Here is a 461373-nt window from a genome sequence, read left to right as displayed (position 1 = left end):
CATGAAGCGCTACCCTGATGTGAAAATCCTCTTATCACTTGATGACAAAAAATCAGACATCATCGCGGATCATTTTGATCTAGCTTTTCGAATTGGGAAGCTCACAGAGTCCAATTTAATCGCAAAAAAAATAGCGAATACCAACTTCGCTCTCGTTGCGTCTGAACAGTTTATTGAACAATACGGGATGCCTACGACACCTGAAGAGTTGATTAAATTGCCTGCTGTTATCTATAGCAATGGTGATGTGAACTTAGATCATCTTCGAATGAGTGAAGAGCCACATGGTGAGGTGATGAAAAGCTACAAAATGCAGGGTAATTATAAAGTCAGCGATGTGAGAACCATGATAAGTGCAGTAAAAGATGGACTTGGTTACAGCCAAATTGATCTGTTTAACCTCGAGTGCCCAATCAAACATTCGCAACTAAAACCCTTGCTAACCAACTATACGATTTCCAACATGGATACAGGGATCTACGCCATCTACCCTCATCGAAAACAGACCTTATTGGTTAAAGCTTTTATCGATGCCGTTCTTGATTACATTGGAACACCACCCTTTTGGGAAGAGCATATCCCAAACTATAAAAACCTCTATAAATAGCCTAAACCGTTCGCTAGCAGATACAAAAAAGGCTAGGAATTAAACCTAGCCTCTCAATCTCGATTCTATATCACTTACAATACAGTGATCACATCTTCTGTTGCCAGACGCGCTTTTGGTAAGCCGTGGTTATAATCTTCACCATCTTTATGGTAACCAATCGCTAATGCAAAATCACAAGCATAACCTTTAAGTTCTTCTTTAAAGATATCACCAATCATTTCAGGATCAACGCCTTCCATCGGAGTAGAATCAATACCCAAACGAGCTAAAACATGCAGCGTATTTCCTAGCGCGATATAAGTCTGTTTTTGAGTCCAGTAGCCATTGAAGCCAGTGTCGTCAGTGTTTGACTCTGCAAATGCAAACGCGCCATTCAGCATGGTATCGAACATGTCAGCAGGTAAGTGTCCTGATGTCACTTCAGCATCCACCACTTTCTTGTAATCATCTTTCGTAAAGTACGGGTTGTGAGCAAATAGAATGACATGCGAAGCTTCTTTTGCGTGTGGCTGATTAAATTGATGCTTGTTTGCAAAAGTATCGTGAAAGCGCTGTTTGGCTTCATCACTCTCAAGCACAATAAACTTCCAAGGCTGTGAGTTAATTGAAGATGCAGATAAGCGAATCGCTTCTTTCAGTACGTCCATGTCTTCCGCTGAAATACGCTTAGTCGAGTCATATTTCTTTGCAGTGTAACGATTATTTAGATCTTTGATGATTTGATGCGACATGTGACTCTCCGACTCTATTTGTTCACAAAATGGTACCCATACGGTATCCAGAAAAGTGCATCACACAATAAAACTCAATGAATTAATCTACCTAATTTCATAACGTTACTTACGGTGTAATGCCAACGAGGGAGATAGTAATGGGAACTCACACTAAATAAAAGGTTATTAGCACCCAATCATTATGGACAAATTAATCCACAATAAAAGCAGCCGACAATCAACCACCTTCATCTTAAGATCAAAAGCTCTAATTTCCGTCAAACTCACGAAGCTCTATGCGAATGCGGCTGCTATCACTAGCCATAATGACAGTTTTGGATTGAGAAAGAGACTCAGATTTATGTCGCCACACCAATATTCGTGGTACTGAAAGAGGCTGGCTATTTAAAAAAGTAATTAGCTTTTTATCAACAGCATCAGGGGATGATTGCAACAGTTTTTTTTCTACATCAAAAAATGAATTTCCAATTTTGATACTGATTAACCCATAGCCATCTTTACGTAAATTAAGCTGAAGATCTGAATATACTAAAGGGCTAAACGCGCTGTTTAACACCAGTTTATCGAAGCGGTTTTCAACGAAAAAAATCTCAGCAGTCACTTCCGTCTTGTAATACCTGACCACATCACTGCAAAATTTTTCATTCTCCTTCTCTAAACCACAATCAAACAGCGTGTTGTCATATTTGATAGACTCTAACGCCAATGAACCATCAGCAGAACTAAGAGCTTCACGTAACCACGATGGATCCGCCGCGTAAGATGGCAGAACAAAAAAGCAAGAAACACCGAATATTAGAGTGGATAAACGCATAGGAAATAACGCCGATTGAGAAGTCATTTTAGGGTATCTACTCTGATGCGGAAAAACAATCTCGTTTGTACCGCCCGTATACTCTCAATTGTATTTTCTCGATGTGTTTATTGATAAATATTCAGCAAACTATAATTCATAAACCTATAATCCATCAACTTATCGCATAGCAGCCGAATTCATTCTCTATCCTCTACGCCTTTTACGATAAAACTGTGATCACCTTCAGATCTCAAGGCGTAGTTTATGGGAATGATGTCGATTGATTTTTCTTCTTTTATCATAAGGATAGATCACTAACTTCAATGGATTGCCGATGAAACAGCCACTGTTTAACCTCAATACCTTCACCGCGACGATGTTTTCGACCAAAGCCATCGCCACTGCTTATACTCTAGGGCTCACTTTAGTGGCTGCAAACGCATTTGCGGCACCAACAATTACCATTTCCACCACAACGAATAGCCGTGACTTCCCACTTGATCCACAGAATGCGTTGGTTGTCCCTCTTACCAAAGATTCATATACGCTTAATATCAGCGGTGTGGAGGGTAACTGTTCTGCACCTGAAACCCAAAAAGTGAAATTTAACCGACCACTTCAATTGCAGTGCGGTGCGCCAACCGAGTTACCATTAAAAATTCGTTTCACTGGCGATTACTCGTTCGCATATGATGAGCAGCAACATTCACTGACATTTAAGCGCGAACCTAAAAAGTCGACTAAGAAAGAGTTCAAGCGCCCTATCCCAAATGTCACTTGTGATGCTTTCAGTGACAGCTTAGATAGCGATGGGTTGGTTACCGTTAACCTTGGTGATAGCTATCCAGAAGGCACCGTTCTTACTGAAGCTTTTAGCCAGCAAAAAGTGGTCGTAAAAGATCAAGCCGTACAATTTAAGCCTGCAGCAAACAGTGGCAATCTGGCTTTATTCGAACCAGCAGAGAAGCAGAAAAAACCGCAAAATTTGGACTACCGAAATGCCAATATCTATTTTGTAATGGTGGATCGTTTCAACAATGCCGATAGCAGTAACGATCAAAGTTACGGACGAAGAAAAGATGGCAAAGACGAAGTCGGCACATTCCATGGAGGCGATTTAAAAGGCGTTATCGAAAAGCTTGATTACATTCAAAGCCTTGGTACAGACGCGATTTGGTTATCTCCAATTGTAGAGCAAGTGCATGGGTTTGTTGGTGGTGGCGACAGTGGATCTTTCCCATTCTATGCGTACCACGGATATTGGACTCGTGATTTCACCAAGATTGATGAGAATTTCGGTAACGACAACGATTTACAAACTCTAGTTCAAGAGGCGCATAAACGTGGCATTAAGGTGCTGCTAGATGCCGTTATCAATCACTCAGGCTACTCCACTTTAGCTGACTTACAGTTTGATGGCGTTAATGTTCAAACTCAACCAAACTCACTACCGACCAAATGGGCAGATTGGACACCTAAAAGCGGTGAAAACTGGCACGATTACCATAAGAACATCGATTATAAGAGCCCTAATTGGAGCCAATGGTGGGGTGGCGACTGGGTTCGTTCAGGGCTGCCTGGTTATACCGCTCCAGGTTCAAGTGACATCACTATGTCTCTCGCAGGGCTTCCTGACTTTATCACTGAATCCGATAAAGCAGTAACACCTCCACAATGGTTGCTGAATAACCCAGGCACGCGTGTAGAGAAACGAGATAACTACTCTGTTGCTGATTACTTAATTGAGTGGCAAACCGATTGGGTTAAGCGCTTTGGTATCGATGGCTATCGTGTTGACACCGTAAAACACGTAGAAGGCGACGTGTGGAAACGCTTGAAAAAAGAGGCAAGCTCAAGCTTAGAAACGTGGCGCAAAGCGAACGACAAATCAGGACAACCTTTCTGGATGATGGGCGAAGTTTGGGGGCATACTGCTTACCGTAGCCCATATTTTGATGATGGGTTCGACGCACTGATCAACTTCGATATGCAGAAAAAATTAGACAAAGGCGCGGCCTGCTTTAGTCAAATGCAATCAACCTATCAAGATTACGCAAACACGATCCAAGAAGAGGCAGACTTTAACCCTGTAAGCTACATGTCTTCACACGATACCGAGCTATTTTTCAGCCGTTTCAAATCTTATGACATGCAACGCAACGCAGCGAATGCCCTACTTCTGAGCCCAGGAGCAATACAGGTTTATTACGGCGATGAAGTGGGTCGAAATACTGGTCCTTATGCAGATGACTTCCACCAAGGTACACGTTCTGACATGGTTTGGAAAAGAGACAATAACCAAGATACGCTATTGAAACACTGGCAAACCCTTGGCCAATTCCGTCAAGCTCACCCTGCAATTGGCGCTGGCGTCCATCAAGAGATCAAACAGAACAATGGTTATGCCTTCTCGCGCACCTTAGGTGAAGACAAAGTCATTGTTGCGTATTTTGGGCGAGATAAATCTTAACCGAAAGCCTAGTGAAAACGATGATTTTCAATAATATATGTTTCAATCGGATGCTCTTTATCTTCTTACAAATAGAGCTTAACCGTCCGTAAGAACCCTTTGAAATGCAGCGTATAATACGCTGCATTTTTTTATTTCAATTTCCTTGAATTCTAATTTTTCAACTTTAATTACTGGCATATGCCAATAACTAGGCGTATTGTTACCTCAACAAATACTTTAAATCCATCTCTTCTCGAGAACGGATCATTCAGGAGGTTTCTATGATCTACGCCGTACCTTGCAACAACGCGACTATCGCTGGGCACTATTCGAAAGCAAACCAATTCTTAATTGTTGATGACAATAAGACACAGTCATTTTTCATTGATAACCCCGCTGTTTCTGTTGGCGGTTGCCAAGGAAAAAAACAGCTTGTTGAACAGTTGATCAAGCACCACGTCGATACGGTTGTCATCCGAAATATAGGCGAGCGTTTGCTAACAAAGTTATTCAACCACAATATTTCAGTATATAAAGCGAGCCGAAATTCTGAGCTTATGTCTGTCCATCCATCACAACTTGAAATCGTGACAGATTTGAGTGCAGCACGTCCGTCGATAAATCATAAAAAAAAGGGATGTCATTCAGAAAAAACAAGAGATGTGAACAGTCACTCTAAGAAGCTATCTCCTCAAACCATTAAGTCTTTGCGTCAAGTTCTGGGGCTTCATTCGCAGGAAAGTGAACAATGATGGTCTATGTCGCGACATTTCTGGTTTTTCTGATCACCATTATTCTCATGGCTATTGGTGTGCTCTTCCATCGGAGGAGTATTCAAGGAAGTTGTGGCGGATTAAATCAGGTCGATATTGAACGGGTATGTAATTGTGAAACGACTTGTGAGGAGCACTCTCGCGTTCTATACAAAATACAAGAACCTAGCACAACAAAAATGCCGAGTGAATCGTAACCAGTATTGCGCTTAATACTGCTACAGCTCTTGTTCTTGTTCTTGTTCTTGCAACATTAGCGCCTTACCTTCAACGATACTCAGGGCTATTTTTCCACGGGCTCTCTTAATGATGTTACCGAAAGTTTGACGAGAGACGCCCATTTGATCGGCTGATTCTTGCTGGTTCGCCCCAACAACATCCGCTAAACGAATAGCTTCAAACTCTTCAGCCAACAACACGATCTGTTGAAGATCTTTCATTGGCACCCCGTTGGGCTTGAAACAACTGTGAGCAGGCGTGCTGCATATGCGTCGAGATATTTTAGGTCTAGCCATGGGAACTCCTACAATTCAGGCTAGCTAACATAAATGACTCAAGCTCATCTGCCAAGCCTAATCATTAAAAAGGAAAATATTATGTTAATACAACGACCTGAAAACCACCAATCGTGCGTGATTTGTGGTGAGAAAAAATCGGACCGTGAACTGGGACTCACCTTTATTGTGGAAGACGAAGGTGTTGTCAGCACAACATTTACCCCCACTCGTGTCGTTCAAGGTTACCAAGGAGTCATGCATGGCGGCATGATCTGTTCACTTTTAGACTCAGCAATGACCAACTGTCTATTTTCGTTAGGCGTTCATGCCATGACAGCCGATCTTAATGTGCGCTTCATTCACCCTGTTCCACTCGATCAACCGATTACCATTCTGGGTGAGTTCATCCAACAGAGGAGAGGGATATATCAACTATCAAGCAGTTTGACACATCTAGGCGTAAAACTTGCCACGGCTACGGCTAAATTTGTGGTTCCAAAATCTTAATCACAGAATCTAAAAAGTCAGCTTTGCGCAACAACCTCTGGTTACATTATTAGATAGTTCAAAAGTCCAGCCATAGCTATCACATAAGCGTTTTACAATAAGAAGACCTAAGCCATGTTCCGTTTCTAGCTTATCTGTTAAACCGCTACCCGAATCAATAACTTGGATACAGTGAGAATCAATCAAAAGAGAGATTTCACCTTGCTGAGTAAAACGGATGGCATTGTTGAGCAGGTTTTTTAATATCATATTGAGAACAACGGGAGGCATATTCAATTGGCAATTTGGTTCAATTTCGCTGCTGAATACAACACCAGCCTCCATCTTATTACTGTACTTTCCAAGCTGAAGGTCAGACTCTTGTACAAGGTGGAGATCAGTCGCATTACGCACATTTTCCTGTTTCACTATGCTCAAGAGCACTTCAACCGTCGCCTGCATATTATTCGCCGCGACAAGAATTCTCTCGCGTTGCTTAGCTTGAAAATCGGGATCATCTTTCATTGCTTGAAGGTTTGCCGCCCCTAGCACCACGGCAATAGGTGTTTTCAACTCATGGCTCGCATATTTGGCAAACATCATCTCTTGCTTAGCAAGTCGTTCCTTCATCTGCTTATAATCATTCAGGTGTGAGGTTAACTGTTGAATTTCATCGATTGAATGCCTTGTAACCTTAAAGTCATCCTGACTGTTGTTTGATAATTGTTCACTTAATTCCGAAACAGGAGACATTAAACCATCGAAAACTCGACGTAATGCAAAACGTAAGAACAGGATCAGAAAACACATTAAGCCGAAAGAGCTCAGCATCAACACTTCCCACCCGTCATCACCAAAATCAATTGCACGATTACCTACAACCAAATAGAGCGGAACCGTATTGCCTTGGTTATCTAAAAATGATGAATAAAAAACTAAAAAACCGTCATCATCATACATTCGGAGTTGCGTTACACTATTGTTTGCAAGTGGGAGCAATTCTGTGATTTCAGAATCCAAATCAACGTCACTATAATAAGCTTGTATATAGGGTCCTAAACTAGCGGTATCACCTTTTACTAGCGAGTAATGATCTTTTGCTATTTGCTCAAAAGAACGAAGATATAGTTCTAACTGTGTATTTTCATTGAAAATCAGATAGAGAGAAAAAGAAAAAAAGACAAAAAATGATGTTGATAGCGCTAAGACTGAGAAAATAAAAATCAGTCGTTTTTTTACATCTTCAATCGAATTGCCTAATGATTGGTTAAACAATATTTCTCGTAATTTTCTCATCTACGCTTCTAACCTAAAGCCAAATTTTGGCACAGTGATTAGCATAGGTTTTTCAAATGGCTTATCCAACACATTTCTTAATAGATAAATATGGCTTCGTAGTACATCCTTGTCTGGTACATCATCTCCCCATATTTCATGTATAAGCACATCGCGAGAAACCACATCCGGAGCTGCTTTCACAAATTTCACCAATAGCTGATACATCACAGGAGTAACAACAAGCACCTGGCCTTCACGAGTAACTGTATGTGAATTTTGATCAATTTTTAAACCCCCATACTGAATCAAAGAGCTAGCAACCTCACCTCTGTACCGCTTGATTAATGCAGTTAGGCGTACTTCTAATTCAGGGAAGTTAAATGGTTTAGTGACAAAATCATCCACCCCATGTTCAAAACCTTTTAATAAATCATCTCGTCCATTCAGTGCCGTTAACATCAGTACTGGCGTGGTACAGCCTAATTGACGCAACTCTTTTGCGACCTGCATACCATCTTTCTTGGGCATCATAACATCGAGAATAATTGCGTCGAATTCATGCTCTAATGCGAGAGTTAAACCGAGTTCACCATTATCGGCAAAATCTACTTGTGCACCTTTTACTTCTAAAAAATCGGCCAAAATACCTTGAAGCTCTTCATTATCTTCAACCACAAGTATCTGTTTATTCTCTAACATCTTGCATTTCCAACTATGACTATTGTTACTACAGTCTATCAATTTATTGTCGAAATAATGTCGAAATCAATCATTTATTAACCACAAAATCATTTCGACAAATTCTCGACATATACTTTCACACAATGGTGCCATCAGATTATAGGATCACCATTATGAAAATTTCTTTATTTACTCCACGATACCTCGCATTGTGCCTATCGAGCGCACTTTTCTCTCAACATGTATTAGCTATCGACCTAATTGGACATACCAAAAGTAAGCAACCACTTAATGTCGTGTCTGAAATCAGTGGCAAAATTGAAACCGCCAATATTGAAATTGGTGAAGAAGTCATTCGCGGTAAGACTATCGCCAATATCAAAGCTCAAGACTTTGCTTTAGAAGTCAGAAAACAGACCGCCAACCTTGAGCTAGCGAAAGCTGATTTAACGATCAAAACGTCGGTCTATGAACGCTATAAAGAACTGCGTCAGAAAAAAAGCTTATCTCAAAATGAACTTGATATTGCACAAGCCGATTACCAAAGTGCAAAAGCAAAGGTATCACTGGCAGAAATTGAGCTAATAAAAGCAGAACTCGATCTTAAAAACACCCAAATCAATACTTCTATTAACGGCTACGTGGTTAATCGCGCGGTTGAGAATGGCACTTGGGTAAGCCAAGGCGATCTGCTTTATCAAATAGTCAACATTGACACTTTAAATGTTCGTTTGCTTGCCAGTGAGTTCGATATTGCAGAACTGAGTATCGGGCAACCTATCGAGCTTTGGTCAGAGTCTAATCCACAATCAAAAATTCAGTCCGTAATCAAACGTATTGGTGTGGAGATCGATCCTCAGCAATTTGCTTATCCGGTAGAAGTCGAAATTGATAATTTTCAACATCAGTTTAAACCAGGAATGTCCATTCATGCTACGACAACGGTCACTCCTATTTCCCAAACTCAATCTGAATAGGCCCAACGATGAACGGTTTTATTGCATATTTTGCCCAGCGCAGTTTCCTTGCTCGCATCATTACTGTGATGGTACTGATGATCGGAGCCGCCTCTCTGACGACCCTAAAACTTCAGGAGTTCCCAGACATTGCTTTTGCTGAAGTGGAGATCACCACCCAATATCCGGGAGCCACCGCACAAGATGTTGAAGTTAATATCACTAACTTAATCGAAAAAGAGCTCAAATCCGTTGAAGGTATTCGTAAATTTACGTCTGAATCTTCCGATGGTTCTTCATATATCTCTATTGAAATAGACGAAGCCGCAGATACACCCAAAGTTCTACGAGACATACAACAAGCCGTAGACCGAGTCACGGGCTTGCCGAAAGATGTGAAAAACCCACCAGCGGTCGCCCAGAAAAGTACCTCATCCTTCGAAGTATTAACCTTTGGTATCAGCCTCAAAGGTTTGAACCAAGAGCAATACGATGAAGAGCAATACTCACAACTTCAAGCTTACACTCGACAACTGGAAAACCAGCTAAAAGGCGTTTCTGGTGTTGGTACGGTGGCCATGACGGGCTTTAACGAGCGTGAATTTTGGATTGAGGTCGATCCTGAAAAAGTAAGTCGTTATCAGCTCACGTTCAATGAAGTCATTAATGCCGTCAATAATCGTAACCTTTCTTTGTCTGGTGGCGTTGTTGAGTCTTGGAACAGTGAACAAAAAATTGTCACCATGACTCAAGTTCAATCGGTAAAAGAGCTGTCAAAAACAATCATCAAGGTTCTACCTACTGGCGGACTTGTGCGCTTATCTGACGTTGCTGATGTGATTGATACCTTTGAAAAAGCGTCTCAACAAGGTGTTCTGAATGGCGAATCTGCCATTTTATTTAGCGTAACCAACTCAGCAAGTGCGGATATTATTGCGACCATCGCCAATATTAAAAGCTTCCTTGAGAGTGAACAGCGCCAAATTGGTGAGGTGTTTTCATTCGATTACGGCTTAAATCTTGGCGATGACATGAGCGACAAGTTCTCTATCGTCTCGATGAATGGCAGTATTGGTTTGATCTTAGTACTCGCGATATTAAGTATGATACTGAAACGTCAAATAGCCTTTTGGGTATCGGTATCTATTCCATTTTGTATTTTGGGGGTAATAGCAATACTACCCATTCTAGGCATGAATTTAGACAGTATCACTCTCGCGGCTTTACTACTGGTTATCGGTATTATTGTTGATGATTCAGTCATTGTGGCAGAAAGCATTTACCAACAAAAAGAGTCTGGCAAAAGTGCCCTTGAAGCTGCCGTAGTTGGTACAAAAAATGTCATCAAGCCTATTATTGCGAGCTTAACGACTACCGCTTTGGTTTTTATTCCGATGTTTTTTATACCGGGGACAATGGGTAAGGCTATTATTGTGATCCCAATTACGGTGATTGCGGCATTACTCTTCTCTTTAGCTGAATGTACTTTCACTCTACCAGCGCATTTAGCCGACTCTCTAGCGACCAAAAAAGCGCAATCCAGTTCAAAGGATCACTTCCAAACCATCACCAAATTCTATTCTCGCCTTCTTGATTGGTCTCTGCAATTTAAGAAAAGCGTCTTGCTCATCGCCCTTTCAGCACTTGTTGTCGGAATTGGTCTTGCAACGCAATTAAAGCTCGATATTTTTCCATCAGAATCGGCAAAATACATTGAGGTGTATACTGAAGTTCAGCCAGGAACGCCATTAGAGCAAGTTCGTAAAGCCCACGCTCAATTAGAATCTGCAATAAGTGCTTTACCAAGCAATGAGCTTAAGAGTTATGAATTCACTTACAGCAGCCCTGTCACGACTGGTCTGATTGCGCTTACTAGTTTCGAACAACGAGATCGAACCGCTGACAATATTATTTCTGATCTTAACCGCCAGTTAGAAGGCATCGATGGCTTACCTTTCATAAAACTGTCTGTGGATGCGGGTGGCCCTCCTCCTGGTGAGCCAGTTGAAGTTCGCGTATTAGGCGGCACAATAGAGGAGCGAAGTTTAGCCGTCGATTCTGTAACTGAATGGCTGCATAACCAAGAAGGCCTCGATAAGGTCACGAATAATGAAGCGTTGAAAGATCCGCAACTGCAGATCATTCCTCAATATGAATGGTTAGCTCGCTATAACTTAACCGTTGCCGACTTAGCTTCCACTCTACGCATTGCATTTGAAGGTGACAGCGTAACCTCAACTTGGATTGAAGATCAAGAAGTGGATCTACGTGTAATCCTAAACGATAAGTATCGCAGTATCGAAAAGCTAGCGACCACAAAAATCTATACGCCATCGGGAACACAAGTTCCGTTGTCGAGACTAGCAAAAGTCACTCAAGTTGAAGCACCGCGTCTCATTAAGCACTACAACGGAACCCGTGAGATCACCGTTACGGCTCAAATCACAGATGACAACCTTAGCTCGGTAGATTTAAGCTTAGCCATGCTAGCGGATTTAAAGGGCACATACCCATCAAGTGTGAAAATAGAAGCTGGCGGAGAAGCTGAAAGCACCAATGAAACCATGAGCGGGTTTGTTGTCGCTTTCCCTGCAGCCATGATTGGGATTTATTTCGTTCTCGCCATCATGTTCAACTCTCTGCTACAGCCACTATTAATTATGCTAGTGATCCCATTTGCGGTCATTGCATCGTTAATGGCGCTATTTGTTCACATGCAACCTATATCTCTTTTTGCCTTAATTGGTGTGCTTGGTATGACAGGGGTTGTGGTGAATAACTCTCTGGTGCTAATTAATAGAATCAACGAACTATTAGCCGATGGCAACCTCTTAATCGACGCAGTAAGGGAAGCCGCCATCAGTCGATTGAGACCGATTGTTCTTACCTCTCTTACCACTGTCGTTGGGCTGCTTCCTTTAGCCTATGGTGTCGGTGGTACTGATGTATTTATGGGGCCGATGTCTTTGACTCTCGGATATGGACTGCTGTTTTCACTGCCGATAGTGCTGCTGGTAATCCCATGCCTATACTTACTTTTCTTCAGCCGAACTCATAAGAAATCACCGAGTAATCAGTAACCAATTCGCGAGTTAAAACATAATCTAAAGCCCACGCCATTATTGGTGTGGGCTTTTTTCATTACTTTCTTCACAACGAACTTATCTGCCCTTTTCCTTATGACTCTGATGTTGATTTCTTGCCTCCCCCACTCGAAATTGTAAAGGTGGGTAAAGTTAAGTAAGCCTATGCAAATAAGCTTTATAGGGCAGGATATATTCATATTATGTTCTTCAATCATTCACTTGTTATTAAAGACTGCCCCTTATGTTTAGATTTACCGCTATCCTCACTTTACTTTGGTTACCAAGTATGTTGGTTAACTGGGAAAGCTTAGACAACTTTTTTACCTGGCGTCATCAATTGACGATGTACACTGGCTTGCTTGGTCTAGGTTATATGGGACTAGCGGTTTTGCTTGCAGTTCGCTTTCGTTGGGTAGAGAAGATCGTCAAAGGTCTAGACAAAGGGTACAAGCTACACAAAAACGTAGGAATAGGGGCAACAGTTGCTCTTATCTTTCACTGGTTAGTAATCAAAAGTGGACCATGGTTAGTTGATGCTGGGGTTTTCGAGAGACCAAATCATGGGGCACGACCAGAGCTTGAAAGTATCAATTGGCACGCAATAGCAGAGCAAGTTGGTGATATATCTTTCAAAGTATTCCTAATATTCAGCATCATTAGCCTGTATCAAGCCATCAGCTATAAGACATTCAAGCACACCCATAAAATCGGTGGTCTATTGATGATTGCTGGTGTTTTCCATACGCTACTCCTACTTGATTGGAATATCGGTACAGCCCCAATGAACATTGCTATTGCCATCATATCTATCGTTGGTATCGGATGCTCATGGCTTTCACTGACAGGTAAAATTGGTAAGAAGAATCAATCTGAAGGACAAGTGGCTAACGTTGAAGCCTTCTCTGTCAAATCTGGTCAGAATATGGCAATCCGGTTTTCGATTAAATTGACATCAGACATGAGTTACGAAGAAGGACAGTTCGCGTATCTGAATTTCTATGATGGTGAAGCCCCTCACCCATTCTCCATCTTGAATTTCGACGCTGAAAAGCAAAAAATTGAGTTCGGAGTAAAAGATCTCGGCGACTACACTCATAAGCTGGTTAATAACCTTGAAATTGGACAAAAGGTGACGGTTGAAGGTGGTTACGGTGCATTCCAGATCCCTAAAGTTGAGAGACAAGTTTGGATTGGAGCGGGGATTGGTATCGTACCCTTTATATCTCGTCTTTATTGGCTAAAGAGAAAAAGTAATAAACAGCAGCTAAAACTCGAAGAAGTCCATCTGTTCTACTGCGTGAATTCAGAGAAAGAAGCGTTCTTCCAGAATGAGATCTTATCTCTTCTTCAGCGCCTAGATTTTGTCAAGTTACACATGGTCATTGCCGAAGCTGGTGAGCTTCTGGATAGTAACCAAATTGTAGAAAAGATGAATGGCAACCAGTTTGAGACCTGTTTCTGTGGTCCAACACTATTTGGAAACCTACTCAAGAACGATCTTATTATTGCGGGAGTTCCACCCGAACATTTCCATACGGAGCTTTTCAACATGCGTTAAGCTTTTGTCCTAGAACACCCTTTAGTATGTATTAAGCACAATAAGCTACATGTACTTTATTGTGTTGTTTAACTCAATAAAAAAGCCAGCGGAATCATTCAACTGGCTTTTATTTCAATGGAGTAGTGAGTTACGCAACAACTGCCATTAGGGCGTTAGAATTCGTAGCTAACACCAACAGAAACTAGGTACTCTTTCTCATCATAGAATGCGATGTTTGATGATTGAACATCATATCCTAGCAAAGAAACGGCATTCCAATTTTCCCAACCCATTACGTCTTTGTACTCATAAGCGGCAAAAATACCGTAAGAGTTATCTTTACGCTTAACATTACCCAGTTTAGAGTTAGCAGCATCGTAGCTTGTGTTCATGTATTCCGCAGAAACAGATAAAGCATGGTTACCCATAACGCGCTGATATGACAACTCTAGACCGTAGCCTGTATTTGACATCGCTTTACCATCTGCTGAAAAAGATTTGTAGATAATGGCAGGAGATAGCATTGATGTTTCTGACAAGAAATGGTCGTAAGAGAATGATGTATAGATACCGTTACCGTCACGTGCTAAATCTTTGTCTTGAGCCGCAAGCAAGTCATTATCAACTTCACTGGTGTAGTAACCTAAGTCAGCAGAGAAGTCGCTTCCCATAATGCCATCAAGTTGAAGACGGTAAGCATTACCTGTAATGTCCGTTGCTTTACGTTCTGTACCTGTTAGATACGGATCTTCCCACGTTTCGCCACCAATGATTGACGGAAGGTAAGAAGCACTCACAACCATGCCACTTTCAAATTCTTTCGCATAACCAAGCTCTAATGCAAAATCACCTACGGCAACATCGCTTTCAGATGTACCAAAAAAGATCTGTTGATCATTATTCGAACCAAAAGTATACGTTAACTCACCCAGCGGTGCCGTTAGAAACTCAGATTCAGAACTACCTGCTGAGTCTAGGGTGCCGTTCTTCGTTTTCGTATCCATGTTAAAGTTACTTTCACTCGACATGACCCCTGTTAATAGAGCAATTTTACCGCCGAAGCCGCTTTCTTCAGATAGTTCAGCAAGCGTAGGAAATGACATAAGGCCAGCAAGAACTGACAGGCAGACTAGATTTTTTTTCATAATGATCTCTATAGTGATATGAAGTGGGCGGGGACAAATTAAATGTTTAACAGTGAAAAAAAAGTCGAACCTATCATTCACAGAGATAAATAAAGTAGTAATGTGTCAATAAGGTGAATGCATGCACAAACAAAACAAATGTATGGAACTTAATACCCATTTTAGACCACACTACTTCATCAAATACTGTCCTATCCCATAACTAGTTACCGAACATACACTTATGAATGATGAGCATCCCTGCCACGACACTCTCATTGAATAGCCTATATAAATGTCACACCATGCGCGTTCAAAAAATAAACAAATTATTGATATTTAAGAATAATTACCAAAACCTTCAAAGAGAGTATAAATTTGAAATATTTGGTTTAGTTCAATATTTAAATGACAAGATTTTCAAAACACGGGGTCGAGTCACACATCTTAACAGCATCGCTTTGCGATTCGATGACAAGTTTGCTACGTTTAAAAGACGAAATGCTCGTATGAAAAGGTATTATCTATGAAAGTAAACATCCAAACTCATCACGTATCAATCAACGATGATTCACGGAAAGAAATTGAACACAAATTCGAAAAGATATCTTCTCACTTCCCAGATTTAATCAGTTGCGACATCATCATTACAAAGGAACACGGCGAACATAATGTTGAGACTTTTACTAACTACGAAGGCGTTCGAGTTTCTGCAAAAGCAACTGATAAAGTAATGTATCCAGCGATTGCAGCTGTGCTTAAAAAACTAGAAACAGGGCTTAAAAACAGAAAAGGTCAGCTTAAGTCTGATCTTCATGAAAAACCAACAAGTACTAAGCCTGAAATTGCATCAGACATCATTCAAGAGATGAAACTAGTTTAATTAAATATTGATTCAAATGAAGCCAGCACGAGTCGTGCTGGCTTTTTTAGTTTTGGTTCGTTTGAATGATAACCATCAATACAGTCGCGTTTCCCGTGAACCATTTCACTGCATAGAAAAAGAGAGGCAACTAAAATCATTAGTTGCCTCTCTACTTACTGGTTCTATCTTTCAGTTACCGACCATCGGTTATGCGATGGCTTCCTCTTTCTGCTTTTCCTCTTGTAATTTGTTTTTATGATGATTTCTCTCACCAACAAATGCATAAATCAAACAGATGATTGAGGCTATACAAGAACCGATTAAAATCATGAAGCCGCCATCCCAGCCAAAGTGATCAACCGTATAGCCAAGTACCGCATTAGCAGCAACGGCTCCACCTAGATAACCAAACAGCCCAGTCAAACCAGCAGCGGTTCCTGCCGCTTTCTTCGGTGCAAGCTCCAAAGCATACAGACCAATCAGCATTACAGGACCGTAAATAAGGAACCCGATAGCAATTAAGGCAGCCATATCGACACCAGGGTTACCTGCTGGGTTAAACCAGTAAACAAGTACCGCTACCGTAACAAGAACCATAAATAAGATCCCTGCCGGTGCTCTTCTGCCTTTGAATAATTTATCTGAAATCCAACCACATAACAGTGTTCCAGGAATGCCCGCCCACTCATACAAGAAATAAGCCCATGACGATTTATCAACCGTAAACTCTTTCGCTTCTTTTAAATAAACGGGAGCCCAATCCAATACACCATAACGAATCAGATACACGAACGCATTGGCGATCGCGATTGACCACAATAACTTGTTAGAGAATACGTACTTAAAGAAAATCTCTTTCGCCGTCATCTCTTTCTCATGAGACTCATTGTAATCATCTGGGTAGTCATCTTTATACTCTTCAATCGGAGGAAGACCACACGATTGAGGCGTATCTCTCACGGTAAACCAGACAAAAATAGCCACTAATGTTGCGAAGAAAGCAGGGACATAAAATGCGGTTCGCCAATCATCATTAAAAGCCCATAGACCCAAAAGGAACATTGGCCCAATTAAGCCACCACCAACGTTATGGGCGACATTCCACACCGACACCACTTCACCGCGCTCTTTTCGAGACCACCAGTGAACCATGGTTCGTCCACAGGCGGGCCACCCCATCCCTTGGAACCAACCATTAAGAAACAGAAGAATAAACATTGCGGTAATGCTGCCTGTTGCCCACGGCATAAAGCCGAAACAGAACATCACGATGGCTGACATTAATAGGCCAGCACTGAGGAAATACCTCGGATTCGAGCGATCCGAAACACTGCCCATTAAGAATTTTGATAAACCATAAGCAATCGAAACAGCCGCTAAAGCTACCCCTAAATCACCTCGGCTGTAGCCCTCTTCGATCAGATATGGCATCGCCAAACTGAAATTTTTACGGACAAGATAATAGCCCGCATAGCCAACAAAAATACCAAGAAACAATTGCCATCTTAAGCGCGTGTAAGCGCCGTCGATCTGATTTCCGGCTAACCGCTCCATGTGTGCTTTGGGTTTAAATATGCCAAACATAGTAGACCTCATTATTATATTGAGTTTACTTTCGAACGAATTAACAATCACGCGTTCGAAGCTTGCGGCATTGTGGACACGATATGCAATCAGAACTGTGACAAATGTTTACAATTTTAATTTCACACATAAAAACAAATGATTAGTTGTAATTGTTGTTAACTTCGTTCGAATTATTCGTTCTCACAAAAATGTCCGATTACGAATCAAGTGAACAATAATAAAGGAAATGCTCATACGAAATTACCGTCTTATATACTCATTGATTGTTGGATAATCTATCCAACACAAAAATCCGGGCATAAAAAAGCCGCAAACAAACTTACGTTCATTTGCGGCATTTTGTTCGATGTCAGATCTAAAACTGAGTACGTTATGTCAGCGATCTCTTGGCTGAATTAAGCTTGAGCTGCAAGTTCACTCTCAGCGGAAAGACGAGCATCTTGTGCTTTAGACATCTTAATTGCGGCTATTGGCCCTGTAATAAGGGTAATCGCTATAATGAGTGACACAGGCACCGCAGTGATCACGATAAACGATTGAAGTGCATTTAATCCCCCTTCACCAGCCATCAATAATACAGCCGCAACACAGCCCATGATGACAGCCCAGAACAAACGCTGTTTGCGATCTGGTTCATTATCACCAGAAACCACCATGGCAATGGAGTAAGCCATAGAGTCACCTGTCGTCACGACAAACGTTGTGGTCAAAACCAAGAACGCAGGAAGTAGAATTTCACTAAATGGCAGCTGCTGTAGAGATGCCAGCAGTACCGCAGGCAGACCGGCGTCAGCCAATGGTCCAGATATTACCCCAGGAGTTTGCAATTCAAGGAAAATACCCGTACCACCAAGAACTGAGAACCAAAAATTGGTCACAATCGGAGCCCCAACAGCGACCGCAAGTACTAATTCACGGATGCTACGACCTTCAGAAATACGCGCGATAAAAATTGCCATCATTGGAGCAAAACCGATAAACCATCCCCAGAAGAACCAAGTCCACCAAAGGTTCCAGCCAGGATTGCTATCCGTCACGCTCATGGTCGGCATATCTTTCAAGTAGGTCGCAAACGCGAGACCAAACTGTTCGAAAATAAATTGGGTTGGGCCTAAAATCAAAATAGCCAACAGTAGTGCGAACGCCCCAATAACATTAAGACGGCTCAACCACTGTAAACCTTTATCCATTCCTGATGCCGCAGAGGCCGCGCAAACAGCCACGACAACAGCGAGGATCATTAGCTGTGAACTCATGTCATTTTTTAGCCCAGTTAACACTTCTAAGCTATAGCCCATCTGGGAAGCTAAGAAGCCAATCGGACCAATCGTTCCGGCTGCAACCGCAATGATTGAGCACGCATCAATAACCGCACCAAACCAGTGGTTCTCTAAGCGATCACCCACAATAGGAAATAACAGAGCGCGTGGACGCAACTTGATTCCATGATTATGATGAGCATACATAAGTACGATCGTAGCTAGTGTTCCAAGTACAGACCAAGCTAAGAATCCCCAATGCAAAAAGCTTTGACTCAGAGCAGGCACAATCGCGCTCGCACTAGAGCCCGCAATATCTGGGTAACTTGCTGAAGGCGTAATGAAATGATAAATCGGTTCAGCTGCAGACCAAAAAACACCGCCACCCGCCAATAGCGTACACATGATCATCGCTAGCCAGCGAAATGTGCCTATTGTCGGTCTGTTTTTGGTTCCCATACGAGTTTTACCGTAGCGAGTCGCAGCAATAAACAGTGCCACTGCAAAGTTTGCCACCATAAGCCATTGCCAAAAGTAGCCAAATTGCCCGGCAGCTTTTGAGAATAAACTCTGGATTAATACGGTAAAGCGAGGGAGATCAATGATCGCAGCCAATAAAAATAGGCTGATGAATCCAATAGTGAGAATTGGAACAAGTTGGACGCCAATACGGCGCTTTGAGGTTGTTTCTGTTACGGGTAAATCTTTGCCAATCTGGCATGCATCGGTTAGCATAAAACGCTCACGTAGTGTGTGAGGGGCGTCATATTACCAGTCTGATGCATTTTTACCAGACCAAAATGATAGATTGCTCACATAATAATCACAATCAATCGATAGAATACATATTAAAACAGCTAAATTTGATGTTTATCATAATGTTAGCAACATGCTTAGCATTGCTGATTTATTTGATTGAGAACCTTATTGAAGCCACTGTTTATGCTTTACGAGCACAGATGAAATATATTTATAAATCAAAGGGTTTTGTATAAACCTGTCATACCTTCCTTTGCGTTATACGATCTAGAACCCTACCGAAAATGCCATTAACGCACGTACTTAGCATCTAGGCTGACGTACCAATGATATAAAATTCCATCATCTTGCTTCACCCAAACATCATTGGTGTAAGCATCGATTTTCCCATTTACCACCAGTGCCAATGTATTTTCCGCACTACCCTTCAGTTTTACAAAGGGATCAGTCGTAATAAGGAAAGGAGTATGATCTTTTACATCCTCACCCTCTAGAGTAATAAAGTAGTGATACGTCAATGGGAGGCTAGGATCCCCAGAGTTATATCGAAAACCAACCAGTTTAAAAGACGCATTAAGATCTAGATCTAATGTCTGTTTCTCTAAACTGGCTTGAGGCGGAAGAAATAACCACCCTACATAACTCACGGCAGCAAAAAGAATTACAATCAAAACCGCTTTTAACACCTTCATAAAAATCACTCATTCTCTCAATAAAAAACCAACTAATGATACCACCGATATCGCGTCTCTAGCTTTACTGTTTATTTGATCAAAATCCATCACTTTTTCGTATAGAATCACGCTATTACATTATGGTTTGTGTAATACTCACGACCAAACAGGCTTTCACATTTCTAGGGATTAAAATGACTGCAACCGCCTATCTAAACTCATTAAATGACCGCTACTTATCTGTTCACAGAACCAAAGAAGATTTCTTTTGGGAAACCTATATGGGCGTGAGCGACGACCACGATGGTTCGACTCAAGCTCAAACTAAGTGGACAGAATTCTTAAGCGCCGCTGAACAAATTTCTGCAATAAAAGCGCAGATCGATAGCCTCAGTGCACTGCCTGATTCTGAAGAAAAACAGCAGACTCTCATCGGACTCAACGGTTGGTTGGCAACATTTCAGGCTCATGCGATTGAATCTGAAGATACTCAAAAACTGAAATCAGAACTTATTCAGTTTGAAGCGGACCTGTTTGAAAAGAAACAAAACCACATCATGACTTACACGGATGAAAACGGACAGCAAGCGGAAGGCTCTTTACCGGTTCTAGGATCTAACATTCGTACCAGCGCTATTGAAAACGTTCGTCAATCTTCGCATCAAGCCTTTCTCGATCTTGAACAATGGCTTTTAAAAAATGGCTTCTTAGAGCTTATCAAGCTTCGTAATAAATTCGCTCAATCTCTAGGGTACAAGACTTTCTTTGATTACTCGATTGTCAAAACGGAGCAGATGACAACAGATGAGTTGTTCAGCATTTTAGATGACTTTGAAGCACGCACTAAAGATTGCCATCAAAAGAGCCTCGACAATTTGGCGAAGGACAAAGGCCAAGATGCATTAAAAGGCCATAACTTTGTATTCTCTTTTGCTGGTGACGTGATGCGCGATTTAGATCCATACGTCCCTTTTTCTCAATCACTACGTCGCTGGGTAGAGTCGTTTGGTCGTCTGAATATTGATTACTCAGGCGCTGAGTTGACGCTCGACCTTCTTGATCGTAAGGGTAAATACCCAAATGGATTCTGTCACGGTCCGGTTCCATCATTCTACAACCAAGGTGAATGGGTGGCCGCTAAAGTCAACTTCACCAGTAACGCTAAACCGGATCAAGTTGGCAGTGGCTATGATGGTATTAATACTTTATTCCATGAAGGCGGCCATGCGGCTCACTTCGCCAACGTAAAAATGAACGCTCCTTGTTTCTCACAAGAATTCGCTCCAACATCAATGGCTTACGCTGAAACACAATCGATGTTCTGCGACAGCCTTCTCAATGACGCCGATTGGTTAAAACAGTACGCAGTTAATGCAGAAGGTCAGGCGGTTCCAGATACGTTGATCCGAGCAATGATCGACAGCAAGCAGCCATTCCAAGCGTTCTCAGAGCGTAGCATCCTTGTTGTACCTTACTTTGAACGTGCGTTGTATCAACTAAGCGATGATGAGCTAAACGCTGAAACCATTACTAAACTTGCTCGCGATACTGAAAAGAAAATCTTAGGTTTAGAGTGTAGCCCTCGCCCTCTAATGGCCATTCCACACTTATTGTCAGATGAATCGGCTTGTGCTTACCAAGGTTACTTGCTTGCTCATATGGCGGTATACCAAACGCGCGCTTACTTCACAGAAAAATTTGGTTACTTGACTGATAACCCTGAAATTGGACCTCTGCTTGCCGAGCATTACTGGCATAAAGGCAACAGTGTGAATCACAACGGTACGATTTTGGCGCTGACAGGTGAAGGATTTAATGCTAAATACCTTGCCGATGAATGTAACCTAACTTCAGAGCAAGCGTGGGAAGTTGAGAAGGCCAAAATTGCGGCACTGTCGACCCGAACCCGAGCAGAAGTGTCCTCACTTAACGCAGCGATCAATATCGTGGATGGTGAAACACAATTAGCAAACAACTCAACGTCAGATTGCAGTATGTGTGACGATTTTGAGCAGTACATCATCTCTACCTACGGTCGATAATTCCACCTCTACGGCTACCCTATTTACTTAGGGTAGCCTTCTTCTTTTCCCGCAACATCCACAAAACAGAACAACTTGTTCTAAATTCTAGGTTTGCTCCCTGTAACCGCCTCGCTTATATTAGGCGCATAAGCCCTATTCGGAGTGACAAATGTATCACGCACACGTTTATTTTGGTTTGCTACAAAAATCCAAAGCAACAGAATTAAAGAAGAAAATAGAACAACAGAGAAGTGACATCATCACTCAATTTCCTCTCGTTGAGCGCTTAGTGGGCCCGCACCTGATGCCAATGTTTGAAATTCACTTCAAAGACAACAGCCAAAACTTCATTGAATGGCTAGATGAAAATCGTAATGGCATGGATGTTCTGATTCACCCAGTTGGAGGTGATGATCTGATTGATCATACTGAACATGCAGTCTGGTTAGGCCGAGAACTCGGAATTGATGAAGCAGGCCTTTAAGGTGCGCGTGAATCTAACCTTCTAAATCCTTAGAATCGAGAACTCTAAATAAATGCCGAATCAAAAAATTCGGCTTTTATTATTTTAAGACCGCCATGATGGCGCATTAATACCAATCACAGTAAGTAGATTGTCATAAAAAGCTACGATTGGTATAAGCAACGTTGTCATCCGCGACCACTTGTCCATCCTTAATGGTGACAATTCGATGAGTTCTTTGAGCCAGCGCATTATCGTGTGTCACTATAATCAGCGTCCTGCCCTCTTGATTCAACTCATTGAATAACGCTTCAATTTCCGCCCCAGACTTAGAATCTAACGCGCCTGTCGGTTCATCTGCGAGAATTATTTGCGGATCGTTCACTAATGCACGAGCAATGGCGACACGTTGTTTTTGCCCCCCAGAAAGCTGATTAGGCTTATGATGCATTCTGTCGCCCAAACCCACTTTATTTAGTAATGAGGCGGCTTTCGCTCTTCTTTCTGACGCTTTCACTCCTCTATACACTAAAGGTAATGCGACATTTTCTAATGCACTTGCGTATTCCAGCAAGTTAAAGCTTTGGAAAACAAACCCAATGTTCTGATTTCGAATTTTCGCGAGTTGGTTCCCAGTTAACGCGGATACATCTTCCTCATTCAACAAGTACTCCCCAGCGGTTGGTTTGTCTAAACAACCAAGCATATTCATTAGTGTTGATTTTCCCGAGCCTGATGGCCCTAATATCGACAGAAATTCCCCTTTATTTATCGACAGAGAGACACCGTCTAATGCGCGAACTTCTTCATCACCACTCTTATAATGCTTACTGATCCCTGTAAGCATCACTAACGGTTTATCTACCGCTATCGTGTCACTACGATTCCAATCTTTATTCACTTTGTAATGCCTCTAAAGGTGTAATACTTGCCGCTCGATTGGCAGGAAACCATGCCGCGGCAACGCCTACAATGCCCAATCCAAGAATAACCAAACCAATAATGGGTAAAGAGAGTTCGGGGGTTGGCTGACCAAGTTCGTCATATAACCCATTGCCAGACAAAGGTAGAATTTGAATGATTCGGACCAAACCAAAAGTGGCCATTAAACCCAACACGCCCCCCAATAACATGGTAAGAAGTGCTTGAACTAGGTAGTGAGCTCTAATAATTGACGGGCTTGCTCCTACCGCCATTCTGAGTCCAATGTCTCTCGTCGCACGCTTAACCGTTGCATACATAACATTCGCGATGCCAATTCCAGCCACCCCTAGCGTCACCAGTCCAATAATGCCTAAAAAGCTTTGTAAGCCGATTAAAAAGCGACGCATGGTTTTTTGTCTCAGTAACATATCGTTAATTTGAATCAACTGTTCGTCCTCAATGCTGCCCCCATACTTTCTCGCAATCACCTGTTTGAGCGTGGTGGCCACTTGCTTACGGCTCACCCGTTCGGAAGGCTCGATATTAAATGCTGAGATGCCACTATTTGGATGAAAGCGCTGCCAAGTTGAGAATGGAACAAATATGGATTCATTGAGTGGTACGCCTTGTTCAACACTCGCGCTACTGTTTTTAATCAACCCAATAACCGTAAACTCATCACTACCCACTTTGACCTTTTTTCCGACGGGATTCACTTCTAACTTAGGTGTATTAATCCAGTCAAAATCATCTGACTGATTAAACAGGGAGATCGCAGCACTTTCTCCCATGACAATCACCTTCCGCTGCTCTTTCATATCCATTGGATTGAACCAACGTCCACCAGCGGTAATCTTCAAGCCGGTTAAACGTTGATACTCAGGCATTACTCCCAAAGGGTTTTGCCATGATCGGTGATCTTCAAATGTCACACGGGCATTCCATTCAGCGGACGGTTGAACACTTTTAACACTGGGTAAAGATTGAATGACGTCCAGATCATCAAAGTGCAGTTTGAGCTGTTTTCCGACATGGAAGTTTCCGTAATCCTTAGTCGCATAACCACCGGTTAAGTATATTAACTTGCCACTGCCGCTCTCTGAACTTCGAATCAATCCTTGGCGTAACCCCTCACCGGCCGACAACATAGTCGCAATACAGAGCGTTGCCCATGCGACGGCTAAAATGGTCAGACTTAAGCGTAACTTTTCTGCTGCCATCTCTTGGAATATTTGTCTTATCGGAAGCATCATCAAGCCCTCGCATTCAAAGCATTAACAGGAACAAGATTTGAAGCACGACGAGCGGGAAAATAGGCGGCAACCAAAGCAAGAACGGTGATCACTCCTAAAGACATCCAAACCGCATCGAGAGTTATCATGGGAGAGCCAAGCCATTCAGGCATGCCGATATAATTTAATAGCGCAATAAACGCATATGAGAAGGCGATACCAATGATCGTCCCGCAAGCCACAAGAATTCCACCTTCAATAACGAACTGCACAAGGATATTATTAGGTGTTGCCCCTATCGCTAAACGCACTCCAATTTCACGTGTTCTCTCTGTCACCGATAAGAACATTATGTTCGCAACCCCTAATGCTCCAACCGCTAACGTCATTGCACCACTCGCACCTAAAAACAGTTGAATACCGCGGAGTAGCGTTTTGAAGAATTTGGCCTCTCTCCCCAAATCAGGCATATACATCGCATTTTTATCACTAGGATCAAAGTGCTGCTGTTTAGCAAAAAACGACTGCAAACTCTTACGCAAAATCACACTCGAAACGGTTTCAGAGGGCGAAACGAGCAGCATGATGGGTTTACTATTCCACAAGTCATTAAATGTCGTACTTGGGATCATAACTTGGCTCTCTTCATCATTGAGCGAAATTCCATTTTCATTCTTTTCGGTTATTCCGACGACGACAAAAGGAATACCGTTAACTTTCAACATTCCCCCAATTCTCAAATTGCCTATTTCAGCGAGTTGCCAACCTATCACGGCAGCCCGGTTGTGATTAGATAAATCGCTGCGACTGATGGCGCGTGATTTTTTGATTAATTTGAGGTTTCGCAATTTTAAAAATTGGTCATCAATCCCACTGACGTTGCCAGGTAATGTCCGCCCTTGTATATCCGTGACGCTTGCGTCCCATTTACCATAAACCACTGAAATATTTCGTATTGGTGACTGCTTCGATGTCGCATTATTCATCGAAGGGTTGAGTAATTGTCGCATCTCTGTTTCTGTGGGAGATATATCTCGCCTTGCAGCTAACCCCTGCCAAGGCTTTGTCGTCTGCTCGGGGAAAATCAATTGCGTATCGCTCATCAATAGTGCAAAAGATTTCGTATTCGTTTGATAGAATCCCTCACCTAAACCCACCAAAACGAGTACAGAAATAACGCCCCACATGATGGCGAGGATTGCGAGAAAACTGCGTAATCGATGCGCGAATAAGGTTTGAAAGGTCTGAGACAAAAGCGCAATCATGACTCTAGCGCCTGCGAAATCAAAATGATGGTTTTATCATCCAATTTGCCCACAGATTGAAGCAATGAAATACGATGACGCCAGTATTGATACAGTAATGATTGCAGTGCATTCTTGCTTGAGAACAAGCGATTGTGTGCATCAATAACATCCGATGCTTCCGCCATTCCCGCAGCATAAACGAACTGTTTACTCTTTAGCACTCGCTCACGAGATTCAACTTGCTGCTGCGCAATTTCAACACGTTGCCAATCAATCGATAGCTGTGAATAACGATTTGAAATTGTACTTTTGATACCGATTTCTACCGATCTCGCTTCCTCTTTTGCGCGTAAAACTCGCAATTTTGCACGATCAACATTTGAACTCGTCGCGCCATTCAAGTCCAACGGTACGCTCAAATTTAAGCTGGCACTGAATTCACCGTCGCGCTTACTGCCATCACCGTAGTCGACACTTCCGGTTACCGTTGGGTAATACCCTGCTTTTGCTTTTTCACTCTCCAGCTCTACCACTCGAACATTTTGCTTCGCAGCCAATAATTCCGGACTGCTGTTACTCGCTAATTTTAGCCAGTTGTTCTCACCTTTCACGATAAGTTGAGGCTGTTTCAAATCTGTTGTATTAATTTCGTCCACCACATCCGATGGGAGATTAATCAAAGAGATCAGTACCGCTTTTTTATCAACCACATTTGATTGATTTGTGAGTATTTCCGCCTGTTCATCAACATGATTAGCACGCATATCTTCAAGTTCAGTGGATTGAATCTTACCCGCGTTATAACGCTGTTGTGTAATATTCAACATTTTCTCTCCCTCTGAGAACTTCTGTTGCGACAACCGAAGATCACCTTGAGCCTGAGCTAACCCTAAATACGCATTTATCAGTCGAGCGGCGAGATCATTGTGGCTCTGCTTACGTTTCAGTTGAGCCGAAATATACGACGCTTGCGATTGATCCAGTTCCGACCATTTACTGCTATCCCATAGGGTTTGATTTAAGCTGATACCATAACGATTAGAGTTAGCACGGCCTCCATTGTTTCCGGTTAAATCCGTCCAATGACTACTCGCAGTGATCTCAGCACTCGGCAATAGCGCACTTTTGCTTGATCGTATTTCAACTTCGCTTATTTGCTCATCTAATTGTGATTGCTGGTAAGTAGGGTCGTAATATTTTGCGGCTTGCCATGCCTGTTCAATGGAAACCGCATGAGCCGATAAACTAAAAGCGGTGACCATCAGACCAGTGAATACAGTGCAACGACCTTGAGCCTTGATGTTAAATTTACGCATTTGGATCTCCCATCATCATACTGATATCAATGATCGACTCTCCACTCCCTAGTCCTGAAAGCACTTCTACACTGATTCCATCAGAGAGACCGAGCGTCACTTTTCGAGGGGCATACCCGATTTCTGACTCATCAGGGATCCATACTTCAGGTTGCTCTCCATCAAAATTCAAGGCGCGTTCTGGGATTGTAACCACTTCTGTCGCGTGTTTTAGTGTGATCTGAGCCGTAGCCGAAAAACCTGATCGAATGGTTATCTCTGGTGGAAATTGAATATTGCCAACTTCAACTTGGAAGCCATTATCAAAACTTTGAGATCCGTTTGATACTGTGCCGTTTAACGTTTCAGACTGCACCGCTACTTTGCTTAAAATACCTTGCATAACAATTTCAGGGTAAGGTGCAAGCGTAACGCTGACTGATGTCCCGACTTTTAGTTGCGCCGCATCATGCTCACTCACACTTCCCTTAAAAATCATATCCTGCATATCTGCGATAGACATCATTTCGGTTGCCTCTTGGCTCGATTCCGTCGAAATAATTGGCTCTCCAATTTCGACTTTTAAGTTCAAAATCGTGCCGTTTATTGGCGCTGTAATGGTCGAAGTTAACTTTGAGTTACCAACCGATGATTCTCCGCTTCTAATCAAATCAAAGTTCTGCTTTTTCTGCTGAACATCAGCCAAACTGGATTTCACGTTCGACTTTGCTTGGATGTATTCGCCATAGTTTTTCGGGATGATATTTTGCGCAACCAACTGATTTAAATTTTCAAGCTTCTGTTGTGACGATTCTAGTTCAGCTTCACTTCGCATGAGCTCGGTATTAGCTTGTGTTAGCGCAGTAGGCGTTGGGTTCGGTCGCACCTTGATAAGAGGGGTGCCTACGGTAACTTCATCCCCCACTTGGTGATAAACCTCTCCAACAATGCCATCAATTTGAGACTTAATAGAAATAGAATGAGCAGGGACAATTTTTCCAACCGCAACCGCTTGTTTTTTGATGGTGCCTAATGTGGCTGAGATAGTAGGAAGAACATCACTCGATGTCGTAGATGGTGCGGTAAAGTAATAGCCAACTCCGGCAAGCGATACTGTAAATAATGCGATGAAGGCCCAACGTTTTTTCATGGTGTATTCCATATTCTATGTAAGTAAATGATGTTGGCAATAATGCTGAACAAACATCAGAATTCGGGTCGATATTGATGAAATTCAAGCAATATTACTCCCTTCATATCTCGCTGTATGTATGGATTTGTACTGTTTTGTACTCCTAGAGAGAAACGTCATTTACTTATCCCGATAGCCTGTTTAGACTCTGCGCACTTTCCTTTTGAATGGCATAAGTCTATGACTTTTTCTGAACTCGCATTGAACCCGGCACTTATCGCTTCCTTGCCTTCATCGATCAATACTCCCACACGCATCCAAGAGTTAGCCATTACGGCCACTTTGACGAAAAAAGACGTGCTTGCATTAGCGCAAACGGGCAGTGGAAAAACCCTGGCATTCGGGTTGTCGTTACTGCAACAACTGATTTGCCATTCAAAAGATGAATCTGAGCTTGGGGTTAAGGGATTAGTGATTGTCCCGACAAGAGAGCTTGCTGTACAAGTGAGTGATTCGCTGCAAAAGAGCGCTCAAGCGGTTAGTGTTCGCTTAGTCACGCTATGCGGAGGGATGCCTCAAGAGGAGCAGATCGCACAAATGGATCGAAATCCTCACCTCATCGTCGCAACGCCAGGTCGCTTATTGGATCTTGTTAAACAGAAGCATGTTGATCTCAATTCACTGACTCAACTGGTATTAGATGAAGCGGATCGGCTGCTCGATATGGGGTTCTGGCCTGATATCCAAACACTGCTTGGCTTAATGCCAGTCTCTCGTCAAACATCTCTATTTTCAGCCACATTGCCTGACAATTTACGATCTCTTGCAATGGAGATATTAGATGAGCCACTACAACTTGAAGCTCACACAGCAAACAGCGTTGTAGAAGAGATTAATGAACAACTCTACTTGGTTAATAAAGGAAGCAAGACTCAAGCTTTACTTTCGTTAATCAAGCAAAGCGCTTGGAAGCAAGTGTTAGTCTTCATCAGTGCGCGTGACAATGCCGATAATCTCACAAAAAAACTGGCCAAAGCAGGCATATCTGTCGCGGCTCTGCATGGCAATAAAGATCAAGCAGTGAGAGAACAAACATTAGACGATTTCAAATCTACTAAAATCCAAGTGCTAATTGCAACCGATGTCCTAGCTCGTGGCATTCACGTAGAAGCACTGCCTGTAGTGATCAATTTCGACCTACCGCTTAGTGCGCCTATATACGTGCATCGAGTAGGAAGAACAGCCAGAGCAGGCCAAAGCGGTTTAGCCATCTCATTAGTGTGTCATGGGGAAAGCGAGGCATTAAATGCAATCCGATCTCTGACGAAGCGTGAGTTATCGTTATCGGAACTTAACGGGTTCCCGGTCACAGATAAACCGACCACCAGCAATTCAGGGGAAAGGAAGCGCGCACCAAGAGATAAGCAAGCTAATCGAAGAAGTGCAAAGAAGCGCAGCATCAAACAATTTAAAAGTAAAACGGATCGCTAACCAGTCGCTAAAAATATGCAATGGCCTGATTCACTACGATGAAGGCCGCTAACTCAGCGTCGACTTTAATTCGGTATTTTGTGATGAGGTATTTACTTTAATTAACCCCCTACGCTAATCAAATGACGCTAAGTTAGTCGTTGAATCCATTACATAGCAAGTGGAGTCTTATGAGGTCGAGATAGGAAGAAACCTTGAAACAGGTCGACATTACATTGCAAGCAATTATCTAGTATGTCTTGAGTTTCAATACCTTCAGCGATCACCAGTGATTGCACATCACGCCCCAAATCCACCGCATTTTTCATCACTTGTTCCCCATCAGGAAAAGGAACGTCCACAATACTTTTATCCAGTTTTAAAAAATCAGGTTGGATGATTTTAACCCGAGAAATGGTCGAGTGATCCGTTCCGTAATCATCCACCGCGACTCTGATATTGCTCTTTGCCAGAGCTCGAATGCCGCTTATCGCAAGATTCTTATCGCGCCCTTCAAATTCCATAATCTCATAAATGATTTGATCAGATCTTAACTGCAATAGCGCTAATTTCTTTAATAAACTATCAATCGCGGTTTGATCGTTTGCGACAAGTTCAAAAATTGGAGGGGCTACATTAATAAATATACATTTATTTCTATAGATAGAGCGTGAAAAGTTGATGACATGAATCGCAGAGCACATCAATGTGGAAAAAATTGACTCTTCATCATCTCCTTCTATGGATTTAAAATAGTCGTAAGGGCTAACTGGGTTCCCTTGAGAGTCAGAAATTCGAACTAAAGCCTCAACACCATAGACTTCCATATCTCTGTCATAAATAGGTTGATAAAAACTATTGAAAGACATGCCATGATGCACAGTGTATGCAAAGCCAGCTTCGTCGAGCCTAATGAGCTTCTCAACTTTATCGCGTATCTTTATATAGTCGTACTCAAACCCCATGGACACTCATCCTCAATAAAAGCAGATACAAAAAGCCTAACACAATTGTCAATGTCATAGGTCTAGATTCGTAAGAAGTTGTAAGCAGCTCACTCATTCAATATCCCATACTTTATTTTGATTAAAATTCAGCCCGACAACGCTCAAACTATAGACAAACCAACATTGAGCGATCGCAAAGCTAGATGCTTCCCCCTGCATACTCATCACATAAAAAACTAAAAAAATGGCAGGCTTGTTAGGGCCTGCCTAGATGTCTTTTTCGTTTCAATTTGAATCTATGTTTCACTCTCTGTCACGGTAAGAGGAGATACAGGCACTTCTAAGAAACACGCAATCACTCGATATAACTCAGCCTCATCGACATTAATCACCCCATCAGACTCGATAGCAAGACGACAAGCCTCTAAGAATGCCTGCTTGTGCAATGGTTTAAGCTGAACTAAAAGTTGCAGTGCCACTTTGGTCAGATCCCAATTCGCGCTCTTGGCTTTTAATTCAGGTTTGGACATCTGAATATGCTCACAAGCCAGAGTAAAAGCATGATTCGCTTCGGCTTCACTGCTGTGACAAACCCAAACCAATTCATTCAATACCCACCGAGTACTTTCTTCTATCTGAGTCAGCGTTTTATTTTGTTTAACATGGCCTTGAACAGGTAAAAGTAACTTCTCCACCAAGTTAACCACGCACCACTCATCAATCGAATACTCATTGTCGGTATCCGCAAGAGCCTTTAATACATCAAGCAGCTTTTCAATTTGAGGAGGACTCATCGATTTAAGCGCTGGAATTGATAATTCTAAAAGCGATAACCGCAAATGCGAGGGGACTTGATAATCTAACCATGGTGATATTTTACCCCATAACCCCATAGGAATATGACGAGCAATAATATCCCGTTGTTCATCACTACGATCATAGATCAGAAGCAATGGTATGAAACGCGCGCTAAATGGCTCCCTTGCAAATCCCAATAATTCATCAGGGAATTGTGCAATCACTTTCTGGCCAATGTCACCGATATCTTCGGCAACCAAACCATTGGCCAAAACAGAACCACCTAACGCAACAGAACCGCCAACCACAACAGAATCTAACATCTCACTATTTAGCACTCTGCCACGGTTGGATTGAGAAGAAGACTTTGCTTGTCCGCGGCTCTCACTTTTCCTATTGGTTCTTTTTTGTGGTGAGGTAAAATTGCCATCCCACTGTGGTTCAATTCGCTGAATACGATTCTCTAATGGTGGGTGAGTCGCAAATAAGTTATTAAACCCTTTAAGCTGACTCTGACCAAACATCATATGACTCGCTTCTTGTGCATCACTTGACGCTAATAAGGATTGCTCAGAATGACCACCAATTTTCTTAAGCGCCCCCGCAATACCTTGATCGTTGCGAGTAAATTGAATTGCACTTGCATCAGCCAAAAACTCACGTTGACGAGATATCGCCGCCTTTATCATTGAGCCAAATAATGTCCCCGCCCAACCGACAAGCATAAAAGCAATACCAATCAAAATAAGCGCACCGCCACTGTCTTTTGAATTCGATGAACTGGATCGACTGTAACTGCGGTATCGTGAAGTATCTAACACAAAACTGCCAACATGCCCAAGACACGTGATGCCATATAATAGCCCCATTAAACGCATGTTCAATCGCATATCGCCGTTAAGAATATGACTAAACTCATGAGCAATAACGCCTTGTGTCTCTTCTCTATTAAAGCTGTCTAGTGCGCCTTGCGTAATACCGATAACAGCATCATCGACACTTAACCCCGCAGCAAAGGCATTGATCCCTTTTTCATGTTCAAGTAAATATACCGGAGGCACTGGCATTCCGGATGCGATAGCCATCTCTTCGACGACATTCAATAGTTGCCGATGTTGAGGGTTTTCCGTGTTTGATGAGAGTAAACGTCCGCCCATTTTTTCGGCCAGTCCTTGACCTCCGCTATTAGAAAGCTCGATCAAGCGAAAGCTCATCGCACCTAGCACTGCAAACGTCACGCCTCCAAGAGACATTAATCCATAACGAATCATTTCAGGTTTGGTGACACTGTCACCAGAAACCTGAACATGTGCCGTAACAATAACTACACTGAGAATGGCACTTATCACCAATACGGCACAAACGAGTAAAAAAAGAAGTAGCCCCGTTTTTTTTCTTGCTTCTTCCTGATGTTGGAAGAAATCCATTAGAAACTAACCTTAGGAGCTGCTTGCATGGCTTCACTTTCTGCAAATTCCAACAATTTACCATCTTGAAAGTTAAACATATTGGCAAAAAATAGAGGTGGGAATGTCTGTTTGTAAGTGTTGTAAGTGGTCACTGAATCATTAAATGCTTGGCGAGCAAAAGCGACTTTGTTTTCGGTACTCGTCAACTCTTCTTGCAGGTTTGCCATTGTGTCATTTGCTTTGAGCTCAGGATAAGCTTCAACGACAATATTCAGTTTTCCTAGCGCACCTTGAAGTTGACCTTCTGCTTGATTTAACTGTTTGATCGCACTTTCACTGTCTGGATTTTCACTTGCTGCTTTAAGACCTGACATGGCTTGATTTCGCGCTTGAATCACTCGTTCAAACGTCTCTTTCTCATGCTCCATATAACCTTTTGCGGTTTCAACAAGGTTTGGAATTAAGTCATATCGTCTCTTTAACTGAACTTCTATTTGAGAAAAGCCATTCTTAAAACGATTTCTCAGCGTTACCAGTTTGTTGTAAACCGAAACCGCGTAAATCGCCAAAAACACTAAAATAACAACGAATACAATCAATGCAGTCATACTACTATCCATATTTTATTTAAATGAATCAGTTTTATAACAGCTATTTAGGTGATATGCATCCGCAATCTATAAAATCAGGATCAAGTCTCAATGTTAGCCAAATAATGATAAACGGAAAAAGTCATGCTCCGGTTCGTCTCGCGACCTCAATCAAAATCAATCTATGATACAGGGTTGTAATTGCGTATACTCCGCGACTAAATTTCATTCTGATGCAGCAATAACCATGATTATTTTCACCACCAATGTCGGCGATATAGAAATTAGCCTTGATTTAGAAAAAGCCCCTATAAGCTCAAAAAACTTCTTAAAATACTGCCAAGATGGCTTCTATACTGGCACTATTTTTCACCGAGTGATTAAAGGATTCATGATTCAAGCTGGTGGTTTTACTCACGAAATGGATGAGAAAGAGACTCGTGCCTGCATTGTAAACGAAGCGAATCGTGGCCGTAAAAATATGATAGGTACTCTAGCAATGGCTCGTACCGATGCCCCGCATTCCGCTACGGGACAGTTTTTTATCAACTTAGACAATAATGATTTTCTTGATCATACTGCCACAACGAATGCAGGCTGGGGCTACGCCGTGTTTGGTGACGTCATGGCGGGAATGGATGTGGTCAATAAAATCGCACAAGTAAAAACAACGTCTAAACACGGGCATGATGATGTGCCTTGCGAGCCTATCATCATAGAAAAAGTGACCATTTCATAGTGTTACTCTTGCTCACTTTTTAACAGAACATCATTAATGAAGTGGCTTAAACCTAATGGTACGGTACAAACATACCGCTAATTAAGTTATCACTCATTAAAAATATATCGTTAACAGTCTAAGTAAGGTATAACGGCGCGATGAAAATTCCAAAACGTATACAACCACTAATTGACGACGGTCTTGTTGACGATGTTATCGGTCAATTAATGAGTGGTAAAGAAGCCTCCGTATTCACAGTACTTTGTGGTGAAGAAATTCGCTGCGCCAAAGTGTATAAGGAAGCAAGTCAGCGCAGTTTCAAAAAAGCCGCACAATATCAAGAAGGTCGAAAAAGCCGTAATAGCCGTCGTGGTAGAGCGATGGAAAAAGGCTCGAAATATGGCCGCGCTCAGCAAGAGAAAGCTTGGCAAACCGCTGAAGTTGATGCGTTATATAAATGCGCAGAAGCTGGAGTTAGAGTCCCTCGTCCTTTCGGCTGTTTTGATGGTGTTCTATTGATGGATCTCATTACAGACGAAGATGGTGACGTTGCTCCACGCCTTAATGATGTCATGATGTCTGAAGAACAAGCTCTTGAAGATCACGCTCAAATGATGGTCTACGTGACTCGTATGCTGTGTGCCGGAATTGTACATGGTGATTTATCCGAGTTTAACGTCCTCGTTGATGAGTACGGCCCTGTGATTATTGACTTACCTCAAGCAGTAGATGCATCGGCTAATAATAATGCAGAAGTAATGCTAGCACGAGATGTGAATAACATGACGAGCTATTATGCTCAATTTGCTCCTCAACTCGCGGCGACGCAATATGCAAAAGAGATGTGGGCGTTATACGAAAAAGGGCTTCTTACTCCTGATACCGAACTTACAGGTCTTTTCGAAGAAGATACCACTAGCGCTGATGTTGATGGTATTTTAGATGAAATAGAAGCCGCCTATTATGAAGAGCAAGAACGCCGTGAACGAATCAGTGACGCGGAATCTACTACTTAAATAATGACTTATTTGCTGTTATAACCCGTTATGACAGCAAACTCTCTCAATTTTTCTACTCGCATTTCATTTGAAAAACATCATACCTTTCTTTAATACCTTCATCTTCACACCAACTGTAATCTAAGTTCCAATTTACATTATGAAGTGCTTATAATTCACACTCGAACCTTTATAAAGCGCGAAAGAGCGCTACAATGATAAAATAATAATTAAAGGGTTAGTCGTCGTTATTTTCCCTATCTACGCAATAAATGAAGAGAGTCAATATGACATCCAGTCTCCCATTATTAGAACAAATTAATCAGCTTCAAAGTAAACTTGAGTCCATTCAGAAAACAAATGAACAATTGAAAACTGAGCTAATTGTCAGCCAAGATAGATTTACTCGTTCACTGATTAATGCCAGTGAAGGCTTATGGGACTGGAACCTAGAAACAAATGAAATTTATTACTCCCCCCGTTGGAAAAAAATGCTGGGATACGATGATCATGAGCTGAGTAATACTCTTGATACATGGATTCAATTAATTCACCCCGATGACAAAGAACCCACTTTAGAAAAATTATTTGCCTATATTTCAGGTCAATCACTCTCTTATGAAACTGAAATTCGGATGATTCACAAAGATAATTACTATGTCCTACTGCATTCTTGCGCCATTAAATTAATTCGAAACTCTGACCGTTCACCTACCAATATTATTGGTTACCATTTAGATATTTCCAAACAGCGACATGCTGAAACCTTCACTCAAAGTCATAACCAAATTCTGGAGATGATTGCCAAAGGTGAGCCAGCTAAAAAAATCTATAACGCGATTGGGCTGCTGTATGAAAGCAGGCATGCAGGGCTACGATGTTCAATGCTAGAACTTGAAGGCGATACACTACTTCACGGCGGAGCACCTAGCTTGCCGAAAGAGTATTGTGATGCGGTTCATGGCTTAAAAATTGGGCCTAATATTGGCTCTTGCGGGACCTCTACATACACAGGGAAAAGAGTCATAGTTGCTAATATTGAAACGGATCCCAAGTGGGCTGCAATTAAGCATGTCGCCCTACCTCATGGAATGCGGTGCTGTTGGTCTGAACCAGTAAAAAGCTCCTCTGGTGAAGTCCTAGGTGCATTTGGCATGTACTATGATCACCCTGCAGTACCTAACGATGAAGAGTCTAAAGATCTTATTTCTGCTGCCATGCTGACGGGGATTGTCATGGAGCGAGATCAGAATCAAAAACGCATCCAATCATTAGCTTTTGTCGATGAACTTACCGGGTTATCTAGCCGTGCCCATTTTTATCAAGCACTCGAAAAACTTATCATTGAATCAAAAGAACATGATCTACGTTTCAGCCTTTTGTATATCGATCTTGATAGCTTCAAAAATATTAACGACAGCTTAGGGCATGATGTGGGCGATCAGCACCTCAAACAAATAGCAACTCGACTCACTGCGTTAAAAGAGAATGTATGCTGTCATGCTCGTCTAGGTGGGGATGAATTCTGCCTTATCATCAAGGAGCAAGGTGATAATTCAAATGCAGAATCTATTGCAAAAGAGTGTTTAAAGCTTATATCTATGCCCTCATCTCTTGCGGGCCGCAAATGTATTCAAACTTGCAGTATCGGAATTTCGACTTATCCCGATGACGGTTCCGATCTGAAAACACTATTAAAAGCCTCTGATATTGCACTATATTCAGCTAAAGATTACGGCAAAAACCACTATATTTTCTACAATGAAGATCTATTGCTCAAAGCGGAGTATCGCTTTCAAGTAGAACAGCTTTTGAGAGACGCTATCAATAACAATGAGCTATCTTTGGTGTATCAGCCTCAATTTGATTTCCTAACTGGTAAACTCATTGGTGTTGAAGCTCTGTCACGCTGGCATCACCCTCACCTTGGGCAAGTTTCACCTTTTGAATTTATTTCAATTGCGGAACGAATCGGCATGATTAAACCATTGACTGAAAGCGTATTAAAAAAAGCATGCACTCAAACCGTCTCTTGGATAAAAGCGGGAAACCCTCACTTAATCGTAGCCGTCAATGTTTCGCCAAGTCATTTCCTTGATGATGACTTCATTCCATTGATTAAACGAGTGCTTGAAGAGACAGGGATAGCACCGCAAAACTTAAAATTAGAAGTCACTGAAACGATCGACCAAACTCAACAACAAAATATTTCAGCCTTTAAGAAATTAAAAGAGATCGGTGTACTTATTGCTATTGATGATTTTGGGACTGGATACTCTTCTTTCGCATCGCTAAAACATCTCAATGTCGACTACTTAAAAATTGATAAGTACTTTATCGATGATCTTTTATCTGATGACAAAACGCATCTATTAATTGGTTCAATTATCGATATGGCGCATAAACTAGGCTATAAAGTAATTGCCGAAGGTATTGAAGAGGAAGAACAACTCAATATTCTTAATGAGCTGAAATGCAACATCGCTCAAGGCTACCTATTTAGCGAACCCGTTTCCGCTAATGACATATCAGAACAACTTGCGATATTGTCTCCGAGCTCACAGCCCCAGCCAGTTCTCAAAAATAAGTAAGCACTACCTTTTGGTATTTTTCTCAGGGACTCATTGAGACATATATTTCGTGTTTGCCATCATGTGGTGTTTTAGTATCGCTCCTGTGAAGTTGAGTGAGCGATGCTGTTCACTTAAACAAAATATAAACATTTCTTTAGATGTATACTCTAAGATCGATACCGCTCAAACCTCAATTTTCTTCACTATATTATCAATCGTTAATTTAACCTTTGCTAACTGAATATTTGATCTTGTGTGAAAATATAATTATTCGTGATATTTATAAATGAAAGCATCCTCATACAGTGATAATGTTGAGCTATAGAGTTATTGCTCTAACTCAAATATTAAAAGGGGATTATTATGAAATACATAACACCCATTTCATTACTTTTCGCAGTCACTTTAGTTGGTTGTCAAACAGATGAAACCGCCACCAACTCGTCTGCACAATCTAATGCAAATGCCATTACTCAGCAAAAACGTGAACTCGCGAGACAGCTTAGTCAAAGCTACAATAATCTTGAAACAACATTAAAAACGCAGATTAATGCTCAACATTTAAATATTTCTGTCTCTCAATTATTCGAATCTCAACCAAATGCTGACTTCAGTCAAAAGATGGTAATGGCCGACGCTCAAATTCGTTCAATGAAAGGTATTGAAGAATTCACTCCTGAAATATTAGAGTTGCGTATTGCTGATATATCGATGGTCAAAGAGTGGAAAGAAGGCCAGAGCCCATTATTTGCATTCGAACCCAAAGGGGATGACGAAACATGGCAGTATATTGAAGCATTTGATGTTTATGGCCAAGTCCACCAGCTGGATGTTGACCAATTACCAGATGTTCCAGTTTTTGTAGTTGATAGTAATAGTAGTAGAGAGCTCACCGCTGGTGTACAAGCAATGCGGAATGAGATGAACAAACTTGATAACGGCATATCACTCAGCACCAGGAAAACAGACAACGGTTCTTTTGCGACCGCAACAATGCAAAAAAATATAACGTCTGATGATCCACAACCGATTTCAACAACCATACTGAAAAAAATTCGCTTAGCCGATGATCAAGAACCTTGGATCTCGGGCAAAGCAGAAATCTATGCCATTGTGACTGGTATCAACCCGAGCCGCGATAAGCCAATTGTTGATTTAGTAGAAATGCCGTACTTAGACTACGACAATCAAGATTACCACCCTAATCAGATCATGATTCAGTGGTCTCGCTACCGTTGGGGTGCAGCAGATCTTATCCTAATGGAGCAAGATGATGGCACCGACTACAAGGAACTTGGCAAGTTGTTAGTCAAAGTAGCAGAGGAAGTCTTGAAGTTGATACCAGATCCAGAAGTTCAAGCTTATGCCATCATTCCTCAAATTACAGGTAAAATCATAGACGCAATCCCCGATGGTCTATTAGTAAATGATGATGACTTTGTTGACGTATTTTACACCTTAATGCAAGACACTGATTATGTGGATCACCCAGCCGCTAGTGGTAATGCAACGGCAACATTCGAGCCATTAACAATCAACCCAACTCGTCAATAAAAATAGGAATAAGTAGATATACGTTAGTTCATATATCTACTTATTAATCATAACTAAAATGCGCTAAGCAACATCAAGCTCCCCCTTTGGGGAGCCTTTTGTGCCGCTAAATAATTCCATCTAATTTCAAACTTTTCGACATATTATATCCAGTAACCATAAAGCCCGTCTCTTGATATAGCGCCAATGCACGTTTGTTGTGATAAGCCACTCTAAGCTTGATTTGAACAATCCCACCCTTGACTAACTGCCCTTCCAACAGCTTCAACGCTTCGGTTCCATACCCTTTACCACGACATGATTCATTCACATAAAAATCATAGATAAACGTAGAGTGTTCCGCTTCATTTGGACAGTGCCACAAATACCCGACAACGCGAGACTCAGCCTCAATACACAGTAGTTTATGTACATTCGTTTTATATCCATCAGGGAAACTACGTAAAAGGTCTTTACGAGCCAATGTCTGTGCAAGCTCAAGTGAATGCCCATAGTTTTCCGCAATTTCTTGGCTGTAATCCGCTATAAAATAATCACAAAATGCAGGATACTCTTCTTCTCGCATTGGTCTTAAGGCTATTACCATAACTTTCATCCTTAAATCGTATTTCATAAATGACTTTTGAAGCTCAATGTTCAAGTTACTGACCAACACCAAGCTCATTTGAGCTATTATTGTGTCAATTTAAACAATAAATTGGCTAACTGGGCATTATATTTAGTGATTATAAAAAATAAGTCCCCCACTCTGGATTTATTGCACTATAATCTGCGGCCGTATTTTTGGTTATGCTTATGTTTGGTATTAGCCGTTAGTTTTAGGAACAAGATATGTCATTTGCATCACAAAATTTTTCTCCCGAAATCGTCAAAGCTCTTACTGAATGTGGTTATGAGAAGTTAACTCCTGTTCAGCAGAAAGCGATTCCGATGGCTCGTCGTGGCCACGACATTCTTGCTAATGCTCAAACAGGTACGGGTAAAACCGCTGCATTTGCATTGCCAATTGTGCAAAATATTTTAGATAAAGCAAAGCCACGTAACCGCCACCAAGCTCGTGCGGTGATCCTTGCACCAACACGTGAACTTGCTGCTCAAATTGCGCAAAACGTCCAAGACTACACCAAATATACAGAGCTTAAGACTGTCGCGATTTACGGTGGCGCAAAAATGTCATCTCAAGAGCGAGCGTTAGAGCAAGGTGTTGACATCCTTGTTGCAACTCCAGGCCGTTTAATTGAGCACTTAGAGCTAAAAAACGTCTCTTTAGTTAACCTAGAGTTCCTTGTTTTTGATGAAGCTGACCGTATGCTTGATATGGGCTTCATTTCAGCGATTGAAAAAATCATGTCCGGTATCGCATCTAAGCCACAAACGATGCTGTTCTCTGCGACCTTCTCTGCGCAAATGAATAAACTGGCAGGTGAGATCCTCCGCCAACCGAAACGTATTGCCGTTGCTCGTGAAAATGTCACTGCCGATACTATCGCACACGTTGTTTATCCTGTAGAGCAAGCACGAAAGCGTGAGATGCTTTCTGAACTGATCGGTCGTAAAAACTGGAAACAAGTTCTCGTATTTGTAAACTATAAAGAAACCGCCAATGAGCTTGTGAAAGAGCTTAAATTGGACGGAATTAAAGCGGTTCTTTGTCATGGTGATAAAGCACAAAGTGCACGCCGCCGCGCATTAGATGAGTTTAAAGAAGGCAAAGCACGTGTGATGATTGCAACGGATGTTGCTGCTCGTGGTCTAGATATTCAGAACCTGCCGCATGTGGTTAACTTTGATATGCCATTCTTAGCTGAAGATTACGTTCACCGTATCGGTCGTACTGGTCGCGCAGGTCAAAAAGGTCATGCTGTCTCTTTTGTAAACCGCGAAGAAGAGCTAACGCTACAGCAAGTTGAGACTCTTATTGGTCAGCGTATCTACCGTAAAGAGCTTGAAGGTTATGAGCCAAAAAACCGAGACGCACTAATTGAAAAAATGCACTCAAAGCCGGCTTTTAAAAACCGTAAAACGCGCACAAACAATCCTAGTGATGCGAGCCAAGGTGATGCAGAGCGTCGTGCTCGTCTACGTAAAATGATTCGCAATAAGCAATAAGCAATACGCAATCAACAATCACTACCAACATTTAAGGGCGATACTTTTCAGTATCGCCCTTTTCTATTATTCGTCATTAAGATGCGTTTTTTAAATTACGTTTTGACGGTTTTCGCTGATACAAATTAGAGATGTTACCAATCAACATAAGCAAACCACCCCAGATCAGGGCACTATCAAACGGTTCGTTATAAAAGATAATCCCAACGACAGCAATTAAGGGCAAACGCAGAAAATCTAAGATGGTCACTGTTGTCACTTCCGTCATTTGCAGAGCTTTACTCATGCAAAAATGAGCGGATAGAGCGGTAAAGCTAATAACCCCTACCCAGAACCACTGATTGCTATTTGGGGTGACCCAATCCCCCATTGAAAGGACAAACCCCATAGGAAGTTGAATCAAACACATATAAAAAACGATAGTCAGTGGCTCATCGGTTTTGGACAATGATTTCGTTGATGTATGGGCTACCGCAAAACAGACAGCAGCGCCTAAGACGATAAATGAGTTACTATCAAAGATCTCACTTCCAGGCTGAACGATCACTAAAACACCAAGCATACCGATACAAATGGCGGCACCCTTCTTTAGGGTTAATCGTTCATTTAAAAAGATGGCGGCAATGATAGCGGCCCAAAAGGGTACGGTGAACTCCAACGCAAACACTTCTGCCAGTGGCAATAAAGCGATACCTAGAAACCAACCATACTGAGCAATAAAGTGAAATACGTTACGAAAGGCATGAGTTGTTAAACGGCGGGTAGAAAAAAGAGAACGCTTACCGAGCGCTGCAATAATGCCACTAATAATCAGCAGCCCGAAAACACTACGTAGAAAAAGCGCTTGGAAAGTACCTATTTCACCACTCAGTTCCCTTGCCCCAATGGCTAACAAGCAAAATGAGACCAGAGCCCCAACCATCCATATCAATGACTTCATCGGTGTGAGAACTCCTTTCTACACAAATTTGATGTCTCACTGTTTTACTCTTTAATCAACAACAATCCAAGTCGACCTTTGTCTCGAATCCCATCAGGTTTGTTGACTAACTTCTGTTTCAATATGGAAAAACCGATCTTCTTACACAGGTTGACTAGGTCATCTACGGGGTAGGCATCATAATAAAACTCCACATCAAACATGGTTCCGGTAAATGCTGGAATATTTTCTTTACTACCACCGCTTGAAATGATGGCCACGCCATCCTTATCTAGTGCGTTATACACTTTCCTCAAAATCTCTTCGTGGTGTTCTCGGGGTATATGGAATAAGCAGTCCCAAATAATGATCCCTTGATAAATACTCCCGATATCATAGGTTTCTAATTTTGCATGGATAAACTGAGCTTGAGGAAGTAGAGATCGTGCGGATTGCAGCAGCTTTTCGGAGCCATCAACACCAAGAACTTGAAAACCATGTTTAATCATTAGTTGATCAATTGGAATACCAGTACCGCAGCCAAGATCAAGAACATGAGCATTTAATGGTAGACAGTGAATAAATTCGTTAAATAAGACTTTATCTGGGGTAGGTAGATTCTGTCGTATTTCAGTCCACTGCTGTGAAATCAGATCGTAATTAGCTTTCATTATCAAATTCCTTTTGATACATAGCTTTTGATACATAGCCCCTAAGTATCAATAATAATGGGAATCTCACTATCAATTTATATGGTTTAAGAGCATCACTGGTTTGAGTTATTGAGCTCTTCACGGTCTGATTTTTTTAATTTACTGACGACCAACCTATACGACCGATCGGCCAAATCTTGCAGCATCGCTTCATCAACATCACCATTCATTGCAACCGAAATCCAGTGTCTCTTGTTCATATGATAACCCGGACGAATGGCATCAAATTCACTGACGAGCACTTCCCCATCGGCAGGCGTACATTTCAACGTCACATAGGGATCATCTGAGGTCTGAGACGTTAACGCAAACATTTTACCTTTGACTTTAAATACTAAAGCCTCAGGTCCAAATGGATAACTCGATTCTGCCGCGACACATTGTTCTAGGTAGTCTTCAATAGATTTTAAGGTCATCATAAGTTAGTGCTTATTGGTAAATGAACATACTATTATTGATAACAAATCTCTTTCAATTCATCTGAGAGCCATTACTCAAAATCGGCCAACAAGTTTTTTAATAATCCATTGGCCTGTTGAATCTGATCTGGCGTTAATGCCGTCACTAAACGGGTTTGAATATCGACATGTTGCTCTATCATTTCTTCAATTAAATTCAATCCTGTGGTTGTTAATATCACCGTCACACTGCGCCGGTCCTTCTTACTATGCTCTCTCTCGATAAGACCTTTCCCTTCAAGCTTGTCGAGTCGGTTCGTCATAGCACCAGAGGTAAGCATCATTGATTCAATCAATTCTGAAGGGGTTAATTTATACGGTTGTCCCGCTCGGCGTAGCGTAGCCAGTACATCAAATTCCCCCATTTTTAGATCATATTGCTTATGTAACGTAGCCACCTCTGCTTCCATGTGTTTAGTCACACGCATCAAACGTCCCATTAATGCCATCGGATCAGTATTTAATTCAGGCTTCTCTTTTACCCACTGAGCGACAACTCTATCAATCGCATCCATATACCCTACTCCGCAGATTCAAACATCAAGATTAAGTATCTTAGCACGAAGTGTCTTAACATAAAGATACTTTACAGTGCGTAATTTAAAGCGTAGATTACACACAAATATCTTCACATAAAGATAATTAATATGAATATACTTCTAGCGATGATCCCTGCCTTCTTTTGGGGTACCACCTATGCGGTGACTCAATACACTTTACCCGACTGGCCTCCGCTTTTATTAGGAGCAATCCGAGCGCTTCCCGCTGGTTTACTCTTACTCATGCTAAAGCCAAGTTTGCCAGAAAAAGGTGAATGGCGAATTCTGTTCAGTTTAGGTTTAATCAACATTGCCATATTCTTTAGCTTGATCTTTGTGATGGCTTTAACCCTTCCTTCTGCCATTTCTGGTGTGGGAATGGTTTCTGTCCCTGTTTTTGCCATGCTGTTCCACTGGGTAAGATATAAGCGCCGTCCGACAACAGTTCAGGCAATATCTGGGACATTGCTGATTTTTCTGGCGTGGAAATTATTCGATCCTAACTCTATTACACTGAACCCCGTTGGTTTATTGGCCATGGTAACGGCCATCCTCTGCATTGTGATCGGCAGCGGCATAACAAAATCACTTGGAAACCGTATGCATTGGTGGAAGGTTTTAAGTTGGCAGTTAATTATTGGCGGGGCGATTTTAAGCTTAGCGGCTGCACTGCATTCTGTTATAAACCCCAACGTTTACACTCATGCATTAGCCCACGTTGACTTCAAAAATGTAGCTGGCTTAAGTTGGTTAGTGATTCTAAATACTGCGTTTGGGTATGGTATGTACGTTTGGTTACTGCAGCGAATGTCTGTCGTCGATTTCACATTTGGGGGGATCGCAAATCCAATTGCGGGAATTATTACGGGATTACTTCTGTTAAGTGAATCTTTTACATTGCTTCAATACGCACTGATGGCTGGTATGATCATCACCTCTTTACTTCCACAGATACTCATTGCATTGAAAAAAAGCAATTCACCAAATTTGTCTCAATCGAGCTAAGCATCGGATCTCTATTAATCGGCAGAGTTATCATTCCGTAGTCCATTCATTCACTTCTATAGATAAGTAACTCTGCCCATGCATTTAATAAAGTCTGCAATTTAGATCGCAAAATAGGCAAGGATTAACTAGAATAACAGGGGTTTCTCACTAAAAGCGCTTGAATTTGTTAGTACTTTGTACGAAACATTGCACCAATGAGGGTTTTTCGTTAAAGCACCATTAATTACAGGTTCAATGAACTCAAGTTTTTTGTAATTATGCCTTTTCTCGTCAAACTAAGTGATCGTATAGTCAAGCTAGCCATTAGTAATTCAATTAATAGAATGAATAATGAAAAAAGACGAATTTCAAAAATCTACGGCTAATCTTAAAAAAGCAGTTCCACTGATGATGAAGAACCGTGTCTCAACGACACCGGCGAATTATGCATTGTGGTATACCTACGTTGATAATGCCATTCCTCAACTTAATCGTGAGATGGACGGCATTATTGAACATTATGGTATTTGCCCACCAGCAACTGCCGAGCAACTTTACAATAATTATGTCGCGAGTCGCTCTGAAACAAACATGAACGAATTACGCGCCAGTATTGAAGTTTTGATCAATGAAGTCGCTCACTCTATGAATGATACTCTTGCTGACACTTCGGCATTTTCAGATATGATCAACCAAAGCTTCAGTAATCTTTCTCGTGTGGAAGATGAAGGCTTGTCAATGGATGAAGTCATGAAGGTGATTAGAAAGCTGGTGTCTGAATCTAGAGATATTCGTCACTCGACTCAATTTTTGAATACTCAGTTGACCACGGCTAGCGAAGAAATTTCTCGTTTGAAGTCACAGCTTGTGGATGTACAGAAAGACGCGCTTTTTGATAGCCTTTCTAGTCTTTATAACCGAGGCTCATTTGATCGCGATTTAGAGACATTGTGCAAAGCAAATCAACCTATGTGCCTGATTTTAGCAGATATTGATTATTTCAAATCATTCAACGATGAGTACGGTCATCTATTTGGTGATACCGTTATCAAAGGCATTGCTCGTCGGCTCCAGCTCAGTTGTAGAGATGGCATTACCGCTTATCGCTTTGGTGGTGAAGAGTTCGCAATCATCGTACCGAATAAATCTCTCAGAATTGCACGCCAATTTGCAGAAACTAACCGCCGTAGCATTGAAAAACTATCGGTAAAAGATCGACGCAGTGGCAAACAAGTTGGGAATATCACGGCATCCTTTGGGGTGGCCGAATTTATTGAAGGTGAGTCACCTATTCAGTTGATCGATCGTGCAGACAAACTATTATATGAAGCAAAAAAACTAGGTCGAAATCGAGTAATGCCGATTTAGTTTTGCACATACATTTTTGCCGATCCCGTTTCAGCTAATTCAGTAATAGCCCAATTCAGTAACAACCCAACTCAGTAACTACCCATTTAGTTATCTCAGATTGAAACAAAGAAGGCTTCCCATTAAGGAAGCCTTCTTTCGGTTTGGTATCACTAGATATTAAAACAGTAATCTAGACAATAATCTTCACCACTTTTCGCTGTAAATTCTTTATCTTCGCTGCATGCTCTTGGTTTTCCACGCTCATCACCTTTTACTAAGCTAACCCAATGACGCATGGCTGCCATGCTCGACTCTGTTGGGATTTGGCTAAATGTGGTGCAAGTTTCGAGTTGAATATCATCGATACTAATCAGCTCAACACAACCTGTCCCCTTACGACAGCCAAACTGAACCTCAAGGTGGCTACCACTACCATCTTTCAGGAGAATTGAAGCAGGGTCCGACTTTTCTCCCATGTATGCTACAAAGTGTTTTGGGTGTTTCAAACCACTGTGCTGACCGTTTTTGAAGTAAGCCAGAACGTGGCGATAGTCAATTACGTAGCTTGTTACATCTTGATGAGTACCATTTTCTAGTGGAAAAAGTCTATCAAGTAGCTGTTTAGCTTTGATCTGCTTTTCGCTCTGCTGGTTTGCGCTGATAGTCTCTACGGCAAAGACAGCTTCAGCGATAAATGGTTTGTTTTGTTTTTGTATTTCTGTTTTATCGAATGTAAGCATATTCATAGTCTTTCCCTCTTGGCTAACTATATTGTTGGTTAACTATCCCTGTCTTCAGCTCTATTTTTACTCTGCAAACGTGGTGATTAACTCATCAAAACTGTGTTCTAGAGCAATTATTCCAAACAGATGTTTATTTTTGTTATCGGTTTGTGAATTGCTTAGTTTGTAGACTACAACTTTTTTGACTACAATTTCACAACAAAAATTTTACAGTGTGAATTTTACAAAATGGCCTTATCAAAAAGCTTAGTCAGACAGTCACATTTCTTAGGGACTAAAATTAGGAACCTTAGAAAACGTAACCATTTAACAATGGAAGATCTCTCTGCACGATGTATACGCGTCAACCCAGAGTACGCGCCATCTGTTTCTTATCTCTCGATGATTGAGCGAGGAAAGCGTGTCCCAAGCATCGATATGCTAGAAGTCATCGCGAACGTTTTTCAAAAAGAACCCACTTGGTTTTTAGATGATGAACCGGAGCAACAAGCAATCACTCCAGATAAGGGAAATAGGGGGGGGATCAGTGGAATGGCATTAGAGCCAAGCTTCCTGTTCTCTAATGACATTCTACAAATAGCGATACCTGAAATGTTGTCGCAGACGGGAATCACAGGGCGCCAATTTGCTCATCTTTTAATTCGAGCACACCAAGAGAGCTTACAAAATCACTTCCCTGACCTTGAACGAGCAGCAGAAGAGGTTGGACTTAAGAGATTAAATTTAGCCGTTGAAGATTTGATCGACATTGCGAAGAGTTTGGGGATACAAATTCGCTGGGTCAACCGAACCCCAAAAGATGTAGTCGACGAATTGGGCATCAATGCAAAGCAGCTAGTCACCTCTTTCTTTGAGCCGCCAAGTACCATTTACCTCAATGAAATACTCAAGCAGTACCCTACTCGTCTTAAATACGATCTGGCGGTTTACATCGGCCACTGTATTTTACACAGTAAAGAAGGCTTGAAGAGTGTACTTTCAGTTGGGCATAACAGCAGTTGGGAAGACAGCGGATCTAGCGAACCAACCTCGGTACTCAATTCACAAGATATCTTACAAGCTTGGCGCGATTTTGAATCAAGCTTCTTTGCTGGTGCATTACTCTGCCCTAAAGTCCCTTTCCGCCAGTTACTGGATCGCAGCGGTTATGAAATTGACGTACACAAACTCGCAGGTGTTTCCCCATCTGTTGCAATGAGGAGAATGACCGTTGTTTCACCTTACCCACACTGGCACTATTTCGATGCCTATGGCCCTGGAAAACTAAAAGCCGTCTATCGCGGTAATGGCATACCTCTGCCTTGGGGTAACATGAGAACCGTTGCAGACCCTTGTCAGCATTGGGCGGTATTTAGACGCCTTTCTGAGCCGAAAGCTGGCAGCTCAGCACAAATCTCCATACTGAATGTTGGTGATGAACCAAGAATCTACTGCTGCGAATCGGTCAACATGACAGATCCTGCAGGCAACAACCGAGTGTTATGCGCTGGTATTGATTTAAACCCAGCAATTGATGCACAAGGTGGGGATTCCCGATCCATTGCTGAAGAGCTAAAAGCGTCCTGTGTGAGTAATGGTGGATCCGTGATCATCCCAAGGCATATTAAGAAAGATCTCACGACGATTGCAAAAATCCTGAACATTAACTGGATCGAACGCGGCATTGAAACTGAGGCTCGTTTAATTTGCTCTAGAGGCGGCTCATGCCCTAGAAAGCCAAGTTGCTACGCGAAATGTGGTGCAGAGTAATATCAAAGAAAATAGATGAGTAACCGACAGTGAACAGCACAAAAAATAAAGGCTAAGCCACTTTTGCTTAGCCTTCCTTTTTTATATTCAAAACTCACACCATTAAGGCGTTATATGAATAAAGCTAATACGTTGTTTTGTTAAGCCTTCAATCTGTTCAATTTTACCCAGACTTTGCTTGGTTTGAATATCTCCTTGATAATAATAAGGCTCGATCACACCTTTGTAGCCTTCCGGTAATGCAAAATAGAGCCGAGCAGGCTTCTTGTAATGCTGTTTGGCGCTTAAATACCCAACTAATGCATGCTCAAATTGATGGTAACCATTACCCCAATGGAACGCTTTAGTACTTCTGGAGTTTAACCCTACCCCACCATATTGATGATCAACCCAAGCATTCATGAAAGCATGCTGTGTATCCGATTGCTGGGTGATCCGACTGCCATCCAACATGTTCAATGTCATTGAAGATTGATCCAGTTCCGCCCACTCCCAAGAAGAGGTCCATGGATTATATGGTCGACTCTTCCATCCAGAGACCTTTTTTCGTCCATGCCACAGAGTTTTCAGCGGTTCAATGAAATAAGCTTCCGCGACTGAAAAATCATAAGTATTACTGGCTCTGTCGACGGTGACTCGCATCCCTTGTTCACCCAACGTTTCCCAGTCTGTATTATCAAAATACCTTCCGACCAGATAAGTCATCCAGAACGCTTTTGTTGTGTGAGCAAAATCATTGTGCTTTGCCTCTTGCATCATCATTGCTTTGTGATGAATTGCCCCATAGTATCGTTTCTCTTCCACAGAATAATACTGTTTCGTCATTTGATCTGTTAGCCAATAAAGATCCTGACGCCATTTTTTCTGCACTTTCTCGGGTAATAACGGAGTGACAAGCAGCAGATAGCCGTTGATCTGATCGAGTTGAGCCACCAACTCTCGCTGTTTAGCACTCTGCTCATCGTCATCTCTTAACACCCAATTCAAATCATTATTTTTGAGGTTCTTATACTGCTCAAAAATGAATGCTTGCTGTTTAATTAATGCCTTTTCCACTACAGGATCACGAGTCAAGTAGTAATAAAAAGCCAAACCAACTAACGCATATGCTTGATCTTGTGATGTTCTCTGTTGCCACTCCAAACCTGGTTGTCCATCTTTAACGAAGCTAATGAACCCACCATGTTCGTTATCTATTCGATTTCTCAATAGAAAATCGACACCAGACTTTGCCAAAGCGAGCGCTTCTTCATTACCAGTCAGATGATAAATCACCCCATACGCGTATATTTGTCGAGACTTCATCCGAGTGTAGTCACGATCAAAATGCGGTGATATCCAGCTAAGGTTTAATTCGGGACAGACGTTATTAACATCTAACACCTCACCATTATCACAACGGAATGTAGGGAAATTGCCTTCCGGAACTCCTTTCGCAGATTCCATTAACCAGTATGGCTGTAAGCCTTCTTTCGCATGTTCTATCCATTGATCGCCAGTGGGCAAAGGAAGCGTTTTTTCAGGTGTGAGATCGGTTACGGCTGCCAATGGGGTTGCAGAAAACATTACTGACAGTAACAAACTGAATTTATAGTTTTTTCTATGTGTACTATTGAAATAAGACCGTGCCATGCTTAACCCACTCCTGATTCAGAAATGGTGAATATAAGTACTAATACTTACGCATACTGTCTAAACGATCACAGGAAAAATCAATATCAGGACATTAAATTTATAATTTAAGGAAGGGCGCACATACTGCGCAAATTTATGCAAAAAAAAACCAACCACAAAAACTGTGATTGGCTATATATTTGTGTGAACAAGGTATCATTCACTAACAACGTCAGTTGGCTAGGTGACCCTCGGCTTAAGAAGGGTCACTATTAATAATGCAGAATGTGTGCCAACTTTAAATGTCCATTTTATATGCCATTACGCACACTTTTAAAGCGATAATCTTTGATTTTTTGCATAACGCATTTTCATTTTGCAAATTAGCATGATTTTGCTAGTGAGCGCTTTATAAGTTATTCATCTAACAAAGTATTGTCTTTAATACTAAACGCAGATCGATAGAGGTACTCCGCTTGTTTAGTTCAAAATTATAAATGCATACAAATTACATAAATAGCAACAATCAACAACACTTCGATCACATTAATTACAAAAAATCTCACTTTTGATAATTGATTCATTTGTTGATAATGAAATCCACAAAAACAGCACCTACACTCTAACTAGGATTTCTATAATTATAAAAATACAGCTAGGGATTTATCAATGCGCTCACTACTACGCCAGTTCCCCCTCTACATTATTGTCACCATTATCGCAGGAATACCTTTAACCCTATCCATAATTTTAGCCAGCTTATCTGTCATTGAATTTAAACAAGAATCATCGCTTTCTTCGCAAGATCAAGAAGTGGTAGAGCTTGTGATCCTCTATGACAACATTGCTCATAACTTGGCGGTAGAGCGTGGACTTACTGCTGGAGTGCTAGGCAGTAAAGGTAAAGCCGCTCAAGTAGAGAAATTAAAAAAGCAGCGTAAGGTTGCAGATTCTCATATACAAGCACTTAAAGGCTTTTCACCTGTTCACATAAAGCCAAAGTTAGCGTCGAATTTAATGGGTGATGTTCAAAAACAATTAAGCCGTTTAAGTGAAGTTCGCCGTCAAGTAGATACCTTGCGTCCCAACCTATCTCCTTTTGCTTACTATTCGGATCTCAATCAGCTCGCCATTGATAACGCAATCATGCTGCTAGCCAACATTAATAATTCTGAAATTGCCTCTCTTGGTAAAGCATTAACTTCTGTCGTTGTCATGAAAGAGCGTGCTGGGCAAGTTCGTGGGGCGCTAAATGGCGTGTTCTCACGAGGTGATGCAACGGCTGCGATTTACGCCAATGTGCAAAATTACATCAGCTCTGGCAATTATGCTCTGCGCAGAGCAAAAATTGAAATGCCGACTCAATTCCAACAGCAGTTAGAGCTCGCGAGAAACTCGTCGACATGGAAAAATGTGAATCAAATTAAGGACTCATTCTTATCTCAAAAGTCCAATCTCAATAATATCGATGGGCCTGATGCAAGCTCATGGTTTGGATTAGCAACAGATCAAATCAAGCTGATTAACCAAGTACGCAACCAACTTCAAACTGAAATCAGCACCATTTCTACTGAACAAGCCATTCGAGCAAACAACTTACAAAACTCACTGCTAGTGGCGACAATTCTCATTGGAGCGTGTCTCTTATGGGCTCTTGTATTTTGTGTTACAGGCCTGCGTCATCGTGTTGGGTCTCTCACGACGCACTTGGGTAACATGTCTGCACAACGAGATCTAAGTGTTGAGCTTAACTCAGTAGGTAAAGATGAAATTTCATATATTTCTCGTAGCATAAATCAACTCACCCAGAATATCCGCTCGTTATTATCGGATGTCACTAGTACCAATAACAACAGCACACAACGATTGAACACGATTGTAAGCAATGCTCAAGAGCTAGGTCAGAGTAGTCAATCAACCACCGCTAAATGTGCAAACATAGCCACCGCAATGACGGAGTTATCTCAGTCTAGCCTTGAGATTGCCGCCTCTGCTGAAAGGGCGCTAACTGAAACCGATGAGATGAAGAGCCAAGTTCTAGAGTGCCAATCCCAAAGTGAAGCTTCATTTAATTCTGTAGAAGGGCTGATTACTCAGATTAACGAAACAGAAGCTTGCATGCTCGAACTGGAGCAAGATACGCAAAGTATCAGCCAAATTGTAGAGACCATCAGCGCCGTTTCAGAACAGACTAATTTATTGGCATTGAATGCCGCGATAGAAGCCGCACGAGCAGGTGAACACGGGCGCGGTTTCGCCGTTGTCTCTTCCGAAGTACGTGATTTAGCTCATCGTAGCCAAGAAGCGACTGAAAGTATCAGTAAGCTACTGGAAAAAATCACCACCAATACGAATAAGTCGGTTAATAATATGAGCAAAAGTAAGCAAGCAAGTGATGATACTTTTGCATCGGTTGATGTAGTACGAGAGAGCGTGGCTAAACTGGAGTCAGTGATTGAGCAAGTCAGTGAGCACATTACGAGTATTGCCAATTCAACAACTGAACAATCGAAAGCCAGCGAAGATGTCGATAAAGATGTCGATACATTATCAGAAATTGCAGACCAAACTGGCGTTCTTGCCAATGAGTTAAACACTATTGTGACCAGCTATAAAGAGGAAGTGTTTAACGTTCAAGAGCAACTCAATAAGTTTAAACTCGTTTAATCTCTTTTCTCTCAATCATAAACAATGGCGCTGATGTTTTTCAGCGCCTTAATTTTGAGTAATAACGAAATTAAACGTGCCAGTTCACGGTCTACATTGGGACGGCTCTCACCCCTCACTTCTGAGATTACGATTTGATTATAATACCCCTTACTACCCTAGCTCTAATTGCCTTTGCTGCTAATTCTGTCTTATCTCGACTTGCTTTGGGATCTGAATTAATCGATGCGAGTAGCTTTACGAGTATCCGATTATTTTCAGGTGCCATCACACTCTACGCTCTTATCAAGTTATATTTACCACCACGCGTTGACTCTCAAAGCTGTGATTTTCAAAGCAATGATTCTCAAAGTTGTCACTCTCAAAATAGACAAAAAGGAAGCTGGAAAGCAGGGATCTTACTATTTGTTTATGCGGTAACATTCTCTTTCGGTTATTTATCTTTAGACACTGCAACAGGTGCACTAATCCTATTTGGATCAGTACAAGCAACCATGCTAATCAATAGTTTACTGTCTGGAAACAAAGTAACTCGAAATGAAATATGGGGAATGATCATTGCCTTTTCAGGTTTCCTTTACCTTGTACTGCCTAACGTAGACACGCCATCACTATTTGGATTCGGATTGATGATGGTGTCGGGCGTTGCGTGGGGAATGTATACCATTAATGGTCGTTCGTCTAAACAGCCTCTCATCGATACTGGATTCAATTTCATCCGAACCTTACCGTTCGCTGTAATTCTTTTTCTACTCAGTCTGCATCAAGCACATTACACCCTTCAAGGCATATTACTCGCTTGTGCCTCTGGCTCTTTAGCATCTGGCGTCGGATATGCGATTTGGTACTACGTGCTACCTCAGCTCAGTGTCATTCGAGCCGCATCATTACAATTGCTGGTGCCTGTCTTATCGGCGGTTGGAGGGGTTCTATTTATGAGTGAAAATATCACCATGCATTTTGTCATGTCCTCAGCATTAATACTCGGAGGGATCATGATCGTGCTAAAGGCTAAAGAATAGGTTTTTCATCAACTCCATGCCATTGGATGCAAAAAGACCTCGCTAATTAACGAGGTCTTTCATTTAAATATTTATTACGTCATCAATTCACAGCATCTCTATGCTTTTGGTGAACTTCTACGTTGCGGTTTACCCGAAGATGGACCTTGGCGACGACTGCGACTAGCGCCTTCACCTGCTGGTTTATTTGCACCACGGTTTTGACCGTTACCCTGCTTACCTTTATTTGCGTTACCGCCGGTATTTCTTGCTGGACGGTTTTCACCTTCCGATTTTCCGCCCGCGTTTCCACCTTTGTTTGCAGGTTTGCGGTTAGAATTATTCGAATTGCCATTACTTGCAACATGACGCTTATTCTTGCCAGCAGGTTTATTACCACGAGCATTGCCACCAGAACGTTGTCCATCAGCATGATCGACTTTTGGCTTTTTAGGTTTCTTAGGCTTAATTGGGCGCGTATCTAGTCTAGATTCCGGCAATGTCGTTTCTGGAATAAAGCCTTCTAGTTGATGACGAGGCAGAACTTGTTGGATCAGACGCTCAATCGAAAATAGTTCATACGTTTCTTCAGCCGTAACCAACGAAATAGCCTTGCCCACTTCGCCAGCACGACCAGTACGGCCAATACGGTGTACATAATCTTCTGACACGTTTGGCAGATCAAAGTTAACCACCTGAGGCAATTGTGGGATATCAATACCACGAGCAGCAATATCAGTTGCAACCAATACTCGTACTTGACCCGTTTTAAAGTTCTCAAGTGCTTTCGTTCTTGCGCCTTGGCTTTTGTTACCATGAATAGGTGCAGACGTAATACCTTGCCCTTCAAGGTAGCGTGACAAGCGGTTAGCACCATGCTTTGTCTTGCTGAATACCAACACTTGTCGCCAATCATTATCTTTAATTAACTTAGCAAGCATCGCACTTTTTTTGCTCTTATCCGCAGGGTAAATACTTTGCTCTACCGTTACCGCTGTTGAGTTAGCCGTGTTTACTGAAATTTCAACAGGGTTATTGACTAAACCCTTTGCTAGGCTGCGGATATCATCTGAAAAAGTGGCTGAAAATAGTAAGTTTTGACGCTTCTTTGGTAGGAAAGCTAGAACTTTACGAATATCGCGAATGAAGCCCATATCAAGCATGCGGTCAGCTTCATCAAGAACCAGCATTTCTAATTGATCAAATCGAACTGCATTTTGATTATAAAGATCCAACAAGCGACCAGGTGTTGCCACTAGAACATCACTGCCTTGGCGAAGCTTCTGCATTTGCGGGTTGATTTTAACACCACCAAATACAACCGTTGCAGATAGAGGCAAATGCTTGCTGTACTTTACAACGTTGTCATAAATCTGAGCGGCCAATTCACGAGTTGGCGTCAATACAAGCGTTCGAACTTGATTATGGCGAACCTTAGGGCCTTTAGACAAAATTTCCAAAATAGGAAGTGTAAATGCCGCCGTTTTGCCAGTACCCGTTTGAGCCGCAGCCATTACATCCTGACCTTCCAAGACCGCTGGAATTGCTTGCGCTTGGATAGGTGATGGCTTGTCATAACCTTGCTCTTCAATAGCTTTAAGAATTGGAGCAGATAGACCCAAAGAGGTAAAACTCATAAATTGATTCTCGAATTAGATAATTAGGATCACTGATCTATTTCAATTCAATAGAAACAGTTTCTCTAGAAGACGGCAGAGGTAGGCATTTGCCTTTTACAGGCTTACAAAAATAGCTGCCGATTGAAGCGCGCTATTCTGAGGCTTTTACCATGGAAATGAAAGTAATATCGTGATTTAACCGCCGAGCAAACCCTGTTTTTGGTCATACATTCTATCATCAGCGAATTTCAGCATCTCATCCATTGTGGAAAATTCATCAGAATATAAAACGGAACCAATGCTAACTTTTATGTAAATCAACGCACCTTCATAAATGATCGGGGTTGAACTCAGTGATTTTTGGACCGTAACTTCAATTCGTCTCACATCCGAAGCGTTCATCACTCTAGGAAGCAATACCAAGAACTCATCGCCACCAATTCTCGCCATGAGATCAGAGCTTCTTAATACATTACGAACACGTTCAGCACAAGCAACCAGCACTTTGTCACCAGCGACATGACCATAGGTATCATTAATTTCTTTGAACTTATCAAGATCAAGATTGAGCAGTGCAAACCGCTCGTGGTTTTCCGTTTTCTTAGCAGAATTAAACTGATCCTCGAGGATATACATAAAGTACCGTCGATTAGGCAGTTTCGTCAGTTCGTCATGCAAAGAACGGTTCTGTGCTGAAACATAGAGTCGATAAATGGTAACAAAGGCGAAGGCTAGAATGATGATGATCGGGTACCCAATCAATCGGACGCTATGTATTCTGAACCAATTTTCACGCTCAGCTGACCAAGGCGCTCTTGCTACCGCAACTTCCCAACTACCATAAGGGAAATTTACTTTTTCAGTCGCGAACGCATCATCGAAAACTGTTTGATCGCCATGAAATATCTCACCTTGCGAACCAGAGCTATCGAGCCCCCTAATCCCAAGTCTATATTTTAGCTCAAACGCTTCGATGCCAACTTCTTGAAATAGAGAGTCGAGATCAATGACTGCACTGCATACCCCCCAATACTCTTTATTATTAGGAGGGTCGGTAAAAATGGGGACACGAGCGATCAATCCTCGTCCACCTTGAACCAAGTTAACAGGACCAGCAATAAATATCTGTTCTATCTCTCGAGCTTTCACGATCGACGCATACTGAGCGGGAATCCGTCGATAATTCAGATCTATAACTTTTTCATTACCTTGAAGCGGATAAACAAAATTAATGATGTCGTTTCTAGCTAACGCAATAATAGTGACATGCTTTGACTCTTTAATGATTTTTGCAGCAACCTTTTCCCAGTTATCAAAAGCGGTATCAGAATGGATACTCACAAGCGTAGAAAGGCTATTAGATACATAAATATCCGCGACAATAGCAGCTTCTAAGTTTGATCGGACTTTTGATAGCTCTTCTTTAGCACTGCTTTGGTATTGCTTATCGAGAAACATCATTTGATTCTGGTTTAGCAACTCAAGCAGCATAATGGCTACTATAACAAAAACGGCAAGCAGCAAATTTACAGACCATTGCTTACCAAAAAGGTAACGCATCAATGACACTCTCCATCAGTAATTTATTATAATTCTTATTAATAGAATAGACACTAAAGATAGAGTAACCTAATTGTCTAGTACTTACACAGTACATTTCTCAAATAACATGCTTTTTCTCACTTACCTTTCATTTGATAAAACATCACTTAATATAAGAGAGTACCCGTTTTCTCAACCATTTATCAGCTGGCTATATGACTAAACAGCAGCGACCATTTTTTGCAGTAAACGAATCATATCGACTTGCTCATCGGCGTCTAATGATCTCAGTAGCTCTCTATTGACTTGTGCAGGCAATACGAGCAAGTCTTTTTCCATTGCCCGTCCTTTTTCCGTTAAATAGATTCGGAATGAACGCCGACTATTTGGATCGGCTTGTCTTTCCACCAGCCCAAGTTTTTCAAGCTTATCTAACGTTCTGGTTGTGGTTGAGTTCTCTACTTTGGATTTCAACGCAATATCTCTTTGCGTGATCCCTTCTTCTTCCCACAAACACATCATGGTTGGCCACAATGCGACCGTTAGCCCATGCTTTTTAAGCTCTACTTCAAACTTTTTCGCGGCTTGGTTCGCGATGACATTAATCATCCAGCCAAAACTACTCTGGCGATCAAATTTCGTTTCCATATTTTCATACCAATGACGACACAACTATTGTCATGGTAACTAATCCGGCTGCAAGTAGCATTAATAATGCGCGCTTATTTGATGAAAAAGCTAATACGGCATTAGGGTTATCTAGCGTATTTTTTTGCTTACCGCTCACCATCGCCCACACTAAAGGTTTTGAACGCAACTTATAAACGAGAATGGCTAGCAGGTGAACAGCAACGAGAGCTTGAAGTACTTTCGCAAAAAGACTATGAATTGCCATACTGGCATCATAAGCGGAGTCTGTGAGTAAGGTTTCTGCGAATGGCATGTTATCTAACAAGCCTGATATAACAATACCCGTTGAACACTGCATCAACAAACTCACTATTAGTACCACCACCATCCATGATCCTGCGGGGTTATGACCAGGTTGCGCTTTTTCTCGCCCCATCAAATAGCTGACAACACGCTTTGGAGAAGCCACAAAAGCTTTAAATTGGCTCGTTTCGCTTCCCACAACACCCCACAAAACTCGCCAGATAACAAGCGTAAAAAGAGCTAACCCTAAAACAAGGTGTGGCCCTTCTCCACTGTTCCCACTCGCCACTAGTCCAATAAAAAGTAACGCTTGAAGCCAATGATAAAAACGTGTCGGTAGATCCCAGATTTTCATTTCATCTCCTCTCTGCTTGTGCAGAACATTGCAAAGTACATCAATTTTCTAGAGCACGTATTTTTATTGCTCTGATTCAATACAAACAATTTACACAACAATAGTTGCGCATGCAACTATTGTTGTGTAAATTACCTTCATCGACAGAGGTCATCAACGAAAAACCATAATAGGAATACATATGAAAATGCTAACAATTGCATTACTTGTCGCTCTACCTGCTTTTGCAAGCACTCAAAGTAGCCAAGATATTATTGATACGAGACAGCACTCTTTTTCTTCCATTGAAAACAAAGCAGAGCAACTTGAAGAAGAATTAGACAAAGACAAGCCTGATTGGACTGAAGTGGTAACCATAAGTGAAGAGTTAACCCGCCATAGCACTCAACTACGGGCTCTCTTTCCTGAAGGCAGCAGTGAAAACAGCAAAGCAAAAAAAGCTATTTGGGAAAAACCTGAAAAGTTTAATCAGCGCATGATGGAAATGGATCAAGGATTCAAAGACTTATATCAAGCCAGCAAGAGGCAAGATATCAGCGCTGCAAAAAACGGATTAGAACAAGCACAAGACACATGCAATAGCTGTCATCGTAGCTACCGATCACGCTGGTAAGGAGTGGATCATGCAGGTAAACAAGCACAAAGTCGTTGAACTCATATTTCTTGTTGGGATCATTATGTATGTTGGTGGCATCTTATCCCATATCGTCATCGCAAATGTTTTAGATCACAACAATTTACATGCCATCCATTATACGGCGCTTTATAAAGAGAAAAGTGCCTATATTTTGATTCTTCCCGGATTATTGATGAAGATTACAGCAACCCTTGTGGAATCAAAAAACTATGTAATCAAGCCACTGTGGCTAAAAGTTCAATACGGCTGTATGGCATTTTTAACCATCAACGCTATTTTTTTTCTCTTTCCGATGATGCCGACAATGACCACTTTAGCAGCTCAGAATTTGGATGTAGGTAGAATAACTGCGGCCTATCAAAATGAAGCCACTAAAGAGATGATCATTGGTATTTCGAACGCCTTGCCTCTACTAATCATGGTGGTGCTCAGCGCACTCGGCAGTAAACCCGTGCGAAAATAGTGGAAAATTAGAGAGCTTCTTCATTTTGGAGAAGCACCCTCCTGGTGCTGCTGCGAATATATAAACCTCACCTATCCTTGACCTAGTTTTTACATATATTCATCAATGAACTGATATAGTTAGCCTCCCGTAATGGCAGGACTCATCAAATGACACTTTCCAAAATCACACTCTGTATTTTACTCAGTACTTCTACTTTTTTTAGTGCCTATAGCAGCGCAGCTGAATCATCACGTATTACCGATATTGAGTTTGAACAGTCTGCCCAAATCATTCGCAACACTTACGAACCTGAGCTTTTTACACTTCCAGCATTCAAAGAAGGGCACTACGGTTTACGTATGTTCCGTCAAACCTTAGATGATAAATATTCTGCGGCAATATGGAGCGACCTCGCGCGTGTTGCAAGCCGACTCAACCATTTTTCAACGGAAGTACATACGCCTGAACAGATCATCCTATATTCAGAAAAACGTCTTTCTGGTTACGTAGGGGATGATGATGAGCGCAGCATGCGCCGTTATACCGCAACCAAGCATATGCCTGAATATCTGTATTTAGGGGTCGACCTATTAGGTTCAATGGCTCGGGCAAATGAATATGGTTTACAGCACCGCGACGATAAAAAACTGCGCCAAGTGATTCGTCGATATGATTTCAGCCACTATGCGACCAATGAAGAGATGATTAAAGCGTGGGCTGCTCAACTGGCTAACCAAGTCTATTGGTTACGTCAACTTGGCGAACAAGATGTCGTTGAAGCATTCGCGGATTCCTTTAGGAAAACCTACCCTGATGCCAATGATAAAAAGCTATCAAAACAGCAATATGACAATAAGCTGTACGGCATGACTCATATTATTTTCGGTGACTCGGAGTATTACCAGCACCAAGTAAATGAACAAGATCACCAATGGATCTACGACTATTTCCGAACACACATCGACACTATTTTGTTGCGAGCAAAAGAAGATGTCATAGCCGAAGTGGGGATCACATTCTTACTTGCGGGATTAGAAGATGATCCAGTGGTATACAAAACCCGCAAAGCCATTCAAGCTTCAATCGATAAAGAGAAAGGTATGATTCCATCGGTCACGGGTGACTTTGATCTGAGCTATGGTGAACACCGTAATGTTCTCGCCATTATGCTGCTCGACTGGCAGAAAACCAATGAAGCGCCGACCTTCCTCAAGCAACCTCAAGTCTTTAAACGCTTGCCTTTTGGTTTAGAGCAAGACATAACTCACTAATAAGCTAGAATAAATGGACGCCCTGAGCCATTAAGTAGCTCAGGGCACAACCAATTATCATTCAGAGTTAGAACCATTATGAGCCAAAATCACTCACAAATTGCCCTCCGCCTTCTGGACAAACACGATGTTAAAAGTTTATTAGAATTTGAGTTAGACAACAGAGACTGGTTTGAGCAATTTATTGATTCGAGAGGGGACGAGTTTTATACACGAAGGGGACTCGAAGAGCATATAAGGCACTGCTTATCCCAATATGAGCAGAACTTGATGTATCCAACATTGATCATTGACCAACATGGAAAGATTTGTGGACGAGCCAACATTCACTTTATCGAACACGTCACTAAGCGTGGCGCAATAGGCTATCGCATCGGGCAGAATTTTTGTCATCAAGGTATTGCCAGTCAAGCGACTCGTTTACTCATTGAACATGCAACAAATCACCTTCAACTTAAACAGTTGGCTGCTTTTGCATCCGTTGAAAACCTTGCCTCACAACGCGTGCTGGAAAAAAACGGCTTTGTGAAAGCGGGAATCAAAGAAGAATTTACTTTAGTTCAAGACCAAGTATTAGATTGCTTTGACTACCGCCTATCTCTGACAAGTCCTTAATCACCTGTCACCAAAGTCGAACCTTATTATCGCAAAAACAGAGTCTTAATTAATTTAGACAATAACTTTTTCTGAGTCAGCATCCAGTGGCTTCTCGGTAACCAAGCTGGCGTTTTCAGTACTGTTTTTGCATTTGAAAATGCATGGAAGCCTTCAATTCCGTGGTAACTCCCAATACCGGACTCACCGATACCACCAAATGGTGCATCGTCTGCCGCAACTTGCAAAATGGCATCGTTTATCGCTACCCCACCACTGTGCGTACTATTCAGCACTCGGCTTTGAAGCTCCTTATCGCTGCTCATTAGATACAGAGCAAGGGGCCGCTGATGACGATTAATGTATGTAATGCACTCATCCACATTTTTATAGGTCATAATTGGCAATATTGGTCCAAAAATTTCGTCTTGCATCAGTAGCATTGAATCATCGACATCAGTAACAAAGTGCGGCCACATCTGACGAGCTTCACTCAATTCACCTTCAATCGTCGTGATCGTCGCGCCCCTGTTTTTTGCATCTTCAAGGTAGGAGTTCAATCGTGCAAATTGTGCTTGGTTGATAATGTTCGTTATCTCTCTGCGCCCTTTTTTCTCTTTAAACGCCTTTAAGAAACGTTGTTTGTAGATCTCAATAAACTCATTCTGCTTTCCATCAGGCACAAAGATATAATCAGGGGCGACACAAATCTGACCTGCATTACTCGATTTACCAAACATAATCGCATCAACGGCACTTTTTAAATCGGCATCTTCACCGATAATGGTTGGCGATTTCCCACCTAACTCTAAAGTAATCGGCGTTAAGTGCTCTGCCGCGGCTTTTGCCACTAATCGTCCAACCGCTGTCGAACCCGTAAACAGCAAATGGTTGAACGGCAAACGACTGAATTCAGCGGCAATAGCGCCATCCCCTTCAATCAAAACCACTTGATCAGGAAAAGATTTAAAGATTGAACGCAACACTTGATTGGTTGAAGGTGTGAATTCACTTAATTTCACCATCACTCGGTTGCCCGCCGCTAACGCTGTAACTATAGGCGCAATACTTAACACAATCGGGAAGTTCCACGGAACAATAACGCCAACAACACCCAATGGCTGATAGTGAACACTTACTGTAGATGGAGTAAGTAGTAATCCAGCATGACGACGAGAAGGTTTCATCCACTTTGGTAATTTCTTAATGGTGTAATTGATATGTTGAATGGCAGGCATAAGATCGCACACCATAGAATCAAAGGAGCTACGGAAACCATAATCCTCAGATAAAGCCTCTATCAACGCGGGACGGCTTTTTAGCACATTAGCCTTTAGTTGCTGTAGTGTTTCGATTCTCACCTGCTTATCTGGGTAGCAATTGTCTTGATAAGCTTGAGTAAGATCAGAAAAGTGACGCTCAAGCGAAGACACCTCTAGCGAACCATCACTCACCTGTACATTATCAATCTGTGCTTGCGCGTTCATTCCAAATTCACCTTATTATGTTTTCCTGTATTCAAGTAATAATGCCTGATCCGATGAGTTGCAAGTTATGAGCTCACAATTGCAGTAATATTGACCTGAAAAACACAATCTTGCTCACTTAGGCTAGATTCCAATTTGTGCTAATAACTCTTGAGCAGATTGTTTGGGAGAGCCAGCATGACAAATAGCAGAAACTAGCGCGATACCGGCAACCTTGGTCGCCACGACCGCATCAAGGTTGTCTGAATTAAGCCCACCAATCGCAACAATCGGTAATGCACTTTTGCTCACGGCCTGAGCTAATCCACTAATTCCCCACTCTTTATTGATATTGGTTTTGGTCGGTGTGGAAAAAATAGCACTTAAACCAATGTAATCAATGGGCAATGATTGTGACTCTTGTAACTGCTGCTCATTTTCAACCGACAGCCCGAGTATCTTATCCTTTCCTATTAGTTGCCTTGCGATCTTAACGGGCATATCAGATTGCCCGAGGTGAACCCCATCAGCATCCACAGCAAGTGCCACATCAACCCGGTCATTAATAATAAGAGGGACATTGGTTCCTTCGAGCACAGTTTTTACTGCTTGAGCCCGTTGAATAAATGACTGTATATCTCCATGCTTTTCACGCACTTGAATCATGGTTACGCCACCAGCAACCGCCTGTTCAACGACATGCTTCAATGTGTCGATATCTTGTTGATCATCGGTGACTAAATATAAACGGTAGGGATTCATTGTTATTTCGCCTTGTTTTTAAGATCAGCTTCCACTTATTTTAAACTCAATCAAAAAGCCAGAATCATTTGAGACTGACTTTTATCATCGCTGAACATTCTGATTAAGACATTTTCAAGCGCTCAATCAGTGTTGCGCCATCCATCTGATACAAATTATCGAGCAAATTAACCTGTAAACTTCCCGGGCCTTTCGATTGCTCAGCCGCAATTTCACCTGCTACACCTAATATCGCAGCAGCGGCAACGCCAGACTCATCACCAACAGCAGCAAAAGCGCCAGTCAGCGCGGTTAGCGTGCATCCCATTCCCGTCACATACGGCATCATTGCGTCGCCATTATTTAGTTGCGTTTGACCTTTTGGAGTGATGATATAATCTGTCGCACCAGAAACCACAACACTGCACTGGTAGGTTTCAACGAGATAATGCGCCGCCCCTAATGCCGCATCACTGCTGTCTAGCGCATCGACACCTTTACTTTGTCCCTCTTCACCCGCCAACGCGATGATTTCAGAAGCATTACCACGAATGATTAACTTCTTAGCCTTTTGTGCTATTTGACGAGAAATATCAGTGCGCAATCCACTTGCTCCACAGCCAACAGGATCAAGAACCACGACTTTTTGGTGTGTATTAGCTTGCTCAACAGCAAATAACATTCGTTCAATCCAAACGCTGTCTAACGTACCGATATTAATAACTAACGCCCCAGAGAACGACATCATCTCTGCCATTTCTTGGCGTGAATGAGCCATAATGGGCGAAGCTCCAATAGCCAAAAGCGCATTTGCAGTATTATTCATCACCACGTAATTGGTAATGTTCAGCACTAATGGTTTATGTTCGCGTAAGGCATCAAGCGCCTTTACTATTTGTTCTGCATTCATAGATTCATCTCAACTGTTTTTTCTTGTATCTGCTCACATGTTTTTGCGTCTAAGCCTTGCTGCCAAAAAGCAATTTCCATCCGTGTGGCGGTTTTGAAAACATCAATTAAACGACGTCCACGTTCACTGTTAATATCGATATCAGCCAGTAATTCATCAACATGCTGCGCACCTTTAGCGACACCTTGTTGGAATTCATCTCCGCTATAAAGCTCTATCCAACTGGCATAAGGGTTACCTTCTAATACCGTTTTCTCACTAGCCATCAATTGTCGACCAATGAGTGCATAGCCGAGTGAGCACGGTGCCAAAGCCGCATAAAGATCGACAATATCACCCGACATTCCTGCATCGAGTACGTAGCGGGTATAAGCCACAGTTGCAACATCTTCCGGTTCCGCTTCTAAATCCGTTTCCGTCAATCCCCAATTAGCGCAATAACTGACATGGTGAGCAATTTCTGAATCAAGCAGCGCATGAACACTAGGCAGAGCTTTGCGCATATCCGCTAAAGTTCGAGCCTTATAAATCGCCAATGCGTATGCACGAGCGTACTGCTTCAAAAATAGAAAATCTTGCTTTAGATAATGCAGGTAACAGTCTGCATGTAAGGAACCACGTCCTAACTGTTGAACAAACGAATGCTTGGTATAAGCGTCCCAATCCTCTTGGCATGCCTTGATTAGATCTTGATGATTCATCGAGATTTCTCACTATTTTTAATGATGATTGATTGCGAACAGAAAATGGGATTACTCAAAAGTGGGTACGTAATCTTTCGCTTTAGGCAGAGATTGGATGATATTTTGCGAATACATAAACTGCGCATAATCGTCGTAACGCTTCAAATCAACAGCGGATGGTCGCAGCGCAAAACGGTTTAACGTATCGTTCCACGCGCGCTTATTCAGTTCATTATTGAGCGTGTCTGGCGCATAAGCGACGAACTGCTTCCAAGACTCTTGAGGATGATTGACGATATAAACCGTGGCTTGCTCTAAGGCTTTATTGAATGCTTTTATTACTTCTTTATCGTAAGTGTTTGCATTCGCGACAAATACCAATTCATCATAAGTCGGCACACCATGTTCTTCGGGGAAAAACGCTTTCGATTGATAACCCTCTAATGCCAACTGATTGGTTTCAAAGTTGCGTAAACCGCCCCAAATCGCATCCACTTTTCCTGCGGCTAATGACGAAGATAATGCCCACCCAACGTTGATGATCTCTACATCTTTATAGCTCACACCACGAGTTTGCAGCATGGTGCCAATCGTCGCTTCTTCATTACCCGCAATCGCGATTCCTATCTTCTTCCCTTTAAGATCAGACATGTCATCAATCTTGTTATTGTCGAGCACCATCAGCGTATTCAATGGCGTGGCAATCAAGGTTGAAGCGCGAATAAGTGGCAAGCCCGCCGCGACATCAATGGTTAAATTAGGCTGATATGAAATAGCTAAATCCACTTTATTAGCTGCAACGAGCTTAGGTGGTGTACTTGGATCAGCAGGCTCCTGTATCTCGACTTTTAAGCCTTGCTGTGCAAAATATCCTCGCTCTTTCGCAATCACAATCGGGCCGTGGTTTGGATTCACAAACCAATCAAGCATCAATGTCAGCGGCTTAACTTCAACGTTCTCGTCAGCTTGAACGTTCACAGAAAGCAATGTAGTCGCAAGTGCAATAGCACTCATAATCGTTTTCTTTTTCACTGTTTTTCCTTCTTGTATTTCCATATTGGTAATCTATTCATGAGCGGCTTAGCTCATTCATTTTTTTGTTGTAATAAGTTTTCAAACCGCTGCTCTATCGGCTCATATTCCGATGATGCACGCTCCTTGAATCGCACATAATGGGGATCACACTTCCCACGGGATCAGTTTCTTCAAAATGAAATCGGCACAGAAATAGAGTGAGACAGACAACGCTGAAAGCACAAACAGTGCAGCAAACATGTCATCTATCATCATCCGAGCATTGGTTTGTAACATCAGATAACCCAAACCTTCACTTGATCCCACCCACTCTCCCGCAACCGCGCCAATCGGGGCAATTACCACAGCTACTCGAATGCCGGAACCTAAAGTAGGCAGCGAAGCAGGCAATTGAATATGGCGTAACATTTGCCATTTGGTTGCGCCCATGGTTTTAGCCAAATCAAGATAGCCAACAGGAGTGTTACGTAATCCGTCATAGCAGCATGTCGTCACAGGGAAAAAAATGATCAACGCCGCCATGACGATTTTTGATGCAATGCCATAGCCAAGCCACAGCATAAGAACGGGAGCAATCGCGAATACTGGAATGGCTTGGCTAGCAATGAGAATTGGGAGTAACCAACGTTTTACTGGTTTAAATAACAACATCTGTAACGCAAATAACAACCCCATAGAAAGCCCTAAAAGTAGGCCTAAAATGATCTCTTGCGCTGTAACGAAGGTATGTTTAGCCAATACGTCAGAGCGTTGAATTAAGCTATTAAAAACATCTAACGGGGCTGGCAGAATAAAAGGAGGGGTCTCAAAAATCACCACTATCGCTTGCCAAAGCCCAACGATAACCAGCCCAGAAAACAGCATTCGCAACAGCTGATGAGGAAGGTGACGGTTATCAAGAAGACGTCTGGATACCAATCTTAGTTGAGCCGAACTATTCATAATCACTCTCCAACTGATCGATAATGCACTGCTGTAACTGAGCACAATTGGAATCAAACTTTCTTGGCATTTCAGAGTCAGGAACAGACAAAATATCGGCAATGTTCAATGATTGCGCAAAAGCAGGAGTACCTTGAATAATGTATAACTGATGCGCTAATCGAATCGCTTCTTGTGGATCATGAGTGATCAATACCACTGTTTTATCGGAGAGCAGCTCATATGCAAGATTTTGCAATCGATAACGAGTGACGGCATCCAACGCCGAGAAAGGTTCATCCATTAACACAATCGGTTTGTCTTGCATTAAAGTTCGAGCTAAAGCAACTCTCTGGCGCATACCACCCGATAGCTGCTGAGGCAGAAGTTGAGCCTTGCCTGCTAATCCCACTCGGTTCAGTAGATCTAGAGCTTTAGCTTGCTGATGTTCAAAGGCTGAAGATCCAAATTTATCACTCAGCAGCACATTATCTAATACCGACAGCCAAGGCATCAGCAGATCTTGCTGAGCCATATACGCAATATGACCATCAATTGCGATAGCTTGAGAGGCTTTATCGTTACCGCAGAGGTTAAGTTCACCGCGCCACTCAGCTTTACCTTCTAACAGCCCCGCAAGGTAGCGAAGTAAAGAACTTTTCCCACAACCGCTGCGCCCTAAAATACACGTCCATAACGTTGCAGGAATGCGCATGTTTAGCCCTGAAATAATGGGCTGTTCAGTATCTTGGTAACGTAAATAGCCCGATATAATGTCTAACCACTCCCCAGGTTCAACACTGAGAACCGAGCGATTAAGCGATGCTTGAGCTGGCGCGTCCTGCATATTAACGGACATCATTATGACCATCAAAGAAGTGGTGAACTGGACCATGTCCTTGGCCAATATCCAACTCATCGGCATGAGCGATGGCTAAAGATATATATTGCTTAGCCAACTTAACCGCACTGAATAGATCATTACCTTGTGCTAAATATGAAGCGATTGCCGATGATAAAGTACATCCCGTGCCATGAGTATTATGGGTATCTACTCTTTTTGCACTCAAACGCTCAACGCGATCGGAAAAGATCAGCAAATCATTACTATTCTCATCGCACTCTAGATGACCACCTTTGAGCAGTACTGAGTTCGCACCCAACTGTCGCAGATCAGCAATCATCAAGTTCATTGCATTTTCATTGGTTGGAATAGAACTACCAATCAGAGCTGCACCTTCTGGGAGGTTTGGAGTGATCACATCAGCCAGTGGAAGCAGTTCTGCTTTTAGCGTACTGATCGCTGAGTTCTCTAACAGCAAGTCTCCACTGGTCGCGACCATTACAGGGTCAACCACGACAAATTGTGGTCGATACTGCTTAATCTTTGCGGCAACGGTTTTAATGATTTCAGAATCAGCCAGCATCCCGACTTTAACAGCGACAACATTTAAATCGGTGAAAACCGCATCTAACTGAGTTTCAATATGATCAATTGGAATGGGGAAAATGGCCGAAACGCCGAGTGTATTTTGAGAAGTAATGGCCGTTATTACCGAACAGGAATAGCTGCCTGTGGCCGACATCGCTTTAATATCAGCTTGAATTCCCGCGCCACCGCCGCTATCAGAGCCTGCAATAGTCAACACAATCGGAGTGGTAGAATCAGGTAATATTTGGGAAGAGGAATGTGATGATATATGAGAATGTGACATAAAAGCTCCAAGACTAATGCAAGGAACTCTCTGGCTAAAAAACAGACGAATGTTGGGATCGATTCATCATTAGCAAGACTATAGTTCCCTACGCCAGTGTTAACTGAATCAGGTTCAACGGGTCTCGCAATTGCGATCTCAGCCTAATGGCCCCCCGACTATGTAAGCCGCGATAATAACAATTTTTCTAAAAAGGGCAATGTTTATAGCGACGAGTATCGATATAAAAGTAAAACTGACAACAACTTAACTTGTGAATAATTGCAACTCGTCGCACAATCCAGCTTCATCTCAACCACTATTTGCTCTCTGTTATAGAGGCTATTTTAGAGCTCACTTATGGATCTTATTCTCAGTCCCACTTTTTTTGCTTTAATCCTTGTTTTTATCTTTGCGGCGATTGTCCGCGGCTTCTCTGGCTTCGGTTTCACGCTTATCGCTCTGCCCTTGAGTGCTCTGTTTGTGCCTGTCATAAAACTGGTTCCGGTATTTATGCTTATCGACTGCCTAGGTAATATTCAACTGCTCCCGAAAGTCAGAAGGTCGGTGGATTGGTCTTGGGTCGCACACGTTTTTATTCCTTGCCTTGTGTTTACTCCGGTAGGGCTATTGCTGCTCACTTCGGTTGATCAGCAAACCATCATCCTAATCATCAGCGGTTTCATTTTTGCTTCTGCTTTCATGATCCAGCGCGGTTTTCAGTATTCGAAAAAGAGTCGAGTTGCTCCTCTCATTTTAGGCAGTTTAGCCGGAATCATGAATGGTGCGGCTTCCATGTCTGGCCCACCCATTGGCACTCACGCATTAGCCAGTCCATTCTCACCTATCGTGGCAAGAGCCTGTTTAATCGCTTTCTTTGTGCTAGCTGATTCGACTGCTTTTATCTCTGCGAGTGTCGCTGGCTTAGTCGATTGGAATACCGTAATTCTTACCCTTGCTCTATTACCAAGCAGCATGTTTGGCGGAGCCGTTGGAACGAAACTATTTGATAAATATGGCGCAGCAAAGTTCAAACCCGTCACTATTGGTTTATTGGTGGTCATTGCGAGTTTCAGCGTGTTACGGGTGGTGTTTAATTCTTAGTCAGGCTCTCTTGGTCAGCCTTGTGTAAATTTTTCACTTATTCGCGGCAATTTCCAAGCCTGATCATTGCATTCACTCATTTTACGAGGCAGGCTGAGAGCGATCATAAGTTATTGAAACGGAATAATATTGGATATGAACATTCTTAAGCCTATCTCAGCTGCACTTCTTATCGCCACTAGCCATTTTGCACTAGCCGACGTAACCTTAAATCTTCCTTCTGACGTCACTCTCTTAGCCGTCAATATGGAAAAGCCACAAACCTCAGGAAGTTTCTTCTCTTCGGTGACCAGTGCAACTTTAGAAGATGGACAAAACCAGATCGTTTTCCGCTTTGAGCCCTATTTTGACAAAGGGAATGAACGCAATAGTGTGAGCAGCGATGTTTATATCGTCACTTTTGATGAAGCGAATACAAAATTAGACTTTGTCCTTCCAAAATACCGAACTGAACGTGAAGCAGAACGTGAAATCGGAAACATGGAGTGGTCGTTGATCGACGAGAAAGGCGAAACCATTTCAATTAAAACCGACAAGCTGAAAAAAGACGGCATGCAACTTGGTCGTAACTATGTTCGTGAATCAGAGGATTATAACCGTGCCGGAGGCATTGCTTCTATCGGTGTTGTCACCACTGTCGTGACGCTTCCAAAAGCAAAGACAGAAACCGCGACAAAACCAGTCGTTGTAACACAAGCGGAGCAACCACAAATTGACAGTACTGCTGAAGAAATGCTGCATTTTTGGTACAGCAAAGCTGATGCTGACACCCAAGCCCGCTTTAAAGATTTCATCAATAAGAAGTAAAGTTAGCACTCAGTAAAATGCCATCAACTGTCTGTTTAATTTAAATTTTATCAAGATAGTAGAAAAATAACTGGCTTCCTGTTAGCTTGAATTATTCAATAATGAATAGTTAAGGGAAGCCATGTTTAGCCTAAAAATTGATGATGAATTAGAATTAGCACTCGTACAAGAATCCTTCGCTTCACACTATTCTGATATTGCTTGCAGCCAGAAAGAGTATTTATCTCAGTGGCTCGCTTGGCCTCCTCACTGCCAGAGTGAACAAGACTTTCGTATTTTCATTCAACGCTCTCTCCACGATTACGCTGAAGGAAAGTCCATGACTTGCGCGGTTTGGTATCAGGATCGGTTAGTCGGAAACACCAGCTTTAATAGTATTGACCATGACTTACAAAAAGTGACCATTGGTTACTGGTTGTCTCAAGATGAGCAAGGCAAGGGAATCATGAGTCGAGTGGTCAAAAAGCTAATTAGTATCGCTTTCGATGAGCTTGATATGCAAAAAATCGAGATTTCTGCTGCCGAAGGAAACAAACCGAGCCGAGCTCTGTGCGAACGTCTTGGCTTTAAGTTAGAAGGAATCATCAGCCGCAATGAAAACCTCAATGGTCGCATTGTTGATCACGCCATCTATGGGCTCAGCCGCGACCAACAACCTTCGGCTAACTACTAACCACTGAATCGCAATATTCCAGACAATAAAAGCAGAAGCCTCAAGCTTTAGGGTTCTGCTTCTTACTACTCTAAAAACTGATCAAGTTATCATCTCCCCTACACCACAGCGTTGACTCACTAACTATCTTTCTTCAAAAAATAGCTTGCAATTAAGCGTTACAGGTATAGTGTTATACTTACATATAACACCAACCAAGTTAATCACGCGATTACGCAGAGGTAAGAAATGACGGACTGGCATGATAATCAGCCAATCTTTCGTCAGTTAAGTGAAAGGATTACTGAGCAAATTCTGCAAGGTATTTGGTTAGAGGAACAACCGCTTCCATCAGTAAGAACCGTGGCGGCCGATTTAAAGATCAATCACTTAACCGTAATGAAAGGCTATCAACTCCTTGTCGATGAAGGGTTGGTCGAAAAAAGACGTGGGCAAGGGATGTTTGTCGCTTTGGGGGCATTAAAGACTTTAAAAGAGAGACAAAAATCAGATTTTTTTGAACAACAGATCCCGACGATTGCGGCAACGTTAAAACAAATTGATATGCCCTTAGATGAATTCGTACAACAGCTAAAACAGCACATGACAGGTGAAAAATGAATCCTTTAGTAAGTGTACTGCACGTTTCTAAAAGCTATGTTTCTAATAGCTATATTTCCAAGAACCCTGTATCTAAAAGCAATGCTTCTAAGAGCAGCAACAATGCACTGCACGATGTAAGCTTTGAACTGCATGCAGGACAAGTATTAGGCCTACTCGGTCACAATGGCGCAGGAAAATCGACATTAATTAATGCACTGCTTGGCGCTCACCGTTACCAAGGTGAGATCTCTGTTAATGGTTGCCATCCCATTGATCAACACGCAAAGCTTATGGAGCATCTTGCCTATATTTCTGATGTGAATGTACTGCCAGACTGGATGAGTGTGGCACAGCTACTCAAATATACATCAGGCGTACATCCAAGCTTTGATATTAAAAAAGCCAAAGCAACATTAACCAAAACAGAGATCAAACCCTCTAGCAAAATCAAAAGCCTATCAAAAGGGATGAAAGTTCAACTGCATCTCGCTGTTGTGATTGCAACCGACACCAAAGTGCTCATTCTCGACGAACCGACTCTTGGCCTTGACCTTCTCTACCGCGATACTTTTTACCGTCATTTGCTTGAATGGTTTCACGATGGTGAACGCACACTGATCATCGCGAGTCATGAAGTTTCTGAAATAGAACATCTGCTTACCGATGTTTTGATCCTAAAAAATGGGAAAGCCGTGCTGCAAGATAGTATGGAAAATGTCGGTGAGAACTACTTCATTCTCGACGCAAGCAACATCCACAATGATGATATTCGCAAACTGAAACCACTTTCGAGCCAAGCCGGATTAGGTTCAATGAAATGGTTACTGAAAGCAGAATACAAAACCCAAGTGGCTAATTTAGGCGATATTCATACTGCCAATTTAGCGGATTTATTTATTGCTCTGCAAAGAGAGGAAGCGTAATGCATTCAAGTTTTTATATGATCGAAAAAGAGCTGATTGAGCATAAGATGATCACGCGCGTTCCTCTGTTTATTTTGGCATGTGGTTTTCTGATTTTTATCAGCTTATTAATGAACACTAACATCCAAGGCAACTTATTCTACGAAATGCAAGTTAGTGGCGACATCAGTGACATTCACCAAGGTTTTGCTTCAAATATAAACCTCTTCATCGCTTCTGCTGCTGGGCTAGTCTCTCTCGTATTGTCGTCTTTGTACCTACCTAAAACGCTGAGAAAAGAGCGCCAAGAAGGTAGCTCCATGTTCTGGCGTAGCATGCCCGTTTCGCACTTAACCACCCATATCGTTAAGCTCGTATTTGGACTATTGGTCATCCCCGTTATCTGTTCAACACTCGTGCTTGCGGCAGATCTATCACTGTGGGTTATCAACCAAGTCAGTGATCAACAACTCTCGCTTCTTATAAACCAAGAATCCGTATTTTATGTGTTGTTTAATTGGTTAGGTTTCTTAGCCAGAATGGTCGTTGTTGCATTAGCGCTTCTACCTTTAGCTTGCATAACCCTAATGATTTCACAAGTTGTCGGCTCCCCTGTCCTAGTCATGGTCGTAGGTGGTTATGCCCTCACATGGCTATCGGTTTATCTGTTTGGTTTTCATGGAATCAGTGAGTTTTTCAATGCTGTTCTGTCTATTCCTTTGAAAGCGCTCTCGCCAAATCCTTTTAGCGGTTTCACGGAGGCAGGAATCGTTAACTTAGTGGTTTACTACGCACTCGGTGCTGGAGGATTAGCGGTCAGTTTAATGCTGAGTAAAACTAATGAGCCATCTCTTAAAGGCTTATTCTCAGGTCACTAATCGCCTGTTCTCATCTAGATATAAATAAAGATCAGCCAATGTTCATCGCATTGGCTGATTTTTCATTTCAGGAAGCTGATTAACCAAACTGTCTCCGATTCAAAGCTAATTGAGTTCAGCATCATCCGTATAATTTAAATATTGCAGACATAGATCATGAAAAGCTTGAGCCTGGGGGGAGATGGTTCGATCCGCCAATCGAAATATTCCAATTTGACGTTTAAGTGGGGGATCAATTAATGGGATCCACACTAACCTTGTTTCATTGGTAGGGAATGCCAATTTAGGTAAGGTCGTTACTCCAATTCCAAGCTCTAATACAGAGAACAGAGAGGTAATATTTTCTACGGAATAGAGTGCTTGCTCACTTAACGCCCGAGCTGGTGTAGGGTCAAGAAGCGTGCACGTACCATTGCGGATGAACGGCTGTTTCAACAATGTATGCCATTCAATTCCATCACTTTGAGCAGCGATAGGGTTATCTCTCAAACACACCACCCCAATGGGATCGGATATCAAAGGTGTGAAATCAATCGCACCATCATCTAAATGAGAGCTATTGCCGAGTGCGACATCAACCTCTCCTGACAATAACCTTGCTTCTACTCCAGCCGCATTATCGTCGACAAGGCTCACCTCCACATTGGGATACTTTTCACAAAAAGCCCCAAGCACACTCGGAATCAGTTTCGCTGCAACCGAAGGCACGCTGGCGATCCTAACCCGCCCTTGTTGCCCTGCTGCGGCGGCACGTAAATCATTATCTAACGCGCTATACACATTCAAAAATTGGGTGATTTTGGGTACGCATATTTCTCCAAAAGGCGTCAACGTTGATTTATTGCCCGATTCAAAAAGTGATTGCCCCAAAATTTTCTCAAGCTCTTTGATTGAGGTCGAAAGTGCTGCTTGAGATCGATTTGCACGTTTAGAAGCGGCGCGGAACCCTCCTTCTTCGACAACTAAAGCAAAATGTTTTAATTGTTGTAGCTTAATACTCATCTGCCCATCTCCCTACAGCCCTTTATATTCCTCACTCCAAGCAAGGTGATAAGTTTTATTTATCAAATGCACAAAATTTACCGTTAGATTTATCAAGTGTCAACGGGCAATATTTAACCACATTGAAACATAGTTGTTACAAAGTTGGATAAGACCGTGAGCACTCAAAATAAAAAGCACCCAGTTAAGACCTCTCTTTTTGCATCAAAAGCACCACTAGAATGGGCTGTAGTTAATAACGGCACACTTTATACCGCACAAATTCCTATCGACGATACAGGAGCGGTAGTGGAAGGAGGTATTGAAGCTCAAACCCGTCAAACCTTTAACAACCTTATTCACACATTGGAATGCGCAGGCGAATCATTAGATTCTGTTCTGCAAGTGCTGATTTACGTCACTGACCGTGAATACCTTCAAACCGTTAATCGTATTTATGCTGAGCATTTTAATGCCCCCTATCCAAACCGCGCTGCGATTGTCGTTGCAGGGTTAGCTCGTGAAGAAATGCTGGTTGAATTTGTCGTTTATGCCGCCGCTTCCCAACCAGAATAACCACCAAATTTATTGTTCGGCTGCCAGACTCAAACACAGCCTCACCGTTACAAGGACAGAATGATGACTCAAATACAAAATCTACCAACAGAAAATGCTCTCTATATTGCTGGAGAATGGCAATCAGGGGTTAGCACCGTTGCGAATATCAACCCGTCTGATATTTCAGAAAACTTAGGCAATTTTGCTCAAGCAAGTGAAGAGCAAGTTCAACACGCGATTTCAGCCGCAAAACAAGCACAGCCTGAATGGGAAAAAACACCAATTGAACGTAAGCAAGCGGTACTACAAGCGATTGGCGATGAACTGATTGCCCGTTGTGATGAACTTGGCACCCTACTTTCTCGTGAAGAAGGAAAACCGTTTGCTGAGGGTCGTGGAGAGATTTACCGTGCAGGCCAATTCTTCCAATACTTTGCTGCGGAAGTGCTTCGTCAAATCGGGGACAGTGCCGATTCAGTAAGACCTGGCGTTTCAGTTGAAGTCACTCGCGAAGCCGTTGGCGTCATTGCCATCATCTCTCCTTGGAACTTCCCGACTGCGACTGCCGCTTGGAAGATCGCCCCTGCTCTCGCCTTTGGTAACAGCGTTATTTGGAAACCCGCTAATTTAACCCCTGCCAGTGCGGTCGCATTGACTGAGATTATCCATCGTCAAGGGATCCCAGCAGGTACGTTCAACCTTGTGCTAGGTAGCGGCTCTAAGGTTGGAGATGCACTCATCAACTCAACCGAGATTAATGGAGTCAGCTTCACAGGCTCTGTCGACACAGGCCGTAAAGTCGCCGCTGCAACTGCACCCAACTTTGTCCGTTGTCAGCTAGAGATGGGCAGTAAGAATGCGCTGGTTATTGCCGATGATGCCGACATTCAAACCGCTGTCGACGCAACAATTGCAGGCTCATTTTCAGGTGCAGGACAAAAATGTACGGCTTCTTCTCGCCTAGTGGTAATGGATGCTATTCACGATCAATACGTTGAAGCTCTCATCAAACGCATGAGCGAATTAAAAGTGGGTCACGCATTAGAAGATGGCGTCTTCATGGGGCCAGTTGTTGACGGTAATCAGTTAGAAGCAAACTTCGGTTGGATCGAAAAAGCACGTCAAAGCGGCGGAGAACTCGCATTTGGTGGCGAACGTTTACATCTAGAGCATGAGGGCCACTACATGTCTCCAACGCTGTTCCTGAATACCAAAAATAGCTGGGAAGTGAACCAAGAAGAGGTCTTCGCTCCAATGGCAAGTGTCATCCGCGTATCAGATCTCGACGAAGCTATTGCCACCACCAACGATACTCGATTCGGCTTAACTGGCGGCATTATCACTCAAAGCTTACGCAGTAGCGCTATGTTCAAACAACAAGCTCAAACCGGCTGTGTCATGGTTAACCTACCGACAGCAGGAACGGATTATCACGTCCCATTTGGCGGACGTAAAGAATCAAGCTTTGGACCTCGCGAACAAGGCCAATACGCAAAAGAGTTCTACACCGTGGTGAAAACCGCCTATCAACGCCCTTACTAATTACGGCTCGGTGAAATTCTAGCTCGGCGGAACTATAGCTCGGTGGTATCTCGGTATACCACCATCACCCAACGCAATTAAGACTGTTTATTGAGGAGTGGTTATGTACCAGCAACGGATTGTTATAGACGGATTACAGTACTGCAATTGGAATCGCGAGTATTTCCAAACCCTAAAAGCCAGTGGCATTACTGCGGTTCATGCCACCATGGTGTATCACGAAAATACCCGTGAAACACTCACCCGCTTCGCTGAGTGGAACTTAAGGTTCGAGCAAAATTCCGATCTCATCCTGCCTATCCATTCAATGGCTGATGTAGAAACAGCAAAACAGCAAGGTAAAGTTGGCGTTTTTCTTGGGGCGCAAAACTGCTCTCCTATTGAAGACGAAATTGGCCTCATCGAAGTGATGCGTAAGCAAGGGTTGTTAATCATGCAGCTCACTTACAACAACCAAAGTTTATTAGCGACGGGTTGCTACGAACAGAATGACACTGGCATTACTCGCTTTGGGAAACAGGCTATACAAGAGATGAACCGAGTTGGGATGATTGTTGACATGTCTCACAGTGCTCAACGTTCAACTCTTGAGGCGATTGATCTCTCATCTCGCCCAATTTGTATCAGCCACGCCAACCCTACTTTTGCTCATGAAGCACTGCGTAACAAATCAAACGACGTAATTAAAGCACTGACAGCACGTGGCGGCCTTATTGGCTTCAGTTTATACCCATTCCATTTACCAAATGGCAGCCAGTGTACTTTAGAAGATTTTTGCCAAATGGTCGCGACAACCGCCGACATGGTTGGTGTTGAACATTTGGGTATCGGTAGCGACTTATGCCTGAACCAACCACAAGCCGTCCTTGAGTGGATGCGCAATGGGCGTTGGTCGAAAACAATGGATTATGGAGAAGGTTCAGCAAGTAATTCAGGCTGGCCAGACTCACTACCTTGGTTCTGCGGTAGCGCAGGAATGGAGAATATTTATAACGGATTAATACGTCACGGATTCAGTGAAACCGAGGCGGGACAAGTACTGGGTGAGAATTGGTTTAACTTCCTCAAACATGGGCTAGAGCCTATGTCACAAGGGAAATAGCCTATTTCGTCATAGCCGTAACCCAAACATGGAACAGCCTGTCTCACACAAAAATAATAGGACAGGTGTTAAGTAAACACACATCTTGTCGCCCTCAACTATAGGGTGGCGACAAAGAAACCTCTGGAGTCAGAGTATGTCTGATTTAACCAATAGCGTGAAAACTTCGAACTTAGAAGCGGCGACTCTTAATGCTTCGCTATCTGCGGGGAAAAAGAGCCAGTCAAATGCATCAGCCACATCAAGTATGGGAAATGAATCCACATCAGATAAGTTAGGCCTGAATAACCCAGCCTTTTGGTACAGCGGCGGTTTCATTGCCCTATTCGTTGCCATCGCTTTATTTGATGGGGAGTTACTATCAAGTCTGGTGAATTCTGGCTTTGCGTGGTCAGTGAAAGTCTTTGGCCCATATTGGCAAATATTGCTGCTTCTAACCTTTTTAATTGGCATTGGCTTGGCAGCAGGACGAACGGGCAAGGTTGTACTGGGCGGTATCGCGAAACCAGAGATGGACGCATTCCGCTGGATGGCAATCATCTTCTGTACCCTGCTTGCTGGCGGTGGCGTATTTTGGGCAGCCGCAGAGCCTATTGCGCATTACGTCAGTCCTCCTCCACTTTATGGCGCGCAAGAAGATGCACAACAAGGTGCCGTTAACGCGCTGTCGCAATCCTTCATGCACTGGGGATTTCTCGCTTGGGCAATTGTAGGCAGCTTAACGTCGATTGTGGTCATGCACCTACATTATGACAAAGGCTTACCGCTGAAACCTCGCATTTTACTTTATCCCGTTCTCGGTGAGCGAGCTCTAAAAGGTCAAACAGGCGCATTGATCGATGCATGTTGTATCGTCGCGGTAGCGGCTGGAACCATTGGTCCAATTGGGTTCTTAGGTTTGCAAGTGAGCTACGCATTAAACGCACTGTTTGATATTCCTGACGGATTCACAACCCAGCTGATCATCATTCTTTTCGCCATCGTTTTATACACTTTATCAGCACTGAGTGGTTTGAACCGAGGCATGCAAATGCTAAGTCGCTACAACGTGATCCTCGCGATGGCTCTGATGATCTACATTCTGATTTTTGGCCCGACGAACTTTATCTTTAACGGCTATATCCAGGGCGTTGGCAGTATGGTGGATAATTTCATTCCGATGGCGACTTACCGTGGAAACGAAGGTTGGTTGAGCTGGTGGACAGTCTTCTTCTGGGGTTGGTTCCTAGGTTATGGCCCGATGATGGCGATCTTCATTGCCCGTATTTCCCGTGGTCGCAGTATTCGCCAGTTGGTGACGACCATTAGCATCATTGCTCCACTTGTGACCTGCTTCTGGTTCACGATTGTGGGTGGCTCTGGCTTAGCATTTGAAATTGCAGAACCGGGGAGTGTAAGTAAAGCATTTGAAGGGTTTAACTTGCCGGGCGCACTACTGGCGGTGACTCAGCAGCTCCCATTCCCAATGCTTATTTCCATTCTGTTTTTGATTTTGACCACCATTTTCATTGTGACAACAGGTGACTCAATGACCTACACCATCAGTGTTGTGATCAGTGGTGAAACAGAGCCCAACGCAATCATCCGAACCTTTTGGGGCGTAATGATGGGGGTAACTGCACTGATATTGATCTCCTTAGGATCTGGCGGAATATCGGCACTGCAATCCTTCATTGTTATCACCGCAGTACCAGTCTCATTGATCTTATTGCCCTCACTTTGGAATGCGCCGCAAATCGCTATCAAAATGGCAAAAGAGCAAGGCTTATAACAAAGAAAAATAAGAAGAAGCGAAGGTTGGGATGAAATACCGAAGGCGGGATCACTCGCCTTCGCACTCAACATCACAGCAATAGAAAACACGCTGAATAGTGAACAAATTAGTACCCCTAATCTTGTGACTAACACTCGTATAAATTGACATCTAATAACTAAAAAGTGGTGAGCAACATGGATGCACATCGTTCTACCTACACTGAAGCACAACTGCGAAATGCAGACATCGTTATGGCACCTGAAAGGCTAGGCGCTATGCACCAAACTCGAATCAGTTTTGTCAGAACTATGATTCGTAAAATGGCGAAACAGCAATGGCAAGTCACCAAACACCAATGGCAACTCTGCCCGCGAGGTTTTGGTCATGTAGTTTACAAACTGGAGACCCCAAACCATGTCTATCACTTGGTCGTTTTCTGCGATGAAATTGCCGATGAAGAACGTAATGACCGAGTCATAGCAGAGAAATGGGATGTGACTTTTGCACTAGTCTATGGCGAAGTGGATGTCACTTTATTAGAGCAACTAAGAGCCAATGTTCCACTGCAAGAGGCGGGACGAAATCCTAATAATGTCCTTGTGTTAGCACGAGCAAACAAAAGTGTTCGAGTATTTGAACACATTGTCAGCCACCTAGCGAAAGGTGAACAGCCCACCTCACAAGAGTTGGCTGAAGTCGGTTACATTTTACGCACCACTGCAGTTTACGGTAATGGTAAGTTTGGTATTGCTGATTTTAAGATCTTAGAAAATAACCCTGATTTTAATCAATCGTTCAGCGCCCAAATGTGTGCGGTCTATATTCTGCGTGAATTCAGTCTAGACTGGGTTCATTACCTTGCGAAACAGCAAGGCGGCGAGCAAGCCGTTAGCTTACATCGAGGCTTGCAGCGCTATCTTGGGGTCGGAAATGCCACTGGCTTAGGCATGGCTCCCTACTTGATTAACCACCCAAGCATTGTCGATCAGTGGATGACTACGCGAGAAACAGCACTCGCGTCGGTACTTGAGTGCCAAACCGATCCTAACAAATCGAGCGAGCTTCAAACACTGATCAAAAAAGGGATCCTTCACCTTAAACAGGTCATCACCATCAACGAAACGCAGCAGAAATTAAATGCAACCGCCGTTGATGATTTAACGCATTTCAATGCTTCAGTCGACGCTTTAATTGCTCAATACCAAACGTGGAGCGAACTCGTTAACCACTCGCAACAAATGAGTTTAGAAGCTCAAGAAGTACTCATTTCATGCTTGATGGAGATCTACCCTGATCTCGTCGATGACTATCAAGATCAAATGAACTGCAATGAAACCTTATCTTTGCCGAATGGAAAGAAAATACAGGATCTGTTGGCGGTATTAGAAAAGAACTATCGCTGGGCAATTACCACTGACTTTACCCAGCCAGAGAATAACTATTGGTTTTGGTATCGCTCTCAAGATAAAGAAGAGCCGAGGCTTGGAATTCGTGGGCAAGAACCGGGTGAGGAGCGAGAACTACCATTAGATATTGGTCGTCAGGCGTACCGTCTTTATCATGCATTACTGCAACACGCACCTGAATTGTCTTTAGCAGAGTTTCTTGTTCGACAACCTCAATTTCGAGCGATCTCACGCAGGGTGTGGACTTTAGGACATAAAGCGATGGGTGATATTCAGATGAACGTCCTGCATCAGTCGTCCCTACCAATGCATTTGCTACGCTGTAAATTAGCGGTCTTCGGAGCGACGAAGTTTGATCCAAGATCAGACCGATGGGTACGAGTCACCTTTTTCCAAGGTGCGCCATTACTGGATGAAATTCACGATCAAACTCAACAAGACAACTGGATATTTCCGCTACTCCCAAGTGAGCCTCTCGTGAATGAGTCTCTAATAGAGGAAAAGATAGCGACTGACGATTTATCCAGCCCCAGCGCACAGTCTGCTGATCAACAGCATGGAGGAAAAAGCTTATGATCGTCTCTCACAATGAACTCGTCGCGGCGGTCAATAAAGCATTCCTAGGTATGCGTCGCACATGCGGCGAAGCGGACGTTATCGCCAACATGGTTGCTGATTTACAAATGGTCGGGTTACACGGCGTTCGCCATTTCAACAACGCTAGCGATTACATGACGGTGGAGAAAGACTGTCCGGTGGATATTCAAACCATCCCGGAAAGTACCATTAAGGTTGATCTGCATAACTGTAGCCTAGCTTGCCACCTACCCGTGATTATTGATTACGCGATTGAGCAAATGGTTGGCTCTAAAAAGATGACCATAGAGCTAACAAACTGCCATAACCGCTGGTTAGCTTATAGTGAATTAGTAAAACTGGCCGCAAAAGGCATTGCTTGTACTGCAAAATGGAACAATGGCACTAGCCCGAAACACACTCTGTATATTCTTAATCGAGGTTGTGTAACGCCCGAGTTATTTTTGTCCGACGTGATTGAAGGATCGGAAGAGCAGTTCCACGATATGACGATCGAGCTTTCCATTCAGGATTTCGATGTGGCTTACCTTTCAAAGGATTACAGTATCCACATTGACTCCAACGAACTGGCTCAAACTCAAGAGAATGCATGGCAAACGGGTATTTTCGTTGATGACAACGAGTGGAGCATCTTAAAACAGACGGCCACAGCCATTCTTGTCGAAAATAGTGACCAATCAGTAAAAGGAGCCGGGGAAGTTATCTAAAGCAGAGCAATCTAAAACGGATCTATCGGGTCGATAAGCCAGTTCGCACTATGCAGGCTGGCTTTTTTAATCAATGTTAACTCAATCATAAACTATAAAATCACACCTAAATGGGAAAAAGCTTAAAAAACGAGTCTATTTTCCCTACAGCTTATTTCTCTGTATTCTAATTAACTGGCTCATATTGACTTACTCATTTCACGTTTTAGATCTAGTGAGCAGTAATCAGTAGGTAGACGGCAGGTTTTGGCTAGTTCTTCCATCATGACTCCATCAATATAATCATCAATTGCTACATACCACATTACATCAATCCATATGTTGCGATTTTCCCTTTATAAAAGGAATGAACATGCTAACAGGTTACTGGTCAATCGATGCTTTTATCGTTGCAAACATCGTTCTTTGTTTGGTGGTTGTCGTTGTATTTTTTTATTATCAAGCGACTGGACGTGGAACCCTTTGTGACCAACCTAACAGTAAACACAAAAGGAGTCAGTCATGAACACCAAAACGCTAGGCTATTCCACGATGATAATATCTGCAGCTTTAATGGGCTGTGTGGGATTGTTTGCTCGAAACATTAACACCAGCGGTGATGTCATCGCGTTTACTCGTATGACAGTCGGTGCAATTTGTATTTTCGGCTTAATGATGTATCAGGGTAAAACTGCCCTCATGAAAGCCACAAAAATCACGCCAACTGTCATTGCCAGCGGTGCTTGCTTAGGCTTATGTCTTGCCGCTTACGTCTCGTCAACTCAGTATACGACCTTGGCAAATGCAGTATTTCTTATTTATACCGGCCCCGTATTTTCAACCATCTTAGCCGCGATTTTTTTAAAAGAAAAAATATCTAAACTCACCGCAGCCTTATTAACCGCAGTATTCATAGGCTGCTTATTCATCATAGGCATTATTAATTACACGCCTGCTGATGGGCTTACTATGTCGTTGTCATTCTCTAAAGAGAACTTTATCGGAGACATGCTTGGTTTAGCTTCAGGTGTTGGTTATGGTCTTTACCTGTTCTTCAGCCGCTACCGTACCGATGTTGGCTCAGATTCACGCTCGTTCTTTAACTTCCTGTTCGGTGCCGTAGCCATTGGGGCCTGTTTTGTCGTCAAACCACCATCGCTTGCAGATATGGATACCAGCTCATGGATTTGGTTAATCTCTATGGGATTCTTCATCGGATTCGGCGCTCTAAGCTTGCTTACTATTGCAGCTAAACATTTAAAAGCAGCTGAGTTAGCGTGTGTGTCATACCTTGAAACGGTTGTAGGCGCAGGGATTGGGATTGCCATGTTTGGTGAATCACTCACTATGTTACAAACCCTTGGTGGCATCTTGGTCATTGGTGGTGGTATGGGTGAGATTGTCATCAGTATGACCAAAAAGCACGCTGCAATTAAAAAAGAACAACCCGCGCAATAACCGGAGGCTATTATGAACACTTCATGGAACTGGATTCTCCTCTTGGTGACAGTGTTCATCATGATAGGGCTCGCGCTGTACAGCAACAAAATCATGAAAGCTCATGACGGTGAAGGCGGTTTTTTATTAGCCGCCAATTGCCTTGGCCCTTTTATTGGAGCCGCCACAATTGTCGCAACAGGATTTTCCGGTTGGGGATTTATGGGCTCCCCTGGTGTTGCCTACAAATACGGTTCAATCGAACTTCTTGGAAACTTCTTCTTTGCTCCGGGGATAATATTTGCGGTTTTGTTTTGTGCTCGATTTCTACATCAAAAAGCACAAGCAATTGGAAGCTTTACCATCCCAGAATATATAGCTCGTAGCCATGAAGGCCCTGAGATAATCAAACGTTGGACTCAAGCTTTTGCTGCAATCATCACTATCATTTTATTACTCGTATTTTTGGTCGGACAAATAAAGGCTCTCGGATTATTGGCAGGTCAGTGGCTAGGCATTGATAATAATACTGCGGCACTATTAATGATCGGCATTATCATTATTTATACCTCTATAGGAGGGTTAGCCGCGGTTGCTTTTACCGATGCGTTTATGGTGATGGGGATGTGTGTTTCCGCTCTGATTATTGTCGTCACTATTTTTTCAGATATGTCACCTAGTGAACTCATTTCTAATTTGAATGCTATTGATCCACAACTGCTATCTCCTGAGGATTCTGGCCCGTACGGTTCAACGATGTTGCATGTATTCCTTGTGCTTCCGTATGCGTTTATCTACACCACAACATTACCTTATATGTCGGTAAGATTTATGGCATTAGCGAAAACCACTAAGCTACATCATGTCGCAATTTATATGCTGCCCATTTCTTGTTTACTGAGTTTAGTTCCTTTGGCAGGCTTATATACCCGCATCAAAATACCAAATCTTGCCACCCCCGATGAAGCGATGCCCACTTTCCTTACCCATTTCATGACACCATCTATTTCAGCTGTGGTAACGCTGTTTATTTTGTTCGCGATGAAATCGACAGCCAATTCTGTTTTGCACGCCATCGCAGGTGCGGTATCACACGATTTACGTCAATCGATATGGCCTAGTTGTAAACTATCTGAATCTTCTCTGTTGGTATTAAATCGTGGGGCGGTATGGTTGTTAGGAATAACCGGATTCATTGTGATGCTATTTGCTCCCCCTTTCATGTTATCAATGCTAGCGATTCTTGGCTCAGGAACCTTAATGGCGGCACTAGTGGCTCCAACATTACTTGCTCACTTTATCCCCGCAAATATCTACGCTGCACTCTCTTCTATGATCATTGGTTTTGGCTCAGGTTGCCTTCTGTTTCTAAAATTTGACTTAGGTTGGGTCGAAGCCCCTATCTACTCATCGCTACTTGCCTGTGGTACGTATTGGGTTGTGGCCAAATTTTTCGATATGAAATCAACATCTATGGAAATATCACATCACTAAATATTATTTCCATAAATTATGTTCGCCATCAATTATTCTCTCCATACGTTGTTTTTTCTCTATACATTAATTTCTCCATACATTAGAAAAAAGGACTGCTCGTAGCAGTCCTTTTCTCAATATATTAAAACAGTTCATTATCTCGTTAATTGACTTTGAATTTGCCCCTCAAGCGCACGGCTGTTAGATATATCCTTTCTCATATCTATATGGTTAATACGATATTCTCGTGGCGTTGTTCTTAATAATTGTTTGAATTTAGCATTAAAATTAGATAAGGAAGAAAATCCAACTTCAGACCCAATATGAGCAATCGTCCAATCGGTTAATACCAAGTATCTAGCTGCCTGTTTTACACGCTGTTCAATCACATACTGACGGAATGTAACGCCAAGGTTCGCATGGAAAAATCGAGAAAACGTACTATCAGCCATATATAGCTGCTCAGCAACTTTGGTCACCGATAACGATTCAGAAAGGTGTTCAGAAATGTACTCTAACACGACGTGCACACGATCTTCAGTGCGTTTAATATTATTGACTTCAAACCGATAATCAGCAAGGTAACGAGTCGGCTTTAACTTAGATAGTTCTTCAAGTAACCCAAGTAAATTTAAAACCTGACCAAACTCCAGTGTGTTCTCCATTTTATCCAAAATTTGAGTTATCTCATGGATTTCCTCGCCTTCAAACAAGGTTCCATAACTCGATTTTTCAAGCATCTGCTTGATCATATCAAATTGAATACTATCAACAAATGTCTGGCCTAGGGCAGTTAATCGAAAATGTAAAACGTCACAATCAGTCGGGTCTTTGTGCTTTTCTAACGAGAGTCGAAACGGATTAAAAGGTGCGAGTAACACTAACTGACCGACATGCAATTGGTAGTGAGTATTCGCCAAATGTAAGGTGCACCCGGATGTTTTCGGGCGTATCAATATATAATCGACACCAAAAATAAGATGCTCAGTTTCTTTCAACTTCTGTAGATCAAACATCAAAAATTTAGGCGTATTAGCAATAACACGTTGACACATAATCTACCTCCAATGTCTGGCTTAACTATATACATCAGCTACAAAACACCAACATCATGACTCTATAAATGTGATGTCACACACTTGCACCAAAGCCAATCGTGATGTTCATCATGCATGGGGCTAACATTTAAAGTTCTCCAGCATAAAACCGCCACTCCTCAGCATTAAATGACTATTATCAGCCATCATTTAGCGCGATATTAATGTCATTGAAAAGCAGTAATTAACTTTGCTAATCATAATAAACCACACATATTAATTTGAATATTTACACTACCAGAAATTATTAATGGCTTTATTTTAAACATAAGGTAAACACTAATAATAAAGGGACTTACTACTAAGTACTTTATATTCTATTGGAGATTTATAATGAGTGTTTCTAATGACCTATATCCAAATGCATCTTTACCACTAGAAAGAAAAGATTCTGGTGCTCCGATTGTTAGACCCGGACTGCACGTTGAATCCTATAATGATTTTGACCCACTTCGCCACGTTATTGTCGGCATTGCCGATAACCAACATATTCCAGAAGCTTGCCCTGCTAGTAATGAAAAAATACCCGCTGACTCACCTATGCGTGGCAGTAAAGCAGGTCGACGGACTCAAGAATCTATCGATCGTGCCAATGAGTGCTTAAATGGGTTTGCTAAGATCTTAGAAGACCGCAATATCATTGTCGATCGCCCAGGAGCAGTAGATTGGAATGAGCGCATCACTACTCCTGATTTTAGTATCAGTTCTGGTTTCGGTGTAATGCCACCGCGTGATTGCTTACTGACCATGGGTAAAAGCATGCTGATGGCACCAATGAGCTTCCGTAGCCGCTACTTCGAATATTTGGCTTATGTCGATTTAATGCGTGAATATTTCGAATCAGACACAAGTTGCATGATTGAGCAAGCACCACGCCCACGCTTGTCTGATGATAGCTTCCGCATGGATTATGTTGCCGCTTACGAATACATGTCTGATGCTGAAACAATGGAGCGTTCGCTGCGTAAAGAGTACAGCACAAAAGAGACCGACATTCTATTCGATGCTGCAGATGTCATGCGTTTAGGGAAAGATATTTTTGTCCAACATGGTTTAACCACAAACCTTGCTGGCATCCGCTGGATCAAGCGTAAATATGAGCCTCAAGGATATCGAGTTCACACTCTAAGCTTTGAAGATAATCACCCGATTCATATTGATGCAACTTTCTGTCCATTGCGTCCGGGGTTAATGTTACTCAACCCGAATCGTCCGTTGTTTGCTGGGCAACGTGAGATCTTTGAGAAGAATGATTGGGAAATCGTTGAAGCGGTTAAACCTGCTTGGGATAACCCACCACCACTTTGCTACTCAAGTACTTGGTTATCAATGAACACCTTGATTCTAGATCATAAAACGGTGTGTGTTGAAGCGTCTGAAACAGGCCAAATGGAGCAATTCGACCAACTTGGGTTTGAGGTGGTTCCTGTTGATTTACGCGATGCCTATGCATTTGGAGGGGGCTTACACTGTGCGACTGCCGATGTATGGCGCGAAGGTACATGTGAAGATTATTTCCCTAACCAATTCGCAGGTGCTCACAACATCGAGCATTGGGAATATTAAACTGCATGGCTGATTTCAGTTAAATCGAAATCCGCCGCCGCTTTTTATGATAAAAAAACCGCATCAATTTCGATGCGGTTTTTTTTGTAACGATGAATTCAATATTCAGATTTAAATCTTAAATTTATTGAGCTCATCATGAAGATCCGTTGCCTTCTCGGTTAACTCACCACTAATTGATACTGATGAGGACATGCTATCCATCACATCGACCGCAGTATCGTTAATAACGACAACATTACGGTTAATCTCTTCTGCTACTAAGCTTTGCTCTTCCGCTGCTGAAGCAATTTGATTATTCATATCATTAATCACATCAATCGCTTGGTTAATTTCAGCCAAAGCTTGTTGTGCCGCTTGTGTCTCTTCTTTTGTATCGACCGCTTGTTGTTGGCTTTGCTGCATCAGCACTACGATTGACTGTGTTTCTTGCTCTAACCTCGCCAACATCGAACGAATTTCTTCTGTCGAAGACTGCGTGCGAGTCGCAAGATTACGCACTTCATCTGCCACAACCGCAAATCCACGTCCCGCTTCACCTGCTCGTGCCGCTTCAATTGCTGCATTCAAGGCTAATAAGTTAGTCTGCTCTGCAATGCCACCAATTTCAGTTAAAATACCTTGAATAGCCGCGCTTGATTCCGCCAAGCTTTGCGTTTGGTGCTGTGCATTATTAACCTGAAGCGCTAAGTCCTCTACCGCTGATGCTGCGTTGTCCATTCGACCCATGCCATTCAAGCTGTTACTTTGAACCTGACTTGCTGCTGCCGCTGCTTGAACAGCAGAACTTGCGACTTCTTGTGCTGTTGCACTCATTTCATTAATAGCCGTCGCTAAAGAGTTCACTTCATTAACTTGGATATTCAGTTGATCTTTTGAAGTAGCTGCGCGTTCTTGACCTGCAGTTGCACTTCTGTCCACTTGCTCCGCGGTATCCATCACGGTTCTTAACATACCTTGCATTCGTTCTAGGAAAGTATTGAACCAGAAAGCCAGTTGCGCGGTTTCATCTTTACCTTTCACTTCAATACGGTAAGTTAAATCGCCATCACCTTGAGCCACATCTTTAAAACGCTCGACAAGATTGATCAAGATTTTACCTAGTGAGTTAGCAATCACACCCATCACGGTGATACCAACAATAGCTGCAATTAAACCCGCAATAACTCCTTGCTCAATCGCACCTGAATTCTGTTCACTGCTCCAATTCTCAAAAGTCGCAACACTTTGCGTCAGTTTATTGGTCGGCACTGACACCATAACAATCCATGCAGCCCCAGAAGTATCTACTGAAGTAATCGCGTATTCTTGATCGCCAATGGTCAACATGCCAATGTCATTTTGAGTCGCAAGAGACTGGATTTTTGACCAGCGAGAATAGAGTTCGCTTGGCACTTTTTTACCGACGTTCACACTATCCCGGCTATTGGCAAGCATTGCCCCTTTCCAAGATGAGATGATAATGCTGCCTTCGCCATCAAATAGGTTTTCAGCCAGTGCTTCACTTTGACCTTGCAGCTCGATCAGCGAGAGATCAAATCCGAGTGAACCAATGATTTTATTGTCCAATTTTAAAGGTTGGCTAATGGTCGTGATCAACTCTTTTTTGCCACGAACCGGGTACATATAAGGTTCCATCACAAAAGTATTGCCCGTTTCATAAGGCATTAAGTGCCAATCATCGGTACGTTCGCCATTACTATTCAGCGCGGTGTTGGAGAAGCTTTCCATTGCAACAGCATCAAAACTATTGTTTGAATTGGGAGAAAAGAATGGCGCTAAGTAACCTTTACTATTCATTGCATCGCTTGCGCCTACTTCGGTTTCTAGCGGCCACGTTTTCTCTTCCCACACCATGTAGCCTGCAAAAACTGCTTTATCTTGCGCTTCTAGTGCTGCTGAAAATTGTTTAACGATGGTATCTGCGCCCAATTGAGACTCAGCACTCAATTCAATAATTGAACGAACTTGAGATAGGTTAGCAAGTACAGGGAAAAGTTGGTTGGAAATGATTTTGCCTTGCTCTGATGCCGTTGCCTGCAAATTTGCGATAGTCGCTTCTGTTAGTTGAGTCTTAACCTTTTCAGTTATCTCTTGGTTTACTTTGGTGAATGCATTGGTTGTCATTCCCATCGCAATCAGCAATGTAAATGCCATCGCTAATCCCGCGCTTAGCGCAATACGTGTACGAATACTTTTAAACATGCCGATTGCTTACCCTCTTTTATTGAAACATAACATTGTATTAATGATGTAAAGCCTAAAAATCAGCAGTATATAGAAGATAGATGAACACAATATCTAGAAATATGAATAGAAGATTAACAAGATAGCATTCGTTATGAACAACGGATTCAACTAAGCGAATTCCATCAAAACCCGACACAAAACAGAACCAAATCAAACAATCAAAACAAGACAGTTAACCCTCTGAAACAAAACACTAAAAATTCAATTTACATTTACCCATTGATAGTAATCTTACCTACTAAATGTCATTCATAGCGGTACCATCTCTTCTGTTTTGTCTATCGACCTAACTAAAAAGTATTATGCTATCTGTCAATTACTTGAGTTCTATCAATTTTAAAAACCTGCAAACCACTTCAAAAATAACTGCCGTGTACCTCTTCAGCATTTGAACTAGTTCCTTTATAAATCGCACTTAATTACAGAAACTTAATTCGCATCTATTTAAATGTCGAATATAAGATCTTCATCATTATTTATTTTGAGCTGTGAAATTATAATAATTCAGATTCATGAGCCATAGCATGCTGCTAACTAATACAATTAAAAATAAGAATTATTATGTTTAAAAAACTATCTCTAAAAAACAAGCTAGCCATATCCGCAAGCGCCGCCATCATTTTAGGGGGCGTGTTGGTAGAAGCGTTATCATTTAATGCATCATTAGATCGACTAGATATTGAAGTAGAACAGCGACTAGAAAGTACAACCGCTTCGTACAATCAGTATGTTGCTGACTGGCTGGTGTCAAAAGAGCGAGCACTCAAGTCGCTCACTTCAGAAGCAGACAAAGCCGCGATTGTGGTGCATTTAAAGCAAGTTCGAGATTCTGCTAAGTTTGATAATGTTTTCTTAGCTTACCCTGATGGCTCACAAGCAAACGCCAATGCGGTCGTATTACCACCTGGTAATGATGACCCACGTAAATGGGGCTGGTACACCAATGCCGTCGCAAACCCTTCAAAAGTGTTCATGGATAACCCAACGGTTGCCGCTGCGACAGGGGCTAATGTTGTTTCTCTTGGTAAAGCGCTTGATTTACATGGTCAGCAAGTAGTACTTGGTGCAGATGTAGAGATCACCGATATCCTAAATAGCATGGAAAAGGTCATTCTCCCGGGTGAAGGCTACATGTTCATTGCCAATGATAAAGGCAATATTTTCACTCACCCCAATACTAAATTGCTAAACAAGCCCGTTTCTGAGCTAGGACTTAATTTCCCAACACTTCAACAAGCCGCAAACAGCAATTCAGATATGCAGGTTGAATTGAATGGCGAGCAGTATGTTATCTACGCAAAAAGTATCGAAGGCACGAGCTTGATGACCGTGAGTGTCATTAATTACAACTCTCTCGTTGCTCCACTATTTGATGCGGTATACGGTCAAATTTTAGTGACGGGTATTGTCGTGATCATCTGTACACTACTATTCAACTTGTTATGTAACATTCTATTCCGCCCACTGAACTATGTATCGGAAGCGCTCGCACAGATCGCAAATGGTAGTGGTGATTTGACTCAGCGCATCCATGTTGAAAACGAAGATGAAGTTGGCGAACTGGCACACAATTTCAATACTTTCGTCGCGAGTTTACAAAACCTGATTGGTCACATTCGTCAGCAATCTCACCAATTAACCGATCAGTCAGACCAAAGTGCTAAGCGTGCGAATAGCTCAGTGAATGAGCTTAACCTCCAGCAACAAGAGATCACTATGGTTGCAACCGCCGTTACCGAAATGGCATCTGCTACTCGTGAAATTGCCTCTCATGCTGAACAAACCGCTCAAGCTGCACAAAACTCATCAACGAGTACTAACGAAGGCCACACATTAGTGCTTCACACTAAAGGCTCAATCAATAACCTCGCTAATGAAGTCAGCGAAGCTAGTTCTGTGATCAGCGAGTTACAGCAACATGCACAAGAGATCAATACGGTTCTTTCAACGATTCAAGGCATTGCAGAGCAAACCAACTTACTTGCACTTAATGCTGCGATTGAAGCCGCTCGCGCTGGCGAACAAGGCCGTGGTTTTGCCGTTGTTGCTGATGAAGTTAGAGTGCTTTCTCAACGAACTCACACTTCAACGGAAGAGATCAAATCAACCATCGACACTCTTCAACACACCACAAATCGCGCAGTTTCGTTAATGGAAAGCAGCTCGACTTTAGCAACAAGCTCGGTTGAAGATGCCGATCGTGCGACCCTTGCTCTAGAGGAGATCAGCTCTGCGGTAACATTAATCAGTGACATGGCAACTCAGATCGCTACGGCGGCAGAAGAGCAGACTCATGTAACGGGAGAAATCACGCAGAATGTGACGTCGATTAAAGATGTGACCGATCAGCTTGTTATTGGCTCTGAGGACAGTTTATCGCAGTCAAATGAACTCAAACAACAAGCCATTGAATTGAGTGAAAAAGTAGCAACCTTTAAGCTCTCTTAACGGACGCTTTCATATACATTTATAATGGCGCTCAATGCGCCATTTTTTATGCCGTCATAGCACTTTAATGCCCTCGTTCATGCCATATCATGCGTGAGCTCTAGTTGTTGCCGATAAACGTAAGTAAAAAGTGAATTTTTCCTCAAAATTCCCAGCTATTGTCTAGACTTAACTTTATAGCACCCGTTTAGATTGAAAAGCTAAGAGAGCATTATGGCGAGATTTTATCTATTTTTAGCGTTACTCATGTCTGGGCATTCCAACGCTACCTCTATCGCTTCATTTCCCGATGACATTGATAGTATGATCTTAGTAAAACAGAGTGTGCTCCCTGGCAACGATGTCGTTCTACCTCCAAACACTGCCCTTTTCGTTCAAGAAACCGTAAAAATGTATAACTGGATTAATAACGGTCAGGGCACCAAGCTCAATATTTTTGTTCCCAAGGAGAGAGTTAAAGCTTACAAGAATCATGGTCCATACCCTGATGGGATCACTGCGGTTGCCATATATGAAGATCAGGACATTGTCTTTGTCACTGAACATCTCGCAGGAGAGGCGATGTATGGGACCTATGATAGAAATGGCAATGACATCAGTTCGCAACATCCATCTTTTGCGACGGAGGTTTGCTACGCTTGCCATCTTGGTCATCAAGACATCTGTATCAATGGCACCTGTGCGGTTCCAATTATCGAAATATTCGATAAATAGCTCTGAGATACACTATGAAAATTGCCATATTTCACTCTATCCGCACCAAAATATTTGCTTCTCATCTGTTGTTGATACTAGTGATCATCGCGAGTTTGACCTATCAGCACCACAAAAATGAGATCAACAATACCGTTAGTATGACAACTGCATTTCATCAAGAGGCAGCCATTCCTCTGATTTCTGACATCAGTACCGCTATTTCCGGCGGCAACTATTCCAATCTACTATTGCCTAAGTTCAAAACACAATTAATGAATACGCCAGATCTGTTGTACCTCAAAATTGTTGGCCGTTCAGATAATAGGAGCATCCCTATCGAGGTACAATTCGATCGCGAAGTGTGCCAAGTATGGCGTTCTCATTTTCCGCTGAACTTCCAACAAAACACTAAAGACAGAATTGAGAGGATTCAAGCACGCTTAGCCACTAATGAAGGGGATATCGTTAAACTCAACTATCTGCTCAATAGAGCTAAAGAAGCGCTCAATACGTTCGAGCTCTCCAACCAACTCGAAGCAAAATACAACTTCGATTTTGATAACAATAACGAGTTCAACACGTCCTATTTTGATAGAGAAAAGAACATTCTATTTCTCTCTCTACCCACAACAAATAGCGCTGGTGGACGAGTTGACATGGTCTACGATATAAGTTCGATTAAGAAAGTGGAGCATGTCATATTATTCGATGCTCTGTCCGAGTTATTCGTCGCTTTAGCCATTGCTTTACCTGCTCTTGGTTTGCTCTCCTTTCACATCTCCGCACCATTGAAATCACTCTCAAAATGTATGAAGCGTGATATTAAAGATATCGATACAACAAAAATCCCAGAACAGAACCGACATGATGAGATCGGTGAACTCTCTACCGAATTCACGCACCTGATTAAGAAAATGGCCATTCACACCAAAGAGCTTGAATACCTGACTCGTAATGACCCATTAACAGGATTACTGAATCGACGTTCATTCAATTCACTACTGGCTGAGATTCAAGTTAAAAATCGATCAAAGTATGTCGCCATTATGTATGTCGATATCGATCACTTTAAAAAGTACAACGACACTTATGGGCACAACCTAGGCGATATTGCACTACAAAAAGTGGCCCAAGTATTAAGTGACAATACGGTCGATGAGAACGAAAAGGCATTTAGAGTCGGAGGCGAAGAGTTTGTGGTGACGCTCAATATTAGCAATCTTGAGCAAGCGATTACTCGAAGCGAAAAGATCCGAAAAATGGTGCACGAATTAGAGATTGAACATAAAACGAGCCCAACAGAAAAGGTCATTACCATTTCTGCTGGGGTTTGCATCTATACAAAACAAGATTTGCTCAACACAACAATAGAAGATGTGGTTGATTACGTTGACCATGTTCAATATCAAGCAAAACACAACGGTCGAAACCAGATCATCATTTGTGATAAATACATATCACACCAAACTAACCGTTCTAACTTCGCTCAATTAGAAAACAATTATCACGACGATGGATTGCCTCCAACACACCCATAATTTTCTGATTTAATTCTCTTTCCTGACAAGTAACATCACCGCGGCGAGGGACAAGAATGCCGTCATCACCACAAAAATATCGTTGTACGCCATGATCCGACCATTTTGATACATGGTCGACATCAGCATTGAGTTTGCTTGCAAGTTCGCCGTCACAGGGTCACTTCCTGAACCAATGAAAAATTGAGCTTGTTGTTGTAAGTAATACCATGCATCAGAGCTAACACTCGGCAGGCTGCTCTGAACGTGTGCTAAATGTTCTCTAGCCTTGTTATCAAGTAACGTTGCGATGATCGCAATACCAAACGCACCACCCAAATTACGCATGATATTGGTTAGCGTTGAAGCGTCTGGTACGCTAGGTTTCGGAACGCCTTGCATCGCCACCATTGACAAAGACACCATCATAAATGGGCTACCAACCGCTCTAATGAGCATTGATACGACCAATTGGTCATGCCCAAAATCAGCCGTCATGTGGGTATTCATCCAACAGCTTAACGCAAACATGCCAAAACCGAACGCCGCTAAATATTTGGGTTTTATGAACTTCAACACTTTAGGCACAAAGGGGAAAATCAATAACTGAGGAAACCCCATCCACATCAGTACTTCACCAATCTCAAGCGCGTTGTAATGCTGGATTTCCGTCAAATACAGTGGGATCACATAAATCGATCCCATCAATCCCATCCCCAAAATCAAATAGGTAAAGCATGCCATTGCAAAACGTTGATTCCCCAACAAACGCAGGTTCACTAATGGATCTTTTCGATACAATTCATTAATGATGAAATAGGTAATACAGACGACCGCAATAACTGAAAGCGCAGTGATGAAGGTTGAACTGAACCACTCTTCTCGGCTTCCCTCTTCAAGAACGACTTCGAGACAGCCAAGTCCTACTCCCATCAACAAAATACCAGCCCAATCAGCATTGCGAAGGGATTCGATATTAATTTTTTCATCATCTAGGCCGAACCTCACCATCGCAATAACTGCTATAGCAGGGACTAAGTTAATATAGAAGATGAAATGCCATGAGAAGTTTTCAGTTAGCCACCCACCAAGCGTCGGCCCAATGGAAGGCGCAAACGTCGCGGTAATACCGAACAAGGTCATACCAAGCGCACGTTTATGCAGTGGTAGTAATTGCACCACCAGCGAAAACGCGAGCGGTATTAATGCTCCACCACTGAACCCTTGTATAGCTCGAAATGCGATCATTGAGGGCATATTCCAAGCAAAAGAACAGAGCAGTGAAGACAAACCAAAGATCACGGTTGTACCCGTAAGATAGCGGCGTTTGCCTAAGGTTTTAGATAACCAACCACTAAGCGGAATCGCCACCATTTCGGCAACTAAATAGGAGGTCGCAATCCACGAGCTTTCATCGAGTGTCGCGGACAGTGCGCCTTGAATATCTTTGAGCGATGAGTTGGTGATCTGGATATCCAAAATCGCCATGAATGAACCTAGCATACCGCCCATCAGTGCAATCCAGCTACGTAAAGAAACTTCAGAAGTTGTTTCCTTCGGCTTTACTGATTCGGCTTGTGTATTTGAAGCAACCATTTCAGCCATGATTTAGCCTCTTGGCTCTAATGCAATATCACTACTTTCTGCCGCCAACTCACTCTCATTTTCGTTGCGGATATCATGCGTATCGACTGTAACGACTGCTGATAAACCTGGAATAATTTGCTGCGCTGCCAGTATTTGATCATCAAAGTGTATTTTAACCGGAACACGTTGAACGATTTTTGTAAAATTACCCGTCGCATTCTCAGGAGGTAGCAATGCAAATTGAGCCCCAGTAGCAGGAGAAAAGCTCTCTAATGTTCCGGTAATTTCTCGATTTGGAAACGCATCTAGTTCAATATTCACTTTTTGGCCCGGCTGCATTTTAGCCAGCTGAGTCTCTTTGAAGTTCGCTTCAACCCAAACATCTGACGTTGGCACTAAACTTATTAGCGGCATACCGGGTTGAATGAATAACCCTTCTCTCACGCTACGTCTACCCACAATGCCATCGACTGGCGCTACGATTTTGGTATAGCTTAAATTCAGCTCCGCTTGATCCAATTCCGTTTGAGCTTCTGCCACTGATGCTTGTGCTTGCACAATTTGGCTATCAATGACATTCAGCTTTTCTTGTTCAGCAATATAGTGTGACTGCGCTTCTTCTAATTGTGCTTTGGAGACTTTCAAATGAGCAAAAGCATTATCCACTTCATCTTGTGACGAATACTGTTTCTTGAGCAAACTTTGACTACGTTGAAGCAGTTGCTGTGAGCGTTCTAAATCTGCTTGAGCTGAATCAACTTCACTTTTAGTTTGAATAATGACTCGCTGCTGCAATCGATGCTGCGCTTGAGAATATTCAACCGATGCAAGTTGGACTTGTAAGTTGGCTATAGACTGAGATTTTTTAACCTGAAACTCACGATCATCAATCTTTGCCAGTAGCGTTCCCGATGTCACGAACTGATTGTCATCGACCAAAGTTTCGACGACGTAGCCTGAAACCTTGGCACTGATATTAGTGATATTGGCTTTTACGTAAGCATTATCTGTCGATTGGAAATATTGCCCATATCCGAACCAATAACCTGATGCAAGTAAACCTAAAGATACGAATATCATCGTCGCAATGATAGCCGCTTTAGGCTTCTTTCTAGGGGTAAGTTCAAGTGATGGTGCGGTTTGTAACGGTTGAGATGTTGCCTGATTAGTGGGATGTTCTGTGGCCAATGTTGTGTACCTTGTATTATAGAGCGATGAAATGTTGACTTAATAATGAAGCGGCTGAGAGTGATGAGCAGCCATTTCTATGAGAAGCCCTATTTTATACAAAAAACATTATTTGATTAGATAGGATAAAAAGGAAATACTGTCCTAATAATCTTACTAATAGAGTGTGTTATGGACTTAAATGCCGTCGCTATTTTTGCGAAAGTCGTTGAATCTGGAAGTTTTACCCTTGCGTCAGAGAGCCTAAAACTCACCAAATCTACCGTAAGCCGCAAGGTTTTAGAGCTAGAGAATCAACTGGGGGTGAAATTATTAGTCCGTACCACTCGCCATTTAGCGACAACCGCAGAGGGACAAACCTTTTACCAGTCTTGCTCTGAGATGTTGTCGATCATGGAAAGTGCAGAGCAAGAGATCTGCGAAAGCCAATCCACGATTCGCGGGCATATCAACATTGCCATGCCCATTGAACTCGGCCACCAAATGCTGATGCCTTATATAGACGCTTTCTTGTTACGCTACCCAGAAGTGACCATTAATCTTGATCTGACCAATCGCCATATTGATTTAATCGCAGATGGTGTAGACCTGCATTGTCAGATAGGTGAACCCAAGCTCTCCAATAATGTGGCTCGGCTTTTTTACTCTTCAAATCAACAACTGGTGGCTAGCCCGAATTACTTAAAACAACACCCTAAGATCCATCACCCACACGATTTACGCACCAACCACAAGCGGGTGAAACTATCACGCCCTCAGTTAGAATCATTGTGGATGTTTAGCAATGGTGAGCAGCAAATTACAGTAGAACTCCCTCATCAACTCAGTGTGAACACCATTACGTCATCGCTCACCGCAACCATTGATGGGCTCGGTGTGTCGGTTCTACCTGAATACCTCTGCCGACCGCATATTCAAAGTGGAAAATTGACGCGACTGCTTCCAGAGTGGTCTATCCCGACGGTTGGGATCAGCTTTGTCTATCCAGAAAGAAAACTCATGCCTAAGCGATTAAGAGTGCTGCTCGATTTCTTACTCAGTGAGTTATCACAGCGAGATATTCATCCTAAAGATTGATCCCGCAGTGGGCGTGTTTAGGTAAAAAGTACATCAAGCAAGCTAGATCAAATCAAAACGTTTGATGTGTTTTTTACAACGAACTGATATTGTGTGCGTTCAATACGGAGCGCACCATGAAACTTTCTACTGAAAACGTCTTACTTCAAATCGCTTTAGACCTAAGCTCAAATCTGGCGAGCGATAAACATTACCAACGCTTAATTGACTCACTTCATCAAGTATTTCCTTGCGATGCCAGTGCTCTTTTCGTTTTAGACCAAGAAGATTTTCTTAAGCCCGTGGCCGTAAAGGGACTCTCTCAAACCGTGCTTGGTCGACGCTTTTTTCCCAAGGCGCACCCACGTTTGGCGGCGATTATTGACAGCCAACATCCAGTCCGGTTTGCCGCCAATAGCGACCTACCGGATCCTTTTGACGGCTTGCTCCTCAATGAGTCAACTCACATTGATGTACATGACTGTTTAGGGTGCAGTTTATATGTTGAAAACAAACTTGTCGGTGTGCTCACTCTCGACGCTTTAGAAGTGGGAGCGTTCGATAAAATTGACAATATTACCATTGAAACTTTCGCGGCTTTGGCTGCTGCAACGCTCAGAAATCGAGCTCAATTTGATGCGCTAAAAGCCAAGAATAAACAGCAGAAATCAATCACGACCGCGTTGATTCAGCAAGCTCGTAGCATACAAGGTGAAATGGTTGGGATCAGCCCACAAATCCAGAAATTACGAAGTAATATTTCGATGGTCGCCCACTCCGATTACGCGGTGTTAATCAGTGGCGAAACAGGGGTGGGTAAAGAGCTCGTGGCCCATGCAGTCCATGAGCAGTCGCAGCGAAATGACAAACCAATGATCTACGTAAACTGTGCGGCTCTGCCCGAAACATTAGCGGAAAGCGAGCTGTTCGGTCATGTCAAAGGCGCGTATACCGGGGCCAATTCACAGCGAGCAGGTAAGTTTGAACTTGCTGATGGCGGCACGATTTTTCTTGATGAAATTGGCGAGTTACCTCTGCTTATTCAAGCCAAATTACTGCGAGTGATCCAACAAGGTGAAGTACAGCGCGTAGGTAGCGATAAAAATGTTCTCGTCGACGTTCGTTTGATTGCTGCAACGAACAGGAATCTTGAATATGAAGTCGATCAAGGTAACTTCAGAGCCGACCTTTTCCATCGTCTGAATGTATTCCCTATTCATATCCCACCACTGCGTGAACGCGATGGTGATATTCCTGTATTAGCAGGGCATCTATTGGACAAGGTTCGCAGTCAATTTAATGTTCCAAACCTACACATTCATCCTAAAACACTCATGCATTTAGAACAGGTTGCTTGGCCCGGAAATGTACGAGAATTAGAGCATACTTTAATGCGAGCGGCGCTAAGAACCATTCAGCACAACGAACACATCATTACTTTGCAGCACTTTGTTGATGAACTAGAAATCAAGCCGAGTGTAGAAATGACATCAAACATATTCCCTGCTGAGAGCCAGCCAATGCGGGAATTAGTCGAATCGTACCAAAAACAATTGATTGAGCACGCTTTAGCCGAATCGAACGGGGTCTGGGCAAAAGCAGCAGAGTTCCTGCAAATGGATCGTGGAAATTTATATCGAATGGGTAAAAAGCTCGATATAACAAAAACATAGGAACAATTTAAATTGATGTGTTTTTTACAACAGATGCGATGTAAAAAACACATCAACCCTCTTAAGATAAAAATACAAAACCCTTCAAAAACAACAAGTTAACTTCTGGCACAGTCTGTGCAATAACGCTCGGTAATTATATTCGATTTCAGCAACGAACTGAGATCGCAACACTACTCAATGGAGCGACAATACATGTTCTGTATTCAATGTGAACAAACAATCCAAACGCCTGCTGTAAAAGGCTGTTCTTTCACACAAGGTATGTGTGGCAAAACTTCTGAAGTTTCTGACTTACAAGACGTACTCGTTTACTCTTTACAAGGTGTTTCATTTTGGGCTGAACAAGGTCGCAAATTTGACATCATCGTAGATGAAATTGATCAGTGGGCACCAAAAGCTTTCTTCGCAACATTGACTAACGTTAACTTCGACCCTGCTCGTATCGTTGAATTCGTACAACAAGCTAACCAATACAAGCAGCAACTAGAGCAAGCAGTTCGCGCAGCAGCAACACTTTCAAACGTAGAGCTTCCAGAGCTTTCGGCGGCAGCGAAATTCGAACTACCTACAGACGCAGAGCAGTTCCTTGCAATTGCACCTCAAGCAGCGGTTAACCGTGGCCATGATTCACAACACGAAGACGTTATCGGCCTTCGCTTACTTTGTCTTTACGGTCTAAAAGGTGCTGCTGCTTACCTAGAGCATGCACGCGTTCTTGGTCAAACTGACGAGAAAGTATTCGCTGAATACCACGAAATCATGGCTTGGCTAGGTACTGATCCAACAGACCTAGGTGAGCTACTAGATTGCTCAATGAAAATTGGCCTAGTGAACTACCGCATCATGGAAATGCTTGATACTGGCGAAACGGCGACATTCGGTCACCCAGAACCTACTCAAGTGAACGTAAAAACTATTGCGGGTAAATGTATCCTTGTTTCTGGTCACGATCTTCACGATCTTGAGAAGATTCTTCAGCAAACTGAAGGCAAAGGCATCAACGTTTACACTAACGGTGAAATGCTTCCAGCACACTCTTACCCTGAGCTGAAAAAATACCCTCACCTAGTAGGTAACTACGGTAGTGCATGGCAGAACCAACAAAAAGAATTCGCAAATTTCCCTGGCGCTGTAGTGATGACTTCTAACTGTCTGTTGAACCCAAATGTAGGTCAATACTCAGATCGTCTATTCACTCGTAGCATCGTAGGCTGGCCTGGCGTTGCTCACATTGAAGGTGATGATTTCAGCCAAGTAATCGACTGTGCACTTGCACAAGAAGGTTTCAAACAGAACGAAATCGAACAGATGATCACTATCGGTTTTGGTCGCAATGCTCTTATGGCAGCGGCTCCAGCAGTTGTTGAACAAGTTAAAGAAGGCAACATCAGCCACTTCTTCCTTGTTGGTGGTTGTGACGGTGACAAATCTGAGCGTAGCTACTACACAGACTTCACAGCTCAAGCTCCTGAAGACAGCGTGATCCTAACGCTTGCATGTGGTAAATACCGCTTCAACAAGAACCAATTCGGTGACATCAACGGCATCCCACGTCTATTAGATGTAGGTCAATGTAACGATGCTTACTCTGCAATTCAGCTAGCGCTTGCTCTAGGTAAAGAGTTCGATTGCGACATCAACGATCTACCACTAACACTGGTTCTATCTTGGTTCGAGCAAAAAGCGATTGTTATCCTACTGACTCTATTTGCTCTTGGCGTTAAAGGCATCTACACAGGCCCAACCGCTCCAGCATTCTTGACTGATAACCTACTTGCTATCATCCAAGACAAGTTCGATATGCGTAGCATTGGTAACGTTGAAGACGACCTTAAGACTATTTTAAAAGCGTCATAAGTCTCCGCTATCGCTAAGCAGTTAAGCAATTGAGCAGTTAAGCTTGATTAAAGCGACTCAACAGCGAATGACGTAGACCAAGTTCGATGCCTGATTACTTTTATATATGACTTTCATATTAAAGTGGCAGGCATCGAATTTTTCATAATGAAAGACACAAGATACACCTTCCATAATTTCTCATTTCTCGATTAAAAAAGTGACAATAATGATGACATTCGAATGGCCAAATACCACACCTGTAACTATGGTGTGTCTCAAAAAATGGTTTGAAACCGACGATACTGTTAGCCTACAAATCGCTCCAAAAAACAACGATGCTAGCTTTGATTTCAAACCCGGACAATTCATTTCCCTTGGGCTTCCAATCGAGAAAAGTAACCCTAGTAAAATTGATTACCGCGCGTATTCAATCAGCTCAATCCCAGGGCAAGTGCACCTTCAACTGACCATTAAACGCGTTGAAAATGGTGCCATGTCTAACTACATCGTAGATTCTCTCAAAGAAGGCGATGAAGTTCAGGTTCTTAAACCAGCGGGCATATTTAACACTGTCGATCACGCGCCAAAGCGCAATACTGAACGCCAAAAAGTGGTATTGATCAGTGCAGGTTGTGGTATTACACCAGTGATGTCGATGGCTAAAACATGGTTATCAGATGAGCAGGCTTCAACTGTCGATATCGACTTTGTGCATATGGCAAAAAGCCCACTGCAAACCATCTACTTCAGTGAACTTGAACAGATGGATGAAGAACACGCTAACTTCAACCTCAAGCTATTACTGAAAGACAATCAATCAACTCGCCACCCACAAGGCCGATTGGATGCTCAATGGTTACAACAACTATGTAGCGATATTTTAGAGCGCACGGTTTACCTATGTGGTCCCGTAAGCTTTATGGAGGATATGGAAAACAACTTGAAAGAGATGGGCTTTGATATGGCACATTTCCATCAAGAGAGTTTTACGCCAACAGCAGAAGAATCAAACCAAGAGGAAGCGCTTGTTGAGCAGCAAGCCTCTGGTGCGGTTAGTATTCATGTTCCAGATTTCGGTGCAAGCCTTGAAGCAGAGCACGGCGCTCCACTGATCGATGCATTAGAAGGTGCAGGTTTGCCAATCATAGCAGCATGTCGCAGCGGTATTTGTGGCTCTTGCAAATGTAAAGTAAACAAAGGCGAAGTACGCTCTACCAGCCAAGAAACTTTGACTCCGGAAGAGATTGAGCAAGGGTACGTATTAGCTTGTTCAAGCCAAGTGCATTCCGATGTGGAAGTTAGCCTTAACTAAACACATTTAGTATTTCAGTCATCTAGGTTGTCGGTATGCATGCCGACAACCTGAATATGTTCCAAGTCCCTCAATAAATCCCCCACCACCGTATCAAGCTGTCAATTGAATGCATACTGATTGGTGAGCACACCGCCGATGGCTTGTCTATTAATTCATTTTTGGACCATTCCGTTTTACCGGAATGGCTAATTTAGAAAAATATTAATTATTAATGTGCCTGTAGAATTATGCTCAATCAAGCTGCGGTTAAATAAATGGTACTCATTACGCATCTTTTGTTTAAGTTGAAATGTTATGCAATCTAAAAAATTGAGACATTTCTTTTTTGATCAAACTGTCTTTCAGTATTTTTTTATAGTCAATAAGATGCGCCATGAATGCTTGGCTGAGTGGACTTTGTTGCTTGGTACTCGGAAAGACAAGATTCCAGTGCGTTTCAATAGGGAACGTGTCGACTGACAATATAGCGATGTTATCTGGATTCTCTTGGGTTAAGGCATATTCAGAGAGGATAGAAAGCCCCATACCAGCCATAACACAATGTTTAATTGCTTCATTGCTCTCCATTACAAATTTGGGCTTTATATTTAAATCGTGCCGCTCAAGGTGTTTTTCTATTGCTTGGCGAGTGCCTGAGCCTTGCTCTCGTAAGATCCAAGAAAAACCTGCCAGTGACCGTAAAGTAACGCGTTCTTTAAGAGCAAGAGGATGACTTTTGTTCGCAATGGCATATAAATTATTGGGAAAAAGAGGGACAACATCGCCTTTCATATCACTATCAATATGACTGAATAAGTACAAGTCATCTCGACCATTTATATACCTTTCTTTTATGCTGTCTCGATTGTCTACTTTCAAAACGATGTCCACCATAGGATGTTTATCTAAGAAGCTTCCTATTAAATGTGGAACAAAATACTCACAAGATGTCACGGCTGCTACTTTTAACGTTCCCGATTTTAATTGTGTCAAATTGGCAATTTCAATCTCTAAATCGTCGACGTTTTGCACGATTTGCATGCAATACCGAGCGGTAATATGGCCCGCTTCGGTGAACACCAGTTTTTTTCCTTGCAAGTAGTAAAGCTCGACAGAAAGAAGCTCCGAAAACTGCTTAAGCTGTATTGAAACCGTTGGTTGAGTCAGGTTTAAAACTTTAGCAGCCTTCGAAACTGAACCTTCTTCATAGACGGTAAGAAATACTCGAAAACTCCGAAAATTGGACAACCGATTTCTCAATAATTGCATATATCGTCCTCTGTGTTCTATGCCTAATTTCTAAGAGCTTAGCCAGTTAAGCTGAATTTAAGTATAGATAAATATCTATGATCATCATTGTTATTATTAATTATTATTAATACATACGGTGACGTATTGTTTTTGTAAAGCACAACGAATCACAGTTAATTTGGAGGCAACATGTTATTTAAACAATTACTAGTCCCAGTAGCACCTGAACAAAAGATAACGTCATCTCTCAACAATATACTTAATATCGCAGATGAATGTGAATCAAAAATTACGTTATTAATGGTTATCGAGGATATGGATGAGCTAAAAGAAATTAGTCAATATTCTGTAAAAACGTTAGATATTCTCGATAAAGTCACCAAAATATACTATTCACAATTAAGAACACTTGTAAGTGAATTAAAAGGTAAATATAAAAATATCGATTTTAATGTTCAAGTAAGAATCGGTATCCCGTTCATAGAGATAATTCAGTGTGCCAGATCTGAAGGTTCTGATTTTATAGTGATTGATAGCCATCGAAAAAGTAAGTCTCATGCCTGTCAAAGAGGGAGCACAACACTTCATCTAATGCGTAAATCTGAGATTCCTATTTGGTCTACCACTCGCGAATTGCATTCGTCCAAAAAAATCTTAGCGGCAATAGACCTTGATGAACAAGTAAGTGCTGATCTGTGTAAGAGAATACTCAATTCTGCATACGATTTATGCAAAGCAACAAATTCTGAGTTAGTTCTGTGCCACATATGGGAGCTAGAGTCTGAAGGCTTCTTGCGAAAATGGAGTGGCTATAACGATACTGATATCGCGATTCTTAAAGAGAAAATGAAGATTGAACGTGCGAGAAAAATGAGAGCTCTCATAGATAACCTTGTAGATAATAACAATACCGTTAATGTTCATATCGAGCTAATACAAGGCCATGCCAAAGAGCTACTCCCAACATTTATTGAACAAAACTCAATTGATGTCACTTTCCTAGGATCCATGTCGCGAACCGGTATTGCCGGATATTTAATGGGGAACAAGGCTGAATATTGGCTAAATAAATTAAATGCAACCGTTGTTACCTTAAAACCAAGTGAGTTTATTTCTCCCATTGTGTCCACGACGCGGTAAATGGAGTTAACGATATGAAAATTGACAATAATGATAGATTCTCAAGTAGCCTACAAGTCGTTATTCACTGGTCGGTAAGAGTACTATCTATTCTTATGGTATTTGTAATTATTATGGGTGTCGTTGATGTGTCATGGATTCTATATAAGAAGCTGACATCGCCGCCATTCTTTATTTTGACAATATCAGACATGCTAGCCACTTTTGGTGCATTTATGGCAGTACTAATCGCGATAGAAATTTTCATCAATATCACCGTTTACCTTAGAGATAATGTCATTCATGTCAAAATAGTAATGGCTACAGCTTTAATGGCTATCGCTCGAAAGGTGATTATTATTGACATTGAATCAACGAGTGCAAATTATCTTTTTGCAATCGCATCCGTCGTGTTAGCTATGAGCGTAGGCTATTGGATGATACATAAACTACCTCGAAAAAGTCATATAGAGGATTAATTTTAAATTCAATAAGCCACTTTTTTCGGTGGCTTTGTAATACGCCGGTATTGCGCGTTCTGCTGCGCAAACTCGGAATCGCTCAGTGATCACACACTCTTTTTTGTGTTCTGACTCGTTTCTGGACATAAACAACTTAGAGTTGGTGCTCTAAGCCAAGTGTTTCGGATAAGTTTAAGTAGGGTATTAGCAAAGCGATACATCTAAGACAAATACATCGATCAATCCTTTTAGTTCTGATGGCAACTTTGCTTCAATACTTAATTTTAGATCCTGCGCACAAGCAATCCCAATTTTCTTGCGCCCAGCAATAACGCCATCAGAACCAAACCATATGACGAGATATATACCCTGCTGCTCTGCATCTGGGTGAATTGAGTAGCGTTGATACAACTGAGCAGAGGCTGCTGTATACAAATCCTTGTGCCATTGCCCTTTAGCTTCTATTACGAGCAGTCGCCTTTTACCTGCTATTGTTTTCGCTGCTGTTATGTCAATTCTATTTTGGTTCCTCGTCTGATACTCAGAAGTAATAGAAATATTTTGAGGCTGAAGTACCAAATTCAAACGTTCAGCAATTATCTCAACACAGCTGACTTCATTTCGATGTACATTCTTTCCGCTACCATTTTTCGTGTAAAATCGCGTAGCAGCGTTGAATTCTCCTCCATCTATATCCTTCTGATAGTCTGCAAGTTTTTGAAGAACAATTTGTCTTAGACCTTCCACCGTAACAACTGCATTATTGTCCAGCATATCCACAACTCTTTCTGGAGTAGGCGGATCGAAGTCTCTCAGCGAATTTTTCCGCAATTGTTCTGCTTTTAAGCTTTTCAACTCACGATGAATATCACCAAACCTGTGATCTTCAATGAGGCGATTAAGAACTGGAATCGCCTCATCAGGCGAATCGCTGCCTATTGACCATATAATTCCAGTAATAAAACGATATGCAGTTTCGCCCTTTGGGCTTTCCGTTCCATAACTACTAGGGAGGTGAACCTTTGGCCATTGATTAAAGAAAGCAAATAAAATGGATTCGATCTTAGTGGATGTTAGATTTGGCCAGTATGAGTAACTGCCTCTACTCATTCTACTCGAGCGACCCTCGAACAGTAGCAGAGAGTCTCTATCAGTCTTAAGCCAATCAAAGTATGGCTTCGCAACTTCTAGATCCAGAAAATAGAAGGCTCGAAGGAACCAAAATTTTCGCCTCTGTTCGATCTTTTCATCACCCGTAGGTTCAGGAAATTGAGACGAAAAGTTGGAACAGCGAGTTAGAATGATTTCATTGAGCTTATTTTTATCTCCGAACTGCGCTGCGAGATTGAACAGCGTACCAAGTACGGAAGTATCGAGTTCATCGAAACGCTCGAGCCATTCGATTGATAAATTAGCCTTCAAAGGGCTGAATATCTGGTCAGACTCCAACAACTCAACCCGCGGATAAGGACACTGAGAATCTGCCAACTGAGGTTCAACATAAGAACGAAGGAATTGTTCAATGGATTCAATACTAGAAAAAAGTATGCGGTTGACTTCTGCTTTTAGAGCGTTGTACTCGATTTCATCAACCGCATCGTAGTGAATATTAAAGTTGGTCTTCAGAGCAAGTAATAACTCTGGCTTAACACTATCTAGGTTTTTATACTCTCGCATTATTTCAATGCAAGATGCGAAAAGGATAGTTTCAACATGTAACCCCTTGGAAGCGCATCGCAACTCCGCCAGTTTGTTTAAGCTAGGTACTTCTGGTTCTATGAATTCATGGCAATTCTTGAGAGCGTTTTTCACAATCTCCTCGTCGCCAAATTTCAGAACAATATCTTTTGGTTCTGTAAGCACTACCTGCGCGAAATAGACCAAAAAGCTCCAATGACGACCACTTTCGACAAGCTCTCTGTTATCTCGGAGATATTGAATATTTTCAGCATGGATATCATTTTGTCGCTTTTTATAGCGGCGAGACATTCGATTGCTTTTTGCATTCCAACGTCGATAGTTTTCTTTCTCAAATCGTGAGGCAGCCCTATTGCATTTAGCCCACTCACGCATGAACAAAGGCTTCTCCAGTGCCTGAGTTCGCATGTGGTAACGTAAAGCATCTACGCCTCTTTCCTCTGGCTTACGGTGTCTAGAATGCCCTGTAATAAAGCTTCCCCATAGTTCAGGGTTATCTGTATCAAATGCTAGATCAGCTATAAATTTACAGTCTTCTATAGATAAACGGAGGCCGGAATGCGATTGAAAGTCGAACTTGTGTATCTTGGTATCAAATATTTGTTCACGGTCTTTTAACCCCGTGAAAACATGGGTGAGAATCCCTTGTCTCAATTCACTATTTTCATATAAAACTTGGACGGAACAACTGTCTTTTGGCCCCATGCTTCCATGGAAGTTTAAATTTGCAACCCAGTTCCAAACGCGTAATGGCTCAAACGGTGGTAGTGCCATATTGAAATAATGGTCGAGCATATATCCGACGATTTTACTTATACCGTTTCGACAATAACATTCATATGACTTCAAACCACAGCTACAGTTAAGATTTATAGTAAGTCTATCTAACAGTTTCTCGAGGGTTCCTTTGTCTAATCTAATGATTAGGGATTTTATAAAGTAATGTTCTCCAATCACTCGCTCCAATCGATCCCTACTTTTGGGATATAGATTGGCACAAGCCAAAAAATACTTCTCAAGAAATGCTAAGTCGAACATCTTTAACTCAAGATGCTCCATTGCTTTCTCGGCCACCGTAAGTGACTCTGGGCTTGCCTCAGATAAGAGCTTCATCAAGTCTGGTTCAGGCTCATAGGTGGTACAACCCAAAAGACATTTAATTGCATAGATCCGATTGTACTTTTCTTCTCGAGGCTCAAAGAGGATCTGACGCAACTCATCTATCAAAAGGTGAGCGATAGGAGACTCAATCAATAGTTCAAGAATTAGATCACGTAGTTGTCCATCGCTTTTACTACTCAGTAGTATTTGGATATCTCCAACAATATCTTCTGTAAAAAAGCCTGTAACACTGAATCTACGCCAAAAGTCGCTTCTTCTAAAATATGGATCTGCTTCTTCGATATCCCTCAGTTTCGATAAAAGTAATTGCTTAGATGAAGGTTCGAGCTGGGAAGGATCTCCGTTTGCGAGAACAGCGTAAGGGTCAAGTTCAATTGCTGCATGTTGAATAGCTTTATTTCCTAAAGCAGCCATCCAGCCCAGTAGTCCTCGAAGTTCATCTCTTACGGTAGAGTTGGGCGCAATAATTGGTAGGCATTGGTTCAGTGTTAAATCATCTTTTGGATCCACTATTCGCTTTGTAAGATAGGCGGCTGCGCAATATTCAGCTACGATCTTGTGGACTGGACGGTGTTGGTCACTATTATCCCCAGGCTTGAAAAGTCGTGTCGCAAGCACATTGAAAATTGCTTGCTTGTTACCAGCAAGTGATGTGAGCAAAGGATATACACGGTTTTCTTCGAATTCGCTGATACTTACACCTTCTGCGCCTGACAATAGCAGTTTGGCAAATATCTCTGACGAAAAATCGACTTTTTGATTCGCTGAAAGTGACGGATTGGTTCTTGATAAACTCAGACTTTCCACCCTAGCTAAACGTTCCACTGCGAGTCTGAAGATAGATTGCTTATTTTTAAATTTTCTTTCGCTTTCAAGATAAGCGTCAGCAAACATTTTTAGGAACTGTGGATTTGGCAGCAGTGATTGCAGATCAAACCTACACACTTCTGAATAGAATCTAGCGTAATCTTCTCTTGGTGCATGATGCTCAAAGATAGCGCGTTGCTCAGTGTCACCGAACTCGCAAAGTCTAACCACCAACGGTGTAATTCCTAAAAAACTCTCAATTGCATTTGTGGCGGTTATATCCCACTCACTAGACCTGCTAGAAATAACGACGTGAGTTGGCTTTGCAGTCGTTATACATGCGAGAAGTTTATAAATACTACTTTGGTCAAGTTTAGCCAGTTCATCAAAAGCATCAATAACAAGTGGTACATTCTCGTGTTGAGTACCTAAATGTACGAATTTGGTTGCTGTAACTGAAGATGTACCTAATAGTTGAGCCAAACTTCCGAGAAGTTCGGTTTTACCGCCCCCAGGCTCGGCTAACACGACAACGCAATTTGAATTAGATAACAGCTCTACTTCAGAGAGTGTTTTGTTTTCACTTAAGAGAGTACGCTGTAAATATAGTTTCGAGCACATAGGTGGCAGTTATTCTCCTAGGGTAAGAAATACAAGGTTTCCAGGGAAATCTAACAGAGTTTTCAGACCATGTCCTCAATAAACAACTTTAAAATCAGACCTCTAAAGGTTAATCAAATTAAGCAATGTTTACATAATGCAGCGTAACAATCTCTCAACATCCTGCGGACATTCTCACTATTCATAAGGTGCAATGTTTTATGTCCTATCCAGTTAACAACGCATTAGTTTTTATATGGAAACCTCAAATAGATTAAGCTTGTGAGAACATTCTCATTAACTCACTTATTGGGGCAACAACTTCTTTGAATATCAACTCGTGAGAACCCTATTGAATAGGGTTCATTTCAACTAACAGTCAGTGCTTTCTGAAAGTAACAATGCATCTTCTAGTTCAACACCAAGGTAGCGGATCGTGTTATCTACATTTGTATGTCCCAGTAAAAGCTTTCGTGCCAAAGGTATTCACTTGAACTAAAAAAACTCGGTGAATTGGAGCACGACAAATTCCTAACTGTTTACAAATTTCAGACCGTTCGGTCTAGCACAAGTTTGGACAAAAGCGAGTTAACGTAAATGCTCAACAGTCCTGCTTCCAGATAAGTTCTAGTATCCCAAAATGCAATCAGGCACCGCTTACCGCACTGCCTGAGGTGGAAGATTTTGGACAAATCTAATATAGAGTGCCCAATCAATTCAAAACACCGAATTAGTTGGTGTATGGTAATTTCACCAAGGTGATAATCCTGTACTGGTAATTCGGTTCAAAATTGCTTGTGTCGTAATTTAAGGTTATGAGGTGACCTGTTCTTCAAGTGCGTCGGCTATCAACCCTTTCATGCGCTGATAGTTCTCTTCTACTGCCAGCCCTAACTTGTCAGAGGTATCAATTTCTATAATAGGGATATCAAACCATTCAAAAATCGTTTGGTACGCGACTTCCACCGAGTGTTTTTGTGTGACTTCATCTCCATACCATTGCAGTTTTCCGCCACGGCGATCAATTCTGCCATCAATGGTCTCGGTGTCAGCCTTTACAAAGACGACCAAATCCGGGAGCACAATTTTCTTTGCCACATTGAGTGCGTCAAACACACCTTTGACGGTCTCTTTACCAAGCAGAATACTCTGGTATGCCAACGTAGAAAACAGATATCTATCTAGTACCACGTTTTCCGTATCGAGCGCACTAGCAACTTCATTGCTCTTCAAAAAATTATTTAACAGAAAGAAAAGAAATGCGCTCTCTTTTGACTCAAAATCGTCAATGGTTTCTCTAAGACTAGCGGCCTGATCAACCACAGCTGTATGCACTACGGTGCTTGTATCTTCTGCGAACATTTGGCTCAACGTAGTTTTCCCACAGGCGTCTGAGCCTTCAAATACGATAAATTTGTTCATGTACTATTTTCCTTTTTGTAGTATGTCTAGTCTTTATTTGGGCTGGTGATGATTTACCCAGCGATCGAACTCTGCATGATTGAAACAATAGTAAGGACCAACGCGGCACGATTTTCTCAAAACCACAATCCGATATTTCCTATTAACCCTGTAACTCAACCAACGCCTATCTCGTTTAATTACTTTGGGACGCATTCCATTCACGATATCGTTGTTTACTAGCCTAACGAGCAAACCCTTAATTTTTGAAATGATGTTTATTGGTGCCTTTGTAATTACTAATTCAACGCTTACTTTGTCTTGAACAATAACTTTGTGACGTTTCATTTCGACGGCCTCACTAGTAACGCAAAGCAAATTTTTCGGCATCGAAACCCGTTTCTGCAAGAGCAATCTCGACCGGTGTTGTAAGCAAAGATCGGCTCTTAAAATAGCCTTGGTCTTCATTCCCATTTTGGAAAAAAAATCCATCCGGACCGAGCATTAGGTAAGAATTTGTCATTGAGTCGTTGTTCTCAACAGACATATACTGCGCAACCGACTGATGACGCTCTACAAAGCGAGAAAACTGTTGGTCGCTAATAGTCTCGATTTTCTCGAATACGGGCAGTACGCGAAGAACCTTCCATTTATTTGGCTTAAGTTCAGCGATTAACTTTGAGAGGTTCTCTTCAGTATTGTATTGATTGACTACAGTATTAATCTTGAGCTCAGTGCTTGGGGAGAGCAGCTTGATTTGTTGAAAAATTGACTTTAGACGTTTGGAGGTCAGGGTTTTACCTGAACGTGTACTTCGGCCAATGTTGCGTTGTCTGTTGTAATCTTCAGAATCGTAACTAATGCCTAACAACTGAAGTTTGTGAACATGCTCGGTGATGAACTCATCCGAGATCAAGTGACCGTTAGTAATTAGGGAAACGTCGAAGCCAAGCTCGATAGCATAATCTAAAGCATCAAAAAATCGTTGTTTAAGTAATAACGGTTCTCCACCTGCAAAGTTGAGCCGTACGCTTTGATACTTAAGCTTTGTTTGAGTCGGATTTGGTGAAAAGAAGTAAGCAGCGAGCTTGTCTAAGACCCGCTTCATATTATTGAGGTCATAATGCAACTCGTTAATTTTCTCCCACTTGGCATAACAATAGTGGCAGTCGTAGTTACATTTCTCGGTGATGTGGTAATTAATTACTAATTGATTAACTGGTTTCATAACACTACTCCTTTTGGGTTCAGGAGTAGTGTCAGTTTGTGCAGTGCACAAAAAAGCTTTTTTTATTCCGGAAGACTATTTAATAGTGATTGGAAAATTTTTGCTTCTTTGTACTCCGCTCGAACCTTGTGAACGATCGCTTTTAGCATTGAATCGTCTTCAAATAGAGAAGGATCTACTTGTTCCACCAGTTCAGCGGTCGTTGATAGGTCTTGCTCTAACCAACTCAATAAAATGTTATCCTTCCAAGACAGCGAAAGCCGGTGTGACCTAAGCATGTGGTAGAGCAACCCTGTATTTTGAAGCGTCATGTCCATTTGTGGTAGGCGCTGAGAGCCAAATGGACACACCAAGCGCCGTTCTTGTAAATCGAATGAAGTATCTCGAAGCTGACCCAAAAACTGCTGCGCTTCGATTGTCAATTGAGATTTGGTTACTACAGACTGCGCCGTGAGCAAAACCTCCTCGCACAATATTCCATTCGTCGTGCGGGTATCTCGATTCCCAAACATATCTTTGACAATTTTGGGGTCGTTAAAGAACGCATCTAATACCAACGCGTTAAATAGGCTATTTACCCCGTTGGAGTTGAGGCGTTTCTTACCACGTTTCCCCATACTCGCATCGCTAAAGCCTTCTTCGACCACCGATTTAGGCGGTATGACCTTATTGCGCAGGTAGCTGTTTGCCTTGGAACGAAGTGGTTCACTTCCTTCAACTCCAAACAGCTCTTTTACAGCTTCATTGGTGGTCTTTAGTAGCATGTGGCTTTTTCTATTACATCCGATTCAGAGTAGCCTCGAAAGCTCCCCACGGTCGCAATGGCTTGCGCTGTTTTAAAAATCGAATGAGTATAAAAACACCTGTTATTTGTATTCATGATCGCACCTAGGCAATAGCCCGCGCGAAAACTCTCCTCTTTTGAAGTGGATACAAATGCACCAAATCGAGGGTCATTTTTTTTATTATATAGCTCGGTATATTCTTGACAGGCTGAGATCAAAAACTCTGCGCTTCCTGGCTCTGAGTCTGAATTGATAAGAGCATGACTATAGGGAGTAAACAAAATTATAAAGCAAGCTAAGTATTGGATCGGTCTCATTCTGTTACTCCATCCATGGTTGGTTCCTCAATTAAGCTCTCCGATTGACCGCCAATTGCGTTTATTCTGTAATAACTATACAAAAGTGTTCCCGAGAATAAAAACCAACCCATAATTTCAATTATCGGTATAGTAATACTGAGTTCTATATCCAAGTTAAAGGCAAATATTGAAGCCAAGAATATTGAGGACGAAAGCAGAAGCATATGGCCTTGGTGAACAAAGGGAGTCATGATTTTTCGACCCAGAGTGGCTGAATTTCTCTTGCACAGTTTGATGTAGTAATAGCAGAATACCCCGATGAAAATGATCATCACGGTTTCTATCAGATCCAGTTCGAAGAGCGAAAATGAGTACTCGAATACAGCGAATGGAATACCTAGAAAAACAATGCCCCCAAATATGAACATTGTAATGAGCCAAAGCCATTTAAAAAACAGCTTAGTTCCTTGCCAAATTTTTGAGGCAATAGTAGTTTTGTTATGCATTTAATTAGCCTAATTGATGTGTAGCACCCCTGACGATTGGACAGAAAAGATATCACACTTTAACCTTAATAATCAATACTTTAGACCACGACTTGTCAGGTTATTTGATTTAGGACAACTCTGTTAAAGTGTTTCTGCAAGGCAACTGATCATTCTAGGGCCAGATCACTCCATGCAATCACACCTGACATCAAAAAATTATCAACATATAAGTTTGTTAGCCCTAAGATTGGGGAAGTAAGTTAGTTTACAACCGAAAATAAAGACTGAGCAGCCTCACACAGGACCGAGCGCCTTACTGATTGTTTACTATTCCACATACACTTTCAGTCCAGAACGCCACGTCCTCTTCTGGTGTCAGTTTATACGCCCACAACCTGAATATTTTACTAAACCTGCACTATCTATTTGGACAAGCATTTGATCTCATCAAAACAGATCAGAAGGCTGACTTCAGATAGACACCAACCTCTCTTAGTTGAGCTTTTAGATCCAAAATCTGAATATGAGCCAGTACAATATTAACTAAATTAAATATAGCTACCGAAAACATCATTCCAGCAACATAACCTGACCATGTTTGTTGCTCTGGGTGGTACATGGTATTAAATGACATCACAAAAAATATAAGGCTAGATAAACCCAACATATATTCATTGCAGTTGTAATGGTATGAATTAGTTGCGTAGTCATACTTGATCGTCACCTTCCCACCAGCTCGACCCAGCTTTAGGTTGATAGCACTTCCAACTATTTCATAATCAATATCATTCTTAGCAATGACGTCTTCCACTCTCTCAAGCATAATTTATTCCTTTCATATCCCGTAAAGGGTCTGCTTTTGTTTACCCAAATGATCTGATCGTAAATTTCTAATACACCATTAGCCTTTCACACCAATACCATCGCTTTAAGCTTTGCCGCAGTCACTAAATTTGCTCACAACCAATAGCTGTTTACGATTGATACAGAAAGACTTACTACACTTTTACGATCACAGATCTCGCTATAAAATCATGAATAGCGCGTTGTTTTGCGTTGGAAAGCATCGATAGTATTTCTATAGCCCCCCACGTAAGTGTTACAAGACCAATGAAGTGTGGTAATGGTTGAGTTCCTAGGCTCTCTGGGCTTTGCCCGTTAAAGGCTATTTGAGTATAAAAATAAAAAGAGAATGGCAACATTATTAGAGGTGCAATATCTCTCATCAGTGATTGTCGAAAAGTTAATATTCTCTCCTCTGAGAGATCGAGAACTTTTATTTTCAAAATCCACTTCCCAACCGTTTGTCCAAATAGTGCGTGCAGTATGACGTAATAAGCGACCCCAAGAGTCGAATAAAATATCCCCCAAAATAGAACCCCAAATGGATTAGCGCCTGACGAGAGAATGTAATCACCAATCCATTCAAACGGTAGAAGTACAAGCCCATCGATAAAAAATGCAAATGTTCTTCGCCAAAAATTCGAATATCTGTCCATGATCTCAGCTTAACTTTTACTTTCGATTATTGAAGCTACTCTCAAGAGTTTCTGCTTTGGTTTTCTGCGAGTCTTGATACGCCTCAAATGCATCGCCGTTATTGCGGCCACTAAAATGAAGAAAGCCGTGGACTAACATCGTAAAAAAGGCAATCACAATGACAAAAATAGGGGCTAAACCTAATTGGTTAACATTGAGTGAAAGTAGCCCAAGAACAAAAATGACAGCGGAAACAATCGCAATGGATTTGCTACGTGATGAGGACTTCATAAGTAACCTGATGTATAAAAATTAAGCTACCAAGGGTACTTACCATCACTTACGCATTCTATGAAATGGACCACAAAAAAGAAAAGCAAGTGCAACATATAGATCTCACTTATATCTTGCCGCACTTACATTGACGTGGCTCGACATTTTTTCGACATCGATGGAAATACTCTATTTGTACTGAATTTATCTGTTTTCATGAGAAGAGTATTGTATGAATAAAAAAATGATATCCCTAAGTGTATTACTTGGCCTAACCTCATTTGGTGCAACAGCAAACAACATCGACGCACATGAAAAATTCCGTGGTGAACAATCACTAGAGGCAGATCAGTCTAAGTGGTTCCGCGAGCTAAGAATGGATAATTGGAACACAATCGTACCTGAGCAAGAAATTCGGAGCATTCTCGATAAAATCGACTCTGGTGAAACACTGCGCGATTTTAAAAACACCAACGAAGCTGGTCACTGGACTTATGAGTTCACTCAAGCAGCAGACGTTTTTGCAAAATCAGCAAGCGACTATGACTCATACCGCAAAGCATCAATGATGTATTTGATTGCATCATACCCAAACCATCTAACTGACCACGAGCATAACGCAATTGAACGCTCTCTAGAAATGTACCTTAAAGCAGAGTCATTGAGTAAAACTATTGATATCGAGCGTGTAGAAATGCCACTTGCTGACGGTGGTACTATCACAGGTCTTTTACATGTTCCAAAGGGTGCGAAAAAACCTGGCGTCATTCTTTACACTGGTGGCGTGGATAAAATCCTAACAGAACATCGCGAATCAATTGACGGCTTGCTAAAACAAGGCTTTGCTGTTCTAACTTTTGATATTCCTGGTGGCGGTTTAAATAACAACATCATTATTGAACTTGGTAAAGAAGATCAAGCTCACCAAGCCGCTCTAGCCTATGTGAAATCAAACTCAAAGCTAGACAGCAGTAATGTTGGTGCTCTAAGTTCATCTGGTGGCGGTGTTCCACTACTGACATTCATTCTTAATACACCTGAGCTAAAAGCAGGCGTGGCACGTTGTGCAGTGGTAACGGACGTTCTTACTGATACACAAGTATTCCACCATGCTCCATTAATGTCATCGATGTCTTACGGTTACCGAGTTGGAGTTAAAGATGTCAGCAATCTTGACTCTTATGGCGAATGGACGATTCCGCTAGCTCTTAAGACGAAAGGCTTCAAAACCAATGAAACAGATGTTCCTGTATTGGCAATCAACACCAAAGATGACATGGTCAACCCGCCAGAAGAAATGAAATATACTGCGGGGCTTTCAACAAAAGGCGAAGTGGCATACTACGGTAACTCTGGACACTGCCCTGATGGCCCAGAAGCAGAGCAAGCTATCATTAGCTTCTTTGACAAATACATGTAATTAATTCACACGTATAACGCTAGCTAGCAAAAGCCCAAAGACTTAACTCTTTGGGCTTCTTTCTATGTCACATAAATAACAGGAAAACATCGATATATAAGCCAAGTTAATGTCGAACGGGTTTATGAGAGGTGATTTGTGAGGGTAAACCTTTACCTTCAAGGCTAAAAGGGTATATACCTAACATTATATTATTAAAAAATGGACATTTCATGACGGTCAAAGAAGTCCTTCAAATCGGCAATGTCCGCTACTTCCTCATGTTTCGATGCAGCTACTTTGCGCGTTTTTACTATCCTGTATTCACCTTACTCTATTTAGATTACGGGCTAACCCTATCTCAATTTGCGATGCTTAATGTAGTTTGGGCTGCCACCATCGTACTTGCTGAGGTGCCATCAGGGGCATTTGCCGATACTTTAGGGCGCAAAAAGCTCGTGGTTCTATCTTCGATTGTCATGTTTATCGAAATCGCGATGATTGCCTTTGTGCCGACTGGAAACCCCAACTTGGTATTCATTGTATTTTTAGTCAACCGAGTATTAAGTGGCTTAGCAATGGCGCTGGCAAGCGGTGCCGATGAAGCGCTAGCTTACGACACATTAAAAGAGCAAGGTAAAGAGGAGGCGTGGCCGCAAGTCTTACAGATCCAAATTCGCATCGCTTCGACTGTCGGTATTTTTGTTACCTTATTAGGGGCAGCAATGTATGACGTGAACTTTATGGCGACCGTCTACTCGTTTCTTGGATTAAACGAGCCAGAAAAGACTCAAGACATCATGCGTATACCTGTTTACGCCACCCTCTTTGTTGCAATGCTCGCCTTTTATGCTGCGATCAATATGAAAGAAGACAACAAAACACTGCCAATACATCACAGCAAATTAGCGACCACCATCGCCAGCCTTAAATTAACGCTAAATACGGGGAAATGGGTACTTTCCACACCGTATGTGCTGTTCATATTGCTCTACTACAGTTTATTCGAACACACATCGCGGATGTTTTTAACCATGAACAGCCAATACTATCGCGCCATTGATATACCCATTATCTATTTCGGTCTTATTGGAGCGGGGATCAGTGTGCTACAAATAGTACTAGCAGGACAAAGCCGTAAGTTAGCTGAGCGGATGGACCCAAAAACGTTTATCTTTGTCATGGGTTTAGCAACGATGGTAACCTATTATTGCATAAGTTTAGGGTGGTCGATTTACGGGGTAATACCTGCATTAGTGCTAATTTTTATCATCATGACAATGAACATTTTTATTAGTTACCATCTTAATAAAAAGACCGAGTCAAACAACAGAGCAACCGTTCTAAGCTTCAAAGGGTTAATGTTTAATCTTGGATACGGTTCTATAGGTATTTTGTACGCCTACTACTACAAATTGCTGTCTCAGAACTACACCGAACAAGAGATGGAACAAAACCTTGATTTCTTAGCTTCACTGTCTTCGTTCTTCTACTACTTCACCTTTTTGTTTGTTTCGATCAGCACTCTGTTCTATTTCAAAAACAAGAAAGAACCGATATTTCAAGAATCTAGCGATAACTAATCCGAATTTAAGGCGAGCATCTTTGACACTGAAAGATATAAACCGGAAAACGCATAGAACTAATAAACACATATTCTTATTACTCCACTACATCTATTAATTATCCCATTAGTGACTTGGTTGAACGACGGCAGTCTGGCATTATGCGCCCAAGAAATCTGTGGTTATTACACGGTACAAAATGAACGAAGGTAGTCAGTGGTAGAAAACAGCCAACAATTAAGTCACCGTTACGATGAACACGGTTACTTTGTTATCAGAAATTATTTCGATGAAGCTCAAATTGCATCACTTAGAGATGTTGTACTGAAATTTCATGAAGCATGGAAAGCAGACAACGAAGAGTTCTATCAAGAAGAAGCATTTAACTCCTCTTTAATTACGGGTAGCGAATACTTACCCACCGACGATAGAACCGTATTGTTTGACTTCATCAGCTCAAAAAAAGTGATGGACATAGTCGATGCGGTGCTACCAAACAACCCTGCTTTTATGAACACTCAACTGTTCTTCAACCCTATGAACCCACAACAAAAAGACTTCTGGCATCGTGACTGTCAGTACGACTACGACATTGATGACCAAATGAACGTCATCATGGAAACCCAAGTATTGCACCTTCGTGTGCCCTTATTTGATGAACTCGGTATGGAGCTTATCCCTGGTACGCACAAACGCTGGGACAACGAAGAAGAGTTCAATGTTCGCCAAGAAGTGAATGGTAAAGTGAGCAGCGACAGCATCTCTAGCGGTAAGCCGATACCGTTAGCCGCAGGAGACTTGCTGGTATTTTCAGCGGATATGATCCACCGAGGTCGATACGGGTTAGATCGATTGGCATTGGATATTTTAATCTTTGATTCGGCGGCAGACTATGTCGACTACGTTGATGATGATTGCTTGCCAACTCCAGCAATCCTGAGCAATATTGCCGACCCAAGACTGTTTATGAACACCTTACACCTGAAATCGACAAGCACGACCTGATGCTGACGGCAAACATGGGTAGCTCCATCATATTTCTCTGAATTTTTGATCGAATAAACTCAACCAAATATGAATGATCTCAAAAATGGAATACCCTTACGTTTTTCGATTTACTTGGTGCTGTTCTATCTTTTTTCATTTCGAAAGAAGTAATCGGATAGAAAATCTATAAAGGAACGAATACTTTGTGGTTGGTGATCTACATCTTTATAAATTAGATACATAGGCAATTTAAAAGGCTGATACTGATCCAATATTATTTTTAGCTCATTTGATTTTAGTTCTTTTTCTACCATCCACTTAGGCATTCCAGTCACACCCTGGCCAAGTTTTGCCATCTTCACTAACATTTCGGGATTGTCACTTCTAATTCGCTCATGCACTTTTATTCTTAGCTCTTCTTTTCCATCATAAAATCGCCACAAGTTTGATGGGTTAGATAGGGCATAGGTAAGGCACTTATGCTGCTCCAAATCCCTTGCTTTCATAATTGGCGGATGGCTCGCTAAATAATCGACTGACGCAAAATAGACAAGCTCATTGTCCATCAGCCACTTAGCTTTTAACCCCGAATCTTTGAGATAACTTGCTCGAATTGCAATATCAATCTCATCTTCAACCAAATTAACTAACTTATCTGATACCGACACATCAACGGTTAAATTAGGGTTCAAATTCATAAACTCGTTGAGTGGTGAAGAAAGCAAACGCACGCTAAATGCACTAGGTACTGATAGTTTCAATTTACCCGATACAATAGTTTGTTCTTGCCTTAACTGAGATTCAAATGTACTCAACTCTTCAGTCAGCTTTATCGCTAACTTCAAATATTGTTTCCCACCGTTTGTAAGGCTGATTGCACGAGAATGACGGTGGAATAATGTGATACCAATCTCTTTCTCTAACCAAGCTATCTTCTTGCTCACAGCGCTTTGAGTGATATTTAGTTCATTTGCAGCAGCCGTAAATGTTCCATGAAAAGCAACGCGGGTAAAAACAGTTAAGCATTGAATTTTATCCATATGCATTCCTATTTAGAATCATAATAAGTCAAATAGTAGTCTACTTATGATGATTTAGGAATGCTTAAATAGCCATATCAAATTAATAAGGAGATAAACTTATATGTCGATTATTCAAGGGTTGCTGATTACATTTTTTTTGTTTGCAAGTTCCATTAAAATATTTGGATGGATCAAGCCCGTATTTGAACCTCAATTAGCCTTCTTTCATAAGTATGGCCTTAACCGAGCTTTAATGGTTGCCGTTGGGGTAATTGAAGCTATCGGTGCAATAGGAATGCTCGTAGGAATGATTACGGAAGAGTCGTTGCTAAATTCTCTAGGTGCAGGGTTAATTGCGTTAACTTCTGTGGGAGCAATGTACTTCCATTTCAAATTTGATACTTGGAAAGAAGCCATTCCTTCAATGTTAACACTACTACTTTCTCTGCTGCTGCTTTCGTCGTTACTAGAAATGCTGATTAGCCGTTAGTGAAAAAAATTAAATATCAGGCAACAAGACGCCTAACTTTATCCTACTAATAAACCCTGAGATTGATGAATGGATCCTTCTTACATCCTCAACCAGGGTAAGATCTCTCGCCGCCATAGGCTCAATGGTCAATCTACGTTCTTTCTCAAGGTTACTAGGGAAAATATAAATAGCTTACAACCCTATCGACCCCAAAAATTAATTAATTCTTGCTCTCTCAATTTAAGATTTTTAATTCACCAATCGCTCCATTCTCGACTCAATACATTAGCACTTCCTTAAAAATCAACAAATTGATTATTTTTCATACCAGAATCACACATTCATTCATTTTATAAAGTCAACAATATAAAACAGAGTAATATCCTCGTGACAATCAATCCAATAGGTTGATTTATATCTACTTTTAAACAAAAGGATATAACATGAGCAACATTTCTAGTTCCTTCCTCGGCTTAAGTTTATTGATGGCTTCCAGTTCAATATGCTATGCATCGAACCTTGATCAAACCGATCCAATTGCAGATTTAATTCAGTCATCGACACCATACTTTCAACCACAATGTCATTTATACGGCGTTGAAAAAAGTGTTCCCACTGGCTGTAATTACTACCTCTTAAACTTGAGTGACATAGCCAAGGAAGAGAGAAAAACATTCACGTCTGAGTTATTAGGGCTTGGTGTTGATAGCCAGTACGTATTGGTGACTAAACCAAGTGAGATTGAAAAAAGGGGTATATATCTTCTTGATGATCTTGATCCTGAATATCTCGCATCTAACTTAATGACTGAACTCAATAAGCGAAGCCGTAGTAAGAGGTCTGCATCCCAAGATAGTGGCAATGTGATGGAATTTATTGTCCACCGTCGCTTCAATGTTGAAAGAAAAGGCAAAGGGAATGTCACGTTAAAATACAAAGTTCGCTACTACAGCAAGTCCCCATTTTATGCTCGTTCTGGCGACAAAGATAAGTATGTAGAAATCGTATTGGCGGAAGGCTCTGGTGTTGATATGGGGATGGCAGATAGCTGGTCTGATATTTACCGTCGCTGGAATCATAATAGTAATACAAACTATGTCTACAACGAATATCTTGATGCTATTGATGTCAATATTAAGATTAATGACCCTACCAAGCTGTTATCAGGTCAGATTTATCTCAACGATCTCTACCCACGAATGCAAGATCAAGTGGAGTCAAAAATCGAGAAAGAAACAAGTACTAGCATTAAAGTTGGTTTAGGGTTCTCTCCTAAAATACCAATCAAAGATATTGAATATAAGTTTACGGATAAATACAGCATCACCAATAAAAAACAGTTTGGCCTAGTGACTAAAACCAATAAAGACGGCTACAACATTAAATATGTAAATAATAAATATGGGTCGTCATTGGATCCTGAACATGGTTTCTGCAATTTAGGCACCGCAGATGGCTGGTGCTGGGACTACGATGAACGTCGAGGTAACCCTTGGAATTTTGATAATCTAAGAGAAAATAACTCTTTGGCTATTAGCGGATTACGTCCTGATTTTGTAGCAAAAGTGGCAGCGAAAGAAGACACAAATGGCTCATCTGATATTGTTGTCAAAACCACTGTAGATAGCCTCGCTCTATTTGGTCATAACCGTTGGATTATTGGTCGTCGTTACGCATCGGGTAGCCAATTATGGAATAGTAATACAGGAAGTGACTCTGACTGGGATACTGGTCGTGACTTTGAAAAGCTGACTTATTCAGATCAATTTTCTGTAACCGTTGATTGGAATAGTCCGTGGTTCTTAGGGGCTGACGCCGTAACCATTAAATCCACTTACTTAAGCCAAGAGAACGCGCAATGTTTGACGGTGGTAACCAATAAGTCGTTACAGTTTAAAGATTGTATCGATGGCTCTAAATCTCAATCCTTTATTTATGATCAAGAGAAAAGATACCGTAGCGTCGCCAATATCGACCAATGCTTAGAAACGGCAGATGGCCAATTAACGCTGAGTTCCGATTGTCAAGATGACTTTGCTCGAAATACTCAGATCTGGTACTGGCAAGAGCCTAACGGGTTTGCTAATGATGTTCTGTACACAGTGAATAATAACAGGACGATCAATTCAATCGATGCTTCAACAGAAGTACCTAGCGTTATTACGCTCGACGACACAGAGAATATGCCTGAAAGCGTACTTTACACCAGTCGTTTCACGGATTTTAGTTCTATTAAGCCATAATATTTTTTAGATTATTAAACCAAATAAAACCGCTCACTTATTATATGCGTGAGCGGTTTATAGTAGTTATCTAGGTCGCGTCTCAGGTTTAACAGTATTGCTTTCTAACATCAAATCGCCACACACATCGGTGTATTTGAAATAGGGTCACGGAACACTCAAGCTTTGAGATCGAAAACATGGCTAAGTAGTGTTTCTGTCAGCACCTCTTCTGGTGGACCTTCGGTGACGAGACGCCCAACAGTGCCGAATGTCGGGCTTCACCTTTTAGTGATGAACAGATCGCAGATTCGACTGCAATAGTGACTTAAAGACTACGAAGATTTGGCCAAATAGCAGCGGTTCACTTCCAAGAAAGTTTCAATAAATTCGCCCACCGTTTTCCATTCCGAATCAAGGCCATCAATGACTAAATCATAACCTTCAATTTCTGAATTTTTCCCGTTGATTCCCATCGTATCTGGTAATTCATGACACAAAGTCAAGTAGGCCACTAAGCCACGATCCGACATCCCACCATTACCATTTTTATCACAGAATAATCGCCCATTCGTCGCTTCAGAATCATCATCGAGTGAATAATAAAGCCTATCAAGATCCTCATAGATATTGGTCGTGCCTGAGATCGAGAGCGTCGGTATATCAAAAGTGTATCTAAAGAATTCTTGAATATGATCAAGTAACGTTGAATACGTTTGAGGCATAGATAGATCTAAAGTTGGGCACCGCTGTTTATTCTTTCCTTGCTGTTCTTCTGATAAATTTTCATCGTCAAGCGACACAACTTGTTCAGGCTTTTTAAACTTAAAATACATTCTATTACTGTCAGGTGAGTTGTCATAAAGCGCGAGCATTATTGCCGTTTCTGAAATTGTCTCTCGCCATGCCAGTTTTTCTAACCACTCTACAGGTAGGGCATCCAAACCGTAATGTGCACCCGCTATCTGTCCGTATATAGCCGCTGTAGTATCGGCATCATCACCAAGGTTAGCAGCTAGCAACGCACCTTCAGCAAAAGAATTGGTCTGTAAAAAACACCAAACCGCTGCTTGTAAAGAGTCAACCACATAACCTCGCCCAAAAATTTCATCGCGTGTTGTTTCAGCATCGGCTGCTTTTTCGATCGCTCTACGTAATTTATTACTCCCCTTCCCTCGTTGTTCATCAATAGGAAAAGTAGCGAGTACATTATCAATCAATGCACTCTTATCTAGCTCATTGAAAATAATCAAATTCAATAAATAAGCGAGTATTTTACAAGCTTCAACACACTGCTCTTCACCATGAGTCGTTAATGAGCTTTGTACTGCCAGCGATTGAATTTGATCAGGAGTATGTCCTTTATGCTGAGAATAGAAAATAACGATAGGAGCAAGGCGCATGATACTGCCATTTCCTGCTGAGTATTCATTGGTTAACCCAGATTCAGGGTTATGGGTTTTCTCATAAGCTCTTAGCGATTCAGACACGGTATTACCAATATCAAAACATCGGCCAGTCGGCGAATTGTACCCAGTGTCACGCCAACGAATATAGCGCTCAACTTGATCTTTTGCATTGTGTCCTTGGCAAGAAAGCAATGAATCAGCTAAGCAGAGCGCCATTGATGTATCATCCGTCCATTGACCAGCTTGAAGGTTAAACGGCCCTCCACCGCAAAGATCGGTAATGGGTTCAAAAGTATCTTTAGGCTGAAATTCAAGCGTTGTTCCTAAAGCGTCTCCCAATGCTAACCCTAGTAATGCCCCTTGCGCCCTTGAAAAAAAATCAATATGAGATGACAAATCTACGCTCTCCGTAATCAAATTTACTGCATGAACTGATACTAAACGATCTCCTTACAGAGTAATATGTTGTAATAGTATACATATCAAAATAACGAACAAAATCACGATATCATGGATTCAAAACCAACAATTCAGACTCATTGAGCTTATTGCTTATTGGGAAGGTCGACTCACCACAAACCATCCATGACACATCTCGCTAAAACATTCTGTGGTACGATCCAGTGACTGACTCAAGATAGATATTGAAATGAAAAGAAAACGAATCACACAAAATAAAGCCAAACTATCGCAGAGGCAAAGACAGGCTAAAAAAAATAGCCACCCGGCCAATTTGTACATGAGTACTCGAATGTCGCTGGTATTAGATGTTTTTACCTACATGGAAGAGTGCTTCAATAAATCGAGAGCAGAAGAAACACACAATATGAATGACGATACGCTCCAAGATAGCTTTGAAATCGCGTTCTCAGAACCATTAACTCAACCTGACATGATCATTGCGATCCACCAAGATCTACAATATTGGCAGGAGAGCGAAGAAGACTCTTCAAGCTACACACTCCTGCTAGAAACTCAATCGAGAATAGAGCGACTTTTTCCGTTTGTCAGAAGCGCAGAACCACTTAAAACCATCGACCTTGAGTGGTGTGTTTGGGAACAGATCTGCGCGGTGACACAAGACTATTCACTTAGAAGTTGTGGCACTTCGATCTATAAAAGGCCGGAAGCCGTAGCACCAGTAATGAGTGCAAATGAGCAAGTCATCCATGACCGCCAAGTCGCAGATTTTTTTAACAAGGCCGGTATCAAGCTAGATGAATAACGGTTGAAACAGAGTCATCGAGATTGAACCTACTCTAGGTAAATGGATGACATATGCTCATGCTATGAAGCAAACCGACCACAATAAACAAGACACCGAATTTAGAACAGGTAATAAAATGAACAAAATAGATTTCGTTAGTAAATTAAAAGAAGTGCTAACCAAAGGTGGGTCTCTCAATGGTAACGGCGATCTATGGACCCAAGAAAATTTCAATAATTTGAAAGCGGCGACGCTAGGTTCTCCCGATGAGGATAAAAACAAATCCTTTTCAGACAAAATTAAAACTCAGCTTGACGGGAAAGCTCCATCACTTCATCTACTCATGGTTGAAATACTGACTATCTATTACTTTATCCCAACCAGTATTAGCTGCTCTACAAAATCTAGCAATATAAATTATTTGATCTCTCTCATCCCAGATAGCCAGAATTTTGATTTTTCGTTTAGCATTGAATGTTTGGATTTCTACGGGATTGCGAGTGGTGGAATGGGATATAACACTAATAAATTTAGAGAGGTTTTCTATCCTATTACCGTATTTTCTAAGTGGTTCGACTTTAGTGAAACAGAACGAGAGCGCTTACTACAAGAAACTAATCATGCAGAATTTCAATATTTGATCGACAACCTTGATGAGTTAGAAGGAAGAACACCTCAATCTCGCCACGCACTACTGCACCTCTTATTCTCAAATCAATACGAGCCAATCATTAGCCAAGGCGAGAAAACTAAATTAGTGAACGCTTTTGAAGGGCTAATAGAGAATTCGGACATGATTAAAAATGCCGATGTAGACCAAAAAATACGCATGATTAAAACAAATCTTGCCGAAATCAGAGGCAAAGAGGTCAATTTCTATGATGAAGATCTTAAAAAGTTTTGGCTGCAAGGTTCATCTTCAAATAAAGACAATCCAGATTCATCATTGTTGGAATATAAAAAACAGATCGTTTTGTATGGGCCTCCAGGAACAAGTAAAACCTACAGAGCAAAAGAGTTAGCGAAAGAGATGATCAACCATCAGCTAGCGAAATCACTTGGTAGTCATCTATTCAAAGAAGAAGGACAAGCTAAATTAAAGATTGCCCATGAAAATAATATACATCGCTTACAACTGCATCCAGCCTATAGCTATGAAGACTTTGTTCGTGGTATGCACTTTCAAGGCGGCAACACTGTATATAAAAAGGGCTATCTATTAAACCTGATAGACAAGATGAAGTCTGAACCTGAACTTCCTCACGTTCTGATTTTAGACGAAATAAACCGAGTCGACCTCAGCCGATTATTTGGTGAATGCTTTAGCGCTCTTGAAAATAGAGGTGAGGCGATCGACTTAATCGGTAACACTGACACTGAACCAATGACATTAACAATCCCAGCCAACCTCTATGTCATTGGCACCATGAACCTTATAGATCACTCAGTCGAGCAACTAGATTTTGCACTCAGAAGACGTTTTCTATGGATTGAAGCCACATACTGCCCAGAAGCGCTATTTGATATTTGCCAAAATAATTGGACTAAATTCGTTCAAGGTAAAATATCTAAAGAGTTCAGTGCGGTAGAAGATGACTTTATTAAATTAGTCGAAGCTGCCAACAATTTGAATGACGAAATATCTAATGAAAGTGAATTAGGTGAAGATTTTAAACTCGGCCACGTTTTCTTTATCGATAGCGTGATCTTCTTACAAGAAGCATTAATGTCGCAACCAAAGAAAACAACCTATCTATTTAGAGAAAGCGGCTGGTATGAACCCATCACAAAACTTTGGAACTACTCATTAGAACCATTATTAAAAGAGTATCTTTCAGGCATAGATAAGGAAAGCAAAAAGCAAGTATTAGCTCGTCTTAAAAAATCATTTAACCCTAATAAGGGTAACTAATGCTGAAGGATTGTAGTCAAATTGATATTAATCAGTTCGCTAAAACTTACTTTGGTGGAACTGCAAAAAATAAAATTGACCAAGCGATAAATTGGTTGCAGAGACTTGGTGATTATAATCTAAACAACAACGACGTATTACGTTATACCAATGCATCTCGTGAAATGGAGCCGATTGTTTACTGTGATGGCAAAGGCACATGGTGGACGGGAAGATATGTGGGAGCCATATTTTTCGATGGGATAAATCTTGATATTGCTCCGCGCTTTCCCTTTTCTTTTTTTATCGATAATTTTCCTATCAATAACTTTATCCCCATTGATACGAAAAAATCGATAAAACAGGAAAAAAGCATGGAGGGAACAGTACTAGAACTGATGCTCGCCATTCAATGGGTTAACCTTTTAGTCAACGCATCTAAACATGCCTTGCCCGTGGTTCAAAAAAAGAAAACCCATATAAAATCAGCCATTGTTGGAAGATTAGATGTTCGAGCCACTCTCAAGCAAAGAGTGGTCGATGGATCCAAGGTTGTGTCGACTTCTTTTTCTAAAGATATCAATAACCCGATTACGCAGGTCATTGTTCTAGCCTACTATGAGATTCAAAAATGGTTTCCATCACACGATGTTATGCACTGGATGCCCGAGGTCACTGCGGCGCGTTTGCAAAAGATGATTGATGCCACACCTCGCCGCACCAAAGCCCCCAATCATCAAGAGATAAAATCCGCGAAGTTAATGCCAATTGCAAGAGAGTATCGCTCGGTTGCCCGTCTCAGCAAAGATGTGTTAAATCGTAAGAATCTATCAGAGCATCAAAGTCACTCGACAAATAAAACGATGCTAATAGACGTTGCAGAGCTATGGGAAGCTTATGTATTTAACGTACTTAAGCAAGTTACCCCAGAGAACCTGAACGTAAAAAATGGCACCTCTGCTAGTCAGAATTATTTGCTTAAGTCTGAAGAAAAAACCCTTGGAAAGTTGATACCTGACTATCTAATTTTAGACCGTAATAAATCACAGAATGATGACGATGCACTAATCGTCGCTGATGCAAAATATAAACGAATTGGCGACGCACCTTGGATGAGTCCGAAGCGGGATGATCTTTATCAAATGTCGGCATACCTTAATAATTTCACACACGCAAACAGTGGCTTCCTTTTCTACCCTAAATGGGATGATGACCTTAGCGAAATCGTTAAACAAAACCCTTGGCAATTTAACAATGGCAAAGAGTTAAGCTTTATCCAACTCCCCATACATCTGGATGATGCCATTACGTTCCTTAACAAAAACGCCATTACCCCTTCAACTCATACACAGAATTAAAGACCTGATAACAAAGGTATTTCTAAAAACTGGAGCGTTTTATCACTCCAGTTTGCCATTCACTGGCATCGACAACCCAGTAATGTCAGAAATAGGAAAAGTTGTCCAAATATCCTCACTGGCGCACATCATTTCTACTCAATTTATGAATACTACCCCTATCAGCAAACTAGATAAAAAGTGCAAATTTCGCTCATTGTTTGTAAAAAAAACCAATGACCGATTTGCTTATAGTTTGATACCGAGATTCTGGCAAAATTGCCGATAATTAACAGAAATGAACAGGAGCTTAACCAATGAACATGATGCTATTTAGCAACGGTAAAATTCCGGGCGACCAACAGATTTTACAATACGGCCTTGAATGGATTCGCGCTGCCGTCGAGCGCACGCAAGCTAAAAAGTTACTTTTCATTCCATACGCAATGATTCGCGGAAACTACGATGATCGTGTAACGGCACTACAAGACATTTTAGGCCCAATGGGATGCGAAGTGACTGGGATCCATCAAGCGGATGATCCTGTGAAAGCGATAGAAGAAGCCGATGGTATCGTCGTCAGTGGCGGCAATACTTGGGTACTAAACAAAATGCTTCATGACTTGGGTTTAGTTCGTCCAATTCGTCAAGCCGTTCTTAACCACAACAAGCTCTACATTGGCTGGAGTGCTGGTACTAACATTGCAACCCCTACCATTCGCACAACGAACGACATGCCAATCGTCAGCGCTGCCATTCTGCCTTCGTTAAACCTTGTTCCTTTCCAGATCAACCCGCATTACATTGAAGCGAATATTTCTGGTCACATGGGCGAAACTCGTGATGAGCGTATTGAAGAGTTTTTAGCGATTAACCAGCATGAAATTGTGGTGGGTATTCCTGAAGGCACAATGCTACAAGTGATTGGCGATAAGCTGACATACCACAGCGCAACCGATGCGCCACTAAAACTGTTCAAGCATCAGCAAGAAGCAGAGTACTACCATGAACATGATGAATTTGAATTCTTAATGTCCCATGGTTGCTAACCTGCCTCTCTAGCATAAACATATACGTATTGGCATAGCGAAACACGCTATGCCTTTTTATATGGTGGTGTCTATTTACTCGCGTCTTCTTTCTCGCTTTCACGCTGTAAACTTTGCTTAAAAACCTCTTTAATCATCACGTATCGTTCAGGCAGTTGACGATTACGTTTTTGTACCAAATACAGAGTCTCCAATACGGTTTCAGACGGGGTATGCACATGCAGGAAGTGTCTTTCTGCAAACATTTCAACCGCACTCTGTGGCAGTACAGTAAATCCAATCCCTTGAGAAATGGGCAGTAATATTTGGCCAATTTGGTTGATATAACTCACTACAGGAAAGCTATCACTATTAAGCGCAGCCAATTTCTTATCGCCACAAAGATCAAAATAGAGAGATAAATAGTGCTCTGCATCAGGATGTTTCACTAGACCTAATTGAACCAAAAGCTCTGGGGTAATGGGTAAATCTTGATATTGACGAGGTAGGATTAAGCATAATGGCTCACTCGCGAATTTTTTAGATTGAAATAGGCTCGGAGTGGGAATATGCGTGACAACACCTAAATCAATACTGCCACTTTGAATGTCATCCAAGATCTTATGGTTGGGTGCCGCTTCGATATGTGCCGTCAACTCAGGGTACTGTTTTTGTAACGATATCAGCTGTGGGTACATCAATAGCGCCAAAGCACCAGAACAGGCCAAACGACACTCTCCTGATTGAGGGTCATCAAAGCTCAGACTTTCAAGAAGTTCCAGCTCGCGCAGAGACTGAGTCAGTGCGTAGTCATACACCTGTTGCCCTTGCTCGGTCAGCTCAAAACTCTTCCCTTCTCGCTTTAAAAGTTCATGTCCACATGCCAGCTCTAACTTTTTGATATGTTGGCTTACTCCGGGCTGAGTCATATACAATTTTTCAGCTGTCTGAGTAAAATGCCCCACTTCAACCAGAACCTTAAACGTTTCCAACCATTGTGGATTTAATGCTGCCATGCTTTTCTCTCCCAACCGTGATCTTTCGAGCATTCAATATCAGGAGAGATAATAACAAAAAATTATCATTAGGCGAAAGGTTGATATTTTTAAATTATAAATAAGGATTTATGAATAGACATTATTCATATTAAAAAAGAGAAGAGATCAACTTTACATTAAAAATCCAAACGTGAAGATGACCCCTTTCTAATAACAACACCGATGGGTTTAGCGTAAATAACTCTTTTCAAATGAATCAGCAGTAACAGGCTTGCCGTAAAGGTAGCCTTGTCCATAATCGCACTCTTCAAATTTAATGAAATCATCTTGGGCTTGTGTTTCTACCCCTTCGGCGATGACGTGCATATCCAACTTTTTACCAATGGCGATGATCGCTTTAGAAAGCTCTCTATCTTGCTCATTTTTTTCTATATTAGTGATAAAGCAGCGGTCAATTTTAAGGGTATTAAAAGAATATTTTTGTAAGTAACTTAAAGATGAATACCCCGTCCCAAAATCATCCAAAGACACTCTAACACCCAGTTGCTGCAGCTTCTTGATCGTACGCTGCGCAATATGCTCATCTTGCAATAAAATGCCTTCAGTAATCTCAAGCTCCAACGCCGATGCGGGTAATTGGTACAAAGTTAAAAGATCGGCAACATGTTCAGCAAAGCTCGAGCACCTAAATTGAACCGGAGAGATATTAATCGCGATTCGAAAATCGCCCGGTTGTAGGACATACCATTTTGCAGCTTGGGAAATCGCAGTATGTAAGACAAAGTTACCGATCTCATTGATCTGTCCATTGTGCTCGGCAAGGCTGATAAATTGATCCGGCGGTACATTTCCTAAAATTGGGCTATTCCAACGCAATAGGGCTTCCGCACCGATCACTTTGTTATCCTTGAGGCAGAAGAGAGGCTGGTAGTTAAGGCTCAACTCTCGATTTTTAAGTGCATCGACTAAATTAGATTCCAGGTGATATCGCTGCTCAATATTTAACTGAGTTTGCTTCGTAAAGAATGTGTATTGAGAACCATCAACCTTACTGATATCCATCGCCGCTCCCGCTTTCTGTATCAATTCAGCTGCGTTATCAGAATCTGACGGTGACTGCGCTATCCCCATGCAGCAAGGAATCGTGATGGTAAATTCGTCGATCGTAAACGGGTGATTACTGCTAGTTATGATTTGATTAATCAACTGCATTTCATCTGTTGTATCACTCTTAGGTTGCGCGATAACAAATTCCGCTCCCGCGACTCTGGCAAATAGAGTATCGCTGCTTAGAAAGCGCTGTACACGTTGGCTAAAAAGCTGCAGTAATTTATCGCCAATCACATAACCGTAACTATTATTAATCGACTTAAAATTTCGTAATCCAAAATAGATAATGGTTGTATGTGGTGATATTGAAGCATTTAACTGTTGGGTCAATGAACTCATAAAGCTTAAGCGATTAGGTAAGCCAGTGAGAGCATCGTAGCTTTTATAGTAGTCTACGGAATCTTCAATGACTCTACGGCTCTCAATTTCTTGAATCAACTTTTCACTCAATTTTGCCAGTTCTGAGGTTCTCTGTTGAACATTATTTTCAAGGATTTGATTCAGATATTGCAACTCGGAATGTTGATATAAGCTCGCCAAGTTAGCGTTAATTCCATTTTGAAACCGTTCCAATAACTGTCGGTAAAGTGGGCTGTATTCTCGTTCTTGACTATCTAACATACAAATAGTGCCAAATGGTGTCTTATCTGGCCAAGTTAACGGCAACCCACAGTAAGCGATCATTCCTAGCTTGATGTCAGGGTTATGATCCCAATCCTTATCCTTAAGTGCGTTAGGTATATTCAATTCACTCTGATTCTGAATCACCGTTTCACAGTAAAGGCCATTACCTAGCACCTCACTATCATGCCGGTGGTAAGGGTTACCTTGAGTTCGGCTCGCTGTAAATACTGAAATATCAGTCGCTGTGACTCTCATAATCAGCACCGCAGGACTATCGACAATCTCCGCTAAGAGATCGAGTGTTTGCTGCCAACCATTAAACATCTCATCAGGTACATCTATCTGAGAGGTATTAATATTCAGGTGACCAAATAGGTGCTCATATTGCAGTTTTTTAAGCTCGCTTTTATAGGGCATCGCATAGTGTCCTTGCTATGAGTTCGACTCATATTCAAATAATAATAGCTCTTGTTTGCAAACATCGTTATGTCTTCGAGATGAAATTAAAGAGAATAATCTCCTCAACAATCCCGGTTCATTTACCCTTTACACTTGGTAATTAGACTTATCACCAATATCGAAATGAAGCGGCATTCGCCATTTTTCATAGGATAAATAAGCTAACACGAAACCTGAAACGAATAACATCACAGCGGCCAACATCCAACTTTCAAACATCATCAAAAATGTGCTTAAAGCCAGTAACAGTGGTACCAATTTTAAACCTAGCACTTTAAAACAGAAGGACTCTTTTAACGCAATTCCGGAGAAGGTAATAAAAATAAAACCAAGAGATAGCCATGAATAAAACAGATTGGGATCACTCAACATCAAAAGAATACCAATCCAACTCGACCATGAGATCACCGCTCTCACAAGCTTATCGTAAACGTGTATATTAGCCGCGCTCATAGCCGCTGAGATACTCATGATCAGCAAGCACCCTCTCTCCATATCGGCAGGTATCACCATCCACTCTGCTTTTCCTGCCAGTATTGCGGAATACATAATCGCCACTACCGAAAACAAGCTAATACCACTCCGATACAAACACACGCTTAATTTATCAAAGCGATCTAACGTCTCTTTATGCTCTGGATTTGCCACGATTTAACTCCCCAACTCTGACTTGTCATGCAGTATATACTGAAACTCAAACCACGTTCATAACCGCATTCACAGCTTCAAATTGATTGAAGTTTCAAGGTGCAATAACATCGCTCATCCTACAGCACAATAATCTTATGAAATCCCCTTTAATAGCAGTGAATGTTTTCAAATAACGTCGCTCTAGGTGTTTAAATTATAAGTTTTTTAAATCTAGGTTTTTAAATTCTGAGCTTTTAAATTCCATATTTTCATCTGTTTTACTCACTGTACATCTCAATTTACTCCGTCTCGCTTTTAGATTTCAAGCACAATTTAACATTTTGGTTACACTTAATGTATTCGCAATACCAATGTTAATGACAATTAAAAGTGATGTTCCTAGAGTAAAGCATCAACTTATTGGTATTGGTTACAAGCAGTTAGGCATAACTCGTCATCATCGACAGTGGATTTGTCGAACTGAGCTACCAAAGGAGCTTGAGATGAATGTTCAGGCGTTACCTATGCATCGGTTTATCGACCATCAAGGCAATCTTGTTTGCCCACTCCCATCATGGGCCGACAAAGCAACACTAAAAGGGTTTTACTGTGACATGGTATTAACCCGCACCTACGATAAAAAAGCCGTCGCGCTTCAGAGGACCGGGAAATTAGGCACTTACCCTTCACACCTTGGTGCAGAAGCCATTGGGGTTGCCATCGGACGTGCGCTCAATTCTGATGACGTTTTCATTCCATATTATCGAGATTTTCCTGCGATGTGGGCTCGTGGAATACCAATGGAGAAAAACCTCCAATACTGGGGAGGTGATGAGCGAGGCAGTGACTTCAGTTCAAGCAGCACCTCGCCAAACCACCCACCTCAACAAAGTTATGATTTGCCCTTTTGCGTTCCTATCGCGACCCAATGTACCCATGCCGTTGGGGTTGCTTCTGCATTGAAAATCGAAGGAAAACATAAAGCCGCATTGGTCACATGTGGTGATGGCGCGACTTCTAAGGGGGATTTTCTAGAGTCTTTGAATTGTGCGGGCACATGGAACATCCCATTAATTTTTGTCGTCAATAACAACCAGTGGGCCATCTCTGTTCCCCGCAGCCTGCAATGCGCAGCAGAGTTTCTTTCCGAAAAATCGGCAGGCGCTGGCATCTCTGGCATCACTGTTGATGGAAACGACATTGTCGCCATGTTTGATGCCATATTATCCGCGCTTGATCATGCACGAAAAGGGAAAGGAGCAACGCTCATAGAAGCAATAAGCTATCGCTTAAGCGACCACACCACGGCTGATGATGCCACTCGCTATCGAAGCGATGAAGAGCTTCATGAGGCATGGGAATTTGAACCGATCAGCCGACTAAAAACCTTTCTTATTCAACAAGGCTACTGGTCAGAAAAAGAAGATCAGCAGTGGTTAGAACATTGCCAAAAAGTGATAGAACAAGCCGTAGACAACTACCTAAATACTCCTGGTCAAGCCCCTGAAAGCGCCTTTGATTTTCTCTACGAATCTCTCAGCCCAGATTTGCACCACCAGCGAGATGAAATCATCAACAAAGCAATGCGGTTGCAAGGAGGCAAGCATGGCTGAAATAACATTGGTAGAAGCGGTCAACCTTGCTCTGCATTATGAGATGGCATCCGACTCTAACGTGGTACTTTTAGGGGAGGACGTGGGTGACAACGGAGGAGTATTTCGTGCCACTGTCGGTCTCAAAGAGAAATTCGGTTTAAAGCGCGTCATTGATTCCCCCCTCGCTGAGGCGTTAATTGCAGGCGTGGCAATTGGCATGGCCTCGCAAGGGTTACGCCCCATTGCAGAGTTCCAATTTCAAGGTTTCATCTTTCCAGCCATGGAACATTTAATGTGCCATGCCGCCAGAATCCGTAATCGAACTCGTGGGCGTCTCACCTGCCCTGCGGTTTTTCGAGCGCCATTTGGTGGAGGCATCCATGCGCCCGAACATCACTCCGAGAGCATTGAAACCTTATTCGCCCATATTCCAGGTTTAAAAGTGGTCATCCCATCCTCGCCACAGCGTGCCTACGGTTTACTGCTGGCCTCCATTCGCAGTAACGACCCTGTGATGTTCTTCGAACCAAAACGGATTTATCGCACTGTCAAGTCCGATGTTGTCGATAACGGAAAAGCGTTACCTCTCGACAGTTGCTTCACGCTTCGCAAAGGGCGAGATTTAACTTTAGTCACTTGGGGAGCGTGTGTTGTCGAATCCCTACAAGCGGCGAATACGCTTTCTGCTCAAGGCATTGAAGTGGAAGTGATTGATCTCGCGAGTATCAAACCTATCGATATGGCAACGATTCTACACTCGCTAGAGAAAACAGGTCGTCTGTTAGTGGTTCACGAAGCGAGTAAAACCTGTGGCGTAGGCGCTGAAATTCTGGCTCGAACAGCAGAACAGGCGATGTGCTTATTAAAAGCCCCACCTAAGCGAGTAACAGGGATGGATACCATTATGCCTTATTACCGAAACGAAGATTTTTTCTTGATAAAAGAGCAGGATATTGTCCTAGCCGCACAAGAGTTAGTGGAGGGATGGAAATGAAATCTTTTATGCTACCAGACTTAGGCGAAGGCCTTGCCGAATCAGAAATCGTGCAATGGCACATCAACATTGGAGATCATGTCAAGGTTGATCAGATTGTGGTGACGATTGAAACAGCAAAAGCGATCGTAGAAGTGCCCGCCCCCTACAGTGGTAAAATCGTCCGTCGGTATGGTGAAGAGGGAGATGTCATTAATATCGGCTCCCTTTTACTTGAGATTGAAGAAGAGGGAGAACTGACGAAAGTAAACTCTGAACCGTCTCTATCCGAATCCACGCTATCTGGCTCTGAACAATCCGGCTCTAAGCGATCTAGTTCTAAACAATCGAACTCCGCTCAAAATGATTCAACCATCAGCAAGAAGCAAGATGCCGCAACCGTAGTTGGCAATGTATCGCAGCAAAACCATCACGTTAATATCGATGATTTCTGGATCGGTGGTGATCCTAATACGAGCACCGAAAGTCTCATTACCGCCATGCCTTCTGCTCGGCTATTAGCGCAGCAGTTAGGCGTAGACTTACACGAAATCGTAGGCAGTGGCGCTGATGGCTTGATCACCGATGATGATATTTACCAACAGTGTGACAAACAACTCCCTGGCACTGAAGTACTCAAAGGGTCTCGACGTGCGATGGCAAATGCGATGACGCACTCGCATCACAATGTCGCAGCAGTAACCATCACAGAAGAAGCCTTACTGATGAATTGGGCCGAAAATGAAGATATCTCCATTCGACTGATTCAAGCGGTACTCAATGCTTGCCAACAGGAGCCAGCACTCAATGCATGGTTTGATGCTGAAACCATGACTCGATGCATTCATACCACGGTCAATGTAGGCGTGGCAGTAGACAGTTCGCACGGTCTGTATGTGCCAGTATTGCGTCACGCTGATGAGTACAGTGCCAAAGGGATTCGTCTGTGGCTTGATAAAACGGTGGATGGTATCCGAGAGCGCAAGATCGGCAGAGAACAGTTACAACATGCCACCATCACACTATCCAACTTTGGTGCCATCGCTGGGATTTATGCCACACCTGTCGTGTCTCCCCCACAGGTCGCTATCGTGGGAGCAGGACGAATCATCCGCAAAGTAATCGTAGAAAACGATAAAGCGGTAGAGGTCAAAGCGATGCCATTATCGATGACCTTTGATCATCGAGCGTGTACAGGAGGGGAAGCGGCGCGATTTATTAAAGCCTTAGTGACACATTTACAGCATGCTAAAGTGCAATAACGCTCATCTGCCATAGCACTTGTATACAATAGTACTTATCTGCAATAGCACTTACCTACAATAGCGCTCATCGATGCGAATACTCGTGATAGAGCATCAGTTTAAAAGAGAATGATTCGCTCACAACCCATTTACACTGAGCGAATCAATTCAGGCATGATTTCAAAGAGATCGCCGACGATTCCATAATCGGCGACCTGAAAAATCGGCGCATCTGGGTCACTATTGATCGCGACGATCACCTTAGACTCTTTCATGCCTGCTAGATGCTGGATCGCCCCTGAAATGCCCACTGCGATATACAACTCTGGAGCCACTATCTTACCCGTCTGCCCAACTTGAAGATCGTTAGATACAAATCCTGCATCTACCGCCGCCCGAGATGCACCAATCGCACCACCGAGCTTATCGGCAAGCTGCTCAATTAAACCGAAATGCTCTTGGCTACCCAAGCCTCGTCCACCTGAAATAACGACCCGAGCTTCGGGTAACTCAGGACGCTCACTTTCAACTTTCAGCTGCGACACAAATTCTGTCGATTGTGCTTTGATGCTCTTGTCCCATCTCTCTATCTTTGCCTTTTTGTCTTCACTAGAAACAAGTTCCTCACTCTCTATGGCATCAAACGCTGAGCTTCGAATTGTGATCACTTTAATTGAGTCGAGAGATTTCACTTTTGCGAGCGCGTTGCCTGCATAAATCGGGCGAATCACGATATCTGGAGTCTGGATCTCAACCACATCTGAAAGCTGCCCCACTTCCAATAGAGCCGCAACACGAGGCATCAGATCTTTCCCAAACGTTGTCGCAGGGGCGAGTAGATGCGAATAATCTTGTCCGATTTCAGCAATCAACTCCGCCATATTTTCTGCCAGCCTATATTGATGATCACTTGAATCGGCGACAATCACTTTATCAACGCCACTAATTGCCGTTATTGAGTCGACCACCATTTCACAACTATGCCCTGCGACAAACACAGAAACGGCGCCTTTATCGTGCTGTTCACTACTCATTATTAGCAAGCTTGCGGCTTTGATGGTTCGCAATGTTTCCATCGAGACTTGTGAGTTATCGTGCTGTGCAACAACTAAAACTCTTAACGGTTGATCGTCCATGTGTTTACTCCTCATCCCTACCCGAACAATGCGTACCTCTTACCACTACGCTAAATGACTTTGGCTTCACTCTTCAGTTTATCCACCAGCTCTGTCACGTTTTGCACTATGACTCCGGCTTTTCGCTCTGCTGGCGGCATCACTTCAAGTATCTCTTGGTGTTTCACCTCTTCAACCCCTAGCGCACTTGCCGTTAACACTTCTAATGGCTTTCGTTTGGCTTTCATTATATTTGGTAAGGAGGCATAACGAGGTTCATTAAGGCGCAAATCGGTACTGATAATCGCAGGAAGCGCCAACTTCAACGTTTCCAGACCACCATCAATTTCACGAGTGACTTCTACGCTGCTCTTATTACCATCCTCATCAGCAACGATTTTCAACTGCGAAGCAAATGTTCCTTGCGGACGCTGAGTCAGAGCCGCCAACATTTGTGCCACTTGATTGTTGTCAGTATCAATCGATTGCTTACCAAGTAGCACCAACCCTGCCTCGTCGAGCATTGATTCCTGCTGCATCACCGCTTTCAAAAGTTTGGCAACGGTAAGAGGCTCAGGAGGTGTGATGAAATCAATATGAATAGCGCGATCGGCCCCTAAAGCCAGCGCCGTACGCAACTGCTCCTGACAACCATGATCACCCGCAGACACCACAATAACTTCATCCACATATCCCGTTTCTTTCAACCTCACAGCCTCTTCAACCGCGATTTCACAAAACGGATTCATCGTCATTTTTACGTTACTGTTTTCAACGGCTGAACCATCACTTTTAACCCTAATTTTGACATAGGGATCGATCACTCGTTTGATTGCGACTAATACTTTCACAATGCCATCCTTATCAATGAGCGCTACTCATGTCTGCCTTACTTTTGAGCTTAGTAAAGTTTACGTTTACGTCAACTGGACTATATTTAATGGTAAGTCAGCGTAATACAGCAGGGCTATCGTATGGGCAGTGAGCGTATGGACAGAGAGTGCATGGAATTTGACGTAGTAATTGTCGGTGCAGGCCCATCAGGCTTAGCGGCCGCTTGCAAACTCGCGCAATTAACCCAATTGGAAAACCGATCTCCAATATCCATCTGCGTAGTGGAAAAAGGGGCGGAAGTTGGTGCTCACATTCTCTCTGGAGCTCTGTTTGAAACGAGCGCGCTAGATGAGCTATTCCCTGAATGGCAGAGCATGGATACTCCTATCTCAACCCCCGTAAATAACGATAAGTTTGTCTACCTCACCACTCAACATAACCACCTAACAGTACCTCGGGTGCTGACCCCAAACCCCATGCACAACAATGACGAAAACTACGTGATCAGTTTATCGAACTTATGCCGTTGGTTAGCACAACAAGCTGAAACACTCGGTGTCGAAATCTTCCCCGGCTTCGCGGCCACTTCCATCAATTACGATGACAATGGCACAGTGACAGGCATCAAAACCTCCGACATGGGACGAGACAGACATGGTGAACCTAAAGCTAATTTTGAAGCGGGAATTGAGCTAAAAGCCAAATACACTATTTTTGCTGAAGGGGCGCGTGGTCACTTGGGCAAACAGCTCATGAGTAAGTATCGACTTGATGCAGATAAACAACCGCAGCATTATGCGCTTGGGCTCAAAGAGATATGGGAAGTGCCTAGTTCCGAAACTAAAGCAGGAGATGTCATCCATAGTATTGGTTGGCCATTAAGCGAATCAGACAGCTCTGGTGGCGGATTTCTTTACCATTTAGAAAACAACAAAGTCGCGGTGGGATTGATTGTCGACCTCAATTACAGCAATCCATATTTAGACCCTTTCGAGGAGTTTCAAAGACTTAAACACCATCCTGTTTTTAGTCAGCATCTCAGAGGCGGTAGTCGTATTTCTTATGGCGCGAGAGCGATTGCAAAAGGTGGGTTTTCTTCCCTCCCGAAACAGCAATTTCCTGGTGGTTTATTGATTGGATGCGATGCTGGCACACTCAATGTGGCCAAAATTAAAGGGTGCCATACCGCCATGAAATCTGGGATGTTGGCGGCAGAAGCGATTTTTAACGCTTTAGAAAATGTGAATGATCAACCACTTGAGCCTGATTACGATACTCAGTTTAAAGCTTCTTGGCTCTATCAAGAACTCGAAGATACTCGCAGCTTCAGCGCCGCTATTCACAAGTACGGCAACCTACTCGGTGGAGCGCTGATTACTCTTGAGCACAATGTATGGATCCCTCTATTTAACCAACCTGAACCTTGGGTGATTCATGACAGAAAGGCGGATCACCTTCACCTAAAAGAACTTAGCCAGTGCCCGCCAATCACTTACCCGAAACCTGATGGAGTATTAAGCTTTGATCGAGCGTCGTCTGTCTACCTATCATCGACTCAACATGAAGAAAATCAACCTTGCCACCTCTTGTTGAACGACTCGACCATTCCTATTCAAAACCATTTATCTCGATTTGATGAACCTAGCCAGCGTTACTGCCCTGCCGGGGTATATGAAGTGGTCATTACGGACAATGAAAAGCGATTTCAAATCAACCCTGCCAACTGTTTACACTGTAAAACTTGCGATATAAAAGACCCATCGAAAAACATTAGCTGGCAACCTCCAGAAGGCGGAGGCGGGCCTAATTATCGGGATATGTAGATAATAGGATAGCCCACGATCACGTGTATCTATCACTTATCAAGCCCTTACTCTCCTGATATGGTCGATGGCTTGAGTTCCTCTTCATTAGCTCCCAATCACGATGCTATCTATCGCGGCCGCTTTGTTTCATGTACTCCCCCGCATCTTAGACCGTTTGTTCAAGTCTTAGCTAACTTCTTGCACAGTAACTCCATGCTAAAGTGGTTGCGTAGCCCCGCTAACCTGTTAACTTATTATTTTCCAAGAAATTAGCATTCAAACTAGGTACATTCTTAGTATACGGAACTCTTGGCAATACACTTCAAACTGCATGGGAGATAACAGTGCAAGAGGAATATATGGATTACTATGCGAATTTTGATGAAGAGCAGCGTCTCGTTTGTCAAAACATTACTCGCATTGAATTTGATACCACCATCAACCAACTAGAATTATTTACTCACTCAGCCGAAACGCTTACCGAGTTTGGTGCTGCAACGGGTCGCTATTCCATTTTTTATGCCCAAAAAGGCTTAGATGTAACCGCAGTCGAGCTCGTTCCGGAATTGGTTGCACAACTAAAACAAAATGCCGTTGTTCAAAATGTTGAGCTGAACGTATATGAAGCAAATGCAACGGATGTTTCTTTTGTTCCAGACAGCTCTCAAGATATGGTGTTAATTCTTGGGCCCCTGTACCACATACAAGAAGAAAGCGAACGACAAGCTGTAATAAGAGAAGCTCATAGAATTCTTAAGCCAAATGGTGTTGTCGCAGTCGCTTATATCAGCCGTTTCTTTGTAGCCGGACTGCTTGCTAAAATGTCGAGTACTTTGATTTCACCACAAATACTTAGTGAATTGAACGAAACGGGATTAGTTACATCGAAAGATGTCGATGCATTCTTTAGAACAGGATATTTTGCAAAACCTTCTGAAATCGAAAACTTAACTAAATCCGAAGGGTTCTGTATAGAAAAGCATGTGGCGACAGATGGCTTTGGACGTTACATCGGTTCTGAAATCAATTCATTATCAGAACAACAATACCAAGCTTGGTTGCAGCATCATCTATTGGTGTGTTCTGAACCATCACTTCTAGGTTCGAGTAACCACGGTTTGGTTATCGCACGTAAGTACAGTTAACAAATAACCATAAGTGTCGTTTAGTATTAAAAATAATGGAAACTTGTCGTATGAATAATCTTTTTACGTATATTGCCGCGATAAAAGGTGAAATGACGGGATTAAAACTGGTAAGTCATGAATCAATCGACAAATCTTATAAAGATCAGGACATAGCCGTTGATTGTGTAGAGTCGCTATTTCATTTTTCAAACGGAGTCATAATAAAGCATTGCACTGAGTCAGAGCTCTTTGAAACGACGGAACAAACATGTCCGGAGTGTTGGATTTCATATGAGGTAATTTCAGACTCAAAAAGCACTAAGGTACGCCCCATAAGAAAGACCTTCACAAACCATTGCCAAGAGATTTTTTGGCTAAAAATCAATAAGCAACAGGTAAATCCATAACAAGAGGCCGTTGCTAGCCTCTTGTTCTAACAGTGAGTAAAATACACTGAGTTGTATTTATTTAGAGTGGCTTAACGACACTCGACTGGTTAGCAGTGTCGTTAACTTGATATCCCAAGCCTATAATTTTCTTGCGAATTGTATCAGCTTCATCATATCGACCTTGCTGTTTCATACGTTGGCGTTGTTCAACGAGGTCTTGAACTTGCGTGGGGATTGTTATTTGCTCTACCTTATCAAGTTCTAAACCAAATATTTGATCAAAATAGAGTAACGTCGCTTTTTTATTGGCTGGTTCCATTGCGCTATCAAGAACTTTCCATACTAAGGCTAATGCCTGTGGCATGTTTAAATCACGGTTGATACGTGCAAAGAATTCAGCTTTGAACTGGTTGTCGACGCGACCACCGTCAGGCATATCTATAATTTTCTCTCTTAATCGACGGAGGGCCTTTTGTGCGCCAGCCAATCCTTCCCAGGAAAAGCTGAGCTGGCTACGATAGTGACTGGTTAAGGTTAAATAACGATAAGCCAGAGGATCATAACCTTTGTCGATTAAGCTTTTTAAACGCAATGTAAAGCCAGACTTAGATATTTTCTCATTGTTAATATTTAAAAAGTAACCATGCAACCAATAGTTTGCTTGTACATGTCCATTTTTAGCTTGGCATTGAGCTATTTCATTAGTGTGGTGAACAGGAATATGATCTTCACCACCGACATGTATATCGAAGGTTTCTCCTAAATACTTCTCTGCCATCGCTGAACATTCAATATGCCACCCAGGAAAGCCTTTTCCCCATGGGCTTAGCCACTCCATTTGTCGTTTCTGTTGGTTACTAAATTTCCATAACGCAAAATCTGTTGGGTGCTTTTTCTCTGCCATATCAACGCGAATACCCGCTTCCAAACCGTGCTTATCTAGTCGTGCAAGCTTTCCATAATCGGGCAATTTATCTGTGTCAAAGTAAATACCATCGCTGGTTTGGTAGGTATAGCCTTTCGCTTCGAGTGACTGAATAAACGAGATTTGCTCTTGGATATGATCGGTAGCTCGGCAAGTGGTCGAAGGCTGAAGAATATTAAGCAGTTTAAGATCTATAAAAAATGCATCTTCAAAAAATGTGGCGATATCCCAAGCTGATTTTTTCTGTGTGCGTGCGCCTTTTTCCATCTTATCTTCACCACTGTCACCATCTGAAACCAAGTGGCCGACATCGGTTATATTCATTACATGATTAACCTGATACCCGTTGATTTGTAGCACACGCTTTAAGACATCAACGAATAAATAGGTCCGTAGATTACCGACATGTGCGTAGTCATAGACTGTCGGACCACATGCATAAAGCCCAACCTTATTTGATTGAATTGTATCGAACGGACTCAATGTTCTATTCAGAGTATTGAAGAGTTGGAGTGTTGGTTGGGTCATAAATCATATCCTTATAAATACAAAAAGGCCGTGGATGTAAACATCAACGGCCTAGGTAATAGTGCGATAGGTTTGCTATGTAATAGCTACACGAAAACGGCCGTAAATAAGGTATTTACAGCAACAACATAGAAGGTGAGTGAAAGCAGTTATCAGCGTCATAATTTCTAAACTAAAATAGATAATTATCAAAAGCAATAATTTTATTCGGCGCGGTATGTTGAGAGTCACTCTTAGCGGCAACGTTCCAAATACAGTCTATAACGGAGGAGATGTTTCCAATTGAATGCATTATCGATCATTGAGCTAGTCGATTAAATATGGGAACCGTAACGTTGAATCCAGAGGTGATTTTTGCATCAATCACCTAGATTACTCTCGAATTTGGCCTTTTCAGTATCAATCCGATAGCCTTTGCGCCAAAGTAGTGGGTAACCAAGCAACAGAACAAACATCATCAACGAGGTTAAAACATTGAACGACCAATCGCCAGTCATCATTATTGAAGATGAATCTGCCATTGCAGACAACTTGATTCATGTTTTAGAGATGGATGGCTACCACGTGGAGTGGTTTACAACGGCAGGAGAAGGCTTGGCTTTTTTGCAAAAACACTCAGCACTTCTACTCGTGCTAGATGTCGGATTGCCTGATGGTAACGGCTTTGAACTGTGCAAAACTATCCGAGAATTTTCTGACATTCCGATTATCTTTCTAACCGCTAGGAGTGATGAAATTGACCGTGTCGTTGGCTTGGAAATTGGAGCTGACGACTACGTGACTAAGCCATTTAGCCCTCGCGAAATGCTAGCTCGCATCAAACTTCGAATCAAAGCTAAAGCGCCTATGGCTGAATTAAGCCCAGAGCCAAAACCAGAACGAAGTCCAGCCTTTGTGAAACTTCAACCAACCCATGATTTAGTCGCACACAACTTTGATTACGGTGTTGGAGGCAAAATGCTTGGTCTTACTGCCGTTGAGTTTAAGATCCTTGATAAGCTTATTTCCATATCTTCTAATGTATTGAGCCGAGAGCAGTTAATGATTGCCGCAGATATGACGCCAGAGGCAGCTTACGAACGAAATATCGATACTCACATCAAAGCCATTCGCCATAAGCTGAAGCCGTTTGAGATGTCTGAACGAATTTGTACCAAACGAGGCTTTGGTTACTTCTACAGTATTAAGGGAGAATGATGAATCGCTGGCCAAGGATCCCGCTTGGGTTAAGGCTGTTTTTGCTCTACTTTATCTTAGTAGGAATGACGGCTTATATGGTGAGTAAAACCGTTGTTCAAGAGCTTAAACCGACAGTACGTCAAACCACCGAAGAAACACTAGTTGATATGGCGAACTTGCTTGCAGTATTGGCAGAAGAGGACGTTGCCAATAGCAAATTATCAGAGAGTCGTTTTTCCCAACTTTTAGCGGCTTATGGCCAACGAAAACCACATGCACGCATTTGGGAAATTGGGAAAAAAGCGATTAACCATCGAATTTATATTACGGATAAACAAGGCACTGTAATTGCGGATTCTTGGGAGCAAGACATCGGCAAAGACTACTCACAATGGAACGATGTGTATCTCACGCTTCGCGGTCAATATGGTGCGCGTAGTACCATTGAAGATCCGAATGATCCGCTCTCTACCGTGATGCATGTCGCTGCGCCGATTTACCACAACGGCGAAATCATTGGTAGTGTGACAGTGGCAAAGTCCAATCGCTCAGTGCAACCATTTATCGACCTTTCTAAACGTAACGTGCTGTTTTGGATGGTGTGGATGAGCGGCTTAGTGCTACTTGCAGGAGCCTTGTTTGCTTGGCGAATTCACTCCGCATTGAATAAATTGGAAGTTTACGCGACCAAAATGGGCGAAGGCGAAAAAGTATCTAAGCCAAAATTTCGCATTTTTTACGAATATGGAACGCTCAGTGATGCGCTAGAGAAAATGCGCAATCAACTTGACGGAAAACAGTATGTCGAAGAGTACGTTCAGACCCTGACTCATGAGTTAAAAAGCCCGCTATCTGCAATCAAAGGTGCAAGCGAAATATTGCAGATGCCGTTACCTGAAGAGAAGATCGCTCGGTTCGCTGGCAACATCGAACGAGAAAGTGATCGCATGCAATCACTGATTGATAAGTTACTTGAACTGGCGCGCCTTGAGAAACGTCCAGAGCTTGAACAAGTCGAACAGATTTTAATACACCAAATGGTGAGCGAAGTGGTTGACTCTGCGGATGCGCGTTTGAGTGGTAAGGCGGTCACTGCGGACATCAAGATTGATGAAAGCCTCGTGGTGCTTGGCGACACCTTTTTACTTAAGCAAGCTACTTTTAACTTGATGGATAATGCGCTGGATTTCGCTTACTCCGGAGGACATATTGAGTGGAAAGCAGAGATGGCTAAGGGCAATATACGACTCTCTATTTTCAACTCAGGCCCTCACATTCCAGACTATGCAATGCCCCGATTAACTGAGCGTTTTTATTCTCTCGCTCGTGAAAATGGCGTTAAGAGCACTGGATTGGGACTCAACTTTGTAGAGCAAGTAGCTAAGCTGCATAAAGGTGAACTACGAGTAGAAAACATTGAATCCGGCGTGAAAGTGACTCTGATTTTACCAACTCCATAGAAACTCCACATTAGCTCCATTCGTTCTCCAAACTGCTGATTTAGATTATCTACATCAGCAAATGGAGAATAAAACATGAAAAAAATCCTCAATAATCAGCTCGGCATGAAGTTCGCCTTCGTGCTGTTTTTGTTTGTCTTACTGCAAATCCCCCTTTCAATGGTCACTGGGCTGATCTCAGAACGTTCGTATCGCCAAGATGAAGTAAGGAATGACATAGCACGCAGCAGCAGTGGCGAACAACGCATCATTGGTCCTTTCATCATGGTGAACTACACCGAGACCAGCTATCTAGATGAAAAAATCCAGATTAAAGAACGCCGTAAATTCCTCTTACCGAATACCTTCGATATGAGCGCTGATCTGGACAGTTTTGAAAAATATCGCGGTATTTACCGTGCGCGTTTATACAAAGCGCAAGTGGCGCTTAACGGTGTTTTTGATGCAGGCGACTTAGCGGCACTGCATGATCTTGATATTAAAAACATCAGCCTTGTGGTTGGCATTGAAGACAGTCGCGGACTGATTCGCCTTGATGACATGACGCTCGCAAGCTCAGATATTGAAGTGATACCAGGAACCGGATTAGATCAGCTACCACAAGGTTTCCATAGTGAGCTAAAACTGGATGACCTGAAAACAGAACAACCTTTGGCATTCGGCCTTAACTTCTTACTCCAAGGGATGGGACAGCTGCAAATAACGCCTATTGGCAGCGAAACTACGGTGGAATTGTCTTCTCCTTGGGCACACCCTAGCTTTATCGGTGACTACTTACCAGTAGCGTCAGATATATCTGAAGATGGATTTAAAGCGCAGTGGGTAAGTAATAACTTCTCTACCAATATCGCGCAATTATTCCAAAGCTGCCTGTCATCAAACAGCGCTTGCTATGAGCTTGAGCAACGACAAATGGGCGTGGATTTGATTGATCCCGTTGATCACTATTTGAAATCTCATCGCGCTGTGAATTACTCACTATTAGTGATAATGCTAGTATTCGCGAGCTTCTTTCTGTTGGAACTGTTTCAAGCGCGTCCAGTCCACCCTGTGCAATATGGGTTTATTGGCTTGGCTCTGGCGCTTTTCTATTTGCTGCTGATTTCGATGAGTGAGCACCTAGGTTTCAACTGGGCATATGTCGTGTCAGCGGTGGCATCGACGGGTCTATTGAGCGTGTACGTCAGTGGTATGTTGAATAACCTAAAGCATGGCACGGTATTTGGTGTGTTATTGCTCACGATCTACGGCTTATTGTTTGGGTTGCTTCAAGCAGAAAGTTACGCGTTAGTCATGGGCGCATTGCTGTGCTTCGCGATTTTGAGCTTCACTATGGTGATCACACGCAACGTTGACTGGTATGCCCGCAATATAAAAGTGGAAGACGAAGTAAAGGCTGAAAATGAAGATGCTTAAGCAGAATATTTTTGCCCGTCAGCAAAGCGAAATGAATGACAATAATACCGGTATTTACTTTCGTTTTTCTACGATACATGGGCTTAAAAGCTTCATCTGTTTCATCGCTCTGGTGGTCATCGCGCTTTACGTTCGAGACAGCTTTATTCGCCCGACATTCGGTGATGTGTTGGTTGTTGTTTGGCTTTACTACTTGTTGGCGAGCATCCTCTCAATGCCCGTCAAATGGCTCGCTGCGTTGGTGGTATTAATAGCGTTTGTTGTCGAATTTGGACAGCTATTACAGGTGGCGACTTGGCTTGGTATCGAATCACCCTCGCTTCTTGCCATGATTTTAGGCGCGACATTTGATTGGAAAGATCTGTTTGCTTACGGCGTAGGAGGTGCATTGTGCTGGTGGATGGAGGCGAAATGAAATCGACATTAAAATTGAAAGTGAGTTCAACAAACATTCATTGTGCTCAGCCAAAGCGACGTTTTCGTAAAAGAATCAGTTTGCTCAAGCAAGTATATCTTTGGTCATTAACCAACAAAGAGCAGCCTTAGAGTAAATTGGATGAGTTTTCTTTTAGGCTCTTGAACTCTTCAATAACCCAATTGAATCTTAAGCTCACTGCTACTCATGGTGAGCTTAGATTTATTTTATAGATCTTCGTGAATGATCATTTAAGCCAGATTTTGGGTCTCAATAAAAGCTGACAATTTTTCAATATTCTTAACTTTTAATTGGTTACCAATCTTTTCGACAAACCCCAAGTCAAGCAATTGATGAACCACACGGCTATAGGTTCGCTCTGAACAACCAAAACGTTCAGCTTCTTTATATGCCTGAGCAAAATTAATTTTAGGTTTAGCTTCGAGGTAGCGTTGCTCAATATCCCAGGCGATGTTGTAAATTAAGGGATATAAAATTCGGTTCATTGCCACCGACATAGTATCCTGGTATTTCTCTGACAATGACTGGCTTAGCCAAATAGCCAGCATGGGCTCTTGCTGCATAAATTCAGAAATAAGGCTTACAGGTACAACTTTAGCCTCAAGTATATCACTGGCACGGATATCAAACTGGCACTTGGTATTTGTAAGAAATTCGACTTCTCCAAACAAGCGATTGTCGGCAAAAAAGAGACCTAAACTCAAGCCACGTCCATTCTTAGCGGTATGATCAATACTGTACTCGCCCATTCCAACCCAATACAGCTCGCAGATCTCTTGTCCTTGTTTTAGTAAATAGTCACCAGGCTGAAAATGTTTGGTTTTTAGTTCTTGTTTTTCCAAAAGCTGACAGAATAACGCATGACCATGCTTCGATAATTCTTTGATTTTATTCACTTCGATGACCTGCGATTATTTTTGTGAACAGAACAACTCCGATCCAGACAAGTGTCCTGATGCTTTTAAGTAAGTAGGAATAACATAGCAATAAATCTGTTAACTGTTAAGGGTATCAATATGACTCCACATATTAACGCACCTCAAGGTGCATTTGCTGAAACTGTATTATTTCCAGGTGATCCACTGCGAGCAAAGTACATTGCCGAACATTATCTAGAGAGTGCTAAGCAAGTTTGTGATGTACGAAATATGTTTGGTTATACCGGCTATTACAAAGGTAAAAAAATATCAGTAATGGGGCATGGTATGGGTATTCCATCTGTCTCTATTTATGCCCATGAGCTAATCAACGAATACAATGTAAAAAAGTTGATCCGTGTAGGTAGTTGTGGCGGTGTTTCCGACGATATTTTTGTTCGGGATATTATTGTCGCAACAGGTGCAAGTACGGCTTCTACAACAAATAGAACACGCCTTGCCGGTTACGATTATGCAGCGGTACCAGATTTTGAATTACTGAAAGCTTGTTGGGAAACTGCTGATAGCCATAAAATTCCTGCTCGTTTCGGTAGTATTTTCACGAACGATCTATTCTATGGAAAAGACCCAAATCTAATGCCAGCTCTGCTGAAAATGAACATTCTTGCTTGTGAAATGGAAACTTCGGCATTGTTTGCTATTGCTGCAGAAAGCCATGTTCAAGCTCTGAGTATTCTGACTGTTTCTGACCATATCATTAGTGGAGAAGAGACAACTGCAGAAGAGCGTGAAACCACCTTTAACCAAATGATGGAGCTGGCTTTAGAGACAGCTCTTAAGGATTAATGATGTTAACTCCGGATATGCTGGGTTACCTGGCTTCATTATTCGTCGGCATATCGCTTTTAATGAGCGATATAAAAAAGCTTCGTTATATTAACTTTGTTGGCTGTATCGGGTTTGTGGTGTATGGCTTAGCTATCGGAGCCTGGCCGGTAGTCTTTATGAATGGCTTTTGTGCTTTAATTAATGTTTATCACATCGTAAGGATATATAAATCCAGCCAAAAAATAGCCGTTTAATTCCCGCGATTTATTATCAAAGGGGGATAACATACATCCAATAGTGCTTTTTAATATTCTTGAATGAATATAGAAAGAGAGTGTGTGTTTTTCTATTAACAATAAAATATAGAGCGCCTCAAAGCCCAATTCACTTGAGGCACTCTATTGTTAATTCTCTAATACGTGAAACAGTCCATCGGATAACTTGACTCGAAAAATGGCATCCTTTGAACAAAGGTATGATGGCAGTTACTCTTCGTCTGTCACCAGTAGCAGAGAAAAAGTGTTCGTCGGCTCTAGTGGGTTCCAGTTGTAAACTTCGCCATTCACTGAGTCAAACACCATTACGTTTGAACCATCACCGTTCGGAGTGTTACTCCAGATATAGCCGGCATAGTCACCGACTTCTAGCGTGTAACCACTTGCGAATGCAGTGCCATTCATCGCAGGGCTATGGCAAGCACGTTCAGTCAACGCGACCAACTCTTTAATATTGGGTAAGCGCCAGTTCTTTTTGCCAGCGAAGTCATACAAAGCATGGTTGCCTGATTCATTTCGAATTTGCTCTGCGGTTGATAGAGCTAACTGCCATGACATCTTAGTCGCGGCGCCAGAACATGCCTTATTCGCTGTATCCCATGATTGTCCTACAGGACAACGCATCCACGTCAGGCTCGTTTTTAAGTCAGTTATCGTCCCAGCATCAGAGTAAGTGTAACGAGAATTTGGTGCTGTCTTGCCAAAATCTGTGGAACATTCTTGTGCAGCCATGGCAACTTGAGAAGCCAGAACAAGAGATAGCGCGGTCATTATTTTCTTCATTTTATTGGCCCTTAACTGCTACTAGACGGATTGGGAATTGGTATGATGTACCAGTATCACGCTCCACTTTGTCAGAATAAATCTCAACAAAGCTAACGTAACCTCGGTCTGCACCTTTCGCAGCCACTACTGCAAATTGAAGTGCACCTTCATAGTTATAAGTAGAGTAGTTGTTAAATGTGAAATCACTTAACCAAATTGCACCCGATTCAATATCTGGACTGCCCTTACCCTGCTGGGGGAAATAATCCATCGTCATACCATAAACATTACCGTCGGTATCTTTCTCTGTTTCACCTAAGTCCAGAGCATCATAGAACTCTTGGTATGTTGGTAGACGCCAGTCCGCAATGCCACATAGCGACTGCTTGTTTATGTGTTCAACATATTGACTTGTTGAACAGATGCCATCAGCGGCATCCACACAACCAACCACTTCGAGATCTTCGTAATACGGTTTGAATGTTGCTGATTCAAAAACGAATGTACGATCTTTAAATTGAACAGAACTCGCGTCCGCACTCTTGTTTTCCCACACTAGACCAGTGCGCTCATCCATTGTACAAGCCCACTCGGTTGCGTCCGCAGCCAATGTTGCGCCTTGTGAATCTAGCTTAACGAACTTAAAGCCAGCACCTGTTGATGCCTGCTTGTCATCTTTATCAAAACCGTACTCCGCATCTTGACCAGGGTAAGAAGTTTGAACTTCTGCTACGTCTGCAGCGCCATCAGCAAAGTGAAGAACTACGCCAGTATCGTTACTGCCAACGGTCTGCTCTGCCACCGCTGAAATTTCCTCTGCAAACGCTTTTGCCTCTGCTTGAGTCAGTAACTCTGATACTAACGGTTTACTTTGATAACTCAGGCTTTGAGCAAGCAGGGCAACGCCTTTCGTCATTTGATCAGGCTGCATTTCTGCCAACAGTGCTACCGCGTTTTGCTCTAGGTTATCGAACTCACTAGCACTTGCATTAGACATGACCGAACCAGACAGTGAAACGCCTGCATCGGTGAGTTGAGCTTTTACAATTTCTTCAGCTTGAGCGACGGTTTTACCATCCACAACCAAACCTGCCATCAGCGTCGTAACACCGTTAATTGTATTTCCAGTCGCTAGGTTTTGGCCCGGAGTAGCGAGGCTAAGTGTCTGACTTGAACCTTGGTCAACTTGAGCCAGAATCGTGCTAGTCAAAATGTTTTTGTTGCCCGAGTTCAGCGCAAATTTACCTGAATTATCACTCTTTGTATTTGGCTCAGTCGAGTCACAAGCAAAGTTTTGGTTTAAGTCGACACATACTGGTGTATCAAGAAGTGTGCCTTGTGAAACAATGGTGCCCGCTACATCATAAGTCGGCGCTGTCGTGTCACCACCAGAACCGCCGCCACAGCCAACTAGGGCTAATGATGCAGCAATGAAAGAATATTGAAACTTCATAGATTTATCTTCTTTTGATTAATAGTATGTGGTTTATCGAGAGCGGATAACTCTCACCATTGAAAGCAATAACAGTCCAAATAAGGCAAAAGGTGAACCACTACCACCCGAGCCACCGCTATCACTTTCATTAGTGGTATCAGCACTGCACTGATACTGAGCAAAGTGACTCACACCCCACTCTTTCAACACCCCAGAGTTTCCTGACACACGGTCAGATACTTCGAGACGCCAAGTACCCCAACTCGGTTGACCGACAAGCGCTTGTAGCTCCTCGTCGTACTGAGCTGTGAAGTAACCTTTAAATCCATTGGTATTGCTTGATTGATGGCTGAGTAACACAACCGATTTACCTTGAGGTGACACTAGCGTCACTTGTAGATCTTGTAGTGAGTCATGCTCGATATTCAGGTAAACAGCGAAGGAATCGTCAATCGTGCGAGATTTGTCTGATAGCGTTTGAGAGAATAGTCTGTCGCCCTGTTCAGGCAACGAAGAGTTCACTGCTTGAGGTTGTATTTCTAATTTTGGTGTCCCATTCACTAATGCAACGCTCTCTGCCCATTGATGTGTCTTCAAGCTGTCGCCAAATTGGTAGTCCAATGACACTGTAGAATCAAACTGCATACCACAGGTTAGATTGCTTGGAAGCGCCACTTTCATTGCGCTTGCATCTGACAACGTTTCATCAATATCAAACACCGATGCATTGTTCAGCTGCCATTGACCTTTGATGTTGGCTTCTCGGCCCATTTGACTGAGGTTTAGCCCAACATTCTGACTTTGCGCGATGTATCGAGCATCATAACGAACGCGAAATGGTGCTTTAAGTAAGTTATGTTTATTAAAGCTGTCCGTTAGTAACTGGGCATACTCTTTGTCCGGGAACAAACCGCTTGCGGCAAATACCGTCGATTCCGCAAGATCATGCATTTTTACTCCACGCCCAATTCCGAACATGCCCTCTAGAATGATGGTATCAAACTCGCGAAAAACGCCGTCAGATCCATCACCATAACGCTCAACCGAAGCTTTTAACGCTTGGAACAACGGCGTAGACCATAACTCGTCACCTAATTCGCCACCGACACTGACGTGCGCGGGGTATTCTGAGTTTTCAAAGTAACGAGCGTGCTGGTTCCATAAACTGCGAGTCGTTTTACGTGTACCGAACACGCCATCCCAGTTGAAGACCGTATCCAGATCGAACTCTTGACCACGACGTGACGTATCAAGGTATTGAATCTTGTAGCTTGCGCTGCCTGCCCAGTAATCGGCAAAACCTTCTGCAATAGCGCCGGTATGACCATAAGCCCAGTCCGGTACGATTTGATAATGAATACCATGACCAAACTCATGCAGAACCACATCCCCATCGACCGCATCAGGAGAAACGCCACCCACACCAAGCATCAATGCTTTCGGTCCGTAATAGTAAGTAGAGTTGTCTTTTGATAACCCTCGTGCGTCAAAACGCAGCGGCTCATCAAACAAATCGTAGGCTAAGCTCGTCAGATATTGCATCGAGCTATCAAGGTGGTAAAACGCCATTAATTGTGGAAATGCATTATCTCCAAACTCTGCGTTTTGCATCTCTGCCGGGCTATCAAACGTTTGAACGCCTTCTGTGGTGAGGAAATTAGACGTATCGAGTACTGGCGCTTCACCAGGTGCTGGCACCGCAAACAATCCGGTTGCATCTACTTGCTTCAATCGCGGATTAGACAGATAGAACTTACCGCCCGACTGTAAAACCTCAATAGATTTGGTCACGTACTCAATCGGCTGAGGGTAATCCGCTAAGGATGCCCAAGTAGAATCAGGTGCGGCTTGCTGCTGCATCGTACGTAAGTCAGGGTTGAATAAAGAAACCTCAATATCAATCAGATTACCCGAGCTAAGTGCTGGAGGCTCTTGAGCCTGTAGCTCACGCGGCGATTCTAACTCTGCTGCGATCATCGGTTCACCATTACGGATGATCGTATCTTCAAAGCTTTTAAACACACGAACGACATGATGTTCTTTGTCCGTTGTTACAACCACAGTGCGCTGCGCTTGATACTCCCCCTTCACCCAAACGTCAAAATTGTAATGTGCACCAAGTTGAGATTGTGTTTTATAGCGATACTTAAACTCTCCTGCATTGGCATAACTCGTGTCGAGGTACGTTTTCGCTTCTGCTTCGTTATTCACACTGGCACTGGCTGCTGGATAATCCCACTCAGCGGCCTGTACCGTCGTGGCACAGGCAATAAGGAGTGAAAACGCTAATGGTTTTAACTTCATGATTTCATCCTAGAATTCGTATTTAGCATTCACTGTGATGTAACGGCCTGGCTCAGTTGAGTAGCGTTTGCTCTCTTCTGCGATCCCTGCAACGTCTTGGTAGCGGATGTACTCTTTATCGAACAAGTTCACGACGGTAGCACTCACACGAAGGTCTTTGGACACGTGGTAAGTCGCACCAATGTCAACCGTGTTCCAAGCACTGGTTTGTGCACATTCGGTTGCTAAGCCGAGGGAAGTTTGACACGTTGGAACGCGATCCATCGCAGCGGCCCAATTCCATAATGCGTAAGCACTAAAGTCTTGATTGGTGTAGTTCACTTCTACATTACCTTCGAAAGGAGTGATGCTTCGAATATAGTCACCGTCGGCTTCTTTTCCGTCTACATAGCCAAACTTGGTACCTACATTCCACTCTTTGGTTAATGCATAAGCGGCAGAAAGCTCAGCACCGTATGTCTCTACGCCATCGAGGTTTTGGTACTGCTTGATGTAATTACCGGTGCTTGAATCAAAGCCTGTCGTCACAACATCGATGAAGTTTTCAAACTTGTTGTAAAAGGCAGAGACGTAAAGATGTGCGCGACCGTTATCGAACTTATGACCAATTTCGAATGAGTCTGACGTTTCGGCTTCTAGCTCTAAGTTAGGTGCGATAACAAAAGGCGTTAACGGAACAAAATCATGGTTTACGAAACCATACGCTTTGTCGTATTCCGGAGCGCGATAACCATGGTTGTAAGAAACATAAACAATGTTATTGGTGAACACTTCTCGAGAAACCGACAAACTTGGAGAGACTTCCGAGCTATCAATGTCTTTCAGTGGGAAGCCACCAACGTCACCTTTTCCATCAGGCGTAAGACGGTGTGCATCAAAACGTAAGCCGCCAGTAACAGTCCACTTATCCAGTTCCACCATGTCTCTTACATACAAGCCGATGTTGTAGGCGCGAGCGGGAGCAAAAGGTTGCTTGGTAGAAGGCGTAACGCCATTCCAGTCAATTTTAGAGTCGCTATCCGTACGTTCGTAGTAATCGGTAGCCAGCTCAACACCGTAAGCTAATTGATGATCAGTGTTTGCGGCATAGAGGGTATGAGTAAAGTCGCCTCGAAAGCCAATCGTTTCATCAATGAACGTCTTATGCTCTAGCTCGCGACGCTTGGTCAGCAAGCCATTATGATCGACTTGTCGCATTAGACGGTTCGTGTCTTCAGCCACTTCGGTATGACGCCAGTAAATCTTAGTGTCTAACTCTTCGAACCAAGTCGGTTCCAGCGGCGTGATTTCGGCGCCGATATACGCACTGTACTCTTCTGATTTTTCATCTTCGGCAAAGTTTTCAATATGCCAAATGCCGTCTGGCTGAACGGAAGGCGACCCTTCTAAGCGCTCTTGATTCTGAGTGTAAAGCTCAGCGTGTGCTGTCAGCATCAATTCATCACTGTAAAAATGGTTGATGGTGTAAGCACCACTGTAACCATCGAGATCACGGTTGTATAAATCTTCATCAAAGTTACGCGTCTCTTGTCCTTGCCAATAAGAAACATTCAACAGACTCTCTGTATCACCAGAGCGGAACGCTAGATTACTCGTCGCTTTGTATTTGTTGCTGATGTCGGTGTAGGTACCAGAAACGTCTGTATAGAAATCCTTATCTTTAAGAAAATCGCCCGGTTGTTTAGATTTCAAAATCACGACACCACCAATGGCACCAGAACCATGTACAGAAGAACTCGCGCCTTTGATGATTTGAAGAGATTGAAAATTGGATAAATCGAAAGTATCTCGACCAACCGCATCGTTAATATCATTCGCACCAAAGCCGTCTGCTGAACGGATACCGTCACGGACAATCATGATTCGGTTGCCCGTCATACCACGGATGGTGATATTTTGAGGACGCCCAGCACCACCTGTAACGCTTACACCCGGCTCATTACGTAGTGCATCGTAAAGCTCCGTCTCACCTCTCGCTTCAATTTCTTCTTCCGTAATCACCGCAACACTGCCAGCCACTTTTGATAGGGGCTGATCAATTTTGTTAGCGGTAACGACCACCTCTTCCATAAAGTAAACGTCAGATTCTGCGTGCACTTGACTGGCAGCAAGTACCGAAAGTACTGCTACTGACACTGGGGTAAGCTTCATTTACTGCTCCGCTTTAGATGTTTTAATTAGTGATAATAGAAATGCATATTCCTTTGCTTGTTGCTCTCTTGCCTGTCTTGGATCCATGCGATGGCCAGAGTTAAAATCCGTTTGCAACAAATAAGGTCCTGTCGATTCACTGACCGACGAAATGGTGGCGAGATACTTCGCGCCTTCCCAGTAAGGCACACGTTGGTCGTTCAATCCGACTTGAACCAGTATGGGTGGGTAAGCGTCTTTGCGGATATTAAGAATAGGATCATAGGCTTGCATAATACTACGTTGCTCTGTGAGGGCCGGGTTCCCCCACTCACCATATTGCTGCGCCGTCAAAGGCAAAGAAGTGTCAGACATGCTTGCAACAACATCAACGAACGGCACTTTTAATACCGCTCCAGCAAACAAGTCAGGAGCTTGGTTAATGGCACCCGCAACTAAGGTGCCGCCAGCACTAGAGCCCAATGCGTAAACATCACGTTCACTATGCTTAAAGTGCTTCAGTGCTTGTGCTACCGCTGTAAAGTCATTGATGGAATTGGCTTTTAGAATCCCACGCCCTTGTTCATGCCAATCGTTACCAAAGTAACCACCGCCACGAACGTGTGCAATCGCATAGATCGCGCCTTGGTCAAGTAAACTCACCGTCTGAGGCATGAAGTAAGGTTTCATGGTAAAGCCGTATGCGCCATAGCCATAGAGTATTACTGGGGCGTTTTCATTCAGCTTGTCTTTACGATAAGCGAGAGATACGGGTACCTCAACACCGTTCGCTTTCACCGTAATACGTTGGGAAACATAATCTTGGCTTGAGAAGTCACGATAATCATCTTGGGAGAAGTCCGATTTTCCCAGAGCCTTAACATCAAACTCTTCCCACAATGGCGGTGTCGTCATAGACATACTACGAATGTGGAGCTTGTTGGAATCATAGTCACCGAGCCTACTCAACCACGCGACACGACCTTCTGTTTCCAGTGATAACGATTTCTTAACGTTGCCAGCGTATGAATACACGGTGAGTATGGTTGCGCCTTTTTGCTTGGTTAATGCCACAAGTCCAGCATCATACAGATAAAACTGTTCAACATTGTTCTTAGAAGATGCAAAAGGTGTCCATTTGATGTTCTTACCATGCCCAATAACATCGGAAAGCTTCACCTCAAACAATCCAAAATTTTCACTCAGATTGCTGTTAATGAATACCCTTCCTTGAGCAACATCTGCGTAGTATTCAATACTTGCTTCTGGTTTGCGCAGTGACGAAGTCAACGATCCAGAATCTAATTCAAGTAGCTTTTGCTCGGTAGTTGACTCATTGTTACTTTGGACTAGAGCGTAATGTGAATCTGCCGCGGGATAGAAGGACATCAACCAATCGGTTTTGTCCTCTTGCCAAATCACTCGTTTCTCAAGCGTTTGAATATCGATTCGTAAAATTTGATGTGGACGCTGCGTATGTGATTCTTTCGCAACGACATAAGCAAATTTACCGCTAGCGGATAACAAAACACCATTATCAACATTGTCCGTTAGCTCTACTGACTTTCCTTTTTCAAGATCGACGTAAATGGCACGGTATTGTTCGCTACCATTGATGTCTTCAGTAAACAACAAAGCATTATCCTGAATGCGCCACTGACCGATTTGAAAGTATTGATACTCTGCTTGGCGAGACGAGAAATCGTAAACAATGTTCTCTTCAGCATTGCTATCCGAGCGAGACAGCAAAACGTAACGCCCCTTTCGGCGAGTGAGATTCCATTCCTCACCATTTTGAATGACCCACGGTGCCTTACCTTTCTCCGCGGCCATCGAATCCCATTGAGCTAGCAAACTCTGTGTGATGTTGTCGTATCCATTCTGAAACTGTTCTGTTTTTTGGTTCTGTTTCTCGAGGTAAGAAAGCACACGCTGGTCTTGTCGAGAATCATCTCTCAACCAATCAAAATCTTCCGCAGCAAAACTGGGCAAAGAGGTGACTAAAAGCCCCAAAAAAACATAAGTAAATTTCATATAAATGGCACAACTATTTATAGGTTTGATATTATTTTGCGCATCATACACCTCAAATGATAATGAGATCAATTATCATTTGTATTTTATATGGCGTTTTTACCTATTTTTCTTATGCCAAACGTTTAAATGACCAATGAATGTAAATTGGGAACCTGTTGATAATTGATCTACTTTGTCATGCGACAACAAATGAAGTGATTACCCATATCAACAGTTATGCATAAGGTGATAGATGCCCTTTTAGCGACAGTATTCATCAAAAAGTAAGGTTTGGAATTCTAATTTCTACTGGTAGGCCAGAGAACTGTTTACTTTAATTGCTGAGCAAAACAGCGCAGTGGTCGGTTCCATTAAAGGTGCATTTGTGAGTACCGCCGAACCTCACTATTTATCGCTTTGCTTAGATAACTCATCTTCATTTAAAGTAAATGCGCTAATGTATCAGCGAGTTGCGCCATTGGTTTCTGAAGGATCAACAGGTTTAGAGTTAACTCTTGCAAGTCAGGATCAACTATCTGAGTTCGTTGAATTTGCCGTTAGTAATATTGGAGCTCCTGCGCAATGGTTATCTGAGTACTTCAGTAATCTAATCACACGAGAAGAGCTTTGGGGGTATTGGAAGGATGGTCGGTTATTAGCAACGGGTGAATGTCGCCTATTTGATGAACACCAGACTCAATATGCTGACTTGGGGATGATTGTAGCTGAGTTAGAACGAGGTCAGGGGATTGCCACTCGCGTGCTTTTCCAACGCGATTCTGATGACATCGATTGGGTCGAAATTGCATTTCGGTCTGGTTTCAGCGACCAACCTCACCTCATCCGCTACTTAAAGAAACAAATTGGCTTAACGCCTAAAACCTACGAAAAAGAGCGTAGTTTAACTATTGATGTTTATGGCGGTGTTAGCTCTACGTAATCTGTCGGAAATGATTAATCAAGTAATCTATTGCCAAGCGAGCACGCACTGGAAGAAAACGTTGATTTTGATACACGATCCAACTGCTGCTTCCTTTGCCCCAAAAGTCTTGAAGTATTGGAACAAGCGAACCGGACTCCAACCCTTTCGCAAGGCTGCTTTTCGGCATATACGCAATTCCTAGCCCTCGCTCACAAGCAGAGACCACTGCGTTAGAGTTATTACTTTTCCAGCGACCATGGACACGCATGTTAATAGTGTTGCCATCGTTTTCAAAAAGCCAGTGATCGTTATTGGCAATAATGCAGCTATGTTGTTTCAGTTGGCTAGGGTGAGTGGGTTCACCATAATGAGTGAGATATTCTTGACTCGCGACCGCGGCCATCGGGCGATCCACCAGCTTTCTAGCAACTAAACCTGAATCTTTTAGGGCACCATAACGAATAGCGAAATCAATACCATCTTCAATGAAGTTAACCATGCGAGAATTAAAATCCATTTCGATGGTAAGCTCTGGATACGACTTAGCAAACTCCATTAAAGCAGGGGCGACATGATCTTCTGCAAATGCACCCGCAGCGCTGACACGCAAAGTACCACTTAACGTCACTTGCTGTGAGTTTAAGCCTTCATTCGCTTGTTGTAGCCCGGTGACCAGTTCTCTGCATTGTTGGTAATACAATTGACCTGCTTCGGTTAAATTCACTAACCGAGTTGAACGAGCAAGTAAAACGGTTCCGAGCCTTTCTTCTAACCGAGACACTTGTCGGCTAACGTGACTGGTACTGCAACCTAACTGTTTCGCAGCCGCTGAGAAGCCATGACTTTCAGCCACCGCGACGAATTCAATAATCCCATCAAAATTGTTCATTCCACTCATCTTTGCTATATAGCAATAATATTTTGCCAATTATCGGTATTATCAGCCAGATGGTTTTGAATTAATATCTTTTTCGAACTCAAAGCATTCAAGGAAGCCATAATGAAAAAGATTCTAATTCCAGTAACGAACCATGCCACTCTAGGCGAAACAGACCAAGCTAACGGTACTTATTCACCTGAGATCACTCACGTCATTCACGAGCTGACAGCTGCTGGCTTTGAATACGATATCGCGTCAATTGAAGGTGGAAAAGCGCCACTCTACGGTACTGATATCGAAGGCGATCAGATAAACAGCAATGTATTATCGGATGATGATTTCCAGAATCGTATCAATAACAGCATTCCAGTATCGCAAATCAATATTGATGACTACGACGCTGTTTTCTACCCTGGTGGTTTTGGGTTGTTGTCTGACCTTGCAACGAATGTGAGTTTTGCTCAACTGGCAGCGAAACATTACGAGAGTGATGGCATCATCGCTGCTGTATGTCATGGCCCAGCAGCATTACTTCCAATTACATTGAGTAATGGTGACAGCCTACTGGCTTCTAAATCGGTAACGGGATTCACGCGTGAAGAAGAGATTGATTTTGGTACGATTGATGACATCCCATTCCTGCTTGAAGAGTCACTTTCTCGTAAAGCGGTTCTCTTCAGTAAAGTACAACCTTGGCATGAGCTAGTGATCGTTGATGAGCGAGTAATTACGGGCCAAAATCCAACTAGTGCTCATGGTGTTGGTAAAGCGTTAGTCACTGCACTATCGTAAACATATTGTCGATGAGATTTTAAAAGCATTTTAAAGTGAAGATGTGCTTCCAATTCGGTAGCACATCTTTTCATTACTCTTTTACCAGCCGTCAGTTTAAGAGCGCAGGGCTAGTACTTTATCTATATCTTCAGCACTATGACGCTCTGGCACTTGCTCCCACTCTTCACCCCAAGAGCGATTAATGGTGCGTCCACGCTGTACGCCTTCTCTCTTCTCAAGCATTTTCGCCCAACGAACAACGTTAGTATAAGAGTCTACTTGTAAGAACTCAGCCGCATCATAAATATTGCCCAATACCAAGTTGCCATACCACGGCCAAATGCCCATATCAGCAATACTGTACTCTTCACCCGCAACATAAGTAGTTTTAGCCAGTTGCTTGTCTAGCACATCTAATTGACGCTTCACTTCCATTGAAAAGCGATTGATTGGGTACTCTAACTTTTCATCGGCGTAAGAATAAAAATGACCAAAACCACCACCTAATAGCGGGGCTGAACCTTGAACCCAAAACAACCAATTAAACACTTGGGTTCTCGCACTGCCCTCTTTTGGCAAGAAATGGCCAAACTTCTCAGCCAGATGAACAAGGATAGATGCAGATTCGAATACATTAACGTCTTCATCGCCTGATTTATCCAGTAGTGCTGGAATTTTTGAGTTTGGATTCACATCCACAAAGCCAGATGAGAACTGATCACCTTCGCCAATATTGATCAGATAGGCATCGTATTCCGCCTCAGTAATTCCGAGTGCTAACAACTCTTCTAATAGAATCGTAACTTTTTGACCATTAGGTGTACCAAGAGAGTAAAGCTGCAAAGCATGCTTCCCTACAGGTAAATCTTGATCATGCCTTGCACCTGATACTGGGCTGTTTATGTTCGCCCATTTATTACCGCCACTTGAATCATTTACCCAGATTTTAGGTGGTGTGTATTCATTAGCCATTCTATTTTCCTTTTCTATTTTGAAGCTGACATACCAAGATATTGGGTCAGGTTTTTAAGTTAAAAGGTTAGCTCTTATTTTTAGTTAGAATCTTTGGTTATTAAATGGACTCACGAGATATAAGTGAGCTATTTATGGTGAAAATTATAGCGACAAACGCTAAGATACGCGCACTTTAGCAATATGCTCGCCTATATCATTAGTTCAACTATAGACGAGAGATCGAATGTTTTTAAATTCCTCCATCGACATCAATTGCCAACCAAATTTAGCTTTATGAGAATCTCAATGCCACAGACTACGATTAAATTCATTGCTGCCGATATGGACGGCACTTTACTTGATGAAAATAGCCAATTAAATCCGGACTTTTTCCCGCTTTATCAGCAATTAGAGCAAAATAATATTATCTTTGCGGCGGCATCTGGTCGTCAGTATTACAGCCTAATGGAAACGTTCGCACCACTGAAAGATCGCATGATGTTTATTGCTGAAAATGGCACATTAGTGATGCATCAGGGTAAGGAACTTTATAGCTGCACCATCGAGAAAGAGACCATTCACGAGATCCTCAAACAAGCTCGACTCGTTGAAGGTGCCCACATTGTACTTTGTGGTAAGAAGTCCGCTTATATTGAAACACAAGACTCAAAAGCGCGCGCTGAAATCTGTAAGTATTATCATCGCTGTGAAATCGTTGATGACCTTCTAACTATCGAAGATGAATTTGTTAAAGTGGCAATTTGTCATTTTGATGGTTCTGCCGAACACGTTCACCCTCTGATCAACGAGAAGTTTGGTGACAGCCAACAAGTCGTGATCAGTGCAAAAATTTGGCTGGATGTGATGAATTCAGCAGCATCAAAAGGCGCTGCAATTAAACACCTACAAAACGAGTTAGGTTTTAGTTATGAAGAGACGATGAGCTTTGGCGACTACTTCAACGATGTTGAAATGCTGCAAGCAAGTTACCACTCTTATGCGATGGAAAATGCACATGAAGGCGTAAAAAAACACGCCCGATTCAGCGCGCCAAGTAACCGTGAAGCAGGTGTGTTTCAAGTTCTCAGCGCATTGTTGAAATAACAGAAAATCTGAATTTAAAAGTCGCTAGATCGGCAATCTAGCGGCTCTTACTATTCACTATATGGTGATCGTCTAATCTCATCTACCGCTCTTAACTAGGGTTCCAACAGATATTAGCGAGAACAATAGAGAGTGCCCCTTCAGAGAAAAGAACAAATGGCGTATCTAAATGCGCTATCGGAACACCATTCTTATGGAAAAATTCACAAGGAATTGAAACGGTTACAAACTCATCTCGAATCTCAGAGCAGAAATGGCTGATATCAAACTTGGTATGATCATGTAATTGGCTGGCAAACGCTGGTTTTTGGACGCCAATGTAAACGGGCTTTGTCGCTTTACCGCTCACTTTTAATTCAAACTGAAGTGTCCCCGCTTGGTATTGGCTGTAATCCATCACCTGTCCATCGCTTGTTTGAACATAAACAACGCTTAACCCTTCCCCACAACACTGCAATTCTACCGCGTCCTGTTGCTGCTGGTAATTGTAAGGTTTTGTTCTGATCTCGAAGAGTGACAAGCTGTTATTTCTCGACACATCAACCCCTGTCCAGTGAGCCGAATCCGCGACCTTCAACTGATAATCACCAATGGTCGCATTCACACCGTAGAGATGAATAGGCAGTGTCGCATACTGCTGGCACTGATCAGACCCCTCTTCTATATCAAGGTTATCAAGATCTCGCACTTGCGGTGTATCACGATAGTTTAGTCCGTAGCCATATTCGAAAAGGGGGGCATGCTCTCCTTGTGGATCTTGTTCAAACTCTGGTAATTGGTAATTAGGGATATGAGTAGGAAGACGATGCACCGACGTGCTTCGCTTCTTGTTCGGCCAACTAAATGATAGTCGTCCAGTAAAATCAAATTGCGGTTCACCTTGCTTGTTTTCAACCAAAACATCGGTGATACCTTTACCTTCACTTCCTGGTAAGAAGGCGGCAATGAAAGCCTCAGAGAGGGCAATTTCTTGATTCACATAAAGCGGGCGACCACTAAAGAATAACGAGATAACCTTTACGCCTTGCTGATGAAGTTGTTTTATTTTTTCACAATCTGCCGCGTAACTGCGCTTTAAGGTTCGAAACTCTAAGGTTTGCCACGCTTTAATGTCACCCATCATTTCAGCATAAGGATCTTCACCGAAGGCCACGATAGCGATATCACCCTCCTGCCACTGTGTGTTGAGATCTGGGTCATAACAAATCTGTTCTGCACCTAACTCCGCCTCCAATGCCATTTTTACTGTCGTAGCACCAGGAAAATCATCTAAGCTGTTTTCATCTCCTTGCCAGGTTAAGTTCCAACCACCAGACTGCTTTTGTAAATCATTCGCGGCACTGCCTGTTAGAATAATCTGTTGATCACGCTTTAATGGCAAAATGCGATTATTATTTTTAAGTAATACTAATGATTTTCGGACAGCTTCTCGTGCCACTTCACGGTGTTGCGGAGCACCTAAAATATGCTGTTCCCCAGCCAACTTTCTTGCTGAAGGACACGGTTTATCCCATAATCCAGCACGCATTTTCACTCTTAAAATACGCGTCACCGCATCGTTGATTCGACTAATATCGATGGTTCCGTTAAGCACATCTTTTCGGGTTCTGTGATACACGGCTTGCCAGTGTTTACGCGTTGGGATCATCAAAATATCGTTGCCCGCATTAATCGCGTAACTCGCATTACCATCTGAGCATTTGCTCACTTCTGCGTGGCCATGCCAATCTGTAACGATTAACCCATCAAATCCCATTGCCTGCTTAAGCACACCCGTTAGTAAATACTTACTACCGTGAATTTTATTATTGTAATTGCCCTCAGTGTCTGGAGAGTGATCATAATTACTCGGATCAGCCCAACTATTAAACGATGACATCACCACCTGAGCCCCTGCGTCTAATCCGCTAAAGTAGCCCATAGCATGGATATTACGCATCAAATCTTCACTGTAATTATTCACTCCACGATCTACGCCAGTTGCCGTTCCACCATCACCAAGCCAATGCTTCACATTCGATATAACGTGATATTCATCTTTCAACTCGTCGGCATTTCCTTGCAACCCTTTTACCATTTCACCAGCATAGGCAAAAACAACTTCCGGATCTTCCGAATACCCCTCGTATACCCTCCCCCAACGTAAATCTCTTGGCGTCGCCACAGTAGGAGCAAAGGTCCAGTCCAATCCTGTTGCGGCAATTTCTAACGCCGTAACTCGTCCAATCCTATAAATTAGCTCTGTATCTCTCGCGCAGCCTAAGCCAATGTTATGCGGGAAGACTGTTGAGCAAAAAGCGTTATTGTGGCCATGGACAGCATCCGTTGCCCACATAAATGGAATGCGAAATGGTCTATTCTCAAATGCAGTTTCCGCTGCATGCCAATAGCCATCAGATGAACTGATCCACTCTTTCGCCATGGCTCGCTTATTACCATTTGGCCAAGCGCCACCACCATTCAGAATGGATCCAATTTTGTATAGCTCTACCTCTTGAGGGGTAATATCACGCAGCTCCGGTTGGATCATTTGACCTATTTTTTCTTCCAGAGTCATCTGTTCAACAATATTGCGTACAGCTTGCTCGATTGTGTTGTCGACTTTAATCGCTGATTGTATTTTAGGCCACTGAGCATAATAGGGAGTGCAAAACGTTGTCGTCATAAAAAACCTCAGATTCAATGCTCTTCAAATACCGAAACAGGTTATACAAAGAGTATTAATAAAACAGAAATTCATAATGTAGCAATACCAAATGTAACGGTACAAAATGCGAACAAAAAAGCCGCTTCAACTGAAGCGGCTTATGAGTATTTCAAGAGACTTTGTCGGCTTTAACCTGAAGCTAGACAGGCTAAATAAATTGTATCTCTTTAAATCTCACTGCAATATAAATAAGCCTTATGCCACGGCACTGTTAAGTGCTTACCTATTGCGAATTAGAATACCAAACTTATAAGTCGTCCGATTTACATGTTTGGCTAAGCATGCCATCGCCCCCGACAGGCATGCTTAAAGGCAATCTCTCCCATTACCTAACTAAAATGGTGATTACCACCACATATCTGTTTGAATACCAACCAGTAGGTCAGCCTTATCACGATCCGAACCGTCTAGGTAAGTAGCTAAGAAACGAATCTCTGGAGCAGGTCCCATCCCTGTAGGAACGATAACCGTTGGTGCAATCGTTAACTTGTAGTTAGTTTGATCATCACCAACACCGTTTGAATCTTCCCACTTGTTGTATTGGTAACCCGCTTCAGTCGCAATAAAGAAGTTCTTAGCGACAGGGAATGAAGGACGGATCATCGCTGATGCCCAACTATCTTTGCCGCCATTATCCATGTCGTTATATTGACCTTGAATCGAGTGGAAGATACTCACACCATTTTCGAAGAAGTAGCCACCCCATACAAGTGCACGGGCTGATACATCACCACTTTCAACTTTCTTCATGTTGCTCGGGCTTTCTAATGCGCCATTGCCTGGTTTGTAGGCGTTGTACGTTGTTAACGTACCACCAAGCAGTTGACCTGAACCTAAACCTTGACCAGCTTGCGCAATATATTTAGTGAAACCCTTATCTGATAAGCCAAAGAATGATTCTTGATGCACGATAGCCGTCATTTCAAAACCGTTACTCGCGTATTTTGTTGCGGTGCCACCATTATCAACGTAGTTATCTGGTAAATATTTACCCATGGCATGTAATTCTACGCCGTCAAAATCTACGCCGACATGAACAGAGTGCATGATATTGTTTGAATCACCCCAGAATGACGTATCATCGGCGTTATCACTTGCGATATAAGCGAAATCCCACTTATTGCCGCCAAGTTCGATACCTTCAATACCTACACCTGTACCAGACATATCAGTATAGAAAAAGTCAGTCATAAAGATGTAGTTGTCTTTACCGTAAAAACGTTTACCACCCCATAAAGTGCCAGTGTCTGTCACACCATCGAATTCTGCAAAAGTCTCTACCATACCAATGCTGCTGTTTGCCGCATCAGCATTTGCACCCAATTGGTTGTTGCCACCCGATTGCGTATTATCAGCACCTACACGAGTTTTAATGCGAATTTTTTGTCCATCATCATTTTCAAAGTTTTTTTGTAACGCAAGCTCAAAGTGACTATCTGATTCAAGACCTAAGCGACCTAGACGCTCTTTTGATGCAGGGAATTTTGCACGTTTGTAATCATCATTTTTGCTGTAAAGAACACCTGCACGGAAATAACCGTGAAATTCGAATCCATCTGATTTTTCAGCATAAACAGCAGGGGCAGCAGATAAACCGGCTGTTGCGACCAAACAAGCAAGGGTAAGCTTAGAAAGTTTCATATTAACTCCATGTCCAAATTTTGCCTTCAAAAGAAAGCGCTTTCTTTTATATTTATAAAAAAACCAATCTCTCTGATTAGCTAAAAGTGAGGAAAGAAGTTTTCACTGCCCTGCACTTACTAACATTGTTGGTATTGGCTGTTTAATTAGTACAAACGAAGTATAAATCGATCAAAGGATAGAAAACTGTGATCCTTCACACCAAAGAAAGCGCTTTCATGGTTATGGGTCACATTTTAAACTTTAACTATAAAATCAAGTCGGTATTTACCTTGTTATTCACTTGGGTTGTGAAACTTAAAAGGACATATTCTCTATAAAAATACTTTAAACTCGCTTACCTCGAATTTAAAGACTCACTGAATAAGTGGAAGGCTGACCATAAGAACCACTGACTATCTTTTACTATCTAACTCCTTAACTATCGACTTTTATACACAGGAAAATTTAATCCTATCAACGATAAATAAATTAAATTACTGTTATAAAAGGTAATTATTTAATATTCTTTTTTACCCACCTAATATGCAACGCCATACCAACATTAACGTTACAATACAAAAAGCCGAGTAAACAACTCTAAAACACAGGAGAACCACTCATAATCCGTAAAAATGATGGACACTACTAGGCTACGTTTAGATTTTACATCAGATCATAATCACTGGAGTAGAGCAAACCAGAGGCACTATAGATAAGTTAATCATAATTAGCCTTTCGTCACTTAAATTGAAAGCGCTTTCTTGTATTATCTATTAATAACGACATACAGTTGCGACAATAAACGTGAGGACTCATGAAAAATGTAATCATAGTACCAGCAATACTTGCGCTTTCAGCTTGTACAACAACCACAAATTCACCTGCGCGCTTTTACGTCACCGCTCCCGGTGTAGAAGAACTAAAAAGTGATGATCATTGCTGCTCTCAATTAAATACCATTCATTACCAACCCGTCACGCGAAATGGTGAACATCGACTCAGCATCGCACTCACGAGTCCTAAAGTGGTGTTCAAATCTGGTCGTTCATTTGTCGAGGGCATTCAACTGCCTGCATCGCTTACCCCTATCTCTTTTTCTGTTCATTCCAATATAACGACCTCAGCTTTTGTGCCTTCAATACTCGTTCTTGACGATCAATACCAACCTTTAGATGTCATTGACGAACAATCAATTCACTATCAAGCGCAAGGTCTATTAAACAGTGCTCGATACACAGGTGACATTGAATTAAATCAGCGTTACAACAATGGAAAATCACCCGCTTACTTAGTGGTGTTTACAACAAAAGAAGCAATAGAGACTGAGTCTCCAGTTGGTGAACCAAGTGATATGGCAATGCGTTCAGGAGATATACAAGCCAATATCGCGCACAACACCGATTACTCAATTCCGCACTCAGCCATTGGCAATGTTTATTTTACTTTCAACTTCGAAGCGCTTGCTACCCCTGCGTCTGAAGAGTTAAGAGAAGAACGAATAAATGACACCATCACGAAGAAAGACGCCTTAGCGACACCCCAACAAACCGCAGAAAGTGAGGAGAATGTTTATACTGAACTCGTGGAAAACGCGGTGAAATCAGGAAACTTCTCAACGGCCCTTGCTTATGTTGAAGAGTCTGAACGACTAGCCATTTCGGGTGTGAGAGCAACTTTCATTCAAGCAATGAAGCAGTATGAAGAGGCCGATAACTAAGAAACCAGAAAAAATTCAGTCCATTAATAATCATAAAAAATGCCGCTTTTCGCGGCATTTTTTTATTCGTTAATCTAAACGTTTCAACCTATGCTTTACGGTTTTTCAAAACGAATATTATCCAGCTTAAACGTCATCGCACCTTGTGGCTCTAGCACCAATAAGTTGCTAATAGCAGCAGGATCGGCTTGATTACCACCAGCAAAACGATTGTCACTATCTAGAATATCGGCTATAGCAATACGCACTTCACCCCATTGGCCAACAGCGGGTAATGGCACGGTGACATCACTCGTTTTCGGCCAGCCACTGTCCATTTTAACCAGTAGCTCAGTACCTTCACCCATGTTTTCGACTTTCAAATCAAAAACTAAAACGCCTGTTGCTTTCCAGTGTGTAACATCCGTGACTGGCGAGCGGAAATAGACATTACCACCACCATTTTTCTTAGTGATCTCAAGTACAGTCCCTCTATCGGCCTCTTCTACTTCTTGGTGCTCGACAATATCAAGAGGATCATAACTTGCGTAAGCTAAGCTGCTATTTAAGCTATCTGAAAAAATATTTAGCACAGGACCATCAGCGTAACTATCATCCATTGCTAAAATTTCAGGCGCTTGATGGCCTTTCACGAGTGCAGCTTGATCAGAACGTCCTGCACAGCCTTTCCCTTTCCAACGGTCATTTTTACAACGATATACTTTTACGGAATCAACAAGCATGGTTTTTGGAAATGAATCCGGATCAATACCTTTGCTGTTTGCATTAGCTGACCACGAGCCACCTACTGCTAGGTTAAGTAATAAATGGAATTTCTCATCGAACGGAGCGGCACCTTTTGCATTGGAGAGTACGCCCTCTTCTGCCTCATATTGACTGTACCAACCTTCTTGGGTTTGAGTGGCGTAATGAATATTATCGACATACCACCGAATCTCTCCCTCTTCCCACTCTATAGCATAAGTATGGAAATCATCGGCAGGGTTAATCCCATTAGGTAACGATGCTCCTTGACCGCTATACACATTGTCTGGCCATTTTTTTCCATAGTGCAAACTGCCATAAACGCGGTTTTCTAAATCACCCGATTTTGCTCCTGGTGCATCAGACTGCGTTTTTAAGTTCACCGCTTCCATGATATCGATTTCACCAGATGCGGCCCAAGTGCCATATTTATTTTCTGTGGGTAGCATCCAAATCGCAGGCCATGTTCCTTGACCAGATGGCAGCTTCGCTCTTATTTCAAAACGACCATATTTACTGTCTCGTTTATTCAGTGTGCGTAACCTTGCCGAGGTATAAGGGAGGGTTTTGGTCGCCCCACCCGCTTTACCTTCCGGGTTATCAGGCCCAGTAAAACTCTGTTTCTTAGCGACAATATGAAGGAATCCATCTTGTACGAATGCGTTATCAGCTCTTTTGGTGTAACACTGCTGCTCGTTGTTGCCCCCACCCCAACAATTTTCTTCTAATGACCAGTTTCGTTTATTGATCGTGTCACCTTCAAACTCATCCTGCCAAACTAATTGCCAATCACTGCTTGGTACAACAGGCATTTCAACTAAACTGACGGGCTTTTGAGTTTGGACAAGATCGGTATTTCCATCCACAGCATCGTCGGTACTAGCACAACCTGAAAGCAACACTAATGTGGCAATGGAACTTAGAAAAGCGGTGGATTGATTGGGTAAATATCGCATTACAACTCCTTGTTATTATTCTCTTTAGCGCTCTTTTATCTATAAACCACAAAAGAAAGCGCTATCTTATATTTCAGAAAATCTAATTGTGAAAATCCATGTAAGGGCAAGATATGAACCTACAGCCCTTGAGCAAAGGTAGTTAAGCTTATATAAACATGTACAATGAAAAAGCGATGACGATCATAAAAAGAAAGCGCTTTCTTTTTGAGGTTCACATATTCAAATAAATAATACGCACTCACATGAGTTGGAAAATGCGCTACAGAAAGTAACACTCATCGATTCATGTCTAACCTTTACGTCCAGAAAAGCCGTCTCGTCTGCGCCAAGTACTCATCAATAACAAGCTGATCATCATCCATATCGAACTGCTCCCAGCCGAACTTCCTGCATTACTCGGTGTTGACGTATCGCCTCCTGTGTCATCACTGCTATCATCGCCAGCACTCGTAGATTCATTGCAGTATTGTTCGTCATTTATGGACGTCACTTTGCAGTGCGCAATATAATCCACTTCCATAGTCACCTGTTGCAAATTGGGATCAATCACTCCTCCTAACATCCCGCCCATTGCGACATTAAGCAGTGCAAACATCGGCTCTTGATACTGAGTACAACTCCTTAAATCTTGGCTAACAACCAAATGATCATCGATAAAGAAATCGATCTTGTTTACACTCCACTCCATGGCGTAGCTATGCCAATCAAGCACATCCTGAGCACCATTTGGGTATGTGTAGCGATATTCACTGCCACAGCCGGATGTATTAAAAAAGTTGGTGATGTAAGAACTAGGCTGATTCGAAAACCACTCCCATACATCAATCTCTCCCGCTCCTGCGCTTGGCCAATGTGAAAAATCGTTATCACCTTTGTTTGGCTGCTGCGCAATTCGATTTTCCAGCAACCAAAATGCAGGCCAAGATCCCGCTTCTAAATTATGAAAACGGATCCTTGATTCAATTCGACCATATTGAAATTCTTGCTTATCTTTTGAATTTAAACGACCAGACGTCCACGTTTTTTGTTGCCCACCAAGCGTGGCGCAATTCTGAGTTTTCTTACGAGCAATAATTTTTAGTGTGCCATCCGATACATCGTAATTCCGAGCATCTGAAAAATCATCATCGGTATAACATTGTACTTCATTGTTATAATTGGCTTTTGTTTGTGCGGTCCAGTTGTCCCAGTTCACCCCGTCGCCATCAAATTTATCGATCCATTGCACTTCCCAGCCAGCAAAAGCTGGAGCGGTAAATAAAAAGGAAGCACTGACTATAAGCCAAATTTTTTTTGAACATAAAATAGAGAGCATTGACATCATCCACTGATTCAGTTTTTTATGCAGATATAGATAATGGCAGTGAGAGCCACTGCCATTGATTTAGTGACATTGATTACTTTTGATAAACCACATTACGAACGTCTACGATACCGCCATCAATATCTGTAGTTCCGCTGAAATACAGTAAAGAGGTCACATCGGTAAAGTCCGGGCTTCCATTCATCAGCTCTGACACCGGAATAGAATGACTTACCCACTCGTTAGTGATTAAGCGGTCATCTTGATTAAACGTTACGCCATTATTGGTTTGTGGACGCGCATCGTTTCCATATAAACCGGTTTGGAATCCAATCACAACCTTTGAAGATGTGGTTCCTTTAATATCAAAATTGAGAGTTCCATTTTCAAACCCAACGAGGTTATCACCCGCTTGGCCTGATAAGACTAAACCAGCCCCCCAGCCCCAACCTTTAGCCACACCTGCCGTAGGTGGTGTTGTTAATGTCAATACACCATCCACTTCTCCAAGGAAGGCGGTATCTTCCCAAGCAACAGCTTCTAAGCCCGCTCGTAAGTTCCCATCGACGAATACAGTAAAGTCATTTCCAACAGGTGGCTCACCAGCAACGGGTTTAGGATTTGGAGCGTGAACACGGTCTAGCACCGTTTGCTCTATACCGCCTTGGCTTTTCACTATCTCTAGCCCAGCACGAGTTAAACCATTAAATGCTCCCGCATCCACTTGATCCCAAATCGCAAATTTTGCATTGCCGTTAATATCAATTAAACCGAAGTGTTTTTCAGAATCACCCGTGTTGTTTGCATCACCTTTCCACGGCTCATCAAACGCTTGGAAGAAGAATAGCGATGCGCCAAATTCATCAGACCATGCTCGCATTAAATCATTAAACGCTTTTTGCTTATATTCATCTGCGGCCTTAGAACCTTCATCACCATACATAACGTTAGTTTCTGACGCCCAACCCGTCTCACCAATGTGAATTTGCTTTACTACACCTTGGCTAGCTAAATAATCTTGAGCGGGTTTTATTTGTGACAACAGGTTCTCTTTGGCACGTAGCATCGCGGCGTCAACTTGCTCAAGAATACTTAGGTCTTGTTCACTTTCAGGCACTAACCAAAAAGCGTTGGCGTAATGAGTATCGTGGAAAGGGTAAGAGTGGAGAGACACGTAATCAACAGCTTGAACTAAAGCAGCAAGATCGGGATGATCATAATCCCCTAGTCCTGACCATGACGCGAAATTATCTGAACTTGTTACCCATACATCTGCTGGAATTTCACCCTGAGCTTTTTTCTCTTGCAGTGTGTTCACATGTTCGAGAATGATTGTTGGTGTAACGTGATAACCCGCCCAATGCACCATCGCTTCATTACCGACGGCAAGCACTTTAATAATCTCTGGGTAATCATTTACCATCTCCACGGCTTTAGCCACTTCAAGGTAGTTCGCCGGATTATTCTGGGTTGGATCTGGTGTTTGATCAGTCCATGAATTCAATGCATCAATCCAAATACCAAGCATCACGTACATTTCAAACGTTTCGTCTTCATCCATTAACTCATCAATCGCAATAAGTAAATTGGCGGTATCACTAAAACCTTGAGTGTTATACGTGCGTAGTAATTTGAAGCCCATCGCTTCCATAAGACGTAGATCTTCTTTTATTTCAGCGACAGTTGGAACATTCGCTTCAGTACGCTCTGTTGTTCTGAACGCTCCGTATGAAATGGCTGGGTAGTCAGGATTTCCTAGTAATACCTGACCATTTTTCGTTGTAGGGAAATCCCCTACTGGTGCAGGCTGTGCGGAAAGTACTGTGTTTCCATCAGAATCATTTTGTCCATCACTATCATTGCTATTGCTATCACTTCCGCACGCAACGAGTAACATCGAAAGTCCAGCTAGAAAGAAAACTTTTAAAGATAATTTATTCATCATAATTTCATCATCGTTTTTTTTAATGAATTGCTACATCAACCGAGTTTGGTCGACGTTCAGTGAGATAAGTGAGCACTAACATTTACGCCAGCGCTCATTTTCTATGTACTCGTGATTACTTACCGCTAAAAACGACATTATCGAAATACATCACAGTATCAGCGTCTCTTTCATTAAAATCAGGGAAAATCACTACCTCGGAGATCGCTTCCGGTACATAGTCAAACTCTGGATGTTTGCTAAAGTCAAAAGTAAGCTCTTCCCACTCCCCAACTTTAGTGTTGGTCACATGAATCTCAGCTCCCCATTGTGAAACTGTCGCTAACTTTAATGCGACAGGGCTAATTTTATCTTTGTAAACCATCACCTTAATCAAGTGATTAGTCGTATCTAATGAGAATGAATCCACTGACTTCGTCACACTACCTGCCCATGGAGCACCATCAGCACGCGCTGTAATTTTAGCCACCGTATTCGATACATTTAGTCCATTAGTGTCTGGGTTATCGACAAATACCAACGCCGGATTATCGGCATTTTCAAATACTTCCCATGTCAGCGTCTTATCTTCGAAGTTAATCCCTTCAGCAATCGTCGTCGTCGCGCCATCACCACTGATTGGTGAGCCAGGCTCTACTGGAGGGTCAACGGGATCGACAGGTGGGTCAACAGGATCTACCGGAGGGGTGATTCCTGAAAGTTCAACAAAGGTAACATCATCCCAATAGAACTCTTGGTCTTCGCTAGGTGATGTACCAAAATCAAAAAAGACCGACTTTTTATCGTAGGTATAATTTGGATTTAAATCTGGAGTCCCATTAGTATGTTTGGTGAAATCAAACGTTATTTTCTCCCATTGTTGAACAGCTTTAGTTTGAGTCAACGCCTCAACAAAGTGAGCATCATTGGTTGAATCTTCGACTTTAAAGAGCACGGGAACGCCTGCTTTTGGCGAGTAAACCCACAGTGACACTTTGCTCCTCGCTTCAGTTATGGAGAGCACAGTGCTATCCCCTAATGTCGTCCCTGCCCACGTTTCGGCACCTGCGATTTTCGTTGTTTTTACTACGGTATCTTTAGTGCTTAATAGTGATTGAGAGAGAGATTGCTGACTGACCGCTAGCGCACTGGGGTTAGCCGCATTCAGCTCAGTCGTAGTTCCACCAAAATCTGTCATTGCAAGATCTAAAGACAATTTATCGCCAAGGTCTGGCGTAGGAACGGTTGGAACTACAGGTGTATCACTTTCCATAAATTTAATATTATCAACACGATAAACAGCACCTTCGCCAGATCCCCACTCCGGATAAATCAGAACATTATCAATACTTGATAGGTCTAAGCCTTGGTTAGCTAAATCGACCAAATCAAACGAAACATGCTGCCAAGTATTTAATACAGGTTGTGCAATTGCTAATTCAACCTCTTCTCCTGTTGATCCATTTTGTGCCCCTCCATTACTTTCTAGTTTTACATGCCAGTTCACTTGTCCAGGGCTATTCATCATCTTGAAATCAAAAGCTAATGTGCCATTTGTCGACATTGCACTCACATCTAGCGGGCCAGCCTCGACACTGCGAGTGAAACCAAGAACAGCGGGTTGAGCGTTGACTGAAAATTCCGTCACTAATCCATAGCTATCGGTTTCTACTGGGTTGGTAGGTGTTGTTCCACCGCAACAATCCCAGGCAGGCCAATTAACATTCACACTATCGTTAAAAACCACTAAATCTGTACCAACAGGAAGATCTGGAACTACTGGAACACTTGGCGATGAGCCATCTTCAAGGCTGTCATCACTACAACCTGAAAGTGCAATAGTTAACGCCGTCATGACTAAAGTTTTGTTAAACTTCCATTTTTTTTCTCTCATGTAGATATGTCCTTCATCATATTTTTATATATTTTGTTGAACCCAACAAAAGAAAGCGCTTTCTTTAATTTGTTAGATATACATTTATAAACAATGAAAAAACTGATAAAAAATAAGCACCACATATTAAACTAGTGTTTAAATACCAGTAAGTTATCATTAGCAATTATTCTATAGCTACGATTTAGAGCAAAATGTGACCAAACACACCAAGCAAGCGCTTTCTTTATGTGTGGATCACATTTCGCTCAGTCAAATAGGTTTACTTTATGTTACTGAAGCGCACAATCATCGTTAAGCGTTACCCAGTTCAGAATTTTTGTAGAATGATCATCAGATCACTATGCTCTTTCTAGTCTCGAAGGTAACATAGGCTTAGTTTCACTCCTTGCAGGATATAAGGGCATTCCCATTGATCACCATTAAAGAAGTCTCTGAACTGGCTCAAGTTTCTCAATCCACTGTCTCCAGAGCGTTAAATGAGCATCCAACAGTAAAAGAAGCCAATCGAAAAAAAGTATTCGATGCGATCGAACAGCTTGGCTATAAACCTAATGCGTTTGCACAAGCGTTGGCTTCGAGTCGCTCAAATAGCGTTGGTATGCTTGTGGGCTCTTTGGATGGCCCTTTCTATGGCCCTTTAATGCACATGGCTGAAGATACGGTTCGAAAAAGCAATATTCATTTGATAGTGACAAGTGGACAAGAATCAAAAACGAAAGAGTTAGATTCAATTCGTTTCCTACAGTCAAAACAAGTGGATGGATTGATCATTCACTCCGACCAACTCACCGATGATGAACTGATCCAAATTGCTCAAAAAAGTGAAAGTACGATTATCCTCAACCGTTATATACCTGAAATTTCAGATCGCTGTATTTACATTGATAATGAACTGGGTGGATATTTGGCAACGAAACATCTACTTGAACATGGCCACACCAAAGTTGCCTGTATTACTGGTCAAATGAGCAAAGTAGATAGCCGAGATCGCCTACAGGGTTATAGAAATGCCTTGTCTGAATTTTCTATCCGTTATGATGCAAGCTTAATTGTTGAAGGTCGTTTTGATCATCAAGGGAACCATGAAGCTGCTCGTCGCTTATTAGATAGAGATCCGGAGATCAGCGCCATCTTTTGCCAGAACGATAATATTGCATTAGCTGTGTATGACGTTGCGTCCGAGCGCCACTTGAAAATTGGAGAGGACATTGCGGTGGTTGGGTTTGATAACGACACTCATAGTCAACATATTCGACCACGCCTAACAACGGTTAACTTCCCTGTTCATGAAATGGGAGTAGAAGCGGCTAAAGGTGTTCTTTCTCTTATCAATAAGCAGACTTATCCACTGAAGCACAAACTAACACCTGAACTGGTCATTCGAGATTCTGTTAATCAAAAATAACCACTCGCTCATTACCATCAGAATAGTATTCGTGGATTGAAAAAATAAGACGAAAGCAAAAATAAAAATGAACAAATAAAAAGGGTCCTAAGTATTATCTTAGGACCCTTTTTTAACTCAAAGTGTTAAGTAAGGATAAGTTTACCTCACTCTATTTTTGACGGAGCATCGTATTTGGAATAGACACAACTACTTTACTGATTTTATCTGAACGCTCAAATAACTCAGAACTCAGTTCAGCAGGAATCAATAAAGAGTCCAGTTTTTGCTGAGATCCATCTGCAAAATGCACCTCTATCTCTTCGGCATTTTGTTCATTCACTTGGTAGATAAATGGCACTTGGCAATAAGTGAAGGCTAATTCATTCGCTTTCACAACAAAACTTTGTGCATCACCAGCCAGTGTCTGACAATTAAATGTAAACGGTTTGTCCAAAAACTCACGACGAGCGAGAAGCGATGGTTTAATCGCGATTGAGCCATTTATCACTTCAATACCCAACTCACCAAAACGAGTCATCACTTCTTCTTTCACTTGTCCTGTCATACCTGGCTGCTGAGCGCCAGAATGTTTTGGAGTATGTGAATACGGGTCTGTTGGGAATGCGCCATAATTTTGTGGTGTTTTGTTAAAACCAATACCAGCTCGTACTTTATAGTAATAATCAGCAAGCTTAGCAGTAACCATGCTATTCGGATCTAGCTCCCACGCTTGTTGGTAGTTCTCTTGTACTGCAAGCAGAAGTTTTGACACCATATGCCAGTAAATACATCCTAATCCTTCATAGCCAAACATGGTTCCAGAGCGACCTGTAAATGCCTTGTGGTTGAAGACTTGTTCATACAACTCTTCAATGTTCGTCCACTCATCAGCATTTATGGTAGGGAAATCGAATTTGACTTCATTTAGCGCGGCTTTCAAATAACTGCTATTTTCGAAACTCGCATTGAAGTGATAATTACCTTGGCTATCTTGAGCTAAGATGCGTTTATCACTTGTGCGAGTCATCATGCGAAGAAGTTTACTTTGCTCAATCGCCTCTTTCGGCACTCTATTTTTCTGCATGAATGAAGATAGGTCACGATCTGGATAGAGCATGAAACTATTCTGATCCGAGCGGTACATATCGCTAGCAAACAGTTTGTCTAACAGATCAACCGCTTGATTTGGAGATAATACGCCCGAACTTAGAACAGCAACCTGTCCTTCAAGCATCGGGTACAACTCTTCAACGGTCAGACTTTCAGCCGAGCAGCTTAAAATGTTATAAGCATTGTACAGACCATCTTGGCGTAAGTTATTTTGAGTACTTGAATCAAGCACCTGTAAACTCACTGTCATTAGTTTCTCAATCGCAGATCGTTCTACTTTTGTTTTTCCTGAGAACCCGTTCATTCGGTAGACTTTTTGACGATATTCATCCGCCGATTTTTCTAGCAGAGTAAGCATCGCTTTACGCGTTTGGCGAGTGACCGTGTCTTGGCGGATCTCTTTCGCGGCATCAGACAAAGTATTCGTTACTGCTAGCATCCACTCAAACACTTCTTTTGAGATAGAGAATGATTTAGGTGCCTGCTCAAGTAATTTTTGCATAAATGCCACGTAACGACGCATGTAATATAGTGTCACCATCGATAAACCGTTACCGACAATTGCGTTGTTCGCATCATTCCATTCTGGGCGCTGAGTATTGAGCCAAATACCGCCGTCAAGCACCAAATTGCTCAATTTTGCCAGCAGTGGAACCAGCACTTTTTCCATCAAGTTAACCATGTAGACTTCGTTATCGCCACTCATGATCAAGCGACCATCGCTACCAATCTCTTCTACTCGTTTCTCGGTCAGTTCTTGTCTTTCTTGATTGAAATCAACGGTATCTTTTGGATTTTCAAACAACGCCTGTACACCACACAATTCATACGGCACGTTAGCGTAGCTGAAAATATCACTATCAAGTAATTCCAGGAGATCCTTTTGCTCGAACTTGTCTGCCAATTCTAAGAACTTGAGTAAGTAGATGATCTGGTGATCGCCCCAATACCCGATATTGCTCCATGGGTCATCGGCTTCTAGTAATTCCCAATCCACGCCATCTTTAGTAATACGATATGGGTTATAACCATCCAGTGTCGAAGCATTTACGAACTTAGAAATAAACGATTTAATAAACCCAGGATAACTTAGGGCCATCGCTTCCCAGTTTTGGAATATGTCGCGCCAGTTACCTTGGTAAGAGAGTAAACGCTCACCAAATTCATCTTTAAGTTTAATTTCGTAATGGTTCCAAGGGCGGCTTGGATCACCATGACGACGACCAAAAGTAAGAGGTAAATATTCGTAGCTCAAACGGACTAGCTGTTCATCTCCAATTGCTTTTGCATGGGACACTAATTCGGCATGAGTAAACGTTTCAGATAACTGTGCGAAGAAGTCTTGATGACGACTGAACACTTGCTGATTTGCACGACGCATTGTTTTGATTACATCGGCTTTTTCAAGCATGTAACCATTTTCAAACACGCCACCACGCATATTATTAAAGAGTACATTTGCGTAATGATGAACACTGGTATTTTCATCTGCGGTTAACTGCCACGCATCAGCACCAGACATCAGGTTAACTAACTCTTGTTGGTTCCCTGCGATACTCTGTTCTAGCTCGATTGCTAACGTTGCCGGTGCTAATAGCGCTTTTTGTAAATCACAAACATCTGCGTGACTTTTATCAATATCCGCGACAATCGACCACGTGTTGTTTTGATTGGCTTTTAGGTTGATTGATTTATGGATAAGGTAGCTGCCACGAATTCCTTTCGTTAGCGGTTCGTTACGGATCTCCCCGCCTCTACGGAATGTATTTAACTGCGTACTGGTCAAAAGAATTTGGCTACAATCATGATCTAAGCTAAAAACCGTTGTTGCTAGTAGCGACTCAGCAGGGTCGGCACGATCACTTAATTTCGCGTACATACTAAACAGCGCTAATGAGCTACCTTCTACCTGCTCATTCCATTTGTAAGCATCGACCAGTGCACTGCGAGTTTGCAATGCGCTCAACGGTGCACCTGACGGTAGAAGGTTTTGCAAGCCATCAAGAACATCAATTTTTCGTGACGCCCCAGATAAATCTGTCAGCTCAGAGCGACGAACAAAGCCGAACTTCTCGCTGGTATTCCAGCTGTATTGAAACTTCAACTGTAAACTATGATTGAGTTCTTCAAATACAAGCTTATCGCCAATCGCATTTTTATACAGGTGGCGCTCTACCTCATATAAACCATCATGGTGAACATTAAACGGTTCCCACAGCGCAACTTTGTTTCCATCTTGAATACGGAAGATAGTTTTTGAGCCCGTGTTTTCAGCACTCTCATGAATGTGATCGACTGACTTGTATGGAAAGAGTGCATTCTCTGGACGAATACGTCCCGCAGATAAGCTGCCTGTTGAAGAGATGAATAACCAGTGATCGCTCGAAGAAACAACGCTAATAAAAAACGGTGCCATTTGATCAACATTAGATATTTTGTAGTAACGTTCGCCTAGCAGATCAACAAACTGACCTTTCACTTCAGGCTGTAAAGGGTAATCGTGTTTCATTATTCAGATTCCGATATCTGAATATTCAAATTACCACGGCTTAACGTGTTTTTATAAACCGTCTGATAATTCAAATATTCTAAAAGTTTAAATTTATTATGAAAGCGCTTTCTTTTGTGCTTTTTTAAATAAGACCACCAGCGTTATAGGTGATGACAACGCGCGTAGTGATCATCTGCAATTTTTGTTGGCTCTGGAATAGTTTGGGTACACTGCTCCGTCGCTTTAGGACAACGCGTTGCAAAAGGACAACCAATACTGCTTGGCTTCCACATCGGTATATCACCTTTTTTCACATTCAATTCGCGCTTACCTGCATTCCCAACTTCAGGAACAGCGGCTAACAATAGTTGCGAATAAGGGTGTTGCGGATTTTGCGTCACATTGTCGCTGCTTCCCCACTCCACCATATGTCCGACATACATAACGGCCGTTTTTTCAGCAAAATATCGTGCCGTTGCAATATCGTGAGTGATATACATAAAAGAGATGCCATGCTTATCTTTCAAATCTGACATCAGATTCAAAATACCTAAACGCACTGACACATCAAGCATCGAAATAGGCTCATCCGCTAGAATGACTTCAGGGCTCACCGCGATCGCACGGGCAATTGCGACGCGTTGACGTTGACCCCCACTGAGCTCAAACGGATATTTTTCGGCCGTCTCTTTTACTGGTGAAAGCCCAACCATATCGAGTAACTCATACACTAATTGCGGAATCGCCTCTTTCTTTGCTCGCTTATGAATCAGCAGTGGGCGAGCAATATGATGATAAATCGTGTGTACAGGATTAAGAGAACCGAACGGGTCTTGGAAGATCATCTGTACCTGACGTGCGTACTCAAGCTCACCATTCTCGTCAATGTAATCAGCAAGAGGTTGGCCTTTAAAGTGGATATCGCCAGCGGTCTTATCGTAGATTCGCGTTAAAATCCGTGCGCCAGTACTTTTTCCTGAACCTGACTCCCCTACGATAGCCAGTGCTTCACCTTTACGTAGATCAAATGACACATCATTGACCGCTCGCATCAGGTTACTTTTCACTGATTGACCAAGAGGAAAATCTTTAACCAAGTTTTTTACCGACAAAATCACATCTTTATTGCTGGTATTGTCTACTGTTTTGGTGGTGTCCATTTTCATTCCCTCACACTAAATGACAAGATACGTGGTGACCGCTTGCAATCTCACCCAAGCTTGGTTCGCTCTTGCTACACAGTTGAACACATTCCGTGCAGCGCTCTTGGAAGTTACACCCTTCCGGTATATTAAGTAGATTCACAGGGTTTCCAGGAATACCAAATAACCGCTCTTTTGGACCATGAATTGTTGGGAATGAAGAGATCAACCCTTTGGTGTAAGGATGTTTGGGTTCGCTGAACACTGTTTTTGCATCACCTAACTCAATTAAGTTACCTGCATACATCACTCCAATTCGATCGGCAATTTCACCCATCAAACTTAAGTCATGGCTAATGAACAGAATAGAGAAGCCAAATTTTTCTTTAAGCTCATATAGCTCATTCAAAATTTCACGCTCAACAACCACATCTAAAGCCGTTGTTGGTTCATCCATAATGATCAGCTTTGGCTCTAATGCGAGTGCAATAGCAATCACCACACGTTGGCGCATACCACCACTCAATTGGTGCGGAAAGCTCGACATACGGTCGCCATGAATACCGACAACATTGAGTAACTCAACACCACGATCATGCGCTTCTTTGTATGGGATCTTACGGTGAGCTAAAATCACATCCGTTAGCTGTTCACCAATCGAAATCACTGGGTTAAGTGAGTTCATGGCACTTTGAAATACCACTGAGACATCATTCCAACGGAAGTCGCGTAACTGTTTGTCACTCATCTTTAAGATGTCTATCCCTTTATAAAGGATTTCACCCTCAGAGATTAAAGCTGGTGCTTTGTGTAAACGTGCAATCGCAAATGCTAGGGTACTTTTTCCACAGCCTGACTCCCCTGCAATACCCAGAGTTTCACCGGGAGCAATAGAAATACTGACGTTGTTTACCGCTCGCGCAACACCATTGGGCGATACATAATCAACGCAAAGGTTGTTAATTTCTAATACGTTACTCATCTTAAACCTCGACGAATGTCAGCTTCTTTTTTCAGTTTGTGCCACAGTTTGATGTGTGGGCCTGTACGTAGTTTAGGGTTACTGACTTGGTCGATTGACATATTAATCAATGCCAAAGCACCGCCTGTAATCGCAAGTGCGAGTGCAGGAACCAGCATTTCCCACCATGCGCCAGTGTAAAGAGATGACGACGTTTGCGCCCAATACAGCATCGAGCCCCAACTTACTTCTGTTGCGTCGCCTAAGCCTAAAATACCTAAACCTGCTTCTGAGCCCATGGCATAAATCACGGTACCTAAGAAGCCACCAAATACGATTGACACAAGGTTTGGTAAAATTTCGACCAAGATAATACGAATCTTTGATTCACCCATTACTTCCGCAGAGATGATGAACTCTTTACTACGAATCGCCATGGTTTGTGAACGTATTACCCTTGCCCCCCAAGGCCAGGAGGTTATCCCGAGCAACACGGTTATCACCAGCGACCCGACTTGCCCTAAGAAAGCAGCAAGGACTATCAATAATGGCAATTGAGGAAACACTAAGAATACGTTTGTAATGAAGTTCAAACGATCATCAATTTTCCCACCTAAATAGCCTGATGTAACGCCAACCAGCACGGCGATAGTCATTGCGATCACACCCGCCGATATTGCGACAGTAAGTGACTTTCTTGCTCCATATAACACTTGGCTATAAACATCACGTCCGCTACGGGTACTTCCTAGAAAGTGCTCCGAACTTGGCGCGATATGAGGTCTTGCCACACGCTTTTCCGGGTTATGTGTCGCTAAAACAGGTGCAAATACGGCTCCCATTAGGACAATGGTGAGTAACAATCCACCAATAATCGCGGGTGGGTTACCGTAGAAAAATGCGTACGCTTTACCAAATATTTGCTTAATATTTTTCCATGAGAACTTAGGTTCACGAACAGGCATATGAGGCTGATTCGAACATTTTTGAGCGTCAATTAAATTATCCATGATGCACCTTAGTTAGAAATTCGTGGATCGAGCCAAACGTACAATAGGTCGGCGATGAAGTTAGCAGTCAAAACCGCAGAAACTAAAATGAGAAGAATAGCTTGAATCAGTGGATAATCTCGGGCCACGATGCCTTTCAGCAAGATGTTCCCCAACCCCTGATAGTTAAATACGACTTCGGTCATAATGGAGCCAGCGAATGAGAAACCAATCGCCATCGCAATAGCGGTTGCAACAGGCAATATGGCATTGCGACCTGCATAACGGTACATGACTCGGAAACTACTCAGGCCCTTTGCTTCAGCCATGGTGACGTAATCTTCTCCCAATACGTTAATCATGGCATTTCGCATATTGAAAACCCAAGTCGAAATACCCACCACCACCATTGAACCCACAGGAAGGATGGCATGCTTGGCGACACTGGCAATAAATTCGAAAGTAAACCCTGGCTCTAGCGCTGGGTCATACGTATATGCCAACGGTAGTAGTTCAAGTTTTAAACCAAAGAAATAGAACAGTAAAAGAGCCGTTACTATGTAAGGGAAGTTACTGATAAAGGCCAACACTGGCGGTACCACTTGGCCAAAAAAACCTTCACGTCTATACGATGCGTAAGTACCAATACTTACCCCAATAATCAATGCCACAATTAATGAGCCTAACGCGAGAAACATTGTCCAAGGCAGTGCCATGGCTAATACATCGGTAACGCTTACAGGAAACATTAAAATTGAAGGGCCAAGATCAAGAGTAAACACACTTTTGATATAAGCGATGTACTGTTCAAAAACATTCCCATCGACGAATCCGTACATTTCTCGCACTGCATCCATTTGAGCTGGATCCATACGACCTTGTGCAGCCGCGAAAAGAGCATCCACAGGATCGCCAGGCATTAAACGTGGCAACATAAAGTTGAAAGAGATAGCGATAAGGAAAGCTGTAAAATAAAAACCAAAACGGCGAACTAAAAACGACATAATAAATCTTTTAACCTAGGAGCTATAATTCATGATTATAGCTCCACTACATATTATTTACTTAAGGTGCAAGTTATTAAGAATAATGACTCGCTTACCACCGTCATACCATACTGGTTGAACATATGGATTTTTTTCACTTGGCCAGCCAACGATCTTCTGCGTGCTGTATTGGAACCACGTTGGGTTAGAGAACAATGGAATAAACGGTAAATTTTCTGCCGTAAATTCTTGTAGTTCACTTAGGATCTCTTCTTGTTTCTGAACATCACCTGTTTTACCAAAGCTTTCAATCAGCGCATCGATTTTTGGTGAGTTTACACCGTGACCAGCGTGCCAAGTTTTACCAATACGAGATGTTGTGAAGTACTCTTGATATGCAAGAATCGGGTTAGTCGCAACCATTGACCAGTTGATCGACATTTTGTATTTACTGTCTTTCAAGTTGCTGTCATACACAGACCAATCTACGGTTTTAATGTTCGCTTTCACGCCCACTTCTTCATAGTACTCTGTCACCATTTGAACCACTTGGATCCAATCAGTCCAGCCACTTACTACTTCGATATCAAACTCTAGCGCTGAACCATCTTTTTGATCTCGGAAACCATCTCCATCTTTATCAACAAGACCTGCGGCATCTAATAGTGATTTCGCTTTCTTTGCATCATATTGTGTTAAGTACGCGTACTTATTGCTTATTTTTTTATCAATATGAGTCTCATATAACTCACCAATACCACCCGCATTGAAGTTTGGTGTTGGGTAACCATAAGCGGCAATATCAACGATCGCTTCACGATCTAGTGCCATTGAAAGGGCTTGGCGAACACGTAGGTCATCAAATGGTGCTTCTTTAGTATTCACATAAAGGTGAATTGCATCATTCGCTGGGTACCAGAAGTGGTTATTGGCTTTATCTTTTTCAACAAATGTTGATTCAACATCGGCGATAAAGTTTGAACCCCAATCGATCTCACCTTTGATCAAGGCTGGTTGGATTTGTGAGTTATCGTTATAAGAACGGAAGTTAACACAATCCAAGTATGGACGACCTTCAAGGTAGTAATTAGGGTTTCGACACAGTTCCATCTGTTGCGGCTTGATGTATTTAACCGCCGTCATAGGGCCGCTGCCAACAGGGTTAAGGTTCATGAACGTTGTTACGTCAGACACTTTCGACCAAACATGCTTAGGTACGATATGGTAGCGCTCAAGGTTCCATACAAAGGTAGAATCCGCTTCATTCAGGTTAAAGACGACAGTGCGATCATCTGCGGCTTCAATTGTCTGAAGGTTCTTCGCTGACCAAATACCTTTTTGGTCAAATGCAGGAGCATCCTTTGTTAGCATGAAACTAAATGCCACATCTTCAGCCGTTAACTTAGTTCCGTCAGACCATTTAAGATCAGGACGTAAAGTAAGTGTCAGCGTTTTTAGATCATCAGAATACACGGCAGACTCAGCCAAACGGTAATCTGTTTTACCTGTCATGTTGTTAAACACAAGTAACGGCTCAAACATTACACCGTGTAACAAATCCTTAGTCGTATACGGGTTAAAGTTTTCTACAAAGCCTGTATTAATGATTGGAACTGTTAACGTTCCTCCCTGCTTAATATCGGCAGCTTGTACTGAAGTTGCGAATAGAGCCCCAGCAGCGAGTGAAGCGAGTAAAGTTTTCTTGTGCATCACGTAGTCCTTAGAATGATAATTGGTTTCAAGAAAGCGCTTTCTTTTGAGTTCATAATATAAGGTTTTTACTATTCAGCAATGTTCAAAAGTAGGAAATGAATTATGGATCACAGATTATATATCGCTACGAAACTTTCATTCAGTTATATCCGATACCGATGATACTGATTAATTCACCATTTAACTCAATAAAAACAATAATATAAATATTAATTATCGTGCTATTTATACTCAAAAAAAGATACTGCTTAAGCTCATATCTTTAATATCAATTTCCCTGCTATTACTCTCAATAAAGCCTCACAGTCACAGCAAAGACAATTAACCAGGATCAATCACCGAACTCAAAAAGAAAGCGCTTTCTTTTCTTGTTTTGTGAAGTAACATATCAGTGAGTGGTTAGTTAATGATAAAAAGAGGTTTTCCATGATCAAATTCTGGAACGGTAACAAGTCGAAATCTCGACAGCTATACGAGTTAGATATAATAGAAATGTTATTCAATAACAATAAGATAGATTGTGACAATACCAATTATCCTAGCGCAGAAGATGAAGGTAATATATTCAATACAGGGACAGATGTATTAGTCACCGTAGCAGGAAACCAAAAGTTTATGCCAAACACGTTTCTAGAGTTAGCTGAGCCTCTGTGCAAAGGACTGCTTGGCTGCCGAATCCTTATCATTCGCGATCAAGATAGAGCAAAATTCCATGATATTGACGAGGAAACTCTCAAGGGTTTAATCGCGGGAATACCTAATACTTGGGCTGATGCTGATCTCTTCCGAGCCAATCACTATCAAGTTTTAGAAAAGGGAGAACTAGAAGATGTCTTTCGCTATTTAAAACAGGGGTTGTGTGACTATGTCTCATTAGGGGCAAATGAAGTAGAGCATGTTTTCGATCAGCACGCTCAACACTTAGGAGGGTTAACTATCGATAAAAAGGTGGCACTCTACTACCCAATGCCACTGGTTTTTTATATACACCCTCAACGTACTGACTTACTTGAAGCATTAACCGACAGGATAAAAATTACACAAAACAATGGCCAGTTTGATGCTATTTTTGATAAACACTACGGGAAGGTAATCGAGAATATGAATCTATCTAAACGAAGGTTCTTTCAGCTATCAAATCCATCCTTACCAGCGCACTTTCTTCCGCACATTACACCCATACTCGATACTTTTAGATAATCAGTTTTCACTTAATCAAAGCGGCTAAGGAACACCGTATTGAAAGTATCGAATATGAGTAACGTATTTATATAAAAGGCTCTACTTGGCTCTTAAAGAGAACTTCTCAGTCTCAGACCCATCTGGAATCGCCATCTGCTGAAGTATTAAATTATCAATTACTCCTGGGTAGCTAGAAAGTTCAACAGTGGAATAACCCCAATTTTTTTGGGAGTATATCCCACCAAACTTATACGTCATTGCGTATGGAACCTTTGTATCATGCGCATAACCAGTGACATGCGTGTATTCATGTGTAAGAGTTCCTACGGCTGTCTTCACATTCTCGTAATTGCTTTCAGCACCATCAATCAAAATTTGGTAACGGCCTAAAGATAGGGAGATATACGTATTGTTTGCAGCACCTGTCGAACCATTTCGCACTACCCCTCTGATATACATAGGCTTACTCTGCCCCTGAATATCGCGCCATACCTCTATTGGTTTCACGAGCCCCTTATCGATGATCTGTTGATTAGAAAGCAAAAGTGTCTTAAATTCTGGCGTTCTCATGATTCGTTGAATGCGCGGTAATACCACTTCTAACGCATCTAATCGGTCTTGGTTCATTCCGCTATATGCTTGTAATGCAAAGTTGAAAGCATTGAACGCATAAATATCAGTTTGCCAATAAGGAACGGCCTCTGACACACCATCCAGATCGGTATCAATATCAAAAGTGAACTCGATAGGCAGCGTTGAAAAGTCTATTTTGGAGAGCAATTTCTCATCTTTTTGACTTAGCCACACTTGGTCTTCACTACCATCACATCGCCATAGTTCAGCTCTTTCTGTCGGATGATTTTGTCGCCCTGAAGATAAGCAAAAATCTGGTTTACCATTGATTTGAACTTGGTGCTGAGTCGTATAGACAAAACTTTGCATAGGTTGGTTGCTCTCGCACAGTTGCAGCATTAAATCTGCCCCCTGAGCAGTCGCATTAACACCTAAGCAAATATTGGCATCTTGTTGCAGTCTGATATTGCCAGTATCCGTATCAAACATGAAAACTTGGTTAGCCCCAGAGGTTTGATCTTCAGTATCACAGCTATTCAGTGATAATCTGGAAGCAACATTAAGTGATGAACGTGGCTGTAAACACAGACCATTTTGGTTTTCCTGCTGTAAGTAAAAGTGACTAGGAAGTGCAACTTCGCTAAATTCACTCGCATAAGCTATTGAACTTATAGAAGAAAACACCATAATCGATAATAGAGAATAATTTGAACGCATCATTACACCTTTGCTTATTACTTGTTAAGGTTCATCGTACGCTATATAAACTAAAAAACTATCACTGGCTATAAATTGTTTGAGACTGTACCCAATAAAATGATGTTTGATCAATGCGTTACAACCACTGAATCGCTTGTCCATAGCTCCGAGAGTACACTCGCGACGTTAGAGGCGTGTCGGAATCAATCATGCTCACTCAAGCATTGAATGCTTACCGAGGAGGTTTCATTCTCATCACACATGATCAGGATTTTTCTGCCGATTCGGGGTGTATCGTCTGGTTAAACTAAGACAATAATGTTCACATGAGAAACAAAGCGGAACATCACCGTTGTTCCGCTTCACTGGAGTGCAAATTGCGTAATAACATGGAGCTTTTGTCTTGCCTGAAGAAACTCTATTTCAAAAACGATAGCTCTCTTTCAATTACTTTGATTTCACGTTGCTCTTCTTCGATTTTTCTTTGGTACTTTAGGATCTTATCTTCTTCTTCATAAGAATGGGCTTCTTCAAGTTCAGAGCGATACTCTCTGAGATCGCTTTCAGAATCCTGAAGCTTTTCAAGTAATTCATCCTTCAAATCATCATTAGTACAGTAATCATTGACGTGATCTAAAGCATTCTTCAATCCGGCAAGTTTATTGTCATGTCCATTTAATTTGGCAATGTCCATTTTAGCTTGAATGATACATGCCTTTTTATCGCAGCCTATTTTTTCTGAACAATCAGAAGCAAATGCAGATATAGGAAGAAAAAAGAAGATAGATAACAATAATTTGATGTTATTGCGTAACATAGTAATAGCCTATTTCAGATTGAGTAAGATTCAGAGCCGGAATTTACAGGTACTGAGTTTAGGTGGCTATATTGTTTTGTAGTTAAAAATATACAGATGATATATGGTCGAGTTCGTGAATTATTTATAGTATGAATTCGATACTTTTCTTTTTTATCTTTTGACTAAAATATCGGAAATACCTGAATGATTGATCGCCCACTTCCGATACGTTTTGATAAAAGGGGTTGCTGACAAGAGAGGCAAAATCTACTGTAAAAAGGAACAAACCAAACATTGATCGTTTAGGTCCCAAGTATAAATCATAAAGGAATTGTGCCATTGCAGGATCATGAACGGGAATAATGAGCGACTTCTTAGCCATACATTCAGCCATATACTGAAGCACCTGCTGCCTGATCGATAAGCTAATAGAGCCAACACTCAAAAGCATACTGGTCTTTTTATCATAAACAATATGACCTACCATCAACCCTTTACAGTAAAAGATGTGAATCACAAGGTTGTCAACTGATAGGTGCTCTGCCTTGTAAAATTTCAAAAAATCTACTGCATACAACTTTGAGTGAATCGATAATATGTCATTCCAAGAGTCACTAGGAATGGTTTTTATCGTATGGGAGTCAACACTATCTATTACGTAACTGTATGATATATCTTGATTAACAGGAATTTCGCTAAGTTTCACGGAAGGTGAAATTACTTCTGTTTCTTTTGGATCATATTCATAGTGTTGAGAGAGAAAATTAGAGATACCTAAACGCCTGAGTAAGCTCGTTTTGGTTTCACCTCTTTCCCATTTGCTAATCATAACTTGGTTTACACCATCAAAAACCCTATGTGAACACGCAAGCAAGCTTGCCAAATCTTCTTGGGATAAGTCCCGTTCTTCACGCAACCTTTTTAGTTCATTTGGAAAGTCATTTCGATTCATTTAGTGCCTATTATCAACTAATTATTAGTGCAGTGTCTTAAATATAAGTTAGCTTATTTTGAGACTAAGGCAAATCAGAAGATCATCGCATTGTGCTTATGCCCGACAAGCTGGGCAACCGCATACTCTTCAATGTTAGCCTCTTGTATTTCATTGACTTTGGTATGGCGGAATGAGTAAGCACTGGGTTTCTTTCCCACTTAAAGTGACAGACGTCTAGAACATCACCAAAACGTCACAATAACAATCTTCTGACCAAGCCGTATCATAACGCAGGAGATCTGTATAAAAACAGATTTGAACTCGACAAAGCTTAATGTCGCACCTTGGCTCTGCGAAAAGAGTATGGAGTAATTGAACCTGTTCGATATTTCTCAGGCAAGCGATTTCGTTCACGGGTTGGAGAGAATTGAAACGCTTTGGGATTATCACAGTGCGATCTTGCGAAACAGGACAAGTTTCGAAGCTCTAGATACGAAAAAACCGCTGTAAAAACAGCGGTTTTTTCTTTAAAAGTGGTGGAGGGATAGGGATTTGAACCCTAGAACCGCTATTAACGGTTGCCGGTTTTCAAGACCGGTGCTTTCGACCACTCAGCCATCCCTCCACAAATTTTTACTAAATATAAGCCTTATCTAAGATGTTTATTATCTAGTTTTTGTTTTTAGGCTTCCTTAAATGTAAAGGTAAATCTAAAAACTTTTTTGCTTTTATCTTTTTTATAAAGAGATAAAAACGAATAGGAGCCTGGCGATGTCCTACTCTCACATGGGGAAGCCCCACACTACCATCGGCGCTACTGCGTTTCACTTCTGAGTTCGGCATGGAATCAGGTGGGTCCGCAACGCTATGGTCGCCAAGCAAATTCTTTTTCTACTTTCAGCTTTTAAAAAGCTAAAGGTAAATAATTCGGAAAGCTGTTTCTCTATTTAATAGAGCAATTAAAAGTCTCTAAACTCATTCAAGTGTTTCTTGTTTTGCTTCTGCTTTTTAAAAGCGGAAACAAATTGGTATTGAGTCCATCAAAACCCCTTGGGTGTTGTATGGTTAAGCCTCACGGGCAATTAGTACAGGTTAGCTCAATGCCTCGCAGCACTTACACACCCTGCCTATCAACGTTCTAGTCTTGAACAACCCTTTAGGGCACTTAAAGTGCCAGGGAAGACTCATCTCAGGGCTCGCTTCGCGCTTAGATGCTTTCAGCGCTTATCGATTCCGAACTTAGCTACCGGGCAATGCCACTGGCGTGACAACCCGAACACCAGAGGTTCGTCCACTCCGGTCCTCTCGTACTAGGAGCAGCCCCCTTCAATCTTCCAACGCCCACGGCAGATAGGGACCGAACTGTCTCACGACGTTCTAAACCCAGCTCGCGTACCACTTTAAATGGCGAACAGCCATACCCTTGGGACCGACTTCAGCCCCAGGATGTGATGAGCCGACATCGAGGTGCCAAACACCGCCGTCGATATGAACTCTTGGGCGGTATCAGCCTGTTATCCCCGGAGTACCTTTTATCCGTTGAGCGATGGCCCTTCCATTCAGAACCACCGGATCACTATGACCTACTTTCGTACCTGCTCGAATTGTCATTCTCGCAGTCAAGCGGGCTTATGCCATTGCACTAACCACACGATGTCCAACCGTGTTTAGCCCACCTTCGTGCTCCTCCGTTACTCTTTGGGAGGAGACCGCCCCAGTCAAACTACCCACCAGGCACTGTCCGCAATCCCGATAAGGGACCTACGTTAGAACATCAAGCATACAAGGGTGGTATTTCAAGGTTGACTCCACCGCATCTGGCGACGCGGTTTCAAAGTCTCCCACCTATCCTACACATGTAGGGTCAATGTTCAGTGCCAAGCTGTAGTAAAGGTTCACGGGGTCTTTCCGTCTAGCCGCGGGTACACTGCATCTTCACAGCGATTTCAATTTCACTGAGTCTCGGGTGGAGACAGCGTGGCCATCATTACGCCATTCGTGCAGGTCGGAACTTACCCGACAAGGAATTTCGCTACCTTAGGACCGTTATAGTTACGGCCGCCGTTTACCGGGGCTTCGATCAAGAGCTTCGACCGAAGTCTAACCCCATCAATTAACCTTCCGGCACCGGGCAGGCGTCACACCGTATACGTCATCTTACGATTTTGCACAGTGCTGTGTTTTTAATAAACAGTTGCAGCCACCTGGTATCTGCGACTCCTAGTAGCTCCATCCGCAAGGGACTTCACCGCCAAGAGCGTACCTTCTCCCGAAGTTACGGTACCATTTTGCCTAGTTCCTTCACCCGAGTTCTCTCAAGCGCCTTGGTATTCTCTACCCGACCACCTGTGTCGGTTTGGGGTACGATTTCTTATAATCTGAAGCTTAGAGGCTTTTCCTGGAAGTATGGCATCAATGACTTCACACCCGTAGGTGCTCGACATCGTGTCTCAGCCTAACAAGAGTCCGGATTTACCTAAACTCTTAGCCTACGCACTTGAACCTGGACAACCGTCGCCAGGCCCACCTAGCCTTCTCCGTCCCCCCATCGCAATTATAAGAAGTACGGGAATATTAACCCGTTTCCCATCGACTACGCTTTTCAGCCTCGCCTTAGGGGTCGACTTACCCTGCCCCGATTAACGTTGGACAGGAACCCTTGGTCTTCCGGCGTGGGAGTTTTTCACTCCCATTATCGTTACTCATGTCAGCATTCGCACTTCTGATACGTCCAGCAGCCCTTACGAACCACCTTCAACCGCTTACAGAACGCTCCCCTACCCCACACACCTAAGTGTGCAGCCGCAGCTTCGGTTTATTACTTAGCCCCGTTACATCTTCCGCGCAGGCCGACTCGACCAGTGAGCTATTACGCTTTCTTTAAATGATGGCTGCTTCTAAGCCAACATCCTGGCTGTCTGAGCCTTCCCACATCGTTTCCCACTTAGTAATAATTTGGGACCTTAGCTGGCGGTCTGGGTTGTTTCCCTCTTCACGACGGACGTTAGCACCCGCCGTGTGTCTCCCGGATAGTACTTACTGGTATTCGGAGTTTGCAAAGGGTTGGTAAGTCGGGATGACCCCCTAGCCTTAACAGTGCTCTACCCCCAGTAGTATTCGTCCGAGGCTCTACCTAAATAGATTTCGGGGAGAACCAGCTATCTCCGAGTTTGATTGGCCTTTCACCCCTAGCCACAAGTCATCCGCTAATTTTTCAACATTAGTCGGTTCGGTCCTCCAGTTGATGTTACTCAACCTTCAACCTGCCCATGGCTAGATCACTCGGTTTCGGGTCTATATCCAGAGACTGTGTCGCCCAGTTAAGACTCGGTTTCCCTACGGCTCCCCTAAACGGTTAACCTTGCCACTGAATATAAGTCGCTGACCCATTATACAAAAGGTACGCAGTCACACCACGAAGGTGCTCCTACTGCTTGTACGTACACGGTTTCAGGTTCTATTTCACTCCCCTCACAGGGGTTCTTTTCGCCTTTCCCTCACGGTACTGGTTCACTATCGGTCAGTCAGTAGTATTTAGCCTTGGAGGATGGTCCCCCCATATTCAGACAGGATATCACGTGTCCCGCCCTACTCGATTTCACTGATTATGATGCGTCGGTTACGGGGCTATCACCCTTTGCTGCGACACTTTCCAGAGTCTTCACCTGCATCATTAAAAGCTTAAGGGCTAATCCAATTTCGCTCGCCGCTACTTTCGGAATCTCGGTTGATTTCTCTTCCTTCGGGTACTTAGATGTTTCAGTTCCCCGAGTTCGCCTCGTTACGCTATGTATTCACGTAACGATACTAGCTTATGCTAGTGGGTTTCCCCATTCGGAAATCCCAGACTCAAAAGACTTTTACTGTCTAATCTGGGCTTATCGCAAGTTAATACGTCCTTCATCGCCTCTGACTGCCAAGGCATCCACCGTGTACGCTTAGTCACTTAACCATACAACCCGAAAGGGTCTTAGTGTATGGCACAATTTTGCTTTCACTTTTGAAAAGTGAAGACAAAAAGCAACCAAGGTTTTTGGTTGTCATTAAGAAGGGTTAATTCTCAATGACTGTTTGCCGGACTCAATGCTTTTCTGTCTCCGCTTTTTAGAAAAAAGCAGAAGCAAAAAAGTCGATACTTTTTATTTTCCTTTTTTGGAAAGGAAAAACAAAAAGCCAAGACACTTGAATGTGTTTGTGTGTTTATCTCGTTCTTATTAACTAAGAAAAGATAAACATTGAGAACTTTTAAATTTGATTAACTTAATTACAGCCTGAGCCGTTTTGTTTTACTTTTTAAAAGTAAAAATAATTAAGCTAATCAGTCAGCTTTCCAAATTGTTAAAGAGCATAAAGCACAAAAGCTTTAATCAATAACCGAAGTCATTCATTAAAGCTCTGCTTTAACTTATCTAAACCTGATCAATCTGTGTGGGTACTCATCGTGAAAATCTTCGTATATAAGGAGGTGATCCAGCCCCAGGTTCCCCTAGGGCTACCTTGTTACGACTTCACCCCAGTCATGAACCACACCGTGGTAATCGTCCTCCACTCTCTCCGAAGAAAGGGCGGTTAAACTAACTACTTCTGGTGCAGCCCACTCCCATGGTGTGACGGGCGGTGTGTACAAGGCCCGGGAACGTATTCACCGTAGCATTCTGATCTACGATTACTAGCGATTCCGACTTCATGGAGTCGAGTTGCAGACTCCAATCCGGACTACGACGCACTTTTTGGGATTCGCTCACTATCGCTAGCTTGCTGCCCTCTGTATGCGCCATTGTAGCACGTGTGTAGCCCTACTCGTAAGGGCCATGATGACTTGACGTCGTCCCCACCTTCCTCCGGTTTATCACCGGCAGTCTCCCTGGAGTTCCCGACATTACTCGCTGGCAAACAAGGATAAGGGTTGCGCTCGTTGCGGGACTTAACCCAACATTTCACAACACGAGCTGACGACAGCCATGCAGCACCTGTCTCAGAGTTCCCGAAGGCACACCTGCGTCTCCGCTGGCTTCTCTGGATGTCAAGAGTAGGTAAGGTTCTTCGCGTTGCATCGAATTAAACCACATGCTCCACCGCTTGTGCGGGCCCCCGTCAATTCATTTGAGTTTTAATCTTGCGACCGTACTCCCCAGGCGGTCTACTTAACGCGTTAGCTCCGAAAGCCACGGCTCAAGGCCACAACCTCCAAGTAGACATCGTTTACGGCGTGGACTACCAGGGTATCTAATCCTGTTTGCTCCCCACGCTTTCGCATCTGAGTGTCAGTATCTGTCCAGGGGGCCGCCTTCGCCACTGGTATTCCTTCAGATCTCTACGCATTTCACCGCTACACCTGAAATTCTACCCCCCTCTACAGTACTCTAGTCCGCCAGTTTCAAATGCAGTTCCGAGGTTGAGCCCCGGGCTTTCACATCTGACTTAACGAACCACCTGCATGCGCTTTACGCCCAGTAATTCCGATTAACGCTCGCACCCTCCGTATTACCGCGGCTGCTGGCACGGAGTTAGCCGGTGCTTCTTCTGTCGCTAACGTCAAATGATGCTGCTATTAACAACACCACCTTCCTCACGACTGAAAGTACTTTACAACCCGAAGGCCTTCTTCATACACGCGGCATGGCTGCATCAGGCTTGCGCCCATTGTGCAATATTCCCCACTGCTGCCTCCCGTAGGAGTCTGGACCGTGTCTCAGTTCCAGTGTGGCTGATCATCCTCTCAGACCAGCTAGGGATCGTCGCCTTGGTGAGCCATTACCTCACCAACTAGCTAATCCCACCTAGGCATATCCTGACGCGAGAGGCCCGAAGGTCCCCCTCTTTGGCCCGAAGGCATTATGCGGTATTAGCCATCGTTTCCAATGGTTATCCCCCACATCAGGGCAATTTCCTAGGCATTACTCACCCGTCCGCCGCTCGACGCCGAAGTAGCAAGCTACTTCTCGTTTCCGCTCGACTTGCATGTGTTAGGCCTGCCGCCAGCGTTCAATCTGAGCCATGATCAAACTCTTCAATTAAAGTTTTTTGCATCCTAAGATGCGGCTCAATGAATACTGACTTCAAAACTACTATGTAATTTTAAAGCTATTACCATTCCAACAGAATGATAATGAATTGACTGTGCCAAGTTCTAAGAACTTGTATTGGTCACTCAGTTCATTGATATCTTTTGTTTCGACTTAATTTACTTTCGCTTTAAAAAGCGAAAACAAACAGTACGAAACTAGTGATTATCATCAACGAGTGCCCACACAGATTGATAGGTCTAAATTGTTAAAGAGCTTTAGTATCAAAGGTTTGAACCTAATCAACTCCGACTTCAGTGAACGTTTGAACGTTGCTCTGTGTCGGTGGATGCGCAGTATAGAGAATGAAGAGTTTCGTGCAAGCATTTTTTCAAATAAATTGTTCGTTCGACTACATAACAATCAAAAAGCACTAAAAACGACCAATTCAGCCGCTTTTATTACTTTTCCTGGTAAAAATAGAAAGAAGTACTGAAACAATTACTGCATAAAGAAGGGAGCAGCCACGTGAAAAACAAACTCCCCTTCCATAAAAGCCACATATGAGTGCCAAAATTAATCAAATTAAAGCTTTCATCACTAATTTCAATGTTAATGACTTATTTATAGCACCAACAGAACATCTGTAACCAATTGTAATTAAGAGCTTTCGGTTGTATTTCCAACATGTAACCAATGCTAGTTCTGAGCAACGGCTTTAACTCTCATTATCTTTTCTCTCCACTTACTACACTGGAGTTATATTCAATTAACTCTTAACAAGGAAACTATTATGGAAAAAGCAATCAATGCTCTTGGTATCGCTATCATTGCAAGCAAATACGCGGGCGTCATACTGTTTGCAGGCTTAACCCTTTCTACTGGCGCTCTTGCCGCTGACGCTTTATACCTGACGGGAGCTGAGAATAACGATTAACAGCCTTACCTAACCTTCTTTTACTTGAGAGTTTTGAGCGACACTTATTTTTTTCTCTTTTACTATCGGTTTTCTAACCACTAGATAAACCGCTATAGCAGCAAGTGTGAAACCAAGCGCACCAAGCCAATCAAAGCTCTCGTTAAACACTAGCCATGCCTGAATGGCAGTGACTGGTGGAACAAGATAAAATGTAGAAGCCACTTTCGATGATTCACCACTTTTCACCATAAATAGCAGTAACAATATGGCGAACACAGACAGCACAATCACTAACCACGCCATTACCGCAAAAAATTCCGGAACCCACATCACTTCCATCGTTTCGCTATTCCAAGCAACAATACTAAATAAGATCGCCGAAGCGAAATACTGCACCAACGCCCCTCCAATCATATCTACGTTATGGCAGAATTTTTTCTGATAAAGCGTCCCTAAAGTGATACCAACCAATGCTGTAAAGGTAAAGCAGATAGCAGCCAGTTGATGTTCATCATTTTGCCACTCAACATTTCCCATCAACACCAATGATATCCCCACGAAGCCAACCATCAGCCCGAGCCATTGCGATGCAATCAGACGCTGATTAGAAAACCCGACTAACAGCACTGCCGTTAAAATAGGCTGAATACCGACAAGCAACGCACATAGCCCAGCAGGCATTCCCATCGATATGGCTTGATACGTCCCCCCTAAATAGCAACCATGGATCAACAAGCCAACAATAGATGCGTGTAATAAATCCTTTCCGATTGGAACTCTTCTACGCATAAATGCAATGAGCACGATAAATACGGTTACGTTTGCCATCATTCTTAGCGCAAGTAGCGTTGCTGGCTCTGCGTATTGCAAACCGAATCGAGCACCAACGAAGCCTGAACTCCATAAAACCACAAAGATAACGGGTATCAATTTCACCCACATAAAAACCTCTAGCAAGTCATCACATTATATTGCTAATGTAGTTAGGTACAGTTGGGATAAAAAGACACAGTTTTGGCTAAATGATTGGGTACAGAATGAAAGAGAACACCAAATACCAAGATGTTGAAGCGCATATTCGTCAATTGATTCATGCGGGTACTTTGGTCGAGCATGACAAATTGCCCTCTATACGCCATTTATCTCAACAGCAGCAGGTGAGCAGGAATACGGTTATCCGGGCTTATCAAGAGTTAGAAGCCGCTGGAATTGTCTATCCAGTTCCTCGTTCTGGCTACTGTATTCAGCAAAAGCCGCTTCCTGAATTCACTTTAGTCAGCGATCCTAACCATGTTGATCTCCTCTCTGTCACTAAGTCGATTTTGGCTCAGCCTCTTATCGAGCATACGATGCCTGCCGGTTCTGCTCATCCCAATATCGATGGTCCTGCAATTCGCAGTTTGTATGCCGAGATAGGCCGTCATAGTCGTTATCAAACTCAGATCCCCAGCCACTATCAGTTACCACCGGGGAATAGCACCTTAATTAAGCAACTCATTAAGATCACCCAAGATTGCGGCATCACCGCGCATTCAAATGAAATATCGATCACGCACGGAGCCCAGCAAGCGATCAGTCTCGCATTGCGCGCGCTGACAAAGCCGGGTGATATCGTGATTGTGGAATCCCCGTGCTATTTCGGCAATTTGCTACTTATGGAATCTTTAGATCTACAGGTTATCGAGATCCCTAGCAGTATTGATTCTGGTATTGATATTAAGGCATTAAAAGAAGCGATAAGCCTGTGGGATATCGCGGCGATACTCGTCACTCCCAATTTTAATAATCCAACAGGATCTCGTATGCCATTGGCAGCAAGGCAAGCTTTATTGGATGAATCGCAGAATATCCCCATTATCGAAGACGATGTTTTTGGCGCTTTATCCTTTGACGCGCCGCTTCCGAGTTTAAAATCCTTAGATAAAGGCAATCGTGTCATCTATTGCAACTCATTATCTAAAACGTTGGATTCAAGGTTACGTGTTGGCTGGATCTTGGCGGGGCAGTATCAGCGTAAAATAGAGAAGTATCTGATCAGCGACAATATGGGTAGCTTGAATCTCATGCAATCGGCGCTTGGTGAGTTTCTTACTACAGGAAAATACCGTCAGCATTTAAGCAAGATGAAGAAGCATTACCACAGCAATCAAAAGAGATTTTCGACGCAATTGATCAAAGCCTTAAACCAGCACGACAATTTACGAGGTCAATTTCAGCTCAGTCGGCCACAAGGCGCATTCTTATCTTGGTTGATATTGCCACCAGCAGTCGATAGCTACGCGATATATCAAGAGTGCTTAAAAGCAAAAGTAAGTGTATTACCAGGCACAATCTTCGGCACTCACGACCAGTACAAACACTGCATCCGATTCAGCTGTGCCTCATATCAAGATAACGATAAATGGGCAGAAGGTGTTGAACGCTTTGCCAATATTGTTGCCACTCATCTTACAGAGCAGGGATAAACATCAGTTCTATTTGACTTCAACAGCCGATCGCGGTTACATACGCGTCTTGAATCTGTATGGTATTACCATCAGCAATACACCCACTTTATAGCAAGGCGATTTATCCATGCGTGCATTTGTTTTAAGAGCTCGTTCCGCTCCAACAGAGAGCCATCTTCTATTGGAATCTGTCGGTCAAGAAGCCCATACCGAAATTTTGGCTCATACATTGATGAACACCATTTTTGTGGCTCAATCGCATCGCAAAGACGTTATCGTTCACCTTGTATTGGAAAGCACGAAAGACTTCTCTCGCACGATTACCTTCAACTCAAATGACATCACTAATATTGGCGGCTTCCATGAGTCCATACTATTAGCGGCAGTCGCAAGAGCACTCGATGCATCTAAAGGCATGACCAAAGAGCAAGAGCGACAAGTTGAGCCTGGTGTGACTGTTCGTACGATTAGTTTTGAGAAACTGATTAAAGAGTTAGCAGAAGATTATCAGCTGTATATGCTAGATAAGAAGGGAGACTCTGTACGTGATATTGAGTTGGCTCATAACCCTTGTTTCTTATTAACCGATCATATTCCAATGCCTAAAAAAACCTACAACAGCATGAAACGTTTGGGGACTGAAATGATAAGCCTTGGGCCAAATATGTTGTTTGCTTCTCAGTGCGTAACATTAATTCAAAACGAATGGGATATTGCAGGGATCGAGTAATCATCAAAGATGAAAATTACTCTGATTTAAAATATAGAATGAATGCAATGTCTATCTCGCCCAAGGATAAATAGCATCAAAATCAAAAAATCCCCAAACGTTCATTTGGGGATTTTTTGACTGTAATGATTTAGTGACAATCAGCTCTACAGAAGTACATTCATCACTAGCATTGCGCCGAAAGCATTCAGTACTGAAATGGCAATCATCACTGGAATGTAACGACCTTCCGTGCCGATCGCGCCCATGATTCGTCCCATGTATTGAACTTGAGAGCCCATAAGGTAAATAGCCGGCGCTAAAATAGCGATGTGCGTACCATTCAAGATACCTTGGTCAAATAGAGTAATAACCACACCAACCGCGCCGCCCATCGACATCCAAGCACCAATCAATACCGCCGCAGCTTCACCCGGAAGACCAAAAATCGCCATTATTGGAGAGAACACGGTTCCCATCAAATCGAGCGCACCAGTAATTTGCAGAACTTTGATGAAAACAAAAGCCATCAATACGTTAGGAACAGTAGAAGTCGTTGCGATTACCCAACCTTTTTTAGCGCCTTCAACAAATATATCAGTCACCATCGGTTTTTTTGCTTTAACGTCGCTCATTATGCTGTCTCCTCTTTTAGTTCTGCTGACTGGTCATTGTTTTGGTTATCTTTGTCTTCTTTTCCTTCTGTTAGGTTTAAATAAACACGGAACAGGTTGGCACCGACAAATTTGAAAACGAACATGACAATAACAGCAAGGCCAATTGAAGAAGTGACCGCTAACGATCCATCAGCCATCGTGAGGGTAAAGAGCACAGCACCAGATGAGAAGAAGTTAACAATGGTCGCGCCAGCAGTGAATTGGAACATAGTGAATATATCGGTTTCACGTTTCGTCAGGTGACCTTCATCTTTCAGTTGTCGAGTCATTGCGGCCCCTGCATCCGTACTTTGCAAAGAGGCTATCATAGCTAGACCCGAGCTTCCCGGAATGCCCATCAATGGACGAAGAAGTGGTGTCAGAATTTTACGAGCAGCATCAAGTGCACCGTAGTGCTCCAGCACATTGATCATACCAAGTGCAAACATAACGGTAGGGATCAGAGTAAAAGCGAAAATGAAACCATCACGCGCACCATTACCGCCTTTACCACGCAGTGATGTGGTTGCCGCTTCAATGCCATCGGCGGTTTCCGTTACATTGTAAGCAACTTTACCAAACGCTCCATTAAGAGTGGTGAAATCTAACGCTCCATACCAGTCCGTTGATTTCATTAGGCCGGAGAAAAACACTACGGCAAAGGCGAGAGCAATATAGCTCCCAATCGTGACCTTTCGGTCGGTTTGAGTTTGATTCGTCATCGTAATACCTATGAGTTATATAGAACAGGAACTACGCGCATAGTGCATACAATACGTGCCACACTATATGACCAAAATCAAAGATAGGCTGTGAAAACGTTAAAAATGAAATGTATGATTTCAAAATGTGATAATCAGCATAATTAACCATATCAAGAACAACAACTAATCAACAAAGGATATATAACTACTTAATCTTTCTTCTATGGAATAAATCAAAATGTACAACAGAGATGCCAGAAAAATACTGACCGCATAAACATCATACTTGCGTTTACTTTAACTTCGACTCGCTTCACTATGTTTGCTTCAATCATCTTTAGATCCAACTCCAGTGCTTAGCGAATTAAAAAACATAGGCAATTTATGATATTTGACTGGTTAGATCCCACCGTTTTAACGGCAATTTTCCTCATTTTTTTGGGATCATTCGTACAAACTGCGATTGGTTTTGGGCTAGCGATCGTTGCCGCCCCTCTGCTATTTCAACTATCGCCAGATTATGTTCCAGCGCCCATTTGCTTGGTCGCGCTATTCATTTCAATTTTAAATGCACTCAAGCATAGAGCGAATGTCTCGATTGGTGGACTAAAAATGGCCCTCATTGGTCGAGTGCCCGGTTCGATTGCAGGCGGAATGTTACTATTAGTGGTATCAACGGATGTGTTGTCTTTATGGCTTGGGTTCCTCGTTCTATTTGCGGTAATGGTCAGCATGCTTCCTTTTCGAATTGAACCCACACCGATCAGAATGGGGATTGCAGGTTTTTTCTCTGGATTTTTTGGCACCAGCTCTTCCATAGGTGGACCACCGATGGCGCTTCTTTTACAACACCAAGACGCAAACCAACTCAGAGGGAACCTTTCTGCTTTCTTTGTGTTTAGCTCTCTAATTTCATTAATTGTGCAGATCCCCATTGGTTTCTTTACTCTGCATCACGTGTTTATCACAATTCCTCTCATCCCCGCCTCATGGCTCGGATACAAATTAGCAATAATGACCACACAGAGCCTACCTAAAGAAAAGATTCGCGTTGGAGCTTTAATTTTGTGCTTAGTCAGCGGGCTAACCGCCATTTGGCAAGGGTTTTTAGCTTAATCGTAGGGTTTATTTCAATGTATCAACGACCGTACCAGCATAAAACTTATAACAATATTCAAACTTAACAAATCAAATTATTCCCTCTAGCACCAATAACCATATTTATAAAGAGGTTATTTTTTAAAGGCTTAGGCAATTTATTGCAAAACATCCAACTATTTATTAATAATTACATCAATATGTGAGCCCGCCAAAATTTCACACAATCAAAACATCTGCATTACAATTACTTTGATTCAAGTCAATCTTGCTAAGGGTATTTTGTTTACCCTTAGCTCTCATCGCTACATTCATCATGCGCGCGTTCTATAAAGCAAGAAGCTGGGAAATAAGAATGGAATATTCATGTCATAGGCTCACTGCCCTAGTAAGATTTATCTCTCTGATATTCTGCGTTCTATTCTCGTTCTCTGCACAAGCTCTATTTGTTAGCCCACCCAAAGATCCAATCCCTCTGATCCAAGAGACTTTTCCAACAAACAGCTCTATTTCAGAAAAACAGGGGGAACCACCACTACGCATCATCAAAAAAAATGATGAAATACTTGGCTACGCTTTTGAAACCAATGATATAGCCAGGATTCCCGCTTATTCTGGTGAGCCCGTCAACATGTTGGTTATCATCGATCCACAAGGTGACTACATGGCGTCCAAAGTGCTAGAACACCACGAACCCATCATCCTCGCAGGCATTCCAGAAACCAAATTATGGGCATTTAGTGATCAATATGTTGGTCTATCAGTAAAAGACCGCATCAAGGTTGGAGGAAAACCCAATCAGGATTACATCCCAATCGACGGCTTATCTGGTGCGACGGTCACCGTCATGGTGATGAATGTTGCGATAACCAAAGCCGCAACCAAAGCCGCGGAATCATTAGGCATCATTAAGCCCTCTACCAATATCATTCAACCGATTTCAACCATCAAAAAAGATATTTTCAATGAAAGAACTTGGCTAGATCTCACTGGCGATGGTTCAATTAGAAAGCTATTTCTCGACAATAAAGCCGTACAAATGGCGTTCAATGGTACTGAAGGCGAGAATGTAGATACCGTTCCGGATAGCGAAAAAGATGAAATGTTTGCCGAAATCTATTATGCGCTTGCGGATATTCCGTCAATAGGTAAGAACCTATTTGGAGAGGCAGAATATAACTGGCTGATGAAAGATTTGAAAGATGGCGAACATTTAGTGGCTATCTTCGGCAATGGATATTCATACAAAGGATCAGGGTATGTGCGGGGTGGGATATTCGATCGAATACAAGTCCAGCAAGCGGATAATGACATCTCTTTCCGAGATTTAGAACACACTCGGATCACCGACCTATTTGCGGTAGGACACCCTCATTTTAAAGAGATGTCTGTTTTTAAAATTCAGGCTCATCATGAGTTTGACCCAGGAGCGAGTTGGGAACTAGAACTACTCGTCCGCAGACAAACAGGCCCAATCGACAGTGTGTTTAGTAGTTTTAAAGCCACATACGATGTTTTAGAACAGTATGTCGATACTCCAGACGCCATCATCCCAGAACCTGAACTGACACTAACGCAACAAGTATGGCAAGAGAAGCAACTAGAAGTCATCGTGCTACTCGCACTGATCACAGTACTGGTACTGATCTTATTCTTTCAAGATATTTTAGTTCGCCACCCAACCTTCATGCATCAACTACGTCATGGCTTTTTAGTCATCACCGTCGTATTCATTGGTTGGGTGTGGGGAGGACAACTCTCCGTCGTGAATGTGTTCACCTTCTTACAAGCACTAGTCAAAGACTTCTCATGGGATCTGTTCTTACTCGACCCTGTGATCTTTATTCTTTGGTGTGCCGCAGCCGTCACAATATTATTGTGGGGACGCGCGGTTTACTGTGGTTGGTTATGTCCGTTTGGCGCACTTCAAGAGCTTATCAATCAGTTCGCACGGTACGTAAAAATTCCTCAATATGAACTTCCTTGGGCCGTCCATGAACGACTATGGGCGATCAAGTACCTCATTTTACTTGGTCTGTTTGGTCTCTCACTAGACTCACTCGCTCTTGCTGAACAGTTTGCCGAAATTGAGCCATTTAAAACCACATTCTTACTTAAGTTCGATCGCGAATGGCCTTTTATTCTATGGGCAGTACTGCTCTTAACCGTCAACTTATTTAATCGTAAAACGTTCTGTCGCTATTTATGTCCTCTCGGAGCTGCGCTGTCGGTCTCAAATAGTATTCGCCTATTTGATTGGCTCAAGCGCCGTCCAGAGTGTGGCTCACCGTGCAAAACTTGTGCAAAAGAATGTGAAATTCAAGCCATACAACCGGATGGAGTGATCAACATGCGTGAATGCCACTACTGTTTAGATTGCCAAATCACCTATTCAAATGAGGAAAAATGTCCTCCATTGAAAAAACTGGCCTACAAGAAGAGAAAAGCCAGCAAAAATGATATTCCAGTAACTCAACTATAACAGTCAATCATCTAATGACATGCAGCTAATTCATGTGACTGCCTAAACAATTAGCGACCTACAACCATAATATGGAGATCCACCATGAGTGATGACAAGACCAATATCGATCAAGACAATCACCCCGAAAACAGCGAACGTCGTAAGTTTTTCGGTAAAAGTGCCGCAATAGGTTTAGGCGTTGCCGCTGCGCCAATGACGGCAGCCATGTTTGCATCAATGGCAAAAGCTCAAGCATCTGAAATCAGCAACAGCGCAGTCGTTCACCCTGGAGACCTTGATGAGTATTACGGCTTCTGGAGTGGTGGTCACTCAGGTGAAGTTCGTATTCTGGGCTTGCCATCAATGCGCGAACTTATGCGAATTCCAGTATTCAACGTTGATAGTGCAACAGGTTGGGGCTTAACAGATGAAAGTAAGCGTATTAAAGGCGACAGCGCACACATTCTAGCGGGCGACTCCCATCACCCCCATATGAGTATGACGGATGGTCGTTATAACGGTAAATATGTCTTCATTAACGATAAAGCCAATTCACGTGTTGCTCGTATTCGCTGTGACGTGATGAAATGTGACAAAATGCTCACCATTCCGAATGTTCAAGCGATTCACGGATTACGTGTTCAAAAAGTACCACAGACTAAATACGTTATTTGTAATGGTGAATTTGAAATACCAATGAATAACGATGGCAAAACAACGCTTGATGACATCAGCACCTATCGTTCACTCTTTAATGTCATTGATGCTGAGAAAATGGAAGTCGCTTTCCAAGTCATGGTTGACGGTAACTTAGATAACACCGATGCCGATTATGACGGTAAATACTTCGCTTCTACCTGTTACAACTCTGAAATGGGCATGAACCTTGGGGAGATGATCACGGCTGAACGTGACCATGTTGTGGTATTCAGCCTTGAACGTTGTGAAGCAGCACTGAAAGCAGGCAACTTTAAAACATACAACGGTAACGACGTTCCTGTTTTAGATGGCCGTAAAGGCTCTGATCTGACGCGCTATATCCCTGTTCCAAAATCACCGCATGGCCTTAATACTTCTCCAAGCGGCGAATACTTTGTTGCTAACGGGAAACTATCTCCAACGGTATCGGTCATTTCTATCGCTAAACTCGATAGCCTATTCTCAAACTCTATCAAGCCGCGTGACACCATTGTGGCAGAGCCGGAACTTGGTTTAGGTCCACTTCATACTGCGTTTGATAACAAAGGTTTTGCCTACACCACTCTTTTCCTAGATAGCCAAATTGCAAAATGGAGTGTTGAAGACGCAATCAAAGCTTACAACGGTGACAAGGTTAACTATATTCGCCAGAAACTGGATGTCCACTACCAACCCGGTCACAACCATACTTCACAAGGTGAAACTCGTGATGCGGATGGCAAATGGTTAATCTCGCTATGTAAGTTCTCTAAAGATAGATTCTTACCAGTAGGCCCATTGCGTCCAGAAAACGATCAGTTAATTGATATTTCAGGCGATGAAATGAAGCTCATTCACGATGGTCCTACTTTTGCGGAACCACACGACTGTATGATCGTTCACCGCAGTAAAGTGAAACCAAATAAACTGTGGACGCGTGATGATTCTATCTTTGCCGAGACACTTGCTATCGCGAAGAAAGATGGGGTTGATGTGATGACCCAAAATAAAGTCATCCGTGATGGTAATAAAGTGCGCGTTTACATGACCTCAATCGCACCGACTTTCGGTATGAATGAATTCAGAGTGAAGCTTGGTGATGAGGTAACCGTTATCGTAACCAACCTCGATATGGTGGAAGATGTTACCCACGGTTTCTGTATGACGAACCATGGCGTACAGATGGAAATTGGTCCACAAGCGACCGCTTCGATCACCTTTACAGCCAATAAACCCGGCGTTCAGTGGTACTACTGTAACTGGTTCTGTCACGCTCTACATATGGAGATGCGTGGTCGTATGCTCGTTGAAGCATAGACACAATTATAGGCGGTTTACGTGCGACACGACGACAGGGTTTAACACCCAAAACTGAGTGACATATCCCATCGTCTAGATAGGTTCCTTCAGATAATGTGAAGGAACCTTATCAGCCATGTTCACGAACAGGCGATGCTAATGAGTGAAGTCATGACGCAAGAATGTATCAATCTTAATAAAAGAAAACCCTATCAATCAAAGAAGAAGGTGGCGATTGAATATTAAAAGCGGGCTTATTGCTGTCATTTTTAGTCTTTTCCACTCCGCACTTTTTGCTGCGGTATTCACCGTCAATCAAGGTGAAAGCCTTCAATTCGCATTGGATAATACCCAAGATGGCGATACCGTTTTAATCCAGCCTGGCACCTATTCTGGTAATTTCAATGTCCGCAATGGCATTAATATTCGTGGCGAGCAAGGTGCGATAATTGACGCTAATGGAGTGGGAAATGCCTTAACACTCAATACTTCAAATACAACGGTTGAGAACCTGACCATCATTAATTGGGGAGATGATTTAACCGAACAAAACGCAGGGATCTATTTAGATCAAGCGAACAACATCGTCATCCGAAATAATCAATTAACAGGCGATGGATTTGGGCTTTGGCTGCAACGCGCCAATGATCTGCTTATCGAAAAAAATACCGTAGTAGGCAACCCTGCTTTGCGCTCTGCGGATCGCGGAAATGGTATTCAACTCTCAGCCGTAAAAACAGCGCTCGTGATCGGTAATGACATCAGCAATACCCGAGATGGGCTCTACATCATTTCAAGCCAAGAGAGCGAGTTACGTGGAAACACCATGCACGATCTTCGTTATGGCGTTCACTATATGTATTCACATAATAATCGAGTATTGAACAACACCGCTTACAACACACGAGCAGGCTATGCGCTAATGAGTTCTCGCTTGTTGACCGTGGAAAATAACACCAGCCGAGACAGTGAAGACTACGGCATGTTAATGAACTTCATCACCTCATCCACAATTAGCCACAACCAAATAAAGAATGTTTGGACTCGACCTGAAAATAAAGTCATTGGGCGCGAAGGCAAAGGGTTGTTTGTTTATAACTCTGCCTATAACACCATTAGCTATAACACCATCGATACCGCAGAGATAGGCATCCACCTCACTGCGGGGTCGGAAAATGGCAAAATTTTTGGCAACCAATTTATCAACAATCCCGTTCAAGTGAAGTACGTATCCAACCAAGAGCAAGAATGGAGTCAAAATGGTATTGGCAACTACTGGAGTAACTATCTTGGTTGGGATCTTGATAATAACAACATCGGTGATACGCCTTTTGAGCCAAATGATGGTATCGACAAAATGGTTTGGAAATACCCTGAATCAAAAGTACTGCTAGACAGCCCCGCCGTACTCATGCTGCGTTGGATCCAAAAGCAATTCCCAGTATTAAAGCCCGCAGGTGTTAAAGATTCGCACCCGCTTATGTCTCCAGATTCAGAGCAAGAACCTCAATCAGAAAACTCGACACAACGACTCAACAATCCCGTCAACGTAACTTCTCCTCTCATCGACGGAATAGGAAATCATTCATGAACGGACCGGTTGTACAACTCGAACAAGTAACCAAGCAGTACAAACAACTGCATGCTCTCAATGGCATTAATTTGACCTTAGAACGCGGTGAAGTATTGGGGCTATTTGGGCACAATGGTGCGGGAAAAACCACCATGATGAAGCTCATTCTCGGTGTTATTACGTTAACCCAAGGTAAGCTTTCAGTCTTTGGGGTTGATCCTAAAAGTAACCAAGCTTGGCATAGTCGTAAACATATCGGCTATTTGCCTGAAAATGTCAGCTTTTATGACCAATTGACCGGGCTGGAAGTGCTCACCTATTTTTCTCGCTTGAAATCTGCGTCTTCCGACCAGATCCAACCCTTGCTAAAAAAGGTCGGTTTAAGTGATGCTATGCACCGCCAAGTGAAAACCTACTCAAAAGGGATGCGGCAGCGCCTCGGACTCGCGCAAGCTTTTTTAGGTGAACCTAAACTGCTGTTGCTTGATGAACCAACCGTAGGACTTGATCCAATTGCAACCCAAGAGTTTTATACCAGCGTCGATCAACTCAAAAAAAGTGGTGCCAGTATTATCTTGTGTTCGCATGTGCTGCCCGGCGTTGAACAACACATTGATAGAGCGATGATCTTAGCTCGTGGGCAGTGTATCGCAGAAGGCACACTGGCCGAATTACGGCTTCAAGCCAATCTCCCAGTGGTCATCAAAACGCATGGCATTAACGGGGCACTTGCTAGCAATGAGCAATTAACCGGATTTATGGTGACGGATAATCAACTCCATATTCCAGAGAAACATAAAATATCGGCAATCAAAGAGTTGATGCGTTACGACACTCTCAGTGATATTCATGTGGAACCGGCCAACTTAGAACAGATCTACCAGCACTTTTTAAGCACAACCTCTGACGCTGTAGAACACGATCACTCACGCAGCAAGGAGGATCAATAATATGAATCCCATCATTGCGGTCGCATTAAAAGAGTTCCAAGATGGTTTACGTAATCGCTGGTTTGTCTCGATTACCTTTATTTTCGCGCTGTTGTCGGTTGGACTAAGCTATTATGGCAGTGTTGCGTCTGGACATATTGGTCCGCCGTCACTCTCATCGACTATCGCAAGTTTATCGAGCTTGTCGGTATTCATCATCCCGTTGATTGCCCTACTACTTTGCTACGACAGCTTCGTCGGAGAACAAGAGTCTGGCACGCTATTGCTGCTGATGACCTACCCGATCAGTCATGGACAATTGCTATTTGGCAAGTTTCTCGGCCAAGGTTTCATCATCACGCTTGCCACTGTTTTAGGCTTTGGTAGTGCAGGAGTCCTACTCGCCTTTACCCTTGATACCGCTGAAGTTGCGTCATCATTTGGGCTCTTTATTCTCACTTCCACTCTGCTTGGTTTGTGCTTCATTACCTTGGCTTACTTAACCAGTCTGTTGGTTTCAGAAAAATCAAAAGCGGCAGGTATTTCCCTCATCCTATGGCTGTTTTTCGTGCTTATTTTTGACTTAGTACTGCTTGGCGTGCTCGTAGGAGGAAGTGAGCTACTGACTCAGCACGCGTTAGTTCAGGTGATGATGTTCAACCCAGCCGATTTATTCCGATTAATAAACTTATCGTCATTGAACAGCACCGATGTTAATGGCGTATTAGCTGTGGCGATCAACAGCAGTTACTCCACCAGCACGCTTTTGCTTGTGATGCTGGCTTGGATCCTTCTACCGCTATCAGTGGCTTTACTCATTTTCAGAAAAAAAACGTTATAAGCGAGATTATACATGTCACAAAAAATATCCACGCAATGGAAAATAGTCACCAGCCTAGCCCTCTCTTTGTTGCTTATGGGTTGTGGCGAGGATCCTCAAGAAAAAATGCTCAAACAAGCAGTGGCAATTGAAAATAGTGATGAATGCCATTTGTGCGGAATGATCATTGCTAATTTCCCGGGGCCGAAAGGCGAAGCATTTCAAAAGGGCCATGATGATGTCATGAAATTTTGCTCAACCCGTGATCTTTTTAGCTACTTGCTTCAACCAGAAAACCAACGCCAAGTTCGACAAGTATTTGTTCATGACATGAGTAAAACGCCATGGCAAAAACCTGAAGATCAATATTTCATAGATGCAAAAGAAGCGTGGTTTGTGATCGGTTCAAGTCAAACGGGGGCGATGGGACAAACACTGGCAAGCTTTAGTACCAAAGAAGATGCTCTAGCCTTTAGCAAAAAGTTTGGTGGAAAGCTGTATCAATTTGATGAGATCACTATCGATATATTATAAAACACCGTTCCTAATCACATGGGAGCGTCGTTCTATGACGTAGAAGAGAATAAAGGCAGCCTTGACTGCCTTTATATCTTTATATAGGGCGACTTCGGCTTAGAACTTGTAACCACCACCAATCATAAATACCCAAGGGTCTATTTTGACTTTTGTCGTTTGTTTTGCCCCATTAAATTTATAATGTGCATCGGTTTCAATATCTGCATACCAGATTGACGCATTCAAAAACCAATCTTCATTTAACATGTAATCGGCACCCGCATTGACCGCAAGCCCCCAAGAGTCATCTAAAGATAGATCACTCAACCCTGCTGATTTCGCTTTACTATTAAACCCTTCACTGAAAAAAGTCGTGTAATTGATACCAGCACCAACATAGGGACGGAAAGTACTTTCACGGGTTCCAAAATAGTATTGCAGCATAAAAGTAGGCGGCAGGTGATCAACATCCGCAATATCACCCAATCCAGCTAAATCAGTAGAAATAGTATGGCTAAAAGGAGTCGCAGCAAGAACTTCAAAACTAATATTATCCGTAATCATATAACCAAGCGTTAAACCTAGCTGCATATTTGAATCAACTTCAAGCTCTTCATTCGAACCCAGAATACCTGAACTACTATCGTTTGGAACGACTCCAGCAAGCCCTGCACGAATAATAAAATCCCCCTCTTTATGGGCAGCGACATTCGTGGAAGCTAACGCAGCGAGGACGGCAAGACTAAACATTGTTTTTTTCATTATAATTTCCTTTGTAGGGCTAAATAGTTGTTTTTATTAATTTGCGCGCAAAGTAGCATATAAAAACCACAATTTTTTGATGGAAATCAATTTGTAACAAAAACTTAAACATAGAGTGCATATATGCAACATCGATCACGAATGTTATGCAAAATACCTACATGTATGTAGTGCAAGCTTTACGTGTATCACACCCCATTCTACTGGCTCGTTCTCTCAAGCATTAGCTCGATCTCTCAAACATTAAAGTGAATTGATGCCCGATAATTCACTGAATTTGTGCGACAAACTCAATGAGAAAATTAAATGATGAAGTGGTTTGCAACGAATAAAGAGAAGAGTTTTGTTCAGGCAACAAAAAAGCGAGCACTTGTTGAATGCTCGCTTTTGCGGTATGTATGCTAATTAAGCCTACAAGATTAATCTAGATAGTCTTCAGAATCAGGACGAAGTTGGAATTGCACACCCATTAAAAAGTTACGTAAAATCTGGTCTTTACATTCACGATAATTTTTATGATTTGGCTTACGGAAGAATGCGCCTAGCTCATGCTTGCTCATGTCGAAATCTACCAGTTCCATTACATTTAGAATGTCTTCTGTTTTCATATTAAGCGCGATACGCAGTTTCATGAAAACCATGTTATTGGTTAGACGATTTTCTGGTTCAGGCTGTGCACCTTCTCGCTTACCACGTTTTAAATTAATGAGACCATTCAAGAAGATCGCCAATTCACGATCGCGGCATTTTACGTAATCAGAATCATCTTCTTTTTTTAACCAGTTGCTTACCTGCTCACGTGTTACTTCAAGATCTGCTTGAGCAAAAATCTTAATCATCTGAGCATCTTTAAAATCAAAAGTGTAGCGAATACGGCGTAAAATGTCGTTATTAGTCACGGATAGTCCTAATGTAAAAGGCAGCACCCTCATTATTAATGGCTAGCGAACAATAATACGGCTAACAAAAGGCTGCACTGCAAGTAAGTAGCCGCGCACTCTAACAGATATTGATTCTAAATAGGGTTATATTTGCTCAGTTGAGAATTTTTTATGCTGCTACCTAGATTGGCGTAATGTTATTACTGATACTTTTTTGATTAAACTAACCGCATTAATTGGATTCACTTCACACTTAGGCTCTTGATTTACTACTAATATTTATTTGTTGCCTTTATCCGGAGTCAGTAGACATGCATGTTCAGAAATCACCTTTTAGTCTTCCTTTTATCATTACTATTTTCGCCACAAGTTTACTCATGTTGATGTCTCCGTCGGTGCTTGCTTCCTCTACAAGTTCAGGACTCAATTCTCCTCTTGATTTAACGCAGTCCACAATCGGTTATGCCGCGATTGGGATTTTTGTGGTGGCTTATACCTTAGTAATGCTTGAAGAGGTGCTAAAGCTGAGAAAGTCCAAGCCCGTTCTGCTTGCTGCGGGGTTAATCTGGATCATGATCGGCTATGTCTACCAGCAGCATGGTAATATCAACGTCGCACAACAAGCGATTGAACATAATTTACTGGAATACGCGGAATTACTGCTCTTCTTACTCGTGGCCATGACCTACATTAGTGCGATGGAAGAGCGTCGTCTTTTCGATGCGCTTCAAGCTTGGATGGTTGGCAAAGGGTTTGATTTTAGATCCTTATTTTGGCTTACCGGCTTTCTATCATTTTTTATTTCCCCTATTGCCGATAACTTAACCACCGCTCTTTTAATGTGTGCTGTTGTTTTAAAAGTGGCGGGGAGTAACGTACGCTTCGTTAATATCGCCTGTATCAATATTGTGATTGCCGCCAATGCGGGGGGCGCATTCAGTCCTTTTGGTGATATTACCACTCTAATGGTGTGGCAAGCGGGCCATGTGAATTTCGCTCAATTTCTTCCGCTCTTTTTACCTTCAGTGATCAACTATCTTGTACCAGCACTGATCATGTCCTTCTTCATTCCGAGAACGAAGCCAGATACCATCCATCAAGAAGTTGAGCTAAAACGTGGGGCAAGACGAATTGTTGGATTATTCATTCTCACCATTGCTACCGCGGTGGCTTTCCATGCAGTGCTACATTTCCCTCCTGTGATTGGAATGATGATGGGCCTCGCTTATTTACAATTTTTCGGCTACTTCTTAAGACAGACCCTACCCATGTCGTTAGCGAAGAAGAAAGCGATAGCCATCGCCAATAATGATGAAGCGGCTTTAAAAAGAATAGGCTCTGTCGTTCCTTTCGATGTATTTAGGCGTGTTTCACATGCCGAATGGGACACTTTGTTGTTTTTCTACGGCGTGGTGATGTGTGTCGGTGGACTAAGTTTATTGGGGTATTTAGGGTTAGTTTCAGAGGTGATGTACACCCAGTGGGATCCCGTTTGGGCCAATGTAATGGTTGGCATACTGTCTGCCATTGTCGATAACATTCCGGTGATGTTTGCCGTTCTAACTATGGAGCCTGTAATGTCGATGGGGAACTGGTTATTAGTCACGCTCACCGCAGGGGTTGGAGGGAGTTTGCTCTCTATCGGTTCTGCGGCTGGAGTGGCTTTAATGGGAGCTGCGCATGGAAAATACACCTTCTTCGGCCACTTAAAGTGGGCTCCAGTGATCATGCTTGGTTACGCGTCCAGTATTGCTGTGCATTTAATGCTGAACAGCCATCTGTTTCACCAATAGATGATACGTAGGGTTCAGTTAAGATAAGAGCCTTTATTAAGGCTCTATCAATGCTATTTGTTCGGTTGTCCCGCGATGACTTAGTATATGTCGGGGCTTATGGCTTATGGCTATAGCCTATCGAGTGATTCAACTAGTGAGAATAGAGAACAGCTAAAATTACGATTAATCAGCCCTTAACCATAAACTGCTCATGTTATACATGGCACAAGAGTTACAAGTCAGCCTTGCACCACTCAAATGAATCGACATCACAAGATCATTCCGCTTCTCTTTCGAGCTGTTTCTCAATTTTATATAGACGCTTTTATCTTCTACCGTGTATGGCTTCTCCATGACCTCTCCAGCCATGGTATATCGCATCACGCCATCTTTAAAATGGATGGTATTTGAGTTCTCTTGGTTGCTATACATTCCTTTAAATGCATAGGTTTGAGCGTTTTCCAATCGCTCAATCTTCTCTTCTGAACACCCTGAAAGCAATAAAGCCGCTAAACTAAGAAGAGATAAGGACAAACTCGGTTTTATATTCATAACACTCCATATCAATCACTATAAAACACCTTCTAATTGTAACAATTTTTCTTTGATTTCGATACCACCCGCGTAGCCCGTTAACTTACCATTTTTACCAATCACTCGATGGCATGGAACAATAATCGAAATTGGATTTTTTCCATTCGCTAACCCCACCGCCCTCACCGCTTTAGGGTTATCAATCTCATTGGCAATATCTTGGTAACTCCATGTTTCTCCATATGGAATTTTCATCAACGCATCCCAAACCCGTTGCTGAAATAAGGTTCCCTTAGCCGCAATTGGCAATTCGAAATGGGTCCTTTCTCCTGAAAAATATTCGCCTAATTGTTTCATTGCACTGACCAAAACCGGATGATGATCGTCCTTCAATCCTATGTCATCAGGTTGCGTAGTTTGCGTTTCAAACCAAGCGCCAAGTACCCCATCATCACACGCTTGTATTGTCATTGTGCCCATCGGGCTTTGATAGTGCGTAAATACGTTCATCTCTATAAATTCCAGCAGTGAAAAGTCGCGTAACTACCCCACGGGGCGACGGATTTTTGGTTTAAATTGGTATATTCGGCCATGGCTTTTTTAACCACTAAGTCTGTATCTAAAAAACAATCTGATTGAGATAGCCCACGCAACAAAGCGTAATTAATCGTCCACGGGCCAATCCCTTTTAATGATAACCACTCAGATGGGTGTTCATCAAAACTCTCGCACATATAGCGTGCGAATCTACTTAAAGTTTCCTTGCGACTATTTGGCATACGCAAAAAACTGACATCGCTCGACGCCACTTTTTCCGGCGTGGGAAAGTACATGGCAGACTCTGTCTGTTCACCTAAAGTATCCACTAACAAATTCAGTTGCCCAATCGCGGCTTTCACTGATACTTGCTGCCCTAGAATAGCTCTAACGCCGGCCTCCCATGCATTCCATACACCGGGAATTCGCAAGCCATGCTCTTTTATCAAGCCCGGCGCACTCTGCTCTAACTGTTCTTCGATGCTGTGAATATCAATATCCAAATCAAACATTCTGCGCAGTTGGCTCACAAGATTTTGTAACTGAGTCATATCATCTAGCTCAAAGCTAATATCCAAAACGTCGCTTTTTCCTAACGAGGCTTTGAACCAACCTTTTACCCCATTAATGATAAAGTGACGTTGATAGCTATTTTCATCCACTATTTCAATGCTGGATATTGCTCTGAGTCGGTAAAAGTTCAGCATATGCTGCCAGTTAAATGGGGCACGGAAAGCCAAGCTCAATTGGTGAGTTGATTGTTTCATGTTGGTATTTTTTCTCATTTGACTCGGTGTCAATTTAAGGTATTTTTTGAAGGCATCATTGAAACGGCGAATGCTGTTAAACCCACAGGCAAAGCTCACGTCTCCAATGCTCATCGAACTGGTATGAAGCAACTGCTTAGCAAACATAAGTTGATGATACTGAGCATACTGCTTTGGCGACATGCCTAAGTGTTTATCAAACAGTTGCCTCAAATAACGATCTGAGATCCCTAGTCGCTTCGCCAATTCAGCCAAAGATTGTGTTTGTAATTCACCACGCTCAATCATCGTAATTGCACGCTGAAATGTCGTCTCTGTCCCTTTCCACGCCCATGAATGTGGGGCACTATCAGGTCGGCAACGTAGACATGGTCGATACCCTGACTGCAACGCCTTTATAGCATGGTGATAATATTCAACATTCTCTTCTTTGGGCATCACCGCAGGACAGATTGGGCGACAAAAAATGCCCGTCGTTTTGACAGCAATATAAAACTGTCCATCGAAACGAGGATCTCGCGCTTTTCTCGCTTTTTGACACTCTTCAATACTCAGCCTACTTTCTACTTCCATCTTGCGCTATCCAAGTTCCTTTAGAGACATATTAAGTGTATCGCGAACCATCGCCTTAAATAGCCATTTTCGGAACTAAACCTAAAAATAGTAGAACACTGCTCACTATTCACCTTTCTCTAATCTCTAATCTCTAATCTCTAATAACCAATCACTAATGAATATTAGCGCCAGAGACCTCAGAGACAAAAAAAGCCACATAATGATGTGGCTTTGTTTAGGCAGATCTTCGCCTTATGTTCAGGCGTTTTAGCGCGACGTTACACTTTGAAATAGCGCAATTGATCTTTTAGTACTTCAGATGCTTCGGCCATAGATTGACTCTCTTGAGCCAGTAATTGAGAAGCTTGTTTGACTTCATTCGCTGATAGATGAATGCTACTTACATTTTGATTCATCTCTTGAGCAACCAAACCTTGTTGCTCTGATGCCGCTGCAATTTGAGCGACCATATCATTAGAAACCACCAGCTCTTCAACCATTAACGCGAGCTGAGCTTGTGTCTCTTTCGCTTTAGCCACACTCGCTTCCACTTTACTGTGGCTGCTTTGCATAGTATTGGCAGTATTGGTGGTTCTCTCGATTAATGCATCAATGGTTTCTTGCACTTCTGAGGTTGAGTTATGGGTACGACTGGCTAGGTTTCGAACTTCATCGGCAACCACTGCGAAACCTCGACCTTGCTCCCCAGCCCTTGCAGCCTCAATCGCGGCATTTAATGCTAGCAAGTTGGTTTGATCTGAAACGTCAGAAATCACGTTTACTACCGAGCTAATTTCATCCACACCACTTTTTAACTGAGTCACAAGATTATCTGCGACCGCGATATTATCTGACACTTCGGCAATCGTATCCGTCGTCGCACGCATATTGCCGCCACTCACCTCTGCATGAGAGGTCGCAGTCGCCGTTGATAGCGCGGTTGTCTCTGCATTATGAGCAACGTCTGAGATGGTCGTGCTCATCTCTGTCATTGCAGCTGAAAGCTGTTCAAGCTGCGTATACTGAGAATAGACACTGGTTGCGGCTTCTTCACTAGCGGAAGCGATACTTTGCGCCATACTGGAAGAGAGAACAGCAGATTCATTCGCCGATTGAAGCGTTTGTTGCAGTTTAGCCAGCATGCGATCGATCTCGCCTCCAACCTCTCCAAGCTCATCTTTTCTTTTAAAGTTAAGCCTTACGGTTAAGTCACCATCAGCAATACGGTGGGTTTTACCAATCAGGTTATGCAGTGGGTTAACTATATTTGTCGAGATCACAAACCCCATTGCGAGTAATACTACGGCAAGGATCACCGCAACAATCAACCCTTGTATCGCATTCGCAAAAAAGGTTTCTTGTATATCGGCAACTAAAATCCCAGAGCCAACAATCCAATCCCATTGAGAAAAATAGATCACATAAGAAATTTTATCCTTCAACTCACCGGTTGAACTTCTCCATTGATAGTCTAAAAAGCCATGTTGAGTCGTTTTGGCTATTGTAGCCATCTCTTGCCAATGATACTTCCCAGCACCATCTTTGAACCCCTGAGCATTTTGTCCAATCAACTCTGGTTTAATCGGATGCATTAAGACGTTTAACGCTGGATTGGTAACCCAAAAGTAGTTTGTCTCATCGAAACGAATTTGCTTAATGGCGTCTAGTGCCATCGATTTCGCAACCTCTTCTCCAAGTTCACTGCGCTGCTGGTAAAAATAGTCCACCAACTTCACGACCGTTTCCACTTGAGATGACAATTTGCCTTCTCTTTCTAGGTAAGAGGAACTCCGTTGCTCATTTAAGTTATACAAACAGGTCGCAATGATCATCGTCACTGCTGCCATTACTATTGCTAATAGTTTATTTTTCACCGATAAATTACTTAATTTCATACCAAGCCTACCCAACGTCAATTGTTGTTTTATTTTTGTTTTTATATTGTGGCAGAACTTGTAATTCATCATGATGACTTTGGTCTTATTTTGTGATGAATAATGAATGCTGTTTCACATTTTTTTGACATGTCGCTACATTCGCATTCCTCCATCGATTTCGAGCACTCTTCCGGTAAAGTACTCATTTTCAAATATATATTTGGCCGCATGGGCAATCTCAGCAGAATCACCTATTCGCCCCACGGGTATCATTGCTTTCAAGCGATTTACTGCTTCAGGTTTCAGCTGTCTTGCCATCGCAGTATCCACAACTCCTGGAGCAATAGCGGCAGCGCGAATGCTATAACGAGCAAGCTCTTTCGCCCAACATGTCGCCATACTTGCAACGGCTGCTTTAGATGCAGAATAATTCGATTGACCAATATTCCCTGAACGAGCAATACTCGAAATATTGATAATGACACCCTTACGTTTCGTTTCGATCATTTTGGCGGCGGCCTCTCTCCCACACAAAAATGTCCCGACCAGATTCACGTTAATCACCGCATTAAACTGCTCCAAAGACATCTTATGTATCTCGCCCTCTTTCACCTTGACTAACAAACCATCTCTTAGCACGCCAGCATTATTGATTAAGCCATCAAGTTGCCCGAAGTCCTCGACAATTTGATTGAACACAGCTTCGACTTGAGGCTCACTTGTCACATCAACAGGATAGATACGAGAAGTGACGCCAAGTGCCAAACACTGCTGTTGTGTATCTTGTAACGCTTGCTCATTGATATCGAGTAAGGCGAGTTCAGCTCCAGATTGCGCTAAGGTTATCGCCATCGTCTGCCCCAAACCTTGTCCTGCCCCCGTAATCGCAACGACACTCTGTTTCAAGTTCATAGATAAATCTCCTTACCGATACCGCTTTAGTGGTGGTAATAATGGTTGCTACTGCGAGGTAAACTCAATGGCCTAATTGTGCGAGTGGATGCTGTTCTTTGCTCCACAACGAAGTGAATAGTGCCTCGATCAGATCAGCATCCACATCACCAACGCTGCTAAATAACCATTGAGGTTCACCACTTTTATCAATTAACCGCGCTCGAACGCCCTCTTGAAATTCTCCCAAAATTCCACAATGAGCCGACAAGCCGAGTTCCAGTCGAAAGCAATCGGCTAAGGATAAATGATGGTGTTGAGTCATTTGTCGAAAACAGATGTGCGCGGTGATAGGGCTGCCTCCTTTCAAGGCGTGTTTGGCAGAATCGAGCCACTTATGTGTCGATTCCGAATAGGGGGAGATCGCTAATATGTTGCGTCGAATCATCTCTAAATCTGTTGAATTGCAGGCTTGCTGGATCTCAGAAAAATAGTACATCAATTGATTTTCTGGCTTGTGGTCTATGGCCTGCTTGGCTAACGAGTTAAGCAACGTCGTGAGAATGGAATGATGATCGTTATGTTCTTGCCAAGAAGTGGCTTGTAACTGTGCAAGGAGGTGATCTTTAGCCTCAGGAAGAAGCAAATGATCCGCAAGATGAATATCGACCGCATCCGTTGCATTCACTAACGCGCCGGTAAGACCTAGAAACAAACCAATACCCGGTTCTAATCGATTTAGAAACCAAGTTCCACCCACATCAGGATACAAACCGATGTTTATTTCTGGCATGGCTAAACGGGATTTAGGCGTCACTACTTTGTGGCTCCCTCCCATAAATAGCCCCATTCCACCACCCATCACTATGCCTTCCCCCCACACGACAATAGGTTTGGGATAGGTATGGATCAGATAATCACATTGATACTCAACCGTAAAATATTGAATACAAAATGCTTGTGCATCTGCTTTAGATTCATCACGCATCACGTTATGCATTGTGCGGACATCCCCTCCAGCACAAAAAGCTTTCTCACCCGCCCCCTGTAATAAAATGCAGACAATTTTGGGATCGTATTTCCACAGATCTAACTGATCTTTTAACTGCACTAACATATCGAAAGTTAATGCATTCAGAGAAGTTTCATTTTCCAGAGTCGCAATCCCAACGCTGTGCTTTTCATCGTCACATTGCCATTCAGTAAAGCTGACCTTACCTGTCATATCGCCTCCTTTATTTACAGAATTTCAGCCCCATCAGCTAACAGTCGTCTTGCGATAATTAAACGCATGATTTCGTTCGTACCTTCTAATATCTGATGTACTCGAACATCTCTGAAGTAACGTTCAAGTGGATACTCTTTGATGTAACCATAGCCGCCATACAGTTGTAGCGCTTGATCACACACTCTAAATCCGACGTCGGTGGCAAATCGCTTAGCCATCGCACAGTAAGCCGTTGCTTCAGGATCTTGACGATCCAATTTACTGGCCGCATATCGAACTAACTGCCTTGCAGCCACTAACTCTGTCGCCATATCCGCGAGCTTAAATTGCAGCCCTTGGAATTGATCCAAACTTTTACCGAACTGCTTACGCTCTTTCATGTACTGAGTCGCTTGATTCAACGCTTGCTGCGCCGTACCTATAGAACAGGTCGCGATGTTAATTCGCCCACCATCGAGACCTTTCATCGCGAATGTAAAACCCAGCCCTTCTTCTCCCAATAAATGACATGCAGGAATAGACACATTTTCAAAAGTAATCGAGCGTGTTGGTTGGCTATTCCACCCCATTTTGGGTTCTTTTCGCCCGTAACTGATCCCTGCGGCATTCGCCGGAACCACAAAAGCAGAAATACCCTTTGCCCCCTTGCAAGCCTGATTTTCCGTTTTACTGTCATCAGCTTCTGTACGAGCCATCACCACTAAAACGTCAGTTTCACCAGCCCCCGAAATAAAGCTCTTGCCGCCGTTGATGATGTACTGCCCATCCACTTTTTGGGCTCTGGTGACCAATGACGCAGCATCCGACCCTGCATTTGGTTCAGTTAAGCAGTACGATCCTAGCCAATCTCCCGAGATCAATTGAGGGCAGAACTCATCTTTCACGTCTGAAGTTGCGAAGCTCGCGATCATCCATGTCACCATATTGTGAATCGTCATGAACGCGGTGGTTGAGGTGCACCCCATCGCCAACTGCTCAAAAATAATCGACGAATCGAGTCTACTCAAACCTAGTCCACCACTCTCTTCCGGCGTGTAAAGGCTCAAAAATCCTAGCTCCCCCGCCTCTTTCAAGACATCTTTAGGAAAGTGGTGTTTTTCATCCCATTCAGCCGCCATTGGACTCAATTTATCCATCGCAAATTGATGAGCGGTATCAGAAAACAGTTGTTGATCTTGATTGAGTTCAAAATCCATACATCGCTCCTTCTCGGTTTATTCGCAACCTCGCTTCCTATGTCTCGTCCTAGACTTCAATCCCCACTGCAATCGCTTCTCCACCGCCAATACACAAGGAAGCAATACCCCGCATCACTCTATCGTGAGGTTGATTTGAAACCGAAGATTGAAGCTTTTTTAACTGCCTTAAGCTATGGACTAAAGTCACCAAAATACGAGCCCCACTTGCACCAATAGGGTGTCCAAGCGCACATGCTCCACCTTTGATATTGACCTTGTTGGTATCTAGACCAAAGTGTTGAACGGCAATTTGAGTGACTACGGCAAAAGCTTCGTTAATTTCCCATAAATCCACTTCATCCACAGACCAATCTAGCTGAGAGAGCAGTTGCTCCATGGCATACACAGGTGCAAGGGTAAATTCAGAAGGTTTTCGAGCATGAGTCGCATGGCCTTTAATCACCGCCAATGGTGTTAAACCTTGTTGCCTTGCCAAATTAGAATCCATAACAATTAGCGCTGCGGCTCCATCCGAAATGGTACTGGAATTAGCGGCAGTCACCGAACCTGTCGTGGAAAAGGCGGGACGTAAATGGGGGATTTTATCAAGACTAATTTCCGTTGGATGTTCATCAAAATCGATAATTTTCTGTGACGATTTTTGTGCTGTGTGGGTAGATATCTTTGCCGTTGATGTCTCCTTAATTGGTGCGATTTCATCAGCAAATAACTGCTGTTGCTGCGCCTCTAACGCTCGGGTCACCGACATGGTCGCCCACCGATCCATCTGCTCGCGCGTAAAATGCAATTTATCAGCAGTATACTGTGCATAGACGCCCATCAGCTCTCCGTCGTAGGCATCTTGCAAGCCATCTAAAAATAGATGGTCATCCGTACTTTTGTGCCCTAAACGCATACCACTTCGGGCCTCTTTAAGCAGATAAGGGGCGTTGGTCATGCTTTCCATACCACCAGCAATCGCACATTGAATGGAGCCTGATAAAATCAAATCATAGGCCAGCACAACCGACTTCATGCCAGAGCCACAAACTTTGTTGATGGTGGTACAACCAACAGAATAAGGCAATTGTGCTCCGAGAGCGGCTTGTCGTGCAGGGGCTTGCCCACATCCAGCAGGTAGAACACAGCCCATGAATACTTCATCAATTGAATCAACAGAGATAGGAATCGACTCAAGCGTCGAACGGATGGCAAACGAGCCTAATTTTGGCGCAGAATATGCATTCAACATACCTTGAAAGCTGCCTTGGGGTGTGCGCTTTGCGGCGACAATCCATATCGACTTTTCCATTTATCTGTCCCCATCGATTGAGTTCTGATCAATGTTTTCTGCATAACGCCTTCAGAGCTAGCCTCAAAAAAAGCGGTTACTTTTTGCACTGCCCTTGCTTGACGTTTACGTAAGCATAGCACTAACATTTACGTAAACGTCAAGAAACAAAATTTCAACACACTTAGGGGAGCACCCACCTTTTAGGGGGCAATCGAAGGTCAGTTAACGGTTTTTCTCGGCATGACGTAGTTGGAGGCGACCATTAAATGGAAAGTTTCAAAATTAGCGAACTGGCGAATGAGTTTAATATCACGACTCGAAGCATCCGATTTTATGAAGACATGGGCCTAATTCACCCCATTCGCCAAAGTGGTATTCGAATCTACCGGCATCGCGATAGAGTCCGCATGAAGTTGATACTTCGTGGGAAACGTTTGGGATTATCGTTAGCAGAAATCAGAGAACTCTTTGAGCTCTACGATACCAATCAGAGTGACACTCAGTTAAACAAAATGTTGCTCCTTATTGACGAGAAACAACAGGCGTTACAACGTCAACTGGACGATATCAATGTCGTGATGCATGAACTCGATACCGCACGAGCACGCTGTCAACAAGCACTCAATGCCCCAAGCCGACAAGACCATGCAGACCATGATTCAGCAACATAATCAGCGTGCTTTCATTGGTCAATAACATTCTGGAGAGGCTCTGAAGTTTGGAGATAATCGAGAGTTTAGGAGATAGTATGAATAGCGACTACCGCTCACTTAACTTTGGCCTTGGCGACACTCTCGATATGCTTCGAGAACAAGTAAATGGTTTCGCGACTCAGCACATCGCGCCGATTGCCGCTGAAATAGATAGAGACAACCAATTTCCAAACCATCTCTGGGCACTGTTTGGTGACATGGGGTTACTTGGTGTGACGATCGGTGAAGAGTATGGCGGGGCAAATATGGGATACCTTGCTCATGTCATCACTATGGAAGAGATCAGCCGAGCCTCCGCTTCTGTTGCGCTAAGTTATGGCGCTCACTCCAACCTTTGCGTCAATCAGATCTTTCGCAATGGGACGCAACAGCAACGTGAAAAGTATTTGCCAAAACTGATTGATGGTAGCCACATTGGCGCACTCGCGATGAGTGAAGCAAACGCAGGATCTGACGTGGTTAGCATGCAACTAAAAGCGGAGTTAATAGGTAATCACTATCTTCTCAATGGTTCTAAAATGTGGATCACCAATGGCCCCGATGCCGATATCATAGTGGTTTATGCCAAAACCGATCCCAATGAAACCTCTCATGGCATCAGTGCATTTATCATTGAGCGCGACTTTGTCGGGTTCAGCCACGCACAAAAACTCGATAAGCTTGGAATGCGAGGCTCAAACACCTGTGAATTAGTCTTCGAAAACTGCCAAGTCCCAAAAGAGAATATCTTAGGCCAACTCAATCACGGTGTGGAAGTGTTAATGAGTGGCTTAGATTACGAGCGTGTGGTGCTGGCCGCAGGTCCACTGGGGATAATGCAGGCATGCCTTGATTTAGTGATCCCCTATGTCCACGACCGAAAACAGTTCGGACGCTCAATTGGAGAGTTCCAGTTGGTGCAAGCAAAAGTGGCAGATATGTATACCCAAATGAATGCAGCTCGCGCTTATATTTATGCGGTCGCTTCTGCGTGTGATCGCGGTGAAACCACACGTAAAGATTCCGCAGGCGTGATTTTATACGCTGCTGAACTTGCCACAAAGCTCTCGCTAGATGCCATTCAACTGCTTGGCGGCAATGGGTATATCAACGAATTTCCTGCCGGGCGGCTACTGCGAGATGCCAAGCTATACGAGATTGGCGCTGGTACCTCTGAAATAAGACGCATGTTGATTGGACGCGAGCTGTTTGAAGAATCCCGTTGATAAGCCCTCAACAAACCGTCACTTAACTCCAAATAAATGACTCATTGAAAGGAAAGATCCATGGCCATCATTGAAACTAAAGCCAAACCAAAGGATCCGCTTTTTCTCACTAACAAGCGAGTGATGCTTCGGCTGCTTGATAACCTTAACTCTAACCTTGAAATCATCAAACAAGGTGGAGGTGAGGCAGCGTTAGAACGTCAGCGTCACAAAGGAAAACTTCCTGTACGAGAGCGCATTGCCACCTTATTAGACCCCGAGACGCCTTTTCTAGAGATCGGTCAATTTGCGGCATGGCGAGTTTATGAACAGCCGATTCCGTGCGCAGGTCTGGTGGCTGGAATAGGCGAAATTGACGGAATCAAATGCATGGTGATCGCCAATGATCCATCCGTTAAAGGTGGAACCTATTACCCATTAACCGTCAAAAAACACCTTCGAGCTCAAGAGATTGCTCAGCGTTGCCATCTCCCCTGTGTTTATCTCGTGGACTCTGGTGGGGCAAATTTACCGCAACAAGCGGATGTCTTTCCCGATAAAGAGCATTTTGGCCGTATTTTCTTCAATCAAGCACGCATGTCAGCCAAAGGAGTTCCACAAATTGCAGTGGTACTTGGGTTATGTACCGCTGGGGGCGCTTATGTTCCTGCCATGGCTGATGTCTCGATTATTGTCAAAAAACAGGGAACTATTTTCCTAGCTGGCCCACCTCTTGTTCAAGCTGCGACAGGCGAAATAGTGACCGCTGAAGAGCTGGGAGGCGCGGATGTTCACTGCAAAAAATCGGGAGTGGCGGATTATTACGCTCAAGATGAGCAGCACGCACTTAACCTTGCCCGACAAGCAATATCTAGCACCAATCAAGCTTCCAACACTTGGCCAATTGCGACCTCCAACCCTATCCAACCTCCTCGTTACGACGCTACGGATCTGTATGGCATCGTCAATGCAGATTTGCGTCACCTATTTGATGTAAGAGAAGTGATCGCTCGTATTGTCGACGATTCTGACTTTGATGAATTTAAAGCGTTATATGGACAAACCTTGGTCTGCGGATTCGCCCATTTACACGGTCATCCTATCGGCATCGTCGCCAATAACGGCGTTCTATTTTCCCAATCTGCTCAAAAAGGGGCGCACTTTATTGAGCTATGTGCCAAACGAAAAATCCCACTGCTGTTTCTGCAAAACATTACTGGATTTATGGTAGGGAAAAAATACGAAGCCGAGGGGATAGCCAAAGATGGCGCTAAGCTTGTTATGGCCGTAGCGTGCGCTGATGTGCCCAAATTTACCGTTATTATTGGCGGTTCTTATGGCGCAGGAAACTATGGAATGTGTGGCCGAGCCTATGATCCAACCATGATGTGGATGTGGCCTAATGCCCGAATTTCCGTTATGGGAGGCGAACAAGCTGCAGGGGTAATGGCACAAGTACAGCGTGATATTAAGCAGCGAACCAATCAAGAATGGTCAGCCGAACAAGAGGAGGAATTCAAACAACCGATCATCGATCAGTATGAGACTCAAGGTCACCCATACTTTGCCAGCGCAAGGTTGTGGGACGATGGCATTATTGACCCGAAAGATACCCGTGACATCGTCGGGCAAGCTTTAGCGGCATCACTAGGTGCACCGATTGTTGAGAGTCAGTTTGGCATATTCCGGATGTAGCCCTGCCCATCTGAAAATTGAAAGTAGCCAGATGACATAAGAATAATGGCATAAGAATCACGACAAGAAACATTCAAAGATGAAGAAGAGGTGTTATGGATGACAAGCAACCAACCGCCCCCATTTAGCGATTTACTGTGTGATATTGATGCGCGTGGAGTCGCCACGTTAACGCTAAACCGTGTCGATAAGCACAATGCGTTTGACGATCGGCTGATCGACCATTTACTCGCCAAATTGCATGAGCTTGCCACTCACCCTTCAGTGCGAGTTTTACTGCTTAGAGCCAATGGGAAACATTTCTCTGCGGGTGCGGATCTCAACTGGATGCGATCAATGGCAGAAAAAACCTCAGATGAAAATAAGCAAGATACCACCCAACTGGCGCATCTTATGGCCACGCTCGACAATTTTCCTCACCCAACGATTGCGGTGATACAAGGTTCTGCCTTTGGTGGGGCGCTTGGCCTGATTTGTTGCTGTGACATTACCATCGCTCAAGATGATTCTCAATTCTGTTTAAGCGAAGTCAAACTCGGCCTCATTCCAGCAACCATTGCTCCCTATCTCTGCCGTGCAATTGGAACCCGCTTGGCGAGACGTTATATGCTGACCGCTGAAAGCATCAATGCCAAAACAGCACAGCACATTGGATTAGTACATAAACTTGCCTGTAACCGCCGAAATACTGAGCAAAAGATCAAACAATTTACCCAATATTTCTTAGCTAATAGCCCTGCCGCATTGCAGCAAGCTAAAGCACTTTGCCAGCGCTGCGCCACACAGCCTATTGATTCAGGTTTGATTGAGCATACCAGTCAGTTAATCGCCGACATTCGTGTTTCAGAACAGGGGCAAGAAGGTTTAAATGCATTTTTCGAAAAACGAGCTCCTTCATGGAGTGCTCAACCGAAAAAGTCATAGGAGATAAGCGTGACTCTTCCTACAGCAGTGTTAATCGCCGAAATGGGCCCTCGTGATGGCTTGCAGAATGAAGTCTCTGTCAGTACCGAAGCAAAAATCGATCTGATTAACCAACTCTCTCTAACCGGACTGAGGCACATTGAATCTGGTTCTTTCGTCTCTCCGAAATGGGTGCCTCAAATGGCAGATTCAGCCTTAGTGATGGACAAAATTTCTCGCCAGCCCAATGTTACCTATTCTGCACTCACCCCGAACCTACAAGGTTTTGAGCAAGCGATTCAATCTGGCGCGAACCAAGTCGCCATTTTCACATCAGCATCCGAGCTTTTTTGCCAACACAATATTAACTGCTCTATTTCTGAAAGCATCCAGCGTTTTCTTCCTCTGGTGGATGAAGCTCGAAAACTCAATATTCCTGTAAGAGGCTATTTATCTTGTGTCGCAGATTGCCCATACGATGGAACAACACCTCCACAACAAGTCGCGACTGTCGCCCGAGAACTACTTGAATTAGGCTGTTATGAAATATCTCTTGGTGACACCATAGGAACAGGAACGCCACTGCGTATTGCAACTATGTTAGAAGCCGTACACAAGCAGGTGCCACTCAACCAAATAGCAGTGCACTTTCACGATACTTGGGGGCAAGCTCTCACCAATATATATCAAGCTCTAACCATGGGCGTTTCCGTCATTGATAGCAGTGTCGCGGGTTTAGGGGGCTGCCCATATGCAGTTGGAGCCAGCGGCAATGTCGCGACTGAAGATGTACTCTATTTATGCCAAGGGTTAGGTATTGAAACCAATATTAACTTGCTCGATGTCGCCAAATCAGGGTGGATGATCTGCGATCATTTAAATAAACCACCCACGTCAAAAGTCTCACAAGCGCTTCGCCATCGTTATGTGAAAGACATGAGATTTACAATGTAAATATGGATATATTGTCATTTAATAGAAGCTGATAGGTAAATAGAAATCTAATTCAAACTCTTCATTTTCATTCAAAAAATGGTTTTTATGATAGTGAACAAATGCAGGTGTTGACCTCAATTTAAACCCAGAAGCGGGTAACCATTGCTCTAAAACGGTACTTATCTGCGGAAGCAATTCACCGTATATACCATGTAATCGGAATACCGCGTGCAATCCTCCCGGGATCACCATTTGATTAACCACTCCTCTGTATTTCAATGGCTTATCAATCGAGATACAAGCGACATAGCGACACTTATCTAAATCGACCCAAGCAGGGTTTGAGTGATGCAGCCCAAATTGCTCCGAAAAGTCTCGATTCTCCGAACTCGCCCACGCCTTAAGCACTAACCAAGCATTACGAATCGAGCGGTTGTAACCTTCATGTCTCACATACGCGGCGAGGCGATCCTCTGCTTCTATGATTTTCGGTTGAGGCAACGCTCTATTTGCCACTCGTCGGTAGCCCTCTGCTACTTCAACATCTTTCAGATAGGGTTTATCTGACACTTGTAAATCATGCTTTCGCCACTCGCCTGGTGACATATGAAATGTCGATTTAAATGCTCGACTAAAAGAAGAAAGAGAGTTGAACCCACAATTATTCGCAATATCTAAAACCGTTGATTTAGTGTCGAACATCAACTGATTGGCGGCATATTCCATTCGAGTGCGTCGAATGTATTGATGGATCGACTCTCCCACCACCTGTTTAAAAATACGGTGAAAATGCTGCTCAGAGTACGCCGCCACATCCGCAAGCTCTTTTGCTGCCAGTTCTTGGCTTATATCTTGATGAATATAGAACAGAACATCATTAATTCGGGATGTATGTTGTTGGCTCATGATCTCAAATAGCATAAATGGACATATTTATAAGCATAAACGGACAAACCGAAACTCGCAATGCTCTGTAGTATCAATGAGAGAAGAATAAAACAATAAATAAAAGCAAAAAGACAGGAACGCACATGGAAATCGCACAATCACTGCAACAGATACAGTCATCTTATATTCGAGAAATACTCGCCGCCGCTTCTGACAAAAATGTCATCTCTCTTGCAGGTGGTCTTCCTGATGAGAAAACGTTCCCCATTGACTTAATGCGAGAAACGCTTGAGCAACTGTCCGATATGCCTGAAGTGTTCCAGTATGGATCAACTGCAGGTTATGCCCCCTTATTAGAACACCTGACCGATGTATATCAACTTCCTGACAGCCATATGCCAATGATTTGTACAGGCTCTCAGCAGGGGCTAGATTTGATTGCTCGTGCGTATGTTGATCCCAATGATACCGTGGTAATGGAAGCGCCGAGCTACTTGGGGGCGATGCAAGTTTTTGGGTTAGTTCAAGCCAATATCGTGACCGTATCTCAAACGGAATTTGGGCCGAATATCGAAGAACTTAAGCAGTGCTTTATCCAACAAGCACCTAAGATGTTCTACGCAGTGCCTGATTTTCATAACCCGACAGGCGTTTGTTGGTCACTCGAAGTCCGTAAACAGGTTGCTGAATTATGCATTCAATATAACGTAGCCTTTATTGAAGATGCCCCTTACAGAGAGTTGAGATTTATCAACGATGCTCTGCCTATGGTGTCGGAGTTCTGCCCACAACACTCCATTGTGTTGCGTTCATTTTCTAAGATTGCCTCTCCAGGGTTAAGAATTGGCGCGGTAACGGGCAAAAAAAGCTATTTAGAACCGCTGATCAAGGTAAAACAGGGGGCCGATTTACACTCTAGTGTTCCGATGCAAGCCCTATTATTAGGACTGCTCAAACACCCTGACTTTGAACAGCATATGGCAAAGATCCAGGCATTGTACAAGCAACGCTACGAAGTTCTGTTCTCTGAATTACAACAACAGTTACCGACAAATTGTGTACTGAAACCAGTCGATGGCGGCATGTTCGTATGGTTATCCCTGCCAGATTGCGACACGTTTGAATTGGCTAAAACCTTACTTGCCAATGGTGTCGCGGTCGTTCCTAGCCCTGTGTTCTATCCACAACCAGAAAACACACCGGCTGCCGTTAGACTTAATTTTACCAATGCCAACCCGCAAGAGTTAGTGGAAGCGGTCAAGCGACTGGCGAAGGTGCTTAGACAAACCATCGTATAAATCTCACTTTTAAATGGCACACAAAAAAAGCTGATATGAAAATATCAGCTTTTTTTATTCTATTTATCTTATGAGATTAAGCGCTAGGCTTGTCTGTATCCGCCAGTGCCATTGAGTTTTGTTGCTCATGAATCGTATTCACACGCACTCGTTTCTCTGGTTCTAGCCCTTCATAAGCCATGAGGTAGATATCACTGTGAATGTGCTCAGCGATCATTTTTACCATCAAACGATTATTGGCGTATAAACCCAATGTCTCTTCACGATGAGAGAACATTATCGCTAGCTTCATATCCACGACACACATGAAACGATGTGAAGGGTACTCTAATTCATCATTCTGAGAACGAGAATATAGCTCGATTTTTTCATGAGGAGCCTGAATGCGATTGAACGAAAAAACAATGATTCGCACGCCACGCTCAACAGCATCGCACAACTCTTTCTCAAACAATGAGAGATGAAAATCAGTATTCAGATAGATCTCAAGGTGCGCTTGATTGATCATCTCTTTCGCCTTCTGGATTAGATTTTCAAATCCAGACACGTTATAGACAAACTCTTTCTCTTCTTGGAGCATCATTTTCGACAGTTCAGTTTTAAGCACATTGATATTCTCAACGGTCTTCTTTTCGATCTGACTGAAAATCAACTCTGGAGACTTCGCTTCATACTCTTTGGTCTCCCCTTCCGACATAAAAATGTAGCCATTCTTGTACAGATTATCGATTGAAGAGTACACAGATGAACGAGACAAAGAGATCTCTTTTGCAATTTTATAACCACTTGCTCGGCCGTTTTTCAGCAAATTAATATAAACAAGGGCATCTGTTTTGGTAAAACCAAAATCCATTAATTTGGTTACTAGCTCTGACACGGGTTGTCCTCTAAAACTATTCAAAACATCTTCTCTCTAAGACTACCACTCCTAAAACTATGAGCGTAAATGATTAATGTGATTTTTTTTAAATATATTAAGAACCGGTAAGGTGACGTTCTAACTCAATGCTCCAGATCGTATTAGGCAAGGCAATAACGTGGCGCCTAGCGCAAAAACAAACTCATCAGACAAAGATGTATTATCTATATCGTGTTTGATTTCTGGGATGATACTAGGCTCGCAATAACGAGAGAGCGCCACTTTCAGATCTTCCCCTAAAAAGCGATAGCGGCTGGCCGCCCCAAATAACTGCAAAGTTGCAGGCATGAGCGATTGGATAGGAGCAATCAGTGCTCGTGCCAATTGGTCAACAAAAGCACGATATATACGAGTTGCATGGTGATCACTTGCTTCAACCAGCTGGTATATTTCTGCAAGCGTACAATCTTTCAACACAACTTGATGATACTGCCTTTCAATACCTTGCACCGTAAGAAACTGATCTAAGCAAGCTTCTTTTCCACAATGACAAACGGGAGATAGCCCATCAATAAGCCAGTGATATTCCGGTAAACGGCTATGCGCCCATTCGAAAAGTCGATTTTTCCGTGCCGCATGTTCATCATCAACGAATACGATACTGCAATGAGCATCAATCACCGTACTGAGCACGCTTTCATTTGACGTTGTCGGCATCATTTGCCGCTTAACTAGCAGAGCCGCGTAAGCAGATTGAATCACATTACATTCAATACCTGTCTTTTGATTTACATCATTCGCAATAGTGTCCGATATAAGAACGTTGTTGCCATCTCTCTGGTAGAACTCTTCGGACACACTTAACCCGATGGCGTTAGGCCGCCCATAGCCCCACTCAATATTCCTGACTAAGACTTCAACCGCTTGAAGCAACTCAGGTAACGTTTGAGGCGTCTTCTGCGAGGTTCGATATACTTCATCTTGCCAAGACGTTGTGACCACCACAGTACGGATCCATTGATTATCTATGGATATTCCTAACACCAACGAGTTCGACATCCGTTACTTCTGACCCATCTTTACTTCATTGAGAATACGATACCCATAAGCATCTAACTCAATGTCGTCGCCATTAACTTGAACGCTCTTTTGAGCAGCCGAATTATTGAGTACAAACGTCACTTTTCCACGTTGATACGCAATACATTCGTCATCATTTACCGTTAACCACTCGATTTGTGGCTGATTAAACTCAGGATGCGACTGCCTTAGTGCAACCAGTTCTTTGATAAAGTTTTTAAAGTCATGGTCTTGCTCAGATTCATCCCAAATCATGCATTTTCGGTTATCTTCACTTCCCATGCCTCGCCCGCCGTCCATGCCTATTTCGCCACCATAATAGATACAAGGAGCACCCACTTGCGTGAACATAAATAGATACGCGAGTTTCGCTTTACGTTTATCATTACCACATAGAGTCAGAATACGAGTAGTATCGTGGCTATCGAGCAAATTAAACATCGCTTCATTGACGTTATGAGGGTAAGCCAAATATGAAGTGCTTACCGCGTGCATGAAGCTCTCTTTATCAAATGCTGCCAATGCAAAATAGTCTGTGATTGCTTGAGTTAATGGGTAGTTCATCAGCGAGTCATACTGATCGCCTCGTAACCATGGCATTCCCTCATGCCAAATCTCACCTAAGATGTAGCAATCTGGCTTAATGCCTTTTACTACGGTGCGAAAATCGCGCCAGAAAGAGTGATCCACTTCGTTGGCCACATCTAAACGCCAACCATCGATATCAAACTCTTCCACCCAGTAACGCGCAACATCAAGAAGGTATGCTCGGCACTCTTCATTTTCTGTGTTGAGTTTTGGCATCTCAAGTACGTTACCAAAAGTCTCGTAGTTAAAGTTCCAAAAATCCCATTCATCTTTTGGTGTATCGGGATAAACCGGGAACTTATTGATCCAAAACCAATCGGCGTATTTAGAATCTGCACCTTTTTCTACCACATCGAGCCACAACGGTGACTTATCACCAATATGGTTGAATACCGCATCGAGCATGATTTTCATTCCACGCGCATGCGCCTCTTTAACTAACGCTTTAAAGGCTTCATTACCGCCAAAATGCGGGTCAACGTTATAGTAATCGACCGTGTCGTATTTATGGTTAGCGTTGGCTGTAAAGATAGGACAAAGGTACAAACCATTGATCCCAAGATCTTGTAAATAGTCTAACTTCTCAATGACTCCCCAAAGATCGCCTCCCATGAAGTTAGTAGACACAGGCCGAGTTCCCCATGGCTGCACTTCTGCTGGTGAAATTTCAGGTCGACCATTAGCAAAGCGTTCAGGAAATATCTGATACCAAATAGTGTCAGGAACCCAACTCGGTGTTTTCAAAACATCACGTGGATTGATATAAGGGAAGCAATAAAAATTACTTAAGTTACTTAACTCGGCTTCGGCTTCATTCGGATCCGACAGATCTGCACAACGTTTTTCACCAAATAGAATTTTTTCTCCGTCTTTGCCATACAGAATAAATCCATAGCGACTACGACGTTTCGGCGGCTTAAATTCGGCGAACCAATGGTCATGGTGTTCCGTCTCTCCTTCATGGATCATAGGAACTTCATTTCCACCTACCCAGCCATGAGCATCACTTCCGCCGAGATTACCACCATCGAGTCCACCTTCAGCCCAGTGATAAGGGTCACCTATCCATAGCGCCACACGTTCAATTTCGCCTTTTGCACTGCGTAATCTTAAGTGAAGCGTTTCATTATCATAGGCGTAACTGTCCGCACTCTTTGCCGAGTGTGTTAGCGAGCTTTTTGTAATCATGTGTGTATTCCTGATTTTTATTCTTTTACTGCACCGCTGACGAGACCGGTGGTGATGTGTTTCTGCGTTGCAACAAACAGCAACGTAATTGGAACGGCAACTAACAGTGAACCTGCTGCAAAGAGCGTAAAGTTCTCAGCCGAGTTAGAAGAGATCCAACTGAAGATACCAATAGCGAGAGTCATTTTTTCTTCGCTACGTAATATGAGAGTCGGCAGAATGAAGTCCATCCAAGGACCTGTGAACGACACTAACCCCACAAAAACTAAGATAGGTTTTGCCAAAGGTAATATTATCTCTATGAAGATGGTCATGTGCCCTGCACCATCGATTTTCGCCGCTTCATCCAATGAGGTTGGAATCGCATCGAAGTACCCTTTCACCAGCCACACCATAAATGGCAGTGAGCCCGTGACATAGACAAACAATAAACCTGCGTAGGTATCGATAAGGTTCAATTTCGACAACAAAATATAGATTGCGGTCATTGATAAGAACGCAGGAAACATTTGCAGTACTAAAATGCTCATCATGACGTTGCGTTTACCTTTGAAGCGGTAACGAGAAAATACAAAGGCTGAAATCGTCACGACGACAAGTGAAATCAACATGTTTGCCGTTGCCAGCATAAAGGTATTCAGATACCAATCTAAATATGGAGTATCGGTAAAAAGCGCACGATAGTGATCAAGCGTGAAACCTATATCCGTAAAACTTGAGCTAAATAAGTTATTACCGGGCTTAAATGACGCTAAAACCGTCCAAATAACAGGGGCAAGCACAAGCAATGCATTTAACGTCAAGAATAGGTAAACAATCGCGGTTCCTAGCTTTCCAATTAACTTTTCCATTTTACATTCCTACATCATCTTTAAACGATTTCATTCGACTAAATTGCCAGATCGCAATACCAGATAAGAACAAGAAAATGACAATCGAGATTACCGAAGCGATTTGATATTGCTGGAAGTCCAACGTCAGTTTGTAGATCCAAGTGATAAGAATGTCCGTATGGCCTGCAAAACGGTATTCAGGATTAATCGGTCCACCTTCTGTCAGCAAGAATATCGCACCAAAGTTATTGAAATTATGTGCAAAGGTCATCACGAGAGATGGGGCAACTTGGTGAAGAACCATAGGTAGCGTAATTTCCCAAAACTGCTGAAGCTTACTCGCACCATCGACTTCGCTTGCTTCATAAAGATCGGCTGGGATATTAGTTAGCGCACCCGCAATCAACAGCATGAAGTAAGGCGCTCCAACCCATACACTGATCGCAATGACTGTGAACTTAGCCATGATAGGGTCAGATAAAAAGGCGACCGAATCAAAGCCCCATGTATTCAAAGTCGCGTTAACTGGCCCGATACCATTCAGCAATAAGCGAAACATTAATAGAGTGACAAACGCAGGGATCGCATAAGGAAGAATGAAAATAAATCGCCACGCTTTCTTCGCTTTAATCTTTTTATTCTCTAGCGCAAGGGCAAGAAGAAAACCAAAACCACAGGTACATATCGTGGCACAGAATGCCCAGATCACCGTCCATGACGCCACACCGAAAAAGGTGCTTGACCAAATTTTTAACTCAAATAGAGAGAAGAAATTTTTAAAACCAACCCAATCCACTAAGTTGCGGGGAGGGATATGATTCGGTGCTGAATAGTTAGTAAATGACACCAGTACCGTGATCAGAATTGGTAAAATAATAAAGGTGATACAAGCGATAAAAGCAGGCGATAACATGATAAAGGCAAACTTTTTATCGTAAATATCTTTCAACTGCCCCATTACCGACAAACGACATTGCCCACATTGTTGCGCGTCTTTCACGTTTGAAATATACAAACAAGTAATAAGAAAACTAAACAATAGAGCGATAACCCCTTCCACTAACAGGTAGATGGAGTTGTCACCTTGAAATACTTTAAACCCTTTACGAACTTGTGCCACATCACCAAGAGATATCAATCCTTTCAGAGCAAGAATAAGGTCAGGTAGCATCAGCAATGTCATGACCTGCATTGCTAAAAACACCCCTCCTTTAACCCAGTGCCCTTTCCGTAATTGAGAACTCCCCATGATAAGGATAGAAGCAGGCACCTTCGATGCCGGCTTAGTCTCTGTTAACAACATAAATGACCTTCTATTCCTGCAATTCGATCTGTTCTTTAATGATATTCATTGCTTTATCTAGCACCTGTTTTGGCGTTTTATCGTTCATCCAAAAATCAGTAATTGCACTTGCCATTGGAGACCAAATAAAGCCCATTTCAGGTACAGACGGCATTGCATCTGAATAGAACCCTTGAGTAATAATGGCATACGTAGCTTCATCTGCATCGACAATAATATCTTCCATTACCGACTGGATAGGCGGGATAGATTCCGTCATTTCGTAACGCTTTTTAAGCATTTTTTCAGATGATAGATAATCGGCAAACAACTGAGCCGCTCTTGGGTATTCGGTGTATGAGGAGACAACCGCTAGACGCACTGTCGAGAATGTTCTCGGTTGCAAGCCATTTAACTTCGGCATTGGCACCACCCCAAAATTAACACCGGAGTTTTGGTAACCCTGAATTGCCCAAGGTCCATCAATAATTGCCGCCACTTTACCTTCGCTAAACAGCCCACGTCGAACTTGAGGGTTGCGCATATCAATTGGGTTCGAATTATTTGCCGTTTGAAGTTGCTTCATTGCAGCCAAACCTTGCTGCGCTTTCTCTGAATTGATGCCGATATCTTTCGCATCCGTACCATTGTTACCGAATTCATAAGCACCATATAGCGTCACGAACATTCGCGTTTCATAATAGTTTTGAATATCCCACAGCAAAGCGTACTTATGTTCTTTCTTGTTATTGAATTGTTTTGAAAACTCAATCAACTCTTCAAACGATTCAGGAGCCTTTGGAAGCAGATCTTTGTTATAGAACAGCGCGGTTGTCGCAAAACTGACCGGAAAGCCATAATCGACCCCTTCGGCTTTAGAAGCACTGACTGCATTTTGCATAAAAGTAGAATTAATACGCTCAGCCGACACCAAGTTCTCCATTGCGCCACCCGCAACCACCAAGCGCCCTAGAAGGTCATGTTCAATTTCTGCCACATCCGCAACGCGCGCCGAACCTCCATCTTGAATAAGGCGAGAGGCCGAATCAATTGGAGCTAATCCACGGAATGAGAAATCAATATCATAACCAAAGCTCTCATTAAATGACTCCGCTGCAAACTCCATGTATTCAACTGTTGTACGATCCGTCCAAATTAATAGTTCAGCATCGCTTTCTGGCTTAATTTCTTCGGCGGTGACAGATCCTGCGATCAAAGCGGAAGTCATCAAAGCGGTTGTTAGGATATTTTTTTTCATATCTACTCCGTGAAACATTGTAGTAGTCCATAAGATACGACTAGGTTAGATTTGAACAGAAATAAGTCAACACAAATTGAATAAACAACAAGCATATTTGTGATAACGATCAACTAAAAGCCATGACAATCTGTCTTCCTATATTCAATGAGACAGCAGAGAGCATATGGGTTTATCGTGTCTCTGCCACTAAAACTCTATTGAATATTGGCTAACAAGCGAGCATTTGTGATGAAGATCAACAATTACCACTACTAAAAGTGACCAATCTCTCATTTGTTATAAATCCAGGGAGAAAAAAGAAATTAAATGCAGAACAATAATTAGGCGTTCAACGTGAACTACTAAATATTCATTGCATTGAACTATTCAATAAAAATATACCGCTGGATTGATAAGGAAATACTGTGAAAAAAACACTACTGTCCGTACTAATCGCGAATACGCTTGTCCTTAGTACCACCGCATTCGCTTCAGATGACCGAGGATTTGCCCCTCAAGACACTTTTTTTGATGACGCTATGCAATTTGGTGGGCACGTTGGATCATCAATTGAGTATGAATACAAAAACACAACTGACTGGGCCAAATGGGGCGGAATCAAATCAACAGAACAAACAAGAACCCACGAAGTGGTAAGTCTGTTCTACCGAAATGCGAAATGGAATTTATCGGCTCTATACGCGTTCAAATTAGAAGACCGTAAGAAAGAGCTCATAAAACAGGACGGAAGTCATTATTCTGAGACTGAAGATGGATATAAGCATCTCCTATCACTTGATAAAGGCTTCAATATTGGCGGGGGTTGGGCGACAGGTGCCGTCTACGATATTGAGTACACAAGAAGTCAGCTATACAGCACGGCTGGTACATCAGGATTACGAAAAACGAAAACAGAGCATAGCTTTCGACCTTACCTAACTTATTGGAGCAATGAATATAACGCTGGCTTCTACTCCAACCTTGAGTATCTGTATAACGATGAAGATAAAAGTGCGTGGGGAACCGTAAAAGAAGAAGGCTATAGCTTGTTGTTCAAGCCATATAAACGGTTCGATAATTGGGAGCTAGGCGTTGAGTTCTTCTACCAAATCAAAGAGAACGATGCCAATGGCTCTAAAGTCAGTGATTTTACAGAGAAATACTTCGAACCAATCGTTCAATACAGCTTTGATGACGCAGGCACCATGTATGTACGCGCTCGCATCGGTGAAAATGAAACCAATGGTATCAATAGCAATGATGACTATTTCAAAGACATCCGTAAAGCGACCATTGGTTATGAGCAAGCTGTAGGTGACGACTGGTTAGTTAAAGCAGAATATGAGTGGGCGAAAGATACTGAGACATCAAATATGGATCAATACGCTGGCGATGAAAAAATAGTTGAACAGAACACTCTATTCTTACAAGCTCTATACCGTTTCTAACTATCAGACAATGGCAGACAAAATATTATGATAAACGTTTCAGAGATAGCTCAAATCGTTGGCGGTAACATTGAAGGCGACGAATCGATGGAAATTAATCGCATACGCCCCGTTCGCAGTGATGAACAAGGTGGTCTTGCGATTGTTTTCTCGAAAAAAGATCTCAAAGCAATATCTGAAACCTCGGCTGATGTAATTATTGGGCCATCAAGTATTTTGTCTTGCCCTGCTAAAACAAAAATTGTCATCGACTCGGTGGATGCTGAAAAGCTAAACCACTTAATGCGATATTACAAAGCCAGTAAATATAAGCTATTTGATCAAGGTAACACATCTGAAAACCCTGATGTTTACATTGGTAAATATTGCCAAATAGGTCAGGGCTGTCACTTCATGCCGGGCGTAAAAATAATGAATGGTGTCACCATTGGTCACAACGTCGCTATTCATGCCAATACCGTCATCAAGGAAGGGACCGTTATAGGAGATAATGTCACCATCGATTCCAATAACTCAATCGGCAATTACAGCTTCGAATATATGACAGGCAAAAAAAGCCGTTACGAACGTGTAGAAAGTGTTGGCAGAGTCATTATTGAAAGTGATGTCGAGATTGGTTGCAATAACACCATCGATAGAGGAACCCTTGGGGATACTATTATCGGACAAGGCACCAAAATTGATAACTTGGTTCAGATCGGCCACGACTGCCACATAGGAAAACACTGCTTACTGGTGTCTCAAACAGGATTTGCTGGACATACAATTCTAGAAGATAACGTCATCGTTCATGGCCAAGCAGGAACCGCTGGGCATTTAACCATCGGCAAGAATTCTGTGATCAAAGCAAAATCAGGCGTCAGCCACTCGTTCCCAGCAAATAGTGACTTATTTGGTTATCCCGCGAAAGACGCAAGAGCCTATTACAAGAACTTAGCCGCTCTCAATAAATTAACCAAAAGTTCAAAATTGAATCAACAACCAAAAGAGATCGGAAAAGAGAGAAGCTTTTTCGCCAAGATCTTTAATTTTTAGCCATTTTATAAGTAGTGAAGAATCACATGGACGAACCCATCAATATCATTGAAGCTACCATCCGAGCTTGTAATAGCAAGATATATGTAGAACTTGGAAATCAATCTTGGTTGCATATTCCTGAGCATCAACAAGACAAGCTTAAAATGTATATTGATCAACCCGTTGAATTTGGTATTCGCCCCGACTTCATTACGCTTGCAAAACACAACGAGCAACTTAATACCATCCAAGGAAAAATAACAGAGCTTCACTGCAAAGATAATGTTCAGCATATTAGCTTTGAATTAGCCAACAGCCTCATCACTTCGAAAGTTCGAGGACGGATGGTCACCAATAAAAATATTGGTGAATATTTCAGATTCAATTTTGATACTTATTTCAGTCATATTTTCGATCTAGAAACACACTCCAATATCACTATATAAATATTAGTCAAAGAACAATAAGGAAATTAACGATGAAACACAAAATTCTGCTTGCCGCTATCTTGTCTACTGCATTAATGGGTTGTGCGAGTACATCAGAACCAGCCGCACCAAAGCAAGCTTTAGCCACAGGGCCTTTTGCCGACTGTAACCTCCCAACAGTAGAAGAACGTGGCCCAATTCGCCCTTCTCTATTTGTTGTTGGTACTTTCCCTGATGGGCAGTGGATGCATATGGATAATCGCCAAATGCAATACAAAGGCAACGGAATCTATCAAGTCGTCAGCGAAGAAACTGCGGGTAACGTTAGCCTTCAGTTTGCCACCATGAGCTGGAATCCTCAATTTACGGCAAATGGCAAAGCAATGACGGCTGGCTACGTAAAAGAACTCAAACGCGGTGGCTTTGCCAAAAACACAGTGGTCAATATTCCAGAAGATGGCAAATACCTGTGGAGTATCGAAGTGACCGAAGAGAAAAAACCAGTAAGAGCACTGATCAAAAAATGTAACTAATCTCAACCTGCGCTTCATTGCTTTTTCGAAGCGCAGTTGTTCATCCAAATAATGACTGTCCCACACGAGTCATTATCTGAATGGACAACAATTTAAATCTTCAGTTTTAACCCGTATACGGAGTATCAAATGGCAACAGTTAGCCTGCGTAAAGTAGAAAAAGAGTATGACAATGGTTTTAAAGCCGTACACGGTATCGATCTCGACATACAAGAGGGTGAATTCATGGTTTTTGTTGGGCCATCAGGCTGTGCAAAATCCACCACTTTACGAATGATCGCTGGGTTAGAAAGCATTTCAGGTGGTGAAATCCAAATTGGAGACAAGGTGGTTAACGATCTTCCTCCAAAGGATCGCGGCATTGCCATGGTGTTTCAAAACTACGCGTTGTATCCCCATAAAACCGTTTTTGACAATATGGCTTTTGGGTTAAAAATGCAGAAAAAATCCAAAGAAGAGATCAAGCAACGTGTTGAAGAAGCGGCAGAAAAACTTGAAATAACGGATTTACTCGACCGTAAACCAAAGGAAATGTCTGGCGGACAAAGACAGCGCGTTGCTGTAGGCCGAGCTATCGTTCGCAAACCTGACGTATTTCTATTTGATGAACCGTTATCAAATTTAGATGCCAAACTACGTGTATCCATGCGTGTAAAAATCGCTCAGCTTCATCAATCACTAAAAGAAGAAGGTAACCCTGCCACCATGGTGTATGTCACACACGATCAAACCGAAGCGCTAACGCTGGGCGATCGGATCTGTGTACTGAACCAAGGTAAAATCATGCAAGTTGATACTCCAGCGAACCTATACAACTACCCAGCAAATAAATTTGTGGCAGGCTTTATAGGGTCGCCATCGATGAATTTAGTCAATACTGTACTGAGAAAGGAAAGGGATAATATCTATGTTGAGCTAGTTGATGGCGCTCGAATTATGATCCCGACCGACAAGCAAGAAAAGCTGACCCACTATATTGATAAACCAGTTTGTCTTGGGATCCGACCTGAGCATATTAGCCTAGCGCAAGACGACGAATTCATTAATGTCCATCCTGGAAAGCTCACTGTAGTAGAGAATCTAGGGAATGAGAAATATCTTCACTTCCGCATTGGCGATAATGAAATTGTCGCAAGGGTTAACGATCAACATATCACCACCTCTTATATTGGCAACGAGATAAGATTCAATTTTGATTCCGCCTTCTGCCATGTGTTTGATGCCGAAACAGAGCAAAACCTAACTTTATAGTCAGTGGACGATGAGTCTTGAACAATCAAGACTCATCTTACCCTTCAACTAAAAACTGACACTGCGTTGATGCTTTTTCCACATTCAGTCACGTATGCTTATGCAAATTTTTTAAACAATGAATTACTGTGACTCATTTCATTCAAACCAAACGCTCCGGCTGTATCGCACTCGCCATATACATGTTACTGGTCATTGCTATGGTATCCAGTATTCCAAGCATCGACCTCGCCTCAACAGTTAGCGATTCCACTGGATCTCTACTTCAGTGGTTGACTGATTCCGCAGGGAGCCACGGTTTCCTATTTTCTACCATCGCACTATGTCTCATACCAATCTATCTAAAGCTTCCTAAGTCCACGATGCTTAAGCTTGGTGCCCAACTTGGCATTTTATTGGTGCTGAGTTTTGGGGCAAAAACCTTACTCAAACAGGTCACTGCAATCCCAAGACCTTATGCCAATTTTCTGCAACATATTGATGCGGTAAAAAGTGCGGGAACGTTTTATCAATTAGACGTTGAGAATAAAAATGCAGTCATTGAATCGGTCTCAAACACGGTGAGCCCTTGGAGAACCAGTCATTGGCTCGGGGAAATGGATTTCTCATTTCCTTCTGGGCACACGATTTTTGTATCGGTCTGTATTCTGTTTTTTGGAGGGATTCTTATTCAACATAAACGTTATATGTTATTTAGCATCATTCTTACTTGGGGGGTTGGTGTTGCGTACAGCCGGCTTTGGTTAGGAATGCATAGGCCAATCGATCTTGTTGGCTCTATGGCATGTGCGCTCATTTTATACTGTCTAATTCCGGAGCAGTGGATACAAAACAAGGTCCATCAAGTCCTGAAAGTGACGAAGCAGAAATGACAAATATAAAAGATTAATTAGTCGATAAATAAAAAAGAGCCAGCACCTTGCTAGCTCTTGTTACCTTCAAATCTAAAACTGTTCTAACAGCTTCAAATCAAAATCTTCCAGTGATATATCAAGATTCCACATCTTTATTTTATCTTGGATTTCATCCAGCTGTTTTTGCACTGTCGACATCGTCAGAGTGTTGTTATCCAACCAAAACACCTGTTTTTGAGTGGTGTAATAGAAGTTAAGAATGATCAAAGCGGTCACGTTCTGTTCTTCCGACGCGGGCTTAATCTTACGCACTTTGCGATAAATTTTGTTGTGTATCTGCTTCAATTGCCAGACATAAAATATTTCGGTCAAAAAAGAGTGTGTTTTGAAGTGGTTCATTATTGAAGCCGAGACCACCGCAGATAAAATCACACCCATTAAATTCAGGTGAAAATTCCCTGTCGACTCCGATGAACTGACTGGTTCTGTTCCAAATAGTTGAATTAAAATCGCGCCAAATACCAAGGCTAAAATCGCAAGACACGCGACAAATGAGATGATGACTATATTAGAACGCTTACGATACGTAACTTTATCGATTTCTATTATTTTCATTATGTTACCGAATCCCCTTTAATGAATAGATGCCTACACAGAAATTATTATTTTACGCAGGTTTCATGGACTGAGGGTAAGAACTTACCATTTGGTTCACTATTTCTCGACCGCATAATAGAAATATTCACGTACAAACATCGTTAAAAATCACCGAAATAGGAGATTGTAATAAGCTTCCCCCCTCTCCGATAAATAGAACGATACACCATATATAAGTGTCATTGATCAAAAAATTATCATTACATTAATTATGATTACTGCTCATTCCTCCTATCCGATAATTAAAACGACTAAACTAACCTATCAATATCACACTTCTTGCAATCATCCTTTTGCATTAAAACTGTTTCATTGCATATAGTCTAACATTTCGCTTAACATCAGTTCAGCACGTATCAAACAAGTGTCTATTCAATATAATAATTCAAAGTTAAGTAAGTGGTATTTATGAAAAAAACAATTATAGCTTCACTACTATCAACGTTAATGTTATCTGGCTGTATCAGTACTGGCGGCGAAAGCGCTGATGAACCTCTATCATATGACGCATTAAGAGAAACAGGCAGCGAACTAGCAATCAGTTCTGACGATAGCCATTACGAGCCATCAACTGTGGTTGAAGTTGAAACCGTCCGTTTAGCCGTTAACACTGCATTTCTAGCCGCTAAACCAGCATATGAAAGATATACCGAAGAATTAATTGCAACCCCAGCTTTAGGTAATTTTTTCGCGGCAACGGAAGCTGCATCAACAGACGAAGAGAAGAAAGCTATTTACGATGCGTTATCGCCAAAAAATAAAGCGACTGTCGATAAATTCTTAGCATCTTCTATGTTTAGCGAAATCATGAGCGGCCTAGGTGATGCTGCTAAGCCTGCACTTAAAAGTGTCGCAATGATGACAACGATTAATGCAAGCGATGCATTACAAAACGTTGGTTTCCTTAACCTTATCAATGAAAAAGATAAATTTTCTCATACAACAGATCAGGTACTTTATTTAAATGACAGCGTAATATCTGCATACAACAATTACAAAGTTGTATCTTCATTTAATACTGCAAAATAAATAAAGAATAAACTAGCCGATATAGATAAAAATCTATATCGGCTTCTTTGGATGAGCCAATAATGAAAAAACCTCTAATCTGCCTATCTGTATTAACACTACTTGTTGGTTGTCAAACCACGGGCATAGCAATCAATTCAGAAGCTGACAATAGCGCGAATACCCTAATACATAGAGTGAACAAAGAAGCACTTTACGAAAGTGAAAACATCGAATTACCAAACAATTATGATGTAAAAGCTTTCAATAAAATGCGAATCGCAGCCTATGTTGATCAAATTGAATTTGAAGAAGGCTCACAAAAAACCACCTTAAAAACAGACATCGTTTCAAAGCTGTTAGAAAACGAGTTAGCTCGAACAAAACGTTATGAGGTTCTCACAAGAAACTGTACATCATGTGATTATGAATTGGCGTATCAAATCGAAAATACTGTTAATGACGGCGCTATTCAAATTGGTGAGCAAAAGAACCCTAATTATATATTTGAAACCTCAATCGCTTTAGGGAGCGTTATAAAGAAAAAATCAGACCATAGCGAAATTATCTTCAGAAGTTTAATCACAACGAAGGTCGTAAACCCGACCACTGGCCAAATTGTTCATTCTTTCGAACCTATTCGCCACAATATGCCGGCTAAGAACTTCTGGGCAATTGAAGATGAGTTTATCGGCGGTTTTGATTATCGCGATTCCAATGAATTGCAAGAAGCCTATAAAGAAGCCGCTCAGAAAGGCATTCAAGTTCTCGTTAACCGCACAATGAATTATTACCCAGTAGGTGGGCGAGTAACGAATTTTCGAAATGGCCGTTTTGCTATCAATTCAGGTATTGAACAGGGATTCGCAATCAAGCAACCCGTTGTACTTTTCTTAAGTGATGATGGACTTGATATTCCTATCGCCTCTGGAGAAGTCACGCCAAAAGGCACGTCAGGATCTGGAATCATGTTTACCTGGAAAGAAGATGACATTGATGCCCAGCAGGTGAAGAAAAAAATACAAGCATTAGGTAAGGAATACCTTAAGCGAACCAAAATCTATGCTGTATCGGTCGGTACGCCTGAGAATTGGGCTTTTTAAAGGATAAATCAAATGCTTAGCAAGAAGTGGTTTACATTTTTTTCGGCTCTGATCATTAGCTATAGTTCTCAACTCTACGCAGACCCAATGGATGACGTATTTGAACTCATCGAATATAAAAGTGGTACTCGTGTAGGGTATGACTCTGCACATGGCTACTACATTGTTTCTTTAGCTAAGTCGACAAACAGAAACCAAGAAAAAGCTCATAAAGCAGCTCTAAAGCTCTCTTTAGATGATATTAATCATTTACTCAATCAAATCACTATCGCAAACAAGGAATCATCGCGGTTTAACGGTTTGTCACTTTCTAAAACCCCAGGTAACGATAAATTTAACAGAAAAGAATTCACTCAAGCAGCCGTCTCTACATTGCGATCTAATCCATCGTCATACGAAGAGATTAAATCAGGTAAGTATGATGACTCGTATTTTGTGTCATTAATTATTAGTGAGAAAACCGTTGCTGGTACTAATTGGGATAACCCAAAGGAATTAATGGACGCTTCCGACTTTGATTTCGAAGTTGAAAGTGTTGAATCGAAAGGAACAGCGCCATTAATCAACAGTGAAAACTCTGCAAGACAAATAGCACTTTTAGACGCTTTCACTAATGCGGTTCAACAAAGCAAAGGGTTTGAAATTGCCAGCCAGAAAGACTCGAATGGTAATATCGTATCTACCGCAATGGCGCCTAAAATAGCTGGTTATATCAGCAGTTATGAGCTCCTAGATGAAGACATCGAGAAAGGTGTTTATTACGTAATCATTGATGCCTACGTCGACAGTGAAAAAGTTGCCAATGATGTTAGCTTTTATTCCGGATTAATGAAGAACCCTATCTTTAATATTCGTACCAGTGATTCAAATGATTCCTCGTGGATAACCGATCAGCTAGAGACATTAGGTTTTTCATTAAATAATGGTAAGACAGCCCCGACCCATACATTCAATTTGAAGAAAAGACAGAATGAAGTTGAGAATCATAAGGGCAAAATAGGTTACGAAACTGAATTAACACTGCAATTTACTGATCAAAAAACGGGGAATATTTTATTCACCATAAGAAATACACCAAAGAAAACCCGAGTATTCACCGATTCAAAGTCTCGATCTAAGCACCTTTCTCAAGTTCAAGCTCAAAAAGCACTTGAGGGAAAATTAGCTAAAGAAATAATCCAAGCTTTATCCAAACAAATTAAAGCTTAAATACATCATTTAACCCATCAAAGTAAAGAATCTCTAAACGTCTTTATGATCATATTTATAGGTAAGAAAAATGAAAAAAGTACTAGCACTATCCGCCTTAACTGTTGCTCTTGTTGGGTGCCAATCAACTCAAACAGCTCAGCAACCAGCGCCAGAACCCGTTGCTGATTGTTACTACTACGGCAATCCAGATATTGCAGCTCCAAGCTGGATTTGTTCACCAAACGCTAATCAAGAAGAGTACATCAGAGAAGCGGTTGGTTTCAGTGGCGATACAGCCGGCGGTATTGCTCACCAAAAAAACTTAGCCATATTACAAGCTCAAAAAGAACTTGCTGATCAAGTTAAATTAGAAATTTTGACTCAAGTAAAAAGCAAAGTTGGAACGCTAGGTGTTGGTGGTTCTGCTGGTGCCACATCTGCCACCTCAGCTGAAAAAAATGCCATTTCTAACGTGGTACTTGAAGGCGTAGAAACGATTAAATCATTTAGAGGCAAAGATGGATATTTTTATGTTCATGTAGGGCTACCTCGCAATGTATTCCAACAGAATGTTGAACGAGTGATTGCAGCCGTTGAAGAGAGTTCTCCGGAAACGATTCCAGAATCAGCTCAAAAGAAGAATGCTGATTTAGCAGAACAAATTACTCAAGCACTCGGTGATATTTAAGGAGTAACAACTATGGCTATTCTTGTTCGTTCAGTAATTTGTGCTCTTGGCTTGGCATCAAGCATAGCCATGGTTCATGCTTCAGAGTCATCCTCTGAAAGTTTTGGGGCGCTAAAAAACAAATTAAACGCCTCCTTTAATCAAGATAAAACGGTAGTTCTTGATGAATTTGCGGCATCAAAAAAAGCTTATAAACAAAGCTTTGATAAAGCGAAAGAAAAACTAGGTTTGATTTGGGACAAACCAGAGCTGTCCAATAAAACAACATGGGTGCAGTACTCAAAAAATGATGCGGTAAAAAGAACGGTAAATTTTGAATCTGGAGAAGTTGTAGTTGAAGTAATAAGTTCAGATCAGTCGTCTGACGACGTAAAAAAAGTGGTTGACGAACAAATCCAAGAACTAAAAAATGAAACGACGCTACAGGCTTACTCAAAAGACAAAGTTCTTTCTGAAATGAAAGCCAAACCAAGCAAACTTGAATCCAATCAAAAAGTCATCCCTGAAGTCGACAGTGACAAACTGCAGAAGACAGCCAAAACATCTGAATACACTCAAAGTAATGGCACAAAAGTTACTCGAGTAACCATGTCACTTCCAAGTAACAAAATCGCTCAACGTGCACTGATTTACCTTGAAGATGTTAATAAAATGGCGGCCAAATGGGATGTACAACCGGAGTTAATTTTAGCGATTATCCATACAGAAAGTCACTTTAATCCAATGGCACAATCTCACATCCCAGCATATGGATTGATGCAAGTCGTTCCAACTTCTGCAGGTAAAGATGTAACTAAACTATTGCTTGGTAAAGAGCGTTTACTCACTGCCGATATTTTGTTTGACCCTAAGTATAATATCAATATCGGGACCGCCTATCTTAATGTTCTTTTTACTCGCTATCTAACTAATGTGAAAGACCAAGATATAAAAACATACCTCGCGATCTCTTCATATAATGGTGGCGTGGGAGCTGTAGCAAAACATATCTCAGGAAAGGGCTCTCTTTCAGCTTTAGCAAAAAAAGCCAATACCTTAGACCCAGATACCGTATATAAATCTTTATCGACAACATTCCCGTATAAAGAAACTCGTAACTATCTGAAAAAAGTGAACAACAAAAAAATCTATTACTCTAAATTACTTAAAACGAGCAAGATTTAATGAAAAAATTATTGCTGACTCTAAGTCTAATCCCTCAGATTGCTTTTGCTGTTCCGAGTTGGGTAAATAATCCGCCGACAGAACCTGAAGCAATCACAGGGACAGGTATGGGTGAAAGTATTGAAGCGGCCAAAAAAGATGCCATGCGCCAGATTGCAAGCACCTTATCTTCGACCGTTACGTCAAGTGTGAGCCATTCGATATCCACAAAGAACTCTCAGAGCCAAATATCGAGTAGTTCATATGCGAATTACATCTCAAAATCTATTTTGATTCCTGAGATTAGCTGGATCAAACAAGGCAGTGACAATGACATATTCTATGTGCTAGGTGTCGTCAAGAAGTCCGATATCATCGAGAAGTATGACAATCATCTAACAACTAAGATGAAAAATTATAGAAATTTACTCATAAAAAATGAGCTGGATCTTAACGAGTTTCTAGAAATTTCCCAAGGACAAGAATTTAAAACGACACTTTTACAGGCAGAAACTATCTCTCAATATTCAGATAAACTCAATACGTATTACAATGAGCTACTGACATTGATTGACAAAAAAAATGACTTCAAGAATTCACACTGCTTCAATATAAAAAATAGCCCTAACTCTGGCTATGAAAAGAAAATATTAACCCCTGCGATTGCCGAGGAAATGTCTAAAAGTGGCTTATCTGTTCGGAGCGATAGTCAGTGTGAAACGATTTCATTTGAATCATCAACGGTTTCAGGCAAGAAAAATGGCAAACGACAAGCAATCATCACTTTTAATCTTCATATTGGTTCGCCATCACTCGCAAATAGAAAATTTAAGTTAATCGGACAAAGTAATAAAACGAAGAAACAAGCAATGTATAACGCGATTAATAAGTTCAATCTTTATTTCGATAATAAGAATGACTTACTAGACACTTTGATTAGTGAAGATGACCGTGAAGTGCTTATTAAGTAACATATCAACATTGATACGAATAAGGATATTAAAATAATCATGAGTGATGCAGTTGAGAACGAAGAGCAAACAGTTGAAATCAGTGGCTTTGAATTTTCATGGAAAGTGTTTATTCCATGGATCTCTTTAGTAGCTATTGCTCTAGGGCAGATCAATGACACTTGGGATGGTGTACTAAAGATATGGGAGTTTGGCCAATCGACCATGTCAGATGAACCTTCAAGAAATCGACTGAATAAAATATACATTAATGCTGATAGTGGCATCTTAGAAGAAACGCTAGGCTCTCCGGTATATACTAAACAATTACAAAATGGCGATATTGTTACTTACTATAAAGATCGTAACTTTATCCTTTCAGCTATTAGTAAGGATAATATAATTGCCGCATTCCTTGTATTTCCTCAAGAAGGGTTCACGCCAAATACTTCTGAGCACGCAGGTGGGACTAGCTATATTGGTATGCCGTTTGATAAATCAACCGAGTTCGTTGATTCCTATTTAAATGTTGCTCGAATTGGTAGTTATTATATTGAAGAAATATCCGGTGGAAAATTTGATTTGCTCTATTCTTCTGTTGGTGGTGTCAGTGAGTATTTAGGACAATTTTCTCCAAAACAATCTGAAACGTTAACTGAACTAAACAGCCAAATGTTACTTGGTGAAGATTACCAAGAAACACTAAAAACGTTAAGACATCAGTTTACTCCCAACTTTTTTGGATACAGTTCAATTGGTACTGAAGAGTTAGAGCAAGCGATTCTGACTTATTTAGAGTATGAGCTTCTTACAAACAAAATCGGTTAAAAGTGAAGGGGGGAGTATTGAAGAATACTCCCCCTTTATTCTTTCAATTAGAACAAATAGCTATACAAGAATCCTGCACCTATCGCCATACTTAAAATCACCGTTAAGAAAGCTATGATCATCGGGTTTTTAAAGATTGATTTCAGCAAAATCACTTCCGTCAAACTGGCTCCTGCGCTACCAATAATTAATGCCATTACAGCTCCTAATCCCATGCCTTTGGCCGCTAATGCCGCACTCAGTGGAATCACCGCTTCTGCACGGATATACAGAGGAATACCAATCACAGCGGCAACTGGAATCGCAAATGGGTTACCATCGTTAGCGATGCGAGCCACAAACTCCGTAGGCATGAATCCGTAGATCATCGAACCTAATGCAATACCACCAATTAGATAAGGCAAAACCTTTTTAAAATCAGACCATGTCGTATTCCATATTCTTACCCATTTACTTACTGGTGCTTTCTTTCCACCACAGCTTGAGCCACAACCTTTTGATTCCGGCGTAATATAAGCTTCTTCTTTTACGTATTTTTCAAAACCTAATTTTTCTAAACCATAGCCAGCAACAACAGATACACCCATGGCAATAGTGAAATAGAATACCGTCACTTTAATTCCGAAGGTTACGGCAAATAAGCCAATAATGATCGGGTTAAGGAGTGGGCTGGCAAACAAAAAGACCATCATCGTACCAAACCCGGCTTTCGCTCTTAATAATCCTTTAAGGAAAGGAATGGTAGAGCAAGAGCAAAATGGGGTAATCGCACCTAAAAACCCTGCAACAATATAGCCTTTACCTTTTTTACCACTCAAAATACTTTGGATTTTTTCTGGTGGAATGTACTCCTGCAGTACACCAACGATATAACTGATCGCTAAAAACAGTACCGTGAGTTCTACCGCAAGAAACGCAAACATATTAAGCGTTTCCATGAGCATTTCGGTCGTGAAGTAAGTTGAATCAAACATAATTTAAATCTCTACATTTCTGGAATAATCGAAATATAATCCAATAAAGTAGCGTGATCAAGTTATTTCTAGTAATATCGAAATATAAATTCAATACCAACTATAAGAAGCACTCATATGAGCATTGAGATAATCGCTAAAGCATTGAAAGAACTTGGCCACCCAACACGGTTAAGCATCTACAAAAGTATGGTTCGCGCTGGGCATCAAGGAATTGCGGTTGGAAGTTTGCAGGAATCTTTAGATATCCCGGGATCGACTTTGTCTCACCATATCTCAAGCCTAGCTTCTGCCGGATTGATCTCTCAACGACGTGAAGGAAGAACCCTATACTGCGTCGCTGAATTTGAGCAACTACAATCAGTCATTGCCTTCCTACAGGATGAATGTTGCATTGATGAAGAGTGTTAATACTCTTCATCATTAGCACTCGCAAGCTAGTCTACCGACCAAACATCACGGATAGCTGGCCAGCCCCAGTTCGTCAGGGCCACATTCTTCAGTACGCCTTTAAACCTTAAGGTCTGTCGGTGATGGAACATCGGTAATAGGACATACTCAGAAATAATAGAAGTGGAGATTGACTCTAACTGTTCAAGGTACTCTTCTAAAGGTGTATCCGCTCGAAGACGTGAAAGCTCTTCCACCAGCCATTGGCTATGGTGGTGACCAAGACAATGATGCAACACCGCATTACTTAACAGGCCAATATAAGCTGAAGAGTGACGATTATCATCGAGATTAATATTGGTCAAAACCATCTCTTCAACTAACTTTTTATCTATCGCCTTTTGGGAAAGTTCTCGATAGGAGTATATATTGACGACTACGTTAACCCCGATTTTATTTAAGATGGCAACAATGGCATCGGCACTGTATTCAAGAGCCGTATGTTGATAAACCGCTATCGATAATGAATGCGGCAATGCTGTCGGCATCGAATCAGGCCGGCGAATATGGCTCCATTCAGGTAACAGGTTTTGTGCGATTTCAGCACCAAATTGATGCGATGCTTGGTTCAATTCTTCCCATAGTTTTTCAGGATGAAGTAACGTGGACAGATATCGTTGCTGCTCTAATGAGAGCGATCCAGAGGTCGCTTGATTGAATAGCAGATACAAGCAACCATCTTCTACTCGACTCTGCTGGTTATCTGCTTCCCCCTCTTTTTGCTCATTAGACATAGTGGCGATCCCTTGAGCATTATCTAATGTGGGACTCGCCTGTTGTATATCTTCTGTTTGAGAAACATAATGTTCACAAGAGCCCGATGACTGAGCGACACTGTCCCCCAAAGCTTCTGTATTTAGAGCGTTTTTGTCTAAGTTTGAGTCCGTTAAGTTTAATCCCGCTAATTTTTCATCCAAATGCCAAATCGTCACCTGATCAGTCAATGCTCGGCAACCGTAAAATCGCTCAAAAGCTTTAAGCGTGATCTTCTCTTCACTATGCTCGACAACCTCAAAAGGACCACTCCCTACCACTTTTTCTATCGACGACTCAAATAACTGGCTTGGTGGCTGAATTGAATATTTCACGTCCGCTAAAAGCCCAGCAAAACCAAAATCAGGTTGAGAGAGCTGAAAAACAACACAATGCGGCTGAGGGGCGGTAATGTCGATAACATGCTGCAATTCTGCTTGATATTCATGCTGTTGTGTCAATCTGGCGAACAAGGTAACAACCGTATTGGCATCAATCGGTTGATCATTATGAAACGTTAAACTTGGTCTTAAATAAAAGGTCCATGTCAGTTGCTTAGGATCATATTCCCAATGATGAGCCAACTCAGGGTTCACCTTTCCAAGAAAGTCGCAACTCACCAACCCGCTATAGAGCTGGCGAAGCAGAAAACGTTCACTATTTCGGTGTAAAAGGTGGGGCACCAACCGTTCAAATTGGCGTTTATATGTCAACTGTATGTGTAAGCGCCCCTCACGGATGGATGCTCCAGAAGTACTATGCAGTAGCTGCCTAAACTTCGATTGGTCATGATCCAGTATCGACAACGCTTTTTCGTATTGCCCAGAATGAATTCGCTCTGTTGCCAATGTGGCTTTCAAACGATCAACGCTTAAATTAAGTAATAGTGTCGATCTTTGGTTTCGTCCCGCTTTCGGTAACCAAGTTAACCATCCACAATCTTGCATTTGACCAAGTAACGTCCGCGCATGTCTTGGGCTGGTAATAAAGCTTTCCGCCACTTCGCTAAGTGGGATCTTAAGTTCCTGCTCTACCCCCAAATCCGCTAAGCGTGAATAGTATCTTAGTAAATTTAAATCAGACATTTCATGAACCCCTAAGGAAAATAACTTCCCTATTTAACTGAGATATAGATAAAACATACCTTACCCAACGGTTTTATAACTTAAACCAGATATAAAACCCAATATAAGGAACAAATAAATTAAACACCATCTCTTTTTTACTTCCTATTTGAACAGCATACTAACACCAACAAATACAGCCTAAGGGCTAGTAATAACAGCGATTTAACTCGATATGCTCCTCACCCCCGAATCATCCTGTTAGATCGCTGTTATTACTGCCCCTTATGGTGATACATAACCCTAAGTACGGAGCAACATTATGAACATTGAACACATAGCGATTTGGACACAAGATCTTGAGCGAATGAGAGATTTCTACCTAACTTACTTCAATGCAAATTCAAATGATAAATACACCAATACGAAAAAGGGCTTCAGTTCGTATTTTATTCATTTCGATAGTGGAGCAAGAATCGAATTAATGAAGATGGATTCCATCCCTACTTTAGAGATAGATGTGTACCAACAATTTATCGGCCTCACCCATATTGCTTTTAGTGTCGGCAGTGAAGCGAAAGTTGATGCTATGACACAAGCGTTTATTGATGATGGATATGAAGTGCTTGATGGGCCACGAAGAACAGGAGACGGTTACTATGAAAGTGTGGTGCTTGACCCAGAAGGCAACCGACTAGAGTTAACCGCTTAGCCTTTTTGTTTGCATCAATGAGGGGGAGGATAATCAATTACCTTCGCCTCAATCCATCATGATTCTATGCTTTGAGGGAGTACCAGTTTGGCCCCCGGTTTTTTAATACCGCGAGAATCTTCAGGGTTATAAAGCGCACACTTTTCTAATGACAAGCAACCACATTGAATGCAACTTCCAAGCTGGGTCTGAAGGTTTTTTAAATGTGCGATCTTCTCTTCCAATGCTTGATGCCACGTTTTAGCAAGTTGCTCCCACTCTTCCCGCTTTGGCGCTTTATGTTTAGGTAGATGCCCTAACGCTTCTGATATTTCTTGAAGCGTCAGCCCCACATTTTGAGCGGCTTTTATTACGGCGATCCTTCTCAATATCTGGCGATCATAACGGCGTTGGTTGGATTGATTCCGAGAACTATAGATTAACCCCTTCTCTTCATAAAAATGCAATGTAGGCACACTGACCCCAGCCCGCTTAGCAACTTCTCCAATTCTCATATCCATATAAACCTCAAAAAGTCGTTGACCTAAAGTTAACTTGAGGTTTTAGAGTAGCAGCCAATGGACTCAATCACATGGAATATTTGATGGAAAATAAAACAATTACCTATTTATCTGGCCGATTCTTCGATGGTATTAGTTCGGGCTTATTTATGATGGCTCTACCTTGGATCATGCTACAACAGCCAGATATGGGCACGTTTGTCGCGCTAATCGCCCTTTTTTGTACTGGCTTATCCTTTTGCTTAACCCCCCTTTTTTCAGTCCTTATCGACAAACACTCTCGGAAAAGCATTCTAATACTCGTTCAAATCATTCAAGCGCTTACTGCCGCTATCGTTTGTATCATCTATTGGTTAGGTATCGAGTCCAATGGGTTGCTCGCCTTATCACAGATAATTTTTTGGCTATCCAGCAACGTCGCTTGGGCATCCAATAATGCATTCACTCAAGAAAACTATACCAAGGATCAATATGCAAAAATCTCGGGGTATCAAGAAATTGTTATGCAAGGGACCACTCTTGGCGCTGGCGCTTTAGGTATTCTTCTTTTAGAGCTATGGGGAATGGTTGAATTTGCTCTATTTGCGGCTGTCGCCTCTTCCCTCGCCGCGTTAAGCTATCTCATCACGCCATACCACCGCCAAGTTAGCCCTTCCACCAAACGTTCCTTTTTAGGCCAAATCAAAGAGAGCAAAGTCCTTCTTACTGAGCAACCCATATTTTATGGCTTCATTCTCATATCTTGCCTCTCATACCCAGTACTGACTTTTCTCAGCAAGTTAGTTCCCATCTGGTTCGCACGATTGGGGGTCTCTGGAGATTGGTTTGCGATGTACAATGTCGCGTTTGGTTTAGGCTCATTAATGACAGGGCTGGTTATTTCCAAAATTCTCACCCTATACTCGCAACAATCTATTATGCAGTATTCAGTGTTCGTGCTTTCCCTCATCCTATTAGCGATGAGCTTAGTGACACAGCCCTTATATATAGTAGCCTTCACCGCTTTCTTTGGTCTGTTTAATGCGCTGAATCGGATCGCCCGTACCAATTGGATGCACCATGTGGTTCCAATGGCACAAAGAGGCCGCATAGATGGTGGGCTTGCGATGTTTTCCACTCTTGCACAGAGTCTGAGTTACGTCTTGATTGCATTTCTAGCCCATACAGACAACATTGGCTTGGGCTTTACTATTGTGGGTTTCATTATGTTTTTCGCTAGCTTAGGCATGCTCAAGTTAGGAGGCAAACTGGATAAAAATCGAAAACTCGCGCTCTCTCACTAGCCCATCAAATCGAGAAAAGTGTCATCAAACGCAGCAATATATCAGGCCGTTTTCTGTTGCTGCGTTTAAATTTCAACGAAAAAATTTCAACGAATAGCATTACTAACCTTCGACCAATATGATTGAAGCCAGCTTTTTCAATGATTTTCACTATCAATAAAATATTCTTGTCGATACCACAAAAACTATTCGTTTCTCTTTCCATTTGATCTGCCCTAAGTTGCGCCTAAATCATCTCCTACGATGATGTTTCACAATATTCAGCCACTGTCATAGTGGCTAATTTTCGCAATAACTCGGTGAGCCTTTCTGGCATTGCCGTTAATTTCGCAACTACCTAGGAAAAACAAATGCGTATTGCAATTCTTTCTCGTAACGAAAATTTATACTCAACTCGCCGTCTTAAAGAAGCGGGTGAGGCTCGTGGTCACCAAGTAGATATCATCGACACACTACATTGCTATATGGATATCACGAGTAGTAACCCGAACATCCGTTACATGGGGGAAGTGTTGCCGAAATACGATGCTGTTATTCCACGTATTGGGTCATCGATTACGTTCTACGGCACGGCAGTTGTGCGTCAGTTTGAAATGATGGGCACATTCTGTGTGAACGAATCGGTTGCGATCAGCCGTTCTCGTGACAAATTACGTTCATTGCAGCTGCTTTCTCGTAAAGGTATTGGTCTACCACGCACTGGCTTTGCAAGTCGCCCTGACAAGATCCAAGATTTGATCAAAAACGTAGGTGGCGCACCACTGGTGATCAAGCTTCTTGAAGGTACACAAGGGATTGGTGTGGTGTTGGCGGAAACCAACAAAGCAGCAGAAAGCGTCATTGAAGCTTTTATGGGCATGAAGGCGAACATCTTGGTTCAAGAATTTATTGCAGAAGCTGGCGGTGCAGATATTCGCTGCTTTGTGGTTGGCAATAAAGTGATTGCAGCAATGAAGCGCCAAGCGGGCGAAGGCGAGTTCCGTTCTAATTTGCATCGTGGTGGTACCGCTCATTTGGTTAAATTGAGCAAAGAAGAGCGTGCAACCGCGATTAATGCAGCAAAAGCGATGGGACTAAACCTATGTGGCGTTGATATTTTACAATCTAAAAATGGGCCTGTGGTTATGGAAGTTAACTCTTCTCCAGGCTTAGAAGGCATTGAAAAATCAACCAACAAAGATGTCGCAAATATGATTTTTGAGTTCATTGAAAAAAACGCGAAACCAAATGCAACTCGTACTCGTGGAAAAGGCTAATGCCGATTTCTAGCAACGATTTTGAAAAGAACAGCAACGGAAAAAAGATGAAAAAACTTATTATTGGCAATGTGGAAGTATGTAGCTTACCGGATTTTGGGGTCAATCACCTTCAAGTGAGAACCGATACAGGCGCAAAAACATCGTCACTGCATGTTGATAATTTGGTGTGCTTCAAAAAAGACGGTCAGAAGTTTGTAGAGTTTGAGTTACACCCAGACATTTACCATTTAGAAGAGATTGTAAAATGCCAAGCGCCACTCAAAGCTTGCCGAAAAATAAAGTCATCAAATGGGGATGTCGAACATCGTTGTGTGATCACGACCAGACTACAGTTAGGCAGCGAAATTTGGCCCATTGAGTTAACGTTGAGTAATAGACAAGAGATGACTTATATGATGTTGCTTGGTAGGCAAGGCATGGCAGACAAGATTTTGGTTGATCCAAGCCAAGAGTTTATGCTCGGTAGTTAAGTAACTTCAACAAACGAAATCTTATCTCAAGCTTCGCTTATCTCGACTTTTATAGGCTTAGATTTCTGTCTAAGCCTAATTATCGTAATCTTATGACCCAGACACTAACAACGTATCATCAGGCTCATAATCATCGTCATTGACAGTATCCATGCTAACTGCATTTGCAAATTTCTTTGTACTGTTCAATGTGAAGAATCGTTTACGGCCACGAGCCAATTGAATGTACTTTAACCATACTCTCTCAAGCTTGGTTTTTGCTTTCCCAGGATGAGAGAGTACCTTGATAAAATGTTTTTCTTCAGCATTTTCAGGGGTTATTTCACCAAGTTCTAACCCTAGCATTGTGTCGCCGTAAGTAATGAGGATATCTTCTTCAACCAAGGTGAATTCTCCGGACTTTGCAAAGCCACGGGGAAATTTTACATTATCATAAAAACGTTTTTTGCCATTACGAAAAATAATTTCTGACATGTCAGCCTCAAGCACTCTTTAAGTAAGAACATTAGTGGAATAAATCTTGAGTAAAATTACCGCTAAACAATTAAAAATAAAAACAAAACGTTTTAATCGTAACCACAATAATTCCTTGCTACTCTTTAGCAAACGCACATGAGGATTTTCCATGGATGTTAAAGTTTTTAGAACTTTTTTAGAGCTTGCTAAAATTAAACACTTTGGACGCACAGCCGAAAATTTATACATAACACAAGCTGCTGTTAGTGCTCGAATAAAACAATTGGAAAGCTATTTCGATACTAAACTGTTCACCCGCGATAGGAATAACATCAAACTAACGAGTTCAGGCGAACGTTTGATTGGGTATGCGGAAGTGATGGTGTCAACCTTACAACAAGCTAAATTTGAACTCTCACTTGAAAGCAGCAAGGTTCTACAACTCACACTGGGTGGCACCCCAAATATTTGGGACGCTTACCTGCAGAACTGCCTTAGCATTGTGACCGACTCATTCGAAGGTTACGGGTTCATGGCGGAAGTGTTAAGCAGAGAGCAACTAAATCGGAACCTTCTTGAGCGAACTCTGGATATGGCTTTCGGATTTGACCCACTCAAAGCGGATGAATTTCATTGCCATAAAGTCGCGGATTTAGATCTTGTTTTAGTTTCAACCGATCACTCTAGTTTAGAAAAAGTGATGCAAGGTAAGTATGTTTATGTTGACTGGGGATCTCGTTTCTCATCTGAGCACGCTGAGCGCCATCCAACTTTTCCGCCCGCCTACTTAAGAACATCCACCGGACGTATCGCACTAGATTTTATCTTAGAAAAAAGAGGAAGTGCTTACCTGCCAGCCTCTATGGTTGAGCCTTTTATTGAATCTGAGCAGCTATACCGTGTCTCTGGTGTTGAGCAATGGAAGCGACCACTCTATTTAAGCTATCGTAAAAACAGTGGCTCCATAGACGCGATTTGCGAAGTTGAAAAACTCGTCACTCAAATCGACCCATCCAATGCCTATGTTTTACAGCAAGCAGGTGAACTGACCATCAATTAATCTGTCATTGCACCTTTTAAGCCTCTTCACTGTTAAGTGATAAATACCGAGACAGTGAAGAGAGAAAAGACACTCGTCGCATCTACCCTATCAACGTTTCCAGCCTACTCTTTCCTGCCCCTCGTTCTAAATAACTTAAAGCAGTCATAATGACTCAACCAAAGAGTGTCATTATGACAAAGTCCATCCGGTAATTATCAAAAAACCTCAATTGATAAGCATTCTCACATATGGCATGAAAAGTGCTATCTTTATATAGACACTAAAAATAGTGGTTGGTATTGGTTAACTTTCATAAGGAACACAATATGACAGACATTCCACACGGTTTAGTATTAGGAAAGGTGATGAATAGAGTTGAGTGGAACAATCAACTGTTTAGTTTACATGTTCAAGCTCCAGTTTCACCCTACCTTGCTGGTCAATTTACTAAACTGGCTGTGTTAAATGGTGACGAATTGATACGTCGCGCTTATTCAATGGTCAATCACCCTGAGCATAAAGCAGGTCATCAAAATTTGGAGTTCCTTATCATAAAAGACGCCGATGGCCAGCTCTCGCCGAAGTTACACAAATTAAGTATTGGTGATGAGGTATATGTAGGAAAGGATCCCAGTGGCTTTATGACACTAGATGAAATACCAGCGACAGCAAAAGATTTATGGCTTCTTTCAACAGGCACAGCAATTGGTCCTTTCTTAGCTATGTTGGAGACCCAAGGACTAGAAGATCGATTTGACCATTTAATTTTGGTTCATGCCGTTAGAACAGAAAATGACCTTACTTATTCACAGCGCATTTCTCAACTCACCTCTCGACTAAAGGGAAAACTACAATATGTGCCAATTATTTCTAGAGAACATGTCTCCGGAAGTTTACGGGGAAGAATCCCAGCGTTGCTACTTAGAGGCGAGCTCGAACGCGCTACGCAACTGCCCATCAGTAAAAGACACAGTTTCTTCTATCTTTGTGGAAATCCAGCAATGGTTCGAGACACAAGCGACGCCCTAAAAGAACTTGGATTAACCAAACATTTACGTAAAAAATCGGGACAATTCAGTAGTGAAAATTATTGGTAGCGACAGTAAATAGGTAAGCGAGCTTTAGATAAGTTAAATAGTGCCAATAATAAAAAAAGGAGTGCACATTGGCACTCCCATTTCATCTAACGGTAGCGTGAACCGTTGTTTTTATTGTCGGGCATGGTCTTATAGCGCCGATGCATCCACATCCACTGATCCACACCTTTCATGATCACTTTTTCTACCGCCTTGTTCATAACAACAGCGGCTCCTGTAGTATCTCGCCTTGGGAATAGCTGACTAATATCTTCATCAATATCTAGGGTATACAACTCATCCGTTCTGAAGCTAGAAGCTGTCACAACAGCGCATTTCGTTGCATCGACTAAAACACCTGTGCCCATCGTCGTACTCGCCTGTTCTACTGCAAAAAACGGAACGAAAACAGAATTTTTAAATCCATAATCATGGTCAGGAAGATACCAAAGTCGCCCACCTTTGCGGAGAATTTTCATCATCCCTTTTACATCTTTACGATCCACCATTTGGTGCCCGAAGCGTGTACGCCCCCAAAACTGAATGAAATCATAAGCTGGATTATTATGAGGTCGATACACTCCGTAGCCAGGAGCAAACAAGCTAAATGCGCGGGCTGTCATCTCTAAATTCAAGGCATGGACACAAACAACCAAAACACCTCGCTTTTCAGATTCAAGCTGTTTCATCTGCTCTGTGTTCACTAACTTAACGTGATTTCTTACTCGCCAGTCCGGCCAAAACCAAGCCATACCCGTTTCAATGATCGCTAAACCAGAATTGTTAATATTACTTTCTAATATCTTTTTCTGCTGATCTTTCTGCATATCAGGAAAAGCTAAAGAGAGGTTCTTCTCTGCAATCGACACTCTTTTCTGTGCAAATTTTTGAGTCAGTGAGCCAATGTAAAATCCCAACCGTTTTAATAAGCGATAAGGTAAAACGGTAACGATAAGTGCCAATAAACCAAACCCAAGCCAAACTCCCCAATATTTTGGAGATAACAGTTTGATGGTGAATTTAGGGGCTGAATAAGATTTCATAATAGACAAGTGTTTCCTTATTATTCGTATAACGCACACAATAACAGTAGAGCCATATTACTCCATAACAGAATTGAACCAAATGCCTGATATAAAAAAAGCCACTTCCAACACATAGATATCTATGGTTAAAAATGACTTCAATATCTTCATTATTGACTAATTAGAGGGGTAATTAACTAAAGCATAGCCCAGAGCATAATAAACAGCATCTCTCACTTCAGCACGGTTACCTTCAATCATCGTAAGAAGATTAGCAGCAGCCCGCTCTCCACCCATTACTTGATCAGAATTAGTCAACATAACTCTATAGGCAGGATTTTCATCCAACACCTTTATCCATGACTTTAAAAACATATCAGGTGAAGAAAAATCCAACGGAGCCATAACCATCTCTTTTAATAATGGCCTTAACTCTTCAAATAAATTTTCTTTACGTTTAAAGTGAGCATTAATTCCTGAACGACTAATTTTAGCTTTCTTTGCAATGTTAGCAAATGATAGCTCTGCAACACCGTCTTCAACTACGATTTTTAAAGAGGCGTTGATAATTCGTTGTCTAGTTAACTTGGCTTCGGCTTGACTGACTCGTGGCATTTTGAACTCCTTAATTAGCTCAATATTACCCGAATTTTATCCCATGATGCAATCATATGAATTAAAAGATATTTACTTCTATTTTGTGATGAATAACCTTATCCGATTCGAAAGTAAACGTACATCTAGCTTACAGAATCAAATAATACCGACTCGAATAGACGCAATAATAGAACGGTCCATTAAGCGACAACTAAACTCATATTGGAAGATATGAGTTATAAAGTATCCAATCGAACAAGCATGAAGCGGCTTCCATTTGCAAGCAGCACACACTGTCATCAAGCCAATGAAAAAATGTACAAAAATAGTCTCAATTACGACTCTGCTTTCTACTGCAAGTATAGCGTTACGTCAGTCAGTGTTGCTTACTATACAACCATACTCTTTGTGATCCTCTCAACGATATTATAGTGACCTTTTTCGGCTAGCTCCCAAGACGCATAATTCTCTTGAGATCGATCGAATCGACCACCATGCACGTTCGTTTCAAATAATGCCGGGGCCGCACCACTATCTGAGCAATCACGCCCAAGAAAAATAGTGCTGACAAGTATTGGTTGAGCTCTAAAGTGGTTAATTTTACGTATCATCTTAGCGCTGCCTTTTTTAAAGGGCTTACGTGCTGGAATTTCTTTAACTTCAACATGCCTAGTGCCTTTGCGAACACTCTCTTCAAACCATATAGCCCAGCGAACATAGTCTTCAGTTAAAACTGGCTGTTTTTCAACCAAAATGTAATTTTTAGTATTCATATTCATCATTGCGCCTTGATTAAAAAGTATCACTACATACTTATGCTTCAGTTAAATGTAAAAACTATCCTGTAACCCTATACATAGGTAAATTACATCGCATCCTAGCGCCACTTGCTTTTCAACAGTAGCAATATGGTACCAACAAAAACCAAAACATTAAAGTACAACACCCTTTATCATGACTTTACAGTACATCGTTTAACTTAGATTTATAAATGTTACAACTAAGAGTAAATAGTTAATTTATTTAATTTACACTTGATATTCGCATTTTATAAAGAGGGATTTTTATTCAATAAAACTTACAGCAACCTAGTAAAAGCCCGCTCCTGAGGTAAATTAAATAGAAGCATGCTGAATATAAATTCAAAAACACAAAAATAAACCATTAACATACTGTTAAGAAAAAAGCGTTTGGTGTAAATTTTGGATCTGTTTTTATCGTTTTTTTTATTCCAAATAATTTTTTACAAAAACAAAAAAGTATAAAAATCATCGCTTCCGACAAGAATAACAATAAAGGAAAGCTTCCTTTTCTGGTTGGATTTTACCGTACGGCTTCTATTTTTATCAGATTAACAGTTTGTGATAAACGGGGAGAAAACAGATGATGATATGTAGGACCAAACCATATGCGAGTTACATTACTTGCTCTACACTCGTTGGTTAAGAAAATTACCTTTGAAAGTGTTTTGATTCATTGTTGAAAGCACATCACTGGCCTTTATTCGCTTTAATACAACGCCTGATTCAGTATCTTTAACTGAAATAACTTTACCGCTGTACTGATTTTCTACCTTAGTTTCAATATTTTTTGCGTTAGCACTGATGGCTTGATCAATATAGTTTGCAGCAGAGTTTATTTTGACTTGATTTCCAATTGCATATTGATTTGAGTTATTACTTTTGAAAGCACCCCCAACAGAGGCAAAGTTGTAATAATTTCCACTAACTTGCATAGAGCTCTCCTCGGTTGAATCGAACTTTGATTGTATTAAAAACCATGTGAATTTAATGTCGAATTAGAGGGGCTTATCTTCTATAAATATGAGAAATAAGACGGAAAAACTTTCTGATGAGCATCACGTATTTACAAATCATCCATCACGCAGAGTGAGCGATCAAAATCTTCCGCAACAAAGACCACATATCTAAGTTATTGAATAATAATAACTTCACAACTTGAATATACCGATATTTCATAATCGACATCTAACACTAATTTGATATCAATAATTCCAATATCAACAACGGTTTTAGCTATTTCTTATTCCATCAAGGTTTCGATACTCTTCACCAATAACTTGAGGATTATTAATATGATAACAACATTGCCTACCCTGTATATTAAGGGCACTTTTAATGGCTGGGGACTCGATTCACCGCTATCTGAAACCGCTACTGGGCAGTTCAGTACCACAATTTGCCTCTCATCGGATACACACGCATTTAAGATCACAGATCAAGATGGCACAGCATTATGGACTTTTTCCGGCCATCCTATCGATACAACATTACTGGTTGTGAATAAAGAAACACCGCTCGTAAACACTCAAGGAATTGGTAACGACCTTCATTTCAAACCACAACAAACAGGGCGTTTTGATGTCGTTGTCACTTTCACAGGGCAGCACGCTACCGTTGCAGTAAGCGCAAGCAAAGAGAATATTGAACCAACAGCATTGCGTGATCACCTTACTTATCAGGTAGACGCCGTTCACTATTTACCTCGACAACCACCAGCGCCAGTTCACAACTGTTTAGCTAGTGATCAACTTTTTGCTCAAATAGAAATTAGCAAATCGTCACCCTTTCCGTTTGTATTTGGGGACAACCAAGATGGTTATTACGAAGGTAAAACGCATACTTTCGCCAATGCAGGAAAATATCGCCACTCCCAAGGCTGGTATTTAGGCACATTTGCGAGCTTTATTGACGGTAAGATTAACGATAAAACAAAAGCACTTGACGCTAGGTTACAGGCATACGGGCTTGAGCACCGTTACGAGTCCTCGGCAGATAGGTTCACGCTTATCTCAGGACAACGTACAGCCTGCCTTTCGGTACAAACTCATCAACCAAAAGCACTGTCCATCGTTCCAGAACTCAATATTGCATTCAACCAATCCGAGATCTCCACGTTTAAGCATGGCATCGTTTACTCTTTGCCAGCAAGCCTTTGTCCAGACGGCGCTCCTCAACACATTGCAATAACAGCCAATAAACCATGTACATTCAATGAAGTAAGTTTCAGCGATCACCCAGAGCTCGACTCGACTCTTCATTTGTCCGGTGACAACGTTAAACTCTTCATCCACAGTTTGAACAACGAAACACAGTTTGACGTATACCTATGTTTTGCTGAATCAAAATCTGCTGCCATTCATTTGGCAGAACAAGCGATCGATTCAGACTTGGTCAATTTAAACCGATACTCGATTTATCACTTCTTATGTAAAAATTATCTTTGGACCAATGATATTGAGTATAACCGTGCAGTAATGTGGGCACGACTAGCCAGTCGTACCTTTGTTAACCATGAATTTGGGGCTGGCATTTGGGCAGGGTTACCTTGGTTTAAAGATTGCTGGGGAAGAGATACATTCATTGCGCTTTCTGGAACGAGCCTAATTAACGGCCAATTCTCGGAAGCTAAGGAGATCATCACCAATTTTGCTTCAATGCAGATGACAGATGAAAATTCGATAAATTATGGCCGAGTCCCCAATCGAGTGACCAGCCTTACCAATATGATTTATAACACCACAGATGGTACTCCATGGATGATCCGTGAGGTTATGGAATATCTAAACTACAGCGGTGATTTAACCTTTGCTCAAGAGATCTACCCTGTTGTAAAACGTTTTGTTGAAGGCATCGAAAAACGTTACTTAGATGAAAATGGATTAATGACGCATCGAGATCCAGACACATGGATGGATGCAAAAATCGACGGTCAAATTCCTTGGTCGGCGCGTGGAAATCGCGCTAATGATATCCAAGCCTTATGGTATGCGAGTCTACAGTCGGCCATTGTCCTTGCCGAACTCAATCAGGATGTAGCCGCTAAAACGCATTGGGCTTCCCTACTCCAACAAGTTCGAAGCAATTTTGAGTCCCTATTCTGGAATAAAGAAACCCAAACATTGGCGGATCGAATTGAAGCCGACGGCCAAGCTGATTATAGCATTCGCCCAAACCAGCTCATGACGCTAACCGTTCCGCTACAAGAGCCACTGCTAAGCCCTGAAATTGGATCGAATGTTGTATCGAATGCAGTTTCTGAACTTCTCTTTCCTTGGGGCATTTGCTCTCTGAGCCAAAGTGATGAGCTGTTTCACCCTTATCACGATAAACAGAACCAATACCATAAGGACAGCGCCTACCATAATGGGACAATTTGGGGCTGGAATGCTGGCTTTACTGTATCTAGCCTAGCCATGTTTGGTGGTGAAAACTTAGCATACCAACTGAGTAAAAATCTCGGCCAACAAATAATCGACCAAGGCCATATTGGAACAATGAGTGAAAACTTAGACGCTTGGCAAAAAGACGACGCAGATCTAGTCGAAAGTGGTACTTTTGCTCAAGCTTGGTCTGTCTCTGAATATGCTCGAAATGCACAACAAGATTATCTTGGTTTTAAACCGAACCTGTTAAACAACCAACTTGTGTTGCACCCAAAACTGCCTACAACATGGCATGAATTCACTGCCACACTACCATTTGGTTGTGGTGATAACTTAAACCTTAGCTTTAATCGTTGTGGTGATATTCAACATTTCACATTCCAATCAACACAGAAAGAGTCAATGGCTCTGAAGCTGATTTTAGAGTGTCAAACAGGCAGTAGAATAGAGGTGAGTGGTGAATTAGTTGGAACGATCAAGGTTGAGTTTAATGCTCAAACGGGCGAGCTCAAATCCGATATCAATAACCTAGAAACAAAGATAGAGACATCAATTCATTCTGACTCAGTGTCTAAACTTAAGTTCACTCAACCGAATTGGGAAATAGAACTAACATCAATGTCTCAACCTAACTTCCTAAAAGACAAAATCGAGAATCAAGCCCACCAAGTGGCAATCGACTAGAGTAGATTATCGATGTCATACTGTTCGATATAATACTTCTCGATACAGTACTTCTCGATAAAAAAACGCAGCGGTAATTCGCTGCGTTAACTAAACCTCATGATTAATATTAACTTAACTATCAGTAAGCTACTCAAATAGTCATAAAGTAAAAATATAATGAGAGTTCTATCAAGCTAATGGACATAACTCTCTTACTGTCACTATAAATAATCAGATATTGATATATATTTTCTAAATCAATTGGATATGTATTAGTACCTAACGCTGCTCCCTAAATGGGCATTATCCAATATAAACTCAACCAGCTCAAAAAAGAGAAATCAGGCTCACAAAGGCTGACCAGAGTTTGGAAACCAACGGATATGAGGCACTAATGGATTTAGTCAATTTCGATAATTTTTTAAAACGTTTACAGGTCGATGAACGAATTATAGTACAAGCACACGATTTTCCTGATCATGATGCAATTTCATCAGCATTTGCTCTTGCTTACCTGTTAAAAAAGCTCGGGTTTTCTCCTTTTATTACCTACCAAGGTTATATAGATCGGATATCGTTACGTAATCTTATTGATTGGCTAAACATCCCAACCGTCAGCCCAAAACAATTATCACTTACACCCAATGATAAAATAATCATTGTTGATGGCTGTATAGGAGAAAAAAACGTAACCGATCTTCCCGGATTAGAAGTAGCCGTTATTGATCATCACCAAGTTAAAGCTCCCCACTTTGTTTGGTACTCAGATATACGACCAAACTACGGCTCAACTGCAACAATTCTGGTCGATTACTTTAATTACTACTCACTCGATATACCAAAGAAAATAGCGACGGCTTTACTTGTTGGCCTTACATTCGATACGGCAAATTTTACACGCTCTGTCAGCGATGCAGATATGAAGGCATTAATCCAACTCCAATCTAAATCTGACATGCAGATGGTTAATCGTATCTGTAGAAATCAACTTGAATTCCAAGAATTAGAATTGTTTGACGCTTTACTGTCCTCCATGAAAAGAGAGAAGAATTGTGCTTTCGCTGTATTGCCTGATGGATGCCCTAAAAATATGTTAGGAGTATTAGGTGACTTCTTATTAGGGGTTGATGAAATAGATGTGGTTATTTTGAGTGCACGAAATAGAGGAAAAACTTTTTTGTCGTTACGCTCAGAATGTCCAAACAATAATGTAGAAAAAATAATTCGAAGTGTTCTGAATAACTCAGGTATAGGTTTCGGTGGAGGCCATGCCCATATGGCAGGTGGGATCATCAATGAAATGTACCAACTCTCACAAGAGCTAGATTATGTTTACAATCTTATTCGGCCAAAGCTTATTTTATGCTAATAATTTTTATGCCTCCACATTTACAAATCCATCAAATCGCTATTAAGTAACGCTTCACCCTCGATAATATTACTTAACGAACTCAAAACGCAGCGGTAATTCGCTGCGTTTCAATTTATACAAAGACAGAGATCGCTTATCTTGTCCTAGTATCCTCAAAAAAAGCCATCATATCAGGGAAACGTTTTGCCCAAGCTTGCTCATTGTGCACCGCTCCCTCTTCTTCTTGATAACTTAGACTAACGTTTGAATGCTTGGTCTCTAACTCTATTTTCATTTTCCGCGCGCCATCCAAGTAAACCTCAGAGAAGTCCAATCGGCTATCATCACTCGTCTCGTTTGTTCCCATATCCATATAGACACTTAATGGCAGTTTTGACTTTGTCGATTGAGTCTCTTTCTTGCGGATGAATTCAAAAACCTTCGCTTCGTTAAACCAAAAAGCAGGAGAAAACACACCACATAACCCGAAACAATCTAAATGCTCCATAGCTCCATATAAACTGATCAACCCTCCCATAGAGCTTCCCACAAGGGCGGTATGTTGACGCTGAGGTAAACTTCGAAAGTGCGTATCAATATAAGGCTTTAATGTATTCACAATGAACTCACAATAAGCTTTACCCTCACCACCTAACTTGTAAATCGAGGAGTCACGGCTGGGTAAGTCGAACTCTTGGTCCATAACCCATGGTGAATACTCATTAAAGCGTCCCATCCCTTCGCATTCAGCGCCATTATCTATGGCAACAACAATACAACCTGTGATCTCACCATTCTTCTGCATACGGTCAAGGGTTGCTGGGACTTGCCAACTGTCGCCATAAGATGAACGTTGAGGATCGATAACATTCTGACCATCGTGCATGTAAATCACAGGATAACTCAAGCTAGAATCGTCATAACCATTGGGCAGGTAGATATGAATGCCACGATGTCGATTCAGTTGCGGCATAAAAAAATCATCAATACAGTGCAGACGCTTAGGATCAAAATGAGACATGATTTTCCTCATAAATACATTTTCTTTAGATAAAAAAATGCCCCAGTAAAACTGAGGCACATTATTGAGTGAAATTATTTTGAATTGACGGCTTTTACAAACGCTTCTTGCGCACCTTCAATATTCAACGCTTTCGCTTCATCTAATAAGCTAAGCGCTTTTGGAATATCATTAGACTTCACAGCATTTTGAATGGCAGAAATGTAGAACTTCGTTGATTCAGGTTGAGCTGCAATTGCTGTTTTCGTTTTCACGACGCTAGCAGCGGGTTCTTGTTTAACGACTTTAGCAGGTTGTTCAACCGTTTTAGAAATCGCTCTAAATGGGCGCAACTTAAGCGTTTCAACTTCAAGTTCTAACTTACCCCCTAGTTGATGCGTATAAACAGGATCCGTTACCATCGGCATCACTTCGCCAAACTCTTTCGCTCGGACTTTTGCTGGGTGATCAACCTTAATACTTTCTCCCAGTAAATCTGCTGGCGTGTAAACCACTAGATATGGCGTTTTTGCCGCATCCGCACGAAAACTCGCGATGTAACGAGTACTGGTAAATGCATTTGATGGCAGTGTTTGAAAGTCTTCTAATTTATATTGAGTGACCACTTGAAAATTTTCATCAAGTAATAGAGCGGTCGGAGCAAATACGCTGTCATCAATGAATCGACTTGCTAATTCGATTTTGACTTCTTGTGAGCGATCACTGAAGCGAAATGCGGCAAAGTGGCTGTTACCAGAAACAAATGAACCGACTGGAGATGCTAAATCGATATCAAATTTAATATCTTCATTATCTTGTAGCTGAACAAAAGGGAATTCAGAATAGGTGGTACAACAAACTTCAGAATTCGTTGGGGGAGTCAATTCAAGCTTAACTTGAGCATCTGAAGCACAACCGCTAAGTAAGGCACCTAACACTACGGCTAATATAGAGCTTTTTTTATTAATCATTGTTTTCTCACTATAGGTTGCTTGTGGGTTATAACCATCAACTATAACTTGTAGGGCATAACGTCAAAAAGGCAGCCCAAAGGCTGCCCTTAATACTAAACGATTTAGAACCAGATTTCAGTGTGTACACCGAATACAAATTGGTCATCGCCGTTTTCAATACCAATAATGCCCGCACTTGCTTCATCATCGGCTTTAATGTAGCTGATGTATGGCTTAACTTGTGGGCGACCAAAGTAGTCTGAGTTAGCTGTAAATGCAGTTGCAATTTCAAGGTTAATGATGTTGCTTTCTACAGCATCGCCAGTACGACCCCAGTAACCTTCATCACCTTCTTCATGGCCGTATGAAGCTGTTGCTTCTAAACGAACATTATCATTAAGCTTATAAGAAGGACGAGCAGCTACGATGTAACGAGTCAGACCTTCCGCACCAAACAGTTGGTCAAGAGCCGTAAAGTAGGCTACTTCTGTACCTAGTTGCACTTTATCTGAAATGTTCAGTACACCGTAAGATGTTAGGAATAGTGACTCAGCGTCATCATTGCCGCCAGACCAGTTACCAAAGTTCACACCACGGTTTTGCATTACACCAGAACCGTAAGCAATTGCGTTTTGAGTCCAACCATCAAGGCCATAGTAGCTAGTATTTAATGTTACAGAAGCACCTACGCCGTCATCATTTTCGCCATCTAACACTTGCTTACCAAGTTTTAGGTCAAAATCAAGACTACCAATACCAGCATCTACACCGTAGTAATACATATCGATTGAAGATAATGTAGTACGTGGTTCAGTTTTATGTTTATCACCAAAAGCATCAATCGAATCAGCCATTACATAAGCGATACCAGCAGTGTTGCCACCAAGTTTAGTTTGGATACCCGCACCAATACCTGAAGATTGTTTCCAGAACTCACCAGAAAGAATACCCGCAGCACGGTTTAAGAAGCGTTGACCACCCCAAATAGAAGTGTCTTCACCTAGAATACCACCTAGCTCAACAAATGCTTCTTTAACAGCAAAGCCATCTTCATCACGTACAGCTTCGTCACCATCAGATGAATAAGCGTAAGAGTTACCGTTACCAAATTCGGTACGAACTACATAATCAGCCCAAACACCATTTTCGTATTCACTGTGCTTTTTAATTGTGAATTCGACTTGGTTTGTACTCTTACCGTGAGTACCCGCTGTTTTGTAGTCTGGGCGACCAAATTCAGTATCTGTCGTTGTACCATCAACAACACGAACGTTCGAAGACATGTAACCATGTACTTCCCAACCATCAGTTACAGTATCAGTAGCAGCAGCGAATGCAGAACCCGCAGCTAATGTAGATGCCACTGCAGCAGCAATTAAACTTACTTTATTCATTCTTAACTCCATCAAGGATGATTTATAATTTATGGACGACTTATAATTTTTTGGTTCTTTTTGCGATGCATCCTGTAAAGGCAGTAAACAGGTCGCATCGAAAAAAGAGGTAAGATGGGAACAAGTCCCCGGTTGTTTCAACGAGGTCCATAATAGGCAAGGATGAGAAGGCTGACTTCCTCCACCTTAATTAAATTTAAGGGGGATGATTAGGGATGAGATAAATTACAGAATGACGTTTATTTAGCTTTGATCACACAAACAGGGGGGAGGAGGCGATCGATTTATATCGGATACCCTGACAAAACGATAACTAAGTCATAGTTTTGTTAAACCCATTCATAAAAATGTAATTTAATTACATAAACATTTATCTAAATAAGGTGCTTGACCTTGTTGAGACAAAGCTTTTTACTAATAGTTCTATCCGTGTAGTAAATGAAAAAGAATTCCTAACATGACAAAAACGCTCTCTCGCCCTTATCCACTTGGCGCTACGCTCAAAAATAATGGCTGTAATTTTTCCATCTATGCTCCGGAATGCAAATCGATAAAACTTGCTCTATTTGATGAGCAAGATAAGTTTGAAACCTTCCCTTTAGAAGGTGAATATGCAGGGATTCGTTATACCCATATTCCAAACATCAAAGCACAGCAAAAATATGGTTACATTATTGAAACAGAAAAGGGATTACACCTTTTATCTGACCCTTATGCTAAAGCCATTGATAAAGCACTCCACTACGAGACACCTTATAGCTCAGAAAAAAGCTTCTCTATGCCAAAATGTGTTGTCATTGACGATAAGTTTGATTGGCAAGGTATTGAGCAACCAAGAATTCCCAAAGAAGACACCGTTCTTTTTGAAACTCATGTAAAAGGCTTAACTAAGCTGAATCCAAATTTAAATGAAAGCGAAAAAGGCACTTATTTAGGCTTATACAGCCCCGAAATGCTCGCCTTTTACAAACAACAAAATATTAACTCTATCCAACTATTACCCGTTGCGGCATGCATGCATGAGCCCCATCTATTAGAGATGGATAAGGTTAATTATTGGGGATATAACCCATATTTATTCATGGTTCCTGACCCTAGATATGCTAAAAATGATGCGGTAACTGAGCTAAAAACAGCCATTCGGGAACTGCACAAAAATGGCATCGAAGTCATTTTAGATGTGGTGTATAACCATACGGCGGAGAGCGGTGAAGGTGGGCCAGTATTCAACTGGAAAGCTCTAGATTCACGTGTATATATTAAACACGGTTGCCATTATGCCAACTTTACAGGCTGCGGTAATACCGTTGATTTAACATACCAACCAGCACTCAACCTTGTGATGGATACTCTTCGCTATTGGGTCAAAGAGTTCAAAGTTGATGGTTTTCGCTTCGATTTAGCCGCAACTCTAGGTAGACAAGGGGACAATTTTAACCCTGAAGCAGCCTTTTTCAAAGCTGTTGCCCAAGATCCAACCCTACGCGAAACCAAACTTATTGCAGAACCTTGGGATATAGGCCCAAATGGTTATCAAGTAGGCAATTTCCCTCTTGGCTGGAATGAATGTAACGATAAACTGCGTGACATTACCCGTAGCTTCTGGCGTGGTGATCAAGGCTATTTAAAAGAGTTTGCCACTCGACTAATGGGTTCGCGCGATCTCTACAGTGCCGCCAATTGGCCTCATAAACTGACCGTCAATTACATTACCTACCATGACGGCTTCACTATGCAAGATCTTGTTTCCTACAAGCATAAGCACAATGAAGATAATGGCGAACACAACCGAGATGGGCATGGAGATAACCGCTCAGAAAACTACGGAGTAGAAGGTCCTTCTGAGAACATGCTTATTATCGCCACCCGTGAAAAACAAAAACGTAACTTCATGGCGAGCTTAATTTTTGCGTTTGGTATTCCTCATATATTAACGGCTGATGTGCTATCACATACCCAAAATGGCAACAACAACGCTTATTGCCAAGACAGTGAAACCAGCTGGTTAAATTGGGAGAGCAATGAAAGAAAAGATTATTTCAAAGGCTGGCTATCGGAAATGATCAGGGCACGCCAAGAGTTTATGGTGCCTTTCATTAAAGCGTTTAGTGGAGAAGGTAGAAACAATAACCGCATTTTTTGGCGTCGTATTGATGGAACCTTAATGGAACATGATGATTGGAACCGTTTGAGCTCTGTTGCGCTGCATTTGGGTATTGATAGCGATGGTGCTGAAATGGTTTACTTAATCAACCAAACCAGCGCTCCTGCGAGATTTAAGTTACCAAATGATAAAAATCAAATTTGGGAAACCATATGTGATACCAACTTGAGAAATGTACAGCATGGACACGCAGAAGGAGAAGTTCTGTTGTCGCCAACCTCAATGGCTATATTACACTTTCGACCTAAAAATTAGCAGGGTCAGTACTATCAGTCTGTTCGAATAGTATCAGTCTAAACATAAAGGCGAGATGATTTATATCTCGCCTTTTTTTACACTTCTAAAAACTGAAGAATGGAAACATTTAACGATAATTAAAAACAAGCAACAGCACAATTGACACATTGCGGTAATTTATAAATTAGGCAGTTACAAGAAGCGCATAAACAGCTATTCAAACAAAACCGAAAAAGGCTCTCAGTATCTATTGCGAGTCATTTCGACTGAGCCCGAAGTAAGGTCGACAAAAACCATTTTTATGGACGATATGCTACAGCGTATTATCACAATGCGTCTTACGGCCTACGTTCGCGAAGAGTTGAGCTTAGACTACGCCCCGTTTGTTATGACTTTAATGGAAGATAGTGAGCCAAACAGCGACTGGCTAATCGGAGCACAAGTTGCTCCACATAATGAAGCCATGATAGAAAAGGCCATTGATAAGATCGTTTCGGACATTCAACTTGGTGTGTCTAATCAAGAAGTGGAGATCGCTGCGAAACAGTTAATGAAGGATATGACTTCAGAATTAAACAACCAGAAACTCTACACTTGGTCGATGACCCGCTATCTGGTTCACAATTATGGTTTTGATGAATTCTTAGATTTGGAAGGAACAGCAAAAGGGATTAGTAAAGAAGATCTATCCAACAGAGCAAAGGTGGCCTTTGGTAGCAGCACTTGGCAAAGCAAAAATATTCTGCGACCAAAAAGTTAACTGACTAAGCTCAATTACTCGCAAATATGTATGTGGCATTGAACACCAGAGTCAATGCCACTTATCCAACAGAAAGAACAAAGTCAATTTGATTTTAAACCAGCTTCAGCCTTCTGTTTAGCAACTAAATACGCATCAATATGCTTTTGTATCGCCGTTTTTGTTCCTTTAATTAACCGACCGTTGAACATGCAGTACCATGCCTTTTCATCATCACTGTCGTTTTTAATCAAAAAACCGTTGTAGTGTTCATTTCTCGACTGAGCTTTGTTTTTTTTGAACCGTTCATTTTGGATCGCAAACTCTTGAGGGTCGACAACAGATGCCGTATCGCACCACCAATCAATACTCTTCTTTAATTCAGAAATATTACCAGTCAGTATCTGCCCTTTGATCTTAACCTTCCATACACTTGCTGACTGATTAGCAAGCTTAAAATTAAAGCCCCGATAGTTTGCAATGGCCATGATATATAATCTTTTAATTCTAATAACGGATATTGGTTGGATTATATACCGTACAGCAGAACAGAAAAAGATCTGTACCACGGTTTTTTATCATATTGCATTTGTTATATTGACCTGGTCATTTATTACCCACCCTCACGTCAACACCAGTCGTTCAATACAAAAGCAGAAGTTCGATTACGACGTAAATCAATACCAAGAATAATGCAATCAAATGGTTACATTCCGAACATATTGCATATAGGATAAGCCTATCTAATTTACGAAAATCCGCGTGATTCCTTTGCCTCCTCCATCTTGAAGCCAATTTGAACGTTTTCGTAATAGTAAAAATAACGTTAGGAATTAAATATGTATAAGTTATTTGAAAGCTTTACTCAGGCTTTCCCACAAGATGATCCTAAACAGCCCCCCAATGGGATTCTGGCATTTTGTCTTCATTACACCAAAGGATTCGAAAAACCGTTAGCTATTCTCGCAGTAATGAGTATGAGTATTGCGATAATTGAAGTATCACTTTTTGGCTTTATGGGACAATTAGTTGATTGGTTATCGACGAGTAACCCCGACACCTTTTTAGAACAAAATAGCTCCACGTTGATTGGTCTTGGCATTTTGCTGCTCGTGATCATGCCAATCATGATCACCGCTTACTCATTGCTTATCCACCAGACGTTGCTTGGCAATTACCCAATGTCGATTCGATGGTTGGCTCACCGTTATTTACTAAAACAGAGTCTCTCTTTCTATCAAGACGACTTTGCCGGGCGCGTTGCAACCAAAGTAATGCAGACATCGCTCGCCGTTAGAGAAACGGTAATGAAAGCCGTCGATGTTTTTATCTACGTGACCGTCTATTTCACTGCCATCATTTTTATGCTTGCGCAATCGGACTGGCGACTTATGGCACCAATGCTGATATGGCTAGGGATTTATCTTGGGATTCAATTCTATTTTGTTCCTAAGCTTAAAGCCGTTTCGTCAGAACAAGCGGATGCCCGATCACTAATGACTGGGCGAATTGTCGATAGTTACACCAACATTGCGACCGTGAAATTGTTTTCTCACAGTAAACGTGAAACAGAATACGCAGAAGAGGGAATGGAAGGATTCTTAGATACGGTTCATAGACAAATGCGCTTAGTCACCGGTTTTAACGTCTGTGTTGAACTAGCGAACTATCTACTTGTGTTCTCCATCTCCGCGATTTCCATTGCTCTGTGGATGGACAGTGCGATCACTATAGGTGCCATCGCGATCGCGATCAGTTTGGCCTTGCGTATTAACGGCATGTCGAAATGGATCATGTGGGAAGTTGGCGGACTGTTTGAGAATATGGGTACGGTAATTGATGGTATGAAAACACTATCAAAGCCTATCGACATACAAGACAAGCCCGATGCTCAACCTATAGAAGTACCTCAGGGTGGCATTGTATTCGATAACGTCAGCTTCAATTATGGCGAGAATAAAGGGGTGATCAATAACCTTAACCTCAATATTAAGCCCGGAGAAAAAGTCGGTTTAGTGGGACGTTCAGGCGCAGGTAAATCCACCTTAGTTAACCTATTACTCCGATTCCATGATGTTGAAGGCGGTCAGATCCGTATTGATGATCAAGTGATCTCTGATGTCACTCAAGATTCACTGCGTAGCAATATCGGAATGGTCACTCAAGATACCTCTTTACTGCACCGTTCGATCCGAGAAAACATTCTATATGGCAAACCCGATGCCGGAGAAGATGCTTTACTTGCTGCGACGAAACAAGCTCACGCTCATGAATTTATTGAAACGCTGACCGACCCATTCGGAAATATTGGCTATGATGCTCAAGTGGGTGAACGAGGTGTCAAACTGTCTGGCGGACAACGTCAGCGAATTGCGATCTCACGAGTTCTTCTCAAAAATGCACCACTGCTCGTCCTAGATGAAGCAACCTCAGCGTTAGATTCGGAAGTCGAAGCCGCCATTCAAGAGAGCTTAATTGAACTTATGGAAGGCAAAACGGTTATCGCCATTGCTCACCGCCTATCGACAATTGCCGCAATGGATCGCTTAATCGTGCTTGATAAAGGAAATATCGTAGAACAAGGTTCACACCAAGAGTTAATCAACCAAGGTGGCATCTACGCCCAACTTTGGGCTCATCAAACTGGTGGTTTTATTGGCGAGAACTTAGATGTCAGTGGAAGCAACTAGTAATGCAAACCATTAGTTAGTGCTAATTGAAATGGCGACCCGTTTATGGTCGCCATTTTTTTACCTTTTAGTCAGCCACTACTTTTCGAGTTCAGCCTCGCCATGACGCTTTTTAAGTGTTTGGAACAGCCACCCTAGACCAATAAGAGCTAAGCCTAGCCCTAAGAAACTTGCCGCTCGCCAAATACCATCCAGGTAACTAACATCAGAAATGAAGACTTTCACCACCGCAAGCCCCACAACAATTAAGCCATAAGTTTGTTGAGCAGATTTTTGACGAACCACACCAATGTAGGTCCATAACGCTCCCAAAATGACTAATGCAGCAGAGTAAGTTAACCATTCCGCCATGCTGGTTGTTTCCAATATCGACATGCTTTCTGTTTGCCAAAATTGACGAATTGATAATGCAAGCCATAACGCGAGCAACCCACCACCTACAACATATAACCAACGAGGTTGTACCGGCTCAGGGCACCAATTTCGGTGAGCTAAAATAATAAGCGCGGCGCCTGGAAGTAACCAACCCAGAGATAAACCATTAAACAGTGGTATCGCTGTAGCCGACACGGTATCTGCCGATAACGGCATAAACTGAGTGTTGAGTAAAAACATACATATCAGAGCGACCAATAATAGAGCGTAACGGTAGCATAGATAGAAATAATGCATTGTATGACTAAACTGCTGGCGGTAACTGTAGACACCAACCAATACAAGCGCCTCTATTAACCAGAAACTCACACTCGTTAAATCAAGTTTATCGAATATTACAAAGCTACCAGTCAGCCAGTAATGACTTTGCATCAAGACAAAGATAGCAATGACATGAACGAGTGCGCCTTCAAACCAATCCGCTAATACAATGCTTTTCTCACGCATCATTTTTAATGCGAAACCTAAAATGACAATCGCAGGTAAGCAATTTGCTACCGCGACCCAACCTTGTGGCGAAAGCCCTTGTTGCCACGACTCAATCACAGGTAATAAGCTTAAACGAGTGAGCAATAGTGAGACGGCAATCTTAACGACAACATCACGCAACACAGCGTAAGAAAGAACCATTTGAAGAGTCATTGCCAAAACTTGTAACGCTAATAAAGCAGTGAACACCTCGCCATAGAACCAAATATAATTAAGTACCAACAGTACAGCATGAATTGACGCTGAAAGGTCCGAACGCAATCTTGGTTCCATTTTTGCCAATCCACCGAGTCCTAAGCATCCGCCAAGAGCAAAAAGGCTTGTTAGCCACAATCTGTCTGGATAATTTCCTTCCACATAAACCAATACACCAATTAGCATTAATGCACCGCAAGATACCGCCCACCAATAACTGAATGTGGAACGATAACTGGCTGAAAACTGTCTATAAGAACGCAATACAAGAAGCACAGTCCAGAGAGCTAACACCCCAAGCACTGATAAAAGGGACTCTGGCGTATTCAATAAATGTAGATGCAACACAGCAGTGAGAATGACCGTTGAAACCAATGATAATAATTGGGACTCACGGCTTGAATAGCCTCGACGAACAGCAGGCAATAGCAACATGACAAAGGGAGTGATAGCTAACGAAAAGAGCGTAAAATTACTCAGTGGAAGATGTGATTCTGCAATAAGTATCAGCGCGCCAATCATCCCCGCAATGATTGCAGGGTGATACCAAGTCCGCGGTACTCTTTGGCGAAACGGTACTTTTAGCGCCCAACCCTGATGAGGCACAAGCACTAATAAATAGGTGGATAAGGGATAAAATAGCGAAACCCAAAGTGTTAAATTATCGGTTTCAATGGCGGAACTCATCAGCCCAAGCCATCCAATATGAGCCAAGCTAATAAACAAAGACAGCCAAGGAACATTCATTCGCGGGCGCACATATAATCCAGCAGCCGTTACCATGCTGATATAGCTCATGAACACATAGAAATTAGGCGTCCCTTCACCAACCCAGAAAGGAGCCGTATAACCACCAATTAGCCCTAAGATCGCCATTAAGCTTCCAAACCGATAACTTAAAGTCAAACAGACCAAAGCGGTTAATGCGATAAGCCCCAAAGCCCATGACTCTGGAACAAGTTGATACATCACCGTTGCGAACACAATCGTGAGATAAATACCGGTCATCCCTGCGGCTGCAAACGTTGCTGGAATATAATCTTGGTTAGGAATATCAACAAGACGCCACCTCTTCGCCTGTATTTGTCGATGTAACCACTCCGCAAAACCAACAATAGCCACTGACAATATCAAGCTTCCGGTAATGCGCCCTTGAGGTGAGATTTCAATTCGACTTCCAACAAACTGCACTAAATACCCGATACCAAATACAAGAGCTAACCCACCGATCCATACTAACCAGTTCCGTTTTAAGTGGACGACAATCTGTTGTCCAAATCCAACTTCCGTTTGATTGCAATTTTCTAGTGGATTGGGAGGACGACGTGAATTGTTAGTGGTGTTTGAAACGATAACTTCCGATTCTAGATTAACTTCAGGAGTGTCATTGGCGGCGGATTGCAATGATTCAACGATAGGCGAGCTTTCATTCACTCCTAAGCTATCAGCAGTATCTATCGATGACTCCGCTTCTCGCTGATACACATCGTCCCCTTTAGAGGTTGAAGGTTGCCTTTCTGTATACACACCACGTTTCAGCTCCGTTAGTCGATCCACTTTTTCATTCAATTGAGACAAAGCCGATCTTAAGCGTTTTGTTTCTATCAAAGCTCTAATGGCAACGATAGGGCTCACAAGCAACGCTATCACCACCAATCCGATAATCAGCACAACTTCATCCATGTTAGCTTCCTATGACGTATCACGATTAATCATTTAATCCACGAACTTATTAGGCTGTACATCAAACGACTGATATTAATATTTCATTGTACCAATATAGTTTAGCTTTAATATGTCTCGGCATAGAGAATTGAGTAAATACCGAACTACAACCGTTATATCTCTTCATATCAACCTCGATATCAATAAATTAATTATTCTAATAAAAAGAATAACGATAGCGTGATCCTCTAGACAATATTTATATCAATAGAGATATACACTCCAAACCGAATATTAATCGAAACAATCAACATTAAATGCATATTTATCAACAGTAATGAATTTTTATTCGTTTGGGCTTTTCCACATCTGGAGATTTACAATGAACAAAATATCTTTATCCATTTTATCTGCTGCAATTCTTTCTACATTTACCATTAGCGCTGATGCGTGTACGGGTTTAATTGTCGGAAAAGGTGCATCTATTGATGGCAGCATTATGATCGCACGTAATGAAGACTTCGGAATCAATAACTGGAACAAACACTTAGCATACCGTCCTGCTCAAAAAAATGAATCAGAGACCTGGAAGTTAGGTAATGGTCTAGAAGTTCCTATGCCAAAAGAGTTCTTCGCATACTCAGCGATTCCAGATTGGGATGCAAATACTGTTGATAGCCAAAGTAAATTTTATGAAGAGCGTGGTATTAATGAATATAACGTTGCAATATCAGCAACCACCAGCGCTGAAATAAATGAAAAGGCATTAAAAGTAGATCCACTAATTGATGACGGTGTCATTGAAGCCATAATTCCAACATTAATATTACCTCAAGCTAAAACAGCAAAAGAGGGGGTGACATTATTAGGTGAATATATTGAAAAATACGGCGCAGGCGAAGGTAATAGCTTATATATTGCCGACATCAATGAAGTTTGGTTAGTCGAAATTGGCTCTGGACATCACTGGATCGCGGTTAAAGTTCCAGATGACAGCTATGCGATGATCGCCAATGGCTTACGAATTCACGGAGTTAACCTTAATAGTAAAAGCGTCATGCACTCGAAAGGGCTAGTCGAATTTGTGAACCAGCATAAACTGCTCGACAATCCTGATGCCAAATCATTTAACTTTGCCAAAGCATTCGGAGTCACGGGGGATGTTTATAACATCGATCGCGAATGGCTAGGTCAGAAGATGTTAACAGAGTCAAAAAGCCAGCCGACTCGACAAGATCAGTACCCGTTATTCATGAAGCCCGATGAGAAGATTTCCGTTCAAGATGTAGCAGAAGTACTTAGTGCGACATACAAAGGCACATCATTGGAAGAGAAAGGCCAACGACCAATCAGAGTAGAACGCCAACTTGAATCTCATATCATACAGTTACGTCCAGAGATGCCATATGAACTTCAAGGGCTAATTTGGCAGAGCTTTGGTGTGTTACCTGAATCCGTTCTCGTGCCTCTTTATTCGAGCCTTCAAGAGTACCCAACGCCTTACTTGACTGGTGGTGACACTTACACAGACAACTCCGCTTACTGGCAATTTAGAAGCTTAACCGCCCTTGCTTCAGCTAATCAAAGCAAGTATCTGCCAATGCTTAAAGAAATTTGGGATAAAGAAGAGACTAAACTCTACAAACAAGTCAGCCAATTAGACACCACATTGAAATCGCTCTACAAAACAGATAAACAAGCCGCATTGGATATGGCATCTGATTACTCTTTTGGGCAACTACAGCGCACGCTCACAATGGCGACTGACATTCGTTATAAAATGATGACAGATCTAACAAAAAGTACAGAGAAAAAATATTCAGATGAGGAATTCAAAAAGATAATGAATCTATAGATAAAATGTAACAGAGGCGGTCAAATAACGACCAACTTCAAAATGTTGGCCTATTATTTATAGTATCTTACGCTTGTTCGTTTACATGCTCATCTTCAGCGACTAAATTGATAGACGCAAAAGAGACCAAACGCCCTTTGCTTGCGCGTTCTGGATGGTCAGATTCCGAAAGGGATCTGACCTTTTTCATCGATTCTATTCGCAGTTATCCATCTTTTCTTTCCTACGATTCTTTTTTTCCTTAAAATCTCGCTTAATAACATCTATCGAGATTTAAAATGAACAAAAGTTTACTGACCAACCTGATCTCCATATCGCTTCTCGCGGCTGGATACCAACTAAACAACACGACTCTACTTTATGCTGGGTTATTCGCTTTTTCTGGAGCAATAACAAACTGGCTTGCCATTCATATGTTATTTGAGAAAGTACCGGGTCTATACGGGTCAGGGGTCATACCCGCTCGTTTCGAAGAGTTCAAAGCGGCGATCAAACAATTAATGATGGAGCAATTTTTCACAGAGTCGAATATTGATAGATTTTTAAACAAAGAGATGGCGAGCGGTAAAAGTTTAAATTTGCAGCCCGTGATATCAAAAATAGATTTCAACCCAACCTTCGACTCACTTATTGATGTGATCGCGAACTCTTCTTTTGGTGGCATGTTAGCAATGGTTGGTGGTACGGAAGCACTACAGCCACTAAAGCAACCATTTGTAGAAAAGATGCAAGAATCAGTCATTGAAATCAGCCAAAGCGAGTCAGTAAAAGAAGCATTGAAAGAGCAGCTAGAATCTCCAGCCATGATGGACGAGATCAAAATCAATATTGAAAACATCATCGATCAGAGATTAAATGAACTCACACCGAAATTAGTCAAAGAGATGGTCCAAAAAATGATTAAACAGCATTTAGGTTGGTTAGTAGTTTGGGGAGGGGTGTTCGGTGGTCTAATCGGGGTTATTTCTTCACTCGCCGCTTAATCAAAGTACACTCGGCTTTCGGTTTATAATTAGAGGGGCAGCAATGTTGCTCCCTTTAAGATCCATTACCGCTTCTCTTGTTCCGACCTTATCGCAAAAGAGTTTGTATATTAAAAAAACTGCCTATATTAGAAAGGTTAGGTATAACAGCACACCTCTAAAGATTCAGCATACCACTGTGAGCTCATCTGAAAATGAAACTCATACCCACTTTAATACTGTTCAATTCCCTCATGCTCTCTAACAAACCTAGTACACACTCAAATATTTTACAAAACAACACGTTATGACACGGTCAATTTATCAAATGATAATCAACCTATTCATTATCTTTATTTACATTGAACCTTTAAAGAACGATTTTGAGCTAAATTGAAAAGAGCAAAATAGGAAAAGCATGAATAATGAAGTAAATAGCAGTTAAGGAAGAATCAATGATTACCTATATAATATCTTACAAACCTTTTGGAATTGGGAATTGGACTAAGGCAACGGTATCAAAGGACATCGCTGAAACTCTTTATAAAGAGTACACCGAATATGGCTGGCCTGTATCAATTGAACAAGTAGAGGTTGCTACTGACTCAAAAGATGAGAGTACAACCACAGCTTAAACTAATTGAGTACGACTTTATCGCTTCATAAGTGGATTTCATGATTAGCAAGTCGTGCATACGTCGAACGATCCGCAGGTGACATGGACTGACAATTGCAAGAACGGCAAAACAACTGCTGCTCTAATTTGTAGTAATGCTCACCATTAATAAATTGATTCATTAACTGTTGAAATGACTGTAAGACACCGCCATTAGCACTATCATGGTCCGTATTGCGTCGCATCAACGCCTTGTGTGCTGTCACTTTTTGGCATGTCGAACAATATGTATCAGGCATTTCCTTCCCCTAAATATGTCAATCAGTTAATGATAATTGACACATTCTGTTCAATTTTGTTCCTAGTTCAAAAGTTAAAATACAAAAAACGTGCGTTATGTTCAAAAAACAACCTTGTTTTTTCAAAGAATGAGACTTACGTGCAACCTATCTTTCCCTTGATCATACTTCTGAAATAAAAAAGCCCTCGCGATCACTCGCAAGGGCAGATATGCAACAACCTCAAATATTAAAATTAATCTAATTCAATAAGGTTTTTCTTAAACTTCTTATGTTGTTCGATGACTGCCTTCTCTGGCTCCGCAGTCATTAAGCTCACAACAACAATCGCTAATGTTGAGAAAATAATACCCGGTACGATTTCGTAAACATCAAACCAACCACCTGAAATCTGCTTCCAAACCACGATAGTAACGCCGCCAATAATAATACCTGCTAGCGCACCGTTTCGGTTCATACGATCCCAGTATAGGCTCAATATAATGGCTGGACCAAATGCCGCACCAAAGCCTGCCCATGCATAAGAAACAAGGCCAAGAACCGAGCTATCAGGAGTCATTGCAAGTACCAATGCGACAAGTGAAATACCGATGACAGCGATACGACCAACACGCACAATCTCTTCAGATGATGCATCTTTCTTAAATACCTGTTTATAGAAATCTTCCGCAAGAGCTGAAGAAGAAACAAGCAGTTGAGAATCCGCTGTACTCATGATGGCAGCCAAAATAGCTGCAAGTAAAATACCCGCAATCACAGGGTGGAAGATAGCATTCACCAATAGCATGAAAATTTTCTCGCCATCAGCCAATTCGCCCGCGCCTGAATTTGTCACATACACCAATCCAACAAGACCAACGAGCATAGCACCAGCCATAGATAACGCCGTCCAAATCACCGCAATACGACGCGCTGAAGTAAGGTCTTTGTTAGTACGGGTTGCTTTGAAACGCGCTAGGATATGCGGCTGACCAAAATAACCCAAGCCCCAAGCAACAAGCGAAATAATCGCGACAGCCGTTAGAGGCTCACCTTTCGAATCATTCCAGAAAGTCAGTAACTCAGGGTTAATTGCATACAGATCATCACCAAGTTGACCAAGGCCCCCTTGCATCGCAGCAATTGGGACAATCAGCAGAGCAGCAGACATCAGCAAACCTTGCACCAAGTCCGTCCATGATACGGCTAAGAAACCACCGAACAAAGTATAAGAAACCACGCATACTGTGCCAATAATAACGGCTGTCGAATAGTCTAGGCCGAATACTGTTTCAAATAATTTTCCGCCTGCAACCAAGCCTGAGCTTGTATAAAAAAGGAAGAACAAAAGGATGAAGAAAGCAGAAATCACTTGAATCTGTTTTGTACTGTCATTAAAACGGCGAGAAAGGAACTCAGGCAGTGTTAATGAATCCGTTGTAATACTGTAAGTACGAAGGCGTTTTGCACTGATTAGCCAATTTGCCCATGTACCAATTAATAAACCACCCGCAAGCCAAAATGCCTCGATACCTGCTGCATAAGCGTAACCTGGTAAGCCAAGCAATAACCAACCACTCATGTCTGATGCGCCAGCAGAAAGTGCAGCTGGCCACGGCCCTAGTGAACGGCCACCCAAGAAATAATCACTTGAGTTTGACGTACGCTTGTAAGCGATAACGCCTATCGCAAGCATCATAATTAGATACGCGATAAATGTGGTAGTGATAGCAAAGCTATTTTCTATCATTTGATGGTCCTCTTCTTAAAGATCGCTTTCCATGCCCCCTCCTCTTCTTTAGATAGTTTGAAGAGGAGAGGTAATAAAGAAAGTTAGTGAGCGTCACTTCCAAGTTCTAACAAGGTCGCGTTACCGCCCACAGCTGTTATGTTTATAGTTCTCGTACGTTCCGTTATGAAGCGCAGCGATAAGTGTGGATCATGAGCAACAGTCAATGTCGCCAGATCCTTTTCCGACGCTAAGTGATTAGAAACCAATACTTGTGACACTAAGTTCACGATGGCCCCCTCTCTCTTAGCTAATTGAAGATTGATGCTATGTTCAATCTCCGAGTTTCCGACATAACCCACCGATCGCACATCACATGCGAGCAGTTGATGATAGGCATCGTAAGAGACGACTTGAATCAGGTTATTAGGGAAACGAGACTGCTCTATGGCAGTTTGAATTCCTTGGTTTAGCGCCATATCATCACTGCATAACATCACGCTGTTTCCAGCAATCAGTGCCGCAGTAAATTGAGCAATTATGGCTTGTTGAGCTGTCGTATCCCCATTGGAATCTTGTTCAAAAACAAGAGCCGCGACACCACGCCCAGCGGTGTAAAGTTCGTTTGTTTCACCCGTAGGCCCAATTAATTGGTGACTCTCTGCGAGCAAGGTTGAAGCTTGTTGAATGTGAAATGACATCACTGGCGCTAAGCTAGGTAAAACCTCACTTAATTGAGCCTTCAGTGAAAGTAACTGCTCACACTTATAATCAAAGTTGGTTAAATTCCACTGTTCCCATGCTAAAAAAGCATCTGAAAAACCTGTCACTTGATGAACCATGATATTTCTCCTGTGCTTTCTTAGTGAGACGCTGATTGATCAGCAAATTTAACCTGAGTGAAACGGTACAAATAGTGCGGGCCGCCAGCTTTTGGCCCTGTACCTGATAGTCCTTGGCCTCCAAATGGTTGAACACCAACGACTGCTCCTACTTGATCTCGGTTGATATAACAGTTTCCAACACGCGCATGTTTTTCAATCCAGCGGTAAGTCGTTTCATTTCGGCTATGGATGCCCATGGTTAGGCCAAAGCCCGTCTGGTTAATTTGTTCGACCACATTCGTTAATTCGCTCGCTTTAAAACGAACAATATGCAGGATAGGACCAAACTGCTCTTCTTTTAAACACGAAATATCATCAATTTCAAAAGCACTTGGCGGGACAAAGTCTCCATGCTCACAGACGGCTCCCAGTTCTAACTGAGCCACTTTCTTCTGCGAGTTATTCATGCTCTCTAAGTGGGCCAATAACTTAGTCTTAGCGGTTGCATCAATCACAGGACCAACATCCGTTTTGTGTAGGTGTGGAATACCAACACTTAACTCATTCATCGCACCTTGAATAAGCGCCACAATGCGATCTGCAATATCTTCTTGTACAAACAAAACGCGAAGCGCAGAACAACGTTGGCCAGCAGAAGCAAATGAAGAGCGAATAACATCACGAACGACTTGTTCAGGTAATGCCGTACTGTCGACGATCATCGCATTTTGACCACCAGTCTCAGCAATGAATGGAACTGGCGCAGCATCACGCTCTGCCAATGTCACATTAATTCGTTGCGCCGTCGCCGTAGACCCAGTAAAGGCAACGCCAGCAATTGAAGGGTGAGATGTTAAAGCAGAGCCAATCTCAGCACCGCGTCCAGGAAGTAACTGAATAGTCCCTTCAGGAAATCCTGCTTGCTGCATCAATTCAACCGCGCGAGCAGCAATTAAGCTCGTCTGCTCGGCAGGTTTTGCAACAACCGTATTTCCTGCAACCAAAGCAGCGGTGATCTGGCCTAAGAAAATAGCCAGAGGGAAGTTCCACGGGCTAATGCACACAAACACACCACGACCCTGACGTGAAGCGATGCGTGTTACACCATCAAATCCTTCAATGCTGAATTGCGCGAGATTATCGACTTGCTTCGCGTAGTAACGACAGAAATCCACCGCCTCACGAACTTCATCAATACTGTCATGAATGGTTTTGCCCGCTTCTTGATGACAGATCGCCACCAACTCCGCCAAATTCTCTTCGAGAAGATCGGCTAAACGTTCTAATAGTGCGCTCTTATCTTGAATACTCGCCAACTGCCAAGCCGCGAAAGCCGTTTCCGCACCTTCTATTGCAGCGGAAACATGATCAAGGTTTGCAAAAGCAACCTGCCCAACCGTAATTCGACGATCGTAAGGTGCAGTGATCGTTTCAATATGATCTTCTGCCTTGATCATGCTTTCGAAATGACTTGAACCATTGAGCACAGGGCCTGCCGACCACTGTTTATCTAAGAAGCTTGTCACTTGCGCTTCAAACACCGAGGCTTCACTTTCAATATCAACGTTCACCCCATAGGCATTTTTCCGCTCGGGGAAAACATCTGTAGGCAATGGGATTTTTGTATTGTTCAATGTATCGAAACTTAACAGCATATCGACAGGATGCTGAGTCAGCTCACTAATTGGGCAGCGAGCATCAACCAAACGATGAACAAATGAACTGTTCGCGCCATTTTCTAATAAACGACGAACTAAATAAGGAAGCAAATCTTTATGGCTACCGACTGGTGCATAGATTCGTACTGACTGTTGGTACGCTTCCATCGCATGGTTATAAAGCGAGTCGCCCATGCCATGTAAACGTTGAAATTCAAACTCTTTATGCTGTGCCATCACTGCGATAGCCGTTACCGTGTGTGCATTGTGACTTGCAAACTGAGGGAAAATATTGCCGCGAACACCTTCGCTAAGTAGGAAGCGAGCACAAGCTAAATATGCAACATCCGTTGATTCTTTACGAGTATATACTGGGTAGTTGTCGTAACCTGCTTGCTGCGACCATTTGATTTCGCTATCCCAATAAGCCCCTTTTACCAGGCGCAATGGGATCTGATCACCCTGCTCTTTTGCTAACGCATTAATCCAAACCAACACCGGAAGGGCACGTTTAGAGTAAGTTTGAATAACCAGACCAAACTTGCCCCATCCTTTGACCAAATCGCTGCGATACACTTTCTCAAACAGTTTCAGCGACAGTTCTAAACGGTCCGCTTCTTCGGCATCAATCGTAATCGCAACATCTAACTCGACGGCGCGGCGTAATAGTTGCTCTAAAGTGTCGGCTAATTCCGTTAGAACTCGGTCTTCGTTCGCCACTTCATAGCGTGGGTGTAAAGCGGATAGCTTAATAGAAACCGACGGGGCAGGACTTTCCATCTTTGCCGATGCCTTTGACTGATAGCCATCGCGGCCCACAGCCTCAATCGCCATCAAATAATCTTTGAAGTACTTATTTGCATCGGCAGTGGTCAATGCCGCTTCACCCAACATGTCATATGAGTAAGTGAAGCCTTTATCGCGCATGGCACGGCCATTTTTTTGCGCTTCAGCAATGCTGCGTCCCAATACAAATTGGTGCCCCATAATTTTCATTGCTTGATGCATGGCATTTCGAATTACAGGCTCTGATAGCTTGTTAACTAAACGGTTCATCGCTTGTGCTGGGCTTGGAGAATCTTGGTCTGATAACCCAACGACTTTGCCTGTTAACATTAAGCCCCAAGTGGATGCATTAACGAAAACAGAATCTGAATTTTTGAGGTGAGATTTCCAATCTGCAACGGTCAATTTATCTCGAATGAGAGCATCAGCGGTTGCCGAATCAGGAATACGCATTAACGCTTCCGCTAGACACATCAATAGAATGCCCTCTTGCGTATCTAAACTGTACTCAAGAAGTAGTGCATCAATCATTTGGATCGACTTTTTATCCGCTCGAATAGATTCAATCAGTTGAGTCGTTTTAAGTGAAATCTCTGATTTTTCTTGTTCTGAAGGGATAGCTAGCGGTAAAAGTTGCTTTAGCCATTGGGACTCATCCACCATATATAATGGCGAGATCAGTGACCACAGCTTATCAAGCGGTTGCTCAATAAACTCTGGTTTTAACACATCAGTAGCAGTAAACATGCGTTTTCCTCAATCTCACATCCGAAAAAGTATCGGAGTTTCTACAATGGCTGGCAGTGTATTTTGAGCAGAAGAGGATTACTTGTCAAAAACTCCGAGTTTTTTGCTAAAAACTCGCTTTTTTAACAAAGTATAAACAATATCACATAAGAACTGGCAATATATTAATCCGTAACTAATGACTTATTTAACAGAAGATTGCTTTTTGTATCGAGATGGAGAGATCCCTTGAAGGCGTGTAAAAGTATGAGTAAAAGTGCTTTGTCCAGAGAAGCCTGTCAATTCCGCGATCTGCCCTAAACTTAACGACCCCTGATCAATCAACGTTCTTGCCATATCAATTCGCTTACCTAAAACATATTGATGAGGGGTAATCCCCATCTGATCTTTGAACAGCATATGAAATTGGCTCTCTCCAAGGAATACGCTACCAGCAAGCTGGGCGACAGAAATTTTGTGACTGAGATGGAGTTCGATATAGCGATCGATCGCTTCAAGATCAAAACGGGACTCTTTAGCTGAGGTTTCAAACACTGAAATATGCCTTTGTAGCAACGCAACAACCGTATCGTTACAAGCTCGGCTAAGCAAAAGATCATCCGGGCTAGATTGCATTTCAAGCACTAACATTCTGATCAACTTCTGAATTTGGCTATCCAATTGAAAGTAGGTATCAGCTCGAGATAGCTGGTTGATCTTATCAAGCATTAAAGGATCATCACTGGTGGCAACAGGCATGTTTAACACCAAAATATCCGACTGCCCGATCACGCCGCCAAAGGCATGATCAGAACTTGCGGTAACCACACAACCCTGTCCTGGCCCAACTAGGTTACCCCGCCCGCTGACTTCAAACTCCGCTTGCCCTTTCAAGCCGATAACCACTTGACTGTAAGAATGCTCATGACAATCCATGTGTGAAGGTAGCGTAACTATCTCTGCTGGCCTAGGTGCCAAATCTTTGGCGATATCGTCAATTAAAGAAGGTGATTGAGTCGCAGGGGTTTTCATCTGTTTCGATTCCAATGTGGCGTGCTTAATAGATGATATAACAAGAAGCTTTGTAGCACTAAAAAATCGATCCTTTTCCACAAAAATACGCATCAACACACTTATAGGTTCACTGATTTCTGATCACCAAAGCTCTCGGAACAATGATCAAGTGCACATTAATTACGGTTAATGTGCAATCAACTAATTATAAATCCATTAATTTAATCGCTGACACTTGCATAATTTTGCGTACAGCTCAAAATAGCACTAGAAAAATTTATGCAGATTCAAGCACCTTACACTTTTTGTGCGTTCTGCTGCATTTTTTAGCGTTCATATTTGCCTAAACTATGGGCTTAAATACATAGTCGTCAAAATAATATCTTTTCGCCGATGTAACTATCTGCGTATTTTTCAATACAACTTACTGCAGGGACCTATGAGCACATTTCGCATTTCTACGCTTTTATTAGCGTTAACTCCTTTCTGGGTATCTACATCGGTATCAGCTGAAGAGCTAATTCAAGTCGATCCTGTTACGGCTATCGATGAAAAGCTAGACATAAAGCAGAACGAACTTAATACCCTTTCATCAGAGTATTCTGCTGAGAATGAGAATCTTAAACAACTTCTAAATCAACAAGCTAAATTAAAACGTGATGGTGAAGATTTTAACGCGAAACGTAATCGTGCTAAATCAGCGTTAGACAAACAGTACAGCCGTTTACTTGAAGATCCAGACACCGATCTTGTCTCTTTTCAGAAGAAATACCAAGAATCTTGGACCAATGTAAAAGAGAACCAAGCTCAGTTACTAGAGAGTAAACAGTCAATTGTTGAAAATGAGATGCGCTTATCTCAACTGAAGCAGAAGCAAGCACGAAGCAACAATGAGCTAGCGAACTTACAAGAGTCGAAAGTAGAAGCTCGTGTTAAGCGTTTAGCAACAGAACTGCGTGAAAGTGCCGTTCTTGAAACAAGCTATACAACAACGTGTTCAACGACCATGACACTAGGTGAATGTGCTAACCAAGGTAAGCACCTAACCAAACAGAAAGCGGTGAAAACGTTCCGTTCAAACATGCTTTCAAAGCTCACCGAATCCAATATAGCGAAACAAAACCTTCAAGGTGTGCAACTTAATATTCATGTTCAAGAGAGCCAAATCATCAAAAGTGGCTTCTCAGGAAACAGCGCTTACTTCACTCAAATGCAAGCACAACTGCAAGCGAAACCTGAAGCAATCGCAGCCTGTAAACTTCTGAATGTCTCTCCGCGTTACTGCTTAAAAGGCGACCAAGCAGCAAAAACTGAAAAAAATGATAAGCAATGGGCCAATGTAAAGGTTCGTTCTGATCAATATAACGATTCAGTAACCATTAATGGCGTCGACTACGGCAGTACTCCTGTCGAGATCGTACTACCAAATGGCCGTCATCAGATTACGGTATCAAAACAAGGCTACGAAACATACAATCGGGTGATTACACTCAACGGTAACGACACTGTTTGGGTAAAACTACTCCCTAATAAAGAGAGTTAAACCCAACTAGCCCAATATTTATGTATTACAAGTGAGTGTTTAATTAGCAATTTTTGTTCAATTATTTGCCAAAACTCACAAAGCTGACGTTAAAACGCCATTTTGTCACGAAGATATCTCAGATGACTTCAGACAAAATGGCGTTTTCGTTTAGAATAACCATATATTCAGAAATATGACTTAAGTAGAATGATAATGCGCCAAGGTTTACCTGCTCTCTTATTTGCTCTTGCACCTTGCCTAGTAATGACCTCCACTTATGCTCAAGCACCAACATCGAATGTGCTTAGTATAGAAAGCGAGTTATTTACTAAGCACTCTGAACTTGAAGCAGCTCAAAAGCTCGTTGCTGATAAAAGTAATCAAGTTTCGAATCAGCAAGAGCTGGTTAATCGACTTATCGAACAAAACAATCAATACAGTTCAATATTGGCAAAAGCCAAACAAAACCTTGAACGTGATTATGCCAAAATGATTGATGAGCCCGAGCTTGACTTAGAACCAACACAATCGGCTTACCAAGAAGCTTGGTCAAAAGTAAAACGAAACCAAAGCGAACAGTTAACAGCCGCACAAGATAAACAGGCACTTGAACTAGAGCTTGCACAATTAAAGGCCGAGCAAGCCGTGATTGAGCAGTCTATCGCCCAGCTAGATAATGAACAGCTACGATCTCGAGCTGATCGACTTAAAAGCGAGTTGCACCAAAGTGGCAAGCAAAAAGTAAGCTTTACTAACACCTGCCAATCAAATATGACACTGGCGCAGTGTTCAGGGCAAACGACAGATTTAGCCCTGCAAAAAGCAGTAAAACAATTCCAAAACGAGTTAGTTGAAAGCACTTCAGAACCCGCGCTTGTAAAACAAAATATCGCCTCGGCTTCTCTAAGCATTCACGTATTACGCCATAACGTTGTGAATGCTAGCTTCTATGGTGATAACAAACATAAGACAGTTGTCGATGTTGAATTAGAAGCTCGTCCTGCAACCAACGCTCCCTGTAAATTGTTAAACATCGATTCTCAATACTGTTTTGCACCAGGAGAAGAATCCGCTAAAGCACCTGAAAAAGAGGTTGCTTGGGTTAGCTTATCGATCCGCTCTAATCAATATAATGATTCCGTGTCGGTGAATGGCGTGAAATATGGCAGCACACCATTGGAAGTGATGCTACCTGTAGGGCCACACATGATCACCATAGAGAAAGAGGGCTACCGCTCTTTTAATCAAGAACTGAGAATTAAATCAGATCATACGCTGCGTGCCGTCTTACGTGAGAAAGAGAATGTGTTAAAAACAGGCCATAAATTCGCAGACGCCATTGGTAGCAACGCCAAAGCACCTGAAATGGTCGTCATTGAGCCTGGACAATTCCTATTAGGGGAGCATGGAGAGAAGCAATATAACCTTGATCATGCTTTCGCTATTGCCTCTACCCCAATCACAGTGATGCAGTTTGAAACTTTCATAAAACGAACGAATTATCAAACAGATGCAGAGTTGCAGAACATTTGTACTGCTGTAGCCCAATCAGAAGTCACTCCTATTTCTGATAGCTATTGGCGTAACCCTGGCTTTAAGCAATCAGCAAGCTCTCCTGCTGTATGCATCAGCCGCAATGATGCAACAGCATACACTCACTGGCTTTCACAAGAGACGGGCTTTACTTACCGTCTACCAAGCAGTGACGAGTGGGAAGTAGCCGCTCGCGCCGGTTCTAAATCCAATTTCTGGTGGGGAGATAACTTTGATGAAGGCCAAGCCAATACAGGTTGGAGCGGAACACCATGGTCGAATGTAAGCACCTCGCCTGTGAAATCATTCCCAGCCAACCGATATGGCTTATACGATGTCGTGGGCAACGTTTGGGAGTGGACACAAGATAGCAAAGGTGTCGCAAAAGGTGGCGCTTGGAGCTTCTCTCCAAATGAAGCTCAAGCACAAAGCGAACTCTACTTAGCACCTACGATGGCAGCCAATTATGTCGGATTCCGAGTGTTACGCCAACTCTAGGCAACCGTAACGCTCACCCTTCCCAAAAAGATAGCCAAAGGGGGGATTTCCCCCCTTACCTCAATATCAAACTTGTTTTACATTACCCACATGGGCAGGTAATGAATGTTATATCGCTCATGGTGTCTAATAGATACCTCTACATTTTTTGCAATACATGTGCTAGGAATGTGGAACCTCTTCTACACGTCGACAAGATTAATTCTTGTATTTGCCAGCCCCTCTTCAGGCTGGCTTTTTTTTGTCCAAAATGGGCCATAATGTTCAAATAATCACCATCAAGACATTACACTGTAAAAATTGCATTTGACTGCATACAATAACTCACTGATTTTGATACAATAAGTTAAATTTTCCAACGGTATTTTATTGTGTCTACAGATTTCGATTCCACTCTCATCTCTCTCTTTTACCAGCTTCCAGGATGCTGGGGGTGTAAGGATCTTAATTCTGTTTTTGTTTATGCTAATGAAGCTTATGCAAAGCTTATTGGTGTAGAGGAGCCAAACCAATGTATTGGCCGCAGTGATTTTGAAATGCCAAGCCCAACCATAGAGTGTGCAGCAGAGTTCCAACGTCAGGATGCTTTTGTTATCGCGACAAGAAAGACAATAAAGATTTTAGATATTCACCCTTACCCTGATGGCCGCTGGCACGCTCATATTTTTACCAAGAAACCTTGGTACAATGAAAACAATGAGGTGATAGGAACTATTTTCTTTGGCAAGGAGCTAACGGATACTGCCATCTTAGAAGTAGGCCATTGGATTTGTCGTGCCACTGGAATTCAACGCACAAACCGCCAAGCTGTGGGGTTTAATGTCATAGATGAGGGGCAGATAGAGCCTCTAACACAGCGAGAGTCCGAATCCCTATTTCTATTGTTGTATGGCAAAAAGCCGCAATATATCGCTCGTGCGATGGCGATTTCAGTTAAAACGGTTGAAGGCTATATTGCGAAGCTTAAAACCAAATTTAATGCCAAAAGCAAAGAGCAACTCATCGATAAAGCCCTCGATGCTGGCTTTGGCTCTGTCATTCCAAAAAGCTTATTAAAAACCCAATTATCTGTCGTTCTAAACAATGAATGCCTCAGTGAGCAGTATTAGCCTGAAAACCGATCTAAATAGCGTCCAATAAAAAAGCCTCACGAGTTCGTTTTTCAACGTTACTTTGAGGCTTAATAATCGACGATTTACAATGTAAAACGATGACACAGCATAACTTCGCAGCTATAGAACTATGGCGCTTAAAGCTATGGCGCTAAGCGGTCAATATCCCACTGTTGATCATGCTTAGAGAAAAGGAATCGGTCATGCAAGCGATGTTCTCCACCCTGCCAAAATTCAATACTTTCAGGTTTAACTCTGAAACCGCCCCAAAAGCTTGGTACCGGAATTTCACCTTTGGCAAATTTTTGCTTCAGCTCTAAATATTTCCCTTCTAAAATACCGCGCGCAGAAATACGACTACTTTGCTTGCTTGCGATTGCCGCGAGTTGGCTCTCTTTAGGACGAGAAGAGAAATACTTCATATTCTCTAATGCCGATAACTTTTCAGCCGTGCCAGTAATATGAACTTGTCTTTCTAAAGGGTGCCATGGAAAGTGAAGGCTAATTTTGCAATTATCTTCCAGATGCTGAGCTTTACGGCTACCTAAATTAGTGTAAAAAATGAATCCCTCTTTATCGACATTTTTCAGTAGCACTATTCGCTGAAATGGCTGACCATCCTTATCCACAGTCGCAACCGTCATTGCCGTCGGATCGGTAAGTTTGGCGTTAATCGCCTGTTCTAACCAAAAATTAAATTGCTCAATAGGATCGGCTTTTAGGTCTTTTCGTCTTAAACCGCCTTGTGCGTATTCACGACGAATATCTGTCAGTTCCATTTCTACTCCTTAGAATTTTTTTTAGATTTTGCGCTGTTATATCACGAAACACAAGTAACAATCGAAATTCCCCAAACCAACTCTTAGACAAACAAACACTTACAAACTGGAAGCCCTTGATAACTGGATCGCGTTAATATGTGGCTCAAACTGATAAGCTAAATAAACACCCACATGATCGGCATATCTTCGAGGTTTATTTGTCTAAGTTATCGACGTTTTCATCATCGCTATCGACCAATTCACAATTCATCATCAAATCAGTCATCATTGGTCTCGTCAGTTTAATATTGATCTTTTTCAGCGTAACTCAATACAAGCAAACACAACTACAAAAACAGTTCAACGCAAGCGCTCAGAAAGCCTACCAACAGATAGATTCTGAGCTCGCCAAATTTCAGCAAATACCCAACTTACTGGATCACGACCCACGAATAGCGGCTTACTTTGAGGGGAAATTAAGCTCTGAAACACTCAATGAGTTACTCAAAGAGTGGTCCGTTCAAAGCCTTGCTGACACCATCTACATTAACGACTTGAGCGGTGTCAGTATTGCGGCAAGTAATCATGATCAGCCCAATAGCTTTGTTGGCAATAACTACGCATTTCGTCCCTACTTTCAACAGGCAATAAAGGGGCAGTCATCCCAATACGTTGGCTTAGGGATCAGTTCGAATAAACGTGGCTACTACTTTTCATCCCCACTCTTCTTTAAGCAAACCATTGTTGGCGTTTTGACAGTGAAAGTCAGCTTGGAAAATATAGAGCAGTTGATCCGTACTGATAACATGCAAATAATGGTGATTGATAGCAACAACATCGTTTTTCTAAGCAGTTTCGCTCCGTGGCTATATCAATCAGTATCCCCTTTAAACGCAAAACAACACCAAGTACTGCAGTCAACACGTCAATATGGCGTGCAAGAAATCAGCTTGCTCACAGAGCCAAATATTAGTCCGCTTTTCGCTGCAGATCTGACTCTACCAACCGAGCAACTACTCTCAACCGATGATCACTACCTATACGCTCAACCATCGAACACAAACGGCTATCAAATTTTAGCACTACAACCAAAGAGTCAACTACTGATAGCAACCAGTGAGGTCGCTATTATCTATCTGCTGGTCTATAGCCTGCTCATCGTGGTCACTTGGTACTGGAGACAAACATATCACGCAAAAAACGCACTGCTAAACTTAAACCAAGCACTAGAAAGTAAAGTAGAAAAGCGCACTCAATTTTTACAACACGCCAATGAACAGTTGGAAAATACAATTTTCCAATATCAGCAATCTCAACACGAGCTAAAACAGACTCAGCATGAATTGACTCAAGCGGCAAAATTAGCGCTATTGAGAGAACTATCAGCCAGTATCAACCACGAAATTAATCAACCGCTTACCGCAATGAGGACTTACAGTGAAAACAGCCTGCGTCTATTAGAGATGGGACACCTAGATTTAGTGACGAGTAACCTCAACAAAATGGTAGAACTCAATCAAACCGTCGGGGATATTATTAGCCGCTTAAAAGTGTTTACTCGTAAAAGCACCCAAAGCGATACCTGTTTCGCTTGCGTGCATTTAGCAATAAATAACGCTATCGGTATTCTAAGCACTCAAGCAATACGCCAAGGCGTTACACTGCGTATTCCCACAATTGCGAATGACCAATACGTGGCAATTCACTCCGTTCAGTTAGAGCAGGTATTAGTCAACCTAATCCACAATGCTTTGCAAGCCTTAACAGAGTCGCACAACCCACAAATCGGCATTGAGTGGGAGGTGAACAACAGAGAAGGCAACCTTCATTTTTGGGATAATGGGCCGGGGATAAATGACACAGAAATTACCACGCTATTTGACCCATTTTTCACAACAAAACCAGAAGGATTAGGGCTCGGGCTTACTATTACGAAGCGAATTATTGAAGCGCATCATGGATATATCACAGCCCATAACCGAGAAGAAGGCGGATTAGCATTTACTATTCGGCTACCACTTGCTCGGTCAAATCACGGATCGGATATAAAGGAGGAAGAATAATGCTAAATCAAACCATCTACTTAATCGATGACGAGCCAGCAATCCGAGATGCGATTTCTCAAGCGTTACTGATTGAACAGATCCATGTTGTGACTTTTCCTAATGCCCTTGAAGCTTTCAGCACAATTGATATGACAACGCCAGCGATTGTGATAACAGATATTCACATGCCAGTGATGACAGGGCTCGATTTCATGACCCAGTTGCTAGGTAACAACCCTCACTTCCAAGTTATTGTGCTCACGGGATATGGCGATGTATCGACGGCTGTAACCGCGATGAAATCAGGAGCATGCGATTTTTTAGAAAAACCTTTTTCAACCGAAAAGCTTCTCGCCTCAATCTATAAAGCACAAGAAAAGCTCACTTTAGTGAGAGAAAATATCTGGTTAAAAAAAGAGTTGGAGATGCAGAGTCAGGTTGGCCCAAAACTCATCGGTCATTCCAAAGCCATTATCGATTTACGGCGCAAGCTGATAGAGCTCGAACCCAGACTACCGATCATTTTTGTTGGTAAAGTTGGAACAGGTAAACGTATCGCCGCGCAGTACACCCATGACATCCATTCATCGCCACAAGCTGAGCTTTATCCCCTTTCGGCTTATACGTTATGCGAATTACAAGAGTGCGAGCTGATTGATTCTATTTCTAAGCTTGCGGACCACTACCAGGGAGGAACGATTTACATTCACTCCGCGGAAATCCTAACCCTTGCGCATTGGCAACAACTACTGACAATTAACATGCACAACTGCCGCCTCATTCTTGCAACCAATACACTGCCTCAAGAAATTGAATCATCACAGAATCAACCGACCTCCCTTTTGTATCATTTTTCATTACCAGAACTGAAAGATAGACGTGAGGATATTGGTCTACTGTTTAAGCACTTTGTCCGTGGGGCGGCAAGTCGATATCAGTTACAGCCTCCCACCATTAAAAACTACGAAATTCAACAACTCGAAAGCTACGAATGGCCAGAAAACATCAAACAGCTACGTCACTATGCTGAGATGAGAGCTCTAAAACCTGCGGAAGAATCCCCTGAAGTATTGTTGTCTGAGTTAACCACGGAGAGCGATTCATTTTCTAAGAAAACAGAGCGTTTTGAACACTCTCTACTAATGGATGCTCTGCAACGACATAACGGCCGTTTGAAAGAAATCCAACAAGAGTTGCAAATCTCACGAAAAACGCTCTATGACAAACTGAAAAAACACCAATTAGATAAATCTCACTTTAAAACTTAGAGGTTTAATAAAATCCCAATGGCTGTTGTATAATAAGGTAATTACCTAAAAACTTTAACATTTTGTTAAAATCAGCCTAAAATATCGTTGAGACTTAAACGATGCATGCTGACAAGGAACGCACATGAGTAATAAAAACTACGACAAGCTCTCAAAGAATGAGCTTGATTACGTAGATGACAAAACCGCGGCATTGCTTCTCAATACTCCGACTAGCGCACGATTGATGCTATGGATCATGGTTCTATTCTTTATTATTGCTGGGCTTTGGGCCTCTTGGGCAGAAATAGATAAAGTCACCGTAGGCCAAGGAAAAGTGGTGCCTTCATCTCAAATCCAAATTATTCAAAACCTTGAAGGTGGTTTAGTTAAAGAGATACTGGTTCATGAAGGGCAACAAGTCCAAAAAGGACAACCTCTATTACTGATCGATGACACTCGTTTTCGGTCGGATTACCGTGAGCGAGAACAGCAAGTATCAAATCTAACGGCGAATGTTTTACAACTTTCAGCTTCAATAAGCAGTGTGGTTATCAATGAAGAAGTTTCTCAAAAGAATTGGGAAGACAGCGTAAAAATTGATTATGGAAAACTCGCTTTCCCTCCTCTATTTAGCGAACTTCAGCCGAAATTAATTAGTCGCCAAAAAGCAGAATATCGACAAGATCTTAATAGTCTACGTAACCAACTGTCAGTTTTTGATCAACAAGTCATCCAGCGACAACAAGATCTGATCGAAATTCAAGCCCGAGCCAGAAACCTCAAGAGAAGCTACCAATTCGCACAGAAAGAACTCGAAATTACGGAACCATTAGCTGAAGAAGGCGTGGTACCGCGTATTGAGTTACTAAAACTTCAACGCCAAGTGAACGATACTAGACGTGAACTGACCTCTAGCGAATTGAAAATCCCACTTCTGCAATCTGCAATCAAAGAGGCGATGCTTAGCCGAATTGATGCTGCACTAAAATTTCGTTCAGAGCAGCAAGAGAAGCTCAATGACGCGCAAGACAGGTTATCTGCCATCACAGAATCAGCAGTGGGCTTGGAAGACAGAGTTAACCGTACCAATGTTATATCACCCGTTACCGGCACCGTAAAAACACTGAACTTCAATACGGTGGGCGGGGTAATTCAGCCTGGGATGGATATCGTCGAAATCGTTCCCACTGAAGATACCTTGCTGGTTGAAGCTAAAATAGCCCCACAAGATATCGCTTTTTTAAGACCTAACTTGGCAGCAATAGTGAAGTTTAGCGCCTATGACTTCACTAAATATGGCGGTTTGGAAGGCGTGTTGGAACATATCAGTGCAGATACAACACAAGACGAAGAAGGGAACAGCTTTTACATTGTGCGAGTTCGTACCGAAAAAACCAACTTTGGTCATGATAAAGAATTACCCATTATTCCCGGAATGACCGCATCCATCGACATTATCACTGGAAAAAGAACCGTGTTGGAGTATCTACTCAAGCCAATCTTAAGCGCTCGAACTAATGCTCTAAAAGAATAATGCTTTAAAAGAATGATGCTTTAAAAGAGTAAGACACTAAATAAAAAATAGATTGGACATCGAGCTCTATCTTTTGATGAATTCGACGGAAGCCTTAAAGGAGAACAATGTGATAACTAACCTTAACTTCGTGGATACAGTGACTTTTAAATGAAACTTAAGCTAGTAGCTCTTTCATTTTCAATACTATTAGCCTCTTTTACATCGCTAGCATTAAACACGAAAGAACAACAGTGGATTGACGCTGTCACTATCACTTATGGTGAACGAGCAGGGAAAAGAGTAAACACTTGGCGAAATCAGATTGCGAAGTTTCATCAGTTGCCTGAAAAACAGCAACTCACTTCAGTCAATCGATTCTTTAATCAGCTCTATTTTGTTAATGATATCGATTTATGGGGAAAAAAGGATTATTGGGCAACACCGCTAGAGTTTCTAGGTAGTAATGCTGGAGATTGTGAGGATTTTACTATCGCCAAATACTTTTCATTACTCGAACTTGGTGTATCAGATAAGAAACTTCGTTTGGTGTATGTTAAAGCAATAGAACTGAATCAGTTTCATATGGTATTAGCCTATTATTCAAAACCCAGCGCCGAGCCTCTGATTTTAGACAACATTAATCCTGAAATAAAACGAGCGTCTTCACGCCCAGATTTACTACCGATTTATAGCTTTAACGGTAAAAACTTGTGGCTAATGAAGTCAAAGAACTCAAGCGGAAAATTAGCTGGTAAGTCATCAAGGCTCAGCTTGTGGAACGATTTACGCTCTAGAGAGCGAAACTTAAACTTAAATAAACCAATTATAAATTATGATGAGTAAGCACTATGACTTTATATAGACAACTTGTCGTGGGGATGACAGCGGTATTTTTGATGCTCATAGCGTCAGTGTTCATTATCGAATTCAATACCACTCGCGATAACCTAGAGCAGCAGCAACGCTCTGAAGTAAATAATACAATCAATACCGTTGGCTTGGCACTCGCCCCTTACTTAAAAGACAATGACACTGTCGCCGTTGAATCAGTAATCAATGCCCTGTTTGATGGAAGTTCGTATTCAGTGGTCAGGCTTATTTTTCTAGATTCAGGTGAAGAAATTCTCCGTTCATACCCTGTCGGTTCGAAAGAGGTTCCAACTTGGTTCACTGACCTTCCTTTATTTGAAAAAATACATGATCGCCGAGTCGTCACCAGCGGATGGATGCAACTTGCGGAAGTTGAAATCGTCAGTCATCCCGGCCCTGCCTACTTACAACTGTGGAAAGCATTTATCGATTTGATCACCGTTTTTAGTGGCATCTTTCTCATAGGGTTAATCTCGATATCTTTGATTTTAAGACACGCTTTAATTCCACTAAAACAGATCGTCAACAAAATGGACCAAATTGCCAACAATCAATTTGGTGAACCGTTAGAAAGACCAAACACCAAAGATCTCATTTCTGTTGTTGACGGTATCAACCACATGTCGACGCAAGTTGAGATTGCTTTTCAAGCCCAAGCCAAAGAAGCTCAAAAATTACGAGACCGAGCTTACATTGATCCTATTTCTCAACTTGGAAACCGTGCATTTTATCTCGCCCAACTTAACCAATGGTTATCTGAATCAGCCGTTGGTGGCCTAGCCGTTTTACATGCTCAATTCATTAAAGATGAATATGATGAAAAAGGATATGAACAAGGCGATCTTCTTATCCATGATCTCTCAGCACAGCTTAAACATACGATTACCTCAACAGGTGCAACCATCGCAAGGATCTCTTCTGATGAATTTGGTTTTATTCTGCCGAATATGGATGAGAGTGAGTTAAAAATTGTTTCTGACAGCATCATCAATTGCGTGCGCAGTATGGACTCCGATCCTACTGGAATGGCAAATCCTAAGATCTCGCTGGGTGTGACATTTAACCGTACCCCAAAAACAACCACAGAAATTTTATCTTTAGTCGATAATGCGTTATCGACAGCAAAAGCAGATCCCTCTCTACCATACGCGTTAATTTGCAGTGATAAAGGACAAAACATCCTCGGTAAGCAGCAGTGGAAAACTCTTGTTGAAGAAGCGATTCACAATGGTTGGGTTAATTTCAGATTCCAAGAAGCCAACAATAGCTGGGGAAAAACATTCCATCGTGAAGTCTTTTCATCAATAGAAAAAGGTGGTGAGCGATACAGCGCCAATCAGTATTTATTCGCACTTGAGCAACTTCAAGCCAGTCACATCTTTGATGAATTTGTTATCCAGTCAATTATTGATAAATTACATAATGGTGAGTTTGACTGTCCTATCGCAATTAACCTTGCCCAAAGCAGTGTCTCTCAGCCAAGCTTCATTCGTTGGGTGAGTAAGATGTTGGTCAAACACGCCTCCATTGCAAACAAGTTACACTTTGAGATCCCTGAAAATTGCTTTGTTAATGCCCCCCACTACACCGCGTTATTGTGTAATGCCATTCGTACTGCTGGCGCTGATTTTGGGGTAGACAATTATGGTCGTAACTTCCAGTCTCTCGATTACATCAATGAATTCAGACCCAATTACGTGAAATTGGATTACTTGTTCACTCACCACTTAAACGATGAAAAACAGAAATTCACACTGACATCCATCTCTCGAACAGCACATAACTTAGGGATAACAACCATAGCATCACGCGTGGAAACTCAAACCCAATTAGATTTCTTGTCAGAAAATTTTGTTGAAGTGTTCCAAGGCTTCATCGTTGATAAATAAGAATTAAGGTTCAATTGAATGCAAGATCCGCTACTCAATTCGCTTATCTATGTTAGCCGTTATTACGGACTAGCGAATTCACCTGAAGCGCTAATCAATGGCCTACCGCTAACAGACGGAAGGTTAACGCCTTTCCTATTTCCGCGTTCAGCAGAACGCGCAGGCCTAGTAGCAAAAGAAAACCGGTCCAAACTATTGGACATTCCTCTTCTCATTCTTCCTGCTGTTCTACTTCTCAAGAACGGTGGAGCGTGTGTGCTCATCAATATAAACAAAGAGACGCAGGAAGCGGAGGTGATCACCCATGAATCTGGCATGATCCCCGTGAACTTGCCTTTGGCTGAACTTGAAGAGCAATACACTGAACGGTACTTTCTAGTAAAAAAACAGTTTCGTTATGATGAACGTTCGCCGGAAGTACTCAAAACTAGAGAAGGTCACTGGTTTTGGAGTACGTTATGGGAATCACGCAACATTTACCGTGATGTATTGATCGCTTCAATCTTAATCAATATGTTTGCGATAGCCGCTCCTATGTTCACACGAATAGTGTATGACAAAGTCGTCCCTAATCTTGCATTTGAAACCTTGTGGGTACTCGCGAGTGGTATTTTTGTCATATTCACTTTTGATTTGTGCTTAAAGTTACTCAGAAGTTACTTCATTGATGTTGCAGGTAAAAAGTCGGACATTCTGATTTCATCCAAACTATTCAGTAAAGTGATGGGGATCCGCATGGAGTCAAAACCTCCATCCGTTGGGGCTTTCGCTCGCCATCTACAAGAATTTGAATCCATTCGTGAATTTTTCACATCAGCGACGATGTCATCGTTGATCGACTTGCCCTTTGCTCTGCTATTTTTAGGCTTAATCTGGCTGATGGCTGGCAATTTAGTATTAGTACCCATCGTTGGTGTGGTCATCTTAATTATCCACTCTTTACTGATCCAAGGCCCGCTGAAGAAAACCATTGAAGAGGGATCCCGACTTGCCTCACAGAAGTACGCCAATTTAATAGAAAGCTTGGCAGGGTTAGAAACGGTTAAAATTCTTAGTGCGCAGAGCCAGTTTCAGTACCGCTGGGAAGAAGCCGTCGCTCATATGGCGAACTGGAATATTAAAAGCCGTCGCTTAACCGACAGCATCCAAAATGCCGCTGGGTTTGTTCAACAAAGCACAAATGTGGGAATGATTATCTTAGGTGTCTACCTCATTGCTGAAGGCGAACTGACAATGGGTGGGCTGATTGCAGCAACCATGTTAAGCGGCCGTGCCATTGGCCCACTGGTTCAACTATCCCTACTATCAACGCGATACAACCAAGCTAAATCGTCAATGACCATCATTGAACAAGTGATGTCCATGCCTGATGAACAAGAAGAAGGAAAACGCTACATTCATCGTCCAGTCATTCAAGGGAAAATCGAACTCGATAATGTTACTTTCCATTACCCTGACTCGCCAGTCGCATCCATTCGCGGGCTCTCCTTAACCATTACCCCAGGAGAAAAGGTCGCCATCATTGGCAGAATAGGCTCAGGAAAAACAACGCTAGAACGCTTGATTATGGGCCTGTATAAGCCAACAGAGGGTCATGTAAGGATTGATGAGACCGATATTGAGCAACTTCATCACGTAGATGTCAGACGCAATATAGGCTGTGTTCCACAAGACAGTAATCTATTCTTCGGCTCGATTCGAGATAACATTACTTTAGGCCGAACATTAGTGGACGATCGCGATGTAATGGATGCCGCTAACCGAGCTGGGGTCACGGTATTTACTCAACAAGACCCTGCGGGTTTAGAGCGACAAGTTGGCGAAGGCGGTTTGCAATTATCAGGAGGCCAGCGACAAGCCGTTGCCATTGCGAGAGCATTTTTAGGACGACCACCAATTTTGCTATTGGATGAGCCCACAAGTGCCATGGATAACCGCTCTGAAATGCATATCAAGCACCAGTTGAGCCAATTAATGCCAAGTGAGACATTAATCCTAATTACGCATAAAACTTCAATGTTAGATATTGTCGACCGCGTTATTGTTATGGAAAAAGGCAACATCATTGCCGATGGACCAAAAACGCAAGTATTAGCTGATTTGAAGAGAGGGAAAGTAAAAGCAGCGAGTTAACCTCACCTCCAATAAAATACCCTATACAACAGGGTATTTTAGGTGAAAAATCAGACATAGAACACATTAACCACTTTAGGACCCTCCTGAAATAAATATCGTAATTTCACATTTCTATGCTCTATTGCAAAATGGGCTCCTCTGTTAGGGGAGCCACTGACTTTGATATTTTTTCCAAATTTTGCCTGATTAGCATACCTGTCAACACTCTTAATCCTGGTAAGCCGATTAAGAGTGTTTTTTTATCTTAAAAATAAAAAATACCACCCTTGCAACCCTTAAGAATAATTTCAATTTTGACGATTTCACCTATCACTAAACCAAGTGCATAGTCATAATTCCCTTACTGAGACGGGTATACCTCGTGATCAACGTCAAGTATTTATAAAATATATTGAACTAAATAGTGATTTAATTCGATATTGGTCAGACATCTCAGAAATGGATAGATTAGATCAATAAAATAAAGGATAGCCTCCCTAAAATTAAGCTAACAACCATGAAAACCTACAAAATAGCACTTTTATTCAATGCAAATAAAGTTTACGACCGTGACGTTATCAGTGGTATTGGTGAGTACATTCACTCATCCAATGTCAAGTGGGATGTCTATATGGAAGATGAATTTGTTGTATCAAAAGATGTTGTTATGAACTGGAATGGTGACGGCATTATTGCTGATTTTGATGATATACAGTTATCTGAAATTGTATCGATAAAAAAGATCCCTGTAGTTGGGATTGGAAGTTCGTACCAAGATGAAACACAATACCCAGACATTCCGTATGTCGCTACAGATAACAACACAGTTGTAAGAAGTGCATTCGAGCATCTCAGAGATAAGGGAATCACTGAATTTGCGTTCTATGGCCTACCCAATGTAGAAGAAAAGCGTTGGGCTATGGAAAGAGAGTCAATTTTTAAAAAAATAATGAATGAAGGTAGTCATAAACATTGGGTATACAGAGGTGAGAAAACCTCCTGCAATACTTGGGAGTATGGTATGCACCGTTTGTCTCATTGGTTAAAATCATTACCTCAAGGTACTGGGATTATTGCAGTAACCGATTCTAGAGCTCGTCATTTATTACAAGCATGTGACAATGCCGACATCGTCGTTCCTGATCATTTATCAATTATTGGTGTGGATAATGAACGTGTCGCTCAATACCTTACTCGAGTATCACTCAGTTCTGTTGGCCATGATTGCAAAGAGATGGGAATAGAAGCAGCAAGAATGCTACATACTATTCTTGAAGGAAAGCCTCTCAAACAAAAACGAGTCATAGTTCCATCCAAGCGGCTCCATGCGCGTGAAAGTACGGATTACCGAGCGGTAAAAGATCCAAACGTTATCAAAGCTATGCACTTCATTCGGACCAATATTAAAAACGGTATCAAGGTATATCATGTCTTAGATGCACTTCGTGTCTCTCGAACTAGTTTAGAGTCAAAATTTAAAGAAGAGTTAGGCTATACCATCCATCATGAAATACATCAAACAAGACTAAAATTAGCTTGTTCGATTCTTGAAAATACCGAACTACCAATTAATGAAATATATAGTATGTGTGGTTACCCATCGCTGCAGTATATGTATTCTGTTTTTTCAAAAACGCTACAAACAACCCCAAAAGAATATAGAGAGACCAAAACAAATGAAACTTTATAGATTGGAAAATAATAGTATTCAAGTCGACATTTCACCAATTGGTGCCTCTATTATAAATTTCCAAGTTCCAGATAAAAATGGACACGGAGTTAACATTGCACTTGGATACGATAACGAAACACAATATCTATCAAATGGAACTTATTTTGGAGCAGTCGTCGGCCCTATAGCTAACCGAATAGATATGGGGAGCTTTACTCTTGATGGTACAACACATCAGCTTACTCAAAATGATGGCACGAATCACCTACATGGTGGCAAAGCTGAAATAAATAACCGATATTGGGAAGTTATCGAGCATACCAATAACCGCATCCAGCTTAGCGTGACAGTGAACAAAGGCGAGGGTGGCTATCCGTGCGAAATTAACATCCAGGTTACTTATATTCTTAACGACCAAAATGAATTAGAAATTCGTTATTCCGCAGTTCCAAAATCAAGATGTCCACTGAATATTACTCAACATGTGTACTTCAATCTTAATGGTAAAGGCGACATACTCGATCACATATTACATCTCGATGCTGATACTTTCTTACCCGTTAACGAAAATCTGATCCCCGAGGATATTGCCCCTGTTGAAAATACACCTTTTGATTTCAGTAAAGCTACTAGCATTGGGGCAAACCTCAACAAACCACATTCGCAAATTCAAATCGCAGGCGGGTTTGACCATTGCTGGATCTTAAACCATAAAGATTACAGTATGGATGTATATAGCCCTGCATCTGGGATTCGCCTCCAGGCAAAAACAGATTTACCTGGAGTTCAATTTTATACTGGTAACTTCTTAAATAATGAGCAAGGTCGTGATGGAGATGTGTATAGACGCCACGCTGGTTTATGCCTAGAAACACAGTATTTCCCAAACCAAGCTAATAGGGATAATGCAGAGGAATGTGTTTTCAACAAAAATAAGCCATTTACTTCAATTACTATTTATAAAGTCTCTAATCATTAACCACTAAAAAGCCAGCATTCTATGCTGGCTTTTTATTTTTAACTAATGCCAAATGTGTGTTCATTATTCTCACCCATGATACGGCTCATTTCATAGATACATAATCCACAAAAAACATATTGCCTATAGCAATAGTGAAAAATCATAATTGAGCAAAAATTAAATTAGGATGATTATTATATCATCTTAATTTTTATGGATATAATCATGGATAAAGTCAAACAAAAAATAAGAATGTTAATAGCTGCAGCTTACATAATTTCTATTCTTCTCATCATTTTAGGCAATAACTTAGAAGGTTATTTGTCTCTAGCTGTATTTGTTTTTTCAGCTATACCAACTTTTGTCGCTATATTGTTAACCACCATTGGTTTGTTAGCGAAGTATCACCCCGTATTATTATCAAAAATGTTCAATAAATTTGTGCAGCGTGGTGAATTACCTGAAGTTAAACATCCAGAAAAACAATCAGACGACTGGAATAAATGGCTTTCTGAGCAATCAATTAATGGCTGGAAAGTCACGATTCCTGAGAATCATAAGACACCTTGGACAGACGAAGTCACGCCCGATAATGTGTTACCCGAATACCCTCGCCCACAGCTCGCTCGTGAGCGATGGATGAATCTAAATGGGTTATGGCAATTCAATGTTCTCCCGAAAGAAAAAAGCATCAATGATCTATTTCCAGGACAAATTCTTGTTCCATATCCTGTGGAATCATACCTTTCAGGTGTAGGACGCCCAATCTATGGTGGTGAGAGAATCTGGTACCGACGTACGTTTACCATACCTAAAGACTGGAACGGTGAGCGTATCATCCTTAATTTTGGTGCGGTCGACTGGCAAGCAAAAGTATTGGTCAATGGTCAATTCCAAGTAGAGCACACTGGTGGTTACACCCCATTCTCTGCTGATATTACTGATGCAATAAGTTACACCAGTGAAAATGAGATTGTGGTCATTGTCTACGACCCAACAGATTCAAATGAAAGAGAAGATGAAGCTCGTCAAAAAGGTAAACAAACTCTTTGTCCAAATGACATATCGTATACTGCAAGCTCTGGTATTTGGCAAACAGTGTGGCTAGAACCGGCCTCAGCTTGTCGAATAAATAGCGTCATTGCTAACGCTAATGTTGAAGGAGGCTATGCTGTCATTCAAGCAAAAACGAACGTTAAGTTACCTGGTATCAAAACGCGTATCACATCTATAAACGATGGTCGTATATTTACAGGTGACGTGAACACTCCGATAACAGTTACGGTAGAAAATAAACAACTTTGGACCCCAGAGAACCCTTTCTTATATTCGATTAAAGTAGAACTGCTCGAAGATGATAAAGTTATTGACAGCGTAAACAGCTATTTCGCTCTTCGTGAAGTTGGCAAACAGCGCATTAATGGTGATGTCGTACTGACTCTCAATGGCGAACCTGTTTTCCATCATGGTCCATTAGACCAAGGCTTCTGGCCTGATGGCTTATACACACACTCATCAGATAAAGCTCTATCCTTCGACATTGAGCAAATAAAATCTATGGGCTTTAATATTTCTCGTAAACACATAAAAGTTGAATGTGCACGATGGTACTACCATGCAGACCGTTTGGGGTTAATGGTTTGGCAAGACATGCCAAGTGCAGGTAGTTTTACATCTGGTTCATATTCAATGTGGTTAGATTACATTCAGCACCTAGCACCGTTTGGCGTTAAACACGTTGCAGTTCGTGACAACGACTACAAGGGCTGGAAGCGTACAGAGAACTCTAAAGCTCAATACTATAAAGAGCTTGAAGAAATGATGGATAATCTTTCAGCATTCCCATCTGTCGTCTGTTGGATTCCATTTAACGAAAATTGGGGGCAATTTGATGCTATCGCAGCTACCGATTTCGTAAAAAATAAAGATGCAACTCGCCTGATTAACAACGTTTCAGGTGAACAAGACCAAGGTGTAGGTGATATTTTCGATTGCCATATTTACATGCAAGATCTGTGGCTACCAAAAGATCCATCAAACTACCGCGCTAATGTTATTGGTGAATACGGCGGTAAAACGTGGAAAGTACAGGAAGAAGCCTGGATCGATGGGAAAATCTTCAGCTATGGAGAGACATCTTCAATTGAAGACTTCCGAGAACAATATAAAACCCTAATGATGAACGAGGTAAAGCCACTAATAAATAAAGGCTTAGCCGCAACGGTCTACACACAAATCACAGATGTTGAAAGTGAAATTAATGGCCTTATTACTTACAACCGTAAAGTTGTAAAAGTAATACCTCATGTAATGAAAGAAACACATGATGAACTAAATCGAGCCTTTGAGAAACGTTTAGGTCAATAAATAGCTCATATTAGTAGTTAACAATTGGCCTTATTCCATTAAGGCCATTTCTATATTAATAAAAACAAATTAAAATTTTCATTATTTATCATTCTGAGACCACTGGCAGTAAATATACGAATGATTTTTACGATATTTAACATGACATATCATTTATTTATCAAAGATGATTTATGTCTAGTTTTTCATCCTTAAAATGATTCATATTAGTAAGGCGAATTAATCATATAATATGGAACATAACGTGAATAAAAAATTTTTAGTAATAGCTGCAATGGCAGCAATGACATCTGGTTTAAGCAATGCACACATCCTTGAAGAAGGTCAAGCGCTACCTTCAGTAACCGTTGATTCCAGTGGTATTGCAACACTTATGAATGGTGCGGTTGAATACAAGGAATGGTCTACAGATGAGTTTAAAAACGGCGTTATTATCGCCCAAGCAGCCCGTCCTGTTGCAGCTGAAATGCTGCCAGAAGGCTTTGCAGACAAAGTAAAAGCTTCTGGAGAACAAGGCGTGGTTATTCTAAACTCTGATGACGCCCCATTTGGTGCAGGTATGTTCATCAGCAATGTTGTAGAAGAAGGTAAGATTGCCGCTCCTAAATCTCAAACAGTTGTTGATGAAGACGGCGTTGTAGCAGAAGAGTGGGAGCTTGAAGAAGCAAGTAGTATTGTTATTGCTATTCAAGATGGTAAAGTCGCTTTTATCAATGAGGGAGAGCTATCTCCAGAACAAGCGAGTAAAGCTCTCAGCTTCATCAAGTAATAAAATACACACAAAAACATACGGCTTACTCGCCTAAAATTATGAGTAAGCATATATTTCATACTAGAAATCCGAGTATATTTGATATGCTCGGATTTTTTATTGACAATACATAACTGCAACCCTCTCACTATAAATCCAAAGGTATAATGCCAATTTTCAGCCCGGCTATAGATTCAATAATTCAGCTGATGGATGGGTTTAATTCACCAAATTAGTCATTAGTGACATATTATGAATGTTTTTGTTAATCAACATGTCATAAATCCAAGAATTGAAATATAACCAATAACAATAAACAAGCCATTGGAAAATTATAGTTATCGATTTTTATAAATATATAATTATATTTTATCTACGTATTCATATTCAAAGAAAGCAAGGATGGATGGTTGATGGGGAGTAATGCAATAACTTATGACGACAGACGATGTCGCTGTGGTATTTTCTTTTCATTAAAAATAAAAAAACGGTCTTAATAACAAATTAAAACCGTTTCAAATAGTGACTAAATAAAAAACTCTAACATAAGTCATCTTAAGGAGTTGTTTCAACAGGGTTCCCCCCTTGATTTGAATATTGAGTTCCTAGTGCCTTACTCAAAGCCTCGCGCCCTATTTCTTGAGTATGTCGATCCATTCTTATTTCAATATACTCTGCTGCAATTTGAGCAGTTTGAGACAAGTCATCACTCATGACATAGCCACCAACTCCAGAACCAAACGCTGTAGCTGCGGCAAGTGTACCTGCGATAACTTTCCCTGCGATTATTGGCATGATAATTCCTCTTTAGTAGTGATAGGATCTATTAAGATAATATACCCGCTATTGTTAAATAAGTCTGAGCTGTAGATTCAAAATCATAAAAATTCATGATAAATAAATTCATTTAATGGGAAATAAAAATCATTTAAATATCAATAAATTAAATAAACCTATCATGTGTATATCTACATAACCTCTGATAAGACAAGTACATTATCAACCTTAAATGGCAGTATTTCATTTACGATATTTAACATTCACATACCACTATTTCTCAAAAGTGCTCGATGTCTGATTTTTGATGCCACTATGTCGAAGGTAGTGTAAAGAGTGTCTATGTGATCACATTATGAGTTATTAGTCCCTTTTGCTTCAACACTCATGGCGCCTAAATGCTTCTAGATCTGAGGCGGTAAAGAGCTTGATATGGAAAAATCAAGCGCTGCTGTAGCAGGTGTGAAAGGGGGCATCCCGCACTATCATGAATGTTTATAAGGCGCATATGAAGACGCTAAAAGCATGGAAGCGAACGCTTCAGCTAGCTAATTAATCCTCTAAATATATTGTCTCTTTAGCTCTGGTTAGATGCTCTTTTTTGTTAAAAGCTCTACAAACCTGGAGCTGCTCACAGTAACGATTTCATAGCCTTTACTTGATAAATATCGTAATTTAAATAGCATTTAAAATCGTTATTATAAGTATGCAAATCGAGTTTTAGATACTTGAAATTTTTGTCTGTCCTATTAACTTATAAATAGTATCAACCACTCTTCCTTTAGGGGGCAATGGTAACAGCTTTGTTTTTTTGAAGAGTGGGTCTTTTTCTTTCTCGTCACATTCTTAGATTAGTCTATTTTTATTGCCAAGATAGTTTATGAGCGCGCAGCCTGCTAAGCAGTAGACAACATCACGAACCCATAACATCTGCCTTCTATTATCGTTTCTTGCAGCAACAACGACACCCACCGTCTCGGCTAGCTTAAGTGCTTCTGCCTTTAACTCAGAAGTATGTTTGATTCGTGCTTTCTTAGTTATTATTGTTCACCTCGTTATTGATTGTACTCACTTGGCCCAGAACCCAAAATTACGGCACGGATCAATTTAAAATTAACAAATAACTCATACAAAAAAGCCAGTCAGCTTAGCTGACTGGCTTTTCCTCAATAGAGGGAAGATAAATTCAAACAGTTTCTACTATTTAAATTTGTAGAACATATTGTTGTGGCGAAGCTCATTCTTGAAAGCAGGTACGTTTGTATCGTTATCGATCTGAACGTATTCAACATCAACCATCTCAGCGAAATCGTAAAGCATCTCTTCTGTAACCGCTTGAGAGTAAACCGTATGATGAGCACCACCGGCATAAATCCAAGAAGCCGCGGCTACTTTTAAGTTTGGAAGAGGCTCCCAAAGCGTGCTTGCAACAGGCAAGTTCGGCATTTTATGCTCAGGCTGAACCGATTCAACAGAGTTAACTATCATGCGGAAACGTGGACCTAAATCAACAAGAGATAGGTTAAGTCCATGGCCTTCTTTACCCGTAAAGATCATACGAGGAACTAAAGCTGTGCAACCGATAGTATGAAGGTGAATCTCAATTTTCGGTTTATGCTGAGAAATTGAAGGACATACTTCTAGCATGTGAGCACCTAGAACTTGATCTACATTTTCTCCGAAGTTATACGTGTAATCTTCCATGAAAGACGTGCCGCCAGCTAAACCTTTAGACATCACTTTAAGTACGCGTGTCATTGCTGCCGTTTTCCAGTCACCTTCACCACCGTAACCGTAACCTTGTTCCATTAAGCGTTGGGTCGCTAGGCCTGGTAAGTTTGTCAAACCAGTTAAGTCTTCAAAACAGTTTGCAAACGCCATGCACTCTTTGCTTTCTAGGAATGTTTTCATTCCTAATTCTAGACGAGCTTCTGTACGTAATAGATTGTTTGTCTCTTCTTTATTCGCATTCTCTCCGTAAACTACATCGTAGTCTCGGTGATAAATTTCAACTAGTGCATCAACCGCTTCATCTGAAACACTATCAACCGTTGCCGCTAATTCACCCAAACCATAAGCATGGACTTCAAAACCGAACTTGATTTGTGCAGAAACTTTATTACCGTCAGTCACGGCAACATTACGCATGTTGTCGCCAAAACGTGCCACTTTCAAAGAGCGAGATTCCGCTAAACCTTGAGCCGCACGACACCAAGTATCCAGCTCTTGATGAACTTCAGCATCTTTCCAGTGGCCAACAATCACTTTGCGTTCAAGTTCCATTGCCGCACCGATGAAACCAAACTCACGACAACCATGAGCACTTTGGTTCGTGTTCATGAAGTTCATGTTAATTTCATCCCACGGAAGCCCAGCGTTAAACTGAGTATGTAGGTGAGCAAAAGGTTTATTTAATTGACTAAGGCCTGCAATCCACATTTTTGCAGGGCTAAATGTATGCATCCAAAGCACTAAACCTGCACATTCAGGATCGTTGTTTGCTGCTTGACATACCGCAAGTATTTCTTCTGCTGTCTTAGCTGTGCCTTTATTAATAAATTCTGTTGAGATAGATTCTATTGCGTTAAAACCGCTAACCATTAGCTCTGAATGTGTTGCAACTTCTTCAAGTACTTTAGGGCCGTAAAGATGCTGAGAACCGGTTACAAACCATACTTTTTTTTCAAAAATCTTCATGCTTATTCCTATTTGTTCTGGCCGTAATAGGCATCTTTGCCATGTTTACGTAGATAATGTTTGTCTAATAAATTTTGAGGGATTTGTTCAATTGAAGGGTTTAACATGGCAGTATCTAATGCCATTTTTGCCACTTCTTCCAAAACAACCGCATTATGGACTGCATTTTTAGGAGAAGTCCCCCAAGTGAAAGGCGCATGTTCACGAACGATAATGCCAGGGACTTCCATCGGATCATTTTTACCGATAGTCTCGATAATGACTTTGCCTGTATTCAGTTCGTAATCCTGTGCGATTTCGTCACGGTTTAAACCGCGTGTACACATGATGTCACCGTAAAAATAATCGGCGTGCGTTGTCCCCAAAGCTGGAATATTTCGCCCAGATTGAGCCCATGCCGTTGCTTTAGGTGAGTGCGTATGTACCACACCTGCAATCTCTTTGAATTCACGGTATAGAGCAATATGAGTCGCTGTATCGGAAGATGGGTTTAACCCACCTCCAATGACTTCGCCATCAAAATTAACGACAACCATATTTTCAGGGCTAAGCTCTTCATATGGAACGCCACTTGGCTTAATTACAACAAGCTCATTCTCTCTATCGACACCAGAGACATTGCCCCAAGTAAACGTGATTAAGTTATGCTCTTGAAGCATCATGTTCGCTTCATAAACTTCTTTTCGAAGTAAATCTAACGCAATACTCATTACTTAATGCCTTGCTCAGTCATTACGATAGTTTCAATGGCTTTACCAAGGTTTTGATAAGCTTCAAATCGCTTCTGATAGATAGCCGACTCTTTCTCTCGTGGGCTATAAACTTGACATACAGGGCTAGACATTACGGCTTGCGCTTCTTCCGCTGTTCTGAATTGACCAGCAGCAACTGCAGCTAAAATAGCAGCACCAATTGCACAAGATTGCTCAGATTCAACAACCGAGATTTTTAAGTTAAGCGCATCAGAACAGGTTTGCATAACAAGTGGTGATTTCTTAGAGATTCCACCAATCGCAATAACACGCTTAATATCGATACCTTGTGCAATGAAGCAGTCACAGATTGATTTAGCACCAAACGCGGTAGATTCAACTAATGCATGGAAGACTTCTGGAGCATCAGAACCAAGGTTTAAGTTAGCAATAGCACCGGTTAAACGCTGGTTAGCATTCGGAGTACGACGGCCGTTATGCCAATCAATGGCAATAGAACCTTTCTCGTTATCACGGTAACTTACTGCAGAAGAGAGCATTGGGAAGATATTTTCTTCAATATCACGAGTAATCTGTTTGTCTTCAGGATTTTGTTCTGCCCACTGCTGTAGAGGCCAAGAAAGCAGACGCTTATACCATGCGTAGATATCACCAAACGCAGACTGCCCCGCTTCTAACGCAACAAGACCAGGCATAGAACTGCCATTTACCTGACCACAAATACCATTAATCGTTTGGTTACCTAACTCTTCACCGTCAACCATCAAAATGTCACACGTTGAAGTACCGATAACTTTAACTAGATCATTTGCACCCGCTCCAGCCCCTACCGCTCCTGCATGGCAATCAAATTCACCAACAGCAACTGCGATATCTGGGTTCAGACCCAGTTTTTCAGCCCACTCTGTTGTTAAACCGCCAACACTTGTATCAGAGGCGTAAACTGTTTTTGAGTATTTCTCACGCATACCGTCGAGAGTAGGAGAAATAGCGCTTAAGAACTCTTGAGATGGTAAACCACCCCATGAATCATGCCACAATGCTTTATGGCCTGCGGCACAAATGCCACGTTTAAGGTCTGCTGGATTCGTCGTGTTAGTCAGCAAAGCTGGAATCCAATCACATAACTCGACCCATGAATGCACAGCTTCATTAACTGCCGCATCTTGCTCAGCGATGTAAGCCGCTTTTGACCAGTACCATTCAGAAGAGTAAATACCTCCGACATAGCGAGTATAATCTTCAAAGTCGTTAGAACGCGCGATCATATTGATGCGATCTGCCATCTCTACAGATGTGTGGTCTTTCCACAAGATGAACATCGCATTGGGGTTTTCCCAAAACTCTGGTTTTAAAGCAAGAATTTCACCATTTTTATCAACTGGCGCAGGAGTAGATCCCGTTGTATCTACACCAATGCCTATGATTTTACTTGCAATACCGTCTTCAGAATCAGCAATTGCACTTTTAACAGCATTTGTCATCGCATTGATGTAATCGGATGGATGCTGACGAAACATTGATTTCGAGGGATCAGAAAATGCGCCATCCATCCATTGCTTGTAATAAGCAACACCGCTGCCTTTTTCTTTACCATTCTGAGCACTTACGATCACCGCTCGTACTGAATCAGAGCCAAAATCTAACCCAATTAGGTATTTTTTTTCCGAAAGTTTCATCGACACTATCTCTATGTTTATTGACGTTGAGAGTAAGTTAACCCATCAAAGCCATATAAAATGAGACAGAAGGCGCACTAGATAAATAGGAGACAACCATTGTTAAATATCATAATGATTAAGTTCATTTCATCAAAAATAATCCAACTAAGCGGTATCAATTAACCAAAAATCATAATAGTAAAAACATAAATTTAGTTGATGTTGTTGGCTCTATAATCAACGACAGAGCTCTACATTTTAATGTATTAATATTTAATTTCTTACTTAGCTTTCACACCTAACAACTGGTATACCAATTAACAGTAAGTTTCTTTTAAATTACCCTTCGACAGCTTGAGTTTTGATTTTTTATACAAGTAAATACGGACCCTCGCTCCCAAACAGATCACATGATAAGTACCAACAACAATTCCGTGTCGATTGGCATGATCGTGGAACTAACAAGCAAAATGAGATTAGGCGCACAGAGAACAGCGGCGGAGTAAGTATTGTTAGGTACCATAATTAAATGGGATCGATATGCGGATGTAGTTGAACTAAAAATAAGGCAGTAATATGTTTATCGGAATTGACTTAGGGATTTCAGCAACCCACAGCAAGATTTCTGGATTGACTGAGTAAGTTAGGAAGTTTTTCTCGTTTTTGTTTTAAATGAAATCTCAGCTTGCTTGGTTCTGCGGCGGATACAGATGTAGTGCAGACAGTTCAATTGGATACTAACTAGTCTAAATATTGAATCGATAAACCCTTGCGCACGCTCAGTGGCATAGAGAAAATTCGTTTCAACATGACAACATCACTCATCGCTAATGATTAATATGTAAAGTAACTTACGAAATCACTCTCACTATCGCATGTAAAGGCATGCTCTGCATCACAATAACAATGTTATAGTACCATTTGGTAAAATATCATAATTTCACTTTCTATCTGGATAGATATCATATCTCTGCAAAAAGAAGCTCTTGGGAATGTAAACTAATCACCCCCAATTAATTAGTTTTAAATACTATTCATTCCAACCACTCTTCAAAACAGCTAATAAAGTAATCGCTTTATTTTTGGAGAGTGGTTACTTTAATCATCGACATGCTACTTGCTTGGGTAGTTAACAAGTGCATATCCTATTCCGTAATAGACAACCTCTCGAACATCCTCAGCGTCGCCTTCAATAATGTCAAGAAGGTCAGCGATAGCTTTACCACCTCCCAAAATACGATCAGATTTTGTTAACATCATTCTGTAATCAGGATCACTATCTAACACTTTGATCCATGATTCTAAAAATTGTTGAGGTGACGACACATCTAGGGGTTTCAAAATCATCTCTCTAATGATAGGTCGAAGCGAATCATAGATATGCTCTTTGCGCTTAAAGTGAGCATTTATTCCAGAACGACTCACTTTTGCTTTATTTGCGATGTTAGCAAAAGAAAGTTCACTTACACCTTCTTCAACCACAATCTTTAATGACGCTTTGATGATACGCTGTTTAGTACGCTTTGCTTCTGTCTGGCTTACTTTCGGCATTATTAACTCCTTATTTGAGATGATAATACAACATCATGTTCCTTATCTAAAATTAATTGATGCTTTCCTTTATTTTTATGATTGTCACATCTCAAAATTAAATCTCATATGACCAATTAGAAGCAAATATGAATGAGCTGAACATTTAAAGTAACCGCAACCTGAGTCTTTACAGCTATATAGCAGTATTACGAGAAACGCCTATTAGTTCTTCACAGAATTAAATGCGAGACAGCTCGAAACGAGACAACTAGCACATAAAACACCCAAACCAAATCTATTGTTAAATTTCATAATTGCTGATCTAACTCTATCGTTAGATACTAAACGAAAATGAGGTGGTGTAATGGTTATTGATTTACAATTTAAAAACTCTAGGGTAAGCGCCATAGTTAAAGATGGGGAACGGGTTTTATGTGGCAAAGAGTCCGTGATTTCACTCACCAACAAAAACAGTTTGAGTTGGTGGAATGCAGCTTTTAAAGCAATGGCCGATATGGGAGAAAACATCAACCTTAACAATGTAAAATTCATCAATTTAACTATAAATTCAGTAGATTATAGAAACGAGGATAAACACTCTTTAGAAATTCTAGATCAACATATCGCGAGATCACTTGATATGCCTTGTATTCCTATCATCTGTCATTCAATTTAAGTATAAAGCCTCTCCCAGCTAATCTCACCAACACACTGGCGCTATCTCTCTGCGTTATAGTACATTTTGCCTAAATAAACCCATTATTTACCAATCAAAAATTTCAACCTGAAATAAAAAACCAAGCTCTTACGCAACCAAACAATAACGGACGTCGCACTTAATAATTTATTGCGCAAAATAATAATTTCATCTACCTCGCGTCTTTATAGATCAATAAAAATAGAACCATAAGATATCTCAAACATGTTTCGTAACTAAATTCATGGCAAAATAAGTGATTTTGATCACAATAATATCTATCAATACCAAATAATCGACAACTACCTTTCATCTATTGAAAAACAACCATTTGGCTAAGAGCCGTAGGGTATCGATTCTTTTTTTATATTATTATCAAAACGAGATAATCAACACACTAAACAAATAACGGATATAAGATGTTAAATATCGTAATTTAATTAGTCACAGAAATGGAGCACGATTAACTCGACCAAAATAATCACTAAATGGATATAACGATGAAAAAATTATTACTTGCTGGCTTAATTGCTGGTTTATGCTCTGGTACTGTTAGTGCAGCTGATGAATCAGACGTTGCAGTACAAGAAGATAAGGGTGTTCGTTTTAACACAGCTATTGGCCCATTTTATGACCCAATCTTTGACCTTGCTGGCTCTGTTATTCCAACTCTAGCTTATGAAATCGGTGATGCAGAAAAGACATCTTTCACTAAGCTATACGGCATCTACGGTACTAACGGAAACTACGTTGTTCGCGCAGACACTAACAACTTCATGGGCTCTAACAGTGAGTGGTACCTTACTGGTACGTTCAACTACAGCTACGCTAAGCTAGATGTAATGGACTTCATGGGTATGGACCCTGGTCCAACTGTTGAAGTTGAAAATGTAGCTATCATCGCGGAAGGTTCAGCTCAATACCAAATCTTCGATAACGCATACTTCGGCCCAATGGTTTCGTATCGAACTACTGAATTCGAACGTGATAGCAGTGCTAACCCATTTGGTACAGTGAACATGATCACTGACAAATCTATTATGGAGTACGGCCTGGCATTTACGTTTGATAACCGTGACAACACTCAAACACCAACTAACGGTTGGTTTGTTGAAATGAACCTTAGCAACCAAGAAGTTGAGAACACAGAAGGCGCTACAATCCCTGACGCCGTACCAGGTTTAGGCGGATTTACTCTAAATGGCGACGAAGAATACTACACAGTAACCACAGATATTCGTACTTACCTTGAAATCAATGACGATACTATATTCGCAGTTCGTAACAAGGTTATCTGGAATGGTGATGAAGCTCAGGACACACTGACTGCACTAGATAAAGTGGCTTACGGCTTCACCATGGAAATAGCAGGGCGCTCTGCAATCGGTGCAGATTTCCAATTACGTCACTGGTTGACTGACACTTGGGGTGTTGTTGGTACAGTTGGTCTAGCTAAAGCTATCGATGCTAATGACGAAGACCTGCACTACGCAGTTGGTGGTGGTGTACGTTACATGCTGAACCCTGCTGATAAGCTATCTATGCGTCTTGACGTAACATACAGTGATCAAGAAGAAGATGAGATGCTTGTATTCTTCAACGTATCAGAAGCATTCTAATCGAATTACATATTTCAAAGGGACAGCATTGTCCCTTTATCTATTGAGAGATAATTGAAATGAAAGAACTTCTATTTTCAACAGAAATTAAACGCTTCGTTTGGCTTCAAGTAGCACTAAACATCGTTTTCAATAACATCGGTATCGTTGCTGGTGGTCCACTAATTCCACTATCTAAAGGCATTGCTGGCACTGTAATGCTCGATTTTATTTTAACTAACTGTTTCCTTATCTTTTTCCTATTCATTTGTGGCCGTATGGAATTACAAAAGTGGTTGGTTAAGCATGATTTTGAAGGCAAAAAATACAATGCCAAAGAACACGGGAAACTGCTTAAATTTATGACATGCCACCCTATGATGGCATTCGGTAAATTATGGTTAGGCTTATCTCTATGTGTATCGATCCCGTTATTCATCGCACTAACTGTTATCTACGGTGATGCAATTCCACAAGCACATATGCTCTTAGTGAAAACAACTTATGCTATATCTTTCGCGATGTTTGTATCTAGAATAGGTGCAACCGTTGGCTCAATTGACCCAACAACAGTTCCAGGCGGCTACATTCCAACGCCAAAATCTAAAAAACCTGCAAGAGCTTAATAGCGACTAATTATTTGCAGATAATATAAACGCCCTTACGGGCGTTTTTTATTTCGTATATATGGAAATAACATGAAATCACTACTAAAAAATATGTCTATCAAATGGCAAATAATTACCCCCGTATTATTTACTGCTTTTGTTCTTTTTTCATGCTTAATCTACTCCATTGTGGATTTATCAGGGGAGGTTTTAAAAGCCGAACATGCCAGTGAAGTAACCACCTCAAAAAATGTAGCACTTGGCAAAATAAATTTAGGCGTTTCTAAAATTCAAACCATTATGCAAAAGTACGTCGTTTCCACGGCAAAATCGAGCGAAATTGTTTCGAAAATAAAAACAGAAGCGTTATCTCTGACAGAACAACTCAACAATGTAAAAGATCCCGAAGAGATCAAGCTTAAAGATTCTGTATATTCCCTGCTTAATGTCATAAGCACGGAAACGATTGATACTATGAGAAAAGGAAAAAAAACAGCATTCACCCAATATTACGACTCATTAGAGGAGGTGAATCAGTCAATTATTTCATTATTTGATTTCTATCAAGACCAAATGCAGGCAGAGGCCAAGCAACGCAAAAATGAAAGAGAATCAGGTAAACTTTCTGGAGGCATTATCATGGCAACCTTGCTTGCTTTGAGTATTTCCTGTCCATATTTCATAGCCAGTTTCATTTCTAAACCTATCAACGAGCTAAAAGATATGGCTAAAAAAATTGCAGATGGGGACCTAAATGTCCGTGTCGATTTAGAGGGAAGCAATGAACTAACTGAACTTGCCAAGAACATGAATACATCGGCATCAACGCTAAAAATAACCGTAGATTCTCTGATCTCTGTTGGCGCTAACGTAGCTGCAGCCTCAACTGAATTATCTACAGTAATGCACCAGTCTGAAGTTAATGTATCCGATGAAAAAACTCAAATTGATTTAATTGCATCGTCCATAAATGAACTATCAAGCACCGCTGCAGATGTAGCAAGAAATGCAGTTGTTGCTGACGAAACAACAAAAAAGGCAATGGTCCTATCAAAAACCGGAATTGACGCTTTCAATAAAACTCATACTGCAAGTCAAGATATGAGCGAATCACTCTCCATCACCGCTAAAACAATTAACACTCTAGCAGAAGAGTCTGTCAAAATTGGTCAAGTAATTAAAGTCATAGAAGATATATCAAGCCAAACAAATTTACTGGCTCTAAATGCGGCAATTGAAGCCGCTCGAGCAGGTGAGCAAGGGCGTGGATTTGCTGTCGTTGCCGACGAAGTAAGGACATTAGCAGGTAGAACCCAGCGATCTACCGAAGAAATTCAAAAGATCATTGAATCAGTCCAAAGCAAAGCAAGTGTTGCCAATCGAGACATGGACGTGAGTTTAGAAAAGCTCTCAAGTAACCGAGACTTAATGACTCAAGCAAATAATGCGATGGATGGTATTACTCAATCTATCTCCGATATCAGTGATGTTAACACGCAAGTAGCAACAGCAGCAGAGCAACAAAGTTCAGTCACTGAACATGTAAACTCAAGTGTTATATCAGTATTAGATTTAGTCAACAAAAATGTAATTGGTATCAACCAAAGTGCATCGACTGCAAATGAACTATCTTCTCTAGCAGAACAGCAAAAAGAACGTCTCTCATTTTTCAAAAGATAACACTCCAATATTTAGCTAATGAATGAATCTAGTAAGAACTAACTTATTAGATTCATTCACAGCTCTGCGACTAATTATTAAGTCAACTTCAAAGCCATTTGTCTTCACACCTCCTTTCATGTTTACCTCGATATCAAGCGGAACATCTATATTTAATTTATGAAGAAGATCACACTTCAAATATGCCACATCGAAAATAATCAACTCAAACAATTTCGCCTTAAATGAATATAAGAATGAGACAATAGACACACTAGGTAAATAAGGGATAACACTTGTTAAATATCGTAATTGTTCACATAAAAAAATAAGCGCAGAGTGTGTATGTACCCAATAATTAGAATTTAGTAGGAATACAAGATGAAAAAACTTGTTATCAACGAAAAAAAGAAAATAAGCACAATCAGCGAAGACATCTACGGTCATTTCGCAGAGCATTTAGGTCGTTGTATTTATGAAGGCATTTTTGTAGGTAAAGACTCTAATATCCCTCACGTAAATGGTATGCGCTCAGATGTTGTTGGCGCACTAAAAGAACTAGAAATTCCTGTTCTTCGTTGGCCTGGTGGTTGCTTCGCTGAAGATTATCACTGGAAGTCAGGCGTTGGTCCATTAGAAACTCGAAAATCAGTAATTAATTCTCTATGGGGCGGCGTTCTTGAGTCTAATCACTTCGGTACTCACGAGTTCTTCGAACTCTGTGAACAGTTAGAGTGTAAAAACTACATAAACGTAAACATGGGTAGTGGTTCTGTTAAAGAAATGCAGGATTGGATCGAGTATATGACAGCTAGCGTTGATTCTGAGCTGGTACTTGAGCGTAAAGCGAACGGCCGCGAAGAACCGTGGGAACTTGACTACATAGGTGTTGGTAACGAAATGTGGGGCTGTGGCGGCATGATGAACCCAGAACATTACGCTTCTGAATTCCGTCGTTACAACAACTTTGCTCGCACATATGATTGGAATGCACCTTTCCGTCGTATCGCTTCTGGTCCTAACCGTGCAGATTACGACTGGACAGACAAAGTAATGAAAGGTCTTATGACTAATCATGAAGGTCGTGACGAAATGGCTGACTTCCATGAAGAGATGACTCAATCTAACGTAACTGGTCTTGCACTTCACTACTACTGCTTCCCAACAATGGAACGTCCTCGTGGCGATGCTCGCGAATTCTCTTCTGACGAGTGGTACAAAACACTTGAAAGCGCAGCACACATTGAAGAGTTAATCGTTAAACACACTGAAATCATGCGTAAGCACGATCCAGAAGGTAAAGTTGAGCTTATCGTTGACGAATGGGGCGCTTGGTACGATGCCGATGAAGGTACTAACCCATTCTGGCTTTACCAACAAAACACAATGCGCTGTGCTCAAGTAGCGGCACTTTCTCTAAATATCTTTAACAAGCACTCTGATTCTGTTGGCATGGCTAACATTGCTCAAACAGTTAACGTTCTTCAAGCGATGATCTTGACTGAAGGCGATAAGATGATCACAACTCCGACGTACCATGTATTTAATATGTACAAAGGACACAAGAACGCTAAGCTTGTTGAATCTCACTTAGAGGGTGTAACTGAAATTGGTGTTGAAGGCGGTAAGGTGCCTGAGTTATTTGAGTCTGTATCTATTAACCGTAAAGGTGTTGTTAACATGACTCTAAACAACACGTCTATGGCTGATGCTCAAGAAATTGAAATCGAATTTGCAGAACTAACACCAAGCAAAGTTAAAGTTCAAGTACTTGCTGGCGAATACAATGCACATAATACATTCGATGCACCTGAAAACGTTGTCGCTGTAGAATCTACAGACTACACAATCACAGACAAAGGCATCAAACTTTCAATTCCTGCATGTGCAATTGTAGCTATTGAGGCTAAGTAGCAATGACCAGCAGCCTACGTGAATGCAAAGCCTGCATATTGGCAAGGATTGACGCTGAGTATGCTGCTAATTTGGAACAGAAGATTAAGCATATTCCTACTGAACTTAAAGTAGAGCCTGAAATCTACGAAGAACGATTAGAAATATGCAAAGGCTGTGACAAATTACATGAGGCTTTATGTAGAGCATGTGGCTGTTATGTTGAACTTCGTGGAGTCATGAGAAAAAACTCATGCCCCTACGATAAATGGCTAAAAATAGAGTAACTAAAAGACGGGCAGAGCCCGTCTTTGTTGATCTTAATATAAGGAAATATCATGAATAAGCTCGTTGAAGTTATCAAACGACACAAAATTAAGACTGCAATTGCTGTCGCTGTCGCCGCAGCATGCGCCTACCCTGTAATCAAGGTGGTATCTTATGAAGCCCCTATTAATCAAAAGCATCTAGAAGCCAAGAAAACATATATATCTGGCATTCAAGAACAATCTGCCGCACTTGGTAAAGCTGATCGTCCTAATATCATTTTTATGGTTCTGGATGATATGGCTTACAACGATTTAAGCTCTTACGGTAGCAAGGCGATTAAAACGCCTAATATCGATGCACTTGCAGAGAATGGTTTGAGAATGACCAACTATTACACTGCGGCGCCTACAAGCACCCCATCTCGCGCATCGATGATGACTGGTCGATTCCCTATTCGTAACAGCCTACTTGGTGTTGTTTGGCCTGAAGGTCACGTAATCAATGATGCTCTAAAGGTTCTAGATGTGAACGTGAGCATGGCAGAAGACGAAATTCTAATGCCTGAAGTAATGAGTGCTGCTGGTTACTCGACGGCAATGATTGGTAAGTGGCATATCGGTGAACGTTCTAAACCCCACGAACACGGCTTTGATAACTACTTTGGCGGTTATTTCAGTAATGATATGCCTGGTTATACAATTTGGGAAAACGATGAGGTCGCTATTCCTGCCCCAGTTGACCAGACTAAGCTAAACGATGCGTTCTTTGACAAGGCTCATGATTACATTGATGGCTTTGCAGAAGATAAACCTTTCTTCATGTACTTCGCTCATGCATTCCCACACGTTCCTCTATTCGTACCTGAAGATGAGCTAGGCAAATCAGATGCTGGTCTTTACGGTGACGTAATGGAAGATATCGACCGTGAAGTTGGCGAACTAGTTCAAAAACTGAAAGACAGTAACAAGTTCGACAATACAGTATTTGTTATTACCTCAGATAACGGGGCATGGTTCGATGGCGATAATGGTGGTAATGCTCGTGGTCGTAAGTTTGAAACATGGGATGGCGGTCATAAAGTGCCATTCATTGTGTCTTGGCCTGCCAAGATTAAAGAGCCTGCTGTAGTTGATACGCTATTATCTGGCGTTGATATGTTCCCGACGTTCGCAGAGCTAGCTGGCGTTACTGAGATGCCTCAAGATCGTGATATCGACGGTCATAACTTGTCGCCTCTATTCAACGGTAACGTGGCTGAGTTCGAAGAAGCAAATGATGACCGTATCGTTTGGTATTACAACAATACTCAAATCGATGCACTTCGTACCAAAGATTGGAAATATCGCGGTCCAGTCGGCATCTACTCTAACGACATGGGCCCAACTATCTCTATCAAGCAGATTCGCCACCCTCACCTGACGGACTACAGCATTGATACCCGTGAGTCTTACGATGTCTCTGCTAAGCACCCAGAAGTTGCAGCTCAAATGAAAGCTCTACTGGATGCAGAAAACCAAAGACTGATTGATAACCCTCGCGGATGGAAATCCTAAAATAACCTAAGACTTGTTTTTGCTTAAAACGTCTGATGCACAGCATCGGGCGTTTTTATTTTAAAAACTATTAGCTAAAAAACTCTCCTCCTTGTCAAACCATCCAATCTTCTATTTACTTTCTCATATCAGAAAACATAACCGTATATTCATAATTTCATAAAGCAATACAATATCAACAAAAGGTTTCAGTGTTTTATTTCAACAAAAATGAGACTCAGGGTAGATTAAGTAAATACACAGTCACTAATGCTAAATATCATAATAGCCTTTATTTGTCACCAAGCGCAAAATCCCAATATGTATCAAATTGTCCATGTACAAAATAATGATAGTAGTTATTTATCACTTTAAGGAAATGTATGTTTAGTTCTAGACAAGCACTTGATGTAATTAAGCGCAATAAAGTAAAAACGGTTTTAGCCGCGGCTGTTGCAACAGCAATCGCTTATCCTGTAGTGAAGATTGCAGCGTATGAACAATCTACGAGTGCAGAGCATCTACAGGCTAAAAATATATACCTTAATGATCTGTCTTTACAATCCGCAACTCTAAGCGAAACTGAGCGCCCTAATATCGTATTTATGGTGCTTGATGATATGGGTTATGGTGATCTGAGCTCATACGGCAGCAAAGCGATCCAAACACCAAACATCGATGCGCTGGCAGCCGGCGGCCTTAAGCTTAATAACTATTATACAGCAGCACCATCATCGACACCGTCTCGCGCATCGATGATGACAGGGCGCTATCCGCAGAAATCAGGTCTAATCGGTGTTGTATGGCCAGAAGGACACCCTCTTAACAACGCACTTAAGCTCATCGACCTCACTACTTATATGCCGGAAGATGAAATTCTTTTGCCTGAAATTATGAAAGCATCAGGTTACCAGACCTCCATGATTGGAAAATGGCATATTGGTGAAGCTGAACCAGCTAAGCCACATAATCGCGGATACGAAGAGTTCTATGGTGCTTACTTTAGTAACGATATGCCCGGTTACACGATCTGGCATAATGAAGATGTAGCAATCCCAACACCAGTTGACCAAACAAAACTGAATGCAGCTTACTTCGATAAAGCAGAAAGTATGATCGAAAACTATAGCGACGATAAACCATTCTTCATGTACTTTGCCCATGCATTCCCGCATGTACCGCTATTTGCACCCGAAGAAGAATTAGGTAAATCAGACGCAGGCCTTTACGGTGATGTGATGCGCACCATTGATGATCGCGTTGGTCAAATGGTCGAAAAACTAAAAGCCGAAGGTAAGTACGAAAATACTGTGTTTGTAATTACCTCAGATAATGGTGCGTGGTTTGATGGCGATGCCGGTGATACTCGTGGCCGTAAATTCACGACCTTTGATGGCGGTCAGCGTGTACCATTTATCGTGTCATGGCCAGCGAAGATCAAACAAGGTCAAGAGGTAGATTCACTGGTTTCTGGCGTTGATATGCTACCTACTTTTGCTGCGCTCGCTGGTGTTAAAGAAATGCCTCAAGATCGCATCATTGACGGTTTTGATTTAACGAAAATGTTTAAAGGTGACATAAAAGGTTACGAAGCAAACAACTCGAACCGTAAAATTTGGTTCCCTAATGCAATGCGCTTTGATGCATTCCGTGACGATAACTTCAAATACCGTGGTCCATACACTATGTACTCAAATGGTCTAGGTGACGCGATTGATATGCGTAAACTGCAAGAACCAAATCTATATGATTATGCTTTTGACATGCGTGAATCTTACGATGTCACTCTAAAATACCCTGAAATAACAGCTAAAATGGCGAAAGAGCTAGAAGCGAAGAACCAAGAAATTATTGATAACCCTCGCGGCTGGAAGTAGTTTCAACATAAGAAGAATTAAATAAACAAAGCTCCTTAATTAACTAAGGAGCTTTTTTAATGCCGATGTTAATGACGATGCCAATTTTAGAAATTAGTTTATCCGAGTTATTATCAAAACATAATTTCAAACAACTTAAATATAAACACTTCAGCTATCAAAATCAGCGGCCATTACATTTGTGGCCATAGATGTAGTAATAGCCCGTCCTAATAACGCTTTCTTCATTAACGCTTCCCTATTGCAGATAGTATGTTAGTGAATTCGATACTGGTGTGAGCAAAGTAACGTTTATACCCTGAACACAAGTAATTTTTATTTGGCTTGCCATCACTCGAAATTTCAAACCGGTGTTTAGGGCAGCCTCCATTGCACAAACGCAAATATTTGCAACTTTTACAGTCGATTGAGATATTATCTCGCTTAGCATTACCAAAGTTGATTTGGCTATCTAACTTTGCAATCTCATCAACGTCATGAGTGAGTATATTTCCGACAAGATGTTCAGGGTAAACATAGTGGTCGCATGAGTAAATATCCCCGTTAGCTTCAAGCGCAATAGCATCACCGCAAGTCTCGCGTGTAATACACGAAGCCCCCCCTGTTCCAGCCATTTGCGCCAGAGTGCTTTCAAAGGTATAGATAAAGGTTTTGCCGACATCTTTCTTCTTCCATTGGTCGAAGATTCCACACATAAAGCTGCCATACTCTTCGGCCGTGATAGACCACTCAGTGACTTTAGACTGACCACTAAAATCTGGATTGATGAGCATTAAACCATCTTCTGTTTTCTCCTGCGCTTTACGTTCGATAAGTGGAGTTAATTGAATATGGCGACAACCATAAGATTTTAGAGCTTTATATACACCTTTAGGGTCATTTACGTTGCCCTTGTGTATAACGGTCATTGCATTGAACTCAACGCCGTGCTTTCTAAACAAAGATAGTGTTTGCGTTACTCTATAGTGAGTGCCTTTCCCTGAACGCGTTTTACGGTAAATGTCATGATGCTTAGCTTCGCCATCAATTGATAATCCGATTAAAAAGTTATGATTCTTAAATAGTGTGCACCACTTTTCATCAATTAAAATGCCGTTTGTTTGGAATGAATTTTGGCAATGTTTAGATCCAGCGTACTTCTTCTGTAGCGCGATTGCTTTCTCAAAAAAATCGATTCCCATCAGGGTTGGTTCCCCCCCCTGCCAAGAGAACTCACAATGAGGCATAGCCTTTTGGCTATCAACTGTTTTCCTTATATAAGTATCAAGCACATCATCAGACATTCTCCAATCTGAACGATCTGGGTACAGCTTCTCTTTCTCTAAATAAAAACAATATTCACAGTCGATATTACATTTAGAACCGGTTGGCTTTGCCATGATGTGAGGAGTATTCATTGCGACGTCTCTTATGGATTTTTCGTGACTTTAGCACCCAAATAACTTCCTTTCCTGATGCGGTGCACAAAAACAATATAACGGATAACAGTTGTTAAATATCGTAATATTATCTACTAGTAATAGGCGTAATTATTATCGATAATTATTACGTACCATAGAGAAAATCTAATGAAAAAAAACACCTTAGTTTGCCTTATTGGCGCCGCTCTATCCTCTACTGCATTTGCCGGTACAAGTGCCTCAGCTTTACCGGAAGCAATGGGTGCAAATCGAGCTCCTTCAAACCAACCTAACGTTATCGTCGTTCTTCTTGATGACGCAGGCTACGCAGATATCAGCGCTAATGGCGGCACATTCCCTACTCCGAACATCGATAAACTAGCAGCGGATGGTCAAAACTTTTCTAGTTTTTACATGTCAGCACCAGTTAGCTCACCAGCTCGCGCGTCTCTTTTAACGGGTCGTGTAGGTGTAAGAACCGGTATGTATGGAAAACAAATGGCCGTATTTGAAGAGACTGACAAAGATGGTCTACCTAAAACAGAAGTAACAATGGCTGAAATGCTACGTGATGAGGGGTACAAAACTTTCATGTTAGGTAAGTGGCATTTAGGCTGGGGCAAGGATGGAATTGAGCATGTCCCTACACGTCACGGCTTCCAAGAGTGGTATGGTATCCCATTCTCAACAGATATGAACAACACGAACCCTGAATTCCGTCTTAAACCGATTAAGAAAAGTATAACGAGTCCCGCAGTATTCAAAGACCCTGCATTTATGGCTAAATGGATAGAGAGAGATAACCAACTAGCTAGCTTCAAAGACGGTCGCTCTAAGAACGAGTACTTCCAAGTTCCTCTATATCACTCATTTTCATCAGAGAACGGTACTAAGTTCGAAGACAACCTGATTGGGACAGTTAACCAAACTACCTTCTTGCGTGATATTACCTCTCGTACAGTTGAATATATCAATAATAATAAAGACGAACCTTTCTTCATCTACTTCAATCCACCAGAAAGCCACGTTCCCTTATTCAATTCTCCTGAGTTCATAGGTAAAACAGAAACACCTTACGGTGATGTAATGGTTGAACAAGATTACTCCATTGGTCGCATCATGCGAGCTCTAAAGCTTAACAGCATAGATGACAATACCATCGTAGTATTCACATCAGATAATGGACCTTGGCTTGGATATGCTGATCGCGGCGCGGCTGGCTCAGCCAAACCGTTCAAAGATGGCAAATCCTCTCCATATGAAGGTGGCGCTCGCGTACCGGGTATCATCACATGGTCTGGTCAAATCCCTGCCGGAGCAAATGATTCTATGTTCTCGGCTCTAGACTTAATGCCGACCATTGCTTCAATGACCGGAGCTAAGCTTCCTAACGTAGAAATTGACGGTATCGATCAGTCAGGCCTGCTGCTTCGCGGTGAAGATGCACCTCGCGACTTCGTCCCTGTATTTATGCGTGGTCAACTAGTGGGCTTTCGCAAGGGTGACTACAAGTTGACTTACACAGGTGTATCTCTTATCAGCGATGGCGTGAAGAAAAAACCTAAGATGTACAACCTTGCTAAAGATATTGGCGAAAAAAGAAATATTGCAAAAAAAGAGAAAGCTAAATATGCCGACATGATTAAGATGGCTGACGAATATGTAACTTCTCTTGGTAAGCCTGCTGAGCCTCTGTTTGATTTCGACGACTAACCAATAATTCAAAATAGAGTACTGATATGCTTTTAGGGAGTTTTCCACATTGTGGCAAGCTCCCTTTTTTCGTGGATTTAAAGTCGCAAATTACTTATGAAGTAATAGTCTTATCGTATTTAACCCGCAGATATAACGTTAAAGCATGTCGAAATAACAAGTCGAGCAATTATAATTTAAGAAAAATATGTAGTGATTTTTATAATTACGATATTTAACAACCCCCGTCCACTATTTTGCAAAAGTGCTCTATGTCTAGTTTTTTATCAAATAATTAAAGCAGAATATCTCTAACGAAAACACTAATTATATAGGGAAACAAATATGTCGAATATCGTAGTCGGTCAGCAATTTCCAGAGTTTGAAATCACGAAAGGTGGTCTAACAACAGCAAGTGGCGCTTTTGAAGTCTGGGGAACGGATGAGCTTATAGGCAAAGCAACACTAGTGATTGCAAATGCGGGTCACGCTTCAGCAAACGACATGCACCACCACATTACGTCTAAAATTTTCGATGCGCGCTCAATCCGTTTATGTCGAATTATTAATGCTAAAGATGCACCTATGGGTGCCGGTTTATTCATTAAAAATGAATTTAAGAAAGGCGCTAAAAACGATTCTGAAAACTTATACGTAATGGATTCAAAAGGTCTTATTGCAACTGAACTGGATATGGAAAAGAAAAGTGCAGTTGTCTCAATTATAGATGCCGAAGGTAAAGTTTTGTTTGCTCATGAAGGTATGCTTAACCCTGAACATGAAACGGAAATGCTAAATATTATTGAAACATTAAATTAATACGATTTATTTGCTTCTCAGTTAATATAAAAACTATTGATATTAAAAAATCCCACCCTAAATGGATGGGATTTTTTTAACCAATAACATAGACATTACATCGAAATATCACCATCTGACTCAGCGTCACTTCCCTCTGCCAACTTGGACTCACAAGATATCTCGTAATGATTAAATGAAAAAACACTCGGCCCATGTACTCGTTTCGTCGTAATAAACTCATCGCCATAATGAACACTCACTCGGGTGTACACCTTATCAATCACATCTACCGTCGCTGTTTCCAGTAAGCCATCAAATTCTAACTCAAGTCCTTCAAGGTGTTTTTTCACTTTTTCCAAAGTCACACTATTTTGAGCTTTCATCTGTTCAATAATGTGCGCCTCTTCATCACTCCGCTCTGCTTTTGGTTTTTTCTTAAACTCCATCTCTTTACGAATAACATCCATTGTTGCAGCTTGCGCGATTTTATACTGCTCTTTGTACTTAGCTATTTTCTCTTTATACATGTCGTATCGAGCAAAAGGGATAACTTTTGTTGCATTGTCACCTTCAACACCTAAATGCACACATTGAATTTTGCGTCCTACTTTAGCGCAACCGCCGTTTAAGGTGCCTTGCTTTTGATTGCCGTCTTCAACAATTAAATCATGACCACAGCGAATTTCATTATTCATGCTGTGCACACTGAGTCTTATATCTTGTCCCGCTTGCAAATCTGAAAATTGAGCGTAGTTAGCCGTTATTGAGCCGCTAGATCTCACGTGACAGGTTTTTTCCTCACCATCACTTACGGTGTGACCAATGATCCCTTTTCCTACTTGTATGTCGCCTTGAGCACGAACATCGGCCGACTCAATAAAACCACCAATAGTGATTGAACCCGTCGCTTTGACAATCATCCCCGGTTCGACATCTCCCGCAATAACGACGCTACCTTTAAATTTTATATGCCCCGTAGCCACGCTTACATTTTTCACACACATGGCGTTATCTACATCAATGGTTTTAGGCTTGATTAGCGGCATACCAGCAAAACTTGCGAGTAATAAATTGGGGTTATCTGGGGAGATATGAGTCCCCTTGCCAGGCTGGAGTGCGACATCATTTCCTGGCTGAGGCGGGATAATTTTGCCTTGAACAGTAAATCCAGCCTCACCTTTTGTTGACGGGATTCTTTTCATTACTTGTTCGTTTTCAGCGACCGTAATCGTCTCACCTAGATTACGCATATCCAACTTACCAGTGCTAGTTTTATCGCCCTGAGGCTTAAGAACTTGTTTAGTAACATCATCCACCAAAGGGATAAACTGGCTGTCAGTCCCTTGAATCGGCATTTTCCCCTGAGCAACGGGTTGATTGAAAACCTCACCTCCAGCTAAACTTGCGCTTACGGCCATGACTTTTTTTAGGGCTAACTTATTTATGCCTTTCGTTACATGAGCAGTTGCGAGCGCATGAACAATTTCGTTACCACGTAAGCCTCGCCCACGATAAGCACCTGTAATCACCATGGTGGCAAGCATGTCGTTATCAGTGACTTCAACAACCGATGTCGCATTACGAGACTCAGCAATGACGAAACCTTCATAAGCATCACCTTTACCATCTTTTGCGCAATTAATGAAACGAGTTACCTCTGATTCTAATAAGCATAAGTCTTGGGCATCTAAAGCATCAAGCGCTTCATCTAACCCTGTCTGATCGAAATTGCTTTCAACGACAACCGTCGATGGCAGTTTCGCAATGACCTGCTTATCGTCTTCAGACATAGAGACAACTTTATTCCACATATTTACGCTCTCATACAGACAACTTAGACATTATGGAATCAGTCTATCCAAATTATAAAATAGTTAGAATGCTGTCATATCAATAATCAGCGTTACATCACTTACTTTCATTGTGGAAAAAACGAAATAATTATGCGCATTGATTGGATACGATTTATACCATGATTAATCGTATCTATTGTCTCTTCACTTTCCTCAACTTATTGAGTATTCGTATTTTTTACAAATTATTGACGTCATAAATATGCCAATAGATCATTAGGCATTTTTATGTACATCCGCTCGTTGTCGGTGAACATTCGATTTTTATTCAACCTTATAAACGTCACCTAGGTATCCAGTGTGGCATTCGGCATCGGTGAATCTTTGAGTAGGTTAGTACTGAAGTGGCATCAAGATGAGATAGGAATAAGGTTAAACTTTTGATGTTAATTATTGGCAGCAGTGACGTTCTAGAATAACGAGGCGTTTTACAGTGTAAATCGCCCCTTCGGCTATTTATTTACAGTGTAAATTGAGCAATAACTGGAGATGATCTCGAACATAACGCTCAGCCTGTTTCCTGCCTGACAGATCCAACATATCACAACACTGAACCCAGCTACGTTTTTGGATCACTTTCAGTATGAGCAAATCACTGATTTCATCTTTGTGACTCAGCGACATCTCTATAATGAACTTAGACGCGATAACTGCTATCCCATCAAAACTACCACCGCCTGAAATATAGCAATCAAGAAGATGAATCTCATCAAATGAAATTGAATCAATAGAAAGGGATGGTAGGAGAGTGAGAACCAAATCCACTTCCATTGCAGATAATGAATCGGAAACAAGATAACTCAGATTCTGAATAAACCGTTGATGTGATTTTTCGTACCAAACCTCAGTGGCTGCACCAAACGACTTAACCATGAGTAAAGAGTGGCAACCACTTGCTTGATCGCGTTGATGACCAATATGTAAAGCTTCGTATCCAGCCTGATTCCAGAATGAGACAAGTTGCTGAGTCGCCCCGAAACTCGTCGCAAGATAATCAAAATCAAGAGTTGAAGCTTCGAGTTTATTAAGCATGAAAGAACCCAATCCGTATCCTTGCAACTCAGGATGAACCGCAATACGCATGACACGCAAACACTTCTGCTTCGCCGCAACAGTGGCTCCAAGATGGTTAGCAAGAGTCGTTGGGACTAAGTGTCCTCTAGGTCGTCGTTTGCCGCGTTGAATATCATCGATTAAATCATCAGAGAGATTTCCCTCTTCAACAACAAGAAGGCAGCCAATACAATCTGTGCCAGAAAAAAGTCCAAATAGATGAATTGAGTCATCGGCTAGAAGTTGGATCAAATCATTTGGTGTTGTTTGATAGTGGGCATTAACCAACAATGCAAAACACGCCCGTAGAGGATTATTGATTCCATGACACTGTTCATTCAGTATATCAACTTCAGGAACAGCATGACGGCTAAGCGCAGCTTCAACTAACTTAGCCCCAACTAACTTAGCTTTATCCAAATGTAGCCAACTCATCTTCTCTAAGCTCTGTTCTTCAATCCAACGCTTAGAGCGCTCAACATCTATCGGCTCAAGTTCGACATTGAGAAGAAAACTATCAAAGAGCCACTTTTCTAAAGGGTCACCAACATTCCAACGAATAGGCTGCTCTAAATAAAATGGCTTCCAACCCGGTCTTACCTCATTAAGCCACGCTTGAAACTTTAGTCCAAAGCCTCGCCCACTCCCTTCGTATCCATGAACTGTGGTAGAAAAAACGATTCGGTGATGACGCTGAACATATCTTTTGAGCATGGGTAATGGAATGGCCGCGGCTTCGTCAACAAACAATACATCACATTCGTTAATTCGGTTTAGAAGCTCATCGGGCGCAATAAATTCAAGTGATGACGATGAGGTCTGCAAATGATGCTTTGTGATAAAAGTGGAGCTTGGTAAGCCCTTAAAAGCATGCTCAAAAATAGGAACAACAGCTTGAGAATTAGGAGCCGTGACCATAATCTTAAGAGGGCGTTCACTCATCAACTGAGATGCAGCGATACCAAGTGCACTACTCTTACCACGGCCTCTATCTGCTGTTAATACGAGTGGCCGCTTACGATGTCCGAACACGACATTTTTTATCATGTCGATCGCTTCCGTTTGCTGGCGAAAGGGCGTAGGAATAGAAAAAGGAGTATCACCTAGGGCATCATCAACAATGACAGAAGGAAGAGCTGGCAAGCCCCCTTCTGAATCAATCAAATAGAGTTGAGACAAACAACCCTTCAACCAATGCTGCGCGATAGACTGTTCTTCATTTTCTGCGATTAAGATGAATAACAGCCCTCCCCCAACTAACGAACCAAGCGCAGAGCTAAAACTATTGGCATCAAACCCACCGCGAAAGTCGCAGATCAACCGCTGACACTCTCTCCCTAAAAAGCGTTTACCTTGTTTAAAACTAACAGATTCGCAATTTGTTCTCTTTGTTCCACCGAGCTGAAAAAATGTAGGTTCGTTTAACTGAGTGGATTGTAAAGTATCCCCCAAGTGGGATGAAAGAAGCATATCTTGCCATCGGGCGTCGCCATCTAACAAAACACCATAGCGGTGATTGTTTTTCTTCGCGATATCGACAAGATCAATTAGAAAGGATTGTTGTGAATTCATAAGGGTTCTCAAGTTAGTCTACGATAATATTATCACAAGACATAAAAAAAGCCGCACTTGGCGGCTTTTGAGAACATAGTAAAATATTGAAACTAGTTTAATTTTGTTTGAACAAAATCTAGAATTTCCTGCATGGTCGCATCGTCAACTTTTTTCAAATTCAACGCTAAATTAGCACCTTTGCGGCTATAGCTCGCTCTGCCTTTTACAAACTCAACTTTTGCTGTCGTCGCATTTTTCTTAGGTGGCGATAACTGATAGATCCATGCTTCAATCGTTTCAGTCACATCTTTTGTTAAGCGAGCGACACCTTGAGCTTGGCTACGTTGCCAAACAAAACCGTCTTCAGATAAACACTTATCAAGTAGAGTTGACTGTTCTTGTGTGCTTAACTCGCCAAATTGCTTGTGTAACTTAACGATTGTAGGACGCCCCAAGTCACCCACATTTGGGTATGCTTGCAACAGTTCGAGTGGCAATGACGCTGCTTTCAGTGCCCCACTCACTAATGCTTCACTACATTGAAACATTGCTGCTAATGCTTTTTGATCTTCCACTTCACCACTATCGAGCTTAGCTTGCATCTCTTTACCCTTCTCATACAGAGAAAGTGGCTTATGAGCATTTGCAACATCAGACAAAAACTTAGCGCGTTCGGCATTGATATCATCAGCGACGTAGATTAAAAACTCTTTTTCCGCAAGAATACATGACATGCGACGACGACTACCGTCTAGTACTTCGATTCTTCCATCTTCAGTTCTACGACCAACAGCAGGATATTGCTGTCCACGTTCACGCAATGTCGTTAAAACATCAGACAAAGCATGTTCATTTAAAAATGATTGTTCACGGGCATTTTCCGCAAAAACAACCGTTTTTTCTGTGATGCTATTCGCTGGGATTCGGATCAATTCGAATGAAACAAGTTCCTCTCCGGCCACCGCCAACTCAATAATCTGAGTCTTATCTTTTGCTGCGGTTTGTGCTTCTTGAGGAGTGACAACTCGGCGCTTATTTGCTTTACCAAATAATTTAGCATTCAAGTCAGAAGTTTTAATAGCCATATTCTAATTACCCTTGATTCAATGACGACCAGTTACTATGCAATAAGCGTTCAATTTCTAATGCACTCTTTTGGACTGCGTCTTGAGCGGTCGCTAAGGTTTTCTTACCACCTTCAAAATCACTTGTCGTCAAATCAAAAACGGTGCTGTAAGTATCCGCGCAAGTTTCAAATGCTCGACTACGTGGAATCGTTGCCATCGTAACTTGATCACCCAACAAATAGTTCATTTCAGTCAGTACTGAAAGTTGCTTTTTATTATCATCTTCAAACATGGTAGGCATTAAGCGAACGAACTCTAAGCCTTTCCAGTCATCAGGGAACATCTCGTAAACCGTAGGTAGATGCTGGAAGAAATTCACAGTTGATGCCCAATCCAATCGTTTTGCCGCACATGGAATAAGCAGTGCATTAGAGGCATACATCGCATTCCAAACCAGCGGGTCAACGTGAGGACCGGTATCGATCATGATGACATCAAAATCGTCCGCAATCTTATCGATAAGTTTCTCTTTTAACAGACGAACAATATCTAGTGATTGATCTTGAGAAAGGTTCTGCCAAGCTTCAGCGTTAAACATCGCATCTTCAGGGAAAGCAGAAATCGTCTTCAAGTTCGGATATTGAGTTGGCAACAACACATTTTTGCGTAGGAATTCAGCATCAACATCGACACCTTCGGGAACATTATCCAGCATAATATCGACAGCAGAGTAGATATTCTCATGCTCAGAAGCACTAATTTGTGGATTCAAAAATAGACGTAAAGAGCCTTGTGGATCTAAATCGATAAGACAAATACGGTAACGTTTGTCTAAATTCAGAGACAAACACGCAGCAAGGTGAACGACGGTCATTGACTTGCCTGTCCCACCTTTCTGATTCTGAACATTAATAACCCAAGGCTTATTATTGCCATGTTTTTTACGCTGGTGGAATTTATCAACGCCAGCAGCATCCATTATCATGTGGGCTTCTTGCAGTGATATAGAGTAGTGATTGGCATTATTTTTCGTAAATTGATGCCCTTGAGCTTCTAATTTACTGATTGCATCATCCAATTTTCGACGAGTTAACCCAGAACGAGTCTCCATTAATGCCTTAGACATCGGAGGAAAACGATCATCACTACGCTCTTCTAGCACAATTTCAATGCGATCAGCTTGAACCTGTTGTGTTTGCTCGGCTAGCCTATAGAGATTTTCTATTGTTTGTTCTCTTTTCATTGCCAAATTCCGTTAAAAATACCTTGAACAAATTGTACAGCAAATTAAAAGTAAAACAACAAAAAGGTGAACATACATTCTTGAGCTTAATCACAATAAATATTAAACATTAACGTCAAATACTGTGAAATCTCACTATTTATGCACAAATTTACTAGGAGAACAAGCTCCAAAAACTCATAAAACGAAAGTGTTACAGCGTCACTCATTTACAGTGTAAAACATACAATCATCGGAACGATTACTTTTCCTTCACAACTTACGGCTAATGTATTTCTAACTTTTTTCACTTTAAGCATGAAAGAACCGCCAGCTAACAATATGTCGCACATTCAGTCATCGGCATAAGAAACTATCCTGGTGAATTTTCACACAAAAACACACAAGCTATAAAATATAGCATGTCACAAGCCTAATAAATTAATCATAAACCGCTTCGTTACTCGTAAAAATATCATCATTTTCATAATAAACAGACCAAAAAACCTAAAGATTACGACAAGAAATCTAAAAAAACAGCAACGTCATAGTCAGACAACGACAACTAAGATCAGCTTTAAACCGTGTAAATCCTGTCAAAAATTAGGAAGCATGATCATGAAAACTTCCTTGATCATGCTTACGGGGGTTTAACGGCATTATCGAACGATGATCAAGGGAAATATTACCTAACACACACAGAACGTTGATCATATAACTTAATGATCAACATTCGGAACAATGATCACCATATAAATATACGGAAGCATGAGTTTTTTACCACAAACTACGGTCAAATGCAGATAGAATAAGGCTTCATGGTAAATCGCCTCGATAATACGCACATCAACGTAGAGTTACCTCACCAGAAATCAATAGAATAAGTCCTTGATCATGCTTTCTATATAAAGACAAATATCGAGTTAACCAAAAATCAGAAATCCAAAGTCAAATTTGATGTAAACTTAACCAATTAGAATGGAAATCCCCTCCAATCCACTTATCATGATCATGTTTCCCAGGCATTTGAATCGGTTTTAATGAACATTGGGGTCAATCGCGTTGGATAAGTAAAAAATATCTGCCGTGGATAAAAAAGATCTGTGGATAACATGTGTAGGGCAGATGATCATTGTTTCGAAATTACCTTGATCATTCTTTACTTGCTTTAATGATCATGCTTCTAGATTTAGGTGATCATCTTTTCACGGTTTAAATGATCATCGTTTCAATCATCTTATGATCATGCTTCTGAGAGCCATTTATTTTACGTCTTTATTTACAACGACTTACAAGCAAATCCACGTCCAGATCATTAGATCATATTATCAATATAATCATATTAATCAGAAAGATCAGTTATTTAAAAACAATAAATTTTTTCTTTATTTATGATCTATTTTTCTTTATTCTTTGGGAACTATAATGACATTACGGCTAGTGTGATACGGATCTAATCATGACCTCTGTGCAAAAAATTCTAATTAAAGCCCCGCGTAGCCATAAAGATGGTCACATGTTTGAAGTTTCTGAAGCTGCTGTTGATTGGATAGAACAATATCAACACTTCAAAGGAGTAACTAAAAGCATTATTGAATTGCTTAATTTGATCTCTTTAAGGAGTTTTACCAGCAAAGATGGTTATGTTTCAACAACAGACATTGTTGAAGCAACCGAAGGTCAACTAACAAGAGCAGCTTTACAGCAAAGATTAAGAGCAGCGGTGAATATCGGTTTATTCTCACAAACACCAGTTCGCTTCGAAGAGGGCCTTGCTGGTAAAACGATGTTACATAAATTTGTAAATCCAAATCAGTTGATTTCTGTTTTGGGTGCAACAAGCTTGATCACTGAATCTGCTAAATTTAACGAAAAACAGAAACGTTCTAAAGCACTAGCCCAAACGAAGGTGAACAAGCGTTTACTCAATGAACATGGGTTGAACACACCACCAAGCATGAAAGATGAAGCCGATCAATTTGTTGTATCTCCAACGAATTGGGCCGGAATCATAGATCAAGCACTTGCTCCGCCAAGAACTCGAAAAAGTTACCAGAAATCGATGGTATCGATCTCAGGCACTAGAGCTGTGATCGAAACAAGATCATCTAAAAACATTATGACCGTTGATGATCTTATGACGCTTTTCGCGTTGTTTACACTCACTGTTCAATATCACGATCATCATCAAGATGACTACCACCTTGATGCGAAACCGACGCCAAATAAAACGCCCCTGTATATTACTGATATTTTATCTCTTAGAGGTAAGAAGGATAGTGGTCCTGCACGTGATTCGATTCGAGACAGTATCGACAGAATTGAATTCACCGATTTTCAACTGCATGAACTCACTGGCCGATGGTTAAGTGAAAACATGCCAGAAGGCTTTAAGAGCGATCGTTTTAGATTTCTAGCTCGTACTATTACTGCATCAGAAGAAGCCCCTACAGAAGGCTCTGACGGCGAAATACGCATTAAACCGAACCTATATATCTTAGTTTGGGAGCCATCATTCTATGAAGAGCTAATGACTCGTGATTATTTCTTCCTATTTCCACCAGAAATCTTGAGACAACATACGCTTGTTTTCCAATTGTATTCGTACTTTAGGACTCGTATGGCACGTCGTCATACTGACAGTATGTTACTCAGCGAACTGAACCAAAAACTGGCTAGAAATATCGAATGGCGTCGTTTTTCAATGGATTTGATCCGTGAATTGAAAAGGCTGTCTGAAGGTAAAAAGTCAGATGATCTATTTGTCGTAAATTTGTGGGGTTACCACTTAACGATCGAGACGATCGAAGAAAAAGGCAAGCCAACAGATTATCAAGTCGATATCAAATGCGATGTGGAAGAAGTATTGCGCTATTCACGTGCTCGTACCACGAATGCAGGTAAGCGAAACATGGCGCCAACCCTGCCAAATCCGCTGCGAAATGAAATGGTGTCTAAACAGAAACTCGAAGAGCTTTCAGAGATCATTGATGGAGAGTTTGAGCCAATTCAACGTAAATCGCCATCTCCACGTGGCAAACTTGGTCGTCGAGTTAAGCAAAGAAAACACTTGGTTGAAATCAACGCTGACGAAATTACGATTACACTCTCTAAATACACCTCTCCAGAGGCGCTAGAACGCAGCATAATGGCTTTAGCTGCGATGACAGGCCATTCACCTAACTCAATCAAAGATGAGTGTTCAGAGCTTATTGATAAGTTAGATTGGCTTCGCGTAGGAGAACAAGTTATTCCTTACGAAACATTGAGTAAGATGATTGAACTTTATAATGATCAAAGTGAAAACAAGCACCTCTCTATTGAACGCTTAATTTCTGGCTTGGCGGTTCGACGTAAAATTTGCAAGCAAGTCTTTGATGGACATTTAGATGAAGCCGTTTTCCGCGCATTAGATGAAGTAGCGATTGGTATTTGATGATAATCAGACATAACCTTGACGATGAACTGACATAGTAAATGTGATACTTGCTTATTATTTATCCCGAATAGACAACCTTTTGTCCTTTCTGATGAATTAATAGATTGGCTCATATTGTTACATTCATTCTGAATTGATTTTGCGAGTTCCTCGGAGCTCGCTTTTTTTTGCCTTGAAAATGTGATCTTCAGAATTACCTATCCCCATCCCTTGAGCATCGTTCCTAAATCATATCGGCCTTTATGATACTCGATCATTGAAGAATCAATTCGCAAAGCTAGTTTGATCTATACCGCCTCTGAGCGTAGCCGTTGATCTCGATGTGAACGACACCTTGATCATGCTTCCTAAAATAGGCAAAAATATTCGCCTGTGATTTAACTTGGTACGTCTATCTTCTGGAAATATCTTATTTTGTTTGAATCGATTCCAGAGCAAGAAGCTGAGGAGTAAGTGAGGTGAGGTGCAAATGACATATTTCAATTGGTGATGATGCTAAAGCTTAGAGAAAACGCTGAGTAGAGTGAGAGCTAGATCTCATGGTTTTTTTCAGAGGGAATCTTGTAAATATACGTCGACATTTATGACAGTTCAAAGAGTAAATAATGAATTTAATAATAAGTGATTTGAAGTATCGAGATCGTCACATTCTTTGATTGTTTTTCTTAACAACGAAAACCACATTTGCTACAGATTACCTGTCCGCTACATGGTGCTTCGGAGGAAAACATGTCGATCAATTCAATCAACCATGACGAAATGACAAATATTGCAAATACGTGGGATATCACGGAAGAAGAAGTGAACCGTAAGCCTGAACGTCAACTAAAATCAGCGGAAGCTCGCAGACGCATTGAAGCGATGAGAGAAATTCGAGAAAGTGGTTTGAGTATGGATGAGGCGAGAGAATTAGGATTACTTCATTAATCAAATATAGAGATACCGCGTTGCAGTAAACGAGAATTCAAAAGGTGGCCGAGTCCACCTTTTTTGTTGCCTGAAGGAAAAGGCATCAGCCTGATGCCGTGTAATGGTGCAGTGATATTAAGATTCATTCTGTTGATTTGCTGTTCAATTGAGTGCGATTAGAATAAAAAGAAGTGGAAAAGGTGCGGTTTTCTTGCTGTTAATCGTATTTTCTACTCTGAAATCTTAATTGCTCTATGTTATATTTCCAGCCCAAATGTATTACTGAATGGGCTGCCTATGTCGATTAACCTGTCATTGCTTCCTCCCGATGAGAAAAATAAGATCGAGCTGGATAAACAGGCATCGTTTTTAGTTTGGAAATTAAAACAAGCTAAAGCGGGTCCTGAAGCAATCACCGAGCAAGCCAACAAAATTGTCGATGAGCAAGAAAAAGTATGGTTTGCGCAGTCTGTTGACAAATACAAGCGAGTAATGGGCGTCGCATAAGCGAAACGCTTTTTCTTCTGCATTAGTTGGAATTTAATGATCTAACTTTTTGCTAGAATCTGCCCTGTTAAATTGAATCAGAGAGAAGATCCCGATGGGAAGAAGTTTTGAAGTGCGCAAGGCCTCAATGGCGAAAACTGCAGGCGCAAAAATTAAAGTTTATTCTAAATACGGTAAAGAGATTTACGTACTGGCTAAGAACGGCAGTTCTGACCCGGACATGAACCTACCTCTTAAGCACCTAATCGCAAAAGCGAAGAAAGACCAAGTTCCAGCACACGTTATCGACAAAGCGATCGATAAAGCGAACGGTGGTGGTGGTGAAGACTTCCAGCCAGCTCGTTACGAAGGTTTCGGCCCTGGTGGCACAAGCGTAATCGTTGACTGCCTAACAGACAACGGCAACCGTACTTTCCAAGATGTTCGCCAATGTTTCGTTAAGACGGGTGCGAAAATCGGTGTTGAAGGTACTGTTTCTCACATGTTCGCTCACCAAGCTGTATTCCAGTTTGCTGGTGAAGATGACGAGATCATCCTAGAAACGCTAATGATGGAAGATGTAGACGTAACAGACGTTGAGCTAGAAGACGGTGTGATCACTGTATTCGCTCCAACGACTGAGTTCTTCAAAACGAAGACAGCACTAAACACTGCGTTTCCAGACCTAACTCTAGATGTTGAGGAAATCACTTTCGTTCCTCAAACTACAGCGCCAGTTGCTGAAGAAGATTCTGAGAAGTTCCAAAAATTCTTAGACATGCTAGACGACTGTGATGACGTTCAGCAGGTTTACCATAACGCTGAGCTGTAATAACGCATCTCTATTTTAGCCGAGCAATTTGCTCGGCTTTTTTGTGTCTCACTTTCACCTTGATCATGCTTCTGTCTGAATACCTTCGTTGAGATCGTCAAGCTGCATATGTGGCAGAGCCATCAGGGGCAATATAAAGGGTGGGGCGTATTTACTTCCCTAGAATCCCATTCGCGCTTAATACAATCCGTTCATCCTCATTTATTGCCATTCGTCGCACTGTACTGCGGCATTCCATTTTTGTCGGTAACCTTTCAACATCAATATTTGAAAGGGACTGCAATCATGGCTAATCACATCAATTTATCATCTTCAATATTTTCACCATTTAGAAATATGGCTCGCCGAATACTGACAGCAACCGTTATTGGTGCAAGTTGCTTTGTATTGTTAGGAAGCAACCTTGCGAAGGCGAATCCACCAGCGGAATTAATTAACTTATATAACCAAGCCGCACAAGGGGATGAAGAAAAAGTTGAGCAAGTACACCAGCAACTGAACTCGCTGATTAAACAGCAAGGCGCGACACCACTCAATTTGGTCTATTTAGGCAGCACTGAAACATTACAAGGACGGGATGCATTCTTGCCTTGGAATAAAATGAAATACGTTGAGAAAGGGCTCGCAACGATAAATAAGGGACTTACCTTACTCGATAGTCAACTTATCCCTCTTGTGCAGCAAGAACGTATTCAGGGGATTCCTGAGAGCTATCTGACTCGCGCAATGGCAGCGGTTACTTACTCCTCTTTACCAGACATGTTTAATCATTTTGAACGCGGTTACGATCTTTATTTAGCACTACTGATGGATCCTCAATTTGAGCAACAACCTTTTGCGGCAACGGCATGGATCTATCGTTATGCGATTCAAGCATCATTAAGAGCAAATGATATGGATCAAGCACAAAAGTGGATGGCACTGATGGAGTCTAAGGATCCTCAAAATCTAGAAACTGAGACTGCAAGAGCACTCGTCGGTCAAAGTCGTGGTTAAGGGTCATTGGCATATATTGGGAGTTAACTATGATTCAATTTAATCAAATTGCGAAAAAGTATCAGCTAGGCAGTCAATCAGTTGCGGCATTGCAATGCGTTGATGGGATCATTAATCAAGGTGAGATGGTTGCACTGTGTGGACCATCCGGATCAGGCAAGAGTACGCTACTGAATATCCTAGGTTTGCTGGATATGGAATACCAAGGAGAGCTATCTCTAAACGGGATCGATTACCCGAAAGAGCGTTTAGCCGCCGCCAAGATCCGCCGTCATAATTTCGGTTTTGTCTTTCAAAAATTCAACTTAATACCCGTAATGACAGCGTTGGAAAATGTCGCTTATCCCTTGCATCTGAATGGTGTGAATAAGCCACAACAAGATGAGCAGGCGAAGTTGATGTTAGAAAAGGTAGGGCTTGGGGAATTCATCCACCATCGTCCAGATAACTTATCTGGAGGGCAGCAGCAGCGAGTGGCGATTGCCCGCGCATTGGTTCATAAACCCGCTTTAGTGATCGCCGATGAACCGACAGCAAGCTTAGATAGCCAAACCGCGAATTTGATCATCGATATTATGAAGACCTTATGCCATGAAATGGGCACCACATTCATTGTCGCTACTCATGATCCTCGTATGGCGCAACGCTGCGATAGAAGTATTGAATTGCTGGATGGAAGGATTAATCATGGAGAGTCATCACTGATGAGTCACCAATCATTGAACGCTCAGAGCGTCGAGCGTCAATTAGATCAACATCAAGTAAATGTAATGGAGGGGATGTTATGAGTCGATCAACGGATTCTGAACGAACGAAAACCACTAATATTGATCCGAAGAGGATCAAATTACTCCCTACCTCTTTAAGACTTGCGTGGCTCAATTTACGCAGGAATAGTCGTCGTAGCCTTTTGTCCGTGTTGATCATCGCGATTGCTGTGTTTGCTCTTACTAGCGCTGGTGGCTTTGGTTTGTATACCTACGAATCATTGCAAGAATCGACCGCAAGAGACACTGGTCATTTAACCTTGAGTCTACCGGGTTATTTTGAACAAGATGAAGAGATGCCATTGAGTAATGGTTTGGAGAATACGCAAGCCTTAATCAGACATATCATCGGCGATGAAGCGGTACGCGGTGTTCAACCTCGGGTCTATTTTAGTGGCTTAGTCTCGAATGGCACCAAGTCGACCATCTTCATGGGAACCGGCGTGAACGAGCGTGAGTTTGATATGAAAGGGCCGTTTTTGGATATGAGAGAGGGAAGCACGCTCTCTGATGTGAATTCGAGTCGTTATGATGCCGCAGAACCTGAAGTGATGCTTGGTGTTGATTTAGCGCGTAATTTAAAAGTGTCGATTGGGGATTGGGTAACACTGCTCGCGACCACCAGCGATGGAGCGTTGAATGCGTTCGATTTTAAAGTCCGTGGTGTCTACTCCACTGGCGTGCCGGATCTCGATAAGCGCCAGTTGTATGTGCATATTACGAGTGCGCAAGAGCTCTTAGCATCAGAAAAGGTCAGCACTCTGTCTGTGTTCTTGTTTGAAACTTCTCAAACAGCAGCCGTACAAGCACGTATAGATGCTCAATTAAATGACTTAAAAGAGAGATCTCAGGAGCAAGGAGACATCGTTCTGAGTCAAGATCTTGAGATCACCCCTTGGCAAGATCGCGCTTTTTTCTATAAGAAAGTGAAAGATCTTTATGACCGTATTTTTGGGATCATGGGAGCGGTGATGGCGTTAGTCGTTTTTGTTGCACTGTTCAATACCATGACCATGTCCGTAACTGAAAGAACCCGTGAAATAGGCACACTTTCGGCTCTAGGAAGTTACCCATCAGAAATTGTGCGTGGCTTTTTACGCGAGGCGGGATTACTGGCCTTAATCGGCAGTGTGGTTGGCACAATATCAACGGCCGCAGTGAGTATTATTTTGCTGGTGGTCGATGTTCAAATGCCGCCACCACCGGGAAGAACGGAAGGCTACCCACTGAATATTTACTTCTCCTATGAGCTTGTGCTGATGGCAACCGCTGGGGTGATGGCCATTTGTATTATTGCGGCATTTTTGTCAGCAAGAAAAGGTGTCAATAAACCTATCACGGAGGCGTTAACTTATGTTTAATTTTTCATCTGTACTACTGATGAGTACGCTACTGATTTCTGGACATGCACTGGCAGCGTCAACGCCAGACAAGCAAGCTGTCACGACTATGATCGCGAATGCTGATCAGTATCGAATTCAGCCTGGCGCGTCTAAAGTGATCTCTTTCGTCAGCCTTTATAAACATGACGAGCTTGATAGTACTCGCCAGTACAATGTTTATACGCGACCAAACCGAGAGTCTCTGGTGGTATTTAAATCACCAGTAGAAGCGGGACAAAAAATGCTGATGAAAGAGGACAATTACTGGTTATTGATGCCGAAAAGTCGTCGCCCAATTCGGATTACACCCATGCAAAAATTGCTTGGAGAAGCCTCTGTCGGAGATATTTCTACGCTAACGTGGGGGGATGATTACCAAGGTGAGTGGGTGAAATCTGAGCAAGTTGAAACTGTATCAGGAAAAGAAGTGAGTGCACACCAACTCAAACTCACCGCCACCACTAAAGGGGCAAGCTATCAAGTGATTACTCTTTGGTTAAGCGCGGAAAGTGATTTTCCAATCAAGGCTGATCTGTACTTGAGATCGGGAAAAATGGCGAAGCAAGCATGGTTTAAGAAAGGGTTACGTGATGGGTTAACCAGCGTGGTCGCGATGACCTTACTCGATAAGATCCAACCGAGTAAAAAAACGGTCATTGAGTACCAAGATATCTCTGTTCAGAGCCTTGATGATAAGTATTACAACCCCGCTTATTTATCTCGTAATAGTGTATCGGATCTATAGCGAATGAAGTGTAAGGAGTAGGGACTTGAATTCATGTTTTTATCTATTAGGGCGAAATTTAACCTGTGCTTTGATGCTGTTCAGTTCAGCGGTGAGTGCTAACGATTCAGAGCTTAACGTCGATTGGGATTGGCAAGTGAGTGCTGAAAGCGTTCAGTCTCGGGATTCCATTTTTTTACAGGAACTTATTGCTCACCAAGATACGCTATCGACAGCGGTACAGACAGGTAAGCATCAAAGCCTCAATGCCATGTTAGATGTTGAAGCGACGTACCAGCAATGGTTGGGGTTATTTGCAATCAAGGCAACGGATATTTATGCCCACTCGAATGATTCAAGAATCGAAACCAATGATATTGACGCTGAGTTCGTGGTGCGAGAGCTCTTTTGGCAAGGTGAACTCTCATTAGATTCTATTGGGCTGAGTGAACAGTACGCTGATATCACGCTTGGGAAAATTCGACTAGATTGGGGTGTTGGCTACGGTTATCGGCCACTTGATGTGTTCAAACCTTACCGTCGAAACCCGGTTGGTATTGTCGCTGAAGAGGGCACGGGAGTCGCTTCTGTCTCTTTGTTCGATGCGACAGGTGAATGGATTCTGTTATATACCGATTCATCTTGGTCTTCTCAACCAACCAATGATATTGAGCGTCAATCGCAGCAGCAAGGCGTTGGGGTCCGTCGATACGCGATGTTGGATGAAACTGAGTATCAGTGGCTCGCGTATTATGATGATGTTCGTCACGGCTTGCTGGGGGCTAGTGTTGTATCGGTACTCAGCTTGGCTTGGGAGTTTCACGGTTCGCTGGTTTATCAGCGTGATAGTTTAGGGTACAGCCAACCTGAATCATTGACTCAGTCAGTATATTTGGATCAACAAGGGGAAGCCGTGCAAGCCTTAGTGGGGTTGACTTGGGCAAATGAGGTCGGCAATAGTGTTGTTTTGGAATATTGGTACGATAGTCGAGCATGGAGTCATTCTGATTGGCAAAAGGCAATGAATAAAGCAAACATTCTGAATCAGAGTCCTTTAACCGCGCCAATTAGTGCCTCTTATACCCAAGCGTATCAACAGGCGAATTTGGTTCAACACAATGTCATGTTTCACTGGACACTTGATTCTTCGGCGTGGTCACAGTGGGAGTGGAGCCAAGATTATAACTGGTTGCAAGATGTGACTCCTACATTTGATCTACTTTATTCTCCGCAAGATACGGGTTTTATCGCCACACAATGGTTGAACGTTGGTTTGATGGATACGGGGGAGGCATCGGTTGATTTGGAACTTGCAGCACGCTTCTTAAATGGAAAGTCGAGTTCTGCTTACGCTAACTTGCCAGATAAACATATGATTCTACTCAATCTAAAAGGACGATTTTAATGATCAACGCTAAAATGGATAGAGAATCAAGTGGCCAAACATGGCTAAGAACGGCACTATTCACAACACTATTTTGTGTCGTGATAGCGTTTGCAACTCAATCGGTATGGGGAGGCTTAATTTATCAGCACCTGATGATCAGTTGTGGCTTTGGCTATAGTGCCATTTTTTCAGCTAAGTTTATTGATGTTGTTTTCCCTGCATTACCTCGTCGCATCGAAGTGATCTGCTCTCTGGGTTTTTCTATGCTTTTTGGTACTTGGAATGCTCAGTACTGGATTCAGGATGTCATCGGCTCAGAAACTGGACTTGCTCAGTTGAGACCCGTCGTATTTTTAGGTTTCATTTTCACCATCGTCTGTTTTTATTATTTTTACACCAAAGAACAGCAGTTGGTTGCTGAGCGCGAACTCGAAGCGATGAAAAGGAAACAGTCAGAACAAGAAAAAGCACTAGTGATCAGCCAGCTAAAGCAGTTACAAAGCCAGATTGAACCGCACTTTTTGTTTAATACATTGGCGACCATTAGTGTCTTAATTGAAACGGACAGCGATAAAGCTAAATTGATGCTGCAAAAACTGACAGAGTTGCTCCGCGCTACGCTAAATAGCACTCGCCACCAGCAGACGACTATCGAGCAAGAAGTGGCATTGGTACAAGCGTATTTAGAGATTCAACAAGTTAGGCTAGGGCAACGTTTAACGTTTTCTATTCAAATAGAAACCGTAGATGTAAGCCGATCCTTACCTCCACTTTTAATCCAGCCTCTAGTGGAAAATGCATTAACTCATGGTATTGAGCCTCTGGCGCAAGGGGGAAATATCGCGCTTGAGATCCGTCAATCTGATGATCAGATAATGATTACTGTGAGTGACAACGGGGCAGGGTTCAACCCTAATCTGAAGACCTCGGGTAGTGGGGTAGGTCTAGACAATATTCGTCAGCGTATTACGACCTTATTTGGAGAACAAGCTTCAATGAGTGTAAAAGAACAAAGCTCAGGAGGCGTGAGCGCAATATTAGTACTTCCCTGTGATAAGTTAGATGGTTAGTCCACACTTTTAATTACCCAATCACACCATTCGGTTGCTAAGGAAAAAGCAAACATGCCACAATTTTATACCGCGATTATTGCTGATGATGAAGCTTTGCTTAGGCATCACTTAAATAAGACACTTGCTGAAACGTGGCCTGAACTGAATATTGTTGCCAGTGCTGAAAATGGTAGAGAGGCATGGCGTCAGATAGAGGATCATCAACCTGATGTGGTTTTCCTTGATATTCGTATGCCAGAGCTTGATGGCATTGCGCTTGCCGAAAAACTTCAGAAGATGCCTCAGTCCCCGCTGGTGGTGTTTGTTACCGCTTATGATGAATATGCGGTTAAAGCTTTTGAACAGTGTGCCGTGGATTACCTACTCAAGCCTTTATCAGAATCAAGACTGATCGCCACCTGTGAAAAACTAAAGTCACGTTTGTCGGAGATTCAATCGGCAAAAGAGCCACCAGCCGATAATTCCGATCTCTCCGCTTTGATGACTCAATTACAGCAACTTTCAACTCAGGCAGTGCCTGAATATCTAACGTGGATTAAAGCGAACGCGGGAGATGATTTACATCTGATCTCAATCTCTGATGTGTTGTATTTCAAAGCAGAAGATAAGTACGTTTCTGTGTTCAAGCGAGAAGCGGATCAACAATGCCAAGAGTTCATTATTCGAACTTCCTTAAAAGAGCTATTACAACAGTTAGATCCTCATCAGTTTTGGCAAATTCACCGCTCGACAGTCGTGAATGTTGCTGCGATTGATAAAGTGAAAAAAGATTTAGCAGGCAGAATGAATGTGGTTATTGCTGGAAAAAAACTTCCGGTCAGTCGCGCATCTCAAGGGTTATTTAAAGGGATGTGACTGGCGATATTTTCATATCGACATTTAACGTTTGCTCCTCGACAGGTATCAGAAATGAAAGCGCCTCTTCTATATGACTAAAAGAGGCGTCTAAACAATTAAGCGAAAGAATAGAATAGTTACTTATTCAGTGCGCTTGCTATAGCAATATCACGTTGAATGTTCAGTTTTTCACTCTCTGATTCAGCGTTTGATAGCTTCTGTTTCATCTGAGTTAGATATTGGCTCAACTCATCTGATGTAGCGAAAAGCTTATCTTTCACATTGATCGATGAGATGTTTGTGTAGCGGCCATCATCACTGGTTGGAACTGAAATAGTGCCATCATTAATCAATGCTTTTACCACTTTGCGCTGTTGCTCAAAACCTTTTAAACCACTCAGTGACCAGCGTTTCATTGGCTTACCTTGGTACTGGCCGTTTTTAACTTCAGTTAGGTAACGGATCGTTAAATTACGGATCGTGCCTTCGTCTTCACCGTATTCGACTTCAGTGTCAAAGATAACTGGGAATTTTTGGCCTTCTAATACACCACCAGACTTGGTTAGGTGCCCCATGCGATAGCTGTTCATCCCAAGACGAATTGGAGTCGCCTCAGTAATCATATTGCCATCTGAGAATTTAAGATCAGTAATTCGCTTGCCTGCCGGTTGAGTAAGGTCAATGGTGTAAGTCACTCCAGCAAAAAAATCATTGGTCGAGTATTTGGAAGCGCGTCGCTTTGGATTAAAGCTATAAGTAACATCGCCTTCTTTTACGCTATTGAAGTACCCTGCGGACCACTCCATGTAAGTTTTGAGTGCTTTGCCTGTCATTTCATAAACGGTGATCTCGCCACCAGCATATTGATAGTTGTAAGCGATATCTTTCGCTTTAATTGCACCTACATCTAACTCTGCACGATCATTGTCGATTTGAAGTGCGATGACATTTGCTTTTGGCGCATAGTACATACTGGCTTCTTGGAAGAGAGCACTAACACCAGTGTCTTGAATGTGAACTTGAGGAATGCCTTTGATTTCATTTTCAGGAACAAGATCAACTCCTGTTAGCTGTGCGACAACACGATTTGCATTCTCACGTAAACGCTTGTGATAAGGAGAGTACAGAGATTCCATTTTAGGATCTGATTCAATCCCTTTTATCTTATAGGTGAAGCTGTCTTTATTGACGAGCGTATATTGGCCGCCTTTCTCTTCAAACTGAAAGTCAATTCTTGAAAGCGCACGACCATATTTATCTGGTTCCGTTACGATTACGCCATTCACTACTTCTTTATCAATGCGCGTATGCATGTGTCCAGCCACAATCGCATCGAGTTCCGGATTAGCATTGGCAATATCACGGACGCCTGTTGCTTCAATATTGTTCTCATTGTCTAAACCCATGTGGGCAACGAGAACAATCGCATCGACTTGTTCATCAATCTGTTTGATGACTTTTTTTACTTCCAATGAAGGATTGGTGAACGTCATACCTTCAAGTCGGTTCGTTCCTTCTGCAAACACCTGAGTCATCGGAGTATCCATACCGATAACGCCAATTTTAATCCCTTGTTTTTCGATGATTTTATAAGAAGGTAAGAACGGGTTGCCATCAGCACGCTCAATATTTCCTGCAAGTGCTGTACCTTCAAATTGAGAAAGAGATCGGTTGAGAACTTTTAAGCCGAAATCGAATTCATGATTACCTAACACCCAGACGTCATAATCCATTTCATTAAAGCCAAGCATCATAGGATCGACGGGTTCATCTTTAAATGTCTCCACAAAGTTGCCTTGGATAGTGTCGCCAGCATCAACAAGAATGACATTATCTTGGTCGTTACGAATCGCTTTCACTTTGGTTGCAATTTGGCTCAAGCTGCCACGCATATTTTGTTTATCTGCGGCATAGTCCCACGGCATGAAGTGTCCGTGAATATCAGAAGTACCTAAAATGGTGACATCGACCATATCGCCATCGGCTGCAAAAGTTTGGCCTGCAAGGGAAAGGAGAATGGCTGACGCTAAAAAGTGTTTTTTAATCATAGGGATCATTGCTTATTTTATCGGAATTAGAGTTGGCAAATGATACTTCTGATTAAAGATAATTGAGTCGACTGTGGTCTATTTTTTTATGCAATGAGATGTATTTCATTGCAAGTTTGTGAGAGTTATCGCAAACAAAACAGATATTGAATGCTCGTTTATTAATTAACCTAATTACGATTTAGCGGATAAAATTCACCTGAGAATTACATCGAACTCTAAGTATTTTTTGTCGTTTGAGAAATTGTTAATGGATTTTTGCGAATATGCCTCATTAACTTTACTTGTTTAAAATCAGTTGCTTGTGTTTGTTTTTTGTCAAGAGCTAGACTGTTTTTACAGGTCTTAAATTGCACTAGTAATAAAAAATGGTTTGAGTAGTAATGACTTATTCAGTTACCCTATATATGTTATTAAGAGAAAGGATGCCTCAAAATGAAATACAAACTAAGTGCAATGTTGCTATTAATGTCAGCGGCGAGTGGCGCACAAGCAAGTGAATGTGGAAGCGTAACGATTGCTGATATGAACTGGAGTTCTGCTAGTTTAATTGCCAATGTTGACCAGTTTATTTTAGAACACGGATACGGGTGTGATGCTGAATTGATCCCTGGTGATACGATGCCAACAGGCACATCAATGATCGAAAAAGGTCAACCTGATGTTGCTCCTGAGTTTTGGAGTAACTCAATGAAAGATGCTCTGGATAAGGGCGTCGCAGAGAAGAGACTTCGATTCGCTGGTTCGGCGCTTGTCGATGGTGGTGAAGAGGGCTTTTGGGTCCCTGCTTACTTGGTAGATAAATATCCTGAAATGGCAACCATTGAAGGGGTACGTAAACATGCCAAACTATTTAAGCACCCAGAAGATCCAGATACTTCTGCATTCTACACTTGTCCCGCTGGTTGGAACTGTCAGATTAGCTCTGGAAACTTGTTTGAAGCTCTGAACCTAGAAAAAGCCGGTTTCACGATTGTTGACCCTGGTTCTAGTGCTGGTTTATCTGGTTCCATTGCGAAAGCGTACGGACGTGAAGAAGCGTGGTTTGGTTACTACTGGGCACCAACTGCGGTATTAGGTAAGTACGACATGGTTAAAATTGATTTTGGTAGCGGTGTCGATGTAGATGCTTTTACTAACTGCGTGACGAAAGAAGACTGTGAAACACCAACCGTCACAATGTACCCGCCTTCTCCTGTTCATACCATTACAACCGAAGCATTCGCTTCACGTTCTCCAGAAGCTTACGACTATTTTTCTAAACGTGGCTTTACCAATGCAAAAATGAATGAACTTCTTGCATGGATGGAAGACAACCAAGCCGATGGTGTGGAAGCGATGCAACACTTTTTAACCGAGTCACCTGAAATTTGGCATGCATGGGTACCTGCCGATGTGGCGAAGAAAATTGAAAGTGCGTTATAGCTTACCGGTTTAAAGAATCATTTTAGCAGCGTTACAGGAAGTACCGTTTTAGTAGTAAGCCGGAGCCAATCGTGGCTCCGGTATAAAAGGATATAACATGTCTGATAATAATTGGTTCACTAGCTTTCCAGAAATGGATCGTTCTACTCTAAGAACAATCAAAAAAACACTGGATGGCGGTTATCGTGAATTTTCTCGTGAGTACGGTGAATTCATCGAGTCACTATTCGATCCGCTCCTCACTTTTCTTGTTTGGTTTGAAAAACTCCTGCTTTCGACACCTTGGTTTATCGTTTTAGCCATTTGTACTGGGTTGGTCTATGCGGCAAGTCGTTCATGGAAACTTGCCCTTGGTTGTATTGGTTCTCTACTGCTGATTGGATATTTTGGCATGTGGGAAGATACGATGAGAACCTTGAGCATTATCACCGTATGTACACTGGTCTCAATTTTGCTCGGTATTCCTATTGGAATTGCGATGGCTCGTTCTAACCGCGCTCAATCAATCGTTACTCCGATGCTTGATGTGATGCAGACCATGCCCGCCTTCGTATACTTGATCCCAGTGGTGATGCTGTTAGGTATCGGTAAAATTCCGGGTTTGATCGCTGTGGTTATTTACGCGATTCCTCCAGTTATTCGTTTGACCAACCTTGGTATTCGCTTGGTTGATAAAGAAGTGTTAGAAGCGGCTACTGCATTTGGGGCTAGTCAGAAACAGCGCTTGTGGGGCGTTCAGTTGCCACTTGCAATGCCAACCATTATGGCTGGTATTAACCAAACCATTATGATGGCGCTCTCTATGGTCGTTATCGCTTCAATGATTGGTGTTAAAGGCTTGGGTCAACCAGTACTAAAATCAATTACCAACCAGTATTTTACTTTGGGATTACTCAATGGTTTCGCGATAGTGGCACTGGCCATCTTGTTTGATCGAGCATCGCAAGCATACGCAAAACGTACCAATGCCCATTTGGGAGATCTTAAACATGACTAAACCTTTAATTGAAATCAGTGGCTTATCTAAAGTTTTTGGGCCGAAACCTTTATCTGTCATGAACCGTATTAAACATGGGGAAAGCAAAGATACAATCCTTGCCGATACGGGTCATACCGTTGGTCTGAAAGATATTAATCTTGAAATCGAAAAAGGTGAGATCTTCGTTATCATGGGGTTATCGGGTTCGGGTAAATCAACCTTGATTCGCCATTTCAACCGATTGATTGATCCCACTGAAGGGAAAATTATCGTTGAAGGCATTGATGTCATGAGCCTGAATACGAAAGAGCTTGAAGAGTTTCGACGCCATAAAATGTCGATGGTGTTTCAACGATTTGGGTTGATGCCACATCGTACGGTGATCGAAAATGTTGCCTATGGTTTAGAGATTCAAGGCATTAATAAAAGTGAACGTTTAGCAAAAGCAGAAGAGTGGCTAGAAACAACAGGCTTGAAAGGGTATGAACAACAATATCCATCGCAGCTTTCTGGTGGGCAACAGCAACGTGTTGGTCTATCTCGTGCACTTTGTACTGATGCTGAAATCTTATTGATGGATGAAGCTTTCTCGGCTCTCGACCCTTTGATCCGTAGTGAAATGCAAGATCAATTGATTGAACTACAAGAGAAGCTGCATAAAACTATTGTTTTCATTACCCATGATTTAGATGAAGCCTTGCGACTTGGTGATCGCATTGCAATTTTGAAAGATGGCGTATTGGTACAACAAGGTACTCCACATGAAATTCTTCTTAATCCAGCTGATGATTACGTTGAGGCGTTTGTAAAAGATGTCAACCGAGCGCGAGCGTTGACGGTTGAAACGGTGATGCAGCCACCTGCGTTGCGTATTACTGCTGAAACCATTGAAGGTGCGTTAAGTGAAATGAAAAAATCGAAGCATGATTATGGCTATCATGTTACCGATGAAGGCTATCAAGGCTTGGTCACTCAAGAGAGCTTACAAGATGCTGTTGAAGATGTGACAGTACATGATTTTAGCGATGAGATGTATGAAGAAGTTCCGGCTGTATTACCTGATGCCGTTATTGAAGAGATCTTGCCAGATACGATGTCATGCGACTACTCGTTACCAGTGGTTGATGAAGAGGGTAATTTAAAAGGTGAGTTGGAGCGCAGTGCCGTTGCCGATATCTTTTCTGAAACGAGTGAACCTGTACCTGATGTCGAGAAAGCGTCATAGCATTGATAAACTGATTACTGAATGTAGGCATTAACTTTAATTCACTTGGCCACTAGGGCGTGTTGAACTTTTACTGCGATAGCGAGTATGAAAGTACAACTCGCCCTATTTTTATATTATCGGCACGCTCAACAATATAGAGAGCCTTAGCGGATACTTCTCGGTGATCCTTTTCGTGATATATAGCGCCTATAAGCGATAAACCTTGATGATCACTTCCCATCCTCACCTTCCGAATTTCAGCCGTTATCACTTTCTATTGCAACAGTATTTAATCTGCTTGATATATTTCAATCATGGTTAACGTTATAGTTGGTGTTAGAGAAACAACACCAATAATTACCTGTACTTGCTGAAGGAGCGTCGAGGCTTATGAAGAGACTTTTAGGTAGCTTAATGACATTGTGTGCGATTTTGTTTACCACAAGCGCCAGTATTGCATCTGAGCGTGCAGATTCTGCATGGGCATTAATTGGCGATGGAGCCTTGTTGGTAGATGTTCGAACACCTCAAGAGTTTAATGTTCGTCATCTTGATGCTGCGGTGAATTACCCACTAAATACCATTAATTCATCTTTTGCCCACATCGATAAAGATCAATTAATCGTGCTTTACTGTCGTAGCGGTAATCGTTCAGGGCAAGCAGAAGCACACTTACAAGCTGCTGGCTTTACCAATTTGCATAATGGTGGTGGACTCAATGAAATGCTAGCAGCGAAACCTTAACATTAAATAATCACTATTGGTGTAAAGGAAAGAACATAGTGTGTATTTCCTGGACGAGTTAGTGATTGCTCAGGTGTAAACCAGAGCGGTAATGAATAAGCGTTGCAAATAGATACGATTACGAATATGAGAGGTCCGTTTTGGAGAGCGAAATTATCGTCCCGCTGAACAGTTTCGTGCATCGAGTCCATGATAAATTATGGTTTTCTGATCTCGTATCAAATTTAGACTGTAGCTTAAAACGGATCAGACGCTCTCGCCACTGGACTCTTTTAGGTAAAGAACATCGGCTCACCCAGCTTCGAAATGAGTTATCAGATGATCACTATCTATGGGTGAAGCAAGCAATCGATAAGGCACTGCCAAAACGGGATATTTGTCTTGCCGAGTTAATAGAGTGCAACCCAAATATCACGCTTAATCAGTTAATAACAGTGTCTGGCTGTACCATTTCTGAAGCTCGCTTAGCCATTGATGCTTTTGAAAGCTTAGATTTGGACTAGCCTCGGTTTATCGTTATGTCCGAGATGTAACCATGCTCAGTACCGACTAAAGCTTGTTTTAGCATGGATGCGGCTTCTGTTGCGGTCATGAAGCTTGAGGTGTTGAGATCTTTACCACTGGTTTCCCAGAAGCTTGTCGCCATACCTCCTGGATACACGGCAATAATCTTCATTGGGCAACCTTTAAGCTCAAGCCTTAGCGATTCGATCAACCCACGGACAGCCCACTTCGCCGCGCAATATGTCGACTCTCCCGCTTTTCCTGCTTGGGCGGCGGTGGACATCACGACGACAACATTAACCTTATGATCGCGATAGCGTTGAATTAGCTCTCGCAAAAAAAGAATGGTCGAAGTGACATTGTTATCAAGGAGCTGTTTGATTGCTGCTGGATCTTGATCTTCAATCTTTCCAAAGTACCCACTACCAGCACAATGGATCACGGTATCAGGAGCCTCTTCTATCGTATCGAATAGCTCGGCAACGCTTTGAGGATCACATAAGTCACTCGCATGAGTGGTTACCTGAGGGTTTAGTGGTGTACTTATCTGCTCTAATCGTTGTTGATTGCGTCCTGTTAGAATTAATTTCTCATTATCATCGCTATATAAACTAGCCAGTGCCGCGCCTAACCCACTACTTGCTCCAGTAATTAGAATCATGAAATATCTCAGGTAATGTAAAGAGTGCTTAATGTATCGCGTCAGTGGAGGGTTTTCTTCTATTAAGAGAGTGGCAGTTCACATTTCTTAATTTAGTATCGAAGGAATTTAGGGTTTTGAGGAGAGAGAAGAGAAGGAAAAATGAAGGAAGGTCGTCACTCCATCCTCCATTGCATACTGCATAGGGAGATGGAGTGGTCATCAAATTCTTATCTGAATCAATTAAAAAGCAGAGGTGTGACTCTAATTAATATCGATGACTATCTTACCGCGAGTTCGGCCTGATTGGCTCTGCAAGTGCGCATCAACAATAGTCTCAAGAGTAAAGTGATGCTCGATCAGAGGCTTGAGAAGATCGGCTTCGACTAGGCTATTTAGCTCTTTTAATATACGGCTGCTTGGTTCAATAAATACAAAGGCAGCGCGAGCATTATGTGCCTGTGCCAACTCTTCATCAGGTTGATCAACCACAGAAACAAGAATGCCATTTTCTTTCAGTAATTCCCACGAGTGCTTTTGAACATCGCCACCCATGGTATCAACAACAATATCTACGGGCTCAATTTGCTCTTTCAGCGATGATTTTGCGTAATCAACCGCTTGATCAGCTCCGAGGTTGATTAGCAGATCTTGATTCGCAGCAGAAGCCGTAGCAATCACCGTCGCGCCTTTTGCTTTTGCGATTTGAATGGCTAAGTGACCTACACCACCAGCGCCAGCATGGATGAGAACTCGTTGACCCGGTTGCACATTGGCAACATCTACAAGACATTGCCAAGCCGTGATCCCTGCTAACGGTAAAGCGGCGGCTTCTGAGAAACTCAGTTTAGGGGATTTTAAAACCGCTTCGTCTGCTTTTACTGCAATATAGTCAGCATAACTACCATCACGAGCAATGTTTGGGCGGCTGAATACTTCATCACCAACATTAAATTCACTGACCTTCGAGCCGACTTCCACCACAATACCCGCGACATCCCAACCTAGCGTTACAGGTAATTCATATGGAATGAATGCTTGCAAGTAGCCCTCGCGGATTTTCCAATCCACCGGGTTAATGGCGGCTGATCTTACGGCAATCAGAACGTCATCATCATTGATTTTTGGTTTAGTAATGTTCTCTAGCTTTAGTGTTTCAGTGCCACCATATTGGTGAATTCGGACAGCGCGCATAGGTTATTCCCTTTAACATTTTTCGTGAGTCTACGATACGGGCGGTATGCAAAGAAAAATACCCGTATCTAAATTTTTACTGTGGTAATGTCGACTAAATCGCGAAACCGTTAACCGTCAGTTGAACATCAATGTTGCCACGCACTGCATTTGAGTAAGGGCATACTTGATGAGCGGTTTGAACTAAAGCGGTTGCTTGCTCTTGGTCAAGATCAAGCTCAACAGATAAGCTAATCGTTAGCGCAAAGCCACCGTTTTCATTAGGACCAATACCTACTGTAGCCGTTGTTGGTGCTGATTTGATCGCCACTTTTGTTTCACGGGCTACGTGTAAAATTGCATTTGAGAAACATGCCGAGTAGCCCGCTGCAAATAGTTGCTCTGGATTCGTCGCGTCGCCAGATCCGCCCATCTCTTTTGGGTAGCTAAGAGCTAGAGAAAGCATGTTGTCATCTGTGCTTACTTGACCACTGCGACCTGCCATTGCTGTTGCTGAAGTTGTGTATAGTGCTGTCATGTTTTGAATCCTGTAATAGAGAATTATTTTGGTTGCTCGCAATTAGGTTGCGCGCAACTTGATTTTTATTAATACTAATTGAAAGAATTTAAGTGCGCAAGTATATTGTGCGCAATTAATTGGTTTTTATTGGTGATTACATGAGTGAGCAAGGAAAAGATGAGTACCTAAGTTTGGATAATCAGGTCTGTTTCGCTTTATATAGTGCTTCTAATGCGATGGGGCGAGCTTACCAACCCCTTCTAAAAGCGTTAGATCTCACATACTTGCAATACATAGTGATGATGGTGCTGTGGGAAGAGCAAGTGATGAATGTTAAAGCGCTTGGCCATAAAACACACTTAGATTCAGGAACGCTAACGCCACTGCTAAAACGTTTAGAAGTGAAAGGGTATGTCAGTCGAACCCGTAGTTTGGAAGATGAGCGAGTTCGTGTGATATCTGTGACCGATTTGGGGGCGGAGTTACGTGAGCAGGCTAAAAGTGTTCCTAGCGAAATGTTGTGCATGTCCAAAATGAATATTGATGATCTTCTTAAGCTGAAGAAGGACTGTGAACAACTGTTAGCAAACTTAACAGGTGGGTGAATGAAAAAGTGGAATCGGGGTGAGCGATAACCTTGCCCTGATTAACGTGTTTCATTAGGTGCTGAGATTCAGCGCTATGTGTTAAATGTTCGGCTTATTTATAGTTTGATGTTTATATATTGTTATATTTACACAGTTATACTCTTCTATTATCTCCTTCCACATTTAATAATAAATAGCGATGTCGCTTAAATAGCCAGTTAATAAATATTAATCAACACTTTGATAATAATGTGCATGAATAACTACTTAATTAACGAATGAATTCTATTAACATAAATATAATTTTTAGACGCGTTGGGGAATTTATTCACTTAAAACGACATAAACTACGCATTAATTGAGTGTTATTTTGGATTAAATGGAATTTATCGTGATCGAATTATCAAAAATGAACAAAAACCATAAGAAGAAGCCATTATCTCTCTGAGATTATATTCACAATAAGCGAATCGTTCACAGTGAAAACTGACATTAAAGCTCGAATATGAGTGAAACTACGGATAATTAATCGAATAATGACTATTTATGCCATATTTCTAGGCATTCTAGTGAAATGATATTCGGACATTTATCACATTTCCCCTAGATAATTTTACTTAACATAGCGCCACTTTAATCATTCATTCCAATACGATCTATTAAAAATAAAGACGTATTTCTGTACTCTATAAAAAGGATAAATGTCTAATGAGCGGCGATATCATTAAGTTTTCAAGAAACACTGAAAATGCACCACAAAGTTCTGTATCTACTCAAACAGTAGCTTTTTCTCATTATAATAATATTTCAGCTCAATTACCTGTAGACCCAAAAACAGGTAACATTGTAGTTGGCACTGTAAAAGATCAAGCAAAACAGTGTTTAGACAATATTAAAGCGATTGTAGAAAGTATCGACCACGTAATGGACGACGTAGTAAAATTGAATATCTTCGTTAAGAATATCGCAGATATTGAAGCTATCGATGAAATCTACACATCTTACTTCCAAAGCGATCTTCCAACTCGTGTAACAGTTGAAGTCGCTGCATTACCTCTGAGCGATGCTTTGGTACAGATTGATGCTCTTATCTCAAACGGTGAAGGCACAACGCCTCAAGCACCTTGCGCGCTAATTAAAGTATCAAGAAATACTGAAAATGCACCTAAGGGTTTATACTCTCAAACGGCTGCATTCTCTCACTACAACAACCTAGCAGCACAATTACCTGTTGATCCAAAAACAGGCGCATTGGTTGCTGGTGGCGTTAAAGAGCAAACAGAGCAGTGTTTGAACAATATCAATGCAATCCTAGAAAGCATTGGTCACGTGATGGGTGATATCGTTAAAACAACAATCTTCCTTAAAGATATCGAAGATGCTGCTATCGTGAATGAAGTTTGTGCTAAATTCTTCCCAGGCTACGTTCCAGCACGCACTGTTGTTAATGCATCAGCTTTACCTATGGGCGCATTGGTTCAAATCGATACTTCTGTGTCACATGGCGACGGAACTCCACCACAACTTCCTGAAGATACAAGCCTTCTTGTTATCGAAGCGAACAATACAGACAATGCTCCAGCAGCACCATACTCGCACACTGTTGCATTCTCTCACTACAATCATATTGCTGGTCAATTACCTGTTGACGCTAAAACAAATGAAATCGTTGCTGGTGATGTAAAAGCTCAAGCTGAACAGTGCCTGAAAAACATTCAAGCAATCATTGAAAGTGTTGACCATGTAATGGACGACACTGTGAAAATTAACATCCAACTTCAAAACATCGAAGATATCGACGCTGTAAATGAAGTTTACACAACGTTCTTCAAAGGCGACCTTCCTGCAAGAACAGTTGTTGGTGTTTCAGCGATTCCAATGAATGCTCTAGTACAAATTGATGCTGTTGTTTCTAACTGTGAAGGTACGCCTCCACAAGCATAATCTGTATTCGATTACGGCTGAATCGTGATTAAATTGTGATGAGCATAATTACGGTTCAGTAGCATTCGAAATGGAAAGAAGGGGGCGTTTCAGTGATCCTACTGTTTTAGCTAACGGGATTGGTTACAGAAATGACGCTTTATTGAAAGCCACTATTATTGTGGCTTTTTTCGATCGATAGGAATGAACTAACATCCAGAAGTCTCGCGCTGGTACTCTGGTAATTCATTATTTCCAGCCGTTGCTTGAGTATATAAAACCCAGCAATTACCACTTTTTACATCCCCAGAGCTACTCTTATCATAACCTACATACAAGTTAGCCGCCCCCTCTTCTTGGGTTGAAAAGCTACCGTCAATAATGATTGCATCGTCTATGTGTGTATTGTCTATGTAGTTATAGATTAAATCCCACTCACCTTGGTGCTCTTGCTGAATCCCATCTTTGTTGAGATCAAGAAAAGTGAGTCGAGTGCTTGATGAACTTGGATCTCTCACTTTTACATAGCCTAACAAAGCTTTGGCATGAACCTGCTCATTGGCATATTGCATGCTGCTTTGCATTGAACGGATGGTGCTGATTCTTGCATCGGTTTGGATATTTAAAAATCGAGGTAGTGCTGTGACTGCAATAATACCAAGAATGACAATAACGACGACTAACTCAATAAGGGTAAATCCTCTGGTTTTCATGTTTATTCCATTAAAATACAAAGAAAGATGAATATATGAGCACTATACTACCATTAATTCAAATGAGAATAGGTTGATATCAGCTGTAAAGAGAACCTGAAGAGATGAATAAGCAACTTTGGTTTTATCTCAAATCTAATTTTTCCTTCAATGTTCCGGGTTTGATAAAAAAGTCCAGATATGAATTTCAGATCTGGACTTTTTGTTATATCAGCATATTTTATTCAGTATTCTAAACGGTGAATCGGTCAACCAAGTTATATAACTCACGTGCTTTACCATTCAATTCTTGGCTGCCAGAGCGATTTTCATTAGCAAGCTCCGCTGATTGGTTACTTTGGTCAGAAATCACCACTATACGCTCAGATATCTCTTGTCCGACAACACTTTGCTCTTCTGTGGCGGTCGCGATCAATGAATTCATATCCATGATGGTATCAATTGACTCTTTGATTTTGGCCAACGCTAGACTGGCAGAATTCGCTTCATCAACGGCTTTGACACTTCGGCTTTGGCTAGAATCCATGGCTGTGACTGCGTTGTCTGACGCCGCTTTAAGTTGTTGGATCATCGTATGGATTTCGCCGGTGCTATCTTGTGTGCGACTGGCTAATTTCCGAACCTCATCGGCAACTACGGCAAATCCACGTCCTTGTTCGCCAGCTCGTGCTGCTTCTATAGCGGCATTTAAAGCAAGGAGGTTCGTTTGTTCTGCTATATCTTGGATCACCTCTAAAGAAGATGAGATATTTTGCACATCACCTTCAAGCCTAGAGATCACATTGTTTGCTTCAGCGACTTCGTTTGCCAACGCTTGCACGGAATCGGCTGCTGAAAGGACAATCGCACTTGCTTGATCGACATTATCTTCTGCGTTTTTAGCAGACTGAGCTGCTTGGTGTGCATTGTTAGAAATTTCATGAGCTGTCGTCGTCATTTCTGTCATTGCGGTGGCGACTTGGTCGGTTTCGGTATGTTGACTTGAGGCGAGTTCATCCACTTGTGTTGCACGATTGCTCATGTTATTCGTTTCATCGACGACTTCTTGGCCGACTTGGCTCACTCTAGAGATGATTGACTGAAGGCTTGCAACGAAGGTGTTGAAATTTTTAGTGAGTTCAGAAAACTCTGGAACATTAGATTCCTGCATGCGGGCTGTTAAATCGGCATCACCACTGGCAAATGAGCGAATTGAGGAATCAAACTGCTCTAATGGACGCATTATGCTGCGATTCACCAATACTGCGAATAGCGCGACAATGATGGCAATAACAAGGCAGAATAACCCAATGGATGTAATGCTTCGATTCATGCTGGCAGTCGAAAGAAGTTGCATCTCTTCAATAGCTCTATCAACGTCGTCAGTATAAAACCCAGTACCTATCATTAGATCCCATTGTGGAAAATAAGCAGAGAAACTGAGTTTCGGTAGAGGTTGTGTCTCTCCCAGCTTAGGGAAGTAATAGGTAGTAAATTGTTCCCGCTTAGCATTTTTAATCAAATCTTGAATAAGGTAGTTACCTTGTTTGTCTTGAAGGTTGATAAAATTCTCTCCAAGTCCTTTTGTGGATTGACCTTGAATGACTCGGATCCCGCTAGAGGTGTACCCGAAGATATAACCACTTTTGCCAAACTTGATCTCTTTTAACGTTGCTATAACTTCTTCAAGTGTCCCATTTGAATTTACGATGGGCGTGATTGCTGTCTGAGCGATCTGAATATAGGACTTTAGTTCCGCTTTTTTCATGTTCATCATGCTGTCTCGGGTCGAATCAATTTGCTGTCGATTTAGCTTATTAAGTTCGTTATAGGTGAGAGACATCATGCTGATAGCAATAACAAATAATGGAATCATGGAGAGTATATAAAGGCGTTTACGTATAGTGAGGTTCATAACTGCTTCCTGAAAAATGTAATAAGGCTGACATTACTCAATCAATGAGCTATTTTTTATATTTTAAATATAGTCTACCCAGTTATAAGTAATATAGATGTGAATGAAATGTAACTTTAACTAAAGTTGTAGGAGTATTGTTTGAAGTGAGAAATCGAGGCTGATTTCAAGAGATAAGAAGCGTGTGCGACATTCGATACAGTGATACTGGTCACTGTATCGTAGTTCAATAGGTGATCAGTTTGACGGTAGGAAATAGCGATGCCAGTTGTCATTGATCTGATCGTAGTTGAAGGTGCAAAAGTCTTTACGATCGGTTAAGTAATCATTCTCTACTTCATCGAGTAGCGCTTGATGTTTTTCAGGATCACTCCCGTATACAAGACATAAGGTAGAAAAATAGCGCTGTAAATCGAAACTATGTTCATCGATATACTCACCGAAATCATAATAGTCAGGCCTGTCGTCAGATTCGAAAGCGAACATATCAGCGGCACTGATTGCTGCATCATCCCCTTGATCTACATAGTTAAGCATCAGGATAGTCGCGAAGTTATCGACCGCGTCTTCCTCTTTTCCTAGTATCGCAATATCTTGATCAGCAATAAACGCATGCCCGGCCTCATGCAATAAAGTGTGCAGTAGAGTGTCTATTGCTCCCAGTTGCGCTGATTTCTGAAATTTTTCCTCATACTTATTTTTTTGAAAGTAAGATAAGGATTCTTGATAGAAGCGGTAGGGGATATAAATAGTATGCTTATCAGGATCATATAATGGCCCTTCGGTACCACCATATTGAATGGTTAATGTCTTATTGAAAGGGAAGGATTGATTGGACAGCTCTATTACCGTTTGATTGATACCACTAGCCTCTATTTGCTGTTTAGCTATCTGTTCTGCCGAATTGTCAGGCGCTGAAAATTGAATGAGCATATTTGGTTTGGCTGCGAGGGCAGGAGAAATGCATAAACAAGAGTAAGTGATCGTGCTAAATAGTCGTTTCATCAACATCAGTCCCTTTTATTTTCGATGTTATAGCTATACCGCATTATTATCATTTAAACAAATGGCGGTATGGTGAGTATCGTTTTTATAAACAACACCAATTAATGGTATTGATTTTTGATGAAATGTTTCGTTTAAAACGAACATGAAGATAAATTTCGGCAGATGAAGACGATGTGCTATAATCCGCGCCCGATCCGATTTGGAGCATAACTTAGGGTATTTTTATGAGTGTTAAAAACGAACTTCAAGAAATTAACAATCGTCTAGATAAGTGCCGTCATAAAATGGCTGCCGCTAAAACTCGTCAAGATCGCCCAGTGGTCCGTCAGTTTGAAGAAGAGATTAAAAAGTTAACTAAAAAAGTTGCACAGCTTAAGCATAAGCAGAGCTATGACGTGAACCAAGAGCGTAAAAGTTTAGTTGATATGCCTTTCAAGCGTGCAATTACTAAAGCAGAGCAAGCTGATATTGGTAAATTGAAAAAATCAGTGAAAGACCTAGTTATTGTCCACCCAATGACCAAATTAGGCAAAGAGTTACGTTTAGAAGAAATGACAGGATTTGCACCTAAAGCATTTTAATTCTTTAGATTGTGCGAAAAAAGGAGCTTAATAGCTCCTTTTTTGCTTTTTTACTTATGAGTAAATAAGCATATAGGCGTAGCCAAGGGGTTATGAAGTCGATCATAAACAGGCTATCGCTAATACATACCTAACGTGTGCGTAACATTGTACGCAATTAACTTTGTACTGTGGTGTGATTTTTATTCATTTCGATTGAAGTGACCACACCAAACTGAGGACACATACCAGCCAAGGTACTTAACTATTACAACAACTCTCATTAAGGATGATGATTGAGCAAATATAAGAGGTTATATGAATCAATTAATTTCAGTAGGGCCATTAGAGTCTTTTCTTATTGCCATCAGCGTGCTATTTCTTGGCCACTTTGTTAATACTAAGCTTCCTACGTTAAAGAAATACAACATTCCAGAACCAATTGTTGGTGGGCTAATTGTCGCCATTATTATCACTATGCTGCACTTCAATGGCTTAGATCTTGAATTTTCTCTACCGCTACAAAATACCTTCATGTTGATGTTTTTCAGCACGGTCGGGCTTGCCGCCAACTATACTCAGTTGATGAAAGGTGGCGCTAAAGTCTTTATTTTCTTAGGTATTGCATCTGTATACATCATTATTCAAAACGGTGTCGGAGTGTCATTGGCAACCGCTTTAGGACTTGACCCACTCATGGGGTTGATCGCGGGATCAATTACTTTATCAGGTGGTCATGGTACTGGTGCCGCATGGTCACAAACCTTTGCTGAAAATTACGGTTTGTCTAATACCTTAGAAATAGCGATGGCTTCCGCGACCTTTGGTTTGATTATTGGCGGTATTATTGGCAGCCCAGTCGCGCAGAAGTTGATCGATAAAAATAACTTTGAATCAGACTACGGTACTGGAACTCACACACATGAGCGCTTCCCTGAGTTAGTTACCTATAACGAATATGAAGAAGATAAAGTCACCGCAAAGAAAGTGATTGAAGTGCTGTTTATTCTTCTTATTTGTGTGACGGGTGCTAAGTACCTTGAACAATGGGTAAGTACCTTTGAGATTAAATGGTTAATGATCCCTGATTTTGTATATGCACTGTTTATCGGTGTGTTTATTACCAACGTGATGGAAGTGACGAAAGCTCATAAGATTGATACCGAAACGGTGGATATTCTCGGTACGGTGTCTTTATCACTATTTCTTGCGATGGCGCTAATGAGCCTCAAATTATGGAACATCTTCGATTTAGCTATTCCATTCTTAATGATCTTAGCTGTTCAAGCGGTGATTCTAGGTATTTTCGCTTATTTCGTGACATTCAAAGTCATGGGTTCAAATTATGATGCGGCGGTTATGGCTGGTGGACATTGTGGTTTTGGTCTAGGTGCCACTCCAACGGCTGTAATGAATATGGGCTCATTGGTTAATCGCTTTGGTCCATCACCACAAGCATTTATGGTGGTGCCTATTGTCGGTGCATTCTTTATTGATATCGTAAACCTGATCATTCTTCAAGGTTACATTTCGTTTATAGGATAAGCGGTAAATTAGCCTTTGATTAAAACGGCTAGGATACTAAACATAAAAGCTCTGCTGATTTAGCAGAGCTTTTTTTATAGGCCGGTATTAATGAGGTAGGGCTAGGAAGAACTAAGATTCTTGGTTTGTAACACTCAAAAATCCTGTTGCGAAAGTGGAAGGTAGATAGTGGCATGAATCCAGAGAAAGGCTTCTAATCAGAAGCTACCATTAACCGTTGAACTTCCCGTCTCCGCTCTTGTAAATAATTTTAATTTTAAATTCAGTGCCTTGCTGACCTTGATATGCTTGTGATCGCACTTCTGATTTGAGTGGTTTGATTTTTGCTATGATTAATTAAGACAAAAGAAATTATGCTAGTAGCTCTGTCTGTTTGCTCCATACCTTTGTGTTTGTACAGAGTGAAAATTTTATGATTTTATTTAATGATAAAATTGTTATATAAGAAGGTTATACTAGCTAGTTTTATAAAATTACGCACCAGAGGCGTTTAAGGGGACATATGGGAATTCAATTACTTTCAATGCTGGAAAGTGTCTCGAATACACTCGTTATAGACAAAAAAGGCAAATTATTGATTCTCGCAGATGGTGTGTCCCCAAGCCCTGGTGATGTAATTGTTGGCACAACGACTACTCCGGATAATAATTCTTCGTTAAATGTCGAAATTGTAGGGGAAGATAATGATATTCAACCGCTTCCACTTGGGGATGATATCGCCCAAATCCTACAAGATATTGAAGATGGTATTGACCCTACATTAAATGAAGAACAAGCGGCAGCAGCGGGTGCAGGTTTGAGTTCCAGTGTAACTTTGGCTGCATCAATTGAAGCTACGTTACTAGAGACGCTTGCCGAAACGTTTTTTGAAACAACCGCGAATTCAGAAGTCGCGCTTTCAGAAACTCAGAGTCTGGCACTCCTTGATTTACTCGTTAATGCGACGCCTTTCGCGGCAACGGAAATCAGATCTTTTGATGAGGAGTCACAAGACAGCGCGTTAAACCTCACCCTACCAGCCGATTCAGATGGTGATGTATTAACTATAACCGTGACTGAGTTACCCAATTTAGGGCAAATAACCCTTGCCGACGGAACCCCGATTTCTATCGGCCAAGAGCTGACTCTTGCAGAATTTGATAGCCTTCAATACGACGCTCCAGATGATTATGTTCCGGGTGATGACGCTGGTGCCTTTGGCTATTCTGTCGATGATAATCAAGGAGAAGATAACTCTATCCAGCAAGGTGAAGTTCAGTTTCGTATCAACCCTATTAATGATCTCCCAGTTGCCTCTGATTCTTCTCAAACAACAGATGAAAACCAAATTCTTACAGCACAAGTGCCTGATGCAACTGATGTTGATGGGACGATTAGTTCATACCAAGTCGTTGATGATGTAACCCAAGGCCAGCTTACCTTTAACTTAGATGGTTCTTATTCTTTCGATCCCGGTACTGATTTTGATTTTCTTGCGGCTGGTGAAAGTAGTCAGCTAACGTTTACTTATACCGCTACGGATAATGAGGGCGGTGTGAGTGAAACAAAAACAGTGACGATCACGGTTCAAGGCCTAAATGATCCGGCTTCTATTTCTGGGGATGATTCTGGTGCGGTAACGGAGGATACATCGTTACCGCTTCTGCAAGATAGTGGTTCTTTACGCATTTCTGATCTCGATGGAGATGATGAAGCCAGCTTTAAAACCAATAGCGTGGTTGCTGCGACTGGAACCCTTGGTGCGCTCACTTTAACGGAAGCGGGTGATTGGAGTTACTCTGTCGCTAATGCTGCGGTGCAATATCTCGGTGAAGGTGAGACTAAATCTGAAGAGTTCACCGTTGAATCTTTGGACGGCACCGATCACACCATTACCGTTACGATCACCGGCGTGAATGATGCGGCTGTCATTACGGGCGTAGATACTGGTGTGGTAATTGAAGATGCTGCCAATCCAATTCTTAGTGACTCCGGAAAACTGGAAATCACTGACGTCGATGGCGCTGACGAAGCGAAGTTTGATATTAGCAGTGTCACACCTGCCGCTGGCGCACTTGGCAGTATCACCATTGATGAATCTGGCAATTGGGATTACTCCGTCGATAATGCCAAAGTGCAGTATCTCGGAGAAGGTGAAACCAAATCCGAAGTGTTCACCGTTGAATCGTTGGACGGCACAGAGCACACCATTACCGTTACCATCACTGGCGTAAACGATGCTGCTGTCATTACGGGTGTGGATACCGGTGCAGTAATTGAAGATGCCGCCAATCCAACGCTCAGTGATTCGGGCAAGCTGGAGATCACCGATGTTGATGGGACTGACGAAGCGAAGTTTGATACCAATAGTGTGACATCCAGTGCTGGCGTATTAGGTAGCCTTACTGTCAATGAATCTGGCAACTGGGATTACACTGTCGCTAATGAAAACGTGCAGTATCTCGGAGAAGGTGAAACCAAATCCGAGGTGTTCACCGTCAAATCTTTGGACGGCACCGAGCACACCATCACCGTAACCATTACGGGTGTGAATGATGCCGCTGAAATTACAGGTGTTGATACTGGAACGGTAACAGAAGATGCCGCTAACCCAACTCTCAGCGATTCCGGTAAGTTGGAAATCACTGACGTGGATGGCGCTGACGAAGCGAAGTTTGATATTAGCAGCGTAACACCTGCCGCAGACGCACTTGGTAGTATCACCATTGATGAACTAGGCAATTGGGATTACACCGTCGCCAATGCCAAAGTGCAATATCTTGGAGAAGGTGAAACCAAATCTGAAGTGTTCACCGTTGAATCTTTAGACGGCACCGAGCACACCATTACCGTGACTATTACAGGCGTGAATGATGCCGCTGTCATTACGGGTGTCGATACCGGTGCCGTAATTGAAGATGCCGCTAATCCAATGCTCAGTGATTCTGGCAAACTGGAGATCACTGACGTCGATGGCACTGATGAAGCCAAGTTTGATATCAATAGTGTGACAGCCGCTGCTGACGCTCTGGGTAGTGTCACCATCAATGAATCTGGCAATTGGGATTACTCCGTCGATAATGCCAAAGTGCAGTATCTCGGAGAAGGTGAAACCAAATCCGAGGTGTTCACCGTCAAATCTTTGGACGGCACAGAGCACACCATTACCGTTACCATCACTGGCGTAAACGATGCTGCTGTCATTACAGGTGTTGATACTGGTGCAGTAATTGAAGATGCCGCCAACCCAATTCTCAGCGATTCCGGAAAACTGGAAGTCACTGACGTCGATGGCGCTGACGAAGCGAAGTTTGATACCACTAGCGTGGTGGCCAGTGCGGGCGCATTAGGTAGCCTTATTCTCGATGAGTCTGGCAACTGGGATTACACCGTCGCCAATGACAAAGTGCAATATCTTGGTGAAGGTGAGATCAAATCTGAAGTGTTCTCCGTCAAATCTTTGGACGGCACCGAACACACCATCACCGTAACCATTACTGGCGTGAATGATGCTGCTGAAATTACAGGTGTCGATACAGGTGCAGTGACAGAAGATGCTGCCAATCCAATGCTTAGTGACTCCGGAAAACTGGAAATTACTGACGTCGATGGCGTTGACGAAGCGAAGTTTGATATTAGCAGTGTCACACCTGCCGCTGACGCACTTGGCAGTATCACCATTGATGAATCTGGCAACTGGGATTACTCCGTCGATAATACCAAAGTGCAGTATCTTGGCGAAGGTGAGACTAAATCTGAACAGTTCACCGTCGAATCGTTGGATGGTACCGAACACACCATCACCGTGACTATTACTGGTGTAAATGATGCTGCCGAGATTTCTGGCGATGCATTGGGCTCTGTCGTAGAAGACACTAACTCGCCAATGCTAAGCGACAATGGTTCATTACGAGTTTCTGATACGGATGGCAGTGATGAAGCCAGCTTTAAAACCAATAGCGTGGTTGCTGCGACTGGAACCCTTGGTGCGCTCACTTTAACGGAAGCGGGTAATTGGAGTTACTCTGTCGCTAATGCTGCGGTGCAATATCTCGGTGAAGGTGAGACTAAATCTGAAGAGTTCACCGTTGAATCTTTGGACGGCACCGATCACACCATTACCGTTACGATCACCGGCGTGAATGATGCGGCTGTCATTACGGGCGTAGATACTGGTGTGGTAATTGAAGATGCTGCCAATCCAATTCTTAGTGACTCCGGAAAACTGGAAATTACTGACGTCGATGGCGCTGACGAAGCGAAGTTTGATATTAGCAGTGTCACACCTGCCGCTGACGCACTTGGCAGTATCACCATTGATGAACTAGGCAATTGGGATTACACCGTCGCCAATGACAAAGTACAGTATCTCGGAGAAGGTGAGACTAAATCCGAAGTGTTCACCGTCAAATCTTTAGACGGTACTGAACATACCATTACCGTGACTATTACAGGCGTGAATGACGCCGCAGCCATCACAGGTGTCGATACAGGTGCAGTGACAGAAGATGCCGCTAATCCAATGCTCAGTGATTCTGGCAAACTGGAGATCACTGACGTCGATGGGACTGACGAAGCGAAGTTTGATACTACCAGTGTGACGGCCAGTGTTGGTGCATTAGGTAGCCTTATTATCAATGAATCTGGCAACTGGGACTATTCCGTCGCCAATGCCAAAGTGCAGTATCTTGGCGAAGGTGAGACCAAATCAGAACAGTTCACTGTCGAATCTTTGGACGGCACTGAGCATACTATCAACGTAACCATTACGGGTGTGAATGATGCCGCTGAAATTACAGGTGTTGATACCGGAACGGTAACAGAAGATGCCGCCAACCCAACGCTCAGCGATTCCGGTAAGTTGGAAATCACTGACGTCGATGGCGCTGACGAAGCGAAGTTTGATATTAGCAGCGTAACACCTGCCGCTGACGCACTTGGTAGTATCACCATTGATGAATTAGGTCATTGGGATTACTCCGTCGCCAATGACAAAGTACAGTATCTAGGAGAAGGTGAGACAAAATCAGAACAGTTCACCGTCAAATCGCTAGACGGTACCGAACACACCATCACAGTGACCATTACTGGCGTGAATGATGATGCTCAATTCTCAAATATCAGTAGCCGAGATTTAGTTGAAACCGATGCCGTTTTATCAACATCGGGAGATTTAGATGTCGTTGATGTGGACGGTGATAATACAATTCAACCTATTGTTAATCAGGCTGGCAGCTATGGCATCTTCAATATCAATAGTGCTGGAGTGTGGACCTTTGTCGCGAAGGAAACCTTCGATTACCTAAATGTAGATGATGCACCTTTAGTCGATGTTTTCACCGTGAAATCAGCGGACGGAACCGAAACGAATATAACCGTAACCATAAGTGGAACCAATGATGCCCCTGTCGCGACGGCAGATGTTTCGTCACTGGGAGAAGATAATCCGTCTGTTGTTGTGGATGTGCTTTCAAATGATACCGATGTAGATAACTCAAATCTCACCATTACTTCTGCAACCATTACTTTACTTGATGGCAGTGGTTCCGATCTAAAAGGTCGAGTTGAAATTATCGATAATAAGCTGACATTTTTCACCGATGGTCAGTTTGATTACCTCAACGATAACCAAACCGCTGACGTTCAAATTCAATATGTGATCAGTGATGGTAAAGGCGGAACGGATACTGAAACGTTAACGATTACAGTCAATGGTTCTAACGATACGGCTGTGATCGACGGTGATTTGGTTAAAGTTTTACAAGAAACCGATGCTGCACTTTCGACTAGTGGCGATTTGACCAACCTTGATGTTGATAATGCCAATGAATTTAAGGCCCAAACCAATGCAGGGCAATACGGAACATTCAGCATCGATACGTCTGGCCACTGGACTTTTGATGCTCACAGCGCTTATGACAACCTGAATACCACAAGCGCACCTCTTGTTAGTGAATTCACAGTGACTGCCGTGGATGGAACGACTCAAATTGTTAAGGTCACGATTGAAGGCACCAATGACGGTCCCGTGGCTTATGATTCAACAGAAAGCACAACAGAGAATCTAATATTATCATCTCAAGTAACTGATGCTTTTGATGTTGATGGCACGATCGCCAATTATCAATTGGTGTCTAGTGTTGGCAAAGGGCATTTAGACTTTAATGCGAATGGTAGTTTTGATTTTGATCCGCAGAATGCTTTTGATCACCTCAAAGTTGGTGTTCAAGAGACGGTCACCTTCACTTATACCGCCACCGACAATAGTGGTACCGCGAGTGAGATCCAAACCGTAACGATAACAGTTACAGGCCAGAATGATGCACCACATGCCGTTGTGGGTTCCCTTGCTGAAACCGTGCAAGAAGATAACATCTACTCGGCAACTGGCACTCTAATAGCACAAGATGTTGATGATGGCGCAACTCATACGTGGCGCATGGTCGGTCTCACCGATAGTGAATTTGGAGAAATCTCGATTACAACCGCTGGTGTGTGGACCTATACCTTAGATAACGTTGCCGCTCAAAAATTAGCAGAAGGTGAAACGCGGACTGAAACCTTTGCGGTTGAGGTAGATGACGGTCTAGGCGGAACTCGCCAGGAAAATATTGTAATCAGCATCAAAGGAACCAATGATCTGCCCGAAATTTCAGGGCCAGATGCCGGTTCGGTTACCGAGGATATTGCAAGCGATAATCAAGCTTCAGGCCAGTTGATGGTTTCAGATGATGATGTGCTTGATGGACATACTTGGAACCTTGAAGGTAGCCCTGCCACTAATGCTTCCCCTGCTAGCTATCAAGGTTTGTATGGAACCATCACGCTCACGGCTTCCGGGCTTTGGGAATATACATTAGATGACACCAAAGTTGATTTCCTCGCGGCGAACGAGACTCGCAAAGAAACATTTGATGTGTTGGTTGATGACGGCCATTCCGGACAAGATTCTACTCAGATTGTAATTACAATTAACGGCACCAATGATGCCCCCAATATTTCGGGGGATACCAGTTTACTCATCAAAGAAGACCAAAATTCAGGATCGATTTCTGGTGATTTAAATACAGGTGATGTGGATCTTACCGATGATCATGTCTGGGGTTTAGCTGCAAACGAGGATGGTGCTGGTCGATATGGTACGTTTAGTATCGATCCTGATAGTGGTTCTTGGACTTATGTTATTGATAATGATAAAGCTCAAGAGCTACAGAAAAACAGAGTCTATAAAGAAAAATTCACCGTTCAAGTCGATGATGATAATGGTGGTATTGATACACAAGTTATCACCGTTAAAGTGAAAGGCACCAACGATGCGCCAGTGATTGATGGGGCGTATAACGATACAGGTCTAGTGATTGAGGATCGTGTTTTTACGGCTCAAGGCGATCTTGATGTCAGTGATGTCGATGTTTACCCCACTTCTGATAATCACCAGTGGAGAGTAGTTGGCGGTACTCAAGGTCTGTATGGCTCGATTTCCATTGATAATAATGGCGTTTGGACTTACACCTTAGACCCTGCAAAATCGAACTTCATGGAAGAGGGAGTCACTTATCAAGAGCAAGCCTTTAGAATTAGAGTGACTGATGGTAGAGGCGGGCGAGATTTCCACGAAGTTAATGTCGAAGTTATTGGGCATAACGATAAACCTGACATTAATGGTGTCTCGAATGGGTTATTAACCGAAGATGTGACCACTCAAGCGACAGGCCAACTTCTCTCAGGCGATCCTGATGAAAATGAAACCCACGTGTGGTCGATTGTGGGGGGGCAGGAAGGCACCTATGGCTCAATCTCTATCGACCAAAATGGGCAGTGGACTTATGATCTCGAAAGTACTCTGCTTCAAGGCACAAATACACAAGCTTTAGCGGAAGGCGAAAGGGTACAAGAAACGTTCACGATTCAAGTGATTGATAAACACAATCAAGTCGACACTCAGGAAGTGACTCTAGACATTGTGGGTACGAATGATCAACCTGTCATTTCAGGAACTTTCACCAATGCAGTGACAGAAGATAACTTCCCAGCGAATGATATTAATGCCGATATCACGACATCGGGCACATTGAATCATGGGGACGTTGATACAACCGATGATCACTCTTGGTCACTTAAAACGGGCAAAGGTCATTTTGGTTCGATTTCGATTGACGATGATGGTAAATGGACTTATGTACTGGATAATACTAACTCTTCGGTTCAAGAACTTTTGTCGACCGAGTCATTGACCGAAACGTTTTATGTCACGGTCAAAGACGACAGTGGCAGTTCAAACAATACTTCGAATCAAGAGACTATCACCGTTACGATTCATGGTTCGAACGATAAACCAACGCTAACGGGCACGACTTCTGGCAGTGTAATTGAAGATTCAGGCAGTAAAGAAGTGGCTTCGGGCCAGTTGGTAGTAAGTGACATTGATGTTAACGATACACATACGTGGAAAGTGTTATCGGAAGATATTAATGGCGTTGCTAATGGTACGTACGGAACGTTGGAAGTCGATTCAAATGGTCTGTGGACCTATCATTTAGATAGTGATCGATACGCGACGCAAGAGATCCCGCCTGGAATTAATGAAACCGATAGCTTCCAAGTTGAAGTAACCGATCTTGATGGCGCAAAGACCTTAATCACCGTTAACATTGATGTCGCGGGAACAAATACAACCCCTGATATTAATCTGGATGCGAGTTACAGCATTGTTGAAGACTCCATACCTAATCTGATTTCAGGGACGTTCGATTCAGGTGATCCTGACAGAGACGATGTGCTCGATTGGGAAATTATTGGTTCAACGGGGCAGTATGGCACCTTGACGCTCAACCCTAATGGTTCTTGGTCATACAGCTTAGATAATGGCAATAATGCAGTGAACCAATTAGACCAAGGTGATGTGGGTGAGCTGCATGATTCGATTCAAATCCGCGTGACTGATAAGTTTGGTGAAACCTCAGTTAAGACGGTCGTGATCGATATTGACGGGGCTAACGATGCACCAAATATCAAGGGTGCGCTTAGCAAAACCATTAGTGAAGATGTCTCAACGATTAGCGGTCAACTCCAAGATGGCGACCCTGATGCTGACGATAATAACCATATATGGTCACCTTCGAGCTTGGTAGGTAGCCACGGAAACTTCATCATGTCTTCTACTGGTGCGTGGACGTACCTTTTAAATAAAGACACTGATGCGGTGCAAAACCTGAATCCTAATCAGCATCTTACCGAGACGTTTGACGTAACGGTTGAAGATGAGCACGGCGCGACTTCGACAAAAACCGTCACGGTGACCATCCAAGGCAGCAACGACTTACCTACGATTTCTGGCGATGTCAGCGATACCTTCACCGAAAACCAAACTCCGGATCACCTGTCAGGCAAACTTGATTTAGACGATATTGATAATTTAGATACTCCCCAATTTACACCTGTGCCAGAGAGTGCGCCTTATCAAGGGAATTACGGTACTTTCAGTATTGACGCTGATGGTCATTGGAAATTTACTCCAAATGCCGCGTTGATCGAATCGCTCGCGGAAGGTGATAGTAAAACCGAAACCTTTAATGTCGTCGCGACGGATGACTTCGGTGGTGTCGTCACACAAGACATAGAGATCACAATAAAGGGAACCAATGACATTCCGTTGATTAGCGGAGCCTCTTCTGGTTCTGTGGTTGAAGACAGTGCCGATCTTGCGGATAACTCGTTGCTACAAGCTTCGGGGCAGTTGGTCTCTACAGACGTGGATAATAACAGTTCATTAGTCAGTTGGGCGATTGAGGATGCGAGTGCAGATGGCGGTGCAACTTTTGGTGTAGGTAAATTTGGTACGTTAACACTGGGTAATAATGGTGAATGGCTGTATGTGTTGGATAACAACGATCCTGATACACAAGCATTGAACCCAGGAGAAGTGGCAACAGAAACATTTTACGTATCTGGAACCGATAATGATGGCGGGAAATCAGCGAATCACACCATCACTATTGAGGTTCACGGTTGGGACAATGATAGTGGTTCCGGCTCTGGCGGTACACCGATTGAGATCTTAAAAGCAGAAGTGACCGAAGATGGGACACTAGTACAAACCGCATTGACTGATCCTGGTGGTTTGCGATTGAACATTGCAGGAACAGCGGAACCGGTCGATGGCGGTTCATTCGGCTCTTTAGTTAAAAATACCACAACTGGCGAATGGGAATACCAACTGGCTAACAACTCGGATTTAGTTCAAGGACTTAAGACGGGACAAGTGATCAATGAAACCTGGCGCATTAATACGGGAAGTGGTTTTTACACTGTAAATATTGCGATTAATGGTACTGATGACAAACCTGAAATCACTTTTGCGACAGATACTCCAGCTACACAAGATGATCTCGTTGTTGTCGGTGAAACCATAGAAGATATAACGACCAACATCAGTGGTGTGCTGGGTATTGATGATCCTGACTTTGGTGATTCACATACTTGGAGCATTGAAACAAATGCTGTAGGCACCTATGGTTCGTTAACTTTGAACAGCGTGACGGGCGAGTGGGAATATCAGTTAGATAATGATTCAGTGGTCAATGGATTGGATGCGGGGGAAATTCAGTACGATAGCTTCACCATAAAAGTCGTCGACTCTGATGGATTGATTGATACGAGAGAGATCCAAATTAAAGTGGTTGGTTCCGCTGAGGATATCTCTTTAGGTGATGTCGAGATTTTGCGGCTGAATGCTCAAGAGGATATTGATGATCAAGATGGAGCAGCCGATGGGACTATCACACAAGAGGGAGCATTACAGCTTCCCGCAGATTCAGGCCTAGGGGCGAATCCAACATGGACTCTGGTGGATGGTGCAGGTAAATACGGTGATTTGACTGTTGATGCGAATGGTCACTGGGTCTTCACTCTTGATAATAATAGTGCTGCGGTTCAAGGGCTACAAGATGGTGATTCTGTACAAGATGTTTTCGCAGTTTACGTGGTGGATGAAAATGGAAAAACCGTAGTTGATGAGCATGGAGATCCTGAATTATTAGAGATTGTGGTTGATGTTACAGGGACTAATGATATTCCGAGCATTGGCGGTAAAATTACAGGCTCAGTTGATGCCGACAACAGTGGCACGATTTCTGGTCAGTTAACCACGGGAGATGTGGACAATACCGATACACATACATGGATTGATAACAGTATTGCAGGCACTTATGGTGTGTTCTCGTTGGGGGCAAATGGTAAGTGGACCTATGATGTTGATGAAACTAACCCTACGGTTATTGCTCTTAACGGTAGAACGCCAGCAGACACATTAACAGAAACCTTCAACGTTCAGTTGACGGATAGTGCTTCTAATTTGGGTGACCCATCGACATTTGATACGCAAGATATCATTGTCACGATCCACGGAACCAATGAAGCGCCAACCATCGCGGGGGTTGATAGTGCGGTTCTCAGTGAAGATAACGTTGTCAGTGTTACTCGCAACTTAACCGCGGATGATGTTGACTCCGGTGATACGGTTAAATTCGTACCAAAAACCATTGCTGATGGCACATCGCTTAAAGGCACTTATGGCGAGTTCACCGTTGATGAAGATGGAGAGTGGAGCTATAGCATTTATAACTCAGCTGCACATGTTCAAGCATTAGCCGCAGGGGAATCGGCAAGCGAAACCTTCATCGTGACCGCAAAAGATGATTTGGGTGCATCTGTGACACGGACGGTAACCGTCAATATTGAGGGAAGTAATGATCTGCCCACTCTCTCTGGTGATGATTCAGGGTCGGTTTCTGCGGTAGATGGTAGTACGGCGACGGGTAAGTTAGCCGCCAGTGATGTCGATGTGGGTGATACCACCACCTATCATGTAAAAACCGATGGAACACTCGGCACCATCAGTATTGATGCTAATGGCCATTGGACCTATGAAATTGATGAAACTAACCCTGCGGTTATCCGCTTGGCTCAAGGGGAGTCAACGACAGATACAGTGCAGATCATTGCGAAAGATAACCACAGTGGTGAATCTGTTCCCATGGATATCGTTGTGACGATCAACGGTACTAATGACGCGCCAGATATCGTCGCGATTGCCACACAGCAAATGAGTGAAGATACCTTAACCTTGCTGTCTGGAGTCTTCGATAGTGGCGATCCAGATTTAACCGACACTCACAATTGGCAAGTGGTTAGCGGAGATTCTCGCGGCACGTTAGTAGTGAATTCAACAACAGGGGCGTGGGATTTCGATTTCAATAATACACTTGATGAGTTCCAAGAGCTCGCTGTTGGCGAATCAATCACCCTTCAATATATGGTAAAAGTCACCGATGAACATGGTTTATCTGACACTCAACTTGTCGAGTTTGAGGTCAACGGAACCAATGATTTACCTTCAGTTGAACTTGCTAATAGCGAGGTGAATGGACGAGTTGAAGAAGAAGGCGTATCTGTAGATAGTGGATCGCTAGTCATTTTTGATAAAGACACTTCTGATGTGCATGCGTTTAAATTTGACGATGACTCACAAGACAAAGAGGGCAGTTACGGCGACCTGCATATTGATCGTGTGACGGGTGATTGGACTTATACTATAGATCCAGCGAAAGCCAACTTGTTAGTTGATGAAACGGTTCAGGATACGTTTACCATCCATGTTGATGATGGAAACGGTGGAATGACTTCACAGGTGGTGACTGTGGATGTCGTAGGAACCAATGATAAGCCAACTATCGCAGATACAAGCGTGACTTTAGGCAGTGTTACTGAAGAGGTTCAGACGCTGGCTACAGGCTCTATCCTTGGTCAAGATCCTGAAAATCAAGATGTCAGTTACGCATTCACATCTGGGCAATCCAGTTATGGTTTTTTTGCTATCAACAGCAGTACAGGTGTTTGGACTTACACACTCGATGCGGTGCTCTCTCAAGCGCTGTCTACTACACCTATTACCGAAACGTTCACAGTCCATGTGATCGATGAAGGCGGGGCAAGTACACCACAGATAGTTAGCGTCACATTGGTTGGTGATAACGATAAACCTGTGATCGCAGGTTCAAGCACAGGAGATGTGCAAGAGGATTATATCGAACAAATCTCAGGGCAGGTGACGGCAACGGATATTGATTCTGCCCCAACAGATTTGAGCTGGTCTTTAACCTCCAGTGCGATTGGTACCTATGGCTCTCTCTCTTTCAATACCGCGACAGGTGATTGGATATATGACATCACCGCGGGCAGCACTGTTAATATTGCGCAAGGAGACACTAAGCAAGATACTTTCACTGTCGAGATATCAGATGGTGTGAATAGTGTTGAACAGGTGATAACGATTAATGTGTTGGGTAATCATATTCAGCAAGGTGTTGTCGGTGACGATATTTTAACGGGGTCTACAAATAATGAGTTGCTTTGGGGAGGGCCGCAAGATGGAAGTGATGCTGGTCAAGCCGATACCTTTAAATGGTTAAGTAGCTCTATGGGCAGTGTGGCTTTACCTGGCAATGATATCGTCAAAGACTTCGACATCAATATTGATACGATTGATTTGCATGACGTTGTGAATATTGATGATGTTTGGAGTTCCGCTGAGCTTGCGGAGAGAATTGAGATAACAGAGGTGGATAACGAAGCTCTGATTACGATTAACAATGAACTCGGTGAGCCATTACAGACGATTACTTTGCAGGGCGTTGATCTAGACTCGTTATATGGTGAAGACGCGAGTTTGCTATCGGGTGCCGAGAGAGTGAGTAAATTGGTTGAATCTAACCAGTTGAACTTATCCGATACGAAAGGGCATGAAGGTGACGATGAGCTTCATGGCACTATCGCTGATGATATTCTGTCTGGTGGTGCAGGGCATGATAGCTTTGTCTTTGATGAGCAGCATTCAGGAACCATTGCTATGCCATCTGTTGACACCGTGAGTGATTTCTCTATTGACCATGACGTTGTCGACATCTCTGATTTATTGCCGCCATCACCATCGGTTGATGACCTACTTTCACGCATTGAAATTACGGTCAATGACGATATTTCCTTGCTCGATGATGAGGTGAGTACCGTCATTTCAGTACTAGATAATCAAGGTGGGCAGACTGATATTGTGTTGGATGGAGTCGGTTGGGAGCAATTGAATCCTAATAACGTTCCGGATATCGCAGATATTTCTTCCGCCGATTTACTGAGTATTATGCAAGATGACCTGCATATTCTGAAAGTGGATGGGTAAGTCATAAGATGTAACTGAATCACTCAGCAAGACGTATGGATTATGCTGAGTGATGACGCTTTCGTGGCGAGAGCATAAGTAGTGAGAGTGTAAGTTGTGAGAACATAAGTAGCGAGAACATGGTCGTGGGGTATTATTTCTGCGGAGATCTATTGTAAGCCCCCTTTTTTATATAAATCTTAGTAAGCCTTGATTCCAAATTTGCGCAATGCTGGTGGAAGTACCGTATCTAGATTTGGAATATCTTCAGCGAAGAGCTCAATCAAGTTAAAGCCGTGTTTTTGGTATATCGCTAGAGTGGCAGCTTTTTTCTGTTCGCGAGCCTCACTATTGCCTGTACTTGTTTCTGAGCCCCAGTACTGCAAATAGACTTTTCCAGCAGGAATATAAAAATCACTGATGACATCTTCATTGATTGGAAGTTGTCTCTCATAGGCATGGACAACACCAGCCATATACAGCCAATTATCAATGATTAGTTCGTCGGAAGAGCGAACATAGTGCCCATCAAGAGTACGGTGCTTGGCTTCAAACTTCTGTCTAAAACTGGATATTGATTTATCCGTCGCGTGAGTCTCAGCATCTTGTCCAAGGAACTCAATAACAGACTGCTTTAGTCGCTTGTTACGTAAAATGGAATCGTGCCATAAAGCAAATAGGCTTTCAGATGCTTTATCTTCTCTTTGCTCCCCGCCCACTCGAAATCCGGAACTTGTGATTTCCCAACCTTGATCTGTTTTTTTAATCCAGCCTAATTCACTTAAAAGTTGGTTGATTTTTTTTGCATTGAGTTTAAATCGCTCGCCAAGTTGAGTGGCACTTTGAAGTTGACCAGTAGTGGCGTCCATATTAATGAGGAGGTTGCTAGGCCAGATGATAAAAGGCCCAAATTTGGGGTGATCAAGAAACTCTCCGCCGAACTTTTCGCCTTGTTCAGTAAGGATCCACTTATCTTCTACCCGTACAATATAGCCTGCTTTTTTTAAGTCAGAAAATAGTTGCTTGGGTTCGATATCTCGCAGTCTAGCAAGCGCAGAAGTTGAGATTTTTTCAGACATATAGAGGCTCCAAGGTTAAGACGTCTTTATCATATCAGCATTCCGCAATCATGAGTATTTTGGACATAGTGACCAAAGCTTATTGGAACCTACGCTATTCATAATCAAAACGACTCAAAATCAAAGCTAAAGTTTTTAAACCCTAAACCCTAAACCCTAAAATTTAGAATCTAGGACTAACAACCCATAGCCTAAGCTTTTTGAGCGGAAGAGATCGCTAAGTCATGGGCGAAAACAGGAGGCAATTTATGTGTTTTTGCATAGTACATGGCGACATCTGCATCGTGTAAAATATCGCTAATCGCGACGCCATTAGAGGCATGATAGTGGCTAATGCCCACACTAGCAGAGAGGGAGAGTAGGTGTCCTTTATGGTGGATCACGCCCTCAATAGATTTTACTAATGAGTTTGCGATCTCTTGAAGGCGTTCTTCTGAGTGAAGCTTGGTGAGACAAACGATGAACTCATCACCACCTAATCGGTAGACGGAACCTAATGACGCAACATCGGCCGCTAAACGCAAGGCGATCGTTTTTAGAAGAGCATCTCCCGCGAGGTGACCATAAGTATCGTTGATGGCTTTAAAACCATTTAAATCAAGCATCATAAGTGTAAAGCTATCGTGGAACCCATCTTCTACTTGCTCAACAAATGCGTTAAAGCTAACTCGATTTGGAACCCCAGTAAGAGCATCTGTCTTTAGTTGTAATTCTGCCAGTTGCTTTGCTTCGATAAGCTCACTAATGTCTAGAGCTGAGCACTCAATTTCATCTTGAATTCGTTCAGAGTGGTTTACCTGAAAGTACTTCGTAGAGTTGGCAATAGTCAGTGAATACTCGAATCCATTATTGTTTTCACGCAGCATAAGTAAGCGGATGAATTGAGCCAGCAGCATGCCATCATCTGCATTATTGATGGCTTTAATACTCCCAAATATCTGCATGAATTTACGATTCGCCCTGACTATTTTCCCCGTCTTAACGTTGATAACAAATAGACAAACTTGAGTTAAATTGTAGGTTCTTGAGTAGCGTTCCTCACTCCGTCTTAGCTGTTTCATAGAGCCCAATAGACGAATACGCATGGTTTCTAAAGATGAAAAAAGAGCATCAATCTCGACAAAGCGGTTGTGCTTCGGAGGCGGGGTTTCAAATTCGCCATTGGCAACCAATAAGGTGAAATTTTGCACATCGCTGAATGGTTTTTTCAATGTAGCGAGTATTTGACGGCTAAAAAGGTAAGAGATCGAGGCAACCAGTAAAATGAATAGCACTACTTTAGGTAGCATGGAGTAATAAATAGCGTTACTAAATGCGTCGTTATCTTTGTAGATCACTAAGCTCCCTAAGCTATTGCCTTTCACGCCATATACAGGGTAAGAGAACTCAATTAGATCAGTTGCTTGAGTGGTATCATTGACGACTTCTGCTAGTGTCATCGCATAAATTTCAGACTCTAATCTTACGGATGTGATGTAATCGAGGCGCGAAAGGTCGTTAACCACTAACTCTGCTAGAGGGAGATCGAAGCGGCTTAGTGATTTCTGAGCATTAATGAGCTGTTGAGAAAGGACTTTTTCGTATAAGTTTCTCTGCTCATTTTGTTCAGAAATTAATGTTTTTGTTACCCCAAACCCTCCGATAACCAGCATCGGAACTAAGGTTAGTATGGTATATAAAATAATAATGTAGGAAGAGAGTTTCTTCATTTTTATATCTGACATAGGGTTGAAATTTCACGCGTAACTGAATTGTTTTTGCCTTTCAGTTTTACGAGAACATCATTGATCTGCTCTTTTTCATCATCGGATAAATTGGAATTATTCTGGTTGATGATAATGTTAATAATGCCTTGTTTTATCCCAAAACGTTTCTCATTACTGTTCCATATATCATTTTTTAGTAACATTAGAGCCGCAAAAATAGCACGGTCAGCTCGCTTCTCTAATGAGGCTACAACCGTGTTTGGATACTTACTACTGTAGTCATAGTCGATTCCGAAACTGAATCCACCTTCTGTATTTTTCATGGTCTCCATGACGGCTTGGCTAGCAAAGCCTGCGACAGGAAATATAACGTCAACATCATTGCTGGTCATCGTTTCTGCCAGTCGTTTCGCCGTTGCAGAGTCATCCCATGAAAACGCGCCAGTATTGATGTAATCAGTAGAAAGCGTGGCTGTTGGGTTGGCCTTTTTTAGCCCTAATTCATACCCACAGCGGAAATTTTCAATGACAGGAATATCTAACCCGCCGATAAACCCAACTTTGTTTGTTGTCGTTTTTAGCCCTGCTGCGTAACCAATCACATAGGCACCTTCTGCATGGTTAAAGGTAAGGCCTAATATGTTAGGTACATCGAACGCGACATCTAGAGAGATGAATCGAGTCGATGGGTAGTTGTTGGCCACCTGATCAAAGTGTTCGAGTGAATTAGCATCTTGAACAATGATAGGGCTGTAGCCTTGCTCTGCGTTTTTTCTTAACTCACTGAGGTAGGCTTCGTTATCACGTTCAAGCCGTTTACGAGTCACGGGAATTAAAGAGACCTCCTCAAAGCGAGTGATGCCCCGATCAATCATGTGTAGATAAGTTCCTTCATCTAACTTTCCCTGAAATAAGACTAAGGGTTTTAACTCGTCATGAGCAGCAAGAGCGTGGGAGGTGAGTAGTGCTGCGATAAGCCCTAATATTTTTTTAGCCACTGAATTGTCTCAATTATTATTTTATTATGTATGACGCATAGGTGTTAAGTTTTATATGTATTATGTTGGCCAGCACTTTGCTTTGGATTGACCATAAGTTGAACACCTAAATGACGCAATTGCTGATTATAACGGTATTAAAATAAACAAAATGCCAACTGGATTATAGTTTTAGATATTTGTTAAAAGCAATTGAGTGCGTATTGGAAAGTATACGACTTGTACTTGTCAATATTACAAATGTAACGAAATGCAACCATTTGATTTGTGAGGGAATATACGGTTAAGCGAGGATTTTCTATTATTAAGTTAATAAAAGCTGGTAAGCGATACTTAAACTCTAAATGGCATATTAAGAAGGGGAAAACGCAAGCACTCATGTTCAGGCTAGAGCACCTGCGTTTTAATTGTTGTTATTCAGTTGCTGCTGTTTAGCCGATGACGATCTGTCCTAGAACATAGCCTAAGCAGCAGGCACCAATGACGCCGATTAAACCGACAGACATGAAGGAGTGGTTGAAGTACCACTTGCCAATTTTAGTGGTTCCTGAGCTATCAAAGTTCACGGTTGCAATGTCTGATGGGTAGTTCGGAATAAAGAAGTAACCATATACTGCAGGCATCAAGCCGATCAGTAAAGCTGGGTCAAGTCCTAACCCTAAGCCAACAGGAAGCATCATCCGAGCCGTCGCTGCTTGTGAGTTAACCACAACAGATACAATGAATAGCGCTAAAGCGAAGGTCCAAGGGTAGTTTGTTACCATTTCAACAATACCGGATCTAAATTGTGGCATTGCATATTTGAAGTAAGTGTCGGACATCCATGCGATACCGAAGATAGCGATAGCCGCAACCATTCCTGATTTGAACACCACGCCGTTAGGTACGTCTCTAGGATCGGTTTTTGTGGCGAGAAGAATTACACCACCAAACGCGAGCATCATCATTTGAATAATAACCGACATTTTAATGGGTTTATCACCGTCAACGATGGTGCGGATCTCTGGAACCATGGCAATGAAGACAATGGCAGCAATCGCCGCTAAGAAGATTAATACTGAATTACGAGCAGTGGTTGGTAGCTCTTCATCTAAAGATGTCGCGGTAGTATTGAGGATTTTTTCGCGCCAAATAGGATCTTCCAAACGTGCTTGATACTCTTCATCATCGTCTAATTCTTTACCGCGTTTTAGGCTATAAAGAGACATTAATAGCGTACCAAATAACGTTGCTGGAACGGTAACCAGCAAGATAGAAAGCAGCGTGATATCAGCTTGGATATCTGTCAATTGCGCGAGGTAATAGACAACAGCAGCAGAGATTGGCGAAGCAGTAATGGCAATTTGGGATGCAACAGAAGAGGCTGCCATTGGTCGTTCAGGTCGAATACCATTTTTCAACGCAACATCACCAATAATGGGCATGATTGAGTAAACCGCATGACCAGTACCCAGAAGGAAAGTCATTGAATAGGTAACAAATGGGGCAATTAACGTCACGCGCTTCGGATTTTTTCTTAGCAATTTTTCAGCGACTTGAAGCATGTACTTCAATCCACCTGCGGCTTCAAGAATTGAAGCACAAGTGACAACCGCTAAAATGATAAGCATCACAGTCACTGGCGGAGACGTTGGTGGCATTTTGAAAACAAAGACCTCAACGACAAGCCCGATTCCTGACACGACTCCAAGTCCGATACCGCCGTAGCGAGAACCGATATAGAGCATTAAGAGCAAAAATAGAAACTCTAAATACAGCATAGATATATCCCTTTAATTAGTATTGTTGGATATATTTTCCGCTCAAATGGGTTTAATTTATGAAATGCAGCTCACACAATAATAACGAGTAAAAATGGAATATTAATACTTAAGGGTTAGTCACGCTATGGCTGATGAAAGTAAATAAATAACGGGAATTCTGTAGGTAAAACGTTATGTTAATTGTCCTCCTGAGTTAATTTATTATTCTTTTTATTAATATGCATATTGAGGATATAAGAAGACCCCGCAACAACGCTGTTATTGCGGGGCCCAATGATTGTGAAATCCTCTTCGGTGATGACGTTGGGCTAAATCAATGTCATCACCGTTTTAAACAAAGAGTCTATTAATGGAAGAAATCAACTTGCTGTTTTAGTGAGCTCGCCTCATGCTGAAGCTGCTGAGCGCTAGCGGATGTTTTTTCACTGACACTACGACTTTGAGTGTTAAGGTCATTAATCTCGGTCGCACTGGTTGCCACTTCTTGTGATACTTGCGCTTGCTGCTCTGATGTTGCGGCAATGGTATCCGCTTGAGACGCGATTGAGCGGACTTGTTCTGCAATTGACTCTAGCGCGCCGCCTGCTTGTTGTGCTTTGTTCAATACATGGTTTGCATTGTCTTGACTCTGTGTCATTAACTTCACTGCATTGCTTGTCGAGCTTTTTAGCTGATCAATAATCGTCACCACATCTTTAACCGATGTTTGTGTGCGATGTGCAAGTGTGCGAACTTCATCAGCAACAACCGCAAACCCACGGCCTTGTTCACCCGCACGAGCCGCTTCGATAGCCGCATTAAGAGCGAGTAAATTGGTTTGTTCTGCTATTTCATCAATCATTCTTGTGACCGATTGAATGCTTTCACTATCTTTATTAACCGTTTCAATCGCTTCAGCAGACTGGTCTAGCTGGTCATTCAACTGCGCGACATCAATGCAGACGCTTTCCACAACTTCAAGCCCTGCTTGGCTATCTGTGTCTGCTTGGCGTACATTCTCTGCAATCGCTTCAACCTGTTCAGCAACGGATTGTGCAGACGTTGCCATCTCTTCGATTGCTGCGACGACTTGTTCAACCTGCTGCTGTTGCGCATCTGCTTGAGTTAAGCTTTGATTAGCATTACCAGCAACATCATTAGATTGAGCGCTTACGCTATCACTGGTGGTTCGGATTTGAGTAACCAATTCATCGAGCTGGCTCGCCATGGATGAAACCCCATTGTTGAGGTTTACGATCTCATTCGATGAATTCTCACTGCCCATTGGGATTTTGATGCTGACTTCGCCTTTACCAAGCTTGGTCATATAACCACTAAGCAAAGTCAATGGACTTAGTGTTCGATTCAAAAAGATGGTCAATACAACAAATGTTGCAGCGCCAACGAGTACAGAAATGAGCGCGATTAATTTTAGTAATTCATCGCTGCCTTTTGTTACTTCTTTAATAAATGTGCCACCTAGCAGTTTCCAGTTCCAGCCAGGAACTTCGGTGAACACTAAGTATTTTTCACCGACCGTTCCATTGTATTCATATGGATATGTAATGGTTCCTGAAGCTTGTTCGAAGATTTGTAAGTAAGGTTTGTTACCTGCGTAATCTGTTGTCTCAGTGATCGGCGGATCGTTCTCATCGTTTTTAGGGTGGAGTAGGTAGCGGCCTTGACGTCCTTGAGCATTATCGACAAGAATGGTGTAGCCCGTATCTCCCCAATGTACTGAGTTTAGAGATTTAAACAGCTCTTGCGTTGCTTCTTCTACAGGTAAACCAATGAATGAGATCCCCATAGAGCGACCGTCAGAGGTCAAAATTGGTGAGTAGTAAGTGATGTAATTTGTGCCAAACAGTTTTACTTGTGAAAAGTAAGGTTGGCCACTTTTCAGTTTTTGATAACCAGGATGGTTGGTTCCAAGGGTCGTTCCGACGACTCGGTTACCGGTCGGGTTCTTTAAAGATGTCGATACGCGAACCCAATCATTTCCGGATGGTACAAAGAGTGTTGCGACTGCGCCAGTATCACGGGTAAAGCTGTCAACAAGCTTAGTATCGTTGATTAAGCTTTCCCCATATTGAGTGACGTTAAAAATCTCTTTTCCCTGAAAATCAACGGTGTAATCTTCTAAGTAGACACCTGCTAGATAGCCATTTCGAAAAGTGGACTCTAAAGTTTTTGCGCTATGCAGGTAGGCATCGAATTGACCTGAAATTGTTTTAGCCATCGCTTCCACTTTAGACTGATGTTCAGTCAATGTGGTTTCGAGTAGCGTTTTTGATGCAGTTCGATATGCTAATGTTGCGATTGAAGTGAACGCAATGAGTAAGCACAGGCTAATGACCAGTTTGAGTTGAAACCCAACACTTCGGTTTTTATAGCTATTTATCATTTGTGGCCCTTGTTTAGGTGACATACATATCAATATTAGATGAATGATTTCATTGTTCAGTTTTACCGCATACTACAAAATTATCAATAGTGGATATTGATATACATTAAGCTTTTATTTCTATTGTGAATATGACCTAAGATGGGAGCCAAAACTTTCATCACTTCTATTCTAGTTTAAAAACAAGACAATATGGCTGTATAGGCATATAGGGTGAGTGTATTTTTAGTGCAATTTAGCTTGAGGTGTAGAATCTATGATGCCAATGGCTGATTCGAGATCCCTCAGAATATAGTGGATATGCGGTTCTATATCCGGCCTTGGGCCTAAAAGGTCAGGTATCATCGCGGTAATGCATCCAGCCTTTAGGCCTGCGCGCACCCCATTGTTAGAATCTTCAAGTACTAAGCATGTTTCCGGTGCAATGCCGAGTTGTTGCATGGCTTTTAAATAACCGTCAGGGCCTGGTTTTCCTTGAGCAACACTTTCTGCGGTGATGATGGCATCAAATTGATCTAAATAGAGGCTTCCTTCAAAATTACGTTCAACGTCAGAACGAGGTGATGACGTGACTAAGGCGCATTTCAGGTTTTTGCTTTTTAATGTGGAAAATAGGGCATGGAACCCGAATTTGTATTTGATCCCTCCACTGTCTCGCATCGAATTAAAATAGGCATTACGAGTATTTCGGTGCATATCTAAATCAATTTTGTCTGAGACATGCAGAGTTAGTAGTCGCTCACAATCTTTATCTTGAACGCCAATAAATGCGTAATACAGTTCGTCACTTAACTCGAAACCTTGAAGGTGGGTTGCGTATTGCCAACTCTCTTTATAGATCCATTCTGTATCAAAAATCAGTCCATCCATATCAAAAAGTAGTGCTTTGATCATGGTTTATCTCCAATCAATAATGTATTTCGTGCCATGCGCAGTGAGTTAAGAACTGATATTTATATCATGAATTGATGCCATCTCTTTAAGCAATAATGGAACGATTCAATGGGGCGTTAGTTTGGCGCTAAATCACAAATTGAACAATAACAATGTGAATAGTGTGGAATTGATGAGCGATTCATTACGGGATAGAGCTTAAGATTGTTAGAATCGGCGACTTCTAATGGTTAGCGACTTTTGGTAGTTATGAAAGAAAGAGTCATTGTTTCAGTATCCTCAGTGCGAGGGACAAAACATTACCATTTAAATAAGTGGTATCGCCATTGCCTGAAATGTGTCGGGTATTCGTTCATTGCGTGTGTGATTTCGGCTGGTGGTGCGATTTACTACTTGTCGAACGAAGTTGATTTTGCAAAATCTAAGCAACAAGAGCTCGTCAGTCAATCAATGACGCTGACTGAAGAAGTGACCTCTTTAAAAGATCTTAAACTGGATTTAGAGAGTGATCTGTTAGAGCGTGAAGAGCGAATGCATATTGTCTCTGACCGCTTAGGGGATTTAGAAAAAGTTCTCGGAATGAAAGAGAGTAGTGGTGAATTGGAATCACGCTTAGATACCGCAGCAATCACCTCTTCTGTCAGAATGGTGATGCTCACCCAGATTCCAAGTGGTGCTCCTGTGCATAATGCGCGAATTTCTTCAGGTTATGGTAAACGCAAGCACCCTATCACAGGCAAAATAAAGACTCATCGCGGACAAGATTTTGCAGTAAATACAGGTACTCCTATTTATGCACCAGCAGACGGTGTCGTAGAAGTGACTAGGCCTAGTAATAAAGGCTCCGGTAATTTTTTACGTTTGCAACACTCTTACGGCTTTTCGAGCTCATACTCTCACTTGAAAAAGTTTGCAGTGAAAAGGGGCAATTTTGTACAGAAAGGCGACCTGATTGGTTACTCAGGAAATAGTGGCCTGTCTTCTGGTCCACATCTGCATTATGAAATTCGTTTTGTTGGCCGAGCGTTAGATCCTCGACCGTTTGTCGATTGGGGAGTAAATGAATTTGAATCAATATTTAGTAAAGAACGAGGTATCCGATGGGAATCTTTAGTAAACAAAGTCGAGCACAGAGTCAGCGCTCAGCTACAACTCTCATCGCAAAAGGTTGTGCAATTAGCGGACAATTCAAGCTAGAGAGTGATATCCAAGTTGATGGCGAGATTGAAGGTGAAATTCATGTCGCCAAGACTCTAGTGATCAGCCAAGCTGGTTGTATCCGAGGGGAAATATTTGCAGACAAAGTCATTGTGAACGGTTCTCTTGATGGTATCTGCCATGCCAATAGTGTTGAAGTGCTCAGTCAAGGTCAAGTGAGTGGTACCATTTACAGCGACAACTTAAGCATTGAACAAGGCGGTAAGTTTAGCGGAACGACTCACCCTGCTTCTTCAAACCAAGTTGTTGAACTAAAAGAAATGCAAGCCGGAAAGTGTGATGACCCTGAGATATTGGCGCAAGTGAACCAATAAGCGATAGTGGCGTTGTAGGTGTCTGATTCTTTGGTAGAGAATACATAAGCCTATTTACAACAGAAATAAAAAAAGCCCCGAACGCCAATACGTTCGGGGCTTTTTATCGGTTAGTAGCTAATACTACTTGATACCTTCAGCCTTAATCGATACTTGTTTCGATAGAATATCGAACGTAACTGTATATGCCCCAGTTTCTGCTGGAGTGAAGGCGATGTTTCCATTGTTATCTGTTAGTGGTAATGATTCGTCAGCGATGGTGACAGCAGAGAAACCATGTTCACAATTGCCCCATCCACCACAAGTGAGTTTAAACTCAGTCGCTTCATCAGCGGTGAGTTCACCAGTTGTGAAAGTCACTAAAGTTGCATCTTTAGAGTCAGTTGTCATTTGACGTCCATCAGCGTGATCCCAACCTCCAGCAAGTGTTCCTGGAATAAACCACGTTTTATCTTTATAGCTTTCTGCTAGTTTTGCATCCACCACAACTGGGTTTTCTGGGTCTGTCGCATCCAGCGAGAACTCGTACATACCCATGTCAGTGAAGTTTGATGGGCAGTTATCGTTATCACAGCTGATTTGATTATCCCAAGAACCCTTGGTGAATTTATAACCAGTATCGGCACCAAGTCCTAGTTGGACAGTGTAGAGACCGCTGTTAGTGTAAGGAACTTCAATTGCTGAAGGGTTCCAGTTTGCTTGCTCAAATCCACCAGCAATGTATACCTTGGTTTTACCGAATGGAGGTAAGTCTGCTTTTTTCAGTGCAACAGGTAAACCTAGACCGCGTGCATCACCACGAGCTTGAACAAAGACAGCTGTTGACCATGCTGGAACCGTGAAAGTACCATCGGCAAAGCTTGCATCTCCTGCAATGCCATCAGTTTTATGCTTGCTGCTCAGTTCAAAGCCAGTTAGTGCGATCAGTTTATCTTCATTGTCCTTAAAGTCTTTAGCAGTCTGTGCGTTAGGTGTTGCGTTAATCATAACGACGATAGCATCAAGGGTTGGGTCTAAGTCCACAGTTTGTGTCGTACCATTATCAATGGTCATCACAATTAAACCGGTTGTTTGACCTTTGCCTGTATTACGGAAATCGACACGGTTCATGATTTCTTCAGCACTTGGCAGTGTCATCAAATCACTTGCTTTACGTAGAGTCAGTAACTCTTTGTAGTTCTCAAACATACGTTCCATATCAGCAGGTGTTGGCTGAGAGTTTACGTCATCTGTCGCGCGAGTGATTTGGTCGTAGTTCGCCGCATCTTTCTCTTTTGCTGGTAAGCCTTTATTCCAGTTGTTATCCGCTAGAGTAAAGTCAACTAGGTTGTACCAATCACCGTAATCGTAAGAGTCACGCTGCATCGATTTAGAACGAAGGAGTTCACCACCCATATGGTTAAATGGCATCGCTTGGCCTAGTAGAACAGTAGACATACCGATGGTTTGCATCTGAACACGTACCTCAACGGTCGCTTCTTCGGCAACTTTGAACATGTTGCTGTCCCAGAAGGTTTGGTTATCGTGTTTAGAAACGTAGTTTTGAATTTCCCAAGGTTGCTCTGCATAGCCTGCGTTTTGGCCGTTATAATCGATAGATGAACCGACTTGCGTGTTCCCCTCGAAATCAACCATCTTGAAGTTTTTAAGGTTACCCGCCATGCCTAAACGAGTAAGGTCAACTTGCTGTTGAGCACGCTTAACTTCTGCTGCCGATACGTTACCGTCCGCATCAAGCATTCGCTCGTTAGGAAGCGTCGCTGCACCCGTTGCAAAGCCTTGAGTTTCACGAATTGCATCACCGCTATCGAATGGGCTACCGCCACGTACCGCATCACGTAGACGATCTGAGAATGAACCAATACCAGTACCACCTAGGTTTGGTTGAGTCGCTTGAACGAAGCGTTTGTTATCTGCAACTTCACCAAAGTTCCAACCTTCACCGTAGAAGTAAACATCAGGATTCACTTCGCGAGCGGCAGCTAAAGTTCCTTTCATTTGTGACAGTGGGTGATGTCCCATCAAATCCCAACGGAAGGCATCGATCTTATAAGCTTCGGTCCATGTTTGAACTGAGTCATCAATCAGCTTGGCAAACATCGCATTTTCTGGTGCTGTGTTGTCACAACAAGTAGAGGTTTCAACAGAACCTGTATCGGGCACTAAACGTTGGTAATAAAGTGGTACGACTTTATCAAGTACTGACTTGTCGTTAAGGCCTGACGCGTTAGTGTGGTTGTATACCACATCGACGACAACGTTCATGCCAACATCTTCTTTAACCGACTGAACCATTTCACGGAACTCAAGGATACGTTTGCTACCTTCTGCATCGGTGGCGTATGAACCTTCTGGCACAGTGTAGTGGTATGGGTCGTAGCCCCAGTTGTAGCTATCGACAGCACGAACATATTCGTTTAATGCTTCAACAACAGCGTTGTCTTTATTGTCTTCTGTTTGAAGTTCTTCAAAGGCTTCTGCGATGGTGTTGCCACTGTCACAGTACTCTTTGAATTTGTCGTCGTTCTTGATTTCCGGTTTAAGTGAACACAGTTTGCTGAATGGTTGATCGATATTTGCGACTTGCGATGGGTCTTCGTTGATCGTTGCAATGTCAAAAACAGGCATTAAGTGTAAATGGGTCATCCCCGCTTCACTTAATTGTTTTAGGTGATCAACCGGTTTTGAGTCCGCTTCTGTAAACGCTAAGTATTTACCTTTGTTTTCAGTGCTAGCATCACGAGCAGAGAAGTCACGAACATGTGATTCGTAGATCACCATGTCAGATAAATCGCCATCTGCTTCATTTTGTGGATGAGGTGATTTTAAACTATCCCATCCATCTGGTTTAAGATCATCAGAATCAAGGTCAACTGCTTGGCTGTATAGAGAGTTGGTCGATAAGCTGACTGAGTATGGGTCAGTTACTTCGTAGCCGTAGCCTTTTTGTTCACGAGGTTGGAAAACCTTCATCGCATAACGGTAGAATTGGCCATCAACCGTATCTTTCTCTAGCTCAACACTCCAGCTGCCTGACTTGCTGTCTTCTGTCATCTCATGGCGCGATACAACGGACTTGCCGCTATTGTAAACAACCAGCTCAACATCGGTTGCTGTTGGAGCCCAAAGACGGAAAGTAACGCCATCATCGCTGTAGATCGGGCCATACTCTAAGTCGGTCGCCGCTTCAGCAAAGATTGCGTCAAGAGCACCAGCATATTGAATCGCAGTTGATGAACGTAATTCAGAGGCTTCGCCATCAGCGCCATTACTTGAAGAGATAGCGACCATGCTACCTTTCATCAGGTTTGCTAAAGCTAAGTCAGCAGGAAGTGTCGGAATTTCAAACGCAGGGTAATCAGCTAAATGTGGGAATTTCGCTTTCTGTTCATCCGAAAGATCTGTACTCGTTAGTTTGATAGATATACCGCTTACAACACCATCTTCCGATACGTCAAATTTACCATTAGGCGTGAACATTATTTGTACTAAGTCGGCACCTGAACCAGCTTTCCATACCATAGTGTTGTCATCTAAGAGGATGGCACCAACGGTATCAATGGTAAACTCAGATGATGGGCCACCTGTTTCAAACGCAAGTGCTCGGGTCGCGTAAGACGTTTGGTTTCCTGGGATATAAGTGACGCTTGGATTATCAGCAATATTTGAGATATCGATAACTAAGTCACTGTTAATCAACTTGTCTTTATTTGAGTTACGGAAAATGACATTGAAACATTGAGTCGGGTCATCCGTTACAGGGATGTACCACACCGGACCAAACTCGTCAGAGTCGCTTGGAGTCACAGAGACATCATCCCAGCCATTATTGACCGCTGTAGGGTCGACGGCATTACAGTTACTGTTATTCCAAATATGTAGGTTCAGGTTACCGTAGCCATCTTTATCGGCACCTTCTTCTTTGTAATCACCAAGTGCATCATAAAGGTTCAGTGCAAAGTAGCCTGACGCTGGAGCAGGAAGCTCATCAGGAGCGGAAACTTTCGGTAATTTTACATCCGTTCCCGTTTGATCTAGGCCGTGAGAAGCCATGAAGGTGTCTTGACGAGAGCCCGTGATTTTTGTGCCATTTGAAGCGACACCCAGTGATTTTCCTGCGTCATCAGCATCAATTGCGACAGGAACATCGGTCGAGCCATCTGAAATGTTACAAGCTCCAATGACATCTGCTGCGGTTAGAAGCCAAATTGGGCCAAATTCATCCGATGAAGTTGCGGTGAAACTTTTCTCACCGCATACAAGATTCCAATCAACCGTTTTTGTTACTGTTTTGAAAGTACTCACTGCAGGCGCGATGTAACTGACAACAACTTGATCGGCTGTTGGCGTTGGAGCGGCTGCTGGTAAATTAACACTCGGTGTTAGCTCGACTTCTCCTGGGGTTGAAGGAGCAGGGACCACTGGTGATGATGAGTCGCTATCGCTACCACAGCCAGTAATTACGGCCGCGGACAATAGCGGAATCATTGCCTTTGATAGGGTTGAAAGTTTAAAGAGTTTTGTATTCACGTTATATATCCATATTATGATGACTTTAATTTTAATATATTAAAAACATATGCCTTCTACTTAATGTGAACTTTATTTATAAAGTTATTTTTTTTGGGTTATTATCCATTTGGTAATATCCGAGTCACATTTTGTAGTGCATTTTTTAATGCAAATGTAGATCAATAGCTCAATTATTTTTCTGTTTTTTATAAGGGCGTAGAAATAAGGTGGAGAAGAGGGGGAGGAGTACTAAGCCTCCATTTAGTGATGAAAGGCTTGTTTTTTGACTGGTTAATTTACGCAACAAATTAACATTATTGTGTGGGTGGTTGAATGGGCGAAACAGTCATGTTATATCTATTTTATTGATTATAAATGATTATTTTATTTTTATCTATTGTTGGTAGGGTTGTGCTTTGGATGGGGATAGGTTGGCGGGTAAAGTTGTGAGTTTATTGTTGCATTTTGAATTGGGCGGATGAGATATTAGACTGGCGGCGGTTATAAGTGATTTAAATATACAGGATATGATGTTTTTGAAAGGCGATAAAAAAGGTACAGCCAATTGGGTGTACCTTTTATTATTATTTTCTAAACAACTTAAATTATTTGGTGATTTGTTTCGCTGCCATATCCAAGGCTTCTTTTACGGTTTGCTTTCCTTGCATTGCATTATCAATTGCAGCACCTTCTGCGAACCAGTATGCAGTCATTTGAGGGATGTTTGGCATTATTTCGCCATTCTCCGCATTGATCATTGTTGACTTGATTCTTTCATCACTTTCTAAGATTTTTTGGAACGATTTAAGGGTTACAGCCCCTAGAGGTTTATCATCGTTCATGATTTTAAGTGATTCATCTTTGTACAAGTAATTTTCCAAGAACTCAACGGCTAGGTCTGTATTAGGGCTCGCAGCGTTGATACCAGCACTTAGTATGCCTACGAATGGATTGCCTTTACCACCGTTTAGGGTTGGTAGAACCGCGACACCATAATTTACGCCAAGTTTATCTAGGTTACCCCATGCCCAAGGGCCATTAATTGTCATTGCTGCTTCACCTTTAGTGAAAGCACCTTCAGCAACGGAGTAGTCCATATTTGGGTTAATTACCCCTTTATTTACCATATCCACTAGGAATTGAAGGCCGTGGACACCTGCCGCGTTGTTTACGCCAGTGCTTTTTGCATTGTAGCCTGTTGCCGTTTTTTCAAATGCAAATGCGCCACCAGAAGAGATCATTGGCCAGGTGAAGTATGCGTTCTTAACATCCCACATTAGGCCAGTTTTGCCTTGGGCTGCCATCTCTTTATGAATGGACTCAAGCTCTTCCCATGTTTTCGGTGGGTTTGGAAGTAAATCTTTGTTGTAAATAAGAGAAGGAGTTTCAATCGCAACTGGGTAGCCGACGAGTTTGCCGTCAAATGTTACGGCATCCCAACTGAAGTCTGCCAACTTGTTCTTGAACTCTTTGCTTGGGTTGATTTCATAAAGTAGGCCAGATTCAGCATAACCACCAAAGCGGTCATGAGCCCAAAAAATAATATCAGGACCGCCACCCGTTGCGGCAGCTTGTTGGAATTTCGCTTCTAATGAATCTGGGTGTTGAACTCGCACTTTTACGCCGGTGTCTTCTTCAAACTGTTTGCCAATAAGGGATAAGCCATCATAGCTTTTATCGCCATTGATCCAGATAGTAATTTCGCCTTCTTCCATCGCCATAACTGGTGAGGCGATAAGAGTGGCAAGAGCACAGACAGATAAAGTTTTAATTGCACGTTTCATAATGTATTCCGTTATATCGAACGTTCCGTTAGGCGAAAAGATATCCAATTCACAGCTAGGTTCGCTCAGGTTTGAAGTGAGACAACTATTTGAATTTTTCGCTATTTTACGAGGTTGGATAGTGGTTGAGAAATAGGCTAAAGGTGATCTGATATAGCTAAAAACTATTTCATAGTAATTATGAGTGACGCTAATCAACATTTACAAAGAATTGCGCTTGAAAAGTATTTAAAGAAGTGTGAGGAGGAACGGAATATTTTCTTGAGTAATATCGACCTAAAAATAGGGCACTTCGAAAAGTGCCCTAAAGATCTATTTTATTAAGCTAAACGCATATGATGCGAGAGGCTGTAAAGGAATGGAAAGCGACCCCACTCCCTCTTTGACGGTCAATAATAGTGACTGTTTCCCTTCGATTTGCTCAATGAACTGATACTCACCATCGCTTAATTGCCATTTTTCTATTACATCGCAGTCAATGGTTAACGTTGGCTCTAAGCTTAATTGGCTATCAAAATTAGCCGCAACAATAACAACTTGGTGATGATCATGACGGGCGAACAGATACGTTCGTTGTCCTAGTTGCTGCTGGTTTCGGAGATATAAATCATCAAATTCCCCAGTCATGCAGGAAGCATTGAGAGAAAAGTTGAGCAAGCTCTTATAGAAGGTTCGCAGTGATTTTTCATTCTCAGTGAGCAAATGGCCATCAAATTTACCGTCATTCATCCATCGCTGATGATGTGGAACGCCGACATAATCAAAGATAGAGGTTCTAGACGGTTGTCCGAATCCGGCCTCTTCTGCGCCAGGTTCTCCCACCTCTTGACCAAAATAGATCATGGTTGGCGAACTACTCATGAGAGTGCTGATCAGCATTGCTGGGCGAGCTAAGTTTGCGTCCCCCGCGAATTGTGGTGAAGCAATACGTTGTTCATCATGGTTATCTAAAAAGTGCAGCATGTGATGTTCAATATCCGCCATGGCCGATTGGATATCAGAGATGTTTTTTGTGTCTCCACGCCCTTGGATAATATCTTTAAGTGAATCGTATAAATCCACTTTATCGTATAGATAGTCCATCTTTCCTTGATGAATATAAGTGCGATAAAGGTCGGGCTGATAGACTTCAGCCATCAAAAAAGCGTCGGGATTTTTCATTTTGATTGCCGAGTTCATATAACTCCAAAACTCCACGGGCACCATCTCTGCCATGTCATAACGGAACCCATCTACCCCTTTGTCGAGCCAAAATAACGCGATATCACGGAATTTTTTCCAAGAGTCAGGCACCTCTTTTTGTTGCCAAAAGGCGAAATGCTCTTGATAACCAAGCTCTTCATAGTGCTCTGGAAGTTCGTCAAAATCTTTGCTTCCATCAGGTCGAACACCATAATTGATCTTCACGGTCTCATACCAATCATCAAAGTTAGGCTTGGTAAGTCTTGAGCCATTTCCTGTCCATTTGGCTGGAGACTCATTGAACGGTGTTTGTAAGGAAGGATGTATTTCTCCGCCGAGAGGTAAAAATTGCATTGGGATGTCAGGCAGTTGAAATGCTTGTTTTGGGATGTAATAAAAGTTGTTATGGCGGTTATATTCGACGCTTGTGTCATCGTCATAGCCGAAGTCTTTCACATCTTCTGGGTTATTTAACCCTTTGTACTGACGAGCAATGTGATTCGGTACAATATCAATGACCACTTTTAAATCATGTTGATGGCTACGTTCGATGAGTTGATCGAATTCTTGATTTCGTTGAGCAGGATCGTCAGCCAAATCAGGGTTTACGGAGTAGTAATCTTTGACAGCATACGGAGATCCTGCCCGTCCTTTGACAACGCTAGGGTGATCATTGCTGATGCCATAATCTTGATAGTCTTGAATCACAGCATGGTGGGGTACTCCGGTATACCAGATATGGGTTATTCCGAGCGATTTTATTTCAGATAGTGCCGTGTGGGTAAAGTCACTGAATTTTCCAATTCCATTTTGTGCCGCCGTTCCCCATGGCTGATTGGTCGTTGATGTATTGCCAAATAAACGAGTGAAGACTTGATAAATCGAGAATTTGTTGTTTTTCATATTTGATATTACCTTGTGTTTCATCGCTTTAACCCAATTTCATGAATTAATTACACCGAGCCTACGGATAGGCTGGAGGTATGCATTATCTTTGGGTAAGTTATTGAAAGTAAGCCACTGTTTGTTGTTAGTGATTTTAGGCTAGCGAAATTTATTCTCGGATAAATCATCCTTTATTCATCTTTAGGGGCGTAGGGTTAGCTTTGAGGTCTCAGTTTTCAATTTTTATTGCATAATTGAGTGCTGTTTGTACAAATAGATGAGTGAATAATGCTCAAGTTTTATATAATCGAGCCGCTATAAAACTAATGATTACGTTCTGTTTAAGAGATTTTAAGCAGTAGTGCTGAATAACCATAAAAGAATGATATTTATGAGTACGATGGGAATTGCGATTGGAGCGACATTGCTTTCTTTAGTGCTAGTGTTCGTTTGGTTGGTTTCTCTCTCTTTAAGAAAGCAGAGAATCGAACAAGAACGCAAAGCGAGAGAAGTGGCTTATCGTAAAGCGATTGAAAAAGCAAAGCAGCAAGAGCAACAAGAACGAGTATTCAAAGCTGAAACTGGGCATGTACCAACGATTTTGTTTTTGGCTAAAGAAGCAGAACGAGGAAATTTGAAAGAAGCACTGTACTGGTACAACAAAGCGGCTAAATTGGACAATGTAAGCGGCATGTACGGTGTGGTTAGAATCAGTGATCGTGTAAAAGATGACCTTATCTTGAAAGAGCAGGCTAATTTTTGGAGATTAAGCATCGCTGCGGCTGATGGTGATAAGCACGCAAAATATGAAGCAGGCAAAGCCCTAATTGGTGGGCGAGGCACCGATAAAAATATACCTAAAGGTGTCTCTGTTATTGAAGAAGTGGCTGATGAAGGCAATGTTGAGGCAATGCTTTTTATGGGCGATTGGAGTATGTCTAAAGAGAACATGAATAAATCACCAGTGGCTTCTTCTGAGTGGTATCAGCTTGCGGCAAATAAAGGGAATAGTAACGGTCGTATCAAGTTAGGCTTGAACCATCTGCATGGTATCGGTGTTGAAAAAAGCCACACAAAAGGGTGTTACTGGCTAGAGCTAGCCGCTGAAAAAGGAAGTTATGAAGCGATGTATCATGCCGGTGAGGCATGGCGTGAACACGGCGCGAATGGCAATGCGATTGCGTATATATGGCTATTTCTTTCGGCTCACTTCGGTTATGAACCAGCACGGGCAGCAAGGGATGTGGTTGGTGGGATCATTGATGTGGAAACGGTCGTGGGGCTTCAAACTCTTTCAAAGCCGTTAATGAAAAAGTTAACAGAAGGGGCTGCCCCTAAGCACTCGATTATTCGAGCATTGAATAAGTTGTATAAGCGAGAAGAGTTCTTCCCTGAAAAATTAAGTTCTGAAGATATGCAGCCTGTTGATAATGTAGTTGTCGAAAGTGACGACGTTAATAAGTCTGCTTTCGATGTCAGTTTTGATTTTCTACCCAATAGCGATTATTCGGCTGAAGATAAATCGCAAACTAATTAGAAGCGTTCAAAGTAGAAACCAAAAAAAGAGAGCAAAATGCTCTCTTTTTTATATTTATCGGCTAACTTATTGTGCCGCTTTCTTTTGCTCTGATTTACATACAGCAGCTGTGAATACTACGTCTGTTGAGCTATTTAGCGCCGTCTCAGCAGAGTCTTGAATCACACCTATGATAAAACCAACCGCGACGACTTGCATTGCTACGTCGTTTGAAATACCAAATAAACCACAAGCTAATGGAATAAGCAGTAGTGAGCCACCTGCAACGCCTGAAGCACCACAAGCAGATACTGCGGCAACTACACTCAGTAGTATCGCCGTCAGTAGGTCAATTTCAATACCCATTGTATGAACAGCAGCAAGGGTTAGCACTGTGATTGTTATTGCCGCGCCTGCCATGTTGATTGTTGCACCTAGAGGAATGGATACTGAGTAAGTATCTTCATCTAGCTTAAGCTTTTCACATAACGCCATGTTGACAGGAATGTTAGCCGCGCTTGAACGAGTGAAAAACGCAGTGACACCACTTTCACGAATGCATTGGAAAATCAGAGGGTATGGATTTTCTTTGGTTTTTACATACACAATGATCGGGTTAACCACGAGTGCGATGATCGCCATTGAACCAAGCAATACGAACAGTAGTTGAAGGTAACCACCAAGTGCTTCAAAACCGGTCGTAGCAAGCGTTGAAGAAACCAAACCGAAGATACCAAATGGCGCTAGGCGAATAATGAAACGGACGATTTGTGATACGCCGTGACTTAAATCTTCAAATACGGCTTTGGTTGTATCTGATGCATGGTGAAGAGCTAAACCAAGTCCAACTGCCCACGCCAAAATACCAATATAGTTAGCGCTCATTAACGCATTTACTGGGTTATCGACAAGTTTGAAGAGTAGAGTATTTAAAACTTCCGCGATGCCTTGTGGTGGTGTTGTGCCTTCCGCACCCGCAACCAGTGTCAAAGTGGTTGGGAACATGAAGCTCATTAGAACAGCGGTTAATGCAGCAGCAAAGGTGCCAAAAAGGTATAAAACAACAATTGGACGCATATGCGTGTGTTGATTTTTCTTTTGGTTAGCGATCGAAGCAGCAACAAGAATGAAGACTAAAATGGGTGCAACCGCTTTTAATGCTCCGACAAAAAGGCTACCCAGTAAGCCGACACTTTGAGCGCTACTAGGAGAAGCACTTGCAAGTACTGCACCGAGAACGATACCGGCGAGTATTTGAAGTACCAGATTGCCCCGGGCAAAGCGGGCGATAAGGTTGTTGTTTTGCATATATATCCCTGCAATTAAGTTAATTTATAAGTTTTATAGTATTTCAGTTATTCGCTAACTGAATATCTGACATATTAACTACACAAAATTTTGTGTCTAGGATTTTATTGAATATGGGATAAAAGCTTATCTTATGTTGATTTTTTGGGTGTTAAATGTTGATAAAATGATTTGTTCGAGAGTTTTATTGTGTTGAAGAAAAGCTTGTCGATTTAGACGTCATTCATGGGGCTTAGCAGAATAGTGATTGGCTCAATGTCGGCTAGCGGATTAAGGCTAGCCGATATAGTGACAGAGAGTGCTGCTCTAGTAGCCTTTCTTCCTACTTCGGCTTTCTGATTGCACATTTCTGTACATTTTTCCTAACTGTTTATAGTGGGCTCGTTGCTGAGCGAGTGTGGCACCATTGCGAGCTTGTTCTCTGAGCAACTTTAAATAGTTGCTTAAACGACGCTGCTCTAGTTCCCCTGATGCCAAAGCCTTCTGTACCGCACAACCAGGTTCGGTCTGATGTTGGCAATCAGAGAAGCGACACTGCTTTGTTAACGCTTCTATATCGGAAAACGTTTCACTGACTCCATCAGCACAGTCGGCTAATTGAAGCTCCCTCATTCCCGGAGTATCCAGCAGTAACCCACCGTTTGGCATACAGTGGAGTGAGCGGGATGTGGTGGTATGTCGGCCTTTGCTGTCGTCCTCTCTAATGCCGCCCGTTTCTTGATCATCACTTTGCATCAAGGTATTCACTAAGGTCGATTTGCCAACCCCAGAAGAGCCCATAAACGCGACGGTTTGTCCTAACTTGCACCATGCATTCAAGGTTTGAACGCTGGCGTGATCAAGACTATTAACGCTTTCAATCATAAGCAGAGTGTCTAGATTTTGAACTTGTTGGCATTTTGATTCCACATCATCGCATAGGTCTGCTTTCGTCAATACGATCACAGATTCGACCTGAGCTTCATTCGTCATTGCCAAATAACGTTCAATTCGACTTAAGTTAAAATCATTATTGAGTGAAACAACAATGAAGACCGTATCGATGTTGGCTGAGATATATTGCTCCGCCACTTTGCTGCCAGCGGCTTTTCGGCTAAACAGTGACTGTCGGTCTAGTAACCTAAGAAATTGTTGGTTGGCGTCCAGAATGATCCAGTCTCCAACCGTCATTAGTGGCTGGTTTTGATGGATTGGAAGAGATAATTCCCCTTGCTCTGTTGCTAATGTATAACTGCTTCTGTGATGCGCGGTAATGCGCGCGATGACATTTGATTCGTAGTCTTCGAGCGTAAGTTGTTGCTGAAAAACAGGCTGCCATCCAAGTTGTTGTAAGGACATTGGATGAGATAAATTTAGATTAGAATTCATTATTACGTATACCCCAGACGTGAAAATACGAACATTTACGTCTTAGAAAAATGTTAGGGTCGAATTCGAAATATGTCGGACCCCGGTTAAGTGACCGGGCAAAGAAAAGAAGAGGTGAAGTGTTTTATGTCTATAAACTGTTGATTGATTTGAACAGCTTAAAAATTGAGCACACGTTATAGCGTTTAGTTAAAAACCATGGGTCGAGTGCGTCGTTACCAATTACTTCTGCTTTTCTGCCTGGCTAGTCGTTTTCAATACAATCATGATTATTCCTCCAAAAATTTAAGATTAATTATTGCACGCAAAGCATAGCAAAAAGGGCGGGATAAACCAGCCCTTTGTTGAAATTCTTCACTGTATTAATGGTGCTTCATTCCACTCATTACTTTTTTAACTGGAGCTTGCATGGTCTGTTTTTCACCATTGGCAAAAGTAAGTTCAACATCAATACTGCTGCCTTCCGTTAATGGTGAAGCTAAGTCGAATAACATGATATGCAAGCTACCAGGTTTCAGTTCAACAGTTTGGTTTGCTGGTATTGTGATCTGCTTAACCTGACGCATTTTCATCATGTCGCCATCTTTTATCACATCATGCAGTTCTACTTTTCCTGCTGCGGGTGTTGTGGCAGAAACAAGCACACGATCGATATCTGTGTGGTTCATCAGAGAGACAAATACCGCGCTATTCACAGCCGTTGGTGGTGTTGCTCGTGCATAAGGGTGATGAGTCATGATGTCCATATTAGCTTGAGCAAGAGGGCTAAGTAATAGTCCTGTCAAAAGTAGGGTTTTGAGCTTCATTGATATTTATCCTTCTGAAGAGGTTTGGGTCAGAGTGTTTATCGCTTCCACGATTGGCGCCGGAGAAAGCGTATGTGGCACTTTTTTGATTAGCGTTCCATCGGGTTTTAAGAAATAGAAGTAAGAGCTGTGATCCAGCGTATATTCAAGTTGAGAACCTTCTAGTTCTGTTTTCCGGAAGATCACTCCATAGTGATGAGCAAGAGTTGTCGTGATCTCTAGAGGGGCCGATAGCCCTTCAATCATTGGGTGGAAATATTGCGCATATTTGAATGAGTCATCAGCGGCATCTCGTTCAGGATCGAGAGAGATGAAGATAGGGCGCAGTTGGGATTGCTGCTGTGGATCTATTTCATTGAGAGCGCCAGATAACATCGCTAATGATGTAGGGCAAACATCAGGGCAGCGCGTGAAGCCAAAATAGACAATACGAATGCGCGGATCTTGAGGATCGAAAATAGCGACTTCTTGATTATCTTTCCCAAATAATACGGTATTGACTGCTTGTTGTTCTGCTGCGGCTTGTTGCTGTTCTAAACGAATAGACGCTTGCCCATCTAAATAGGCTTTGACACCATAGCCAAGAGCAAACGCAACAACGAGTATTAGTGACCAATTTCGGCTCATCTTTTCATCCTTAATGCAGGGTAAACGGTAGTTTTTCCATCGGTAAGCTCGCCTACCCATGTCATCTCATCAATGGTGCAGATAGGAAGAATAATCTCCCCTTGGTAAATTCCGTCGGCTATTTTGGCGAGGCTAAATCGAGCAGTACCCATATTCATCTCAACCCCTTGCAGGTTTAGGACTAGCTGAGAAGCATCAGTATTTGGCCATTCGACTCTAAACACAGTAGGAAGTAAAGGTTGCGCAGCGTCTCGGCTGAGCGTCATACCTACTTGGTTTTGCGAGCAAGTTTGAGTCGTGACCATACAGTAGTCATCAATCATTTTTGTTTTTGGCTGAGAGATAAGTTTAGAGAGATCAGAGGCAAAAAAACCGATGCCCACCGCGAGAGCGATGCCGATGATTTTTGTCGCTGGATGTTGTAAGAAGGAAGCGTTGACCGATGAATCAGAAGCCATGTTAGAGCATCACGTGTAATTCTATAAAAGTAGATGCTATCACAGCTAATTATAGGTGACTGTAATTATGGAAAAATTTGTGGTGACGGTCAGAAAGAAAAAGCGGAGCCTATAGCTCCGCTTGTTTTTAATCATTGGGGGTTATGAATTTTGGTTGCGCTCTGCAAACTTTTCTAGTCCAAGAACTAACCCTATCGCGAAGCACATCATCACAATGGAGAGTACTAATTGGGAAGGCTGAGCTGTCACTGATTCGAAATCAAAAGGGGAGAGGTTGTGCTGAATTAAAGGCACCTCTTCACCTTTCGAATTGATACGCCAACTAATGGTTTCTTTCCAAGGCCAAATTTTTGGTAGGGTTCCAATCATCAATCCTGTTAAGAATATTAATGTGAAATCTCTAAACGATTTTAATAGCCAAGATAATACGTGAGAAAACGTAAGTAATCCTAGTATGCAACCAGTTAAGAACAACGCAAGTACGTCGATTTGGAAGCCTTTTACAGCCGCGAGTACAGGTGTATACATTCCAATTAATAGCAGAATAAAACTGCCTGAGATACCCGGCAGAATCATTGCGCATATCGCAATCGCACCTGCTAACAGAACATTGAGGCTTGTTGGCTCAAGTTGAAGCGGGCTGATAACCGTTATGCTGTAGGCGAAAATGACACCGAGTAGTAGAAACATAAATCTCGTGACATCTCTTTTCTCGATCTGTTTAAGGATATGGAAGACAGAAACCAGAATGAGACCGAAGAAAAAGGACCATAAGGGTACTGGGTGAGTGACAAGTAGCCATGAAATTAATTTTGCTAATGTGGCGATACTCGTGAGAACGCCTCCAAAAAGAGAGATTAGGAATAATCCATTTACATGAGCAAATGCAGATTTGAAGCCTTCTCGTCGCCATAGTCCAAACACGCTTGGGTTTATTCGGCGAATGCTTTCAAGCAAGGTGTCATATATTCCGGTGATGAATGCGATCGTACCGCCAGAAACGCCAGGAACAACATCGGCCGCCCCCATCGCCATACCTTTAAAAAAAGTGGTTAAGTAGTTCATTACTTTAACTAGTTAAATAAGAGTGCTGAGCAGTATACAAATATTCGTGTAGAAAAAATATGAATAAGGTGAGGATGTTGGCTTTGTGCTCACCATTGAGTCATAGCAACTGAATGCATTGCTTTTTGAAACGGTTCGCAAAATAGGAATGCAGTTTGCAAAAAAAGAATAAGAAAAATTGATTTATTGGGAGATACTACTAAAAATGGGTATTTAATAATTGGCACATATACTGCATAATCTATATCGACCCTTCTTAAGCCGAGGGTCACCTAGCCAACTGACGTTGTTAGTGAATAAATTTTGTTCACAGTATATATAAGCCAATTGCCACTTTTTGCGATTGGCTATTTTTTTGCTTGCAGCTTTACTTAAAGAGCTATTTTTAACAGAACTATTTTTTAACAGAGCTTTTTGCTTAAAGATCTATTGAATAAGCGAGTGGCGTGCACTTGTTTAAAAAATACAGTGCGTTGCAAAATCTCCAGCTTCATTCGCCGTCCAATCGCCTTTAGGCTTATCTTGCATATCTTGACACCACTCTTTACTGCCGACTTCGGTACATGCCATTAATTGTCCTGCCATGAACAATACGATCAATGCTTTTTTCATTTTTATCTCCTTATTAGAAAGGCTGATGTTTTCGCACCAGCCTTATGTTTACATCTACTTTAGTTTATTTCGAGTTAATATCCCATCAACTGCAACAAGTTTTCAGCGGTACTGATCGCCTCTTTTCGGTTCGCTATATTGAGCTTTTGGTATAGGTTTCGAATGTGGGTTTTGATCGTTGTTCCGGCTACATCAAGCTCCTGAGCAATTTGTTCGTTACTGAACCCTGAATATATTAGGCCAAGAACTTGCCATTCCCGCTGGGTCAGTGGACTTGTCCTAACCAACTCAGGAATATTAGGGTGGTTGATCAGCTTTTCAATAAACTCTTCATCAAAGTGAACCGAACGGCTTCTTTGAGTTGTCGAGATGTCTTTCATTAACTGTTGAGCACGGTGACGTTCTAGATCTCCAAGTTCAAGTTTATTGCTGAGTTTCTCAAGTAGATGTCCAATCGTAGCGCCATCAACTAAGAAGTTGCCAATCATGCCAGTTTGATTGGTCATGCTCAGGGCTTCTTTCACCAACGCCTTGGCGCTGTCTTCCTCTTGCAACTGAACGGCAAGTACTGCCTCAACGATTAAGTTGCGGTTTGTATCTGTGATCAGATTTGAATCAAGGGCTTCTTGAGTGAGAAAGTCTAATGCAGTTTGCGCTTGGTCGTACTGTTCCAGGCTAATGTGTGCGCGAACAATATTACGCCATTGCAGTTGACAGAAATGGTTGCTCGCTTTTTCTGGACGAACGGCAGTATCGAGCCACTCTTGTATCGCTTGCTTATTCCCTTTCGCTTGCCAATATAAAAGCAAAGAGAGTGAAGCGTTCGCTGTCCAATCTACGTGGTAGGTTGATTGCTTCAGCAAATGTAGAATTTGATCGATAAAACGTGACGCTTTGTCTAGTTCACCTCGTCCAATTGAGATTCGAGCAAGCATTGAATAGCTATGTAGATGTTTACTTGGAGAGTGATTACCTAGGATGTCGAGTCCTTTATATGAACACTCTTCAGCTTCATCTAAACGGTTCCAACACCACAGAACTTGCGCTCGAACCCGCAGTAGAAACTCATGCAAAGGAACATGTTGAAGCTGATGCTCTTCGATGAGTTTAAATGCTGATTCTTGAAGTTCAAATGCCGCTTGGACATAACCTTGAGCAATTAATATCTCGCTTTGCTGTAAAATTGCCCACAGTGCTTGATGGTAGACTTGGTATTGACGCGCCAGTTTTTCCGTTTGCTGCATCATAGGCAATGCTCGGCTTAGGTTGCCCAGCACATGGTTCACTTCGCCAACAACGGATGTTGCAACAATACGACTGCGATAGATGGTGCTATCCAGTTGGCTGAGTGCCAGTTCTGCCATTTCTAATGCGAGTTGAGGATTATTACTGTTAATCGCTACTTGCGCTCGTAAGGCATTGAACTCGCCTTGCTGTTGTGTGTTTAGCTCAATATTACGCTCTTTTCTCTCTGCTTCTGCTTCGGCTAAAAGAGTCCCAACTTGATCATAACGGTGCTGGCTTTGCGCTAACCATGCCTGAAGAATCGACAGTTTAGAATCACTGTATAACTGGTCTTTGGTTAGCTTTTTGATTGCAGACTCAAGAGCCGCTAACTCACCTTGGTTGAACATCTTCCAACCGTAAGTCGTTAAAATATGTGCGATCAAATCCCCATCATAGGCTTTTTGCGCATGATTTAGAGCTTGATGTGGTGTTTCGAGTTTTAACCACGCTTTGGCTGCACTTCGGTGTAGATCTTGTTCTTGTTGTGGAATTCGCGCTTGGCGTTCGTGTGACAAGAACTCTCCGAAAAGGTTATGGAAGCGATACCAGTTATGTTCACCTTCTAATGGGTAAATGAACAACCCGTAGCGGTTCAGAGATTCAATCATCCCTAGAGCATCATCACGCTGTGTGAGAGCGCAAACGAGTTCATCATTGAAATGATCAAGAACAGAACATTGCATTAGGAAGTGACGTGTATCTTGATCTAAAAGGTCAAATACCTCTTCGACTAAATAGTCCCATAAATGAGCGTGGCTAAATTGAGAAACCGATTCAGCTGATTGTGCAAGTGTGCGTTTTTGATGCTGGGCTTGTAAAGCGATTAACTGTAGTGCAGAAGGCCAACCTTCTACATAAGTGCGTAAATTGTTTGCAGTGGCATCATCAATCCCATCGGTGACTCGTTGATTGAAAAATCGCGTGGTCTCTTCAGTATCAAAAGCAAGTAACTCATTACCTATCTCAATCATTAGATCACGAACGCGTAGATTGGCCGTTCCAAGAGGTGGGGTCGCGCGACTGGTCACAATTAAAGTGAGATTGTCTGGCATGTGTTTCAAGAAGAAGCGCATGGCTTCGTGGATCTCGTCATTCGTGATTAAGTGATAATCATCCAGTACGAGGTAGCACTCTTGGTGAAAAGTGGACATCTCTGCGAATACTTCGCTAAAGAGTGAATGCAAAGACGAAAATTGACGGCGCTCAGCTAACACTTGCGAGTTAGGACAGGATTGTTGTGTCGCTTTATTTATCGACTGCAATAAATAGTTAATGAAGCGAAAGGTATCATTGTCGCTATCGTCAATGCTGTACCAACCGACATTAGGTTTGTCTGACAACCATTGTGCAGCCATGGTTGTTTTTCCATAACCAGCAGGAGAGCGAAACAGAACAAGCTTATAGAAAGGCGCTTGTTGCAGGAGGTCTAATACTCTCGGCCTCACTATAGCGTTATGCAATCGTCCGGGACGAGTCAATTTTGAAGGAATCCACATGTCTTTAATTCAGCCTGTAAGGGTTGGTTATTATTGTTAGACAAAGTCTATAAAAATACTTCGATAATACGTTCTATTTAGAATATTACTGGATTAAAAAGTCTACAGACTTTGATCCACTTCGTAATTATGACGCCTTGGTGGTTTTTGGTGCATCTACGCCCTTTAATTGTGAACCTTATCACCTAATGTTTGCATTATAATATTATTCGGGCACTACTTTTACGCGAGAAGTTATGCAAGTTATGTAATATCCGAGTTCTAAGCGTGATCCGAATGGCATATTTAATAATTGTTTTTAGAGGTCAAATCAGAAATTTCATCAAGTTTTAATAGAGTGAAATCGTAGCTGGTGTGATCGCAATCACTCCTATATTAGTGATTCGTAATCAACATGGGATTTAGATCACTAACTAGGTGCTAGTACGCCCTCTACGCCCTGACTCCTCCTCCTTGTATCGAGCAAAACTAGGAGGATGCTTAGTTATAAGAGAGCGTGCAAGATATGGCACAGATGGATTAAAAACTACAGTGAGACTTTGGTAATGAAACCTACTCAACAAAAAAAATTCGACAAAGTGTCGTTCCAAGAAAGTGTTAAAAAGCATTTATCAGCAACATACGCAACAACAGTAGATACTGCCGATAGCCGTTCATGGTATCTAGCAATGGGCCGTGCGCTTGCTGAACTAACAACATTCGATTTGTTAGAAACAGAGAACGATGAAAAGATTAAAAATGCAAAAAGCTTAAACTATTTATCGCTTGAATTCTTGATTGGCCGTCTGACAGGTAACAACCTTATCAGCATGGGTCTGTATGAAGAAATTACAGGCGCTATGGAAGAGTTAGGCCAAAATCTAACTGACCTTCTAGAAGAAGAACGCGACCCATCACTAGGTAATGGTGGTCTTGGTCGTCTAGCTGCTTGTTTCATGGATTCTTGTGCCGCTCAAGAATACCCAACAGTAGGTTACGGTCTTCACTATGAATACGGTCTATTCAAACAGTCTTTCCAAGACGGTCGTCAACAAGAAGCACCAGACGCATGGCGTGGTGTTGAAGGTTACCCTTGGGAAGTTGCTCGTCCAGAGCTAGCACAACACATTGGTTTTTACGGTCATGTAGACGTTGAATTCATTGACGGTAAAGAAGTACGTACTTGGGTTCCAGGTATGGAAGTAAAAGCAATGCCTTGGGATCTACCTATCGTAGGTTACGAATCAAACACGGTTTACCCACTGCGTCTTTGGGAATGTCAGGCAATTGCACCATTCTCACTAGCAAGCTTTAACAACGGTGATTACTTCGAAGCGCAACACTCGCTCATCGATGCAGGTAACATCACTAAAGTACTTTACCCGAACGACAACCACGAGAAAGGTAAGACACTGCGTCTGATGCAGCAGTATTTCCACTCAGCAGCGTCTGTTCGAGATATTCTGCGTCGTCACGAAGCAGCAGGTTTCTCTTTAGAAGATCTGCCTAAGCAAGAAACGATTCAGCTTAACGATACGCACCCAACGATCGCAATTCCTGAATTGATGCGCATCCTAATCGATGAGAAAGGTCTATCTTGGGACCAAGCTTGGGAAATCAGTGCTCACACGTTCGCATACACGAACCACACACTACTTCCAGAAGCACTTGAGACGTGGTCTGAATCACTGATTCAACGCCTACTTCCACGTCACATGGAAATCATTTTTGAAATCAACCACCGCTTCATGCAAGAAGTTCGCAAGATGTGGCCTGGTGACGGTGAGAAGCAAGCGAAGCTTTCTATCATCCAAGAAGGTTTCCACCGCATGGTTCGCATGGCAAACCTATGTGTGATTGGTTCTTACAAAGTAAACGGTGTAGCAGCACTGCACTCTCAATTGGTTAAGAAAGACTTGTTCCCTGAGTTCAACGAAATCTTCCCAGGTAAACTGACTAATGTAACGAACGGTATCACACCACGTCGTTGGTTGAAGTTCTGTAACCCAGGCCTATCTAAGCTAATTACTGGTAAGATTGGCACTGAGTGGCCTGCTAAACTTGAGCAGCTTGAAGGCATCGCTAAGTTTGCAACAGACGCGAAATTCCAAAAAGAGTTCATGGCTGTTAAGAAAGAAAACAAACAGCGCCTTGCTGATTGGGTTTCTGAAAACATGGGTATCGAACTTGATACTAACGCTATCTTCGACGTGCAAATCAAACGTCTACATGAATACAAGCGTCAGCATCTAGATTTGCTACACATTCTATCTCTGTACCACCGTATTCTTAACGAACCTGGTTTCGAGTGTGAGCCACGCGTATGTTTCTTCGCAGCGAAAGCAGCACCGGGTTACCACCTAGCGAAAGAGATCATCTTCGCGGTTAACAAGATTGCAGAGAAGATCAACAACGATCCTCGCATCGGTAACAAGCTTAAAGTGGTATTCATCCCTGACTACCGTGTAAGCATGGCTGAAATCATCATCCCTGCAGCAGACGTTTCTCAGCAAATTTCACTTGCAGGTAAAGAAGCTTCTGGTACGGGCAACATGAAGATGGCTCTAAACGGCGCGTTAACTATCGGTACGATGGATGGTGCGAACGTTGAGATTCGTGAAGAAGTTGGCGATGAAAATATCTACATCTTCGGCCTAGAAGTTGAAGGTGTTCAAGCTCTGAAAGCTCAGGGTTACAACCCATACGATTACTACAATGCTGACCCTTTACTGAAAGCATCGTTAGATTTACTGACTGGCGAAGAGTTCACTCCAGGTCAACCAGGTCTTCTACGTGCAACATTTGATAGCCTGCTAGATGGTGGTGACCCTTACCTATGTCTTGCGGACTTTGCATCTTATGTTCAAGCTCACGAAGATATGGGCAAGCAGTACAAAGACCAAGCAGGTTGGGCTAAGAAAGCGATTCTTAACACGGCATTGGTTGGTAAATTCACGTCAGATCGCTCAATACGCGACTACGTGAACAACATCTGGAAACTAGAAGCAGTAAACCGCTAATAGAAAGAAGCCAAGGTAACCATTGTTGCCTTGGCTTTTCTGACATTGATTTCAATTGTCATTATAAAAAGAAAGACCAATAGATAGTTTTAACCCTACAAAAGTGAAGGCGAAAGAAGTACCTTCGGAGAGAGCGATGAAAGAACAATCAGTATTAAAACAAGTCGCGGAAATGGCGAATCTTGCCGATAGCTATGTAAGCGCGTGGGGCGACGAAGCGGCTGTATCTGATGAGACAATTTTGAGCTTGTTAGCTGCGCTAGGCTATGACACCACAAATGATCAAACTTTGTTGAAATCAGCAGAGAAAAAACACAAAAAAGACGTAATTGACCCAGTTCTTGTTTTGCGTGACGGTGAGCCAGTAGAAGTGGCTTTGAATCTAGGTGTTAGTGCTCGTGAAAGTGAGTTTAGCTGGCGTTTAGAAACCGAACAAGGAGAGGTACTTGAAGGCTATCTTCAATCACAAGTTGTTCGCGATGAACGCGCAGAGGGTGGCCCTTTAGTGTTTGCATTGCCAAGTGATTTGGCATGGGGATATCATAAATTAATCATTAATCGTAAGCGTCGTAAAACACCTTATGTGATGACGCTGATTATTACACCTAAATCTTGTTTCAAACAAACTGCCATTGAAAATGGTAAAAAGATGTGGGGACCAAGTGTTCAGCTATACACCTTACGCACTCAGCATAACTGGGGTATTGGTGATTTTGGCGATCTGAAACAACTGGTTAGCGACATTGCATCACGTGGTGGTGATTTTGTTGGTTTAAACCCAATTCATTCACTATTTCCAGCGAACCCTGAAGGGGCTAGTCCATACAGCCCGTCGTCACGTCGTTGGTTAAATATTCTCTACATCGATGTGAGTTCAGTACCTGAGTTTGCGTTGAGTGCAGAAGCTCAGCAACAAGTAGGCAGTGCCGATTTCCAACAGCGTTTACAAAAAGCGCGAGAATCTCATTGGGTAAACTACACAGAAGTTGCAGCTCTAAAAATGAGTGTTTTACCGCTTCTATTTAATGAGTTCAAAACTCGTCATTTAGATAAAAACACTGAACGAGCAATGGCATTCCTAGACTTCATCGAACTTGGTGGTGAAAGCCTAATTCATCAAGCAGCGTTTGATGCGCTACATGCTGAATTACATGCTGAGAATTCGGATATGTGGGGCTGGCCTGTCTTCCCTGAGAAATACCGTCGCTTTGAAAATAGCGCTGTACAGAAGTTCATTGCTGACAACCAGGATAAAGTACAACTTTACATGTACTTACAATGGCTTGCTGACGCTCAAATCAATGAAGCTCAAGCACTTGCTGAAGAGAAAGGCATGGCGGTAGGTCTGTACCGTGACCTTGCTGTAGGTGTTGCTGATTCAGGTTCTGAAACTTGGGCTGATAATGGCAACCTAGTCATGGATGCAAGCATCGGTGCTCCACCGGATATTCTTGGACCACTAGGCCAAAACTGGGGCTTACCTCCGCTAAACCCACAAGTGCTAGAAGAGACTAGCTACGACGCATACGTTCAACTGCTTCGTGCAAATATGAAACATTGTGGTGCGTTGCGTATTGACCATGTACTTGGTCTGTTACGCCTATGGTGGATTCCAAAAGGTGAAGACGCGACCAAAGGCGCATACATGTACTACTCAGTACAAGACATGCTTGCGATCCTTGCTCTTGAATCTCACCGTTACCAGTGTTCTGTAATTGGCGAAGATTTAGGTACCGTTCCTGATGAAATCGTTGATATTCTTGCTGATGCCGGTGTTCACTCGTACAAAGTCTTCTTCTTCGAAACAGCAGAAGATGGCGGGTTTATTTCACCTGAGCACTATGCGTCACAATCAATGTCGGCACTATGTACGCATGATATGCCAACGCTTCGCGGATTCTGGCACTGTGATGATCTGAAAACGGGTCGTGAAATCGGTTTGTATCCAGATGAAGCTCAGCTTGAAACACTATTTAGTGACCGTTTAGAGTGCAAGCAAGGTATTCTAGATTCTGTAGCATGGCACGGTTTCTTGCCTGAAGGTGTTGGCCGTGATGCAAGCCAAGTCCCTATGGATTCATATTTAAGTGAAGCTTTGCAAGTTCATGTTGGTGCTGGTTCTTCAACATTGCTTAGCGTTCAACTTGAAGATTGGTTAGAAATGGACAAGCCTGTAAACATTCCGGGTACGGTTAATGAATACCCTAACTGGCGTCGTAAGCTAACAATGAACCTGGATGAAGTGTTCAGTCGTGAAGACGTAAATCGTATCTCTTCACGTTTGACAGAAGTGCGCAGTAAAGCGAGCAAATAAGATGATTGAATAGAGTGCGATAAGACAAAATACCAGTAGTTTCCTGCGGTTGCAGGCGAAACTATCGCTTTGGTCACTCTATCATGAAGCGTAGTCCTGTAAAATGGATTGTCGTTATAATGCCCGCACATTTAGCGGGCATTTTTTATATATAATTTTAATATTTTTTGAAGTTTGGTTAGGGAGAGAGTTTTTGAAAATAACAACTATTTCAAAGCAAGAACAAACATACAGTCAACTTTCTCAAGCTTCGTTTGCTGACCCGTTTTCTTTTTTAGGCCCGTTTATTTCGCCAGAGGATGGTGCATTACGAGTTTGGATTCCGGGCGCAAATAAAGTTGAGTTAGTTATCGACAAGGAACCTCGAATTGAATTAGAACGCGATCAAGAGAGTGGCTTTATTCTTAAGAGTAAGCGTGATCTGCGTTTTACACATTATCAATTAGCCATTGATTGGTCGGGTACCGAGCAGGTTCTTGATGATCCGTATCAGTACCATGAATTGTATGCCGAGTATGAAGCGCTTCATACGCCTAAAGAGATGTACAAGCAAATGGGTTCGCAATTCATTACTCTTGAGCGTGATGGTAAATCGATCTCAGGTACACGTTTCTTAGTTTATGCTCCGCATGCTACGGCAGCGAGTCTAGTGGGTAACTTTAACTCGTGGGATGGTCGTCGTTTTCCAATGCAGCGTTTAGATTACGGCATCTGGGGACTGTTTATTCCAAACCTTGAGGAAGGTGCTCAATACAAATTTGAGCTGAAAGGTCCAAATGGTGAAGGTCTACCTCATAAAGCCGATCCATGGGGCTTTTATTCAGAGCAATACCCATCATTTTCATCTATTACTTATGACCATGACCGTTATGAGTGGCAAGATGAACAGTGGCAAAACCGCCCAGTAACTGAGAAACGCAAAGAAGCGTTATCATTTTATGAACTGCACGCTGGTTCATGGAAACGCGATGCGAATGGAGAGTTCTTAAACTATCGAGATCTTGCCGCAGAGCTTATTCCATACCTGACAGGTTTAGGTTACACACACGTTGAATTAATGCCCGTTTCTGAGCATCCATTCTTTGGTTCTTGGGGTTATCAACCGGTTGGTTTATTTGCACCTACCAGTCGTTTTGGTTCACCTGATGACTTCAAATATTTCGTCGATCAATGTCACCAAGCAGGCCTTGGCGTTGTGCTGGACTGGGTTCCAGCTCACTTCCCATCGGATGATCATGGTTTGGCTAATTTTGATGGAACGCCACTGTTCCATGATCCAGATCCTCGTCGAGGTTGGCACCAAGATTGGAATTCATACATATACGATTTAGGTCGTGAACATGTCCGTCGATTCTTAGTGTCGAATGCACTCTATTGGGTTGATCAGTTCCACATTGATGGCCTACGTGTAGACGCGGTAGCGTCGATGCTTTACTTGGATTATTCACGTAGCCATGACCAGTGGATCCCGAACCAAGATGGTGGCAACGAAAACTATGATGCGATAGCAACCCTGAAATGGATGAACGAAGAAGTGTACAAGCACTTCCCGAATGTGATGACGATTGCTGAAGAATCGACTGCGTTCCCGGGTGTCTCTGCGCCTACCTTTATGGGAGGCTTAGGCTTTGGATTTAAGTGGAATATGGGTTGGATGCACGATAGCCTTTCTTATATTCAAGAAGATCCTATTAACCGAAAATACCACCATAATACCATCACGTTCCCGCTTGTTTACGCTCATAGCGAGAACTATGTTCTGTCTTTGTCTCATGATGAAGTCGTATATGGTAAAGGTTCAATCCATAATAAAATGCCTGGCGATGAGTGGCAGCAAACGGCTAACTTGCGTGCGTACATGGGTTATATGTACGGTCAACCGGGTAAGAAGCTTAACTTTATGGGGGCGGAATTTGGTCAAACTGCTGAATGGAATCACGATGACCAATTGCAGTGGTTCTTACTTGATTACCCTCGCCATCAAGGTGTGCAGACGCTGACTAAAGATCTGAATATGTTGTACCGAGAGCAAGCGGCAATGCATGATCAAGATTTTGACCCTAAAGGGTTTGAATGGAGACTTCAAGACGCAGAAGAAGCGAGCATTTTAGCTCACGAACGTATCAGTGAATCTGGTGAGCGAGTACTTGTGATCAGTAACTTTACGCCAGTACCCCACGAAGCGTTCCGCCTTGGTGTACCGACGGATCATAGCTACGAATTACTGCTGAATACTGATGACACGAAATATAATGGTAGTGGCTTTGAGGTGATGCAAACGGCTCAAACGGAAGCGATTGAAAGTGAAGGCTTAGCGCAGTCGCTATCACTTCGTATCCCACCGTTATCGACCGTCTTCTACAAAAAGTGCTAAATATATCGTATTAGACTTTAAATCTGAATGACGACAAAACCCAACTTCGGTTGGGTTTTTTATTGCTTCGAATTCATAACTCAAGTAGAACTTAACGTTAACTTACATAAAAACAGATAGGATAAATGCATGATCACAGCACTTTACGCCTCCATTTTAGCCAGCATTATGATTTGGCTGGCGATAGAAGTCATTAAACAAAGACGCAGCAACAAAGTTGCGTATTCGGATGGTGGAGTAGAAGGGTTACAAATCGCTAGATCGGCGCAAAGTAATGCAATGGACTATATTCCTATTACGCTTATTTTGATGGCTTTGGTTGAGTTTAACGGTGCGCCTTCATGGCTGCTGCATCTTGTAGGAGTGGTATTCGTGATAGGGCGCGTGATGCATGCGAAAGGGTTATTGAAAGAGAAGATGTCGGGCCGGGTGAATGGCATGAAACTGACTTTTTTAGCGATGGTGAGCTTGATCGTTTTGAATATTGTTTATTTGCCGTTTGAGAAGTTGTGGTAGAAGTGAGGAGGAAAACGCAGATGAGAATACCACCAGCATGGGTGATAGTGCTTTTTGGGTTGATCCTTAACATTCTTGCGATTATTACGTCTAGCTTAGTTTTGGATAAACAATCTGCGGAACTTGCACAACTTGCTGAGCAGAAAGAAAGTAACATGTATTCGATTCAGCTTTCTTGGAATAGCATTGAAACATTAGAACGCAAGCGTGAATCAATCTTATTGCATGTGGATAAAACCGATTTAGAGTCTGCCTTTACCAGTTCGGTATTGGATGAAGTTTTACGCGGGCAACTGGCGGTTTGGGTTGGGAAGGAAGTGCCTAAAATTAGCATTGAAAATCTATCTGAAATAATGACGCTCATTAACTTAGCACAACAAACTCAGCGTGACCGAATTGATGACTTCTATCTTGATAATGTTGCGGTTGCTGAGTTGATGCAAGTGACGAGCGACAACATGGCTTTTTATAAAAATATCGCTCTGTTTTTGCAAATATTTGGTTTGGCGTTGATCTTAGCAAGAGATCTTGCGCGTAAACCGAATGCGACACAGTCGTTAGATCATCATGACAAAAAATAATTGGCAAAAAAGAACGAACGTGCTAAAAACGGAGTGTAAACATAAGTCTGGATAATGATGAGTAAAGGTAAAGTAACCAAAGATCATATTCTCAATTGCGCATTTGAACTGGCGAGTAAGAATGGATTAGAAAGTTTAACCATTGGCGAGTTAGCCAAAGAGTGCGGGATGTCTAAAAGTGGTCTTTTTGCTCACTTTAATTCTAAAGAAAACCTGCAATTGTCGGTGTTGGAATTCTCTAATCTGATTTTTACCCAGCGGGTGATAGCGCCTGCGAGGCTACTGGGTGATGACAATATTGAGGCTAAATTAAAAAGCTTGCTCAAAAATTGGCTGGGATGGAATCACTCTTTTCAAGGTAGCTGTATGTTTATCGATGCGTGGAAAGATGCCGGAGCGGATGTTTGTGCCATTCAACAAGCATTGCAAAAATCCATCGCGACATGGATTCATTACTTAACCATTCAGGTAGAAAAGGGGGTTGATAATCAGCAATTTCGTGCTGATTTAGATCCACAGCAAGCCACATTTGAATTGTATGGTTTATACCTCAGCGCCAACTTATTTTACTCTTTGCAAGGAGAAGACGTGAGCCAGCGCCACTTTTGGGAAGGGGTAGAGCGTTTGATTTCTAGTTGGAAAATTCCCCAATAGAGGCACTTGCGACATCCAACATAAATTATAATGTAAGGGAGGCTTACCTCCTTTTTTAATTTTCATAAAAAGCACGGTCGTTCTTTTAAATTGATCTTGTTTTTGTTCATAGGCTGAAAGGATAAGGCACATAGATGAGCGAAAAAATATATTTTAACACCTCAGGCAAGTTCAGTTTGAAGCGCACTTTAGTCAACGTGACTACTCGGTTGCATCATACAGTGGCGCCTAGTCATGCAAAAAAAACGGCGCGTAAATTACTGTTAACCCCAGCTCGAACAGAAGCGAAAAACAGCCAACCGCAAGGGTTAGTATGCGGTGAAGTCGAAAGTAAGGAAGGGACGTTAAAGACGTATACCCTAGGCGCTGGCCCTGTATGGGTGTTAACTCATGGCTGGTCTGGAACGGCGAGTCAGTTTTATCCGCTAATGGAGCATATCGCGAGCAAAGGGTTTACTGCTTTGGCTTATGATCATCCTGCGCATGGCGGCAGCGATGGTGTTTATGGGCATATTCCCGCATTTGTGAATGGACTTGAAGCTGTTCTTGATAGCGTAACAGAACAACCCGTAGCTGGTGTGATTGGACACAGCATGGGAACGGCATCGGCTTTAGAGTGCCGCCACGCGAAGATTCAAAATGTGCCTATGTTATTAATTGCGCCTGTGCTTGATTATTTGGATAACTTGTTTGGCAGTGTGGCTCGATCTGGCTACTCAATGAAGCTATTTGAAGCGATTGTGTCTGAGTTACAAGAGCAATATCACTACCCACTTCAATCTATCGATCCACTGCAAAAACTCCGTCAGAGAGAGGCGCAGACGTATATCGTTCATGATCAGAAAGATAGATTTACTAAGCATGAAGTCTCGCAGCAGGCAGCCAATGAAATGGACAAAGTAACGCTTGTGACGACTCAAGGACAAGGCCATGGGCGCGTTATGAAGTGCCAACAGGTGATGGAGAGTTTCGATAAGTTAATTTAGCGTTCATCGACTCAATAGAGAAAAGCCTAACGACAGTGATGCGTTAGGCTTTATTTGACCGCTACAAAACGTTAGCGAGCCATTTCGCTATTTAGAGACAGAGCAGTTTGCTTCCCCAATGAGCTTCCATACTCCCCACTTGCCTGATTGACTTGGGTTTTCACCTGTTGTCCACCATTTTGCTTCCCATGTTTTCGCGTCGTGTGTCACTTGATTCCCACCAGTATATATCGCTGATGAATCCCAAAGGTTGGTACAGGTATCGCCACCATCAGTGATCTTTTTGAGAACGATGACAGAAACCGAGGCTGATGAACTCGCAACACCATCACTCACGTTAACAGTAAAGTTTAGCGGTGTGTCTTGGGCATATTCTGCGGCAGTGAAAATCACTTTATCCCCTTGAACCGTCGCATTAATGCTTGGTGGTATCGTCCAAGTAAAGCTGAGTACATCTTGATCCGCATCGCTTGAGGCTGAAGCATCAATGATAACGGAATCACCAGCGTTGACGGATGCTGGTGCCAAAATTTTAGCTTCTGGCGGAGTATTGATCGGGGTTGTGTTTTTAGGGTTAACTGTCACGACGATCTCATCAATGGCCGTTGCGCCTTCATTGTCGGTGACCGTGAGAGTAAAGACTAAGCGTTGCTGTTGACTGACTTCATCAATGGCAAACTTTGCTTTTGCTTGGTTAGCATCCGTTAATGTTACTGTCTCACCCGATATCTGTTTCCACTCATAAGTGCGGATAGTGCCATCCATATCTTTGGACAAAGAGCCATCAAGAGTTACTGTGATTGGACCTATCAGGGTTTGATCAATCCCTGCATCAGCGATGGGTTTTTTGTTGTGAGGAATCGTTGAACCACCCGCTAACCCTTCATGCATCGCATTTAGAATGTCACCGTTATCAGCGTCGATTTCCCAAGAAAATAGTCCGGCCAATCCTAGGTCACGAACGTAGGCTCCCTTAGCTTTAACTGAGCGTGCATCATCAAATGTGATGAGCTTACCTGAAGAACGGTTCCAAACGTAGGGAGCTTCTGCAACTTCATCATAACCATACTCAAAACCATTAATACCTTGGCTGTTTTCTCCAAGCATATGGTTTTTGATCCCTTTGTAATCAATGACACCATCTTCCCACACGCCTTGAGCGGTACTCCCTTTGAGCTTGCCGTTACCTACGCCTGTCATTGGATCGTTCGGATCTGTCAGGCTAGATGGCATTACGCCTTCCCAACCTCGGCCATACATGGCTGCGCCAAGAACTAACTTATTCGCTGGTACGCCTTGCGCCAATAGCAGTTGAATACCGTTGTCTGACGTATAGGCTGGGCCTTTAAAGGCTTCTCCATTTTCATCGACACCGGAGCCATCGCATTGGCCTGGCAACATGAAATTTCCGCAATGTAGAGCGGTTTGATGACCTAATACATTGTTCCAGCCACCATAAAAATCGTAAGTCATGGCAAAGATGTAATCCATGTATTGGATCGCCTCACCGTAGTTAACATCCTCGATCTTATCGTGACCCACACCGATCGCTGAAGTTAACTCATAACTCTTGCCTGTTTCCGTTTGAAGCTCATCTAACATGGTGCGTAGCTCTTGCATTAAAGCGACATAAGCCGGACCATCATTCACTGGATCGCCTAGATCAGGCGCGGCACCACCGCCTCCTGGGAATTCCCAGTCGATGTCAACGCCATCATAGAACTTCCATGTAATGAGGAATTTTTTAACAGAAGCCACAAAAGTGTCGCGATTGGCTTTGGTTGTAAAGTCAAAGAAGGGATCGGAAAGCGTCCAACCGCCAATTGAAGGAATAATTTTAAGATCTGGATTGCGCTGCTTCATCGCCATCATCATGGCGTAATTACCTTTAATCGGCGTGCTGTATTCGTGGCCTGCTTGTTTGAAGCTTTTTTGAAATGCAGCCCAAGGATCGTGAATAACCACTTCGTAATCGTTGACTCCGTTACAAGCTGTCATTAAGGCGTTGTAACTATTCCCTCCCACGGTTTTTACTGATTCGTTAGGCCCACAAATTGGAATGAAACCGTATAAAATATGCGTGAGATTATCGACCGGAAGGTTGTCCACTGTATAGTCTCGACCATAGATACCCCATTCAACAAAGTAAGTACCAACTACTGTGTTTGGATCCGTGTTGTATGACTTATTGTTCGGATCGGTATTCATTGCTAATGGTTTTAAGTGCGATCCATCTGTATCTGCAATGGTAATTTCAGCAGGTGCGCTACGACTACACCCTGTTGCGTCGCACGCCTCAATTTCCATTTGATACAAACCACCTTTCCCGTATTGGAAGCTGGCCGTTGTTTGGCTGCCTTTAATTGGCCCCGTCGCGACTTCAATGCCATCAAAGTAGATTTTGTAAGTATCGCCAGAACTTCCACTCCACTGATTAAATTTAACGTTAATGGTGGCTAAGTCGTGGTATTTCACCATCTGGTTGTAGCCAGAAGTGGTTTCCATTGCGAGTTCAATTTTTGAAAATTGTAGGTTATTCGAGCCGTACATATCAATGCTCGGGGTAGCAGGTGCCGCTATTACTGCACTTGAAAGAGCAGTGGCAATGCTTGCTGCGCACAAAGTAAAACGATTCATAATATTTATCTCATCCCTTGAATAAGAACGTCCAAGAAAACGGTATTCCCAAAAAATGGAACTTGGAATACAGGGGTATTCTTGGAAGAAACATAAGCTGTTTTTCAGATATTGAAGAACATCAAGGCTAGTATTTGAGATACTTTATTTTTTAGGCGAAAAATTAAAATGCTTTTCGAGTGAGGCGGAAAAAAGAGAAACCTACAAACATGTTTTTGCATAAGAAAGTTTATCTTCAGTCCAAGTTTAATTGACGGTCTTAAAAATAAATCGCTGATTTAAAGGTACTAAATTGATACTGTTTTAATTTGAAATATTCATAGGCTATCGCCATCCAATCATTATTGGATGGGACATTTGTAACGTTTGAATCGATCTATTTCGATGCATTGAAGTGCTCAGAAAGCGCCTTTCCTCTGCTTTGTATCGCATTGCTTTGATCATCCTCGATAGTATGTTCGTAGCCTTTTTTAATAAAGGTAACTCTCGGTTTACGAGGAACAATTCTCAATAGTTGTGGTGAAGAAAAAGTGCCTGATAGTTCGTAGGTGGTTTCACCTGCGTTGGTTTTAATATGGATTTTTTTGCCATCATAATCAAATTTAGTGCTGATTAATCGATGGTTATGTGTGAAACCCTTCGAAGAAAAATTCAGTATATCGGTTTGATATTTTGGAGCGCCAATTTCAATCCAGTCACCATATATCTGTTCAGGATTGACGTGATCCTGATAGGATGAAAAGAGAAAATAACAAGCCACTGAAAACACAGCGCTGCCAAATAAAATGAAGCAGACGCGAATAAGGAAAATGGATGAGCGCGTTGCCTTTGTTTTAGGTGTTTTCGTCATGGAGATCCTGCTTGTGCGCACTGGACGTTGAGAGCGGTATTGTGCGGTAGATGCCTTAGTATAGCTTGTTAATCATTGAGCTGAATAACAAGATAACCTTGTAAAAATATTGACATAGTGCTCAATAATAAGGGTAACGCAATGTGTCTCGCTGAAAGATTAGTCGATTGAAATACTTGTTTACGGATAAAAAATCAGATACAACCTGAATTCACATCGAAACAATCGCTCAAATAGGACAAGGAAAGCATATGATTAAGGAAAATATCTACTTTGAGGGCAATGTTAAATCATTGGCGTTTACTCAACAAGATGAGACAAGTAGCGTAGGCGTGATGGCTCCTGGGGAATATACATTCGGGACGGCGGCACCAGAGAAAATGACGGTCGTAAAAGGTGCGTTAACAATACAACGCGCAGGTGAAAATGAATGGACGACATTTTCATCAGGCGAATCATTTAATGTCACAGGTGATTCATCATTTGATTTGAAAGTCGAAGTGACGACTGCCTATCTGTGTGAATATTTATAATTTCTGCTGATAGCGTCGCTTGAAGAGAGAAAAAACCACGCTCATCGCGAGCGTGGTATATAAGACGGAAAATAATCGTTGGCAGTGGAATGTCATCGTTATGCGTCTTAAATTGACTCTCAAAATAAAATTAATAGCGTTCGAAAGCCCCTGAGTTGTAATCTTGTATGGCTTGCTCTATTTCGGATAATGAATTCATCACAAATGGGCCGTAGTGGACAACGGGTTCATTGATAGGTTGACCCGAGAAAATTAGAACACCGCTATCTACGTTGGCCGTTAGTTGGGCATATTCACCATGAGTCAATAGCGCCATCTCCCCTTGATCTACACTTCTGTCACCAATTGATATTTTCCCTTTATAGATAAAAATCATCATGTTATGTGTAGGATTTGTTTCTAATTTGACCTGGTCTCCGCTATCTGAACGCCAATCCGCGACGGTAACAGGAACGCTTGTTTTATCTAACGGCCCAGCTAATGGTTGGCTATTAGCGTTTAAGTTTCCTGAAATGACGCGGATCAGTCCGAGCCCTGATTTCTGATGTTCTGTTATCGAATCTGATTGAAAATCATGGTATTGAGCAGGCTTCATCTTGTCGTGGGATGGTTGGTTGATCCAAATTTGAAAACCATGCAACTGTCCCTCTTCCATAATCGGCATTTCACTGTGGATCACTCCGCGCCCTGCTGCCATCCACTGAGCCCCGCCACTCATGAGCTGACCGATGTTTCCCATCTGATCTTTATGTTGAAAATGGCCATTGAGCATGTAGGTGAGAGTTTCTATTCCACGGTGTGGGTGCGGCGGAAAACCACCTATGTAATCCGCTTGTTGATCCGACTTTAATTCATCCACCATTAAAAATGGCGAGAATTTTGCATTATTGAACCCAGCAACACGATGAATTTTAACCCCATCCCCGTCAGAAGTGGCCTGAGATGGGATGATACTTTGAATCGTTCTTGGTGTAGACATGATGCACTCCTGAAGGTTTCTTTGATGAAAGAAGTGTAAAGAATTGATGAAGGGAAGAGCACGTTGGATTTCTGAGTATCTTGTTCAACTTTTTTGAATGAACTGAGTGGCGGTTTTTTTACTATACTTATGTATTGGTGGAATCGACTCGAGGAGGCGTATATGGCTGTACAAGCAAAACACAATGATAGTAGCAGCAGTTATGACATGAGTAATGACTTCACAACAGATCAAAGGCAGAGATTTGCGCAAGTTGCAAATAAAGCGGATAAGCGTCGATACGGATTCGAGCAATCTAGCTTTATTGAGAAAGCAAAAGTCACAGCAATGAGGCCTGTTATCAAGCGAAAACCGAATAAACCAGATCACATAAGATATGTGGCTTGGTTGGTGGTTATCGCAGCATTCTCTCTCTGGGTAATGTATATGACACGTTAGCGTTTTTTCATTGATACCACATTATGTGCTTCTGATATTTGGGACATGGGCAAACTATGATAATTTTGTTCGTGATTGTCAGCAATGTCGAGACTGTCAGGAATGCAGTTTTGATAAAAACTAAAGCGGTTTTTGCCTGAATGTTTTGCTGCGTACATGGCTTTGTCTGCGCAACGAGTGAGTTCAGGTAAATCCTCAGCATCTTGAGGAAATATGGCAGCTCCGACACTGACTGTTAAGCTATTGATACGTTCGTGGCCATTGTAATCATGATCAAACAGGTGACAAATACGATGCAGTATTTGGTTTAAATCTTGTTCTGAACGCACATCATAGAGCAGTATAATGAATTCGTCCCCAGCGTAGCGGGCGATTGAGTAATCTTGATTATCAGTTTTTCTATCTTTGGTTCTAATGTTGTTTTTTAAACGTTTAGCAAAATGTTGTAGCACTCGATCACCGACATCATGACCATAGTTATCGTTAATTACCTTAAAGTCATCGATATCGATAAAAATGAGTGCCGTAATGCCTTTATTCGCTTCAATCTTAGTTAACTTTTGTTTTGCCCAATTCTCAAAACTCCATCTATTTGCAAGGCCTGTGAGCTGATCCATATAGGCAAGATCTTCAATCCCTTCTTGATAAAGACTCTGTATGTAGTTGATGATTTTTGCGTAATAATAAGCGGAAGTATGACAAATCACACACATTGCTAGAAGGCTAAATAAAAACCGACTAGCCGCATAAGTGGTCGGTATCTCAATCACACCTGAGAGCACAGTGATGGACGATATGAGAACAAAGAATGACGAGCTTAACATTAAGCCTATACGAAATTCGTTGATAAAGATAACGGCGGCGAGAATTGGGTATAGCCACAGCAGGTGATCGGATACAGTTTGGCTATAAAGAAAAAGGACAACGCCTTGGATCAATAAAATGCTGCTTAAAATAAGGTCGGCATAAGCAGGTTGTTTTTTCCGGAGCACGTAGATGCTATTCGCTAATGCAATTCCTGCCCAGATAAGATCAAATGTTCCAAACCAATAGTTGTTTGTTGTGAAGTAAAGAACGCTATAGATAAAAAAAAGGCAACAAGATGCAATTGAACATATCAATACGATTTTTCGTTTTCGTGTAGAACGAATATCGGCCATCTCTTCTAAATGTCTTCCTACAAGGTGAGTCATATCCTTTTGATCTCTATTTTGTTGCAAAACTGTTGGGTTGAAGTTTGTATCAAGTTAAGCATTTTGGGCGCAGTTCACAATATTTCATATGTGATAGATCTCATTGTTTGAGCAGAACATTATAAGGTAAATTTAATAAGCCACTAAATTCATATAGTTAACAATGTGTAAAATTAACTTATTTTTTAAGGTGTAAGATGAAAATTTGACTTATAGGTTGTAAGTGGAACAATAAATGGGTTTTATATAATTTGAGTCTGATATGGAAAATAAATCTAAGTTTTGGCAACGGGGAAGGTCAATATTGGCACTCTCTACCTTTGCACTCTCTCCCTTGGTATTGGCAACCTCGCTGGCTAACGCTGCAAATATTGAAACGGTTCCGGTTGTTGGGGGTGTCTTTAATTCAGCTCAAGTTTTTAAAAATCATGTGGTTTCATCTATCACTTATTCGACTCGTTTTAGTCGAGATGCTGCTTTATTTACAATCGCAGGCGTGACGCTTGATACTTATATCCTCACATTGCCGTTAGATGTAAAAACCAAAGCCAGAGTGATGGCTCAACTATCCGATCCCACCTACTCAATCCCACTTGGGTATTTTTTATATAGCTATTACGATCGCTATGCAGGGCTCAGCTCTGATGATGTCTTCAAAGCCTATTTAAAAACACGTTACGATGAATCGACTCTCGCCAACTTTGAACATAGCTTATTTCAATTATCCGATTCTTCAGAGCTTGAAACAGATCAAAGCTTGCATGCTGAATCTGATTCGAGCCATCACCAAGGGCTCAAAGTCGATGATCAATTTATCGCCTCGATGGTCGTTATTTATGATGCTCTCGTACAAATTGGTCAATGGCAAAAGCTGGATACGTTACCTGATAGTTATACTTACCTAACGAACAGTCGTAATGATTTAAAAATTATTAATACAATCCAACCCATTACTATCGATTTGCTAGCACAAGCAGAACTTGGAATGGGTGAGGGTGACATGAAAGCCGCAGTGAAAGCGGTATTGCAGGATGCGCTGCCGGAAAACGCGGGTAAAGTGAATAATAAAGCTCAGGCGTTAACCGTGACTTTGATTGATTTTGTGCGATTAAATGTGTTGAAAGCGTATCGGCAATTTATTTATCAGCAGGAGCGCGAAGAGGCTCTCAATAATTGGATGCAGCAAGCATTCGATGATGATCCTACTCAGTTAACTGATTTTCTTGAATCTCAACAGAAGCGTCGGTTTGCCGTTCAGGTGACCGTTGACGGGTTACAGCAAGGTTTAGTCGAAGGTTTAGTTGATCCCTCCTCTCCGTTCATCTCAGAAGCTTACAAAGCCCACCAACAACGTGCTGATATGAAACCTGTGAAAGAACCAACAATTGAACCTGAGCATCAACAGCAAGTTAAATTTATGCAGAGATTGGCCGAGCAGAGTTATCAAGATCCGAATTATTTGCCATTTTTTAAACGATTATATACTGACTACCGTGATTCCATTGTGCAGGTCGGGGTCTCATCTACTCCGACAATTAGCGTGCGAAATTTACCAATTATAAAAACAGGCGCTAAGGTTTCAGGAGATAAAGGCACAGGGATCCCAAATTTCCATTTTGTCGATCGAGAACAAGATCGAGCCTATTACTTTTTTGGTAATGATGCCTTACAGCTTGATCGGCTAATGGCGGATAATCAGGTAAAAACTATGTTTGACCGCTTGGATTACCTTAAAACCCTCAATTGCAATGCTCAGTATGATTGGAATGCTCATACAACCTATGACGGCTTGGTGAACCTTGGTCTGGGGGAATCACAACGAGATTATGGAGAAAAACGGTGTGTTCGCGAGCTGCAAGAGCGGTCGAAAGTTGAAATTCAATTGCGCAGAGGTCGAACTGAGTTACTGGAAGATATTCAAGCATATGAAAGCATTTCGACGTTTGATTTTTATACAAAACTCACCATGAAATGGAAAGTTGAGCAGAGCATTAAACGATTGGCGCAACAAGATGGTAAAGGTATGCCTGATTTTACTCTGATTTATAACCCGTGGCCTGATCACTTTGCTCATTTTACCGGACCTTTCAGTGATGAAGTCATTATGCCCACAGGTGAGTTGAATCGTCTGGATTACTGGTTGTCGGAAATTGAAAAAACCTATCAAGAGGCGGGTATTTATGACCAAACATTATGGGGAATGGCGGGCGATCATGGCCTCACGCCAGTATTTTATGCCTTAAATCCAGAGAAAGTGGTGTTCGATGAATTGGCTCAAGATCTTGGATACGATTTGAATATCATGAAAATATCTTCTGATGAAGGTGAAGGTCCTAAATTCACCAATGCTTTGAATTACCCAAGCAGCAAACAGCATGATGTGATTGTGGCATCAACGGCTGGTGGTAATTTTATGTTGGATTTCTTCAATTCCCAAGAAGGATGGAAAGTACAACCGACTTACCAAGAATTGACTCAATGGCAAGCGGCTAATACGCCCAATGGTGAAAGTATCGATATCGTCAACGAGGTTGCTCAGCGCTTGAGTGAGACTCTTGATTATATGGTGATACGAGAACAACCGTGCGATTTAAACCGATGCAAAGTCAGGTTGGTCGCAACACGCAATGGAAAAAGAGTGGATGAATTTATCACTAGGATCGGCGATAAGCGTTACTACTATGCACAAGAAAATGAGCCAGCTCAGGTTCCTCGTCTGTTAGGCATCCAACAGCTGAATCCATATATCCCAGCGCCTTCAAAAGAGGCATTTCACCACTATGCCCAATTGGTGGATCAATGTCTGTATCGTGCGAAAGAGAGTGATGTGACGACATGGTGTAACCAGCAACAATGGCGTGAGTTGACCCGTTTTAGTATCAAGCCAGATTCTGTGAATCAATTAGCCGCCATTTATGAAGAGTCACGAGCGGGCACAATTAATCTTTTTCCCAAGTCGGGTATTGGATTTAATACCAAAGTGCCAGGTCGTCATGCTGGTGAAGATTATCTCGAAAAAGATGCGTTTCTTGGTTTTTGGGGGAAGCCAATTGGCAAGAAAGCAACACCACTGTCGATAGAAGAGAATGGTTCATTAGCGCCAACTCTGTATGAGTACTTAACTGGAGAACCGATTGTGGTGGGTGAGGATGGTTGGGGTTTTCCGTCTCTACTCAATAAACTCGATATCCAATAAGCTTGATATCCAATAAACATGAACTTTAATTGATAATAAGGTTTTTTATGGCTAGAAAAAGGTATGAATAGTTAATTTGTTTGAGTGTAGGTTGCCATATTGTGGTTATTTTGTGCGATACTGGTCAGATTAGTAGAGAACCAAGTGTTCTTACATTACAGCCGCTAATTTTATAGCAATGAAGCTAAAAGGCTTATAAAAAGGAGTTCCAAAATAAATGAGTGTTGAGCAAGCTTATTACTTCAGTGTTGCGTTGATAAACTTGGTATTTGCTCTTGCTGGAACTCGCGTTAAAGAGCTTGAAAGCAACTCCCATTCAATTCAATTTTTTATGATCTCCTTTCTTGCGTATTTTGTGAGTTGGTTTATTTACGTATTTGAAGTAAATATATTTTTGGAAATCTTAGCGGCAGTGTCTGCTTCAATTTTTGTGTGGGGAATGGTGGTCTTTAGTTCGAGGCGATGTGGTGTCAACTTGCCTTGGGTTGTTCCTGTGGGCATGTTTTGTCTTCAAGTGCTCGCTCAAATATATGCGTTGATGGTTTCAGATTTAAAGAGTTATCTGCATGTCAGTAGCGTATTTCTTCCTATCGCATTTTGTGCCATTAGTTATATGTTTTTAAAATTGAAAGTGAAACGTCATCCATCGGATATTATTGTCGGTTACGCTTTCCTTTTCATGACAGTGGTGATCATCGGTCGCTCAATATTACTTGAAGTATCTCCAGATTTATTTGCGCGTTCGAGTCTCTATTCACAAATCATTTGGCCTGCTTTTTGTACTACCGTTGGCGTATTTACGTTATTGAGCTATACAGAGGAAGCGCAAATTGAATTAGAAAAAGAATCCAATACGGATCTTCTTACTGGTTTATATAATCGGCGTATGTTTGATACTAAATTGACGAACGGTTTGGACTATATGGCACACACTAGCCATTTTGGTGTTCTTATCTATTTTGACTTGGATGGGTTTAAACCGATAAACGATCAACTTGGGCACTATATTGGTGATGAAGTGCTTGTGGAGCTTGGGGCAAGGTTAAAGCGATCGGCCCAAAGGCATGAAGTGTTGGCAAGGTTAGGCGGGGATGAGTTTGCCTTATTGCACACACATTTAGGCAAATCTGAGGAGCAAGCGAAAGAGAAGGCCGAGAAATTAGCCTTGAAGATGCAAAAGCTCGTGAATATACCTATCCAATATGAACAGCATACGATTAAGGTGTCGAGCAGTATTGGTGTGCATATGATTGCACCGGGTAATCAAAGTGAGAAAGATATACTGACAAAAGCCGATGCTGCGATGTATCAATCAAAGGCGATCAAAAAAGGCAGTATCACGTTTTCGGGAAACGTTGTTAAGGTTTGATGTCCGAAGGGAACCTGCAAATTTTTTATCCATACGATTAAAAACCTGATTAGTCGATAAATGGCGATCCTGATTTAATACTGGCAGATATTTTTTGTAATTTAATCTGTCGATTTAAGGTATTAAAATGTTTGCAATAGATGATCAAGTTGTCGCGACTAAAGGTGTGGAATTAGGTCCAATGGTTGTAACGGGTCAAAGCAGTGGTGGCAACTACACGCACGTTCAAGTTGATGGGTACAAATTAACTTACCCAACACGCGACTTGAAAGCAGCATAATTTACCGGACTACTTCTCCAGAAAGGTACTATGCTGATAAACAAAAGGTGGCCCTATCCATGGCTACCTTTTTTTGTATTTGGCTATCTGTTGCTATCTGCTGTGATGGCTAACTGCTGTAATGATGACTGCTGTCATGATGACTGCTGTCATGATGACTGCTGTCATGGTTACTTTCCGACAGATTCCCACATGACATGACACTCTTCTTTGGCAGCCGCAGTGAGTAATGCAATTAACGGTAGTGCTCGATTATTGATACTAACGCTCTGCTCAACAAGGTCATCACCGTTGTCATCGAGTTCTGAATCGTTGAGTTCAGATGCTCTCTGTTCTTTTGCGACTGCTGCTTTTAATTGAGAGAGTGCAGTGGCTACTTCCGATGCCTGAATCGCTCCTGGAACGGTTCCACTGTGCCCCATCATCTTTAACATTTGTAATCCAACGTCACCAAACATGGTGATATCTGCATGAGCTTTACAACTGAAAATAATGAGCATATTAATCATCCTTTTTGTGGTTGGAATATACGATGGTTATTCATCCTAGTGATATTTGATCCATGATGCAACGTATGGGATACCGCCGTTTCATGGTATTTATGTGTGATGTTCTTAATCTGGATTAACATTTATCATTAATATTATTGATAACATCCTCGCTTGCTGATTGACACAGCAAAAATGAACAAAAAAGAACAGCTATGCGAATACGTGGCTGTTCTTTTTTGCCTTTTAATATCCGGAAATTATGACAATAAATGTCGAGAGGGTTGAGTTTGAGCACTTTGTTTTCTGAAAGCCAAATTGGCAGCATGACTTTAAAAAACCGTTTCATTCGTAGTGCGACATGGGAAAACATGGCGACAGAAGAGGGGCATATGACGGATAAGTTATATGCGATCTATGAAGAGTTAGCGAAAGGTGAAGTCGGCTTAATCGTGACGGGTTACGCCAATATTGTAGAAGAAGAGAAGCCTAACGCTGGAATGATGGGGATGTACAATGATTCCTTTATCGATGAATACCAGAAACTGACGGATTTAGTCCATCACTATGATTCAAAAATAGTGATGCAACTTGCTTATGGCGGAACGAAAACCACATACAACGTTGGTGAGCGTCTAATTTACGCCCCGAGTGAAGTATGCGAAATAGGTACCCAAACTCTTGGCAAGGCGATGACTCAAGAGGAGATAGGTTACATCGTTCAAGCATTTGCGCAGGCGGGAAGAAGAGCAAAAGAGTCAGGGTTTGATGGCATAGAAATACATGCTGCCCATACATATTTGATCAACCAGTTTTTGAGCCCATACTACAATCGCCGTGAGGATCAATATGGTGGTAACCTAGATAATCGCATGCGATTCTTGCTTGAAATTTATGCTGAAACAAGAAGACTGGTTGGCGATGAATTTCCTCTTCTAGTGAAATTAACGGCCTCAGAGTTCTTTGACGGTGGGCTTACTTTTGATGAGACGCGGCTTATTTGTCAGAAGTTAGAATCAATCGGAGTGGATGCCATTATCATTTCTGGCAATATTCACGGTAAAGCCAACACATTAATTGGCGAACATTTTGATGGGTATACCATTCAAGAAGAGGGGTATTTTCACCAATATGGTCATGCGATTAGTGAAGAGGTGGATATTCCGGTTATTACTGTCGGAGGTCTAACCGATATTAATGCGATAGAAGAGATTGCCAATAACACAGGTATTCAGTATTTCGCACTATCGAGACCGTTACTCTCTGAACCGAGCTTAATTAAACGCTGGAAAGAGGGAGATCGCTCACCCGTTGAATGTGAACGATGTTCAAAGTGTCGAACGAAACGAGGTAATTTTTGTGTGGTGAATAAAGAGAGAAAGCAGCAGCTCGCTCGCCTATAAATCAGATTTAGAGTGGTTAAATGCGCGTAAGACTGGAAGCGAGTAGAAGAGGAAGCGAATAGAGTAAGAACGATCAGGGCTTAGAGTGATCTGAGTCCTGACAGGAGATAATGTTATCCATTCGGGTTCATCGAATACCAGCGATCAAGTAACTCTTTTCCATACACAACTTCCGTTTGCATGTGCATTATCATCAAGCACGCTGCCAAAATCGCACAGACGATATTAAATCGACTTGAATACCGAGCGCGGGTAGCCTTATCCCAGATCAACATGTTGAGTATCACCAGCATAAATGGGTGGGTGAACATGAGTAAGATGAACAAACCGAGATAATTTGAAATCGCCATTGACGACATAATTCAATCCATTAGTAGCAAAGACAAATACAACTTAATGGATTGAAAAGGGCTTGTACGGACAAGAGTTAAGCTTATTTATAAAATCCGACGAGCCTATCTTTTCTGTAATCTGTTATTGATATAAAGCATGATTTATTTTCTTGCTCAGTGTTCTGATGAGGGGTCTGTAACCTTCTCCATCACATAATTGGTTAAGGTCTGCCCACGAACCTCAATGACTTGTGAGTGTTTGACAATAAAACCAAAATGTTCGTAAAAAGGTCGAGCAGTAATACTGACTTCAGAATGGAAGCGAGCGATTCCTTGTATTTCTCCTTGGGCAAAAATGTGCTGCATAAGCGCGCGCCCAACCCCTTTCCCTTGATATTCATGATGACAAAAGAAGTGATCAATGAATCCATTTTCTTGTAAATCAGAGTATCCAACAATCGTTCCGTCGTATTCGGCAATGAAAGGCTTTAAGGTTTTCATGCGTTTTTGCCAAATTTTAAAGTCAAAATCGTCAGGGGCCCAAGCTCTCACTTGCTCATCAGAATAGTCACGGCAGTTAATATTTCGGACTGTGTAGAAGAATAGCGCCCATGTCGCTTTTGCATCGTCGTCACGGTAATGTCTAATGGTTAGCATCGTTTCCCTTCGATTGTCTGAGCCTATGAGAGCGCAATGGTTAAAGGCGGTTTATCCTGCTTGCATTGCGAGAATGGTTTCAATATCAAGCGTGTCATGGTATTGAGAGAAAGCAACTTCTTTCGATTTGATCGCGAGCATCGACATGCGATCGGCAAGCTCGTTTCCTTCAACGCCCACGTGCCCATTGACATGTAGAATCTTAATTTTGCTTTTTAGTTGCTGGTAACGCGCAAACATCTCTTGGATAAGCTCTAGATTTTTAATCTCACCACCTGCCTTTTTCCATCCTTTCTTTTCCCAGTTCGCTGCCCATTGAGTAACGCATTGGATTGAATATTTAGAGTCGCAAAAGATCACCGTGCTTTGGTTCGCTTCTGTCTCTTTTTTAGCCATGATTAATGCTTGGTTTAACGCATTGAGCTCTGCGGTGTTATTGGTGCCATTCGGATTGAATAACCCAAGCCAAAGAGATTCAAGTTGGTTTTGTCTATAAACTGCCACTCCAGAGCCCGCTTTGCCAGGGTTTGGATCGCAACCGCCATCGGTGAATATTTTTACCTCGGCATTTAAAGCCAAAATTTCTTGAGCAGTATAGGTTTTCACGCTATTTGCTGCCGGTTTTTTCGCTGTACTACTTCGAGAGCTGGTGGCGCTGGAAGGGCTGCTTTTACCGCCAAAAGCACTTTCTGCTTCTGATCGAGTCTTGAACGATTTGTATCGAGCACCATTGAAACCATCGACGTGGCTTTTACACGTTGCCCAATCGGTAAAAATACCCGTTTGTCGTCCTTTCCATACTACATAAAATTTTTGTGCCATGCTGACCTCTGTCTCGTTGATGACTTCAATATAACGTGCAAGGTTACGTTGACAAAGCAAAAGAGCGAAACGACCGTGCAGGTGTTCATTTATAACGCGGTTTACTTATTTGAATAACGCTCAAGAAACTGATGCGCTTCTTTTGGCGATCTGATCTGAATGAAATTGATATGTTGATAGCGCTTGTCATTCATCATTGAGAGGTATCTATCTCTATTTTTTGCGTAGGTTTTAATCGTCCATAAAATGATGGAATCTGAGCTCATAAATGACTTACGAAACGATTCTTTGTTGCCCGTTTCCGGCCATAGCTCTTTTCCGCTTAAGGTGCGTTTGATTGCCCGGGTAATCGCTTGGTAGAGAGTGCGGGAGAAAGAGTAATCTATCCAAATAATCGTATCCACATCTTTCCATTTCGTTGCTGCGGTACGGTTGTAGTTACCATCTAACACCCATGCTGGCTGATCTAATTTATGGCGTAATGCAGCGAAGAACTCGTCATCGCTGGGCTCTTGCCATTGTGGTTTCCAGTAAATTAAGTCCATTTCTAGGTAAGGGTAGTCGAGTATGGCGGCAAGCTGTTGGCTGAAGGTTGTTTTTCCGCTACCACTTGTGCCAATCACGTTGATTTTATGCATCTGTGACTCCACGGGAAATAAAGGGGGCGAAATTATAAATGACTATTTTATGAGCACCAGTGAAGAGTGGAAAAATAACGTTAAGTTGTGATGTTAATCGCTACTTGGTTTCTGCTCGCGCATCTGTGATAATCTTTGAGGACAAATAACCACTTAAATAAGATATGGCACCCATGAAACTATTAGTTCGCAACCTTGCTCGCACAACGACCGCTGAAGAATTGAAAGCACTTTTTGAAGAGCACGGCACGGTTGTTTCTAGCAATCTAGTTCTTGATGCAGAAACTGGCCAATCGAAAGGATTCGGTTTCGTAGAAATGCCGGAAATTGAAGAAGCAACAAAAGCGATGCAAGCGCTGAATATGACTAAAATAGCGAAAAACACTATTAGAGTAAAAGAAGCAAAAGCTTATTAATAGCATTTCGGTGGCATGAGTTCTGGATGCCATCGAGATTAAAAAGCACGAATACTCTCATTGTCGAATGAATAGTATTCGTGCTTTTTTTTGTGGTTATGGTAATGCATGACCGCGAGAAGTGACAAATAAGCGGTACCACTCTTCTCGTGAAAGGGTAACCGCTGTTGCGAGAGCTGAAGCTCTGATTCGGTCAAGGTTTGTTGTGCCAATAATCGGTTGAATGTTGGCAGGGTGACGAAGTAAAAAAGCCAATACAATCGCTTCACTTGGCACTTGATGTTTCTCGCTTAAATTTAAGACAAGTTGTGCCGTATTACGAATATTGGCGTCTTCCGAATGAAGTCCTGCTTCAGAATATCGACCTTGAGCTAGGCACCCCCAAGCTTGTATTTGAATGTTATTCATTTGGCAGTGTTCTAATGTCCCACTGACGAAATCGACACTCTGCATGCCTTCGTTACCAACCAATACACCATCGTTAAGCCAATCAAGTTTAGCCAAGCTCATTTCGATTTGATTCGCGACAATTGGTAGATCTAGTGCGGATTGTAAAAAACGAATTTGATGCAAGTTCATATTCGATACCCCTAGGTAATCAAATTTTCCGTCAGCGTTTAAACGTTCTAATGATGTTGCGAGATCATGCAAATCCATTAATGGATCAGGACGATGAAGAAGTAGCATATCGAGTTTTTCAGTGTGAAGTCGTTTTAGGATGCCATTGACGGAATGTGCTATCCATTCACTGGAGAAATCGTAACGTCCTGGGGCGGATTCGTCTTCTAACCGAATGCCGCATTTGGATTGAATGAACATGTCATCACGTAAAGACGGGGTTTGTTTCAAGACAGCTCCAAAAGCAATTTCTGCTTTATTAAAGGTGTAGATATCAGCATGGTCAAAAACAGTAATACCTGACTCTAATGCCGTATGAATAACTTCATTCGCTTGTTGAATGTGCTCATTCGTCACAGGGTTGTTATTCCAACCGCCTCCTAACCCCATGCAGCCATACGCAATTTGACTGGTTTTGGGTAATGGGTTTGTTAGTGGGATGTTTCGTTCAGTGTTCATCATGGCATGTCCATTTTGCGGAGGTTTATGGTTATTCTATTGTTCGGTGATTTAAAGTGAAGAGGCGTAAAAAGAATTCATTGTTTTGTATATCGAACAAAGCTTTTGTGAGTGGTAATATTAGGTCAACGAAAGTAGGAGTGATGTGTCACTAGGTATATATAAAAAATGGAACATAAAAGGATTCAACGGTTAATGCTGTTTGTGGAGCTCGCAAGGCAGCTTAACTTTACTAAGGCAGCGCAACAGTTGGGTATATCCAAGGGGTATCTTTCTGAGCAGATAAAGTTGCTTGAGAAAGAGTTACAGTGCCCACTGTTGATTCGCACAACGCGAAGTGTTCGTTTAACTCAAGAAGGTGAGCATGCTTATGCTCAAGGCTTGGCGATTCGTTCTCAGGTCATCGATCTTGAACGGAATATCATTCAAGACCACAACCAAATTAGCGGCCTACTGCGACTGACCGCTCCTAAAATGTTTGCAGAGACCTATTTATTTGAGCTGTGTGCTCAGTTTCGAAGCCTCCACCCTGATGTTCAGTTTGAAATAAATTCTAGCTACACAACTTTCAACTTAAACCAACAAGAAATTGATCTCGCATTTCGAGCGACAAATCTGCCTCCTGATAATATGGTGGCGGTGAAGCTGTTTCCATATCAGCATGTTTTGGTTGCTTCCCCTGAATATTTAAGTACTTATGGCATACCTGAACAGGTGAGTGATCTTGAATACCACCAGTGTTTGACGACGTTACATCAGAAATATTGGCCATTAAAAAATCAAGAAATATTGGTCAATGGTTGGATCTCGACGAACGAAAATCATCTATTGAAGAAGCAAGCACTGGCAGGAAAGGGGATTGTTCGGATTGCAAAGTACTACGTAGAGGAGGAGATAAAGCAAGAAAAGTTAAGCTGGGTATTGCCATTAGAGACACTACCCGAGCCAAACCATCTTTATTTACTTTATCCTCAAGTGATATACCCATCACTGAAATTGAAAACCTTTGTTACGTTTGTCCGTGATTATTTTTCAAGCATTTAAGCGTTCTTCACTTTCACCTTGTCAGCTTTTTTTTGAGGTAAAATTTCAGTAATAGAGCCAGATTCAGGGGATGAGCTTGAACCATTGTTCTGTTGTTTCTTTTTAGGTGACTGTGACTGCTTTACATGTATTGCTTGGTTACGACCATTGGCTTTCGCTTCATACAATGCGGTGTCTGCGGCTTTAACAAGTGCCTCTGTGGGAGCATTCATATCTGGATAGGTGACCACGCCAATCGAGACTCCAAGTTGACCTAAAGAGAGTCCTTTCATATCAAGATGTAGGTTGTGGATTTTCTTAACGATCGAATTGGCAAGTTCAATGGATTCTTCAACAGAACAGTTCGGGCTGAGTACCGCTAACTCTTCTCCGCCTAGGCGATATGCTACATGCTCTTGAGCAATATCATCTTTCAATAAACTGGCAACCTCTTTTAAAACATAATCTCCAGCATCATGTCCGAAGTTGTCATTGAAGCGTTTGAAGTGATCCAAATCTAGCATTAGCAAAGACATTGGTGTTTTGTCTTGGCTTGCGCGTAACCACTCTTGGTCGATGGTTTCTTCAAAGTATCGACGATTAAATAGCCCTGTAAGAGGGTCGCTTAATGCTTGAGATCTGAGTTTTTCTTGTAGGTTTAGGTTGGCTAACGCTAAGCCCAAATGCTCTGCAATAGTAAAGGCTAACTGTTTGGTTTCCTCAGGGATTAGCTCATCACTGCTATCAAAATAGAGATGAAACATGCCGATAGTGTTGCCATGAGCCGTTAAAGGTACGCACAGTGTTCGTCCTTCTTGTTGGCAATTATCCATATGGTTACAAGGAAGTTGGTGGTAGTCATCATGAGATAAATGATACCTGCCTTTTCTTAGAGCCCAACAGTCGTGTGGCGCATACACTTTATTGGCTGGCCATTCGCCACCCCAGTCGAGTTTAACTTCTAGTTGGTTACGTGATTCTCGCATGATAGAGACGCTGCCGTTAATGTCCCCAAGGATCCTAGGAATAATATCGGAAACCACGGCTTGTGCTTCATTGATGTTGTTACAAGCGGCAAGCATATTGGCTAATCGGTGTAATAGCTCAATCTCTTGTGTACTTTGGCGGATCCTATCTTCTTGTTTGCTTCGTTCTTGTTTGACTAAATGGAGAATTTTCCGATTACTGTACCAAGAGAACAGTAGCAGAGTGAGAAATGAACTTCCCATCAGAGCAAAAACGATATATTCGAGATCTTTTGCCATTGAATAAAGCGTCGTCATTGGCATTGCGAGTCGAAGAATATAGCTGGAGTCGTGGTCATGGTCGTCTAATGGAAGTTCAATTTTCTTGGCAACGTACAACATCTCTTGGTTAAGCGTTGAGCTGTAGTGTTGTGATAACCCATTGAGTCCACTTAATGCAGAGATAACCTCAGGGCGATTACTGTGATCATCTTGTTGTGAAACTTCTCGTGGAGTCAGTTGTGAATCACCAAGTACTTTTCCTGAGCTGTGAATAATTGTAAAACGGCGGCCAGTCTTCGCTTGAGATAAGGTATTAAGAAATTGGTCGACCTCTGTCTCTGACATGTCGTAAAGATCGATCTGTTTCTCTTTAATTTCATGAGTGACGTCATCAACTAAGCTGAACATGTAGTCGCTGACGATTTTTGTGAGCCAACTATTGAGGGTTTGATTATATAAATACCCGCCAAAAACCATGGATACAATCAAGGCGAATATTGGAAGATACTGAAATCGACCAAATGACGTTGTGTTCATACTCTCTCCTAGCCTAGCGATATATTACTCGATTGTTCTATGACAACCTGTTCTCTATTGAATGATAGAGCTGCCGAATGATTTACGGCATATCATTTCAGTGTAGTGTGTTGAAGGCAATTTGTATCATTTGCGATCACATTAATGCAATAAATTGCTTACATATGGAACGGCAATCTACATCTAAGAGGTTGATTTATAGTAATGAGATTTGGTGATTGGTAATGGATTAAATACATCAAAAGGATCTGGGAGGAGTGTCTGTTGTTCATGTAAAAACTTAACCAGCTGAATGGTTCAGCTGATTAAGCTTATGCTGGTCTATTCGATGGTTGAACGGTGACGGTATTTGCCTTTTAGCGTTCCGCTATCGCAATTGATAGTAAAGTCTAGAGCCACTTTTTGATAATAATCGACATATGTCTCTTTTTGTTCCTCTACTTGCTCATTTTCTAGCACTTCTAGCTGCATTGTTTTGGTGTTGCAGTAATAAGCCCAATCAAGGTTGTTTGTTTTTAAATCAATTTTATTTCCAATATTGGTGTTAACATAATTGTTATATAAACCAGAGACATCCAGTAAGAAATCATTGTCATCATTCGAGTTAAAAGCATTTTCAACTTTTAAGCTGGTTGCTGTAATGGCACTGGTCGAGTCTTGGACAATCGTTACATTTCGATTAGCCAGTTTTGGATAAGTTGAATCTGTTTCAATAGATAAGTAGCTATTACCATTGATTGGATCTTTTACCGTTAAATTGACTCGGTACTCAGTTTTGCGATTATATGGGTCAGTTATTTTTGCGAGAAATACGTAGATTTCCCCAGGTTCCATGTCTTGTGGATCGATTGAAGCAGTCGTTGCGCTGAGTTTTTTTACTGGAATGAAGTGCATACCTCCACTTAAGTGGCTCCATTCGATCGTTATTGGTGCTGCGGCATCAGAAGCTTGTGTTATGCCAAGAGTAAATGGAGACATTTCTGTAAGGAGTTGATCTTGCGTTACTTCAATGTTGAATGCGAGCGTGGTATCAAAGTCAAATGATGCATAATGATTATAACTTTCATCAAAAAGCATTACGTTATAGCTGTTGTCGACTTCTAGATCTTTGGTGAAGTTGATCGTAACCCAAGGGCCATCTGCCGAAATGGTATACATGTCATCTTGCAGTAACTCTCCTAAACTCGATTTTCGCAACTCAATATTCTTTAGATCTTGGGGTGCGGGAGCCGGCATGACTAAAATGGTTTGACTTGGTTGAAGTGGGTTTGAATTGGTATGCTTAATCTTTGGTGATTGTTCATTGAAGTACCAACGTTTGCTGAAATTATCAAAAATATCACCCGATTTAATGCCTTGCCTTGCAGGAAAACTAATCGCGGATCCCAACATCATATCTGTCCAAGATACATTTTGTATGTCACGAACCCCTTGAATGCTTATGTCAATCTCAGCAATATTTGAATAGTTAGGAGATACCACTACTTTGTCTCCATTCGCCCCTTGTATTTCATAGTGGCCTGCTGTGGGGTAGCTACGAATATAACCACTAAGCGGTAAGGTTGTGCGTAACCAAATATCGCCATCGAACTGATCTGGTTGAGATAAGTTGGCCTTGGCAGTCATACTGTAGGTACCTTGATTATAATTTAGGCTCCTGACAATTTCGTTATCTTTGAAGTATAAGTGGGCTCCGTTGATGGAGATACTCTCATCCCCAGTCAAACTCATCCTATATTCAACATTATTTTCGGAAGTAATTGTTTGTTGAATATGCGCACCGTAACTTGCCGTATATGGATTTCCATCGGCAGTATGTTTTAAATCAACGGTACTAATATCCCCTTCAAATTCTAAGTAATGATTGTTTTTTTGCAGAGAGCTAAATGTTGCTGTCGTTTGACCTGTGATATCGCCAAGCCCTTCAACGTTACAACTATTAAATGTAATGCTCAGTGTTTGATTGTTTAGTGTTGCGGTATAGGTGCCAGTACCGTTGCTATCAAAAAGGCATTCTGCTGTTGTTGTTCCATCTTCTAGATTGAGTTGATGGAGTACACTAATAACAACATTTGATAACGCAACGGGTTGTTCAAGGGTTTCTAGGCTATTTGCTGCAAATATGGCATTTTGCTGAGAAAGCTGCGCTAAAGTATCGCTATTACCGCCACTAGTATTACCACCACTACTACTGCCACCGCCGCCTCCACATCCTGCAATTGAAGAGGTTAAGATGAGTATTGGTACAATGCTATGTTTCACGCTTACATCCTTATATAAAAAAGTGATAATTTGACTTTATTTTATAAGCTGAATAATTACTCTAGGTGTTAGCTATTCGCAATAACCCTAATAAAATTATGTGATTGTAGTAACCTTATGTGCAATGAAGTTCTCATGAAGGAGGGGGGAGAGGCTTTAGCCGTTCGATAATTCTATTTTACGTAGTGGTATAGAGACGTGGTACAGATATATGGAAATGCAGTAAACGATTTAGGGAATGGAGTAGACATAAAAAAGGAGACGAACTGATAACTGTTATCTCCTTAGTGCTGACTCAGCTGATTTTAGGTTCTCACCTAGCTATTTTCTAATTCTCTTAAATACAGATAAACCGTGTCTTTAGATATTCCTAATGCTTCAGCGACGAGTTGAACACTGTCTTTATATTTGAAAATGTTGAGCCCGTGAAGTTTAGTGACGACCTCGCGATTACGCTTTGAAGGTGCAATTTCGCCGTTTTTCCAGGTCTCTTCTTTTATGGTGCTAATCGTACTGGTGATGGTCTCATCGATATTTTGCGCGAAGGTTTCTGGCGATTGTGAAATATCACAGCAAGCAGTGCTTGGAGGGAGCATCGTGCGTAGGAAAGATTGCACTGGCGCATCCATGTCCACATTTATGCACAATAGGCCAATGGGAACATCTTGCGGGTTCCTTACAATCGTGGTGATTGAGTGTAATGTTTTCCCACAAGAGGTTTTAGTAAGGTAAGAGTCAGAGATATCTTTCCCTTCCTTTAGTTTGAGTAAGGCTAGATTGGTAATGGGAGCGCCGTGACCTCTTCCGGTAACATGACCATTGGCAATTTTCACTATAGATGGATTCTCACTGTCGAGGCTATGCAGTACCACCTCCGTGTATTCTCCATACATCCGTGCGATCCCATCCACCACATTAGACATCGAGTTAAGAATATCGTAATCATTTTGAGTAAAAGCCGTGATTTCCAATGTTATTACCTTTAAATGCTTGTTATACCAATCTATTTCACTGGCTGACCATTGCTGAGTGACGAGCGAGGTGCTATGCCGACATAATATCGATGATGGTGCTATCAGTTGCTGTCATACCGCAACTTACCATTGACCCCACGTTTTTGATGGTCTGCTCAACCTCTTTTGCCACAATACCTTGCCCCTGAACGGAACTATTATTCATCGCCATCATAAATGAACGAACGGCCGTTGAAGAAGAGGTACATACTTTCATTGCGCAAGAGGATTTTGCGCCATCGCAGATCATTCCTGAGCTATCACTGATCACGTTTTGAATCGCAAAGCAGGACTGTTCAAATGATCCACCAGCAAGATAAACAATCGCCATTGAAGCCGCTGCACTGGTTACGGTATTACCACAGAAAGCAGAGAGTGGCGGATAGTGTGACTTGATATAAATCGCACCAAGGTGGCTTAAAATCAGTGCGCGCGCTAAATCTTCTTCTGATTTACCAAAGGCTTTTGCAGCGATCGTAACGGGAATGGTTGCCGCGATCCCTTGGTTGCCACTGCCAAAATTACTCATAGCAGGCAGAGTGGCTCCACCCATACGCGCATCAGAAGCGGCAGAGGTGTACATCTGAATCTTCGTCATCAGATCTTCGCCGATGATTCCGTTGGATATATTTGATTGAAATGTACGGCCAATTTCTAAGCCGTAGGGATTGGTCATCCCTTCATTGGCCAGTTTTTCGTTGAGATCGGCCGCATCTAATATAAATGAAATATCAGCAAACGGTGCCGATAGGGCGAATTCGTAAATGGCTTTGATGTTAATATCAACCCCATCACAAATCGATGCAGTGGCTATTTTATCCGTCAGTGGTGCTTCAAAGGTTACGGTGCCATTTACTGTTTTGCGAAGAATGTTAGTGTGGCCACCGCTGATCGTTACGCAAGCTTCATTTTGGGCGTGACGTGCGGTCACTGAGCAGTAAATAAACTCTTCCGTATCAATTTTTTTTACGCTGATGGCTCCGCTATCTATTAGCTTTTGAGCAGCATCGACTTGATCTTGTGTTATTCCAGCGAGAACTTCTAGACCCGCATTTGGGTTACCAGCAATAGCACCTGCCGCTGCCGCGATCGGTAAACCTATTTTCCCAGTACCAGGGACAAATACACCCATTGAGTTTTTATAGAGATTGGCCGATACCAATACTTCAATGGCATCTGGCACAACGCCATTTAATTCTTGAACAGCTAAAGAAGAGGCATAAGCAGCAGCAATTGGTTCGGTACAACCAAGAGCGGGTTTAACGACTTGCTTGATAATTTGAATGTACTGTTGCCATTCTTGTTTCATGATCGACGCCTTCATAAAGTAAGCATTATTTGTAATTGCTTAAGGGATTTTTATAGCACGATTCCATGAGTCACTTACTTCCCTAATATGTGCTGTTTGATGGGCGACATCTTACCTGTTGTTGTGAATGGTTTTGTGCTTTTCCTCAAGTAAACTTGATATTTTTATCATAAATAGTTGAGTTTTTTTGATTGTTGGCATTATTTAGGCTTATTCGTGCTATTTCCTCAATATTTGATGAGAAATAACTGAAAGGCGTTGAACCCTGATTTCGCTCGGGTTTATAGCTTTCTAGAAGATAAGAAGATAAGAAGATAAGAAGATAAGAAGATAAAAAAGCCAGAAGTGAGGACCTCTGGCTTTGATGTGTTGGTTTTCTATTTACTGTGCGACTTCATCGACCAAATACAAAATAGACTGATAAGGAATACCGCTGTGGTGAGATAAGCCAATTTCACAGGTTCTACTATTACTAAACCCACGCGTACAGTGTGCAGGCACTTGCTCTTTTAATGGATGAACCGCCGCTTGATTGAGCTCTGGCGTAGTAAATCCTTTATCTCCAGCCCAGCCACAGCATTGAATGTGCTCAGGAACAATCACATCCGTGGCACATGCTTTAGCAAGTTTGAACATGTCAGATTCCAGCCCCATGCGACGAGAACTACAAGTCACATGCAACATCACCGTCTCTTCAATAGGAGCAAGGTTGAGATGTGGCAGTAGGTATTGAGTGACAAATCCTGTGGGTTCTAAAACCGTCATCGGCTGGGTGAATTGCTCAATGCTACGTTTAGCGCAAGGGCTGGTATCCATCAATACTGGGTATTTCCCTTGCTGACTTGCTTGCCATAGCGACGCTTCTAACTGCTGAGATTTCTGCTGCGCGACATCATTCATCCCTTTGCTGTCATAGGGCATACCACAGCATTGATCATTGAGCTTATTTGGGATAATCACCTCGAAGCCGGCTTTTTCAAGTAGTGACAATGTAACTTTTGTTAAGGGGCGTTGATCACTCGCATCTTGTTGTTGCCCCATGGTTCGGCTCGCACAAGAGGGCATATAGACGACTTTCTTATCTTCATTTTCTTCCGTCGTGTTTTTTTGATGAAGCACAGATTTTGCAATATCGTGAGGGTTAGACTGAGGATATTCTGGCAGCCAAACAGGTGTTTTACCTTGGGTGAGGGAGCGAACACCATTGGTTAGCTTACCAACAGCGGCTTTGCCGATGATTTTAGTCGCAATTTGATTACTCTTAAGACCTGCTTTCGTTAACGTGGTGGTGGTTTCAAAATGATCGGCTGTCCATTTCGCAATGGGTGTGAACTTTTGATATTTGGCGGTACGCAGTTGTTTGACTAAATCACCAGTATTGATTCCTACTGGGCATCGCTCGGCACAAAGCCCAGTCGCCGCGCAGGTATCTAAACCTTGGTACTCAAATATCTTTTCGAGTTCACTGGCTTCAACTGTCTCTCCTGCCGTTCGTCTGCGCTGAAGCTCCCGATAAAGAACAATACGTTGGCGAGGAGAGAGAGTTAAAGTTCTTGATGGGCACACGGGTTCGCAGAAACCACATTCGATACAGCGATCAACAAGTGGATCGGCTGCTGGCATGGGCTTAAGGTTTTGAATATGCGAATGCGGGTCGTCATTAATGATAACGCCTGGGTTCAACAGACCTTGTGGATCAAATAAAGCTTTGATCTGCTGCATGAGCGAGTAACCATCTTTTCCCCACTCCAATTCTACATAAGGAGCCATGTTACGACCGGTGCCATGTTCCGCTTTCAGTGAGCCTTGATATTTTACGGCAACTAATTCAGCAACATCATCCATGAACCCCCCATAACGGTCGATCTCTTCTTGTGAGTCAAAGCCTTGAGTGAACACAAAGTGTAGGTTTCCCTCTAAAGCATGACCAAAAATAATCGCTTCATTATAATGGTATTTATCGAATAGAGCCTGTAGATCGCGCACACCATTGGCGAGGTTTTCAACTGGGAAGGCAACATCTTCAATGATAACGGTTGTGCCTACTTCTCGAACTGCACCCACCGCAGGGAACATGCCTTTTCTGATCCCCCACAAGGTAGCAACCGTTGACGCTTGGGAGGTAAATGGAATCGATTCGATGATGCAAAATTCAGTCAGAGATTCCATGATGCATTTACATTGTAAATCCAACTCTGCTTGATCACTGGCATGAGACTCCACAAGAATAGAGGCCGCTTCTATATCTAGGTGTTGAATAAATGCTGGCATTCCCGGTTTGTCTGCTACCGAACGCATTGCTCGACCATCCATCATCTCAACTGCCGCGACAGGGGCGTGAGAAAGTTTGGTTACGGCTTGGCTTGCTTCTTCTATATTCGAAAATACCAATAAAGCTGATGCTTTGTGAGAGTGTTCGATGACGGTGTTATAAGTGATTTCGGCGATAAATCCGAGAGTGCCCTCTGAACCAATCATCAAATGTTCGATGACTTCAATCGGGTCGCTATAGTCGACTAATGCGTTAAGCGCATAACCCGTAGTATTTTTTAAACGATATTTATGACGAATGCGTTCTGTTAGCGCGGGATTATTTTCTGTCTCCGCACATAAGTTTTCTAGTCCTTCAATAAGCTCAGGACGAATCGCTTTAAATGCGGCAATACTCTCTTTGCAACCGGTATCTAGGATGGAGCCATCACTAAATACTATTTTCATACTATCGACCGTTCGGTAAGAGTTCTGTGCAGTACCGCAACACATACCACTGGCGTTGTTTGCTGCAATACCACCAATTTTACAGGTATTAATTGAGGCCGGATCAGGGCCTATTTTTCTCTGGTATGGCGCAAGGTATTTGTTTGCATCAGCACCGATAACGCCAGGTTGGAGGATAATTTTGTTTCCATTGTCGAGGATCTTGTGATCTCGCCAGTCGTCAGTTAGTGTGATTAAAACGGAATCGGATACAGCTTGGCCTGAGAGACTAGTGCCTGCGGCTCTAAATGTGCAACTGATGTCTAACTCACGGCAGCTTTGAATAGCAAAAATAACTTCATCTAAATGGGTTAACCGCAGAACAATTTTTGGGATGAGACGATAGAAACTGGCATCAGTGCCATAAGCGAGTCGCTTCGCTTCTTGAGTGATAATTCGTTTAGAGTCTATTTGCGTGGCAAGCAACGCTTCTAAAGTCAAATAGCGATCTCGTTGCTCATTCGTCTCTGGTTTGTTCATGCTAAGTTCCTGTGTATTGGTTTCTCAGTTTAAAGACTGATTGTTGTTTATTTATATTCTAGTAATAACACGGTCTGTGAGTTAAATCCGTGAGCCCCGCAAGTCGCCCCGATGATCGCGTGTCGTTAAGTCCAAAAGGGTGACATTAAGGCCTAAGGTCTGCCTTGTTTCTTCACTTGGTTAAAGCAAGAAACAAAACAAGTGTCGGGGTAAACAGGCCCTAATGTCATTTTCTCAGCTTATGTGTCAATTACTCGATTAGTTCATTAATGCATCGGTTAAGTGGACGCCATAAATAAGCACTAAACCAATTAACCCTGTTGCGATTAAATAGTAGAAGGTTGGGATGATGGTTTTGCGTAAAGTGGCACCTTCGCGACCAAGCAATCCAACGGTTGCCGATGCGGCTACCACATTGTGAATTGCAATCATGTTACCTGCTGCGGCACCTACGGCTTGCAATGAAACAACCACCGCACTTGAGATAGACAGGGTTTGAGCTACCTCGAACTGGAATTGGCTGAACATCATGTTAGAGACGGTATTCGAGCCTGCGATAAAGGCACCTAATGCACCAATGGTGGCACTGAGCATTGGGAACGCTTCGCCCACTAGCCCTGAAGCAAAGTTGGCGGTTGTGACAGGCATACTGGCTAAATCTGCGGCATTGACACCCGAGTTAATGAAGATTCGCACCATAGGAATGGTAAACACAAGAACGAAGCCGGCACCGATCAATGTCTTACTCGACTCGCCAAATGCTTTAGCCAGTGGCGCAGCACTACGAGCTTGGAATATCACCGCGACAAGAGCGACAAAGACGAGGATTCCACCGGGTAGATAGAGCGGCTGAATGGCTGCACTGATCCCTGTTTCACCAAGAATATTGCTAAAGGATAAACTGACACTTTTTAGTAATCCTTTGAACTCAGGGCTGACTCGGCTCGCGACTAACGTGACGGCTAGAAGAACATAAGGTGCCCATGCGACAGCAATGTTCATTGGCTTTGTTTTGTCATCATTAAGGTCGATTTTAAGTGATCCTAACCATTCTGCTGGCCATTTGTCTTCGCTTTCAAAATCCCACTTTGATTTAGGTACTAAGAAGCCTTTTTTAGCTGCAGTAACGACGATCGCAAGGCCGATCAATCCACCGATTAGAGAAGGGAACTCTGGCCCAAGAAAAACGCCCGTTAACGCATATGGAATCGTAAAGGCAAGACCAGCGAAAAGAGCAAACGGTAGAATGTCTAATCCTTCCGTCCAGCTTCTGTTTTTACCAAAGAATCGTGTCAGCATCATTGCCATGAGTACTGGCATTAATGTCCCGACGGTTGCGTGAATCATCGCGACATTAGAGGTGATTTGTTGCAGATAAATGTCCCAAGTTGAGCCATTTGCAACCAGCACTTCCCCAATTCCATGAGTGTCTAACCCACGGTTTACCCCAACAATGATTGGTGTTCCTACCGCCCCAAATGAAACTGGGGTGGATTGGATCATCATGCCCATCAATACCGCTGCAAGAGCTGGAAAACCAATCGCGACAAGTAAAGGTGCTGCGATAGCCGCAGGGGTTCCAAAACCAGAAGCTCCTTCGATGAACGAACCAAAACACCAAGCAATGATGATGGCTTGAACACGTCGGTCGGTTGAGACATCAGTAAAACCGTTACGGATGGTGGTGATGGCTCCGGTGTGTTTTAAAGTGTTTAATAAAAAGATAGCGCCAAACACAATCCAGAGTACTGATACGGTGATACCTAAACCTTGAAAGACAGACGCTAACACACGGTTAACGGACATGTCCCAAAAGACGAGGGCAATGATAACCGTCAAACCAAAGGCGACGGGCATGGCTTTTTTGGCTGGCCAATTAAGACCAACAAGTAAAATTGCCGCAATGACAATTGGCGAAAAGGCGAGTAGTGCTAATATTGTTTCACTCATGGGTACTTCCTCGTACAACATTTCCTATCGGACTATTATTGTTTTTATCGTTATGGGTAGATCTAATTTTTGTCGTTATGGGCAAAATGTCTATTGTTGAATTATTCACACTTAATTTAACAAATGTGACTGGGTTGTTAATTTCAGGTGACATTACCCCTTTATTTTTTATTGATATAGGGAAATAATGAAAAAGATTGATTCCAAAAGTGATGTAATAGAATGAGAGCAGATGACTTAATCCTTTTCTCCCAAGTGGTAGAGATGGGCACTTTTAGTAGGGTGGCAGAGCAGAATAACCTTACAAATTCAGTAGTTAGCAAAAGAATTGCGCGGCTTGAAGAAGATTTAGGGGTTCAATTATTATACCGAACAACGCGTAAATTAACGCTTACCGAAGCGGGTAAAGCGCTGGCGCATGGTGCGAAAACTGTGAAGCTCGCCGCTGGTGAGGCTATGGAAGCAGTTTCAGGCTTTGGGGAGAATGTGACAGGGCATATTAAAATGTCTGTCCCAAGTATTTCGGGAGATTTGATCTTGGCGGATGCGGTAGCTGAATTCTGCAATATGCACCCAGGTTTGAGTGTAGATATGTCGTTAGATAATAAATTTGTCGATCTTATTGATGGTGGCTTCGATTTAGTGATTCGAACAGGTTACTTGGAAGACTCAAGTTTAAAAGCAAGGCATATCATTGATTCTCAATGGGTGGTGTGTGCTTCACCTTCTTATATTGCGAAGAACCGAAAACCATTAAAGCCAGAAGATTTGGTGGAACATAATTGCCTTCAATATGCTTATCAAACCACGGGAGCGTCAGAGTGGGAGTTTAAAGGGAAAAAGGGCAATTACATTGTGCATGTATCAGGAAGCTTTTCGACCGATAATGCGACTGCGCTAAGAAAAGCGGCACTTGGTGGCCATGGCGTGGCGTACGTACCTCGATGCTTGGTGTATCACGACATTCGTAACGGTCAGCTGGTGGATATTTTTCCTGATCTTGTCGGTAAAAAACTTGGGATTTACGCGGTATACCCTTTTACGCGACAACCGCCTAATAAGGTAAAGCTACTGATTGAGCATATACGGACACGATACCTCACCATTTCGCACTATTTCTAGAAATTAGGTGGTTTCTTATTGTTTATTGATCTTGTTGATAGTTATCATTTTGCATTTAGATGATAATTATACTCATTTACCCTTGTGTGTTGTGAGGGTATAGGGATTTGTCGAGAGCCGAAGGTGCTCTGATATCCTCACTGACGTAATAATATAGGAACAGGAAATGAATGAATTTGATCGCTTTGTCATTGCTCGGGCGCTGCATGTGTTTGCGGTTGTGCTTTGGATTGGAGGCGTAGCATTTGTTACTACCGTTTTAATCCCTGCCCTTAGAAAGATGCCAGAGAAAGAGAGTCGACTTGCCTTGTTTGAACAGTTGGAAGGCAAGTTTAGCTTTCAAGCTAAGATAACCACATTGTTAACTGGGCTATCGGGTTACTACATGCTCGAAGTGATGAATGCGTGGGACCGATATTTGCACCTTCAATTTTGGTGGATGCATCTTATGACGTTTGTCTGGGCTATTTTCACTCTGGTGTTGTTTGTATTGGAGCCTTTAGTGCTGCATAAGTGGTTTCATAAACAAGCAGAAACTGACAGCGACAAATCATTTTCCATGCTGCATTTAATGCATAAGGTACTGCTGACGTTGAGTTTAGTGGCGGTAGTTGGCGCGGTAGCGGGTGCTCACGGGTATGTGTTTACGTTTTGAGTTAAGTTTTTGTAAAAGAAAACCACCGCGTCCATGCGGTGGTTTGGTCGGCGGCCAAACCGAGTGTTAACAGAATAGTGGCGAGAATTCGGTAAGATCGAGATTCAAGAAATTTAGATTACGCAGCATCCTCATTCGTGCTTTCATCCAGATCAAATGACGCATCAATTAAACGTTTGGTGTAGTCATGCTGAGGTGTATTGAAAATATCTTCTGCTGTTCCTTGCTCCATGACCTCTCCTTTTTGCATCACCAATACACGATCGGACAGTGCTTTTACGACACTAAGATCATGGCTGATGAATAAGAAGCCAATATTGTGTTTCAATTGAATCTCTTTAAGTAGCTCGATCACGGTAAGTTGAACGGAACGATCCAAGGCTGATGTTGGTTCATCAAGCAAGATAAAAGAGGGTTCTAGAATGAGTGCGCGTGCGATGGCGATTCGTTGACGCTGCCCCCCAGAAAACTCATGTGGATAACGATTGATGGCACTCGTTTCGAGGCGAACTTCCTCTAGGGCTTTGCATGCTCTTAATAGACGATCCGATTTTGACAGGTGTGGCTGGTGAACCATTAAACCTTCAGTGATGATTTCCCCTACAGTCATACGTGGAGACAGTGAACCATATGGATCTTGGAAAACCATTTGAATATCTTTTTTCAGAGAAAAACGCTCTTTGTCTGTTAATAAACTGACATCTTGACCCTTGAATTGAATCTTTCCTGAAGAGGGGAGTAAGCCAATGAGAGCTCGTCCTAGTGTTGATTTACCTGAACCCGATTCGCCAACAATGCCTAAAGTTTCGCCTTGCTTCAAATTTAACGAGATGCCTTTAACCGCTTCAAAATATTGATTTCTACTTTCGATGAAATGAGGTTTTATGAGAAATTTAACTCGAATATTTTCAGCAGAAAGCAACATTGGAGCCCCTGTTTCTACTGGAGATTTATTTCCTTTTGGGATCGAGTTGATTAACATCTCCGTATATTCATGGGTGGGGTTTTGGAAGAGAGTTTGAGTGTGTCCTTCTTCAACCACATCCCCTTTACACATCACGATCACTCGATCGGCAAAGTGTTTAACGACGCCTAAGTCATGGGTAATGAACAAAATCGCCATTCCCATTTTCTGCTGAATCTCTTTGATTAAATTAAGAACCTCAGCTTGCACCGTTACATCAAGTGCCGTTGTCGGTTCATCTGCAATGAGTAAATCAGGCTCGTTGATTAAGGCCATCGCAATCATGATTCGTTGAAGCTGCCCGCCAGAAAATTCGTGTGGATACTTACTGTAAGCCTGCTCGGGCCTAGGGAGGTGTACGAGTTCAAACAGTTCTAAGACCTTGATCTTTGCTTGACGTTTATTGATTGAACGATGACACATGATCGCCTCTGCAACCTGAATACCAACGCGCATATACGGATTCAGTGATGTCATGGGTTCTTGAAAAATCATCCCAATTCGATTTCCGCGTATCTTTTGCATCTGTTTGTCATTCTTTGAAAGTAATGACTCGCCTTCAAACATAAGGCTCGATTCAGGATCGACAATGGCATTACCTGGCAATAAACGCATAAGCGCACTGCTGGTCACCGATTTCCCCGATCCTGACTCCCCGACGATCGCGAGTGTTTCATTCTTATTGAGGTCGAAGCTGACCTGATTTACAGCGTTAACTACACCACCATTAGTCGTAAAACTTACGGAGAGATTACGAACTTCTAAGAGAGCATGAGACAGCATTGAATATCCTTATCAATTAATCACGCATGAGCGGGGTGGTAGGTCTGAGTAAATTTTGAGTTTATTAAATTGTTGATGTGTCTGTTCAATTTCGCCGAACGTCACTAACCATTGAGCATCTCGTTGGGCATGGCAGAACACGGCCATATGATGGAGTAGATCATCACAATGTTTAG

The 461373-nt window shown here is 42.1% G+C and carries 360 protein-coding genes, 1 tRNA gene, 3 rRNA genes, 6 pseudogenes and 1 riboswitch (2 of these 371 cut by a window edge); of the genes and pseudogenes, 187 read left to right on the top strand and 183 right to left on the bottom strand.

Annotated features, from left to right (window positions below):
- Positions 1–607: the 3' portion of a LysR family transcriptional regulator gene (locus tag OCV39_RS17650; protein WP_017054403.1), read on the top strand. It extends 341 nt beyond the left edge of the window; the window shows 607 of its 948 coding nt (coding positions 342–948); its start codon lies off the left edge, out of view; the stop codon is at positions 605–607.
- A gap of 74 nt (positions 608–681) precedes the next feature.
- Here OCV39_RS17650 and OCV39_RS17645 read toward each other — a convergent pair whose 3' ends face one another.
- Positions 682–1341, bottom strand: coding sequence for an NAD(P)H-dependent oxidoreductase (locus tag OCV39_RS17645; protein ID WP_017054404.1), 660 nt, complete (start codon positions 1339–1341; stop codon positions 682–684).
- 250 nt (positions 1342–1591) lie between these two features.
- Positions 1592–2185: a hypothetical protein gene (locus tag OCV39_RS17640; protein WP_261889558.1), complete on the bottom strand. Its 594-nt coding sequence runs from the start codon at positions 2183–2185 to the stop codon at positions 1592–1594.
- A 331-nt stretch (positions 2186–2516) separates the two neighbouring features.
- Here OCV39_RS17640 and OCV39_RS17635 point away from each other — a divergent pair, with 331 nt between their 5' ends.
- The 3 genes from OCV39_RS17635 (at position 2517) to nqrM (ending at position 5562) form a co-directional block, all read left to right on the top strand.
- Positions 2517–4610, top strand: a complete 2094-nt coding sequence (locus OCV39_RS17635; protein ID WP_261890137.1) for an alpha-amylase — start codon at positions 2517–2519, stop codon at positions 4608–4610.
- A gap of 263 nt (positions 4611–4873) precedes the next feature.
- Entirely contained in the window at positions 4874–5344 is a 471-nt protein-coding gene (locus tag OCV39_RS17630; RefSeq protein ID WP_113800180.1) for a NifB/NifX family molybdenum-iron cluster-binding protein, read from the top strand.
- On the top strand, positions 5344–5562 hold the full coding sequence (gene nqrM / locus OCV39_RS17625) for a (Na+)-NQR maturation NqrM (protein ID WP_113800220.1): 219 nt from the start codon (positions 5344–5346) through the stop codon (positions 5560–5562). Before OCV39_RS17630 ends, nqrM begins: the two co-directional genes overlap by 1 nt.
- Before the next feature lie 21 nt (positions 5563–5583).
- Here nqrM and OCV39_RS17620 read toward each other — a convergent pair whose 3' ends face one another.
- A complete protein-coding gene (locus OCV39_RS17620; RefSeq protein ID WP_113800178.1) occupies positions 5584–5880 on the bottom strand; it encodes a DUF134 domain-containing protein in 297 nt (98 codons plus the stop codon).
- Positions 5881–5961: 81 nt separating this feature from the next.
- Between OCV39_RS17620 and OCV39_RS17615 the strand changes: the two genes are divergently transcribed.
- Positions 5962–6369, top strand: coding sequence for a PaaI family thioesterase (locus OCV39_RS17615; RefSeq protein WP_171755780.1), 408 nt, complete (start codon positions 5962–5964; stop codon positions 6367–6369).
- A gap of 9 nt (positions 6370–6378) precedes the next feature.
- On the opposite strand, the gene OCV39_RS17610 is transcribed toward OCV39_RS17615, so the two are convergent.
- Together OCV39_RS17610 and OCV39_RS17605 are read right to left on the bottom strand one after the other, a co-directional pair.
- Entirely contained in the window at positions 6379–7644 is a 1266-nt protein-coding gene (locus tag OCV39_RS17610) for a sensor histidine kinase (protein ID WP_261889557.1), read from the bottom strand.
- Positions 7645–8325 (bottom strand): response regulator transcription factor, encoded by a 681-nt coding sequence (locus OCV39_RS17605; protein ID WP_261889556.1) that lies wholly within the window; start codon positions 8323–8325, stop codon positions 7645–7647.
- A 155-nt stretch (positions 8326–8480) separates the two neighbouring features.
- Here OCV39_RS17605 and OCV39_RS17600 point away from each other — a divergent pair, with 155 nt between their 5' ends.
- From OCV39_RS17600 to OCV39_RS17590, 3 genes are all read left to right on the top strand, one after another.
- Positions 8481–9284 (top strand): efflux RND transporter periplasmic adaptor subunit, encoded by an 804-nt coding sequence (locus OCV39_RS17600; protein WP_261889555.1) that lies wholly within the window; start codon positions 8481–8483, stop codon positions 9282–9284.
- An 8-nt stretch (positions 9285–9292) separates the two neighbouring features.
- A complete protein-coding gene (locus tag OCV39_RS17595; protein ID WP_261889554.1) occupies positions 9293–12343 on the top strand; it encodes an efflux RND transporter permease subunit in 3051 nt (1016 codons plus the stop codon).
- A 247-nt stretch (positions 12344–12590) separates the two neighbouring features.
- A complete protein-coding gene (locus OCV39_RS17590) occupies positions 12591–13907 on the top strand; it encodes a ferredoxin reductase family protein (RefSeq protein WP_261889553.1) in 1317 nt (438 codons plus the stop codon).
- Between the two features lie 155 nt (positions 13908–14062).
- On the opposite strand, the gene OCV39_RS17585 is transcribed toward OCV39_RS17590, so the two are convergent.
- Positions 14063–15034: a DUF2860 domain-containing protein gene (locus OCV39_RS17585; protein WP_136995207.1), complete on the bottom strand. Its 972-nt coding sequence runs from the start codon at positions 15032–15034 to the stop codon at positions 14063–14065.
- 505 nt (positions 15035–15539) lie between these two features.
- Between OCV39_RS17585 and hpf the strand changes: the two genes are divergently transcribed.
- Positions 15540–15896, top strand: a complete 357-nt coding sequence (gene hpf / locus OCV39_RS17580; protein ID WP_017054418.1) for a ribosome hibernation-promoting factor, HPF/YfiA family — start codon at positions 15540–15542, stop codon at positions 15894–15896.
- A gap of 189 nt (positions 15897–16085) precedes the next feature.
- Here hpf and glpT read toward each other — a convergent pair whose 3' ends face one another.
- The 3 genes from glpT to OCV39_RS17565 all read right to left on the bottom strand — a co-directional run bounded on the left by glpT (position 16086) and on the right by OCV39_RS17565 (position 20175).
- The gene (gene glpT / locus OCV39_RS17575; RefSeq protein WP_113800162.1) at positions 16086–17462 is read right to left on the bottom strand and encodes a glycerol-3-phosphate transporter; all 1377 of its coding nucleotides are present in this window, start codon (positions 17460–17462) and stop codon (positions 16086–16088) included.
- Between the two features lie 398 nt (positions 17463–17860).
- Positions 17861–19459: a BCCT family transporter gene (locus OCV39_RS17570; RefSeq protein ID WP_113800160.1), complete on the bottom strand. Its 1599-nt coding sequence runs from the start codon at positions 19457–19459 to the stop codon at positions 17861–17863.
- Between the two features lie 314 nt (positions 19460–19773).
- The gene (locus tag OCV39_RS17565; RefSeq protein WP_261889552.1) at positions 19774–20175 is read right to left on the bottom strand and encodes a hypothetical protein; all 402 of its coding nucleotides are present in this window, start codon (positions 20173–20175) and stop codon (positions 19774–19776) included.
- 176 nt (positions 20176–20351) lie between these two features.
- Between OCV39_RS17565 and OCV39_RS17560 the strand changes: the two genes are divergently transcribed.
- Both OCV39_RS17560 and OCV39_RS17555 read left to right on the top strand, forming a co-directional pair.
- Positions 20352–22199, top strand: coding sequence for a M3 family metallopeptidase (locus OCV39_RS17560; protein WP_261889551.1), 1848 nt, complete (start codon positions 20352–20354; stop codon positions 22197–22199).
- A gap of 151 nt (positions 22200–22350) precedes the next feature.
- Positions 22351–22665 carry a DOPA 4,5-dioxygenase family protein gene (locus OCV39_RS17555; protein WP_017054423.1) on the top strand — a complete coding sequence of 105 codons (315 nt, stop codon included), beginning with the start codon at positions 22351–22353 and terminating at the stop codon, positions 22663–22665.
- Between the two features lie 133 nt (positions 22666–22798).
- On the opposite strand, the gene OCV39_RS17550 is transcribed toward OCV39_RS17555, so the two are convergent.
- The 5 genes from OCV39_RS17550 to OCV39_RS17530 are packed head-to-tail and all read right to left on the bottom strand — an operon-like array spanning position 22799 to position 28504.
- Positions 22799–23491, bottom strand: coding sequence for an ABC transporter ATP-binding protein (locus tag OCV39_RS17550; RefSeq protein WP_050988755.1), 693 nt, complete (start codon positions 23489–23491; stop codon positions 22799–22801).
- 46 nt (positions 23492–23537) lie between these two features.
- On the bottom strand, positions 23538–24821 hold the full coding sequence (locus OCV39_RS17545; RefSeq protein ID WP_261889550.1) for an ABC transporter permease: 1284 nt from the start codon (positions 24819–24821) through the stop codon (positions 23538–23540).
- Positions 24821–26065, bottom strand: coding sequence for an ABC transporter permease (locus OCV39_RS17540; RefSeq protein WP_017054426.1), 1245 nt, complete (start codon positions 26063–26065; stop codon positions 24821–24823). Before OCV39_RS17540 ends, OCV39_RS17545 begins: the two co-directional genes overlap by 1 nt.
- Complete coding sequence (locus OCV39_RS17535; RefSeq protein WP_390903253.1) at positions 26062–27363, bottom strand: TolC family protein; 1302 nt, start codon at positions 27361–27363, stop codon at positions 26062–26064. The genes OCV39_RS17540 and OCV39_RS17535 overlap by 4 nt, the downstream gene beginning before the upstream one ends.
- On the bottom strand, positions 27356–28504 hold the full coding sequence (locus OCV39_RS17530) for an efflux RND transporter periplasmic adaptor subunit (RefSeq protein WP_261889549.1): 1149 nt from the start codon (positions 28502–28504) through the stop codon (positions 27356–27358). The genes OCV39_RS17535 and OCV39_RS17530 overlap by 8 nt, the downstream gene beginning before the upstream one ends.
- 210 nt (positions 28505–28714) lie before the next feature.
- Here OCV39_RS17530 and OCV39_RS17525 point away from each other — a divergent pair, with 210 nt between their 5' ends.
- Entirely contained in the window at positions 28715–29965 is a 1251-nt protein-coding gene (locus OCV39_RS17525; protein ID WP_261889548.1) for a DEAD/DEAH box helicase, read from the top strand.
- 149 nt (positions 29966–30114) lie between these two features.
- Here the strand turns inward: OCV39_RS17525 and OCV39_RS17520 are convergent, their stop codons facing one another.
- The 3 genes from OCV39_RS17520 to OCV39_RS17510 all read right to left on the bottom strand — a co-directional run bounded on the left by OCV39_RS17520 (position 30115) and on the right by OCV39_RS17510 (position 33706).
- Entirely contained in the window at positions 30115–30909 is a 795-nt protein-coding gene (locus OCV39_RS17520) for an EAL domain-containing protein (RefSeq protein WP_261889547.1), read from the bottom strand.
- A gap of 278 nt (positions 30910–31187) precedes the next feature.
- Positions 31188–33116: a M48 family metallopeptidase gene (locus OCV39_RS17515; RefSeq protein ID WP_261889546.1), complete on the bottom strand. Its 1929-nt coding sequence runs from the start codon at positions 33114–33116 to the stop codon at positions 31188–31190.
- A complete protein-coding gene (locus tag OCV39_RS17510) occupies positions 33116–33706 on the bottom strand; it encodes a LemA family protein (protein ID WP_017054432.1) in 591 nt (196 codons plus the stop codon). The genes OCV39_RS17515 and OCV39_RS17510 overlap by 1 nt, the downstream gene beginning before the upstream one ends.
- A gap of 229 nt (positions 33707–33935) precedes the next feature.
- Between OCV39_RS17510 and OCV39_RS17505 the strand changes: the two genes are divergently transcribed.
- The 4 genes from OCV39_RS17505 (at position 33936) to OCV39_RS17490 (ending at position 39534) form a co-directional block, all read left to right on the top strand.
- Positions 33936–34427, top strand: a complete 492-nt coding sequence (locus tag OCV39_RS17505) for a peptidylprolyl isomerase (RefSeq protein ID WP_261889545.1) — start codon at positions 33936–33938, stop codon at positions 34425–34427.
- Positions 34428–34567: 140 nt separating this feature from the next.
- The gene (locus OCV39_RS17500; RefSeq protein WP_017054434.1) at positions 34568–35425 is read left to right on the top strand and encodes a PA4780 family RIO1-like protein kinase; all 858 of its coding nucleotides are present in this window, start codon (positions 34568–34570) and stop codon (positions 35423–35425) included.
- Between the two features lie 269 nt (positions 35426–35694).
- Positions 35695–37998, top strand: coding sequence for a GGDEF domain-containing phosphodiesterase (locus OCV39_RS17495; RefSeq protein WP_261889544.1), 2304 nt, complete (start codon positions 35695–35697; stop codon positions 37996–37998).
- Positions 37999–38343: 345 nt separating this feature from the next.
- Positions 38344–39534 carry a DUF3103 domain-containing protein gene (locus OCV39_RS17490; protein ID WP_113800137.1) on the top strand — a complete coding sequence of 397 codons (1191 nt, stop codon included), beginning with the start codon at positions 38344–38346 and terminating at the stop codon, positions 39532–39534.
- Between the two features lie 106 nt (positions 39535–39640).
- On the opposite strand, the gene OCV39_RS17485 is transcribed toward OCV39_RS17490, so the two are convergent.
- Positions 39641–40120, bottom strand: coding sequence for a GNAT family N-acetyltransferase (locus tag OCV39_RS17485; RefSeq protein WP_261889543.1), 480 nt, complete (start codon positions 40118–40120; stop codon positions 39641–39643).
- Between the two features lie 245 nt (positions 40121–40365).
- Here OCV39_RS17485 and OCV39_RS17480 point away from each other — a divergent pair, with 245 nt between their 5' ends.
- Complete coding sequence (locus tag OCV39_RS17480; protein WP_261889542.1) at positions 40366–41643, top strand: DEAD/DEAH box helicase; 1278 nt, start codon at positions 40366–40368, stop codon at positions 41641–41643.
- A 76-nt stretch (positions 41644–41719) separates the two neighbouring features.
- On the opposite strand, the gene OCV39_RS17475 is transcribed toward OCV39_RS17480, so the two are convergent.
- The 4 genes from OCV39_RS17475 to OCV39_RS17460 all read right to left on the bottom strand — a co-directional run bounded on the left by OCV39_RS17475 (position 41720) and on the right by OCV39_RS17460 (position 44248).
- Positions 41720–42583, bottom strand: coding sequence for a DMT family transporter (locus OCV39_RS17475; RefSeq protein ID WP_017054439.1), 864 nt, complete (start codon positions 42581–42583; stop codon positions 41720–41722).
- A 44-nt stretch (positions 42584–42627) separates the two neighbouring features.
- Positions 42628–43233: a class I SAM-dependent methyltransferase gene (locus tag OCV39_RS17470; RefSeq protein ID WP_261889541.1), complete on the bottom strand. Its 606-nt coding sequence runs from the start codon at positions 43231–43233 to the stop codon at positions 42628–42630.
- Positions 43234–43328: 95 nt separating this feature from the next.
- Complete coding sequence (locus OCV39_RS17465) at positions 43329–43694, bottom strand: MmcQ/YjbR family DNA-binding protein (RefSeq protein ID WP_261889540.1); 366 nt, start codon at positions 43692–43694, stop codon at positions 43329–43331.
- A 71-nt stretch (positions 43695–43765) separates the two neighbouring features.
- On the bottom strand, positions 43766–44248 hold the full coding sequence (locus tag OCV39_RS17460; RefSeq protein ID WP_261889539.1) for a MarR family winged helix-turn-helix transcriptional regulator: 483 nt from the start codon (positions 44246–44248) through the stop codon (positions 43766–43768).
- A gap of 132 nt (positions 44249–44380) precedes the next feature.
- Between OCV39_RS17460 and OCV39_RS17455 the strand changes: the two genes are divergently transcribed.
- Both OCV39_RS17455 and OCV39_RS17450 read left to right on the top strand, forming a co-directional pair.
- Positions 44381–45277, top strand: a complete 897-nt coding sequence (locus OCV39_RS17455; RefSeq protein WP_261889538.1) for a DMT family transporter — start codon at positions 44381–44383, stop codon at positions 45275–45277.
- A 333-nt stretch (positions 45278–45610) separates the two neighbouring features.
- Entirely contained in the window at positions 45611–46627 is a 1017-nt protein-coding gene (locus tag OCV39_RS17450; RefSeq protein WP_017054444.1) for a GGDEF domain-containing protein, read from the top strand.
- Positions 46628–46779: 152 nt separating this feature from the next.
- On the opposite strand, the gene OCV39_RS17445 is transcribed toward OCV39_RS17450, so the two are convergent.
- Positions 46780–47355 carry an aldolase/citrate lyase/malate synthase family protein gene (locus OCV39_RS17445; RefSeq protein ID WP_017054445.1) on the bottom strand — a complete coding sequence of 192 codons (576 nt, stop codon included), beginning with the start codon at positions 47353–47355 and terminating at the stop codon, positions 46780–46782.
- 225 nt (positions 47356–47580) lie between these two features.
- Here OCV39_RS17445 and OCV39_RS17440 point away from each other — a divergent pair, with 225 nt between their 5' ends.
- The gene (locus OCV39_RS17440; protein WP_261889537.1) at positions 47581–49101 is read left to right on the top strand and encodes a DUF3612 domain-containing protein; all 1521 of its coding nucleotides are present in this window, start codon (positions 47581–47583) and stop codon (positions 49099–49101) included.
- Between the two features lie 102 nt (positions 49102–49203).
- Here OCV39_RS17440 and OCV39_RS17435 read toward each other — a convergent pair whose 3' ends face one another.
- A complete protein-coding gene (locus tag OCV39_RS17435; protein ID WP_390903272.1) occupies positions 49204–50667 on the bottom strand; it encodes an AGE family epimerase/isomerase in 1464 nt (487 codons plus the stop codon).
- 717 nt (positions 50668–51384) lie between these two features.
- Between OCV39_RS17435 and OCV39_RS17430 the strand changes: the two genes are divergently transcribed.
- Both OCV39_RS17430 and OCV39_RS17425 read left to right on the top strand, forming a co-directional pair.
- On the top strand, positions 51385–53382 hold the full coding sequence (locus OCV39_RS17430; RefSeq protein WP_261889535.1) for a methyl-accepting chemotaxis protein: 1998 nt from the start codon (positions 51385–51387) through the stop codon (positions 53380–53382).
- Between the two features lie 134 nt (positions 53383–53516).
- On the top strand, positions 53517–54404 hold the full coding sequence (locus tag OCV39_RS17425) for a DMT family transporter (RefSeq protein ID WP_261889534.1): 888 nt from the start codon (positions 53517–53519) through the stop codon (positions 54402–54404).
- Positions 54405–54502: 98 nt separating this feature from the next.
- Here the strand turns inward: OCV39_RS17425 and OCV39_RS17420 are convergent, their stop codons facing one another.
- From OCV39_RS17420 to OCV39_RS17405, 4 genes are all read right to left on the bottom strand, one after another.
- Positions 54503–56020, bottom strand: a complete 1518-nt coding sequence (locus OCV39_RS17420) for a DEAD/DEAH box helicase (RefSeq protein WP_017054450.1) — start codon at positions 56018–56020, stop codon at positions 54503–54505.
- 177 nt (positions 56021–56197) lie between these two features.
- The gene (locus tag OCV39_RS17415; RefSeq protein WP_261889533.1) at positions 56198–57562 is read right to left on the bottom strand and encodes a sensor domain-containing diguanylate cyclase; all 1365 of its coding nucleotides are present in this window, start codon (positions 57560–57562) and stop codon (positions 56198–56200) included.
- A gap of 201 nt (positions 57563–57763) precedes the next feature.
- Positions 57764–58192 (bottom strand): MarR family winged helix-turn-helix transcriptional regulator, encoded by a 429-nt coding sequence (locus OCV39_RS17410; protein ID WP_136995231.1) that lies wholly within the window; start codon positions 58190–58192, stop codon positions 57764–57766.
- Between the two features lie 4 nt (positions 58193–58196).
- Entirely contained in the window at positions 58197–58832 is a 636-nt protein-coding gene (locus OCV39_RS17405) for a cytochrome b/b6 domain-containing protein (protein ID WP_261889532.1), read from the bottom strand.
- Between the two features lie 181 nt (positions 58833–59013).
- Here OCV39_RS17405 and OCV39_RS17400 point away from each other — a divergent pair, with 181 nt between their 5' ends.
- The 4 genes from OCV39_RS17400 to OCV39_RS17385 all read left to right on the top strand — a co-directional run bounded on the left by OCV39_RS17400 (position 59014) and on the right by OCV39_RS17385 (position 61800).
- Positions 59014–59445 carry a c-type cytochrome gene (locus OCV39_RS17400; protein WP_261889531.1) on the top strand — a complete coding sequence of 144 codons (432 nt, stop codon included), beginning with the start codon at positions 59014–59016 and terminating at the stop codon, positions 59443–59445.
- Between the two features lie 10 nt (positions 59446–59455).
- Positions 59456–59932: an enoyl-CoA hydratase gene (locus OCV39_RS17395; protein WP_261889530.1), complete on the top strand. Its 477-nt coding sequence runs from the start codon at positions 59456–59458 to the stop codon at positions 59930–59932.
- A 149-nt stretch (positions 59933–60081) separates the two neighbouring features.
- Complete coding sequence (locus OCV39_RS17390; protein WP_261889529.1) at positions 60082–61185, top strand: DUF3541 domain-containing protein; 1104 nt, start codon at positions 60082–60084, stop codon at positions 61183–61185.
- A gap of 78 nt (positions 61186–61263) precedes the next feature.
- A complete protein-coding gene (locus tag OCV39_RS17385) occupies positions 61264–61800 on the top strand; it encodes a GNAT family N-acetyltransferase (protein ID WP_261889528.1) in 537 nt (178 codons plus the stop codon).
- A gap of 26 nt (positions 61801–61826) precedes the next feature.
- Here OCV39_RS17385 and OCV39_RS17380 read toward each other — a convergent pair whose 3' ends face one another.
- From OCV39_RS17380 to thiD, 8 genes and pseudogenes are all read right to left on the bottom strand, one after another.
- Entirely contained in the window at positions 61827–63266 is a 1440-nt protein-coding gene (locus tag OCV39_RS17380) for a coniferyl aldehyde dehydrogenase (RefSeq protein ID WP_261890129.1), read from the bottom strand.
- Positions 63267–63389: 123 nt separating this feature from the next.
- The gene (thiE, locus tag OCV39_RS17375) at positions 63390–64007 is read right to left on the bottom strand and encodes a thiamine phosphate synthase (protein WP_261890128.1); all 618 of its coding nucleotides are present in this window, start codon (positions 64005–64007) and stop codon (positions 63390–63392) included.
- A gap of 103 nt (positions 64008–64110) precedes the next feature.
- A complete protein-coding gene (gene thiM / locus OCV39_RS17370) occupies positions 64111–64896 on the bottom strand; it encodes a hydroxyethylthiazole kinase (protein ID WP_261890127.1) in 786 nt (261 codons plus the stop codon).
- A complete protein-coding gene (gene tenA / locus OCV39_RS17365) occupies positions 64893–65597 on the bottom strand; it encodes a thiaminase II (protein WP_261890126.1) in 705 nt (234 codons plus the stop codon). The genes thiM and tenA overlap by 4 nt, the downstream gene beginning before the upstream one ends.
- 51 nt (positions 65598–65648) lie before the next feature.
- A complete protein-coding gene (locus tag OCV39_RS17360) occupies positions 65649–66635 on the bottom strand; it encodes an ABC transporter substrate-binding protein (RefSeq protein ID WP_390903270.1) in 987 nt (328 codons plus the stop codon).
- A 123-nt stretch (positions 66636–66758) separates the two neighbouring features.
- Positions 66759–67469 (bottom strand): annotated as a pseudogene (locus OCV39_RS17355) (ABC transporter permease); the annotation flags it as partial.
- Between the two features lie 79 nt (positions 67470–67548).
- Positions 67549–68397: an ABC transporter ATP-binding protein gene (locus tag OCV39_RS17350; RefSeq protein WP_261890125.1), complete on the bottom strand. Its 849-nt coding sequence runs from the start codon at positions 68395–68397 to the stop codon at positions 67549–67551.
- Complete coding sequence (gene thiD, locus OCV39_RS17345; protein WP_261890124.1) at positions 68384–69250, bottom strand: bifunctional hydroxymethylpyrimidine kinase/phosphomethylpyrimidine kinase; 867 nt, start codon at positions 69248–69250, stop codon at positions 68384–68386. The genes OCV39_RS17350 and thiD overlap by 14 nt, the downstream gene beginning before the upstream one ends.
- 68 nt (positions 69251–69318) lie before the next feature.
- Positions 69319–69417, bottom strand: a riboswitch (TPP riboswitch).
- Between the two features lie 172 nt (positions 69418–69589).
- Between thiD and OCV39_RS17340 the strand changes: the two genes are divergently transcribed.
- The 6 genes from OCV39_RS17340 (at position 69590) to OCV39_RS17315 (ending at position 74175) form a co-directional block, all read left to right on the top strand.
- The gene (locus tag OCV39_RS17340; RefSeq protein ID WP_113800088.1) at positions 69590–70333 is read left to right on the top strand and encodes a sulfite exporter TauE/SafE family protein; all 744 of its coding nucleotides are present in this window, start codon (positions 69590–69592) and stop codon (positions 70331–70333) included.
- Positions 70334–70468: 135 nt separating this feature from the next.
- The gene (locus OCV39_RS17335) at positions 70469–71140 is read left to right on the top strand and encodes a DUF2057 family protein (protein ID WP_136994767.1); all 672 of its coding nucleotides are present in this window, start codon (positions 70469–70471) and stop codon (positions 71138–71140) included.
- A 121-nt stretch (positions 71141–71261) separates the two neighbouring features.
- On the top strand, positions 71262–71813 hold the full coding sequence (locus OCV39_RS17330) for a GNAT family N-acetyltransferase (RefSeq protein WP_261890123.1): 552 nt from the start codon (positions 71262–71264) through the stop codon (positions 71811–71813).
- 228 nt (positions 71814–72041) lie between these two features.
- Positions 72042–72413, top strand: coding sequence for a GntR family transcriptional regulator (locus OCV39_RS17325; protein ID WP_017054466.1), 372 nt, complete (start codon positions 72042–72044; stop codon positions 72411–72413).
- The gene (locus OCV39_RS17320) at positions 72410–73318 is read left to right on the top strand and encodes an ABC transporter ATP-binding protein (protein WP_261890122.1); all 909 of its coding nucleotides are present in this window, start codon (positions 72410–72412) and stop codon (positions 73316–73318) included. Before OCV39_RS17325 ends, OCV39_RS17320 begins: the two co-directional genes overlap by 4 nt.
- Positions 73318–74175 (top strand): hypothetical protein, encoded by an 858-nt coding sequence (locus tag OCV39_RS17315; RefSeq protein WP_261890121.1) that lies wholly within the window; start codon positions 73318–73320, stop codon positions 74173–74175. Before OCV39_RS17320 ends, OCV39_RS17315 begins: the two co-directional genes overlap by 1 nt.
- 105 nt (positions 74176–74280) lie before the next feature.
- On the opposite strand, the gene OCV39_RS17310 is transcribed toward OCV39_RS17315, so the two are convergent.
- Positions 74281–75177: a LysR family transcriptional regulator gene (locus OCV39_RS17310; RefSeq protein ID WP_171755737.1), complete on the bottom strand. Its 897-nt coding sequence runs from the start codon at positions 75175–75177 to the stop codon at positions 74281–74283.
- A 156-nt stretch (positions 75178–75333) separates the two neighbouring features.
- Here OCV39_RS17310 and OCV39_RS17305 point away from each other — a divergent pair, with 156 nt between their 5' ends.
- The 6 genes from OCV39_RS17305 (at position 75334) to OCV39_RS17280 (ending at position 82824) form a co-directional block, all read left to right on the top strand.
- On the top strand, positions 75334–75732 hold the full coding sequence (locus OCV39_RS17305) for a RidA family protein (protein WP_136994779.1): 399 nt from the start codon (positions 75334–75336) through the stop codon (positions 75730–75732).
- Between the two features lie 63 nt (positions 75733–75795).
- Positions 75796–77256, top strand: a complete 1461-nt coding sequence (locus OCV39_RS17300; RefSeq protein WP_261890134.1) for an aldehyde dehydrogenase family protein — start codon at positions 75796–75798, stop codon at positions 77254–77256.
- A gap of 103 nt (positions 77257–77359) precedes the next feature.
- Positions 77360–78358 carry a membrane dipeptidase gene (locus OCV39_RS17295; protein ID WP_017051352.1) on the top strand — a complete coding sequence of 333 codons (999 nt, stop codon included), beginning with the start codon at positions 77360–77362 and terminating at the stop codon, positions 78356–78358.
- Positions 78359–78494: 136 nt separating this feature from the next.
- A complete protein-coding gene (locus OCV39_RS17290; RefSeq protein WP_113800071.1) occupies positions 78495–80129 on the top strand; it encodes a BCCT family transporter in 1635 nt (544 codons plus the stop codon).
- A 179-nt stretch (positions 80130–80308) separates the two neighbouring features.
- On the top strand, positions 80309–82096 hold the full coding sequence (locus OCV39_RS17285; RefSeq protein WP_261890120.1) for a hypothetical protein: 1788 nt from the start codon (positions 80309–80311) through the stop codon (positions 82094–82096).
- On the top strand, positions 82093–82824 hold the full coding sequence (locus OCV39_RS17280; protein ID WP_261890119.1) for a DUF3726 domain-containing protein: 732 nt from the start codon (positions 82093–82095) through the stop codon (positions 82822–82824). Before OCV39_RS17285 ends, OCV39_RS17280 begins: the two co-directional genes overlap by 4 nt.
- Positions 82825–83003: 179 nt before the next feature.
- Here the strand turns inward: OCV39_RS17280 and OCV39_RS17275 are convergent, their stop codons facing one another.
- Positions 83004–83129, bottom strand: coding sequence for a hypothetical protein (locus tag OCV39_RS17275; RefSeq protein WP_261890118.1), 126 nt, complete (start codon positions 83127–83129; stop codon positions 83004–83006).
- 196 nt (positions 83130–83325) lie between these two features.
- On the opposite strand from OCV39_RS17275, the gene OCV39_RS17270 reads away from it, so the two are divergent.
- Entirely contained in the window at positions 83326–84261 is a 936-nt protein-coding gene (locus OCV39_RS17270; protein ID WP_113800065.1) for a DMT family transporter, read from the top strand.
- A gap of 12 nt (positions 84262–84273) precedes the next feature.
- Complete coding sequence (locus OCV39_RS17265) at positions 84274–85734, top strand: sodium:solute symporter family protein (RefSeq protein WP_171755732.1); 1461 nt, start codon at positions 84274–84276, stop codon at positions 85732–85734.
- A gap of 137 nt (positions 85735–85871) precedes the next feature.
- Here OCV39_RS17265 and OCV39_RS17260 read toward each other — a convergent pair whose 3' ends face one another.
- Positions 85872–86771, bottom strand: coding sequence for a helix-turn-helix transcriptional regulator (locus OCV39_RS17260; protein WP_113800061.1), 900 nt, complete (start codon positions 86769–86771; stop codon positions 85872–85874).
- Between the two features lie 375 nt (positions 86772–87146).
- Between OCV39_RS17260 and OCV39_RS17255 the strand changes: the two genes are divergently transcribed.
- Positions 87147–88379 (top strand): serine/threonine protein kinase, encoded by a 1233-nt coding sequence (locus tag OCV39_RS17255; protein ID WP_113800059.1) that lies wholly within the window; start codon positions 87147–87149, stop codon positions 88377–88379.
- A 111-nt stretch (positions 88380–88490) separates the two neighbouring features.
- On the opposite strand, the gene OCV39_RS17250 is transcribed toward OCV39_RS17255, so the two are convergent.
- Complete coding sequence (locus OCV39_RS17250; protein WP_261890117.1) at positions 88491–90584, bottom strand: methyl-accepting chemotaxis protein; 2094 nt, start codon at positions 90582–90584, stop codon at positions 88491–88493.
- Between the two features lie 606 nt (positions 90585–91190).
- Here OCV39_RS17250 and OCV39_RS17245 point away from each other — a divergent pair.
- The 3 genes from OCV39_RS17245 to OCV39_RS17235 all read left to right on the top strand — a co-directional run bounded on the left by OCV39_RS17245 (position 91191) and on the right by OCV39_RS17235 (position 95311).
- Complete coding sequence (locus OCV39_RS17245; protein WP_136994794.1) at positions 91191–93077, top strand: methyl-accepting chemotaxis protein; 1887 nt, start codon at positions 91191–91193, stop codon at positions 93075–93077.
- 213 nt (positions 93078–93290) lie between these two features.
- Positions 93291–93791, top strand: coding sequence for a hypothetical protein (locus tag OCV39_RS17240; protein WP_113800053.1), 501 nt, complete (start codon positions 93291–93293; stop codon positions 93789–93791).
- 14 nt (positions 93792–93805) lie between these two features.
- A complete protein-coding gene (locus OCV39_RS17235) occupies positions 93806–95311 on the top strand; it encodes a GGDEF domain-containing protein (RefSeq protein ID WP_261890116.1) in 1506 nt (501 codons plus the stop codon).
- 9 nt (positions 95312–95320) lie between these two features.
- Here the strand turns inward: OCV39_RS17235 and OCV39_RS17230 are convergent, their stop codons facing one another.
- Positions 95321–96886 carry a DHA2 family efflux MFS transporter permease subunit gene (locus tag OCV39_RS17230; RefSeq protein ID WP_261890133.1) on the bottom strand — a complete coding sequence of 522 codons (1566 nt, stop codon included), beginning with the start codon at positions 96884–96886 and terminating at the stop codon, positions 95321–95323.
- 12 nt (positions 96887–96898) lie between these two features.
- Positions 96899–98065 (bottom strand): HlyD family secretion protein, encoded by a 1167-nt coding sequence (locus OCV39_RS17225; protein WP_261890115.1) that lies wholly within the window; start codon positions 98063–98065, stop codon positions 96899–96901.
- A gap of 171 nt (positions 98066–98236) precedes the next feature.
- Between OCV39_RS17225 and OCV39_RS17220 the strand changes: the two genes are divergently transcribed.
- From OCV39_RS17220 to OCV39_RS17205, 4 genes are all read left to right on the top strand, one after another.
- Positions 98237–99142 (top strand): LysR family transcriptional regulator, encoded by a 906-nt coding sequence (locus tag OCV39_RS17220; RefSeq protein ID WP_017051362.1) that lies wholly within the window; start codon positions 98237–98239, stop codon positions 99140–99142.
- Between the two features lie 116 nt (positions 99143–99258).
- Positions 99259–100794, top strand: coding sequence for a nitric oxide reductase transcriptional regulator NorR (norR, locus tag OCV39_RS17215; protein ID WP_136994800.1), 1536 nt, complete (start codon positions 99259–99261; stop codon positions 100792–100794).
- Between the two features lie 195 nt (positions 100795–100989).
- Positions 100990–102654 (top strand): hydroxylamine reductase, encoded by a 1665-nt coding sequence (hcp, locus tag OCV39_RS17210; protein WP_017051364.1) that lies wholly within the window; start codon positions 100990–100992, stop codon positions 102652–102654.
- Between the two features lie 208 nt (positions 102655–102862).
- Positions 102863–103948, top strand: coding sequence for a hybrid-cluster NAD(P)-dependent oxidoreductase (locus OCV39_RS17205; protein ID WP_261890114.1), 1086 nt, complete (start codon positions 102863–102865; stop codon positions 103946–103948).
- Between the two features lie 282 nt (positions 103949–104230).
- Here OCV39_RS17205 and OCV39_RS17200 read toward each other — a convergent pair whose 3' ends face one another.
- Entirely contained in the window at positions 104231–105199 is a 969-nt protein-coding gene (locus OCV39_RS17200; protein WP_113800038.1) for a LysR family transcriptional regulator, read from the bottom strand.
- A 171-nt stretch (positions 105200–105370) separates the two neighbouring features.
- On the opposite strand from OCV39_RS17200, the gene OCV39_RS17195 reads away from it, so the two are divergent.
- Both OCV39_RS17195 and OCV39_RS17190 read left to right on the top strand, forming a co-directional pair.
- A complete protein-coding gene (locus OCV39_RS17195) occupies positions 105371–106321 on the top strand; it encodes a universal stress protein (RefSeq protein ID WP_113800036.1) in 951 nt (316 codons plus the stop codon).
- A 14-nt stretch (positions 106322–106335) separates the two neighbouring features.
- Positions 106336–106779: a phosphate-starvation-inducible PsiE family protein gene (locus tag OCV39_RS17190; RefSeq protein WP_017051369.1), complete on the top strand. Its 444-nt coding sequence runs from the start codon at positions 106336–106338 to the stop codon at positions 106777–106779.
- A 186-nt stretch (positions 106780–106965) separates the two neighbouring features.
- Here OCV39_RS17190 and OCV39_RS17185 read toward each other — a convergent pair whose 3' ends face one another.
- The 10 genes and pseudogenes from OCV39_RS17185 to OCV39_RS17145 all read right to left on the bottom strand — a co-directional run bounded on the left by OCV39_RS17185 (position 106966) and on the right by OCV39_RS17145 (position 116959).
- The gene (locus OCV39_RS17185; RefSeq protein WP_261890113.1) at positions 106966–111009 is read right to left on the bottom strand and encodes an NACHT domain-containing protein; all 4044 of its coding nucleotides are present in this window, start codon (positions 111007–111009) and stop codon (positions 106966–106968) included.
- 351 nt (positions 111010–111360) lie between these two features.
- Positions 111361–111465, bottom strand: a pseudogene (locus OCV39_RS17180) (integrase); the annotation flags it as partial.
- A 336-nt stretch (positions 111466–111801) separates the two neighbouring features.
- Positions 111802–112410 carry a deoxynucleoside kinase gene (locus OCV39_RS17175; protein ID WP_261890112.1) on the bottom strand — a complete coding sequence of 203 codons (609 nt, stop codon included), beginning with the start codon at positions 112408–112410 and terminating at the stop codon, positions 111802–111804.
- A gap of 33 nt (positions 112411–112443) precedes the next feature.
- Positions 112444–112737: a ParE family toxin-like protein gene (locus OCV39_RS21260; protein WP_449369323.1), complete on the bottom strand. Its 294-nt coding sequence runs from the start codon at positions 112735–112737 to the stop codon at positions 112444–112446.
- 13 nt (positions 112738–112750) lie between these two features.
- Positions 112751–113617 carry a viperin family antiviral radical SAM protein gene (locus OCV39_RS17170; protein WP_261890111.1) on the bottom strand — a complete coding sequence of 289 codons (867 nt, stop codon included), beginning with the start codon at positions 113615–113617 and terminating at the stop codon, positions 112751–112753.
- A 62-nt stretch (positions 113618–113679) separates the two neighbouring features.
- Positions 113680–114381 carry a hypothetical protein gene (locus tag OCV39_RS17165; protein ID WP_261890110.1) on the bottom strand — a complete coding sequence of 234 codons (702 nt, stop codon included), beginning with the start codon at positions 114379–114381 and terminating at the stop codon, positions 113680–113682.
- Positions 114382–114715: 334 nt separating this feature from the next.
- The gene (locus OCV39_RS17160) at positions 114716–115207 is read right to left on the bottom strand and encodes a hypothetical protein (protein WP_261890109.1); all 492 of its coding nucleotides are present in this window, start codon (positions 115205–115207) and stop codon (positions 114716–114718) included.
- A gap of 439 nt (positions 115208–115646) precedes the next feature.
- On the bottom strand, positions 115647–116012 hold the full coding sequence (locus OCV39_RS17155) for a hypothetical protein (RefSeq protein ID WP_017054751.1): 366 nt from the start codon (positions 116010–116012) through the stop codon (positions 115647–115649).
- A gap of 175 nt (positions 116013–116187) precedes the next feature.
- Positions 116188–116688 carry an RDD family protein gene (locus tag OCV39_RS17150; RefSeq protein WP_261890108.1) on the bottom strand — a complete coding sequence of 167 codons (501 nt, stop codon included), beginning with the start codon at positions 116686–116688 and terminating at the stop codon, positions 116188–116190.
- A 16-nt stretch (positions 116689–116704) separates the two neighbouring features.
- Complete coding sequence (locus OCV39_RS17145) at positions 116705–116959, bottom strand: hypothetical protein (RefSeq protein WP_261890107.1); 255 nt, start codon at positions 116957–116959, stop codon at positions 116705–116707.
- Positions 116960–117173: 214 nt separating this feature from the next.
- Between OCV39_RS17145 and OCV39_RS17140 the strand changes: the two genes are divergently transcribed.
- From OCV39_RS17140 to OCV39_RS17130, 3 genes are all read left to right on the top strand, one after another.
- Positions 117174–118361 carry an alpha/beta hydrolase gene (locus tag OCV39_RS17140; RefSeq protein WP_261890106.1) on the top strand — a complete coding sequence of 396 codons (1188 nt, stop codon included), beginning with the start codon at positions 117174–117176 and terminating at the stop codon, positions 118359–118361.
- Between the two features lie 212 nt (positions 118362–118573).
- Positions 118574–119923, top strand: a complete 1350-nt coding sequence (locus OCV39_RS17135) for an MFS transporter (RefSeq protein WP_171755719.1) — start codon at positions 118574–118576, stop codon at positions 119921–119923.
- Between the two features lie 198 nt (positions 119924–120121).
- Positions 120122–120910 carry a phytanoyl-CoA dioxygenase family protein gene (locus OCV39_RS17130; RefSeq protein WP_171755718.1) on the top strand — a complete coding sequence of 263 codons (789 nt, stop codon included), beginning with the start codon at positions 120122–120124 and terminating at the stop codon, positions 120908–120910.
- A gap of 125 nt (positions 120911–121035) precedes the next feature.
- On the opposite strand, the gene OCV39_RS17125 is transcribed toward OCV39_RS17130, so the two are convergent.
- Positions 121036–121932 (bottom strand): LysR family transcriptional regulator, encoded by an 897-nt coding sequence (locus tag OCV39_RS17125; RefSeq protein WP_261890105.1) that lies wholly within the window; start codon positions 121930–121932, stop codon positions 121036–121038.
- A 103-nt stretch (positions 121933–122035) separates the two neighbouring features.
- On the opposite strand from OCV39_RS17125, the gene OCV39_RS17120 reads away from it, so the two are divergent.
- Entirely contained in the window at positions 122036–122404 is a 369-nt protein-coding gene (locus tag OCV39_RS17120) for a DoxX family protein (RefSeq protein ID WP_113797050.1), read from the top strand.
- 425 nt (positions 122405–122829) lie between these two features.
- Entirely contained in the window at positions 122830–124629 is a 1800-nt protein-coding gene (locus tag OCV39_RS17115; RefSeq protein ID WP_261890104.1) for a hypothetical protein, read from the top strand.
- Positions 124630–124787: 158 nt separating this feature from the next.
- Here the strand turns inward: OCV39_RS17115 and OCV39_RS17110 are convergent.
- A pseudogene (locus OCV39_RS17110) lies at positions 124788–124868 on the bottom strand (ferric citrate ABC transporter ATP-binding protein FecE); the annotation flags it as partial.
- Between the two features lie 75 nt (positions 124869–124943).
- On the bottom strand, positions 124944–126413 hold the full coding sequence (locus tag OCV39_RS17105) for an ADP-ribosylglycohydrolase family protein (protein WP_261890103.1): 1470 nt from the start codon (positions 126411–126413) through the stop codon (positions 124944–124946).
- Between the two features lie 253 nt (positions 126414–126666).
- Between OCV39_RS17105 and OCV39_RS17100 the strand changes: the two genes are divergently transcribed.
- The 4 genes from OCV39_RS17100 to pepE all read left to right on the top strand — a co-directional run bounded on the left by OCV39_RS17100 (position 126667) and on the right by pepE (position 131501).
- Positions 126667–127242 carry a hypothetical protein gene (locus tag OCV39_RS17100; RefSeq protein ID WP_261890102.1) on the top strand — a complete coding sequence of 192 codons (576 nt, stop codon included), beginning with the start codon at positions 126667–126669 and terminating at the stop codon, positions 127240–127242.
- A 118-nt stretch (positions 127243–127360) separates the two neighbouring features.
- Entirely contained in the window at positions 127361–129136 is a 1776-nt protein-coding gene (locus OCV39_RS17095; protein ID WP_261890101.1) for an McrB family protein, read from the top strand.
- On the top strand, positions 129136–130473 hold the full coding sequence (locus tag OCV39_RS17090; RefSeq protein ID WP_261890100.1) for an McrC family protein: 1338 nt from the start codon (positions 129136–129138) through the stop codon (positions 130471–130473). Before OCV39_RS17095 ends, OCV39_RS17090 begins: the two co-directional genes overlap by 1 nt.
- A 296-nt stretch (positions 130474–130769) precedes the next feature.
- Positions 130770–131501 (top strand): dipeptidase PepE, encoded by a 732-nt coding sequence (gene pepE / locus OCV39_RS17085; protein ID WP_017054760.1) that lies wholly within the window; start codon positions 130770–130772, stop codon positions 131499–131501.
- A 71-nt stretch (positions 131502–131572) separates the two neighbouring features.
- On the opposite strand, the gene OCV39_RS17080 is transcribed toward pepE, so the two are convergent.
- From OCV39_RS17080 to OCV39_RS17070, 3 genes are all read right to left on the bottom strand, one after another.
- Positions 131573–132496 (bottom strand): LysR family transcriptional regulator, encoded by a 924-nt coding sequence (locus tag OCV39_RS17080; RefSeq protein ID WP_017054761.1) that lies wholly within the window; start codon positions 132494–132496, stop codon positions 131573–131575.
- 210 nt (positions 132497–132706) lie between these two features.
- On the bottom strand, positions 132707–134629 hold the full coding sequence (locus tag OCV39_RS17075) for a sensor domain-containing phosphodiesterase (RefSeq protein WP_261890099.1): 1923 nt from the start codon (positions 134627–134629) through the stop codon (positions 132707–132709).
- 129 nt (positions 134630–134758) lie between these two features.
- Positions 134759–135319: a DUF2301 domain-containing membrane protein gene (locus OCV39_RS17070; RefSeq protein ID WP_261890098.1), complete on the bottom strand. Its 561-nt coding sequence runs from the start codon at positions 135317–135319 to the stop codon at positions 134759–134761.
- Between the two features lie 485 nt (positions 135320–135804).
- Here OCV39_RS17070 and pdhA point away from each other — a divergent pair, with 485 nt between their 5' ends.
- The 3 genes from pdhA to OCV39_RS17055 are packed head-to-tail and all read left to right on the top strand — an operon-like array spanning position 135805 to position 139131.
- Complete coding sequence (gene pdhA, locus OCV39_RS17065; RefSeq protein ID WP_113797126.1) at positions 135805–136914, top strand: pyruvate dehydrogenase (acetyl-transferring) E1 component subunit alpha; 1110 nt, start codon at positions 135805–135807, stop codon at positions 136912–136914.
- The gene (locus tag OCV39_RS17060; protein ID WP_136994822.1) at positions 136907–137890 is read left to right on the top strand and encodes an alpha-ketoacid dehydrogenase subunit beta; all 984 of its coding nucleotides are present in this window, start codon (positions 136907–136909) and stop codon (positions 137888–137890) included. The genes pdhA and OCV39_RS17060 overlap by 8 nt, the downstream gene beginning before the upstream one ends.
- Positions 137887–139131, top strand: coding sequence for a dihydrolipoamide acetyltransferase family protein (locus OCV39_RS17055; RefSeq protein WP_261890097.1), 1245 nt, complete (start codon positions 137887–137889; stop codon positions 139129–139131). The genes OCV39_RS17060 and OCV39_RS17055 overlap by 4 nt, the downstream gene beginning before the upstream one ends.
- A gap of 131 nt (positions 139132–139262) precedes the next feature.
- On the opposite strand, the gene OCV39_RS17050 is transcribed toward OCV39_RS17055, so the two are convergent.
- Both OCV39_RS17050 and OCV39_RS17045 read right to left on the bottom strand, forming a co-directional pair.
- Positions 139263–140249, bottom strand: coding sequence for an electron transfer flavoprotein subunit alpha/FixB family protein (locus OCV39_RS17050; RefSeq protein ID WP_261890096.1), 987 nt, complete (start codon positions 140247–140249; stop codon positions 139263–139265).
- A 50-nt stretch (positions 140250–140299) separates the two neighbouring features.
- Positions 140300–141079 carry an electron transfer flavoprotein subunit beta/FixA family protein gene (locus OCV39_RS17045; protein WP_261890095.1) on the bottom strand — a complete coding sequence of 260 codons (780 nt, stop codon included), beginning with the start codon at positions 141077–141079 and terminating at the stop codon, positions 140300–140302.
- A 138-nt stretch (positions 141080–141217) separates the two neighbouring features.
- On the opposite strand from OCV39_RS17045, the gene OCV39_RS17040 reads away from it, so the two are divergent.
- Both OCV39_RS17040 and OCV39_RS17035 read left to right on the top strand, forming a co-directional pair.
- A complete protein-coding gene (locus tag OCV39_RS17040) occupies positions 141218–142885 on the top strand; it encodes an electron transfer flavoprotein-ubiquinone oxidoreductase (RefSeq protein ID WP_261890132.1) in 1668 nt (555 codons plus the stop codon).
- Positions 142886–143211: 326 nt separating this feature from the next.
- Complete coding sequence (locus tag OCV39_RS17035; RefSeq protein ID WP_390903269.1) at positions 143212–144012, top strand: class I SAM-dependent methyltransferase; 801 nt, start codon at positions 143212–143214, stop codon at positions 144010–144012.
- Between the two features lie 450 nt (positions 144013–144462).
- On the opposite strand, the gene cysS is transcribed toward OCV39_RS17035, so the two are convergent.
- A complete protein-coding gene (cysS, locus tag OCV39_RS17030) occupies positions 144463–145836 on the bottom strand; it encodes a cysteine--tRNA ligase (protein WP_261890094.1) in 1374 nt (457 codons plus the stop codon).
- Positions 145837–146310: 474 nt separating this feature from the next.
- Here cysS and OCV39_RS17025 point away from each other — a divergent pair, with 474 nt between their 5' ends.
- The 5 genes from OCV39_RS17025 (at position 146311) to OCV39_RS17005 (ending at position 150437) form a co-directional block, all read left to right on the top strand.
- The gene (locus OCV39_RS17025; protein ID WP_017054771.1) at positions 146311–147033 is read left to right on the top strand and encodes a response regulator; all 723 of its coding nucleotides are present in this window, start codon (positions 146311–146313) and stop codon (positions 147031–147033) included.
- Positions 147033–148475, top strand: a complete 1443-nt coding sequence (gene creC, locus OCV39_RS17020; protein WP_261890130.1) for a two-component system sensor histidine kinase CreC — start codon at positions 147033–147035, stop codon at positions 148473–148475. The genes OCV39_RS17025 and creC overlap by 1 nt, the downstream gene beginning before the upstream one ends.
- 75 nt (positions 148476–148550) lie before the next feature.
- Positions 148551–149891: a cell envelope integrity protein CreD gene (gene creD / locus OCV39_RS17015; protein ID WP_261890093.1), complete on the top strand. Its 1341-nt coding sequence runs from the start codon at positions 148551–148553 to the stop codon at positions 149889–149891.
- On the top strand, positions 149878–150306 hold the full coding sequence (locus tag OCV39_RS17010) for a ribosomal maturation YjgA family protein (protein WP_261890092.1): 429 nt from the start codon (positions 149878–149880) through the stop codon (positions 150304–150306). Before creD ends, OCV39_RS17010 begins: the two co-directional genes overlap by 14 nt.
- The gene (locus OCV39_RS17005; protein ID WP_261890091.1) at positions 150303–150437 is read left to right on the top strand and encodes a hypothetical protein; all 135 of its coding nucleotides are present in this window, start codon (positions 150303–150305) and stop codon (positions 150435–150437) included. The genes OCV39_RS17010 and OCV39_RS17005 overlap by 4 nt, the downstream gene beginning before the upstream one ends.
- Before the next feature lie 120 nt (positions 150438–150557).
- Here the strand turns inward: OCV39_RS17005 and OCV39_RS17000 are convergent, their stop codons facing one another.
- Positions 150558–151223, bottom strand: coding sequence for a Crp/Fnr family transcriptional regulator (locus tag OCV39_RS17000; protein WP_261890090.1), 666 nt, complete (start codon positions 151221–151223; stop codon positions 150558–150560).
- 120 nt (positions 151224–151343) lie between these two features.
- On the opposite strand from OCV39_RS17000, the gene deoD reads away from it, so the two are divergent.
- Both deoD and OCV39_RS16990 read left to right on the top strand, forming a co-directional pair.
- Positions 151344–152051 carry a purine-nucleoside phosphorylase gene (gene deoD, locus OCV39_RS16995; protein ID WP_017054777.1) on the top strand — a complete coding sequence of 236 codons (708 nt, stop codon included), beginning with the start codon at positions 151344–151346 and terminating at the stop codon, positions 152049–152051.
- Positions 152051–152287 carry a YgjV family protein gene (locus OCV39_RS16990; protein ID WP_017054778.1) on the top strand — a complete coding sequence of 79 codons (237 nt, stop codon included), beginning with the start codon at positions 152051–152053 and terminating at the stop codon, positions 152285–152287. The genes deoD and OCV39_RS16990 overlap by 1 nt, the downstream gene beginning before the upstream one ends.
- Before the next feature lie 231 nt (positions 152288–152518).
- Here OCV39_RS16990 and OCV39_RS16985 read toward each other — a convergent pair whose 3' ends face one another.
- Genes OCV39_RS16985 through OCV39_RS16965 form a run of 5 tightly spaced genes read right to left on the bottom strand, consistent with a single transcriptional unit; the run spans position 152519 to position 160976 of the window.
- Complete coding sequence (locus OCV39_RS16985) at positions 152519–153091, bottom strand: Lcl C-terminal domain-containing protein (protein WP_261890089.1); 573 nt, start codon at positions 153089–153091, stop codon at positions 152519–152521.
- A 1-nt stretch (position 153092) separates the two neighbouring features.
- Positions 153093–154526 (bottom strand): DUF1566 domain-containing protein, encoded by a 1434-nt coding sequence (locus OCV39_RS16980; protein ID WP_261890088.1) that lies wholly within the window; start codon positions 154524–154526, stop codon positions 153093–153095.
- A gap of 33 nt (positions 154527–154559) precedes the next feature.
- The gene (locus OCV39_RS16975) at positions 154560–156812 is read right to left on the bottom strand and encodes a proprotein convertase P-domain-containing protein (RefSeq protein WP_261890087.1); all 2253 of its coding nucleotides are present in this window, start codon (positions 156810–156812) and stop codon (positions 154560–154562) included.
- A 9-nt stretch (positions 156813–156821) separates the two neighbouring features.
- Positions 156822–158963 carry a TonB-dependent hemoglobin/transferrin/lactoferrin family receptor gene (locus tag OCV39_RS16970; RefSeq protein ID WP_261890086.1) on the bottom strand — a complete coding sequence of 714 codons (2142 nt, stop codon included), beginning with the start codon at positions 158961–158963 and terminating at the stop codon, positions 156822–156824.
- The gene (locus OCV39_RS16965; RefSeq protein ID WP_261890085.1) at positions 158964–160976 is read right to left on the bottom strand and encodes a prolyl oligopeptidase family serine peptidase; all 2013 of its coding nucleotides are present in this window, start codon (positions 160974–160976) and stop codon (positions 158964–158966) included. It lies immediately after the preceding gene.
- A 307-nt stretch (positions 160977–161283) separates the two neighbouring features.
- Between OCV39_RS16965 and OCV39_RS16960 the strand changes: the two are divergent.
- Positions 161284–161898: pseudogene (locus tag OCV39_RS16960) on the top strand (GNAT family N-acetyltransferase); the annotation flags it as partial.
- Here the strand turns inward: OCV39_RS16960 and OCV39_RS16955 are convergent.
- A complete protein-coding gene (locus OCV39_RS16955) occupies positions 161891–162769 on the bottom strand; it encodes a LysR family transcriptional regulator (protein ID WP_136994857.1) in 879 nt (292 codons plus the stop codon). The pseudogene OCV39_RS16960 and the gene OCV39_RS16955 overlap by 8 nt on opposite strands.
- A 111-nt stretch (positions 162770–162880) precedes the next feature.
- Here OCV39_RS16955 and OCV39_RS16950 point away from each other — a divergent pair, with 111 nt between their 5' ends.
- Positions 162881–163552: a type 1 glutamine amidotransferase domain-containing protein gene (locus OCV39_RS16950; protein WP_261890084.1), complete on the top strand. Its 672-nt coding sequence runs from the start codon at positions 162881–162883 to the stop codon at positions 163550–163552.
- A gap of 96 nt (positions 163553–163648) precedes the next feature.
- Here the strand turns inward: OCV39_RS16950 and yghU are convergent, their stop codons facing one another.
- A complete protein-coding gene (gene yghU / locus OCV39_RS16945; RefSeq protein ID WP_261890083.1) occupies positions 163649–164506 on the bottom strand; it encodes a glutathione-dependent disulfide-bond oxidoreductase in 858 nt (285 codons plus the stop codon).
- Positions 164507–164794: 288 nt separating this feature from the next.
- Between yghU and OCV39_RS16940 the strand changes: the two genes are divergently transcribed.
- Positions 164795–165592, top strand: a complete 798-nt coding sequence (locus OCV39_RS16940) for a Cof-type HAD-IIB family hydrolase (protein WP_261890082.1) — start codon at positions 164795–164797, stop codon at positions 165590–165592.
- A gap of 91 nt (positions 165593–165683) precedes the next feature.
- Here the strand turns inward: OCV39_RS16940 and OCV39_RS16935 are convergent, their stop codons facing one another.
- Together OCV39_RS16935 and OCV39_RS16930 are read right to left on the bottom strand one after the other, a co-directional pair.
- Positions 165684–168257 carry a glycoside hydrolase family 3 protein gene (locus OCV39_RS16935; RefSeq protein ID WP_261890081.1) on the bottom strand — a complete coding sequence of 858 codons (2574 nt, stop codon included), beginning with the start codon at positions 168255–168257 and terminating at the stop codon, positions 165684–165686.
- Between the two features lie 387 nt (positions 168258–168644).
- Entirely contained in the window at positions 168645–169940 is a 1296-nt protein-coding gene (locus tag OCV39_RS16930) for a carbohydrate porin (protein WP_113797109.1), read from the bottom strand.
- A gap of 796 nt (positions 169941–170736) precedes the next feature.
- Here OCV39_RS16930 and OCV39_RS16925 point away from each other — a divergent pair.
- On the top strand, positions 170737–171639 hold the full coding sequence (locus OCV39_RS16925) for a MalM family protein (protein ID WP_261890080.1): 903 nt from the start codon (positions 170737–170739) through the stop codon (positions 171637–171639).
- A 95-nt stretch (positions 171640–171734) separates the two neighbouring features.
- Here the strand turns inward: OCV39_RS16925 and OCV39_RS16920 are convergent, their stop codons facing one another.
- The 4 genes from OCV39_RS16920 to OCV39_RS16905 all read right to left on the bottom strand — a co-directional run bounded on the left by OCV39_RS16920 (position 171735) and on the right by OCV39_RS16905 (position 178463).
- A complete protein-coding gene (locus tag OCV39_RS16920) occupies positions 171735–173339 on the bottom strand; it encodes a glycoside hydrolase family 16 protein (protein WP_261890079.1) in 1605 nt (534 codons plus the stop codon).
- 292 nt (positions 173340–173631) lie between these two features.
- On the bottom strand, positions 173632–174657 hold the full coding sequence (locus OCV39_RS16915) for a glycoside hydrolase family 16 protein (protein WP_084654828.1): 1026 nt from the start codon (positions 174655–174657) through the stop codon (positions 173632–173634).
- A gap of 82 nt (positions 174658–174739) precedes the next feature.
- Entirely contained in the window at positions 174740–176590 is a 1851-nt protein-coding gene (locus tag OCV39_RS16910) for a glycoside hydrolase family 17 protein (RefSeq protein ID WP_261890078.1), read from the bottom strand.
- 115 nt (positions 176591–176705) lie between these two features.
- Positions 176706–178463 carry a hypothetical protein gene (locus OCV39_RS16905; protein WP_261890077.1) on the bottom strand — a complete coding sequence of 586 codons (1758 nt, stop codon included), beginning with the start codon at positions 178461–178463 and terminating at the stop codon, positions 176706–176708.
- Positions 178464–178875: 412 nt separating this feature from the next.
- Here OCV39_RS16905 and OCV39_RS16900 point away from each other — a divergent pair, with 412 nt between their 5' ends.
- Entirely contained in the window at positions 178876–179871 is a 996-nt protein-coding gene (locus tag OCV39_RS16900) for a LacI family DNA-binding transcriptional regulator (protein ID WP_113797119.1), read from the top strand.
- A 151-nt stretch (positions 179872–180022) separates the two neighbouring features.
- Here OCV39_RS16900 and OCV39_RS16895 read toward each other — a convergent pair whose 3' ends face one another.
- From OCV39_RS16895 to OCV39_RS16870, 6 genes are all read right to left on the bottom strand, one after another.
- Complete coding sequence (locus OCV39_RS16895) at positions 180023–183472, bottom strand: hypothetical protein (protein WP_261890076.1); 3450 nt, start codon at positions 183470–183472, stop codon at positions 180023–180025.
- A 143-nt stretch (positions 183473–183615) separates the two neighbouring features.
- Positions 183616–184614, bottom strand: a complete 999-nt coding sequence (locus OCV39_RS16890; RefSeq protein ID WP_171755690.1) for an ABC transporter ATP-binding protein — start codon at positions 184612–184614, stop codon at positions 183616–183618.
- Positions 184615–184624: 10 nt separating this feature from the next.
- Positions 184625–185578, bottom strand: a complete 954-nt coding sequence (locus OCV39_RS16885) for an ABC transporter ATP-binding protein (protein ID WP_171755689.1) — start codon at positions 185576–185578, stop codon at positions 184625–184627.
- Positions 185575–186522 (bottom strand): ABC transporter permease, encoded by a 948-nt coding sequence (locus OCV39_RS16880; protein ID WP_390903271.1) that lies wholly within the window; start codon positions 186520–186522, stop codon positions 185575–185577. The genes OCV39_RS16885 and OCV39_RS16880 overlap by 4 nt, the downstream gene beginning before the upstream one ends.
- A gap of 53 nt (positions 186523–186575) precedes the next feature.
- Positions 186576–187550, bottom strand: coding sequence for an ABC transporter permease (locus OCV39_RS16875; RefSeq protein WP_017052031.1), 975 nt, complete (start codon positions 187548–187550; stop codon positions 186576–186578).
- Between the two features lie 57 nt (positions 187551–187607).
- Complete coding sequence (locus OCV39_RS16870; protein WP_113796758.1) at positions 187608–189242, bottom strand: ABC transporter substrate-binding protein; 1635 nt, start codon at positions 189240–189242, stop codon at positions 187608–187610.
- 429 nt (positions 189243–189671) lie between these two features.
- Between OCV39_RS16870 and OCV39_RS16865 the strand changes: the two genes are divergently transcribed.
- Positions 189672–190445: a type 2 periplasmic-binding domain-containing protein gene (locus tag OCV39_RS16865; protein WP_113796756.1), complete on the top strand. Its 774-nt coding sequence runs from the start codon at positions 189672–189674 to the stop codon at positions 190443–190445.
- An 81-nt stretch (positions 190446–190526) separates the two neighbouring features.
- Here OCV39_RS16865 and OCV39_RS16860 read toward each other — a convergent pair whose 3' ends face one another.
- From OCV39_RS16860 to OCV39_RS16830, 7 genes are all read right to left on the bottom strand, one after another.
- Positions 190527–191720: an RICIN domain-containing protein gene (locus tag OCV39_RS16860; protein WP_261890075.1), complete on the bottom strand. Its 1194-nt coding sequence runs from the start codon at positions 191718–191720 to the stop codon at positions 190527–190529.
- Between the two features lie 397 nt (positions 191721–192117).
- A complete protein-coding gene (locus OCV39_RS16855; RefSeq protein WP_113796752.1) occupies positions 192118–192516 on the bottom strand; it encodes a DUF1090 domain-containing protein in 399 nt (132 codons plus the stop codon).
- A gap of 124 nt (positions 192517–192640) precedes the next feature.
- Positions 192641–193450 (bottom strand): helix-turn-helix transcriptional regulator, encoded by an 810-nt coding sequence (locus OCV39_RS16850; RefSeq protein WP_261890074.1) that lies wholly within the window; start codon positions 193448–193450, stop codon positions 192641–192643.
- 516 nt (positions 193451–193966) lie between these two features.
- Positions 193967–194057, bottom strand: a tRNA-Ser gene (locus OCV39_RS16845).
- Between the two features lie 138 nt (positions 194058–194195).
- A 5S ribosomal RNA gene (rrf, locus tag OCV39_RS16840) occupies positions 194196–194311 on the bottom strand.
- A 182-nt stretch (positions 194312–194493) separates the two neighbouring features.
- Positions 194494–197384: ribosomal RNA gene (locus OCV39_RS16835) — 23S ribosomal RNA — on the bottom strand.
- 506 nt (positions 197385–197890) lie between these two features.
- Positions 197891–199449: ribosomal RNA gene (locus OCV39_RS16830) — 16S ribosomal RNA — on the bottom strand.
- Together the 16S, 23S and 5S rRNA genes with 1 tRNA gene alongside form the textbook arrangement of a ribosomal RNA operon.
- Positions 199450–200230: 781 nt before the next feature.
- Here OCV39_RS16830 and OCV39_RS16825 point away from each other — a divergent pair.
- Complete coding sequence (locus tag OCV39_RS16825) at positions 200231–200374, top strand: hypothetical protein (protein WP_017052764.1); 144 nt, start codon at positions 200231–200233, stop codon at positions 200372–200374.
- Positions 200375–200383: 9 nt separating this feature from the next.
- On the opposite strand, the gene OCV39_RS16820 is transcribed toward OCV39_RS16825, so the two are convergent.
- Entirely contained in the window at positions 200384–201298 is a 915-nt protein-coding gene (locus OCV39_RS16820; RefSeq protein ID WP_261890073.1) for a DMT family transporter, read from the bottom strand.
- Between the two features lie 95 nt (positions 201299–201393).
- On the opposite strand from OCV39_RS16820, the gene OCV39_RS16815 reads away from it, so the two are divergent.
- Together OCV39_RS16815 and trmY are read left to right on the top strand one after the other, a co-directional pair.
- Entirely contained in the window at positions 201394–202821 is a 1428-nt protein-coding gene (locus OCV39_RS16815; RefSeq protein ID WP_261890072.1) for an aminotransferase-like domain-containing protein, read from the top strand.
- A 109-nt stretch (positions 202822–202930) separates the two neighbouring features.
- Entirely contained in the window at positions 202931–203533 is a 603-nt protein-coding gene (gene trmY / locus OCV39_RS16810; protein WP_017052767.1) for a tRNA (pseudouridine(54)-N(1))-methyltransferase TrmY, read from the top strand.
- 146 nt (positions 203534–203679) lie between these two features.
- On the opposite strand, the gene OCV39_RS16805 is transcribed toward trmY, so the two are convergent.
- The gene (locus OCV39_RS16805) at positions 203680–204147 is read right to left on the bottom strand and encodes a YjiG family protein (protein ID WP_017052769.1); all 468 of its coding nucleotides are present in this window, start codon (positions 204145–204147) and stop codon (positions 203680–203682) included.
- A complete protein-coding gene (locus tag OCV39_RS16800) occupies positions 204147–204890 on the bottom strand; it encodes a nucleoside recognition domain-containing protein (RefSeq protein ID WP_017052770.1) in 744 nt (247 codons plus the stop codon). The genes OCV39_RS16805 and OCV39_RS16800 overlap by 1 nt, the downstream gene beginning before the upstream one ends.
- Positions 204891–205256: 366 nt before the next feature.
- Between OCV39_RS16800 and OCV39_RS16795 the strand changes: the two genes are divergently transcribed.
- From OCV39_RS16795 to OCV39_RS16765, 7 genes are all read left to right on the top strand, one after another.
- Positions 205257–205988 carry a sulfite exporter TauE/SafE family protein gene (locus tag OCV39_RS16795; protein WP_017052771.1) on the top strand — a complete coding sequence of 244 codons (732 nt, stop codon included), beginning with the start codon at positions 205257–205259 and terminating at the stop codon, positions 205986–205988.
- A gap of 337 nt (positions 205989–206325) precedes the next feature.
- Positions 206326–208452 carry a transcriptional regulator NosR gene (gene nosR, locus OCV39_RS16790; protein WP_261890071.1) on the top strand — a complete coding sequence of 709 codons (2127 nt, stop codon included), beginning with the start codon at positions 206326–206328 and terminating at the stop codon, positions 208450–208452.
- Between the two features lie 84 nt (positions 208453–208536).
- Complete coding sequence (gene nosZ, locus OCV39_RS16785) at positions 208537–210429, top strand: TAT-dependent nitrous-oxide reductase (protein ID WP_171755651.1); 1893 nt, start codon at positions 208537–208539, stop codon at positions 210427–210429.
- 217 nt (positions 210430–210646) lie between these two features.
- On the top strand, positions 210647–212002 hold the full coding sequence (locus OCV39_RS16780) for a nitrous oxide reductase family maturation protein NosD (protein ID WP_171755650.1): 1356 nt from the start codon (positions 210647–210649) through the stop codon (positions 212000–212002).
- Positions 211999–212934: an ABC transporter ATP-binding protein gene (locus tag OCV39_RS16775; RefSeq protein WP_171755649.1), complete on the top strand. Its 936-nt coding sequence runs from the start codon at positions 211999–212001 to the stop codon at positions 212932–212934. The genes OCV39_RS16780 and OCV39_RS16775 overlap by 4 nt, the downstream gene beginning before the upstream one ends.
- 1 nt (position 212935) lies before the next feature.
- On the top strand, positions 212936–213754 hold the full coding sequence (locus OCV39_RS16770; protein WP_171755648.1) for an ABC transporter permease: 819 nt from the start codon (positions 212936–212938) through the stop codon (positions 213752–213754).
- A 12-nt stretch (positions 213755–213766) separates the two neighbouring features.
- Positions 213767–214267, top strand: coding sequence for a nitrous oxide reductase accessory protein NosL (locus OCV39_RS16765; protein WP_261890070.1), 501 nt, complete (start codon positions 213767–213769; stop codon positions 214265–214267).
- Between the two features lie 99 nt (positions 214268–214366).
- Here OCV39_RS16765 and ompW read toward each other — a convergent pair whose 3' ends face one another.
- The gene (gene ompW, locus OCV39_RS16760; RefSeq protein ID WP_261890069.1) at positions 214367–215011 is read right to left on the bottom strand and encodes an outer membrane protein OmpW; all 645 of its coding nucleotides are present in this window, start codon (positions 215009–215011) and stop codon (positions 214367–214369) included.
- A 419-nt stretch (positions 215012–215430) separates the two neighbouring features.
- A complete protein-coding gene (locus OCV39_RS16755) occupies positions 215431–215910 on the bottom strand; it encodes a YehS family protein (protein WP_261890068.1) in 480 nt (159 codons plus the stop codon).
- 359 nt (positions 215911–216269) lie between these two features.
- Here OCV39_RS16755 and nhaD point away from each other — a divergent pair, with 359 nt between their 5' ends.
- Complete coding sequence (gene nhaD / locus OCV39_RS16750; protein WP_390903278.1) at positions 216270–217685, top strand: sodium:proton antiporter NhaD; 1416 nt, start codon at positions 216270–216272, stop codon at positions 217683–217685.
- Between the two features lie 165 nt (positions 217686–217850).
- On the opposite strand, the gene OCV39_RS16745 is transcribed toward nhaD, so the two are convergent.
- The 8 genes from OCV39_RS16745 to OCV39_RS16710 all read right to left on the bottom strand — a co-directional run bounded on the left by OCV39_RS16745 (position 217851) and on the right by OCV39_RS16710 (position 226546).
- Positions 217851–218219, bottom strand: coding sequence for a hypothetical protein (locus OCV39_RS16745; RefSeq protein ID WP_017052775.1), 369 nt, complete (start codon positions 218217–218219; stop codon positions 217851–217853).
- 18 nt (positions 218220–218237) lie between these two features.
- Complete coding sequence (locus OCV39_RS16740) at positions 218238–218711, bottom strand: methylated-DNA--[protein]-cysteine S-methyltransferase (RefSeq protein WP_029203391.1); 474 nt, start codon at positions 218709–218711, stop codon at positions 218238–218240.
- A 2-nt stretch (positions 218712–218713) separates the two neighbouring features.
- Positions 218714–220078, bottom strand: coding sequence for a DNA-3-methyladenine glycosylase 2 family protein (locus OCV39_RS16735; protein ID WP_261890067.1), 1365 nt, complete (start codon positions 220076–220078; stop codon positions 218714–218716).
- A 260-nt stretch (positions 220079–220338) separates the two neighbouring features.
- Positions 220339–221955: a methyl-accepting chemotaxis protein gene (locus OCV39_RS16730; RefSeq protein WP_017052778.1), complete on the bottom strand. Its 1617-nt coding sequence runs from the start codon at positions 221953–221955 to the stop codon at positions 220339–220341.
- A gap of 135 nt (positions 221956–222090) precedes the next feature.
- Positions 222091–222849, bottom strand: a complete 759-nt coding sequence (locus OCV39_RS16725; protein WP_261890066.1) for an SDR family oxidoreductase — start codon at positions 222847–222849, stop codon at positions 222091–222093.
- Positions 222850–222913: 64 nt separating this feature from the next.
- On the bottom strand, positions 222914–224053 hold the full coding sequence (locus OCV39_RS16720; RefSeq protein WP_261890065.1) for an enoyl-CoA hydratase/isomerase family protein: 1140 nt from the start codon (positions 224051–224053) through the stop codon (positions 222914–222916).
- Between the two features lie 14 nt (positions 224054–224067).
- The gene (locus tag OCV39_RS16715; RefSeq protein ID WP_261890064.1) at positions 224068–225252 is read right to left on the bottom strand and encodes an acyl-CoA dehydrogenase family protein; all 1185 of its coding nucleotides are present in this window, start codon (positions 225250–225252) and stop codon (positions 224068–224070) included.
- 49 nt (positions 225253–225301) lie between these two features.
- Entirely contained in the window at positions 225302–226546 is a 1245-nt protein-coding gene (locus tag OCV39_RS16710) for a thiolase family protein (RefSeq protein ID WP_261890063.1), read from the bottom strand.
- 248 nt (positions 226547–226794) lie between these two features.
- Here OCV39_RS16710 and OCV39_RS16705 point away from each other — a divergent pair, with 248 nt between their 5' ends.
- The 5 genes from OCV39_RS16705 (at position 226795) to OCV39_RS16685 (ending at position 231977) form a co-directional block, all read left to right on the top strand.
- The gene (locus OCV39_RS16705) at positions 226795–227199 is read left to right on the top strand and encodes a MerR family transcriptional regulator (protein ID WP_261890062.1); all 405 of its coding nucleotides are present in this window, start codon (positions 226795–226797) and stop codon (positions 227197–227199) included.
- 77 nt (positions 227200–227276) lie between these two features.
- Positions 227277–228446 (top strand): isovaleryl-CoA dehydrogenase, encoded by a 1170-nt coding sequence (locus tag OCV39_RS16700; RefSeq protein ID WP_261890061.1) that lies wholly within the window; start codon positions 227277–227279, stop codon positions 228444–228446.
- 60 nt (positions 228447–228506) lie between these two features.
- The gene (locus tag OCV39_RS16695) at positions 228507–230120 is read left to right on the top strand and encodes a carboxyl transferase domain-containing protein (RefSeq protein WP_261890060.1); all 1614 of its coding nucleotides are present in this window, start codon (positions 228507–228509) and stop codon (positions 230118–230120) included.
- A gap of 99 nt (positions 230121–230219) precedes the next feature.
- Positions 230220–231044, top strand: coding sequence for an enoyl-CoA hydratase-related protein (locus tag OCV39_RS16690; RefSeq protein ID WP_261890059.1), 825 nt, complete (start codon positions 230220–230222; stop codon positions 231042–231044).
- Positions 231045–231053: 9 nt separating this feature from the next.
- Entirely contained in the window at positions 231054–231977 is a 924-nt protein-coding gene (locus tag OCV39_RS16685; protein ID WP_261890058.1) for a hydroxymethylglutaryl-CoA lyase, read from the top strand.
- A gap of 18 nt (positions 231978–231995) precedes the next feature.
- Here OCV39_RS16685 and OCV39_RS16680 read toward each other — a convergent pair whose 3' ends face one another.
- The gene (locus tag OCV39_RS16680; protein ID WP_113798788.1) at positions 231996–232865 is read right to left on the bottom strand and encodes an AraC family transcriptional regulator; all 870 of its coding nucleotides are present in this window, start codon (positions 232863–232865) and stop codon (positions 231996–231998) included.
- Between the two features lie 125 nt (positions 232866–232990).
- Here OCV39_RS16680 and OCV39_RS16675 point away from each other — a divergent pair, with 125 nt between their 5' ends.
- A complete protein-coding gene (locus tag OCV39_RS16675) occupies positions 232991–234145 on the top strand; it encodes an aminotransferase-like domain-containing protein (RefSeq protein WP_261890057.1) in 1155 nt (384 codons plus the stop codon).
- 76 nt (positions 234146–234221) lie between these two features.
- Here OCV39_RS16675 and OCV39_RS16670 read toward each other — a convergent pair whose 3' ends face one another.
- From OCV39_RS16670 to OCV39_RS16645, 6 genes are all read right to left on the bottom strand, one after another.
- Positions 234222–235022: a TrmB family transcriptional regulator gene (locus OCV39_RS16670; RefSeq protein WP_171755634.1), complete on the bottom strand. Its 801-nt coding sequence runs from the start codon at positions 235020–235022 to the stop codon at positions 234222–234224.
- A 120-nt stretch (positions 235023–235142) separates the two neighbouring features.
- The gene (locus OCV39_RS16665) at positions 235143–236063 is read right to left on the bottom strand and encodes an ROK family protein (RefSeq protein WP_261890056.1); all 921 of its coding nucleotides are present in this window, start codon (positions 236061–236063) and stop codon (positions 235143–235145) included.
- 3 nt (positions 236064–236066) lie between these two features.
- The gene (locus OCV39_RS16660; protein WP_261890055.1) at positions 236067–237860 is read right to left on the bottom strand and encodes a glycoside hydrolase family 13 protein; all 1794 of its coding nucleotides are present in this window, start codon (positions 237858–237860) and stop codon (positions 236067–236069) included.
- A 17-nt stretch (positions 237861–237877) separates the two neighbouring features.
- Positions 237878–238711, bottom strand: a complete 834-nt coding sequence (locus OCV39_RS16655) for a sugar ABC transporter permease (RefSeq protein ID WP_017052432.1) — start codon at positions 238709–238711, stop codon at positions 237878–237880.
- Position 238712: 1 nt separating this feature from the next.
- Positions 238713–239996: a carbohydrate ABC transporter permease gene (locus OCV39_RS16650; RefSeq protein ID WP_017052433.1), complete on the bottom strand. Its 1284-nt coding sequence runs from the start codon at positions 239994–239996 to the stop codon at positions 238713–238715.
- 10 nt (positions 239997–240006) lie between these two features.
- A complete protein-coding gene (locus OCV39_RS16645; RefSeq protein WP_017052434.1) occupies positions 240007–241233 on the bottom strand; it encodes a sugar ABC transporter substrate-binding protein in 1227 nt (408 codons plus the stop codon).
- 407 nt (positions 241234–241640) lie between these two features.
- Between OCV39_RS16645 and OCV39_RS16640 the strand changes: the two genes are divergently transcribed.
- From OCV39_RS16640 to OCV39_RS16615, 6 genes are all read left to right on the top strand, one after another.
- Complete coding sequence (locus tag OCV39_RS16640) at positions 241641–242663, top strand: porin (RefSeq protein ID WP_136994966.1); 1023 nt, start codon at positions 241641–241643, stop codon at positions 242661–242663.
- Positions 242664–242690: 27 nt separating this feature from the next.
- On the top strand, positions 242691–243698 hold the full coding sequence (lpxD, locus tag OCV39_RS16635) for a UDP-3-O-(3-hydroxymyristoyl)glucosamine N-acyltransferase (RefSeq protein WP_261890054.1): 1008 nt from the start codon (positions 242691–242693) through the stop codon (positions 243696–243698).
- 26 nt (positions 243699–243724) lie between these two features.
- On the top strand, positions 243725–244126 hold the full coding sequence (locus tag OCV39_RS16630) for a hypothetical protein (RefSeq protein ID WP_136994968.1): 402 nt from the start codon (positions 243725–243727) through the stop codon (positions 244124–244126).
- Positions 244127–244158: 32 nt separating this feature from the next.
- Positions 244159–244641 carry a glycosidase gene (locus OCV39_RS16625; protein ID WP_261890053.1) on the top strand — a complete coding sequence of 161 codons (483 nt, stop codon included), beginning with the start codon at positions 244159–244161 and terminating at the stop codon, positions 244639–244641.
- Positions 244642–244770: 129 nt separating this feature from the next.
- Positions 244771–245892, top strand: coding sequence for an ABC transporter ATP-binding protein (locus OCV39_RS16620; protein ID WP_261890052.1), 1122 nt, complete (start codon positions 244771–244773; stop codon positions 245890–245892).
- 128 nt (positions 245893–246020) lie between these two features.
- Positions 246021–246764: a phosphatase PAP2 family protein gene (locus OCV39_RS16615; protein WP_261890051.1), complete on the top strand. Its 744-nt coding sequence runs from the start codon at positions 246021–246023 to the stop codon at positions 246762–246764.
- Between the two features lie 72 nt (positions 246765–246836).
- Here the strand turns inward: OCV39_RS16615 and OCV39_RS16610 are convergent, their stop codons facing one another.
- Complete coding sequence (locus OCV39_RS16610; protein ID WP_261890050.1) at positions 246837–247361, bottom strand: DUF3087 domain-containing protein; 525 nt, start codon at positions 247359–247361, stop codon at positions 246837–246839.
- A 450-nt stretch (positions 247362–247811) separates the two neighbouring features.
- Between OCV39_RS16610 and OCV39_RS16605 the strand changes: the two genes are divergently transcribed.
- The 7 genes from OCV39_RS16605 (at position 247812) to OCV39_RS16575 (ending at position 254314) form a co-directional block, all read left to right on the top strand.
- The gene (locus OCV39_RS16605) at positions 247812–248432 is read left to right on the top strand and encodes a hypothetical protein (RefSeq protein ID WP_261890049.1); all 621 of its coding nucleotides are present in this window, start codon (positions 247812–247814) and stop codon (positions 248430–248432) included.
- Positions 248433–248494: 62 nt separating this feature from the next.
- Positions 248495–249514: a penicillin-binding protein activator LpoB gene (locus OCV39_RS16600; protein ID WP_261890048.1), complete on the top strand. Its 1020-nt coding sequence runs from the start codon at positions 248495–248497 to the stop codon at positions 249512–249514.
- Between the two features lie 12 nt (positions 249515–249526).
- Positions 249527–250723 (top strand): flagellar assembly protein T N-terminal domain-containing protein, encoded by a 1197-nt coding sequence (locus tag OCV39_RS16595; protein ID WP_261890047.1) that lies wholly within the window; start codon positions 249527–249529, stop codon positions 250721–250723.
- 70 nt (positions 250724–250793) lie between these two features.
- The gene (locus OCV39_RS16590; protein ID WP_261890046.1) at positions 250794–251393 is read left to right on the top strand and encodes an LPP20 family lipoprotein; all 600 of its coding nucleotides are present in this window, start codon (positions 250794–250796) and stop codon (positions 251391–251393) included.
- A gap of 12 nt (positions 251394–251405) precedes the next feature.
- Positions 251406–252557 (top strand): transglycosylase SLT domain-containing protein, encoded by a 1152-nt coding sequence (locus OCV39_RS16585; RefSeq protein ID WP_261890045.1) that lies wholly within the window; start codon positions 251406–251408, stop codon positions 252555–252557.
- Positions 252557–253507 carry an LPP20 family lipoprotein gene (locus tag OCV39_RS16580; protein WP_261890044.1) on the top strand — a complete coding sequence of 317 codons (951 nt, stop codon included), beginning with the start codon at positions 252557–252559 and terminating at the stop codon, positions 253505–253507. The genes OCV39_RS16585 and OCV39_RS16580 overlap by 1 nt, the downstream gene beginning before the upstream one ends.
- 39 nt (positions 253508–253546) lie before the next feature.
- On the top strand, positions 253547–254314 hold the full coding sequence (locus OCV39_RS16575; protein WP_136994979.1) for an ETEC_3214 domain-containing protein: 768 nt from the start codon (positions 253547–253549) through the stop codon (positions 254312–254314).
- Positions 254315–254361: 47 nt separating this feature from the next.
- Here the strand turns inward: OCV39_RS16575 and OCV39_RS16570 are convergent, their stop codons facing one another.
- Positions 254362–255258, bottom strand: a complete 897-nt coding sequence (locus OCV39_RS16570) for a permease (RefSeq protein ID WP_206380327.1) — start codon at positions 255256–255258, stop codon at positions 254362–254364.
- A gap of 147 nt (positions 255259–255405) precedes the next feature.
- On the opposite strand from OCV39_RS16570, the gene OCV39_RS16565 reads away from it, so the two are divergent.
- Complete coding sequence (locus tag OCV39_RS16565) at positions 255406–255699, top strand: ArsR/SmtB family transcription factor (RefSeq protein ID WP_261890043.1); 294 nt, start codon at positions 255406–255408, stop codon at positions 255697–255699.
- Positions 255700–255725: 26 nt separating this feature from the next.
- Here OCV39_RS16565 and OCV39_RS16560 read toward each other — a convergent pair whose 3' ends face one another.
- Positions 255726–257576: an SgrR family transcriptional regulator gene (locus OCV39_RS16560; RefSeq protein WP_261890042.1), complete on the bottom strand. Its 1851-nt coding sequence runs from the start codon at positions 257574–257576 to the stop codon at positions 255726–255728.
- Positions 257577–257877: 301 nt separating this feature from the next.
- Between OCV39_RS16560 and OCV39_RS16555 the strand changes: the two genes are divergently transcribed.
- Positions 257878–258267: a VOC family protein gene (locus tag OCV39_RS16555; protein ID WP_136994981.1), complete on the top strand. Its 390-nt coding sequence runs from the start codon at positions 257878–257880 to the stop codon at positions 258265–258267.
- A 56-nt stretch (positions 258268–258323) separates the two neighbouring features.
- Here the strand turns inward: OCV39_RS16555 and soxR are convergent, their stop codons facing one another.
- Positions 258324–258767 carry a redox-sensitive transcriptional activator SoxR gene (soxR, locus tag OCV39_RS16550; RefSeq protein WP_113798586.1) on the bottom strand — a complete coding sequence of 148 codons (444 nt, stop codon included), beginning with the start codon at positions 258765–258767 and terminating at the stop codon, positions 258324–258326.
- A gap of 83 nt (positions 258768–258850) precedes the next feature.
- On the opposite strand from soxR, the gene OCV39_RS16545 reads away from it, so the two are divergent.
- The 3 genes from OCV39_RS16545 (at position 258851) to OCV39_RS16535 (ending at position 261779) form a co-directional block, all read left to right on the top strand.
- A complete protein-coding gene (locus tag OCV39_RS16545; protein WP_261890041.1) occupies positions 258851–260050 on the top strand; it encodes an MFS transporter in 1200 nt (399 codons plus the stop codon).
- 350 nt (positions 260051–260400) lie between these two features.
- Positions 260401–261306: a 30S ribosomal protein S6--L-glutamate ligase gene (rimK, locus tag OCV39_RS16540; RefSeq protein ID WP_017052403.1), complete on the top strand. Its 906-nt coding sequence runs from the start codon at positions 260401–260403 to the stop codon at positions 261304–261306.
- 47 nt (positions 261307–261353) lie between these two features.
- Positions 261354–261779 (top strand): ATP-dependent zinc protease family protein, encoded by a 426-nt coding sequence (locus tag OCV39_RS16535; protein ID WP_170961633.1) that lies wholly within the window; start codon positions 261354–261356, stop codon positions 261777–261779.
- Positions 261780–261869: 90 nt separating this feature from the next.
- Here the strand turns inward: OCV39_RS16535 and OCV39_RS16530 are convergent, their stop codons facing one another.
- Positions 261870–262253 (bottom strand): DUF413 domain-containing protein, encoded by a 384-nt coding sequence (locus tag OCV39_RS16530; protein ID WP_017052401.1) that lies wholly within the window; start codon positions 262251–262253, stop codon positions 261870–261872.
- 151 nt (positions 262254–262404) lie between these two features.
- Between OCV39_RS16530 and OCV39_RS16525 the strand changes: the two genes are divergently transcribed.
- Together OCV39_RS16525 and OCV39_RS16520 are read left to right on the top strand one after the other, a co-directional pair.
- On the top strand, positions 262405–263295 hold the full coding sequence (locus tag OCV39_RS16525; RefSeq protein WP_261890040.1) for a LysR family transcriptional regulator: 891 nt from the start codon (positions 262405–262407) through the stop codon (positions 263293–263295).
- A gap of 308 nt (positions 263296–263603) precedes the next feature.
- Positions 263604–264374, top strand: a complete 771-nt coding sequence (locus OCV39_RS16520) for a ferredoxin--NADP reductase (RefSeq protein ID WP_171755568.1) — start codon at positions 263604–263606, stop codon at positions 264372–264374.
- Between the two features lie 86 nt (positions 264375–264460).
- Here the strand turns inward: OCV39_RS16520 and lpxL are convergent, their stop codons facing one another.
- The 4 genes from lpxL to OCV39_RS16500 form a co-directional block, all read right to left on the bottom strand.
- On the bottom strand, positions 264461–265396 hold the full coding sequence (gene lpxL / locus OCV39_RS16515; protein ID WP_261890161.1) for an LpxL/LpxP family Kdo(2)-lipid IV(A) lauroyl/palmitoleoyl acyltransferase: 936 nt from the start codon (positions 265394–265396) through the stop codon (positions 264461–264463).
- Positions 265397–265555: 159 nt separating this feature from the next.
- The gene (locus tag OCV39_RS16510; protein ID WP_261890039.1) at positions 265556–265993 is read right to left on the bottom strand and encodes a TetR family transcriptional regulator; all 438 of its coding nucleotides are present in this window, start codon (positions 265991–265993) and stop codon (positions 265556–265558) included.
- 371 nt (positions 265994–266364) lie between these two features.
- A complete protein-coding gene (locus OCV39_RS16505; protein WP_141707842.1) occupies positions 266365–266748 on the bottom strand; it encodes a hypothetical protein in 384 nt (127 codons plus the stop codon).
- 656 nt (positions 266749–267404) lie between these two features.
- Positions 267405–267710: a hypothetical protein gene (locus OCV39_RS16500; protein ID WP_171755569.1), complete on the bottom strand. Its 306-nt coding sequence runs from the start codon at positions 267708–267710 to the stop codon at positions 267405–267407.
- A 360-nt stretch (positions 267711–268070) separates the two neighbouring features.
- Between OCV39_RS16500 and OCV39_RS16495 the strand changes: the two genes are divergently transcribed.
- Positions 268071–270845 carry an amylo-alpha-1,6-glucosidase gene (locus OCV39_RS16495; protein ID WP_261890038.1) on the top strand — a complete coding sequence of 925 codons (2775 nt, stop codon included), beginning with the start codon at positions 268071–268073 and terminating at the stop codon, positions 270843–270845.
- A 376-nt stretch (positions 270846–271221) separates the two neighbouring features.
- The gene (locus OCV39_RS16490) at positions 271222–272196 is read left to right on the top strand and encodes a DHH family phosphoesterase (protein WP_261890037.1); all 975 of its coding nucleotides are present in this window, start codon (positions 271222–271224) and stop codon (positions 272194–272196) included.
- 136 nt (positions 272197–272332) lie between these two features.
- On the opposite strand, the gene OCV39_RS16485 is transcribed toward OCV39_RS16490, so the two are convergent.
- The 3 genes from OCV39_RS16485 to OCV39_RS16475 form a co-directional block, all read right to left on the bottom strand.
- Positions 272333–273199, bottom strand: a complete 867-nt coding sequence (locus OCV39_RS16485; protein WP_261890036.1) for an alpha/beta hydrolase — start codon at positions 273197–273199, stop codon at positions 272333–272335.
- A gap of 74 nt (positions 273200–273273) precedes the next feature.
- A complete protein-coding gene (locus OCV39_RS16480; protein WP_261890160.1) occupies positions 273274–274146 on the bottom strand; it encodes a MalM family protein in 873 nt (290 codons plus the stop codon).
- Positions 274147–274253: 107 nt separating this feature from the next.
- Entirely contained in the window at positions 274254–275525 is a 1272-nt protein-coding gene (locus OCV39_RS16475) for a carbohydrate porin (RefSeq protein ID WP_170961634.1), read from the bottom strand.
- A gap of 457 nt (positions 275526–275982) precedes the next feature.
- On the opposite strand from OCV39_RS16475, the gene glgX reads away from it, so the two are divergent.
- Together glgX and OCV39_RS16465 are read left to right on the top strand one after the other, a co-directional pair.
- The gene (gene glgX / locus OCV39_RS16470) at positions 275983–277944 is read left to right on the top strand and encodes a glycogen debranching protein GlgX (RefSeq protein WP_261890035.1); all 1962 of its coding nucleotides are present in this window, start codon (positions 275983–275985) and stop codon (positions 277942–277944) included.
- Between the two features lie 283 nt (positions 277945–278227).
- Complete coding sequence (locus tag OCV39_RS16465) at positions 278228–278686, top strand: insulinase family protein (RefSeq protein WP_261890034.1); 459 nt, start codon at positions 278228–278230, stop codon at positions 278684–278686.
- A gap of 83 nt (positions 278687–278769) precedes the next feature.
- Here OCV39_RS16465 and OCV39_RS16460 read toward each other — a convergent pair whose 3' ends face one another.
- Positions 278770–279153 (bottom strand): DUF3319 domain-containing protein, encoded by a 384-nt coding sequence (locus OCV39_RS16460; RefSeq protein ID WP_261890033.1) that lies wholly within the window; start codon positions 279151–279153, stop codon positions 278770–278772.
- Positions 279154–279504: 351 nt separating this feature from the next.
- On the opposite strand from OCV39_RS16460, the gene OCV39_RS16455 reads away from it, so the two are divergent.
- A complete protein-coding gene (locus OCV39_RS16455) occupies positions 279505–281355 on the top strand; it encodes an ABC transporter ATP-binding protein (RefSeq protein ID WP_113798621.1) in 1851 nt (616 codons plus the stop codon).
- A gap of 78 nt (positions 281356–281433) precedes the next feature.
- Here the strand turns inward: OCV39_RS16455 and OCV39_RS16450 are convergent, their stop codons facing one another.
- Positions 281434–284157 (bottom strand): DUF2339 domain-containing protein, encoded by a 2724-nt coding sequence (locus OCV39_RS16450; protein WP_261890032.1) that lies wholly within the window; start codon positions 284155–284157, stop codon positions 281434–281436.
- Between the two features lie 364 nt (positions 284158–284521).
- Between OCV39_RS16450 and OCV39_RS16445 the strand changes: the two genes are divergently transcribed.
- The gene (locus OCV39_RS16445; RefSeq protein WP_113798625.1) at positions 284522–285994 is read left to right on the top strand and encodes a C69 family dipeptidase; all 1473 of its coding nucleotides are present in this window, start codon (positions 284522–284524) and stop codon (positions 285992–285994) included.
- Between the two features lie 67 nt (positions 285995–286061).
- Here OCV39_RS16445 and OCV39_RS16440 read toward each other — a convergent pair whose 3' ends face one another.
- Positions 286062–286184, bottom strand: coding sequence for a hypothetical protein (locus OCV39_RS16440; RefSeq protein WP_261890031.1), 123 nt, complete (start codon positions 286182–286184; stop codon positions 286062–286064).
- 88 nt (positions 286185–286272) lie between these two features.
- Between OCV39_RS16440 and OCV39_RS16435 the strand changes: the two genes are divergently transcribed.
- Together OCV39_RS16435 and OCV39_RS16430 are read left to right on the top strand one after the other, a co-directional pair.
- On the top strand, positions 286273–286977 hold the full coding sequence (locus tag OCV39_RS16435) for a DUF445 domain-containing protein (protein ID WP_261890030.1): 705 nt from the start codon (positions 286273–286275) through the stop codon (positions 286975–286977).
- Positions 286978–287411: 434 nt separating this feature from the next.
- Positions 287412–287591: a hypothetical protein gene (locus OCV39_RS16430; protein ID WP_017052383.1), complete on the top strand. Its 180-nt coding sequence runs from the start codon at positions 287412–287414 to the stop codon at positions 287589–287591.
- Between the two features lie 25 nt (positions 287592–287616).
- Here OCV39_RS16430 and OCV39_RS16425 read toward each other — a convergent pair whose 3' ends face one another.
- From OCV39_RS16425 to OCV39_RS16405, 5 genes are all read right to left on the bottom strand, one after another.
- The gene (locus OCV39_RS16425; RefSeq protein WP_261890029.1) at positions 287617–287871 is read right to left on the bottom strand and encodes a hypothetical protein; all 255 of its coding nucleotides are present in this window, start codon (positions 287869–287871) and stop codon (positions 287617–287619) included.
- A gap of 235 nt (positions 287872–288106) precedes the next feature.
- Positions 288107–289597, bottom strand: coding sequence for a sodium/proline symporter PutP (putP, locus tag OCV39_RS16420; RefSeq protein ID WP_261890159.1), 1491 nt, complete (start codon positions 289595–289597; stop codon positions 288107–288109).
- Positions 289598–289683: 86 nt separating this feature from the next.
- On the bottom strand, positions 289684–290421 hold the full coding sequence (locus OCV39_RS16415) for a 1-pyrroline-5-carboxylate dehydrogenase (RefSeq protein WP_261890028.1): 738 nt from the start codon (positions 290419–290421) through the stop codon (positions 289684–289686).
- 20 nt (positions 290422–290441) lie between these two features.
- Positions 290442–293594, bottom strand: coding sequence for a bifunctional proline dehydrogenase/L-glutamate gamma-semialdehyde dehydrogenase PutA (putA, locus tag OCV39_RS16410; RefSeq protein ID WP_261890027.1), 3153 nt, complete (start codon positions 293592–293594; stop codon positions 290442–290444).
- A 183-nt stretch (positions 293595–293777) separates the two neighbouring features.
- Complete coding sequence (locus OCV39_RS16405) at positions 293778–294605, bottom strand: helix-turn-helix domain-containing protein (RefSeq protein ID WP_261890026.1); 828 nt, start codon at positions 294603–294605, stop codon at positions 293778–293780.
- 421 nt (positions 294606–295026) lie between these two features.
- Between OCV39_RS16405 and OCV39_RS16400 the strand changes: the two genes are divergently transcribed.
- From OCV39_RS16400 to OCV39_RS16390, 3 genes are all read left to right on the top strand, one after another.
- A complete protein-coding gene (locus tag OCV39_RS16400) occupies positions 295027–296130 on the top strand; it encodes a PEGA domain-containing protein (RefSeq protein ID WP_017052377.1) in 1104 nt (367 codons plus the stop codon).
- Positions 296131–296325: 195 nt separating this feature from the next.
- Positions 296326–298143 carry an SUMF1/EgtB/PvdO family nonheme iron enzyme gene (locus OCV39_RS16395; protein WP_261890025.1) on the top strand — a complete coding sequence of 606 codons (1818 nt, stop codon included), beginning with the start codon at positions 296326–296328 and terminating at the stop codon, positions 298141–298143.
- A gap of 371 nt (positions 298144–298514) precedes the next feature.
- Positions 298515–299252, top strand: coding sequence for a helix-turn-helix transcriptional regulator (locus OCV39_RS16390; RefSeq protein WP_261890024.1), 738 nt, complete (start codon positions 298515–298517; stop codon positions 299250–299252).
- Positions 299253–299398: 146 nt separating this feature from the next.
- Here the strand turns inward: OCV39_RS16390 and pdxH are convergent, their stop codons facing one another.
- Complete coding sequence (gene pdxH / locus OCV39_RS16385) at positions 299399–300034, bottom strand: pyridoxamine 5'-phosphate oxidase (protein ID WP_017053857.1); 636 nt, start codon at positions 300032–300034, stop codon at positions 299399–299401.
- Positions 300035–300234: 200 nt separating this feature from the next.
- Between pdxH and OCV39_RS16380 the strand changes: the two genes are divergently transcribed.
- The 10 genes from OCV39_RS16380 to OCV39_RS16335 all read left to right on the top strand — a co-directional run bounded on the left by OCV39_RS16380 (position 300235) and on the right by OCV39_RS16335 (position 315470).
- Positions 300235–302079 (top strand): sensor histidine kinase, encoded by a 1845-nt coding sequence (locus tag OCV39_RS16380; RefSeq protein WP_261890023.1) that lies wholly within the window; start codon positions 300235–300237, stop codon positions 302077–302079.
- Positions 302079–303329, top strand: coding sequence for a sigma-54-dependent transcriptional regulator (locus tag OCV39_RS16375; protein WP_261890022.1), 1251 nt, complete (start codon positions 302079–302081; stop codon positions 303327–303329). Before OCV39_RS16380 ends, OCV39_RS16375 begins: the two co-directional genes overlap by 1 nt.
- Positions 303330–303453: 124 nt before the next feature.
- Positions 303454–304845: an HlyD family type I secretion periplasmic adaptor subunit gene (locus tag OCV39_RS16370; RefSeq protein ID WP_017053860.1), complete on the top strand. Its 1392-nt coding sequence runs from the start codon at positions 303454–303456 to the stop codon at positions 304843–304845.
- 150 nt (positions 304846–304995) lie between these two features.
- Positions 304996–305670 (top strand): transglutaminase-like cysteine peptidase, encoded by a 675-nt coding sequence (locus OCV39_RS16365; protein WP_136995003.1) that lies wholly within the window; start codon positions 304996–304998, stop codon positions 305668–305670.
- Positions 305671–305675: 5 nt separating this feature from the next.
- Positions 305676–307586, top strand: a complete 1911-nt coding sequence (locus tag OCV39_RS16360; RefSeq protein ID WP_261890021.1) for a bifunctional diguanylate cyclase/phosphodiesterase — start codon at positions 305676–305678, stop codon at positions 307584–307586.
- An 18-nt stretch (positions 307587–307604) separates the two neighbouring features.
- Complete coding sequence (locus OCV39_RS16355) at positions 307605–309719, top strand: type I secretion system permease/ATPase (RefSeq protein ID WP_113798649.1); 2115 nt, start codon at positions 307605–307607, stop codon at positions 309717–309719.
- A 499-nt stretch (positions 309720–310218) separates the two neighbouring features.
- Entirely contained in the window at positions 310219–311391 is a 1173-nt protein-coding gene (locus OCV39_RS16350) for a XylR family transcriptional regulator (RefSeq protein ID WP_261890020.1), read from the top strand.
- Positions 311378–312352: an aldose epimerase family protein gene (locus tag OCV39_RS16345; RefSeq protein ID WP_261890019.1), complete on the top strand. Its 975-nt coding sequence runs from the start codon at positions 311378–311380 to the stop codon at positions 312350–312352. Before OCV39_RS16350 ends, OCV39_RS16345 begins: the two co-directional genes overlap by 14 nt.
- Positions 312353–312559: 207 nt before the next feature.
- On the top strand, positions 312560–314701 hold the full coding sequence (locus OCV39_RS16340; protein WP_261890018.1) for a glycoside hydrolase family 2 protein: 2142 nt from the start codon (positions 312560–312562) through the stop codon (positions 314699–314701).
- Positions 314702–314945: 244 nt separating this feature from the next.
- Positions 314946–315470 (top strand): YtfJ family protein, encoded by a 525-nt coding sequence (locus OCV39_RS16335; RefSeq protein WP_261890017.1) that lies wholly within the window; start codon positions 314946–314948, stop codon positions 315468–315470.
- Positions 315471–316007: 537 nt separating this feature from the next.
- On the opposite strand, the gene OCV39_RS16330 is transcribed toward OCV39_RS16335, so the two are convergent.
- The 6 genes and pseudogenes from OCV39_RS16330 to OCV39_RS16305 all read right to left on the bottom strand — a co-directional run bounded on the left by OCV39_RS16330 (position 316008) and on the right by OCV39_RS16305 (position 322851).
- On the bottom strand, positions 316008–316247 hold the full coding sequence (locus OCV39_RS16330) for a hypothetical protein (RefSeq protein WP_261890016.1): 240 nt from the start codon (positions 316245–316247) through the stop codon (positions 316008–316010).
- A gap of 1182 nt (positions 316248–317429) precedes the next feature.
- Positions 317430–318926, bottom strand: coding sequence for an L-arabinose isomerase (gene araA / locus OCV39_RS16325; RefSeq protein WP_261890015.1), 1497 nt, complete (start codon positions 318924–318926; stop codon positions 317430–317432).
- 8 nt (positions 318927–318934) lie between these two features.
- Positions 318935–319636, bottom strand: a complete 702-nt coding sequence (locus OCV39_RS16320; RefSeq protein WP_261890014.1) for an L-ribulose-5-phosphate 4-epimerase — start codon at positions 319634–319636, stop codon at positions 318935–318937.
- The gene (locus OCV39_RS16315; protein ID WP_261890013.1) at positions 319636–321318 is read right to left on the bottom strand and encodes a ribulokinase; all 1683 of its coding nucleotides are present in this window, start codon (positions 321316–321318) and stop codon (positions 319636–319638) included. The genes OCV39_RS16320 and OCV39_RS16315 overlap by 1 nt, the downstream gene beginning before the upstream one ends.
- 637 nt (positions 321319–321955) lie before the next feature.
- Positions 321956–322110: pseudogene (locus OCV39_RS16310) on the bottom strand (transposase); the annotation flags it as partial.
- Positions 322111–322413: 303 nt separating this feature from the next.
- Positions 322414–322851, bottom strand: coding sequence for a TetR/AcrR family transcriptional regulator (locus tag OCV39_RS16305; RefSeq protein ID WP_261890012.1), 438 nt, complete (start codon positions 322849–322851; stop codon positions 322414–322416).
- A 346-nt stretch (positions 322852–323197) separates the two neighbouring features.
- On the opposite strand from OCV39_RS16305, the gene OCV39_RS16300 reads away from it, so the two are divergent.
- From OCV39_RS16300 to OCV39_RS16265, 8 genes are all read left to right on the top strand, one after another.
- On the top strand, positions 323198–323509 hold the full coding sequence (locus tag OCV39_RS16300; protein ID WP_261890011.1) for a hypothetical protein: 312 nt from the start codon (positions 323198–323200) through the stop codon (positions 323507–323509).
- 521 nt (positions 323510–324030) lie between these two features.
- Entirely contained in the window at positions 324031–325149 is a 1119-nt protein-coding gene (locus OCV39_RS16295) for an outer membrane protein assembly factor (RefSeq protein WP_261890010.1), read from the top strand.
- 59 nt (positions 325150–325208) lie between these two features.
- A complete protein-coding gene (locus OCV39_RS16290; RefSeq protein WP_261890009.1) occupies positions 325209–325754 on the top strand; it encodes a hypothetical protein in 546 nt (181 codons plus the stop codon).
- A gap of 72 nt (positions 325755–325826) precedes the next feature.
- Positions 325827–327416, top strand: a complete 1590-nt coding sequence (locus tag OCV39_RS16285) for a methyl-accepting chemotaxis protein (protein ID WP_261890008.1) — start codon at positions 325827–325829, stop codon at positions 327414–327416.
- A 360-nt stretch (positions 327417–327776) separates the two neighbouring features.
- Positions 327777–329309, top strand: coding sequence for an alpha-N-arabinofuranosidase (locus tag OCV39_RS16280; protein WP_261890007.1), 1533 nt, complete (start codon positions 327777–327779; stop codon positions 329307–329309).
- A 2-nt stretch (positions 329310–329311) separates the two neighbouring features.
- On the top strand, positions 329312–329575 hold the full coding sequence (locus tag OCV39_RS16275) for a DUF6171 family protein (protein WP_261890006.1): 264 nt from the start codon (positions 329312–329314) through the stop codon (positions 329573–329575).
- Between the two features lie 51 nt (positions 329576–329626).
- The gene (locus OCV39_RS16270; protein ID WP_261890005.1) at positions 329627–331111 is read left to right on the top strand and encodes a sulfatase-like hydrolase/transferase; all 1485 of its coding nucleotides are present in this window, start codon (positions 329627–329629) and stop codon (positions 331109–331111) included.
- A 362-nt stretch (positions 331112–331473) separates the two neighbouring features.
- The gene (locus tag OCV39_RS16265; RefSeq protein WP_261890004.1) at positions 331474–332967 is read left to right on the top strand and encodes a sulfatase-like hydrolase/transferase; all 1494 of its coding nucleotides are present in this window, start codon (positions 331474–331476) and stop codon (positions 332965–332967) included.
- A gap of 227 nt (positions 332968–333194) precedes the next feature.
- On the opposite strand, the gene OCV39_RS16260 is transcribed toward OCV39_RS16265, so the two are convergent.
- Positions 333195–334364, bottom strand: a complete 1170-nt coding sequence (locus OCV39_RS16260; RefSeq protein ID WP_261890003.1) for an anaerobic sulfatase maturase — start codon at positions 334362–334364, stop codon at positions 333195–333197.
- A 171-nt stretch (positions 334365–334535) separates the two neighbouring features.
- Between OCV39_RS16260 and OCV39_RS16255 the strand changes: the two genes are divergently transcribed.
- Positions 334536–336080: a sulfatase-like hydrolase/transferase gene (locus OCV39_RS16255; protein WP_261890002.1), complete on the top strand. Its 1545-nt coding sequence runs from the start codon at positions 334536–334538 to the stop codon at positions 336078–336080.
- Positions 336081–336404: 324 nt separating this feature from the next.
- Positions 336405–336878, top strand: a complete 474-nt coding sequence (locus tag OCV39_RS16250) for a YtfJ family protein (RefSeq protein ID WP_261890001.1) — start codon at positions 336405–336407, stop codon at positions 336876–336878.
- Positions 336879–336973: 95 nt separating this feature from the next.
- Here the strand turns inward: OCV39_RS16250 and OCV39_RS16245 are convergent, their stop codons facing one another.
- The gene (locus OCV39_RS16245; protein WP_353958746.1) at positions 336974–338650 is read right to left on the bottom strand and encodes a DUF342 domain-containing protein; all 1677 of its coding nucleotides are present in this window, start codon (positions 338648–338650) and stop codon (positions 336974–336976) included.
- On the opposite strand from OCV39_RS16245, the gene OCV39_RS21215 reads away from it, so the two are divergent.
- Positions 338630–338698, top strand: coding sequence for a hypothetical protein (locus tag OCV39_RS21215; protein WP_353958745.1), 69 nt, complete (start codon positions 338630–338632; stop codon positions 338696–338698). The two genes, OCV39_RS16245 and OCV39_RS21215, sit on opposite strands and share 21 nt — an antisense overlap.
- A 471-nt stretch (positions 338699–339169) precedes the next feature.
- Here the strand turns inward: OCV39_RS21215 and OCV39_RS16240 are convergent, their stop codons facing one another.
- The 3 genes from OCV39_RS16240 to OCV39_RS16230 form a co-directional block, all read right to left on the bottom strand.
- Positions 339170–341338 (bottom strand): GNAT family N-acetyltransferase, encoded by a 2169-nt coding sequence (locus tag OCV39_RS16240; protein WP_261889999.1) that lies wholly within the window; start codon positions 341336–341338, stop codon positions 339170–339172.
- A gap of 92 nt (positions 341339–341430) precedes the next feature.
- Positions 341431–342405 carry a ParB/RepB/Spo0J family partition protein gene (locus OCV39_RS16235; RefSeq protein WP_113798656.1) on the bottom strand — a complete coding sequence of 325 codons (975 nt, stop codon included), beginning with the start codon at positions 342403–342405 and terminating at the stop codon, positions 341431–341433.
- 7 nt (positions 342406–342412) lie between these two features.
- A complete protein-coding gene (locus OCV39_RS16230) occupies positions 342413–343630 on the bottom strand; it encodes a ParA family protein (protein WP_113798658.1) in 1218 nt (405 codons plus the stop codon).
- Positions 343631–345068: 1438 nt separating this feature from the next.
- Between OCV39_RS16230 and OCV39_RS16225 the strand changes: the two genes are divergently transcribed.
- From OCV39_RS16225 to OCV39_RS16175, 11 genes and pseudogenes are all read left to right on the top strand, one after another.
- On the top strand, positions 345069–347045 hold the full coding sequence (locus tag OCV39_RS16225; protein ID WP_261889998.1) for a replication initiator protein RctB domain-containing protein: 1977 nt from the start codon (positions 345069–345071) through the stop codon (positions 347043–347045).
- Between the two features lie 732 nt (positions 347046–347777).
- Positions 347778–347975 carry a PA3496 family putative envelope integrity protein gene (locus OCV39_RS16220; RefSeq protein ID WP_113798668.1) on the top strand — a complete coding sequence of 66 codons (198 nt, stop codon included), beginning with the start codon at positions 347778–347780 and terminating at the stop codon, positions 347973–347975.
- Positions 347976–348254: 279 nt separating this feature from the next.
- Positions 348255–348464 (top strand): DUF3283 family protein, encoded by a 210-nt coding sequence (locus OCV39_RS16215; protein WP_017053874.1) that lies wholly within the window; start codon positions 348255–348257, stop codon positions 348462–348464.
- Positions 348465–348558: 94 nt separating this feature from the next.
- Positions 348559–349275, top strand: coding sequence for a YebC/PmpR family DNA-binding transcriptional regulator (locus OCV39_RS16210; RefSeq protein WP_113798670.1), 717 nt, complete (start codon positions 348559–348561; stop codon positions 349273–349275).
- 336 nt (positions 349276–349611) lie between these two features.
- Positions 349612–350271: a hypothetical protein gene (locus tag OCV39_RS16205; protein WP_261890158.1), complete on the top strand. Its 660-nt coding sequence runs from the start codon at positions 349612–349614 to the stop codon at positions 350269–350271.
- 29 nt (positions 350272–350300) lie between these two features.
- A pseudogene (locus tag OCV39_RS16200) lies at positions 350301–350954 on the top strand (ABC transporter ATP-binding protein); the annotation flags it as partial.
- Between the two features lie 101 nt (positions 350955–351055).
- Complete coding sequence (locus OCV39_RS16195) at positions 351056–352399, top strand: ABC transporter permease (RefSeq protein ID WP_261889997.1); 1344 nt, start codon at positions 351056–351058, stop codon at positions 352397–352399.
- Entirely contained in the window at positions 352392–353165 is a 774-nt protein-coding gene (locus tag OCV39_RS16190) for an outer membrane lipoprotein-sorting protein (RefSeq protein ID WP_261889996.1), read from the top strand. The genes OCV39_RS16195 and OCV39_RS16190 overlap by 8 nt, the downstream gene beginning before the upstream one ends.
- Before the next feature lie 73 nt (positions 353166–353238).
- A complete protein-coding gene (locus tag OCV39_RS16185) occupies positions 353239–354549 on the top strand; it encodes a hypothetical protein (RefSeq protein ID WP_261890157.1) in 1311 nt (436 codons plus the stop codon).
- On the top strand, positions 354549–355601 hold the full coding sequence (locus OCV39_RS16180; RefSeq protein ID WP_390903268.1) for a sensor histidine kinase: 1053 nt from the start codon (positions 354549–354551) through the stop codon (positions 355599–355601). Before OCV39_RS16185 ends, OCV39_RS16180 begins: the two co-directional genes overlap by 1 nt.
- 54 nt (positions 355602–355655) lie before the next feature.
- Positions 355656–356459 (top strand): LytR/AlgR family response regulator transcription factor, encoded by an 804-nt coding sequence (locus OCV39_RS16175; protein WP_261889995.1) that lies wholly within the window; start codon positions 355656–355658, stop codon positions 356457–356459.
- Between the two features lie 119 nt (positions 356460–356578).
- Here OCV39_RS16175 and OCV39_RS16170 read toward each other — a convergent pair whose 3' ends face one another.
- Positions 356579–358486 (bottom strand): bifunctional metallophosphatase/5'-nucleotidase, encoded by a 1908-nt coding sequence (locus OCV39_RS16170; RefSeq protein WP_261890155.1) that lies wholly within the window; start codon positions 358484–358486, stop codon positions 356579–356581.
- 438 nt (positions 358487–358924) lie between these two features.
- Here OCV39_RS16170 and OCV39_RS16165 point away from each other — a divergent pair, with 438 nt between their 5' ends.
- From OCV39_RS16165 to OCV39_RS16145, 5 genes are all read left to right on the top strand, one after another.
- Positions 358925–359914 carry an ABC transporter substrate-binding protein gene (locus OCV39_RS16165; protein WP_017052364.1) on the top strand — a complete coding sequence of 330 codons (990 nt, stop codon included), beginning with the start codon at positions 358925–358927 and terminating at the stop codon, positions 359912–359914.
- A gap of 97 nt (positions 359915–360011) precedes the next feature.
- Positions 360012–360911, top strand: coding sequence for an ABC transporter permease (locus tag OCV39_RS16160; RefSeq protein WP_017052365.1), 900 nt, complete (start codon positions 360012–360014; stop codon positions 360909–360911).
- On the top strand, positions 360904–362118 hold the full coding sequence (locus OCV39_RS16155; protein ID WP_261889994.1) for a quaternary amine ABC transporter ATP-binding protein: 1215 nt from the start codon (positions 360904–360906) through the stop codon (positions 362116–362118). Before OCV39_RS16160 ends, OCV39_RS16155 begins: the two co-directional genes overlap by 8 nt.
- A 372-nt stretch (positions 362119–362490) precedes the next feature.
- Positions 362491–362844: a rhodanese-like domain-containing protein gene (locus OCV39_RS16150; RefSeq protein WP_261889993.1), complete on the top strand. Its 354-nt coding sequence runs from the start codon at positions 362491–362493 to the stop codon at positions 362842–362844.
- Between the two features lie 140 nt (positions 362845–362984).
- Positions 362985–363347, top strand: coding sequence for a ribosome recycling factor family protein (locus tag OCV39_RS16145; RefSeq protein WP_261889992.1), 363 nt, complete (start codon positions 362985–362987; stop codon positions 363345–363347).
- On the opposite strand, the gene OCV39_RS16140 is transcribed toward OCV39_RS16145, so the two are convergent.
- The 3 genes from OCV39_RS16140 to OCV39_RS16130 all read right to left on the bottom strand — a co-directional run bounded on the left by OCV39_RS16140 (position 363344) and on the right by OCV39_RS16130 (position 365699).
- Positions 363344–364009, bottom strand: a complete 666-nt coding sequence (locus OCV39_RS16140) for an SDR family NAD(P)-dependent oxidoreductase (RefSeq protein WP_261889991.1) — start codon at positions 364007–364009, stop codon at positions 363344–363346. The two genes, OCV39_RS16145 and OCV39_RS16140, sit on opposite strands and share 4 nt — an antisense overlap.
- Positions 364010–364252: 243 nt before the next feature.
- Positions 364253–365182 carry an NADP-dependent oxidoreductase gene (locus OCV39_RS16135; protein ID WP_261889990.1) on the bottom strand — a complete coding sequence of 310 codons (930 nt, stop codon included), beginning with the start codon at positions 365180–365182 and terminating at the stop codon, positions 364253–364255.
- Between the two features lie 94 nt (positions 365183–365276).
- On the bottom strand, positions 365277–365699 hold the full coding sequence (locus OCV39_RS16130; protein ID WP_261889989.1) for an organic hydroperoxide resistance protein: 423 nt from the start codon (positions 365697–365699) through the stop codon (positions 365277–365279).
- Positions 365700–365839: 140 nt separating this feature from the next.
- Between OCV39_RS16130 and OCV39_RS16125 the strand changes: the two genes are divergently transcribed.
- Both OCV39_RS16125 and OCV39_RS16120 read left to right on the top strand, forming a co-directional pair.
- Positions 365840–366286, top strand: coding sequence for a MarR family winged helix-turn-helix transcriptional regulator (locus tag OCV39_RS16125; protein ID WP_136995022.1), 447 nt, complete (start codon positions 365840–365842; stop codon positions 366284–366286).
- Positions 366287–366976: 690 nt separating this feature from the next.
- The gene (locus tag OCV39_RS16120) at positions 366977–368212 is read left to right on the top strand and encodes a RidA family protein (RefSeq protein WP_017052372.1); all 1236 of its coding nucleotides are present in this window, start codon (positions 366977–366979) and stop codon (positions 368210–368212) included.
- A 188-nt stretch (positions 368213–368400) separates the two neighbouring features.
- On the opposite strand, the gene OCV39_RS21130 is transcribed toward OCV39_RS16120, so the two are convergent.
- From OCV39_RS21130 to OCV39_RS16105, 3 genes are all read right to left on the bottom strand, one after another.
- Complete coding sequence (locus OCV39_RS21130) at positions 368401–368904, bottom strand: prepilin-type N-terminal cleavage/methylation domain-containing protein (protein ID WP_017052373.1); 504 nt, start codon at positions 368902–368904, stop codon at positions 368401–368403.
- Between the two features lie 232 nt (positions 368905–369136).
- A complete protein-coding gene (locus OCV39_RS16110; protein WP_261889988.1) occupies positions 369137–370798 on the bottom strand; it encodes a methyl-accepting chemotaxis protein in 1662 nt (553 codons plus the stop codon).
- A gap of 237 nt (positions 370799–371035) precedes the next feature.
- Positions 371036–371803, bottom strand: a complete 768-nt coding sequence (locus tag OCV39_RS16105) for a DUF4344 domain-containing metallopeptidase (RefSeq protein WP_261889987.1) — start codon at positions 371801–371803, stop codon at positions 371036–371038.
- Between the two features lie 227 nt (positions 371804–372030).
- Between OCV39_RS16105 and OCV39_RS16100 the strand changes: the two genes are divergently transcribed.
- The 3 genes from OCV39_RS16100 to OCV39_RS16090 all read left to right on the top strand — a co-directional run bounded on the left by OCV39_RS16100 (position 372031) and on the right by OCV39_RS16090 (position 388123).
- The gene (locus OCV39_RS16100; protein WP_136995026.1) at positions 372031–372387 is read left to right on the top strand and encodes a YibL family ribosome-associated protein; all 357 of its coding nucleotides are present in this window, start codon (positions 372031–372033) and stop codon (positions 372385–372387) included.
- A gap of 297 nt (positions 372388–372684) precedes the next feature.
- Complete coding sequence (gltS, locus tag OCV39_RS16095) at positions 372685–373911, top strand: sodium/glutamate symporter (RefSeq protein WP_136995027.1); 1227 nt, start codon at positions 372685–372687, stop codon at positions 373909–373911.
- A gap of 502 nt (positions 373912–374413) precedes the next feature.
- On the top strand, positions 374414–388123 hold the full coding sequence (locus tag OCV39_RS16090) for a VCBS domain-containing protein (RefSeq protein ID WP_261889986.1): 13710 nt from the start codon (positions 374414–374416) through the stop codon (positions 388121–388123).
- A gap of 179 nt (positions 388124–388302) precedes the next feature.
- On the opposite strand, the gene OCV39_RS16085 is transcribed toward OCV39_RS16090, so the two are convergent.
- From OCV39_RS16085 to OCV39_RS16060, 6 genes are all read right to left on the bottom strand, one after another.
- On the bottom strand, positions 388303–389181 hold the full coding sequence (locus OCV39_RS16085; RefSeq protein WP_261889985.1) for a glycerol kinase: 879 nt from the start codon (positions 389179–389181) through the stop codon (positions 388303–388305).
- A gap of 191 nt (positions 389182–389372) precedes the next feature.
- Complete coding sequence (locus OCV39_RS16080) at positions 389373–390905, bottom strand: GGDEF domain-containing protein (protein ID WP_017052444.1); 1533 nt, start codon at positions 390903–390905, stop codon at positions 389373–389375.
- Positions 390893–391885 carry a BMP family ABC transporter substrate-binding protein gene (locus OCV39_RS16075; protein ID WP_136995031.1) on the bottom strand — a complete coding sequence of 331 codons (993 nt, stop codon included), beginning with the start codon at positions 391883–391885 and terminating at the stop codon, positions 390893–390895. The genes OCV39_RS16080 and OCV39_RS16075 overlap by 13 nt, the downstream gene beginning before the upstream one ends.
- Before the next feature lie 431 nt (positions 391886–392316).
- Entirely contained in the window at positions 392317–393645 is a 1329-nt protein-coding gene (locus OCV39_RS16070) for an anaerobic C4-dicarboxylate transporter (RefSeq protein WP_261889984.1), read from the bottom strand.
- 349 nt (positions 393646–393994) lie between these two features.
- Complete coding sequence (locus OCV39_RS16065) at positions 393995–396031, bottom strand: methyl-accepting chemotaxis protein (RefSeq protein WP_261889983.1); 2037 nt, start codon at positions 396029–396031, stop codon at positions 393995–393997.
- Positions 396032–396256: 225 nt separating this feature from the next.
- Positions 396257–396925, bottom strand: coding sequence for an HAD family hydrolase (locus tag OCV39_RS16060; RefSeq protein ID WP_261889982.1), 669 nt, complete (start codon positions 396923–396925; stop codon positions 396257–396259).
- Positions 396926–397174: 249 nt separating this feature from the next.
- On the opposite strand from OCV39_RS16060, the gene OCV39_RS16055 reads away from it, so the two are divergent.
- Both OCV39_RS16055 and OCV39_RS16050 read left to right on the top strand, forming a co-directional pair.
- Entirely contained in the window at positions 397175–398122 is a 948-nt protein-coding gene (locus tag OCV39_RS16055) for a M23 family metallopeptidase (RefSeq protein WP_113798572.1), read from the top strand.
- Complete coding sequence (locus OCV39_RS16050) at positions 398026–398457, top strand: bactofilin family protein (protein ID WP_136995035.1); 432 nt, start codon at positions 398026–398028, stop codon at positions 398455–398457. Before OCV39_RS16055 ends, OCV39_RS16050 begins: the two co-directional genes overlap by 97 nt.
- 123 nt (positions 398458–398580) lie before the next feature.
- Here OCV39_RS16050 and pulA read toward each other — a convergent pair whose 3' ends face one another.
- From pulA to OCV39_RS16035, 3 genes are all read right to left on the bottom strand, one after another.
- Positions 398581–402945 (bottom strand): pullulanase-type alpha-1,6-glucosidase, encoded by a 4365-nt coding sequence (gene pulA, locus OCV39_RS16045; protein WP_449369324.1) that lies wholly within the window; start codon positions 402943–402945, stop codon positions 398581–398583.
- Positions 402946–403574: 629 nt separating this feature from the next.
- Positions 403575–404753 (bottom strand): maltose/maltodextrin ABC transporter substrate-binding protein MalE, encoded by a 1179-nt coding sequence (malE, locus tag OCV39_RS16040; protein ID WP_017052235.1) that lies wholly within the window; start codon positions 404751–404753, stop codon positions 403575–403577.
- 312 nt (positions 404754–405065) lie between these two features.
- A complete protein-coding gene (locus OCV39_RS16035) occupies positions 405066–406838 on the bottom strand; it encodes an alpha-amylase family protein (RefSeq protein WP_261889980.1) in 1773 nt (590 codons plus the stop codon).
- A gap of 373 nt (positions 406839–407211) precedes the next feature.
- Between OCV39_RS16035 and OCV39_RS16030 the strand changes: the two genes are divergently transcribed.
- Positions 407212–408357 carry a tetratricopeptide repeat protein gene (locus OCV39_RS16030; RefSeq protein ID WP_113798566.1) on the top strand — a complete coding sequence of 382 codons (1146 nt, stop codon included), beginning with the start codon at positions 407212–407214 and terminating at the stop codon, positions 408355–408357.
- 66 nt (positions 408358–408423) lie between these two features.
- On the opposite strand, the gene sstT is transcribed toward OCV39_RS16030, so the two are convergent.
- The 8 genes from sstT to malT all read right to left on the bottom strand — a co-directional run bounded on the left by sstT (position 408424) and on the right by malT (position 417363).
- The gene (gene sstT / locus OCV39_RS16025) at positions 408424–409644 is read right to left on the bottom strand and encodes a serine/threonine transporter SstT (RefSeq protein WP_017052239.1); all 1221 of its coding nucleotides are present in this window, start codon (positions 409642–409644) and stop codon (positions 408424–408426) included.
- Between the two features lie 306 nt (positions 409645–409950).
- A complete protein-coding gene (gene rsgA / locus OCV39_RS16020; protein WP_261889979.1) occupies positions 409951–411012 on the bottom strand; it encodes a ribosome small subunit-dependent GTPase A in 1062 nt (353 codons plus the stop codon).
- Positions 411013–411374: 362 nt separating this feature from the next.
- Positions 411375–411818 carry a copper chaperone PCu(A)C gene (locus tag OCV39_RS16015; protein ID WP_113798562.1) on the bottom strand — a complete coding sequence of 148 codons (444 nt, stop codon included), beginning with the start codon at positions 411816–411818 and terminating at the stop codon, positions 411375–411377.
- Positions 411819–411824: 6 nt separating this feature from the next.
- Positions 411825–412445 carry an SCO family protein gene (locus OCV39_RS16010; RefSeq protein ID WP_017052242.1) on the bottom strand — a complete coding sequence of 207 codons (621 nt, stop codon included), beginning with the start codon at positions 412443–412445 and terminating at the stop codon, positions 411825–411827.
- Positions 412442–412903, bottom strand: coding sequence for a hypothetical protein (locus tag OCV39_RS16005; protein WP_261889978.1), 462 nt, complete (start codon positions 412901–412903; stop codon positions 412442–412444). The genes OCV39_RS16010 and OCV39_RS16005 overlap by 4 nt, the downstream gene beginning before the upstream one ends.
- Positions 412904–413044: 141 nt before the next feature.
- Positions 413045–413968 carry a DUF368 domain-containing protein gene (locus tag OCV39_RS16000; RefSeq protein WP_261889977.1) on the bottom strand — a complete coding sequence of 308 codons (924 nt, stop codon included), beginning with the start codon at positions 413966–413968 and terminating at the stop codon, positions 413045–413047.
- Between the two features lie 456 nt (positions 413969–414424).
- On the bottom strand, positions 414425–414580 hold the full coding sequence (locus tag OCV39_RS15995; protein WP_017052246.1) for a DUF3012 domain-containing protein: 156 nt from the start codon (positions 414578–414580) through the stop codon (positions 414425–414427).
- A gap of 74 nt (positions 414581–414654) precedes the next feature.
- Positions 414655–417363 carry an HTH-type transcriptional regulator MalT gene (gene malT, locus OCV39_RS15990; protein WP_261889976.1) on the bottom strand — a complete coding sequence of 903 codons (2709 nt, stop codon included), beginning with the start codon at positions 417361–417363 and terminating at the stop codon, positions 414655–414657.
- Positions 417364–417908: 545 nt separating this feature from the next.
- On the opposite strand from malT, the gene OCV39_RS15985 reads away from it, so the two are divergent.
- The 7 genes from OCV39_RS15985 (at position 417909) to OCV39_RS15955 (ending at position 427787) form a co-directional block, all read left to right on the top strand.
- Positions 417909–420362, top strand: coding sequence for a glycogen/starch/alpha-glucan phosphorylase (locus tag OCV39_RS15985; protein ID WP_017052248.1), 2454 nt, complete (start codon positions 417909–417911; stop codon positions 420360–420362).
- A gap of 136 nt (positions 420363–420498) precedes the next feature.
- Complete coding sequence (gene malQ / locus OCV39_RS15980) at positions 420499–422676, top strand: 4-alpha-glucanotransferase (RefSeq protein WP_017052249.1); 2178 nt, start codon at positions 420499–420501, stop codon at positions 422674–422676.
- 193 nt (positions 422677–422869) lie between these two features.
- On the top strand, positions 422870–425050 hold the full coding sequence (glgB, locus tag OCV39_RS15975; protein WP_261889975.1) for a 1,4-alpha-glucan branching protein GlgB: 2181 nt from the start codon (positions 422870–422872) through the stop codon (positions 425048–425050).
- Between the two features lie 129 nt (positions 425051–425179).
- Positions 425180–425566 (top strand): MAPEG family protein, encoded by a 387-nt coding sequence (locus tag OCV39_RS15970; RefSeq protein ID WP_171755554.1) that lies wholly within the window; start codon positions 425180–425182, stop codon positions 425564–425566.
- Positions 425567–425586: 20 nt separating this feature from the next.
- Positions 425587–426147, top strand: coding sequence for a DNA mismatch repair protein (locus OCV39_RS15965; RefSeq protein ID WP_261889974.1), 561 nt, complete (start codon positions 425587–425589; stop codon positions 426145–426147).
- A 57-nt stretch (positions 426148–426204) separates the two neighbouring features.
- The gene (locus tag OCV39_RS15960) at positions 426205–426801 is read left to right on the top strand and encodes a TetR/AcrR family transcriptional regulator (protein ID WP_113798772.1); all 597 of its coding nucleotides are present in this window, start codon (positions 426205–426207) and stop codon (positions 426799–426801) included.
- Between the two features lie 134 nt (positions 426802–426935).
- A complete protein-coding gene (locus tag OCV39_RS15955; RefSeq protein ID WP_113798546.1) occupies positions 426936–427787 on the top strand; it encodes an alpha/beta fold hydrolase in 852 nt (283 codons plus the stop codon).
- 87 nt (positions 427788–427874) lie between these two features.
- On the opposite strand, the gene OCV39_RS15950 is transcribed toward OCV39_RS15955, so the two are convergent.
- Positions 427875–430424 (bottom strand): glycosyl hydrolase family 18 protein, encoded by a 2550-nt coding sequence (locus tag OCV39_RS15950; RefSeq protein ID WP_261889973.1) that lies wholly within the window; start codon positions 430422–430424, stop codon positions 427875–427877.
- 376 nt (positions 430425–430800) lie between these two features.
- The gene (locus OCV39_RS15945; RefSeq protein ID WP_113798542.1) at positions 430801–431274 is read right to left on the bottom strand and encodes a DUF2850 domain-containing protein; all 474 of its coding nucleotides are present in this window, start codon (positions 431272–431274) and stop codon (positions 430801–430803) included.
- Positions 431275–431525: 251 nt separating this feature from the next.
- On the opposite strand from OCV39_RS15945, the gene ppnP reads away from it, so the two are divergent.
- On the top strand, positions 431526–431807 hold the full coding sequence (gene ppnP, locus OCV39_RS15940) for a pyrimidine/purine nucleoside phosphorylase (protein WP_113798540.1): 282 nt from the start codon (positions 431526–431528) through the stop codon (positions 431805–431807).
- A gap of 130 nt (positions 431808–431937) precedes the next feature.
- On the opposite strand, the gene OCV39_RS15935 is transcribed toward ppnP, so the two are convergent.
- On the bottom strand, positions 431938–432786 hold the full coding sequence (locus tag OCV39_RS15935) for a pirin family protein (RefSeq protein WP_261889972.1): 849 nt from the start codon (positions 432784–432786) through the stop codon (positions 431938–431940).
- A gap of 162 nt (positions 432787–432948) precedes the next feature.
- Between OCV39_RS15935 and OCV39_RS15930 the strand changes: the two genes are divergently transcribed.
- On the top strand, positions 432949–433224 hold the full coding sequence (locus OCV39_RS15930) for a hypothetical protein (protein ID WP_017053821.1): 276 nt from the start codon (positions 432949–432951) through the stop codon (positions 433222–433224).
- Here the strand turns inward: OCV39_RS15930 and OCV39_RS15925 are convergent.
- Positions 433221–434417 carry a GGDEF domain-containing protein gene (locus OCV39_RS15925; RefSeq protein WP_261889971.1) on the bottom strand — a complete coding sequence of 399 codons (1197 nt, stop codon included), beginning with the start codon at positions 434415–434417 and terminating at the stop codon, positions 433221–433223. The genes OCV39_RS15930 and OCV39_RS15925 overlap by 4 nt on opposite strands.
- A gap of 262 nt (positions 434418–434679) precedes the next feature.
- Here OCV39_RS15925 and OCV39_RS15920 point away from each other — a divergent pair, with 262 nt between their 5' ends.
- The 3 genes from OCV39_RS15920 (at position 434680) to OCV39_RS15910 (ending at position 439262) form a co-directional block, all read left to right on the top strand.
- On the top strand, positions 434680–437613 hold the full coding sequence (locus OCV39_RS15920) for an alkaline phosphatase family protein (RefSeq protein ID WP_261889970.1): 2934 nt from the start codon (positions 434680–434682) through the stop codon (positions 437611–437613).
- Positions 437614–437830: 217 nt separating this feature from the next.
- A complete protein-coding gene (locus OCV39_RS15915; RefSeq protein WP_113798529.1) occupies positions 437831–438982 on the top strand; it encodes a GGDEF domain-containing protein in 1152 nt (383 codons plus the stop codon).
- A gap of 127 nt (positions 438983–439109) precedes the next feature.
- On the top strand, positions 439110–439262 hold the full coding sequence (locus OCV39_RS15910; protein WP_017053817.1) for a hypothetical protein: 153 nt from the start codon (positions 439110–439112) through the stop codon (positions 439260–439262).
- Between the two features lie 170 nt (positions 439263–439432).
- On the opposite strand, the gene OCV39_RS15905 is transcribed toward OCV39_RS15910, so the two are convergent.
- Positions 439433–439762, bottom strand: a complete 330-nt coding sequence (locus OCV39_RS15905) for a DUF1840 domain-containing protein (protein WP_113798527.1) — start codon at positions 439760–439762, stop codon at positions 439433–439435.
- Positions 439763–440040: 278 nt separating this feature from the next.
- On the opposite strand from OCV39_RS15905, the gene OCV39_RS15900 reads away from it, so the two are divergent.
- Entirely contained in the window at positions 440041–441153 is a 1113-nt protein-coding gene (locus OCV39_RS15900) for an NADH:flavin oxidoreductase (RefSeq protein ID WP_261889969.1), read from the top strand.
- Between the two features lie 113 nt (positions 441154–441266).
- On the opposite strand, the gene OCV39_RS15895 is transcribed toward OCV39_RS15900, so the two are convergent.
- The 4 genes from OCV39_RS15895 to OCV39_RS15880 form a co-directional block, all read right to left on the bottom strand.
- On the bottom strand, positions 441267–441512 hold the full coding sequence (locus OCV39_RS15895) for a hypothetical protein (RefSeq protein ID WP_017053814.1): 246 nt from the start codon (positions 441510–441512) through the stop codon (positions 441267–441269).
- A gap of 147 nt (positions 441513–441659) precedes the next feature.
- Entirely contained in the window at positions 441660–442142 is a 483-nt protein-coding gene (locus OCV39_RS15890; protein WP_261889968.1) for a GNAT family N-acetyltransferase, read from the bottom strand.
- Positions 442143–442193: 51 nt separating this feature from the next.
- A complete protein-coding gene (locus OCV39_RS15885) occupies positions 442194–442964 on the bottom strand; it encodes a ribonuclease H family protein (RefSeq protein WP_261889967.1) in 771 nt (256 codons plus the stop codon).
- 101 nt (positions 442965–443065) lie between these two features.
- Complete coding sequence (locus OCV39_RS15880) at positions 443066–443602, bottom strand: P-loop NTPase family protein (protein WP_261889966.1); 537 nt, start codon at positions 443600–443602, stop codon at positions 443066–443068.
- Between the two features lie 173 nt (positions 443603–443775).
- Here OCV39_RS15880 and OCV39_RS15875 point away from each other — a divergent pair, with 173 nt between their 5' ends.
- Positions 443776–444018 carry an RNA recognition motif domain-containing protein gene (locus OCV39_RS15875; protein ID WP_261889965.1) on the top strand — a complete coding sequence of 81 codons (243 nt, stop codon included), beginning with the start codon at positions 443776–443778 and terminating at the stop codon, positions 444016–444018.
- 96 nt (positions 444019–444114) lie between these two features.
- Here the strand turns inward: OCV39_RS15875 and OCV39_RS15870 are convergent, their stop codons facing one another.
- The gene (locus OCV39_RS15870; RefSeq protein WP_390903267.1) at positions 444115–445098 is read right to left on the bottom strand and encodes an aldo/keto reductase; all 984 of its coding nucleotides are present in this window, start codon (positions 445096–445098) and stop codon (positions 444115–444117) included.
- 165 nt (positions 445099–445263) lie between these two features.
- Between OCV39_RS15870 and OCV39_RS15865 the strand changes: the two genes are divergently transcribed.
- Positions 445264–446139 (top strand): LysR family transcriptional regulator, encoded by an 876-nt coding sequence (locus OCV39_RS15865; RefSeq protein ID WP_261889964.1) that lies wholly within the window; start codon positions 445264–445266, stop codon positions 446137–446139.
- Here OCV39_RS15865 and OCV39_RS15860 read toward each other — a convergent pair.
- From OCV39_RS15860 to OCV39_RS15835, 6 genes are all read right to left on the bottom strand, one after another.
- Positions 446136–447902: a sensor domain-containing diguanylate cyclase gene (locus tag OCV39_RS15860; protein WP_261889963.1), complete on the bottom strand. Its 1767-nt coding sequence runs from the start codon at positions 447900–447902 to the stop codon at positions 446136–446138. The genes OCV39_RS15865 and OCV39_RS15860 overlap by 4 nt on opposite strands.
- A 321-nt stretch (positions 447903–448223) precedes the next feature.
- Positions 448224–450164, bottom strand: a complete 1941-nt coding sequence (locus OCV39_RS15855) for a hypothetical protein (protein WP_261889962.1) — start codon at positions 450162–450164, stop codon at positions 448224–448226.
- Positions 450165–450481: 317 nt separating this feature from the next.
- On the bottom strand, positions 450482–451087 hold the full coding sequence (locus OCV39_RS15850) for a helix-turn-helix transcriptional regulator (protein WP_390903277.1): 606 nt from the start codon (positions 451085–451087) through the stop codon (positions 450482–450484).
- 121 nt (positions 451088–451208) lie between these two features.
- Complete coding sequence (locus OCV39_RS15845; protein WP_261889960.1) at positions 451209–452486, bottom strand: L-cysteine desulfidase family protein; 1278 nt, start codon at positions 452484–452486, stop codon at positions 451209–451211.
- 381 nt (positions 452487–452867) lie between these two features.
- On the bottom strand, positions 452868–455723 hold the full coding sequence (locus OCV39_RS15840) for an FAD-binding and (Fe-S)-binding domain-containing protein (RefSeq protein WP_261889959.1): 2856 nt from the start codon (positions 455721–455723) through the stop codon (positions 452868–452870).
- A gap of 258 nt (positions 455724–455981) precedes the next feature.
- Complete coding sequence (locus OCV39_RS15835) at positions 455982–457673, bottom strand: L-lactate permease (protein ID WP_261889958.1); 1692 nt, start codon at positions 457671–457673, stop codon at positions 455982–455984.
- Between the two features lie 222 nt (positions 457674–457895).
- On the opposite strand from OCV39_RS15835, the gene OCV39_RS15830 reads away from it, so the two are divergent.
- Both OCV39_RS15830 and OCV39_RS15825 read left to right on the top strand, forming a co-directional pair.
- Complete coding sequence (locus OCV39_RS15830) at positions 457896–458795, top strand: LysR family transcriptional regulator (protein WP_017054361.1); 900 nt, start codon at positions 457896–457898, stop codon at positions 458793–458795.
- Positions 458796–458961: 166 nt separating this feature from the next.
- Entirely contained in the window at positions 458962–459450 is a 489-nt protein-coding gene (locus OCV39_RS15825; RefSeq protein WP_261889957.1) for a hypothetical protein, read from the top strand.
- A 118-nt stretch (positions 459451–459568) separates the two neighbouring features.
- Here the strand turns inward: OCV39_RS15825 and OCV39_RS15820 are convergent, their stop codons facing one another.
- On the bottom strand, positions 459569–461197 hold the full coding sequence (locus tag OCV39_RS15820; protein ID WP_261889956.1) for an ABC transporter ATP-binding protein: 1629 nt from the start codon (positions 461195–461197) through the stop codon (positions 459569–459571).
- A 12-nt stretch (positions 461198–461209) separates the two neighbouring features.
- On the bottom strand, positions 461210–461373 hold the end of the coding sequence (locus OCV39_RS15815) for a hypothetical protein (protein ID WP_017054364.1). It continues 331 nt past the right edge of the window; 164 of the gene's 495 nt are visible here — the last part of the coding sequence; its start codon lies off the right edge, out of view — the gene reads right to left on this strand; it ends in the stop codon at positions 461210–461212.

It is taken from the genome of Vibrio cortegadensis (assembly GCF_024347395.1).
Lineage (GTDB): Bacteria > Pseudomonadota > Gammaproteobacteria > Enterobacterales > Vibrionaceae > Vibrio > Vibrio cortegadensis.
Note: the sequence above shows the minus strand (reverse complement) of the source record. Positions and strands in the feature narration are given on the sequence as shown.

Coding starts and splice junctions, on each gene's coding strand:
- OCV39_RS17315 (WP_261890121.1), top strand. CDS start 73,318: ATGCATTCAAGTTTTTATATGATCGAAAAAGAGCTGATTGAGCATAAG.
- OCV39_RS15950 (WP_261889973.1), bottom strand. CDS start 430,424: ATGAATCGTTTTACTTTGTGCGCAGCAAGCATTGCCACTGCTCTTTCA.
- lpxD (WP_261890054.1), top strand. CDS start 242,691: ATGATAAACGTTTCAGAGATAGCTCAAATCGTTGGCGGTAACATTGAA.
- nhaD (WP_390903278.1), top strand. CDS start 216,270: ATGTTGATGTCTCCGTCGGTGCTTGCTTCCTCTACAAGTTCAGGACTC.
- OCV39_RS16155 (WP_261889994.1), top strand. CDS start 360,904: ATGACTAAACCTTTAATTGAAATCAGTGGCTTATCTAAAGTTTTTGGG.
- OCV39_RS17450 (WP_017054444.1), top strand. CDS start 45,611: ATGAAAAAAGACGAATTTCAAAAATCTACGGCTAATCTTAAAAAAGCA.
- OCV39_RS17475 (WP_017054439.1), bottom strand. CDS start 42,583: ATGAAGTCATTGATATGGATGGTTGGGGCTCTGGTCTCATTTTGCTTG.
- OCV39_RS16910 (WP_261890078.1), bottom strand. CDS start 176,590: ATGATGAATAAATTATCTTTAAAAGTTTTCTTTCTAGCTGGACTTTCG.
- OCV39_RS17480 (WP_261889542.1), top strand. CDS start 40,366: ATGTCATTTGCATCACAAAATTTTTCTCCCGAAATCGTCAAAGCTCTT.
- OCV39_RS17115 (WP_261890104.1), top strand. CDS start 122,830: ATGAGCAACATTTCTAGTTCCTTCCTCGGCTTAAGTTTATTGATGGCT.
- OCV39_RS16720 (WP_261890065.1), bottom strand. CDS start 224,053: ATGACAGGTAAGGTCAGCTTTACTGAATGGCAATGTGACGATGAAAAG.
- OCV39_RS17335 (WP_136994767.1), top strand. CDS start 70,469: ATGAACATTCTTAAGCCTATCTCAGCTGCACTTCTTATCGCCACTAGC.
- OCV39_RS16925 (WP_261890080.1), top strand. CDS start 170,737: ATGAAAAATGTAATCATAGTACCAGCAATACTTGCGCTTTCAGCTTGT.
- OCV39_RS16735 (WP_261890067.1), bottom strand. CDS start 220,078: ATGGAAGTAGAAAGTAGGCTGAGTATTGAAGAGTGTCAAAAAGCGAGA.
- OCV39_RS17510 (WP_017054432.1), bottom strand. CDS start 33,706: ATGACTGCATTGATTGTATTCGTTGTTATTTTAGTGTTTTTGGCGATT.
- OCV39_RS16395 (WP_261890025.1), top strand. CDS start 296,326: ATGCGCCAAGGTTTACCTGCTCTCTTATTTGCTCTTGCACCTTGCCTA.
- OCV39_RS16010 (WP_017052242.1), bottom strand. CDS start 412,445: ATGAGCCGAAATTGGTCACTAATACTCGTTGTTGCGTTTGCTCTTGGC.
- OCV39_RS16080 (WP_017052444.1), bottom strand. CDS start 390,905: ATGTCAGATATAAAAATGAAGAAACTCTCTTCCTACATTATTATTTTA.
- OCV39_RS16050 (WP_136995035.1), top strand. CDS start 398,026: ATGGGAATCTTTAGTAAACAAAGTCGAGCACAGAGTCAGCGCTCAGCT.
- OCV39_RS16185 (WP_261890157.1), top strand. CDS start 353,239: ATGCTGTTCAGTTCAGCGGTGAGTGCTAACGATTCAGAGCTTAACGTC.
- OCV39_RS15820 (WP_261889956.1), bottom strand. CDS start 461,197: ATGCTGTCTCATGCTCTCTTAGAAGTTCGTAATCTCTCCGTAAGTTTT.
- OCV39_RS16405 (WP_261890026.1), bottom strand. CDS start 294,605: ATGAAAACCCCTGCGACTCAATCACCTTCTTTAATTGACGATATCGCC.
- glgX (WP_261890035.1), top strand. CDS start 275,983: ATGACAAAAACGCTCTCTCGCCCTTATCCACTTGGCGCTACGCTCAAA.
- OCV39_RS16440 (WP_261890031.1), bottom strand. CDS start 286,184: ATGAAAAAGGTCAGATCCCTTTCGGAATCTGACCATCCAGAACGCGCA.
- OCV39_RS17440 (WP_261889537.1), top strand. CDS start 47,581: ATGGCCTTATCAAAAAGCTTAGTCAGACAGTCACATTTCTTAGGGACT.
- OCV39_RS17465 (WP_261889540.1), bottom strand. CDS start 43,694: ATGATGACCTTAAAATCTATTGAAGACTACCTAGAACAATGTGTCGCG.
- OCV39_RS16175 (WP_261889995.1), top strand. CDS start 355,656: ATGCCACAATTTTATACCGCGATTATTGCTGATGATGAAGCTTTGCTT.
- OCV39_RS17145 (WP_261890107.1), bottom strand. CDS start 116,959: ATGAAGTCCTCATCACGTAGCAAATCCATTGCGATTGTTTCCGCTGTC.
- OCV39_RS16165 (WP_017052364.1), top strand. CDS start 358,925: ATGAAATACAAACTAAGTGCAATGTTGCTATTAATGTCAGCGGCGAGT.
- OCV39_RS16890 (WP_171755690.1), bottom strand. CDS start 184,614: ATGGACACCACCAAAACAGTAGACAATACCAGCAATAAAGATGTGATT.
- OCV39_RS15830 (WP_017054361.1), top strand. CDS start 457,896: ATGAGAGCAGATGACTTAATCCTTTTCTCCCAAGTGGTAGAGATGGGC.
- OCV39_RS17295 (WP_017051352.1), top strand. CDS start 77,360: ATGTACCAGCAACGGATTGTTATAGACGGATTACAGTACTGCAATTGG.
- OCV39_RS17410 (WP_136995231.1), bottom strand. CDS start 58,192: ATGGAAACGAAATTTGATCGCCAGAGTAGTTTTGGCTGGATGATTAAT.
- OCV39_RS17165 (WP_261890110.1), bottom strand. CDS start 114,381: ATGCTACTAAAGACCACCAATGAAGCTGTAAAAGAGCTGTTTGGAGTT.
- rimK (WP_017052403.1), top strand. CDS start 260,401: ATGCGTATTGCAATTCTTTCTCGTAACGAAAATTTATACTCAACTCGC.
- OCV39_RS15945 (WP_113798542.1), bottom strand. CDS start 431,274: ATGACGAAAACACCTAAAACAAAGGCAACGCGCTCATCCATTTTCCTT.
- OCV39_RS17350 (WP_261890125.1), bottom strand. CDS start 68,397: ATGATGTCCGTTAATATGCAGGACGCGCCAGCTCAAGCATCGCTTAAT.
- OCV39_RS15895 (WP_017053814.1), bottom strand. CDS start 441,512: ATGTCGTCAATGGCGATTTCAAATTATCTCGGTTTGTTCATCTTACTC.
- OCV39_RS16120 (WP_017052372.1), top strand. CDS start 366,977: ATGAGCGGCGATATCATTAAGTTTTCAAGAAACACTGAAAATGCACCA.
- OCV39_RS17150 (WP_261890108.1), bottom strand. CDS start 116,688: ATGGACAGATATTCGAATTTTTGGCGAAGAACATTTGCATTTTTTATC.
- OCV39_RS17340 (WP_113800088.1), top strand. CDS start 69,590: ATGGATCTTATTCTCAGTCCCACTTTTTTTGCTTTAATCCTTGTTTTT.
- OCV39_RS16730 (WP_017052778.1), bottom strand. CDS start 221,955: ATGAAATTAAGTAATTTATCGGTGAAAAATAAACTATTAGCAATAGTA.
- OCV39_RS16520 (WP_171755568.1), top strand. CDS start 263,604: ATGACAGACATTCCACACGGTTTAGTATTAGGAAAGGTGATGAATAGA.
- OCV39_RS16630 (WP_136994968.1), top strand. CDS start 243,725: ATGGACGAACCCATCAATATCATTGAAGCTACCATCCGAGCTTGTAAT.
- OCV39_RS16580 (WP_261890044.1), top strand. CDS start 252,557: ATGAAAAAATTATTGCTGACTCTAAGTCTAATCCCTCAGATTGCTTTT.
- OCV39_RS16620 (WP_261890052.1), top strand. CDS start 244,771: ATGGCAACAGTTAGCCTGCGTAAAGTAGAAAAAGAGTATGACAATGGT.
- OCV39_RS17390 (WP_261889529.1), top strand. CDS start 60,082: ATGACACTTTCCAAAATCACACTCTGTATTTTACTCAGTACTTCTACT.
- OCV39_RS16855 (WP_113796752.1), bottom strand. CDS start 192,516: ATGTTACGCAATAACATCAAATTATTGTTATCTATCTTCTTTTTTCTT.
- OCV39_RS16970 (WP_261890086.1), bottom strand. CDS start 158,963: ATGAAGCTTACCCCAGTGTCAGTAGCAGTACTTTCGGTACTTGCTGCC.
- OCV39_RS17075 (WP_261890099.1), bottom strand. CDS start 134,629: ATGCCCTATAAAAGCGAGCTTAAAAAACTGCAATATGAGCACCTATTT.
- deoD (WP_017054777.1), top strand. CDS start 151,344: ATGACTCCACATATTAACGCACCTCAAGGTGCATTTGCTGAAACTGTA.
- OCV39_RS16645 (WP_017052434.1), bottom strand. CDS start 241,233: ATGAAAAAAAATATCCTAACAACCGCTTTGATGACTTCCGCTTTGATC.
- OCV39_RS17525 (WP_261889548.1), top strand. CDS start 28,715: ATGACTTTTTCTGAACTCGCATTGAACCCGGCACTTATCGCTTCCTTG.
- OCV39_RS16400 (WP_017052377.1), top strand. CDS start 295,027: ATGAGCACATTTCGCATTTCTACGCTTTTATTAGCGTTAACTCCTTTC.
- OCV39_RS15860 (WP_261889963.1), bottom strand. CDS start 447,902: ATGAACACAACGTCATTTGGTCGATTTCAGTATCTTCCAATATTCGCC.
- pepE (WP_017054760.1), top strand. CDS start 130,770: ATGAACATGATGCTATTTAGCAACGGTAAAATTCCGGGCGACCAACAG.
- OCV39_RS16990 (WP_017054778.1), top strand. CDS start 152,051: ATGATGTTAACTCCGGATATGCTGGGTTACCTGGCTTCATTATTCGTC.
- OCV39_RS16935 (WP_261890081.1), bottom strand. CDS start 168,257: ATGACGACAACGTTTTGCACTCCCTATTATGCTCAGTGGCCTAAAATA.
- OCV39_RS17415 (WP_261889533.1), bottom strand. CDS start 57,562: ATGCGTTACCTTTTTGGTAAGCAATGGTCTGTAAATTTGCTGCTTGCC.
- cysS (WP_261890094.1), bottom strand. CDS start 145,836: ATGACCCAACCAACACTCCAACTCTTCAATACTCTGAATAGAACATTG.
- OCV39_RS16920 (WP_261890079.1), bottom strand. CDS start 173,339: ATGCGATATTTACCCAATCAATCCACCGCTTTTCTAAGTTCCATTGCC.
- OCV39_RS16100 (WP_136995026.1), top strand. CDS start 372,031: ATGAGTGTTAAAAACGAACTTCAAGAAATTAACAATCGTCTAGATAAG.
- OCV39_RS16765 (WP_261890070.1), top strand. CDS start 213,767: ATGTCACAAAAAATATCCACGCAATGGAAAATAGTCACCAGCCTAGCC.
- hpf (WP_017054418.1), top strand. CDS start 15,540: ATGAAAGTAAACATCCAAACTCATCACGTATCAATCAACGATGATTCA.
- OCV39_RS17160 (WP_261890109.1), bottom strand. CDS start 115,207: ATGCATAACAAAACTACTATTGCCTCAAAAATTTGGCAAGGAACTAAG.
- OCV39_RS16715 (WP_261890064.1), bottom strand. CDS start 225,252: ATGGATTTTGAACTCAATCAAGATCAACAACTGTTTTCTGATACCGCT.
- OCV39_RS16800 (WP_017052770.1), bottom strand. CDS start 204,890: ATGACGAATCAAACTCAAACCGACCGAAAGGTCACGATTGGGAGCTAT.
- OCV39_RS16150 (WP_261889993.1), top strand. CDS start 362,491: ATGAAGAGACTTTTAGGTAGCTTAATGACATTGTGTGCGATTTTGTTT.
- OCV39_RS17220 (WP_017051362.1), top strand. CDS start 98,237: ATGGACTTAAATGCCGTCGCTATTTTTGCGAAAGTCGTTGAATCTGGA.
- OCV39_RS16795 (WP_017052771.1), top strand. CDS start 205,257: ATGATATTTGACTGGTTAGATCCCACCGTTTTAACGGCAATTTTCCTC.
- OCV39_RS17325 (WP_017054466.1), top strand. CDS start 72,042: ATGACGGACTGGCATGATAATCAGCCAATCTTTCGTCAGTTAAGTGAA.
- OCV39_RS17420 (WP_017054450.1), bottom strand. CDS start 56,020: ATGAGTTTTACCTCTTTGGGTCTATCTGCTCCAATTCTTAAAGCTATT.
- OCV39_RS16595 (WP_261890047.1), top strand. CDS start 249,527: ATGCTTAGCAAGAAGTGGTTTACATTTTTTTCGGCTCTGATCATTAGC.
- OCV39_RS21130 (WP_017052373.1), bottom strand. CDS start 368,904: ATGAAAACCAGAGGATTTACCCTTATTGAGTTAGTCGTCGTTATTGTC.
- OCV39_RS17090 (WP_261890100.1), top strand. CDS start 129,136: ATGCTGAAGGATTGTAGTCAAATTGATATTAATCAGTTCGCTAAAACT.
- OCV39_RS16745 (WP_017052775.1), bottom strand. CDS start 218,219: ATGAATATAAAACCGAGTTTGTCCTTATCTCTTCTTAGTTTAGCGGCT.
- OCV39_RS16950 (WP_261890084.1), top strand. CDS start 162,881: ATGAAAAAGATTCTAATTCCAGTAACGAACCATGCCACTCTAGGCGAA.
- OCV39_RS17550 (WP_050988755.1), bottom strand. CDS start 23,491: ATGCTTACAGGGATCAGTAAGCATTATAAGAGTGGTGATGAAGAAGTT.
- pdxH (WP_017053857.1), bottom strand. CDS start 300,034: ATGGAACTGACAGATATTCGTCGTGAATACGCACAAGGCGGTTTAAGA.
- OCV39_RS17310 (WP_171755737.1), bottom strand. CDS start 75,177: ATGAGTATTAAGCTACAACAATTAAAACATTTTGCTTTAGTTGTCGAA.
- OCV39_RS16505 (WP_141707842.1), bottom strand. CDS start 266,748: ATGAATACTAAAAATTACATTTTGGTTGAAAAACAGCCAGTTTTAACT.
- OCV39_RS15985 (WP_017052248.1), top strand. CDS start 417,909: ATGAAACCTACTCAACAAAAAAAATTCGACAAAGTGTCGTTCCAAGAA.
- OCV39_RS16775 (WP_171755649.1), top strand. CDS start 211,999: ATGAACGGACCGGTTGTACAACTCGAACAAGTAACCAAGCAGTACAAA.
- OCV39_RS16690 (WP_261890059.1), top strand. CDS start 230,220: ATGACAAGCAACCAACCGCCCCCATTTAGCGATTTACTGTGTGATATT.
- OCV39_RS16245 (WP_353958746.1), bottom strand. CDS start 338,650: ATGTCTGAAGACGATAAGCAGGTCATTGCGAAACTGCCATCGACGGTT.
- OCV39_RS16460 (WP_261890033.1), bottom strand. CDS start 279,153: ATGGCCATTGCAAACTATCGGGGCTTTAATTTTAAGCTTGCTAATCAG.
- OCV39_RS16600 (WP_261890048.1), top strand. CDS start 248,495: ATGAAAAAACCTCTAATCTGCCTATCTGTATTAACACTACTTGTTGGT.
- OCV39_RS15915 (WP_113798529.1), top strand. CDS start 437,831: ATGAGTGTTGAGCAAGCTTATTACTTCAGTGTTGCGTTGATAAACTTG.
- OCV39_RS16535 (WP_170961633.1), top strand. CDS start 261,354: ATGAAAAAACTTATTATTGGCAATGTGGAAGTATGTAGCTTACCGGAT.
- malQ (WP_017052249.1), top strand. CDS start 420,499: ATGAAAGAACAATCAGTATTAAAACAAGTCGCGGAAATGGCGAATCTT.
- OCV39_RS16340 (WP_261890018.1), top strand. CDS start 312,560: ATGGATAAAGTCAAACAAAAAATAAGAATGTTAATAGCTGCAGCTTAC.
- ompW (WP_261890069.1), bottom strand. CDS start 215,011: ATGAAAAAAACAATGTTTAGTCTTGCCGTCCTCGCTGCGTTAGCTTCC.
- OCV39_RS15870 (WP_390903267.1), bottom strand. CDS start 445,098: ATGATGAACACTGAACGAAACATCCCACTAACAAACCCATTACCCAAA.
- OCV39_RS16680 (WP_113798788.1), bottom strand. CDS start 232,865: ATGAGCCAACAACATACATCCCGAATTAATGATGTTCTGTTCTATATT.
- OCV39_RS15845 (WP_261889960.1), bottom strand. CDS start 452,486: ATGAAACAAGAATGGCAACAGTACATTCAAATTATCAAGCAAGTCGTT.
- OCV39_RS15825 (WP_261889957.1), top strand. CDS start 458,962: ATGAATGAATTTGATCGCTTTGTCATTGCTCGGGCGCTGCATGTGTTT.
- glpT (WP_113800162.1), bottom strand. CDS start 17,462: ATGTTTGGCATATTTAAACCCAAAGCACACATGGAGCGGTTAGCCGGA.
- OCV39_RS15935 (WP_261889972.1), bottom strand. CDS start 432,786: ATGTCTACACCAAGAACGATTCAAAGTATCATCCCATCTCAGGCCACT.
- OCV39_RS16450 (WP_261890032.1), bottom strand. CDS start 284,157: ATGGATGAAGTTGTGCTGATTATCGGATTGGTGGTGATAGCGTTGCTT.
- OCV39_RS16330 (WP_261890016.1), bottom strand. CDS start 316,247: ATGCCAATAATCGCAGGGAAAGTTATCGCAGGTACACTTGCCGCAGCT.
- OCV39_RS15875 (WP_261889965.1), top strand. CDS start 443,776: ATGAAACTATTAGTTCGCAACCTTGCTCGCACAACGACCGCTGAAGAA.
- OCV39_RS17360 (WP_390903270.1), bottom strand. CDS start 66,635: ATGGAAATACAAGAAGGAAAAACAGTGAAAAAGAAAACGATTATGAGT.
- OCV39_RS21260 (WP_449369323.1), bottom strand. CDS start 112,737: ATGAAACGTCACAAAGTTATTGTTCAAGACAAAGTAAGCGTTGAATTA.
- OCV39_RS17645 (WP_017054404.1), bottom strand. CDS start 1,341: ATGTCGCATCAAATCATCAAAGATCTAAATAATCGTTACACTGCAAAG.
- OCV39_RS16955 (WP_136994857.1), bottom strand. CDS start 162,769: ATGAACAATTTTGATGGGATTATTGAATTCGTCGCGGTGGCTGAAAGT.
- OCV39_RS16555 (WP_136994981.1), top strand. CDS start 257,878: ATGAACATTGAACACATAGCGATTTGGACACAAGATCTTGAGCGAATG.
- OCV39_RS17600 (WP_261889555.1), top strand. CDS start 8,481: ATGAAAATTTCTTTATTTACTCCACGATACCTCGCATTGTGCCTATCG.
- OCV39_RS17240 (WP_113800053.1), top strand. CDS start 93,291: ATGGCGAGATTTTATCTATTTTTAGCGTTACTCATGTCTGGGCATTCC.
- OCV39_RS17320 (WP_261890122.1), top strand. CDS start 72,410: ATGAATCCTTTAGTAAGTGTACTGCACGTTTCTAAAAGCTATGTTTCT.
- OCV39_RS17395 (WP_261889530.1), top strand. CDS start 59,456: ATGCAGGTAAACAAGCACAAAGTCGTTGAACTCATATTTCTTGTTGGG.
- OCV39_RS17430 (WP_261889535.1), top strand. CDS start 51,385: ATGCGCTCACTACTACGCCAGTTCCCCCTCTACATTATTGTCACCATT.
- OCV39_RS17620 (WP_113800178.1), bottom strand. CDS start 5,880: ATGGCTAGACCTAAAATATCTCGACGCATATGCAGCACGCCTGCTCAC.
- OCV39_RS15925 (WP_261889971.1), bottom strand. CDS start 434,417: ATGACTCACCTTGTAGGAAGACATTTAGAAGAGATGGCCGATATTCGT.
- OCV39_RS16725 (WP_261890066.1), bottom strand. CDS start 222,849: ATGAACTTGAAACAGAGTGTCGTTGCGATTACGGGGGCAGGACAAGGT.
- OCV39_RS16355 (WP_113798649.1), top strand. CDS start 307,605: ATGCAAGATCCGCTACTCAATTCGCTTATCTATGTTAGCCGTTATTAC.
- OCV39_RS16940 (WP_261890082.1), top strand. CDS start 164,795: ATGCCACAGACTACGATTAAATTCATTGCTGCCGATATGGACGGCACT.
- OCV39_RS17530 (WP_261889549.1), bottom strand. CDS start 28,504: ATGGAATACACCATGAAAAAACGTTGGGCCTTCATCGCATTATTTACA.
- OCV39_RS17565 (WP_261889552.1), bottom strand. CDS start 20,175: ATGAAGGTGTTAAAAGCGGTTTTGATTGTAATTCTTTTTGCTGCCGTG.
- OCV39_RS16570 (WP_206380327.1), bottom strand. CDS start 255,258: ATGCTCATGGAAACGCTTAATATGTTTGCGTTTCTTGCGGTAGAACTC.
- OCV39_RS16060 (WP_261889982.1), bottom strand. CDS start 396,925: ATGATCAAAGCACTACTTTTTGATATGGATGGACTGATTTTTGATACA.
- OCV39_RS17470 (WP_261889541.1), bottom strand. CDS start 43,233: ATGAAAGCTAATTACGATCTGATTTCACAGCAGTGGACTGAAATACGA.
- OCV39_RS17195 (WP_113800036.1), top strand. CDS start 105,371: ATGTTATTTAAACAATTACTAGTCCCAGTAGCACCTGAACAAAAGATA.
- OCV39_RS15865 (WP_261889964.1), top strand. CDS start 445,264: ATGGAACATAAAAGGATTCAACGGTTAATGCTGTTTGTGGAGCTCGCA.
- OCV39_RS16035 (WP_261889980.1), bottom strand. CDS start 406,838: ATGAAAAACAACAAATTCTCGATTTATCAAGTCTTCACTCGTTTATTT.
- OCV39_RS16365 (WP_136995003.1), top strand. CDS start 304,996: ATGAAACTTAAGCTAGTAGCTCTTTCATTTTCAATACTATTAGCCTCT.
- OCV39_RS17270 (WP_113800065.1), top strand. CDS start 83,326: ATGAACACCAAAACGCTAGGCTATTCCACGATGATAATATCTGCAGCT.
- OCV39_RS16700 (WP_261890061.1), top strand. CDS start 227,277: ATGAATAGCGACTACCGCTCACTTAACTTTGGCCTTGGCGACACTCTC.
- OCV39_RS15850 (WP_390903277.1), bottom strand. CDS start 451,087: ATGTCTAATGTGGTGGATGGGATCGCACGGATGTATGGAGAATACACG.
- OCV39_RS16290 (WP_261890009.1), top strand. CDS start 325,209: ATGAAAGAACTTCTATTTTCAACAGAAATTAAACGCTTCGTTTGGCTT.
- OCV39_RS17485 (WP_261889543.1), bottom strand. CDS start 40,120: ATGGTAATAGCCTTAAGACCAATGCGAGAAGAAGAGTATCCTGCATTT.
- OCV39_RS17095 (WP_261890101.1), top strand. CDS start 127,361: ATGAACAAAATAGATTTCGTTAGTAAATTAAAAGAAGTGCTAACCAAA.
- OCV39_RS16915 (WP_084654828.1), bottom strand. CDS start 174,657: ATGCTCTCTATTTTATGTTCAAAAAAAATTTGGCTTATAGTCAGTGCT.
- OCV39_RS17290 (WP_113800071.1), top strand. CDS start 78,495: ATGTCTGATTTAACCAATAGCGTGAAAACTTCGAACTTAGAAGCGGCG.
- OCV39_RS16110 (WP_261889988.1), bottom strand. CDS start 370,798: ATGAACCTCACTATACGTAAACGCCTTTATATACTCTCCATGATTCCA.
- OCV39_RS16180 (WP_390903268.1), top strand. CDS start 354,549: ATGATCAACGCTAAAATGGATAGAGAATCAAGTGGCCAAACATGGCTA.
- norR (WP_136994800.1), top strand. CDS start 99,259: ATGAAACTTTCTACTGAAAACGTCTTACTTCAAATCGCTTTAGACCTA.
- OCV39_RS17555 (WP_017054423.1), top strand. CDS start 22,351: ATGTATCACGCACACGTTTATTTTGGTTTGCTACAAAAATCCAAAGCA.
- OCV39_RS17535 (WP_390903253.1), bottom strand. CDS start 27,363: ATGCGTAAATTTAACATCAAGGCTCAAGGTCGTTGCACTGTATTCACT.
- OCV39_RS17005 (WP_261890091.1), top strand. CDS start 150,303: ATGAAATCGACATTAAAATTGAAAGTGAGTTCAACAAACATTCATTGT.
- OCV39_RS17190 (WP_017051369.1), top strand. CDS start 106,336: ATGAAAATTGACAATAATGATAGATTCTCAAGTAGCCTACAAGTCGTT.
- OCV39_RS17610 (WP_261889557.1), bottom strand. CDS start 7,644: ATGAGAAAATTACGAGAAATATTGTTTAACCAATCATTAGGCAATTCG.
- OCV39_RS17560 (WP_261889551.1), top strand. CDS start 20,352: ATGACTGCAACCGCCTATCTAAACTCATTAAATGACCGCTACTTATCT.
- OCV39_RS17405 (WP_261889532.1), bottom strand. CDS start 58,832: ATGAAAATCTGGGATCTACCGACACGTTTTTATCATTGGCTTCAAGCG.
- OCV39_RS15885 (WP_261889967.1), bottom strand. CDS start 442,964: ATGGCACAAAAATTTTATGTAGTATGGAAAGGACGACAAACGGGTATT.
- OCV39_RS17520 (WP_261889547.1), bottom strand. CDS start 30,909: ATGGGGTTTGAGTACGACTATATAAAGATACGCGATAAAGTTGAGAAG.
- ppnP (WP_113798540.1), top strand. CDS start 431,526: ATGATTAAGGAAAATATCTACTTTGAGGGCAATGTTAAATCATTGGCG.
- OCV39_RS15955 (WP_113798546.1), top strand. CDS start 426,936: ATGAGCGAAAAAATATATTTTAACACCTCAGGCAAGTTCAGTTTGAAG.
- OCV39_RS17635 (WP_261890137.1), top strand. CDS start 2,517: ATGTTTTCGACCAAAGCCATCGCCACTGCTTATACTCTAGGGCTCACT.
- malT (WP_261889976.1), bottom strand. CDS start 417,363: ATGTGGATTCCTTCAAAATTGACTCGTCCCGGACGATTGCATAACGCT.
- OCV39_RS16320 (WP_261890014.1), bottom strand. CDS start 319,636: ATGAGTATTGCGTTAGATTTACTTCGAAAAGAAGTTTATGAAGCGAAC.
- OCV39_RS16575 (WP_136994979.1), top strand. CDS start 253,547: ATGAGTGATGCAGTTGAGAACGAAGAGCAAACAGTTGAAATCAGTGGC.
- OCV39_RS17100 (WP_261890102.1), top strand. CDS start 126,667: ATGAAAAGAAAACGAATCACACAAAATAAAGCCAAACTATCGCAGAGG.
- OCV39_RS16490 (WP_261890037.1), top strand. CDS start 271,222: ATGGATTTAGTCAATTTCGATAATTTTTTAAAACGTTTACAGGTCGAT.
- OCV39_RS16230 (WP_113798658.1), bottom strand. CDS start 343,630: ATGAAAAGAGAACAAACAATAGAAAATCTCTATAGGCTAGCCGAGCAA.
- OCV39_RS16530 (WP_017052401.1), bottom strand. CDS start 262,253: ATGTCAGAAATTATTTTTCGTAATGGCAAAAAACGTTTTTATGATAAT.
- OCV39_RS17260 (WP_113800061.1), bottom strand. CDS start 86,771: ATGTGTCAACGTGTTATTGCTAATACGCCTAAATTTTTGATGTTTGAT.
- OCV39_RS16005 (WP_261889978.1), bottom strand. CDS start 412,903: ATGGCTTCTGATTCATCGGTCAACGCTTCCTTCTTACAACATCCAGCG.
- OCV39_RS15910 (WP_017053817.1), top strand. CDS start 439,110: ATGTTTGCAATAGATGATCAAGTTGTCGCGACTAAAGGTGTGGAATTA.
- OCV39_RS17040 (WP_261890132.1), top strand. CDS start 141,218: ATGGACAGAGAGTGCATGGAATTTGACGTAGTAATTGTCGGTGCAGGC.
- OCV39_RS17545 (WP_261889550.1), bottom strand. CDS start 24,821: ATGATGCTTCCGATAAGACAAATATTCCAAGAGATGGCAGCAGAAAAG.
- OCV39_RS16250 (WP_261890001.1), top strand. CDS start 336,405: ATGTCGAATATCGTAGTCGGTCAGCAATTTCCAGAGTTTGAAATCACG.
- OCV39_RS16085 (WP_261889985.1), bottom strand. CDS start 389,181: ATGTCTGAAAAAATCTCAACTTCTGCGCTTGCTAGACTGCGAGATATC.
- OCV39_RS17245 (WP_136994794.1), top strand. CDS start 91,191: ATGTTTAAAAAACTATCTCTAAAAAACAAGCTAGCCATATCCGCAAGC.
- OCV39_RS16975 (WP_261890087.1), bottom strand. CDS start 156,812: ATGAAGTTAAAACCATTAGCGTTTTCACTCCTTATTGCCTGTGCCACG.
- putA (WP_261890027.1), bottom strand. CDS start 293,594: ATGTTTACTGCTACTGATGTGTTAAAACCAGAGTTTATTGAGCAACCG.
- OCV39_RS16135 (WP_261889990.1), bottom strand. CDS start 365,182: ATGCGCGCTGTCCGAATTCACCAATATGGTGGCACTGAAACACTAAAG.
- OCV39_RS16140 (WP_261889991.1), bottom strand. CDS start 364,009: ATGATTCTAATTACTGGAGCAAGTAGTGGGTTAGGCGCGGCACTGGCT.
- OCV39_RS17125 (WP_261890105.1), bottom strand. CDS start 121,932: ATGGATAAAATTCAATGCTTAACTGTTTTTACCCGCGTTGCTTTTCAT.
- OCV39_RS16030 (WP_113798566.1), top strand. CDS start 407,212: ATGAGTACGATGGGAATTGCGATTGGAGCGACATTGCTTTCTTTAGTG.
- OCV39_RS17585 (WP_136995207.1), bottom strand. CDS start 15,034: ATGAAAAAAAATCTAGTCTGCCTGTCAGTTCTTGCTGGCCTTATGTCA.
- sstT (WP_017052239.1), bottom strand. CDS start 409,644: ATGCAAAACAACAACCTTATCGCCCGCTTTGCCCGGGGCAATCTGGTA.
- OCV39_RS17050 (WP_261890096.1), bottom strand. CDS start 140,249: ATGGACGATCAACCGTTAAGAGTTTTAGTTGTTGCACAGCACGATAAC.
- nqrM (WP_113800220.1), top strand. CDS start 5,344: ATGGTCTATGTCGCGACATTTCTGGTTTTTCTGATCACCATTATTCTC.
- OCV39_RS17570 (WP_113800160.1), bottom strand. CDS start 19,459: ATGCTAACCGATGCATGCCAGATTGGCAAAGATTTACCCGTAACAGAA.
- OCV39_RS16850 (WP_261890074.1), bottom strand. CDS start 193,450: ATGAATCGAAATGACTTTCCAAATGAACTAAAAAGGTTGCGTGAAGAA.
- OCV39_RS17170 (WP_261890111.1), bottom strand. CDS start 113,617: ATGAAACCAGTTAATCAATTAGTAATTAATTACCACATCACCGAGAAA.
- OCV39_RS16625 (WP_261890053.1), top strand. CDS start 244,159: ATGAAACACAAAATTCTGCTTGCCGCTATCTTGTCTACTGCATTAATG.
- OCV39_RS16875 (WP_017052031.1), bottom strand. CDS start 187,550: ATGTCGTTTTTAGTTCGCCGTTTTGGTTTTTATTTTACAGCTTTCCTT.
- OCV39_RS17445 (WP_017054445.1), bottom strand. CDS start 47,355: ATGAATATGCTTACATTCGATAAAACAGAAATACAAAAACAAAACAAA.
- OCV39_RS17010 (WP_261890092.1), top strand. CDS start 149,878: ATGAAGATGCTTAAGCAGAATATTTTTGCCCGTCAGCAAAGCGAAATG.
- OCV39_RS17285 (WP_261890120.1), top strand. CDS start 80,309: ATGGATGCACATCGTTCTACCTACACTGAAGCACAACTGCGAAATGCA.
- OCV39_RS16360 (WP_261890021.1), top strand. CDS start 305,676: ATGACTTTATATAGACAACTTGTCGTGGGGATGACAGCGGTATTTTTG.
- OCV39_RS16425 (WP_261890029.1), bottom strand. CDS start 287,871: ATGCCTGATACATATTGTTCGACATGCCAAAAAGTGACAGCACACAAG.
- OCV39_RS16930 (WP_113797109.1), bottom strand. CDS start 169,940: ATGAAACTTTCTAAGCTTACCCTTGCTTGTTTGGTCGCAACAGCCGGT.
- OCV39_RS16870 (WP_113796758.1), bottom strand. CDS start 189,242: ATGCACAAGAAAACTTTACTCGCTTCACTCGCTGCTGGGGCTCTATTC.
- OCV39_RS17490 (WP_113800137.1), top strand. CDS start 38,344: ATGAAATACATAACACCCATTTCATTACTTTTCGCAGTCACTTTAGTT.
- OCV39_RS17255 (WP_113800059.1), top strand. CDS start 87,147: ATGAGTGTTTCTAATGACCTATATCCAAATGCATCTTTACCACTAGAA.
- OCV39_RS16770 (WP_171755648.1), top strand. CDS start 212,936: ATGAATCCCATCATTGCGGTCGCATTAAAAGAGTTCCAAGATGGTTTA.
- thiD (WP_261890124.1), bottom strand. CDS start 69,250: ATGTCACATTCTCATATATCATCACATTCCTCTTCCCAAATATTACCT.
- OCV39_RS17330 (WP_261890123.1), top strand. CDS start 71,262: ATGTTTAGCCTAAAAATTGATGATGAATTAGAATTAGCACTCGTACAA.
- OCV39_RS16275 (WP_261890006.1), top strand. CDS start 329,312: ATGACCAGCAGCCTACGTGAATGCAAAGCCTGCATATTGGCAAGGATT.
- creD (WP_261890093.1), top strand. CDS start 148,551: ATGAAAAAAATCCTCAATAATCAGCTCGGCATGAAGTTCGCCTTCGTG.
- OCV39_RS17380 (WP_261890129.1), bottom strand. CDS start 63,266: ATGAACGCGCAAGCACAGATTGATAATGTACAGGTGAGTGATGGTTCG.
- OCV39_RS16350 (WP_261890020.1), top strand. CDS start 310,219: ATGAAAACCTACAAAATAGCACTTTTATTCAATGCAAATAAAGTTTAC.
- OCV39_RS16130 (WP_261889989.1), bottom strand. CDS start 365,699: ATGACAGCACTATACACAACTTCAGCAACAGCAATGGCAGGTCGCAGT.
- OCV39_RS16565 (WP_261890043.1), top strand. CDS start 255,406: ATGAGCATTGAGATAATCGCTAAAGCATTGAAAGAACTTGGCCACCCA.
- OCV39_RS16260 (WP_261890003.1), bottom strand. CDS start 334,364: ATGAATACTCCTCACATCATGGCAAAGCCAACCGGTTCTAAATGTAAT.
- OCV39_RS17250 (WP_261890117.1), bottom strand. CDS start 90,584: ATGTTTAAAAGTATTCGTACACGTATTGCGCTAAGCGCGGGATTAGCG.
- OCV39_RS16280 (WP_261890007.1), top strand. CDS start 327,777: ATGAAAAAACTTGTTATCAACGAAAAAAAGAAAATAAGCACAATCAGC.
- OCV39_RS16905 (WP_261890077.1), bottom strand. CDS start 178,463: ATGAGAGAAAAAAAATGGAAGTTTAACAAAACTTTAGTCATGACGGCG.
- thiE (WP_261890128.1), bottom strand. CDS start 64,007: ATGAATCCCTACCGTTTATATTTAGTCACCGATGATCAACAAGATATC.
- OCV39_RS17230 (WP_261890133.1), bottom strand. CDS start 96,886: ATGGTTGCTTCAAATACACAAGCCGAATCAGTAAAGCCGAAGGAAACA.
- OCV39_RS17495 (WP_261889544.1), top strand. CDS start 35,695: ATGACATCCAGTCTCCCATTATTAGAACAAATTAATCAGCTTCAAAGT.
- OCV39_RS15995 (WP_017052246.1), bottom strand. CDS start 414,580: ATGAAAAAAGCATTGATCGTATTGTTCATGGCAGGACAATTAATGGCA.
- OCV39_RS17185 (WP_261890113.1), bottom strand. CDS start 111,009: ATGTGCTCGAAACTATATTTACAGCGTACTCTCTTAAGTGAAAACAAA.
- OCV39_RS17630 (WP_113800180.1), top strand. CDS start 4,874: ATGATCTACGCCGTACCTTGCAACAACGCGACTATCGCTGGGCACTAT.
- OCV39_RS16495 (WP_261890038.1), top strand. CDS start 268,071: ATGATAACAACATTGCCTACCCTGTATATTAAGGGCACTTTTAATGGC.
- pdhA (WP_113797126.1), top strand. CDS start 135,805: ATGAATGTTCAGGCGTTACCTATGCATCGGTTTATCGACCATCAAGGC.
- OCV39_RS16235 (WP_113798656.1), bottom strand. CDS start 342,405: ATGGCTATTAAAACTTCTGACTTGAATGCTAAATTATTTGGTAAAGCA.
- OCV39_RS16375 (WP_261890022.1), top strand. CDS start 302,079: ATGCTAAATCAAACCATCTACTTAATCGATGACGAGCCAGCAATCCGA.
- OCV39_RS15930 (WP_017053821.1), top strand. CDS start 432,949: ATGGCTGTACAAGCAAAACACAATGATAGTAGCAGCAGTTATGACATG.
- OCV39_RS16805 (WP_017052769.1), bottom strand. CDS start 204,147: ATGAGCGACGTTAAAGCAAAAAAACCGATGGTGACTGATATATTTGTT.
- OCV39_RS17540 (WP_017054426.1), bottom strand. CDS start 26,065: ATGATTGCGCTTTTGTCTCAGACCTTTCAAACCTTATTCGCGCATCGA.
- OCV39_RS16345 (WP_261890019.1), top strand. CDS start 311,378: ATGAAACTTTATAGATTGGAAAATAATAGTATTCAAGTCGACATTTCA.
- OCV39_RS16215 (WP_017053874.1), top strand. CDS start 348,255: ATGTCGATTAACCTGTCATTGCTTCCTCCCGATGAGAAAAATAAGATC.
- OCV39_RS16815 (WP_261890072.1), top strand. CDS start 201,394: ATGAAAGAGAACACCAAATACCAAGATGTTGAAGCGCATATTCGTCAA.
- OCV39_RS16675 (WP_261890057.1), top strand. CDS start 232,991: ATGGAAATCGCACAATCACTGCAACAGATACAGTCATCTTATATTCGA.
- OCV39_RS16295 (WP_261890010.1), top strand. CDS start 324,031: ATGAAAAAATTATTACTTGCTGGCTTAATTGCTGGTTTATGCTCTGGT.
- OCV39_RS17455 (WP_261889538.1), top strand. CDS start 44,381: ATGAATATACTTCTAGCGATGATCCCTGCCTTCTTTTGGGGTACCACC.
- OCV39_RS17265 (WP_171755732.1), top strand. CDS start 84,274: ATGAACACTTCATGGAACTGGATTCTCCTCTTGGTGACAGTGTTCATC.
- soxR (WP_113798586.1), bottom strand. CDS start 258,767: ATGGATATGAGAATTGGAGAAGTTGCTAAGCGGGCTGGGGTCAGTGTG.
- thiM (WP_261890127.1), bottom strand. CDS start 64,896: ATGAATGCAGAACAAATAGTAAAGGCGCTTGATGCCTTACGCGAACAT.
- OCV39_RS16315 (WP_261890013.1), bottom strand. CDS start 321,318: ATGAAACTTTCGGAAAAAAAATACCTAATTGGGTTAGATTTTGGCTCT.
- nosZ (WP_171755651.1), top strand. CDS start 208,537: ATGAGTGATGACAAGACCAATATCGATCAAGACAATCACCCCGAAAAC.
- OCV39_RS16125 (WP_136995022.1), top strand. CDS start 365,840: ATGAGTGAGCAAGGAAAAGATGAGTACCTAAGTTTGGATAATCAGGTC.
- OCV39_RS15960 (WP_113798772.1), top strand. CDS start 426,205: ATGAGTAAAGGTAAAGTAACCAAAGATCATATTCTCAATTGCGCATTT.
- OCV39_RS16485 (WP_261890036.1), bottom strand. CDS start 273,199: ATGTCTCATTTTGATCCTAAGCGTCTGCACTGTATTGATGATTTTTTT.
- OCV39_RS16270 (WP_261890005.1), top strand. CDS start 329,627: ATGAATAAGCTCGTTGAAGTTATCAAACGACACAAAATTAAGACTGCA.
- OCV39_RS17515 (WP_261889546.1), bottom strand. CDS start 33,116: ATGGATTTCTTCCAACATCAGGAAGAAGCAAGAAAAAAAACGGGGCTA.
- OCV39_RS16985 (WP_261890089.1), bottom strand. CDS start 153,091: ATGAAGAAAATAATGACCGCGCTATCTCTTGTTCTGGCTTCTCAAGTT.
- pulA (WP_449369324.1), bottom strand. CDS start 402,945: ATGATTCCGCTATTGTCCGCGGCCGTAATTACTGGCTGTGGTAGCGAT.
- OCV39_RS16885 (WP_171755689.1), bottom strand. CDS start 185,578: ATGAGTAACGTATTAGAAATTAACAACCTTTGCGTTGATTATGTATCG.
- OCV39_RS17235 (WP_261890116.1), top strand. CDS start 93,806: ATGAAAATTGCCATATTTCACTCTATCCGCACCAAAATATTTGCTTCT.
- OCV39_RS16220 (WP_113798668.1), top strand. CDS start 347,778: ATGTCGATCAATTCAATCAACCATGACGAAATGACAAATATTGCAAAT.
- trmY (WP_017052767.1), top strand. CDS start 202,931: ATGCGTGCATTTGTTTTAAGAGCTCGTTCCGCTCCAACAGAGAGCCAT.
- nosR (WP_261890071.1), top strand. CDS start 206,326: ATGGAATATTCATGTCATAGGCTCACTGCCCTAGTAAGATTTATCTCT.
- OCV39_RS17640 (WP_261889558.1), bottom strand. CDS start 2,185: ATGACTTCTCAATCGGCGTTATTTCCTATGCGTTTATCCACTCTAATA.
- OCV39_RS16455 (WP_113798621.1), top strand. CDS start 279,505: ATGTATAAGTTATTTGAAAGCTTTACTCAGGCTTTCCCACAAGATGAT.
- OCV39_RS15890 (WP_261889968.1), bottom strand. CDS start 442,142: ATGCTAACCATTAGACATTACCGTGACGACGATGCAAAAGCGACATGG.
- gltS (WP_136995027.1), top strand. CDS start 372,685: ATGAATCAATTAATTTCAGTAGGGCCATTAGAGTCTTTTCTTATTGCC.
- OCV39_RS16585 (WP_261890045.1), top strand. CDS start 251,406: ATGGCTATTCTTGTTCGTTCAGTAATTTGTGCTCTTGGCTTGGCATCA.
- OCV39_RS17080 (WP_017054761.1), bottom strand. CDS start 132,496: ATGGCAGCATTAAATCCACAATGGTTGGAAACGTTTAAGGTTCTGGTT.
- OCV39_RS16435 (WP_261890030.1), top strand. CDS start 286,273: ATGAACAAAAGTTTACTGACCAACCTGATCTCCATATCGCTTCTCGCG.
- OCV39_RS16300 (WP_261890011.1), top strand. CDS start 323,198: ATGGTTATTGATTTACAATTTAAAAACTCTAGGGTAAGCGCCATAGTT.
- OCV39_RS16965 (WP_261890085.1), bottom strand. CDS start 160,976: ATGAAATTTACTTATGTTTTTTTGGGGCTTTTAGTCACCTCTTTGCCC.
- OCV39_RS16430 (WP_017052383.1), top strand. CDS start 287,412: ATGATTACCTATATAATATCTTACAAACCTTTTGGAATTGGGAATTGG.
- OCV39_RS15840 (WP_261889959.1), bottom strand. CDS start 455,723: ATGAACAAACCAGAGACGAATGAGCAACGAGATCGCTATTTGACTTTA.
- OCV39_RS15880 (WP_261889966.1), bottom strand. CDS start 443,602: ATGCATAAAATCAACGTGATTGGCACAAGTGGTAGCGGAAAAACAACC.
- OCV39_RS17175 (WP_261890112.1), bottom strand. CDS start 112,410: ATGAACAAATTTATCGTATTTGAAGGCTCAGACGCCTGTGGGAAAACT.
- OCV39_RS15970 (WP_171755554.1), top strand. CDS start 425,180: ATGATCACAGCACTTTACGCCTCCATTTTAGCCAGCATTATGATTTGG.
- OCV39_RS16865 (WP_113796756.1), top strand. CDS start 189,672: ATGATCAAATTCTGGAACGGTAACAAGTCGAAATCTCGACAGCTATAC.
- OCV39_RS16475 (WP_170961634.1), bottom strand. CDS start 275,525: ATGAATAAAGTAAGTTTAATTGCTGCTGCAGTGGCATCTACATTAGCT.
- OCV39_RS17385 (WP_261889528.1), top strand. CDS start 61,264: ATGAGCCAAAATCACTCACAAATTGCCCTCCGCCTTCTGGACAAACAC.
- OCV39_RS16665 (WP_261890056.1), bottom strand. CDS start 236,063: ATGTCGAACTCGTTGGTGTTAGGAATATCCATAGATAATCAATGGATC.
- malE (WP_017052235.1), bottom strand. CDS start 404,753: ATGAAACGTGCAATTAAAACTTTATCTGTCTGTGCTCTTGCCACTCTT.
- OCV39_RS16000 (WP_261889977.1), bottom strand. CDS start 413,968: ATGAACTACTTAACCACTTTTTTTAAAGGTATGGCGATGGGGGCGGCC.
- OCV39_RS16605 (WP_261890049.1), top strand. CDS start 247,812: ATGAAAAAAACAATTATAGCTTCACTACTATCAACGTTAATGTTATCT.
- OCV39_RS17120 (WP_113797050.1), top strand. CDS start 122,036: ATGTCGATTATTCAAGGGTTGCTGATTACATTTTTTTTGTTTGCAAGT.
- OCV39_RS16560 (WP_261890042.1), bottom strand. CDS start 257,576: ATGTCTGATTTAAATTTACTAAGATACTATTCACGCTTAGCGGATTTG.
- OCV39_RS16825 (WP_017052764.1), top strand. CDS start 200,231: ATGGAAAAAGCAATCAATGCTCTTGGTATCGCTATCATTGCAAGCAAA.
- OCV39_RS16370 (WP_017053860.1), top strand. CDS start 303,454: ATGAGTAATAAAAACTACGACAAGCTCTCAAAGAATGAGCTTGATTAC.
- OCV39_RS17435 (WP_390903272.1), bottom strand. CDS start 50,667: ATGTTTTCTGCAACCCCATTGGCAGCCGTAACCGATCTCACACCTGAA.
- OCV39_RS16070 (WP_261889984.1), bottom strand. CDS start 393,645: ATGCTGTATTTAGAGTTTCTATTTTTGCTCTTAATGCTCTATATCGGT.
- OCV39_RS15835 (WP_261889958.1), bottom strand. CDS start 457,673: ATGAGTGAAACAATATTAGCACTACTCGCCTTTTCGCCAATTGTCATT.
- lpxL (WP_261890161.1), bottom strand. CDS start 265,396: ATGAAATCTTATTCAGCCCCTAAATTCACCATCAAACTGTTATCTCCA.
- OCV39_RS16105 (WP_261889987.1), bottom strand. CDS start 371,803: ATGAAACGACTATTTAGCACGATCACTTACTCTTGTTTATGCATTTCT.
- OCV39_RS16705 (WP_261890062.1), top strand. CDS start 226,795: ATGGAAAGTTTCAAAATTAGCGAACTGGCGAATGAGTTTAATATCACG.
- OCV39_RS16980 (WP_261890088.1), bottom strand. CDS start 154,526: ATGAAGTTTCAATATTCTTTCATTGCTGCATCATTAGCCCTAGTTGGC.
- OCV39_RS15920 (WP_261889970.1), top strand. CDS start 434,680: ATGGAAAATAAATCTAAGTTTTGGCAACGGGGAAGGTCAATATTGGCA.
- hcp (WP_017051364.1), top strand. CDS start 100,990: ATGTTCTGTATTCAATGTGAACAAACAATCCAAACGCCTGCTGTAAAA.
- OCV39_RS16415 (WP_261890028.1), bottom strand. CDS start 290,421: ATGGTTCATCAAGTGACAGGTTTTTCAGATGCTTTTTTAGCATGGGAA.
- OCV39_RS17140 (WP_261890106.1), top strand. CDS start 117,174: ATGAATAAAAAAATGATATCCCTAAGTGTATTACTTGGCCTAACCTCA.
- OCV39_RS16880 (WP_390903271.1), bottom strand. CDS start 186,522: ATGCCTGTTCGTGAACCTAAGTTCTCATGGAAAAATATTAAGCAAATA.
- OCV39_RS17615 (WP_171755780.1), top strand. CDS start 5,962: ATGTTAATACAACGACCTGAAAACCACCAATCGTGCGTGATTTGTGGT.
- tenA (WP_261890126.1), bottom strand. CDS start 65,597: ATGAATCATCAAGATCTAATCAAGGCATGCCAAGAGGATTGGGACGCT.
- OCV39_RS17590 (WP_261889553.1), top strand. CDS start 12,591: ATGTTTAGATTTACCGCTATCCTCACTTTACTTTGGTTACCAAGTATG.
- OCV39_RS16055 (WP_113798572.1), top strand. CDS start 397,175: ATGAAAGAAAGAGTCATTGTTTCAGTATCCTCAGTGCGAGGGACAAAA.
- OCV39_RS17275 (WP_261890118.1), bottom strand. CDS start 83,129: ATGTGGTATGTAGCAATTGATGATTATATTGATGGAGTCATGATGGAA.
- OCV39_RS17605 (WP_261889556.1), bottom strand. CDS start 8,325: ATGTTAGAGAATAAACAGATACTTGTGGTTGAAGATAATGAAGAGCTT.
- OCV39_RS17505 (WP_261889545.1), top strand. CDS start 33,936: ATGATTATTTTCACCACCAATGTCGGCGATATAGAAATTAGCCTTGAT.
- OCV39_RS16465 (WP_261890034.1), top strand. CDS start 278,228: ATGGACGATATGCTACAGCGTATTATCACAATGCGTCTTACGGCCTAC.
- OCV39_RS16500 (WP_171755569.1), bottom strand. CDS start 267,710: ATGCAAGTTAGTGGAAATTATTACAACTTTGCCTCTGTTGGGGGTGCT.
- OCV39_RS16820 (WP_261890073.1), bottom strand. CDS start 201,298: ATGTGGGTGAAATTGATACCCGTTATCTTTGTGGTTTTATGGAGTTCA.
- OCV39_RS16255 (WP_261890002.1), top strand. CDS start 334,536: ATGAAAAAAAACACCTTAGTTTGCCTTATTGGCGCCGCTCTATCCTCT.
- OCV39_RS17155 (WP_017054751.1), bottom strand. CDS start 116,012: ATGCTTGAGAGAGTGGAAGACGTCATTGCTAAGAATGATATTGATTAT.
- yghU (WP_261890083.1), bottom strand. CDS start 164,506: ATGGCTAATGAATACACACCACCTAAAATCTGGGTAAATGATTCAAGT.
- OCV39_RS16545 (WP_261890041.1), top strand. CDS start 258,851: ATGGAAAATAAAACAATTACCTATTTATCTGGCCGATTCTTCGATGGT.
- OCV39_RS16195 (WP_261889997.1), top strand. CDS start 351,056: ATGAGTCGATCAACGGATTCTGAACGAACGAAAACCACTAATATTGAT.
- OCV39_RS17595 (WP_261889554.1), top strand. CDS start 9,293: ATGAACGGTTTTATTGCATATTTTGCCCAGCGCAGTTTCCTTGCTCGC.
- OCV39_RS16895 (WP_261890076.1), bottom strand. CDS start 183,472: ATGAAACACGATTACCCTTTACAGCCTGAAGTGAAAGGTCAGTTTGTT.
- OCV39_RS17060 (WP_136994822.1), top strand. CDS start 136,907: ATGGCTGAAATAACATTGGTAGAAGCGGTCAACCTTGCTCTGCATTAT.
- OCV39_RS16285 (WP_261890008.1), top strand. CDS start 325,827: ATGAAATCACTACTAAAAAATATGTCTATCAAATGGCAAATAATTACC.
- OCV39_RS16160 (WP_017052365.1), top strand. CDS start 360,012: ATGTCTGATAATAATTGGTTCACTAGCTTTCCAGAAATGGATCGTTCT.
- OCV39_RS17135 (WP_171755719.1), top strand. CDS start 118,574: ATGACGGTCAAAGAAGTCCTTCAAATCGGCAATGTCCGCTACTTCCTC.
- rsgA (WP_261889979.1), bottom strand. CDS start 411,012: ATGAATTCTAATCTAAATTTATCTCATCCAATGTCCTTACAACAACTT.
- OCV39_RS15965 (WP_261889974.1), top strand. CDS start 425,587: ATGAGAATACCACCAGCATGGGTGATAGTGCTTTTTGGGTTGATCCTT.
- OCV39_RS17300 (WP_261890134.1), top strand. CDS start 75,796: ATGACTCAAATACAAAATCTACCAACAGAAAATGCTCTCTATATTGCT.
- OCV39_RS16610 (WP_261890050.1), bottom strand. CDS start 247,361: ATGAAAATAATAGAAATCGATAAAGTTACGTATCGTAAGCGTTCTAAT.
- OCV39_RS17200 (WP_113800038.1), bottom strand. CDS start 105,199: ATGCAATTATTGAGAAATCGGTTGTCCAATTTTCGGAGTTTTCGAGTA.
- OCV39_RS16065 (WP_261889983.1), bottom strand. CDS start 396,031: ATGATAAATAGCTATAAAAACCGAAGTGTTGGGTTTCAACTCAAACTG.
- OCV39_RS16240 (WP_261889999.1), bottom strand. CDS start 341,338: ATGAATTCACAACAATCCTTTCTAATTGATCTTGTCGATATCGCGAAG.
- OCV39_RS17400 (WP_261889531.1), top strand. CDS start 59,014: ATGAAAATGCTAACAATTGCATTACTTGTCGCTCTACCTGCTTTTGCA.
- OCV39_RS16205 (WP_261890158.1), top strand. CDS start 349,612: ATGGCTCGCCGAATACTGACAGCAACCGTTATTGGTGCAAGTTGCTTT.
- OCV39_RS16305 (WP_261890012.1), bottom strand. CDS start 322,851: ATGCCGAAAGTAAGCCAGACAGAAGCAAAGCGTACTAAACAGCGTATC.
- OCV39_RS17500 (WP_017054434.1), top strand. CDS start 34,568: ATGAAAATTCCAAAACGTATACAACCACTAATTGACGACGGTCTTGTT.
- OCV39_RS16655 (WP_017052432.1), bottom strand. CDS start 238,711: ATGGAAAAGTTAATTGGAAAGCTAGGAACCGCGATTGTTTACCTATTC.
- OCV39_RS16090 (WP_261889986.1), top strand. CDS start 374,414: ATGGGAATTCAATTACTTTCAATGCTGGAAAGTGTCTCGAATACACTC.
- OCV39_RS16650 (WP_017052433.1), bottom strand. CDS start 239,996: ATGTTGTTAACAGAGACTAAGCCGGCATCGAAGGTGCCTGCTTCTATC.
- OCV39_RS16740 (WP_029203391.1), bottom strand. CDS start 218,711: ATGAACGTATTTACGCACTATCAAAGCCCGATGGGCACAATGACAATA.
- OCV39_RS16190 (WP_261889996.1), top strand. CDS start 352,392: ATGTTTAATTTTTCATCTGTACTACTGATGAGTACGCTACTGATTTCT.
- OCV39_RS17460 (WP_261889539.1), bottom strand. CDS start 44,248: ATGGATGCGATTGATAGAGTTGTCGCTCAGTGGGTAAAAGAGAAGCCT.
- OCV39_RS16210 (WP_113798670.1), top strand. CDS start 348,559: ATGGGAAGAAGTTTTGAAGTGCGCAAGGCCTCAATGGCGAAAACTGCA.
- OCV39_RS16510 (WP_261890039.1), bottom strand. CDS start 265,993: ATGCCACGAGTCAGTCAAGCCGAAGCCAAGTTAACTAGACAACGAATT.
- OCV39_RS16525 (WP_261890040.1), top strand. CDS start 262,405: ATGGATGTTAAAGTTTTTAGAACTTTTTTAGAGCTTGCTAAAATTAAA.
- OCV39_RS16590 (WP_261890046.1), top strand. CDS start 250,794: ATGAAAAAAGTACTAGCACTATCCGCCTTAACTGTTGCTCTTGTTGGG.
- OCV39_RS16225 (WP_261889998.1), top strand. CDS start 345,069: ATGACCTCTGTGCAAAAAATTCTAATTAAAGCCCCGCGTAGCCATAAA.
- araA (WP_261890015.1), bottom strand. CDS start 318,926: ATGAAGATTTTTGAAAAAAAAGTATGGTTTGTAACCGGTTCTCAGCAT.
- OCV39_RS16015 (WP_113798562.1), bottom strand. CDS start 411,818: ATGAAGCTCAAAACCCTACTTTTGACAGGACTATTACTTAGCCCTCTT.
- OCV39_RS16265 (WP_261890004.1), top strand. CDS start 331,474: ATGTTTAGTTCTAGACAAGCACTTGATGTAATTAAGCGCAATAAAGTA.
- OCV39_RS17055 (WP_261890097.1), top strand. CDS start 137,887: ATGAAATCTTTTATGCTACCAGACTTAGGCGAAGGCCTTGCCGAATCA.
- OCV39_RS16445 (WP_113798625.1), top strand. CDS start 284,522: ATGAACAAAATATCTTTATCCATTTTATCTGCTGCAATTCTTTCTACA.
- creC (WP_261890130.1), top strand. CDS start 147,033: ATGAATCGCTGGCCAAGGATCCCGCTTGGGTTAAGGCTGTTTTTGCTC.
- OCV39_RS17280 (WP_261890119.1), top strand. CDS start 82,093: ATGATCGTCTCTCACAATGAACTCGTCGCGGCGGTCAATAAAGCATTC.
- OCV39_RS16660 (WP_261890055.1), bottom strand. CDS start 237,860: ATGATTACAAAAAGCTCGCTAACACACTCGGCAAAGAGTGCGGACAGT.
- OCV39_RS16710 (WP_261890063.1), bottom strand. CDS start 226,546: ATGGAAAAGTCGATATGGATTGTCGCCGCAAAGCGCACACCCCAAGGC.
- OCV39_RS17205 (WP_261890114.1), top strand. CDS start 102,863: ATGATGACATTCGAATGGCCAAATACCACACCTGTAACTATGGTGTGT.
- OCV39_RS15905 (WP_113798527.1), bottom strand. CDS start 439,762: ATGCTCATTATTTTCAGTTGTAAAGCTCATGCAGATATCACCATGTTT.
- OCV39_RS16695 (WP_261890060.1), top strand. CDS start 228,507: ATGGCCATCATTGAAACTAAAGCCAAACCAAAGGATCCGCTTTTTCTC.
- OCV39_RS16860 (WP_261890075.1), bottom strand. CDS start 191,720: ATGATGCGTTCAAATTATTCTCTATTATCGATTATGGTGTTTTCTTCT.